Origin of the sequence: Streptomyces sp. NPDC050534, from assembly GCF_044457745.1 — a bacterium.
Classification (GTDB): domain Bacteria; phylum Actinomycetota; class Actinomycetes; order Streptomycetales; family Streptomycetaceae; genus Streptomyces.
Window position 1 is genome coordinate 221,748 of record NZ_JBITHF010000001.1, and the last position, 456,498, is coordinate 678,245.

Consider the following 456,498-nt stretch of genomic DNA (forward strand, 5'->3'; position numbering starts at 1 on the left):
GCCCGCAGCGCGTCCACCACGTGGGCGTCCAGGTCGAACGTCGTCAGGATCACGACCCGGCTCTTCGACCCGGACCGCACGATGCGGCGCGTGGCCTCGACCCCGTCCATCCCCGGCATGCGGATGTCCATCAGGACGATGTCCGGCTTCAGTGCCTCGGTGCCCGCCACGGCCTCGTCGCCGTCCGACGCCTCGCCCACGACGTCGATGTCCGGCTCCGATTCGAGGATGAGCCGGAACCCCGTCCGGATCATCGGCTGGTCATCGACCAGCAGGACGCGGATGACCTGCATACGCGGAGTGCCCTTCGTGCCGTGGTGCGGAAGCGGTGACGGATGCGGGAACGGATGTGGACGGGGGGAGGGGAATGACGGCGTGCACGCAGTAGCCGCCGCCGGGCCGGGTTCCCGTGTGCAGGGAACCGCCCACGGCCCCGACACGCTCGCGCATGCCGACCAGGCCGTGGCCGGCGCCGTGCGCCGCGACCGGGGTCCGCACCGGCTCGCCGTCGGGCCGGGGCCCGTCGTCGCACAGCCGCACGCTGAGCCGCTCCGGCTCCCAGGCGATCTGGAGCGCGGTCCGGGTGCGGCCCGCGTGCTTGAGGGTGTTGGTGAGCGCCTCCTGCACGACCCGGTACACCGTCAGATGTGACCCCGCGGGCAGTTCGGCGGGCGTGCCGGTGGTGCGGTGGTCGACCTCGAGCCCGGCCGCGCGTACCGATTCCACCAGCGCGGGCAGGGCCTCGATGGTGGGCTGCGGCGGCTCCTTGCTCGGGTCGCCCGCCGGGTCCTCCTCGGTGCGCAGCACGTCGAGCAGGCGGCGCAGTTCGGTGACGGTGGCCCGGCCCGTCTCCTCGATGGTGCCGTGCAGTTCGTGGGCCTTGCCCGCGTCCCGCTCCTGGACCCGGTCGGCGGCGATGGTCTGCACGACCATCAGGCTGACGTTGTGCGCGACGATGTCGTGCAACTCGCGGGCGATCCGGGCCCGTTCCTCCATGACCGCGGCCCGCGCGTTCGCGGCCTGCTCCCGCTCCAGGGCGGCGGCCCGCTCCAGCGCCTGGTCGCGGATGGCCGCGCGCGCCCGGGTGAGCCGCCCCAGCGCCCAGGCGGCGACCAGCAGCACCGTTTCCGTGAACAGCGCGGTGATCCGGTGCCCGGCCCGGGCGAGCACCGCCTCGTTCACGGCCGCCGCGGGGATGAGCACCGCACCGACCAGCGTGGCGACCCTCGGCGTGCAGCGCATCGCGGTCAGGAAGACGGCCGTGGCGACGGCGACGTAGGTGGGCCCGATGGACGTCCCCTGGGGCCCGGACAACTCGGGCACGTAGTGCAGGCTCTGGAGCACGCCCGCGGACACCGCCGCCACCAGCAGCGCGGGCAGCGGGAAGAGCCGGTGCAGGGCCACGGGCAGGGTCGTCAGCAGGACGAGGACGGCGAAGTACGCGTCCGGCGACCGCAGTTCGGGACCGCCCGGCGGCATCGCCACCGGCAGGGCCAGGCATCCGGCGGTCAGCAGCAGGGCCAGGGCCGCGTCGGTGACAGCCCGGGGTATCGGGCGTCCCGCGAGCGACTCCATCCGGTCCATGCCACCACCGTAGACGGATCTCCTGTGCCCGTGATCTCCCCTGGGGTGGAAAGCCCGTGGCCGCTCTCCTCCCAGGAGAGTCCTCCGCAAGGAGGAGACGCCCCGCCACCTCGCCCGACCGGCCGAGACACCGGTTCAGCGGCACGGCCGAGGCCAAGTTCCCTCACCGCCGATGCACTTGAGGCATCACCCACGGACAGTCGCACGAGGAGTCACGGTGCTCGCAAGCCGGTACGCGGTCCAACTCACGGACGTGACGAAGCGGTACGGGGAGGGACCGGACGCCGTCCTGGCCCTCGACAAGGTCAGCGCGGGCATCGAGTCCGGCACCTTCACGGCGGTGATGGGGCCGTCGGGCTCCGGCAAGAGCACGTTCCTGCACTGCGCGGCCGGCCTCGACCGGCCCACGGCGGGCGAGGTGCGCCTCGGCGACCAGGAGCTCTCGGCGCTCAGGGAGCGGCGGCTGACGGAACTGCGCAGGACCCGGATCGGCTTCGTCTTCCAGGCGTTCAACCTGCTCCCGTCGCTGACCGTCGAGCAGAACATCACGCTGCCCCTGCGGCTGGCCGGACGGCAGCCCGAGCAGACCTGGCTGGAGCACATCGTCACCGCCGTCGACCTGGGCGGGCGGCTGAACCGCTTCCCCGCGCAGCTCTCCGGCGGCCAGCAGCAGCGGGTCGCGATCGCCCGCGCCCTGGTCACCCGGCCCGAGGTGATCTTCGCCGACGAGCCCACCGGGGCGCTCGACCCGGAGACGGCACGGGACATCCTGGTCCTGCTGCGCCAGGCCGTGACCGATCTGCACCAGACGGTCGTGATGGTCACGCACGATCCGGTGGCCGCCGCCCACACCGACCAGGCGCTGTTCCTCAGCGCCGGACGCATCGTCGACGGCCTGGTCGCCCCCGGCGCGGACCGGGTCGCGGAGGTCATGTCCGGCCTGCGGAGGGCGGTGTGATGCTGAGCCTCGCACTGAGCACCCTCAAGGCCCGCAAGGGCGGATTCGCCGGCACCTTCGTCGCCCTGCTGCTGGGCGCCGCCGTGCTCGGCGCCTGCGGCGTCCTGCTGGAGTCGGGCATCCGGGCCGGCTCCTCTGCCGAGCGGTACGCGGCGGCCGACGCGGTCGTCACCGGCCGGCAGGAGGTCGAGCTCACGCTCAAGGACCTGGACGGCTCGCCCCTCCACGAATCCCAGCCGCTGCCCGAACGCGTCCCCCTGCACCGCTCCTTGGCCGACCGGCTCCGACGGGCCGACGGCGTCCGTACGGTGATCGAGGACGACGCCGTGGCCGTACGCCTGGCGGACGCCCACGGCAGGCCCGTAACCGGCCGCCACGGCACGGCACTTCAGGCCCACAACTGGTCCGGCCTGCGCCTCGGCGACTTCCGCGTCACCGAAGGCCGCGCACCGCGCACGGCCGGGGAGCTCGTGCTGGACGCCGAACTCGCCGCACGCGCGGGCGTCGGCCCCGGCGACGAGGTCCGGCTGATGACCACGTCCGTGCCGCGCACCTACACCGTCGCCGGACTCGTCGCGCTGAAGGACGGAGGTGCCCCGCGCCGGTCGGTGGCATTCCTGCCGGATGCGGCTGAACGTCAACTCAGGCCCACCATGGACGCGTTCGGCGTCCTCGCCGAGCCGGGCACCTCGCCCGGACAGCTCGCGGACGCGATCCGTTCCGCGCTCGACGACGACCGTATCGCCGTGCACACCGGCGACGGACGCGGCCGCGCGGAGTTCCTCGACGTCGTCGTCAGCGGCTCCAACCTGGTGGTGCTGGCGGCCGCCGTCGGCGGCAACGTCCTGCTCATCGCCGTCTTCGTCCTCTACGCCACCACGTCACTGTCCGTCCGGCACCGCCGCCGCGAGATCGCCCTGCTGCGCGCGATCGGCACCACACCCGGCCAGATCCGGCGCATGCTGGCCGCCGAGGCGGCCGCCACGGGGCTCGTCGCCGGGGTGCTGGGCTGTCCGCTCGGGCTGGCCCTCGTGTACTGGTTGCGCGACCGGTTCGCCGGACACGGCATCGTGCCGCCCGACTTCCCGCTCGCCGTCAGCCCGTTGCCGTTCCTGGCGGCGATCCTGGTGACCGTGCTGACGGCCCTGGCCGCCGTCCAGGTCTCCGCCCTGCGCGCGACCCGGATCCGGCCGACGGAAGCCCTCGGCGAGGCCGCCGTGGAGCGTCCCGATCTGGGCCGGGGGCGCAGGATCACCGGCTGGGTGCTGCTGTCGCTCGCGGCCGGGACCTTCGTCACCGGGCTGGCGCAGCACGCCGACTTCTTCACCCTGGTCGGACTCGCCAACTCCCTCGTGCTCATCCTGGTGATCGCCACCGCCGTCCTCGGCCCGCTGCTCTGCCGGGCGGCCGTACGGCTCCTGGCGCCCCTTCTCGACCGGACCGGCGTCACCGGCTACCTCGCGGCCGCCAACACCCGCGCCAACGTGGGCCGGCTGGCCGGCGCGATCACCCCGCTCGTGCTCGCCGTCTCGTTCGCCTCGACCGTGGTCTTCACCCAGACCACGGCGTTGCGGGAGTCCTCCGACCAGGTGCGCGCCGGCCTCGTCGCCGACCATGTGCTCACGGCGCCCGACGGGGTGTCGCCCGACCTGGCCGCGAGGGCGCGGCAGTTGAAGCAGGTGAAGTCGGCCACCGGACTGGTGAAGTCCAAGGTCGTCGCCGCGGGCCGACTCCTCGGCGCTCAGGAGGCCGTCTCGCTCGGTGCGCAGGGCGTGGACCCCGCCGCGCTCGGCTCCACCCTCGACCTGCACGCCCGCGACGGCGACCTGTCGGCCCTGTCGCCACGCACCCTGGCGATCAGCACCACCGCCGCGTCCTGGCTCGGCGTCGGCGTCGGCGACACCGCTCGGCTCCACCTCGGCGACGGCACCCCCTTCGCAGGCAAGGTGATCGCCGTCTACACACGGGGATTCGGCTTCGCCGACGTCACCCTCGACCACGACCTCCTGCTCGCCCACACCACCCGGAAGACCGACGCGTCCGTCCTCGTCCGCTCCGCCCCCTCGGCGCACGGCCTCACCCGGGCCCTGTCCGGCCTCGCGGCGGCGTACCCCGGCACCGAGCTCCGCGACGGCCTCGCCGTCGACGACCAGTTGGCGGAGCAGCGCGCCAACGCCTGGGTCAACTACCTCGTCGTGGGCCTGATCATCGGTTACACCGCGATCACCGTCGTCAACACCCTCGCGATGGCCACGGCCGCCCGCCGCCGGGAGTTCGCTCTGCTACGCCTCTCCGGCACCGCACGCCGCCAGGTCGTCGGCATGATGCGCAGGGAGAGCGCGGTCGTCGTGCTGGCCGGGGTGGGGCTCGGCACGCTGCTGGCGGCCTTCCCGCTGACCCTCGTCGCCGTCGGCCTGGGCGGCTCCCCGTGGCCGTCCGTACCGGGCCTCGGCTACCTGGCGGTCGCGGGCGTCACCGCGGCCCTGGCCATCGCGGGCACGATGGTGCCGACCCGGGTGCTGCTGCGGATCCGCCCGGTCGAGGCGATCGGTGCCGGGGAGTGAACTCAGCGGTGCCGCAACGGAGTCAGCTGCTCGATGTCGTAGCGGGCCCGGAGTTCCTCGATCGCCGTGTGGTCCGGTGGGCCGTCGTTGCCGAGGATCTCCAGGAGTTCCTCGAAGTAGCGTTCGTGGTCCGGCGGCGGGGAGGCCTGGAAGAACATCTTCGCGGGGGTGTCCGTCGGGTTGGCGAACGCGTGCGGGCAGCCCGGCGGTACGACGATGACCGTGCCCGGGGTCGCGCGCACCACCCGGCCTCCCGAACCGGACTCCCAGGTCTGCCAGTTGTCGGGGGTCCGGATGCGCGGCTCGAAGGCGAGGACGTCCAGCTCGCCGTCGAGGACGTAGAACAACTCCTCGCTGCGGGTGTGCACATGGGCGCCGACGTCGAAGCCGGGCGGGACCTCCACCTCGAAGGTGGAGGCGGTGCGCGAGTGGGTGCCGGTGACCTTGAACGTCACGCGCTGGGCCGGGGTCTGGACGACCCTGCCGTGGCCCGGCGGCACCAGCAGGCCCTCCGTGGCGGTCACCGGAGCGTCACCACGTGACCGGCAGGGCTTCGGGACCGCGGATCAACGCGCCCTTCTTGAAAGGCACCTGGTCCGGCGGCACGGCCAGCCTCAGCCCCGGCACCCGGTCCAGCAGCGCGTCGACCAGCAGCTCGGACTCCAGCCGCGCCAGCATGTTGCCGGGGCAGAAGTGCGGGCCGAAGCCGAAGGACACATGCGGGTTCGGGCTGCGGGCGAAGTCGATCGTCTCCGGGTCGGGGAAGACCTCGGGATCGCGATTGGCGGCCAGGTAGGAGACGTAGACCGGGTCGCCCGCCCGGATCCGCACGCCCCTCACGTCCACGTCCTCCAGGGCGATGCGGGACAGGCCGACCGCGTTGCGGTGCGGGATGTAGCGCAGCATCTCGTCGATGGCCCGCGGGCGGATCTCCGGTTCGGCGCGCAGCCGTTCGGCCAGCTCCGGGCGGGTCAGCAGGAGGTAGAACATCTGGCCGCTGTTGTTGGTGACCGCCTCGCCGCCGATCTGGAGGAGCACGGCGAGACCGACGGCCTCCTGCATGGTGATCTCGCCGCGCCCCACCGCCGCACCGAGCAGGGAGGCGACGTCCTCGCCCGTGGAGCCCTCCCGCAGGCCGATGAGATCGTCGAAGTAGGCGCCCATCGCGTGCTTGGCCTTCTCGCTCACCTGCGCGCCCTGCGAGGAGGACAGGATGAGCTGGGTCCAGGTGTGCATGCTGTGCCGGTCGGCGGCCGGGACACCCATCAGCTCGCAGATCACCGCGATGGGGAAGGGGCTGAGGACCGTCGCGGTGAGATCGGCGGGCGGGCCGTCCTGGAGCAGCTCGTCCACCAGCTCGCCGAGCATGAGCCGCGACCGCTCACGGATCCGCTCCACGCCCTTCGCCGTGAAGGCGGCGGCCACCGAGCGGCGCAGCCGTGTGTGGTCCGGCGGGTCGAGGAAGCCGACCGCCCCCCGCTCGGGGATGAAGTGCGGGGCGAGCCGGGTGACCGGCTGGTCCATGACCGCCTCCCGGCCGAAGCGCGGGTCGTTGGTCACCATGCGTACGTCGTCCAGACGCGTGACCAGCCAGGCCCAGCCCTCGCCGTTGGGCAGCCGGATGCGGGTGACGGGTCCCTCGGCCATCAGCTCGGTCAGCACCGGGTCGAAGTCCAGGCCGGTCAGGTCGAGGGCCGGCCAGTGCCGGACCGGGGGCACGGTCCCGGTGAGGGTCTCTTCGGTCATGTCCGCTCACTCCGTCCCTTCGCCCGGGCGGCGCCAGCGGCCCAGGGACATCTCCGCGGTGATGCCGGGGCCGAACCCGGCCAGCAGCCCGCGCGCCCGGTGCTGGGCGCCGCCCTCGTCGAACAGCCGGCGCAGCGCGTCGAGCACGACGGCGCTCGCGATGTTGCCGTACTCGGTCAGCGTGGCCCGGCTGAACCGGAAGGCGTGCGGGTCCACCTGCAGGAACTTGCTGAGGTCGTCCAGAATCCGGGGACCGCCCGCGTGGATGATGTAGAAGTCCAGGTCGGAGGCGTCCCAGCCGTGTCTCCCGGCCAGTTCCTGGAGCGCCGGCGCCAGCGGCTCCATGGTGCCCGGGACCCGCTTGTCCAGCAGGAAGTGGAAGCCGGTGGCCCGGACGTCGTACATGATCCATTCCTCGGTCTTGGGGATCAGGTACGAGCCGTTGCGCTCCAGCTCGATGCCCTCACCGCCCTGTCCGCGCACCACCGCGGCGGCGATCCCGTCGCCGAACAGGCCGTTGGAGAGCAGGGATCCGATGCCCAGGTCGGTGGGCTGGTAGCACAGCGAGCAGAACTCGCAGGCGACGATCAGCACGTTCGCGTCGGGGTAGGCGCGGCAGAAGTCGTGCGCCCGGTTGATCGCCGCGCCGCCCGCGGCACAGCCCAGCTGGGCTATGGGTATCTGGCGGGTGGTGCTGTCGAAGTCCATCGAGTTGATCAGCCAGGCCGTGAGCGAGGGCATCATGAAGCCCGTGCAGGACACGTAGACGATCACGTCGATGTCGGTGGTCAGGAGCTCGGCCTCGTCGAGCGCCCGCTGGACGACGGCGGGCACCCGCGCCTTCGCCTCGTACTCGTAGACCTTGTTGCGGTCCTCGAAGCCGGGGTGCTTCAGGGTCTCTTCGATGGGCTGCACGATGTGCCGGGTACGCACACCGGTGTTCTCGATCAGCCGGAGGGCCAGCGGCAGTTGTGGATGGTCGGCGTGGCGGGAGCGAGCGAGCTCCAGCGTCTCCTCCATCGTGATCACGTGCTCTGGTACGGACACCGAGGGCCTGCACAAAGTCGCCATGAACCGTGCCTGCTTTCGCCGTCCGGAAGGCCTGCGGCCCCCCGGTCAGAAAGGTGGTTCACCTCTGGGGGTGGTTCACTCACGATCACCCGACGGGGCGACTATCTCGCGTCGGACTACTCCGAATCGGGGACACCGTGCAAGGGTCGGATCAGCAGCCCCGCATCCGAGACCACGGAGGACGCGATGACGCGTACGGCCACGGAACTGCTGGAAACAGCGGCCAGGACACTGGCCCCGGACCCGCACGCCAACCCCCTCGTGCCGTTGATCGCCCGCGGCGAGGCATCCCGCGACGTCCTGGCGACGCTCGCCCTGGAGCAGCAATGGGTGATCCCCGCGGACCGCACCGCGTTCCTGCATCTGGCGCAACGGACGGATGAGCCCGACGTCGCCGCCTTCTTCGAGATGCTCGCCGAGGGCGAGACGCTGGCCGGGCAGCGCCTGGAGTCGTTCGCGGCGGCCTGCGGCGTGGACGAGGCGCGCTCCCGCGCCTACGACCCGCTGCCCGGCTGCCAGGCCTACCCGGCCTGCATCGCTTGGCTGGCCCTCAACGTCTCCCCGGCCGACGCGGTCGTGGCGATCACCGCCAACTTCTCCGCCTGGGGCGGCTATTGCGCCACCATCGCCGAGTCCCTGCGCACCCACTACGGCTTCAAGCCCGACGACTGCGCCTTCTTCGACTTCTTCGCCGAGCCCTCCCCGGAGCTGGACCGCAAGGCCACGGCCGCCGTCCAGGCATCCCTGGACATGCGCGGTATCGACGAGGAACAGGCGTACAGGTACGGCCGCCTGCTGCAGAGCTACGAGTCCCTCTTCTGGACCACCCTGCAGCAGCTCACCTGACGGCTACGGAGCACCCCCGCTGCTGTGCGCGATGCACGCCACATCGATCCGGTCAGCCAGTTTGGCCAGCTCGATGGTCAACGCCGCCACCGTGTCCTCGTCGAGCCCCGCGTCCCCGGCCTCGACGAGATGCAGCCACCTGCCACCGACCGTCCGCAACAACTTGCTCACATCGGCGGCAGCCACCTGCAAGGTCCCGCGGTCGTCGACGATCAGAGGCAGAGTCACTTCGCGGTTCACAGACGGGATGTTAGCCGCGCAGCACTCACGCACCGTGCCAAACCGTGGTGATGTTGCAGAACTCGCGGATTCCGTGCCCGGACAGCTCACGCCCGTACCCGGACCGCTTGACCCCGCCGAACGGGAACGCCGGGTGCGAGGCGGTCATCCCGTTGACGAACACGCCTCCGGCCTCCAGATCCCGTACGAAACGGTCGACCTCGGCGTCGTCCCGCGTCCACACGTTCGAACTCAGGCCGAACGGCGAGTCGTTGGCGATCAGCACCGCCTCGTCCAGGTCGGCCGCCCGGTACAGCGTGGCGACCGGCCCGAAGGCCTCCTCGCGGTGGATGCGCATCTCACGGGTGATGTCGGCGAGCACCGTCGGGGGGTAGTACCAGCCGGGCAGCTCCGGCCGCCGCAGCCGGTGGCCGCCGCACAGCAACGTGGCGCCGCTGCGCGTGGCGTCGTCGACCAGCTCCTCGAGGTCGTCCCGGCCCTGCTCGCTGGAAAGCGGCCCGACCTCGGTGTCCTCCTCCATCGGGTCGCCGACCTTCAGCGCCTTCATGCCCGTCACGAACCGTTCGGCGAAGGCGTCGTAGACGTCGGTGTGGACGATGAACCGCTTGGCGGCGATGCACGACTGCCCGTTGTTCTGCACGCGCGCGGTGATCGCGATCCGGGCGGCCCGGTCGATGTCGGCGGACGGCATGACGATGTACGGGTCGCTGCCGCCCAGCTCCAGCACCGTCTTCTTGACCATGTCCCCGGCGGTGGAGGCGACCGCGCGTCCGGCGGGCTCGCTGCCGGTGAGGGTGGCCGCCTTGACGCGCTCGTCGCGCAGGATCTCGTCGACGGCGGCGGAGCCGATCAGCAGGGTCTGGAAGCAGCCCTCCGGGTGGCCCGCCCGGTGGAAGAGGTCCTCCAGGAACAGGGCGGTCTGCGGGACGTTCGAGGCGTGCTTGAGCAGGCCCACATTGCCCGCCATCAGCGCGGGGGCAGCGAACCGGACGACCTGCCAGAGCGGGAAGTTCCACGGCATCACCGCGAGCACGGGGCCGAGCGGCCGGTAGCGGACCAGGGCCCGGGAGGCGCCGGAGTCCTTGACGTCGGACTCCGCGGGCTCCTCGTCGGCGAGGAGTTCCTCGGCGTGGTCGGCGTACCAGCGCATCGCCTTGGCGCACTTGGCGGCCTCCGCGCGGGCCTGCTTGATCGGCTTGCCCATCTCGGTGGTCATCACCCGGGCGATGTCCTCGCCGCTCTCGTCGAGCAGGTCGGCGGCCTTGTGCATCAGGCGGGCACGCTCGGCGAACGTCGTCGTGCGATACGTGCGGAACGTGGCCTCCGCGAGCTGGAGCCGCCGCTCGAGCTCCTCCTCGCCCATGGCCTCGTACGTCTTGAGCGTCTCGCCGTTCGCCGGGTTCACCGTCGCGATGGGCATGGCTGACCTCCTCAGGGCGGGCTTGAATCGACCTTCCCGCGCGGCGCCGCCGATCGCAACGCGTGGGCGGCTGTGCGGTTACCGCGGACCTTCCGAGTGCTCAGCGAGGCGGTCGAGAAACGCGGCCTGCGCCTTGACGATCACCTCGCGGGCGGCGTCGAGCCCGAACCAGGCCACCCGGTCCAGCTCGGGGAACTCCTGTGTCCGCCCGGAGCGCGGCGGCCACTCCATCTCGAACGTGCCCGGGGTGATCGCCGCCGGATCGAGGTCGGCCCGCAGCGCCCAGGCCGTCACCGTCTTGCCGCCCGACTGCCGGACCTCGCCCAGCTCCAACGCCTCGCCGTCGGGCGGCGGCAGTCCGAGCTCCTCCTGGAACTCGCGCCGGGCCGCGTGCCAGGCGGTCTCCTCCTCGGGCACGTACTCGCCCTTCGGTACGGACCAGGCGCCGGCGTCGCGCTTGGCGAAGAAGGGGCCGCCCATGTGGCCGAGCAGCACCTGGAGCCCGTCGCCGGTGTGCCGGTACAGCAGCAGGCCCGCGCTGTGCCTGCCGCTCACGGCCGCACCTCCGGGTGCGCGGCCAGCAGCGTCTCGACCGTGTCCGCCTCCTCGGGCCGCTTGTCCTCGCGGTAGCGGACCACGCGGGCGAAGCGGAGGGTGACGCCGGCCGGATAGCGGGTGGACTTCTGCAGGCCGTCGTAGGCGATCTCGACGACGAGTTCGGGGCGTACGGTCACCACGTAGCCGCTGCTGTCGACGGCCAGTTCCTGCAGGCGTTCGGTCTGCCAGGTGAGCATCGCGTCGGTCATGCCCTTGAAGGTCTTGCCGAGCATGGCGAAGGAGCCGTCGGCGGTGCGGGCGCCGAGGTGGAGGTTGGAGAGCTTGCCGGTGCGGCGGCCGTGGCCCCACTCGGCGGCCAGGACGACGAGGTCCAGCGTGTGCACGGGCTTGACCTTCAGCCAGGACGCCCCGCGCCGGCCCGCGCTGTAGCCGGCGTCCAGGCCCTTGACGACGACGCCCTCGTGGCCGCGCTCCAGCGTCGCGGCGAGGAAGCCCTCCGCCTCGGCCACGTCGCCGGGGCCGGACACCAGGGCGCGCCGCACCCGCATCGGCTCGGGGACCAGCCGGGCCAGTTCGGCGTGCCGCTCGGCGAAGGGCAGGTCGAGCAGGTCGCGGTCGTCGACGGACAGCGCGTCGAAGAAGACGGGCGAGACGGGCACGGTCTCGGCTGCCGTCGCCACGTCGACGCGTGAGCCGACCCGCCCGGCCGTCTCCTGGAAGGACCGGGGCCGCCCGTCCTCGCCGAAGGAGATCACCTCGCCGTCCAGGATGAACCGCTGCCCGGTCAACTCCATTGCGGCAGACGTGACCTCGGGCAGCCGGTCGGTGATGTCGTCGAGCGTACGCGTGTAGATCCGTACGGCGTCGCCGTCCCGGTGGACCTGGACGCGGATGCCGTCCAGCTTCTCCTCGACCGCGCACGCGCCGAGCTTGCCGACCGCCTCGGCGACCGACGAGGCACTGTGCGCCAGCATCGGCAGGACCGGGCGGCCGACGGTGAGCCGGAAGCGGTCAAGGGCCGCGGGGCCGTCGGCGAGCAGCGCCTGCGCCACCGACTGGAGGGAGCCCGCGAGCATCACCGCCCGGCGCACGTCCGCGGACGGCGCCTCGGTCGCCTGCGCCAGGCCCTCGACGGCGACGGCGTCCAGGGCTCCCTGGCGCACCTCGCCGGTGAGCAGCCCGAACAGGAACCGCTGCTCCTCCTCGGTGGCCGCGCCCAGCAACTCGCCGACCAGCCGGGCCCGTTCGGCCTGGGAGCCGGCGCCCGCCACCTTGCTCAGACCGGAGAGGAGCGCGTCCACCTCGCGCACGGTGAGCGAGGGCTCCGCGGCCGGTTCGACAGGGCGGCCGAGCACCTTCCAGCCGACGCCGATCCTGCCCTGGGGCAGCCGTCCCGCCAGATACGGGATCACGATGGGCACGTCGTCCGCCTCGGCGTCCCGGAACAGCTCGGCGAGCAGAGCGATCTTCCGGGACCGCGCCGAGGTGGCGGCGACCTCCTGGGACACCTGGGCCAGGCGGGCTAGCAGCATGCAGCCATCCTGCAACGCGCTCCGCCGGTATACACCCGGACGAACGGGCCGTGTGTCGTCCGCGGGCCCGTCGCGGCCGGTCGCGCCCGCGATGGGGGTCCCCCGCTCGAGCGAAGCCGAGAGTGGGGGAGGAGCCGCACCGCGGCACAGGCCCGCGCCTAGCCTGCACCGACCACGGCCTGGATCAGGCCCGGGAACCGGCGGTCCAGGTCCTCTTTGCGCAGGCGCATGTACAAGCCGTTCCCGGCGTCGCGCTGATACACCAGGCCCGCCTCGCGGAGCACTCGCCAGTGGCGGGTGCGGCCGGACTTGCCCACCGGCAGATCGAAGGAGGCGCACAGCCGCTCTTCGTCCGGCCGTTCGGCCAGCTCGGCCACGACGCGACGCCGGTTCGCGTCGGCCAGCGCCAAAAGGATGGGCCCGACCTCCAGCTCTTCGGCACGTGGATGCGCCAACTCGCCCGCCGTCATCGCTTCACCCCTACTTCACCCCTCGACAAGGTACGCGCTCACGCGTACCTTACTAAAGGTACGCGCCTCTGCGTACCTTACCGCTCCGGGGGAGTCATGCCTGTACCCGAGTCGCCGCGTCGTGGAGTCCTGTCGCGCATCCGCAGGTCACTGCGCAAGCTCCTGCTCACCGACCACTCACCCTTCATGACCCTTTGAGCCGATGGGAGTCGCCGTCCTGGAGCGCCGCGTCGAGGTCGGCCATCAGCAGCTCCCCGTTGATGGTGGCGCCCGCGCGGTAGCCGCGGCTCGCCGCGTTGACGACCTGCTCGGCGAAGCCGGACGCGTTGCCCGCGGCCCACAGGCCGGGCACGCTCGTCAGGCCGCGCTCGTCGATCACCGGGTACGCGCCGAACGGCGTCTCGTACAGCTCGGCGCCCAGCCGCACCAGCAGGTCGTTCTGCGGGACGGCGCGCGGCGCGACGAACAGCACCGACCGCTCGTGGGTGGCGCCTCCCCCAGAGGGGGTGCCCCCAGCCAGGCGCACCCCGGTCAGCCGGTCGTTCTCGACGGTGAGGCCGGCCACCTCGCCCGGCACGACCTCGACCCCGGCGGCGGCGAGCCTGCGCAGGTCGTCGTCCGACAGCTCCCGCTCGGTGACCTTGTGCAGGAAGAACGTCACGTCCTTGGACCACTGGGACACCATCAGCGCCTGGTGCACGCTCATCGCAGTGGTGGCCAGCACGCCGAAGGGCTGGTCGCGCACCTCCCAGCCGTGGCAGTACGGGCAGTGCAGCACGTCCCGGCCGAAGCGCTCGGCGACTCCGGGAACGTCCGGGAGCTCGTCCTTGAGGCCGGTGGCGATGACGAGCGCGCGGGCGTGGACGGTGCGGCCGCCCGCCAGTGTCACGGCGAAGTCCCCGCCGTCCCCGTCCCGTGTGGCGTCCACCGCCCGGTCCCGGACCAGGTCGACGCCGTAGCGTGCGATCTCCTCGCGGCCGACGGCCAGGAACTCCGCGGGCGCCATGCCGTCCCGGGACAGGAAGCCCTGCATATGGGCGGCGGGCGCGTTGCGCGGTTCACCCGCGTCGACGACCATGGTACGGCGCCGGGCCCGGCCCAGGACCAGGGCGGCGGAGAGCCCCGCCGCCCCGCCTCCGACGACGATCACTTCGTACTTCTCGGTCTTGTCCGTCATGGGTGACCACCTCCTGGCCCCGACCGTCGCGCGACCGCTGCCACATTGACAAATGTGTTTGCCGAAACTGCAATGAAGGGCATGACGGACGACACGGAGACGACGGACGGCACCGAAGAGGTCCTGGCGGAGGTCGGCCCCCGGCTGCGCCGGATCCGCAAGGAGCGGGGTGCGACACTCGCCGGGCTCTCGGCGGCGACCGGGATCTCGGTCAGCACGCTGTCCCGCCTTGAGTCCGGGCTGCGCAAGCCCAGCCTGGAGCTGCTGCTGCCGATCGCGCGGGCGCATCAGGTGCCGCTCGACGAACTGGTCGGGGCCACGTCGCCCGCCGACCCGCGCGTGCGCTCCGAGCCGATCGTCCATTTCGGCCGCACGCACTGGCCGCTGACCCGCCAGCCCGGTGGTCTCCAGGCGTTCAAGGTGCTGGAGCCGCAGCGGCGGCTGGAGCCGGAGCCGCGGACGCACGAGGGCTACGAGTGGCTGTACGTGCTGTCCGGGAAGCTGCGGCTGGTGCTGGGCGACCACGACGTGGTGCTCACGGCGGGGGAGGCGGCCGAGTTCGACACGCGGGTGCCGCACTGGTTCGGCTCGACGGGGGAGGGTCCGGTCGAGTTCCTGAGCCTGTTCGGGCCGCAGGGTGAGCGCATGCACGTGCGGGCGCGGCCGAAGCGCAAGGGTGGCGAAAACGGCTGACGTCGGCTGTTCCCTCCGCGGCAAGCGACCGCTTAGTATGCGAGGGACCCCGGTCATGACTCCGGTCTGACGAAGCAGTCCCGTGGAGGCACCGCATGCAGGCATGGCAAGTGCACGAGAACGGCGAGCCGAGCGAGGTGATGCGGCTCGAGGAGGTGGAGCGGCCCACGCCCGGTGACGGCCAGGTCCTGCTGAAGGTGCGTGCCGCGAACATCAACTTCCCGGACGTGCTGATGTGCCGGGGCCACTATCAGGTGCGCCCGCCGCTGCCGTTCACGCCGGGCGTGGAGATCTGCGGCGAGACCGAGGACGGCCGCCGCGTGCTCGCCAATCCCGCGCTGCCGTACGGCGGTTTCGCCGAGTACGCCGTCGCGGACGCCGCCGCCCTGCTGCCCGCGCCGGACTCGCTGGACGACGCCGAGGCCGCCGCGCTGCACATCGGCTACCAGACGGGCTGGTTCGGCCTGCACCGCCGCGCCCACCTGGAAGCCGGTGAGACGCTGCTCGTCCACGCTGCCGCGGGAGGGGTCGGCAGCGCGGCCGTGCAGCTCGGCAAGGCGGCCGGGGCCACGGTCATCGGCGTCGTCGGCGGGGCGGACAAGGCCGCGGTCGCCCGCGAGCTGGGCTGCGACGTGGTGATCGACCGCAAGAGCGAGGACGTCATCGCCGCCGTGAAGGAGACGACCGGCGGCCGGGGCGCGGACGTGATCTACGACCCCGTGGGCGGCGAGGCCTACACCCAGTCCACCAAGGTCGTCGCCTTCGAGGGCCGGATCGTGGTCGTCGGCTTCGCGAGCGGCACGATCCCCAGCCCGGGACTCAACCACGCCCTGGTGAAGAACTACTCCATCCTCGGCCTGCACTGGGGCCTGTACGGCACCAAGAACCCGAAGCTGATCCTGCACTGCCACGAGCAGCTCACCGAACTGTCCGCCCGCGGCGCGATCAAGCCGCTGGTCAGCGAGCGCGTACCGCTGGACGGTGCCGCCGCCGCGGTGCAGCGCGTCGGCGACGGGGTGACCACCGGCCGGGTGGCCGTCGTACCGTCCCTCGCGAACGGAGCCGCAGCATGACCGACGCCGCCGAACTCAAGCGCCGTACGGCCGAGTTGCTGGCCGCGCACCCGCCGGCCGGCACCGACCGCCTGGACTTCCTCAAGGCGCGCTTCGACGCCGGGCTCTCCTGGGTGCACTACCCCGAGGGCCTCGGCGGACTCGATACTCCCCGCTCCCTCCAGGCCGTCGTGGACGCCGAGTTGGAGGCCGCCGGGGCCCCCGACAACGACCCGCGGCGCAACGGCATCGGGCTCGGCATGGCCGCCCCGACCATCCTCAAGTACGGCACGGAGGAGCAGAAGCAGCGCTATCTGCGGCCGCTTTGGATCGGCGAGGAGGTCTGGTGCCAGCTCTTCAGCGAGCCGGGCGCCGGTTCCGACCTCGCGGCGCTCGGCACCCGGGCCGTCCGTGAGGGCGACGACTGGATCGTCAACGGGCAGAAGGTGTGGACGTCCGGCGCGCACAACGCCCGCTGGGCCATCCTCATCGCCCGCACCGACCCGAACGTGCCCAAGCACGCGGGCATCACGTACTTCATCTGCGACATGACCGACCCCGGTGTCGAGGTCCGCCCGCTGCGGCAGATCACCGGCGAGGCCGAGTTCAACGAGGTCTTCCTGACCGACGTGCGCATCCCCGACTCCCGCCGCCTCGGCGGGATCGGCGACGGCTGGCGGGTCGCGCAGACCACGCTCAACAACGAGCGCGTCGCCATCGGCGGCATGCGGCTGCCCCGCGAGGGGGGCATGATCGGGCCGGTCGCCAAGACCTGGCGCGAACGCCCGGAACTGCGCACCCACGACCTGCACCAGCGGCTGCTGACGCTGTGGGTCGAGGCCGAGGTCGCCCGGCTCACCGGCGAACGCCTGCGCCAGCAGCTCGTCGCCGGGCAGCCCGGCCCGGAGGGCGCCGGCATGAAGCTCGCCTTCGCCCGCCTCAACCAGGAGATCAGCGGCCTGGAGGTCGAACTCCTCGGCGAGGAGGGCCTGTTGTACGACGACTGGACCCTACGCCGCCCCGAACTCGTGGACTTCACCGGCCGCGAGGCCGGCTACCGCTATCTGCGTGCCAAGGGCAACAGCATCGAGGGCGGGACCAGCGAGATCCTGCTGAACATCGTCGCCGAGCGCGTTCTGGGCCTGCCGTCCGAGCCGCGCACCGACAAGGACGTCGCCTGGAAGGACCTGGCCCGATGACCGATCTTCTCTACTCCGAGGAGGAAGAGGCGCTGCGGGCCGCAGTGCGGGACCTGCTCGCCGACCACTGCGACGCGCCCGGTGTCATCGCGCGCACCGAGTCCGACGCCCCGCACGACCTGGCGGCCTGGAAGGCGCTCACCGACGGCATGGGCCTGGCGGGCCTGCTGGTGCCCGAGGCGCAGGGCGGCCAGGGCGCCACGCACCGCGAAGCCGCCGTGGTCCTGGAGGAGTTGGGCCGCGCGGTCGCTCCCGTGCCGTACCTCTCCAGCGCCGTCGTCGCCACCGAGGCCCTGCTGGAGTGCGGGGACGAGGAGCTGCTGGGGCGGCTGGCCTCCGGGCGGACCGTGGGTGTGCTCGCGGTCGGGCTGCACCGGGCCCCCGGCACCGCCTTCCATTCCGTACGCCTGGAGAACGGCGCCCTGCACGGGGAGTTGCGGGGCATCGCCGACGCGGCGGCCGCGGACGTCCTGCTCGTGCCCGCCGAGGACGGCGGGCTGTACGCGGTGGACGCGTCCGACGCCGCCGTCACCCCGCAGGCGTCCCTCGACCTCACCCGGCCGCTCGCGACCGTCACCCTGAACGGGGCGCGGGCGCGCAGGCTCGGTGCCGCCGAACCCGCCGTCCGCCGTGCCCTGCTGGCCGGCGCCGGTCTGCTCACCTCCGAGCAACTCGGCCTCGCCGACTGGGCGTTGACGGAGACCGTGCGCTACCTGAAGGAGCGCAAGCAGTTCAACCGGCCCGTCGGCGGCTTCCAGGCGCTCAAGCACCGGCTCGCCCAGCTGTGGCTGGAGACCGTCAACCTCCGCGCGGCCGCCCGCAACGCGGCCGACGCGCTCGCCACCGGCAAGGACGTCGATGTGGCCGTCGCCGTCGCGCAGTCCTACGCGGCGCCGGTCGCGGTGCACGCCGCCGAGGAGGCGCTCCAGCTGCACGCCGGTATCGGCATGACGTGGGAGCACCCGATCCATCTCTACCTCAAGCGGGCCAAGGCCGACTCGATCGCCTACGGCACGGCCGGCGCCCACCGGTCCGCCGTGGCCGAACTCGTCGGTCTGCAAGCCCCCTGAGCCTCACCCGGTGAAGCCCGCCCCACCTGGGGCGGGCTTCACCGTGCGCCTGCGCGGAAGGAGTGAACAAGGGGCGGCAGTCCGGCCAACTCCTGGCATGTACAGGTTCATTGGGGACACATCCGTCCCATACTCCCTGTGGTTCCGACCCGCCCCACAGGGAGGCAGAACATGGCCCTCACCACCCGTCGCAGAGCCCTCGGCACGCTCGGCGCCGCACTCGCCGCCGTGCTCGCGCCGCCCGCCGGCAGCGCGTTCGCCGAGGGGAACAAGCACCGGCCGCGCCCGCTGTGGCGCGCCCACGCCCACAACGACTACGAGCACCCCCGCCCCCTCTTCGACGCCCTCGACCACCGCTTCGGCAGCGTCGAGGCCGACATCTTCCTCGTCCGCGACCAGCTCCTCATCGGCCACACCCCGGACGACCTGGACCCCACCCGCACCCTGGAGTCCCTCTACCTCGACCCGCTGGCCAGGATCGTCAAGGCCAACCACGGCTCCGTGTACCGCGGTTACCGGGGTCCCCTCCAGCTGCTCATCGACATCAAGACCGAGGGCTCGTCGACGTACCTCGAACTCGACCGCCATCTCCGGCGCTACCGGCACCTGTTCACGACGTACGCCCACGGCCGGGTGCACCGCGGAGCGGTCACCAACGTGATCTCCGGCGACCGCGCCGCCCGTACGCCGATGGAGGCCCAGACCGTACGGCGGGCCTTCTACGACGGCCGGCTCACCGACCTCGGGACCGCGGCGCCCGCCTCCTTCGTCCCGCTGATCAGCGACAACTGGCAGCTCAACTTCACCTGGCTCGGCGAGGGGCCGTTCCCGGACGCCGAGCGGCAGAAGCTGCGCGACATCATCGGCCAGGCGCACGAGCGCGGTCAGAAGGTGCGCTTCTGGAACACGCCCGACCTGGCGGGCCCGGCAAGGGACGCCCTGTGGACCGAGCTCCTCGCGGCCGGCGTCGACTACTTCAACACCGACGACCTGGCCGGTCTCGAAGCGTTCCTGGACGCCCACAAGGCGGCGTAGACACCACACGTTCGGAGGACAGGCCAGCCGCCCGGACGCACCCTCCGCTACGCCACACTTACGGCCGAACGCCGTGAACCGGACATGGCGGCGTGGCGGAGGAGGCCGACGATGGCGATTTCCATCTCTGTGGTGGTGCTGCTGCTGATCCTGGCGGTGGTCTTCGTGCGCAGTGGAGGGCTGAAGTTCTCCCACGCGCTGGTGTGCGCGCTGCTCGGCTTCTATCTCGCCAGCACGAGCATCGCGCCCACCATTCACAGCGGTGTCACCGCGACCGCGGAGATCGTCAGCAGCCTGCGGCCGTGATGGTCACGACCCGCTGAACACCCCGACGCCGTTGGGCACCGGGCGCTCCGCGTCGACGGACGGATGGTTGCGTACGGTCACTGCGGAGGCCCCCGGCGCGCGGGCGACCAGGGTCGTCGACCCGCCGCCGTCCAGGCTGAAGGCGTCGGCCGAACCCAGCGACCGCATGGCGGCGGCCACTTCGGCGATCGTCAGGCCCTTGCGGTACTCGGGCGCCCCGTCCAGCGCGAACAGGAACACACGCTTACCGCCGTCCGCGATTCCGACGGCCGTGCGTACGGCCGCGGTCGCATCGTCGAGCCCGGCCAGGGGCTTTCCGTCCTTGAGGACCGGGTAGCCGCCGAGCGCGAAGCTGTACGGGACGCGGGAGTGGGTGGCGACCAGCCCGTGCGTGACCTTCACCCGCTCGCCCTTGGACAACTTCCGCAGTCTCTGCGCGCCCGCCTCCCGGCCGACCAGGACCGTGGTGCCCTTGGCGATGGCGCCCGCGCCCGGGGCGTCCGACGTGGCGACGACCCGGTTGCCCCGGACCGTCACCTCGTAGGTGTCGGTGCTGCAGGGGGCGGCCCGGTCGGAGTCCGTGCCGCAGGTGGCGCGCACGCGGGAGACACTGCCCCAGTCGGAGGTGAAGGCGCCGATCGAACCCTCCGGCAGCGCGAACTGGTTGAGCCCGCCGAGCGGCAGCCGTCCCGCCGGCGTGCGGATCGCTCCGGTCAGGGTCATGCCGTCCAGCCGGGCCCTGCGGTCGGCGCCCACGCCGAGCACGTCCCGGGTGCTGGTGCCGGGCGGCAGCGCGGGCCCGAAGCGCTGCCCGTCGGGCACCGCCGCCTTGAGCACGTGCCCGTGCGCGATCGCCGGGCCGTCGGTCGAGCCGGTCGCCTCGACGCCCGGGTGCTGGGTCTCGGTGATGTTGAAGAAGTCGCCGTTGACGCCCGCGACGGCTCCCTGGGCGTCGGCCAGTCGGGAGACGGGTGCCCTGGCCGCCACCGCTCCCGGATAGAGCAGGCCCAGGTGTACGTGACGGTTGCGCAGGTCCACGGTGACCACATGGGCGTGGGTCAGGCCCTTGGCACCCTGGATGTCGTACTGCCGGTAGGTGACCCCCGGCGCGATCGCGGTGGAGCTCTGCACGGCGCCGGCCGGTGCCGCCCCCACCAGGGCCGCACCGGCCAGCGCGCCGAGTGCCGTGAGAAACGCCAGTGCGGATCTCACCGGCGTCCGAGCCGTTCTGTCCGACCTGAACGCCGCCGTCCTGTCCGAGCTGACTTCCGCTCTGTCCGATCTGACTGCTGCGGACCGTCCTTGACGATGCGTCACAATTCCCCCTGAGGAATCGTCAACTGTCTGGTGTCTCAGGGGAAGTGCAGCAGATCGGGGCGGGCCGCGGGATGGCTACGCGTCGACGACGCGAGAACGGGTGAGAAAACGCACCCCCTCGGGTGCTTCCAGGGAGAAGCCGCTGCCGCGGCCCGCCACGACGTCCACGATCAGCCGGGTGTGGCTCCAGACCTCGTACTGGCTGCGCGACATCCAGAACGTCACCGGCTCCACCACGCCCTCGACCTGCAGTTCGGCGAGCAGCACGTCCGAGCCTCCGGTGCGGAACTCGCCCTCCGGGTAGCACATGGGCGCGCTGCCGTCGCAGCAGCCGCCGGACTGGTGGAACATCAGCGGGCCATGGGTGGCACGCAGGTGCCGCACCAGATCGGCGGCCGCGGGCGTGAGTTCGACGCGCGGGATCTCCTCGTACTGCGGGGTCTGCTCAGCCATGCCACCAGGGGAGCACGGGCAAGGTTGCGAGAGGGTTGCACCGGCTCACTGGGACGGCCACGACACCGGACGGTCGGCGAAACGGCTTCCGCCGCCGAGGGCCCTGGTCCTATCGTCTGAGCCCGTGATCAGAAACGGCGTTCCCCTGTGGCGGGGGCGCTGGGCCGGTTCGGCTGGAGCGAGATCGCCGCCGTGCGCCTACGCGAGCAGCGGGTGCGCAACACCTCGCAGCGGTTCATCGAGCTGGTGCTGCACGATCCGGACGCCTATCTGGCTCGAGCGCCCAAGCTCGTCCGCAGCACCGCGTCCATGAACGCACGACTCGGCTTCGGTCCGGCCAGCATGGCAACGAACACCTTGACTGTGCCGCCCGAGGCGGTCCTGGACGCGATGCGGCGTCACTGCCCCGACCTCGCAGTACAGCGCTGAGCGCGCACGTCGACCCGCGCTAGCGGGCGTTGTACGCCTCCACCCGCAACGTCGCCGTCGTCGCCGCCTCGGCGGGCCACGACGCCGTGATGGCGCGGGACTCGCCCGGCAGCAGCCACAGGTAGTTGTCGCTGTACAGGGCGGGCAGCACCCGCCGGCCCTTGGCGTCCACGAGTGAGACGCGGACCATCGCCGCCACCGAGGAGCCGCGGTTGCGCAGCCGCGCCGAGAGTTCCCGGCGGGTGCCCGAGCTGCGCGTCCCGGTGGTGTCGACGGACACCCGGGACGGTGCCAGGGCGCTCAGCGCCTGCATGTCCTCCGGCTTGCGGTACCGCCAGTAGGTGTTCTCGGAGAGCAGTCCGCCGTGTGCGTCCGTCAGCCGCAGCCGCAGCAGGTGGAGCGGCGGCAGACCGTCCCCTCCGTCCAGGGTGAACGCGTCCGCGGTCGAGGAGGGCGCGAGGTCAACGGACTTGCGCTGCTCGGCGCCGAGTGCGCGGCCGGCCAGGTCGTAGCGGCGGGCGGAGACCGTGGCGCCCCTGAGCGTGCCGGGTGTGTGGTTGACCGCGATCACCTCGCCGTCCCCGGCGCCCAGTTGCACGTGCACGGGCTCACCGGCCTTGCGGGCGCCGTAGTAGGCGCCGTTGACGTCGAAGTCGTAGTCGTACGTCTGCCACACCGTGCTGTACCAGGCCGGGTGGGACATCCACAGCATCAGCCCGCTCGCGTCGTCCCACAGGTGGGCGTTCCAGGCCTCGAACATGGCGCGGTGGTTCTCGTAGTTGACGAACTGCGCCTTGCGGCAGAAGTCGTCGAGGTCCTTGGCCGTGCCGAGCCGGGTCTCGATGGCCGCGCGGTAGTTCTGCGGGGCCTGGTTCCCCTTGGTGCTCCAGTCGTGGTAGTACCAGGCGCCGCCGACCGGCCACTCGGGCTCGTCGCCGACCAGGTTGCGCATCGACTCCGCGGTCGGCACGACGGGCATGCCGATCTCGGTGTGGAAGCCGAAGCTGCCGCTGCCGTAGGTGCCGGGGGAGTTGTAGCGCTCCGGCTCCACCCAGCCGTACGGGCCTCCGCCGGAGACGATCCCGCCCGCCGAGTTGTTCTGGTACAGCACGTCCGGCGCCTGTCCGCGCACCGCCGCCCGCATGCCGTCGTCGACCGGCCCGGGCGGGTTGCCCTCGTTGGCGCCGCACCACACGACGACGCTCGGGTGGATGCGGTAGCGGCGCACCGTGTCCTCGGCCAGGTCGAGGAAGGTCTTGTGGTCGGGCGGGTCCATGCCCCAGGCGTTGGGGAAGTCGTTCCACACCAGCAGCCCGTGCTCGTCGCAACTGGCGTAGAACTCCTCGCGGTTGGAGCTGCCCACCCAGTTGCGGATCATCGTGAAGTTCATGTCCCGGTGCATCCGCACCGCGGTGTCCGTGCGCGCGGCCGGCATGCGGCGCAGCAGCTCGTCCCAGCCCCAGTTGCCGCCGCGGCAGAAGACCCGCACCCCGTTGACGCTGATCTTCAGCGGGACGGTGTTGTTGTCGACCGACTTCACGTCCGTCCATGTCTCGCCGTCGTCGGAGACCTGGATCGTGTACGTCTTCGGGTACGCGGTCTCCCACAGGATCGCCACGCGGTCGAACCTCACCGAGGAGCCGAGGTCGACCTGGATCCACTGGTCGTCCTCGAAGGCGGAGGACCAGCGGGAGTTCGGATCGCCGTCGGTGGCGTTGCCCGCCTTGTGGTCGTACTCGTCGGCCGTCGACGCCGTGGCCTGCTGGTGCAGGGCCAGGTCCTTGCCGGGCGCGGCGCTGTCCAGGACCGACAGGCTCCATATCGACGAGCCCCAGCTCGTCGCCCGCTGATGGCAGAAGACCCGCAGGTGCCGGGCCGTCCGCGCGGTGAAGTCCACGGTCTGCAGGGCCGCGGACCCGCTGGAGCGGAACGGCAGCGGGACCGCCGTGTTGTCGACGTCCGCCGCGTCCGTCCAGTTGTCGCCGTCGTCGGAGACCTGGACCGTGAAGGTGCGGGCGTAGGCCTGCTCCCAGGTGATGACCACGCGGTCGAAGGCGACGGACGAGCCCAGGTCGACCTGGATCCACTGGTCGTCCTCGAACGATGAGGACCAGCGGGTGCCGTCGTCACCGTCGGTGGCGTTGGCGGCCTTGTTGCCCGGGTCGTCCACGGAGGACGCGGTGGCATCCTTGTGCAGGGCGAGATCGGTGTCGGGCGCGGAGCCGTCGGCCACCGAAAGGGCCCACATGGACGAGCCCCAACTCGTCGCCCGCGTACGGCACATGATGCGGACGTGCCGTGCCGTCCGGCGGGCGAAGGTCACGGTCTGCGCGTACGCGTCGCTGCCGGACTGGAAGGTGAGCGGCACCTCCCACTCGTAGCCGAACTGGCGTATCCCGAAGCGGGTGGTGCGCCGGTCGCTCTGCGTGCCGCCGACCGTGGCGGTGAGGGTGAGGTCGTGCAGGGCCGGGTCGCCGTACCCGTTGGGCCACCACAACGCGGGCTTCTTCAGGCGCAGTTGCGAGTATTCGGCGGGTGTGAAGGTGACGTCCGCCGTCTTGCCGCCGGGGATCGTGACCGTCCGGGTCAGGCGGATGCCGTCGAAGGAGGCGGCGACGGTGACGCTCCGGTCGTCGGCGTCCGCGTTGCGCACCGGGACGACGATCGTCAGCTCGGCGGTGCCGGTACCGGGCAGGTCGGGCAGCCGGGTGTCCACCCGTGGGTCGCCGATGACCGCGGCTCCCGTGGAGCGCAGCCGGACGTGGTTCCAGATGCCGGCCGCGCGGTCACGCACGGCCGGCATCCAGTCCCAGCCCGAAGAGGCAAGGTAGGTGGGCGAGTTGCGGTTCATCATGTTCGCCCCGGCGTCGACCCACGACAGGCCCGCCGGGCCCTTGTCGCCCGGGCTGCCCGGGAAGGGCATGGGAGATATCCGCACGGCCAGAGACTGTTCGCCCATACTGCTGCTGTCGCCGTCGCCGATCAGGCCCGTCACGTCGAACGCGGCACGGGCGAACGGGAAGGTCACATCGCCCACCCGGCTTCCGTTCAGCCACACCTCGGCCTTGTGGTTGACGCCGTCGAACTCGAGCCAGACATGCCGTCCGGCGCCCGTACGCAGCCCCTTGGGGAGGGCGAAGGCACGCCGGTACCACCAGGAGTGCCGCGAAAGCGCCTCCGGTACATGGAGGTTGTTCAGGCCGGCCACCGGGTCGGGCAGCTTGCCCTGGTCCACCAGCGAGGTCAGCACCGTGCCGGGCACGGTGGCGGGCAGCCAGCGGCTGGTGTCCGCCGACGGCTTCGACAGCGCGGCGCCGTCACCGCCGGCCCAGTCGTCCATGGTCAGGTCCCAGCCGGACTCCAGCGGCACGGTGCCGTCCGCGGCGACCGTCAGGACCGGGGGAGTGCGGTGGTGGGTGCCCCAGTCGGTCCAGCCGGTGACGTGCGGGCGGTCGGTCCGGCAAGTGCCGTACACCTGGAAGCCGTTGAGGCCCAGCGGGTTGGCGTTGGACCGCTTGTGCACGGTCATCCGGACCCAGCGTGCGGTGACCGGCCTCGCCAGTCCGATCTCCACCTCCCCGCCCTTGCCCGAGTCGGTCCGGTGGACCTCGGTCCATGTCCTGTGGTCCCGCGACGTCTCGACGACGAAGTCCACCGCGCAACTGGAGAGGATCTCCTGCCCCGTGGTGTCGATGCGCGGGTTGCCGCCGGAGGCGTCGACGTAGGGCGGGTCGTCCGAGGTCGCCTCGAAAGTGAGGCGGACCGACGTGACCTCGCACAGTGCCTGGAGGTCGACGGAGATCCACTGCGGGTCGCCGGCCGCGGCCCGCCAGCCGGTGCCGCGCACGCCCGCCGCGGGGACGCCGTCGACCGAGAACCCGGCCGGTGTGGGCGCGTAGTCCGTGGAGGACGCCGCGACGGGGCGGTAGGCGGCGAGTTCGCCGGGCTGCGTGGGCTGTCCGGAACTGGACGCGAGAGCGTCGGCGGGGAAGGCCGTGCCGAGGCCGAAACCCGCGAGGAGCGTGGACCCGGTGGAGAGCAGGGTGCGACGCGACGGTCTGAAGGACTGGTCCGACATGAACTGCGGCTCCGATCAGGGACATTGACCTCTGACAACGTTGCCAAACAGTGCACCCGGGTCCGGGTGGTGTCAAGGTTCGCGGCAGGCTCCATCGCCTTGTTTGAATAAATTAGGAATTAATATTGACAGGGTTCCGGCCACGGGCCACAGTCTTCGCCGTGACGACTTCACCCCTGCAAGGACTGGCGGCGACCGCCGCCATCGCGACCGTTCTCACCGTGACCGCCGCCCCCGCGGCCACCGCGCAGAGCGCCGTGGACCAGGGCGCTCCCGCGTACTACGACAGCGGTCTCGCACCCAAGCCCTACATGGGCTGGAACACCTACTACGGTCTCGGCGCGCCCACCGAGAAGGAGGTGCGCGCCGTCGCCGACAAGCTGGTCGGCAGCGGGCTGCGCGACGCCGGCTACGACATCGTCTGGCTCGACGGCGGCTGGCAGGCCGACAACCCCCGTGACGCACAAGGGCGGTTGACGGCCAACCCGGAGCGCTTCCCCTCCGGCATCCCGGCGCTGGTCTCCTACTTGCACAAGCGAGGGCTGCGGGCCGGTATCTACACCGACGCGGGTGCCTACGACGGCGGCAAGAGCTGCGGACTCGGCAGCCGCGGCTACTACGACCAGGACGCGCGGCAGTTCGCGGACTGGAAGGTCGACGCGATCAAGGTCGACTTCCTGTGCGGGATCGGCGCGAAGCTCGATCCGGGGCCCGCGTTCAAGGAGTTCAGCGACGCGGTCGCGGGGTCCGGCCGCAAGATGCTGCTGAACCTGTGCAACCCGCTCACCGACGACTGGGGCCTGCCGCACACCCCCGAGCAGGACGCCCACAACACCTACGTCTACGGCCCGACGACCGCCGACTCCTGGCGCACCGGCACCGACATCGCCTGGGGCACCGCGAGCCCCGGCCAGTGGCCCAACATCCTGCGCAACATGGACGCCAACGCCTGGCACCCCGAGGCGCAGGGCCCCGGCCACTACAACGACCCCGACTACCTCATCCCCATGCGGAAGATGACCGACGGGACGTACGAGCTGACGCAGGAGGAGTCCACCAGCCAGTTCGTGATGTGGGCCGAGATGGGCTCGCCGCTGATGCTCGGCTCCGACCCGCGCACCCTGTCCGCCGCGATGCTCGGCACACTGCGCAACCCGGAGATCATCGCGGTCGACCAGGACCCGCTGGCCGTCCAGGGCGTACGGGTGGCGACCGACTCGGTCGGCGACGTCTACAGCAAGGTCCTTCAGGGACACGGCCGGCGGGCGGTCGTCCTGCTCAACCGTTCCGAACAGCCCGCCGAGCGGACCGTGCGGTTCGCCGACGCCGGACTCGGCGGCCAGGTGCGGGTCCGCGACCTGCGGGCACGCGCCGACCGCGGCGCGCACACCGGCTCGTACACCGTCGAGGTCCCGGCGCACGGCACCGCGTTCCTGAAGCTGACCGGCGCGGACGCCGTGCCGGGCGCGAACCTGGGCGCGAAGAGCTCGGCGAGCCCGGCCGTGGTGCGCGACGGCTCGGAACTGACCACCTTCTTCCGGGGGCCGGACGGCGCGCTCGCCGCCCGGACCGGCGACCGGCAGCGGGATCTCGGCGGCCCGACCCACGGCGAGATCCTCGGCCAGCCCGCCGCCTACGCCTCCGCCGGAGGCCGCGTCGACGTCTTCGTCCGCGGCACCGACGACCGCGCCTACCGGCGGGTGTACGCCGACGGACGCTGGGGTCGATGGCAGTCCCTGGGCGGGCAGTTGACCGACGCGCCGTCGGTGGCCTTCACCGACCCGACGCACTGGACGCTCTTCGCGCGCGGCGCCGACGGCGCGGTGGTGCAGCGCGGGCCGGCCACCGACTGGTCCTCCCTCGGACTGCCGGGGGACAGGCAGACCTACGGCCGCCCCTCCGCCGTCGTCGACAGCCAGGGCCGCGTCAATGTCGCCGTACGCACGGCGGCGGACGACATCTGGACCCGGACGCGGGACGCGTCGGGGCAGTGGTCGGCGTGGAGTTCCCTGGGCGGGACCGTCAGCGGCAGCCCGACGCTGGTCGCCGCCGGTGACTCGGTGGTGCTGTACGCGCGGGCCGCCGACTACACGCTCTGGCAGCAGCGGTACGCCGACGGTGCCTGGCAGGGGTGGAGCAAGCGGCAGGAGTTCCCGAGCGCGGCGTTCGACGGCTCGCTCGGCGCGGTCGCCGGACCGGACGGAGCCGTGGACGCGGTCTTCCGCGGCGTCGACGGCTACCTGCACCGGATCCATTTCGCATAAATTAGGAATCAATCATGGACAACCTTCAGCCCAGCCGCCGCCGGGTCCTCGCCGGCCTCGGAGCCGCCGGGACGGCGGCACTGCTCAGCGGCTGCGTCACCTCGACCTCCTCGGGCAAGACGTCCTCCAAGGGCGATGTGACCCTCCAGTCCAACCTCTCCGCCCCGCAGGCCAAGACCGCGATGGAGGACATCGTGGCGGCCTACGCCAAGAAGGGCTCGGGCAGGGCGAGTCTCAACACGGTCGCCGCCGAGACCTTCCGCACCCAGCTGCCGACGTACCTCACCTCGGCCAATCCACCGGACGTCCTCACCTGGTACCCCGGCTCGGTGGCGGACGCGTACGCCAAGAAGAACCTGCTGCTCGACCTCGACGAGGTGTGGAACTCCTCGCCCGACCTCAAGCGCTACTCCAAGGCGCAGAACCGCCTGTGCACCTCCAGCTCGGGCAAGAAGGTCTTCGTGCCCGCCACCTACTACTGGTGGGGCATGTTCTACCGCAAGTCCCACTTCGCCAAGTGGGGCGTGCGCGAACTCCCCAAGAGCTGGGACGACTTCCTCGGCCTGTGCGACAAGCTCAAGAGCAAGGGCATCGCGCCGATCGGGCTCGGCGCCGGCGGCAACACCCCCTGGGTGGCGTCGGCCTGGTTCGACTACCTCGACATACGGATCAACGGCGCCCAGTACCACCGCGAACTCCTCGCTGGGAAGCACCGGTTCGACGACCCCGAGGTCCGCAAGGTCTTCGACCGCTGGCAGGAGGTGCATCCGTACTTCGACCCGAACGGCGTCGCCATCCCCTTCCAGGACGCCACGACCGCGCTGCTCAACGGCCGCACCGGCATGATGCTCATCGGCACCTTCTTCGCCGATGCCGCGCCCAAGAGCGCCCTGGACGACATCGACTTCTTCCGCTTCCCGATCATCGACGCGAAGATCCCGCTCGCCGAAGAGGCCCCCGTCGACGGCTACTTCGCCAGCGCCCGCACCGGCCGCCGCGAGCAGGTCTACGACCTGATGCGCTACCTCGCCACCGCGGAGGCCCAGGAGACCTACATCAAGGGCTCCTCCGGAACCGTCCTGCCCTGCAACCCCGACGCCAAGGACGCCGGGACCGCGCTGGTGAAGAAGGGACGCGAGCACGTCGACTCGGCCGCCGAGATCACCCAGTTCTTCAACCGCGACTCCAGCGACGCGCTCCAGCCCACCGCGGACACCGCGCTGACCAAGTTCCTGGCCAAGCCCAAGTCGATCGGCTCCATCCTGACCGACTGGCAGCGCGACGCCACGAAGATCTGGAACGCCTGAGATGGCCGTCCTGACCGCACCCGAACGGAAGTCCCCGGCCCGCACGCCCGCAGGCGGCAAGCGGGCCCGGGGCTCCCGGCGCACCCCACCCCTCGTCCTCGCCTTCGTCCTGGTCCCGCTGCTCGCCGAGTCCGTGTGGGTCTTCTGGCCCGCCCTGCAGGGCTTCTACCTGGCCCTCACCAAGTGGGACGGCGTCTCGGCGCCCCAGTTCGTCGGCCTGGACAACTTCCGGGAGATGGCCCACGACGACGTCTTCCGCAGCGCGGCCGGCCACACCGTGCTGTGGCTGGTCGTCTTCGGCGGCCTGTCCGCGGTGCTGGGCCTCGCCGCCGCCCTGCTGCTCCAGCAGGAGCGGCGGGGCGTCGGCTTCTACCGGGCCGCGCTGTTCCTGCCCGTCGTCTTCTCGCTGGTCGCCACCGCCCTGGTCTGGCAGGCGATCTACCAGCCCGACGGCGTCCTCAACCGCCTCCTGGACTCGGTCGGCCTCGGCGGCCTCCAGCACCCCTGGCTCGCCGACCAGGACACCGCCCTGTACGCGGTGATCGTGCCCGCGCTGTGGCGGCAGATCGGCTACGTCATGGTCCTGTACCTGGCCGGCCTCAAGGGCATCGACCCGGCGCTGTACGAGGCCGCCAAGGTCGACGGCGCGAGCGCCTGGCAACGCTTCCGCCACGTCACCCTGCCTCAACTGCGCAGCGTCAACGCGGTCGTCGTGTCCGTCATCATCATCGACTCGCTGCGCTCCTTCGACGTCGTGTGGTCCCTGACCCGCGGCGGCCCCTACCACTCGTCCGAGCTGCTGAGCACCTACATGTACTCGACCGCCTTCCAGTCCCTGCGACTTGGCTACGGCTCCGCCCTCGCCGTCGTCATCTTCGTGCTGGCCTTCGGCGTCATCGCCTCCTACCTCGTCCGCGCGTTCAGGGAGGCCGACTGATGTCCGCCAACTCCACGGCGGTGCGCCGCAAGCGGGCCGCGACCGCCGGATTCCACCTCGGCGCGGGCGCCCTGTCCGCCCTGTGGCTGCTGCCCATCGCCCTGGTCCTGGTCACCAGCCTGCGCTCCTTCGACGACATCGCCGCCCATGGCCTGGGCAGTTGGCCACGCTCCTTCACGCTCTCCAACTTCGGCCAGGCGTGGTCCGACGGCGGCCAGCAACGCGCCCTGATCAACAGCCTGATCGTGACCGTGCCCTGCGTCCTGATCACGCTCGCCCTCGCCGCGATGGCCGCGTTCGCCCTCAGCCGCTACGAACTCCCCTTCCGCCGCGCCCTGTTGCTGCTCATGCTCGGCGGCAACCTGCTCCCCCCGCAGATCCTGCTCATCCCGGTGTCCAAGCTCAGCGAGATGATGGGCGTCTACGACACCCTGCCCGCGCTGATCGGCGTGCAGATCGGCTTCGGCGTCGGCTTCTACGTCTTCGTCCTGCACGGCTTCATGCGGTCGATCCCGCCGGAGATCCAGCAGGCCGCGGTCGTCGACGGCGCCGGACCCTGGCAGATCTTCTGGCGGATCATCCTCCCGCTGACCCGTCCGGCCCTGGCGGCGCTGAGCGCCCTGTCCTTCACCTGGATCTTCAACGACCTGCTCTGGGCGATCACCGTCCTGCGCAGCGACACCAAGATGCCGATCACCGCCGCCCTCATCGGACTCCAGGGGCAGTACGTGTCGATGTGGAACGTGATCGCCGCCGGCTCGGTCATCGCCGCCGCACCCACGGTCGCCGTCTTCCTGCGCTTCCAGCGGCACTTCGTGGCCGGCCTCAACCTGGGAGCGGTCAAGTGACGCACCAGCGCTGGACCTTGCGCATGGAGAACACCAGCTACACCGTGCGCCTGTCCCCGGACGGCCCGTGGGCCGAGCTCGACGCCTGGGGCCCGCTCGGCGTCGAGGACGGCCCCTCCGCCCTGGACTGGTCGCACCGCACGCACTTCATCACGCCCGCCGACGCGGCCCCCGCCGAGTATCTCGCGTACGGGCTGCGGCCGTTCACCGGCGCCGACCTCGTGGCGGCCCGCCCGGGCGAGGAGCGGGGCGTGTGGTGGGAGTTCGACGGCGCGGAGGAGGGCGAAGGCACTTTGCGGCTCGCCTTCGCCGACGACCTGCTCGGCCTGCGTACGGTCCTGTGCTACGCGACCGTGCCGGGCACGGACGTGATCCTGCGCTGGACGGAACACACCGCCCGCGGCGAGGAACTGCGGCTGGAGCGGTTCGACTCGGCAGCGGTGTCCGTCCCGGTGACCGGTGCGGCCCGGCTGACGTACCTCTGCGGGCAGTGGTCGCAGGAATTCCGGCGCACCCAACTCGACCTGCCCCGGGGCACGTTCACGATCGGCAGCCACCAGGGCGCGCCCGGACACGCGTACGCGCCCTGGCTCGCCGTGCAGGAGGGGCACGCGGACGCCGCGTACGGCATCGCCCTGGAGTGGCCCGGCAACTGGCACATGACGGCGGAGGCCGAGCCGGGCGGCAGCGTGCGCTTGCGCGCCGGGCGCGTCCCGCATGAGGGCGCCGTACTGCTGGCCCCCGGCGAGACCCTCGTGACGCCCCGCCTGGCCTGCGCCTTCAGCCCGGAGGGGCTCGACGGCCTCTCCCGCGTCTGGCACCGCTACGAGCGCCGGCTCAGCGGAGACCGGCTGCGCCGGCCCCACAAGGTCCTCTACAACTCCTGGGAGGCGACCGGCTTCGACGTCGAAGCGGCCGGACAGCTCGAACTGGCCAAGGTGGCAGCCGACATCGGCGCCGAACTGTTCGTCGTGGACGACGGCTGGTTCACCGGGCGCCGCGACGACGCCGGGGGACTGGGCGACTGGTACCCCGACCCGGCGGCGTTCCCGGACGGCTTCGGCCGGTTCGTGGCGGACGTACGGGCGCTGGGCCTGGACTTCGGCCTGTGGGTCGAGCCCGAGGCGGTCAGCCCGGACAGCCGCCTGTACGCCGAGCACCCCGACTGGGCCTACCGGATCGAGGGCCGCCCCGCCCGTCTGGTCCGCAACCAGCTCCTGCTCGACCTCGGCCGCGGCGACGTCCAGGACTTCGTGATCGGCACGCTCGACCGGCTCCTCGGCACCCACGACATCAGCTACCTGAAGTGGGACATGAACCGCCCGCCGACCGAGCGCGGCCGGCCGGGCGCCGGGCCCGCCGACCGCCTCGACCTCGACGCCGGGCACGTCGCCGGATACCTGCGCGTCCTCGACCACCTGCGCACCGCCCACCCCGGCGTCACCGTCGAGGGCTGCGCGGGCGGCGGAGGACGCATCGAGCACGCGACGATCGCCCGCACCGACGTCGTGTGGCCCAGCGACAACACCGCCCCGCTCGACCGGCTCGCCACCCAGTACGGCTTCCTGCACGCGCACGCCCCGCACGTCATGAGCTCCTGGGTCACCGACGCCCCCGGCGTCCTCGACCCGCGCCCGCGCAGTCTCGCCTTCCGCTTCGTCAACGCCATGTGCGGGGTCCTGGGCATCGGCGCCGACCTCCGCGCCTGGACGCCGGAGCAGCGCACCGAGGCGGCGACGTGGATCGCCCGCTACAAGGAGGTGCGCGACGTGATCCACCAGGGAGAGGCCCGGCTGCTCGGCAGCCCCGAGGACCGCACCTGCGGAGTCCAGTACGACGCCGGCGATCGGACGGTCGTCGCCGCGCTGAGCACCGGCCGCCTGGACGGCGCCCCGCTGCTGCCCGGCCGCCCCGACCGGCTGCGGCTGCGCGGGCTCGACCCGGCGGCCCGCTACCGCGACACGGCGACCGGGACGACGTACGGAGGGGCCCATCTGCTGCACTACGGGCTCCCGTTCGCCTGGAGCGCCGAGCACGACGCCGACCTGGTCGTGCTGATGCGTGAACCTGGCCGTGCCGATACGCGCACCTCGTCGTGGTGACACGTGAGTGAGCCCCTTATGTTTTCGAGCAAGCCCTTTCCCGCGAAGGAGTCGGATTCCACGATGGACCAGCCCGCACGACGGCACGGCACGCGTTTCACCGGCCGCACGGCCGTGGTCACCGGAGCGGCCTCCGGAATCGGAGCCGCGACCGCCGTACGCCTCGCCGAGGAGGGAGCCGCCGTCGTGCTCGCCGACGTCGCCGAGGAGCGGGGTGAGGCGGTGGCGGAGCGGATCGGCAAGGACGGCGGGCGGGCAAGGTTCGTGGCCGCGGACGTCGCCGCCGAGACGGACTGGGCGCGGGTAGCCGCCGCCGCGCGCGCCTTCGGGCCGGTGGGCGTGCTGGTCAGCAACGCCTTCACGGTCGACGTCACGCCCGCCCACGAGATGACCCTGCCGTCCTGGCAGCGGCAGCTCGACGTGAACCTGACCGGCAGCTTCCTCGGGGTCCGGGCTCTCCTGCCAGACCTCCGGGAGCGGCAGGGCGCGGTGGTGCTGACCTCGTCCGTCCACGCGCACCGCGGCATCCCCGGCCACCCCGCCTACGCCGCCTCCAAGGGCGCCCTGCTCTCCCTGTGCGGCCAGCTCGCCGTCGAGTACGGGCCCGAGGTGCGCGTCAACGCCGTCGTGCCGGGCCCGATCCTGACCGGGGCCTGGGACAGGGTGCCCGAGGACGAGCGGGAGCGCAGCGTCGCCGAGACCGCCGCCCGGCGGTTCGGCACGCCCGAGGAGGTGGCCGCGGCCATCGCCTTCCTCGCCGCCGACGAGGCGTCCTACATCACCGGCACGAGTCTGGTCGTGGACGGCGGCTGGAGCGTCGTGAAGGCGTCCGCATGACCAGCATGGGAACCCCGAAGCACAGGACGCAGCAGAAAGGCTGTACGACATGACCCCCTATGCCCGCCGCGGCGTGCACGGCCAGACCGTGGAGGCCCTCGCCCGCCGCATCCTGGGCGGCGAGATCCCCGAGGGGGCCACGCTCGACCTGGTGGCGCTGCAGAGCGAGCTGGACGTGAGCCTGACCGCCCTGCGTGAGTCCCTGAAGGTGCTCGCGGCCAAAGGGATGGTCGACGCCCGCCAGAAGCGCGGCACCTTCGTGCGCTCCCGGGCCGACTGGAACCTGCTCGACGCCGACGTGCTGCGCTGGCAGTTCGAGGGCGGCCGGGCGGGGGAGGCCGACCGGGCGCTGCTGCGCAACCTGGCCGAGGTCCGCGCCATCATCGAGCCCGCGGCCGTCCGCCTCGCCGCCGAGCGCCGCACCGACGCCGACCTGGCCGCCCTGGACGAGGCGATCACGGCGATGGGGGAGGAGGGCGCGGGGGCCGCCCACGCCGTCGAGGCCGACCTCGCCTTCCACCGCGCCCTGCTCACCGCCACCCACAACGAACTCCTCGAACGCATGGAGATCGTGATCGAGTCCGGTCTCGCCCATCGCGACCGCATCGTGCACAGCTCCCCGCACAGCGAGGACCCCATACCGGCCCACCGCGCCGTCCTGGACGCCGTACGCGATCAGGATCCGCTGGCCGCCGAGGCGGCCATGCGGGACCTGCTCGACCAGGCCGGCCGCGACCTGGACCGGATCGGCACCGCCGACGACGACGAGGACGACGAGACGGAAGGCACCAGCCCTCAGTGAAGATCACCCGTATCGAGACGTTCCTGGTCCCGCCGCGCTGGCTGTTCTGCCGCGTCGAGACCGACGACGGCGTGGTCGGCTGGGGAGAGCCCGTCGTCGAGGGCCGCGCCGAGGTGGTCCGGGCCGCCGTGGACGTGCTCGCCGAGTACCTCGTCGGCCAGGACCCGCTGCGTATCCAGGACCACTGGCAGGTCCTCACCAAGGGCGGCTTCTACCGGGGCGGCCCGATCCTCTCCAGCGCCGTCGCCGGGCTCGACCAGGCCCTGTGGGACATCGCCGGCAAAACGTACGGCGCCCCGGTGCACGCCCTGCTGGGCGGCCCCGTGCGCGACCGCGTCCGCGTCTACGCCTGGGTCGGCGGCGACGAACCCGCCGAACTCGGTGAGCAGATCGCCGAACAGGTGGAGGCCGGCTTCACCGCGGTGAAGATGAACGGCGCCGGAGCCACCTCGCCGGTCTCCACCGTCGCCGAGACCGCGGCCGTCGTCGCCCGCGTGACCGCCGCCCGCGAGGCCCTCGGCCCGGACCGTGACGTCGCCGTCGACTTCCACGGCCGCTTCAGCGCCGCCGCCTCGCGCCGGGTTCTGGCCGAACTCGCCCCGCTGCACCCGCTGTTCGTGGAGGAGCCCGTCCTGCCCGAACAGAGCCATCTGCTACCGGGCCTGGTCACCTCCACCTCCGTGCCGCTCGCCACCGGTGAACGCCTCTACTCCCGCTCCGAGTTCCTGCCCGTCCTCGCCGCGGGCGTCGCCGTGGCCCAGCCCGACCTCTCGCACGCGGGCGGCATCTCCGAGGTGCACCGCATCGCCTCACTCGCCGAGACCTACGGCGCCCAGCTCGCCCCGCACTGCCCCCTCGGCCCGATCGCACTGGCGGCCAGCCTCCAAGTCGCCTTCGCCACACCGAACTTCCTCATCCAGGAACAGAGCCGCGGCATCCACTACAACAAGGGCGCGGATCTGCTCTCCTACGTCGTCGACACCGAGCCGTTCCGGTTCGTGGACGGGTACGCACCGCGCGGCGACGCCCCAGGCCTCGGCATCACCGTCGACGAGACCGCCGTACGCGCCGCCGACCGCACCGGACACACCTGGCGCAACCCGGTGTGGCGGCATGCCGACGGCTCGTTCGCGGAGTGGTGAGTGGTGACGATGGGGTCGGTAGAGATCGTCACCGACGCGGTGCACGGCGGGCGCTGGACCTCGCTGAACGCCGGCGGACGCGAGTGGCTGTGGCGGCGGGAGGGGACCGGCCGCGAGGACGTCGTGCCGGGTGACGCGTTCGTGGACGCGGGCGGTCTGGAGGAGTGCGTGCCGACCGTGCGGGGCACGCCCGATCACGGTGACGCATGGCCGCGGGCGTGGACGAGGGACGGGGCGGGCACGGAGAGCGTGAGCTGTGAGCGGTTCTCGCTGAGCCGGACTGTGCAGGACGGGGGCCGGGTGGACTACGTGCTGTCGGCCGACCCCGGCTTCCGGTTCGTGTGGGCCGCGCACGCGTTGCTCGACCTCTCCGAGCGGGCGACTGTACGGCTGCCCGGAGGAGCGAGCACCCGCCTGTACCCCACGGCGAACGACTCATGGGTGCAAGGCAGCTGGCCCGCGCCCCAGGGCGCACGGCTGGACTGCTTCGGTCCGGACGACGGCACCGCGGTCGGAGCGGTCGTCGACGCCTCCCGCGCGTGCGTCCACGACGGTGAGGACCGGCTGTCCTTCGCCCTCGACGTCCTCGAGGCCGAGGAACAGCCGCTGTCGATCGCCCTGTGGCGCAACCTCGGCGGTTTCCCGGACACGGCCCCCTACCGGAGCTGCGGCGTCGAGCCGATGCTCGGCCGCGTCTTCGACCTCGCCGAGGCGGGTCCCGGCGACGCCGCCCGGGTCCCGGCCTCTGGCAAGGTGCGCTGGCGGCTCACCCTCACAACAGCCTGCAACTGCCCCTGAAAACAAGCGCATTGGAGCAACCGTCCGTGGATCTGCGAGCGGCCCTGGCCGCCCACCGCCTCGTCGCCATCGTGCGCGGCGACGACCCCGCCGCCGCCCTGCGCACCGTGCTGGCCCTCGCCGCCGAGGGCATCGAGCTGATCGAGGTGTCGCTGACCGGCAAGGACGCCCTCACCGTGATCGGGCAGGCCCGGCAGGCGCTCGGCCCCGACCGCGCTCTCGGCGCGGGCACGGTCCTGACGGCCGACGACGCGCAGGCCGCCCGCAGGGCGGGAGCGGACTTCGCCGTCACCCCCGCGCTCGGCGAAGGCGTCGCCGCCGCACGGGACTTGGGCATGCCGGTCCTCGCGGGCGTGATGACACCGACCGAGATCGTGACCGCCCGCGGCCTCGGCGCTGCCGCCCTGAAGATCTTCCCGGCCGCGCAGGCAGGCGGCCCCGCCTACGTCAAGGCGCTGCGCGGACCGTTCCCCGATGCGCCGTTCGTGCCGGTGGGCGGTGTGGACGAGGCGGCCGCGCGCGCCTATCTGGCGGCGGGTGCGATCGCGGTCGGCGTCGGTTCGCCGCTGATCGGCGACGCGGCGGACGGCGGCAGCATCACGCAACTGCGGGCGCGCGCCCGCGCGTTCAGGGATGTCGTGGGGGAGTTCGCGCAGTGACGACCGTGGTATTCGACGAAGCCCTCCGCCCCGACCGCCTGGAGCTCGGCGAAGGCATCCGCTGGACCGGTTCCGGCATCGTGCTGGTCGACATCCTCACGGGCCGGCTGCTCGCCGCGCCCGAGGAGCCGACCGCACCCCTGAAGGAACTGGTCCGACTCTCCGTCCCGTTGGGCGCGGTCGCCCCCGTCGCGGACCGCCCCGGCACCTGGATCGCCGCCGCAGGCACGGGCATCTGTCTGCTCACCCCCGACGGAACGCAGAGCTGGCTGGCGCGCCCCGAGGACGGCGCCCCGTCCCCTCTGCGGATGAACGACGCAGCCGCCGACCCCTCCGGCCGGTTCTGGGCGGGCAGCATGGCCTACGACGCCGACGAGGGCGCCGGGTCGCTGTACCGGGTCGACCACGACGGCACGGTGACCCGGGTCCTGGACGGCATCACCGTGCCGAACGGACCCGCGTTCACGGCCGACGGCACCACGATGTACCTGGCCGACAGTGCACGCGGCATCGTCCGCCGCTTCCTCGTGGACGCTGCGACAGGTGAACTCGGCCCACCCGAGCCCTTCGTGACCGTCGACGACGGCAGCCCCGACGGCATGACCGTCGACGTCGAAGGGGCCGTGTGGATCGCGGTCTGGGGCACCGGGACCGTACGCCGGTATCTGCCGGACGGCCGGCTCGACCGCACCCTCCGCCTGCCCGCGAGCCAGCCAGCCGGTGTCTGCCTGCGGGAGGACGTCCTGCACGTCACCACCGCCCGGGTGGGCCTCACCGCACCAGGCCCCCTGGACGGCGCCCTGTTCACCGCCCGGGTCGACGTGCCGGGCGCTCCGGCCGCCGCCTACCGCTCTTCCCCGGAGGTGTCATGAACGGCGCTCCCGGCATCCCGTTCCCGCAGGACGGCCCCGTCGTCTGCATCGGCGAGACCATGGCCGCCCTGGCGCCCACCCCTCACGGCCCCCTGGACACCGCCGAGGACCTGCGGCTGTCGGTGGCCGGAGCCGAGTCGAACGTCGCCATGTACCTCGCCGATCTGGGCCGTGACGTCTCCTGGCTCTCGGCCCTCGGCGACGACGCGTTCGGCCGGCGGGTGCGGGCGGCCGTGGCCGCAGCGGGCGTCGACGTCACGGGCGTACGGACCGATTCGCAGCGCCCCACCGGCCTGCTGGTGAAGGACCCGGGCCGCGACCGCACCCGCGTCCACTACTACCGCAGCGGTTCGGCGGCCTCGGCCCTCGGTCCGGAGGCGCTGGAAGACGAGCGATTGCGCTCGGCGGCCCTGCTGCACCTCACGGGCGTCACGCCCGCGCTGTCCCCGTCCTGCCGGGACCTGGTGGAACGGGCCCTGGCCGCCCCGCCGTCGCCGGAACGCCCGTACGCCATCAGCTTCGACGTCAACCACCGCCCCGCGCTGTGGCCGGACGGCACGGCGGCCACCGTGCTGCGCGACCTGGCCGACCGCGCCGACATCGCCTTCGTCGGCCTCGACGAGGCACAGGACCTGTGGGGCGCGGGCCTCGAACCGGCCGACGTACGACGGCTGTTGAAGGGGCCGCGCATCCTGGTCGTCAAGGACGGCGGGCGGGCCGCCCACGCCTTCACCGAGACCGGGGGGAACGTGTGCACCGTGCCCGCCCTGCCCACGGACGTCGTCGAACCCGTCGGCGCGGGCGACGCCTTCGCCGCCGGTTTCCTGGCGGGCCTGCTGCGCGGCGAGGACCTGCGGCGCGCCCTGCGCCTCGGCCACGTCACCGCCTCGTCCGCGCTCAAGGTGACCGGCGATCACGGCCCGCTCCCGAACGCCGCGACGATCGCGGGGCTCCTCGACCTCGACGAGGAGGACTGGCCGACCGGACGCCGAGCCGTCCGCTGAGGCTCAAGCCGGCTGTGGCGTAAGCCGCTTGTGCCCCCTGTGGTCGTAGTAGCGCGTCATCGCGAAGCCGAAGAGCAGGGCCAGCGTCGCGCCGATCGCGATCATGATCCAGGAGCGCGTCAGGCCGGCGTCGCCGCGGGCGTCGAAGTAGAGGATGGCGCGGACGCCGTCGCTGAGCTGGCGCATGGGCTCGAAGTGGGAGAGGAAGCGGTAGAAGCCGGGGACCGCTTGGAGGGGCACGGTGGCGCCCGAGGAGGGCAGGCCCAGGACGATGAACACGAACATGGAGACCAGCTGGCCGACCCCGCCGAACGCGGCGTTGATGGCCTGCACGCCCAGCCCGACGGCCAGGGCCGCGCAGTAGGAGTAGACCCACAGCAAGGGAATGTGGGTGGCGTCCATGCCCAGGATGGAGATGGTGGCGACCATGATCAGGGAGACGCTGACGACCGTGATGCCCGCGGTCAGCACCATGTTCAGCAGCAGCGTCTGCGTACGGCTGATCGGCACGGTGGGGCGGCGGGTGTGCCAGGGGCCGATCTCGCTGTCGGTGTAGCCGAGGGCCGTGTCGACGGCGTTCGTGATGATGTTCCCGCCCATGAAGCCCGCCAGCACCAGCAGCAGCGTGTAGTAGAAGGCGCTCAGGCCGAGCCCGCTGTGGCTGCCGATCGGGTGGCCCACCTGGGTGACCACGTTCACCGGGTCCGCCAGCAGCAGCTTGGTCGTGGAGTTCGCCTGGCCTCCCGCGGCCGCGGTGAGCTGCTTGCCGATGGTCTGCGAGGCCTGGTGCGCCGCCGCCGTCGTGATCTGACTGGCGAGGGAGGAACCCAGGCTGCCCTTGCCGGGGTTGGTGAGCACCGTCATCGTCGGCCGGGTGGTGGCGTTGGCGGTGGTGAGCGCCGTGAGCGACGCGGTGAAGTCGGGCGGGACGACCAGGGCGCCGTAGACCTTGCCGGAGTCCAGCTGGTCCTGGGCCTGCGCGCGGGTGAGGGTGCGCCACTCGGCCTTCTCGTTGGACGTGCCCGAGGTGATGGCGGCGGCGATCTGCGCGCCCGCGTTCTGCTTCTGCCCGGGCGGCGGCTTGCCGGTGTCGCTGTTGACCAGGGCGATGGGCAGATGGTGCAGGGCGCCCTGCGGGTTGACGATGCCGCCCATGTAGAGCAGCGCCAACAGCAGGGCCAGCAGTCCGGTCAGGACGGTGGGCACGAGCCACAGCTTGGGGTGGCCCAGCAGGGTGGCGGCACGGGCCTGGGGGCTGGCGTCGGCCATGGCTCTCCGTAGGTCGGGGGAGGACGGGCGTCCACCGCGCGGCTCCTCTACGGACGAAGAGCCTACGGAGAAGAGGGGGCGAAGGAGGGCAAGCCGCGCGTGAGAGGCCCGAACTCAACGGCACTGGGTTCTCAGGGAACCCACAGGGCGACTGGTCCCTCATATCGGGTGAGGATGCGGCCGGTTGAGGTGAGTGCACGGCCGGACGGATCGGCGTATGAGCCGGACTAACCCGCTAGGAGCCCGTGTTGGACGGCAAAAATCCCTCCGCCGCAGACACCCGTCCGGCCGTACTGGCCATACAGGACGAGAAGGCCCCGCGCTCCGCCGTCTCGCGCCGCCGCTTCATGGTCTACTCCCTGGCCGCCACCACGCTCACCATCGCCGCCCCCCTCGCGTGCGACACGTCCTCCGCCCAGGGCTCCGAGCCCCACCGGGACGGCCCGGGCGTGCTGGTGACCGGCGCCGACGAGGAGATGCTGGTCCTGGAGGTCACCCGCGCCAACAAGGTCGTCGTACGGCTGCCGCGGGTCGAGGTGGGCCAGGGCATCACCACCGCCGTCGCCATGATGATCGCCGAGGAGCTGGACGCCCGCCTCGCCGACATCGACATCCCGCTCGCCGACGCCCGCACCAAAGGCAACCAGTCCACCGGCGGATCGAGTTCGGTGAGTTCCCTGTACGGGCCCGCCCGGCAGCTCGCCGCCACCGCGCGCGCCCGGCTCGTCACCGCCGCCGCCCGGCGCTGGCACCTGCCCGCCTGGACCCTGCGCACCCGGGACACCATGGTGATCGCCCCGGACGGCCGCACCGCCACCTTCGGGTCGCTGAGCGCGAGCGCCGCCGGAATCCGTCGTACGGCCGTGTCCGCCAAGCCGAAGCCGGCGTCCCGGCACAAGGTGATCGGCCGGCCGACGAACCGTGTCGACGCCCGGGATCTGGTCACCGGCAAGGCGAAGTACACCGGCGACCTGAATGTGGCCGGGGCGAAGCCGACCGTGGTGGCCCGGCCGCCCACGATCGGCGGCAAGGTCCTTTCGGTCGACGACCGGGCCGCGCGTGCGATGCCGGGGGTCCATGCCGTGGTGCGGGTGCCGGGCGGGGTCGCCGTGGTGGCCGAGACCTTCCATCACGCCTTCCAGGCCCGCGACGCCCTGAGGATCAAGTGGGCGCCGGGGCCGCTGGCCGCCCTGTCCGACGACGGCATCCGCGCCCGGCTGCGGGCCGCGGTCCCGCGTCCTGGCATCCCGCCGCGCGGGACGTCGCAGGTCGAGGGCGAGTTCGCCTTCGCGTTCGTCAGCCACGCGCCGATGGAGGTGCTGACGGCGATCGCGGACGTACGCGCGCACAAGGCGGAGGTCTGGTTCTCCTCGCAGACGCCGATGGAGGCCCGCGACACCATCGCCCACGCGGTCGGGCTGCCCGCGTCCGCGGTCACGGTCCATGTGATGCGCGGCGGCGGCTCGTTCGGGCGGCGGCTGACCTTCGACGCGGCGGTCGAGGCGGCACAGATCTCGAAGGCGGCCCGCCGGCCCGTGAAACTGATGTGGAGCCGCAACGACGACACCCGGCACGGCCGGATGCGGCCCGCCAGCCACCACCGCATCCGGGCCAGCCACAAGGACGGCCGGGTGGTCGCCTTCACCCATGCGATGTCCTCGGTGAACGAGTCCTACGGGAAGAACGGGACCGTGAGCCAGGCCGTCTTCACCCGGCCGGCGTCGTCCGCTCCCGCCCCCAGCGACTTCGGGCTCTACAACTTCGGCCGGATCTCCGGCCATTCGGACGGCGTCGACCTCGCGATGCCCCTCGGCGCCTGGCGGTCCGTGGACTCCGGGACGATGCGGACCGCGGAGGAGATCATGGTGGACGAGGTGGCCCGGAGCCTCGGCCAGGACCCGGTCGCCTTCCGCCGTACGACGCTGCGGAACAAGGCTGTCCGGGCTGTGCTCGAGAAAGTCGCGCGGGCCGGGGACTGGGGGCGGGCGATGCCCGAAGGGCACGGGCAGGGTGTGGCCGTGCATGAGGAGTACGGCTCCTGCGTGGCCTGTCTGGCCGAGATCGACGCAAGTGATCCGAAGAAGCCCCGGGTGACCAGGGTGGTGATGGCGGCCGACGTGGGCACCGCCGTCAATCCGCGCGGCCTGGAGGCCCAGCTCATGGGGACCGCGGTCGACGGGATCTCCACCGTGCTGAGCGCCGGGCTGCACATCGACCGCGGCGCCGTGCGCGAGGGCAGCTTCAGTGATTTCCGGTGGGCCCGCCAGCGGGACGCCCCGCTGCATTTCGAGGCGCACATCATGCCGTCCAAAGGGGAGCCGGGCGGCGCCGGCGAGCTCGGGGTGCCGGCCGCGTCCGGGGCCGTCGCCAACGCCTACGCACGCGCGAGCGGCACCAGGCCCCGCCGTTTCCCGCTCACATTCTGAGACCGTTCACATGCTGAGACGCTCCGAGAAGGTTCCGATGCCCTCGTACTCCTTCGTCCTCAACGGCGAGCAGGTCACCGTGGAGGCCCCCGCCGACATGCCGCTGCTGTGGGTGCTGCGCGACCTGCTGCACGTCACCGGGCCCAAGTACGGCTGCGGTGTCGGCGTCTGCCGCGCCTGCACCAGCCATCTCGACGGGGAGGAGATCCAGCCCTGCGTCGTGAAGGTCGCCGACTGTGCGAAACGCCAGGTCACGACCATCGAGGGGCTGGCCGACGGGGACACCCTGCACCCGGTGCAGCAGGCGTGGCTGGAGTGCGACGTGGCGCAGTGCGGGTTCTGCCAGCCCGGCCAGATCATGGCCGCCGCGGCCCTGCTGAAGAAGACGCCCCGGCCGTCCGACCAGGACATCGACCGCATCGAGAACGTATGCCGCTGCGGCAGCTACCCGCGCATACGCGAGGCAATCAGGAGGGCGGCAACCGAGATCACACCTTGATGTGAGTGGCCTGCCTCACATGGCGTGACAGGATCGTGACCGACACCATGGTGCACGTCATCGGCAGGCTGAAGGGAGCGGTGATGTTCCGCAAGGTGCTGGTCGCCAACCGTGGTGAGATCGCGATCAGGGCGTTCCGCGCGGGGTATGAGCTCGGGGCGAGGACCGTCGCCGTCTTCCCGCACGAGGACCGCAACTCGTTGCACCGGCTCAAGGCCGACGAGGCGTACGAGATCGGCCAGCAGGGGCACCCGGTGCGGGCGTATCTCTCCGTCGAGGAGATCGTGCGCGCCGCGCGGCAGGCCGGCGCGGACGCGGTCTACCCGGGCTACGGGTTCCTGTCCGAGAACCCCGAGCTGGCGCGCGCGTGCGAGGAGGCGGGCATCACGTTCGTCGGGCCCAGCGCGCACACCCTGGAACTCACCGGCAACAAGGCGCGCGCCGTGGCCGCCGCCCGAGCGGCCGGCGTCCCCGTGCTCGGCTCCTCGGCGCCCTCCAACGACATCGACGAACTCGTCGCCGCGGCCGAGGAGATCGGCTTCCCGGTGTTCGTGAAGGCCGTGGCGGGCGGCGGCGGGCGCGGCATGCGCCGTGTCGAGGACCCGGCCGCGCTGCGCGAGTCCATCGAGGCGGCGTCCCGCGAGGCGGCCTCCGCCTTCGGCGACCCGACCGTCTTTCTGGAGAAGGCGGTCGTCGACCCCCGCCACATCGAGGTGCAGATCCTCGCCGACGGCGAGGGCAACGTCATCCACCTCTTCGAGCGCGACTGTTCGCTCCAGCGCCGCCACCAGAAGGTCATCGAGATGGCCCCGGCGCCCAATCTCGACCCCGAGCTGCGCGACCGCATCTGCGCCGACGCGGTGCGCTTCGCGCGCGAGATCGGCTACCGCAACGCGGGCACCGTGGAGTTCCTCCTCGACCCCGAGGGCAACCACGTCTTCATCGAGATGAACCCGCGCATCCAGGTCGAGCACACGGTCACCGAGGAGGTCACCGACGTCGACCTCGTCCAGGCCCAGCTGCGCATCGCCTCCGGCCAGACGCTGGCCGACCTCGGCCTGTCGCAGGAGACGGTGACGCTGCACGGCGCGGCCCTGCAGTGCCGTATCACCACCGAGGACCCGGCGAACGGCTTCCGTCCGGACACCGGCCGGATCAGCGCCTACCGCTCGCCCGGCGGCTCGGGCATCCGCCTCGACGGCGGAACGACCCACGCCGGTACGGAGATCAGCGCCCACTTCGACTCGATGCTGGTCAAGCTGACCTGCCGGGGCCGGGACTTCAAGGCCGCCATCGGCCGGGCGCGGCGCGCCGTGGCCGAGTTCCGTATCCGCGGTGTGGCCACGAACATCCCGTTCCTGCAGGCGGTGCTGGACGACCCGGACTTCCGGGCCGGGCGGGTGACGACGTCGTTCATCGAGCAGCGCCCGCACCTGCTGACCTCGCGCTCCTCCGCGGACCGTGGGACCAAGCTGCTCACCTACCTCGCCGACGTCACGGTCAACAAGCCGCACGGCGAGCGCCCTCGCCTGATCCACCCGAGCACGAAGCTGCCCGCGCTGCCCGCGGGCGAGCCGCCGGCCGGTTCCCGGCAGAAGCTGGTCGACCTGGGCCCCGAGGGCTTCGCCCGCTGGCTGCGCGAGTCGCCGACCATCGGCGTCACGGACACCACCTTCCGCGACGCCCACCAGTCCCTGCTCGCCACCCGCGTGCGCAGCAAGGACCTCCTGGCGGTCGCCCCGGTGGTCGCGCGCACGCTGCCGGAGCTGCTGTCGCTGGAGTGCTGGGGCGGGGCCACGTACGACGTGGCACTGCGCTTCCTCGCCGAGGACCCGTGGGAGCGGCTGGCGGCGCTGCGCGAGGCCGTCCCCAACATCTGTCTCCAGATGCTGCTGCGCGGGCGCAACACCGTGGGCTACACCCCGTACCCGACGGAGGTGACCGACGCCTTCGTACACGAGGCCGCCGCCACCGGCATCGACATCTTCCGCATCTTCGACGCCCTCAACGACGTCGGCCAGATGCGGCCCGCCATCGAGGCCGTACGCGAGACGGGCACCGCGATCGCCGAGGTCGCCCTCTGCTACACCGCGGACCTGTCGAACCCGGACGAGCGCCTGTACACGCTGGACTACTACCTGCGCCTCGCCGAGCAGATCGTCGAGGCGGGCGCGCACGTCCTGGCGGTCAAGGACATGGCCGGTGTGCTGCGCGCCCCGGCCGCCGCGACCCTCGTGTCCGCGCTGCGCCGCGAGTTCGACCTGCCGGTGCACCTGCACACCCACGACACCGCGGGCGGCCAGCTCGGCACCTACCTGGCCGCGATCCAGGCGGGCGCGGACGCGGTGGACGGCGCGGTCGCCTCCATGGCCGGTACGACCTCGCAGCCGTCGCTGTCGGCGATCGTCGCCGCGACCGACCACTCCGAGCGGCCGACCGGCCTCGACCTCCAGGCGGTCGGCGACCTGGAGCCGTACTGGGAGAGCGTCCGCAAGATCTACGCCCCCTTCGAGGCGGGCCTCGCCTCCCCGACCGGGCGCGTCTACCACCACGAGATCCCCGGCGGGCAGCTGTCCAACCTGCGCACCCAGGCCGTCGCGCTCGGCCTCGGCGACCGCTTCGAGGACATCGAGGCGATGTACGCCGCAGCCGACCGGATGCTGGGCCGCCTGGTGAAGGTCACCCCGTCCTCCAAGGTGGTCGGCGACCTCGCCCTGCACCTGGTGGGCGCCGGGGTGGATCCGGCCGACTTCGAGGCCACCCCGAACCGCTACGACATCCCCGACTCCGTCATCGGCTTCCTGCGCGGCGAGCTGGGCACCCCGCCCGGCGGCTGGCCGGAGCCCTTCCGCACCAAGGCACTTGAGGGCCGCGCCGACGCCAAGCCGGTGCAGGAGCTGACGCCCGAGGACCGCGAGGGCCTCGCGAAGGAGCCCCGCGCCACGCTCAACCGGCTCCTCTTCCCCGGCCCGACGCGTGACTTCGACGCTCACCGCCAGGCCTACGGCGACACCAGCGTGCTGGACAGCAAGGACTTCTTCTACGGTCTGCGTCCGGGCACGGAGTACGCCGTCGACCTGGAGCCCGGCGTCCGGCTGCTGATCGAGCTGGAGGCCGTCGGTGAGGCCGACGAGCGCGGCATGCGGACCGTGATGTCCACCCTGAACGGCCAGCTCCGGCCGATCCAGGTGCGCGACACCGCCGCCGCCTCCGACGTGCCGGTGACGGAGAAGGCCGACCGGGCCAACCCGGGCCATGTCGCCGCGCCGTTCGCCGGCGTGGTCACGCTCGCGGTGTCCGAGGGCGACGAGGTGGACGCCGGGGCGACGGTGGCCACCATCGAGGCGATGAAGATGGAGGCCGCGATCACGGCCCCGAAGGCGGGCCGGGTGTCCCGGCTTGCCATCAACAAGATCCAGCAGGTCGAGGGCGGTGACCTGCTCGTCGAGATCGGGTGATCCCGGCTCCGGCCCCAGGGCGGCCCCGGTACGGCTTCTGCCGTGCCGGGGCCGCTTCGTGTCGTACGGGATGTCGGGGCGCGCACCTTCCGTGGCGGGTTCCGGAGCCTTGACCCAGGGTCGGCGCTCCATGATGCTGTGTTGCGGCACACGAGATACGTGCCGTATTGAGCAACTCATTGTTTGAGTGGCTTCCGTGCTTCAGTTCTCCACAGCCGAGGAGTGGTCATGACGCATCAGGTCCGCGCTGTCGTCGCGCGGGGCAAGGGTGCCCCCGTCAGCCTGGAAACGATCATCGTGCCCGATCCCGGTCCGGGCGAGGCGCTGGTGAAGATCGAGGCATGCGGGGTGTGCCACACCGATCTGCACTACCGCGAGGGCGGCATCAACGACGACTTCCCGTTCCTGCTGGGGCACGAGGCGGCCGGGGTCGTGGAGTCGGTGGGGGAGGGCGTCACCGATGTGGCTCCCGGCGACTTCGTGATCCTCAACTGGCGTGCCGTGTGCGGGCAGTGCCGGGCCTGTCTGCGCGGCCGCCCGCAGTACTGCTTCAACACCCACAACGCCAAGCAGAAGATGACCCTCGCCTCGACGGGGCAGGAGCTGTCGCCGGCGCTGGGCATCGGCGCGTTCGCGGAGAAGACGCTGGTGGCGGCCGGGCAGTGCACGAAGGTGGACCGGGCGGCGTCCGCGGCCGCCGCCGGCCTGCTCGGCTGCGGCGTCATGGCGGGCATCGGCGCGGCGATCAACACCGGCCAGGTCGGCCGCGGCGACTCGGTCGCCGTCATCGGCTGCGGCGGTGTCGGGGCGGCGGCGATCGCCGGGGCGAGCCTCGCGGGCGCGGCGAAGGTCATCGCGGTGGACATCGACGACCGCAAGCTGGCCACCGCGCAGAAGCTGGGCGCCACCCACACCGTCAACTCACGTGAAGGTGACGCGGTGGAGGCGATCCGTGAGCTGACCGGCGGTTTCGGCGCCGACGTGGTCATCGAGGCGGTCGGCCGCCCGGAGACGTACAAGCAGGCCTTCTACGCCCGCGACCTCGCCGGCACGGTCGTCCTCGTCGGCGTACCCACCCCGGAGATGAAGCTGGAGCTGCCGCTGCTGGACGTCTTCGGCCGCGGTGGCGCCCTGAAGTCGTCCTGGTACGGCGACTGCCTGCCGTCCCGCGACTTCCCGATGCTGATCGACCTCTACCTCCAGGGCCGCCTGGACCTGGACGCCTTCGTCACCGAGACCATCGCCCTGGACGAGGTGGAGAAGGCCTTCGAGCGGATGCACGGCGGGGACGTCCTGCGCTCGGTGGTGGTGTTCTGATGACCCTGGTCCACGTCGAACGGCTTGTCACGTCGGGCACGTTCTCCCTCGACGGCGGCACCTGGGAGGTCGACAACAACGTGTGGATCGTAGGTGACGACCGCGAGGCGATCGTCGTCGACGCGGCCCACGACGCCGGCGCGATCGCCGACGCGGTCGGCGGGCGCACGCTGAAGGCCATCGTGTGCACCCACGCGCACGACGACCACGTCAACGCCGCGCCCGAACTGGCCGCGCGCACCGGCGCCCCGGTCCTGCTGCATCCGGACGACCTGCCGCTGTGGAAGCTCACGCACCCCGACCGGATGCCCGACGCCGACCTGGCCGACGGGCAGCCCCTGACGGTGGCCGGCATCGAGCTGACCGTCCTGCACACGCCCGGCCACGCACCCGGCGCCGTATGCCTGTATGCGCCTGCCCTGGGGGCGCTCTTCAGCGGCGACACGCTCTTCGCGGGCGGACCAGGGGCCACGGGGCGGTCGTACAGCCACTTCCCGACCATCGTCGAGTCGATCCGGGAGAGGCTGCTGACTCTTCCCGCGGACACCGTGGTGCACACGGGCCACGGGGAGACGACCACCGTCGGCGCCGAGGCGCCGCATCTCCAGGAGTGGATCGACCGCGGTTTCTGACCGCCGGGCAGGGTCGCTTCCGCTTGTCGGCCCGCCTTCCCGTCCTGCCCGCGCGGGACGGGAAGGCGGGCTGTCTGCATGGAGTCGGTGTTTCTCATCGTGATGCATGTTGCATATGAAGAAACGTGGAGGAGAGGGCAATCCTGCCTCCTGAACTTCTTGACAGCGGTTCGGGCCGACCCCAGACTGATGTTGCGCTTACCGCAATCCGTTTCGCTATACGCACCGAGGTGTCATGATGATTCCCGCGTGCCGTCTCGTGGATCTTCCGCGAGGTGAGGCTTTCCGGCTCGACATCGATCCGCCGGTCTCGGTGTTCCACACCGACGACGGCGAGGTCTTCGCCATCGACGACACCTGCACCCACCAGGACGCCTCGCTCGCCGACGGCTGGCTGGAGGGCTGCGAGGTGGAATGCCCGCTGCACGCCTCGAAGTTCGACCTGAGGACCGGCGCGGTCGACGCCCCGCCGGCCAAGCTCCCGGTCCGGACGCACGAGGTCGTGGTCGAGGACGGCGTGATCTACGTCCAGGTGTCCACGGACGCCCCCAACCTGCCTCCGTGCATCGCGGCCCGGCTCGCCGGGGGTCTCGCGTGAGGACGGTCGCCGTGGTGGGGGCCTCGCTGGCCGGTCTGTCGGCGGCGCGCTCCTTGCGCAAGCAGGGCTACGACGGACGCCTGGTCCTCATCGGGGACGAGCCCCATCGCCCGTACGACAGGCCGCCGTTGTCCAAGGAGTTCCTGGCCGGCACGATCGGCGAGGCCGATCTCGCCCTGGAGACGGACGGCGAGGACCTGGGGGCCGAGTGGCTGCTCGGCGCCAGAGCCATGGGACTGGACGCCACGCGTCGAGCGGTCCGGCTCGCCGACGGGGCCGAGGTCCGGGCCGACGGGATCGTCATCGCCACCGGCGCCGCCGCGCGCAGCCTGCCGGGCTCCGAGGGCCTGTCCGGAGTGCACACCCTGCGCACGCTGGACGACGCCCGCGCCCTGCGGGCCGAACTGGCCCGCGGCGGACGGCTGGTGGTGATCGGAGGCGGCTTCATCGGCGCCGAGGTCGCCTCCACCGCCTACGCCCTCGGGCTCGACGTGACCGTGATCGAGGCGGCCCCGACGCCGCTGGCCGGACCGCTCGGCGCGACCATGGGCGCCATCGTCTCCGGGCTCCACGCCGACCACGGCGTACGGCTGCTGTGCGGCGTGGGCGTCAAGGGGCTCAGCGGCGAACGGCAGGTGGAAGCCGTGCTGCTGGACGACGGCCGCACGGTGCCCGCGGACACCGTGGTCGTCGGTGTCGGGGCCCGCCCGTGCGTCGAGTGGCTGCACGGCTCCGGCGTCGAACTCGACAACGGCGTCAAGTGCGGTGCCGACGGGCGCACCAGCCTGGCCGGCGTGGTCGCGGTCGGCGACTGCGCCAACTGGTACGACCCGCGGGCCGGCGCCCACCGCCGCGTCGAGCACTGGACCGGCGCACGCGAGCGTCCCGACGCCGCGATCGCCACGCTCCTGGCGGGCGGCGCGGTGGAGCCGGGCGTGCCACGGCCGCCGTACTTCTGGTCGGACCAGTACGGCGTGAAGATCCAGTTCGCCGGTCACATGGCCGGCGCCGACAGCGTGACCGTCGAGGAGGGCGCCGCGGACGACCGCAACGTCCTCGCCGTCTACCGGCGCGCCGGTACCCCGGTCGCCGTGCTCGGAATGAACCAGCCGCGGCCGTTCATGCGGTGGCGTAAACAGCTCGGCGCTTCGCTGTGAGCGGCGAGATGGGTCGTTGTCCTTGTGCGGCGCCGTTGTGGCCGGTCGCGCCCCGCGGCGGAGCCGCATATCGATACTGCCCCGCGCCCCTGTCGGGGCGCTCCCCGAACTCACCTTTCCCGAGGAGTGTCCCGTGACCTCGACCAGCCTGCCGGACAGTCTGATCGCCACCCTCCCCGGCTCCTCCTACACGGATCCGGCGATCTTCGCCCAGGAGCAGGAGCGCATATTCGAGACCATGTGGTTCTGCGCCGTGCGCTCTTCCGAGCTCGCCAAGCCCGGCGCGTTCCGCACCGTCGACGTGGGCCGCGAGAGCATCCTCGTCACCCGCTCACGCGACGGCTCGATCCGCGCGTTCTTCAACGTCTGCCGCCACCGCGGCGCCAAGCTGTGCACCGAGGAGTCCGGCGAGGTCAAGCGCGCGTTCCAATGCCCGTACCACGCCTGGACCTACGGCCTGGACGGCAAGCTGGTCGCGGCGCCCAACCTCACCAAGATGCCCGACATCGGCCGCACCGAGTACGGCCTGGTGAACGTGGCCGTCCGCGAATGGCTCGGCTACGTCTGGGTGTGCCTGGCGGAGAACCCGCCCTCCTTCGAGGAGGAGGTCATCGGGGACGTCGTCTCCCGCCTCGGGGACGTCGAGGCGATCGAGCACTACGACATCGCCAACCTCTCCGTCGGCAAGCGGATCGTCTACGACGTGCAGGCCAACTGGAAGCTCATCATCGAGAACTTCATGGAGTGCTACCACTGCGCGACCATCCACCCCGAACTCACCGAGGTACTCCCGGAGTTCGCGGACGGCTACGCGGCGCAGTACTACGTCGGCCACGGCGCGGAGTTCGGTGAGGAGGTGCAGGGCTTCACGGTCGACGGCTCCGAGGGCCTGGACCGCATCCCGGGTGTCGCGGAGGACCAGGACCGCCGCTACTACGCGATCACGGTGCGGCCGCAGGTCTTCGTCAACCTCGTGCCCGACCACGTCATCTTCCACCGCATGTACCCGGTGGCCGTCGACCGCACGGTCGTCGAGTGCGACTGGCTCTACCTGCCGCACGTCGTCGAGAGCGGCAAGGACGTCAGCCGCTCCGTGGAGCTCTTCGACCGCGTCAACCAGCAGGACTTCGACGCGTGCGAGCGCACCCAGCCCGGCATGAGCTCCCGGCTCTACGCCAAGGGCGGCGTGCTGGTCCCCAGCGAGCACCACATCGGCGCGTTCCACGACTGGGTCAACGAGCGCCTGGGCACCCCCCGGTCCGCATAGCGGGCGTACGGGCCGCTCAGCCCAAGTACCCCATCCGGTGGCTGATTTCCTCCGCACCCTTGAGCAGGTTCGGCGCCAGCTCGTGCATCCGCTCCTCGGTGAAGCGGTACGCAGGGCCGGAGGCGCTCAGCGCGGCGATGACCGCGCCGTCCCGGTTGCGAACGGGCGCGGCCATGGCGTGCAGGCCGATCTCGAACTCCTCGAGGGTCCAGGCGTAGCCCCGCTCGCGCACCTCGGCGAGGTTCTTCTCGAGCTTCGTCTTCGCGGTGATCGTGCGCGGGGTGACCTTCTTCAGGCCGGTCTCGGCCAGCAGCGCGGCGCGCTCCTTGGCCGGCATGTGGGCCAGCAGGACCTTGCCGCTGGAGGTGGCGTGCAACGGGGTCAGCTGGCCGACCCAGTTGTGCGCCGTGATCGCGCCAGGACCGCGCACCTGGTAGAGGTTGATCGCGTAGTGCTCCTGCATGACGGCGATGTTGACGGTCTCGCCGAGCTCCTCGGCGAGCCGCTCGCACACCGGCCGGCCCTGCTGTGTGATGTCGATACGTCCGGTGACCGCGCCGGCGAGGCGCACGATGCCGAAGCCGAGCCGGTACTTGCCCCGCTCACCCGCCTGCTCCACCAGCCCGCGCGCCTCCAGCGCGCCGAGAAGGCGGAAAGCGGTGGACTTGTGGACGTCGATCTCTCCGGCCACCTCACTCACGCCCGCCTCGCCACGCTGCGCGAGAATCTCCAGGACGCTGATGGCGCGGTCGACCGACTGCACTCCGCCGGCCTGCGAATTGCCTGTCTCGGTGTCTTGGCTGTGGTTGCTCACAGCGAAACTATACGCGCAGTAAACAACGCTACTGCAAGTAGCGGGACCGGAAGAAGACCTCAGAAGTTGCGTCGTTCGCAACCTGGTGCGCATAGCGCTACCGGCGCTAGCATGCTCCGCACATCGACGGCGCGAGCGAGACGAGGCACCATGGCTCCCCTGCAATACGACTTCGTCATCGTCGGCGGCGGTTCGGCCGGCAGTGCGCTGGCGAATCGACTCTCCGCCGATCCGGCCAACCGCGTGCTGGTCCTGGAGGCCGGCCGCTCCGACTATCCGTGGGACGTCTTCATCCACATGCCCGCGGCGCTGACCTACCCGATCGGCAGCCGGTTCTACGACTGGAAGTACGAGTCGGAGCCCGAGCCCCACATGGGCGGCCGGCGCGTCTACCACGCGCGCGGCAAGGTCCTGGGCGGCTCCAGCAGCATCAACGGCATGATCTTCCAGCGCGGAAACCCCATGGACTACGAGCGCTGGGCCGCCGACGCCGGGATGGAGAACTGGGACTACGCGCACTGCCTGCCGTACTTCCGGCGGATGGAGAACTGTCTGGCGGCCGACCCGGACGACGAGTTCCGCGGCCACGACGGCCCCCTCGTCCTGGAGCGCGGCCCGGCCACCAACCCGCTCTTCGGCGCCTTCCTCAAGGCCACCGAGGAGGCGGGCTACGCCCCCACCGACGACGTCAACGGCTACCGGCAGGAGGGCTTCGCCAAGTTCGACCGCAACGTCCACCGCGGACGCCGGCTGTCGGCCTCGAAGGCGTACCTCAAGCCCGCCATGAAGCGGCCGAACCTCACCGTGAAGACCCGCGCCCTGGTCACCCGCGTCCTCTTCGAGGGCAAGAAGGCGGTCGGGGTGGAGTACAAGCGGGGCAGGGGCGCCGTGCAGCAGGTCCGCGCCAAGGAGGTCATCCTCTGCGGCGGCGCGATCAACTCCCCGCAGCTGCTGCAGCTCTCCGGCGTCGGCAACGCCGAGGAGCTGCGCGCCCTCGGCATCGACGTCGTGCACGACCTGCCGGGCGTCGGCGAGAACATGCAGGACCACCTGGAGGTGTACATCCAGTACGCCTGCAAGCAGCCCGTCTCCATGCAGCCGTACCTGGCGAAGTGGCGCGCGCCCTTCATCGGCCTGCAGTGGCTGTTCCGCAAGGGCCCGGCGGCGACCAACCACTTCGAGGCCGGCGGCTTCGCCCGCAGCAACGAGGACGTCGAGTACCCCAACCTGATGTTCCACTTCCTGCCGATCGCGGTCCGCTACGACGGCTCCGTGCCCGCCGGCGGACACGGCTACCAGGTCCACGTCGGGCCCATGTACTCCGACGCCATCGGCTCGGTGAAGATCAAGAGCAAGGACCCGAACGAGCACCCGGCGCTGCGCTTCAACTACCTCTCCACCGAGCAGGACCGCCGCGAGTGGGTCGAGGCCATCCGCGTCGCCCGCAAGCTCCTCAACCAGCCCGCGCTCGCCCCCTACAACGACGGCGAGGTCTCGCCCGGCCCCTCCGTCGAGACGGACGAGGAGATCCTCGCCTGGGTCGCCAAGGACGGCGAGACCGCCCTGCACCCCTCCTGCACCTGCAAGATGGGCACCGACGAGATGTCCGTCGTCGACCCCGCCAGCATGCGGGTGCACGGCGTGGAGGGCCTGCGGGTCGTCGACGCGTCGGTGATGCCGTACGTCACCAACGGCAACATCTACGCCCCGGTGATGATGGTCGCCGAGAAGGCCGCCGACCTGATCCTGGGCAAGGAGCCGCTGCCCGCCTCCAAGGCCGCGTACTACCGCCACCGCGACGCCCGCAAGCAGGTGGGGTGAGACCTTGGGCGCCGCAGGATTGAGCGCACTGCTGGACAGCGTCCGCTACGAGGTGCTGCCGGCGAAGGCGACCGAGGACAAGGTCCTCGCCCATGTCCCGCGCGACGTCGTGGTCACGATCACGGCGTCGCCGGTCAAGGGCCTGGAGCCGACCCTCGACCTCACCGGCCGGCTCGCCGCGCACGGCTACCGCGTCGTCCCGCACGTGCCCGCCCGGCTGCTGCGCGACGACGTGCACCTGAAGGAAGTGGTGGAGCGGCTGTCCGCGGCGGGCGTGGACGACGTCTTCGTCCCCGCGGGCGACGCGGACCCGCCGGCCGGGCCCTACGACGGGGCGCTGCCGGTGCTGCGCCGGCTGAGCGAGCTGGGCGGGCCCTTCGCGCGCGTGGGCATCACCGGCTACCCCGAGAGCCACCCGCTCATCCACGACGACCTCACCATCCAGGCCATGTGGGACAAGCACGCCCACGCCACGTACGTCGTGAGCAACCTCTGCTTCGATCCGCGGGTGCTGGGGGAGTGGATCGCCCGGATACGGCGCCGGGGCGTTTCCCTGCCCGTCCATGTGGGCGTCGCCGGTCCCGTGCAGCGGACGAAGCTGCTGGCCATGGCGACGAAGATCGGGGTGGGGGAGTCGGCGCGGTTCCTGACCAGGCACGCGTCCTGGTTCTGGCGCTTCGCCGCGCCCGGCGGCTACGCGCCCGAGAGGCTGCTCTCGCGCACCCAGGAGACGCTGACCGCGCCCTCGGCGGGGGTGGCGGGCCTGCACCTGTTCACCTTCAACCAGATCGCCGAGACGGAACGCTGGCGCCGGGCCCTGCTGGAGCGGCTCGGGGCGGCGGCGTCGTAGGACCGATTCCGTATACGAGAGAGGGCGGGCCGGGGACCCCGGTCCGCCCTCTCTCGCGCGCGATGTCAGCGGAAGACCACCGTGGTCAGCGGAAGACCACCGTGCGGTTGCCGTCGACCATCACCCGGCTCTCGCTGTGCCACTTCACCGCGTGCGCCAGCACCTGCGCCTCCACGTCCCGGCCGACCGTGACCAGCTCGCCGGGGTCGAGGGAGTGGTCCACCCGGACCACGTCCTGCTCGATGATCTGGCCCTCGTCCAGGTCCGGGGTCACGTAGTGCGCCGTGGCGCCGACGAGCTTGACCCCGCGGTCGTAGGCCTGCTCGTAGGGGCGAGCGCCCTTGAAGCTGGGCAGGAAGGAGTGGTGGATGTTGATGGCGCGGCCCTCGAGCTGCTTGCAGAGGTCGTCGGAGAGGATCTGCATGTAGCGGGCCAGCACCACCAGGTCGACGTCCAGCTCCCGCACCAGCTCCAGCAGCCGCGCCTCGGCCTCGGCCTTGGTGTCCCGGGTGACCGGGACGTGGTGGAAGGGGATGCCGTAGGTCTGCGCCAGGCCCTCGAAGTCGCGGTGGTTGGAGACGATCGCGGGGATCTCGATGTTGAGGGCCCCGGTGCGGCGGCGGAAGAGCAGGTCGTTCAGGCAGTGCCCGAACCTGGAGACCATGATCAGTGTCCGCGTCGGGGTCGAGGCGTCCCGCAGGGTCCAGGAGATGCGGTGGGCCTCGGCGACCGGGCCGAAGCGGTAACGCAGCGTTCGCAGATCCGCGTCGGGATCGGAAACGTCGAAGTGGACCCTCATGAAGAAGCGGTCCTGGAGCCGGTCGTCGAACTGCTGGCTCTGCAGGATGTTGCCCGAGTTCCTGACCAGGAAGCCGCTCACGGCGTGGACGAGGCCCGCGCTGTCCGGGCAGGAGAGGGTGAGGACGTACTCGCGTCCGGGTTGCGGTCGAGGGGACATGTGCGGCCTCCGTCGGTGCGTATTGCACAACAAGGTGAGCGATGCGCAACATGGTCGGCTCGCCGCGCGGCTGCGGTCAAGGGGTGGCCGGGTAATGGGCGCCATGGCGAAATCGTCATCCGCCAACTACTTGACGGAGCTCTGAGCTTTCGCCACTGTGTTCCACCACAAGCAATTGGATGCACGATGCGCAACGCATTCCGGCTGAAGGGCTTGGCGCGTGGCAGATCTGTACGTGAACGGACAATGGCGGGAGCCGGTGGCCGGAGGCCATCGCGACATCCGCTGCCCCGCCGACGGCGCACTCGTTTCGACCGTAGCGGAAGCAACGCGTCCTGACACCGAGGCGGCGATCGCCGCCGCCCGGCGGGCCTTCGACGAGGGGCCCTGGCCCCGCACCCCCGAGCGTGAGCGCGGCGCACTGCTGCTGCGCACCGCCGACATCCTCGAGCGCGACACCAAGGAGTTCGCCCGCGCCGAGTCGCTGGACACCGGCAAGCGGCTGGTGGAGAGCGAGTACGACATCGCCGACGTCGTCTCCTGCTTCCGCCACTACGGCGGGATCGCCGGCACCGACGCCGGCCGCGTGATCGACACCGGCCGCGACGACGCCGTAAGCCGCGTCGTGTACGAGCCGGTCGGCGTGTGCGGACTGATCACCCCCTGGAACTACCCGCTGCTGCAGGCCAGTTGGAAGGTCGCCCCGGCGCTGCTGGCCGGCAACACGATCGTCCTGAAGCCCAGCGAGCTGACCCCCTCCACCTCCGTCCTGCTGATGAAGGCACTGGAGGAGGCCGGACTGCCGGCCGGCGCCGCCAACCTCGTCCTGGGCGCCGGCCCCGAGGTGGGCGCCCCGCTCTCCGAGCACCCGGACGTCGACCTGGTCTCCTTCACCGGCGGCCTGGAGACCGGCAAGCGGATCATGGCCACCGCGGCTGCGACGGTGAAGAAGGTGGCGCTGGAGCTCGGCGGCAAGAACCCCAACGTCGTCTTCGCCGACGCCGACTTCGAGGCCGCCGTGGACTTCGCCCTCACGGCCGTCTTCCTGCACTCCGGGCAGGTCTGCTCGGCCGGCGCCCGGCTGATCGTCGAGGACACGCTGCACGACCGCTTCGTCGACGAGGTCGTCCGCCGCGCCCGGCTGATCCGCCTCGGCGGCCCCTTCGACCCCGACGCCGAGACCGGGGCACTGATCTCCGCGCAGCATCTGGAGAAGGTCGAGGCGTACGTCGCGGCCGGCCTCGCCGAGGGCGCGGTACTGCGCTGCGGCGGCACAAGGCCCGACGACCCGGCCCTGGCGAACGGCCACTACTACCCGCCGACCGTGCTCGACGCGTGCACCCAGGACATGCGGGTGGTGCACGAGGAGTCCTTCGGGCCCGTGCTGACCGTCGAGCGCTTCACCGACGAGGACGATGCCGTGCGCATCGCCAACGACACCGAGTACGGGCTGGCCGGCGCCGTCTGGACGCAGGACGCCGGCAAGGCCCAGCGGGTCGCCCGCAGGCTGCGCCACGGCACCGTGTGGATCAACGACTACCACCCCTATGTGCCGCAGGCCGAATGGGGTGGCTTCGGGCATTCGGGCGTCGGCCGGGAACTGGGCGCGAGCGGCCTGGACGAATACCGAGAGCCCAAGCACATCTGGCAGAACATCCAACCCCGGCCGCAGCGCTGGTTTAGCGGCTGAACGCCGAAAAGAGGTCGATCGTGACCCCAACACAGACCGAGGTGGCGCAGCGACGCGGCACGCCCGAGGAGTCGGACGGGACTCCGGTCATATCCGTGCGCAGGCTGTGGAAGGTGTTCGGGCCGAAGGCCGACCGGGTGCCGGAATCGGAGGAGCTGTGCGGGCTGACCCGCCGCGAGCTCATGGACCGCACGGGCTGCACCGCCGCCGTACGCGACGTGAACTTCGACGTCTCGCCCGGTGAGGTCTTCGTCGTCATGGGCCTGTCCGGGTCCGGCAAGTCCACGCTGGTGCGATGTCTGACCCGGCTGATCGAACCCACCGCGGGCGAGATCGTCTTCGAGGGCCAGGACATCCGGCAGGCCGACGACAAGCGGCTGCGCGAACTGCGCCGCAGCAAGTTCTCCATGGTCTTCCAGCACTTCGGGCTGCTGCCGCACCGCCGGGTCGTCGACAACGTCGCCTTCGGCCTGGAGATCCGCGGCATGAGCAGGTCCGAGCGGACCAGGCGGGCCCAGGAGGTCGTGGAACTGGTCGGCCTCGCCGGCTACGAGAACTCCTACCCCGACCAGCTCTCCGGCGGTATGCAGCAGCGCGTCGGCCTCGCCCGCGCGCTCGCCGGAGACCCGGACGTGCTCTTCTTCGACGAGCCGTTCTCCGCCCTCGACCCGCTGATCCGCCGGGACATGCAGAGCGAGGTCATCCGGCTGCACCACGAGGTCGGCAAGACGATGGTGTTCATCACCCACGACCTCTCCGAGGCGCTGAAGCTGGGCGACCGCATCCTGATCATGCGCGACGGCAAGATGGTCCAGTGCGGCACCGGCGACGAACTCGTGGGCGCCCCCGCCGACGACTACGTACGGGACTTCGTCAAGGACGTGGCGCGCGGCGACGTGCTCACCCTGCGCTGGATCATGCGCGCGCCCGAGGACGGAGACGCCCTGGACGGGCCGGAGCTGGGCCCGGACGTCGTCGTACGGGAAGCGACCCGGACCGTGCTGGCCGCCCACAAGCCGGTCAAGGTCGTCGAGAACGGCAAGCTGCTCGGCATCGTCGGCGACGAGGAGATCCTCGCTGTGGTCGCCGGGCAGGAAGGCGGCGCGTGATGACCGTCGCCATCGAGAAACCCGAGACCTCCGGGCCGGTCGAACCCAAGGCGCCCGCCAAGGAGCCGCGCCAGGTCAGCCGGACCATGGTGGTCGCCGGGATCCTGGTGTCGTGGCTGGTGCTGTTCGCCGTGCTGCGCGGCAAGCAGACCCTGTCGCTGGCGACGGCGGACCTCACCGATCTGCACCGGTGGTTCAACGACGTCAACGACTCCGTCGGAGCCAACCGCAACTCCAACCCGCTCTTCCTGTACTTCTTCAACGAGATCCGGCTGGTCATCGACAACCTGGTGACCTTCGTGCAGCACCTGATCTCGCAGCCCCCGCCCGGCCGCCCCCTCCCGCAGATCGGCTGGCTCGGCGTGGTCGGCATCGCCGGCTACGTCTCCTGGGCCGTGGGCAACTGGCGCGTGGCGCTGCTCGCCGTGTGCGGCTTCACCTTCTTCGGGCTGCAGGGCCTGTGGCAGGAGAGCATGGACACCCTGGCCCTGACCGTCTCGGCGGTGCTGGTGGCGCTGCTGTTCGCGATCCCGCTGGGCGTGTGGGCGGGGCTGTCCGACCGGTTCAACCGGATCGTGACGCCCTTCCTGGACTTCATGCAGACGATGCCGACCTTCGTCTACCTGGCCCCGCTGACGCTGATCTTCCTCATCGGCCCGGCCTCTGCGACGATCGCCACCGTCATCTACGCCGCGCCGCCCGCGATCCGCATCACCGCGCACGCCATCCGCTCCGTACCGGAGACCACGGCCGAGGCGGCCGACTCCCTCGGCGCCACCCGGCGGCAGTCGCTCACGAAGGTGCTGCTGCCGATGTCCAAGCGGACCGTGGTGATGGGCGTCAACCAGTCGATCATGGCCGCCCTGGCCATGGTCACCATCGCGGCCCTGATCGACGCGCCCGGCCTCGGCAAGACCGTCGTGCAGGCGCTGCAGTCCCTCGACGTCGGCACGGCCTTCAACGCGGGCCTCGCGATCGTCGTGATGGCGATCGTCCTGGACCGGGTGACGACCGCGGCCAGCACCCGCGAGGAGAACGCCCGCGGGTCCAAGAACCGCTTCCTGAAGTGGCGCAAGCCGCTGCTCGGCGCCGGCGCGGTGGTCACCGCGGTGCTGGTCTACCTGTCCCACACCTATCTGTGGGCGGCGGACTTCCCCGGCGACGGCACCGTCGGCAGCCACATCGCCAGCGCGGCCGACTCGGTGACGACCTGGGCGCAGGACAACCTCTCGGGGCTGACCAACGCGATCCGCGACGTGATCACCAACGTGCTGCTCAACCCGTTCCAGAGCCTGCTCACCGACTCGCCCTGGTGGCTCGTCGGCATGGTGCTCGTGGCGCTGGCCGTGGTGCTCGGCGGCTGGAAGGCGGGCATCACCACGGCCGTGTGCGTGGGCCTGCTGGTCGGCACCGGCGTGTGGTCGGACGCCATGACCACGACCGCGTCCACGCTCGTGGCGACGGTCCTGGTGATGCTGCTCGGCATCGTCTTCGGCGTCTGGATGGGGCGCAGCATGCTCGTCGACAGGCTGGTGCGGCCCACCCTGGACGCGGCGCAGGTCATGCCGCCGTTCGTCTATCTCGTGCCGTTCCTGGCGCTGTTCGGCGCGACCCGCTTCACGGCGATCGTCGCGGCCGTCGTCTACGCGGCACCGGTCGCCATAAAGATCATCGCGGACGGGGTGCGGGCCGTGCCCGAGACCACCGTCGAGGCGGCCACCTCCGCCGGGTGCAGCACCCGGCAGATCATCACCAAGGTCCAGCTGCCGATGTCACGCAGCGCCCTGACTCTCGCGACCAACCAGGGCCTGATCTACGTGCTGTCGATGGTTGTTGTGGGCGGCCTGGTGGGCGCGGGCGCCCTCGGCTACGACGTCGTGGCCGGCTTCTCGCAGGGAGAGCTGTACGGCAAGGGGTTGGCGGCAGGGCTCGCCATCGTACTGCTCGGAGTCATGTTCGACCGGATCACTCAGGCTGCGGCGCGACGCACCGGCGCAGGCGCATAAGGAGCAGGACACCATGGCAAGAACCTGGCGAGCCGGCGCGGCCGGCCTGGCCGTCCTCGGCCTCACCCTCACCGCGTGCGGCGGTGCGAAGGTCGGCGACAGCTCCTCGGGCTCGGGCGGCAGCTCGGGCAAGTGCGGCACCTTCAACCTGGCCGTCAACCCGTGGGTGGGCTACGAGGCGGACGCGGCGGTCGTCGCGTACGTCGCCCAGCACAACCTCGGCTGCACGGTCAGCAAGAAGGACCTCAAGGAGGAGATCGCCTGGCAGGGCTTCGGCACCGGCGAGGTCGACACCGTCCTGGAGAACTGGGGCCACGACGACCTGAAGAAGAAGTACATCACCGGCCAGAAGACGGCCGTCGAGGCCGGCTCGACCGGCAACAAGGGCATCATCGGCTGGTACGTGCCGCCGTGGCTGGCCAAGGCCCACCCCGACATCCTCGACTACAAGAACCTCAACAAGTACGCGGCCAAGTTCAAGACCTCGGAGTCGGGCGGCAAGGGCCAGCTCCTGGACGGCGACCCGTCGTACGTCACCAACGACGCGGCCCTGGTGAAGAACCTGAAGCTCAACTTCAAGGTGGTGTACGCGGGGAGCGAGACCGCGCTCATCCAGGCCTACCGCAAGGCCGAGAAGGACAAGCAGTGGGTGATCGGCTACTTCTACGAGCCGCAGTGGTTCATGTCGGAGGTGCCGCTGAAGAAGGTCAGTCTGCCCCCGTACAAGACGGGCTGCGACGCGGACGCGGCCAAGATCGCCTGTGACTATCCCGTCTACGACCTCGACAAGATCGTCAGTGCCAAGTTCGCCAAGTCCGGCTCTCCCGCCTACGACCTGGTGAAGAAGTTCAACTGGACCAACGACGACCAGAACACCGTGGCCAAGTACATCGCGGTGGACAAGATGACGCCCGACGCGGCGGCGAAGAAATGGGTCGAGGCCAACAAGGACAAGGTGGACGCCTGGCTCAAGTGAGCCCCGTCTGACAACAGTTGTCCCATGCCCGGCGGGCGGTGTGCACAGGTGTGCACCGCCCGCCGGGCATTGCCGTGTTCCGGGCCGTTCCGGGCCGTTTTCCGACGTCACGGACCCCTTGACACCCCTCTTCGCGGAAGGCACATTGAGTTGCGCAACCTGAATCGCGTTGCGCACAAAGCAACTAGCTGGTTTTGATTTCGGAGGTGCGGCGATGGCGGGACCCCGAGTGGTGATCATCGGAGCGGGCGTCGTGGGAGCGGCCCTCGCGGACGAGATCTCCGCGCGAGGCTGGACCGAAGTGACCGTGGTCGACCAGGGCCCGCTGCCCGCCACGGGAGGCTCCAGCTCGCACGCACCGGGCCTGGTCTTCCAGACCAACTCCTCCAAGACCATGACCGAGCTGGCCCGCTACACCGTCGAGAAGTTCTGCTCCCTCGACGTCGACGGCAAGCCCTGCTTCCTGCAGGTCGGCGGCCTCGAGGTGGCGACCAGTCCCGAGCGCCTGGCGGAGATCCGGCGCCGCCACGGCTGGATCACGGCCTGGGGCATCGAGGCACGCCTGCTGACCCCCGACGAGTGCGTCGAGCAGCACCCGCTGGTCAACCGCGACCGCGTCCTCGGCGGCCTCCTCGTGCCCACCGACGGCCTCGCCAAGGCGGTCCTCGCGGTCGAGGCGCAGATCCGCCGGGCCACCGAGCGCGGGGTGCGCTTCCTCCCCCGCCACGAGGTCCTCGACATCCGCCAGGACGACGGCCGCGTCACCGGCGTCGTCACCGACCAAGGCGAGCTCGACGCCGACATCGTCGTGTGCTGCGCCGGCATCTGGGGCCCGAAGATCGCCCGCATGGTCGGCATGAACCTCCCGCTGACCCCCCTCGGCCACCAGCTCGCCTGGACCGGCCCCGTCCCGGCGCTCGCGGGCCAGACCGAGGAGGCCGTCCGCCCGATCCTGCGCCACCAGGACGCCGACCTGTACTACCGCGACCGCTTCGACGGCTTCGGCATCGGCTACTACGGCCACCGCCCGATGCCCACCACCGCCGACGAGATCCTCTCCTTCGACGAGGCGGACGAGATGCCCTCGGTGCTGAAGTTCACCGAGGAGGACTTCGCGCCCGCCTGGGCCGAGACCCAGTCCCTGCTTCCCGCGACGCAGGAGGCGAAGATCGAGGAGGGCATCAACGGCCTGTTCTCCTTCACCACCGACAACTTCCCGCTGCTCGGCGAGTCCCCGGACGTCAAGGGCTTCTGGGTCGCCGAGGCCGTCTGGGTCACCCACTCCGCGGGCGTCGGCAGGGCCGTCGCCGAATGGCTGGTCGACGGCTACTGCTCCTCCTTCGACCTGCACGAGTGCGACGTCAACCGCTTCGAGCCGCACCAGCTCGCCCCGGAGTACGTCCTGGCCCGCGACTGCCAGAACTTCGTCGAGGTCTACGACATCCTGCACCCGCTGCAGCCGTCGGGCGACCCGCGCCCGATCCGCACCAGCCCCTTCCACCCGCGTCAGCAGGAGCACGGCGCCGTCTTCCTGGAGGCGAACGGCTGGGAGCGTCCGCAGTGGTACGAGGCCAACGCACACCTGGTGGAAGGCCGTTCGATCCCGACCCCCAACGACTGGGCGGCGCAGTACTGGTCGCCCATCGTCGGCGCCGAGGCACAGGTCACCCGCGAGACGGTCGCGATGTACGACATGACCGCCCTCAAGCGCCTGGAGGTCAGCGGACCCGGCGCCGCCGGCTTCCTGGAGGGCCTGGTCAGCGGCAAGGTCGCCAAGTCGGTCGGCTCGGTGACGTACACCCTGCTGCTCGACCACGACGGCGGCATCCGCAGCGACATCACCGTCGCCCGCCTGTCCCGCGACGTCTTCCAGGTCGGCGCCAACGGCAACCTCGACCTGGACTGGTTCACCCGCCACCTCCCGGCCGACGGCACGGTCCAGGTCCGCGACATCACCCCCGGCACCTGCTGCATCGGCCTGTGGGGCCCGCTGGCCCGCAAGGTCCTGCAGCCGCTGACGGACGAGGACTTCTCGGGCGACGGCCTGAAGTACTTCCGCGCCAAACGCGCCTACATCGGCAGCGTCCCGGTGACGGCGATGCGTCTGTCCTACGTCGGCGAACTCGGCTGGGAGCTCTACACCACCGCCGACCAGGGCCTGAAGCTGTGGGACACCCTGTGGCAGGCGGCGAAGCCGCTGGGCGGCATCATCGCCGGGCGCGGCGCCTTCAACAGCCTCCGCCTGGAGAAGGGTTACCGCTCCTTCGGCGCCGACATGACCTACGAGCACGACCCCTACGAGGCGGGCGTCGGCTTCGCCGTCAAGCTCGACAAGGGGGACTTCACCGGCAAGGAAGCACTGGAGCGCCGCAAGGCCGACGTACGGCGGAAGCTGACCTGTCTCACCATCGACGACCCGCGGTCGGTCGTGATGGGCAAGGAGCCGGTGTACGACGGCGAGTGCGCGGTCGGCTACGTCACCAGCGCGGCGTACGGCTACACGATCGGCAAGGGGATCGCTTACGCGTGGCTGCCGGCGGAGCTTGCGGCGCCCGGAACCACGCTGCACATCGGCTACTTCGATCGGCGGATCGAGGCGGTCGTGGCGGAGGAGCCGTTGTTCGACCCGAGCATGTCCCGTCTCCGCGGCTGACCCACCGCGTCGAATCCGAGGGAAGGAACACCATCGGTGACCGCACAACTGCTCGACGGCAAGGCGACCGCCGCCGACGTCCGACGTGAACTCGCCGAGCGGGTGGCCAAGTTGGAGGCCACCACCGGCCGTGTGCCGGGGCTCGGCACGGTGCTGGTCGGCGACGACCCCGGCAGCCGCGCCTACGTCGGCGGCAAGCACCGGGACTGCGCGCAGGTGGGCATCGCGTCCATCCGCCGGGATCTGCCCGCCGACGCCTCGCAGAGCCAGGTCGAGGACGTCATCGACGAACTCAACGCCGACCCGGCGTGCACCGGCTACATCGTCCAGCTGCCGCTCCCGCGCCACCTGGACGCCAACGCCGTACTGGAACGGATGGACCCGGCCAAGGACGCCGACGGCCTGCACCCCGTCAACCTCGGCCGGCTCGTCCTCGGCGTCGACGCGCCGCTGCCGTGCACCCCGCGCGGCATCGTCGAACTGCTGCGCCGCTACGACGTGCCCCTCGCGGGCGCCCGCGTGAGCGTCATCGGACGCGGTATCACCGTCGGACGTCCCATCGGCCTGCTGCTGACCCGCCGGTCGGAGAACGCCACCGTGACGCTCTGCCACACCGGGACCAAGGGCCTTGCCTGGCACGTGCGCGAGGCGGACATCGTCATCGCGGCCGCCGGCTCGCCCGGACTGATCACCAAGGACATGCTGCGCCCCGGCGCGGCCGTCCTGGACGTCGGCATCACCCGCACCGAGCAGGGGCTGGTCGGCGACGTGCACCCGGAGGCCGCCTCGGTCGCCGGATGGCTCGCGCCGATGCCCGGGGGAGTGGGCCCCATGACCCGCGCCATGCTGCTCGCCAATGTCGTCGAGGCCGCCGAGAGGAACGCGAACCCCGTATGAACGCGCTGAACACCCCGCTGGCCCAGCTGGACCCGGAGGTCCACGACGCCCTTCGCGCCGAACTGCACCGCCAGCAGTCGACCCTCGAGATGATCGCCTCCGAGAACTTCGCGCCCACCGCCGTGATGGAGGCGCAGGGCTCGGTCGCCACCAACAAGTACGCCGAGGGCTACCCCGGCCGCCGCTACTACGGCGGCTGCGAACACGTCGACGTCACCGAGCGGTTGGCGATCGAGCGCGTGAAGTCCCTGTTCGGGGCGGGCTTCGCCAACGTGCAGCCGCACTCGGGCGCACAGGCCAACACGGCAGTGTTCTTCGCCCTGTTGCAGCCCGGCGACACCGTCCTCGGCCTGGACCTCGCGCACGGCGGCCACCTCACCCACGGCATGCGCATCAACTACAGCGGCAAGATGCTCAACGTCGTGCCGTACCACGTCTCCGAGTCGGACAACCTGGTCGACATCGGCGAGGTGGAGCACCTCGCCAAGGAGCACCGCCCCAAGATGATCATCGCGGGCTGGTCTGCGTACCCGAGGCAGCTGGACTTCGCGGCCTTCCGCCGCATCGCCGACGAGGTCGGCGCCCTCCTCATGGTCGACATGGCGCACTTCGCGGGCCTGGTCGCGGCCGGACTGCACCCCAACCCCGTCCCGCACGCCCACGTCACCACCACGACCACGCACAAGACGCTCGGCGGCCCGCGCGGCGGCGTGATCCTCACCAACGAGGCCGACCTCGCCAAGAAGATCAACTCGGCGGTGTTCCCCGGCATGCAGGGCGGCCCGCTGGAACACGTGATCGCCGCTAAGGCGGTCTCCTTCAAGGTCGCCGCGTCGCAGGAGTTCGCCGAACGCCAGGCCCGGACGCTGGCCGGCGCCCGCATCCTCGCCGAGCGCCTCACCCGGCCGGACGCGGCGGCCGCGGGCGTGAAGGTGCTGACCGGCGGCACGGACGTCCACCTCGTCCTCGTGGACCTGCGCGAGTCGGAACTGGACGGCCGCCAGGCGGAAGACCTCCTCCACGAGATCGGCATCACCGTCAACCGCAACGCCGTGCCCTTCGACCCGCGCCCGCCCATGGTCACCTCGGGCCTGCGCATCGGTACCCCGGCGCTGGCCACCCGCGGCTTCACCGAGGAGGACTTCGCGGAGGTCGCCGACGTGATCGCGCTGGCACTCCAACCGGCCCCCGACACCGCGGCGTTGCGTGCCCGCACGCAGGCCCTGGCCGCCAGACACCCGCTCTACCCGCACCTGTCACAGGCAGCAACAGAAGCCGGAGACACCCCATGAGCCCCCGCACCCCCGGCGCCGAGCTCCCCGAACACCCCGACTTCCTCTGGCGCACACCCGAGCCGAAGCGCTCGTACGACGTCGTGATCGTGGGTGGCGGCGGCCATGGCCTGGCCACCGCCCACTACCTCGCGAAGAACCACGGCATCACCAATGTCGCGGTGCTGGAGAAGGGCTGGCTGGCGGGCGGCAACATGGCCCGCAACACCACGATCATCCGGTCCAACTACCTCTGGGACGAGAGCGCCGGCATCTACGAGCACGCCCTCAAGCTCTGGGAGGGCCTGGCGGACGACCTCGACTACCCGATCCTCTTCTCCCAGCGCGGTGTGCTGAACCTGGCCCACAGCCTTCAGGACGTCCGCGACAGCGTGCGCCGCGTGGAGGCCAACAGGCTCAACGGCGTGGACGCGGAGTACCTGGACGCCGAGCAGGTCAAGGAAGTCTGCCCGATCGTCAACATCAGCCAGGACGTGCGCTATCCGGTCCTCGGCGCCACCTACCAGCCGCGGGCGGGCATCGCCAAGCACGACCATGTGGCCTGGGGCCTGGCCCGCTCCGCCGACGCGGCCGGCATCGACATCATCCAGAACTGCGAGGTCACCGGCCTGGACGTGGTCGGCAACCGCGTGGTCGCTGTCCAGACCGACCTGGGCCCGATCGCGGCGGGAAAGGTGGCCCTGTGCTCGGCGGGCCACACCTCGGTCCTCGCCGCCATGGCGGGCATCGAACTCCCCGTCCAGAGCCACCCGTTGCAGGCCCTGGTCTCCGAACTCCTGGAGCCCGTGCACCCCACGGTGGTCATGTCCAACGCGGTCCATGTGTACGTCAGCCAGGCCCACAAGGGCGAGCTGGTGATGGGCGCGGGCATCGACGCGTACAACTCCTACACCCAGCGCGGCGCCTTCCACATCATCGAGGACCAGATGTCCGCGGCCCTGGAGCTCTTCCCGGTCTTCGCCCGCGCCCACGTCCTGCGCACCTGGGGCGGCATCGTCGACGTCAGCCCCGACGCCTCACCCATCGTCGGCCTCAGCCCGGTCGACAACCTCTACCTCAACTGCGGCTGGGGCACGGGCGGTTTCAAGGCCACCCCGGGCGTCGGCTGGGTCTACGCCCACACCATCGCCCACGACACCCCCCACCCCCTCAACGCCCCCTTCTCGCTCGACCGTTTCACCACCGGCGCGCTCGTCGACGAGCACGGCGCTGCCGCGGTGGCCCACTAGGGAGCCGATCCATGCTGCTGATCCCCTGCCCGTGGTGCGGGCCCCGCGACGAGGCCGAGTTCCACTACGGCGGCCAGGCCCACGTCCCGTATCCCGAGGACCCGTCGGCCCTCACCGACGAGGAGTGGGCCCGCTACCTCTTCTTCCGCGACAACCCGAAGGGCCCCTTCGCCGAACGCTGGAACCACACCTCGGGCTGCCGCCGCTGGTTCAACGCGGTGCGTGACACGTCGACGAACGAGGTCCTGACGGTGTACCGGGTGGGGGAGGCGAGGCCGGAGACGGTACCGAATGAGCCGGGGCCGGCGCTTTCAGCCCGTCTGGGGGCACCCCCTCTGGGGGAGTTTGAGGACGAGGCCCCTTCAGGGCCGGTCGGGGGTCTGGGGGCGAAGCCCCCGGTACGGCGCCAAGGGCGCACCTTGACCTTCACCTTCGACGGCTCCGAATACCAGGGCCGCGAGGGCGACACCCTCGCCTCCGCCCTCCTGGCCAACGGAGTCATCGCGACAGCGACCAGCATCAAACTCGGCCGCCCCCGAGGCATCTTCTCCGCCGGCGTCGAAGAACCCAACGCCGTGATCCAGATCGAGGAACCCTTCCCCGAGCCGATGCTCCCCGCCACGACGGTCGAGCTCTACGACGGACTCGTCGCGACCAGCCTCCCCGGCCAGGGCCGCCTCGCCACCGCCCCCGACCCGGCCCGCTACGACGCCGTGCACGACCACTGCGACGTGCTGATCGTCGGCGCGGGCCCCGCGGGCCTCGCGGCGGCGGCCGCCGCGGCACGCACCGGCGCCCGCGTCATCCTCGCCGACGACCAGCCGGAACTCGGCGGCAGCCTCCTCGGCACCGGCGAACTCCGCGACTGGGTGGGCGAGACAGCCCGGCAGCTGGAGGCGGCGACAGACGTCCGCATCCTCCGCCGCACCACCGTCTTCGGCTACTACGACGACAACCACCTCCTGGCCGTGGAGCGGCGCACCAACCACCTCGGCGCCGCCGCCCCGGCCGGCGTCTCCCGCGAACGCGTCCACCGCATCCGGGCCCGCCGCGTCGTCCTCGCCACCGGCGCCCACGAGCGCTCGCTGGCCTTCGCCGACAACGACCGCCCGGGCGTGATGCTGGCCGCCTCGGCCCGTACCTACGCCAACCGGTACGGAGTCCTCCCCGGCCGCCGCGCCGTCGTGTTCACCACCAACGACAGCGCCTACGCCGCCGCACTGGACCTCGCCGCGGCCGGCGTGGACATCCCGGCGATCGTCGACACCCGTACCGAGCCGGGGGAGTGGGCCGAACGCGCCCGCGCGGCAGGCATCGAAGTGCTCGCCGGACACGCCGTGACCGGGACGGACGGCAAGGCGCGCCTGACCTCCGTCACCGTTGCCCCGTACGGACAGACCGAAGGACAGCGGGAGTTCACCGCCGACCTCCTGCTGGTCTCCGGCGGCTGGAACCCGGTGGCACACCTGTTCAGCCAGGCGGGCGGCAAGCTCCGCCGCGACGAGGTGCTCGGCACCTTCGTGCCCGACACCTGCCGGCAGGCCGTCGAGGTCGCGGGCGGCGCGAGCGGTGTGTTCGAGCTGGCCCGGGTCCTGGCCCAGGGCGCGGCGGCCGGTGTCCGCGCGCTCGAGGCCGAGGGCTACACCGCCGAGGTGCCCGCCCTGCCGGCCGTGCCCGCACAGCCGCGGCCGACGCCGCCCATGCAGGTCTTCACCGTGCCCGGCCGCGCGGGCGCCCCGCGCTTCGTGGACCTCCAACGCGACGTCACCGTGGACGACTTGGCCCGCGCCACCGCGGCCGGCATGCGCTCGGTGGAGCACACCAAGCGCTACACCACGGCCGGCACCGCCAACGACCAGGGCAAGACCTCCGGCGTCCTGGCCGGCGGTGTGGTTGCCGAACTGCTCGGCGTGGACATCTCCGTGCTCGGCACGACCACCTTCCGGCCGCCCTACACGCCGGTCTCCTTCGCCGCGCTCGCCGGCCGCGACCGAGGCCGGCTGAGCGACCCGGTCCGTACGACGGCGCTGCACGAGTGGCATGTCGCGCACGGCGCCCTGTTCGAGAACGTCGGCCAGTGGAAGCGCCCGTGGTACTACCCGCGGGACGGCGAGGACATGGAGACGGCCGTGCTGCGCGAATGCGCCGCCGCCCGCGAGGGCGTCGCCTTCATGGACGCCTCCACGCTCGGCAAGATCGACGTGCAGGGCCCGGACGCGGCGGCCTTCCTGGACCTGCTCTACACCAACATGATGAGCACCCTGAAGACCGGCATGATCCGCTACGGCGTGATGTGCCGCCCGGACGGCATGGTCTTCGACGACGGCACCGTCATCCGCCTCGCCCAGGACCGCTTCCTGGTCACCACGACCACGGGCAACGCGGCCGCCGTACTGGACTGGATGGAGGAGTGGCTCCAGACCGAGTGGCCGGACCTGCGGGTGCACTGCACGTCCGTCACCGAACAGTGGGCCACCGTCGCCCTCGTCGGCCCGAGGTCGCGTGCGGTCCTCGGCTCCCTGGCACCGCAACTGGCCGTGGCCAACGAGGACTTCCCGTTCATGGCGTGGCGGGACACGGCCGTCGCGGGCATCGACGCCCGGGTCTGCCGGATCAGCTTCTCCGGTGAACTCGCCTACGAGATCAACGTGTCGCCGTGGGACGCCCTCGCCCTGTGGGAGGCCCTGTACGAGGCGGGCGCCGGGTACGGCATCACCCCGTACGGCACGGAGACGATGCACGTCCTGCGCGCCGAGAAGGGCTACCCGATCGTCGGCCAGGACACCGACGGCACGGTCACCCCGCAGGACCTCGGCATGAGCTGGGCGGTGTCCAAGAAGAAGCGCGACTTCATCGGCAAGCGCTCCTACGCCCGCGCCGACACCGTCCGCCCCGACCGCAAGCACCTGGTCGGCCTGCTCCCCGAGGAGCCCGGCACCTTCCTGCCCGAGGGCACCCAGCTGGTGGCCGGCAGCGTGCTGCCCGCCCCGCCCGTCCCGATGCTCGGCCACGTCACCTCCAGCTACCGCAGCGCCGCCCTCGGACGGACCTTCGCGCTCGCCCTGATCAAGGGCGGCCGGGATCGCATCGGCGAGTTGCTGTACGCCCCCGTCGGCGACCGGCTGGTCCCGGTGACCGTCACCGGCCCCGTCCTCTACGACCCCGAAGGAGCCCGCCGTGATGGCTGACACCGCTCTTTCCGCCCCGCCCCGCAGCCCCCTGGCGCGTGACGCCGGCCGTCTCGCGGCCGCGACGCGCACCGCCCGGGGCGCGATCCGGCTGGCCGAACTGCCCTTCCTGACCCAGCTGAACATCCGCCTGGACGCCAAGGGCGCGGCGGCGGACGCGGTCGGGCTCGCGCTCGGCCTGCAACTGCCCCTCGAACCCAACACGGTCATACGGGCAGGGGAGTTGACCGCACTGTGGCTCGGCCCGGACGAGTGGCTCGTGGTGGGCCCGCCCGGCAGCCAGGCGGATCTGGAGGCCCGCGTCCGGGAGGCCGCCGGGGACGAGCCCGTCTCCGTCACCGACGTCTCCGCCCAGCGCACCACGCTGCTCGTCGCGGGCCCCCGCGCCCGCGACCTGCTGGCCCACGGCTGCTCGCTCGACCTGCACCCGCGCGCCTTCGGCGCCGGGCGCTGCGCCCAGACGACGCTGGGCCGCACCCAGGTCGTGCTGGTCGCCCGGGACGAGCCGCGGGCCGGGTTCTGGGTGCTGGTCCGCTCGTCCTTCGCCGGCTACCTCGCGGACTGGCTGCTGGACGCCGCGACCGAATATCTGGCGTGACATCGCCGTGGCTGCCGCGTCGTTGAAGAAGTGACCAATGTTTCTTTTGTGGCAGTTTGCATGCTTTGTGCACTTATGGTGACCTGGATCACGAAGGCTCTTCGTACACCCAGAGGAGATGGTCGTATGCCTTCCACGGACAGGACGGTCGAGGAACTCACGGGGATCGAAAGCGTCGACATCGACGCGGCACTGGACCCCGCCGAGCCCGACGGTGTCTACCGTGACAGCCGCGAGTGCGCCGCACTCGCGCTGACCTCCGGCACCACGTCACTGCTGCTCTCCCCGCCGGCCCCCCGCCCCAAGAAGGGCTGAGCGAGCCGACAGGAGCAGCTGAATGGAGCAGTCAGGCACGTCCGCCCTCCTGCAGGGTGTGGTGCAGGACCTCTCGTCGGACGTGGTCTCCGTCCTCCGGGACGGGGGCCACGTCCAGCTGTCCGGCGGCACGGTGAACGGCCCCGAGGCCGGCCTCGCCGCCGCGGCCGTACGCGTGCTGGGCGCGGACCTGCTGTTGCCGCACGTCCTCACCCGCACCCCGCCTCTCCCGGACACGCTCGACGCGTTCCGGCTGGCCGTGGAGAACTTCCCGCCCCGCTCCGACGCGGCGCCCACCGTCGTGTGGAGCCACTGGGCGATGAGACGCACACTGCACCACTTCGGCCAGGGTGAACCGGGTGCGGAACCCGGCGCCGACTGGCTCGGCGCCGCCACCTGGCAACTGCTGACACATCAACTCGCCGTCCTGGCCCCGCTCGCGGTGCCCGGCGAGGACAGCGCGGTGACCCGCGCCGCCCGAAGCCGAACGGTGGACGTCGCCCGCGGCTTCGTGCGCGCGGTGCGCCGCCGGGACTGGCTCCAGGCCGCCGGGGCCGGCCGCTGGCTGACGCTGCTGGACGGCGTGCCGGCCACACTGGGCCTGGAGAGCGGCCTCGACTTCGTGGAGCTGATGGGCGGCAGCGACCCGCGCGTCGCGCTCCAGCTGGAGGCGGCCCGGGCGATGCGCTGGACCGGAGCGTTCGTATGACGATCGCCGTCGACGTCGGGCAGATACGGAACCTGGAGATCGCCGCGCTCGCCTGGATCTCCGCGCACCGCGGCGACTTCGCCCTCGACGACGACGCGTTCACCGCCGACGGCCAGGTCGATCTCACCTGGAAACCGCTCGGCGAACTGGCCCAGACGTGCGTGAGCGTACGCCGCCGCACCCCGCCGTCCGACCCCCTGCACGCCTGTGTCTGCGACCTGCTGGCGTTCGCCTGGCAGCAGACGGGCCGAGGGGAACTGTTCCTGCGCCTCCAGCAGTTGGAGCCCTTCGCGACGTACCCGCTGGAGGTGTACTCGGTCTTCGCCGGCGCCGGGTTCCGGCACGCCGGGTACGAGGCGGCCGCCGCCACGGTGGCCCGCACCCGCGGCTGGCGCCGCACCGAACAGGAGCCGACCCGCCGGCTCGGCCTGCTCAACGCCGAGCGGCGCAGCGGCATCCACCGCCAGGAGCGGCCCGCGCAGGCGCTGAGCCGCACCTGGCTCGGCGGGCTGCCGGAACCGTGGGCCTTCGAGCGCACCGCCGGGTACGCGCTCACCCACGTCGTCTTCCACCTCACCGACTGGGGCCGCACCGCCCAGGACGTCCCCGAAGACCTGGCCGCCTACCTCGCCGACTGGCTGCCGCCGTGGCTCGACACCTGCCTGGACGCCGGACTGTGGGACCTCGCCGGCGAACTCCTGATCGTCGCCGCGAGCCTTCCCCACCCGCCCGACACGGCCATGCTCCAGGATGCCTGGACCCGGCTAGCGCGGGCCCAACTCGACTCGGGCGCCATCCCGTTGACCGCGCCGGACACCACGGACGAGCCCGATCCGGGCTTCGTCCACTGCTACCACTCCACCCTCATGGCAGCCTTCGCCGCGGCCCTGAGCGTCGACCTCCTCACCCGCGAAACCGACGGCCCCGGGCTCCGCACCGAGGACACCCGGAACCGGTACGACGGCCAAGGAGCGCCCCGATGACCGAAACCCGTCTGCTGCACACGGTCGGCGTCCGCGCCCTTCAGTGGCTCTGGGCGCGGCGCGACGGCTTCCGGCTGGAACCCGACGTCGATCCGGAAGTGGGCTTCCTGGAGAGATTCAAGCCGATCGGCGAACTCGCCCTGATCTGCCGGGTGTTGTTCCGCGAGGGCGTGGCCGGATCGGAACAGGCCGAACTGGCCCGCCGGTTGGTGGACCACACCTGGCGCGACACCCTGGACGGCGGCCGCATGCTGGTGCGCGGCCAGCGCATCGAGCCGCTCTCACCCATCCCCTTCGAGGTGTACCTGCCTTACAAGGAACTCGGCTACAGCGAGCCCGAGGTGGAGCGCGCCGCCGCCCTCCACCACCGGCTCGAGAGCTACGCGGCCCTCGAACTCCACCCGACCCGCCGCCTCGGGCTCGCCGCGTTCCAGCGCCGCTACGGCCTCACCTCCCGCCCGCCGGAGACCGACCTCGTCGGCGCGACCTGGCTGGGCCGCACACCCGAGCCCTGGACGGTCGGCGGGCACACCGCCTACGACATCACCCATGCGGTGTTCCACCTCACCGACTGGGGAGAGCGCCCCGAGGGCCTGCCGCCGCACATCGCCGAGTACCTCGCCACCTGGCTGCCGGTCTGGATCGACGACTGGCTCGACCTCGAACGCTGGGACCTGCTCGGCGAACTCCTCGTCGTCGACGCCTGTCTGCCCCGCCCCACCCTCGACGAGCGGGCCTGGCAGGCGTTCGCGGCCGCGCAACAGCCCGACGGCGCCGTGCCCGCCGTCCGCGGCCTGCCCGAGGGCGCGCCCGAGGAGGTCTTCGACGTCGTCTACCACCCCACGCTGGTCGCCGCCTTCGCCTCCGTCCTGGCTACCTCCCGTGCCCTGACCGAGCTGGCGCACGCCCCCTCATGAGCGCCGCCACCGCGCCCTGGCCAGGGGACCCGCACGACGAGAACGACTTCCCGGCGGGCACCTCCGCGACGGCCGAGGACGACGAGGAGCTGCACCTCCGGCTGAAGCAGGCCGTGGAGACGACCGACGCGCCCGACGCCGTCTTCGCCGTCTCCCGGCACGGCCGCCGGACCGTCCACCACGGCGGCTCCGCCCCGCCCCCGCCGACCCCCCGCGAGAACCTGCGCTACGAACTCGGCTCCGCCTCCAAGACGTTCACCGGCCTGCTGCTCGCGCAACTGATCCGGTGCGGCCTGCTGACCGGCGGCGAGCGGGCCACCGCCTGCCTGGACCCGGACCGGCGCACGGAGGCGGCAGCCCCGGTGACGCTCGCGCATCTCCTGACCCACACGTCCGGACTGCCCGCCCTGCCGGCCGACTTCCACCTGCGGGCCCTGCCCGCCTGGCACACCGCGCCCTACGCCCGCTACCCGGCCGCCCGGGTGATCGACGCCTTCCTGCGTCGCGGCCCGCGGCACCGGCCCGGCACGCGGTGGCGGTACTCCAACTTCGGGGTCGCCGTCCTCGGCCACGCCCTCGCGGCGGTCACCGGCACCCCCTGGGAGAACCTGCTCACCGATCAGATCCTGCGCCCGCTCGCCCTGGACGGCACGGCGCTGCGGGCGAGCGGCCCGGACACCGACGCCGTGGGGCACGGCAAGGACGGCCGTACGCCCGTGCCCGGCTTCGACGCCGGCGGCTTCCAGGCGGCAGGTGCCCTGCGGGCCACCCCGCACGACCTGCTCACCTTCCTCGAAGCACACCTCGACCCGGCCGGCACCCCCCTGTCCGGCGCGCTGCGGTCGGTCCGCACGCCGCTGCTGCGCCGGGGCCTGGGACACCGCCACGTGCACACCATGGCGTGGTTCCGGCATCCCACGGACGTAGGGCCCATGTACTTCCATGGCGGGGCCACCCTGGGCCAGCAGGCGTTCCTGGGGTTCCGGCCCGACACCGGCACGGCCCTGGCGGCGGTCTGCACGCGCCGCTTCCGGTCCGGCGACCCCTTCGTCGCCACCGCGTACGGGCTCCTCGCCGAGGGGTAGACCCGGGGGTGGAAACGCGAACGGTGCGGGGGCCGTGGGCCTCCGCACCGTTCGCGCCGTACGACTCCTACAGCCGCTGCCACAGGGCCGGAGTGGCGTCCGGCGACCACACACCCTGCGCCTGGTGGGTCTGCAGGCACTGGTAACGCACGCCGGAGTGTGTGACCGTCTGCCCGGCCTCGTAGACGTGACCGGGGATCCAGGCGTCCGCCGCGTTGTTGTCCTGCGGGGCCTGCGCGCCGGTCTGGGCGGTCTTCAGCGTGAGGCCGAAGTCGCTCAGGACCGGGTTGACCGGCTGGAAGAAGGTGGTCCCGCCGCTCGTGCAGTCGCCCGAGCCGCCCGAGGTGGTGCCCTGGGCCTGGGCGCCGGAGACGAACGGGCCGCCGGAGTCGCCCGGTTCGGAGCACACGTCGGTCCGGGTCAGGCCGTTGACCGTGCCCTCTTCGTACTGGACCGTGGCGCCCAGCTGCCGGATGGTGCCGCAGTGCCAGCCGGAGGTGGAGCCGGAGCGGCAGACCGACGCCCCGACGAGCGCCTGCACGGAGCCGGCGACGGAAGCCCGCTTGCCGGCCTGTCCCTTGTAGTCGGGCGTGGCGGTCCAGTTGCTGTTGACGCCCACCCAGGACATGTCCTTGCCGGGGAACGCGGACGCCTTGAACGTGCCCTGGTCGGTCTTGTCGTAGCCCGCGGTCTTGTCGCCGGGCTTGCCGCAGTGGCCCGCGGAGGCGAAGCCCTGCTGGGAGCCCTTGGTGACGGAGAAGCCGATCGAGCAGCGGGCGCTGTTGTTGATGTAGTAGGCGTCGCCGCCGACGAGGTCCGCCCTCAGCTTGGGACGGTCCGCCGCGATCCGGACGGCCACGCCCCGTCCCTCCAGGCCGGCGGCCTTCACGAAGGACGTGGCCGCCGACTGCTTCGTCGCCTGCACCACGACCCGGTTCGCCGGCACGTCCACGTACCAGACCGGTGTGTCGCGCGAGCGCAGGTGACCGGCGGTCGCGTCCAGCCTCTCCTTGAGCGCCTGAAGGGTGCTCAGCGGCGTGGCGACGACAGCGGCCTTGGCGCCCTGGGCCTGAATGGCGGAGATGTCCGCCGCGTGGGTGGTGGCGACGGTGAGCTGGGAAGAGGTCGCCCCGCTCACCCAGGCACCGGCGAAGTGCCCGCCCAGCGCGTTGCGCAGGCGGCCCGCGCGGGTGCCGGCCTCGGCCTCGTTGACCAGCCGGGCCCTCGCCTGGGACCGCGTCAGACCCAGGTCGCGCTCCATCGCGCGCAGCATCTGGGCCGGCGGCCGGATGGCGCCCAGCGTCCTGGCGGCCAGGTGCGCGGGTCCCGGTGCGGGGGGCGGCGGGGCCGCGGCGGCGGACGGGACCTGGGTGAGTACGAGGGCGCCGAGCGCGGTCAGGGCTGCGCGGCGCGCGCCCACTGCATGTCTGCCGACCATGCGGTGTACCTCCTTCTGAAGAGGGGTGAGACAGTGGCGAATCCGTAGGCGGCCTTGCCGCAAAGGCCCGGAACGATGTCAAAGGCGGGGCTCTTTCGCGCTTTGGGGGACGCACGGGGTGGCATGTGCAGTACTGCGGCGGAATGTGCCGCCCGCCGTCAGCGCGCCGCCCCGGCCATCTCCCGGAAGGGGAAACCTGTTGAGCACAGCCGTCCCGGCCGAGGGCTCCCGGCTCTGGTCGCACCCGGCACTCGCCCTGCACGCCGTCGTGGACGCGGCCGGCTCGGTCGTGCTGGGCGTGCCCGGCCAGGACCGGGCCCGTCTGCTGCCGCTGGTCGAGGTCACCGCCACCGGACACGGCCGCACCTGGTCGGGGGAGCGCTTCATCGACACGGCCGTCGGCGGGCGGCTGATCTACCAAGGCCACGAGTCGGCGAACGGGCCGGGATACGAGTCGGCAGACGGGCAGGGATACGGGTCGGCGATCCGGTCGGGAAACAGGTCGGCGCAGGACGGCGCCTGGGAGCGCACGACGATCCGTCTCGCGGACCCGGAGACGGGCCTGACCGCCGAGGTCGCCCTGAACACCTGCCCGGGCACCGGCTTTCTGCGCACCCAGGTGCGCCTGGTCAACGAGGGCACGGCCCCGCTCCGCCTGGAGAGCGTCTCCACTCTCGCCATCGGCGGCATCGCCGACGCGGCGGGCGGCGTGGACGGCCTGACCGTGCACTGGGCGGACAACGACTGGCTCGCGGAGTGCCGTTGGCTCCAGGGCGCCTTCCGCGAGCACAACGTCGCGCTGAACCGCTCCGCCCACGGTCACGAAGGACGCGGCTGCTTCGAGCGGTGTTCACAGGGCAGCTGGTCGACCGGGCGGCACCTGCCGGTCGCCGCCCTCACCGCCCCCGACGGCCGCGCCTGGCTCTGGCAGATCGAGTCCAGTGCCGGCTGGCGCTACGAGACGGGAGAGCGCGAAGGCGCCGCCTACGTCGCCCTGTTCGGCCCCGGCGACGCCCACCACCAGTGGCACCGCACGCTCGCGCCCGGCGAGGAGTTCACCACCGTGCCGGCCGTCCTCGTGCACGTCCGCGGCGGCGGTCTGGACGCCGCCTTCGGTGAACTCACCGACTACCGCCGCCGGATCCGCCGCAGCCACGCCGACCACCGCACCCTCCCGGTGATCTACAACGACTACATGAACACCCTGATGGGCGACCCCACGACCGGAAAGCTGCTGCCGCTGATCGACGCGGCCGCGACGGCCGGTGCGGAGGTGTTCGTCGTCGACGCGGGCTGGTACGACGACGACGCCCAGGGCTGGTGGGACGCCGTCGGCGCTTGGGAGGCCGCCCCGAACCGCTTCCCCGGCGGCATGGGGGAAGTCCTGGACGCCATCCGCGCACGGGGCATGACGCCGGGGCTGTGGCTGGAACCCGAAGTCGTCGGCGTCCGCAGTCCGCTGGCCCGCACGCTGCCGCCCGAGGCGTTCTTCCGGCGCGGCGGCGTACGGGTCACCGAACACGGACGCCATCACCTGGACCTGCGCCATCCCGCCGCCCGCGGCCATCTGGACCGGGTCGTGGACCGCATCGTCGGCGAGTGGGGCGTGGGCTATCTGAAGCTCGACTACAACGTCAACGTCGGCCCCGGCACCGAGGCGGACGGCGAGAGCCCGGGCGCCGGGCTGCTCGGCCACCACCGCGCCCACCTCGACTGGCTGAACTCACTCCTCGACCGCCACCCCGCCCTGGTCCTGGAGAACTGCGGTTCGGGCGGGCTGCGCATGGACTACGCCCAACTCGCCGTCACCCAGCTGCAGTCCACCAGCGACCAGCAGGACCTCCGGCGCTACCCGCCGATCGCCGCCGCGGCCGCCACCGCCGTCGCCCCCGAGCAGGCCGCGGTGTGGGCCTACCCGCAGCCCGGCCACACGCCCGACGAGATCGCCTTCACCCTCACCGCGCCGCTGCTGGGCCGAGTCCATCTCTCCGGCTTCCTCGACCGCATGAACGACGGTCAGCTCGCCCTCGTACGCGCGGCGATCCGCACGTACAAGAACATCCGGCCGCACATCGCGGAGGCCCGCCCCTTCTGGCCACTCGGACTCCCGGCCTGGGAGGACACCTGGATCGCGCACGGACTACGGTCGCCGGGGGCCACGTACGTGGCGGTGTGGCGAAGGGGTCCCGGCGCTGACCATCACGTGCTGACGATCCCGCATCTGCGCGGCGCCGACGTCGCGGCGGACGTACTCCACCCGGCCGCCTCCGACAGCACGTCGGAGTGGGAGGCGGCCGAGGGAAGACTGACCGTCCGCCTGCCACGCCCCGACTCGGCCGTGCTCGTACGGCTGAGCGCCGCTCCGGCGACCTGAGCCGCGGCACCGCGGCCGAAGGGGGGCGGCGACTCCGCGATGTCACTGTGACGTGGCGCGTTGTCACCCTGTGCCATGCGTGAACGGCCCGAAACGCGGTGACATGGTTGTGTCATGTGCTGGAGCGCGACGGCTGATCTCGTGGTGGGCTCGGCGATCGCCTGTGTCGGTGTGGCCTGTGTGGCGCGGGTGCGGCGCATCGGGGATCTGCCGCTCGCCGCGCTGCCGTTGCTGCTCGGGGCGCATCAGCTGGTCGAGGGCCGGGTGTGGCAGGTCGGCGGCGGCAGCGGATGGGCCACCGTGGCCTGGGCCGTGATCGCGCTCCCGTTGCTGGCGGTGTGGGTGCCGGTGGCCGTGGTGTGCGCCGTTCCGCGGCCGGACCGGCGACGGCTGGCCGTTCCGCTGGTGGCCGGCGTGCTGACCGCCGTCCTGCTGACGTATGCCCTCGCCACCCGCCCGGTCCGGGCCGAGATCCGCGGTCACACCGTCGGCTACGCCATCGGACTGCCGTACGGCGAAGTGCTGATCGCGGGATATCTGCTGGCCACCGTCGGCGCGTTGCTGCTGTCCGGCGACGACTGGCTGCGGGGGCTCGGCCTGCTGGCCGCGGTCGGTGCGCCGGCGTGCTGGGCGCTGTGGCGGCTGGAGTTCGTCTCGACCTGGTGCGCGGTCGCGGCGGTGAGCTCGGTGACGGTGTTCGGGTGGGTGGTCCGGCGCGCGCGTGCGGACAGGCGGTGTCACGCTGAAAGGGTGTGAACGCTGCGAAAGGGCACCTCTGTGATCACCACCGACTTCGCCCCCGGATCCCCTTGCTGGCTCGACCTCGGCGCCCCTGACGTCCCGGCGGCCGCCGCCTTCTACGGCGCCGTGCTCGGCTGGGACTTCGAGTCCATGGGCGAGGGCGTGGAGGGCGGCATGTTCCGCAAGGACGGCAAGATCGTCGCCGGGCTGGGCAGGCTCACCGAGGAAGGCGCGCGCTCCGCCTGGATGATCTACTACGACGTCACCGACGTGGACGCCACGACGCAGGCCGTGGAGCGCGCGGGCGGCTCGGTGCGGGTGGCGCCGAGGGACTTCGGCGCCCAGGGCAGGACGGCGCAGTACAGCGACCCGGCGGGCGGCCGGTTCGCCGTCTGGCAGCCGGGGGAGATCACCGGGTTCGAGCTGGCGGACGCGCCGGGCTCGCTGTCCTGGACCGAGCTGTACACGACCGACGCCACGGCCGCGAAGGAGTTCTACGGCGCCGTCTTCGGCTGGCAGTTCGGCGACATGCCGATGCCGGGCGGGGGAGGGCCGTACACCTTGATCACCCCGGCCGGTCTCCCCGAAGAGCGGATGCACGGCGGTCTGATGCAACTCGCCCCGAAGGACCTCTCGCTGACGAACGGGCGGGCCTACTGGCACCCGGTCTTCGCGGTCGACGACTGCGACGCCGCCGTCGGGCAGGTCACCGGAAACGGCGGCAGCGTGCAGATGGGACCGGACGACGCGGAGGGCGTGGGCAGACTGGCCGTCTGCCTCGACCCGTCGAACGCGGACTTCGTGGTGCTCACGCCGGCCCAAGGCTGAGCGCCTCCTGCGCCGGCCCGGTTGCCCGCACGGCCCGGGCGACGAGGAGGGCGACGTCGTCGTGGTCGTCGGGGTGGCGCAGGCCGTGCAGGAGCAGGTCGCAGGTGTCCTCCAGCGGGCGCCGGGGCTCGTCGAGGAAGCTCAGCATGAGGTTCAGCCGGTCGTCCAGGGAGTGCTGACGGGTCTCGACGAGGCCGTCGGTGTAGAGGACCAGCAGGTCGCCGGGGGCGAGCCGGACCGTGGTCGTCTCGAACGAGATGCCGCCGACGCCGAGCGGGGCGCCGGGCGGCAGGTCGAGCAGCTCGGCGGGGTGGTCCGGGCCGGCCAGGGCGGGAGGCATGTGCCCGGCGTTGGCGATGTGGCACTGCCCGGTGCGCGGGTCGTACACCGCGTAGAGGCAGGTGACGATGTAGTGCTCCAGGTCGCAGGTGATCTTGTCGAGGTGCTGGAGCACGGCGCCGGGCGCGAGGTCGAGGTCCGCGTAGGCGCAGGTGGCGGTGCGCAGCCGGCCCATCGTGGCGGCGGCGTCGATGCCGTTGCCCATGACGTCGCCGACGACCAGGGCGGTCTTGTCGTCGCCGAGCGGGATGACGTCGTACCAGTCGCCGCCGACCTCGCTGGTGGCCTGGGCGGGTTGGTAGCGGGAGGCGAGTTCGAGGCCCGCGTGTCGCGGCGCGTGGTCGGGCAGCAGGCTGCGCTGGAGGGTGAGGGCGGTGTTGCGCACGCTCTGGAACCAGCGGGCGTTGTCGATGGCCACCGCCGCGCGGCCGGCCAGCTCGGTGGCGAGGACGACGTCGTCCTCGTCGAACGGGAGCGGGTTGCGGGTCCGCTTCAGGTCGAGGGCACCGAGCACCTCGCCGTGGGCGATCAGCGGCACGGCGAGGTAGGAGTGCACGCCGGCCCGGGCCAGCAGCGCGCCGGCCTCGGCGTCGCGGGCGATGCGCGGCAGATCCCGGTCGCCGACGTGGCGCACCAGCACCGGCCGCCCGGAGTGCACGCACAGCGTGACCAGGCGGTCCCCGTCGTAGGCGGCGAGGCCGCCGGGCGGGTCGGCGGCGCGCAGGGCCACCGTCGGGTGGGCCGCCTTGAGGGCGAGCGCGCGGAAGAGTTCCGGGCCGTCGTCCGGCCGGCGTGAGCGGCGGCAGGCCAGCGCCGAGTCGAGGACGTCCACGGCGACCACGTCGGCGAGCTGCGGCACCGCGATCTCGGCCAGTTCACGGGCGGTGTCCTCGACCTCCAGCGTGGTGCCGACGCGCACCGAGGCCTCGGCGATGAGGGCGAGCCGGCGCCGGGCCCGGTCGGCCTCGGCGGCGACGCGGTGCCGCTCGGTGACGTCGACGACGGAGGCGGCCGCGCCCAGGACCCGTCCGCCGGGGTCCTCCAGCCGGTAGAAGGACAGCGACCAGGCGTGCTCGTGCTCGGGGTCGGCCTTGGGGCGGCCCACGTGGTACTGGTCGAGCAGCGGGCTGCCGGTGGTGAGCACCTGGCGCAGCGCGGACTCGATGGTGTCGACGTCCGGCAGCGTCAGGATCTCGTGCAGGCTGTGGCCGACGTGGTCCTCGGCGGGGATGCCGTCGATGCGGGCCAGTGCCGGGTTGACCAGGAGGTAGCGCAGATCGGGGTCCAGCAGGGCCAGGCCGATCGGGGACTGGTTGATCAGCCGCTCGCACAGGGCCAGATCGGTCTCGACGCGCTGCAGGAGGTTGTGGTCGGCGGCGATCCCCAGGGCGTAGACGTCCCCGAGGTCGTCCTGGAGGCGCATGTTGCGGAACTCCATCAGCCGGGTGCTGCCGTCCTTGTGCCGGATGGGGAAGGTGCCCGCCCAGCTCCGGCCGGTCTGCAGCACCTCCGTGAACAGCTCGACGACGGCCTGCAGATGTTCGGGGTGGATGAACAGCCGGGCCGCGTAGGTGCCCAGTGCCTCCTCGGCGGTGTACCCGAACAGTTCCTCGGCCTGCGGGGTCCAGAACACGACGCGTCCGCCGGCGTCGACGACCACCGCGGACACGCTCAGGACGTCCAGCAGGCCGGTGGGCCGGGGCTCCCCGAAGCCTCGTGCCTCGCTGCCGGGCCGGAAGGAATCGGCCGTCATCCCGCACCCACCTCCGTCGCTTGCGCGGCATCCGGCGAGGTCTTCCGACGTCGCCCGGGCACCCGGGTTCTGACCAGTGGCCCTTCCATGCTGCCCCCGGCCGGGGCGGGGCGGAAGCGGAGGGCGCTCCGGCGGGCTTTCCGCCAATGCCGTGCACATCCGGTGGAGTAGCAGGAACATGGTGCTGTACGGAACGGAACCGGATGGCACCCATGGATCCTGCGCGACAAGCGTCCGGCGGGCCCCCGCCCGTGGCACCGCGCGATCTCCTCGACGCGTCCAGCGACGCGGCGGCGATCGTGTCCGCCGAAGGTGCCGTGATCGGCTGGACCCGGGGCGCCGAGGTCCTCCTCGGACGCCCGGCCTCCGAGGTGGTCGGCGGCTCTGTCGAGCGCCTGGTGGCGATGGACCGGGACCCCGCGCGCGTGGCCGGCGTGGTGGAGCGGTGCCGCGCGGGCATGGGGTGGAACGGCCTGATCCCCCTGCGGCACGGCGACGGCCGCGTCGTCGACGTCGACCTGCGGGTCTCCGCGGCGTTCCGCGTCGGCGCGGACGAGTGCTTCCTCGTCTCGGCGCGGGAGGAGAAGCCGCAGTGGACGGTGGTCCAGTCCGTGCTCGACGGGTTCCTGACCCGTCTGCCGGTCGGCATGGCCGTGATGGACCTGGAACTGCGCTACGTATGGCTCAACGACACCCTGGAGCGGTTCGGCGGCGTACCCCGTGAGCAGCGGCTGGGGCGCCGCCTGAGCGAGCTGCTGCCCGGTCTGCAGGCGGCCGCCATCGAGGGCCTGATGCGCAAGGTCCTGGAGACCGGCGTACCGGTCACCGACTACGAGTACCTGGGCTGGAGCTGGGCCGATCCCCACCGTCAGCGCGCCTACTCCACGTCCTTCTTCCCCCTGGTGGACGTCGCGGATGTCACCACCGGGGTCTGCTACCTGGTGCAGGACGTCACCGAGCGGTGGACCGCGCGCCGGCTGCTGACGCTGGTCAACGAGGCCGGGGCCGGCGTCGGCACCACCCTGGACGTGATGGGCACGGCGCAGGAACTCGCCGACTTCGCCGTGCCCCGCTTCGCCGACTTCGTCGTCGTGGACCTGCTGGAGCCCGTCCTGAGCACCGAAGGGCACGGCGCGTGGCTCACGGACGCCGGGCCCGCCCCCGTCCGGCCCGTGCTGCGCCGCGCCGGCATGAGCTCGGTGCGCGAGGGCTGCCCGGAGGCCGTGGTGCGCATCGGGGAGAGCCCGGGATTCCTGCCTCCGACGCACGACCTGAACCTGCTCGTCGAAGGCGAGCCGATCCTCATGTCCGTGCTCGATCCGTCCGCCCCCGAGTGGGTCACCGAAGAACCCGAACGAGCCGAACGTCTGAGGAAGTTCGGCCTGCACTCCCTGATCTCCGTGCCGATGCGGGCGCGCCACACCGCCCTGGGCATCACCACGTTCCTGCGCTCCCTCAACCCCGTTTCGTTCCAGCCCGACGACGTTCTGCTGGCCCGGGAGCTGGTGGCGCGCGCGGCGCTGTGCGTCGACAACGCCCGCCGCTACACCCGGGAGCACACGGCGGCCGTCACCCTCCAGCGCAGTCTGCTGCCGCACGTGCTGACCGGTGGAACCGCGCTGGAGGTGGCCTCCGCCTATCTGCCGGCGGACCCGTCGGGCGGGGTGGGCGGCGACTGGTTCGACGTGATCCCGCTGTCCGGGGCGCGGGTGGGCCTGGTCGTCGGCGACGTGGTCGGGCACGGCATCGCCGCCGCGGCGGCGATGGGCCGGCTGCGCACCGCGGTGCAGACCCTCGCCGACATGGAGCTGCCGCCCGACGAGCTGCTGGCCCACCTCGACGACCTGGTGCTCCGGTTGAGCGCGGAGCAGGCCGACGACGAGGAGAGCCGGCGCAGCACGACCGGCTTCCTCGGGGCGACCTGCCTCTACGCCGTCTACGACCCCGTCACCGGGCGGTGCACGATGGCCCGGGCCGGGCACCCGCCCCCGGTCGTCGTCGCACCGGATGGGCAGGTGTCTTTCCCAGAACCCCCGGCCGGGCCCCCGCTGGGGCTGGGAGGAATGGCCTTCGAGGCCACCGAGATCGAGCTCGGCGAGAACAGCCTGCTCGGGCTCTACACCGACGGCCTGATCGAGGGCACCGACGGCGACATGGAGCGCGGCATGTCCCGGCTCGCCGGCCTGCTGGCCGACTCGCACACGGGCCTCTCCGACCTGTGCACGTCCGCGGTGCGGCAGCTCGTACCCGTGCCGCAGGCCGACGACATCGCCCTGCTGCTGACCCGCACGCACATCCTGGGTGACGACCATGTCGCCTCCTGGGACGTGCCCGTGGACCCGTCCGCCGTGGCCGACGTCCGCGCACAGGCGACCCGGCAGGTGGAGGCGTGGGGCCTGGGCGACCTCGCCATGACGACGGAACTCGTCGTCAGCGAGCTCGTCACCAACGCGATCCGCTACGCCGAGCCGCCCATCCGGCTACGGCTCCTCCGTGACGCCCGGCTGACCTGCGAGGTCGCCGACGCCAGCGGCACGGCCCCGCGGCTGCGGCATGCCCGCAGCATGGACGAGGGCGGCCGAGGCCTGTTCCTGGTGGCCCAGCTGACCGACCGCTGGGGCGCCCGCCACACACCCGACGGCAAGATCATCTGGGCCGAGCAGGAGATTCCGGGGCCGGCTCAATAGCCCCTCTGCTGCCCCTGCGCAACGGCCGACCTGGACCGCTGTGGTGCCGCCTCGCCGGCTTCTTGACAGGGGAGGGGTCCGCCTCCAAACTGACGTTGCGCTAAGCGCACATCGTTTCGCATTACGCATCCGCACCGAGGTGGTCATGAAGATTCCCGCGTGCCCTCTTGCCGACCTGCCGCAGGGCGAGGCGTTCCGGATCGAGTCCGAACCGCCGGTCTCCGTCTTCCACACCGAGGACGGCGAGCTCTACGCGATCGACGACACGTGCACCCACCAGGACGCCTCGCTCGCGGACGGGTGGCTGGAGGGGTGCGAGGTCGAATGCCCGCTGCACGCCTCGAAGTTCGACCTGCGCACCGGCAGGGTGGACGCCCCGCCGGCCCGCCTGCCGGTCCGCACCCACCAGGTCCTCGTCGAGGACGGCATGGTCTACGTCGAGCTGTCCGACGCCCGGCCGAACCTCCCGCCGGCCTGCGTCGCGGCCCGGCTCGGGGCGGTGCCCGCCGGAGGAGTGGCGTGAGGGACGCGGCGGCGCGCAAGGCCCGGTCTTGGTGATCGGCATGGCCCACGCCGTCACGGCGACGCCTCCGGGAGCGCCGGAACTCCACCCCTACGGCCTGCCGCGGCCCGGCCGCACGCTCGTCATGGGCGTCGTCAACGTCACCCCCGACTCGTTCTCCGACGGCGGACGGTCCTTCGCCGCCGACGCGGCCGTGGCCCACGGGCTCGCGCTGTTCGAGGACGGGGCGGACATCGTCGACGTGGGCGGGGAGTCGACCCGCCCCGGCGCGGTCCGCCCACCGGTCGAGGAGGAGCTGCGCCGCGTTCTGCCCGTCGTACGAGAACTGGTCGCGGCGGGTGGCGTCGTCAGCGTCGACACCATGCGGGCCGAGGTCGCCGCGCGCGCCCTCGACGCGGGCGCACGGCTGATCAACGACGTCTCGGGCGGCCTCGCCGACCCCGCGATGCTGCCGCTGATGGCGCGGGCGGGGATGCCGTACGTCCTGATGCACTGGCGCGGCCACGCCGCCGGCATGCAGGCGAACGCCGTCTACGGCGATGTCGTCGCCGACGTGCTCGGTGAACTGCGCCTGCGGGTCGAGGCCGCGCTGCGGGCGGGTATCCGGCCGGGCCGCCTGATCGTCGATCCCGGCCTGGGCTTCGCCAAACAGCCCGACCACAACTGGGAGTTGCTGGCCCGCCTCGCCGAGGTCCGGGCGCTCGGCCATCCCGTCCTGGTGGGCGCCTCCCGCAAGTCCTTCCTGGGCCGTCTGCTGGCCGATCCGGCGACGGGGCGGCCGCGCCCGGCGCCGTTGCGCGACGCCGCCACCACCGCCGTCTCCGTCCTCGCCGCGGCCCAGGGCGCCTGGTGCCTGCGCGTGCACGACGTGGCGTCGACGCTGGACGCGGTACGGGTGACGGCGCGCTGGGGGGCCGAGGCGCCGGCCTGACGCCGTCGCGGAGGGCGGTCCGCCGGCCCGCCTGCCAGGGCGGCGGCGGGCTCAGCCCAGATACCCCATCCGGCGGCTGATCTCCTCCGCGCCCTTGACCAGTACGGGCGCCAGCTCGTGCATCCGCGCCTCCGTGAAGCGATAGGCCGGGCCGGAGGCGCTGAGGGCTGCGATGACCTCGCCGTCGCGGGAGCGGATCGGGGCCGCCATGGCGTGCAGGCCGAGCTCGAGCTCCTCCAGCGTGATCGTGTAGCCGCGCTCCCGCGCCTGGGCGAGGTCCTTGTCCAGCTTCGTCCGCGCCGTCAGGGTGTGGGGCGTCAGCCTCTGCAGCCCGGACGTCCCGAGCACTGCCACGCGCCCCTCCTCCGAGAGGTGGGCCAGCAGGATCTTGCCGCTGGACGTGGCGTGCGGCGGGGTCAGCTGGCCGACCCAGTTGTGCGTGCCGACCGCGCCCGGGCCGCGCACCTGGTAGAGGTTGACCGCGTAATGCTCCTGCAGGACCGCGATGTTGACGGTCTCACCGAGCTCCTCGGCGAGCCGCTCGCACACCGACCGGCCCTGCTGGGTGATGTCGAGCCGGCCCGTGACCGCGCCGGCGAGGCGCACGATGCCGAAGCCGAGCCGGTACTTGCCACGCTCCGTCGCCTGTTCCACCAGGCCGCGCGACTCCAGGGCCCCGAGCAGGCGGAACGCCGTCGACTTGTGGACGTCGATCTCGGCGGCCACCTCGCTCACGCCGGCCTCGCCGCGCTGGGCGAGGATCTCCAGGACGCTGACGGCGCGGTCCACGGACTGCACACCGTTCACCGCAGGCCCCGTTGTTTCGCCATCTGCCGCGTGGTTGCTCATAGCGCAACTATACGCGTCCCGGCCGACGGTCCGGGAAGGTCCGGGGCAGCCGTCCCGGCCTTGCGTCAGCCTCGCATCGCCGGCGCTTCAGCGGAAGACCACCGTGCAGCGGCCGTTGACCAGGACGCGGCTCTCCGTGTGCCACGCGATCGCGCGCGCGAGCACCTGTGCCTCGACGTCTCGGCCCATGGCGACCAGTTCGTCCGGGGTGCGGGAGTGGTCCACCCGGACGACCTCCTGCTCGATGATCGGGCCCTCGTCGAGGTCGGAGGTGACGTAGTGCGCCGTGGCCCCGACGAGCTTCACCCCGCGCTGGTGCGCCTGGACGTAGGGGCGCGCCCCCTTGAAGCTTGGCAGGAACGAGTGGTGGATGTTGATGGCCCGCCCGTCGAGCTGCTTGCACAGGTCGTCGGAGAGGATCTGCATGTAGCGGGCGAGCACCACGAGATCGACGTCCAGCTCGTCGACGAGCTCCAGCAGCCGCGCCTCCGCCTCCGCCTTGGTGTCCGCGGTCACCGGGATGTGGTGGAAGGGGATGCCGTAGCTCTCGGCCAGGGCCTCGAACTCGCGGTGGTTGGAGACGATCGCCGGGATCTCGATGTTCAGCGCGCCCGTGGACCTGCGGAACAGCAGGTCGTTCAGGCAGTGGCCGAACTTCGAGACCATGATCAGCGTGCGGGTCGGCGTCGACGCGTCGCGCAGCTGCCAGGTGATCCGGTACGCCTCGGCCACCGGGCCGAAGCCGGAGCGCAGCGCCTCCGGTGACAGGGCCGGATCGGCGACGTCGAAGTGAACCCGCATGAAGAACCGGTCCTGGAGCCGGTCGTCGAACTGCTGGCTCTCCAGGATGTTGCCGGAGTGGCTCACGAGAAAGGTGGTCACGGCGTGGACCAGGCCGGCCTGGTCGGGGCACGACAGGGTCAGGACGAACTCGCGGCCGGGCTGCGGTCGAGGAGACACGGCATCCTCCGTCGGGGGCTTGATCTAGGGTGCGCATTACGCAACTTGATGAGCTATACGCAACATGGTCGGGGGTGGGGCGCGGCTGGTCAAGGGGTTCGGGCAGAACTGCCGGTAGCGTCGCCGTACTCGACCGAGGAGGCCCGCATGGCGACCAGATGGACCGTGACGATCGACTGCGCACGGCCTGTGGAACTGGCCGGATTCTGGGCGCTGGCACTGGGTTACGTGGAGCGGCCCGCGCCCGCCGGATTCGGCAGCTGGGAGGAGTGGTTCGCCCATCACGGAGTCCCGGAGGAGGAGTGGGACGAGGGCGCGTACCTCAGCGATCCGGACCAAGCGGGGCCCGCCATCTCGTTCCTGCGGGTTCCGGAGCCGAAGGTGGCGAAGAACCGGCTGCATCTGGACGTGCAGGTCGGCGGCGGCCGGGAGACGCCCTGGGAGACGCGATGGCCGCGCGTGGTGGCGGCGGTGGAGCGACTGACCGCGGCGGGTGCCTCCGTCATCCGTGAGGAGGCCCTGGACGGCAGGCCCGATCACATGGTGATGGCGGATCCGGAAGGCAACGAATTCTGCCTGCTCTGATATGGACGTTGCGCGATACGGAACGTGGTGCACCATCGGGAACATCTGTCGCGCGCATCCCTTGACAAGCCCGGACTGCGCCGAAACCATGTTGCGCATGGCGACCGTGGTTGTGTGATGCGAGACGGCCGGTCGAGGGCATCGGCCGCCGACGCATGCACCGCCCACTGCGCCCGCACCCAGGAAGACCGTCGATGACCCGCATGCACCCGCTTCAGCCTGGGCTCCAGTTCTCCGACAACTCGCCCGCAGAGGTGTGCCGTCGGCACTCCGGCACACCTCGCCAATCCCACGGAGTGTGGCGTGGCAATCAGCGTCTTCGACCTGTTCTCCATCGGTATCGGGCCGTCCAGCTCGCACACCGTCGGCCCGATACGCGCCGCCGGGATGTTCGTCGCCCGGCTGAAGCAGGACGGCGTGCTCGCCCAGACCACCGCCGTACGGGCGGAGTTGTACGGCTCCCTCGGGGCGACCGGCCACGGCCACGGCACCCCCAAGGCGGTGCTGCTCGGCCTGGAGGGCAACGAGCCGCACACGGTCGACGTCGCCCAGGCCGATCTCGACGTCGAGCGGATCCGCAGCACAGGCCGCATCCGCCTCCTCGGCGCCGAGATCGGCCCGGCCCACGAGATCGACTTCGACGTCTCGGCCCAACTGGTGCTGCACCGACGGCGATCTCTGCCCTTCCACGCCAACGGCATGACCCTGTTCGCGTACGACGCCGACGGTGTACCGCTGCTGGAGAAGACGTACTACTCGGTCGGCGGCGGCTTCGTCGTCGACGAGGACGCGGCCGGCGCGGACCGCATCAAGCTCGACGACACGGAGTTGACGTACCCCTTCAGCACGGGTGACGAACTGCTGCGCCTGACCAAGGAGACGGGTCTGTCGATCTCCGCGCTGATGCTGGAGAACGAGCGCGCCTGGCGCACCGAGGACGAGATCCGCGAGGGCCTGCTGGAGATCTGGCGGGTCATGCAGGCGTGCGTGTCCCGCGGGCTGTCGGCGGAGGGCATCCTCCCCGGTGGTCTGAAGGTACGGCGCCGGGCTGCGGCGGCGGCCCGCCAACTCCGCGGCGAGGGCGATCCGTTGGGCCGTGCGATGGAGTGGGTGACCCTCTACGCGATGGCGGTGAACGAGGAGAACGCGGCGGGCGGCCGGGTGGTCACCGCGCCCACGAACGGCGCGGCCGGCATCATCCCGGCGGTCCTGCATTACTACGTCAATTTCGTGCCGGGTGCCGACGAGGACGGAGTCGTCCGCTTCCTGCTCGCGGCGGGCGCGATCGGCATGCTGTTCAAGGAGAACGCGTCCATCTCCGGCGCCGAGGTCGGCTGCCAGGGCGAGGTCGGCTCGGCCTGCTCGATGGCGGCCGGGGGTTTCGCGGAGGTGCTGGGTGGAAGTCCCGAACAGGTCGAGAACGCCGCCGAGATCGGCATGGAGCACAACCTCGGCCTGACCTGCGACCCGGTCGGCGGCCTGGTGCAGATCCCGTGCATCGAGCGCAACGGCATGGCCGCGGTCAAGGCGGTGACCGCGGCCCGGATGGCGCTGCGCGGCGACGGCCGCCACCACGTCTCCCTCGACAAGGTCATCAAGACCATGAAGGAGACCGGCGCCGACATGAAGGTCAAGTACAAGGAGACCGCCCGCGGCGGACTCGCCGTCAACGTCATCGAGTGCTGACCATGGGACGGGTCACCGAAGGACGCCGCGCATTCCGTTCCAGCCGACCGCCCCTGACGTCCCCATGAACGTGGACGTGGGGAACGTGTACGAGGGCGAACAGTGCCTCGACATGACGGCCGAGGCGGTCGCGTGACCCGGCTCGTAACTCTCCATGGCGGCAAGCTTGTCGGCGGCCCGCGCCGGCCCGAGCGGTCCGGCGCACACGGCCGCCCCCGCCGGGTGGCGATGCTCTCGGTGCACACCTCCCCGCTGCACCAGCCCGGCACCGGCGACGCGGGCGGCATGAACGTCTACATCGTCGAGCTCGCCAAACGCCTGGCCGCCCTCGGCATCGAGGTGGAGATCTTCACCCGGGCCACCTCCACCGCGCTCCCACCGAGCGTCGACCTCGCGCCCGGCGTCCTGGTCCGGCACGTGGCCGCCGGACCCTACGAGGGCCTGGCCAAGGAGAACCTCCCCGCCCAACTCTGCGCCTTCACCCACGGCGTGACCCAGGCGTGGGCCGCCCACCGCCTCGGTCACTACGACCTGGTCCACTCGCACTACTGGCTCTCCGGCCACGTCGGCCGGCTCACCGCCGAGCGCTGGGGCGTCCCGCTCGTCCACACGATGCACACCATGGCCAAGGTCAAGAACGCCAACCTCGCGGACGGCGACACCCCCGAACCCGCGTCCCGCGTCCTCGGCGAGACCCAAGTCGCCCACTCCGCCGACCGGTTGATAGCGAACACCGAGCAGGAGGCCGAGGAACTGCTGCACCACTACGGCGCCGACCGGGGACGGGTCGCGGTCGTCCACCCCGGCGTCAACCTGGACCGCTTCCGCCCCGACCCCGCCGGCATCGAGGCCGGCCGCGCCGCGGCCCGAGCCCGCCTCGGACTGCCCCAGGACGCCCTGATCCCGCTGTTCGCGGGCCGCATCCAGCCGCTCAAGGCGCCCGACGTCCTGCTGCGCGCGGTGGCCCGGCTGCTTCAGCAGCGTCCGTGGCTGCGGGAGCGGATCGTGGTGCCGGTCGTGGGCGGCCCCAGCGGCAGCGGCCTGGCCAGGCCCGAGGGCCTGCAGAAGCTGGCGGCGGGGCTCGGCATCTCGGACGTCGTACGGTTCAGGCCACCGGTCGGCCAGGATCGCCTGGCCGACTGGTACCGGGCCGCCTCCGTCCTGGTCATGCCGTCCCACAGCGAGTCCTTCGGCCTGGTCGCCGTCGAGGCCCAGGCCTGCGGCACCCCCGTGATCGCCGCCGAGGTCGGCGGCCTTCCGGTCGCCGTACGCGACGGTGTGAGCGGCACCCTCGTCCCCGGCCACGACCCGGCGGACTACGCCCGCGCCCTGCGCGCCTTCGCCGACGACCCGCACCTCTCCGCCCGCATGGGCCGCTCCGCCGCCCACCACGCCCGCTCCTTCGGCTGGGACACGGCCGCGACGGCGACGGCGCAGGTGTACGCGGCGGCGGTGCGCGAGCGCCGCCCTCGTGTCCCGTAGGCGCAGGGGGCGTGACCTTCGTCACGGGCGGCACTCCGCGCACCGGTGCACACTCGCCCCGGCAGCCGACGATGAATCGGCATGTCGACAAATTCGGTTAGTGTGCATAGCCGAGTGACGCGCAGGGGGGACTGAGCAGGCGGAGGGCAAGGCAGTGTCGGACGAAGGGCGGCTGGTCGCCGGGCGCTACCGGCTCGTCGAGCGCGTCGGCCAGGGCGGCATGGGCACCGTGTGGCGTGCCGAGGACGAGCAGCTCGCCCGCCAGGTCGCCCTCAAGCGGCTCCACACGCCGCCGCACCTGTCCGCCGCCGAGATCGGCACGCTCTACGAGCGCATCCGCCGCGAGGCACGCAGCGCGGCCCGGGTCGTGCACCCCAACGTGGTCGTCGTCCATGACGTCGCAGACGACGGCGGGCTGCCGTGCATCGTCATGGAGTACGTCCCCGCCGGCACCCTGGGTGACGCCCTCGCAGGCGGCCGCACGCTGCCGCCCGCGGAGGCGGCGCGCGTCGGCCTGGGCGTGATCTCGGCCGTACGGGCGGCGCACGCCGTCGGCGTCCTGCATCGCGACATCAAGCCCGGCAACGTGCTGCTCGGCGCCGAGGGGCGGGTCGTCCTGACCGATTTCGGCATCGCGCAGACCGCCGGGAGCACCACGCTCACGCAGACCGGGGAGATGATCGGCTCCATCGACTTCATGGCCCCGGAGCGGGTCCGCGGCCAGAAGCCCGGCCCGGCCTCGGACCTGTGGTCCCTGGGCGCGACGCTCTACCAGGCGGTGGAGGGGCGCCTGCCGTACCGCCGCGACACCGCCATGGAGACCGCGTACGCCGTCGCCGTCGACCCGCCCGCGCCGATGCGGCAAGCCGGATCCCTGGGGCCGCTCATCGAGGCGCTGCTGTCGAAGGACCCCGCGGACCGGCCCACGGCGGAGCAGACGGAACAGGCGCTGCGGGCGATCGGGGCCGACGTCCGGGCGACGGTGCGGTCGGCCCCGGCAGACCCGGCAGACCCGGCAGCCCCGATAACCCCGGCAGCCCCGATCGCGCCGTCCGCGCCGGTCGCCCTTGAGGAGACGCGCCCGGTGACCTCCGCGCCGCCGCCGAAGAGGGCGCGCAACCGCAAGCGCCGTGTCCTCGTACCGGCCGCGATCGTCCTGGCCGCGGGCGCCGTGGCCGCCACCCTCGCCACGGCGTCGCACCAGGCCGGCCGCGACGGCGCCGGTGCGTCCACCGCGTCCACCACGCCCTCGCCCGTCCCCGCCGGTCACCACCTCGTCCGCGACGCGCAGCTCGGCGTCTCCTTCCCCGTCCCCGACGGCTGGAAGAAGAAGGGGTCGAGCGACGACGAGGTCACCTACGCCGACCCGAGCGGCCTGGCCGGCATCACCGTCGGCATGGTGGACCCCGCCGGCAGGAACCCCACCGGGCACTTCAAGGACACCGAGGCGAACACCAAGGCCAACTACCCGACGTACCGCAGGCTGCGTATGCAGGAGACCGACTTCAGGGGGCGGCCGGCGGTGGTGTGGGAGTTCACCTTCCACGGCCGGGCCCGGCTCTTCCGCGCCGTCGACCTCGGCTACGGCGCGGCGGGCGGCCGCGAGTACGACATCTATCTGTCCGCCCCGGCCGCCCGCTGGGACACGTACCGTCCGGTCTTCGACGCCGTCAGGGGCGGGTTCACCGAGCAGCGGCGGTGAGAGGGCGGCCGTCGGGTCGGCCCGTTCTCACGCCAGCGACAGGAACAGCTTCTCCAGCCGGGCGCGCATCTGGTCCACGTCCTCGCCGTTCTTCCGGCCGGCCTCGACGTCGGTCAGGCACTGCTGGAGGCCGGTGGCGATGATGGCGAAGCCGGCCCGGTCCAGGGCCCGCGAGGCCGCGGCGAGCTGGGTGATGACGTCCTCGCAGTCGCGACCCTCCTCGATCATCCGGATCACTCCGGCGATCTGGCCCTGAGCGCGGCGCAGCCGGTTCAGCACCGCCTTCAGCTCCGCACCCGCGAGCTCCATGTCCACGGCCACTCCTCGATCGACGTATACCCCTAGGGGTACTGTACGTCCCGTTTCGGGAGGTCGTCGAACGCGTTCCGCTCCTCCGTGCCGAACTGCGGTGAGAGTGCTGCCCGCTGCGTTTGGCGGCGCCTCCCGTTGCACAGGACTCACGCATGACTGGTGAGGACTCGGCAGCCGATCTCGATGGCCAAGTCGAACAGGACGCGGGCAAGTTGGGGCAGTCGCCGGAATCCACGACCGTCGTGGTCATCGGTGCGGGCCCGGCCGGGATGACCGTTGCCAATCTGCTGCGGCGCGGTGGCATCGACTGCGTCGTGCTGGAGCGACGCAGCCGTGAGCATGTGGCGCAGCGGCAGCGTGCCGGGATCGTCGAGACCCGCGCGGTGCGGATGTTCGACTCCTGGGGGCTGGCCGACCGGGTCCTCGGTGGTGTCCCGTACGACGGCGTCCTCGAGATCCGGGTGGACGGCGAGAGCCACCTCCTCTCCGACGGCGACGGCACCGAGGGGCTCGCGGCACGCCTCTGCCCGCAGCAGGTGCTGGTCCAGAAGCTCACCGCCGCCTACCTCGCCGACGGCGGCGACCTGCGCTTCGAGGCCGCCGACATCTCGCTGCACGACCTGACCGGGGACCGCCCGACGGTCCGCTACCGCACCGCCGACGGCACCGTCCGCGCCCTCACCTGCGCCTTCGTCGCCGGATGCGACGGCGACCACGGTGTCAGCCGCACGACCGTGCCCGAAGGTGTGCTCACCGCCCACGCCTTCGACCACGGCATCGGCTGGCTCACCGTCCTCGCCGACGCCCCGCCGCCGGCCCGTCCCCTCCTGGCCGTCAGCCCGGACGGCTTCGCCGCGCACTTCCCGCGCGGCCCGCAGACCAGCCGTTACTACGTCCAGTGCCCGCCCGACGATCACCCCGCCGCCTGGCCGGACGCCCGTGTCTGGGACGCACTGCGCACGCGGCTCGGCGACCCCGCCCTCATCTCCGGCCCGATCACCGACCGCGAGATCTTCCGCCTCCGCAGCCTGGTCCACGACCCCATGCAGCACGGCCGCCTCTTCCTGGTCGGCGACGCCGCCCACATCGTTTCCCCGATGGGCGGCAAGGGCATGAACCTCGCCCTCTACGACGCCGACGTCTTCGCCCGCGCCGTGCGGGACTTCGCCCGCGACCAGGACGACACCGGCCTGCGCACGTACTCGCAGCGGTGCCTGCGGCGGGTGTGGAACGACCAGGAGTTCTCCCACTGGCTGACCCGCACGCTGCACGACGCGGGCGACGACACCGGCACCGGCCCCTTCCACCGCGGGCTGGCCCGCGCCCGCCTCGACCGGCTCTTCACCTCCCCGCACGCGTCCCGCGCCTTCGCGGAACTGATGACAGGAATGGATCCGGCGTAGACCGTCACACATTCCTGTCACCCATTCCTGTCACACATTCCTGTCACACATCCCCGCCACGTTCCGTCAGCGAAGTGACCTGCCACCGCTCGGATCGGACATCACGATGCTGACCAACGTCATGTATGTGACCATCTACGTCACCGACCAGGACCGCGCGCTGCGCTTCTACACCGATCAACTCGGCCTGGAGAAGCGCGTCGACGCCGAAGGCCCCGACGGGCGCTTCCTCACGGTGGCCGTCCCCGGCAGCCCGCTGGAGTTCGTCCTGTGGCCGCACCCGGCGGCCGCGGGGCAGCCGGCCGACGTCCGGCCCGGCACCACTCCCGGCGTCGTCTTCCTCGAATCGGACGACCTGCGCAAGGACTTCACGCTCCTCCGCGACCGCGGCGTCCCCTTCGACAAGCCCGAACCGGAGGACTACGCCTTCGGCGTGCGCATCGAGGCCACGGACCCGGACGGCAACCGCATCTCGCTGCGCCAGCGCAGCCGTCCGTAGGACCCAACCTCCGTCCGCGGTACTCGCGTTGCAAACCCCGTCGTAGGGTGACGTACATGAGCCTGAGCTCCGACGACATCGCGCTGCGCCCGGTGGCCGAGGACGACCTGCCGGTCATGGAACGGTTTCTCACCGAACCGGAGACGGCCGCCACCTTCCAGTGGTTCGGTTGGTGGGACACCGGGCGCTGGCGGCGGCAGTGGGCGGAGAACGGGCTGCTCGGCGACGACGGAGGCCATCTGATGGTGGTACGCGGCGCGCGGCGGCTGGGGTTCGTCGCCTGGCGGAAGGTCAGGCCCACCTACACCACGTTCTACTGGAACATGGGGATCGGCCTGCTGGCGGACGCCCGCGGACAGGGCGTCGGGACCGAGGCCCAACGGCAGCTGGTCCGCTACCTCTTCGCGCACACGACGGTCGTGCGGATCGAGGCGGACACGGAACTCGAGAACATCGCCGAGCAACGCGCCCTGGAAAAGGCCGGGTTCAGTCGCGAAGGCGTCCTGCGCAGCGTCGCCTTCCGGGACGGGCAGTGGCGTGACGGCGTGCGATACAGCATCCTGCGCGGCGATCTGGCCTGAGCCTGAGCCCGTCCCCGCAGGCTCCGAGGCTCAGTTCGCGCTTCCTGAGGGGTGTCATGGAGGGGAATTCAGAAATTCCGCGGGTCATTGCTCTGTCGTTCGTGTCGTCACCGGCGGCACGGAGCGCAGCGCGAGGATCAGGTCCAGGCGGGTCTCGGGGTCGTGCAGGGAGTCCCCGAAGAGCTTCTCCAGCTGGCGCAGGCGGTAGCGGACCGTCTGCGGGTGGACGTGGAGGCGGGCGGCGACGTCGGGGACGTTGCTGCCGCTGAGCAGCCATGCCAGCAGTGTCTCGGACAGCCGCGCCCGCTGCCCCTCCGAGGCGGCGCCCAGGGGAGCGAGGACGCGCCCGGCGAGGTGGGCGAGCAGCGGCTCGTCGCTGTGGAGCAGCAGGGTGGAGAGGTGGTCGGCGCAGCGGACCACGCCCTGCCGGGGCAGGACGCCGCGGCCCATCAGGCCCAGCGCCCGCGTGGCCCATTGCAGCGACCGCGCGGCCTCGGCGAGCGGCACCGTCGGGCCTATTGCCGCCGGCCTGCCGCCCAGGCCCAGGACGACCGCCCGTCCGCCGAACCGCCCCGAACCCTCCGGGTCCGGCACCAGCACCCGCGGCGGCCTGGCGTCCATATCCATCAACGCGCCAGGCATGGCGGGTAGTTGGTCATCGAATCGGGCATCCGCGGAGGACGCCAGCGCTACCACGGCAACCTGCGCGGGTACCCGCCACCGCGCGCCGTGCGCCAGATCATGCACCGTCTCCGGGGACACCGGCCCGTCGTCCAGCAGCAGATCGAGCAGCCGTCTGCGGCGCCGTTGCAGCTCGTGCGCACTGCGTGCCTGCGCCTCCGCGTACCCGGCGGCGGCCGCCTCGGCGACCTCGTGCACCGTCCGGAACGCCAGTTCGCCCAGCGCGGCCACGGTCGCGGTGTCCAGGCCGAGTTCGTCCGCCGTACGGCCCATCAGCCGCCAGGCGTGCAGACCTCCCACCCGCAGTGCCGACTGCAGCGCATCCAGGCTGCGGCCCTCCAGGGCCTCGCCGCGCCCGAGTTCGTAGTACGTCGCCGCGATCGAGGCCCCCTGGCCGCACGGATCGGCGATGTGGTCGACGAACAGCGTGAGCGCCTGGACCACCCCGGCCCGCAGGTTGCGGCGGTAGGTGCCGTCGGCGGGCCGCGCGTACTCCGGAACCTGGCGGCGCACCTCCTCCTCCACCTCGTCCGCGACGCGCTCGAGTTGGGTGAACAGCAGCTCGGCCAGCTCGGGCGGGACCGCGCGGGTGCCGGGATCGCCGGGCGTGCCGCGCGGGGTGGGGACGGCCACGACGGACACTCCTTTCCCCCGGAGGCGGCTCACCCATGGGCCGGTGTCCATGGGGCGAGGGGAACGTCCTGTGTTCGACGGGTGTCCCCTGCGCTCCGTTCCGTGCCCCGGCTGCACCGACATCACTCCGGGAGCCCCAATGCACCGGCGAGCATCGGCCACGAGGCGCTGAACTCCCCTTTCCAGTAGGCCCAGCTGTGTCCTCCTCCCGCGTAGTAGTGCGTGGTGACCGGGATGCCGAGCAGGGCCAGGGTGTCGGTGAAGCGGTGCGCGGACGGCCACAGCAGGCTCTCCAGCGCTTCGGGCAGCCAGTCGCCGAGGCCGCCGGCGACACCGCTGCCGCTGGAGACGTACAGCGGTGTGCCGCGCAGTCCCGTCGCGCGGCCCCGCGGATTGAAGTCGTGCCAGACCAGCAGATCGAGGACCGGGCTGCCCCACAGCGAGTGGGGCGCCAGGTTCTCGCGGGCCACGATCGCGTCCACCAGGGCGGGAACGCCGATGGCCGTGGTGTCGAGGATGCCGCTGTAGGAGGCCGCGGCGGCGAACGCCCCCGGATGGCGGGCGGCGTGCGCCATCGCGCCGTAGCCGCCGGTGGACACGCCCGCCACCGCCCGCACTCCCGAGGCCCGGTAGTCGCGAGCGAGCAGCGCCGGCACCTCCTGGACCTGGAAGGTCTCGTAGTCCGGGCCGCTGCGCCAGGCCGTGGGGATGCCGGTCGGGCCGGCGTCAGGCATGGCGACGATCAGATCCCGGCCCTCGGTGAAGGCCTCGATGTCCGTCTCCCGGGTCCACGACGTGTAGTCGTCGTGGGCGCCGTGCAGCAGGTACAGCACGGGGTAGGTGCGGCCGGGCTGCGTGCCGAAGCCGGACGGCAGGATCAGACGTACCGGCGCGCTGCGGCCGAGCGCCGCGGAGGCCACCGACACGTCGAAGGTGCGCGCGCCGACCTGGGTGGCGGCCCGGGCGCGTCCGGCGGCCGTGACGCCGAACAGGGCGGCCAGTCCCGTGACGGCCGCGGCCCTGGTGACGGTACGTCGGGAGATTCCGGCGGTGCTGTACGGCATGGCGGCTCCTCAGTCCGGTGGTGAGTCCGGCCGGGCGGTGGCGTCCGGCGCGGCGAGCACCCGCCGCAGATGTGCGGCGATCTCGTCGACGTGCGGCGGGTCGAGCAGCGACAGGTGGTGCCCCGGAACCGGCACGACGGTCAGGCGCGGACACACCTCGTCCCAGCCGAGGGCGTCGTCGTCCCGCTCGTACGCCGGGTCGCGCACGGTGTGCGGGGCCGGTGCGGTGGCCCGGTACAGCACCACCGGCCCTTCGTAGCGGCCAGGCCGATGCGCCTCGCCGCTTCTCAGGTCCAGGTAGGAGGCCCGCTGGTGCTCCAGCGCGGCGGGCGGCACCTCGACGGCCTTGCGCAGGGCCCGCAGCACGCGGTCGATGCGCTCGCGGTCGTCGTCCGTCGCCACGAGATCGTCGTACGGCAGCCCCAGTTCGACGCCGTAGGTGTCGGCGACGTAGGCGGCGAAGCCCGTGAGGTGCGCGCGGATGCGGTCGGCCTGCGTACGGCCCGGCTGGGGGAGGGGCCGTACGGAGTCGATGAGCACGACCGGCTTCACCTCCCGTCCGGCGGCGCCGAGTTGCCGTGCCGTCTCCTGGGCGAGGAAGCCGCCGAAGGACCAACCGCCCAGCACGCAGGGCCCGTCGGGGTGGGCGGACGCGATCGCCTCGGCGTACCGGCGCGCCTTCTCCGGCACGGTACGGGCGGACTCGATCCGCTCCATGCCGTACACCGGCCGGTCGCCGCCGAGCCGTTCGGCGAGCGCGCGGTAGACGTCGGTGGGCCCGCCCGCCGCGTGGAAGAGGAACAGCGGGGGCTGTGTGCCGCCGGTGCGCAGGGCCCGTAGCGGGGAGGACGTCGCCCGGTCGATCCGATCCGCGACCTCGCCCACCGTGGCCGCGCCGAACAGCTCGCGCAGGGGCAGCTCGACGGTGAACTCCCGCTCCAGGGCGGTGCGGATGCGGACGGCCATCAGGGAGTCGAGGCCGAGGTCGGCCAGTGCCGTCGCGGCGGTGATGCGGGTCGTCGGATGGCCGGTGACGGCGGCGATGTGCCGGCCGACGCGGGCGGCGACCGACGTGTCCGCGACGGCGGGTGCGGCGGGTTCGTCCCAGCGTCGCGTGGACGGCGGAGCGGGTGAGGTGCGGCCGTCCGTCCACCAGTGGCGCGTGTGCCGCCAGCGCGGCGCGGGCAGGTCGACGACCCGACCCGGCGGCAGGGGCAGGCGCAGGCCGGCCGCGTACAGCGTGCCCAACTCGGCCTGGAAAACGGCTGATTCATCGGCTTCGCGGCGCACCGTGCCCACGGTCAGCGCGCCGGGCACCGTGTCGGTGACGGACCGCCCCAGCACCGGGTGCGGCGAGACCTCGACGAAGGCGGTGTGGCCGTCCTCCGCGGCCGCCGCCAGCGCCCGGTCCAGACGCACGGGCCGGCGCAGGTTGGCGGCCCAGTGCGCGGCGTCGAACGCGCAGTCGCCGCGCGGGTCGTCGAGCACGGTGGAGTAGACGGGGATGCGCGGGCTGCCGCCCCGGACATCCGCCAGTGACTCGGTCAGTTCCGGCAGGAGCGACTCCACCTGGGGGCTGTGACCGGCACCGGCCACCCGCATGGCGCGGGCGGTACGGCCCTGCTCCTCCAGCTGTCGCACCATACGCGCGACCGCGGCCTCGTCGCCCGTGACGACCTTCTGCCGGGGCGAGGAGTGGACGGCCACGTGCACGCCGGGGAAGTCCGCGTCCAACGCGGCCAGTTCACCGTCGTCCAGGTCGACGACGGCCATCGCGCCACCCTGCAGTCCGCCGAGCAGCCGGGCCCGTACGGCGACGATCCGCGCCGCGTCCGGCACGTCCAGCGCGCCCGCGCAGACGGCGGCTGCCACCTCGCCCATGGAGTGGCCGATGACGGCGACCGGTTCGACACCGTAGGAGCGCCACAGCTCGGCGAGCGCCAACTGCACACCGAACAACATGGGTTGAGCGACTTCGAGCCGATCGAGCCCATCGCCGGCGGTCAGTTGCTCGTGGAACGAGAATCCGAACTCGTCGGAGACTTGTGCGTCCAGCTTCCCCACGGCGGCGGCGAAAGCCGGTTCCTCGGTCAGCAGCCCGCGTCCCATGCCGGGCCACTGGCTGCCGTAGCCGGAGAACACCCAGACGGGGCCGCGCCCGACCAGATCACGGTCCCCGGTCAGTACCTGCGCGTGCGGGCGACCGTCCGCCAACGCGTGCAGAGCGTCGGCCAGTTCGTCCCCGTCCCGCGCGACGACTGCCGCTCGTACGGGACCACGCCCGGCCCGCCCCGCGAGCGTGCGTGCCACGTCGGCCGCGCGGGCGGTGCTGCCCTCAGGCGTGCGCAGCCACGTCGCGAGGCGTGCAGCGGTGTCGCGGACCCGTGCGGTGTCGATGTCGGAGAGCAGGTGCAGGCGGGCCTCGGGCTCTTCGGCCGGGGGTGGTGGGAGGACTCCAGGTCGCCATTCCTCCAGTACGGCATGGGCGTTGGTGCCGCCGAACCCGAAGCCCGACACCCCGGCGACGGCGGTGCCGCCGTAGCGGGGCCACGGTTCGGGCTCGGTCACCACGCGCAGCCGGGGGTCGTCCAGGGCGCTGCCGTGGGCGCAGTGCAGCGACGACGGGATGCGGTCGTGGTGGAGTGCGAGGACCGTCTTCACCAGGCCGGCGATGCCCGCGGCGGACTCCAGATGACCGAGGTTGCCCTTCACGGAGCCGAGCAGCAGCGGCTGTTCGGGATCGCGGCCCGCCGCGAGCACGGCGCCGAGCGCGCCCGCTTCGATGGGGTCGCCGAGCGGGGTGCCGGTGCCGTGCGCCTCGACGTGGTCGACGTGGGCCGGGGGCAGTCCGGCCCGTACGTAGGCGGTGGTCAACAGGGCTTGCTGGGCAGCTGGGTTGGGGGCGAGGAGGCCGTTGGAGCGTCCGTCGGAGTTGACGGCGGTGGCGCGGACGACGGCGAGGACGCGGTCGCCGTCCCGTTCGGCGTCGGACAGTCGTTTCAGCAGGACGGCCGCGCATCCCTCACCGCGCCCGATGCCGTCCGCCGCCGTCGAGAAGGGCTTGCAGCGACCGTCCGGAGCGAGTGCTCCAGCCCGCCCGAAGGCGACTCCGACGACCGGCGACAGCAGCAGGTTGACCCCGGCGGCGATCGCCGTGTCGCTCTCGCCGGTGCGCAGACTGACGCACGCGTGGTGCAGCGCGACCAGCGAGGAGGAACAGGCGGTGTCGACGGCCATGCTGGGCCCACGGGTGTCGAGGACGTACGCCAGTCGTCCCGCGGTCACGCTGAGGGCCGCGCCCGCCGGGGCCCACGGGTCCACGGCGGCAGGGTCGGCGCCGGTGAGCTGTCCGTACTCCGGGGCCGAGACACCCACGAAGACCCCGGTGGACGTACCGGCGAGCGCGCCGGCCGGGACGGCGGCGTGGTCGAGCGTCTCGCGGACGACCTCCAGGAGGATCCGCTGCTGCGGGTCCATCACGGCGGCCTCGCGCGGGGTGATGCGGAAGAACTCGGCGTCGAAGCCAGCGATGTCGTCGAGATAGCCGCCGTAGGCGGGCGCGCCGACGGGCGGGAAAGGCGTGAAGTCGCCCCATCTGGCTTCGGGTACGCGCGTGATCGCGTCGACTCCGTCGTCCAGCAGCCGCCAGTAGTCGGCCGGGCCGTGAACGCCGCCGGGCAGCCGGCAGCCCACCCCGATGACCGCGACGGGTTCGCCGGGCACGGCCGGGGGAGGGGACGTGACCGGTGCGGGCGCGAGCCGGGCTGCCGTGCCGCACAGGTGCGCCACCAGCGCGTCGCCGGTGGGTGCCTCCCACAGCAGTGTGGCCGGCAGTTCGCGGCCCGTCAGCAGGGACAGCTCCCCGGCCAGCACGACCGCGTCCCGCGAGGACATGCCGAGGTCGGCCAGGGGGCGGTCCATCGGGACATGGCCGGCGGGGGCGCCGTGCCAGGCGGCCACCCGTTCGGCGACCAGGCGGCGCAACGCGTCCTCGTCGACGGCGCTCATCCCGCGCTCTCCGCCCCGTAGGCGCCCTCCAGATACCGGGCGCGGGTCAGCGCCCGCGACACCTTGCCGCTGGACGTGCGCGGTACGGCGCCCGGCGCGACGAGCACGACGTCGGCGAGCCGCAGCCCGTGCCGGACGGAGACGGCCGCGCGCACGGCCCGCACCAGGGCCGGTACGTCGATGTCGGCGAGGCTCAACGCCCGCGCGTGCTCGGCCACGACCACCACCCGCTCGCCCGCACCGTCCGGCACCGCGAAGGCGGCCAGCCGGTCGCGCCGCACCGCCGGATCGGCCTCCTGCACGGTGGCCTCCACGTCCTGCGGATAGTGGTTGCGGCCGTCGACCACGATCAGGTCCTTGAGCCGGCCGGTGACGATCAACTGCCCCTCCAGGACGGTGCCGAGGTCACCTGTGCGCAGCCAACGGTCCGCCGCGCATTCGTCGTGCCCCTCGTCCTCACTGATCGTGGCGCCGAAGACGCGCCGCGTCTGGGGCTCGTTGTTCCAGTAGCCGCGCCCCACGTTGGGCCCCTGCACCCAGATCTCCCCGACCTCCCCCTCGGCCGGCACGGCGAAGGAGAAGGGATCGACGATCCGCACCCGCTGGCCCGCCGGGGTCCCGCAGCCCGCCACCAGCACGGCCCGGGGGTCGTCCGGCCGCGCGGGCAGGGCCTTTCCGGAGGCGAGCGCGTCACGGTCGAGGGCGAACCGGGCGACCGGCTCCCCGGGCCGGGCGGCACTGACGAAGACGGTGGCCTCCGCGAGACCGTACGAGGGACAGTGCGCCCCGGCGGGCAGCCCCTGCGCGGCGAACGCGGCGTGGAAGCGGTCCGCGGTGCCGGGCCGGACGGGCTCGCTGCCGTTGATCAGGGCGGCGACGCCGTCCAGCCGCAGCTCCGCCCGCTGCGCCTCGGTGACGGCGGAGGCGCAGTAGTCGTAGGCGAAGTTGGGCGCGGCGCTGAGGGCCCGCGGATGCGCCCCGAGCAGCCGCAGCCAGCGCGCCGGTTCGTGCAGGAACGCGGCCGGGTCCATGACGACCGACAGCAGACCCCGCACGACAGGAGCCGCGACGCTCAGCACGAGCCCCATGTCGTGGTAAAGCGGCAGCCAGCCCACGCAGGTCACCGGGTGCGTGTCCGCGCCGTAGGCGGCGAGAGCCTGGCGGGCGTTGGCGACGACGTTGGCGTGGGTGATCTCCACGCCCGCCGGGGCGCGGGTGGAGCCGGACGTGTACTGCAGATAGGCGGTCGACGCGGCGTCCGGCGCGGGAGGTTGCCGGCTCTGGGGGGTGGCGTCCGGCACCTGGTCGACCGCGAGGACCGGCACCCCCGTGCGCTCGCAGAGGTCCCGCACCCCCTCCAGGGCCCGGCTCGTGGTCAGTACGGCCGCGGGACGCGCGTCGGCCAGGACCCCGACGAGCCGGTCGCCGTGCCCGGGCAGACCGGGCGGATACAGCGGTACGGCGACCAGTCCCGCGGCCAGGGCGGCGAGGAAGCCGGTGACGTACTCCGTCCCCTGCGGGCACAGCAGCGCGACGCGCGCCCCCGGCTCGGCCTGCTCGGAGAGCCGGGCGGCCAGCGCCCGCACCCGCACGTCCAGGCGCTGCCAGGTCAGGGTGCGATGCACCCCGCGCGAACCCGGGGAGGGGTGGTCGACGAACGTGAACGCCCTGCGGTCGGGGGTGGTTTCGGCCCAGTGCCGCACGTACTCGGGCAGAGTCCGGTACACGGGCGCGAGCGGGGGGCGGCGGCTTTCCATAGGGTCGTGGCTCCTCACATCGCGGTTCGGCTGGCGGGACGTGCGGATCAGAGACGACTGAGGGTGTGGATCAGAGACGACTGGGGGCGTGGATCAGAGATGACGGGGATGTGGATCAGAGCGGGATGTTGCCGTGCCGGCGCTCCGGCATCGGTGCACGCTTGCCGCGCAGGGCGCGCAGCGCGCGGCAGATGTGGGCGCGGGTGTCCCGCGGGGCGATGACGGCGTCGACGTACCCGCGTTCCGCGGCGGGATACGGCGTCCCGTGAGTGCTCTCGTACGCGGCGACGAGACGCGCGCGCAACGCGTCGGGGTCGGCGGCGGCGGCGAGTTCGCGCCGGTGCAGCACACCCACGGCGCCCTCCGCTCCCATGACGGCGATACGGGCGGTGGGCCAGGCGAGGTTGACGTCCGCGCCCAGATGCTTGGAGCCCATCACCGCGTACCCGCCGCCGTAGGCCTTGCGCACGACCACGGTGACCTTCGGGACGGTCGCCTCGGCGTATGCGTAGAGCAGTTTGGCGCCGCGGCGGATGATGCCGGCCCGCTCCTGGCGGACGCCGGAGAGATAGCCGGGGACGTCGGCGAAGGTCAGCAGCGGTATGCCGAACGCGTCGCAGAACCGCACGAACCGCGCCGCCTTCTCGGAGGCGTCGATGTCCAGGACGCCCGCCGCATGCAGCGGCTGGTTGGCGACCACCCCGACGCTGGCCCCCTCTACACGGGCCAGCGCGCAGATGATGTTCGGCGCGAACAGCTCCTGCACGTACAGGAGTTCACCGTCGTCCACGACCGCCTCCAGGACGGCCCGCATGTCGTAGGCGTGCCCGGACCGGTCGGGGACGATCCGGTCCAGCGGCTCCCCGTCGGCGCCGTGTCCGGGTGCGTACTGCGGCGGCCGCTCAAGGTTGTTGGCCGGCAGATACGACAGCAGGTCGCGTACGGAGTCGAGGGCCTCCTCCTCGTCGGCCGCGAGGAAGTGGGCGTTGCCGTTGACGGTGTTGCTGGTGCGGGCGCCGCCCAGGTCCTCGGCGGTGGTGCGCTCCCCGGTGACCGCCTCGATGACGTCGGGGCCGGTGACGAACATGTGCGAGGCGCCGTCCACCATCACCGTGAAGTCGGTGATGGCCGGAGAGTAGGCGGCGCCGCCCGCGCACGGCCCGAGGATGACGGAGATCTGCGGGATCACCCCGGACGCCCGCACGTTGCGGCGTACCAGTTCCGCGTACAGGGCGAGCGATACGACGCCCTCCTGGATGCGGGCGCCGCCGGAGTCGTTGAGCCCGACGACCGGGCAGCCCGTCTTCAGCGCCAGGTCCATCAGGGCCACGGTCTTCTCGCCGAAGGCCTCGCCCATGCTGCCGCCGAAGACGGTGGAGTCCTGTGCGAACACGCAGATCGGCCGCCCGTCGACGGTGCCGTACCCGGTCACGACCCCGTCGCCGTACGGGCGTTGGGAGCCATCCGCCGTGGGCCGGGCCCGTACGAACAACCCGGTCTCGCAGAAGGAGCCCTCGTCGAGCAGCCGCCCGATCCGCTCGCGCGCACCGAGGGCGCCGCGGCGTCTCGGCACTCCCTGGACCATCGCCTGGGCATGGCGGCGTACCAGGTCGGCCATGCGTTCGTCGGTGCCGTCGCCGTCCGGCGCGGTCGTTCCCACGGTCGCCGTCGGCGCCACTGTCGCCGTGTTCCGGGATGTCGTCGCCTCACGCGTCACAGCCACCTCCGAAGTTGCTTTCGAATATGGCAGCGAGGCGGGCGCGCAATTGGTTGATTGCTGCTCTGTTTGCGGGAGTTGAGTCCCGCGGAACGGCGGTTGCTCCGGAGGTGACAAGGGCCGGCGCGTGCCGGGCGGTCTGCGGTCAGGAAGCGGCGGTACGGGCGGCGCGGTGGCGGCGGACCGCGTCACGGTTGGCGCAGCGCTGGGAGCAGTAGCGCCGGCGGCCGGTGCGGGAGGTGTCGGCGAAGATCGCGGTGCACTCGGTGACGGCGCAGCGCCGCAGACGCTGCATGCCGCGCCCCGTCAGGTGCAGGGCGGTGCCCACGGAGATCAGGGACAGCAGCAGCTTGCCGAGCGGCTGACGGTCGTCCCGGTAGTGCACGTGCCAGCCGCTTCCCGCGTGGTTGGTCATCCGCGGGTAGGCGGCGGCCGACGCCAGCATCGCGTTGAGCAGCCCGGCCCGCTCGTGCTCGTCGCTCGCGTCGACGACCTTCTCCCACGCGTCCAGCGCCTCCACGGTGTCGGCGAGGTCCGCCGGAGTGACCGGGCGGTCCAGGACCAGCCCGGCGGACCGGCAGCGGTCTGCGAGGTCCTCGGCATCGGCGGGGCGCCGGTTGGCCAGGTCGGCGGCCAGGTTCACGGCATCCTCGCCGTAAGGGTTGAGATGCATAAGACCATTACAGCAGCCTGGTGTACATGCCACAACGCACCGCAATCACCCCGGCCGTCCGGCAGGCGACGGAGTACGACCTCGTGGAGCTCCTGCGCCTGCGGACCCTGCTCTTCGACGATCTCGGCGGCGAGTTCTTCAACCCCGCCACGGACGACGGTAGTTGGCTGGACGCGCTGGCCGTGGTGCTGAAAGAACAGCTGACGGCGGAGGATGTGCGCATCCTGGTCGTGGACGGCGACGGCGACGGCGACGGCGACCGTGACCGTGACCGTGACCGTGACAGGTACGGCGACGGCGACGGTGGCCTCGCGGCCTGCGGCATCGGCACGATCGAGCAGCGGCTGCCGGGGCCGCACCTCCGCAACGGCCGCATCGGCCACGTGATCGGCGTCATCACCGACCCGGCCCACCGGCGCCGCGGCCACAGCCGGGCGATCATGCGGGGCCTGCTCGACTGGTTCCGCGAACGCGAGGTCGCCCGCGTGGACCTCTACGCCTCTGCCGAGGGCGAGCCCCTCTACCGCGACCTGGGCTTCACGGACCTTCCGGATCCCGCGCTGTACTGGCGCCCGTGCTCTGAATCGCCTCGCCCTTCAGCCGACTACGCCGCCGGTGTATTTCTCCAAGACACAGACGCGTTGTAGTTGACTGCGCTCAATTGCCTGTTCCGGGCCCAGGATTTTGCCATGGGCCGGGCCAACTGGCCTCCCGCGCTACCCCATCCGGTGGCTTATGGCGGCCGAAGCGTTATTCCTCCTTGCGATTTCCTGATTATTCCACTGTCCGGCTCTTGGTACTGACCAGCTGTCACCAAGCTCTGAACCAAGTCGAGGAGAGTGGAATCAATGACGACATCGCCGAGATGGCGATCCGTTCTGGCGTCAGCCACCATGGTCGCCGCGCTCGCCACCACCCCACTAACAACCCCGCTGTTCGCCTACGCCCAGGACGACAACGCCCCGGCGACCCCGCACCCGGAGCAATCGTCCGGTACGGGGCCTCAATCCCAACCGGCGGAGGCGGTACCCCAGGCACACCCGGCACCGCCGGCGCACGAAACGAAGCCGGAGAAGCCGGGCCATGACTCCAAGCCCGAAAAGCCTGGGCATGAGTCGAAGCCTGACAAGCCCGGCCACGAGGGCATGCCTGGGCATGAGGGCATGCCTGGGCATGAGGGCAAGCCCGGGCATGAGGGCAAGCCGGAGAAGCCGGGTCACTGGACCAAGCCGGAGAAGCCGGAGTATCCGTCGCACCCGGCCAAGCCGGAACACCCGTCGAAGCCGGAGTACCCCGCTCACCCGGTGAAGCCCGAATACCCGGCGCATCCCGTCAAGCCGGAATACCCGGCCCATCCGGTGAAGCCGGAGTACCCGGCGTATCCGGTCAAGCCCGAGTACCCGGCCCATCCGGTGAAGCCCGAGTATCCGTCGAAGCCGGTCTATCCGGTCTACCCGGTCAAGCCTGCGTATCCGACGAAGCCTGAGATGCCCGCGTATCCGGTGAAGCCGGCGATGCCTGCCTACCCGGTCAAGCCTGCGTATCCGACGAAGCCTGAGATGCCCGCCTACCCGGCCAAGCCGGTGTACCCGGAGAAGCCGGCGATGCCTGCGTATCCGACGAAGCCCGCCTACCCGGAGAAGCCGGCGATGCCTGCTTACCCGACGAAGCCCGCGATGCCTTCGTACCCGGAGAAGCCTGCGTATCCGACGAAGCCGGCCATGCCGACGTACCCGGAGAAGCCTGCGTATCCGACGAAGCCCGCGATGCCGGCCTACCCGGAGAAGCCCGCGTACCCGACGAGGCCGGCCATGCCTGCCTATCCGGAGAAGCCCGCCTACCCCGCCAAACCGGCCTATCCGTCGCAGCCGGAGCGGCCTGCCTACCCCGCGAAGCCGGAGATGCCCGCGTATCCGTCCAAGCCGGAGAAGCCTGCTTACCCGGAGATGCCCGCGTATCCGTCCAAGCCGGAGAAGCCTGCTTACCCGGAGAAGCCCGCGTACCCGGAGAAGCCCGTTCAGCCCGAGCGGCCCGCGTACCCGGAGAAGCCCGCGTACCCGGAGAAGCCCGCGTACCCGGAGAAGCCCGCGTACCCGGAGAAGCCCGTTCAGCCCGAGCGGCCCGCCTACCCGGAGAAGCCCGCGCAGCCGGAGCGGCCCGCGTACCCGGCCAAGCCGGAGCAGCCTGCCTACCCGGAGCACCCGGCCAAGCCCGACTACCCCGAGCACCCGGCCAAGCCCGACTACCCCGATCACCCCGCGAAGCCGGAGCAGCCCGTCTACCCGGAAAAGCCCGCGCAGCCGGAGCACCCGGCCAGGCCGGACTACCCCTCGCAGCCCATGGCGCCCGACCACCCGGCGATGCCCATGAGGCCCGACCACCCCGCGATGCCCATGAGGCCCGACCACCCGTCGACGCCCGACATCCCGTCAAAGCCGGACTACCCGTCAGGCCCGAACAAGTCCTCGTGGTGACACCGCGCCTCCTACCGCAGGAGATCGCAGTGAGATAACCGCCTCGCCGCACCCGTCGGCACCGGAGACACCGACAAGGCGGCGCGGGGGTGATCACGCGAAGGGCGCCTGACAGGCAGCTGCTCTGTCAGGCGCCCTCGCGTGTCTGCAGCCGTACGACGAGGAGTTCGCCGGGCGCACAGGATGAACAGCACCGCGGCAGGGCACCGGCGATGTTCCAGTCCCTCCGGCCACGGGAGTCGGAGTTGAAGAACCGGGTAATGCTGTTCTCGATGAACACGTACTCCGCCGTGGACGGCGCACCCGGCGACTTCCCCGCGCCCGGTCGCACCGGCGTGCGGAACGACGAGCGGCGCGACTCCTCGCGGCAGTCCGCCGCCGGGCGGCGCGCGCTGCCGACCTCGCCCACCGACGCCGTACGACCACGGCTGTCGCCGCTCCGCCCCGTCCCCGCCGAACAACCCGCCAACCCGCACCGGATTCCGAACCGCGAGCCCGCCCATGCCCGCTGAACTCGCCCGCATCGTGCACCGATCCCGCGTGGAGTGGTCGGACACCGACGCCTCCGGCCATTACCACAACGCGGCGATCGGGCGGTTCGTGGAGGCGGCCGAAGCGGCCCTGGTCCGCGATCGCGGGATCGTCGGCTACTTCGGTGCCGCGCCGCGCGTGCGCTACGAGGCCGACTTCGCGTCTCCGCTGTGGTTCGGGCAGGAGGTGACGACCGTCCTGGCCGTGGAGCGCATCGGCACGACGTCGATGACGTTCGGGTTCGAGGTGTGGGGCGAGGAGCACGAGGGCCGGCCGCGCGGTCTCGCGGCCGCCGGCCACTACACGGTCGTACACGTGCCACCGCGGGACGAGCGGGACGAACGGGCCGGCGAGCCGTGGCCGGCCGAGTGGGTCAAGGCCCTGACCGGGTCTACGGACTCGGGCGGATGACCGTAAGGAAGTGAGATCGCTCATCCCGACGCTGAGGGCGCGGCCACGGGGGACCTGGCCACTTCGCCCCCGTGCTAGCGTTGAACGTTTGCGTCGCTGTGTCGGTGCCCCTTCGGGTTCCTGGCCGGTGGCCGCGTCCTCGCCGCGCCTTCCTCGGTACGGTCCCCTCGGAGGAAGGCTTTCCGTGAGCGAATCAGCAGGTGCCGATGCCCGGCAGCAGGATGTGTCCGAGGCGTCGGGCGCCACTTCGACGCCGCCCCCGGTGGCGTCCTTCGCGCAGCTGGGGCTGCCGGCCGAGGTTCTGCGGGTGCTCGACGAGCACGGTGTGACCGTGCCCTTCCCCGTCCAGGCGGCGGCGCTGCCGAACGCGCTCGCGGGCCGGGACGTCCTGGGCCGGGGCCGCACCGGATCCGGCAAGACGCTCGCCTTCGGCCTGGGGATGCTCGCCCGGACGGCCGGGCGGCGCACACAGCCCAAGGAGCCGCTGGCCCTTGTTCTGGTGCCCACGAGGGAGCTGGCTCAGCAGGTAGGTGAGGCGCTCACCCCGTACGCCGAGGCACTGCGGCTGCGGCTCGCGACCGTGGTGGGCGGAGTGTCGATCGGTCGGCAGGCCGCCGCGCTGCGGGACGGCGCCGAGATCGTCGTCGCCACGCCCGGCCGGCTGCACGACCTCATCGGGCGCAAGGGCTGCCGGCTGGGACGGGTGCGCATCACGGTCCTGGACGAGGCCGACCAGATGTGTGACATGGGCTTCCTGCCGCAGGTCACCGAGATCCTGGACCAGGTGCGTCCCGACGGGCAGCGCATGCTGTTCTCCGCCACCCTCGACCGCGACGTCGACCAGCTGGTGCAGAGCTACCTGCGCGACCCCGCCGTGCACTCCGTGGACCCCTCGTCCAGCGCGGTCTCCGCGATCGAGCACCATGTCTTCGTCGTGCACGGCCCGGACCGGTACGCCGTGACCACGGAGATCGCCGCCCGGGACGGCCGCGTCCTGCTGTTCCTGGACACCAAGCACGGCGTCGACCTGCTCACGCGGCATCTGCGGGCCAACGGCGTGGCCGCAGCCGCCCTGCACAGCGGGAAGGCCCAGCCGCAGCGCACCCGGACCCTGGCCCAGTTCAAGAACGGGCAGGTCACCGCGCTCGTAGCGACGAACGTCGCCGCACGCGGCCTGCACATCGACGACCTCGACCTCGTGGTCAACGTCGACCCGGCCACCGACCCGAAGGACTATCTGCACCGCGCGGGCCGCACGGCCCGGGCGGGACGCTCCGGCACCGTCGTGACACTCGTCCTGTCGGGACAGCGCCGCGAGACGAGCCAGGTCATGGCGGACGCCGACGTCGCCCCCAAGGTCACCACGGTGCGGTCCGGCGAGGCGGAGCTGAGCCGGATCACCGGCGCCAAGGCACCCTCCGGAACGCCGCTCGACGGAGGACCGGCCGCACCGCGCCCCAAGAACCACAACGCGCCGTTCCGCGGTCTGGGCAGCACCAAGGACGTGAAGGCCGGATCCGGAGGCGGTTCCGGCGGCAGGTCGTCGCGCAAGACCAGCGAGGCCCGCAAGCTCGCGGAGGCCCGCAAGGCGGCCCGGGTGCGGCGCGGCGGCTGAGCCCGGCTTCCCGGACTGCCGCGCGGTACGTTCGCCTACGCTGCTGGACGGATACGCGGACCGGAGATCGGCCGGGTGCATCCGACGGCGTCAGCAGCGCGTGGCGTCGGCGCTCCGGGTCGTGCCTCCCGCCGGTCCCGGCCGCCGGTCGTGCCTCCCGCCGGTCCCGGCCGCCGGTCGTGCCTCCCGCCGGTCCCGGCCGAGTCGACGAATCTCTCCGGCCCGCTCCGGCACGACCCTCGCGCAGGCCCCGCGTGATCACCCTGCTGATGGTCGCCGCGGCCGTACGCGTGCTCGTGCGCAGCCTTCTCGCCCCCACACGGCACGGGGACGACAAGCACGGCAACCAGGACCCCGCCTCTAGGACATGGTGGCCGCCGTGCGGTAGAACTCGGCCGCGGTGACGGTGACGGGGACGCCGAGTTCGGCGGCGACCGCTGCGATCGCCCTGTCGCCGACGGCCGGATCGGCTTGGCCGTCGATGGTGAAATGCGGTGCGATGAACGTCTCGTAGTGAGCTCGGGCCTCGTCCGCGGTGTGCCCGCCGAGGAACGTCTGGATGTGCCGCACCGTGGTGTCGGGATCGTTGCGGATCACCTGCAGGGCGCGCCGGTGCGCCCGGAGGACGGCCTGGACCGCCGGGCCGTCCGGGTCGGTGTAGGTGGGGTCGACGGCCAGGCCCACCGTGGGGATCTGGAAGTGGTCCCCCATCCACGCCAGCACCTCCCAGCCGTGCTCGGCGGCCACCGCCTCCGGCGCCATGGTGCTGCCGACCAGCGCGGCGTCGATCTCGCCGTCGCGCAGCCGGCGCAGGTCCATGCCGTAGTCGCCGGGCGGGCGGACGATCGTCTTGATGTCACGGTCCGGGTCGAGGCCCGCCCCGCGCAGCACGATCCGGGTGAAGCACCCCGGTGCGGTGTGAGGGGCGTGCACCGCCAGCCGCCGGTCGGCCAGGTCGGCCAGAGAGGTCAGGCCGGAGCGGGCGAGGAACCAGAACAGCGGCCGGTGGGTGTTGACGTTGAGCCCGACCCAGGGAGTGCCGTCGGTCAGCCGGGACAGCAGTGCCCGGCCGAGCCCGATGGTGGCGCAGCGGCGCAGCCGCTCCTCGTCCCAGGTGCAGCCGTCGCGCAGCGCGACGTGGACGCCCTCGTCGGCGTAGAAGCCCTGCTGGTCGGCGATGTAGGCGGCCAGTTCCTCGTGCAGGCCCCGCCCGACGTACGCAAGATCGATCGTGTGCATGAGTGCTTGTCCTTGATCGTGTCACCGTCGTGCGGCCGGGCCCGTTACGGGCGCCGTGGCATCCGGGCTCGGGTGACGGTGTACCGGATACGGTCCGGCCGTCGGCCGGACCGGGACCGAATGACCCCGGGTGACGGGGCGTCAGCGAGTCGTCAGTACATGGCCATTCCGCCGTTGACGGCGGCCGTGGTGCCCGTCATGAACGCGTTGTCCTCGCCGGCGTAGAAGGCGACCGCCTGGGCGACATCGGCCGGATACGCCAGGCGGCTCAGGGGGGTGGCCGCCACCTGCCGCTGCCTCGTTGCGTCGTCGAGCACGGCATCGGCGGTGCGGGACTCCACCGGGCCGGGTGCGACGACATTGACCGTGATGCCCTGCGGGCCCAGTTCCTGGGCGAGGTACCGGGCGAACTGCTCCAGTGCCGCCTTGGACGTACCCAGCGCGATCATGCCCTCCCGGGGCCGACGGCTGAGGCCGGTACCGAGATAGATGATGCGCCCCCAGCCCTGTTCGGTCATGGCGGGCAGGACGGCTTTGGTCACCGCGAAGGCCGCGCGCATCTCGGCGTCGAGCTTGCCGCCCAGTTCTTCCCACGTCATGTCCCGGAAGGACTTGACCGCGTACGGGATGAGCGCGTTGTGCACGAGCACGTCGATCCCGCCCCAAGCGGCCCCGACCCGCTCCACCATGCTCTCGACCGCCGCCGCCTCGCGCACGTCGGCCTGCACCGCCATGGCCTGGCCGCCGGCCGTCTCGATGTCGGCCACCACTTCCTCGGCCGCCTTGCCGCTGCGGAGGTAGTTCACCACCACGCGCATCCCACGCGCCGCCAGCAGGCGCGCTGTGGCCGCACCGATTCCGCTGCTGGCCCCAGTCACCAATGCCACCCTGCCGGTCGTTACGGTCATGGACCCACCTCCTTTTCATCGTCGGGGGCCGTCGGCATGACCGCCCCGGGTCGTTCGTCTTCGATCGCGGGGCCGCTGGAGCGGATCGCCCCGTACAGCACGGTGTCGACGGTCGCCCGCAGCAGATCCGCCGCGGTCCATTCGAGTTCGTACGGCAGCCGGGACGTGAACAGCCGCTCCAGGGCGCCGCGGGTGATCTCACCGAGCAGTTCGGGCGGTGCCGACAGCAGTCCCCGCCGGTGACCGTCCCGGAACAACTCGTCGATACGCCGGTAGATCAGCGCGTCCACTCGTTGTTCCACGTACTGGCGCAGCATCGCGTCACCGCCGCGTCCCGTGGCGAGCTGCGCCGCGCCGATCCGTCCGAGCTCGGTGCCCGCCGCGATCAGGAACCGCTGGACCCGTACATCGAACGGCTGCCCTTCCGCGCCCTCGGCCGAAGCCTCCAGAGTCCGCTCCACCGCCGCGAACTGCCGGTCGAGCACCGCGGCCAGCAGGCTGCGCCTGTCCGGGAAGTGGCGGTAGATCGTCTTCTTGCTCATCCCGAGCTCACGAGCGAGATCGTCCATGCTCACCCGCGCGGAGTCCGGCGCGAAGAACAACCGCCCGGCTGCCTCCAGGATCGCCTCGGCGCCCTGCCTGTCGCGCTCGGAAACTTTCGAAACGGAATCAGTTTCCATGGTTTCCATCCTGGGTGCCTCCCTGTGCACTGTCAAGGCAACCGCCCGATCAAGCGCGATGCGGCCGGAATCCAACTGGGCGCCGTGGGAGAGGAGTTCGCGCAGCGCGTGCGCGGCGAGGTGTCACAGCGGCGGTCTGCACCGCTTCCGCGAGGCGGTGAACAAGGACTCGACCGGAAGCGCCCACGGTCCAACGCCCCGTCCTGCGCGGGTATCCCGCAGATGAGTGATATCGGAGGCGGCCCGCCGGCGGCCGGCAGGGCACAGGTCGCGTGAACTGGGTATTCCGGGCGCCGGACCGCGTTATCCCCCATGGATTCCGTTGACGCGTCTCGTCCCGGTGAGGCTTCCTTCCACCATCCAAGGAGCCGCAGAACCGAGGAAGTCATCATGAAGTCATTCGTGCACCGGGGACAGATCACCAAGGTGGTCTTCGGCAGCGGTACCCGCAGTCGTATTCCCGAAGAGGCCGATGCTCTCGGATGCCGCCGGGTGCTCGTCCTGTGCACGCCCGACCAGGCGGACCAGGCCGCGCAGACCGGCGAACAGCTCGGCGCGGCAGCCGCGGGAACCTTCGCGGAGGCGGCCCCGCACACCCCCGTCGAGGTCACCGAGAAGGCGGTCGCGTACGCCCGGTCCGTGGGCGCCGACGCGGTGCTCGCCATCGGCGGCGGCTCGACCATCGGCCTGGGCAAGGCGATCACCGCCCGGACCGGCCTTCCGCAGCTGGCACTGCCCACCACGTACGCGGGCTCCGAGATGACGCCGATCCTCGGAGAGACCGAAGGCCGCAGGAAGACGACCCGGCGGCTGCCGGAAGTGCTGCTCAAGACGGTCGTGTACGACGTCGACCTGACGCTCACCCTGCCGGCGGCGACATCGGTGGTCAGCGGCATCAACGCCATGGCGCACGCCGTCGAGGCGCTCTACGCACAGGACCGGGACCCGGTCGCCTTCCTGATGGCGGGTGAAGCACTCGACGCCCTCGCCCGGTCCCTTCCCCTCGTCGCGCGGCATCCGGACGACACGGAGGCACGGGCCGACGCGTTGTACGGGGCGTGGCTGGCCGGCACGTGTCTGGGCACCGTGGGCATGGCCCTGCATCACAAGGTGTGCCATGTGCTGGGCGGCACCTTCGGGCTTCCGCACGCCGAAACCCACGCCGTCGTCCTGCCGCACGTCATCGCCTACAACGCCCCGGCGGCCGGCGAGGCCATGGCGCGCCTCGCGCAGGCACTGCCGGGGGACGACCCCGCGACCGCCCTGTACGACCTCGCCGGGCGGCTCGGCGCGCCCAGGGCACTGCGGAACCTCGGCATGCCCGAAACGGGGATCGACCAGGCGGCCGAACTCGTCGTGCGGGACGGCTACTGGAATCCGCGGCCCGTGGACCGGAGCGCTGTCCGCACCTTCCTGGCCCGGGCCTGGGCCGGCGAGCCGCCGTCGCCGTCACCGGGCCGCCCGCACTCCCGGACCGGCTCCGTCACCGAACACCCACTCACCACAGGAGCACGCCATGCGTGATCTCACCAGCGACACCATCACCGGAGCCGTGATCTCGACCATGCGGGACACCAAGGACCCCCGGCTCGCGGAGATCCTGGAATCACTGGTGCGGCACCTCCACGCCTTCGTCCGCGAGGCCGAACTGACGGAGGAGGAGTGGGCCCGGGGAGTGGACTTTCTGACGCGCACCGGGCAGATGTGCACGCCGACGCGGCAGGAATTCATCCTGCTGTCCGACGTGCTGGGCGTCACGATGCTGGTCGACGCCCTGTGCAATCAGCGCCCCGCCGAAGCCACCCAGAACAGCGTCCTGGGCCCCTACTTCAGGCAGGACAGGCCGCAGCACAAGGACGGCGCCGACATCTCCGAAGGGCTGCCCGGCACCCCCCTGTTCTTCGAGGGGCGGGTCGTGAACGCGGAGGGAGCGCCGGTGGCCGGCGCCGCGGTGGACGTCTGGCACAGCGACGCGGACGGCCACTACGACATGGAGGTGCCCGGGCAGGTCGACCCGGCCATGCGCGCGCTGTTCCGGACCGACGAGACGGGACACTTCAGCTTCCGCTCCATCCGCCCGTCCAGTTACCCGATACCCGGTGACGGCCCGGTCGGCGAACTCATGAGCGCGACCGGCAGGTCACTCATGCGTCCCGCCCATGTGCACCTGCTGATCGAGGCCCCGGGATTCCAGCGCGTGACCACCATGCTGTTCCCCTCCGACGACGCCTACCTGGACGCGGATCCGGTGTTCGGGGTCAAGGAGTCGCTGCTGGAGGACTACGACACGTACGCGCCCGACGAGGGACCCTGCCGCGGGCTGACCGACGTGCCGTACACCCTGCTGCGCCGCACGTTCGTCCTCGAACCGCTTTTCGCGGCCTGAGCCCTGCTCGAACGACACGTCCGCCCACCGCGACCGCGAGACGTTCCCCTTCCCCGCGCGACAGACCGACACCCTTCCCGACTCTCAGGAGGTCCCGATGACTGAAATCCTCGACACGACGGTCGATTTCCGAGCCACGATGGGCCGGCTCGCCACGGGTGTCAGCGTGATCACCACACGCTCCGGAAGCACGCCCATCGGCATGACGGCGAGCGCCGTGTCCGCGCTGTCCCTGGACCCGGTTCAGCTGCTCGTATGCATCGGCAACCACCTGTACACGCGGACCGCGATCGCCGAGCACGGCCGCTTCGCGGTCAACGTGCTCGGCGAGGACGGCGAACCCCTGGCGCGGAACTTCGCGGTCTCCAAAGCGGACAAGTTCGCGAACGTCGAGACCATCGACGACCACGGCGTGCCGGTGTTGAGGGACGCCATCGCGGCCGTCGTGTGCGACGTCGCCGAGGCGCTTCCCGGTGGGGACCACACCATCTTCGTGGGGGACGTCCGCCATTGCTCACACCGGGCGGACAGCCGGCCGCTGCTCCACTTCGCCGGGGGCTTCGGCACGCTCAGGGCTGCGCTCACCGGCAACCTTCCGAAGGGAGCGCTGCGGGCCCGGTGACCGGCCCGTCACCGCCCCCGACGTCAGGTTCGAGCGAGGCGAGCCACGGTCGTCGGGGGCTCCGCCCGTCCCGACCCCACTCCACGGAAGGTGCCATGACCAGCTCCGTGCCGGCCTTCAAGCTCCGTCCTCCGGCCCAGCCCCCGCATCTTCTGTCCCGTCCGCGTCTGCTGCGCCGGCTGGACATGGTGACCGAGCCCGTGGTGGTCGTCTCCGCGCCGGCCGGTGCCGGGAAGACAGTGCTGCTGACCGAGTGGTCGCGGCGCCCGGCGCTTCGCGGCCAGTGCGTCTGGCTCAGCCTGGACGCCCACGACAACACTCCGGACCGGCTGTGGGCGGGCGTCCTGGGTGCCCTGCGACACGCACGGCCCGATCTGCCCGCTCACCTCGAGGGCGGTGAGTGGAGGGTCGACGCATGGCTCGAGGAGCTCCTGCCGAATCTGGTGACCGCACTGGGCGCGGCGGGACCGCTCACGCTGATCCTCGACGGACTGGAATCCATCACGGACGCCGACGCGATGCGTACCCTCGAGGACTTTCTGATCAGACTTCCCCAGGGCTTCCGCATCGTTCTGTCGACGCGGCACATCCCCGGAAGCCCCCTTCCGACGCTGCGTGCCCGGGGCCTGACGGCCGAACTCGACCAGCGCGACCTGGCCTTCACCCCGGAGGAGGCCCGGGCGGTGCTCACCGCTCTGCTCGGGTCCGCCCCGGCCCCAGAGATCTCGGGCGCCCTGTACGAGGCCACCGAGGGCTGGGCGGCGGGGCTGTGCCTCGTGGGGCGCACGCTGGCCCGCTCGGCGAACGAGGCCGACACCGCGGGGTGCATGGCCCGCGGCAGGCAAGCGGTCACCGAGTACCTGGCCACCGAGGTCCTCCATCGGCTCACCACCGAACAGCGCCGGTTCCTGCTGCGTACCAGCGTGCTCGACGAACTGAGCGTCGGGCCGTGCCGGGCCCTCGCCGGGGCCCGGGCGGGCGTCCTGCTGCGCGAGCTCGCACGGACCGTGCAGCTGCTCGTGCCCGTCGCCGTCGAGCCGTCGGCGTACCGGCATCACCGGGCACTGTCGTTGCTGCTGTCCGACGTGCTCGAGGCCGAAGCGTCGCGCACCGTCGAGTCCCTGCACCGGTCCGCGGCCCAGTGGTACTCCCGGCAGGGGCACACGACTGCGGCCGTACGGCACTGGATGCTGGGCGGCGACGAGTCCGCGGCCGTCGCGTCCGTCCTCGACGGCTGGGAGGAGGCGATCTCGGCGGGCCACGGTGCGCAGGTCTCGCACTGGCTGGACCTCTTGCCGTCCCGCACGGTCGCCGCCGACGCGAGATTGTGCGTCGTGGCGGCGATGGCGGCTCTCTCAGAGGGCGCCCCGGAAGCGGCCCGGCGCTGGCTGGACGTGGCCCGGCTGAGGCAGACGGGGCGGCAGACGGTCGGCGAAGGCGGCACGGTGTCCGATGCGGCGGCCGTCGCCCAGGCCGTGGCCTGCTGTCTGAAGGGCGAGGTCCTGACTGCCGACCGTCTCGGCGAGTCCGCCGTCGCCGGCACCCTTCCGCTGACTTCCTGGCGGGCGCTGGCCGGCACGGCCCGCGGTGCCGCTCTGCTGTGGACGTGCAGGTACGAGGAGGCGGAGGCGCTGCTCGGCGAGGCGACCCGTGACGCGCATGCCGCCGGGCACGGCCTGGCGCTCGTCCGCGCGCTGGGTCTGCGGAGCGTGTGCGCGCTGCTGGCCGGACGGCACGAACTGGCGCGCATCCTGAGCGACGAGGCCCTCGAAGAGGTCGCGACGCTCGGCCTGGACCGGCACTTCGTCTCTGTTCCCGCCTACCTCGGCCGGGCCGGGCTCCTCCTGGAAGAAGGACTCGTCGAGGAGGCGGAGCGAGTACTGGCCGACGCGGAAGCGGCGCTCGCGGGCTCGCCCCGGACGGAAGGCGAACCCCACATGCGTGCGTTGTGGCACTTCACGCGGTCACGGCTGGAGAGCGCACGGTCCGACACCGACGCGGCACGCACATTCCGGGAGGCCGCCGAACGGGCGGCGGCCCGGTGCGAGTCGCCCGGAATACTGACGGACCTGCTCGGCCGGGCCTGCGAGGACGCTGTGGTGGCCGGCGAGGACACCGTCGTGCCCCCCGCCGTCCCCCGCCCCCAGGACCTGTCGCTGGGGGAGCGCCGGGTGCTGCGTGCGCTCTGCGGCTCGCTGACACTGCGTGAGATCGCCTCCGAGCTCTACGTGTCCCACAACACCGTCAAGACACAGGTACGCGCGATCTTCCGCAAGCTCGACGCGCACGACAGAGGCGAGGCGGTTGCCAGGGCCCGGCAGTGCGGGGTGCTGTGACCCGGGCCCCGGCGTCCTGCTCCTAGGCGCCCTGGCGTGAGGCGTCCTGGCGTCGGGCGTAGTTCGCCTGAGCCGTGTACGCGGTCTCCCCGGCGTCGTTGCGCACGCTTTCGAGGCCGCAGACCTGGCGCGCGAGGTCGGCCATGGCGCCGTTCGGCGACATCTCGGCGCGCTTCATGGTGAGGGTGCGGATGGCCAGCAGGGGTGTGCCGTTGAAGTTCTCGAAGGTGCTGATGCGGTCGCCCCAGTCGGACAGGAACATGTCGCGGATGACTCGGCTGATCTTCAGCCGGTCGTGCGGCCTTCCGACCGGTCCGGTCTGCAACGCCTCCAGCCACGGCTGCAGTTCGGGCCGCTGCCACTGGCCCTCGGTGGGGAAGATGAGCGCGGCACGACCGGACAGGTCGATGAGCTCGTGGGCCATCTCGGAGATGTGCTCGAGGTAGTACGCCCGACCGAAGTCGAACATCAGGACGTTCGGCTTGTAGATGCCGCCGGGAGTGAAGAACCCTTCGTCCTCCGAAGCGATCAGGTGCGCCTTGAGTGTCTGGTGGAAACCGGCGAACCGGGCGATCCGGGCCTGGACCGGCGGCAACTGGTAGGTGCCGATGTGCTCGGTGATCAGCAGGGCCAGACCGAGCATCAACTCGGCCTTCACCATCGCACGCATCGCCGAGTGGTAGTGCAGCCAGTCGAAGACGCGCTGCGGGTACAGCGACGCGTGCTCGGGGTTGCCGATGTGGAAGACGCGGTTCCAGGGGATGAACACGTCCTCGAAGACGATGATGCTGTCCAGTTCGTCACCCTGCGCGGCGAGCGGGTGCTCCACCTCCTCGCCGTCCCGGACGTTGCTCTCCCGGCAGAGGACGGTGACTCCGGGGGTGCTCGGCTTCACCGCGCCGTAGATGATCTGTTCCGAAACGATTCCGGGGCGGTAGAAGACGCCGATGTGGATCCAGTCCCCGAAGGCCGCCCCGGTGCTGATCGCCTTCACACCCCGCACGGTGATGCCCTCGTCGGAGGTGCCGACCACCTGAAGGGCGGGGGACTCGGCCTGTGCGGAATCGCGCGAGCGGTTCGCCTGCGGGTCGACGAAGGCCGGCGTCGCGTTGAGGTCACCGTCCCGCACCACGTTCCAGAAGTCGAGGATCCCCTCGGTGAGGTCCCTCCCGGCGGTCCCGACGGACTGGCTGCTCCAGGGCTCCGGGTCGTCGACGTAGGTCAGCAGGACGTAGTTGTTGACGTCCGGGGTGCGCGGGATCGCCCCGCCGCCGAGCTCCCGCTGCACCGTCTCCAGGTAGCGCCGCTTGCGCAGCAGGTCCTCCTTGGAACGGTGCTGGAACCATGTCATGGACCGCCGGACGCCCTCCTCGTCCACGAACGTCATGACGTCCTGGAGGTCAGGGCGGTGGTGAAGGTCGTAGAAGTCCGCGATGCTCCGGGCGTACGCCCTGGTCTTGGGGTGCGTGGCCACGTTGTCCACGAGGTCGTCCCCCACCCACACCTTGCGGCCGTCGTCCAGCGCCGCCAGGTACTCCTTGCCTGTACGCATGTCGTGCTCCTCTCCGCCGGAAAGCGATCCGGACGGCACGGAGCATGCGTCGCGACAGGGTGAGCCGACGGCGCCGAAGGGGCTTTCACCCGGGTGAAAGCGGCGATCACGGCGGACGTGACGTTGAGGGCGTATGAGCCCTGCGCCAAGCTGGGCCCCATGCACAGCACAGACCCCACCGGCGACGAGGCCGAGGGGCGCGGGAACCAGGTGACGACGGGGCCTCGCCTGCGGGGACGGGACCGCGAAGTCTCGGCCGCCCGTGAGGCGCTGGACGTGGTGCGCGGCGGACGCGGCGCCTGCGTCGTCGTGGAAGGCGCGCCCGGCGTCGGCAAGAGCCGGTTCCTCGCGGAGCTGGACCGGATGGCGCGGCGGTTCGGGTTCGACGTGGTGTCCGTACGGGCCGACGAGTTCGACCAGTACGCGGCAGGAGCCGCCCTGCAGTCCGCTCTGCACTCCTTGGGCGGTTCCGAACGAGCCCCCGCGGCCACCGACGACCAGCGGCTCCGGCTGCTGGACAGCATCGCGGACGCCCTGGAGGACAAGGCCCAGCGCGCCCCGGTGGCCGTGCTCGTGGACGACGCGCAGTGGGTGGATCCGGCCACGCTCTACGCGCTCCGTACCCTGCCCGGACGACTCGCCGCCTCGCGGATCCTGTGGGTGCTGGCGGTACGGTCGGAGACCGAACGGCCGACCGTGGCCAGGGTGCGGGAGGACCTCGAACGCCTCGGAGCCCGATGGCTGACCCTCGGCCCCCTGCCGCAGCGGGAGCTGCAGCACATCGCGGCCGATGTGCTCGGGGCGAGGCCGTCGCCCGCACTGGCCGGGCTGCTGCGAGGCGTCGCGGGCAATCCGTTCCTGGCGATTGAACTGGTGCGCGCGTTCGCCGACACGGATGCCGTCAAGGAGGCGGGTGTGGCGGGCCTCCTGCACGAGGGCATCCCCGTCGGCTTCCGGCAGAGTGTCGCCGCGCGGCTGGACCGGCTCCCGGAGGATGCCGTGCGCCTGCTCCAGATCGGGTCCGTCCTCGGCCGCGAATTCGACCTCGGCACGGCCGCCCGAATGCTCGGCAGACAGGTCGGCAGCCTGCTGTCGGGCGTCGAGGCCGCCCTGAACTCCGGTCTGCTCTCGGCCGACGGCCCGCGACTCGCGTTCCGCCACGACATCGCACGGCAGGCCGTCCACGACAACCTGCCCCTGGCCGTACGGACCGCCCTGCACCGGGAGGCGGCCGAGAGCCTGCGCGGCACGGGAGCCCGGCCGGCGGAGGTGGCCTGGCACGTCGTCATGTCGGGCGGCCCGGTCGACGACGAGGCCGTGACCACGATGACCACCGCCGTACGGGACATGGCGTCGTCGGCCCCGGACGCGGCGGCGGATCTGGCCCAGCGGATCGCCGGCCTGCTTCCCCCGCACGACCGGCGACGCGTCGCCCTGCTGACCGAAGCCGCCGAGTATCTCGGCCGCACCCGCCGGGTCCACGAGGCGCTCGACCTGGTCGACGCCACTTTGCCAGAGGGTCTTGAGCCCGTGCAGGAGGCCCGTCTGCGCCTGGTGGCCGCCGAGATCCATCAGGCCTCGGGTGACGACGCCGCCGCGATGACGCACCTTCAGAAGGCGCTCGACCTGCCCGGGCTGCCGTCCGACCTGCACGTCCGGCTGCGGAAGACCAAGGCCACGGGCCACGTCTACCTGGGAGACGTCACCGCCGCCGAGCAGACCGGGGCCGGGCTGGTCGAGGCCTCGTACCACAGCGACGATCCGGCCGTCGTCGTCAGCGCCATGGTGTTCCAGTCTCAGGCGGACTTCTACCGCGGGCACCTGGACAGCGCCCTCGAACTCGCCGAGGAGGCCACGCGACGCGCCGGCACCCAGTCCGCCGTGCTCTACCTGCGCCCTCCGCGGATTCCGGCACTGTGGCTGGGCACCGTGCTGACGGTCACCGACCGGCTCGCCGACACCGAGCGGACCCTGCGGGAGGGGCAGCGCGAAGCGGAGGCGCTGGGCCTTGGCTGGTCGCTTCCCCACTGGCACGCCGCCCGTGCCTGCGCACTCCTCGAACAGGGAGCCCTGGACGACGCGGCCGTGGAAGCCGAGGCCGGTCTGATGGTGGCGGACGAACTCGAGGTCACGCCGGTGAATCCGCAGGCCCGTTCCGTGCTGGCACTCGTCGAGATCAGACGCGGTGACCTCGCCAAGGCCAGGGACCACCTCCGCGCCGCCGAAACCGGTGCCGGCAAGAAGGCCCAGCGGTACGGTCCCTGGGTGTCCCTCGCGCGCGCCTGCCTGGCGGACGCCGAGGGCGAGGACGGCGAGGCGGCGGCGGCACTCGAGGCGAGTTTCGCACGGCAGGAGCCGACCCGGCTGCTTGCGCTCGCGCCGTCCCACTGGCCGACGATCGTGCGCATCGCCCTCGCCGGCGAGGACCGTTCGCTCGGCCAGGCCGTGTCCGGCGCACTGCGCGGGCTGACCGTACAGAACGAGACCCGGCAGACCATCGGGGCGGTCCGCGCCCACGTGGACGGCCTGCTCGACCTCGATCCCGGTGCACTGGAGACCGCCATGACGGGCTACCGGAGCACCGGCAGGCCGCTGGCCCTCGCGGCGGCCTGTGAGGACCTCGGCGAGCTCCTGGCAGCGTCGGCCGACACGACACGGGCGATCCCGTACTTCGAAGAAGCGGGCCGGCTGGCGTCGGCCTCGGGAGCCGGCCGCGATCAGGAACGGATCAGGCGACGCCTTCGCCGGCTCGGCGTGCGCACCGCGCCCGTGCGGAGCTCCACGGCCGGCCCCCAGGGGTGGGGGGATCTGACCGAATCCGAGCAGAAACTGATTCCACTCGTCGTCGAGGGACTCACCAACCGGGCCATCGCCGACCGGCTCTACGTGTCCGTGCACACCGTCAACACCCATATGAAGCACATCTTCGCCAAGCTCGGCATCAACTCACGGGTCGAGCTCACCCGGCTGGCGATCGAGGGGGGCATCGGCGCCGCCGACGACGACTGAGCCGTGCACCCCATGGCAGCCCGCGCCGCACTGATCAGCCTGTTGCTGACACGGCGCTACTTGGCGATCAGCAGGAGAGTCGCGCGCCCGTGCAGGCGGTAGACCGTTCCGGCGCCGCCGATACGACTCTCCGCACCCGGCTGGGCGACCTGGTTGGCGCCCTCGGCCCAGGTGGAGGTGTCGGTGACGCTGTACCAGTTCTTTCCGGCCCCGGGTGACGGCAGGGTGAAGTCGACGTCCCCGGACCAGCCGTTGTAGCCGACGTAGAGCGCGCCGGCCGGGTCGCCGAGTTCCGTGCCGTCGATGCGCCAGGCGAGCGCGTGACTGTTGGGGTCGGACCAGTAGGTGCTGTCGGGGGCGTTGCCCGCGGGGGTGAACCACTGCAGCTGGCCCAAGCCGTTGCCGTTGGTGTCGGACGAGGTGTAGAAGCCGGAGGGGCGCAGGGCGGGGTGGGCTTTGCGGAAGGCGATCAGCCGCGCCGCGTACGTGCGGAACGTGCTCTGGTCGGCCGTCCAGTCCGTGCTCAGCCAGTTCGCCGTGGAATCCAGGTTGTAGGGGTTGTTGTTGCAGTTCAGGGACCGCAGGTACTCGTCGCCTCCGGTCATCATGGGCGTACCGGCCGACAGCATCAGGAACGCGAAGCCGTTGCGGGCGGCCTTGCGCTGGTCCGCGGCCGTTCCGCCCTGGTCCCAGGACAGGTTGTAGTCCGAGCCGCCGTCGGAAGGCCCGTACGGCCAGGGCTGCGTGTTGTTCTTGCCGTTGCACCGGTAGAGGTCGGCCAGGGTGAAACCGTCGTGCGCGACCATGAAGTTGACGGAGTTGTAGGGGGCTCTGCCGTCGTCCTGGTAGAGGTCCGAGGAACCGGCGAAGCGGGTGGCGAGCTGGCCGGGGGTGACGTCCTCCAGGCCCATGGCGTTCTGGTCGCGGCGCAGCGTGTCGCGGAACTTGTCGTTCCACTCGGACCAGCCGGCCGGGAAGTTGCCCACCTGGTAGGTGCCGCTGCCCAGGGCCCACGGCTCCGCGATCCAGTCGGTGCCCGTTCCGCCGTTCGCCGGCCTGGGCGGCATCAGGGCCGTGATCCGGTTGAGCGCGGTGTCGGGATCGGTGCGGCTGTACTGGAAGCAGCCGTGCTGGCAGGTGTTCCCGAGGACGGGGGCGAGGTCGAACCGGAAGCCGTCGACGCCCAGGTCGTCCTTCCAGTAGGCGAGGGAATCGGTGATCAGGCTCCGGGTGACCGGGTTGTAGGTGTTGACGTTGCCGCCCACGCCGGTGTTGTCCCAGGGGCTCTGCATGTCGCTTGTCAGCGAGTAGTACGTCGGATTGTCCAGGCCCCGCAGCGAGTAGAGGCTGTAGGTGTTCTTGTCGCCGGAGTTCCACGGGCCGCCCTCGCCGGTGTGGTTGTAGACGACATCGGTGAACACCTTGATACCGGCGTCGTGGTAGGCCTTGACCATCTCCTTGAACTCGCGGGTCGGGCCGCCCGCGCCCTTGTCCGCGGCGTACCGGCGGTCCGGCGCGAAGTAGTCCAGCGTCGCGTAGCCCCAGTAGTCGTCGCCGTTCGTCGACGCCGGGTCGGCGTCGTTGGCGTCGTTCTGCGTCTCCTGGACCGGCAGGAACTCCACGGCCGTGACGCCGAGTGCCGCCAGGTCCGCCGCCTTGAGCGCGGCGCCCTTGTACGTGCCGCGGTAGGCGGCCGGGATGGAGGAGTCCTTCTCGGTCAGGCCGCGGACATGCACCTCGTAGACGATGTCGTCCTTGAGGGCGCGCGTGGGTTTGGTGCCCGTGCTCGTGGTGTCGTCGGGCAGGACGATGCCCTTGGGAGCACGGTCGCCGTCGTCCACGGTGCGGTACTGGGGGCCGGTGCCGTAGGCCGTGCTGTCCGCGCCGCCGGGCGTGACCGGGTCCTGGCTCAGCTCGCGGGCGTAGGGATCGGTCAGGAGTTTGTTGGGGTCGAAGCGGTTGCCCGCCGCGTCGACGTCCGCGACGAATCCCGCGCTCGAGCCTTTGGTCCAGGCCGGGTCGTACGGCCAGTTGGGCCCCCAGGCGCGGTAGCCGTAGTAGAGCGGGCCCGTGATGCCGTACTGGTTCCGGATCGTCGTCACGGGCACGCTCAGCGACCAGACACCGGTCGAGGAGTCCTTGGTGAGGGGGAGGGCGGCGACTTCGGTGGCGCCGGTCGCACTCTGGTACAGGTACAACGCGACCCGGGTGGCGCGGGAAGAGTAGACGCGGAACTCCACGTTCGCTCCGGTCGCGTCGTAGTGGGCGCCGAGCGGCCCCCCTGCTGCCGCCGCGGCGGGGCGCGCGAGGGGCGCGGGGACCGTGAGCCCGGTGAGGGCGGCCGCTACGGCGACGCCGACGGTGGCCGCACGTCGGCGCAGCAGACGTCTTCTCCGATTACGGGCAGGCGTGAGTGGGGACACGGCGACTCCCGGGGGCAGGCAGAAGGAGCCCTCGGCGCCGTCCCTGACGCCGAAGGTTGAAAAGCCTTGCTGAATCTTGCGGAAAAGTAGTGCAACCCCGAACCGTCGTAAAGGCATAACGCAGGATCGGTGACCCGGCCGTCGCCGAACGGCCGTCGCAGTGGGGGACGACGCCTCACGTCACGTGTCGGCGGAGATCAGGTCGTTCGCAGCGGGACGTCGGACGGTTCTGTGGCGTGAAGTTGAGATGCCGTCATGCGGCGGCCTTGAACTGCATCCGCAGATAGGCGTCGAAGATGCGGGCGCCGAGCAGGCGCCGGGTGTGGATGAGGGCCTTCGCGGCGGGGGTGACCACATAGCGTGTCCTGGGCCGGGAGGCGGTGACGGCGTGCTCGATGGCCTTGGCGACGGTCTCGGGCGATGCCGAGAGGATCTTCGAGCCGTAGGACTGGGCCATCTGCCGGTCGGCGGCGACGTTCAGCGCGGCGTAGGGGCCGGCCGGGGCGGCGGAACCGGCCAGGGTGTGGGCCGCGGTGTCACCGAAGGAGGTGCGGATCAGCCCGGGTTCGATCAGGCTGACCTTGACACCGAAGGGTGCGGCCTCGAAGCGCAGGGCGTCGGTGAGGGCCTCCACGGCGTATTTGCTGGCGTGGTAGTAGCCGCCGGCGGGGAAGACGATCCGCCCGCCCATGGAGCCGACGTTGACGATCCGGCCCCGCCCCGCGCGGCGCATGCCCGGCAGGACGAGCTGCGTCATCCGGGAGAGGCCGAAGACGTTGGTCTCGAACTGCCGGCGCACACCGTCCAGTCCGGTCTCCTCGATGGTGCCGTACTCGCCGTACCCGGCGTTGTTGACCAGGACGCCCACCGCGCCGTGCTCGGCCTCCACGGCCGCCACGGCCTTGGCCATGGACGTCTCGTCGGTCACGTCCAGAGGCAGGACGCGGGCTCCCGCACCGGCCAGATCGGCCAGTGTCTCCGGGCGGCGCGCGGTGGCATAGACGGTCAGCTCCGGGCGGCGCGCCAGACGCAGGGCCGTCGCACGGCCGATGCCCGAGGAGGTTCCGGTGATCAGTACGGAGGTGGTCATGACTGTTCCTTGAGGGGGGTGTGCGAGTGGTCCTTCGCGCGGTCCAGGCCGGCTACGAGCAGTGCCACCCCGTGGCGCAGGCGCCGGGCCGGAGCGTCGGCGTCCGAGAGGTCCGCCTCCAGTCCGCGGGTGAAGGCCAGCAGGAGTTCGGCCACTTCGACGGCATCCGCGTCCGGGCGGTCGGTTGCGACGGCCGTGGCGATCAGGTCGCGCATGGCGGTGTTGTAGGCCTCGATCTGCTCGGCCGAGAGGCGGGTGTCGACACCCAGCAGCTCGGCCGCGTGCGCGGGGCTGTCGCGCCACAACCTCACCGCCAGCCCCAGCTTCGCCTCCAGCGCCGCGGTCAGCCGGGCGCACAGGTCCCCTTCGGCGTCGATGGCGCCGCGGGCCTCGGCCAGCGCGTCGCCGAGCAGGCGCGCGGCCAGCCGGCGGAACGCGTCCTCCTTGTTGCGCACGTACTGGTAGACCCCGGGGCGGGACATGCCCGCCTCTCGCGCGATGTCGTCCATGGTCGTGCGCCTGACCCCGTGCCGGGTGAAGCACGTGTACGCCGCGTCCAGGATCAGCTTGAGCCGCTCGTCCTCCAACATTCTGACAATACTTGCATGGAACGTCAGAATGTTCAAACCGCTTCGGGGTGCCCGGATCATTGGGGGTGCCCGGATCACAGGAACGCCCGGCCCGCGTCGACGACGGGGGCGACTACGCCGGGGCGCGATTCCCGCCAGGGGGCGACGGCCGGCATCACACCGTCCAGGCCGTCGCCCCCTTGCACAACCCGGCGCTCTAGAAGAACCCAAGCTTCTTCGGGCTGTAGGAAACGAGAAGGTTCTTCGTCTGCTGATAGTGCTCCAGCATCATCTTGTGGTTCTCACGCCCGATCCCGGACTGCTTGTAGCCGCCGAAGGCCGCGTGGGCCGGGTAGGCGTGGTAGCAGTTCGTCCAGACGCGGCCGGCCTGGATGGCCCGGCCCGCGCGGTAGGCGGTGTTGATGTCGCGGGTCCACACGCCGGCGCCGAGGCCGTACAGCGTGTCGTTGGCGATCTTGATGGCGTCGTCGAAGTCGTCGAAGGACGAAACGGAGACGACCGGGCCGAAGATCTCCTCCTGGAAGATCCGCATCCGGTTATCGCCCTCGAAGATGGTCGGCTGGACGTAGTAGCCGCCCTTCAACTCGCCCTCGTGCTCGATGCGTTCGCCGCCGGTGAGGACCTTCGCGCCTTCCTGGCGGCCGATGTCCAGATAGGAGAGGATCTTCTCCAGCTGGTCGTTGGACGCCTGCGCGCCGATCATCGTGTCGGTGTCCAGCGGGTGGCCCGGCTTGATCAGCTCGGTGCGGGCGACGGCGGCCTCGATGAACTCGGCGTAGTTGCCGCGCTGGACGAGCGCCCGGGACGGGCACGTGCACACCTCGCCCTGGTTGAGCGCGAACATGGTGAAGCCCTCGAGGGCCTTGTCGCGGAAGTCGTCGTTCTGCGCCCAGACGTCGTCGAAGAAGATGTTGGGCGACTTGCCGCCGAGTTCCAGGGTGACCGGCTTGATGTTCTCCGAGGCGTACTGCATGATCAGCCGCCCCGTCGTGGTCTCGCCCGTGAACGCCACCTTCGCCACCCGCGGGCTGGACGCGAGCGGCTTGCCCGCCTCCACGCCGAAGCCGTTGACGATGTTCACCACGCCCGGCGGCAGCAGGTCCGCGATCAGGCTCATCCAGAAGTGGATGGAGGCCGGCGTCTGCTCGGCCGGCTTGATGACGACCGCGTTGCCCGCGGCGAGCGCGGGCGCCAGCTTCCAGGTCGCCATCAGAATGGGGAAGTTCCACGGGATGATCTGCGCGACCACGCCGAGCGGCTCGTGGAAGTGGTACGCCACCGTGTCGTCGTCGACCTCGCTGAGCGAACCCTCCTGCGCGCGGATCGCGCCCGCGAAGTAGCGGAAGTGATCGATCGCGAGCGGGATGTCGGCGGCCAGCGTCTCGCGCACCGGCTTGCCGTTCTCCCAGCTCTCGGCGACCGCCAGCTGCTCGAGGTTCGCCTCCATACGGTCGGCGATCTTCAGCAGGATGTCGGAACGCTCGGTCACCGACGTGCGGCCCCAGCCGGGGGCGGCCGCGTGCGCCGCGTCGAGCGCCCGCTCCACGTCCTCGGCCGTGCCGCGCGCGATCTCCGTGAACGGCTGCCCGTTCACCGGCGACGGGTTCTCGAAGTACAGCCCGCGCTGCGGCGGCACGTACTCGCCGCCGATGAAGTGGTCGTAGCGCGCCTGGTAGGAGACGATTGCGCCGTCGGTGCCGGGCGCCGCGTAACGGGTCATGCTGGTCTGCCTCCTTCGCAGCGCTGCCCGCCGTTGGGCAGCTTCCTCGGGAGGCTAGGGGCGGCGACGTTGCAACCACGTTGCCGTGCGTGCCGGGACGGGTCCCGTGCCGGGGCAGGTCCAGTGCCGGGGCAGGTCCCGTGCCGGTACAGGTCCGTTACGCGGCGCTACACCGTCGCGCCACCCCAGCGGCCCGCGCCGCCCGGCCGGGGGGCCGGGGCCGCCAACTCGCCCTCGAGCGCGGCCAGTCGGGCCCGGACGTTCGCCGTCGGGCGGATGGCGGCGAGCGCCCGCCAGATCTCGAGATCGTCCTCGCCCCAGGGCGCGTGCGCCCAGTCGGTCAGCAGATCGGGGTCGCGGCGGGCGATCAGCGCCGTACGCAGACCGTCGGTGAGGCGCCGCCTGAGCCGCACCACCGCCGGCGCCTGCGAACCCGGCAGCAACGGTCCCGCGTACGCCCTCGCCGCCGCCGTGATCGCTCCGGTCTCCAGCCGCCGCTCCACGACCGCGACATCGCTCTCGACGGGAACCCTCAGCCGGTACGGTCGCGAGTCCAACACGTCCGGGCCCAACACCCGCCGCAGTCTGGCCAGTTCGGCACGCAGCGTCACCGGCGTCACCGACTCGTCCTCGTACAGCGCGCACAACAGCTCGTCGCCGGTCAGACCCTCCGGGTGCCGGGCCAGCAGCACGAGGATCTCGCTGTGCCGCCTGCTGAGCCTGACCTTGCGCCCGCCGGTGAGCAGCTGCGCCTCGTCCCGGCCCAGCACGGTCAGCTCGGGCGTGTCGGAGGCGGGCCGCTCCGGGGTGAGCAGCGCCAGCTGGGACTCGGCGGCCCGGGCGACGGCCTGCACGAAGCCCAGGCTGTGCGGATGCGCGAGCCCGTCCCCGCCGGTGATGTCCACGGCACCGAGCACCCGCCCGGTGCGCGGGTCGTGCACCGGAGCCGCCGCGCATGTCCACGGCTGCACGCGCCGGATGAAGTGCTCCGCCGCGAACACCTGTACGGGCCGGTCGACGGCGACCGCGGTCCCCGGCGCGTTGGTCCCCATCGCCGTCTCCGCCCACCGGGCGCCCGGCACGAAGTTCATCCGCCCCGCCTGCCGCCGGGTCGTCGGATGGCCCTCGACCCACAGCAGCCTGCCGTGTGCGTCGCACACCGCGAGCAGATGCTCCCCGTCCGCCGCGAACGTGCCCATCAGCTCCCGGAACAACGGCATCACCCGCGCCAGCGGATGCTCCGCCCGATAGGCGCCCAGGTCACCGTCCACGAGCTCCACGGTCGCGCTGCCGTCGGGCCCCACGCCGGCCCGCGCGGAACGCCGCCACGAATCCGCCACCACCGAACGCACCGGCCGGGCAACCGTGCCTGCCTCGGTGAACGTCTCGTGCGCGCGACGCAGCATCCGCGTGCGCTCGGCAGGGTCGGTCCCCGGCTCCAGGGCCACCCATGGATCGGTCAACTCACCCTCCCCGGATGCGATACGGCTGGGGACATCGTCACTCCGCGTACGCGCTCGGACAACCGTTTCGACCGCGATCAACCCGAAGGAAGGCCGTGCCGCCGATGTCAGGCGAAGTTGACGAGTCTTATGTAACGCGTCCAGTCCCAGTTGGGCCCGGGGTCGGTGTGGTCCGTCCCGGGCACCTCATAGTGCCCGATGATGTGCGCCCGGTCCTTCGGGAGGCCGTACTTGGTACAGATCGCCGCGGTGAGCCTGGCCGACTGCTCGTAGAGGGCGTCGGTGAAGTAGGCGGGCTGGTCCACCCATCCCTCGTGCTCGATGCCGATGCTGCGTGTGTTGTAGTCCCAGTTGCCCGCGTGCCAGGCGATGTCCTTCTCGCGCACGCACTGCGCCACGTGCCCGTCGGCGGATCGCACCAGATAGTGGATGGACACCTGTTTCGCCGGGTTCTGGAAGATGGACAGGGCGTCCGGGTAGGTCTCCTGGGTGACGTGGATGACGACGTAGTCGAGGGGATAGGACGTGGGGCGGTTCGACACCGTGTAGTTGGAGGTGCTCGCCGGCTGCCACTCGGCGCCGGGGTAGTCGACGGCCTGCGTCTGCGCGCCGGCCCGTGTGTCGGGGAGTAAGGCGTACGGGACGGCGGCCAGGGCGGCGCCCTTGAGGAACCGCCGCCTGCTGGTGGTCGGTCTTGCGCGTTCCATGAGGCGTGCCTCCTTTCGGTGGGGGACGTGACTCGCCCGGTGGGACGACTCACCCGGTGGACGACTCGCGCGCTGGGGCGACTCACCCGGTGGGGCGACTCGCCCACTGGGACGACCCGCCCGCTGGGGTGAGACTGACCCGAGGGCGTTTGGCTGACCTGGCGGGTGCGGCTCAGCCACCGGAGGTGCAGGCTCAGCCCCGCAGGGTGGCCGCGATCTCCCGCAGTTGCGTGTGCATCCCTCGGTGAGTCTCGCGCGCCGGAAGCCACTGTTTGCGGATCTTCGCCACGCACGTGTAGTTGGTGTCGCAGACGTTGGCCAACGGTGACTCGACCGCCTGGGTCGCGAACTGGTACGCGTCCAGCTCGCTGAACCCGTAGTCGCGCACCAGCCACTGCACCAGGTCCAGCTGGGAGATCCGGAACGCGTCCTCCAGCGGGCGTGCCGAACCCGTCGAGACGATGTGCGTGTCCGACTCGATGCGCGGCCACGGTGTGGCGACGCCCTTCAGCAGCTCCACGATCACCACGGCGTTCATCGCGCACTCGACGGCGACCCCGCAGGTTTCGCCCTCACCCTGGCGCGCGTGCCCGTCGCCGAGGCTGAGCAGCGCGCCCTCCACGTTCACCCCGAGGTAGCAGGTGACGCCGGTCCGCATCTCGGGCGTGTCCATGTTGCCGCCGTGCGCGTCGGGCACCAGGGCCGAGCGGACCTCCAGATTGGCGGGGGCCACACCCACGGTGCCGTGCATCGGGTCCATGGGCAGCTCGGCCTCGAGGTCGCTGTCGTGCGCCTTGAACAGCGCCGTGCGCCGGGTCCGGTCGAGCTGCCAGATCCACACGGTCTCCGGCAGCGGAGGCTGCAGGGTGGCCGTGGTGTGTGTGGAGGTGAGCGCGCCGAACAGGGGGACCGTCGTCGACGCGGCCCAGTCACGGGCCGGCTCGATCGACACGAAGTGCACGGCGACGGTGTCGCCCGGTTCGGCGCCCTCGATGTGGAAGGGCCCGGTCTGCGGATTGAGGAAGGGGAACTCGCACACCTCGGACACCAGGTCCTTCTCGGACCGCACCCGCCCGGCGAAGCAGTCCTCCGTGTACAGGTCGAGGACCGTGCCGGGCGCGATGCGCGCCACTGGGGGCGCGCCGCCGAACGTCCAGGCGTACTCGTCCGGTTGGGGCCGGACGGTCAGGATGCGGGGGTCGCTCATGCTTGAGCTGCTCCGTTCTGCGCAGGATCGGTGGGGGCGGGATCTTCGAGGTGGACACGGGCGGTCTCGGCTACGCGCTCGGGATGGCGCCGCATCAGCACGAGCAGTACCACGACTCCGGCAGCCATCCACACGCCGACGATGGGTCCGGCGTACGACACCGGGGCGGTCAGTTCGGTGACGAAGTCGAAGGCGGGCAGTCCCGCGGCGGTCAGCAGTGCGGGCACGAACGCGACGATGCCGAGCACGGGCAGCAGCAGATGCCGCACCGGGCTGAACAACCCCCTTCTGCGGCGCAGGAAGTAGCCGGTGCAGGCGAGGTTCACGACGATGTACACGCCGATCACCACCGTGACGATCACCGTCGCGAGGAGCAGGAAGGCAGTCACCGGGTCGTAGCCCAGCCCCAGGCCCAGCACGGCCCCGACCGCCACGGCGGACTGCACGGCGATCCCGGTGACGGGGGAGCGGTACCGCGGGTGGAGCGTGGCGAAGGGGCGGGGCAGCACGCGGATGCGGGCCAGGGCGAAGGCCGTGCGGGTGGAGACGTTGGAGCATGCGTTGGCGTTGGCGATCGTCGAGTTCACCACGGCCAGGAAGACCAGCACCCAGAACAGTCCGAACGACGCGCGGGCCACGCCGTCCCAGGACGCCGCTCCGGAGGCGCCGAACTTCGCGAACCGGTCCGGCCCGAAGTACACCGTCATGGCGTAGGTCGTGATCACGTAGAAGAGGCCGATGCCGAGGGCCGCGCCGAGGACCGCTCGGTGCATCGTCCGGCGTGGGTTGCGTGTCTCCTCGGCGAGTGGTGCGGCGGCCTCGAAGCCGGCGAAGGCCAGCACCGTGTAGACCGATCCGGCGAAGACGCCGCTGACGCCCTCGTAGCCCTCCGCCGTATGCGAAGTGCCGAACACGGTAAGGGTGTTGTCGTTGCCCGCTTTGGCGATGAGCCAGATGGCGAACACCAGGAAGACGAGGACCTCGAAGATGCCGAGGACCGTGCCGAAGCGGGCCGAGGCGCGTACCCCGAAGTACCCGGCGGCCGCGATGATCGCGGCTCCCGCCAGCGCCCAGGGCCACCACAGGTCCGCCGGATACGAGGACCACTCCTGGTGCAGCGTGCCCGCCGTGGTGAAGCCCAGCTGCAGAAGCAGCAGCGGTGGCACCAGCGCCTCCACGAACACATAGCCCCAGCCGACGAGGAAGCCGACGGCCGGGTGCAGGCCCTGTGCGGCATACGTGGACACCGAGCCCGCGGCCGGGAGTTCGCGTGCCAGCTCGGCCACGCAGGACGCGGTGAAGAGGCAGGCCACCAGCGCGATCAGCACGGCCAGCGGCAGACTTCCACCGGCGAAGGCCGCACCGGACGGGATGGAAGCGGCGACCGCGGCGGCCGGCGCCATCGCCGTGATGCTCTGGAACAGCACCTCGCGCAGCCCGATCGCGTCGCGCCTGAGACCTACGACCGCTTCCCCCGCCATGTGAATCCCCCTCAATTCACGCCGACACGCCCGGCGTCGCCCGTCTCGACGGGTGAGCCTCGCGTGATTCACGGTACGGCGCTTGCGAGTTGGGCAGAAGGGCGCGGAGTGGTTCGGTGGACGGACGGGCCGATGTGGATAACCCGGCCACCCGTTCGGGTGAGACCGGTGCCGGTGCCGGTGCCGGTGCCGGTCACGCGTCGAGCTCGCGTCGAACTCGCGTCGAGTTTGCGGCGGGCACGTGCTGGGCGCGGGCCGGTGCGGCCTAACGGATGCGCTGCAGGTTCGCCGAGAGATGGTGCTGCAACGGCTGGCCGACCGCCGCGAGATCGAAGACGAACGTGAGGGTGTCGCCGTCGGCCAGCGTGTAGCGGCGGCGGGTGGCGTCGACCTGCTTGGCTGTGGGAGTGAGGGCCACCTCGTGGGTGGACAGGTCGATCGTGTCCTCGGCCGCCCGGCCGACCGAGATCTCCGCGATACCGGTGGGCTGGGTGATCAGTGCCTCGACCCGGCCGTCGGGCTGGAGCCGCCACCAGCCGCTCTCCCGGGCCGCCGGACGCATCGGCGCGTCGTCGGCGTCGAGCAGCCAGGCCCGGGCCTCGTAGTGGAGGAAGGGGCGCCCGTCATGGCTGAAGGTGACTTCCTGCCCGTACGTGAAGTCCGCGTCGAGCGTCGGGTACTGGCCCTGACCCCGGCCCTTCCATGTGCCCAGCAGACCGAGCACGGGCATGAGCAGCGCGTGAGGTGCGGGTGCCGCGTCCGGTCGGTGGCTGTCGGGGTAGGGGTGTTCCGCTGCGGAGTCGAACACGGTCATGCTCCTTGAGGGGCGGGGCCAAGCGAGTGGAGGTGGTGCCGGTGTCGGGCGACAGCCTAGGCGCGCCCATGGTCAGGCGCGTGCGCCCACCGCCGCGGGGTCGTCCAGCACCGCCCGCACCACCGAGTGCGCCGCGCCCAGCAGCGGTCCCTCGGGGCCCAGCCGCGACACGGACACCGGACAGGCCGGGCCCGCCGTGCGCCGGTCCAACTCGGCCTCCAGCGACGGCAGTAGCCAGGGCGCGAGCCCGGCCAACGCTCCGCCGAGCACGACGCTCTCCGGGTCCAGCAGGTTGACCGCGCCGGTCAGCGCGATGCCGAGTGCCGTGCCCGCGTCGCGCAGCGCGCCGCGTACGTTTTCGTCGCCCTCCGCCGCCCGGCCGGCCAGCAGCCCGACGCGGTCCTCGCCCGGCTCCAGTCCGGCGGCGCGCAGCACCGCCTCCTCACCGGCGTACTGCTCCAGGCAGCCGCGCCCGCCGCACGGGCACGCGGGCCCCTCCGGCTGCACCGGCACATGACCCAACTCGCCCGCGAAACCGCGCGTGCCGCGCAGCAGCCCGCCGGCCACGACGACCGCCGCGCCGATGCCGATCTCCGCCGACACGTGCAGGAAGTCCTGCGGGGTGCCCTCGCCGAGCCACAGTTCGGCGAGCGCGCCGAAGTTGGCCTCGTTGTCGACGGTCAGCGGTATCTCTCCGGGCAGCAGGGCGCCGATGTCGGTGTCGTGCCATTCGAGGTTGGGGGCACGTACGACGGTGCGGGCGTCGCGCGCCACCAGGCCCGGCACGGCCACGGCGAGCCCCGCGGGCCACAGCCCCTCATCCTGCGCCTCGGCGACGACCCGGCGCACCAGGCCGGTGAGCTCTTCGAGCACCGGCTCGGGAGCGCGCCCGCGGTTCGCGCCGTGCCGCACGGCACGCGCGCGTACCTGACCACGCAGGTCGACCGCGCAGACCGCGAGGTGATCCACGCCGACCTCGGCGCCGATCCCGGCCGGACCGTGCCCGCTGACGGCGAGGGCCGAGCCGGGGCGGCCCACCCGGCCGGGCCGCTCCGGGCCCAGCTCGTCGAGCAGCCCGGAACGGATGAGCTCGTCGACCAGGGTCGAAACCGCCGCCCGGGTCAGCCCGATGCGCGAGGCGACGGCGGCACGGGAAAGCGGACCCTCGGCACTGACGGTGTGCATCACCCGGGCGAGATTGCGGCGGCGCATGCCCTGCTGGGTGTCCGGCAGCACCCTTCCCGGGCCGGCCGGGTGGGCCTCGTGCAGCGGTGCTGTCATGCCCCCGTCCTAACGGCTCTCCGTGCTCCGCTCCAGCAGCGGGGCCGCGTCGGAGAGTACCCCGGCGATCCTCGCCAGCGTCTCCTCGTCCCGCTCCACCGCCTCCAGCACTGGGCCGGCCGCGGTGTTCCAGCGTCGGGCGACCGAGGCCGGGTCCTCGCCCGTCAGCAGTCCCGCCGCCTGCGCGGCGGCGCCCAGCGCGACCAGTTCCTTGGCCTCCGGGACCTGGACCGGGCGGCCCGACAGCCGCCGTACGGTCTGCTGCCAGGCCGTGCCGCGAGCACCGCCGCCGATCAGCAGCAGCGGCACCGAGCGGTCCGCGTCCTCGTCGAGGACCAGGTCGAGCGCGCCGAGCAGGGAGTGGACGGCGCCGTCGTAGGCGGCCTGCAGGAGCTGGCCGCCGGTGGTGTCGTGGCGCAGGCCGTGCAGCAGTCCGGAGGCGTTCGGCAGGTTCGGCGTGCGCTCGCCGTCCAGGTAGGGGAGCAGGGTCACGCCGGTGGTGGGCTCGACGGCCTCACGGTCCAGGTTCAGCAGCGCCGCCACGCGGTCGACGGCGAGCGTGCAGTTCAGGGTGCAGGCCAGCGGCAGCCAGTCCCCGCGGGCGTCGGCGAAGCCCGCCACCGTGCCGGTCGGGTCGGCGGGGCGGCGCTTGGTGACGGCGTACACCGTGCCGGACGTGCCGAGGCTGAGCACGGGGGTGCCGGGACGCAGGCCCAGCCCCATCGCGGCGGCCGCGTTGTCGCCGGTCCCCGGCGCGACCAGGGTGCCCTTGGAGAACGGCAGGTCGTGGCTGTCGCGGACGGTGCCCGCCACCTCGCCGGGCCGCACGACACGGGGCAGCAGCGCGGGATCGAGTCCCACGTGCGCGAGGGTCTCGTGGTCGTAGGACTCCGTCCCCGATGCCCACCAGCCGGTTCCGGACGCGTCTCCGCGGTCGGTCGTACCCTGTCCTGTCAGTCGCTCGGTGAGGTAGTCGTGGGGCAGGCGCACCGCCCTGGTGGCGCGGACCGCCTCCGGCTCGGTCTCGGCGAGCCAGGCCCACTTCGTGACCGTGAAGGACGGGCCGGGCACGCTTCCGGTGCGCTCCGCCCAGGCCTTCGGGCCGCCCAGCTCCTCGACCAGGCGGCGGGCCTGCGAAGCCGAGCGCACGTCGTTCCACAGCAGTGCCGGGCGGACCGGCTCGCCCCGCTCGTCCAGCGTGACCAGGCCGTGCTGCTGGCCGCCGATCGACACGGCGGCCGCTTCGTGCGCCGCGTCGCCGCACTGGTGCAGGGCCTCGCACAGGGCGTCCCACCACTGGCGCGGGTCGCTCTCGCGGCCGGCCCCGGTGGAGACGGTGTGCGGTGCCTGGCCGCTCGCGACGACCTGCCCGGTGGCCGAGTCGACGACGAGCGCCTTGGTGGACTGGGTGGACGTGTCCACGCCGACGACGAGCGGACCCTCGGCAGCTGACATCGGGCTCTCCCTTTTACGCGGCTCTACGGGATGAAGACATGGGTTCTGCGGGGCGGAGACAGGGGCTCTGAGGTGACAAAGACATCTTGTCCCTTCCCAGAGCCGCGTCCGCATACTAATTTGTAAACTGCCATGACGAAATAGTCGGAGCAAGCAAGTCGAAGCAGCAAGGAGTCGCGGCATGAACTACCAGCCCACCCCCGAGGACAGGTTCACCTTCGGCCTGTGGACCGTCGGCTGGCAGGGAAGGGACCCGTTCGGCGACGCCACGCGGCGGGCCCTCGACCCGGTCGAGACGGTGCAGCGCCTGAGCGAGCTCGGCGCTGCCGGCGTGACCTTCCACGATGACGACCTGATCCCGTTCGGGTCCTCGGACACCGAGCGCGAGTCGCACATCAAGCGCTTCCGTCAGGCCCTCGACACGACCGGCATGACCGTGCCGATGGCCACCACCAACCTCTTCACGCACCCCGTCTTCAAGGACGGCGCGTTCACCGCGAACGACCGTGACGTGCGCCGTTACGCGCTGCGCAAGACGATCCGCAACATCGACCTCGCGGTCGAGCTGGGCGCAGAGACCTACGTCGCCTGGGGCGGCCGCGAGGGCGCCGAGTCCGGCGCCGCCAAGGACGTCCGCGCAGCCCTCGACCGCATGAAGGAGGCCTTCGACCTCCTCGGCGAGTACGTGGTCTCCCAGGGCTACGACCTGAAGTTCGCCATCGAGCCCAAGCCGAACGAGCCCCGCGGCGACATCCTGCTGCCCACCGTCGGCCATGCCCTCGCGTTCATCGAGCGCCTGGAGCGCCCGGAGATGTACGGCGTCAACCCCGAGGTCGGCCACGAGCAGATGGCCGGGCTGAACTTCCCGCACGGCATCGCGCAGGCCCTGTGGGCGGGCAAGCTCTTCCATATCGACCTCAACGGCCAGTCCGGCATCAAGTACGACCAGGACCTGCGCTTCGGCGCCGGGGACCTGCGCGCCGCGTTCTGGCTGGTCGACCTCCTGGAGAGCGCCGGCTACGCCGGTCCCCGCCACTTCGACTTCAAGCCGCCGCGGACCGAGGACCTCGACGGCGTGTGGGCGTCGGCCGCGGGCTGCATGCGCAACTACCTGATCCTCAAGGAGCGCGCGGCCGCCTTCCGCGCCGACCCGGAGGTACAGGAGGCCCTGCGCGCCTCGCGCCTGGACCAGCTCGTCCAGCCCACCGCCGCCGACGGTCTGCAGGCCCTGCTCGCCGACCGCGGCGCCTTCGAGGAGTTCGACGTCGAGGCGGCCGCCGCGCGCGGGATGGCCTTCGAGCACCTCGACCAGCTGGCCATGGACCACCTGCTGGGGGCTCGCGGCTGAGTCCACGCGCGCGTGTCCGTGCGCCGCGTGCGCGAGTCCGTCGGCACGTTTTGTGCGAAGGGCACGCGCGCGTGAGCGATCTCCGTGCGGAATGCTCCGGAATCATGCAGTCCATGGCATGGGTCCGTATCAACCTCCGTACGGGGGTCGCCTGCTGCCCGATGTGCGGCGACTCTGGACGGTATGGCCATGCCTCCCGCACCGCCTCCGCCGCCCGGCCCGCCGGGTGGCACGCCGCCTCCGGGCGGCGGTTTCGGACCGCCCTCCGACAACTACGGCTCCGGCTACGGAGCGGGCGGGGGCTATGGGCCCGGAGGAGGGTACGGCCCGCCTCCGGGAGGCAACGAGCCGCCCACCTTGGGGGGTTGGCAACCGTCGCCGGAACCTCCGAGAAGGCGCGGAAGCCGGCTCCACATCCTGCTCGTCCTGTTCGCGGGGTTTGCGGCCGTCGCCGTCGTGATGCTGTTGTCCCACTCCGGGAACGACGGCTCGCCGGACAAGAAGTCGCCCGCGGGGAACAGTACGAGCGCCAAACCGTCGCCCTCGCTGAGCATTCCGACCGAGCTGCCGAGCAAACTGCCCAGCAAGCTCCCGTCGAAGCTGCCCAGCGAAGTCCCGAGCGGCCTGGAATCGCTGATCCCGTCCCTGGGAGACGTCCAACTGCCGTGATCGCCGGATCCGTGATCGCCAGGCCGTTCGGCCGCTTACGGGGTGGTCAGATGCTGTGCGGCAGCCGCAGGTAGGTCAGCGTCGTCCTGATCCCGCTGTCGATCAGCCTGCCCTGCGCGTCGAACGCGCCCGCGCCGTCCGTCATGCCGAAGTCGTTGTCGTTCATGAGGGCGAGCGTGTCGTCGTCCACGCGCGCGATGCCTTCGATCTTCCCCGGCACGCCCGCGACCTGGCCCAGGTCGACGGCCAGTCGCTTGCGCAGCACCGGAACGCCGGAGGCCGCCGGGTCGTCGAGCTGCTCCAGGGACGGGGACGTCCTGTCGTCGTCGTAAGCGCCACCGAGGATGTTCGAGTGCCGGTCCAGCTTCACCAGCTGCAGCCGGGCGGCCTTGTCGGTGCGCTCCTCCACGAGCAGCCGGTCGCCGCCCACGGCGACCACCGAGGAGATCTTCAGCTCGGAGGTGTCGTCCTCGCTGGGGTCCACCACGTTCACGGGATCGAAGCGGTACGCGTACTCGGCGGTGACCGCCTCCTTCTTCGGCGAGAAACGCACCAGGCGCGTGGTGCGCGACGCGTCACCAGCGTCCCCGTCCGGCAGGGACAGCGGGCTCTGCAGGGCCATCACGAGGTCGCCGCCGGGCAGATGGGCGAGTCCCTCGAAGCCGCGGTTGATCTTCCGGTGCAGGAAGATCGCGGGCAGTGCCTCGACCACCGGGTAGTCCGTGCCCGTGAGGTTGAGCCCCTTGGGCACGTAGCGCGCGAGGACCTTCCCGCGCGCGGAGACGTGCACCAGGGAGGGCCCGTACTCGTCGACGAGCCAGAAACTCCCGTCCTCCGCCCGCACGATGCCCTCGGTGTCCAGCCCGTTCGGGTTGTACGACAGGAGCGTCTTGGCGTCGTACGTGTACGGCGCCTCGTCCCGGCCGGCCTGGTTCGGCAGCCCGGTGACGGCCTTGCCGGAGGAGGTGGTGATCGGGATGGCCTCCAGCACCTTCACGGTGTCGCCGCAGGCCCGGACCTTCACGATCGCCGGATCGAAGCCGGGCACCGGGAAGGTGCGGCGCTTCTTGCCGTCCACCTTGATCTGGCCGTTGGGCCCGCGGTCGGTGACCGTCCAGAACTCGCCCTTGCGGCCCGCAGGGTAGATGTCGCTCCCGATGCCGCCGAGGTCGATGCCGCGGTCGTTGTCCACCGTCCCGGGCAGGAGCGCGTTGCTGAAGGCGCCGAGCGGAATCTCGCCGAGCGTCGCGGTCCGCACGACTTGCGCGTCCTGGGACGCCGCGCTCGCGGGCGGGCAGGCCGCCACAAGGGCCGCGATCACGGCAAGCGGAACGCCTGCTGCGACGGAGCGCCGAATGCGGGGCCGGCCGGTGGCGTGCGGGGACATCGAGCCTCCTGAGGAGCAAGTTCGTTGACAGTGGCCAGATTTGGGTCCTGCAGCGAACGTCTCGCTACCGCCGGGTGAACGGGGAGCGTCGGGATTCCGAGCACATGTGCGACCCGTGTGGGAGACACGTGCATTGCAGCGGCACCGCAGCGCGGGGAAAACCGTTCGCGACAGCCGCCGACCGCTGGCTACTTTCACGTGACGTGGACATCAAAGGCCCCAAGTCCGAAGACCCCAAGGACGTCGTCCGACGCGGGTACGACGCCGTCTCCCGGCTCTACGACGACGCGTACGGCGCCGAGACCAAGTACGCGGCCCTGCTCGGCGACCTGGGCCGGCGCATCCCGGTCGCCAGCGCGGTCCTGGACCTCGGGTGCGGAAGCGGGGTGCCGGTCGCGCGGACCCTCGTGGAAGCCGGCCACCAGGTCACCGGCGTCGACATCAGCGAGGTGCAGATCCGCCGGGCTCAAGAGCGCGTGCCGCAGGCGCAGTTCATTCGCGGCGACGCCACGGCCGTCACCTTCGAGGCCGCCTCCTTCGACGCTGTTGTCTTCCTGTACGCGCTCATCCACATCCCGCTGGCCGAACAGCCGCCTCTGCTGCGGCGGATCGCCGGATGGCTGCGACCGAGCGGTTGGTTCGTGGCCACCACCGGACACGGCGCCTGGACCGGAACCGAGCAGAACTGGCTCGGCGGCGGCGTCCCGATGTGGTGGAGCCACGCGGACGCCGCCACCAACCGCGCATGGATCACCCAAGCCGGACTGACCGTGGAACGCGAAGAGTTCCTGCCCGAGGGCGACGCGGGCCACGCCCTGTTCTGGGCCCGGCGCCCCGCACAGGGGGACTGAGTCGCCTGGCGGGGCTCCGTCGCCCGCATTCTGTCTCCCACGGACAAAGGGCGGTGACGCGTAAGCGGTCGACGGGCCGTCAGAAGTTGTACGGCTTCTCGGCGTTCCAGTTGAGCACGTCGGCCTCGTTCCAGCTGAACTGCGGCTTCTGGCCCTTGGTGTCGACGGAGTAGAAGGGGCCGGTGTGACCGTCCGCGCCGCGCAGGGCGATGGCGAACGACTGCGCCGTGTGGTTCTTCGAGCCGTAGTCGAAGAGGTTCACCGCGCTGTATGCCTTGCCCCCGGGCTGGAGCGTGATGTGCTTGTCGCCGCCCGGGTTGTCCTTCTTCGAGTGCGGCAGTGCGGCGCTGTCGGCGTCCCCGCCGAGCTTCACGGCCGGGTACGAGGTGACCCAGCACGGCTTGGTGCCCTCGTTCGTCGCGGTCACCAGCAGGTGGTCGCCCTGCTGACCGGCGAACCGGTGCACCGCGGTGACCAGCATCTCGTCTCCGCGGCACTGCTGGGCGCCGGCCGCCGTGCCCTTGCTTGCGACTTCGTCCGTCGCACCCGAGGCGGTCGCCGGGCGCGCCCCCTCCTTGGTGGTGCCACCGCTGTTGGCCTGCTCCGCGCTGCCCTTGCCGTCCCCGTTGGACGCGGACTGGCTCTGCGCCGCGGTACCAGCGGCGTGGTCGCCACCCGCCGCCTTCGAGCCGCCGTCGGAGCCGCCGCAGGCCGTCAGGCCCAGTGCCAGCGCGGCGGTGACGGCGGCCAGGGTGGCGGAACGGACGGTACGGCGGGTGCGGTGCGTGGTCATGATGAAAGTCCCCCATGGACGGTCAGGACGCGGCACCCTCCCCTGCTGCCGCAGGGCGACCGGCCGCGTCGTCTGTTTCGCTGCACCCCATGAGATGACGCCTGGGCGGGACGTCGTTCACTCGGGTTTGTCCGTATTCGGTAACGGCCAACTGGGCGCAGGCGCACCGGTGTTCACGCCGCGCCCGTCAGGGGTTCGGCGCCTTCGGTTGCAGCGGCGCAGGGTTCGGTTCCCATCCAGAGATGGGCAACGGTGGCTTCATCTGTTCGGACGCCACCGGAACCAGTAGTCGAGTTCCTCGGTCACGCTCGAAGCCGTCGGCGATCAACTGCCCTTCATCCCAGGTCTCCGCCACGTGGGCAGGCTACCGGTGAGCCACCCGCCCCAGAGGCCGAAGTGCGCCTCACGGAGAGCTGACGGCGCACAGTCGGCGTAACTCTCCTTGTGACACCGGTGACAGAACAGCGACACAACAGCCCACAACTGTCGTGAGGGCTTCCTGGTCTCACCATGCGTGGACGGCAACGACCGACCGTCCGCAGCACATTGACCAAGACATCAACAGGGGGAACACCATGAAGCCGCTCCGCCGCAAGGCAGCCACCGCAGGCGCCCTCGCCGTCCTCACCCTGGCCGGCACGCTCGCCGCGACCACCCCGGCCTCGGCCGCCACGCCCACCGTCTACAACGGCGCCTGCGGCAAGGGCTACGACGTCATACGGGCGACGCCGATCCACTCGACCTCCCAGACCGCCATCCCCGCCACCACGTTCGTGACCTACAACAGCACCGCGGGCAAGGTCTGCGCGGTCACCGTCCGCACCAACCCCGGCGCCCGCGTCTTCATGGAGGTCACGCTGGACACCTGGCCCTACGGCAGCGGTGAGGCCAAGGACTCCGGCTCCTACAGCAGCTACGCGGGCCCGGTCTACAAGGACGCACCCGACGACGGCCAGTGCCTGACCTGGAGCGGCACGATCGGCATCTACTACACCTCCGACAACGGCCTCTGCACCTGATCCGAGGCCTCTGCACCTGATCCGGCAGCTGCCGGCGCGGCCGCCCCGCTGCCGGACCGGCCGTGCAACGCCAGGAGTTCCTGCCCGAGGACGGCGCCAGACACGCCCTGAGGGGGCCCGGCGTCCCGCACAGCCGGACTGAGCCTTCGGGCCCGCCGGGACCCCCACAGCCCGCCTCAGGCGATCTCCTGGCCGATCAGGGCCGTCGCCGGGTCCTGGCAGGCCGCTCCGGCGGGCACCCAGCGGCCCCGCTCCTTCCGGTAGGGCCACCAGCGCCCGTCCCGCCCCAGCCGCAACTGGGCCGGGGCGCCGGCGACCGTCCAGCGGTTGCCCTTCGCCCGCAGCAAAGGCCATTGGTCCTCGTCCCAGGCCGACTCCAGCGCGGCACGCGCGCGTGCGAGCGTCGCACCCGTGGGGGTCCACTCCTCCTCCAGGACGGCCAGCGCTGCCGCACCTCCGAGGCTCCACGCGCGCGTCGCCCGCGAAAGCGCCTCCCGGTCCCGTCCCGAGCCGTCCGTCAGCCGGTCCAACACATCCGTCCCCGGCGTTCCCAGGGCGAGTCGGACAGCGTCCTGCGAGGCCGTCAACTCCTCTTCCGCACCCAGCACTTCGGCCTCGACGCCGAGGGCGCGGGCGAGCAGACGCTGTGCCTCTACGGCGGTCCGGGCCGCAAGATGGCGCAGGGCGGCCGGGTCGACGCCAGGTGCCGGCGGTGCCTCGATGTCCAGCGACGGCGGCAGTCCGGGTTCCGCGGGAAGCTCCGGGGGAGCGGGCAGCGGCGGCAGGATGTCGCCGGCCCGGTACGCCTCGGCGGCGTCCACCCCGTGCGGCACGGCGGCGGGCACTTCGGCGGGCCTGGTACTGCGGGCTTGCAGCTCGTCGAGCAAAGCCCGTTCTCCCCGTCCGCGCATCAGCAGCAGTACGAACGGGTCCTGGTCCAGCAGCCGGGCCACCTGGTAGCACAGGGCGGCCGTGTGCCCGCAGTGGTCCCAGGCGTCGCAGTCGCACTCGGGCTCCAGATCGCCCATGTCAGGCAGGAGTTCGATGCCCGCGGTCGCCGCGTCCTCGACCAGGTGCGGCGGCATGTCCCGGTCGAGCAGCGCCGCGACGTGGCCGGCCCGTTCGACGGCCAGGTCCAGGAGGCGGTCCCACTGTTCGCCGTCCAGCTGTTCCAGCAGGACGTCGGCCCGACGCGCGGTGCGATCGCGGTCCTGGACCACGGCGGTGATGCGTCCCGGGCGAACGGACACCGCGCCCACGGCTCCCGCGCGTGCGAGCCTCCGGCCCGCCTTCAGCTGCTGCGAGTCGAGCGCCGTCTCCTCCAGGGCCCTGAGCCAGGCCCGGCCCCACCAGGTTTCGGCGAAGCCCCGCCCGTGCGGGGGCGGCAGTGCGGCGAACGTGCGCTCCGTGTCACGGTCGTTCATCGTGCGCCCCCTCGCAGCTCCACCAGATCGGCCAGCTCCGCGTCCGTCAGTTCCGTGAGTGCTGCCTCGCCCGAGCCCAGGACCGCGTCGGCGAGCTCGCGCTTGCGGCCGAGCATGTCGGCGATGCGGTCCTCGATGGTGCCCTCCGCGATGAGCCGGTGCACCTGCACGGGCCGGTTCTGACCGATGCGGTGGGCGCGGTCGGTGGCCTGTGCCTCGACGGCGGGGTTCCACCAGCGGTCGTAGTGCACGACGTGTTCGGCTTGTGTCAGGTTCAGCCCAGTGCCCGCGGCCTTCAACGACAGGAGGAACACAGGGACTTCGCCGTCCTGGAAGCGCCGCACCATGGCCTCGCGTTCGGCGACGGGTGTTCCGCCGTGCAGGAACTGCGAGCCGACGCCGCGAGCCGTCAGATGGCGTTCGATGATGCGCGCCATGCGCACGTACTGCGTGAAGACCAGAACGCTCGCCCCCTCGGAGAGGATGGTGTCGAGCAGTTCGTCCAGCAGTTCCAGCTTTCCCGAGCGGCCGGAGATCCGTGGCCGTTCCTCCTTGAGGAACTGCGCCGGGTGGTTGCAGATCTGCTTCAGCCCCGTCAGCAACTTCATGATCAGTCCGCGCCTGGCCATGCTGTCGGCACCGGAGATCTCCGCCAGCGTCTCGCGCACCACCGCCTCGTACAGACCGGCCTGTTCCTTGGTCAGGGACACGGCACGGTCGGTCTCGGTCTTGGGCGGCAGCTCCGGCGCGATCCCAGGGTCCGACTTGCGGCGCCGCAGCAGGAACGGCCGTACGAGACGGGCGAGTCGTTCGGCGGCTGCCGGGTCCTGACCGCTCTCGACGGCCTGCGCATAGCGGGCGCGGAAGGAGCCGAGCCCGCCCAGCAGTCCCGGGGTCGTCCAATCGAGGATCGCCCACAGCTCCGACAGGTTGTTCTCCACCGGGGTGCCGGTAAGCGCCACGCGCGCGCGTGCACCGATGGATCGCAGCTCCCGTGCAGTCGCCGCGTACGGATTCTTGACGTGCTGTGCCTCGTCGGCCACGACCATGCCCCACGACACCTCGGCGAGTCCGGGCGCGTCGAGCCGCATCGTCCCGTACGTGGTCAGCACGAACTCCCCGTCGGCCAGGGCGTCCAGGCCGCGGCGTGCCCCGTGGAAGCGGCGCACGGGCGTGCCCGGTGCGAACCGCTCGATCTCGCGCTGCCAGTTGCCCATCAGCGACGTCGGGCACACCACCAGCGTCGGGCCGGCCGTCGACGCGTCGCTCTGCCGGTGCAGATGGAGCGCGATCAGGGTGATCGTCTTGCCGAGGCCCATGTCGTCGGCCAGGCAGCAGCCGAGCCCCAGAGACGTCATCCGGGCCAGCCAGCTCAGTCCGCGCCGCTGGTAGTCGCGCAGCGTGGCCGCGAGAGCATCGGGCTGCGCGACCGGCTCCTGCGCCTCGGGGGACGCGAGCCGCTCTCTGAGGGTCGCCAGCCACCCCGTGGGGTCCACGTCGACCCGGCGGCCGTCGACGTCCGTCGAACCCGTCAGCGCTGCGCTGAGCGCCTCTACGGGGCTGACCTTCCGATCCTGCTGGGATCGGGCACGGTGCAGCTCCTGCGGGTCGATCAGGACCCATTGGCCGCGCAGGCGCACGACGGGGCGACTGGCCTCGGCGAGGTGGTCCAGTTCCTCGCGCGTGAGCTGCTCGTCGCCCAGTGCGAACCGCCAGTTGAAGGCGAGCAGCGCGTCGGCGGACAGGAACGACGGAGTGTCCGCGGCGGTCCCGCCGGCTGCCCGTTCCTCGTCCGGCGGACCGATCACGGCGCGAGCGGTCAGCGAGCGGAACAGCCCCTTCGGCCAGTGCACCTCGACCCCGGCCTCGGCGAGTGCCCGGGCGCCCGGTCCCAGAAGCTCGGTGACCTCCTCGTCGGCGAGGTCGACGGCATCCGGCACGCCGGCCGAGAGCAGAGGCGTCAGCGCCGACCAGCATCGGGCCGCCCGGCGGAGCGCGAGGAGGGCGTCCATGCGCGCGCGTGCACCAAAACCTCCGCCCCCGGAGTCGGCCCAGACCTCGCAGGCGTCCGCCACGAGCGCCGGGTCACTGACGCTGTGCACCTGCAGCACGGCCCGGAACCGTACCGAGGTGTCGTCCTGCGTCACCTCGGCCAGGCCGGGCGTCTCGATCCGCAGCGACAGCCGTACGCCCGCGTCGTGGCCCGCGGCGATGTCGGCGGCCCACGCGCGCTGTTCGGGCATGTGCTGCGGCTCCTGTGCCGCGTAGGCGGGCCCTCCCGTCACGAGGGAGGCCGCGGGAGAGCGGGGGAGGGAGTCGGCCACCGCATCCAGGAAGGCGCGCAGAAGCCGCTCCGGTTCGGGCAGCCGTGACGGCCCAGCCCCGTCGGCCACCGGCACGGCGTGCGCCTCCACCGGCACGGCGTGCGCCTCCACTGGCACGGCGTGCGCCTGCGGCGGCATCGAGGCGGCCAGCCGCCGGACGCGGTCGATGTCCTGCAGGGTCAGTGGGCCCACGCGCCAGGCGTCGTAGTCGCCGGGTGACAGTCCCGGTAGCAGCAGTCCGCGTGCCACGAACTGCAGGGCCAGCAGGGTGGCCGCGCCCCAGAAGGCCGCCCCCGGGTGTCCGTGCGCGTCGGTACGCGCACGCGTGAGGACCGGCAGCGCGGCCCGCACCGGCAGCAGGAGTGCGGGGACCACGACCACCTCGACATCGTCGCCACCGTCGCCGCGGGGCAGGACGACACTCAGTTCCTCGACGGAACCGGCCGCGAGAGGCGCAGGGGCGGTCCCGTCGGGCCGCCAGAACGCGACCCGGCCGGTGCGGGCCGGATCGCCGGGCAGGAAAACGGCGCAGCAGCGGGCCAGTTCGGAGATCTCGGAGGGCGTTGCCGCGGGGATCGTCTGCACAGCGAAGCTGCACTCCTCAAATTTGACTACTGAAGCCGGGGTCGCCGAGAGTACAGCAACTCGGCCTGTTACGGGCGAGAGCGCGGGCCGCCATCCGGAGGGTCGGGCTCCGGGGTGATGTCAGCCCCCCTCCGTGCCACGGGCTGGCCCCCGCCCGTACTCGGGGGGAGGCGTCATGGCCGCGGAGGGGCGTTGATTCGTACGTTTCCTCAGGTCAGCCCGTTGCCCGAAAGAGCCGGAGACCGGATATGCCCGAGCCCACCACTGCCGTCGCCGAACCCCCGCGGAAAATCCGCGACGCTCCGCCCGGCGGAAGCGAGTTCGCACCTCTCCTGCGCACGGTCCGGGGCCAGGGCCTCCTGGAACGGCGCCCCCTCTGGTACGCCCTCCGTATCGCCACCAACGGTCTCGCCCTGGCCGCCGTCGTCACGGGCGTCGTGCTCGTCGGAAACTCCTGGTGGTCGCTTCTGCTGGCCCCGCTCCTGGCCGTGTTCTGCGCCCGCACGGCCTTCATAGGCCACGACGCGGGCCACTCCCAGATCACCGCCGCCAAGCCGGCCGCCCGGGCGATCGGCCTGATCCACGGCAACCTGCTCCTGGGCATGAGCTACGCCTGGTGGAACGACAAGCACAACCGTCACCACGCCAACCCCAACCACATCGACAAGGACCCCGACGTCGTCGCCGACGTCCTGGTCTTCACCGGTGAGCAGGCCAAGGTGCGGTCCGGGTTCAGGCGCTGGCTGACCCGCAACCAGGCCTGGCTGTTCTTCCCCCTCACCCTCCTCGAGGGCGTCGCCCTGAAGGTCCACGGCTTCCAGGATCTGCGCCGGCAGCCTCCCCGGGAGCGTGCCGTGGAGGGCCTGCTCCTGGTGACCCATGTGGCCGCCTACGCCACCGTGCTGCTCACCTCGATGTCTCCGGGCAAGGCACTGGTGTTCGCCGCCCTCCACCACGCGCTGTTCGGCCTGCACCTGGGACTGGCGTTCGCCCCCAACCACAAGGGCATGGAGATGCCCGACCCGAACGGCGAGCGGTGGGGCCATCTGCGCCGTCAGGTACTGACCTCGCGCAACATCCGCGGCGGCATCCTGACCGACTGGTTCCTCGGCGGTCTCAACTACCAGATCGAGCACCACCTCTTCCCCAGCATGCCCCGGCCCCATCTCCGTCTCGCCCGGCCCCTGGTGCGCGCGCACTGCCTGGAGTTGGGTATCTCCTATGCGGAGACCGGGCTCGTCGACTCCTACCGGCAGGCACTGCGTCATCTGCACGAGGTGGGAGAGCCGCTCCGGGCAGAATGAACCGGGCGGGCTCTCAGGGACGAGTCGGGGTCGCGCATCAGGGACGTCTCAGGGTCGCGGTCAGGAACCGCCGGCAGCGCGGGTCCGTTTTCAGGACAGAGAGCGGCAGTGGCCGCGAAGGAGGCGACGCACATGTCGAAGAACGCGAAGATCGCCGCGGGGGGTGTGGCGGTCGGGCTCATCCTGTTGATCTGGCTGCCCTGGTGGGCATCGCTCCTGATCATCCTGGGAGTGCCGGCCGCCGCGTACCTCACGCTGGACCCCTCACAGCGGCGCAGGCTGCGCCGCGCCACCCGCAAGGAGCTCGGTCGCTGACGCCCTGCCGCACGTCCTGCCGCATCGGATCGGCCGGATCGGCCGGATCGGCCGGGTCGGCCGGACCGCAGGGGCCGACGACGTCCCCGCCCGTGGGCCGCGCGACCGTCTGGTCCGCGGGCGGCCGGGTCTCTTGCTCAGCCCAGGGGACGATGTCGGCGAACGCCGAGCGGTAGCAGGTCACGGTCGGCGACCGGCCCCGGGCAGCAGAAGTCCAGGTCGCCATGGACGGTGATCAGCCGTCGGCCGCTGCGGCCCGGTCAGCGATAGCCGGGCCGCGGCCCGGTGCACGGACGCGGGCCGCGCGGCGTAGTCGTACGTCGCGCCGCTCGCGCAGAGCGAAAGGATCTCCTTCGTGGTGCAGCCGGCGGACGGGCCGGGGCAGGCGGAGGAGGGAAATCCGCGAAGGAGACCGGCGATGTCCCGGTGAGCGCGGTGGGGCGGTCCGGGGTTGGCGCGGAAGCCGTTCCGATCCGCGCCGACCCACCACGGGGGGCTCGGAACGGGACTCAGATGGGCCGTACGGCCATCTTTTCGAGCGCGTCCAGGAGTCCGGGCAGCTCCGGTCCGCGGCCGACCGGCAGCACCTCGCCGGGCTCCGCGTCGAGCAGCACGAACGCGATGTCGTCGGTCCTGGCCACCAGCGACCAGCCCGGCCCGTCGGCACGCAGCGTGCGCGCGTCCCCCGGGGCGAACGACGACCGGACGCGGCCGAGCGGGGGCGGCGAATCCACGTATGCGCGTGCTTCGGCGAGCACGCGCCGCACTCCGCCGTGCCCCTTGGACCCGTTCGTCGACCCGGCCTGTTCGGCCTGCTCGTCCTTCACGGCCACAGCCACGGCCTCCACCGTGGCCTCTTCCGCACCCTCGGCAGACGCGGGGGCCTGGTCCGGGCCGGGACCGTCCGGGCCGCCCGGAACCGAGAAGTCCGCGTCGCTGATCTGCTCCCGCCAGATCGCCCACTGCAGCGCGATCTCGTCGGCGCCCAGGCGCCGTTGGGCCGGTCCCCACCTGCTCGTGTCCGGCGGCGCCAGCGGCGGACCGTCCGCGACATCGGGGCCGGGATCGTGCGGCGCGGGCACGTTGGGCGCCGCGACGGCGACCGCGAGGGGCCAGCCCGGCAGCGCGGCGACGACCGACCGCTCGTCGGGCGAGAGGTCGTACTCCATCCCGCAGTCCCAGGAGGCGATGGCGACCGCGACCAGGGAGACGTCGTCGACCACGACGGTCCACCGGGCGCCGTCGCCGTCCTGGCCGAGCACCAGGCCGTATCCGTCGGCGAGCGGCGCGAGTCCGAGGGCCGCGCAGGCCTCCGGATAGTCGTCGCCGAGCACGCTCGGGAACTTCGCCGGCGTCAGAAGTACCGCCGTGAGCACATAAAGTGCCTCGTCCGCGGCGGTGACGGCGTCCTCGTCCGTCCCGGCCATGCCAGCCTCCCCATGGATTCATCCGATCGCGCGCACCCTAATGCGAGCGGAAGCAGCTTGTCACGACTCGGGAGAACACGTGGACCTGCAGTTTTCCGGCTGGACGGGGCGAATCGACCACGCGTGCCCCTGCCCGTGTCAGGCCGCCGGCAGTCCCAGCAGTGTGCGGGCCACCGTCCCCGGTGACTCGTCACGTTCCCGCGCGAGGGCGATGACAGCCCGGCAGGCCAGCTCGTTGACCCCGAACGACAGGGCTTCCGGCGACACCCAGCCCGCCGCCTCGTCGATGCGGTCCTGGTCGTCCTCCGCGCAGGCCGAGACGTACGCGGCGGCGGCTTCGAAAAGATTGTGTGTACGTTTGTCCCGGCCGTTGCTCATATCGGCGCGAACGGCGTTGAAGAATCTTGTACAGAACTTGCGCACCCTGCCCAACATGCTGACCACCTTCCCCCTGCGTGGTTGCCCGCGGCTGTTCGTTCGACCGTTCATCTCCTGCTGTTCAAACTAGAGTTGGAGTTCCCGCGGCAGAAGGGGACGGAACGGTGAAGCGGATATGGATCAGCTGTCCAGCGCCCCGATCGTCTCGCGCAGCCAGCTGAGCTCGGCCCGGGACGTGGCCCGCGCGATGATCAGCAGTCCGCGGCGGAAGGGATCGTCCAGCTCCTCGGCGCGCAGCGGCCGGTCGCCGTCGTAGAAGAAGCTCGCCGGTTCCTCCAGGAAGGCCAGTCTGCGCCGGAGCACGGCCGCCTGCGCCGGGGCGTCGTCGAGGTGGCGCAGGAAGGCGAGCACGGTGAACCACCGGTTCTCGTCGGTGAGGTCGCGCTGAGCGGGCTCCGCCAGCCGTCGGCGCAGCTCGCGCCTGCCCTCCTCGGTGAGCGTCAGGACGTGACGCGGTGCGGCGACGGCGCCGGGTTCGGTGGCGCGTGCCAGCAGGCCGGCCTTCTCCAGGCGCTTGATCGCCGGGTACAGCGTGCTCTCGGCGACCGGCTTCACATGGCCTGTGAGCGCGGCGATGCGCTTGCGCAGCTCGTAGCCGTGCAGTGGGGCGTCGTACAGGAATCCGAGGATGGCCAGCTCCAGCATGCCCGCATTCTCTCCTACTGCCGCTGTACCTCACTTCTTCCTTACCTCGCTTTCGCTATACCTCGGTCGCGATGTATCTTCGTCGGGTGCCTAGATGGCCGTGGGGTCATGAGGGAGGACGCGATGAAGCAGGCCGATTTCGACGGCAAAGGCAGCTGCATCCGGTGGACGGAGACGCCGGGCGACGAGCCCGCGCGCGTGTACGTGCACGGACTGGGGGCGGTCTCGTCCGTGTACCACGCGCACATCGCGGTCCGCCCCGAACTCGCGGGCCGGCGCAGCCTGTTCGTCGATCTCCCCGGGCACGGCATCAGTGACCGCCCCGAGCGCTTCGGCTACACGCTGGAGGAGCACGCGGACGCACTGGCGTCGGCTCTGGACGCGGAGGGCCTCACCGGTTGCGAACTGGTCGCGCACAGCATGGGCGGCTCCGTCGCCGTCGTCCTCGCCCACCGGAGGCCGGAACTGGTCTCCCGGCTGGTCCTCACGGAGGCCAATCTCGACCCCTTGCCGCCGTCCACCGCCGGCAGCAGCACCATCGCCACCTATGAGGAGGAGGAGTTCGTCGACGGCGCCCACGCGCGCGTGCTGGAAAAGGTCGGCCCCCTGTGGGCGGCGACCATGCGGCTGGCCGACCCGCGCGCCCTGCACCGCTCGGCCATCAATCTGCGCCGGGGATCGAACCCACCCATGCGGGAGCTCCTCGAAGGGCTGCCGATCGAGCGCGTGTACCTCCACGGCGAGCTGAGCGGCGAACTCGCGGGCAGCCAGGCACTGGAGGCGTCCGGTGTGCGCGTGGTGACGGTGGCCGGTGCGGGCCACAACATCATGTTCGACAAACCCGACGCCTTCGCGGCGGCCGTCGCGGCCTGCTCCTGAGGCTCGGCCTTCCGCGCGGCCGGTGCGCTGAGACTCAGCCCTCCCGTACGGCCAGCGCCAGGAAGCGGGCGTCCTCGTCGGCGTAGGACGTCATGCGCCAGCCCGAACCGGCCAGCAGCGGGCGGAGGTTGGACTCCGCCCGCAGGTCGTCCGGCGTGATCCGGCGGCCCTGCCGCGCCGCCAGTGCCGCCCGGCCGATGGGGTGGAACAGGGCCAGCTTGCCGCCCGGGCGTACCACCCGGGCCAACTCCCGCAGGTTCTCGTCCGGCTGGGGCAGGTGAGCGATGAGGCCGGCGGCGAACACGGCGTCGAGTGAGTGCGATCGCAGCGGCAGCGCCGCCACGTCGGCGAGCAGCAGTTGCCCGTCGTGGCCCCTCCCGGCGCGTACGGCGGCCTGCAGCATGGCCGGGGTCAGATCGGCCCCCACGACGACTCCCGAGGCCCCCACGGCGGTACGCAGCGGCGTCAGGGCCCTGCCGGTGCCGCAGCCCGCGTCGAGCACCCGGTCGCCCTCGCGCAGTCCCAGATCGGCGACCGCTGCGGCGTACGCCGGGCCGTCGTCGGGGAAGCGGCTGTCCCAGTCGGCGGCACGGGCGCCGAAGAACTCCTGGACATGTGTGTGGTCGTCGCTCATGTGCCACATGCTCCCTCACCGACACGGATGACGCCGCAGTGCACACGTTCGAGCGTGATGCGGTCGTTCCGTTGCACCTCTACGTCATCCAGTTGCACCTCTGCGTCATCTTGCAACAGCTTTCGAAATGAGCCCCCTTGGCGCGCCCCGGGCGGGTCTAGCGTCCCGGGGCCATGGGACACCTGGACCATGCCGCGTTCGGCTGGCTGACCCCCGTACTGTCGTACGCGATGGCGTGCGCAGGCGCCGCACTGGGCCTGCGCTGCACCGTCCGCGCGCTCGGCGCCACCGGACGCTCCCGCCGCAACTGGCTCCTCACCGCGGCCTCGGCGATCGCCACCGGCATCTGGACCATGCACTTCGTGGCCATGCTCGGATTCGGCGTCAGCGGCACCGACATCCGCTACGACGTGCCGCTCACCCTCTTCAGCCTCCTGGTGGCGATGATCGTGGTCTGCGCCGGCGTCTTCGCCGTCGGCTACGGCCGCGACCGCACCCGCGCGCTCCTGCTCGGCGGACTCACCACCGGGCTCGGCGTGGCGAGCATGCACTACCTGGGTATGGCGGCGGTACGCCTGCACGGCCACGTCGGCTACGACCCCGCGCTCGTCACACTCTCCGTAGTCATCGCCGTGATCGCGGCTACGGCGGCCCTGTGGGCGGCCCTCAACATCAAGTCGCCGCTCGCCGTCACCGCAGCCGCGCTGATCATGGGTGCCGCGGTGAGCAGCATGCACTACACCGGCATGCTCGCGGTCAGCGTCCGCGTCACACCGTCCGGCCAGCCCCTGCCCGGGGCCACGGCGATGCAGTTCATCTTTCCGCTCGCCGTCGGCCTCGGTTCCTACCTGTTCCTGACCTCGGCCTTCGTGGCGCTGTCGCCGACGACCGGAAGGCCCGAGGCGCCCGCCTCGGCAGGGCCGCCGGTCGAAAGCACCGCCCACTAGGCCCGCCCTCCCACCATCTGCCCGAGCGAGGAGGCCATGCGTACACCCCGATGGACACCGGGCGCCGAGCCGTCGCCCCCACCTCCCGCGCGCGGCCGTCGCGCCCACGCCGGCCCACCCGCCGACGAGGACCAGGACGAACCCACGGACGTGGTGCCAGGCGTCGCGTCCGCGCCGGAAAGCCGCTGGCGGATACGCCCGCGCACGGTACGGGCGAAGATCGTCTGCCTGCTGATGGTTCCGGTGGTCTCCCTGCTGGCCCTGTGGTCGTACGCCACCGTCACCACCGCCCAGGACATCGCACGCCTGAGGCAGGTGCAGCGCGTCGACTCCCAGATCCGCACTCCGCTCACCGCTGCGGTCGCCGCACTGCAGGCCGAACGCACGGCCGCGATGCGCTGCACGAGCGACCCGGCGGCGGGCCAGTGCGGTGCCTACCGGAAGCTGGCCGGCCGCACCGACAAGGCGCTGGCCCAACTGCGGCTCGGGAACGACCACACCGTCGCCGACAGCGAAGCACTGCCCACCGCAGTGGCCCGGCGGCTCGAGACCTTCGTCGACGGCGGCGACAGGCTGCGCTCCCTGCGCACCTCCGTGCTCGACCGTCGCACGGACTGGAAAACGACGTACGAGCGGTACACCAAGGCCATCGGTGGCGCCTTCGGCGTGGACGGCGCGCTCACCGGCATCCAGGACACAGGTACCGGCTCCGACGCGCGCGTGCTGCTCGAACTCTCCCGCGCGGGAGAGGCGTTGGCCCAGGAGGACGCGGTGCTGACCGGCGTCCACCCCGCCGACGTGCTCAGCGGTGAGCGACTGCGGCTGTTCACCGGGGCCGTCGCCACCCGCCGTGCCCTGACAGAGTCCGCAACCGCCGACCTGAGCGGATCCGAGCGCCACGCCTGGCAGACGCTCGGCGGCAGCAGCGCGTACGCCGCCCTGGGCACCGCGGAGGACGCGGCCGTCGAGGGCACCCCGGGTCCGCTGACCAACGGGCCCGGGACCACGTGGAACGACGCGCACGCGCGCATGCGGGACGGGATGCAGGCGATCGAGGGGAACGCGGCACGCGGCATGGTGGACCGAGCCGCCCCGTTCCGCCGCGCTCTGCTCACCCCGGCCGGCGCGGCCGTACTCTTCGGCCTCCTCGCGATCATCACCTCGTTCGTCATCTCGGTCCGCATCGGACGCGGCCTCGTCGTCGAGTTGGTGAGCCTGCGCGACAGCGCCCTGGACATCGCGCGGCGCAGCCTGCCCGAAGCGATGCGGAAACTGCGCGCGGGCGAGGAGCTCGACGTCCAGGCCGAGGCCCCACCCGGGCGGCCCACCGACGACGAGGCCGGACAGGTCGCCGAGGCCCTGGGCACCGTGCACCGCGCCGCCTTGCGGGCCGCCGCCGAGCGCGCCGAACTCGCCAGCGGCATCTCCGGGGTCTTCGTCAACCTCGCCCGCCGCAGCCAGGTACTCGTCCACCGCCAGCTGAACCTGCTCGACAGCATGGAGCGCCGCTCCGACGATCCGAACGAGCTCGGCGACCTCTTCCGGCTCGACCACCTCACCACCCGCATGCGGCGCCACGCCGAGAGCCTGATCATCCTCTCCGGGGCGGCACCCGGCCGGGCCTGGCGCATGCCGGTCCCGTTGACGAACGTGGTGCGCGCGGCCGTATCCGAAATCGAGGACTACGCGCGCGTGGAGGTGCGGCAGTTCCCCGTGGCGTCCGTCGTCGGCGCCGCCGTCGCCGACCTCACCCACCTGCTGGCCGAACTCATCGAGAACGCGGCACAGTTCTCGCCGCCCCACACGCGCGTGCACGTCACCGGCGAACCCGTCGGCAACGGCTACGTCATCGAGGTCGAGGACCGGGGCCTGGGCATGGGCACGCAGACCCTGGCCGAGGCCAACCGCCGCATCGAACAGTCCGAGGCGCTCGACCTCTTCGACAGCGACCGGCTGGGCCTGTTCGTGGTGAGCAGGCTCGCGGGCCGCCAGGGCATCAAGGTGCACCTGCGCACCTCGCCCTACGGCGGCACCACCGCTGTCGTCCTGCTGCCCACGGCACTGCTGCACGAGGGCGCGGCCGAACGCTCGCCGGACAAGGCCGCGGACGCACAGCCCGCCGTGGCACGCGCGTACGCGCGCACACCCGATGCCGCACCGCACCAGGAGTCCGTCCCGGCGACAAACGAACGGCCCGCGCTGGTGGCGCACTTGCCGGCCGCAGCGGAGACGACGTCCGACACCCAAACTCCCGGAGTCACCACCTTGCGCCTGCACCGTCCCCCGGAGGACAGAGAAGAGTCCGAAAACCTGCCACGCCGCGTACGTCAGGCCAACCTCGCCCCGCAACTGCGCGCACGCCGCGGCGAGGAGCCGAACCGGACGTCGGCCTCCCCGGCCACGCCCCCCGAGGAACGGCGCACCCCCGAGGACGCACGCGAGCGCATCGCGGCCTACCGCGACGGCTGGCGGCGCGGCGGCGGCAGGCAGCCCGGACGCGGAGCCGGACCGGAGCCCACACCGCGCAGCGACAGCAGCGAAGGAGACCGTGCATGATCCAGGACCCGAGCCCGAGAGCCGCCCGGCGATCCGGCGAACTCGACTGGCTGCTGGACGACTTGGTGATGCGCGTGCGCGAGGTACGGCACGCCGTGGTGCTCTCCAACGACGGCCTCGCCGTGGGCGCCTCGACCGACCTGCGTCGCGAGGACGCGGAGCACCTCGCCGCAGTGGCGTCCGGCTTCCACAGCCTCGCCAAGGGCGCGGGACGGCACTTCGGCACGGGCGGGGTGCGCCAGACCCTGGTGGAGATGGACGACGGCTTCCTGTTCGTGGCCGCCGCCGGCGACGGCTCCTGCCTTGCCGTGCTCACCGCCGTGACCGCCGACATCGGCCTGGTGGCGTATGAGATGGCACGGCTGGTCAAACGCGTCGGCGAGCACCTGTACACGCCGACGCGCGCCACTGCGCGGCCGCCCGCCGGCCGGTGAGGCGAGGTGGAGGTGGGGTGGGATGAGGTGGGGCGAGGTGAGGCGCACCCATGAGCCAGGACTGGACCGGCGGCACGCGCGTGCCGGGCAGCCAGTGGTACGACGGCGAGGCCGGGCCGCTCGTCCGCCCGTACGCCATGACGGGCGGACGCACCCGACCCGGCCCCACCGGAGTCCGCCTCGACCTGATCGCTCTCGTCGCCCTGGACACGGGCGCGCCACGCTTCGGCGACGACACGGGGCTCGGGCCGGAGCACCGGACCCTGATCGAACTATGCCGCACGGAGCCCCAGTCGGTCGCGGAACTCGGCGCGGGCGCCGACCTGCCGGTGGGAGTGGTCCGGGTGCTCCTGGGCGACCTCGTGGAGCTCGGCTGCGTCACCGTCAGCCGTCCGACACCGCCCGGGCTGCATGCTGACGAACACATCCTGCGCGAGGTCATCGAAGGGCTGCGCGCGCTGTAGCCCTCCCGGAGGGAACGAAGTTGTGATGTTGCTCAATTGCGCCGGCCCCCGCCGGCCATCCCGAGAGAAGTGATCGATGGTCTTCGAGTACTCCGACGCGGACAGCGGCGAGACGGCCCCGCTGGCGCTGAAGATCCTGGTCGCCGGCGGCTTCGGCGTGGGCAAGACCACCCTGGTGGGCGCGGTGAGCGAGATCAGGCCGCTGCGTACCGAGGAACTGCTCAGCGAGGCCGGCCGGTCGGTGGACCACACCGGCGGCGTGGACCAGAAGGTCACCACGACCGTCGCCATGGACTTCGGCCGCATCACCATCCGATCCGGCCTCTCGCTCTACCTCTTCGGCACACCCGGCCAGGACCGCTTCTGGTTCCTGTGGGACGAGCTCGCGCACGGCGCGCTCGGCGCCGTGGTCATGGCCGACACCCGACGGCTCGCGGACTGCTTCCCCGCGGTGGACTACTTCGAGCACCGGAGCATCCCGTTCGTGGTGGCCGTCAACTGCTTCACGGGCAGCCGCACCTACGAGGCCGAGGACGTCTCCCACGCGCTCGACCTCGACAGCGGGACCCCGGTGGTGCTGTGCGACGCCCGTGACCGCGCGTCCGGGAAGGAGGTGCTCATCAGCCTCGTCGAGTACGCCGGGCGGATGCACACCGCCCGGCTGCTCAACTCGGTCGGCTGACAGGTGATTTCGGTCGGCCGGCGGACTTCCGGTGAGCAGGCACGCTCAATTCGCCACGCCCTTCTCGGACAGGACCTTGTCGATCGCAACCCGGACGAGGAGTTCCCCCGGCACACCGTTGCGGTCCCCGAACTCCTCGGCGCGGTCCTCGCCCATGTACCGCGCGCCGATACGGGCTGCCCAGTGCCTCAACTCACCGGGATCCTCCGAGATCCGGGCACGGCCGTGCAGCACGACGAAAGCGAAGGGCGGCCGGTCGTCGTCGACACACAGGGCGACACGGCCGTCACGGACCAGGTTGCGTCCCTTCAGGCTGCTCCGGGCCGTGTTGAACACCAGATCGTCGCCGTCGAGCACGAACCAGATCGGCGTCACATGCGGGCTGCCGTCCGCCCGGACGGTCGCCAGCTTTGCGGTGCGGGTGCCGTGCGAGAGGAACGCCCGCCACTCTTCCTCGGTCATCTTCTGAGCCATGGACCTATCCTCCTTGCCCGGGGGCTGGTGGTGGTGAAGGCTGGCGGGAGATCCTCCGGCCAGGGAGGAGTCGTCACACGGGGAGACCGGAACATGGCGCAGAACCAGGGACTTGACTGGCTGCTGGACGACCTGACCGAGCGTGTCGAACATGTGCGGCACGCCTTGATCCTGTCCAACGACGGACTGGTCACGGGAGCGAGCACGGGACTGCGGCGCGAGGACGCCGAGCATCTGGCCGCCGTCTCGTCCGGACTGCACAGCCTGGCCAAAGGCTCGGGACGCCACTTCGGCGCGGGCAGAGTACGGCAGACGATGGTCGAGTTCGACGACGCGGTCCTGTTCGTCACCGCCGCGGGCAACAGCAGCTGTCTGTGTGTGCTCGCCGGTGCGGAGGCCGACATCGGCCAGATCGCCTACGAGATGACCCTCCTCGTCAACCGGGTCGGAGAGCGCCTCGACGTAGAAACCCGGCAGCCCGAGGTATTCCCGACGTCAGACTCCTGACCTGCGCTTTTCCCTCTAGCGTGGAGTTATCCACAGGCCTGCCGCAAGATCCGCAGAAGCAGCTACGGTTTTTCCCGAGGCCGCGCGGACGGCGCGGACCACGCACTCCACGGGGGAGATCGACCATGTCAGGCAACACCGTCACGCATGGACACAGCAGGTTTTGCACGCTGGGCCGTGCGGCGCGCGAACTGGGACTCAAGCGAGGAGAGCTCGACCTCGCGGTGAACCTCGGACACATCCGCGCCGTGCCCGACGAAGGGGGCGGGGGCCTACGGGTCGCCCGCACCGAGATCGACCGACTGTGCGCCGAGGAGGGGTATCCCGAGGCGCTGAAGAAGCGCGTCGAGGCCGTGGGGACCAGGGAGGGCGCGGATCTGCTGGTGGTTTCCCACGGCAGGTTCACCAGGCTGGCCCGGCTCGGCATCGTCGTGCCGGTCCGCTTTTATCTCAACCGCTACCGGGCCGTTGTCTGGCTCTATCTGGCCGAAGAACTAAGGCAGTTCGCAGCCGACGAGACCAACGCGCCGCTGCTGGGCGGCCGTACGCCCTCCGAACTCCGGGCGCGGCTGGAGACGGGACTGGATCTGCGGCCCCGGACCTGGCGAGGCCGGTACCTCGGTTTCCTGCGGCGGCAGGCCGGCGACCACCCGTGGGCCTGTGCGGCGGCCGTGGCCTCGCTGCTCGACGCCGTTCAGGTCGCGGAGACCGTGCAGGACCCTTACGAGCGCGCCCACTTGAACCGCTTCCGGCCCAGGCCGTCCGCCGCCCACGGCGCGCCCGGCTCGCCCGCCGCGCAACTGGCCGAGAGCCTGGCCATGGCCCAGGACCCGGACGAGATCAGCTGGCTCCGATCCGATCTCGCCCAGGCAGTGAGCGAGGCGCGCACACTCCAGCCCGCACCGCGCCCGGCTTCCGGATCTGGCCCGACGCCTACCCCTTCCGGATCCGGCCCGACGCCTACCCCGTCGTGCTCGGCTCCCGCGCCACCACGCAAGACGCCCGCCCCCACCCGAGACCGGATCCAGCCGGTCCCCGACGAACCGCCAAGCTCCCGCGGCCTGATGCGGTGGTTGCGGCGCGGCACCGCCTAACGCTTCGGCTTGGCCGTATCCGAGATCCCTGGATCGCATTGGTATGCAAGACCAATGAAATGGCTTGTGCGATCACCATGTGACGTCGATAGCCTGCGCGGATGAAGCGTAGGGAGCGAGCCATCGCGACGGTCGTCGGCTCAGCCGTAGGGGACGCGCTGGGGGCTCCTTTCGAGTTCGGCCCTCCGGGTGCGTTCTCAGCCCGCTTTCCAGAACCCGGGTGCGATGACGAAATGTGTGGAGGCGGCGGTTGGGAACCGGGCGAAGCCACGGACGACACGCAGATGGCCGTTCTTGTTGCGGAGTCGCTCCTGCAGCAACGTGGATTGGACTTGCCGGATATTTTCGACCGATTCCAGCGGTGGGCGGCAGCAGCCCCCAAGGACATCGGCCTGCAGACCGAGGACGTGCTGACAAATGGCATGCCGTGGGATCTGGCCGCTGCAATCCATTTCCAGGTCAACCAGCGAGCAGCCGGTAACGGCTCATTGATGAGGGCGTCGACGTCCGCGGTCTACTTTGCGCGCGCTGGTCAGTCGGCCACGATGTATGCGGCCCGGCGTATCGCCGCCCTTACCCACGGCGACCGCGCCGCCTGGGAAGGTACCGCCATCTTCCACGAACTCGTTCGCCTCAGTCTTGCAGGCGCCGACGCCCTCGCCGCCCTTCCTGACATCCTGGATCTGATCCATCCCGACCATCGTCAGCGATATGCGACTGTCCTTGCCGATGACTGGCATCCCGACCAGGCAACCGAGTTCAACGGAGCAGTCTGGCCCTGCTTGGGGTCGGCGGTCTGGGCTCTGCGCAGCACGGCCAGCTTCGAAGATGCCATCCGCGCGGCGATTGACGTGGGCGGTGATACAGACACGGTCGCCGCAGTCACCGGAGGTCTCGCGGGCGCGCATTACGGAGCAGATGCAATCCCTGCCCGCTGGACTGAGCCCTTGAACGTGCCCCTACCCGGGTTTGGCGGACGGGTGCTGAGTCATGCGAATCTGATCGATCTCGCGCACCGCCTCGGAGCTGGTCTTCATGCCGTTCCGCCAACCCCATGCTGAAGTTGAGGACCTGCTGCTGTCCGGCTCATCGATCCGGTTGTTGAGCGTTTCGACGCCGGCGGGGACAACGAACCCGCTCCCCGGTGGTCCGTCCGAGAGCATTTGTCAGGCGTCGTTCGAGCCGGGTAATGGGGGATGACCCGTCGCCGAACACCTTTCGGCGGTCTTCGAAACCTTCGCTACCGCCCGTCGGCGACGCCTATGAGTGCAGCAGCGCGTGCCGACGGCTGCGTTCGGCACAGCGCCGGCCGGGCTGGGGCTGAACCCGTGAGCTACAGCGCCCGGAACAGCCCCTCCTGGACCACCGACACCAGCAGCCGGCCCTCCACGTCGTAGATCCGGCCGCGTGCGAGGCCCCGGCCGCCTGTGGCGATCGGCGACTCCTGGTCGTAGAGGAACCACTCGTCCGCGCGGAAGGGGCGGTGGAACCACATGGCGTGGTCCAGGGATGCGATGTCGAAGCTGCGTCGGCCCCAGAGGGGTTCGATGGGGAGGCGGACTGCATCCAGGAGGGTCATGTCGCTGGCGTAGGTCAGGGCGCAGGTGTGCACGACCGGGTCGTCGCCGAGGGGCCCGACCGCGCGCATCCATACGGCGCTGCGCGGCTCGGCGTCCTTGGCCCCCTCCACGGTCCAGCGCAGCCGGTCCACGTAGCGGATGTCGAAGGGCTGGCGGCGCGCCATCCGCTCGTACTGCTCGGGCAGGGCGCCCAGATGCTCCCGGATCTCCTCGGTGACCGTCGGCAGCGACTCCGGGTCCGGGACCTTGCGGGCCGGCGGCAGCTGGTGCTCGAAGGGTCCTTCCTCAGGCTGGTGAAAGGAGGCGGTGAGATTGAAGATCGTGCGGCCCTGTTGCACGGCGGTGACCCTGCGGGTCGTGAACGACCTGCCGTCCCGCACCCGTTCCACCTGGTACACGATCGGCACGCCCGGCCGGCCCGGGCGCAGGAAGTACGCGTGCAGCGAGTGCACCGGACGGTCGCCTTCGGTGGTGCGGCCGGCGGCGACCAGTGCCTGGCCCGCCACCTGGCCGCCGAAGACCCGCTGCAGGGATTCCTGCGGGCTGCGGCCACGGAAGATGTTGACCTCGATCTGCTCCAGGTCGAGCAGGTCGACGAGGCGCTCGGCCGGGTTCGTCATGCGGGGATCTCTCCTTGGCTCACAGCCGGCCGACGGCTCACAGCTGGCCGACGTCGGTGATGCGGACGACCGCGCGGCCCTCCGCGTCGGAGGCCGCGAGGTCGATCTCCGCGCTGATGCCCCAGTCGTGGTCGCCGTTGGGGTCGGCGAAGGTCTGGCGTACGCGCCACAGGCCGTGTTCCGCGTCCTCCTCGATGCGCAGCAGCTTGGGGCCGCGGGCGTCGGGGCCGGTGCCCAGGTCCTCGTACTCGTCCCAGTACTTGTCCATCGCCTCGCCCCACGCGTCGGCGTCCCAGCCGGCGTCGGCGTCCATCTCGCCCAGCTCGTCGACGTGGTCGAGGGCGGCGAGTTCGACGCGGCGGAACATGGCGTTGCGGACCAGGACCCGGAAGGCGCGGGCGTTGCTGGTGACGGGCTTGACCTCGTCGGCCTTCTCCTGGGCCTCCTCGGCGGTCATCACCTCGGGGTTGGCGAGCTGCTCCCACTCGTCGAGCAGGCTGGAGTCGACCTGTCGGACCATCTCGCCGAGCCACTCGATGAGGTCCTGGAGGTCCTCGGACTTCAGGTCGTCCGGGATGTTGTGGTCCAGGGTCTTGAACGCGCTGGCGAGGTAGCGCAGCACGATGCCCTCGGTGCGGGCCAGCTCGTAGAAGGACACCAGTTCCGTGAAGGACATGGCCCGTTCGTACATGTCGCGGATCACGGACTTCGGCGACAGCGGGTGGTCGCCCACCCAGGGGTGGCTCTTGCGGTACGTGTTGTACGCGTGGAAGAGCAGCTCCTCCAGGGGCTTGGGGTAGCTGATGTCCTGGAGACGCTCCATGCGCTCCTCGTACTCGACGCCGTCCGCCTTCATCGCGGCCACGGCCTCGCCCTTGGCCTTGTTCAGCTGGGCGACGAGGATCTGCCGCGGATCGTCCAGCGTGGACTCCACGACGGACACCATGTCCAGGGCGTAGGACGGCGAGTCGGGGTCGAGGAGTTCGAACGCGGCGAGCGCGAACGTGGACAGCGGCTGGTTGAGGGCGAAGTCCTGCTGCAGGTCCACGGTGAGGCGGACGATGCGGCCGGTGGCGTCCGGCTCGTCGAGTTTTTCGACGATGCCCCCGTCCAGCAGGGAGCGGTAGATGGCGATCGCCCGCCGGATGTGCCGGAGCTGCTGCTTGCGCGGCTCGTGGTTGTCCTCCAGCAGGTGCCGCATCGCGTAGAAGGCGTTGCCGGGACGCGCGATGACCGACAGCAGCATCGTGTGGGTCACCCGGAAGCGGGAGGTCAGCGGCTCCGGGTCGGAGGCGATGAGCTTCTCGAAGGTGTTCTCCGTCCACCCGACGAAGCCCTCGGGCGCCTTCTTGCGGACGACCTTGCGGCGCTTCTTCGGGTCGTCGCCCGCCTTGGCGAGCGCCTTCTCGTTCTCGATGACGTGCTCCGGCGCCTGGGCGACGACGTAGCCCGCCGTGTCGAAGCCGGCCCGGCCGGCGCGTCCCGCGATCTGGTGGAACTCGCGGGCGCGCAGCGTGCGCACCCGGCTGCCGTCGTACTTGGTCAGTGCCGTGAACAGCACGGTGCGGATGGGGACGTTGACGCCGACGCCGAGCGTGTCCGTGCCGCAGATGACCTTCAGCAGGCCGGCCTGGGCCAGCTTCTCCACCAGGCGCCGGTACTTGGGCAGCATGCCGGCGTGATGGACGCCGATGCCGTGCCGGACGTAGCGCGAGAGGTTGCGGCCGAACTTGGTGGTGAAGCGGAAGTTGCCGATCAGATCGGCGATCTGGTCCTTCTCCTCACGCGTGCACATGTTGATGCTCATCAGCGCCTGCGCCCGCTCCACAGCCTGCGCCTGCGTGAAGTGCACGATGTAGACCGGGGCCTGCTTGGTCGCCAGCAGCTCGGTCAGCGTCTCGGTGAGCGGAGTGAGCTGGTAGGAGTAGGACAGCGGCACCGGACGGGTCGCCGAGCGGACCACCGCGGTGGGGCGGCCGGTGCGCCGGGTGAGGTCCTCCTCGAACATCGAGACGTCACCGAGCGTGGCGGACATCAGGACGAACTGGGCCTGCGGCAGCTCCAGGATCGGGATCTGCCACGCCCAGCCGCGGTCGCCCTCGGCGTAGAAGTGGAACTCGTCCATGACGACCTGGCCCACGTCGGCGTTCTTGCCGTCGCGCAGCGCGATCGAGGCGAGCACCTCGGCGGTGCAGCAGATGACGGGCGCGTCGGCGTTGACGGACGCGTCGCCGGTCAGCATGCCGACGTTCTCGGTGCCGAACATCTTGCACAGCTCGAAGAACTTCTCCGAGACCAGTGCCTTGATCGGAGCCGTGTAGAAGGTGACCTCGTCCCGGGCCAGGGCGGCGAAGTGCGCACCCGCCGCGATCATGCTCTTTCCGGAGCCGGTGGGCGTCGACACGATCACGTTCGCGCCGGAGACCACCTCGATCAGCGCCTCTTCCTGGTGGGGGTAGAGCGTGAGACCGCGCTCCTCGGCCCACGACTCGAAGGCCTCGTAGAGAGCGTCGGGGTCGGCGGTCGGCGGCAGCTGATCGATAAGGGTCACGCACCCATCTTGCCTGGCGTCCTCCCGCATAGGGGAATCGGTTGCCGGTACGAAGATCATGACCAGTACGCTGTGACGCCGACGGAGCGTCAGCGCACCCGGTCAACTGGACAGCGGCACAAGAGGAATGGGGCGGGCAACGGCCATGATGGGACCAGCACACTCACTGTCGGGCGCCGCGGCCTGGCTCGGGGTCGGCGCGGCAGCCGCCGCGACCGGCCACCCCATGCCCTGGCCGGTCCTCCTGGTCGGCGCGCTGATCTGCGCCGGAGCCGCGCTCGCCCCTGACCTGGACCACAAGGCGGCCACCATCTCGAGGGCCTTCGGCCCCCTCTCGCGCGGCCTGTGCGGCATCGTCGACAAGCTCTCCTACGCCGTCTACAAGGCGACGAAGAAGCAGGGCGACCCGCGACGCTCCGGCGGCCACCGCACGCTCACCCACACCTGGCTGTGGGCAGTCCTGATCGGTGGCGGTACGTCGGTCATCGCCATCACCGGTGGCCGCTGGGCGGTGCTGGGCATCCTCTTCGTCCACATGGTGCTGGCCATCGAGGGCCTGCTGTGGCGGGCGGCCCGAGGCTCCAGCAGTGACGTCCTGGTCTGGCTGCTGGCCGCGACCAGCGCCTACATCCTGGCCGGTGTGCTGGACAAGCCGGGCAACGGCTCCGACTGGCTGTTCACGCAACCCGGCCAGCAGTACCTGTGGCTGGGGCTGCCGATCGTGCTGGGCGCGATCGTGCACGACATCGGGGACGCACTGACCGTGTCCGGCTGCCCGATCCTGTGGCCGATCCCGGTGGGCCGCAAGCGCTGGTACCCCATCGGCCCGCCCAAGATCATGCGGTTCCGGGCGGGCAGCTGGGTCGAGCTGAAGGTGCTGATGCCGGTGTTCATGCTGCTCGGCGGGGTGGGCTGCGCGGCGGCGCTGAACTTCATCTGAGGGGCGGACCGGCCCTCACCCGAGGCGGAGCCCGCCGTGCTCCGAGGCGCGTAGCCGGCCGTGCTCCGAAGCGCCTCTCCGGCCGTCCGCCGAGGCCCGGCGCGCCGGCGCGCGGTCGGCCCGGCCCAGGCCGTTCAGCCCGCGCTGCCCGAGCCCTGGCCCGCTCCGCCGCCGTAGCGCCGCTCGAACTGGGCGATGCGGCCCTCGGTGTCCACCGTGCGTGCCTTGCCGGTGTAGAAGGGGTGGCTCTCGGAGGAGATCTCCACGTCCACCACCGGGTAGGTCTTGCCGTCGTCCCAGTCGATGGTCTGGTCGCTGGTGGCGGTGGACCTGGTCAGGAAGGCGTAGCCCGCGGCGCGGTCGCGGAAGACGACCGGGTGGTAGTCGGGTTGCTTGTCCTGCTGCATACGTGCTCCTTCAGTGGTGGGCGCGGGGTCGGCCGGACCGGGTCAGCCGGACATGGCAAACCGGACATGGTCAACCGGAGAGGGAGTCCTCGTCGACGACGTGCATCGCCGCCTCCTCGGCGGACGCCGCGGCGCCGTCGATGCCAACGTCCGTGGCGATGAGCGCGCTCTCGTCGTCCTCGTGCGCGCCCTCGTCGGGGGCGACGAGACGGCCGGAGCGGCTGGCGCCGACCTCGTTGTCCAGGAGTTCGCCGTCGGAGCCGTCGCAGTCGCCGAGGCCGTCGCCGTCGGACTGGACGAGCTCGGGCATCTCCTCGGAGAGCCGTTCCTCCAGCGTCTCTCCGCGTCTGGCCTCGGCGGCGGTCACACCGGCGTGCTCCACCGCCCACGGCCTGTCCGGAGGGGACCAGCCGCGGTCGAGGGGGTCGTCGACACCGTCGTCGATCAGCGTGTCCTCGGCGTCGAGAATGCCCGAGTCTTCCTGGATCTCGGATCCATCGGGCTGGTAGACCTCGTCTCCCCATCCGTCGGCGCTGTTCACGGATACCTCCAGGTGTGGGGCCGGGCCCGGACCGCGCCGGACGCCGGGCCGTCGCCGCGCGGAGCACCCGCCGCGCCCGGGAGGAACCGACGGTCCCAGGGCGCTCCCCGAGCCGGTGCCGATATCCAGCCTTCCACCCCTTTTCGGGACTGCGCAACGGCACGGCCGCAGGAGGTACCAGCAGGGAGGAATCGGCAGCGGTCTCAGTCGGACAGAACGGCCGAGGACCAGACGTGGCCGTTGTCCGTGACCAGATCGACGCGGTGGATGGAGGCCGCCGACCCGTAGGCGATCCAGGTGGCGCGTCCGGACGAGGGCATCCACCACTGGCCGGCGTCGCGGGTGGCGCCGTCCTTGAGCCGGAGCCGGCAGGTGTAGTGGGTGCCGGGACTGCCGGAGGTGATCTGCATGACGACGACGCGTTCGTTGCCGGCGCTGCTCGGTTCCACCGTGCCGACCCGGGCCCCCGAGCCGGTGACCAGGGCGGCGCCGTGCTCGCTCGGGGCGACCTGGACCGGGGCCGACTCGTGGTGCAGGAGAGTCGTGGCGACCGTGCCCAGGCTGAGACCGGCCGCGGCGGCCGCGGCGACCAGCAGCGGGGTGCGGTGGCGCCGCCGGGCGGGGGAGGGGCGGCGCAGTTCGAGTCGGTCGAGGACGCGGGAGTCGAAGCCGGGCGGGGCCGCGACCGCGGGGGCCGCCGGGAGGACGGCGTCGACGGCCGCGGAGAGGTCGTCGTAGGCCGTGCGGCAGGTGTCGCAGGTGGTGAGGTGGCGCAGCAGCTCGGCCGGTTCGCCCGGGAGGGTGCCGAGGGCCAGGGCGGTCAGTTCGTCCTCGTCAGGGTGGCGTTCCCGGTCAGGGTGGCGTTCCATCGTGGCTCCCCTCCTTCAGCGTGTCGCGCAGCCTGCGCAGGCCGGTGCGGATGCGGGTCTTGGCGGTGCCCAGGGGAATGTTCTCGTGCCGGCCCACCTCGGCGGCGGTGCAGCCGCCGAGCACGGCCAGTGCGACCGCGCGGGCCTGCTCGGGCGGCAGGGCTCGCAGGCGGGCGATGGCGCGTTCGCTCTCCAGGGCGAGCAGCGCCTGGCGTTCTGTGTTGTCCGCGTCGGCGCCGGAGCGCAGCGTCGCGTCCAGGAGGCGTTCCAGCGTCTCGGCCAGCACGGGGGTGAGGCGCCGGGCCCGGACGGCGTCGATGGCGGCGTTGCGGGTGATGGTGAGCAGCCAGGTGAGGGCCGACGCTCGCCGGGGGTCGTAGTTGCCCGCCGCCCGCCAGGCCCGTACGAACACCTCCTGGCTCACGTCCTCGGCCAGAGCCGGATCGCGGGTGATGGACACGGCCAGGCCGTACACCGCGTCCTGGAAGCGGCGGACGAAGGCGAGCGCCGCCTGCTCGTCGCCCAGCGCGAGACCGGCGACGAGTGAGGCGTCGTCGACCCGGTTCGCACGCGGGAAGAGCTCCATGTCTCAAGGTACGTACGAAAGGGCCGAAGGGATTGAGTCGGCTTCGGCGCAATCCGGCGGGGCCGCTCGGACGTACAACCTCCGTCGAAACGGACGGAGAGATCATGAGCATCAGCAGGATCACCGTGGCCGGGTTCGCACTCGCGTCGGCACTGGCGCTGGCCGGCTGCGGCAGCAGCAGCGGAGGCGGCGGAAGTCACGCCGGCAGTCAGGCGCCGGCCGCCATGGACGCCTCCACGATCAAGGTGAGCAGCTCGCCGCTCGGCAACATCCTCACCGACGGCAGCGGACGCACGCTGTACCTGTTCACCGCGGACGGCAAGAACACCAACTCGATGCAGTGCAACGGGGCGTGCCTCAAGCTCTGGCCGCACATGGAGGGCAAGCCGCACGCCGGCAAGGGCGTGCAGTCGAGCCTCATCAGCGCCACGAAGGGCGGAAGCAAGGCGCAGGTGACCTACGCCGGACACCCGCTGTACTACTACGCCAACGACCACTCGGCCGGTGACGTGAAGGGACAGGGCATCGACAAGATCTGGTACGTCATGAACGACAAGGGCACGGCGATCAAGACGGCCGCCCCGGCGTCGAGCAGCACGGGCAGCGGCAACAGCAGCGGGGGCAGCGGTGGAGGCTACTGACCCGGCCGGGAGCCGCCGTAGGGCAGCTCCCGACCACTGAATTCGGGCGCCTGGCTCACCCGTGCCAGGACCGCCACAGCGCCGCATACGCGCCGTCCGCCGCCACCAGTTCCTCATGGCTGCCGAGTTCGGCGATGCGGCCGTTCTCGACGACGGCGATCATGTCCGCGTCGTGGGCGGTGTGCAGGCGGTGGGCGATGGCGACCACCGTGCGGCCGTCGAGGACGCGGGCGAGGGACCGCTCGAGGTGGCGTGCCGCTCTCGGATCGAGCAGGGACGTCGCCTCGTCCAGGACCAGCGTGTGCGGGTCCGCCAGCACCAGGCGGGCCAGCGCGATCTGCTGGGCCTGGGCCGGAGTCAGCGCATGTCCGCCCGAGCCGACCTCGGTGTCCAGACCGTCGTCCAGCGAGCGCGCCCAGCCGTCCGCGTCCACCGCGCCCAGTGCCGCCCACAGCTCGGCGTCGACGGCGGAGGTGCGGGCCAGCAGGAGGTTGTCGCGCAGGGAGCCCACGAAGACGTGGTGCTCCTGGTTGACGAGGGCCACGTGCGAGCGGACGCGTTCGGCGGACATCTGCGACAGCTCGGCGCCGCCGAGGGTGATGCGGCCGTCCCGGGGCGCGTAGATGCCGGCGAGCAGCCTGCCCAGGGTGGACTTGCCCGCGCCGGACGGGCCGACCAGCGCCAGCCGGGTGCCGGGCGCGACCTGGAGGGACACCTTGCGCAGCACGTCGACGCCCTCGCGGTAGCCGAAGTGGACCCGGTCCGCGTGCACGTCACGGCCGTCGGGGGCCAGCGTCGGCTCCCCGGCGTGCGGCTCGATGTCGCGCACGCCGACCAGCCGGGCCAGCGACACCTGGGCCACCTGCAGCTCGTCGTACCAGCGCAGGATCAGGTTCACGGGGTCCACGAGCATCTGCGCGATGAGTGCGCCCGTGGTCAGCTGGCCCACGCCGATCCAGCCCTGAAGGACGAACACTCCGCCGATCATCAGCACCGAACCGAGCACCGTCGCATGGGTGAAGTTGATGACCGGGAAGAGCACGGACCGCAGCCACAGCGTGTAGCGCTCCCAGGCCGTCCACTCCTTCACTCGGCGCTCGGACAGTTCGATGCGGCGGTCTCCGAGGCGGTGGGCCTCGACGGTGCGCCCGGCGTCGACGGTCTCGGCGAGGGCGGCGGCCACGGCGGCGTACCCCGCGGCCTCCGAACGGTAGGCGGACGGCGCCCGCTTGAAGTACCAGCGGCAGCCGATCACCAGCAGCGGCACCGCGACCAGCACCGCGGGCGCCAGTGGCGGCACCGTGACGACGAGACCGCCGATCAGCAGCAGCGCCCACACCACGCCGATCGAGAGCTGCGGCACCGCCTCGCGCATCGCGTTGGCGAGCCGGTCGATGTCCGTGGTGATGCGGGAGAGCAGGTCGCCCGTGCCGGCCCGTTCCAGGACGCCCGGCGGCAGCCCGACCGACCGGACGAGGAAGTCCTCGCGCAGGTCGGCCAGCATCCGCTCGCCGAGCATCGCCCCGCGCAGCCGCACCTCCCGTACGAAGACGGCCTGCACGAGCAGCGCGAGCACGAACAGCGAGAGAACGAGGGGCAGATGGAGCTCCCGCGCACCGTCCGACACCCGCTCCACGAGATCGCCCAGCAGCCACGGGCCCGCCATCGAGGCGACCACGGACACGGTGTTGACGGCCATCAGGATCAGGAAGGCGCGGCGGTGGCGCCGGAACAGTTCGGCCACATACGCGCGTACCGTCGCCGGGGCGCCGACGGGCAGGGTGTTCGCCGTCGTCGGGGCCGCCGGGTCGTAGGCCGGTGGCGCCACGCCGATCATGCTGACTCCTCGATCTCTTCTTTGAGTTCGTCCATGTCCAATACGCCGCTCAGGGCGGCCTCTTCGTCCGTCTCCCGGGTCACCACGGCCCGGTAGCGGGGCTCGGTGTGCACCAGTTCGTGGTGCACACCGACCGCCGCGACCTTGCCCTCGTGCACCAGCACGACACGGTCCGCGTGGTCCAGGAGCAGCGGCGAGGAGGTGAACACGACCGTCGTGCGCCCCTCCCGCAGGCCGCGTACGCCGCGCGCGATGCGCGCCTCGGTGTGGGAGTCGACCGCGGAGGTCGGCTCGTCCAGGACGAGCACGTCCGGGTCGGTGATGAGCGACCGGGCCAGCGCGAGCCGCTGCCGCTGCCCGCCGGACAGCGACCGCCCGCGCTCGGTGATCCGTGTGTCCATCGCGTCCTCGGTGTCCAACGAGCCCTGCGCGAGCGCCTCCAGGACGTCGTCGCACTGGGCGGCCGCCAGCGCGTCCCGCGCGCCGACGTCGCCCGAAGCGGGCACGTCCAGCAGGTCGTGCAGCGAACCGGACAGCAGCACCGGGTCCTTGTCCTGCACCAGTACGGCCTGGCGGGCCGTGTCCAGCGGCAGTTCGTCCAGCGGCACACCGCCGAGCAGGACGGACGTGCCCTGCTCGGCCGGATGTCCGCCCAGCCGCTCGGCCAGCCGTCCCGCCGCGTCCGGGTCACCGCACACCACGGCGGTCAGCCGTCCCGCGGGAGCGAGCAGACCGGTGGCGGGGTCGTACAGATCGCCACTGGGTACGCCGTCGAAGCGCACATCACTGGGTACGCCGTCGGAGCGCACATCACCGGATACGGCGTCCGAGTCACTGGACACGGAGTCCGACCGCGCACCACCGGCATCGGTGGCCCGCTCCAGCGACAGCACCCGCGCCGCCCGCCTCGCGGAGGGCCGAGAGAAGGAGTACGCCATGGCGATCTCCTCGAAATGGCGCAGCGGATAGCCGAGGATCATCACCGAGCTGTAGACGGTGACCAGTTCGCCGACCGTGATCCGGCCCTGGCGGGCCAGATGGATGCCGTACCAGACGACCCCGACCATCAGCAGACCCGGCAGCAGCACCTGGATCGCGGAGATCAGGGACCACATGCGGGCGCTGCGCACGGCGGCGCGGCGGACCTCCTGGGAGGCGCTGCGGTAGCGGTCGAGGAAGAGCTCCTCGCCGCCGATGCCGCGCAGCACGCGCAGTCCGGCGACGGTGTCCGAGGCCAGTTCGGTGGCCCGCCCCGCCTTCTCGCGCTGGAAGTCCGCCCGCCGGGTCGCCCGCGGCAGCAGCGGCAGCGCGGCCAGCGCCACCACGGGCAGGCCCGCGGCGACGACCAGACCGAGCGCCGGCTGGTACACGACGAGGGCCACGCAGACCACCACGACGGTGAGCGCCGCCGCGGTGAACCGGGAGACGGCCTCCACGAACCAGCCGATCTTCTCGACGTCGCCGGTGGAGACGGCGACGACCTCACCGGCCGCGACACGCCGCGTCAGGGCCGAGCCCAGCCGGGCGGCCTTGCGGGCGAGCAGTTGCTGCACGCGGGCCGCGGCCGTGATCCAGTTGGTGACCGCCGTGCGGTGCAGGAAGGTGTCGCCCAGAGCGATGCCGACCGCGGCGAGCACCAACAGGCCGCCTGCAAGGGCGAGTTCACCGCCCGAGCGGTCGACCGCTGCCTGGATGGCCATGCCGACGCAGAACGGCAGCGCGGAGACCGACGTGAAGTGCAGCAGGCCCCACGCCATCGCCTTGAACTGGCCGCCCAGTTGATTCCGGCCCAGCCACCACAGGAACCGGGGGCCCGAGCGTGCGTCCGGCACGCCCGGGTCGGGATACGGAAGGTCTTGAATCTGCATGACGGCTGACGTCCCAGTGGCTCGTGTCAGTTGGGTGATGGGGGCCGCGAACGGCGGTAGCAAACCGTGAAAGGTTCGCCTCGCGGCGTGGTCGGAAGCAACAGGTTTTCTGCCCGGCCGTACAGAATGGGGCGATGCGAAAGAACGGTGCATCTCGTACAGCGGTCGCCACGGCGGCCCTTGGAACCCTCCTGACGCTGCTGTCCGCCTGCGGCAGTGAGCACCCAGGAGGCAAGGGCGGCAACGGCGCGAAAGGCGCCGCGGGCAGCGTCACCCTCACACGCCCGCAGACCGCCGACCACACCCGGACCGTCCCCGGTATCGGCGACCGCCTGCACCGCCGCATCCCCGCCAACTCCCGCCAGGTCCTGGCGGTCTACGGCATGGGCAGGAACTCCGCGGACGCCACGGCCGTGCTGTACATCAAGCACGGTTCGACCTGGGACCGAACCCGCAGCTGGCCCGCACACAACGGCAAGAAGGGCTGGACCGCCGACCACCACGAGGGTGACCGGCGCAGCCCCGTCGGCGTGTTCACCCTGTCGGACGCGGGCGGCGTCCTCACCGACCCCGGCACCCGCCTCCCGTACACGCGCGACGCGTCCTTCATGGCCCCGCGCTACTGGGCGAAGTCGCACTGGCACGACTTCGACTACGTCATCGCCATCGATTACAACCGCGTCAAGGGCACCCCGCCCGACGACCCCGAGCGCCCCCAGGGCGACGCGAAGGGCGGCAGCATCTGGCTGCACATGGACCACGGCAGCGGTACGTCCGCGTGCGTCAGCGTGTCCAAGCCGGCCATGCGGTACCTGCTGCGCGCGCTCGACCCCCGCCTGAATCCGGTGGTCGTGATGGGGGACAGGGATGACCTGAAGGCATAGGGCAGATCGGCCCCGTGGGGCCGACCGCTCTCCTTGACGCAGCACAGCGCGGCACAGCACAGCACGGCACGGCACAACACGGCACAGCGCAGCGCGGCTCCGAAGCGCATCCCGTCGCTCCAACGCCCCCTACGCAAGCGGCCGTTGCCCGAGTCGTTGACATGGTCCTGCCTAGTGGCTAGCTTCGCGAAGAGTTCACATCGGTACCCCGGGCGTCGCCCGTCCCGGGCGCCCATCGAAGCGCTCCCATCGTCAGGCACCTCATCTCCGGGGCCCGACAACGTTGTCAAGTTCGGTCATGCCCGTCACCGCTCGGACGGCTCACGCGTTCCCGCGCACGGAGACCCGCCCGGAGACAACGTTGTCGACCCCCCTCGCTCCGAGTAGAGGAGAACCCTCCGTGATGACACGACTGCTGAGACCCAGAGGAACCCTGCTGAGACCCGGAGGAACCGCGGCGATCGGCCTCATCGCGGCGGCGGCACTGTCCGTGGCCGGATTGTGCACACCCGCCTCGGCGGCCAGGAAGGCCGCGTTCGTCGCCTCTCCGGCCACCGTGGTCAACCCGTTCATCGGGACGTCGAACCAGGCCGACGACTTCCCCGGAGCCGACGTGCCGTTCGGCATGGTGCAGTGGAGCCCGGACACGCCGTCGCGTCCCTCCGGTGGGGGCTACGAGTACAACGACTCGTCGATCACCGGCTTCAGCCTGACCCACATCGCCGGTCCCGGCTGCGGCGCGGCCGGTGACGTTCCGGTCCTGCCCACGGTGGGGGCCGTCAACACCGGCGCCATGGACGCGTTCTCGCACGCGAACGAGTCGGCGTCGGCCGGGTCGTACAAGGTCGCGCTCAACAACCAGGTGACCACCGAGCTGACCACCACCACCCGCAGCGGCATGGCGCGCTTCACCTTTCCGTCGACCAGCCAGGCCAACCTGATCTTCAAGTTGACGGGCAGTCAGAACGGCGCGAGCTCGACACAGTTCACGAAGGTCTCGAACACCGAGGTGAGCGGCCAGGTCACCAGTGGCCGCTTCTGCGGCGCGGGCAACACGTACACCGTGTACTTCGACATGGTCTTCGACCAGCCCTTCGCCTCGCAGGGCAGTTCCCTCGCGAAGGCGTCGACCCTCAAGCCCGCCCGCCCGGGCAAGGCGTCCAAGAACGCCGCCGAGAAGCCCAACAAGCCGGTGCTGCACGGCAAGGTCCCGGGCGTGACGACCCCGAAGTCCGCCAGGGGCAGCGCCTCCCCGGACGCCGCCGCCTCGAACGGCTACGTCACCTTCAACACCACGTCCAACCCGGTCGTCCAGGCCAAGGTCGGCGTCTCCTACGTCTCGGTCGCGGGCGCCGTCGCCAACCGGACGGCGGAGAACTCCGGCTGGGACTTCAACGGGACCCGCACCGCCGCGCAGAACGCCTGGAACAGCGCGCTCGGCAAGGTCCAGATCGTCGGCGGGACGGCGGCACAGCAGCAGACCTTCTACACCGCGCTCTACCACTCGCTGCTGCATCCGAACGTGATCAGCGACACCAACGGCCAGTACTACGGCTTCGACGGCAAGACGCACACGGTGGACGCGGGCCACAGCGCCGTGTACGCCAACTACTCCGGCTGGGACATCTACCGTTCGCAGGCCCAACTCGAAGCCCTGCTCGCCCCTCAGGTGGCGTCGGACACCGCGCAGTCGATGGTCGACGACTACACCCAGACCGGGATCTTCCCCAAGTGGTCGGAGAACAACGGGGAGTCGTACGTCATGGTCGGCGACCCGGCGGACGCCATCCTCGCCGACTACTACGCCTTCGGCGCCCGGGACTTCGACACCAAGACGGCGCTGGCCGACATGGTCAAGCAGGCGAGCACCACCAACAACGACCGCCCTGGCCTCAACTACCTGAACTCACCCGGGTACATGCCGCGCGACGGCAGCTACGGCTGCTGCAACTTCTACGGTCCGGTGGCCACCACGCTGGAGTACAACACCGCCGACTTCGCGCTCTCCGCGATGGCCGGGGCCCTCGGCGACACGGCCAACCAGAAGACGTACGCGAACCGTGCGCAGGACTGGCGCAACGTGCTCAACCCGGCCTCCGGCTTCGTCGAGCCGCGCAACGCCGGTGGTGCGTGGACCGGCGGGTTCGACCCCACCAGCGGCACCGACATGGTCGAGGCCGACTCCTGGATCTACACCGGCATGGTTCCCTTCGACATCGGCGGCCTGGCCCACGCCAAGGGCGGCAACACGGCGATGAACCACTACCTGGACACCGTGCTGCGCAGCTTCACCGGCGCCAACGGTTACGCCTGGGTCGGCAACGAGCCCAGCATCGAACTGCCCTGGGAGTACGACTACACCGGGCAGCCCTACAAGACGCAGGGCACCGTGCGGGCGATCCAGGACCAGATCTGGGCGAACACCCCCGGCGGGCTGGCCGACGGCAACGACGACCTCGGCGCGATGAGCGCCTGGTACGTGTGGTCCGCGCTCGGCATGTTCCCCGAGACACCGGGCACCTCCGATCTCGCCCTGGGCTCACCGCTGTTCACCCAGGCCGTCGTCACCCTCCCGTCGGGCAGGACGCTGACGATCAACGGCAACGGAGCGGCGGACGACGCGCCTTACGTGCAGTCCGCGACGTGGAACGGCAGCAACTGGAACAACGCCTACGCCCCCACGACGGCGATCACGGCCGGCGGCACGCTCGACTACACCCTCGGCACCAGCGCCAACACCTCCTGGGCGACAGCTGCTTCCGCGGCGCCGCCCTCCTACGCCGGTGACACCACGGCCCCGGCGTCACCCCGCATCGGCCCCCTGGCCTCCTCGGTCGCCGCGAACCTCTGCGCGGATGACGCCTCCTCCGGCACGGCCGACGGAACCCACGTCCAGATCTACACCTGCAACAACACCTACGCGCAGGACTGGATCATCGCCGGTGACGGAACGATCCGCAGCCTCGGCAAATGTCTGGACGCCGATCACAGCGGGACCACCAACGGCACCCTGGTCCAGCTGTGGACGTGCAACGGCAGCGGCGCCCAGCAGTGGACCCCGGGCTCCAACGGATCGCTCGTCAACCCCCAGTCCAAGCTGTGCCTCGACGACCCCAACTCCTCGACCACGAACGGCACCCAGCTCCAGCTGTACACGTGCAACGCCTCGGCCGCCCAGAACTGGAAACTGCCGAGCTGATCCGAACCAATCCGAACCAATCCAAACGACGGGCACAAAGCCCCTTCACCCAGGACGAGTTGAGTATCCGTACTCAGGCCAGGGGATCTCCGGGGCCGCGAGGATCGGTGGTGCCGGCGCGGACGAGAGCGTCGGCACCACCGGTTGCCCCAGCCCGGGCCAGGACCAGGGCCTCAAGGCCAGTACCAGTTGGCCCCAAGGCCAGTACCAGTGGGCCCGTCACGGCTGAGGCAGCCCCGTCCCTTTCACGGAGAGCTCACCATGTCCCGACGTCGTGTCGCCCTGTCCGTCGCCGCCGGTGTCGTCGTCCTAGGCGGTGCCGGAGCCTTCGCCATCGCCCAGGCCGGTGAGCAGCCCCCGGCCCTCGTGCACAGCAAGGCGCACTACACCGCGCCCACCGGCGACCGCGGCGGCTCGTTCACCTTCACCACCGGCGTCACGGCGTCCTCGGGCGTCAAGAGCCTGAAGGTGCTGGCGTGGCCGGCCGACTCCCAGCTCGGCAAGAAGGAGCCGACCGTCAAGGAGATGGCCGAGGTGGACTCCGCCACCTGCAGGCCCGCCGCCGACGGCACCGCGCGCTGCACCTACACCACCCCGGTCACCAGGGCCGACGCCGCCACGTTCCCGCACGGCACCTGGCACATCGCGGTCCTCGCCACCGCGAAGAACGGGACGACGACTCTGGACACCAAGGCGGCGGACTTCAAGGTCGGCTAGGCAGTCTCGTCCGGATCGCCTCTCTGGCGGACGCCTCATTGCGCCGGTCGGACGATTCGCCGTAGAACACCGGCCATGAAGAGACGGATAGTCATGTCCATGCTCGCTGGGGCAACCCTCCTGGCGAGCACCCTCCTCGGGGCGGGGCCGGCTCAATCGGCCGAACGACTCGCGCGATCCGTTCAACCCGCCGAACGATCCGCTCAACCCGCCCACGTCCCGGCCGAGTTCGGTACCGACTGGCACGACCCCATGACCGCGGCCCCGCCTATCCACAGGCCGTCCGGCAAGTCCTGCCAAGTCACCCTCGCCGACGCCCAGTTCCGCGACTTCACCCCGTACAGGGGCACCTACACCCCGCCGCGCGGCTGCGGCGACCGCTGGAGCAAGGTGGTGCTGCGGCTCGAAGGCAAGGTCAAGGGGCGGCAGTTCGACCGGCTCGGTTATCTTCACGTCGGTGGGGTCGAGATCCTGCGCACCTCCACCCCCGAGCCCTCGCCCGACGGCATCGGGTGGTCCGTCGAGAAGGACGTCACGCGCTACAGCGACACCTTCCGCAGCGGCCAGGATGTCGAGATGCTCATCGGGAACGTCGTCGACGACACCTACACCGGCGTCATCGACGTGAAGGCGACGCTCACCTTCTACGCCGGCAAGCCCGCCGCGACCGCCGCCCCCGACAAGGTCCTGACCCTCGGCGACGGCAACACCCTCACCACCCCGCGCAACAGCGAACGCATCCTCGCCGAGGTGTACGCCACCGGATCGGGCGGCGGCTGCGAGGAGTTCTGGTACCTGGCGGTGCCCGGCAAGGCCCCGTACTCCTGCCAGGCGGACGGCGGTCCCTACCGCGAGGTGCAGATCAAGGTCGACGGCCAACTCGCCGGAATCGCCGCACCGTTCCCGCACGTATGGACCGGCGGGTGGTCGAACCCCTTCCTCTGGTACGTGATTCCGGGCCCGCGCGCCTTCGACGTCAAGCCCATCGAGTACGACCTCACCCCCTTCGCCGGTCTGCTCGACGACGGCCGCCCGCACCGCATCGAGGTCTCCGTCGTCGGCGTGCCCGAAGAGCAGAGCGGCTGGAGCGCGCCGGTCAACGTCCTCGTGTGGCAGGACGCCGGGCGCGCGCAGGTGACCGGCAAACTCACCGTGCACGAGGAGGGCGGCCTCGCCAACTCATCGACGTACACGGCCGGTTCGCCGGAGCGGGTGGACACCGACGCCGCGCACCGGCTGACCGTCGCCGGCTACGTCGGCACCTCGCACGGCCGCGTGACGACCACCGTCAGCCGCTCGCTCTCCAACACCTCCGTGCACCGCTGGACCGACGGCGAGAACACGGACGGGCTCGACGCCACCTGGAGCGACGAGGAGCAGGTCACCGTCGACGGACGCGGCGCTCCGGCCCGTACGACGCGCACCCTGCGGACGTACACGATGAACGGCACCACCACGATCGGCGGCGACGCCCGGCTGCGGACCGTGCTGACCCTGGGCGACCGCGCAGCGGTCGTCGAGACGCGCGGCGGCCGGCGGACCGGCTGGTCACGGCTCGACGACACCGTCACCGGCGACGCCACGTACAAGACGGGCGTCCCGCGCGAGCAGCGGCACGCGGTCGGCACGACGAGCGAGCGCTACCGGCTCTACGGCTCGACCGGCTGCTACGACCACACGCTCACCGCCGTGCAGGGCGTGCTCACGCAGAACCGCAACCACTGCTGAGAAGGCAGGGCGCGGCCGGTCAGCAGCGGTGACCCGGCACCGGCACGCCCCCGTCCACCAGCGTGTCCAGCAGTCCGCCGAGGACCTCGCGCTGCTCGTCCGTGAGCGGTGCGAGGACCTCCGCGGCGGCCGACCGGCGCGCCTCGCGCAGCGCGCGCAGGGCCGTGCGACCGTCCTCGGTGAGCTCGATCCGGATCACCCGGCGGTTGGTCGGGTCGGGGGCGCGGCGCACCTTGCCGCTCGCCTCCAGCCCGTCCACCAGAGTGGTCACGGCGCGGGGGACCACCTCCAGGCGCTCGGCGAGATCCGTCATGCGCGGCGGCTCGTCGTAGTGCGCCAGCGTGCGCAGCAGCCGGGACTGCGCCGGGGTGACGCCCAGACCCGCCAGTTCGATGTGGCGCTTCTGGATGCGGTGCATGCGGCGCGTGAACCGCAGCAGCTGCTCGGCGAGCAGGCTGTCGGTGTCCGGGGTGGTCATGCGGGAACAATATCAGGACCTATTTCATTGTGAGCATAGGTAACAATGAGTTAAGGTCCGTCAGTCGGCGCCAGACCTGCGCCGGCTCTCCGTTCTTCGATCCGGATCCCGTAGGAGCCCATGCACCCCGACCGTGAGCCCCGCTGGACACCGCCGGCCGACTCCAAGGAGCAGCCCCGGCAGGTGCGCCGCATTCTGCGACTCTTCCGCCCCTACCGCGGGCGCCTCGGCGTCGTCGGCCTGCTGGTCGGCGCCTCGTCGCTGGTGTCCGTCGCCACGCCTTTCATGCTGCGGGCGGTTCTCGACGTCGCGATACCCCAGGGCCGCACCGGCCTGCTCAGCCTGCTCGCGCTGGGCATGATCCTCAGCGCCGTCCTCACCAGTGTCTTCGGCGTCCTGCAGACCCTGATCTCGACCACGGTCGGGCAGCGCGTCATGCACGACCTGCGCACCGCCGTCTACGGCCGCCTGCAGCGCATGTCGCTCGCGTTCTTCACGCGCACGCGCACCGGCGAGGTCCAGTCCCGCATCGCCAACGACATCGGCGGCATGCAGGCCACCGTCACCTCCACCGCCACCTCCCTGGTCTCCAACGTGACCAGCGTGGTCGCCACGATCGTCGCGATGATCGCGCTCGACTGGCGCCTGACCGTCGTCTCGCTGCTGCTGCTGCCGATCTTCGTGTGGGTCAGCCGCCGCGTCGGCAACGAACGCAAGAAGATCACCACCCAGCGGCAGAAGCAGATGGCCGCGATGGCCGCCACCGTCACCGAGTCGCTCTCGGTCAGCGGCATCCTGCTCGGTCGCACCATGGGCCGCTCCGACTCCCTCACGCGGTCCTTCGCCGACGAGTCCGAGGGCCTGGTCGACCTCGAGGTCCGCTCGAACATGGCCGGTCGCTGGCGCATGGCCGTCATCACGATCGTCATGGCCGCCATGCCCGCCGTCATCTACTGGACCGCGGGCATCGCCCTCCAGATGGGCGGCCCGGACGTCTCGATCGGCACGATCGTCGCCTTCGTCTCGCTCCAGCAGGGCCTGTTCCGCCCCGCCGTCAGCCTGCTGTCGACCGGCGTGCAGATCCAGACCTCGCTCGCGCTCTTCCAGCGGATCTTCGAATACCTCGACCTGCCGATCGACATCACCGAGCGGGACAATCCCGTCCACCTGGACCAGATCAAGGGCGAAGTCCGTTTCGAGGACGTCGAGTTCCGCTACGACGACAAGGGCGGGCCGATCCTGGACGGGATCGACGTCACCGTCCCCGCCGGAAGCAGCCTCGCGGTCGTCGGCCCGACCGGGGCAGGCAAGTCGACGCTCGGCTATCTCGTCCCGCGTCTCTACGACGTCAGCGGCGGCCGCGTCACCCTCGACGGCGTCGACGTACGCGACCTGGACTTCGACACCCTGGCCCGCGCGGTCGGCGTCGTCTCCCAGGAGACGTACCTCTTCCACGCCTCGGTCGCCGAGAACCTGCGCTTCGCCAAGCCGGACGCCACCGACGAGGAGCTGCGCACGGCCGCGCAGGCGGCCCAGATCCACGACCACATCGCATCCCTGCCGGACGGCTACGACACGGTCGTCGGCGAGCGCGGCCACCGCTTCTCCGGCGGTGAGAAACAGCGCCTGGCCATCGCCCGCACCATCCTGCGCGACCCGCCCGTGCTGATCCTGGACGAGGCGACCAGCGCGCTGGACAACCGCACCGAGGCCGCAGTGCAGGCCGCGATCGACGCCCTGTCGGCCGACCGCACCACGCTCACCATCGCCCACCGCCTGTCCACCATCCGCAGTGCCGACCAGATCGTGGTGCTCGACTCCGGCAGCGTCGCCGAACGGGGCACGCACGAGGAACTGCTGGAAGCGGACGGGCGCTACGCGGCCCTCGTACGCCGGGATGCCCAACTGGAACCGACGAGCTGAAGATATGCCAGGATTGTGACGATATGCGGGTTAACGTGCCCGCATGCAGAAGAACACTCCGCCACGGAGCACGATTCGACTGACGCGGCGGGGCAAGCTCGTCCTCGTCGTGACCGGGGCCGTCGTGGCCGGCACCGCCGTGGCGGTACCGCTGTGGATGATCCGAAGCGGCGAGATCGCCCGGCCAGCGTCCCTCGTGATCCCGGAGGGCTGGCGCGCGAGCCAGATCTACGCCGCCGTCGACAAGACCCTCGCCCTGCCCGCCGGAAGCACCAAGAAGTCACTGGCGAAGGCCCACCTGAAGCTGCCGAAGGACGCCGAGGGCAACCCGGAGGGCTACCTCTTCCCGGCGACCTATCCCGTCCCCGAGAAGGCGACCCCCGAGTCCCTGCTGACGACCATGGCACGGACCGCCGACAAGAAGTTCAACGGCGCCCCGACGGCGGCCGGCGCCCAGCGCAACGCCATGAACGTCTACCAGGCCGTCACCGTCGCGAGCATCGTGCAGGCCGAGGCCGCCTCCAAGGACGACATGGGCAAGGTTGCGCGGGTCATCTTCAACCGGCTCGAACGCGGCATGCCACTGCAGATGGACTCCACCATCAACTACGCCCTGAACCGCGCCACCCTGAAGACCAGCTCCAACGACACGAAGCTGAACAGCCCTTACAACTCGTACCAGCGCATGGGCCTGCCGCCGACGCCGATCGACAATCCGGGCGAGGACGCGATGCGCGCCGTGATCAGCCCCACCCCCGGCGACTGGCTGTACTTCGTCACGGTCAAGCCCGGCGACACCCGCTTCACGGCCGATTTCGCCGAACACCAGCGGAACGTGGCCGAGTTCAACGCGGGACAGAAGAAGGCGTCTCCGTCGAAGTGAGCCCGGGAGGATGTCACGCGACGGCAGGCTCCTCCCGGGTGTGCGCGTTTGTCTCGGCGAGCAGCCGCCGGATGTCCCGTACGGCCGCCCGGCCCGCGCGGTTGGCGCCGATGGTGCTGGCCGACGGGCCGTAGCCGACCAGATGGATCCGCGGGTCGGCGACGGCCCGGGTCCCATCGACGCGGATGCCGCCGCCCGGCTCGCGCAGCCGCAGCGGTGCCAGGTGGTCGATCGCGGCGCGGAAGCCGGTCGCCCACAGGATGACGTCGGCCTCGACGTGCCGACCGTCCGCCCACGCCACACCGTCCGGCGTGATCCGGTCGAACATCGGCTGCCGGTCGAGGACCCCGTCCGCGAGGCCCTGCCGGATCGCGTCGTTGAGCGGAAGCCCGGTCACCGACACGACGCTCTTGGGTGGCAGCCCCTGCCGCACCCGTTCCTCCACCAGCGCGACCGCGGCCCGCCCGAACTCCTCGGTGAACGGGCCCTCGCGAAAGACGGGCGGACGCCGCGTGACCCAGGTGGTCGCGGACGCGTACTGGGCGATCTCCAGCAGGTGCTGCGTACCGGAGGCACCCCCGCCCACCACGACCACCCGCTGCCCGGCGAACGCCTCGGGCCCGGGGTACCGCGCGGTGTGCAACTGCCGCCCCCGGAAGGTCTCCTGACCGGGATAACGCGGCCAGAACGGCCGATCCCACGTCCCGGTCGCATTGATCAGCGCGCGCGTGGACCAGTCACCGACCGAGGTCTCGACGAGCAGCCGCCCACCGGAGCCCTCCCGCACCGCACGCACCTCGACGGGCCGCCGCACCCGCAGATCAAAGGTGCGCTCGTACGTCGCGAAGTACTCGGTGATGACCTCAGACGACGGACGCGCCGGATCGGCGTCTTCCAGCTCCATGCCGGGCAGGGAGTGCATCCCGTGGACCTTGCCGTACGTCAGGGACGGCCAGCGGAACTGCCAGGCGCCGCCCGGTGCGGGGGAGTGGTCCAGCACCACGAAGTCGCGCTCCAGCTCGAAACCGGTGCGCCGCAGGTGATAGGCGCTGGACAGACCGGCCTGACCGGCGCCTATGACGACTACCTCGACCTCGCGCGTGTTGTTCACGTTTCTACTAACTCGGGCGAGGTCGTGGATCTTCCCGTGACGAGTCGTCGCACGCGTGTGGAGCGGCCCGCATGGGTCACGATGGAGGCATGTCAGATGCCTTCACCACCCGAGTCCTGAACGTCTCCACCGGCTCCGCGGAGAGGGTCGCCGACCTGACCCACGACTGCGAGTCCTTCCTCCGGGAGGTGGCCGGCGGCCGTGACGGTCTCCTCAACATCTTTGTCCCACATGCCACGGCCGGCATCGCCATCCTCGAAACGGGCGCGGGCAGCGACGACGACCTCCTCGCCACCCTGCACACCCTCCTCCCCGCCGACGACCGCTGGCAGCACCGCCACGGCAGCCCCGGCCACGGCCGCGACCACGTCCTCCCGGCCATCGTCCCGCCGCACGCCACCCTGCCCGTGGTCGGCGGACGGCTGGAGCTGGGCACGTGGCAGTCGGTCTGCCTGGTGGACACGAACAAGGACAACCCGGATCGCAAGGTGCGGCTGTCGTTCCTGGCGGGGTCCTGATCGCACCGCTCAGTTACGGAGCCGGCCATGGAGCACCTGTGCACGATCTGACACCCGAGGCGCACTTACCGGCCCAACTGCCGGAAGCGCAGGCCTTGATGCGTTTCCTCACCGCGGAACCGGCAGAGTGGCCCCGTGTCGCCCCGCGCGTGGTGGAGGCGGTCGGTGCGGACACCCTGAACCGGATCGTGACCGCCACCACCGCCCGCATCGGCGAACCCGTCACCGTGACGGACAGTCCCGACGGGCTGATCGTGTCCGGCACCGAGGGCCAGGTACGCGCCTGGGCCCAGGCCGGGCCGGACGGCGAACTCACGGCCCTACTCGTCGAGGGCATCCGCTACACGCCCCCACGACGCCGTCGACGCCCGCCCACGCAACTGATCTGGGCGGCTTTTCTCGTCCTGATCGTCCTCTTGAACGTCCTGACCGTCTGGACAGCCGTTGACCGCACCGCCTGGCTCGGCGACATGGCGACGCTCGCCGCCATCTACGTGGTCGTCTGGGGCTGCGGTGCACCGGCGCTGCAGCCCCGGCTACTGCGCCGCACGGTCGACGCGGGCGCCGTCGCAGCCCTCGCCTCCGTGTGGCGACTGCCCGACCTGCCGGCCGGGCACAGCACCCTTCGCCTGGCCGGCGGCGCGGTACTCCTCGCCGGAGCCGTGTGGCTGCTGGCGGCGGGACGCCTGCACCGGTGGAAAGCCCCGCTGTCCCAACCGCTGCTGTTCCCGCTGGAAGGCACGTGGTACGTCGTGCAGGGCGGAGGCCGGCCACTGAATCATCATGCGCGGGTACCTGAGCAGCGCGGGGCCATCGACGTCGTGGCGCTCGGCCCGTACGGCACCCGTAGCCGGCCCGGCCGCGAGTTGACCGCCTACGCCGCCTACGGCCGTCCCGTCCGCTCCCCATGCGACGGACGAGTGATCTCCGCCGCCGACACGATCCAGGATCAGAAGCCCGGCGAGGTCCGCTACCAACCGCGCTACGGCAACCACGTGTTCCTCGACACGGGCCGGGAGATCGTCAAACTGGCCCATCTGTGCCCGGGCTCGGTGACGGTGAAGACGGGGGACATGGTCCGCCAAGGCCAGCGCCTCGGCGAGGTCGGCAACTCCGGCAACACCACTGAGCCCCACCTGCACCTCCACGCCGAACGCGATGGCGTCGGCCTGGACCTGCGGTTCACCGGAGTGAGCGGACGCCTGTTCCGCGGGCGAAAGATCCGCACCTGACCCGACGGGTGCGGCGCTCGCCGGCAGCAGGTTGACAGCACCTCGCTGCCGGCGAGTTCACGACGTCACCTCACGCAGCGAGAGCCTCAGCGACCCGCCAACGTCGTCTGGCGGGCGGCCGAGGTCGCCTCGTGGCGGCCGTCGGCGCCGAGTGCCTGCAGGATGGCGTCGACGCTCTGCTTGGCGTCGCCGAAGAGCATGCTGCTGTTCTCACGGAAGAAGAGCGGGTTCTGCACGCCCGCGTAGCCGGAGGCCATCGAGCGCTTGAAGACGATGACCTGCTCCGACTCCCAGACGCGCAGGACCGGCATGCCGGCGATCGGGCTGCTCGGGTCCTCCGTGGCGGCCGGGTTGACGGTGTCGTTCGCGCCGATGACCAGCACGACGGAGGTGTCGGCGAAGTCGTCGTTGATCTCGTCCATCTCCAGGACGATGTCGTAGGGCACCTTCGCCTCGGCCAGCAGCACGTTCATGTGGCCGGGAAGGCGGCCCGCGACGGGGTGGACGCCGAAACGGACCTCGACGCCCCGCTCGCGCAGCTGCCGCGTGAGCTCCGCGACCGGGTGCTGGGCCTGAGCGACAGCCATGCCGTAACCCGGCGTGATGATCACCGAGCGTGCCTGGGCGAGCATCTCGGCCGCCTCCGCGGCGCGCACCTCACGGTGCTCGCCTTCCTCCTCCTGGCCACCGGTCGGCGCCTCGATGCCGAAGCCGCCCGCGATGACGGAGAGGAAGGAGCGGTTCATCGCCTTGCACATGATGTACGACAGGTAGGCGCCGGAGGAGCCGACCAGTGCGCCGGTGACGATGAGCAGGTTGTTGTCGAGCAGGAAGCCGGCCGCGGCGGCCGCCCAGCCCGAGTAGCTGTTCAGCATGGAGACGACCACGGGCATGTCGCCGCCGCCGATCGAGGCGACCAGGTGCCAGCCCAGCGCCAGCGCCAGCACGGTCACCGCGATCATCAGCGGGAGACCGGGGCTGATCGTGAACCAGACCGTCAGCGCGACGAACGCGGCGAGCGCTCCGACGTTGAGCAGGTTCTTGCCGGGCAGCGTCAGCGGTCGGGACTTGATCCGGGCCGAGAGCTTCAGGAACGCGACGATCGAGCCGGTGAAGGTGACCGCGCCGATGAAGATGCCGATGAACACCTCGGCGTGGTGGATGCCCAGCAGGTCGGCGCCGATCCGGGTCTGCGCGTCGCCGTGCGACTCCACCTCGAGGTAGCTGTTCCAGCCCACCAGCACGGCGGCGAGGCCGACGAAACTGTGCAGCACCGCGATCAGTTCGGGCATCTGCGTCATCTCGACCTTGCGGGCGCGCTGAATGCCGATCGCCGCGCCGAGCGCGGTGGCGACAAGGATCAGCGCCACCGCACCGCCGCTGATGCTCTGCGCCGCCACCACGATGGTGGCGACCAGCGCGAGGGCCATGCCGGCGATGCCGTAGGCGACGCCGGCGCGGGAGGTGCGGTGCTGGGACAGGCCGGCCAGGCTGAGGATGAACAGCAGGGCGGCGACCAGATCGGCGGCATGGGAGGCCGTCATGGAGGTCATCTCGGCTCAGCCTTTCGAGAACATGGACAGCATGCGGCGGGTGACGGCGAAACCTCCGAAGATGTTGACGCTCGTCAGCAGGATCGCCACGCAGGACAGTGCGGTGACGAGGTTGTTCTCGTGCCCGATCTGCAGCAGGGCACCGATCACGACGATTCCGGAGATCGCGTTGGTGACCGACATCAGCGGCGTGTGCAGCGCGTGGTGCACCTTGCCGATGACGTAGTAACCGATCACCACCGCCAGCGCGAACACCGTGAAGTTCTCGGCGAGTTGAGCCGGAGCGAAGGCGACCAGCAGGAACATCGCGAGCATTCCGAGCCCGATCAGGCCGAAGCGGCCCGCAGGTGAGAGCTTGCGCTTCTCGGGCTCGGGCTCGGCCTTGACGGGTGGCGCCGCCTGCGCGGCGGGCGCGGCCGAGACCGAGACGGGCGGCGGCGGCCAGGTGACCTCGCCGCCTCGCACCACGGTCACGGCCCGCTGCACCACGTCGTCGAAGTCGACCGTCAGCCGGCCGTCCTTGCCGGGCGTGAGCAGCTTGATCAGGTTCACCAGGTTGGTGCCGAACAGCTGGGAGGCCTGGGCGGGCAGGCGGGAGGCGAGGTCGGTGTAGCCGATGATGGTCACGCCGTTGTCGGTCACCACCGTGCGGCCCGCCACGGTGCCCTCGACATTGCCGCCCATCGCGGCGGCCATGTCGACGATGACGCTGCCCGGTTTCATCGCCGCCACGTCGGCGGCCGTCAGCAGGCGCGGCGCCGGCCGGCCCGGGATCAGGGCGGTGGTGATGACGATGTCCACGTCCTGGGCCTGCTCGTGGTAGAGCTCGGCGGCGGCGCGGTCGTAGTCGGCGGAGGTCGCCTTGGCGTAGCCGTCGGTGCTGGCCTCCTGGACCACGTTCACCGGCAGGTACTCGCCGCCCAGCGACTTCACCTGGTCCGCGACCTCCGGCCGCGGATCCGTGGCCCGCACGATCGCGCCGAGACTGGACGCGGCGCCGATCGCGGCCAGGCCGGCCACACCCGCGCCGGCCACCAGCACCTTCGCCGGCGGGACCTTGCCCGCCGCGGTGACCTGGCCGGTGAAGAACCTGCCGAAGACGTGCGCGGCCTCGATGACCGCACGGTAGCCGGCGATGTTCGCCATCGAGGACAGCACGTCCATCGACTGGGCCCGCGAGATCCGCGGCACCGCGTCGAGCGCCAGAGCGGTCACCCCGGCACGGGACAACTCCTCAAGCAGTTCGGGATTCTGCGCGGGCGCAAGGAGGCCGGCGATGGTCGCGCCCTCCCGCAGCCGGGTGATCTCCGAGGCGGAGGGGGCGTTGACCTTCAGAACGACATCCGCGTTCCAGGCTTCGCCGATCTCCGCGCCGGCCTCGACGTACGCCTGGTCCTCGAAGCCGGAGGCCTCGCCGGCCCCGGGCTCGACGACGGCTTCGTAGCCGAGCTTCAGTAGCAGGCGCAACGTCGCGGGGGTCGCCGCCACGCGCGTCTCCCCGGACGCGGACTCGGCGACCACGCCGATGAGCTGCGGAGGGTGGTGCGAGGGTGCTTCAGCCGACATGTCCTGTATCTCTCGTCAGAGGAAGGTCCTAGGGAGGACTCGCGCTCGCGAAAGTGATACGACGTCCTTCTCCCTTGATCGCTGGAACCTACCCGCGAGGAGGGTGCGGGCCAACGTGATGTGCTTCACCTTGCGCAACCGGACGACAGCGCTCCGAGGTGCGGTGCGACCAGGGATCAGCCGGACGCGAGCGCCGACAAGCCCTGATCGACGAGGAGTTGGGCGGCCGTCGCCGCCATGACCTCCCGTACGGTGACCCCCGGAGCGGTCTCCATCAGGCGTAGCCCCTCGGGGGTGACATCGATGACGGCCAGATCGGTGATGATCCGGTCCACCACGCGGCGTCCCGTGGCGGGCAGGCTCAGCTCCTCGACCATCTTCGGGCTGCCGTCCTTGGCGACGTGCTCCATCACGACCAGCAGCCGGCGGGCGCCGTGGACCAGGTCCATCGCACCGCCCATGCCCTTGACCATCTTGCCCGGGATCATCCAGTTGGCCAGGTCGCCCTGGGCCGACACCTGCATGGCGCCCAGCACGGAGACGTCGATCCGGCCGGCCCGGATCATGCCGAAGGAGAAGGCCGAGTCGAAGTAGGAGGTGCCGGCGATGGTGGTCACCGTCTCCTTCCCGGCGTTGATCAGATCCGGGTGTTCCTCGCCGTCGTACGGGTAGGGGCCCACACCGAGGATGCCGTTCTCGGAGTGCAGCACCACGTGCACCCCGTCGGGCAGGTAGTTGGGGATCAGGGTGGGCAGGCCGATGCCCAGGTTGACGTACTGGCCGTCGTGCAGCTCCCGGGCGGCGCGTGCGGCGAGCTGGTCGCGGTCGAGCGGCATGGTCACTTCTCCTCGGAGTCGGTGCGCGAGACGGCCGTTTCGGCGCCGGTGTGCGGTACGGCTGCTTCCGCACCGGTGCGCGCGGGGCGCACGGTGCGGCGCTCGATGCGCTTGTCCAGCGAGTCGTCGACGGCGATCACGCGGTCCACGTACACGCCCGGCAGATGGACGGCGTCCGGGGGCAGTTCGCCGGGCTCCACGATGCGTTCGGCCTCGACGACGGTCACCCGTCCCGCCATCGCGCACAGCGGGTTGAAGTTGCGTGCCGCCGCGTGGAAGACGCAGTTGCCGTGCCGGTCGGCGACCTCGGCCCGCACCAGGGCGAAGTCGGCCGTGATGGCCTCCTCCAGCAGGTAGCGGCGGCCGCCGAACTCCCTTGTCTCCTTGGGCGGGGAGGCCAGCGCGACGCCGCCGTCGGCGCTGTGGCGCCAGGGCAGGCCCCCCTCCTCGACCTGGGTGCCCACACCCGCCGGAGTGTAGAAGGCGGGGATGCCTGTGCCGCCGGCCCGCAGCCGCTCGGCGAGGGTGCCCTGCGGTGTCAGCTCCACCTCCAGCTCGCCGGCCAGGTACTGGCGGGCGAACTCCTTGTTCTCACCCACGTAGGAGGAGGTCATCCGGGCGATCCGGCCGGTGCGGAGCAGCAGCCCCAGCCCCCAGTCGTCCACACCGCAGTTGTTGGACACCACCCGCAGGCCCGACGCGCTCGTCCCGGCCAGCGCGGCGATCAGCGTCGACGGTATGCCGCACAGGCCGAACCCGCCGACCGCGAGCGTCGCACCGTCGGGGATGTCCGCCACTGCCTGCGCGGCCGCGGCCATCACTTTGTCCATGCCGTTTCCTCTTCCACCGGGGTGTGTTGCCTCTGCCGGCCCGGACCGCCCACCACGTCGCGACCGGAGCCGGGTGCTGCTCACCTTTGCCTGGAGCGGTCGGCACAGGCCATGTGCGTCGGCGCCATGACGGGGCCTCAAAGAACGGTGATTGGCAACATGCCGCCCGTCGTACGGCGCTCCTAGGGTTCCGGCAATCCAGCACCGCGCTCCCGTCGTCCCGTAGTGAACCCGCCGTCCCGGACAAGGCCGGCGGGCCCCGGCGACGGGCGGGCGACACACCGTCAGGAGCCGTTCGTCATGCGTTCTCACCTCACGGACACCTTCAGAAGCAGATCTGTTCGCGCCCTCACCCTGATCGCGGTCGGCGCCCTCGTCGCGGGCTGCTCCTCGGCCGGTACCGCCGGCACCGCGACCGCCGGTTCGGACGGCAAGTCCGCTCCCGTGAAGGTGGGTCTGGTCTACTCCCGCAGCGGACTGCTGGCCGCGTACGGCAAGCAGTACGAGGAAGGCTTCAAGGCCGGCCTGGCCTACGCCACGCACGGCACGAACAAGGCCGGCGGCCACCCGATCCAGGTCACAGAGCAGGACGACGCCGGCGACCCGGCGAAGGCGGTCGCCGCGGCCAAGACCCTCGTCGGCAAGGGCTACAAGATCCTCGCCGGCACCACCGACTCCGGCGTGGCGCTCCAGATGGCGCCGCTGGCCGCGCAGAACAAGGTGCTCTACGTCAGCGGTCCCGCGGCCACCGACGCGGTGACCGGCATCAACGCCTACACCTTCCGCTCGGGTCGGCAGTCCTACCAGGACATCCTCGCCGCGGGAACCCTGCTCGGTGACGCCAAGGGCAGGAAGGTCACCGTGCTCGCCCAGAACTCCGCTTTCGGACAGGCCAACGTGGCGGCGGTGAAGGCCGTCCTCGGCGCGAAGGGCGCGCACGTCGGCTCCGTGCTCGCTCCGCCGAGCGCCACCGACCTCACGCCCTTCGCCCGCCAGACCAGGGCCGGCAAGCCGGACCTGGTGTTCGTGGCCTGGGCCGGCACCACCGCCCCCGCCCTGTGGACCGCGCTGAACCAGCAGGGCGTGCTGGACGCGAGCAAGGTCGTCACCGGCCTCGCGGGCACCGCCTCGTACCCGATCTTCGGCGCGGCCGGTTCCAAGGTCGCCTTCCTCGCGCACTACTTCCCGGGCGCCGGCGGAGGCAACCCCGTGGAGAAGGCCATGCTCGACGGCATCACCAAGGCCGGCGGCACCCCCGACCTGTTCAGCCCGGACGGCTTCACCGCCGCCCAGATGATCGTGCACGCCATCGAGTCCGGCAGTGCCACCGACAGCGCGGCCATGGCCAAGGCGCTGGAGGGCTGGACCTTCGACGGGCCCAAGGGCAAGGAGCAGATCCGCGCGAAGGACCACGCCCTGCTGCAGCCGATGTTCACCGCCAAACTCAAGGGCAGCGGCAGCGCCGCCCGGCCCGAGCCGATCGACAGCATCCCGATGGCAGCCGTCGCACCACCGGCCGCGAAGCCGGCGGGCTGAGCCGATGTCCTCCTCCGACACGACGTCACCGAGCGTCCCTGAGGCCCCGGGCGCCGGGAAGGCCCGCACCTTCCCGGCCCCGGTGCTCCGGCTGCGCGACATCGGCTGGACGGTCGGCGGCGCCACCATCGTCGACTCCGTCTCCTTCGACGTCCGCGAAGGCGAGTTCCTCGCCTTCATCGGCCCCAACGGCGCGGGCAAGACCTCCCTGTTCAACCTGGTCAGCGGGCTCAACCCGGTCTCGCGGGGCGCGATCGAACTGGACGGCCACGACATCACCGCCGAGGCCGCCTACGCCCGGGCCCGGCGCGGCCTCGGGCGCACCTTCCAGACCTCCAGCCTGTGGCCGGGCATGACGGTCGCCGACCACATCAGGCTCGCCGCCCAGGCCGCCGACGGCGGTTCGTACCGGATCTGGCGCCGTGCCGACACCTCCCCGGAGCGGGTCGGCCGGGTGCTGGCCCGCACCCAGCTCACGCACCGCGCGGACACCTGCGCCGAAGCCCTCTCGCACGGCGAGAAACGCAAGCTCGAACTCGCGGTCCTGCTCGTCGGCGAACCCCGGCTGATGCTGCTGGACGAGCCGATGGCGGGCGTGAGCGCCGAGGAGGTGCCCGCGCTGACCGAACTCGTCCGGTCGCTGCACAAGGAAGAGGGACGCACCGTGCTCATGGTCGAGCACCACATGGATGTGCTGCTGGACCTGGCCGACCGGCTGGCCGTGATGCACCACGGCACGCTGCTGGCGCTGGACAGCCCGCAGTCCGTGATGGCCGACCCCACCGTGCAGCAGGCCTACCTCGGGGAGGAGCTGTGACCCCCGCCGCCCCGCCCCTGCTGGCCGTGCGCGACCTGCGGGTCGTGATCGGGGGCAAGCACATCCTGCACGGCGTCGACCTGGAGGTGGCCGCCTCGGGCACCACCGCCGTGCTGGGCCGCAACGGCGCCGGCAAGACGACCACCGTACGCGGCATCCTCGGACTGGTGCCGAGGACCGGCAGCGTGCTGCTGGCCGGCGAGGAGACGGTGCGCCTGGCCACGCACGCCCTGGTGCGCCGGGGCATCGGCTACGCCCCCGAGGACCGCGGCGTCTTCGCCTCCCTCAGCGTGGCCGAGAACCTGCGCCTGGCCGAGCGCCCCGGCGCCGGCGAACCGGCCTACGACCTGGTCCACGAGCTGTTCCCGGAGCTGAAACGGCGCGCCCGCCAGGCCGCCGGCACCCTGTCCGGCGGCCAGCAGCAGATGGTCGCCATCGCCCGGACACTGCTCAACGGCAACCGGCTGATCATCGCCGACGAACCCACCAAGGGACTTGCGCCCAAGGTGGTCACCGAGGTCGCCCAGGTGCTGGAGCGCGCCGCCGAAGCGGTGCCGGTCCTGCTCGTGGAGCAGAACCTCGCCCTGGTCCGCCGCCTCGCCCGCCACTGCGTCGTCCTCGCCGACGGCCGCACCGCACACCAGGGGCCGGCCGCCGACCTCCTCGCCGACGCCGAGGCGGCCCGCCGGCTGCTCGCCGTCGGCAGCACCGCAAGGCCGGCCGCCGGCGCGCCTGTTCGCACCGCGGCGCGCCCCGCCGCCCGGACCACGGAGGCAGACGCCTGATGTCCACCGTCGTGCTGCTCACCTTCACCGGCCTCGGCCTGGGCGCCCTGTACTTCCTGGTCGCCTCCGGCCTGTCGCTCATCTTCGGGCTGATGGACGTACTCAACTTCGCCCACGGCGCCCTGCTCTCCGTCGGCGCCTACGGCACCTGGTGGGCCGCCTCCGGCCACCTGCCCGGTGCCGGACCCGGAGGGGCCGGATTCGCCCTCGCCGTCGTCTTCGGCACCGCCGTGGGCACCGTCGCCGCCGTACTGCTCGAACTCGCCGTGATCCGCCCGCTCTACACCCGCCCCCGCGAGCAGATCCTCGCCACGGTCGGCGTCGGCCTGGCCGTGCCGGCCCTGCTGTCGGCGATCTGGGGGTCCGACGCCCGCCCCTTCCCCGGACCGAAGTCGCTGTCCGGCACCTTCGCCGTGCTGGGCGCCGAAGTGCCGCTGAACCGCCCGGTGCTGATCGGCGCGGCCCTGGTCGTGCTGAGCGCGCTCAAGCTGTTCCTCGGCCGGACCCGGCACGGACTGGTCGTCCGCGCGGGCGTGGAGGACCGGGCGATGGTCACCGCGCTCGGCATCGACGTGCGCAGGGCCTTCACCCTGGTCTTCGCCATCGGCGGTGCGGCGGCGGCCCTCGGGGGTGCCCTCGGCGGTCTCTACTTCGGCTCCGTCGACCCCGAACAGGGCACGTCGCTGCTCATCTTCGCCTTCGTGGTCGTCGTGACGGGCGGCATGGGCTCGCTCACCGGCGCCGCCCTGGCCTCGGTGGCCGTGGGCCTCGTCCAGCAGTTCGCCAACTACTACACCACCGCCGGGCTCGGCGACCTCGCCGTCGTCGTCCTGCTCGCCGCCCTCCTGCTGGTCAGGCCACGAGGGCTCACCGGGAGGCTCGCATGACCACCGCCACCCAGCCGCGCGGCCGGTCCCGCACGGCGGACCACCCCGTCACCACCCGCTCCCAGCGGCTGCGGCGAGCCACCCGCTGGTGGCCCGCCCTGCTGCTGGTGGCCCTGTTCACCGTGCCCTACAGCGCGCTGCCGCTGCCGGGCCTGCTCGACGGGCCGATCGGCGGCCCCGGCAACCTGCAACTGCTGGCCCTGTGCCTGCTCTTCGGCGGCCTGGCCACCGGCTACGACCTGCTGCTCGGCCGCACCGGGCTGCTGTCCTTCGGACATGCCCTGTACTTCGCCGCGGGCACCTACGTCACCAACACGGTGATGCTTCAGGCGGGCCTGCCGTTCGCCGCGTCGGCGCTGCTCGGACTGCTCGCGGGCACGGCGCTGTCCGCCCTGCTGGGCGCGGTCAGCCTCCGCGTCAGCGGCATCGGATTCTCCATGGTCACCCTGGCCTTCGCGCAGGCCGCGTCGATCCTCGTGCAGCGCGATCCCGGCGGTGTCACCGGCGGCGAGGAGGGCAGGGCCGCGCCCGCGGACAAGCTGCCCGCCTCACTGGTCGGCATCGAGCACACCGCCAACCTGTACTGGATCGCCCTGGCCTACCTCGTGGTGGTGCTGGCCGTCGTGCAGTGGGCGGTCCGCTCACCCATCGGCCGGGTCTGGGAGGGCATCAAGGAGAACGAGCGCCGGGTGGAGGTGCTGGGGCTGCGGCCGTACGGCTTCAAGCTGGTCGCCTTCGTCCTGGCCGGCACCCTGGCCGCGCTCGGCGGCATCGTCTACCTGCTGCTGACCGGCGGCGCCACCCCGCAGACGACCACCTCCGACTTCACCCTGTCCCTGCTGGTGATGGTGGTGCTGGGCGGATCGGGCAGCCGGTGGGGCCCCATGGTCGGCGGCATCCTCTACACCTGGGCCGACCACCGGCTCGCCGACCTGGCCGGCTCGGACACCGTCGCCGGTCTGCCCTCCGTGGTCCGTGTGCCGCTCTCGCAGCCGCTGTTCCTGCTCGGCGCGCTGTTCGTCGCGGTGATATACCTGCTGCCCGGCGGCGTGGCGCGGCTGCCGGCCAGGCTGCGCGCCACCCGCACGTCCCACGCCGCCACCGACCGCGAGGAGGCTCTCGCCTCATGAGTACCGCTCCGCAGAACGGCACGACGGCCCGTCAGCACGGAGCCGCACCGGCGCGCGAGGAGTTTCGGGTGCCGGTGCCCGGCGGGGAGTTGGCCGTGTCACGCTGGCCGGCCGACGACCCGGGCGCGCCGGTGGTCCTGGCGCTGCACGGCATCACGGCCAACGGCCTGAGCTGGGTGCGCGTCGCCCACCACCTGGCCGGCCGGGTCACCCTGGTGGCGCCCGACCTGCGCGGCCGGGGCGGCAGCGGGACAGTGCCCGGCCCGTACGGCATCGCGGCCCACGCCGACGACATGGCGGCCGTGGTGGACGCGCTGGGCGTGGGCCGGGTGGTGCTGACCGGCCACTCCATGGGCGCGTTCACCGCGGCCCTGACCGCGGTACGCCACCCGCACCTGCCGACGGGCCTGCTGCTGGTGGACGGCGGCGTGGGCTTCCCCGTTCCGACCGGACTGGATCCCGACGAGCTGATCACGGCGGTGCTCGGCCCGGCCATGCGTCGGCTGTCCATGACGTTCCCGGACCGAGAGGCATACCGCGCGTTCTGGCAGTCGCATCCGGCCTTCGCCGGCTCCTGGTCGCCGTGGGTGGACGACTACGTCCAGCGCGACCTCGTCGGGCAGGAGCCCGAACTGCGCTCGTCCTGCAGCCTGGAGGCGGTCCGCACCGACGGCGTGGACCAACTCGGTGCGCAGGTGTCGGGCGCGGTGCACCAACTGCCCCTCCCGGCCCTGCTGTTGTGGGCACCTCGCGGTCTGATGGACGAGCCGCAGGGCCTGTACGACGAGCAGCGGCTCGCCGCCGCCGGCCTCGATCCCCACATGGTGCGCACCCAACTGGTGCCGGACACCAACCACTACAGCATCCTCATCGGCGACGAGGGCGCCCGGGTCGTGGCAGAGCACCTGCTGGCTGCGGCCGGTGTGGAGGGCAGCGAGGAACATGGCGGTACGGCGTCACGGTGACCCCGAGCCCTCTGGCGCACATCCGCTCGGGCGTCAGACGTCCGACAGCAGGTGCAGGCGCAGGGCGAGTTGGAGTTCCAGCGTCTGTTCGGGGGTGTTCCAGTCGGGGCCGAGCAGCGCCTGGATGCGGTCCAGGCGCTGCACGACCGTGTTCACGTGCACGTGCAGCGCTTCCTTCGCCCGGGTCAGGCTCCCGCCGCAGTCGAAGTAGGCGCGCAGGGTGCGGACCAGCTGGGTGCCGCGCTGGGCGTCGTAGTCCAGCAGCGGTCCCAAAGTGGCGGTGACGAAGCCGTCCACGTCGTGGATGTCACCCAACAGCACGCCCAGAAAGCCCAGTTCGGCGACGCTCGCCCCGTGCCCGTCGCGGCCGAGCACGTGCAGGGCGCGCAGGCAGCGCAGGGCCTCGGCGTGCCCGTCGGCGATGGCCCGCGGTCCGGCGGCCGGTCCGGCGCCGGCCACCGTGACGGGTGCGCCGGTCAGCTGGCCGAGCTGCCCTGCCGCGGCGCGGGCCGCCTCACCCGGACCGGTGCCGTCGCACGGGAGCAGCAGCAGAACGGCGCCCTCGTGCTCGGCGCTGACACCGCCGCACCCGAACAGGTACTGCACGGCGGCGTCCGCGAGCCGTTCCCGGCCCGCCCCGCCGGTCCGGGCGACGAGCAGCAGGTGGGGCCGGTCGAGGTCGAAGCCGAGACGGCGGCCGCGGGCCACCAGGCCGGCCGGGTCGCGATCGGGCGCGGTGAGCAGATCGGTGATCAGATCGCCGCGTACGCGGTTCTCGGTCTCCGCGACCGAACGCCTCAGCAGGAGCAGCAGCGACGTCACGACGCTGCTCCGCTCGAACAGACGCCGGTCGGGACCGTCGAGATCAGGCCGCCCGAACAGCACCAGACAGCCCAGCAGTTCCTGCCCGGCCAGCACCGCGCAGACCCAGCGCCCGTCACGGAACACCGCGTGGGCGGCCGCGCGCGAGCTCTCCGCCGCCGCGACCAGCGCCGCCGCATCCTCCTCCGTGCCGCCGGAGTCCTCCCGCTCCCCGGCGACCGTGCCGCCGTGCCCGGCGACCGAGGTGAGCGGCCACCCGGAGCCGTCGTGGACCGCGACGTCCCCCTTCAGCAGACCGGCCACGGCGGCGGCCACGTCCCGGAGTTCGCCGCCCCGCAGCACCAGATCGGTGAGCCGGTCATGCGATTCCTCGGCACGCTGCATGGCGGCCGAGTGCTCACGGATCACGGCGTTGGCCTCGGCGAGTTCGGCCATCGCGATCCGCGCGTCGGCCATCGACTTGGCGGTGTCGATGGCGATGGCGGCGTGGTCGGCCAGCGAGCACAGGAGGGCGACCTCGTCCGGCGCGAACGTGCGGGGTGTGCGATCCGCGGCGAAGAGCGCGCCGATGACCTGCCCGCCGCTGCCCGACCCCAGCAGCAGCGGCACGCCGAGGATCGCGACCAGGCCCTCGTCCAGGACCCCGGCGTCGATGCTGCCGGTGTGCAGGAAGCGCTCGTCGGTGCGGTAGTCGGGGGAGGCGTAGGGGCGCGCGGTCTGCGCGACCAGACCGCCGAGGCCCTCCCCGAGTTCGAGGCGCAGGTTCTGGAACAGTTCCGACACCGAGCCGTCGGTGACCCGCATAAAGGTGTCGCCCGCCTCCTCGTCGGGCAGCGTGAGGTAGGCCGTGTCGGTCCCCAGGAGCATCCGGGCGCGCCGGACGATGGAGCGCAGCACGGCGTCGAGGTCGCGCAGGGCCGCGAGGTCGCCGGCGGTGTCGAAGAGCGCGGTCAGCTCCGCCTCCCGGCGCCGGTGCTGCCGGAGCGTGGTCTGGACGCGCAGCGCCGCTTCGGCGGCCTGTTCCACCTCTGCGAGGTCCTCGGCGGCGGCCCCGTTGCTCCGGGCCTCGACGGCTACGGCGCCGAGGTCTTCGGCAGGGGCGCCCGCGGCGAGGAGTTCGAGCAGCCGGCGCAGGTGACGGGTGACGGGCGTGGATTCGTGCGGCATGGGCGGGCAACCGTTGCGTAGTCGATGGGCACGGGAATCGGCACACGGCCGAGGAGGGAACGGCCGAGGAGGGCCAGGGCCCGCCCCGAGAGGGAGGACCCTGGCCCTCCGGCCGGGGAGCGGTGTCGGACGTCAGGCGGACGCGGCCGTCTTCTGGTCCGCGGCGGTCCGCGTCGCCGCGCCGTCCGGCTCGATCGCGGCCAGGTCCCTGCCGCGGGTCTCACGGGAGGCGACGACGGCGATCACGGTGATCACGGCGGCCAGCCCGACGTACACGGAGATCGGGGTGGAGTTGCCGTACGAGCTGAGCAGCGCCGTCGCGATCAGCGGGGCCGGGGCGCCCGCCGCCACCGAGGAGAGCTGGGCCCCGATGGAGGCGCCGGTGTAGCGCATCCGGGTGGCGAACAGCTCGGAGAAGAACGCCGCCTGGGGCGCGTACATCGCGCTGTGGAAGATCAGGCCGACGGTGACGGCCAGGACCAGCGCGGGGAACGACTTGGTGTCGAGCAGGGCGAAGAAGGCCCACGACCACACGCCCACGCCGACCGCACCCACCAGGTACACGGGCTTGCGCCCGACCCGGTCGGAGAGCGCTCCGAACAGCGGGATGAGGCAGAACTGCACGGCCGAGCCGATCAGCACCGCGTTCAGCGCCGTCTGCTTGTCGATCCCCAGGTGCTCGACGCAGTAGGCGAGGACGAACGCGGTGATCACGTAGTACGAGATGTTCTCGGCCATGCGTGCGCCCATCGCGACCAGGATGTCCCGCCAGTGGTTGCGCACGACCGCGACGAACGGCAGCTGCTCGCTGCGCTGTTCCGCCTTGCGCCGCTCGGCCTTGGCCAGCGCCTCCTTGAACAACGGGGACTCGTCGACGGACAGCCGGATCCACAGACCGATCATGACCAGCACGGCGGAGAGCAGGAACGGCACCCGCCAGCCCCAGGAGTTGAACGCGTCGTCGCTGAGCACGGTGGTCATCAGGGAGAGGACGCCGACGGCGATCAGGTTGCCGGCCGGTGCGCCGCCCTGCGGCCAGGACGCCCAGAAGCCGCGTCGCTTCGCGTCGCCGTGTTCGGACACCAGCAGCACCGCGCCGCCCCACTCGCCGCCGAGGGCGAAGCCCTGGACGAGGCGCAGGGTGGTCAGCAGCACGGGAGCCGCGACACCGATCGTGTTGTAGCCGGGGACGCAGCCGATCAGGGCGGTGGAGAGACCCATCATCAGCAGGCTGATGACCAGGAGCTTCTTGCGGCCGAGGCGGTCGCCGTAGTGGCCGAAGACCACGGCGCCGATCGGGCGGGCGGCGAAGCCGATCGCGTAGGTGAGGAAGGACAGCAGGGTGCCGGTCAGCGGGTCCGACTCGGGGAAGAACACGCGGCCGAAGACCAGGGCGGCGGCCGAGCCGTAGAGGAAGTAGTCGTACCACTCGATGGTCGTGCCGATCAGGCTGGCAGCGACGATCTTGCGCAGACCGCCCGGGCTTCTGGAGGTACCTGGGTCGTTCACGGCGTTGTGAGCGCTGGACATGGGTGTCACCGTTTTTCGGAGTGAGGAGTGAGCGGAACCGCCGGACCGGCCGCCGCCGGGGGACGAAGGGCAGGAGTCCGGAGGAGTCGGTGCGGACGGGCGAGCCGGGGCCTCAGTGGGCCGTCCAGCCGCCGTCCAGGGGGATCGAGCTGCCGGTGAGGTAACCGGTGCGTCCGGTGCACAGCCACAGCGCCGCCTCGGCGACCTCGGCCGGTTCGATCAGGCGCTTGATGGCGGTGCGTTCCAGGAACACCTGGTCCATCACATCCGCGGCGGAGATGCCGTGGGCGAGCGCCTGGTTGGCGATCTGCTCCTCGACCAGCGGCGTGCGGACGTAGCCGGGGTTGATGCAGTTGCTGGTCACGCCGTGCGCGGCCCCCTCCAGGGCGACCACCTTGCTCAGGCCCTCCAGCGCGTGCTTCGCGGTGACGTACGCCGACTTGTAGGCGCTGGCCCGCAGGCCGTGCACCGAGGAGATGTTGACGACCCTGCCCCAGCCCTGCGCGTACATGTGGGGCAGGGTGCGGCGCAGGATGCGGAACGGCGCCTCGACCATGACCTTCTGGATCAGGGCGAAGCGCTCCGGGGGGAACTCGTGCACCGGGGCGACGTGCTGCAGACCCGCGTTGTTGACCACGATGTCGGCGTCGTCCGGCAGTGCGTCCACGGCGTCGGCCTGGGAGAGGTCGGCCACGACGGCGATGCCGCCGATCGCCTCGGCGACCTCCTTGGCGGCCTCGGCGGCCCGGTCCACCACGTAGACCTCGGCACCGGCCGCGGCGAAGCCCTCGGCGCAGGCCCGGCCGATCCCGCTGGCCGCACCGGTGACCAGAGCCTTGCGGCCGGCGAGGAACCGGCTGGAGGCCAGGCCGGGCCCGGTGGTGTCACCGGGGCCGGGATGCTGGGGCGAGCCCTCGTGGGGGCTCTTGGTGCTGTCCATGGCCGAACACGGTAGGGAGGACCCATGAGGTGAGACACGTGGGTCGTCGACACATTTTCGAGCCGTGACATAGGTGCCGCCACCATGTGCCGACGGCCGGCGGGTGATCCGACAGGTTCTGTTCGCCGGGAACACCCGAGCTGCGCCGGAGCGCGCCGCCCGTCACGTGTCACAGCGCCACCGCCGACACCATGGGTGCGCGAGCCATGCGGGGCTCCGCAGTCCTGGCTGTCCCTCACATGTCGTGGGCCGGCCGGCCGGTCGTACTGTCCGCTTCCAGCAAGCCGGTACGACGGCGGACCGGGCGCGGCCAGGTGCCGTGCCGGCCGGCCGATGCGACGGGCGCGGGCCGCGCCGGGCGGGGTGGGACCGCCGGGCGGCGCTCCGTGCCCGCGCTTCCCCTCCCCCCTCCACCCCACGGAGTCGCACTATGCATCGCTCCACCTGGCGCAGATTCTTCCGGCGCACCGCACTGGCGGCCGCAGTGGGCGCCTTCATCGCAGGCCTGACCGTCGTCACCCCCCTCGCCCCGAGCGCGGCGGCCGCCGGCACCCTCCAGCAGGTCACCAGCTTCGGCTCGAATCCCGGCAACCTGGCCATGTACGAGTACGCACCGTCCAACCTGCCCGCCGGCGCACCGCTGGTCGTGGCCCTGCACGGGTGCACGCAGTCGGCGAGCGACTACCACGCGAACTCCGGCTGGCAGAAGTTCGCCGACCAGTGGGGCTTCGCCGTGGTCTACCCGCAGACCAGCTCGGCCAACAACAGCCTGTCCTGCTTCAGCTGGTTCGACTCGACCAAGGACACCCGGGGCAGGGGCGAGGCCGCCTCGGTCATGCAGATGGTCGACACCGCCGTCGCGCAGTACGGCTCGGACCGCGGCCGCATCTTCGTCACCGGACTGTCCGCCGGCGGCGGCATGACCGCGGACCTCCTCGCCGACTACCCGGACGTGTTCGCCGGCGGCTCCGTCGACTCGGGCATCCCCGCGCAGTGCGCCACCACCCAGAGCGCCGCCTCCGGCTGCCAGTACAGCAACCAGAACCTCACTCCGAAGGCGTGGGGCGACAAGGTCCGCAACTCCGATCCGGGGTACTCGGGCCCGTGGCCGCGCGTCGCCATCTGGCAGGGCAGCTCCGACACCACCGTCACCCCGGTCAACGGCACCGAACTGCGGGACCAGTGGACCGACGTCTGGGGCATCGGCCAGACGGCCTCCAGCACCCAGAACCTCACCGGCGGCACCACCGAGAGCATCTACAACGACTCCGCAGGCAAGCCCGCGGTCGCCCTGTTCTCGGTCTCCGGCATGGCGCACGGCCTCGCCGTGAACCCCGGCTCGGGCGCGGACCAGTGCGGCACCACCGGCACCTACTACCTCAACTACATCTGCTCCAGCTACCACACCGCGAAGTTCTGGGGTCTGGACGGCAGCGGCGGCCAGGGCGGAACCGGTTCCCTGCCCTCCCCGTCCGGCCTCACGGTGACCGGCACCACCGACACCAGCGCCTCACTGTCCTGGAGCTCCGTCAGCGGCGCCGCCTCGTACAACGTCTACCGCAACGGGACGAAGACCGGCTCCGCGACGGGCACCACGTACACGGACACCGGTCTGACCGTCGGCACCTCGTACAGCTACACCGTCGCCGCGGTCGACTCCTCCGGCGCCGTCGGCACCTCGTCCGCCTCGGTCACGGCGACGACGACAGGCTCCGCACCCAAGTGCTACACCGACAACAACTACAACCAGGTCGTGGCCGGACGCGCCCACCAGAGCGGCGGCTACACCTACGCCAACGGCTCCAACCAGAACATGGGCCTCTACAACGTCGCCATCACCCACACCCTGAAGGAGACTTCCACGGGCTACTTCGTCATCGCCGACTCGGGCTGCTGAGGCGGCGGCAGCCACCACGCCTGCGCCGGGCCGCCCCAGCCGGCGCAGGCGCGCCGGGGCAGGTTCGCCGTTCGCGCATGAATTCGACTGTGCACACCCGTGTGACAAGGGCTTTCCAAGATCGTTCGGCTGCTGGCTTCCGCCTCGTCAGCTTTGACGAAAGCGTGGTCAGCGGAGCGTCAGTCGCCCCCGGAACTTCTCCGGCACCGGTGCGAAGCGCAGAGCCATCGTGATCCGGTCCGGGTGCTGCACGCTCAGGCGGTAGCGGGTGCACAACAGGTGGCACAGGGCCATCAGTTGGAAAGTCCCCATGTTCGCGCCGATGCACTTCTTCGGCGCCCAGCCGAAGGGCACGTAGCAGGTGCGGTCCTTCGGGCCGTGCGGGGCGCCGGCGAGGAAACGGTCCGGGTCGAAGACGTCGGGTTGTTTCCAGACGCGTTCGTCGCGGTGGATCAGGTGGGGGCTCAGCAGGTACCACTGGCCCGGGTCCAGGCGGGTGTTGCCCAGGTCGAAGCCGAATTTCGAGCGCCGGACCAGCAGCAGTGGCGGGCTCCACATGCGCAGCACCTCCTTCACGAAACGGTGCGTCGCCGGGGCCGCGGTGGTGGGCCTGGTGCGGAACTCGACCGGGTCCACGGCGTTCAGCTCTTCGCTCAGCCGCTGCTGCCAGTCGGGGTTGCGGACGAACTCGTAGAGCAGGCTCGCCGCGGCCGTGCCGGGCGGACCTCCGATGGCGGTCAGGACCGCGGTCACCACGTCGAGGGCGCGGTCCATGCCGAGTTCGGGGAGCAGGTCCACGAACGGGTCGGCCAGGTCCGCCTCACGCCTGCGCCGACCGCTCGCGCGCTGCCGCAGCACCCGCCGCACCACGAGTCCCGAGCGCATCTGCACGGAGATGAAGCGCAGGTGGTGCCATGTGCTGCCGGGATCGGGCGACACCAGCCGCAGCAGCTTCATCTCCAGGTCACGGCGCACCAGTTCGGCCTCGGCGGAGGTGAGGCCGGTCAGTGCGACGGGCAGCAGCGACCGTAGCGTCACGTCCTGCATGAGCATCGTCAGGTCGACGTCCTCCCCGACCCGCGCGTCCATGATCCGCTCCATGCGGTCGGCCAGCGCGCCGTGGTGTTCGGCTGTCGCGAGGGCGTGCATCTGGGTCATCCAGGCGGAACGGATCCTGCTCCACCGCATCTCGGCGCTGCGTCGCCGGAGCACCATGTCGACGAGGCGGTCGTGCATGACGAACCGCTGCCAGTTGGTGGCGCTGACCCGGCGCGCGGCCTCCGGCTCGAACACGCCGAGCCGCTGGTCGTCGACCCAGAAGATCCCGTCCTCGCGCGCACTGCGCATCCGCATGAACCGCAGGAAGTCCTCGGGGTGTTGCGGGGTGGTCATCGTTCGCGTTCCCCTCCTGGGGCGCGGGGAGCCGACCGTCCGGCGCCTCCCCGCGCAGGGCCGGTCAGATGTGGTGGTACAGGTACCAGAAGTACTCGTACTGGCCTCGGATGTTGAGGACCGACTTCGCCTTGAGATACAGCGCGCGCATGCGGGTTCACCTCCTTCCGGGGCAGCCGTCGTTCGGGCTCAGCACCGCGGTGAACCGCGGCGGAGCCAGCGCCGGACCCACCTGGGGCCCACCGCCGTCATGGGTGACCGACACACGCCAGGCACGGGAAAGGAGTGCTACGAGGTCCTCCAGCAGGCGTACGGTGACGGTCGCGCCGGCGCAGGTGTGCGGCCCGAGCCCGAACGGCAGGTAGGCGCCGTCGGGCACGCCCTCCGCCCAGCGCTGCGGCACGAACTCGTCCGGCCGCTCCCAGTGGCCGGGGTGCCGGTGCACCAGATAGCTGCACACCATCAGCCGGTCCCGCGGCGTCACCCGCGTCCCGCCCAGCTCCTGCTCCCGGTTCGGCGTGCGGGCGAACAGCCACGCCACCGGCCACAGCCGCAGAGCCTCCCGTACCGTCCAACTCGGCTCGCTGGCAGCGGAGTTCGGGTGAGTTCCCAACAGGTAGAGCGACCAGGCCAGTGCGAAGCCGATCGAGCCGACCGTGGCGAAGAGGAAGGAGAGGTAGACCTCGACGAGATCCCCGGGGTCCGTCGCCGGGTCGCTCTCGTAGACGACGACGTCGACGAGGTCGCGCGGCTCGGAGGGGCCACCGCGCGACCTCTGGTCCTCCCGCCGGGCGCTCATCTCCGTGCGCAGGGCCAGCAGCGCGCGACGGCGGAAGAGCAGTCGGGACGGGAGCGAGTGGCGCCGTCGTGCACCCGCGAGCACCGCGCGGGCGACGATGGCCTCGACGGTCCGGTGCAGGTGGGCGGGCGCGTCCGGGCGCAGCAGCACATCGCGCAGGTGCCGCAGGACGAGCAGGTTGCCGGCGTCCGGCCATTCGCTGCGCGGGGCGAGCCGCTCGGCGACCAGCCGGGGCAAGTCCTCGCGTCGTGCGTCGACATGACGCCATATCAGTCCTCGGGCCGCGCGGCCGATGGCGACCTGCGCGGAACGCGGCCCGAAGACGCCGTGCCGGTTCTGGTAGAAGTCGGACGTGTCCGCGACGGCGTCGTGCCGGTTGCCCATCACCGCCCGGGCCGCCTCGGGATTGGCCACGCACACCCCTCCCATGGCCGAGCGCCACACGTCGCGCGTGCCGTCGAACTCGGCCTGCAGCAGGGCCAATGGGCCGTTCATCGCGTGTGCCCGTGACGACTCCATGAGGCCCTCCGGAGGCGGTTGTCGCGCAGATCGCGGTCCTGGCCAGGATCGCGGGGGAGTCGGCGTCCCGTGCGGTGCGCGTGGCGCTTCGGCCGACGGACCCAGCCTGCTGAGCGGCCGTCGCCCTGTCGCGTGCTGTGCCGCTGAGCGGAACGGCGAAGCGCCGCCGCCGGCCGCGGTGGCGGATCGGCCCTGACGTCACCGTCGGCGCCCCAGCCCCGCCGTGATCGCCGACGCCGCGCGCCGGGCCGTGTCGGCGAGGCGCTCCAGGCGGTGGTCCGGGTCCGTCAGGACGCTCAGGGCCGCGACCGGGGTGCCGTCGGCCGCGTACACGGGTACGGCGGCGCAGCACACCCCCTCCAGGACCTCCTCCCGGTCGTAGGCGGCCCCGCGCTCCCGGATGCACAGGGCCTCGTCCGGCCAGGTCCGGGGCAGTGGGCCGAGGGGCAGACGAGGGTCGGCCCAGGCGGCCAGGAGTTTCCCGGAGGCCGTGTGCCACGGCCAGATCTGCCGGCCGTCGGGCAGCGGGAACGGCTGGTCCGCGGGTGTCGTCCAGTCGAGGATCAGCGTCTGGCCCTGGTGCAGTACGGACAGGGCGACCGTCGTGCCGGTCGCGGCCGCCAGCCGCCGCATGGGCCGCTGTACGGCCGAGCGCAGGCCCGGGTGCGGCTGCCAGCCGTGGCCCAGGCGGAACATGCCCCCTCCGATGCGGTAGTGGCCGGCACTGCGTTCGACGGCCCCCAGTTCCACGAGTTGGTCGAGCAGCCGGTACGCGGTCGTCTTGGGCAGACCGCACGCCGAGGCCAGCGAGGTCACGCCCGCGTGTTCCTCCTGATGCAGGGCGTTCAGCAGGGCGAAGGCGCCCTCCAGGACGCTGCGTCCGGCCGTCGCGGACAGCCCCGCGTCCGGGCCGGTCAACGGTGACGAGTCCAGTGGTCCCCTCTGCTGAGGCGCCGAGGCCGTCGCAGTCGCCGTGTTCGTTCGATGCACGTGTCAACCCCCGTGTTCACGTGTGAGCCGCGTGTGGTCGGTGCGCGGATCGCGGCGCCGCGCCGCGATGACGGCGCGTGCGCTGTTCGCCTCAGCGTGAAGTCCGGGGGTGGGTCGAGATTTTGCCGAAAGCTTGTCGCCCTGCTCGCGCATATGCGACGACTGTGGAGGAGATGTGAACGGGGGATGGGTGCGATGCTACGGCTGTGTCTGTCGGGACCTGTGGAAGTCCTGGTACGGGAAGCGCCGATCGATCTGGGTCCGCCCCAACGTAGAGCCGTACTGGCCGCGTTGGCCGTGGACACCGGCCGGCCCGTGTCGGTCGAGGTACTCATCGACCGGATCTGGGGCGCCGACCCGCCGGAGGGCGCGCGCCGTGCCCTGTACGCGCACATCGCGCGCATCCGGCGCCTCGCCGAGCGCCTGGACGACGGCGGTGACGGACGATTACCGGTGCTGCGCCGCTCCGGCGGCTACCAGCTCGACCTCGACCCCGACCGGGTCGATCTGCACCGCTTCCAGCGCCTGGCGGTCCAGGCCCGCGACAGCGCACGGCCCGACCGCACCCGCGTCGCGCTGCTGCGCGAGGCGCTCGGACTGTGGCGCGGCGAGCCCTTCGCCGGTCTGACCGGGACCTGGCCCGCCCGGATGCGCGAGACCTGGCGCCGCCAGCGCGTCGAAGCCGCCGTACGGCTGGCGGACATGGAGATCAACGGCGGTGATCCGGCCGCCGTCGTCGGTGAGTTGACCGACCTGCTGGGGGAGTACCCGCTGACGGAACCCCTGGCGGAGGCGCTCATGCGGGCCCTGCACGCGACCGGCGACAGCGGTGAGGCCCTGCGCTGCTACGCCCAGACCAGGCGGCGCCTGGTGGAGGAACTCGGCACGGAACCCGGGCGCCGGATGTGGGAGCTGCACCAGGAGATCCTCCGGGAGCGCCCCGCGGAACACGCACACGCACGTGAACACGAGGCTGCCCCCACAACCCCCACGACACCAACGCCCGCCCCGCCGGCGCCCGGCCCCGAGGCTCCCCCTCCGGGCCCACCGATACCGTCAATACCAGGGATACCACCGATACCGCCACCGTCCCTCACCGCACCCGTCACCTCGCACACCACCCCCGCCCAACTCCCAGCAGGCACACCGGGCTTCACCGGCCGCATCGACGAACTCGGCCGCCTGGACGCCTTGCTGGCGGACGTCGCGCAGCGCCCCGCGGCCGTCGTCGTGTCGGCGCTGTCGGGCATGGGCGGCGTGGGCAAGACCGCGGTGGCGGTGCACTGGGCACGCCACAGGCGCTCGGCCTTCCCGGACGGGCAGCTGTATGTGAACCTGCGCGGCTTCGACCCGAGCGGCGCTCCCCTCCCGCCGGACCGCGCCGTACGCGGCTTCCTCGACGCGCTCGGGGTGCCCGCCACCCGCGTACCGGAGTCGCTGGACGCACAAGTGGGCCTGTACCGCAGCCTGTTGAGCGGCCGCCGGGTCCTGGTCGTGCTCGACAACGCCCGTGACGCCGATCAGGTGCGGCCGCTGCTGCCCGCGGCGGCGGGCTGTCTGGCGCTGGTGACCAGCCGCAGCCCGCTGACCGGGCTCGCCGTCGCGGAGGGGGCGCAGCTGCTCGCCCTCGACCTGCTCGGCGCGGAGGAGTGCCGCGACATGCTCGCCGCCCGCCTCGGTGCCGCCCGGGTGGCGGCCGAGGCCGCGGCGGTGGACGAGATCGTGGTGCGCTGTGCCGGGCTGCCGCTCGCGCTCGGTGTGGTCGCCGCCCGCGCAGCCGCCCGCCCCGCCGAGCCGCTGGCCGTCTTCGCGGACGAACTGCGCACCGCCGAGCGCATCCTGGACCCGCTGGACACCGGCGATCCGGCCACGGCGGTACGCACGGTCTTCCACTGGTCGTACCGGACACTCAGCCGCGAGGCGGCACGCCTGTTCCGGTTCCTGGGTCTGCACCCCGGCCCGGACGCCGACCTGGCGTCCCTCGCCGCACTCGCCGGCGTGTGCGTGACCCAAGTGCCGGAGCAGGTGCGGGAACTGACCGCCGCCCACCTTCTGATCGAGCACGTGCCCGGCCGCTACACCTGCCACGACCTGCTGCGCGCCTATGCGGTCGAACTGACCGCCGAGCACGACACCACCGCAGCGGTGCGGGCCGCGACCCGCCGCGTCCTGGACCACTACCTGCACACGGCGTACGCGGCCGACGCCCTGCTGACCCGCCGCCACCACCCGATGCGGCTGGCCCCGGCGGAGCCGGGCGCGCTGCCCCGCCAACTCGGCGACTACGACGCGGCGTTGGCGTGGCTGATCACCGAACAGCCCGTCCTGCTGTCCGCCGTGGAGCGGCCGCCTGCCGGATTCGAGGCGTACACCTGGCAGTTCGCCGCGACTCTGACCACGTTCCTGGAGCGCCAGGGCAACTGGCAGGCCCTCACCGACGTCCACACCGCCGCCCTGCGCGCGGCCTCGCACCAGGGGGACCTGGCCGGGCAGGCGGCCGGCCACCGCGGTCTGGGGCTCGCCCGCTTCCAGCTGCGCGACCCGCAGGGCGCCCGCCATCACTTCACCCGCGCCCTCGACCTGTTCGAACAGCTGGACAACCATGCCGGTCAGGCCCGCACCTGCCAGAACCTGGCCAAGATGGCCTGGGCGCACGGCGCGACCCGCGAGGCACTGCACCACTCGCGCCGCGCACTGGAGCACTTCCTGCTCGCCCACGACCGCGGCGGTCAGGCGGTCGCCCTCAACGACCTCGGCTGGTACCTCGCCGAACTCGGCGAACTGCGGCAGGCGCTCGACTACTGCCAACGCGCCCTGCCACTCGTCCAGGCCACCGGCGACCTCAGCGGCCAGGCGCACACCTGGGACAGCCTCGGCTACATCCACCGCCACCTGGGCCGCCACGCCACCGCCGTGGAGTGTTACGACCGCGCCCTGGCCCTGTTCCGCAAGACGGGCGACCGCCGCAGCGAGGCCATCGGGCTGAGCTACCTCGGCGACACCTACGCGGAGGCGGGCGAGCCCGCCTCCGCGCTCGACACGTGGAAGCAGGCCCTGGACCTCTTCGACGAACTCGGCCTGCCGGAGGCCGACATGCTGCGCAACAAGCTCACAACACACGCAAACTGAGTGACGGCTTTAGGTAATTGTGGTGTGCACTTTGCCGGTCTTTGCATTGTCGGCCGCTCCGCCCGCACCTAGCGTGATCTTCGAACCGCGGGAGGACGTGCATGCTGAAGACCGTCCGGGAACAGGCAACTGGGCTCACCAAGGATCAGCGCAACGCCTTCGTCGCCGCCTATCTGGGCTGGGCGATGGACGCCTTCGACTACTTCCTCGTGGTCCTCGTCTACAGCGAGATCGCCGACGACTTCGACGTCTCCCTGACCGACATGGCCTTCCTGACCACCGCGACGCTCATGATGCGCCCGGTCGGTGCCCTGATCTTCGGCATGTGGGCGGACCGCAAGGGCCGCCGCATCCCGCTGATGGTCGACGTGATGTTCTACTCGATCGTCGGCTTCGCCTGCGCCTTCGCCCCCAACTACGCCGTCCTGCTGGTCCTTCGCCTGCTCTACGGCATCGGCATGGGCGGCGAGTGGGGCCTGGGCGCGGCGCTGGCCATGGAGAAGATCCCCGCCGAGCGGCGCGGCTTCTGGTCCGGTCTGCTGCAGAGCGGCTACTCGCTGGGCTATCTGCTGGCCGCCGTGGCGTTCTTCGGTATCGAGCCCACCTTCGGCTGGCGCGGCCTGTTCGCCTTCAGCCTGGTGCCCGCCCTGGTCGCGCTGTGGGTGCGCAGCCGGGTGGAGGAGAGCGAGGTGTGGGAGAAGAGCGTCAAGGCCAACCGCACCCCCGCCTACCAGGTCTTCAAGAACCCGGCGGTACTCAAGCGGTTCGTCTACCTCGTGGCCCTGATGACCGCCTTCAACTGGATGTCCCACGGCACCCAGGACGTCTACCCGACCTTCGTGAAGAAGGGCCTGGGCCTGTCGCCCGACACCTCCATCGCCATCGCGATCGTCTACAACGTCGGCGCCATGATCGGCGGCGCCTTGCTGGGCGCCGCCTCGGAGAAGCTCGGACGCCGCCGCACGATCATGATCGCCGCGGCCGGCGGTCTGGTGATCGTGCCCTTCTTCGCGCTGTCCACGACCGTGGGCTGGCTGATGCTCTCCTCCTTCCTGATGCAGGTGTGCGTCCAGGGAGCATGGGGCGTGATCCCCGCGCACCTGACGGAGATGAGCCCCGACGCGATCCGCGGCTTCTACCCCGGCGTCACCTACCAACTCGGCAACCTGATCGCGGCCCTCAACCTGCCCATCCAGGAAGCCATCGCCGGCCACCACGGCTATCCGGCGGCGATGGCCTGGACCGTGGTGCCCGCCCTGGTCGCGGTGATCGTGCTCAGTGCCGTCGGCAAGGAGGCCAAGGGCATCCGCTTCGGCACCACGGGCGCGCAGGCACCCAGCACGGCGGCGGCCGACTCCGCCTAGCACCCGACACCGACTAGCACCCGGCACGCCAGCATCCCGTCACGCCGGTACGCCGGCACGCCAGCATCCCGTCACGCCAGCACGCCATCACGGCAGCACCGTAGAAACCGATCCGGTCGAACGGGCCGTCAGGTCGGAGTGTCGATACTTGCCTTGGCCCTCCGCGCCGTACTCACACACCGTCAGCTACGTACTTCGCGCCGCCCACCGGGTGCCAGCCGGGTGAAGCCTGAGGCATCGTCAGCTTTGTGGGGCATGCATGAGGACCCCGGCCCGCGCCGGGCGGCTGCCATGACGACGTGCTGGAGGCGACAGTGACGAACGAACGAGCCGATCGGGCCGACCACCACACCCTCAGGGTTCCGGTGCTCGTCGTCGGCGGTTCCCTGGTCGGCCTGTCGACCTCGCTGTTCCTGGGCCGGCTCGGGGTGCGCCACCTGCTGGTGGAGCGGCACTCCGGCACCTCCATCCACCCGCGCGGCCGCGGCAACAACGTCCGCACGATGGAGCTCTTCCGGGTGGCCGGCGTCGAGCCGGGCATCCACCGGGCCGCCGCCACCCTGGCCGACAACCACGGCATCCTGCAGACGCCCACCCTGGTCGGCGACGCGGGCGAGTGGCTGTTCAAGGAGATCGACCCCGGCGGCGGGATGGCCCGCTTCAGCCCCAGCGGCTGGTGCCTGTGCAGCCAGAACGACCTGGAGCCCGTCCTGCTCGATCACGCCGGCAGACTCTGCGGCGACCTGCGCTTCTCCACCGAGCTGATGTCCTTCGAGAGCGACGCCACCGGTGTCACCGCCGTGGTCAAGAGCCGCGAGACCGGCGAGCACACCACCGTCCACGCGGACTACCTCGTCGCCGCCGACGGCCCCCGCAGCCCCGTCCGCGAACAGCTCGGCATCGGCCAGAGCGGACCCGGCGACCTGTTCCACAACGTCAGCGTCACCTTCCGCTCCCGCGCCCTCGCCGACGTCGTGGGCGAGCGCCGCTTCATCGTGTGCTACCTCACCAGCCCGGACGCCGACGGCGCCCTGCTGCCGGTGGACAACCGCGAGAACTGGGTCTTCCACGCCCCCTGGCACCCCGAACTCGGCGAAACCCTCGAGGAGTTCACCGACGAGCGGTGCGCCGAGCACATCCGCCGCGCGGTCGGGATGGCCGACCTCGACGTGGAGATCACCGGCCGGGCCCCCTGGCACGCCGCCCAGCGCGTCGCCCGCAGCTACCGCGCCGGCCGGGTCTTCCTGGCCGGCGACTCCGCCCACGAGATGTCGCCCACCGGGGCCTTCGGCTCCAACACCGGCATCCAGGACGCCCACAACCTCGCCTGGAAGCTGGCCGCCGTGCTCGGCGGCTGGGCGGGGGAGGGCCTCCTCGACTCCTACGACGCCGAGCGCCGCCCGGTCGCGGAGGCGACCAGCGCCCGCGCCGCCGTCCGTTCGGCCGAACACAGTCACCCCGGATTCACCCCGCCGCCCGGCGCGGGAGGCGGCCGCCAGCGCGGCATCCTCAACGTCGCGCTCGGCTACCGCTACCCGCAGGGTGCGGTCGTCGGCGCCGACCCCGCGGCAGCGGTCGTACCCGAAAATCTCGACCTGAGCGGCGAGCCCGGCAGCCGGGCGCCCCACTTGTGGGTGCGGCGCGGGGAGGAGAGGGTCTCCACCCTCGACCTGTACGAGCGCACCCCGGTGCTGCTCAGCGACGCCGGTGATCCGAGCGGCTGGCACCGCGCCGCCACCCGGCTGGCCCAGCACCTGCCGGTGCCCCTCACCTCCTACCGCGTGGGCACCGGATCCGGAGCCGACCTGGTCACCGACGGTGACGCGGACTGGGCGCAGTTGCACGGCATCACCCGTGGGGGTGCCGTCCTGGTTCGGCCGGACGGGTTCGTCGCCTGGCGGTCGGCCGGCCCCGTCCCGGACGCCGATTCCGTGCTGCGCGAGGCGCTTACGGAGGCCCTGGCACTGTCTTGATCACCCGATGAGCGGAGTCACGGGTGAAGCCTGGCCGCTTCACCCGCCTGATCGTCCCGACTGGTGCCCCTCACGTGACTGGCTGACGGTGGATCACGTCGGGGCCCGGTCAAGTCAGCTGACCAAGTCCCAGCTGCCGGGCCGTGACGGAAGGACCATCAGATGCGCTCTGCTCGCATGATCCTGGCCACAGCGGCGGCCTCCGCCGCCCTGGCCTTCGGTGCACCCGGCGCGTACGCCGCCGGGGGCAATTGGGATCACGACGACTCTTCGTACAGCGACGGATCCTCGTACGGCAAGGAGCACGACAAGGGCAAGGAAGAACCGCACGGCGGCATGCACACCGGTGGAGGTGCGCTGACCGCGGTGAACGACCACGACGACTGGGGCAGCTCGCGGGACCCGAAGACGGACCCCGACACCTACAAGGACGACGGCGGCGGCAAGAGCGACTGGGGCGGCGGCGATCACGACAGCGGCGGCCGCGACAACGACTCCATGGGCGGCGGCGGGCACGAGAAGCCCAGCGGCGGGATGCACACCGGCGGCGGGGCACTGGCCACTCCGACGGCGACCGCCGGCGGCCTGGCCGTGCTGGCGGTGGCGGCCACCGGCCTGTACGCGATCCGTCGCAAGAAGTCGGTCGGAAGCCCGGCCTGATCCATGCCGGATGCGATAGCGCAGCCGCGGCCGCCACCCGTGCCCCGAGTGGCGGCCCGGCGCGCTGTCCCCGCACCCCGTCCGCCGCTGCCGTGCCAGTGAGGTGGTCTCCGATGGCACAACCCCCTTCCTCCACCGATGACGAGCCGGTGCCCGCCGCGCAGGGAGCCTCCCGCTCCGGGGCGCTGATGATGTGCGCGGCGGCCGGCCTGGTCCTGATCGCCGGCCTCATCAACGGCCACGGCGACTCCGCCGGCTCCAGCCCGGCCGGTGCGCCGCGCCCGGCCGCGGCGGCCCCCCAGTCCGCCGCGACCTCCGCCCCGCGGTCCACCGGCACCGACTCCGGTCAGCCGGTCGGCAAACACATGCCCCGATCGGCTCCCGAGCGCCTGCGCATCCCGAAGATCTGGGTCGACGCCCCCTTCACCGACCTCTACCTGAACTCCAGCGGCCAGCTGGAACCCCCGCCCGCGGCCGACACCAACCTCGTCGGCTGGCACGCCAAGGGCGCCGCGCCCGGCGAGACGGGCACCGCGGTCATCGCCGGGCACGTCGACACCAAGACGTCCGCGGCCGTCTTCGCCAACCTCGGCGAACTCAAGAAGGGCGACGTCTTCTACGTCGACCGGGCCGACGGGAGCACGGCGACCTTCCAGGTCGACGACGCGGAGACCTTCGAGAAGTCCGACTTCCCCAGCGACCGCGTCTACGACGACACCCCGCGCGCCGAGGCACGTCTGATCACCTGTGCGGGCGACTACGACCACTCGGCGCACGACTACACCGACAACCTCGTGGTCTTCGCCCATCTCATCTGAGAGATCACCCGCGTAGTGCATCCGAGTCGCGGGCTCGCGGGCACGGGCACACGATCGAACAACGCTGACGCCGCATCACCGCGGCCGAAGAACCACTTCTGCCCCCGAAGGAGATGTGCGCAGGATGACCACCACGTCGGAACGTGTATCCGGTTCCCCGACCAGCCAGGTCTCGCCCCGAGTCTCGCAGTCCGTGTTCGACGGCTCCAGACTCCGCGTCGTGCTGCTGGTGGACGTCTACGACGGCGCCCAGCAGCAGTTCCTGGAGGCGTACGAGCTCCTGTGCAACCAGGTCGCCTCCGTCCCCGGACACGTCAGCGACCAGTTGTGCCAGTCCATCGAGAACCCCTCGCAGTGGCTCATCACCAGCGAGTGGGAGAGCGCCCCGCCCTTCCTCGCCTGGGTCAACAGCGAGGAGCACGTGCGGATGGTGGAGCCGCTGCACAGCTGCGTCCGCGACACCCGGTCGCTGCGCTTCCACGTCGTGCGCGAGACCGGCGACCCGGCGGTGCTCACCGAGCCGGCCGAGCGCCGGCTGCAGTCGGCGCCCCGGATCGGCGACGGCCTGATCCGGCACGCGCTCACCTTCACCGTCAAGCCGGGCAGCGAGGAGAAGGTCGCGAAGATCCTCTCCGACTACGCCTCGCCCGAGCCGAGGGTCGACGACGCCACCCGGCTGTGCCGCACCTCCCTGTTCATGCACGGCAACCGCGTCGTGCGGGCCATCGAGGTGCGCGGCGACCTGCTCGCCGCGCTGCGCCACGTCGCCCGGCAGCCCGAGGTCCGCGCCGTCGAGGAGGCCGTCAACCCCTACCTGGAGCAGGACCGGGACCTCGACGACCCTGAGTCCGCCCGCGTCTTCTTCACCCGCGCCGCGCTGCCCGCCGTCCACCATGTGACCGCCGAGGGGCAGCAGGGGCAGACGGAACGGTACGCCCTGTCCTACCCGGTCAAGGCCGACCGCGGCATGCGCCTGGCCGAGCTGCTGGCCCGCCAGGACGTGGCGGCGGCGGACGACCCGCTGAGCCCGGTCGTGCGCAGCACGATCTTCCAGCGCGACGACGTCGTCGTACGGCTGATCGACGTGCGCGGCGGCATCGACGGCGCCCACCCCGCCCTGATCCTCGGCCTCGCGGACCCGGCGCAGGTGGCCGAGCTGACGACGCTCTCCGCCGACGCGTCCGCCCCGAGGGACGCCGAGCTCGCCCGCCTGGTCCGGCTCGCCCGCATGGATCTCGTCACCGACCGCCGCTCGCCCGAGGCCTGATGCCCCCTCACCCGGCCCCTGGCGGCCACACCCCCCACCTCGATGCAGGACCTGAACGGAGGAACGCCGTGATCACATCCCGTCCCAGAATCGTGGATCTCAGCGAGGTCGAGCCCAACCGCAGGCGCGGCGGCGATCTGCGCGCCATGCTCACCCCCGCCACCGTCGGCTCCACCAGCGGCTTCATGGGCGTCGCCATCATCGAGGCGGGCGACCGCATCGGTGAGCACTACCACCCCTACTCCGAGGAGTTCGTGTACGTGCTCTGCGGCGAGCTGGAGGTGGACCTGGACGGCGTCCCCCACCCGCTGCGGCCCGAGCAGGGGCTGATGATCCCCGCCCACATGCGCCACCGCTTCCGCAACGTCGGCAACGTGGAGGCCCGCATCGTCTTCCACCTCGGCCCGCTGGCCCCGCGCCCGCAGCTGGGCCATGTCGACACCGAGGAGACCGATACCGTCGCAGAGGTCCGTTCATGACACGACGGGTGGCCGTCACCGGCATAGGCATCGTCGCCCCGGGCGGTATCGGCGTACCGGCGTTCTGGGATCTGCTGGCCGCCGGGCGCACCGCGACGCGGGGCATCACGTTCTTCGACCCGGCGGGTCTGCGCTCGCGGATCGCCGCCGAATGCGACTTCGACCCGGCTGCTTCCGGACTGGACGCGGAGCAGACCGCGCGCTGCGACCGCTACATACAGTTCGCGCTGGCCGCGGGCGCGGAAGCGGTACGGGACGCCGGTCTCGACGTCGAGCGGGAGAACCCCTGGCGGATCGGGGTGTCCCTGGGCACCGCGGTCGGCGGCACCACCCGGCTGGAACACGACTACGTGCTGGTCAGCCACCATGGCCGGCGCTGGGACGTGGACCCCGGCCAGGCCGAGCCGTACCTGCACCGCGCCTTCGCCCCCAGCACGCTGGCGGCGACGGTGGCGGAGCAGTTCGGGGCCCGCGGCCCCGTGCAGACCGTCTCCACCGGCTGCACCTCCGGGCTCGACGCGGTCGGCTACGCCTTCCACACCGTCGAGGAGGGCCGGGCCGACATCTGCATCGCCGGCGCCTCGGACTCCCCGATCTCCCCGATCACCATGGCCTGCTTCGACGCCATCAAGGCCACCTCACCCAACAACGACGACCCGGCCCACGCCTCGCGTCCCTTCGACGCCGACCGGAACGGGTTCGTCATGGGCGAGGGCGGCGCGGTGCTCGTCCTCGAGGAGCTCGAACACGCCCGGGCCCGCGGCGCCCACGTGTACTGCGAGCTGGGCGGCTACGCCACCTTCGGCAACGCCTACCACATGACCGGACTGACCCGTGAGGGCGTGGAGATGGCCAAGGCCATCGAGGCCGCCCTCGACCACGCGCGGCTCGACGGCACGGCCATCGACTACGTCAACGCGCACGGCTCGGGCACCCAGCAGAACGACCGGCACGAGACCGCGGCGGTCAAAAGGGCCCTGGGCCCGCACGCCTACGACACTCCCATGAGTTCCATCAAGTCCATGGTGGGCCACTCCCTCGGCGCGATCGGCGCGATCGAACTCGTCGCCTGCGTCCTGGCGTTGGCTCACCAGACCGTCCCGCCGACCGCCAACTACGAGACCCCCGACCCCGAGTGCGACCTGGACTACGTCCCGCGCACCGCCCGTGCCCGGAAACTGAACAGCGTGCTCTCGGTGGGCAGTGGGTTCGGCGGCTTCCAGTCCGCGGTGGTCCTGACCCGGCCGAGGGAGAAGACACGATGAGCGAACCCTATCCACGGCGCGCGGCCGTCACCGGCATGGGCGTGATCGCCCCCAACGGTGTCGGCACGGAGACGTTCTGGAAGGCCACCAGGGAAGGCATCGCCGTCCTGGACCGGGTCACCCGCGAGGGCTGCGAGGACCTGCCGCTGAAGGTGGCGGGCGAGGTCCGCGACTTCGACCCCTCGGCCGCGGTGGAGGAGCGCTTCCTCGTCCAGACCGACCGGTTCACGCACTTCGCCATGGCCGCCGCCGACCTCGCGCTGGAGGACGCCCGCCTGAGCAGGACCCTCACCGACGACGCCCCGTTCTCCGTGGGCGTGGTCACCGCGGCCGGCTCCGGCGGCGGCGAGTTCGGGCAGCGCGAACTGCAGCAACTGTGGGGCAAGGGCAGCCGGTTCGTCGGCCCGTACCAGTCCATCGCCTGGTTCTACGCCGCCAGCACCGGCCAGATATCCATCCGGCGCGGCTTCAAGGGCCCCTGCTCCGTCGTCGCCAGCGACGAGGCCGGCGGCCTGGACGCCCTCGCCCACGCGGCCAGGGCCGTCAGGCGCGGCACCGACGTGATCGTGGCCGGCTCCACCGAGGCGCCGCTCGCCCCCTACTCCGTGGTCTGCCAGCTCGGCTACGACGAGCTCAGCACCACGGCCGACCCCACCCGCGCCTACCGGCCCTTCACCTCCGCAGCCTGCGGATTCGTGCCCGCCGAGGGCGGCGCCATGCTCGTCGTGGAGGACGAGGACACCGCCCTCGAACGCGGCGCGCGCGTCCAGGCGGTCATCGCCGGACACGCCGCCACCTACACCGGCGCCTCCCGCTGGAAGGAGTCCCGGCACGGCCTTGTCCACGCCGTCCGGAGCGCCCTGGACGAAGCCGGCTGCGCCCCCGAGGAGGTCGACGTGGTCTTCGCCGACGCCCTCGGCGTGCCGGCGGCCGACCGCGCCGAGGCCCTCGCGATCGCCGACGTGCTCGGTACCCGCGTGCCGGTCACGGCACCCAAGACCGGGATCGGCCGCGGCTACGGAGCAGCCCCCGTGCTCGACTCCGTCGCCGCGGTGCTCGCCATGCAGCACGGCGTGATCCCCCCCACCCCCAACGTCTTCGACATCTGCCATGACCTCGACCTCGTCACTGGCAGGGCCCGCACCGCAGAACTACGCACGGCGCTGGTCCTGAGCCGGGGACTCATGGGGTCGAACTCGGCGCTCGTGCTGCGGCACGGCGCCACCGGCGCCCCGTAACAGGGCGCCGCGGAGCAGAAAGAGGAGAACAAGCCCATGAACGATCGCATCACCGTCGAAGAGCTGGCCGAACTCATGAAGAAGTCCGCCGGAGTCACCGTCGCCCCGGAGGAACTTCGCGCCGGCAACCCGGGATTCGACACCCTCGGCGTCGACTCGCTCGGCCTGCTGGGCATCGTCGGCGAACTGGAGAACCGGTACGGCACGCCGATGCCGACGGACGCCGAACGCTCCAAGACACCCCGCCAGTTCCTCGACCTCGTCAACACCGCCCTCATGACAGGAGCGTGAAAATGACCGGACACACCCAGAACGAGATCACCGTCGCGGCCCCCCTGGACCTGGTCTGGGACATGACCAACGACCTGGAGAACTGGCCCCAGTTGTTCAGCGAGTACGCCTCCGTCGAGGTCCTCTCCCGCGAGGGGAACAAGACCACCTTCCGGCTGACCATGCACCCGGACGAGAACGGCACCGTGTGGAGCTGGGTCTCCGAGCGCGAGCCCGACCGCGACACCCTCACCGTCCGGGCCCGCCGGGTCGAGACCGGTCCCTTCGCCCACATGAACATCCACTGGCGCTACGAAGAGGTGGCCGGCGGCACGCGGATGATCTGGACGCAGGACTTCGCGATGAAGCCGGAAGCACCGGTCGACGACGCCTGGATGACCGACAACATCAACCGGAACTCCAAGGTTCAGATGGGCCTGATCCGGGACCGCATCGAGAAGGCCGCCGCCGAGCGCGGCACCACGCCGGGCCTGACCGGCTGAGCCGGACGGAGAACAACTCCCATGCACCAAGCCCTGATCGTCGCCCGCATGGCGCCGGGATCGGCGCCCGACATCGCCAAGGTGTTCGCCGAGTCCGACCGCGGAGAACTGCCCCACCTCGTCGGGGTCGTCCGCCGCAGCCTCTTCCAGTTCGGCGACGTCTACATGCACCTGGTCGAGTCCGAGCACGAGCCCGGCCCCGCCATCGCCAAGGTCACGAACCATCCCGAGTTCCGTGACGTCAGCGAACGGCTGTCCTCCTACGTCAGCGCCTACGACCCCGCGACCTGGCGTTCCCCCAAGGACGCCATGGCGCAGCGCTTCTACCTCTGGGAGCGCGACCCGGCCGGCTGACAAGGCCGGACATCACCGGTGGCCGGACCCGCGACACTGCGGGATCCGGCCACCGGTGCTGCCTGTGCGCAGCCGCTCAGTCGGGCACGTGACAGTCGAACGCGTGCAGATACGGGTTGACCGGCCGCATGTCGTCGATGACCAGACCCGCCTCGGTCAGCCGGTCGACCATGCTCTGCGTGGTGTGCTTAGCCCCGCCGACATTGAGGAGCAGCAGCAGGTCCATCGCGGTGCTGAACCGCATGGAGGGTGAGTCGTCGACGAGGTTCTCGATGACCACGACCCGGGTGCCCGGGCCGCCCGCCTCGCGCACGTTGCGCAGCGTCCGCGCGGTGCTCTCGTCGTCCCACTCCAGGATGTTCTTGATGACGTAGACGTCGGCCTTGACCGGCACGGCCACCCGGACGTCACCGGGCACGATGCGCACCCGGTCCGCCAGGTCGCCGCCCTCCCGCAGCCGCGGCACCGCGTTCTCCACCACCCGCGGCAGATCCTGCAAAGTGCCGTGCATCGAGGGGTACTTGTCCAGCAGGCTCGCCACCACATGACCCTGGCCCCCGCCCAGGTCGGCGACCGACGAACACCCCGACAGATCGAGGAACTCGGCGACATCGCGCGCCGACTGCACACTCGAGGTCGTCATGGCGCGGTTGAAGACGTCCGCCGACTCAGGGGCGTCCTCGTTGAGGTAGGGGAAGAACTCCTTGCCGTACAGGTCCTCCACGACGTTGCGCCCGGTGCGCACCGCCTCGTCCAGCCTCGGCCAGGCGTCCCAGGTCCACGGCTCGGTGCACCACAGCGAGATGGCCCGCAGGCTGTTCGGGTCGTCCTCGCGCAGCAGCCGGGAGACGTCACTGTGCGCGAAGGTGCCGTCCGGCAGCTCGGTGAAGACGTCGTGGCAGGCCAGGGTGCGCAACAGCCGCCGTAGCGGCCGGGGTTCGGCCTTCACCGCGGCGGCGAGGTCCTCCACGGTCATGGGGCTGTCGCCGAGGGCGTCGGGGACGCCCAGCCGGGCGGCCGCGCGGACGGCGGCGGCACATGCCGCCGCGAACGCGAGCTCCCTCAGCCGCATGGCCGGCGCGGGCGCGGTCTGTGCGGTCGTCATCTGCCGCTTCCTTCCATCTCCAGGGTTCACAACGGGCTATGACGTGCGAGTCAGCACAGACCCGCGGGCTTGGACGCACGGCAGGAGTTGCCCTGGAAGGTGTTGTCCTTGCCCAGGTCCGTGTTGACCAGGTCCGCCGGGGAGTTGTCCTTGAGCACGTTGCCGGTGATGCGGTTGCGGTCGCTGGTGACGCCCACGAAGCTCTTGAACAGGACGATGCCGCCGGACAGCGACGACTTGCCGGCGTTCTCCTTGACGATGTTGCCCGACACCAGGGTGTCGTCGGCGCCGGTCACCACGATGCCGGAGCCCTGCAGCGCGTCCAGCCGGTCCGTCTTCGGGCACGACTTGTTGTTGCGTACGACGTAGTTGTCGCGCACGGCCAGGTCGCCGGCCTTCGGCTTGTTCTCGTCACCGACCACGAAGACGCCGGCGCAGTTGCCGGTGAGGTGGTTGCGCATCACCACGAGGTTGCGCAGCCGGCGCACGGTGACGCCGATGCGATTGCCCTCCAGGCGGTTGCGGTCGATCACCGTGCCGCCGGTGTCCGAGGCGCCCGCCTCCTCCTTGATCGTGTTGGCCAGGAAAATGCCCGCGTCGCCGTTGTCCTGGGCGGTGTTGTCCCGGAACACCCCGTGCACCGAGCGCTCCTGGGCGATGCCCCACACCCCGTTCTTCACCGAGGTCACGTCCTGGACGGTCAGCCCGTCGGTCGCCATGGAGAACACGCCGCTGCGGGCGAAGCCGGTGACGGTCAGATTGGCGACGGTCACGCCCTGGAGGTCGCGGGACTTCGTCCCGACGACGCAGATGCCGTTGCCGCCCTCGGAGCAGCTCTCGGCGGCCTTCTTCGTGCTCGGCTCGATCACCGTGCTGCGCCCCATGCCGCGCAGGGTCAGCCCCGGCGTGGTGACCTTGACGCTCTCGTGGAAGGTGCCGGGCGCCAGCAGAACGGTGTCCCCGCTCCCGGCGGCGTCCACCGCCTTCTGGATCGACTGGCCCGGCCAGACCACGTGGACCTCATGGTGGGAGGCCGGCGGAGCGGCGCCAAGTCCCGTCCCGACGACCACGGCAGTGCACATCAGGTACGCGATGCGGTATTTCTTCATATTCCGCACGTTATGACCCGATGGGCCGTTTACCGGGAGGATGGGCCATCCGGTGGCGTGTCACACGTCCGCTGTAGTGTTCGGACGATGGCTGACTCCGTACTCCACCAGGGCTCACGATGAGCGTCGTCGCGTCGTCCTTCCCGCTCGGAGCCGCGACCACGCTCGCCGAACTCACCCGCGATCCGCATGCGCGCCTCGCTCTGCTCCGCGCCCATGAGCCGGTGTCCTGGCTGCCCGCGCTGGGCGCCTGGCTGGTGACCCGGCGCGACCTGGCGCTGGACGTGATGCGGGACGCCGCCACCTTCACCGTCGACGACCCCCGCTTCTCCACCGCACAGGTCGTCGGGCCCAGCATGCTGTCCCTGGACGGCGACCAACACGCCCACCACCGCGAGCCCTTCAACCCTCCCTTCCGCCCCCGCCGGGTCCACGACAACTTCGCCGCGTCCATCGAGCAGGAGACCGGCCGGCTCATCGACCAACTGCAGCCGGCCGGTGCCGCCGAGCTGCGACGCGCCTTCGCCGGACCACTCGCGGTCGCCGTCGTCACCGACGCGCTCGGGCTGGTCGGCATCGGCGCGGACACGGTCCTTTCCTGGTACGACGCCATCGTGCGGTCCGTCTCGGACATCACCGCAGGGCGCGACGCGGGGCCCGCCGGTCCCGCCGCGTACGCGCAACTGCGGTCCGCCGTGGAACGCACCGTCGCCGACCGGCACAGCTCCTCGCTCCTGGTCGCCGCCGCGGAACGCCTGAACCTGCCCGAAGTGGCCTCCAACGCCGCGGTCATGATGTTCGGAGGCATCGAGACCACCGAGGCGATGATCACCAACGCGCTGCTGCAACTGCTCCGCCGCCCTGACCAACTAGCCCTCGTACAGGCCGACTTCGACCTCCTGGACGACGCGATCGAGGAATCCCTGCGCCTGGAACCCGGAGCAGTGGTGGTCGACCGCTACGCCACCCGCGACATCGAACTGGGCCCGGCCGCGATCCGTGTGGGCGACCCGGTCACGGTCTCCCTGGCCGGCGCCAACCGCGACCCGGCCGTCTTCCCCGAGCCCGACCGCTTCGACGTCCGCCGCGCCAACGCCCGCCTCCAACTGGCCTTCGCCCACGGCCCGCACCACTGCGTCGCCGCGCACCTGGCCCGCCTGGAGACCCGCATCGCACTGGAGCACCTGCTGCGGCGCCTGCCCGGCCTGCGCCTCGACCCGGACCACCCCGCTGCCCCGGAGGGCCTGGTCTTCCGCAAACCGCCCACGCTGCACGTGCTGTGGGACCGGCCGGTCTGAGGTACGGCGCGCGCCGACGGCGCATGATCCATGCCGCGAATCCGTTGGCGTGGATCACTCCCTGGGTTGGCCGTGGATGTCGTTGAGTCCGCACGGCTGGTGCACCAGTGTTGACTGTCATGGACCGTGACAGGAGCAGCCTCTTCCGTCCGACCCGCCGTCAACTCCTCGCCGCCGCAGGCGCCGTGCCGCTCGTGAGCGCCGCCCCCGCGGCGGGGCGCCCGCGTACTGGCGCCGCGCACCTGACGTTCACCCTGGCCACCAACGGCTCGGCCACCCTCGCCCCCGCCGGCGACCGGCTGATCGCCGAGGTCCAGGGCACCCTGTGGTCCCTGCCCCGCACCGGCGGCACCGCCCGGCGCCTGAGCCCGGTGGACCTCGAACCCAACCGGCCCACCCACTCCCCGGACGGCCGCCTCGTCGCCTTCTGCGCCTACCGGGACGGCGGATTCCACCTGTGGACCCTGCGCCCCGACGGCTCCGGCCTGCACCAGCGCACCGACGGCCCGTGGGACGATCGCGGCCCGGCCTGGTCGCCCGACGGTACCCGGCTCGCCTTCTCCTCCGAACGCGGCGGCGACCCCGTCGACGGCAGTCCGTACCGCATCCACGTCCTCGACCTGCGCACCGGCCACATCACTCGCGTCACCGGCCTCCCCGGCCAGAACGGACCTCTCCAGGACGGCGGCTGGGAGGACTTCGACCCCACCTGGACACCCGACGGCACCCGCATCCTGTTCGTCCGCGCCAAGACGGTCACCACACCGCTCGGCATCAGTGTCGAGGCCCGCACGATCGCGGACGTCGCCGCCGACGGCACCGGACCGGTCGCCGTCCGCCACACCGAGACCGAGGCCGCACAGGTCATGACGCCCGCCGTCGCGCCCGACGGCCGCTTTGCCTATCTGCGCACCACCGCCTCTCCGAACGGCACCTGCACCCTCGTCGTCGACGGCCACCCCGTCCCGGTCACCGGGGACATCGCCCCCGTCCCACCGCGCTGGACACCGGACGGGCAGGTGCTCCTGACGATCGACGGTGCCTTCACCCTCGTACGGCCGGACAACCCCCGACAGCCGGAGACGATCCCCTTCGAGGGGGTGCTGCCCGTGCGGCGGCCGCGATACGCGACCAAGGAGTACGACCTGGGCGAGGCACGCACACGCCCGGTGCGGGGCATCCACCTGCCCGCCCTCTCGCCGGACGGCCGGCACATCGCCTTCGCCGCCCTGAACTCGCTCTTCCTGGGCGGGACTTCGGGCGGACGCGCGCCCCGGCGGCTGCACAGGGCGACTCCCACCCGCTACCTCCTCGCGCCCTCCTGGGCCCCCGACGGACGCTCCCTCGTCTACGCCGACGACCGCGACGGTCTCCTCGGCGTGTACCGGCACGATCTGGCCACCGGCGCGGAGACCGCGCTGGCGACCGGCGGCAGGGTGCACCCCGCGCTGTCGCCCGACGGGCGGCGGCTCGCCTGCCTCGACATGACCGGCAGGCTCCTCGTCCGCGACCTGGAGTCCGGCACGGAACAGGTCCTGGCGGACCCCTTGGGTGGCGGCGGCCTGCCCGGACGCCCGAGCTGGTCACCCGACGGCCGCCGCATCGCCCTGTGCGACCGCAACCGGCTCAACTCCCGCTTCCGGGAGGGCTACAACCTCATCCGGATCGTCGATACCGCGACCGGAGCCACCACCCTGCACCAGGTGGCGCCCCACACATCGATCTCGGACCGCTACGACTCCGGGCCCGTCTGGTCACCCGACGGCCGCTGGATGGCGGTGATCGTCGAGTCGGCGCTGTGCCTGCTGCCCGTCGAAGCCGACGGCACCCCGCGCGGCGACCTGCGCACGCTCACCACCGAGCCGGCCGACCACCCCTCCTGGTCCGGCGACTCCACCACCCTCCTCTACCTCTCCGCCGGTCGGCTGCGGCTCATTCGCATCGACGGCGGCGCGGCCCGCACCGTCCGCGTCCCCCTCGACGCCTCCCGACCCACACCCGCCGACCTGGTCGTCCACGCCGGACGGCTGTGGGACGGCACCGGCGAGACGACCCGCGACGACGCCGACATCGTCGTAACAGGCGGTCGCATCACGGCAGTCGAGCCGCACCGTTCGGGGCGGAGGCCGACCCTACGGCGGATCGACGCCTCCGAACGCACGGTGATCCCCGGCCTCTGGGACACCCACACCCATCCCTGGCAGAGCACCTACGGAGGCCGCCAGACCGCAGGCCAACTCACCTACGGCATCACCACGGCCGTCTCGCTGGGCGGGTTCGCGTACGAACAGGCCCGTATCCGAGAGGCGGTGGCCGCCGGACAGCTGGCCGGGCCGCGGCTGCTCACCACCGGCGAACTTCTGGACGGCCGACGCGTCGCCTACAGCATGGGCCGCGCCCACGGATCTCGGGCGGGGCTGCGCCGCTCGCTGGCGCGGGGCAGGGCACTGGACTGGGACTTCGTCAAAACTTACGTACGGGCCCCTGGTTGGGTGATGCAGGAGGCCGCCCGCTTCGCCCACGAACAGCTCGGGGTGCGCGCCGGAAGCCATCTCCTCTCGCCCGGTGTTCAGCTCGGCCAGGACCTGACGACCCATCTGCAGGCCACGCAGCGCGCCGAGTTCGGGCACGCGATCACCGCCGCGGGCCACGCCTACCAGGACGTACTGGAGATCTACACGGAACACGGCGTGAACTTCGCGCTGATCGCGACCCCCTTCACCGCCGCACCCCTGCTCGGCGCGGATCCCGGCCTCGCCGACGACCCCCGGGTCACGAAGGTGATGCCCCCGTGGGACTCGGCCGCCGTCCGGCAGTCGGCCGGGATCCCGCCCACCGCGGCCCAACTGGCCACCCTGCGCACGGAGACCGACATCTACCGCCGCGTCCTGGCCGCCGGTGGCCTGGTCGCCCTGGGCACGGACCAGCCGCTCGTCCCCGTGGGCCTGTCCCTCCATCTCGGCCTGCGCGCCCTGCACCGGGGCGGCCTCTCCGCGGCGGGCGCCCTGCGCACCGCTACGGTCCTGCCCGCCCGCCTCTTCGGTCTCGACCGCGACCTCGGCACGGTCGAGGAGGGCAGACTCGCGGACCTGACGGTCGTGGACGGCGACCCCTTCACCGACTTCGACACCCTCGTGCGGACCGTCGCGGTCCTCAGGGGCGGGGTGCCGTACACGACCGAGGAACTGACCGCCGCCTTCGAACCCGCGGCGTCGTCGCGGCGGACGGCCGCGAGCGAGGAACACTGGCTGGCAGTGGGGCAGTTGATGCGGAGGGACGGGTGCTGCGACGGCCATCACGCCGCCGAGCCGGGGGGTACTGCTGAAGTCCGGAAGCCGTCCGGCGCGGAGCGATGCGGGGGAGAGTGATGCGGCGGCCCTCCGCTCAGCACGGCGCCATGGCCGGCACGTTCAGGCCGGCGCCGGCATGAAGCCACCTCGCGCGGTGCCTGACGACAGCAAGGCAGGCCAGTCCAGCGCCTCAGGAAGCTGTTCCAGGGACAGAACGACCGCTCCGCCGGCCTGCTCGGCATCAGCGCACCAGTCGTCCATACCGCTCGGTGCCGTGCCAGTGTCCGCCCCTCCGACAACCGGCGCAGCGAGAACGGGGACGACGATTCCGTGGTCGCCAGGTCCGTCCACGACGCACAGGGTGAGTCGAGGGATGATGCTCCAGCCCTCGCACAAGGGCACCGCCCCGTCCGGCGCGGCCAGGAGCGGCAGGGCATCGTGGACGGGTGCGTCCGCCAGCAGGAGCACAGGCATGGCACCACGGATGAACAGGGTGTTCTCAGGATCCAGCAGCACGGGACCACTCTCGCAGGCTGGAGCATCGGGGTGGCAGGCGGGTGCCTGGACGAGCAACGAGCACGCGTCCTTCAGAGCATTGGGGCCAACGCCCGACATTCGCGTTGACATCAACGCCCCTGAACAGCGCCGTACTTGGTGGAGATCCAACGTGCGAGGGGCCGCAGAACGGCGCCGGGTGTGCAGCGCGTTGACCGAACTGCGCACGCGAGGCTCAGGCCGTTGTGCGCCTTGTGGCGCGCGGGCGGTGGGAATGTGCCGCCGGCGGCCGGGACATCCCGCATGCGTGGTCTGGATGTCCCGGCCGTTGACGGGGTCAGCCGATTCCGGTGACCTCCAGGGCCGTGGTCCAGTTGCTCCTTATGGCGCTGCGGGCGGAGGACAGGGTGATGGTGCCGGCGCAGACGGCGTTCTTCAGCTTCGTCTCCACCCCGTCCTTGGAGTGCGCGGTCTGGGAGCCGGAGTAGGGCTCGGGCCAGAGGTTGCCGGGGTCGCGGGGCGAGCCGCCGAGCTCGAGCGGAACGAGGTGGTCTTCCTCGTAGTCGGCCATGTTGGTGTCGGAGTAGCCGTAGTCGATGATGCCCTGGGCCTTGAGGGGGTTGGTGTACGACGTCGGCGGGCGGACGGTGGCGGTCCAGCCGGACACGCATATCGTGCTGTGTATGTCCGACTGGGTGACGTCCGAGTTGTAGGCGCCGGGCGTGCACGAGGAGTCGGGCAGCGGCAGCAGGGAGTGGGAGCAGGTCGAGGCCTGGGCGGTGCCGGCCGTGGCGGCGATCAGGCCCGCGGCTCCGAGGGCCAGGGCGCAGGTTGTGGCGGTGAAACGACGCATTGGGGGTCCTCCCGCAAGGTGGGCCCGGACAGTGGGGTACCGGGCGGCTCACGGCATGACACCACTGTCCGCTCTATGCGAGTAGACCCATGGGGTTAACAAAGAGTGACCTGCGCAATCCTTGCCTGGGCCTGACCAATCCTTTTCGAACTCTCGGGTTTGGCAAGGGAGTTGGGCGTCCCCGCCTGGCCCGCCTGGAACTGTGCCGCGGAGGTCGACGACCACGCATCGCGGCGCGCTGACTGCCTTTCGGCGGCAGCGGTGAGCGCCTGTTGGATCTTGCCGGCCGAGCGTGACCGCCTGCGCGGCGGGGCACGGACCCCCCCGCAAAAAACCTGTTGGCGGACCTCGGCGGCCCTTGCTAGGTTTCCCGAGGCCGTGCGAGAGAACGAGGAGGTGGTACCCGTGAACACAGTATCGACATGGGTGCTCTCCTTCGGGGTCACGGTCGGGCGGTAGGTCGTCCGGGAGCGCCGTTCAAGCGCACTCCCGAAAGGCACGACCATGCAATTCACTTCTGAACAGCGTCTCGACGACGGCGTCCTCGAGCGTGAATTCGTCCTCGGCGAGATCCCCGGCGTCCTGTGGACGCCCGCATCCGCGTCCGCAGCCACACCGGTGCCGCTGATCCTGCTCGGCCACCCTCCGCTCGGACTGCGCAGGATGTACCCCCGGCTGGCCGGGCGGGCCCGGCACGCCGCGGCGGATGGCTTCGCCGGAGCCACGATCGAGCTCCCCGGGAGCGGTGACCGGCCCCGTTGGGCGGCCGTCGAGCAGGCCCGCGCCGACCTGCGCCGGGCCATGGAGGCCGGCGAGCCGGTCGGCGACGAGATCATCGACGCCCTCATCCTCCCGCTCGTCGAGAAGGCGGTCCCGGAATGGCAGGCCACCTTGGACGCTCTCCTGTCACTGCCCGAGATCGGCGGCCCGGTCGGATACTCGGGGGGAGTGATCTCCATCGGCATCCGGCTTGCGGTGGTCGAGCCGCGCATCTCGGCCGCCGCTCTGTTCGCCGGGAGCCTCGTGCCCGCCGCCATGTTCGAGGAGGCCCGCCGGGTCACCATTCCGCTGCACGTCCTGCTGCAGTGGGACGACGAAGGGAACGACCGGCAGGCGGCCCTTGACCTGTTCGACGCCTTCGGCTCCAAGGAGAAGACACTGAACGCCAACATGGGCGGGCACACCGGCGTCCCGCAGTCCGCGGGCGACGCCGCGGCCGGGTTCTTCGCTCGGCATCTGCGCCAGTCGCCGGACGGCCCCGCAGCCAGGCGGTAGGCGGTGGGCGGTGGGCGGTGGGCGGTGCCGGCGACGTCGGGCGCCCCGAGGCGCTCGCGGCATGATCAACCCCGCCCCTTCGGGAATGACCCGACTCCCGCGGTGGGGCGGGGCCGGCACGGCAGGCCGATGAGTTTGCCGAGTGACTGAAGTCTTCCGTGTGACACTCCGCCGCGTCGGCGGATCAGGACGCGGCGGATCACGGTGTCATGGAGGAGAGATGGAGGCCAGGATGAGCAATCCGATTCGGCTGTACATGTCGATGTCGCTGGACGGCTACATCGCAGGTCCGGACGATCGACCGGGCCAGGAGCTCGGACGTGCCGGTGGACGTCTGTTCAACTGGCTCGACGACCGGGAATCCGACGGTCCCAGCGGACAGGTGTATCGCGAGGCGTCGGCAACCGGCGCGGTGATCTCCGGCCGTCGGACCTTCGAACTCGCCGGGCGCTGGCAGGGCGACCATCACGACGGTGTGCCGATCTTCGTGCTCACCCACCACGTGGACGACGGGGATGTGCCACCCGGCCACGCGCGATTCGTCACCGACGTCGAGGACTGCGCCCGTCAGGCTCGCGCGGCCGCCGGGGACCGGCCGATCTTGGTCCATGGGGCGGGCGCGGCCCAAGCGCTCCTCCGAGCCGGGCAGATGGACGAGATGGAGATCCACCTGGTTCAGGTCCTCCTCGGGGAGGGCCGACGACTCTTCGACCACCTCGGTGGCGAGCACATCGAACTCGACCTCGTCCGACGGCTCGAGGACCGAGACGTCACGCACCTCCGCTACCGGGTACGCCGGTCCGAGGAGACCGCATGAAGACGCTCTTCGTCTCCTACCGCGTCACCGACCTGGACCGCTCGCTCGACTTCTACACCGCTTTGGGCTACACCGAGTTGGGCCGGGTCGACGGCGGCGACGGGAATCACCTCGTGATCCTCAAGTTCCCCGGCGAACCGGCGGCCTCGCTCGAACTGGTCCACCGCCCCGCCGGCGGACCGGTCGACGTGGGCAGCGGTTTCGACCACCTCGCCATCCAGGTGGACAAGCTCGCCACCACCCTGGAGACCCTGATCGATGCCGGCCTGGAGCCGGGACCTGTCCAGTACCCGGGCGGCCCCGACGGCCCGAAGACGTCGTGGCTCACCGACCCGGACGGTTACCGGATCGAGTTGGTGGAGTGGCCGTCCGGACATGCCGAGGGCATCACGGCGGCAGACTTCTCCTGAGACGGTCACGTCGAGTGCAGTGAGAACACTTCAGGCGCGCCATCGAATGGTCGTGGTGCGAGGCCGTGGTTCCTTCCACAGTCCTCAGGAGTCCTCAGGAGTCCTCAGGAGTCCTCAGGAGTCCTCAGGTGGTCCGGTCCATCCACCCGCGGACGGCCGTCGCCGTGGTCCGGGCGTGGTCCTGGAGGAGCGAGAAGTGGTTGCCGGGGACATCGAGTTGGGTGTGCGGCAGGGGCCAGGAAGTTCGCCACTCGTCACGTGTCGTGTTCGCCGCCATCTCGGGGGTGGGTTCCGTGGCGCGTACCAGCAGGGTGGGTGTGGCGACCGGCTTCGGGGTCCAGCCGAGGAACATGCGCGTGTACGCGCCCAGGGCTGCAACGCCGGCGTCCTCGTCGCCGGTGAACTCGTGGCCGGCCAGGTGAGGGGCGATGGCCGCCGGGAGGGACAGCAGCCACTCCTTGTCGCTGTTGCCGTCGTCGATGACGTACGTGTCCAGCAGCACCTGCCCGGCGGGAGGAGTGCCCATGGCCTCCAGCTGCCGGGTCACGGCGTGCGCCACGGCGCCTCCGGTGCTCGCGCCGACGAGGAAGAACGGTCGGTTCACTACGTGCTTCATCACCGACTCGGCGTGGGTGACGGCGAGGGTCTCCAGGTTGGCCGGTACGGCCTCACCCGCGCCGATGCCGGGGTGCGGGAACTCGAGCACGTCCAACTCGCCCTGGAGGCAAGCGTGGAAGCGGGCGAATTCTCCGGCCGGGGCGGCGAGAGGCGGGTTGGTGCCCGGGAAGAAGACGAGTACCGGGCCGTCCCCGGAACCCGTTGCGCGCCGCGTCGGTGGGAGCGCGTGCCGTCTGCTGTCGGCCGCGTCGTAGGTCGGTACCGCCCAGGACGCGGTGACCAGCATGTGCATCGCCTCGACCACCCGGCCTGTCTCGCAGACGCGCCGGTAGAGGGAGGCCAGGGTCTGGGCGGGGCGCAGTGCTGATGGTTGCCCGGCCTCCGCTGTCTTTGCGGGTAGCTCGTCCTGGAGCAGGCCGAGTACGTGGCCGGCCAGGTCCTCTGCCGTCGGGTGCTCGAACACCACGGCGGCGGGGAGCCTGAGTCGTAGGGCTGTGCTCAGCCTGTTGCGGATCTGCACTGCCATCAGGGAGTCGAAGCCCAGCTCGATGAAGGACTTGCCGGCCGGGAGTGCGGCGGCGTCCGGGTAGCCGAGTACGGTTGCTACGTCGGTGTTCATCAATTCGACCAGTACGTACTCGCGTTGAGTGGCCGGAGCTTCGGCCAGCAGCTTGCGCCATGCGCCCGGCTGCCACGGCTGCTCCGGGTCGGGGTGTGCGCCCTCAGCAGCGGGCGTCGCGGCACGTACCAGCCCACGCAGGAGCGGCGGCAGATGCCCTCCGGCGGATCGCAGGGCCGCCCGGTCCAGCAGGACGGGCGCCACTACGGGCTCGCCCGCGCGGAGTGCCGCGTCGAACAGGGTCAGGCCCTGGGGCACGGTGAGTGGTCGCAGCCCGTCCGTCTTCACCTGCCGCGTGCCTGCCATCCCCCTCGCGGACTCCCACGGCCCCCACGCCAACGACGCGGCGGGCATCCCCAGTCGGGCGCGGTGGTGGGCCAGCGCATCCAGGAAGGTGTTCGCCGCCGCGTAGTTGCCCTGCCCGGCGCGGCCCAGCAGACCGGACACGGAAGAGAACAGCACGAACGCCGACAGATCCAACTCCCGGGTCAGCTCGTGCAGATGCCAGGCCGCGTCCGCCTTCGGCCGCAGCACCGCGGCCATCCGCTCGGGCGTCAGCGCAGGAAGCACGCCGTCGTCCAGCACACCGGCGGCATGCACGACGGCCGTCAACGGGGGCTCACATCCGTCGATGACCTCGGCCAGTGCGGCCCGGTCGCTCACGTCACAGGCAACGATGCGCACCTGTGCTCCCAACCCCTCCAATGCCAGCCGCAGTTCATCGGCGCCCGGCGCCTTGGGTCCGCTGCGTCCGGTCAGCAGCAGATGTCGTACGCCGTGCGAGGTGACGACGTGGCGGGCCAGTTCCGCACCCAGGGCACCGGTGCCACCGGTGATCAGGACGGTGCCGTCGGGGCGCAGGATGCCGCTCGGAAGTCCTGTGGTTGCCGCCGGGGTCAGTCGCGGTGCCGTCAATTGCCCTTTCTTGGCAGCTAGTTGGCATTCACCCGTGGCCACCGCCTCGGGCAGCCGTCGCGTGGACTCGGGCCGTCCGTCCACGTCGACCAGGACGATGCGTCCCGGCAGCTCCGACTGGGCAGCACGCACCAGGCCCCACACCGCCGCCCCGGCCAGATCCGGCTCCGGCGGGGTTGCGTTCCGAGTGACCACCACCAGCCGCGAGCTCGCCGACTGCGGATCGTCCTGCCAGTCCTGCAGCGTGCGCAGCACCTTGCCGGTCAGCAGGTGTACGGCGGTGAGCGGGGCGGAGTCCGCCGATTCGCTGACGGCCGTGACGACGACCGTGTCCGGCTCCGGCACAGCGGCCTCCGACACGCCGGAGAGGGACTTCCGCAGGTCCAGCCCGTCGTCCAGGAGAACCCAGCGTGCGGTGTCCGCCGAGTGCTCGGCCGCTATGGCGACCCACTCGAGGCGGAACAAAGCCCGGTCGGCCAAGTCCTCATCCTCGGACGGTAGTTCGCGGGTGATCAGGGAATCCAGCCTGGCCAACGGGCGGCCGGAGGCGTCCTCGAGAGTCACTGTGATCTTGTCCGCCCCGCGCACGGTGATCCGCACCCGCGCCTCCACGGACTCCTCTCCGTACAGGCGGAATCCGTTCCACGTGAACGGCATCCGGACGGTGCCGGGCTCGGGTGCGGGGCCCGCGAGCAGGGGAGCGTGCAGGGCCGCGTCCAGCAGGGCCGGATGGATTCCGAAACGGCTGTCGCTCGCCAACTCGGTTTCAGGCAGACGGACTTCCGCGAACAGTTCGTCGCCGCGCCGCCACATCGCCCGTACGCAGCGGAAGGCGGGACCGTAGGCGAGTCCCGTGTCCGCCAGGTTGTCGTACGCGTCGGTGAGGTCGATCTCGGTCGCGTCCTGAGGCGGCCACGCCGTCTCCTGCGTGGGCGCAGTGGCGGGCGCCGGGCCGAGCAGACCCGTGGCGTGCCGGGTCCACGAGCCGTCGCTCTCCACGTCCGGGCGGGCGTGGACGTCCACGGGACGCCGACCCGCATCGTCCGCCGCGCCCACGACGAGCTGGAGGCGTATGTCCGTTGCCGGGGGCAGGGTGAGCGGGGACAGGACCACCAGCTCTTCCAGCCCTTCGCAGCCCACCTCTCGGCCCGCCCGAACGGCCAGCTCCGCAAACACCGTTGAGGGAACGACGACCCTCCCGGCGACCACATGGTCGGCCAGCCAGGGGTGCGCCGCGCCGGAGAGCCGACCGGCGAACACCGTGCGGTCGGAGTCCGGAATCGGGAACGCCGGGCCCAGCAGTGGATGGCCGTGGGCCGATGACGCCCGATCCGTGGAGCGCGGTGCCTCCAGCCAGTACCGCTGCCGCTGGAAGGCGTAGGTCGGGAGGTCCACCCGTCGGGCGCCGGTGCCCGCGAACACGGTTGGCCAGTCGACATGCGCCCCGCGCACATGCAGCCGGGCCACCGCGGACAGGAGGGCCTCCGGCTCGGGTTCGCCGCCACGGGAGGCGGCGACGAAGAGGGCGTCCTCGGTCCCGCAGCCCTCGGTCCCGCCGTCCTCGCTCAGGCAGTCCTCGGCGGCGGCCGTCAGTCCGGCGCCGGGGCCGACCTCCAGGAACGCCGAGACCCCCTGGTCGCCGAGCGAGCGCACGGCGTCGGCGAAGCGCACCGGGCGGCGGGCGTGGCGTACCCAGTACTCCGGGGAGCAGAGCTCCCCCGCCTCGGCCGGGCGGCCCGTCACGGTGGAGACCACCGGAATGCGCGGCGGGTGGAACGTCAGCCCCTCCGCGACCCGGCGGAAGTCGTCGAGCATCGGCTCCACCAGAGGCGAATGGAAGGCGTGGCGGACCCTCAGGCGTACGGTCCTGCGGCCGCGCGCCTCGAACCCTGCCGCGATGGCGAGCACCGTCTCCCGTGCGCCGGAGATCACCACCGAGCGCGGCCCGTTGACCGACGCGATCGCCACCCGCTCGCCGGTGCTCTCAAGCACCGCCCGCACCGCGTCCTCCGTCGCGTGCAGCGCCACCATCGCCCCGCCGGCGGGCAGGGCCTGCATCAACCGGCCCCGAGCCGCGACGAGTTGAGCCGCGCCGGGCAGGTCCAGTATGCCGGCGGCATGGGCCGCCGTGAGTTCCCCGACGGAGTGGCCGGCCAGGAAGTCAGCCCGTACGCCCCAGGATTGCAGCAGCCGGAACAGGGCCACCTCGAAGGCGAAGAGGCCGGCCTGGGTGAAGTCCGTACGGTCGAGCAGGGCGGCCTCGGGCCGACCAGGCTCGGCGGAAAGCACCTCCTCCAGCGGACGGTCGAGGTGGCCTTCCAGCGCCCGGCACACCTCGTCGAAAGCGGTGGCGAAGGCGGGGAACGCCGTGCGCAACTCCATTCCCATCCGGACGCGTTGGGCTCCCTGGCCGGTGAACAGGAAGGCCGTCCGCAGGCCGGGTCTCGCGACGGCCCGCTCCGCGTCGATGCAGTCGTCGCCCTCCGCCAGTGCGCGCAGCGCGGCCGTCATCCGGGCCCGGTCCCCGGGCGGCACCATCGCCCGTTGGGTGAGCGGCGCCCTCGACACGGCCAGGGAGAAGGCGACGTCGGCGGCAGGGAGGCCGGGGTGGGCCGTCAGGTGGTCGGCGAGATGGCGGGCCTGGGCGCGTAGGGCGCGCTCATCGGCGCCGTGGAGCAACCACGGTGCCACTACGGTCCCGGCGTCCGATGGCGCACGCGGGGCCGGTGGTGGTTCCTCCAGGATCACGTGCGCGTTCGTCCCCCCGATGCCGAAGGCAGACACGCTGGCCCGGCGCGGTCGGGAGTCCGTCGCCGGCCAGGGGCGGGACTCGGCCAGCAGCTCCACCCGGCCCGAGGACCAGTCGACATGAGGTGTGGGAGTGGTCGCGTGCAGCGTTCGGGGCAGCTCCCCGTGCCGCATGGCCTGCACCATCTTGATGACCCCGGCGACACCGGCGGCAGCCTGGGTGTGTCCGAGGTTGGACTTGACCGATCCCAGCCACAGCGGCGGTCCGTCCTTGGGACGTCCCTGGCCGTACGTGGCGAGCAGAGCCGCTGCCTCGATGGGATCGCCGAGGGTGGTGCCCGTGCCGTGCGCCTCGACCACGTCCACGTCGCCTGCCCCGAGGCTCGCGTTCGTCAACGCCTGTGTGATCAGGCGCTGTTGGGCCTGACCGTTCGGGGCCGTCAGGCCGTTGGACGCGCCGTCGGAGTTGACGGCGGAGCCGCGCAGCACGGCCAGCACCGGATGGCCCTGGCGGCGGGCGTCGGACAGCCGCTCCAGCAGCAGGAGGCCCACGCCCTCGGCCCAGGCGGTGCCGTCCGCGGCAGCAGAGAACGACTTACAGCGGCCGTCGGGCGCGAGGTTGCGCTGGCGGCTGAACGCAGTGAACGCCTTGGGTGTCGCCATCACGGTGACCCCGCCGGCCACGGCGAGGGCGCACTCGCCGGAGCGCAGCGCCTGCGCCGCCCAATGCAGCGCCACCAGCGAGGAGGAGCAGGCGGTGTCGAGCGTGATGGCGGGTCCGCGCAGGCCGTAGGTGTACGCGAGGCGGCCGGAGGCCACGCTTCCCGTCGCCCCGAGGGCCAGGTGAGCCTCCAGTTCGTGCGGCTCGGTGAGGCGGAAGGAGTAGTCGCCGTGCATCAGGCCCACGAAGACCCCCGTGTCGCTGTCGCGCAGCGCGGTCGGCGCGATGCCGGCCCGCTCCCAGAGCTCCCATGAGGTCTCCAGCAGCAGACGCTGCTGCGGGTCCATGGCCAGCGCCTCGCGCGGGGAGATCCCGAACAGGCCCGCGTCGAACTCCGCTGCCTGGTGCAGGAATCCGCCGCTGCGCGTGTACGAGGTGCCGGTGCGGTCCGGGTCCGGGTCGTAGAGGGCGGGCAGGTCCCAGTCCCGGTCGATGGGGAAGCCGGTGATCGCGTCCCGGCCCTCCGACACCAACTGCCACAGGTCGTCAGGGGAGTTGACGTCGCCGGGGTAGCGGCAGGCCATGGCGACGATCACCACTGGATCGGCCGCTTCCACGTCCGAGGCGGAGTGCGGTGCGGGCGCGGGCTCCGGGACGAAGAGGGTGCCGTGTATCTGCCGGGCGACTGCGGCCGGGGTCGGATGGTCGAAGACCAGCGTCGAGGGCAGCCGCAGTCCGGTGGCCTCGCCGAGCCGGTCGGTCAGCGTGACGGCGGCGACGGACGTGAGGCCGAGGTCGGTGAACGGGCTGTCGGCGTCGAGCCGTTCGTACGGTCCGCCGTCGCAGACGGCGGCCGTCACGGCGAGCACCGCCTCGCGCAGCGCGCGTTCCCGACCCTCCGGCGGCAGTGCCAGCAACCGCTGCCGCAGCGAGCCGTCGCTGTCTGCCGCCGGACGTAGATCCACATCGGATGCCAGATCGGATCCCGCATCGGATGCCAGATCGGATCCCGCATGGGAGCGGGCGTCTGTCACGACCGCCCGGCGGGCGATCTTGCCGGACCCTGTGCGCGGGACGGCGGCGATCTCGTGGATCGCGACGGGCAGCTTGTACGCGGCGAGTTGGGCGCGGCACGCGTCCAGGACACGGCGGGGGTCGATGCCCTCCGGGCCCGGTACGACGTAGGCGACCGGGACCTCGCCGAGGACGTCGTGCGGTACGCCGACCACCACCGCGTCCCGCACTCCGGGAGCGCGCAGCAGGACCTGCTCGATCTCCGTGGGGTGGATGTTCTCCCCGCCACGGATGATCAACTCGCTGACCCGGCCGGTCAGGACGAGATGACCGTGCTCGGCGCGCCGGCCGAGGTCGCCGGTGCGGTACCAGCCGTCCCGCAGCGCGGCCTCGGTCTCCTCGGGCCGGTTGTGGTAGCCGGACATGAGGCTCGGGCCGCGTACCCAGATCTCGCCCTCCCCGCCGTCCGTGACGTCCGTGACGTCCTGGCCGTCGTCCGTCACGTCACCGCCTGAGGCAGGATCGACGATGCGCACCTCCATGCCCGGGACCGGCGGTCCGCAGGAGCCGTCCAGGATTGGCCCCTCCGGGCGGTTCGCCGCGATCATGCCGCAGGTCTCGGTGCTGCCGTACGCGTCGAGGAGGGGAGCGCCCAACAAGGTCTCCACCGAGGTGCGCAGGGCCGGCCCGCTCGGCGCGCCCGCCACGATGCACGTCCGTAGGCCCGGCGGGGGAGCGGCCTCCTGGGCCGAGGCCGTCAGTTGGTGGTAGGTGGCGGGGACCCCGGCCATGAGGGTGTAGGGGCCGTCCAGGGCCGGGTGAGGGTCGCGCAGTTCCCGTAACAGGCCGTCGGGCGGCAGGAGTTCGGCGGTGACTCTCGCGCTCGCGCCTACGGCGGTGACGCCCAGGACGGCGAGGGAGTGCGCGAAGCTGTGGAACAGCGGCAGCGGCCACAGCAGCCGGTCCTGGGGCGAGAGGCCGAACAGCGGGACGTAGCAGGCTGCCGTCGACCACAGCGCGGCGCGCTGCGTGGACAGCACGCCCTTGGGGCGGTGTGTGGTGCCGGAGGTGTAGAGCATCCAGGCCGGCTCATCGAGCCCGAGGTCGTCCAGGGGCGTGCCGGCGGCTTCGGTGCCGGACTCCGTGCCGGACTCCGTGGCGGACTCCGTGGCCGGCTCGGTGGCGGCCGTGCGGAAGAGGACCGTGCCGTCCGGGGTGTTCGCGGGGACGGGGCCCGCACCGGTGAGCAGGACGCGCGGGCCGACGGGGCCGAGGCGGTGCAGCCGGGACAGGTGCGCGGGGTCGGTGACGAGGACCGAGGCGCCGCTGTCCTGAAGGAAGTGGGCGAGTTCGGCGTCGGAGGACCGAGGGTTGAGAGGTACGCCGATCGCGCCCGTCCGCACGACGGCCAGCAGGCTCTCCACCGTCTCCACAGAGTTGCCCAGGCAGATCGCGACCCGGTCACCACGCCGCAGCCCCGTGCCCGCCAGGTGCGCGGCCAGGCGCCCGGTGCGCCGCTCCAGCTCCGCGTAGGTGACGGCACGTACGTCGTCCGCGAACGCCACCCGGGACGGAGAGCTCTCCGCGTGCGCCTTCAGCAGCTCCGGCAGCGGCCGGATCAGCCCCTCGTCCGTCATCTTCCCGCCCCCCCTGTGACGCCTGCCGTGAAACGGCGATCGTCAATCTCCTTGCAGGACAACCGTGTTGAGCCTACGGGGAGGGGTGCCGGGGAACCGTAGGATCCGGCCGCGCGTGGGGCTTGGCGGTCGGTGCCGTAAATCCCACAAGGGTTGTTCACGCTGCCGGTGCGGCAGAGGATTCTTCGTGGTGACCGACGGTGTGCCGGTCGCGGATCGCCCTGACGGGACGGCCGCAGCGTTGACCGTCTTTGAGCCCGGGCAGGCCCGCCCGGGCGAACCGGCCACGCCGGCCGCGCACGGTGTCCAAATGCGGTCCCGTCTCCCGAGCGATGCATGCGCAAAAGCCAGCAAGCCCGGGCCAGGTGCCGGGCGGCTGGTGTCGCGTACCAGCGGGTGCAGCCGCGCGACCGGCGGCGCGTCCAGCCCGGCCGCGGAGTGCCGAGTCAGCTTGACGCTTCCTCCCGTCGCCGGTCATCGCCGGCTGTGGCGGGGATGGCGTTGTCGATGAGGACGGCGGCGATGGCGGCGGCGGTGGGGAAGGCGTCGGCGTTGAGGACCCGGGTGCGGGCCGCGGCGCCGTCGATGAGCAGCGCGAGCTGCTCGCCGAGCTGTTCGGGGTCGGCGGCGCCGGCTTCGCGGGCGGTGTCGGCGAGCCGCGCGGCGACGGCTTTCTTGTAGTCGCGTGCGTACTGGGATGCGGGGTGCTGGGGGTCGTGGAGTTCGACGGCGGCGGCGATGTACGGGCACAGGGGGGTGGTGGGGGGGATGTCGAAGGCGGCGAGGAGCCGTTCGCGGGGCGTGAGGTCGGTGCGGTCGAACACGCCGGACAGAACGGAGGGGTCGAACCGGCGCAGGTACTCGGCGACGAGTTCGTCCTTGCCGGTGAAGTGCTGGTAGGCCGTGCGCTTGGACACCTCGGCCGCCGCGCAGAGCTGGTCCATGCCGGTGCGGTTGATGCCCTGTTCGCGGAACAGCTGCTGGGACGCGCTGAGGATGCGCTCGCGGGCGCCCCGGCCGCGGCGGCGGCCCGTGGGGCCCTTCTCCAACTCCGTCATGGGCCCATGGTACCCCGGCCGGGTAACGACCGGTGTACATAGTTTGCGCCCCGGCCGCCCGCCCCGTACGGTACGTACACAGGACGGTGTACATAACATCGTCGTCCCAGGTGCGCACGGCACCACCGACCCAAGGGAGCAACCATGGGAAAGCTCGACGGCAAGGTAGCGGTCATCACCGGCGGCACCACCGGCATGGCGCTGGCCGGCGCGAAGCTGTTCGTCGACGAGGGAGCGCACGTCTTCATCACCGGCCGTCGCCAGGACGCCCTGGACGAGGCCGTGCAGCAGATCGGCCGCAACGTCACCGGCGTCCAGGGCGACGCCGCCGACCTGGACGACCTGGACCGCCTGTACGACACCGTCAAGCGGGAGAAGGGCAGCCTCGACGTGCTGTGGGCCAGCGCCGGCGGCGGCGAGCCCGCCCCGCTCGGCGAGATCACCGAGGCCCAGTTCGACACCTGGTTCGGGCTCAACGCCCGCGGCACCCTGTTCACCGTCCAGAAGGCCCTTCCGCTCTTCAATGACGGCGGCTCCATCCTCATGACCGGCTCCAACGCTTCTCTCGGCGCCTTCCCCGGATGGAGCGTCTACGCCGGCAGCAAGGCCGTCCAGCAAGCGTGGGCCCGCATCTGGCTCAACGAGCTCAAGGACCGCCGCATCCGCGTCAACGTCCTGAGCCCCGGCCAGGTCGCCACCGCCAAGCAGGAAGAACTCTTCGACGAGGCCACCAAGCGCCAGTTCGAGTCCCTCATCCCCCGCGGCCAGATGGGCCGCCCCGACGAAATCGCCACCGCCGCCCTTTTCCTCGCCTCCGACGACTCCAGCTACGTCAACGGCATGGAACTGGTCGCCGACGGCGGCACCACCGCCATTTGAACCGGACAACACACAACCAGGGCAGGACATCTCATGAGCAACATCAGCATCATCGGCACCGGAAACATGGCCCGCACCATCGGCGCGCGAGCGATAGCCGGCGGCAACACCGTCGAGGTCATGGGCCGCGATCAGTCCAAGGCCGCCGACCTGGTCAAGGCTCTCGGCGACGGCGCCACGACGGGAGAATGGGGCACCGCCCCGGCCGGGGACATCGTCATCGTGGCCCTGCTGTACGACGGTGTCGTGCCGGCCGTCGCCCAGTACGGAGACGCTCTCGCGGGCAAGGTCATCGTCGACATCAGTAATCCCTTCAACTCCACGTTCGACGGGCTGGCCCACCGCGAGGAGACCTCGATCGCGCAGGAAGTCGCCAAGGTGGCCCCGGCCGGCGCCGGCGTGGTGAAGGCGTTCAACACCATCTTCCGCCAGGTCCTGGAGAAGGGTCGGCCCGACGTCTTCATCGCCGGCGATAGCGCGCAGGCCAAGGCAAGCGTGGAGGCGTTCATCGAGACCCTCGGGCTGCGCCCGCTGGACGTCGGCGGCCTGAAAATGGCGCACTGGCTCGAAGGAGCGGGCCTGGTCACGGTGGGCCTCGCCAACCACGGGGTGGGCAACTTGGACTTCGCCCTCGGCATCACCGAACTTCCTGTCTGAGCAAACGGTTGATGGCGCCTTTTCAGAGTGGCCACTGATAGGGGGACGGAGCCGGCGTGAGCCCGGGGCGCAACGGACAGGGCTCCCGTGCTGTTGAGCGAGGTGTTCGAGGTCTCAACTCAGCAGCACAGGAGCCCTGTTGGTTCCCCATCCCGCCGCACTCGACCTCTCACACGCCCTGGTCGAGTGGGTCACGATGCTCGTCGTCACCTACGAGGCTGACCGGCGGCGCAAACTCCCGCCGCATTCCGGTGCGTTGGTCACACTCGTGTACCTGCGCCGCCACGACACCCTCGCGAGGATCGCCACGGCCTTCGGGATATTCGTCGGCACCGCCCACGCCTACGTCACCACCGTCACCGGCTTGCTCGCCGACCGGGCCCGGGGCCTGCTGAAGGCGCTGCGCGACCACGATCCCGAGTTCGTCCTTATGGACGGCACCCTCGCCGAGTGCGACCGCGTCGGCGACAGCCGGGCCGGCTGCTCCGCCAAGCATCGCCGCCACGAGGTGAACGTCCAGCTCATCACCGATCCGACCGGCGAGGTTCTGTGGATCTCGCCCGCACTGCGCCGGGCCGCACCCATGACCTGACCGCAGCCCGCACCCACAAGATCATCCGGATCTGCGAACGCCAGGGCGTCCCCGTCCTCGCCGACCGCGCCCACACCGGTGCCGGCCCGCACGTCACCACTGGCCTGAGATGTCCGCCCGGCGGGGAAAAGCCACCGAACCGGGTCCGGAAGATCAGTCAGCACCCGGGATACCTCGCTCGTGCTGAAGCGGCAGACGGTGACCGGATGGGTTTCCAGGCTGGAGCACCTCCACGAGCTGGAGCACCTCCACGACCACGGCTCCGCGCCGCACGCGACATGGGGTGCACGTGCGCGATGCGTCCCGCAGGGGCAGACAGCGCGGCGTTCGTCCGGCCGCCCCTGCGGGCGCGTCACTGGTGCTGAGAGTGCTGCGGATGCTGAGTGTGCTGAAGCTCCGCCTGATGCTGAGGGTGCTGGGCATAGTGCGGAGCCTGGTCCTGCGGGCGGTGGGCCCCAGAGAAACCTTGCTCGTGGTGGACCGCCGGATGCGGCGCCTGGTCCTGCATGTGTTCGGCCGCCACGCGCGCCTCCGCCACGACGTCACCGCGCTCACGAAGCAGACTCTCGTAGACCGGTAGGTGATCGTTTCCGGCTATTTCGGGTGTCACTGTCTCAGGTCCTCAATCATGTCGCGCGGGCCGATCCGGGAAATACTGTCAGGCACGGCTGAGGCGCGCCGAGAGGCCATGGCCGACTGCCAGATAAATCACAGCCGGCAGACCGAAATTGAGGAGAACGCGAAGGCTTTCTGTGTCCATGGTGAAAATATCCTGTGACCACCAGGCCAGTCCGCCGGCCACCGAGTGCACGAACTCGACAAACACGTTGTCCCGGTTGGCGTCGAGCAGGTACAGGACGATCCACAGGCCCAGGAAGGCGGCCGCGATGTCGGCGATCGTGTGGATGAGCAGGGCGGTTCTGCGGCCCGCCGACTCTCTGCGCTCGTAGCGGCGGGCAGGCTCCTGGTGGGGGACGGGCTCCGGCGGGCGGTCGTAGGTCTGGTGGTACCCGGGCCCGGGGTCGTAATTGCTCACGGGAATTCCAATCTGACGCGTCACTGTGCCTGTATGTCAGCGCGCGTGCCCCGCTGCCGTGTTACACGCTCCCCGGGGAATCCCCGAAATGGTCACTCGTTCTGCAAATTGCTCCAATGCTCGAGCGGTATTCGACGGCTGTTGTTCATGCGGCCGCGGGCTGCTCCCGCGCCTCCTCGTCGATGCCCACGGTGGCATCGCTGTCGCCCTTCCCGCGCAGGGCGACGACGCTCAGGAGGCAGCAGGCCAGTGCGGCGACGCCGCAGACCACGTAGCCGATCGCGTAGCCGTTGCCGAGCGCTTCCAGGGCGATGGGGACCGCGCCGCCGGGCGGGGACGACGGAGGGACCGAGTTGGCGGCGAGGGGGCCGCCCTCCGCGGCCACCTGGCCCGCGGCCGCCTTGGCCGGTGCCGAGAGTGCGGAGGTGGACAGCTTCGACGTGAACTCGTCCGCCGCGCGGCTCAGCGCGATCGCGCCGATGACGGCCGGGCCGAGCGTGAAGCCGAAGTCGCGCAGCAGACTCGTGGAGGCGCTGGCCATACCCGCGTAGTGGACCTCCACCGTGTTCACGGCGGTGGCCGTGATCGAGGAGACCGTGAGTGCGAAGCCGATGCCGACCAGGCCGATCGGGAGGATCAGCGAGGTCAGGGCGCGGTCGTGGACGGACAGGGTTGCGGCGAGGAAGTCACCCGCGGCCATGAGGGCCAGGCCGGCGCCGAGGACCCACCGCGGGCTGACCTTCTCCAGCAGTCGGGAGATCACCGGCATCAGCAGCAGCGCCCAGGCGTTGAGCAGGATGAAGGCGAACGATCCGCGCAGCGGGCTCTGGTGCTGGATGGGGCCCAGGCGGATGCTGGTCGCATACGCGGTGCCGAGGTAGCTGAACATGCCGACCACTGCGACGAACGACGCCACCGCGAACGCCCGGTTCCTGAACAGGTCGAGCCGCAACAGGGGCGCGGCGGCTCGGTGTTCGGCCACGACGAACAGGCCGATGAACACCGCGGCGACCGCGTAGGCGATCACCACCGGTGTCGCGGTCCAGCCGTCCGCCGGGCCCTGGATGACCGCGTACAGGAGGGCGAACATGCCGACACCGACGGTGATCTGGCCGGCCAGGTCGAGTGAACGCCCCTGCGGGGCACTGGAGTTGTGCGCCAGCAGCTGGCTGAGCACGGTGCTGATCAGGGCGAGGCCCGTCACCACGACGAAGGCCCAGCGCCAGGAGCCGTAGTTGCCGGTGATGCCGCCCAGTACGGGGGCGACGAAGCCGCCGCTGGACAGAGCCGCGGCCCAGATCGTGATGGTGCGGGCGCGGTCCTTGGCCGAGTGTGTGCCCGCGGCGATCATCGCGAGCGAGGTCGGGAACAGCGCCGCCGCGCCCAGGCCCGCGATGGCCTGGCCCACCCAGAGGGTGTGGATGCCGGTCGCCGCGGCCGCGAGCGCCTCGCCGACCACGAGCAGTCCACCGCCCCCGACCAGCAGGCGCTTGCGTCCGAAGAGGTCGCCGAGGACGCCGAAGGTCAGCTCCAGGACGGATACCGGCAGCAGGAACGCGTCCGAGATCCAGGTCAGTTGCGAGCCGACGGGGTGCAGGTCCTCCTGGAAGAGCCCGTTCAGCGTGGCCGGCATGGCCAACGCGATCTGCGCGAGGCAGACCGCGAAGCAGCCGGCGACCAGGGTGCCGACGGGTAGGCCCCCTGGCGGCGAGCCGACGGCGGTGGAATCCGGTTGGGTGCGCGCTTCGGTGGACACGTGGGTTCCCCTTTGAGCGGGTTTACGGGGGATGGCGACGCCGGGAATCGCAGCGAATGTAAGGCAGATTTTCTACGGCGGTCAACACCTTGCCCAATATTGGAGCTCCAGGGCTGTTCCACCCGCTGCTCCGAACCGATCGCGAGCAGACCGTGGTTCGACGGGCCCTGGGCACCTACCCGATCTCGACCACCCGTGCCCAGGCGGGCGGCGCGCCGGGTGCGTAGTCCGGGTCGTGCTTGGCCCAGTTCTTCTGTCGGGGGAACAGCCCCACCACCGTCCGGCAGGCCGGCCGCGTGGCCGGCCACGGGGTCTGGCCGTCCGTGAGGACCACGACGACATCGGGGCGGGTGCGCAGCGCCTTCGCGAACCCCGTGCGCAGATCCGTGCCGCCGCCGCCCACCAGCGGTATCCCCTCGGCGCGGCACAACGGGTGTGCGATGCGGGCCGCCGCGTCGCACGGCACCACCGTGACCAGATCCCGACGGCCGCCCACGGCACGGGCGATCGCGGCGACCTCCAGCAGCGCGCTGCCCAGTTCGGTGTCGCTGACCGACCCGGACGTGTCGATGACCACCGACACCCGCGGCGGCCTGCGCCGAAGGCTCGGCAGTACGACACCGGGCAGACCGGCCGCCCGCCGCGACGGCCGGCCGTAGCTGTAGTCCTCGCCCGCGCCGGGAGCCGAGGCCGCCGAACGGACCGCCGCCCCGAGCAACTCCCGCCACGGCTGGGGCGGATGGAACGCCTCCTCCGCCCAGCGACGCCATCCCTGCGGTGCGTCCCCCGGCCGGCCCATGAGCCCCTGCGCCACCCGGAACCGCACCGCGTCCTGTTCCTGCTTGCTCAGGGCGTTCGCACCGTCCGGACCGAGATCCCACCCCCGCCGCCGCCCGTCGGCGCCGCTGCCGCAGTCCAGCCAGGCCATGCTCAGTGTCCGCGTCCCGAGTGTGAACTGGCGCAGGTAGTCCTCCATCAGTTCGCCCTCCGGCAATCCCAACACCATTGGTTCTGCGGCGCCTTCGGGCCGGGCCAGACCGTCGCCGTAGATGTCGTCGTTGATCTCGCAGTCCGCGGCGATGTTCATCCGCAGCCTCTCGCCGGGGCCCGTCAGTCCGCGCTCCCGGGCCACCCGGTCGCTGCGTCCGTGGTGGTCGCGGAGCAGGTGCGCCACCTCGTGCACCCATACGCCCGCGAGCTCCTGCACCGGCATCCGGTCCACGAAAGCGGGCGAGACGTAGCACCGCCAGTGCCGGTCGACGGCCATCGTCGGCACGTGCCGGGACTCGACGGTGTGCAGGGCGAACAACGCGGTCGCCAGGTAGGGGCGGGCCCGGGCGGCGTACAGGCGGGCGGCGAAGAGCTTGTCGCGGTCGAGGCCGGGGTCGGGGTCGAGGTCGGGGTCGGGGTCGGGGTCGGGGTCGGGGTCAAGGGTGCCGGGTGCGGCCGGCGTGCGGGATGCCCCCGGCGCCCCGAGCGTGGCCGATTCCTCCGGTACGTCCGCGCTCATCGGCCGGCCTTCGCGGTGAGTGCGGCCCGCGCCCGGTCCGCCCGCCGGGACACGGACACGACTCCGGCCAGCCGCTCGATCGTCTCCGGTACGTCCCAGTCCTCGCGGCGCAGCGTGGCGAGCGTGGTCGCGGGGACGACCACCAGGTCCGGGGCTCCGGTCTCCAGCGCGCGGACCAGAAGCGCCCACGCCGCGTCCCAGCGGGACCTCTCCGGGCGGTTGCGGACGGCGGCCACCACACCGTCGAGCACGGCCTGTCGCAGGTCGCCGCGGTCGGGCAACTCGGCACTCGCCGGGTCGGCGAGCAGTGTCTCGGGATCCGGGAGGTCCAACCGGTCGATGCTGGTCAGCAGTTCGAGGCCCGGACCGTCGCCCACGGTGCCCCGCACGAGCAGGGCGAGCACCTCCCGGGAAGAGCCGGCCGCGGTCGCGAAGGCGATCAGGCGCAGCGTCATCTCCCAGCTGCGGGGAGACGGCCAAGGTCCGCCCCGGCGGGTCTCGTTGGCGGGCAGCTGGTGCACGAGCCTGGGGCGCGCGGTCAGCAGCCCGCACACCGCGCGGCGGGCGAAGTCCACCGCCTCCGGCAGCTCGGCGGGGGAGAGTTGGGGCAGTGCGGCCCGGGGCCAGGTGCCGCCGAGGCCGCGGACGACGACCTCATGGTCGTGGGTCCACTGCAGATGAACGAACCGGTTGGCCAGCGGCGGGCTCAACTCCCAGCCGTCGGCCGCCGAGGACCGCGGATTGGCGGCGGCCACGATGCGCACTCCGGGTGGCAGCCGCAGGGCCCCGATCCGCCGCTCCAGCACAAGGCGCAGCAGAGCGGCCTGCACCGCGGGCGGCGCCGTGGACAGCTCGTCGAGGAACAGCAGGCCCCGGCCGGTCCGCACCAGGCGTACCGCCCAGTCCGGCGGGGCCATCGGCACACCCTGTTCCGCCGGATCGTCTCCGACCACGGGCAGCCCCGAGAAGTCGGACGGTTCGTGCACGCTGGCGATCACCGTGGTCAGCGGCAGATCCAGGGACTCCGCGAGCTGCGTGAGGGCCGCGGTCTTGCCGATCCCGGGCTCCCCCCACAGCAGCACGGGCAGATCGGCGGCCACGGCCAGCGTCAGGGCTTCGAGCTGGGCGTCGGGGCGGGGTTCGGTGGCGGTGTCGCCCAGCAGCGTCAACAGCTGTGCGGCGACATCGAGTTGGGTGGCAGAAACATGGGTGTGCGCAGGCATGGGTGATCACCTTGGGTACGTAGGAGAAGGGCGGTGGTCGAGGGCAGAGCCGGGTCAGCGCAGGGATGCGTGGCGCGGATGTGCCAGGTGGTCCTGGCTACGGCGGAGATCACCGGGACGCAGGTAGGCGGGTCCGTGCGAGGCGCCGATCAGACCCGCCCGGAACAGGCCGTAGGTGATCCGCCGTTGTGCGGCCGCCTCCAGCTCGTCGCGCAGCGGGCCGTCGCGCAGGTGCGCGCCGGGGCCGAGCAGACCCTCGACGACGGCCAGTGCCCCGGCGATGTCACCGTGGTCCAGGCGTTCGCGCACCCCCGTGAGGCAGTCCGGCCGGCGGTGGGCCTCGTCGATCGCCTGCAGACAGGGCAGCGAGGTGCCGGTCAGGGCGACCAGCAGCTCCTCCCGCCGGACCTCGTCCGGATCGTGGTCCAGCGCCGCCAGCACCCCGTCCAGCAGGCCGATCCGGTGCCGAGCGCCACGGCACTCCACCATCCTTGGCTGGTTCGCCCGTTGGGTGCAACGTGGGACGTCTGAGTGCGGCACATGGCCGGGTACGAGCGCCGCGGCGACCAGCGGATGCAGCCGCTCGGCCGTGATCGAACCGGTGCGCAGCAACTCCAGGTCGGGCGGAATCCAGGTCGCCGCATCGGGAAGGACGGGCAGTGTGGAGGCGTGCCCGTGCGGGGACTTGGCGCGGTCCGCGAGCCGTACGACGGGTGCCTGGCCCGCGCCCGACAGATCCAGAAGCAGCCGATGCCGGCCCCCGAGCCGCACGAGGACGGAACCGGTGGACCCGTGCCGCCGCCGTTCCGCGCGGAGCACAATCCCCGCCTCGGCGGCCCACCGGTCGAGCGCGCAGCCGTGCCAGTGCGGCGGCAAGCGCTCGGGCAACTCCTCATCCAGTACAGGTCTGTTGGCGTCGGACGGCCGGTCGGCCCCGGAGCGGATGCGGAATTCGCCGGCCCTGCTCGCGTCCCACAGATGCCGGTGCAGGTCGAGCCGGAACCGCCGGCTGGGCCGCGGATGCGGGTGACGGCGGGCGCAGTCCTCGGAGCCGGTTTCGTCCCACAGCGCGAGGCTGATCCGCTGCCCGGCGTCCGCCCAGGCCGGCGGCGTACGGACGACGAGGTGCACCGGCCCCGGACCGTCGTGCCCCTGGGCGTAGTACCGGGCCAGAGTGATGGTCAGCCCCGGGCGCAGCAGTCCGTCGGGAGCGATCCTCGGCATGTGCCAGCGCAACAGGTCGGGCGCCAACTGCCGTAGATCCGAACGGACTTGATCGACCATGGCGCGGCCGTGACCGCGTGCCACGGAACGCAGATTCAGGTCGACGTCGATGCCTGCGGCAGCGCACGCCCCGGCCCAGTCGCCGACGCGGCGGCGGGCGGTCGCGGTGTCGATCATGGAGGGCGGCACGGCGAACTCGCGCACGCGCAGCCAGAAGGAGAGGCGGGAATCGCCGTTCGCGGTGTCGGTGAGCATCAGCACTCACCTTGCGCGGACGGGACCCCCAATCTGACAGCAGAGTGGGTAGTCATCGCGGGGATCGTAACCTTCCCCGTTTCCGGCCCGCCAGGGATTTTCGATCCGGCCGGATTCCGCAGGCGGATTCCCCGGGCCGGATTCCGCAGACCGGATTCCCCAGGCCCGATTCGTCGCCCGCCCGGGCGGCTCCCGCAGGGACTGACCGAGGTCACCCGCCCGGCACGCGTGGTTGCCAGGTCCGCCGCTGATCACGCACGATCGTTGCTCCGGCCCGGCACTCACAGGAGCTCTCTCGTGACGTACGACATCACCGCCATCCGCTCCCAGTTCCCCGCCCTGGCCGCCGGAACGGCGCACTTCGACGGCCCGGGCGGTACCCAGACCCCGCAACCCGTCATCCGCGCCATCGCCGACGCCATGTCCCAGCCCCTGTCGAACCGGGGACGGATCGCGCCGGGGGAGCGCAACGCCGACGCCATCGTCACCGGCGCCCGCCGGGCCATGGCCGACCTGCTGGGCGCGGACCCGTCCGGGATCGTGTTCGGCCGCAGCGCGACCCAGCTCACCTACGACTTCTCCCGCACCCTCGCCAAGACGTGGGGGCCCGGCGACGAGGTGGTCGTCACGCGCCTGGACCACGACGCCAACATCCGCCCCTGGGTGCAGGCCGCCGAACAGGTCGGCGCGACCGTACGCTGGGCCGACTTCGATCCCGCGACCGGGGAGCTGACCGCCGACGACATCCGCGCCGTGCTGTCCGAGCGCACCCGGCTGGTCGCCGTCACCGCCGCCTCCAACCTGATCGGCACGCGTCCCGCGGTCGCCGAGATCGCCCGCCTGGCGCACGAGGCGGGAACGCTCTGCTACGTCGACGGCGTCCACCACGCCGCCCACACGCTGGTCGACCTCGAACGCCTCGGCGCGGACTTCTTCGTCTGCTCCGCCTACAAGTTCCTCGGCCCCCATCACGGAGTCCTCGCCGCCCGGCCGGAGTTGCTGGAGACCCTGCGGCCGGACAAGCTCCTGCCGTCCACCGACGCGGTCCCCGAGCGTTTCGAACTGGGCACCCTGCCCTACGAGTTCCTCGCGGGCACCACCGCAGCGGTCGACTTCCTCGCCGGCCTCGACCCGAGCGCCACGGGAACCCGGCGAGAGCGCCTGACCGCGGCGTTCACGGCGCTCGAAGGTCACGAGGACGGCCTGCGCACCCAGATCGACAAGGGCCTGGCCGCGCTCGACGGCCTCACGATCCACTCCCGGGCGGCCGACCGTACGCCCACCCTGCTGCTGACCTTCGAAGGCCGCTCCACGACGGAGGCGTACGCCTTCCTCGCGGAACGCGGCGTGCACGCCCCAGCGGGTTCCTTCTACGCCCTGGAGGCGTCCCGCCACCTCGGTCTCGGCGACACCGGCGGCCTGCGCGTCGGTCTCGCCCCCTACAACGACGCGGAGGACGTCGACCGGCTCCTGGCCGGGCTGTCGGAATTCCTCACACGCTGAGCGTGAGCGGCCACAACGCCCCATTCAGCCCGTATGGTTGACTACGGCCGTGCTGGACGAATCGCTCCTGCGGACCGTGGACCTACCGGTGGGCGACCGGTTCGAGGCATGGACCGAGCGCATGGGCCGCACCCACGCGCCCATGCAACTGGCCAGCGACTGCGCGGCGGACTACCACGGCGAACAGCGCATCGTCGGTCTCGGGGACGTGACCGTGTGGCCGGCGACCTTCGACCACCTGGTCTTCCGGCGCACCCCCAAGCTCGTCCGGCAGTCCGACCCCGAGGTCTACCACCTCTCCCTGCTGCGGCGGGGAGAAGGGGCGGCCAGCTGGGGCAGACAGCAAGTCGCCTACCGCATCGACGACTTCCACACCAACACCTCCTCACGCTCGTACGACATCTCCACCGGCCCCGACCCGGTCACCCTCATCGGGGTCGAGATACCGAGGGCGCTGGTGGCGCTGCCCGCGCAGCGGGCGGACCGGGTGATCGGGAGCCGGGTGTCGAGCCGCGAGGGTGTCGGCGCGCTGCTGGCGCAGTTCCTGATCCAGCTGGTCTCGGACACCGCGCCCTACCAGCCGTCGGACGGGCCCCGGCTGGGCACCGTCGTCGCCGATCTGGTGACCGCGGTCTTCGCCCACGCCCTGGACGCCGAACGGCAGTTGCCGCCCGAGACCCGCGCCCGGACGCTGACCCTGCACATCAAGGCGTTCATCCGCAGGCACCTCGGTGACCCGGAGCTGACCCCGGACCGGATCGCCGCCGCGCACCACATCTCCCGCAGCTACCTGTACCGCCTCTTCCAGGCCGAGGGCACCACCGTCGGCGGCCACATCCGCGAGCAGCGGCTGAAGAACGCGTGCCGCGATCTCGCCGACCCGGCCCTGCGCACGATGCCGATCCATGCCGTAGGCGCCCGGTGGGGTTTCCCGCGGCCGGCGGAGTTCACGCGCGCCTTCCGCAGCGCGTATGGCGTCCCGCCGAGCGAGTACCGCGCTGCGAGTGGACTCCAGGCCAAGTAGCTGTGGACGGTCGGCCAACGACACAAAGGCGACCCGCTGTGCATCCTTGTGATCTCCACGGGGGGAAGTAGGAGCGGACCGTGCGGGGCCAGGACTGCAGGGGAGTCCTGGCCCCGTCGTCACGCCAGGACGGCTTGGTGTTTGAATAGTCAAACATGCCGAGGTGTCATGCGCGGCCAGCACGGTGACCGCTTCCTACGTTCGGATCGAGGCCGGTTCCCATGCATGTCGTCATCAGTGGTTCCTCAGGGTTGATCGGCGGCGCGCTCGCCGCCTCGCTGCTCGCCGACGGTCACCGGGTGACCCGGCTGGTGCGGCGCGAGCCGCGGGCGCGGGCCGACGGAAGCGCCGAGGCGCGGTGGGACCCGCGCGCGGGCGCCGCGGATCCGGCGGTGCTCGACGGGGCGGACGCGGTGGTCGGGCTGGCCGGGGCCGGCGTCGGCGACCGCCGCTGGAGCACCGCGTACAAGAGGGAGATCCGGGAGAGCCGGGTGCGCGGCACCGGCGCCCTCGCGGCGGCGATCGGCGCCTGTGAGAAGGCGCCGGCGGTGTTCGTGTCGGGGTCCGCCGTCGGGTATTACGGCGAGACCGGGACGGACGCGGTCGACGAGTCGGCCGGGGAAGGTGATGACTTCCTGGCCGGCGTGTGCCGGGACTGGGAAGCCGCGGCCGAGGGCGCGCGGGCGGCCGGGACACGCGTCGTCACCCCCCGCTTCGGCATCGTCGTCTCGGCCGAGGGCGGAGCCATGGGCCGCCTGCTGCCGCTCGCCCGCGCCGGGCTCGGAGGACGCCTCGGCAGCGGACGGCAGTACTGGAGCTACATCTCGCTCCCCGACACGGTTCGCGCCCTGCGCCACGTCATCGACACCGACCCGGTCAGCGGCCCGGTCAACCTGACCACCCCGCACCCGGCGACCAACCGGGACATCACCGCCACCGTCGGCAGGACCCTGCACCGTCCCACGCTGCTGGCCGTCCCCGACTTCGCCCTCCGGCTGGCGCTCGGCGAGTTCGCCGACGGCATCCTGATGAGCCAACGCGTGGTGCCCACACGCCTGCTGGAGTCCGGCTTCACCTTCGAGCAGCCGACGTTCGAGGCCGCGCTGGAAGCGGCGCTCGGCTGACACCGGCCGGGCCGGCCCGCTGAGCGATGCCGCCCGGCAGGCTTGTTCCGCAGCGCGGGTCCAACGCAGCGGAAGTTTCGGCCAGTTTGGTGATCTTCCTGCGCGCCCCCCGCCGGCCGTCGACGATGGGCATGCCAATGTGTCCTTGGAGGGTGGAGGGGAATTGACAGTGCGCAGGATCAGAGTCCTCCGGTACGCCGCCGCGATTGCGGGCGCCCTGATGCTGGGTACCGGGCTCGCACCGGCCGCCCACGCCAGAACACCGGCGGCCCTCGCCAAAGCACCGGCCGCCGGCCATTCGACAGCAACCGAGCTCGCGACGTACTGGACCGCGACCCGGTTGACGGCCGCGCTGCCCGACGACGCGGACCAGGGTGGCGAGGCGCGGCCCGCGGCGGACGGGCCCCGGCCCGGCGAGCACATCCCGCCCAGCCGGAGCTTCGACGGCATCCCGCAGGCCGGCACGTTCTTCTGGACCGACGCCGGCGGCACGGGGCGCACGTGCAGCGGTTCCGTGGTGCGCAGCCCCGGCCGCGACCTCGTGCTCAGCGCGGGGCACTGCCTCAAGGGGTACTCCGGCACCTCCCCCAAGCGCCACCTGGGGTTCGTTCCGCAGTACCACGACGGACTGAAGCCGTTCGGCATCTTCCCGGTGAAGGACGACGGCGTCTACGTCGCGCAGGAGTACTACGACCTTGGTGAGCACGCCGGAGCGGCGTACGACGTCGGCTTCGCGGTCACCGAGCCCAACGCGGACGGCAAGCGGCTCGAGGACGTGGCGGGCGGGGTCCAACTCCTCACTGACACCGGCTACTTCCACGCCCCGGTCCGGATGATCGGGTATCCGGCCGGCGCACCGAAGCCCCTGGAGTGCTGGAGCTGGACCACCAAGTGGTCGAGCGACGACCCGGCCGACCCGGGCACCTTCCTGCGCATCGCCTGCGACGCTTTCGTGGGCGGGACGAGCGGCGGGCCCATGCTGGTGCCGTGGCCGGGCGGCTGGGCGGTGATCGGGGTCATCGGTGGCTACCACACCGGTGGCAACACCCCCCAGGTCTCCTACAGCGCCTACTTCAGCAGCGCCACCCGAGCCCTCTACCGCGCTGCGGTCACCGGCGCGCCGCCCGCGGGCCCGGCCACCTGACTCCGCCAGCAGACGGTCATCGTTCATTACGGGCAGTCAGTACGGGCAGTCAGTACGGGCAGTACGGGCTCAGGCCCGGATCCCCCCGTCCACACTGAGCACCGTGCCGTTGACGAAGGAGGCGCGGTCGGAGAGGAGCCAGGCGGCGGCCTCCGCGATCTCCGACGGGTCGGCGGCGCGCCCCAGCGGAGTCTGCGCGGTGAGCTGGGCGACGATGCCGGGGGAGTCCGCCTCCCACGCGTCGATCATCTCGGTGAGCGTGGTGCCGGGGGCGATGGCGTTGACGCGGATGCCCTCGGGCCCGTACGTCGCCGCGGCCGACGCGGTGAGGCTGTTGACCGCCCGCTTCGCCGCGCCGTAGACGGGCAGCCAGGGGTTGGCCATCAGGCTGCCGACGCTGGACGTGTTCACGATCGCCCCGCGGCCGGCGGTGGCCCGGATGGCGGCGACCTCCGCGCGCATCGCCAGCCACGGGCCCTTCAGGTTGACGGCGAGGACATGGTCGAAGTCGGCTTCCGGCAACTGGTCCATCGGACCCGGCTGCTGGATCGTGGCTCCGTTGTTGAAGGCGACGTCGAGGCGGCCGTAGAGCTCCACGGCCCGGTCGACGGCCGCGCGCACGCTCGCCGGGTCGGCCAGGTCGCAGCGCACATGGTCCGCCGTGCCGCCGGCCGCCCGGATCTCCTCCGCCACCGCCTTGAGCTGGGACTCCGTACGCGCCGCGAGCAGCACCCGGGCACCTTCCCGGGCGAACAGCCGCGCCGCGGCGGCGCCGATGCCGCGACCGGCACCGGTGATGAAGGCGACCTTGCCGGCGAGGAGGCCGGCGGCCGTGGTGGACGGGGTCTGTGCAGGGGTCGTAGTCATGACGTCGAGCCTGTGCCCGGCCGCCCGGCCCATCCAGGCACCGGCAGTACCTGGCTCGGGTCCGCGCCGTCCGCGCACACTGGAGGCGTGGACCGACGTGAACTGGCCGACTTCCTGCGCAGCCGGCGCGAGCGCATCACTCCCGCCGACGTGGGCCTGCCCGCCGGGCCGCGCCGCCGCACCCCGGGCCTGCGCCGCGAGGAGGTGGCGCAGCTGGCGTACATCTCGACCGAGTACTACACCCGCCTGGAACAGGCGCGCGGGCCGCACCCCTCGCGCGAGGTGCTGGGTCAGCTCGCCCGCGCCCTGCGCCTGTCGGACACCGAACGCGACCACCTCCACCACCTCGCCGGCGTCCCGCCAGGGCCTCGGCCCGGCCCTTCGCGGGAGGTGCGGCAGAGCGTCGTCGACCTGCTGCACCGGCTGCCGGACGCGGCGGCGATCGTCATCTCCGCGACATACGAGGTCATCGCCTGGAACGCCCTCGCGGCCGCGCTCATGGAGGACTTCTCAGCGCTCTCGCGCCGCGACCGCAATCTCGTACGGCGCGCCTTCCTCGGCCCGCACCAGCCCGGCCGGCGGCTCTACGGCGTCTCGGACGCGGAGGAGTTCGTACGGTCCTCGGCGCAGCACCTGCGCGCCGTCGCGGCCCGCTACCCCGACGACCCCGAAGTGACCGGACTGGTCGGCGAACTGCTCGCGGGCAGCGAGGAGTTCACCCGGCTGTGGTCCGCCCACGAGGTCGCCGCCACACCCACCCTGTGCAAGACCTTCGAGCATCCCCTCGTCGGCCCGGTCACCGTCACCTGCGACGTCCTCGACATCACCGACCGCGATCAGCGCGTGGTCATCTACACCGCCGCGCCCGGCTCGCCGTCGGAGGAGGCGCTGCGGCTGCTGTCGGTGGTCGGCACGCAGCGGATGGACGTGCCCGGCTGACACGGCGGAGAGCAGGGCGGCGGAAAGTGAGATCTCGGACGTAGGGTCACTGAGCCACTCATTCACTGCGCAGGGCGCGCCCCCGAGCCGACGGACCTTCGGCCCCGGCGCCGGCCTTCGGAAGGGACGGCCACTTGTCCTCCTCATCCATCTCCCGCTCCGTTCCGCCGACCGCAGAAGTCGTGATCATCGGCGGTGGCGTGATGGGCGCCAGTGCCGCGTTCCACCTCGCCGAGGCGGGGGTGAGCGACATCGTCGTGGTCGAGCGCGGCGAACTCGCGTGCGGCAGCTCGGGCAAACCGATCGGCGGCGTCCGCGCCCAGTTCTCCGACCCGCTCAACATCGAGCTGGGCAGCCGCAGTCTGCGCGCCTACGAGGACTTCCCGCGCCGCCCCGGCGCCGACATCCGCCTCGACACGGTCGGCTACCTCTTCCTGCTCACCGGTGAACAGCACGTCGCGGAGTTCGAGGCCGGCGTCAGGACCCAGAACGCGCTGGGTGTCCCCGCCCGCATGATCTCCCCGGACGAGGCCCGCCGCCTGTGTCCCTACGTCAGCACCGACGGACTCGTGGCCGCCGCCCACTCGCCCGCCGACGGGCACGCCCGCCCCCGGCTGGTCGTCCAGGGCTACGCCGACGCCGCCACCCGCGCCGGGGTCACCTTCGCCACGCACACGACCGTCACCGGCATCGACACCGCCGGCGACCGCGTCACCGCCGTCCACACCGACCGCGGCCGCGTCGCCTGCGCGACCGTCATCTGCACGGCCGGCGCCTGGTCGGCGCAGATCGGCGACATGGCCGGCCTGCACCTCCCGGTCCGGCCGGTGCGGCGCCAACTCGCCTTCACCGAACCGCTCGTGCCCCCGGCGCCCCGCATCCCCTTCACCATCGACTTCGCCTCGACGGCCTACTTCCACAACAGCGACGACGGCCTGCTGTTCGGCCTCGCCGACCCCCGCCAGCCCGACGGCTTCGACACCACCTGGACCCCGGAATGGCTGGAGCTGTTCCGCGACGCCGTGCGCCGGCGGGCCCCGCAGCTGGCCGAGATGAGGACCGTCGGCGGCTGGGCCGGCCTCTACGAGGTCACCCCCGACCACAACGCCCTCATCGGACGCTCCGGCGAACTCGTCAACTTCCTCTACGCCACCGGGTTCTCCGGCCACGGCTTCCTCCAGGGCCCCGCCGTCGGCGAGATCCTGCGCGATCTGCACCTGGAGCGCGAGCCCTTCGCCGACATCTCCCCGCTCAGCGCCGACCGCTTCCGCTCCGGCGCGGCGACCCGGCCCGAGGCCCACGTGGTGTGAGTCCGGTTTCCTTCAGCGCCAAGCCGGTTGGGGGAGTCGGGACGACCTCACCCGCGCCCCGCGATCGCCGCGAGATACCCCCGCAGCATGACCTTCGCCTCGTCCAGGAGACCCGCGTCGCCCGCCGCGTCGCGCCGGAACGCCTCCTGGGCGAGGGCGTCCGCGGCCAGGATCGCGGCCAGGCAGGACCGGGCGAGCCGTTCGTCGTCGCGGGCGAGGCCGAGGGCGAGGAGAATACGGCGGATGCCGTCGGCCATGCGGCGCTTGTGCGCGCGGTCCGCGGCCCGGGTCCGCTCGGTCAGGCCGCTGCCGAACCACAGGGCGCGGAAGCCGTGTTCGGTGCGGTAGATCGCGGCGAACTCGTCGACGAGCACGCCGACCGGGTCCTCCCAGCGCCCGGCGGACGCCGCCCGCACGAACGCGTCCATGGCGGCCTCGAGCCTGGCGAAGTAGCCGGCCGCGAGGGCGTCGATGATCGCCTCACGGTCGGGCAGATACTGGTACAACGAGCCGACCGAGACCTTCGCCTCCGCGGCGACGCGGGTCGTGGTGAGCGCCTCGACGCCCTCCGCGATCAGGACCCGCTCGGCGGCCTTGAGGACCCGGGCCAACCGGGCCTTGCTGCGCGCCTGTTGGGGGGTGCGGCGCAGGGGTGCGGCGGTCGGCTCGCTCACGAAACGACCTCCGAATCCGAACGTGACTTTGTTTCACCTTTGGGTTAGGTTCCCGCACATGACCGACTCAAGCGCGGTGCTGGGCAAGGAGCGGGCCGCAGTGGCCGATGCCTGCCGCCGGCTGGGAGCCGAGGGCCTGCTCATCGGCACCGCAGGGAACGTCAGCGTGCGCGTGGGGGAGCGGGTCGCGATCACCGCGACCGGAGCGGTGCTGGCCCGGCTCACCCCGGACCAGGTGACGGTGGTCGACCTGGACGGCGAGATCGTCGACGGAAGCCTCGAGCCCACCTCCGAACTGGACCTGCACCTCGGCGTCTACCGGCGCTACGGCACCTGCGCGGTCGTCCACACCCACGCGCCGATGGCCACGGCGCTCTCCTGCGTCCTCGACGAACTGCCGTGCATCCACTATCAGTTGCTCGCGCTGGGCGGTAGCGTCCGGGTCGCACCGTACGCGACCTTCGGCACCCACGAGCTGGCCGGGTCGGTGCTCGCCGCGCTCGAGGGACGCGGCGGCGCCCTGATGGCCAACCACGGCGCGGTCACCCACGCCCCGACCCTGGACAAGGCCGTCGAGCACGCCCTGCTCCTGGAGTGGGCCTGCGGCGTCTACCGGCACGCCGCCGCCCTCGGCACGCCCCGGGTCCTCGACGAGGCCGAGCAACTCGCGGTCGTCGAGGCCGCGATCGCCCGCGACTACGGCACCACCCACCCCGTACCACCCGCGCAGGAGGGAACCCGATGAAGGTCGTCACGATGGGCGTGCACGTACTGGACGTGCTGGTACGGCCGGTGGAGGAGATACCCGAAGGCCAGGGCGCCACCCTCGTGGAGGACATCCGGATGACCGCCGCGGGAACGGCCGCCGGCACCGCGCTCACCCTCGCCAAACTCGGCGCCGCGGTGCGCACCACGGGAGCGATCGGCACCGATCCGACCGGCGACCTGCTCATCCAGCTCCTCGACCGGGCGGGCATCGACACCGAGTTGCTCGTCCGCCGCATCGACACCTCCACCTCCGCGACCGTCCTGCCCATCCGCCCCAACGGCGACCGGCCCACCCTCCACCTGCTGGGCGCCAACGTCACCTACGGCCTCGACGACGTGCCCTGGGACGCCGTCGCCGAGTCCACCCACCTCCACCTCGGCGGACCCGAACTGATCGGCGCCGACGTCGCCGCGCGCATCCTGGCGCACGCCAAGGAGCACGACGTGGTCACCTCCGTCGACCTCCTCGCCCCCGGCGAACTCGGCACCTACGACCAGATCGAGCCGCTGCTGCCGTACGTCGACTTCCTGCTGCCCAACGACGATCAGGTCCTCGGCTTCAGCGAGGAGGAGGACCTCGTCACCGGCGCGAAGAAGTTCCTGGCCGCGGGGGCCGGCCTCGTCGCCGTCACCCGCGGCGGCGACGGCGCGCTCCTGGTCACGGCGGACGGCACCGAGACCGTCCCGGCCTTCGACGTGGAGGTCATCGACACCACCGGCTGCGGTGACGCCTTCTCGGCGGGCTTCCTGCGCGGTATCAGCCTCGGCCGCACCCCACGCGAGGCCGCCGTCCTGGGCAGCGCCGCGGCGGCGCTGGTGGCGCAGGGGCTCGGCAGCGACCATGGGGACTTCGACCTGCCCGAGGCCGACGAGTTCGCGATGACCCACAAGACCCGTACCTGAGCGCGGCCCACAGGACCCGTACCTGACCGCGCCCCCAGGACCCGTACCTGACCGCGCCCCCCAGGACCCGCACCTGACCGCGGCCCACAGGTCCCGCTCGTGACCGCGAGCCCCTTGCGCCGCCGTGAGCGCGGATTCCGCGGTCGAGTGGTGACGGTCACGGGGGGAGCGTACGGTCGGACAGTGGACGGAACCGTTCACTGAGAGCGCACGCACTATGAGCAGCAGCCCGCAGCCCAGCCCCGCAGCACAGGCCACCGCCCGGGAACCGGGCGGCGGCGGAAACGGCATGGCGCTGCTGGTCATCGCCTCGTGTCAGCTGATGGTGGTCCTGGACATCACCATCGTGAACATCGCGCTGCCGCACATCCAGACCGCGCTGAACTTCTCCACCACGAGCCTGTCCTGGGTGGTCAACGCCTACACCCTCACCTTCGGCGGCCTGCTGCTCCTCGGCGGCCGCACCGGCGACATCCTGGGCCGGCGGCGGATGTTCATCTTCGGCGTGCTGCTCTTCGCCCTGGCCTCCCTGCTGGGCGGCTTCGCGCAGAGCTCCGGCCAACTCCTCGCCGCACGCGCCCTGCAGGGCGTGGGCGGTGCCATCGCCTCCCCGACCTCGCTCGCCCTGATCAGCACGACCTTCCGCGAAGGCCCGGAACGCAACCGGGCGTTCGGCGTGTTCGCCGCGGTCTCCTCCGGAGGCGGCGCCATCGGACTGCTCGCGGGCGGAATGATCGTGGAGTGGCTGAACTGGCGCTGGGTGCTGTTCGTCAACGTGCCCATCGGCATCCTCATCGCCCTCGCCGCACCCCGCTTCATCAAGGAGTCCGAACGGCACGCGGGCCACTTCGACATCGCCGGCGCACTGACCTCCACCGTGGGCATGGTCCTGCTGGTGTACGGCTTCATCAGAGCCGCCCAGGAGGGCTGGCGGGACGCCCTCACGGTCGCCTCGTTCGCCGCGGCCGTCGTCGTACTGGCCGCGTTCATCCTGATCGAGCGCCGCTCCCGGCAGCCCATCACGCCGCTGCACATGTTCGCCGACCGCAACCGCGCGGGCACGTACGGGATCATGCTGAGCCTCGCCGCCGCGATCTTCGGCATGTTCTTCTTCCTCACGCTCTTCGTGCAGGACGTACTCGGCTTCAGCCCGCTGGAGGCGGGGCTGGCCTTCCTGCCGGTCAGCGCGGTGATCGCCGTCGGCGCGGCGCTCGCCTCGAAGTTCCTGCCCCGGTTCGGGCCCAAGCCCTTCATGGTGGTGGGCGCCGTCCTCGCGGCGGCGGGCCTGGCCTGGCTCACCCTGACCGACGTCGACTCCACCTACGCGGGCAGCATCCTCGGACCGATCCTCGTCTTCGCCCTGGGCATGGGCATGCAGTTCGTGTCCCTCACGATCATGGCGCTCTCCAACGTCAGCGATGAGGAGACCGGCGCGGCCTCCGGGCTCCTCAACGCCACGCAGCAGGTGGGCGGTTCGCTGGGCCTGTCCATCCTGGTCACGATGTTCGGCACGGCGAGCACGAACGAGGCGCACAAGCAGATCCCCCGCTTCCTGGCCCAGGCGACCCCGGTCGAACGCCTCCGCTTCCGCCGTACCGGCCAGCTCCCGTCCCCCTACTCCGACCACGTCCTCACCGCCGGCGTCTCGGCCGCGTTCGTCATGGCCGCGATCTTCGCCGTGGTCGCCGCGCTGATCGCGGTGGTGGTGATTCAGGTACGCCCGTCGGACCTGGAGCGGCTGCAGGGCGGAGTGGGGCCGGGGACCGGGCAGGGCTGAACCCCCGGATGCCGGAGCCCCCGTGTGAGCGGTTGTGCGTGGCGTCAGCGTGCGAACTTCTCGATGGCCGCCGGGGTGACGGGGGTGAAGAAGTTGACGAGGTTGCCGTCGGGGTCGCGGAACAGCAGCGATCGGTTGCCCCAGGGCATCGTGGTGGGCTCGGTGACGAAGTCGGTCACGAAACCCGTCAGGTTCCGGTGAACGCGGTCCACGTCGTCGACGAGGAACTCGGTGATCACGCTGTGGTTGTCGGCCGGGCGGGCGGAGTCCGGGGCGAACAGCGGGACGGTGCGGGTGCCGGCGATCGCGAGGGTGGCGCCCGCGGTCCTGAGTTCGGCGAAGTCCTCGGTGGCCCACGTGGCCCGCGCCCCTGTGGCCCGCTCGTAGAACTCGACGAGGCGCGCGACGTCGCCGGTGATGATGCGGATCGAGACGAAGTCCATGGAAATCTCCTTGGCGGTGCTGGGTCGTGCTGCATTGCGCCGGGCTGTGCCGGAGGCGCGCACTCCGCAGGCTAGGAGAAATAGAGGACAGAAACGGTCCTGTATTCGGGCTAGGCTGCGCACATGCCTCGACCCACCGGCCGCGTGCTGACACTCCTGGAGCTGCTGCAGTCGGGCGGCACCCGGACGGTGGCCGAACTCGCCGAGCGGCTCGGCGTCGAAGGACGCACCGTGCGGCGGTACGTGGACCATCTGATCGACCTGGACGTGCCCGTGGAATCGGTGCGCGGCCGCTACGGCGGGTACCGCCTCGCCCCCGGGTACCGCCTGCCTCCGCTCATGCTCAGCGACGACGAGGCGCTGGCCGTGCTGCTCGGTCTGGTCGCCGGCCGCCGAGCAGGGTTGGCGACGACGCAGCACACGGCGAGCGAGACGGCATCGGCGAAGATCCGGCGGGTGCTGCCCAGGCACGTCGCCCGCCGGCTCGACACACTCCTGGAGGCTCTCGCCTTCACGGATCAACCCGGTGAGTACGAGACCCCGGACGCCGAGGTCCTGCTCACCCTCGCCGACGCGGTGCACCACCGCCGGCCGGTCTCGATCCGCTACACCGACCGCGACGGCCGGCGCAGCGAACGGACCCTGCACGCGTACGGGATCGTCGCCCATGCGGGCCGGTGGTACGTCACGGGCCAGGACGCCCGGATCGGTGAGGACCGGACCCTCCGGCTCGATCGCATCGCGGACGCGAGGGCCCTGCCCGGCTCGTTCGAAGCGCCCGCCGGCCCCGGTCCGGCCGAGCGGGTGCTCACGGCGTTCGCCACGGCCGAGTACCGGCACCAGGTGATCTTGCGGATCCACGGGACGGTCGGGCAGATCCGCGCCCACCTTCCGGCGAGCGTCGCGACCCTGGAGGAGCACGCGCCCGGGGCGGCCGAGGACCGGGCGGCCGAGGACCGGGTGGCCGAGGAGCAGGGGGCCGAGGACCAGGCGGCCGAGCGCTGGCTGCGTGCCGAGCTTCGGGTGGAGCGGCTCGACTGGCTGCCTCCGGTGCTCGCCGCGCTAGACCGGCCGTTCGTCATCGAGTGCCCCGACGAACTGCGCGACCTCGTCATCGCGCTCGCCGATCGCCTCACGTCCTCAGCCCGCCGAGCCTGACAGCGTCAGTCGCCCGACACCGTCTGCCCGCCCCACTCCTCCGGAGCGACGTCCGCGAGGGTCTCCGAGAAGGTCCACTGGTGACCGGCCGGGTCCTCGGCCGTGTACTGGCGTTCCCCGTACTCGAAGTCGGTCGGCTCCATGACGATCCGCGCACCGTGTTCCCGGGCCCGCGCGCAGTGGGCGCGCACGTCGTCCACCCGTACCGTCACGGAGTGCGTGACCTCGCCGGGACGCGGGGGCCGGCGGTCCCCGTGCGTGTCCCCGACGATCACGGCCCCGTCACCGAAGGCGAGTTGGGCGCGGTGGGCCTCGCCGATCCGCACCCGCTCCGCGAACCCGAAGGCCGCGCCGAGCCACGCGACCGCCGCGCGCACGTCGGGATAGATCAGGACCGGGATCACGGTCGCCGAGGGGATGGAGCGGTTCGGCTTCAGGTTCATGGCCGGCTCCCTGACATCGTTTATCGAGAGGCGGTTCGCCTGCCGGTCGTGCCAGGTTAGCCCGTCGGTTCGCACCGCCGCCGTGCATTCTTCGTACGCCGCCGAGTTCGCCAGGGGAGCCTCAGTGACCACATCTCGCCTCGGGCCGTTGCTGGACCAGTTCGACTTCGCCTGTCAGCGGCTGGCCGCCCGTATGGCCGGGCCGGGGATGGACAGCGGTGACGGGGCGGACACCGAGGCCGGGCCGCTGACCGGCGCGGAGTACCTCTGGGAGCCGGTGCCGGAGTGCTGGTCGGTGCGGCGGCGGGTGGACGGGCCCGGCGCGCGTGCCACGCATCTGGCGGGCAGCGCCGAGGGAGCGTGGGGCCGCGACGCCGCGCCGTACCCGCACCCGTGGCCGCCGCCCTTCACCACCATCGCGTGGCGCCTGAGCCACCTCAGCGAAATGCTGTTCCTCCGCGCCGACCACACCGCGGGAGGCCACCGCCTCACCCGGGACGACTACCTCATCAGCGGCGACGTGGCGGCGGCCGTCGCCGCCTTCGACACCGGCGTCACGGCCTGGCGCACGGCGCTGCAGAGTGCCGGCGACGCGGCGCTCGACACGATCGGCCACTGCACCTATCCGCACGGCAGCGACCCGGAAGAGCCGTTCGTCGACATCGTGTGGTGGGTCAACCAGGAAGTCCTGCACCACGGTGCGGAGATCGCCCTGCTGCGGGACCTGTACCGCTCACGGCGTGGGGATCAGACCCAGCCGCTGGGCCCGTAGCACCGTGCTGATGCGATCCCGTGTGCCGAGCTTGCGGTAGATCTTCTCGACGTGCTTGTGCACCGTCCGGTCCGAGATGCCGAGCCGGCGGCCGATCGCGGCGGCGGTCAGGGCGTCGGCGAGCAGGAGCAGCACGGTCAGTTCGCGGGGTGTGAGGGCGCAGTCCGCGGCCCGTTCCCGGGCGGGGCCCGGGACGGCCGACCGCTGCAAGTGCTCCAGGAGCTGCCGCTGCTGCTCGACCGCCGCCAGCAGCGGCTGCACCTGCTCGGCCGCGCGGACCTGGTCGTCGGTGAAGTCCGTACCGGAGCGGTAGACCATGCACCCCGTGATCGGCGTCGTCGTCCGGGGCAGCGGAATCGCCAGCACATGGCCCGCGTCCAGGACGTCACCGATCAGGCGCGCGGTCGGGCTCGCCGACCAGGCGGCGCCGGCGGCCCGGCGCGCGGTGAGGGGCGTTCTGTCGGGGCCGGCCGCGTAGTGGCGCGCGAACGGATACCCCGCGCGCAGCAGGCCCAGATCCTCGGCCCCGAGCCCGTCGAACGCGGCGGCGACAGCGGGCGGCATGCCCACCGTGCCCTCGCTCTCGTTCCAGTCGTCGAGCTTGTAGATCAGTGTCTCGCCGCCGCACACCCCTGGCAGCGCGCCGGCCAGCAACGGCCAAAGCCGCCCGGGATCACGTTCGTTGAGCGCGTCGACGGCCACCGACAGCATCCGCTCGTGTGCCGAACCCCGCGCCTGTCCCACGTGCCTCTCCACTCGTCCGCCGCCTACGCAGTTGTACCCATACCGGCGGCACCCTGCGCTGCCCGAGACTGCAACGGGCAACCGCGACGATCTCAGATCCTCTCACCGTGCGGGCCGCCGGAGCGGGGGACCGGCGGCCCGCAGCATGTTCTACGCGGGGCGCACGGCGATCCGGATGGCCGCCTCCCCGGCGTTGTGGATGGACTCCTCGCGGATGACCGAACCGGGGCCGGGCGCGTGGATCATCATGCCGTTGCCGGTGTACAGCCCGACGTGGCTGAAGTTGTCGTGGAAGAAGATCAGGTCTCCGGGGCGGCTCTCGGCCAGCGGGATCACCGTGCCGGTGCGCGCCTGCTCGGACGTGCTCCGCGGCAGCGCGACCCCGGCGCCCTTCCACGCGGCCTGGGTGAGGCCCGCGTTGTCGTACGACTCCGGTCCGACCGCACCCCACAGGCACGGCCTGCCGATCTGCGCGCGGGCGAAGGCGACGGCCCGGTCGGCCTTGGTACCGACGGGCGTTTCGACGGCCGGGATGCCGGTGTCCAGGACGGTGGGTTGTTGCATCCGCCATGCCTCGTCGGCCGTGGAGATGCCCGTGTCGAGCACGGTCGGCTGCCGCATCCGCCAGTCCTCCACGGCCGGTACGCCCGTGTCCAGGACGCTGGGCTGCTGCAGCCGTGTTCGCCACGCCTCATCGGCCAGAGGCACGCCGGTGTCGAGGACGGTGGGTTGCTGCATCCGCCACGTCTCGTCGGACGTAGGGATGCCGGTGTCGAGGACGCTGGGCTGCTGCATCCGCCACGTCTCACTGGCCGTGGAGATGCCTGTGTCGAGGACGCTGGGCTGCTGCATCCGCCACGTCTCACTGGCCGTGGAGATGCCCGTGTCGAGCACGGTCGGCTGCCGCATCCGCCAGTCCTCCACGGCCGGTACGCCCGTGTCCAGGACGCTCGGCTGCTGCAACCGCCACGCCTCTTCGGCCGCACGGTGGATCTGCTCGGCCGGGTCCTGCCATGTCGGCAGCGCCTGGGGCTGGGCGGCCGTCAGCGGGGCCACGGACGTCTGCCGGGCGGTGTACCGGTACAGCAGGTCGCTGGCCGCCGCGATCTTGCGCTGGTTCGCCTGCTTGGAGCGGCGCAGCACCACCTGCCTCGGCTCCGGCTGGGCCCCGGGCTGGGCCGCGGTCTCCTGGCGCTGAGCGGGCACGGCGGGCAGCACGGCCGTCGGACCGGCCGTCAGCTCCGCCACGGGGCGCCGGCGGGGCTCTGCGGCGGGCAGTTCGAGCACGGGCCGGGCGGGCGCCTCCAGCTCACGGGCGGCGCCCGCGGCACGCGACTCGGCGGGCCGCTCGGGCCGCTCGGGCCTCTCGGGCCTCTCGGGACGGGGCGACGTGGTGCGCTGGGCGGGCATCCGGTCGGTCGGCAGGGTCGCCGGAACCGTCGGGCCCAGTGACGAGCGCGCGCCCTGGAACCACTGCCGGGCGATGTTGTCCAGGTCCGGATCCGAACTCCGGCCACCGCCCGCCGCGGCGCCGCGGCCCCGGCGCACCGACTGGGCCCGGGTGATGTTGTGGAGGCCGGTGTCGCTCTCGGCCCGGTCGTACAGGCTGCTCACCCGCTGCCGGACGTCCTCGCGGCTGGGGCCCTCGTCCGCCGCCTTCGGCGCGGCGTCGGCGGTCTGTGAGAACAGCGCCACCGAGGTGAGGGCGGCGGTCGCGAGAGCGGAGTTGCGCATTCCGGGGCCGAGGCCTCCGGGGCGCGACGATCGTTCCGGCGCCATGGGTGCCGTACTCCTTCCGTACTCCGCCTACCGAGTTAGCTGTCGGGTTCGGGCGTCGATCCGGAAGGTATGCCCTACGGCCTTTGCCCTGGTGGGCGGTTGGGCCGATTCACCCCATCGTTCGGTCGGGTCCCCGGCTCCGGCTGCCGCGAAGGCGCACCGGACTCGGCGGAGGCCGCACGTCCCGGCGGGGCGCCGGAGGAACTCGTGCGGCCTACTGCCAAACTAGCCAACTTGTGCGGCTCGTGTGAAGGTTGAGGGGCGTAATGTCCGATACGCTTTTGTGACCTTCGTCGTGACGTTCCGTCAGATACGTGCTTCGTGCACACAGCGGGTGCGGAAGGCGACGTTCCGTCGCGGACGGGCGGGGTCAGGACCGGCCGGACTCGCTCCGGGACGCGCGCTCGGCGTTGCGCTTCTTGATCCGCGCGCCCTCCTTGCGGACCTCGGCCTGCGTCGCGCGCTCCTTCTGCAGCCACTCGGGCTGCTCCTGCTTCAGGGCGTCGATCTGCTCGGTGGTGAGCGCCTCGGTGACGCCGCCGCGTGCGAGGCCCGCGATGGAGACGCCCAGCTTCTCCGCGACCACCGGACGGGGGTGCGGGCCGTCGGCCCGCAGCTCGCGCAGCCACTCGGGCGGATCGGCCTGCAACCGGTCGAGCTCGGCCCGCGAGACGTCACCCTCCCGGAACTCGGCGGGGGTGGCCTCGAGGTACACACCCAGCTTCTTCGCCGCGGTCGCGGGCTTCATCGTCTGGGTGCTCTGGTGCGGCTTCATGAGGTCCAGGGTATCGAGCGGCGACGAGGGCTCCGACCACGGCCGGTGATGCGGCTCCGACCACGGCCGGTGATCAGGCACCGGCCGCGGCCGGTAGCCTTGCAGCGTGACAGGCTCGGAGGAATCCCCCACGTTCCGGCTCGCGTACGTTCCGGGGGCGACGCCCGCCAAGTGGGCGCGGATCTGGAACGAGCGACTGCCCGAGATCCCGCTGACCCTCCTGGCCGTACCGGCCGCCGAGGTCTCCGAGGTGCTGCGCGCCGGTGGCGCCGACGCCGCACTCGTACGGCTGCCGGTCGACCGTACGCACTTCAGCGCCATCCCCCTCTACACCGAGACGACGGTCGTCGTGGTCCCCAAGGATCACCTGATCACGGCCGTGGACGAGGTGACCGTGGACGACCTCGCGGAGGAGGTTCTCTTCCACCCGCTGGACGACGTCTTCGAGTGGGACCGGCCGCCGGGCGAGCCCGCCTTCGAGCGCCCCGCCACCACGGAGGACGCCGTCGAGCTCGTCGCCGCCGGGGTCGGCCTCCTGATCGTCCCGCAGTCGCTGGCGCGCCTGCACCACCGCAAGGACCTCGTGTACCGGCCGGTCGTGGACGCCCCCCAGTCCGGCGTCGCCCTGGCATGGCCGGAGGAGGCGACCACGGACATGGTCGAGGACTTCATCGGCATCGTCCGCGGCCGTACGGTCAACAGCTCCCGGGGCCGCAAGGCGGAAGCGCCGGAGCCGAAGGCGAAGACGGGCGCGAAGGCCGGTGACCGGCCCACGCGTAGTGGCGCAAAAACGACGGCACGCAACCCCAGGGGCAAATCCGACGTCTCCAAGGGCGCCAAGCGCAGGAAGCCCCGCCGCCGGGCGTAGCCCTCGGGTGGGGTGGCGTGGCCCTGTGCCGCACGGGTCACCTTCACCCTCTCAGGGGGAGTCTTGCTTCGCATGGGGGAGCGCTGCGAGGACAGCGCCGCGGACGAGCTGCGTACCGACGAGGTACGTGCCGACCAACCGCACGCCGACGAGCCGTCGGGCGCCCCGGCCGACCGCCGGGGACGCGCACGGCTGCGTACCGCACTGTGGCGGTCGGCGTCCTTCGCCGTGCGCACGCTGCGCGGCGAGTGGCACGGCATCGTGGTCGATCCGGTACGCCGGCTCATGCGGCGTGGGCTGTCCGGACTGACGCTGGCGTTCGTGGCCGCCCTCGGAGTGATCTTCTTCCACGCGCTGGCGCAGCATCCCGCCGGTGCGACGGCGGTGCGGATCCTCGGCGGCGTCAACGCCGACCTGCCGCTGTGGCTCGCCCTGCTGCGCACGCCGGTGTCCCTGTACGTCCCGGCCCTCGACCTGCCCGTCTGGGCGGGCATCACACAGCTGTTCCTCGCCTTCGCGCTGGCCGAACTCATCCTCGGCCGGACCAGGACGCTCGTCGTCTCGTATGCGACGACACTGGCCGGCACCCTGATGGTGCGCGTGATGATCGCGCTCGGGGCCGGGTGGGGCGGGCTCGGACTGCCGCCCGGGATCGGGCGGGTGCTGGACACCGGGCCGTCCGCCGCGGTCGTGGGCCTGTTCACCTACGTCGCCGTCGTCCGGCGCGCTCCCGTCCTCTTCGCCCTCACCAGCGGATCCATGGTGTGGGAATCGGTCGCCGTGCCCAACCTGGCCGGCCGTGAGCACCTGATAGCGATAGGCGTCGCCATCGTGCTGGCCCTGCGGGGTCAAACCCGTTCCCGGTCCCGTTCATCGATCGGTCTCCGGCGGCGTGTGCGCTCCGTGAAGTAGTCGGATCTGGCTTATCTTCGCCACGAAATCCGACATCCGGAGTAAATATGCAAAAGACGGATGCGCTGGTTGATGTGGTGGAGGAGACGGCGCTCGTCGCACCTCCCTGCCCGCCGGAGCGCCGCGCCACCGTACGACCCCTGCTCATCGGCATCGCCGTCGTCGGGGCCGCGGGCCTGGCCGCGGCCCTCGCGCTCACCGGCGCCGGCTGGCTGAACCGGCCCGCCGTCGCGGCCTGGCGCACGGTCTGCCTGGCCATCACCGTCCAGGCGCTGCCCTTCCTGCTCCTCGGCACGGTCCTGTCGGGGGCGATCAACGCCTTCGTGCCGGCCGACCTGTTCACCCGGATCCTGCCCCGGCGCCCCGCGCTCGCCGTACCGGTGGCCGGTGTCGCGGGAGCCGTCCTGCCGGGCTGCGAGTGCGCCTCGGTGCCGGTCGCGAACAGTCTGATCCGGCGCGGCGTCACCCCCGCCGCGGCCTTCGCCTTCCTCCTGTCCGCCCCCGCGATCAACCCGATCGTGCTGACCGCCACGGCGGTCGCCTTCCCCGGCAACCCCGCCATGGTCGCCGCCCGCCTGCTCGCGTCCCTCCTCACGGCCGCCGCGATGGGCTGGCTGTGGCTCTGGCTGGGGCGTGCGGAGTGGCTGCGGCAGACCGCCCGGCACACGGGCCACCAGCCGGGGCACAGCCGCTGGACGGAGTTCCGCCTCGGCTTCCGGCACGACTTCCTCCAGGCCGGCGGGTTCCTGGTGCTGGGCGCCATGGCGGCGGCCACGTTCAACGTCGCCGTGCCGCGCTCCGTCCTCGACACCTTCTCCGGCTCGCCCTGGCTGTCGGTGCTCTTCCTGGCCGGGCTCGCCGTCCTGCTCGCCGTCTGCTCGGAGGCCGACGCCTTCGTCGCCGCGTCGCTCACCGGCTTCTCGCCCACCGCGCGGCTGGTGTTCATGGTGGTCGGCCCCATGGTCGACCTGAAGCTGATCGCCCTTCAGGCGGGCACGTTCGGGCGGGGCTTCGCGCTCCGCTTCTCCACCGCGACCACGCTCGTGGCCGTCGTCGCGAGCGCCCTGATCGGAGGCGCACTGCTGTGAGACGCCACGTCCAGGCCGCCCTGCTGGTCCTGACCGGCCTCGGCCTGCTGCACGCCTCCCTCTTCACCGACCTCTGCCTGCGCTACGTCAAGGAGGGCCAGCGCCCCCTCCTGATCGCCTCCGGAGCGCTGCTCGTGCTGCTGGGCCTGGCGGGAGCGGTCCTGGACCGTGCGGAGGCCGTGGACGACGGCCACGCACACGGCCACGACCACTCCGCCGTCCCCCGCGTCGCCTGGCTGCTCTTCCTGCCCGTCCTCAGCCTGCTCTTCCACGCCCCGCCCGCCCTCGGCGCCTACACGGCCTCACGCACGCACGACAAGGCCGTCAAGCGGGAGCAGCACTTCGACCCGCTGCCCGCGACCAGCCCCCTGCCGATGACCCTCTCGGACTTCACGGCCCGGGTCCAGCAGGACCCGAAGCAGGCGATCAGAAGCCGCAGCATCCGGATGACCGGCTTCGTCACCCCGGCCGGCCCGGGCGGCGGCTGGTACCTGACCCGGATCATCTTCACCTGCTGCGCGGCCGACTCCCAGTCGGTCAAGGTCCGCGTCTTCGGCATCCCCGCCCCACCCGCCGACACCTGGCTGGCCGTCGACGGAACCTGGCACCCCGGCGGCACCCTCGGCACGAAGTCCGCCCCGGCGGCCCTGGACGTCCACCACACCGAGCGCATCGCCCCACCGGTCAACGCCTACACGGACGACCTTCCGCTGACGCCGTCCTGACGCGGCCGTACACCGAGGTCACACGTCGTAATACAGCTCGAACTCATGCGGATGGGGCCGCAGTTGCAGCGGTGCGATCTCGTGGGTGCGCTTGAGGCCGATCCAGGTCGCGATATGCCGTCCAGGCCCGCGAGGAGTATCGCCGAGAAGGCCAGGTACGGGTTGCAGGACGGGTCCGGGGCGCGGAACTCCAGACGCTTGGGAGTTCACCGTCGGGTTGGTGAACGCCAGCAGTGACGGGGCGTGCCTGAGCAGGCCGCCGATGTAGTGGCGGGCGGACTCCGACAGGCCGGCGTAGCCCTCCTCGCCGTAGAAGAGCGGGCTGCCGCCCTGAGCCGTTGTCGCCGAAGATCGGCCTGGGCATGAAGGTGGCCGTCCTGCCGCCTCGCCAGGCGACGTTCTTGACGATGTACTTGTAGAGCTGCAGGTCGTCGGCGGCGTGCAGCAGCGTGTTGAACCGGTAGTTGATCTCGGCCCGGCCCGCGGTGCCCACCTCGTGGTGCTGCTTCTCGACGAGGATGCCGCACTTGATGAGTTCGAGGGTCATCTCGGCGCGCAGGTCGGCGAAGTGGTCGACCGGCGGGACGGGGAAGTAGCCGCCCTTGCAGCGGACATTGTAGCCCCGGTTGTCCTGGAGCGCACCGGTGTTCCAGGCGCCCGCCTCGGAGTCGACGTGGTACGACGCCTCGTTCGTCCGTGTCTCGAACCGGGCGCTGTCGAAGACGTAGAACTCCGCCTCCGGGCCGAAGTACGCGAGGTCCGCGATGCCCGTGGACACCAGGTACGTCTCCGCCTTCCTCGCCACGTTGCGCGGGTCGCGGCTGTCGGACTCGTGGATGGCCTGGAAGCCGCGGATCGACGAACCGTCGAACGCCAGTTCCTCGTCCGGGTCGAAGATCTCCACCGGCACCGTGAAGTGCTGCATGATCCCCGGCAGATCGCAGAAGCGGACGTCCACGAGCCTCACGTCCTCGTCCGCGATGAACTTCCGTGTTTCCTCGGCGTTCTGGAACATCCCGATCACCGTCCATGAGGCGGGGGGCCCCGTGCCGTGCTGAGCACTGCAGGCACGGGGTGGGGGCCGTGGAAGCGTGCTGCCACGGACAGAGCGGGCGCCCGATGGCACAATCGGTCACGTGGACCGGGGGATCCTCGAGCGCGAGCCCGAGCTGACACTGCTGGCCACGGCCGCACGGGAGGCGGCGGACGGGGCCGGGTCGGTGGTGCTCGTCTTCGGCGAGGCCGGAATCGGCAAGTCGAGCCTGGTGAGAGCCATGCCCGACCGGCTGCCGCCGCAGGCCCGCGTGCTCGTCGGGCAGTGCGACGACCTCGCCACCCGGCGACCGCTCGGCCCCTTCCGCGACCTCGTCGGCAGCGTCGGCGCCGAGCTGGCCCGGGCGGTCACCGAGGGCGGCGACCGCCAGCGCGTCTACGAGGCCCTGCACGGAGAGCTGGCCGTGACTCCGCACCCCGCAGTACTCGTCGTCGAGGACGTGCACTGGGCCGACGAGGCGTCCCTGGACGCCCTGCGCTTCCTGGTGCGGCGCATGGAGCGGCTGCCCGCCCTGCTCGTGCTCACCTACCGCGACGACGAGCTCAGCCGCGGACACCCCCTGCGCCACCTCCTCGGTCAGGTGTCCCGCGCGCCCCGTGTGCACCGGCTGCCCCTGGCCCGGCTGTCCCTGGACGCGGTCCGCACCCTCAGCAAGGCCGGCGGGCTCGACCCGGCGCAGGTCTACGCGGTCACGTCCGGGAACCCCTTCTTCGTCGCCGAGGTCGTCGCGGCCGGCGGCACCGGGGGAGTGCCCCCGACCGTCGTCGAGGCCGTGCTCGCCCGGCTGCGCGGACTGGACCCGGCCACCGTGGACGCGCTGGAGCAGCTCGCCGTCGTTCCCTCGGCCGTGGAACGCCCGCTGGTCGACGCGCTGCTCCCGCCGGGGGTGGCGGCCCTGGCGGCGGCCGAGCAGCGCGGGCTGCTGGCCGTGACACCGGAGCGGGTGGCGTTCCGGCACGAGCTGATCCGGCGGGCGGTCGTCGACCCCGTGCCCACCGCCCGGCGCATCGAGCTCAACCGCAACGTCCTCGCGGCCCTCGTCGCCCGCCCCGGCGCCGACGCCGCCCGCATCGTCCACCACGCGGCGCAGGCCGGCGACCAGGACGCCATCGCACGCTACGGGCCCGACGCGGCCCGCGACGCCGCCTCGGCCGGCTCCCATCGCGAGGCCGCCGCCCAGCTCGGGCTCGTCCTGCAGCAACGCCACCGCTACGCGCCGCCCGACCTCGCCGACCTGCTCGAACGCTTCGCGGTGGAGAGCTACACGATCGCCGACTCGGCCGCCGCCGTCGCCGCCCAGCGCGAGGCCGTCGCCCTGCGCCGCTCGCTCGGCGACATCCCCGCCCTCGGCGCCGACCTGCGCTGGCTCTCCCGCATCCACTGGTGGGCCGGCGACGCGGACGAGGCCCAGTACGCCGCCCGCGAGGCCGTGACCGTCCTGGAGCACGCCGGCGACGACCGGCTGCTGGCCCTGGCCGTCAGCAACATCGCCCAGCTGCGGATGCTGGCCGACCGCTATCCCGAGGCCGTCGCACACGCCGAGCGCGCGATCACCCTGGCGCGGAAGACCGAGGACACGGCGATCCTCTCGCACGCCCTCAACAACGTCGGCACCGCCCGCTGGCGCGCCGGCGACCCCGAAGGGCGCAAGCAGCTGGAGGAGAGCCTCGACGTCGCGCTCGCGGCCGGCGAGGTCGAGCACGCCTGCCGCGCCTACGCCAACCTCATCTGGACCCTGCTCGACCACCTCGAGTACGCCGAGGCCGACCGCTATCTGCCCCCGGCCATGGACCTCGCCGACCGCGCCGAGCACCTCGGCTTCCTGACCTACCTCCACGTCGAACTGGCCATACGCCGGCTCGCCGCCGCCGACTGGGAGGACGCCGAACGGCACGCCGAGTTCGGCATCCACGACTTCCTGCCCGCGCGCTCCCCGGCGCTGACCGTCCTCGCCCGGGTGCGCACCCGCACCGGCCGCCCCGGCGCCGGCGATCTCCTCGCCGAGGCCCAGGAGATCGCCGTCCGCACCCGCGAGCTCCAGCGGACCGGCCCCGTCGCGGCCGCGCTCGCGGAGGCCGCCTGGCTGCGCGGTGACCACGCCGCCGTCGTAGAGGCCGTCACCCCCGTCCACGCCCAGGCCCGCGACCTGCCCGGCGTCCCCTACCGCGCCGAGCTGGGCTACTGGCTCACCCGAGCCGGCCACCCGGTCCGGCTCGAGGACTGCGACCACCCGTACGCGCTCCAGGTCCGCGGCCACTGGCGGGAGGCGGCCGCGCGCTGGCAGACGGCCGGCTGCCCCTACGAGCACGCCGCCGCCGTCGCGGAGAGCCCGCACCCCGCCGACAAGATCGAGGCGCTCGCCGAGCTCGACGCCCTGGGTGCCGAGCCGCTGGCCCGGCTGATCCGCGCCGAGCTGCGTGAGCTGGGCGTCAAGCGCATCCCGCGCGGCCCCGTCGCCGCGACCCGCGGCAACCCCGCGAACCTCACCGAACGCCAGCTCCAGGTCATGCGGCTGCTCGCGCAGGGCCTGACCAACGCCGAGATCGCCGCCCGGCTCGTCGTCTCCGTGCGTACCGTCGACAACCACGTCCGCGCGGTCCTGGACAAGCTGGACGCGCCCACCCGCCGCCACGTCGCCGACCGCGCCGCGGAGCTCGGACTCCTCCCCTGACCCGAAACGTAGGTAACCGCCGGGCCCGAGCTAGGTGACGGCCACGGATGCCGGTACCCGCGCAACACGAGTAGAACGTGCGGATCGGCCCTTCTCCGAACAAACGGGGGATATCGCATGTCCAGTACACCTGCCCAGGCCGCCCGCAGCGAACTCTCCGGCATCAACGGCGAGTTGATCGGACCCGAGGATCCGGGCTACGACCAGGCCCGCGCCGTCTACAACGCGATGATCGACCGGCGCCCCGCGCTCGTCGCACGCTGCGCCGACGCCGATGCCGTCGCCCGCGTGATCGGCTTCGCCCGCGCCCACGACCTGCCGCTCGCCGTCCGCGGCGGCGGCCACCACGGTGCCGGCATGGGCACCGTCGACGGGGGAGTGGTCGCCGACCTCTCACCCCTGAAGGACATCCAGGTCGACCCCGCCGCCCGCACCGTCCGCGTCGGCGGTGGCTGCGTGTGGGGTGAGGTCGACCGCGCCACCAACCCGCACGGCCTCGCCACGCCCAGCGGCATCGTCTCCACCACCGGCGTCGGGGGCATCGCCACCGGCGGCGGACTCGGCCACCTCACCCGCAAGTGCGGACTGACCATCGACAACATGCTCTCCGCCGACGTCGTCCTCGCCGACGGACGCCAGGTGCGCGCGAGCGCCGACGAGAACACCGACCTGTTCTGGGCGATCCGCGGCGGCGGCGGCAACTTCGGCGTCGCCACCTCCTTCCTGTTCCGCCTGCACGAGATCGGCACGGTCGTCGCCGGACCGACCTTCTGGCCCGTCGAGATCAGCGCCGAAGTCCTCTCCGCCTACCGGGACTTCCTGCCGAACGCGCCCCGCGAACTCAACGCCTTCTTCCTCCACGGCACCGTCCCGCCCGCCCCGCCGTTTCCCGAGGAGATCCAGCTGCGCAAGACGGCCGGCGTCGTCTGGTGCTACGCGGGCAACGACCCCGAGGCGGCCGCACGCGGGATGGCCCCGCTGCTCGACGCCCTGCCGGAGCCGATGCTGCACTTCGTCGCACCGATGCCGCACCCGGACCTGCAGTCCATGTTCGACGGGCTCTACCCGCCCGGCCACCAGTGGTACTGGCGCGCCGACTTCGTCGAGGAGATCCCCGACGAGGCCGTAGAACTCCACGCCAAGTTCGGCTCCGAGGTACCGACCGTGCAGTCGACGATGCACCTCTACCCGATCGACGGAGCCGCCCACGACGTCGGCCCCGACGAGACCCCCTGGGGCTACCGCGGCGCCCGCTGGTCGACCGTCTATGCCGGAGTCGACCCCGACCCGGCCAACGCCGAGCTGATCAAACGGTGGGCGGTCGACTACTCCGAGGCCCTGCACCCCTACTCGGCGGGCGGCGCCTACGTGAACATGATGATGGACGAGGGCCAGGAACGCGTCCGCGCCAGCTACGGCTCCAACTACCAGCGGCTGGCCCGGATCAAGGCCGAACTCGACCCCGACAACGTCTTCCGGCTCAACCAGAACATCCGGCCCAGCTGACGGGCCCGACCGGAAGCAGCCGTAACCACCAAGTGGCCTACGGAGCAGGCGCCTTGCTCACCAGGCGTCGATGAACGGACGATGCCCCGGGCGGGGGACGGGGCATCGCTCCAAAGCCGCGACCACCCAGTCCCGCGACCCGGCCGGGTCGATGACCGCGTCGATCTCCAGCGCGGCCGCCGTGTTGACCGCCTTCCCGCGTTCGTACAACTCGGCGACCCGCTCCTCGAAGACACGAGCACGCTCGGCCGGGTCCGCGATCGCCTCCAGCTCCTTGCGGTAGCCGAGCCGCACCGCGCCCTCCAGGCCCATTCCGCCGAACTCGCCGCTCGGCCAGGCGGCCGTGGCCAGGGGAGTCCGCGTCGAGCCGCCCATCATGGCCATCGCCCCCAGCCCGTACGCCTTGCGCAGCACCAGACTCACCAGCGGCACCCGCAGGTTGGCGCCGGTGACGAAGAGCCGCGCGAAGTGCCGTACGGTGGCGGTCCGTTCGGCCTCGGGGCCGACCATGAACCCCGGGGTGTCGCACAGCGAGACCACCGGCAGCCCGAAGGCGTCGCACAACTGCAGGAAGCGGGCCGCCTTGTCGGCCGCGTCCCGGTCGATCGCCCCGCCCAGATGCGCCGGGTTGCTCGCCAGCAGGCCCAACGGCCGCCCCTCGACGCGCACCAGAAACGTCAGGACGCCGACGCCGAACGCGGGCCGCAGTTCCAGCACCGATCCCGTGTCCGCGAGCCCCGCGACGGCCGTCCGCATGTCGTACGCACGCCGCCGGTTCTCCGGCACGACCTGCCGCAGCAGCCGCCGGTCCGGCGCCTCCCAACTGCCCTGCGTGCCCTGGAAGTACGACAGGTACCGCCGTGCGACCCGCACCGCCTCCGCCTCGTCGTCGACGGCGATGTCCACGACTCCGTTGGGCACCTGCACCGACAGCGGCCCCACCTCCTCGGGCCGGTACACGCCCAGCCCGCCGCCCTCGATCATCGCGGGCCCGCCCATCCCGATCGTCGCGTCCGGCGTGGCGATCACGACGTCGCAGCAGCCGAGCAGCGCAGCATTGCCCGCGAAGCACCGCCCCGAGGCGATGCCGACCAGCGGGACGAGCCCACTGAGCCGCCCCATCCGCTGGAAGGTGGTCACGTCGAGACCCGCCACGGACGTGGTGTCGGTGTCCCCGGGCCGCCCACCGCCGCCCTCCGCGAACAGCACGACGGGCAGCCGCCGTTCCTCGGCGATCTCCAGCATCCGGTCGGTCTTGCGGTGGTTCTGCAGGCCCTGGGTACCGGCCAGGACGGTGTAGTCGTACGACATCGCCACGCACGGCTCACCGCCCACCCGCCCGGTGCCGCAGACCAGGCCGTCCGCGGGCGTAGACCGGATCAGGTCGTCCAGGGAGCGGCGCCTGCGCTGCGCGGCGATCGCGAGGGCGCCGAGCTCGGTGAACGAGCCCGCGTCGCACAGGTCCTCGATGTTCTCGCGGGCGGTGCGCCGGCCGAGCGCATGCCGTTGGGCGACCGCCTCCGGCCGGTTCTCGTCCAGCCCGAAGGAGTGCCGGTGCACCATGTCGGCGAGGTCCGCGCGCACGGCGTCCGGATCGACCGGCTCCACCTCGGGCCCGTCCTCCTGCGCTCCGGTGACGCCGTCCAGGACGGCCAGCGCCGAGCCCTCACCGACCGTCTGGCCCAGGCGCGCGGGCAGCAGCCGTACCACTCCGGAGCCGGGAGCGTGCACCACGTGCTCCATCTTCATGGCCTCCAGGACCAGCAACTGCTGTCCGGCACGCACCTGTTCACCGGGCGAGACGTCGACGGAGACGACGGTGCCGCCGAGTGGCGCGTGAACCGTGCCGTCCGCCGCCGCGGCTTCCGGTGCGCCCTGCTCGATGACCTCCGTACGCCTCCAGAACCCCGGCCGCGCGAGAACGTCCCGCAGCAACGGAATCCCCGTGCGCACCCCCTCCACGCCGAACTCGCCCAGCGCCCGCCTCACCCGTGTGACGGCCGCCTCGACCCCGCCGTTCGGCACGTGCGCGATCACCTTCGCGAGCAGCGGGTCGTACCGCGACCCGACGTCGCTCCCGGCCCGCACGGCGGTGTCGACCCGTACCCCGGGCCCGGTCGGCACGTCGAAGCGCGTGATCCGTCCGGTCGACCCGGCGTTGACCCGTGCCTGCACGGCGAACCCGCGCGGCGGGACGGGCGGCCCCGACAGCCCCAGCTCGTCCAGCGTGGCTCCGGCGGCGAGGCGCAGTTGCACGGCGACCAGGTCCAGTCCCGTCACCTCCTCGGTGACCGTGTGCTCCACCTGGAGGCGCGGGTTGGCCTCGATGAAGTGGAACCGGTCGTCCAGGACGAGGAATTCGAAGGTGACCAGGCTCGAACAGGGAACGGCCCGGGCCAGCCGCAGCGCACTGTCCAGGATCTTCTCCCGTACCGGCTCCGGGAGTTCGGGCGCGGGCGCGATCTCGATCAGCTTCTGATGGCGCCGCTGGGCACTGCAGTCCCGGTCCCACAGATGCGTGACGGCTCCCGTGGCGTCCCCGACGACCTGGACCTCCACATGCCGGGCACCCTCCAGCAGCCGTTCCGCGTACAACTCACTCCGGCCGAAGCCCTGTTGCGCCTCGGAAGCGCACCGCTCCCACGCCTCGTCCAGTTCCTCGGGCCGCCGCACGACCCGCATGCCGCGCCCGCCGCCCCCGCCGACCGCCTTGATCATCACCGGGCCCCGGGCGGCGAACGCGCGCGCCTCCTCCAGCCCGCCGTGCGTCCCGGGCAGCACCGGAACTCCGGTGGCGACGGCGAGTTCACGGGCCCGTGTCTTGTCCCCGAAGGCGTCCAGCACCTCCGGAGCGGGCCCGACGAAGGTGACACCGGCGGCCAGGCACCGTCGCGCGAAGTCCGCGTCCTCGCTCAGGAAGCCGTAACCGGGGTGCAGGAAGGAGCAGCCGGCAGCGGAGGCGGCCTCGATCAGCGCACCCGCGTCGAGGTAACTGCCCAACGGTACGGCCTCGTCGGCCAGTCGGACATGCGCGTCGTCGCCCTCGGCATACACCGCGACCGAGCGCAGCCCCGCCTCCGACGCGGCCCGCAGGACCCGTACGGCGATCTCTCCGCGGTTGGCGACGAGTACGGCACTCATGCGTGGGCCTTTCCAGGACGTCGTCGACCGGCCTCGCCATGTTCATTGACATTGACGTCAACGTCAATACGCTCCCCGCATGGCACGCACGCACAAGGCATGGGCGGTCCGCACCGCCCGCGACCGTACCGAGGCCCCGGCCCGCGCCCGGCTCCTGGACGCGGCCGAGGCCGTCTTCGCGCGGCTCGGGCTCGGCCCGGCCACCGTCGCCGACATCACTGCCCAGGCCGGGGTCTCCCGGGCCGGCTTCTACGTCTACTTCGCCTCCAAGGAGGAGATCTTCCGCGTCCTCGCGGTGCGCGTACGGGACGCCTTCCTCGCCGCGCAGGAGGTGCCGGGCGTCGACAGCGACGACACACTCGCCGTCGCCGAGGCGTCCGTCGGCGCCTTCATCGCCGCCTGCGCCCGCCACCAGCCGCTGCTCGTCCTGCTGGAGCAGCAGGCCCGCACCGACCCGGACGTACGGCAGCTGTGGGAGGAGATCCGCGAACGGCCCGTCCGTCGTCACGCCCGCTACATCCGCCGCCTCGCCGACCGGGGCCAGGCGTCCCCGGTCGCGGAACCGCTCGCCGTGGCGCGCGCGGTGGGTGGCATGTGCGCCGAGTTCGCCCGCCGGGTCGCCGCGCGGCCCGACACATACGACGCCGCCGTACGCGATGTGACCGTCATGTACCTGCACCTGCTCGGAGCCGGAACGTCCCGAACCTCGCGGGATCAGGAGGAACGGGCCGAGCGCACGAGCCAGTCGTAGGCACCGCGCGCCGTGAACTCCACCTGTCCGCCGCGCAGCAGCAGACCCGCGGTGGCGAACTCCGGGGCACCGGCCTGCCCGGCGACGTACGGGATTGCGATGCAGCGCATACCGGCGGCGTGCGCGGCGGCGGCACCGGGCACGGCGTCCTCCAGGACCACGCAGTCGGCCGGGGCCGCCCCGAGGCGGCGGGCCGCCTCCAGGAAGACGTCCGGGGCGGGCTTGCCGCGCGGGACCTCCTCGGCCGAGACGACGGTGCGGAGGTACGCGTTGAGGCCGGTGCCCGCCAGGATCGCCTCGATCGCCTCCGGCGACGAACCGGAGGCCACGGCCATCGGCACGCCGTCCGTCGCGAGCAGCTCCACGAACTTCCGCATCTGCGGGTACGCGCGCGTGGCCGTGCGGGCCAGCTCCAGATAGCGGCGGTCGGTGTCGGCGAGCAGTTCCTCGGCGGAGGCCGCCAGACCGTACTCCCGCTTCCACAGGGCGGCCGTCTCCTGCGTGCTGACGCCGACGTACCGCTCGTGCTCGGCCCAGGTGAAGTCCGGGACGCCATGCTCGGCGAGGGTCCGGCGGCCCGCCTCGTAGTAGTTGGGTTCGCTGTCCACGAGCGTTCCGTCGAGATCGAAGATGACCGCGGTGTCGCCGAGCCTGCTCATGGCCCCAGCATGGCAAAGGTCACTTGCGCGCCGCGCGGCCGATCGACTCGACCAGCGGCAGCAGCCGCTGCGGGACGCGCTCGCGCAGGGCCACCTCGGAGCGGGTGCGGACGACGCCGGGCAGACTGATCAGCTTCTGGATCACGTCCTCCAGATGCTCGTTGTCGCGGGCCACGACCCGGGTCAGCAGATCGCCGCCGCCCGTGATCGAGAAGGCCTCGACGATCTCCGGCACCGCGGCCAGCGCGTCCCCCACGTCGTCCAGATTGCCCTGCGTCACCTCGATGTGCACGAACGCCAGCACCGGATGACCGAGCGCGGCCGGCGAGAGCGTCGGGCCCGTGCCGGTGATCACACCGTCCCGCTCCAGCCGGTCGAGGCGCGCCTGAAGCGTGCCGCGGGCGACCCCGAGGATGCGGGCGTACTCGCGCACGCTGGTGCGCGGCTGCTCCATCAGCAACCGCAGGATGCGGGTGTCCAGCTCGTCGACGGCCATGGCGCCCGGCCCCCTCTCGTGTGGTCCGATGGCTCGCCCGTGGACGCTCCCGGACCGGTATCACTGTGCCAACGGCCCAGCATAATTCAGTCCGCTTGAGCCAGCAGCAGGTCAGATGCTGCAATGTGGGTGTCGATGGCGCTGCGGAACCCCGCGGCGCCTTTTTCATGCCGTGGCTCGAGGGGCGGGAAGCAGTTGCTGAAGAGGGTGTTCGTGGCTCCGGACCCGGGGCGGATGCGGCTGCGCTTCGCCGCCCGTGCCGTCCTCGGCATCGGCCTCGCGGTCGTCGTCTGCGGTCTGGCCGGACTCTCCCTCGTCGGCACCGTCATCGGCGGCCTGGCCGCGCTGCTCGCCCTGTTCACCGTCGCCGACGCCACGGTTCGCGGGCAGGCCGTCACCACCGCGCTGCTGCCCGCCGTCGGCCTCCCGGTGCTCGCCGCCGCGGCCGTCCTGCACGACTTCCCGGTGGCCCGCGACCTCACCTTCCTCGCGATCACCGGCGCCGGTGTGTATGCGCGCCGCTGGGGCCCGCGGGGGCACAGCCTCGGCGTGTTCGCGTTCATGACCTTCTTCATGGCCCAGTTCCTGCACGCGACCACCGACCAGCTGCCCGAGCTGTACGCCGCCGTCGTCCTGTCCCTGCTCACCACCTCGGCCGTGCGCTTCGGCCTGTGGTGCTACGAGGCCCAGCTGCCCCCGGCGCCCGTGCCCGCCCCGGTGGCCGGCAGCGGCCTCGCCCGCGCCACCACGCGCCAGGCCGTCCAGGCCACCGCCGGCGCGGGCTTCGCCCTGGTCGTGGGCCAGCTGGTGTCCGGACAGCGCTGGTACTGGGCCGTCGGCGCCACCTGGTGGGTCTTCGTGAACACCGCCTCGCGCGGCGAGACCCTGGTGCGCGGCTTCCGCCGGGTCCTCGGCACGGTGATCGGCATCGGCCTGGGCGTGCTGATCGCCGTTCCTCTGCAGGGAGCCGGGGCCGCCTCGGCCGCACTCCTCGCCGCCTGCGTCTTCGGCATCTTCTACACGGCAGCGGTGTCCTACACCTGGATGATGCTCTGCGTCACGCTTCTCGCCGAGCTCCTCTACGGCCTGCTGGGGGTGCTCACCCCCGCTCTGCTGGCTCTGCGCATGGCCGAGACCGCCGTCGGCGCGCTCGGCGCCGCGCTCGCCGTGCTCTTCGTGCTGCCCGTCACCACGCACGCCGTCACCCACGCCTGGATCCAGCGCGCGCTGCGTTGCGTCCACGCGACCACGGCCGAGGCCGCCGCGCGGCTGGCCGGCTCCGCGGACGCCGACCCCGCGCGCCGGACCGCGGAACTGGAGCTGCTGCTCGGCCGGGTCCGGGTGTCGGTCGCACCCCTGGTCCACCCGCTCAACCCGATGCTCGGCCGCAAGCGGCGCGCCCGCCAGGTGCTGGCCCTGCTCGACGACTGCGCCCGCGAGACCCGCGGCCTGGTCGCCGTCGCAGCCGACCCGGAGGCATCCCACGACGCGCGCCTGGCTGCCGCCTGCTGGCGCGTGGAGGCGGCCGTCGAGGCCCTCACGGGCGACGGCGACCGCGTCACGCCCACCCCGCAGGTGCCCGCGACGGAGCCCGCCCTGGCCCACCTGCACGGCCTGGAACGAGCCCTCGCGGAGCTGGCCGCCCCCTTGCGGACACCGTCGGGCTCGCCGCTCGTCGGAGCGTGACGCCGTCCGCCGGATCGCGGTCGGGCTGTGGTTACCAGGTCGTCCTCGCGGAGTCGGCGGCCCGATGTGGTCTAGACCGCAGATGATCGACTGCTAACGTCGCCCCGAGGCACAGGACCGAGAGGGGACAGCGGTGACAGATGGCGGCGGGCGGCGACGGCGGGCCTTCATCGGGTCGTTCACGGCGGCCGGCGGGCCCGGGATCGTGACGGCGGCCGTGGCCGCGGACGGCGGCGCGCTGACGGCCCTGAGCCGCGTGGATTCCGTGGCGGACCCGTCCTACCTGGCGCTTGCGCCCGGCGGGCAGATCCTCTACGCGGTCAGCGAGACCGCCGAGGGCGCGGTGGCCGCGTTCCGGGTGACGGGCGAGCGGCCGGTCAAGGCCGGAACGCCGGTCCCGGTCGGCGGCGACAGCCCCACGCATCTGAGCGTCCACGACGGCCACGTCCTGACCGCCAACTACGGCTCCGGCAGCGTCACCACCGTGCCCGTCCGCGCCGACGGCACGCTCGCGGGCGCCGCCTCCGACGTCCTGCGGCACAAGGGCTCCGGTCCGCACACCCTCCGCCAGCAGGGCCCGCACGCCCACCAGGTGCAGCCGGACCCCAGCGGCCGCTGGATCGTCAGCGTCGACCTCGGCACGGACTCGGTCCGCGTGTGCACGCTGGCCGGGAGCCGCCTCGAAGTCCGCCGGGAGGTCGCCCTGCGGCCCGGCTCCGGACCGCGTCACCTGGCCTTCCACCCGGACGGCACGCGCGCGTACGTGCTCGGCGAGCTGACGCCGACCGTCACCGTCTGCCGCTGGGACGCCGCCGCCGGCCTGCTGGAACCGCTGACCGTCGGGCAGGTGCTGTCCGGCGTCCCGTCCGGCGACGCCTTCCCGTCCGGCATCGTCGCCTCCCCGGACGGCCGCTTCGTGTGGACCGCCACCCGCGGCGAGGACGTCCTGTCCACCTTCGCCGTCGAGGGCGACGAGCTGCGGCTGGTCGGCACGGTGCCCTGCGGCGGCAAGTGGCCCCGCGCGATCGCCGAGTCCGCAGGATTCCTCTACGTCGCCAACGAGCGCTCCGGCGAGGTGGCCTGGTTCGCAATCGACCCGGACACGGGCCTGCCGCGCTACGAGGGTGCGCTCGGCGTCCCCGCCGCGTCCTGCGTGATCTTCGGCTGAACGGGGGCGACCGGCGCCGCGCACGCCTGAAGGGCCCGCTCCCGGCCGGGGAGCGGGCCCTTCTGTGGTCGTACGGCGCTGTGTTCGTGCGGTGCCGTCGTCCGCGTCAGCGGACCGGCGTGCCCTGCTGCTGCGGCGGGGTGATGCCCAGAGCCGACGTGTACTTGGCCAGCGCGAGCTTGCCGATCGCCGGGTAGGGGCCGAGCGCCTCGGCGGCGGAGCAGCCCGCCTCCTTGGCCGCCTCGTCGATCAGGCCCGGGCCGATCTCCGGCCCTATGAGGTACGGCGCGAGCGCCAGTTGCTGCGAGCCCGAGTTGCGCAGCTGCTCGGCGACGGCCGCGATCGAGCCGTCCTGGTCGAGCGCCGCCGCCATCACCGGAACCGCGAGCCGCGCGGCGAGCAGCATGCCGGTGATCCCGGCCGCCTGCACGGCCTCGTCGCCGCCCACCGACGCCAGGATGATGCCGTCCGCCGCGGTCGCCACGGTGAACAGGCGGGCGCGGTCGGCGCGGGCCAGACCGGCCTCCGACAGACGCACGTGCAGCGCCTCGGCGAGCAGCGGGTGCGGGCCCAGCACGTCGGTCAGGTCGGCCGCGACACGGCTGTCCATCACGGCCTGGCGGATACGGCGCAGCAGTGCGCCGTCCGGGCCGGCCAGCAGCGGCACGACGACGGCGACGGGGCCGTCGGGCTCCTTGACGTCCAGACCGGCGGCCTTGGCCTGCTCGTAACGGGCCGCGCGCTCCTCGGCGGCGTGCGTGAGTACGGCCTGGAGCGTCGGGAACTCCGTGTCGTCCCCGTCCAGGTACGCGATCCGGGCGTCCAGGCCGGGCAGCTCGGAGCGTGCGATGCTCACTACCTCGTCGGCGAGGCTGCGCGTGGCGGCGGCGGGAGTGCCCGGCACCGCGAGAACGAACGCGGGCGCGCCCTCGGGAGCCGCCAGCGGCTCGGGTCGGCGGTGCCGCCCGGGCTGGCGAGGTCGCGGCATTCGTACTGGCAGGCCGGACGCGGGTCCAGTGGCAGAGCTCATGGCGACGCATGTTACTGGCTTCTTGGGCTCCCCTGTTCGGGGAGGGTGCAGGTGAGCGGTATCCGTCCGGTTTTGTCTGATGAGTTACGTACGCCGGGGAACCGACCACCCTGCCGGGGTTAGTCGCCCGCCCCGGTCACCACGCTCAGCATCGCCGCGTCACCCGGGAGTGTGAGCGTCCCCGCGGCGAGATCGAGGGCGATGCGCACCGAGCCCGCGAGCGGGTCTCCGGCGGCGGGCACCAGCGGTGCGTGCGGCAGCCGCTCGGCGAGCTCTTCCTCCAGCGGGACGAGCAGCGGGTCCCCCATCTTCAGCAGGCCGCCGGTGACGGACACCCGAGGCTCTCCCGCGTCCGGGCAGACCGCGGCGGCCGACTCGGCCATGTGCTGGGCCGCGGTGCGCAGGATGCCCGTGGCGACCGGATCACCGCCGGCGAGGGCGGCCACCTGCGGTGCGAAGGAGGCGAGGACGGCGGGACGGTCCTGACGGGGGTAGAGCAGCCCCGGCAGCCCCGGCATCGGGCCGAAGATCTCCTCGGCGCGGGCCAGCAGCCCGTCCGAACCGCCCGGTCTGCCGTCGTACGCGCGCAGCGCCGCCTCCAGACCGGCCCGCCCGATCCAGGCGCCGCCGCCGCAGTCGCCCAGCAGATGACCCCAGCCGTCCGCGCGGCGCCAGCATGTCAGGTCGGTGCCGACGGCGATCAGCCCGGTGCCGGCGGCGACCACGGCACCGGGATACGGCCCGAGCGCGCCCACATAGCCGGTGACGGCGTCGGCGACGAGGGCCACCGAGCGGATGCCGAACTCCCGCCGCAGCGCACCGGGCAGCTCGGCCCGCAGCGCCTCGCCCAGGCTGGCGAGCCCGGCGGCACCCACGGCGGCCGTGCGCAGCGCGCCGACCCCGGTCTCGGCTCTCAACTCCCGGACCATCGGCACCAGTTGGGCCATGAAATGCCCGGGATCGATACCCCGTGACCCCGTGCGCACCGGCTCCCGCGAATGGCGCTGGCCCAGTGGACCACGCTCCGTGCTGCCGATGACGACCCGCAGTCCGGAGCCTCCCGAGTCGACGGCGAGGACCCCGTCCTCCGGGCCGCTCACGGCAGGCGCCAGTCCACCGGCTGTCCGCCCTGTCCGATCAGCAGGTCGTTGGCCCGGCTGAAGGGACGCGAGCCGAAGAAGCCACGGTCGGCCGACATGGGGGAGGGGTGGGAGGACTCCACCGACGGAAGCGTGCCGAGCAGCGGGCGCAGATTGCGGGCGTCGCGGCCCCACAGGATGGACACCAGGGGCTTCCCGCGCCCGGCGAGCGCCCGGATGGCCTGCTCGGTGACCTCCTCCCAGCCCTTGCCGCGGTGCGCGGCCGGCTTGCGCGGGGCGGTGGTCAGCGCCCTGTTGAGCAACAGCACGCCCTGCTCGGTCCACGGCGTCAGATCGCCGCTGGAGGGTTCCGGCACACCCAGGTCGGTGTGCAGCTCCCGGAAGATGTTGATGAGGCTGCCCGGCAGCGGACGCACCTCGGGCGCCACCGAGAACGACAGCCCCACCGCATGTCCCGGCGTCGGATAGGGGTCCTGACCGACGATCAGGACCCGTACGTCGTCGAAGGGTTGCTGGAAGGCCCGCAGGACATTCGGTCCGGCCGGCAGGTAGGTGCGCCCGGCGGCGATCTCCGCGCGGAGGAAGTCCCCCATCTCGGCGATCCGTCCGGCAACGGGTTCCAGGGCCTTCGCCCAGCCCGCTTCGACGATTTCATGCAACGGTCGTGGTGCCACGGGCGTCACCCTACTGCCGTACGGGCAGCGGAGATCAACCGGTGGCCAAGGCCGTGCGGTCCCCCCGCAGGACTCATCCCACCACCGCGGCCCGTACGCACAGCACGTCCGGCAGGTGCGAGGCCAGCTGCCGCCAGCTGTCGCCGTCGTCGGCGGAGGCGAACACCTCGCCGTTGCGGTTGCCGAAGTACACGCCCGCGGGGTCGTCGCCGTCGGTGCACATCGCGTCCCGCAGCACCGTGCCGTAGTGGTCCTCCTGCGGCAGGCCCGCAGACAGCGGTTCCCAGCTCTTGCCGGCGTCGGCCGTGCGGAAGACCCGGCACCGGTGGTCGGCGGGCACCCGGTCCGCATCCGCGTTGATCGGGAAGACGTAGGCGGTGTCGCCGCGGTGCGGGTGGGCGGCCGCGGCGAAGCCGAAGGTGGACGGCAGCCCCTCGCCGATGTCGGTCCAGTGGGCGCCCGCGTCGTCGCTTCTGTACACCCCCCAGTGGTTCTGCAGATAGAGCCGGTCCGGGGTGGCCGCGTCCTGGGCGACCTTGTGCACGCACTGCCCGAACTCCGGGTTGGGATCCGGCAGGAACACCGCGGACACACCGGAGTTGGAGGGCGTCCAGCTCGCGCCGCCGTCCAACGTCCTGAACACCCCGGCCGTCGACACGGCCACCGTCACCGCCCGCGGGTCCCGCTTGTCGGTGAGCACGGTGTGCAGCCCCTCGCCGCCGCCTCCCGGCACCCACTTCGAGCGCGTGGGGTGCTCCCACAGCGGACGCACCAGCTCGAAGGTCTCCCCGCGGTCCTCCGAGCGGTACAGCGCGGCGGGCTCCGTGCCCGCGTAGACCACGTCGTCCTCCGCGGCCGCCGGGTGCAGCTGCCACACCCGCTCCAGCGAAGCCCCGGTCTCCTTGGGGAACTTGACCGCGGGCCGGGCCGGCTCGGTCCAGGTGCGGCCCAGGTCGTCCGAGTGGAACACGGACGGTCCCCAGTGGGCGCTGTCGCCGCCGGCGAGCAGTCGCGGACGGTCGCCTCGGGTGTCGATCGCCACCGAGTACATCGCCTGCGCGTTGAAATACGGACTCTCGTCGAACTCCCAGGTGCCCCCGCGCCGGCGCCCGATGAACAGGCCTTTGCGCGTGCCGACGGCGAGCAGTACCTCGGCCATGCCGATCACCTCCGTGACGTCTTCGTCCCAGACACCGGCCAGTCTGCACCCCGCCACTGACAGTCACCTCTGGAGTGACGATCCGTGCAGGTCAGGGCGGTGGAGGCGGCCCGGGCGGCGAGAACCGGCCCCGTTCGCGGCAACAGCTGCGCGAGTGGGGGTACTCGTGCGACCGTCGAGTCAGGGGAGTCGGCCTGAGCATCCCATGGCCCTGATTCGTATGGGATGGCGGTTCGGGAAGGTCGTGCGCTCATGAGGAGGATGCCTTCGATGGCGTTCCGTGGTCCCAAGGCGTGGCTGTGGCGCTGGCGGCGCAACCCGCTCAAACGCCGGGTCGACGTGGTCGAGGCGTGGGTCGTGATCGGTGCCTGGCTGATCACCCTCGCGGCCGGGGTGCTCGCCGGTCTGGCGGCCACCGCAGCCGTCGAGCACGGGCTGGCTCGCGAACGGGTCGAGTGGCGGCAGGTCGTGGCACGGCTGACGGAGAAGGCGCCCGGAAAGGCCGCCGACCACCCGGCCGAGGCGACCGGTGAACAGGTGTGGGGCCAGGTGGGCTGGACCGCGCCGGACGGCTCCCGGCACACCGGTCAGGTCCGGGTCGGAGCGGGCAGCTCCGCCGGCACCGCGGTCACCGTCTGGACGGACCCGCACGGCGAGCTGGTCACGGAGCCGCCCACCCCCGCCCAGGCCCATATGCGGTCCTCCCTGATCGGTGTCCTGGTGGGCCTGAGCGCCGCGGCGGTGCCCTTCGTCGGCGGCCGGGTCCTGTGCGGCCGGCTGGAACGCCGGCGCATGGCCCAGTGGGACAGGGAATGGGCCCGTTTCGGGCCGCGGTGGGGCCACAACACGCTCTGACACACGGCCCCGCGGGGACGCCGCCGGGCGGCGGTCGCGCTGCGCGCGCAGGCCCCCCGTGCCATCGTCTTTGGCGAGCCCTTTACCCGTCGCGGGGGAGGCCCGGAGCGGACGTGTGCGGAATTGTGCGCGTCCGCCCAGGGTGTAAGTGGTGGCGGTGACTCCAGTTGATGCTGGGCCTCTGGACGCCTCGCGCCGGACAACTACCCTCGCGAATACAAACATTTCTGGCGGAAGGCGGTGCCTCATGGCGGAGCAGGCTTCCAGAAGAAGACTGGTCGGCGAACTGTCGGCCGAATTCCTGGGCACCATGGTCCTGATCCTGTTCGGATGCGGCGTGGTGGCCCAGGTGGTGGCCGCCGGCATCGGCGACCACGACAGCATCGCCTGGGCCTGGGGCTTCGGTGTCACCCTCGGCGTCTACATCGCCGCCCGTCTCAGCGGTGCCCATCTCAACCCCGCGGTCACCGTGGCCCTGGCCACCTTCGCGGGCTTCTCCTGGAAGAAGGTGCTGCCGTACTGCCTCGCCCAGACCGCGGGAGCGTTCGTCGCGGCGCTGCTGGTGCGCTGGAACTACACCGAGGTCCTGGCCAAGGCCGACCCCGGCCACACCATCAAGACGCAGATCGTCTTCTCCACCCTGCCCGGCAACGGCGCCCTGCCGATCAGTGAACTCGGCGCCCTGCGCGACCAGATCATCGGCACCGCCATCCTGGTCCTGCTCATCTTCGCCATCACCGACCTGCTCAACACCCCGCCCGGCGCCAACCTCGCCCCGCTCATCATCGGCTTCCTGGTCGTGGCGATCGGCATGGCCTGGGGCACCGACGCCGGCTACGCCATCAACCCGGCCCGTGACTTCGGGCCGCGGCTCGCCAGCTACCTCACCGGGTACGGCACCGCCTGGCGCGATCAGTACGGCAACCTCTACTTCTGGGTGCCGATCGTCGGGCCGCTGATCGGCGGCGTGATCGGTGCCGCCGTGTACAGAGTGTTCATCTCCAAGTTCCTGCCGGTCGCCGAGGAGCAGCTCGAACCGGGCCGGGTCCCCGAGCCCCAGACAGGGACGGACAAGCCCTGACAGTCCTGAACGGCCGGTTCTGAACAGTGCGAAGGGGCCGCGGGCACAGTGCCCGCGGCCCCTCTCCTGCGCGTGTGCCGTTACTGCGCGGCCGGCTGCCCGGCCCGCTTGCGGCGGTGCAGGGCGAACGCCGTGCCGGTCGCGCCGGCCGCCAGCAGACCGGCGGCGACGGCGATCGGCACGGCCGGGGAGGCGGGGCTGCTGTCGGCCACGTTCTGCGCCTTGAGGTCCTGCACGTAGGGCGCGTAGGCGCCCTTGGCGGATGTCGAGGCGGCCGTGGAGCCGTGGTGCGGGATTCCCGTCACGGACTTGACCGACCCGTCCGAGTTCAGCAGCACCTGCTTGTTGTTGGGGTGCCGGAAGTCGAACATGCCGCCCAGACTGCCCGCCCGGCGGTCGAACGAGGCGTCACCGATGCGGCCGGTGCCCCAGTTGTTCTCGATGAACTGGGTGATCGACGTCTGCTCGGTGGCGGTGTGGTCGATCGAATTGACCTTGCTGTAGGGGGAGATGACCAGCAGCGGCTGCCGGGGGCCAGGTCCGCAGCGGTCCGCGTAGCCGCCCGCGGCGGCCGGACCGGACTGGCAGGCGGGGCTGTCGGTCGCCTTGCCGTTGGAGCCGACGGTGGAGTCCTTGGAGCCGTTGAGCACCTTCGAGACGACGTGGTCGTACCAGCCGTCGGAGTCGTCGTAGGCGACCACGACCGCGGTGCTCTTCCACTGCGGCGACTTCTGCAGCGCGTTGATCTCGTTCACCAGGAAGTGCTGCTCGTCGATCGGGTCCGAGTAACCCGCGTGGCCGTCCTGGTACTCGGCGGCCTTCAGGAAGCTGACCGCGGGCAGGTTGCCCGCCTGGAGCGCGGCGTCGAAGTCCGTCAGGTCGTAGTTGTGGTTGGCCCGGCCGGCGTGGCCGATCTCCGCGACGCTCTTCGGGGCCAGGTGGTGCGGGTTGGCCGTCGACTTGTAGTACTGGAACGGCGCGTGGTGCGGGCTGTAGTCCTCCGACGCGGCGCCGCCGACGTTGGTGTGGGTGGAGCCGGCGCACTTGGCGTAGTCGCCCTGCTTGCCGTCCCAGGGGGTGCTGGGCCGGAAGCCGCCCTGGAACCAGCCCCAGCTCACACCCTTGGCGTTGAGCAGGTCACCGACGTTCCGGCCCTGCATGACCGCCAGCGCGTTGGCCGAGGTGTGGTCCTTGCCCGCGCAGTCGTCGAAGGCGGGGTCCGGGTCGTTGATCATCGTGCCGACGCCCTTGGCGTCGGGGGAGACGACGGTGTACGGGTCCGGTTTCGACGTCTGCTTGGGGTTCTCCGTGCCACTGGCCGGGTCGACGGAGATCACGCCGTGGGTCTGGCCGGAGACCAGGTTGATCGCCCCGGGGCTGGAGGGCCCGTAGACCGAGCTGAACGACCTGTCGTTGAGCGAGTAGTGCTGCGCGTAGTTCCACAGCGCCGTGACGGTGTTGCCGTCGTAGTAGTCCATCACCAGGCCGGGCTCACCGAAGAGCCCGCTGCACTTGTTGACCTCGGTGTTCTCGACGTACTTGTCGGCCTTGCCGCCGTCGGCCGCGTACTGCTCGGGGCCGTAGGAGTGGTTCTGGTCGCAGGTCATGGCCTGCGAACTGGCCAGCCGCTTGGGCTTGTAGAGGTTCGGGTTCTTCTCCAGCAGCCCGGCGTTGAGGAGGTTGTCCGCCTTCGGCGTGTGCGCCGCGGCCTTGAACTTGGTGCCGTCGGTGTTGGCGGCCTTCGGATACGTCGCGAAGTAGTGGTCGAACGAGTTGTTCTCGTCGTAGATCACCACGATGTGCTTGATCGGCGTCGCGGTGTGTGTGCCGTGGTGGCCGTGACCGCCGTGTGCGGAGGACGCCGAGGCGGGGAGGACTCCGCCCGCGCCCGCCAGGGCTGCCGCACCGAGCAGGGCGCCCGCGCGCGCCAGCCGACGCCGCGCCCTTGATGTTCTGCCTGTGCCGATCATGCTGTCTCGCCTTCCGGGAGAACCGAGTTCCACTGCCACGGTATGGGTGGCCATGACATCGATTGCCGATCCTGGGCAATGGTGGCGGCGGTGTGGGGGAGCGGCAATGACGCCGCAGCGAATCTTCGGTCAGGAAATCCTCATCGTATTTTGATCAGTTCTTGACCGGAATCCGTCAGACGGGTTCAGGCCAGAAGTGTGCGCCCGAGCCAGTCGGAGGCGTCGCGGACACCGGGCAGGGCGAAGAAGTAGCCGCCGCCGAACGGGGTGACGTAGTCGACCAGCGGCTCACCGGCCAGCCGTTTCTGCACGGTCTCGAACTGCCGGGCCAGATCCTGCTGGTAGCAGCAGAACAGCAGGCCCATGTCGAGGTTGCCGTTGGTGTCCGTGCCGCGGTCGTAGTTGTAGGCGCGGCGCAGGATGCGCTGGTCGGCGGTGGCGGCGGTGCGCGGGTTGGCCTTGCGGATGTGGCTGTCCAGGGGGATCACGTCACCCTGGGGATCCTGCGGGTAGTTGGGCGTGTCCTTCTCGTGGCGGCCGTCCAGGGGTGCGCCGGAGTCCCGGGCGCGCCCGAACATCCGCTCCTGCTCGGTGATCGAGACCCGGTCCCAGAACTCCACCAGCATGCGGATGAGCCGTACGACCTGATAGCTGCCGCCCGTCGCCCAGGCCGGCTCTCCCGCCCCGGCGCCCACCCACACCAGGCGGTCCATCGAACGGGCGTCGCGCACGTCGGGGTTGGCGATGCCGTCCTTGAAGCCCATGTGGTTGCGGGGCGTGCCCGAGGGGCGGGACGGGCTGACGAAGCCGTCCATGCGCCAGCGCACCTGCATGCCGCCGCGGGTGTGCCGGGCGATGTCGCGCAGGGCGTGCAGCACCGTGTCCTGGTGGCCGGCACAGAGCTGCACGCTCAGATCGCCGTGGCACCACGCCGCGTCCAGGTCGTCGTCGGGGAACGACGGCATGGCGGTCAACCGGTGGGGCCTGCGGGAGGCCAGACCGTAACGGCCGTCGAAGAGGGAGGCGCCGGCGCCGACGGTGACGGTCAGGCCGTCCGCCGGAACGTCCGGGCCGAGCGTGCCGGAGTCGGCCGGCGGCGCCGTGATGCCCAGCTCCTCGGGGCTGCCGCCCGCGGTGAGGTACCGGGCCCTGTCGGTCAACGTGCGCAGCAGGTCGGTCAGTTCGCCACGGTCGGCGGCGGTGGTGTCGAACGACACGAACGCGGTGGCCCGCTGTGCCGGGGTGAGGATGCCGGCCTGGTGCGGTCCGTGGAAGGCCACGCGCGCACTCCCGCCGGACGGCCCGGCCGCCAGGGCGGCGGCGTGGTCGGCGGCCACCAGGCCCGTTCCGGCCACGGCCGCCGCGCCGGCCAGGAAGCCCCGGCGTCCGACGTTGTTCACCGGGTTCACGCCGTCCTCCGTACGTCCGTCAGGGCGGCCACGTCGGCGAGCCGCTCGACCAGCTCGCCCAGGTCCGCGTCGAGCTTCTCCCGCTGGGCGCGGGTCAGCCGGTCCAGTGGCGTCCAGCGGCCGTCGTGGTCGAAGCCGTCCAGCGTGCGCCGGGTGCGGGCCGTCCAGGAGCCGATCGCGGACAGGCCGGGGGCGCGGGTCTTCAGCAACGGCCGCAGATGGCCGAGCAGTTCACTCGTGCCGTCGAGGTTGGCGCGGGCGGTGGCGAGGTTGGTGCCGCTGCCGTAGTCGGTACGGCCGGTCAGCTCGAACTGCACGGTGTTCTCCAGGATCTCGTGCGCCCGCAGACCTATGTCGGCCGGATCCATGCGCTCGTCGGGCCAGCGGTCGCGCAGATCGTCCACGGCCTTGACGAGCCGGGCGGCCGGAGCGCGCAGGCTGCTCGCCGACTCACCGTGCCACAGCCCGTACTCCACGCGGTGGAAGCCGGTGAAGCCCGCGTCGTGCACCCCGCCGGACAGCCCCGCCGTGGTTCCGTTGATCGCCGAGTCCGCGTCGCCGAAGGTGCCGTAGGCGGCCCCCATCCGCTCGTAGACCTGATGGGCGCCGAGCCAGTCCTCGCGGGCGGCGGTGAGGTCGCCGCGGTCGATCGCCTCGCGCAACACGCCGGTCTTCCGGGCCAGTTCGACCGTGCGGGTCTGGATCCACCTCTGGTACGCGAGCGTCGGCGGGATGAGGTCCTGCTGCGTGACGGGCACGGCGGCCGGGCCGCTCTTCACCTTGCCGCCGGTGATGCGCACCGTGGGGCCGGTGACGGCGTCGGCGTCGTCGGCCACGCACTTGAAGGCGTAACTGCCGTTGCCGAGGGTCACCCGCAGCGGGCGTTCGGTGCCCGGTGCGAGCCCCTCGACCTCGCCGTAGATCGCACCCGTCCCAGGGTCGGTGAGGTAGACCTCCTCCGCGTTGCCGGAGGTGTTGCGCAGGTCGAAGACCTGGTGGCCGGCCGCGGGGTGGGTCCAGCCGTGGCCGCAGCGGGCGGAGGTGATCTCGACGCCGGTGTGCCGCAGGCCGTCGGTCGTGGCCGACGGGTGACGGCGAGGGCCGGAGCCGCCGGACGCCAGAGCCGCTGCCACCACCGCGGCCGCCACGGCCAGCGCGCCGCCCGCGAGCAGGACGGTGCGCCGCCGGGCCGGGCGGGGCGGGGGCGCCGCTGAGCCGGTCTCGGCTGCGGCGCCGACTGCGGCTTCGGGCATGCCGGGCCTCCTGGGGTCGTACGAACGAGGCGGCGTCGATCGATCCTAAGCAGGCCCCACGACCGTGATCGCTCACCTGACCGGTTTCTGACCGGAGCACAAGGCAGAATTCGCCCGCGGTTCACCCGTCGGTACGGTCGGGCTCCACGGCTCTCACGTGCGGTGATGCCCCGTGACCTGCCCGTAGCGGCCGGGCTGTGCCGCCCGGCCGCTCCGTGGCGGGTGACCTGAAATCGCGCGGGCTCAACTCCCGTCCGGGAGCGCCCGCTCCAGGACGGCGTCCAGATCGGCGGTCTCGGGCAGCGTGCCGAAGGCGTGCCCCCAGTCGCCGCCCAGCCGGGTCGCGCAGAAGGCGTCGGCGACGGCGGCCGGGGCGTGCCGGACCAGGAGGGAGGCCTGCAGGGTCAGGGCCATCTGCTCCACCAGCCGGCGCGCGCCGGCCTCGGATCCGGCCGCCAGCTGGTCCTTGACCCGGGTCACGGCACCGTCGAGCCGGGCGTCCGCACCGTGCGCCAGGGCGAGTTCGTCGAAGAGGGCCTGCGCGGTGGCGGGCTCGCGGTGCAGCGCCCGCAGCACGTCGAGGGCGTTGACGTTCCCGGAGCCCTCCCAGATCGACAGCAGCGGGGCCTCGCGGTAGTGGCGGGGCATGCCCGACTCCTCCACGTAGCCGTTGCCGCCGAGGCATTCCAGGGCCTCCGCGGTGAAGGCGGGGCCCCGCTTGGTCACCCAGTACTTGCCGGCGGCGGTCGCGATCCGCCGGAAGGCCGCCTCGCCGGCGTCCCCGCGCACCGCGCGGTCCGCGGCGCCCGCCAGCCGCAGGGTGAGCGTCGTGGCGGCCTCCGACTCCAGGGCGAGGTCCGCCAGGACGTTGCGCATCAGCGGCTGGTCGACCAGCCGCGCCCCGAACGCGCTGCGGTGGCGCACATGATGGCCCGCCTCGACGAGCGTCTTGCGCATCAGCGTGGCCGACATCATCACGCAGTCCAGACGCGTGCAGTTGACCATCTCGATGATCGTCTTGACGCCCCGGCCCTCGGGCCCGACCAGCCAGGCCACGGTCCCGTCGAACTCCGGCTCGGAGGAGGCGTTGGAGCGGTTGCCGAGCTTGTCCTTCAGGCGCTGGATGCGGAAGGTGTTGCGGGTCCCGTCGGGCAGGATCCGCGGCACCAGGAAGCAGGACAGCCCCTCCGGGGCCTGCGCCAGCACCAGGAAGACGTCGCACATGGGCGCCGACGTGAACCACTTGTGCCCGCGCAGCTGGTAGACGCCCGGCTCGGCGGTCGGCCACGCCGTGGTCGTGTTCGTACGGACGTCGGAGCCGCCCTGCTTCTCGGTCATCCCCATACCGGCGAGCAGACCGGGCTTCTCGGTCGGCACCCGCAGCTCCGGCTCGTACTCCCGGCCGGTCAGCAGGGGTTCGTAGACCTTCGCGAGGTCGGGCTGGGCGCGCAGGGCGGGTACGGCAGCGTAGGTCATCGAGGTGGGGCAGCCGTGTCCGGCGTCGGTGTGTCCCCACACCAGTCCGCCCGCGGTCCGGGCGACATGGGCGCCGGGCCGCTCGTCCGCCCACGGCGCTCCCGCCAGGCCCTCGGCGACGGCGGCCCGCATCAGGTGGTGCCAGCTCGGGTGGAAGTCGACCTCGTCGACGCGGTTGCCGTACCGGTCGTGGGTGCGCAGCACGGGCTCGTGGACGTTGGCCTGCTCGGCCCACTCCTGCGCCTCGGCGCTGCCGGCCCGCAGCCCCAGCCGCCGTACGTCCTCCTCGGCCCAGCCGGCCCCCTCGCGGCGCAGCCCCTCCAGCAGGGCCGTGTCCTCGGAGGCGTCGTACGGCGCCAGGTCGGGAGGCTGGTTGGTGACGTCGTGGGTGGCGTACTGGTGCCGCGGCTGCGCGGACGAGGGTGTGGAGGCCATGCCGTCATGTTGCACCCTTTCTACAGCCGTAGCAATGACGCAACAGCGCGGCGCACGTAAAGTACCGGCCCATGAACGTGTCATCGCAGGTGGGCGAGGTCGAGCTGCCGCCGCTGTCCGCGCGGTCGGTCGTGCTGAGCCTGCTGCTGGGCACGCATCCGCCCGAGCTCCCGGTGAAGGAACTCGTCCGTGCGGTGGAGCCCTTCGGCGTCGGCGGCTCCACGCTGCGCGCCGCGCTCAGCCGGATGGTCGCCGCCGGAGACCTGCGGCGCACCGACGCCGTCTACGGCCTCAGCGACCGGCTGCTGGCCCGCCAGCGCCGCCAGGACGAGGCGGTGGAGGCGCGCACGCGCGCGTGGGAAGGCGACTGGGAGATGGTGGTGATCACGGCGACCGGCCGCGGCCCCGCCGAACGCGCGGACCTGCGCATCCGGCTGGCCGCGCTGCGCCTGGCCGAACTCCGCGAGGGGGTGTGGCTGCGCCCCGCCAACCTCCGGCGCGCCCTGCCGGAGGACCTCGCCCAGGTGGCCCAGACCTACACCGCTCGCCCCGGCCGGCCGGCTCGTGAACTGGCCGACCAGCTGTGGCCGTTGGGCACCTGGGCCGCCACGGCCCGCGCGCTGCACGCCCATGTCGCCGCGGCACACCGCCCGGCCGACCGCTTCACCGCCTTCGCCGCGGTCGTACGCCATCTGCTGGCCGACCCCGTGCTGCCGCCCGCACTCCTGCCCGCCGACTGGCCGGGCGCGGAACTGCGCGCCGCGTACGCGGAGTTCCAGCGGGAGATCACCGGGGCGATCGGACGCTGACCCGACGGCGGTGCCGGGCTTTCCTCAGCCGACCTGGGTCAGGCTGCCGTGGCTGATCTCGTGCTGGTTCGTGTCGACGGTGTAACTGCCGGTGTAGGTGGCGGTGTTGCCGTCGTAGCGCTCGGCGTCGACGCGCACGTACACGGTCTCGCCGTCCGTCGAAGTGACCTGGGCCTGCGTGTACATGGTGTCGGCGTAGCCGGAGACGAAGGCGTCGTAGGACGGGCTCATGTTCTGGCCGCCGAGTTCCCAGGCGGCCTGGTATTCCTGCGCGTTGACGGCGGCGTAGTACTGCTCGACCACGGCCTCGGCGGTCGAGCTGTCGCCTCCGGCGCCATCGGCGGGTGCGGCGTAGACCGTCTGCGTCTGAGTGGGTGCCTGCACTGTGGCCGTGGCTGTCACGGTCGGCGGTGAGGGGGCCACCGGCGTCGTGGTGGCGGCTGCCGAGGGCGGGGTGTCGGTGGCTGCGGCCACGGTCTGGGAGGGGTGGTGGCGGCTGCCCAGGCCGAAGGACAGGCCGACCACACTGCCGACGAGGGCGGCCACACCTGCCACCGCCCCCACGGTCCGCCACGGGAAGGTACGTGGCTCCTCGTCCCGGACGACGGGGATGTTGTGGAGGGTGTCGCCGTTGTGGAACCTGAGCAGGTCGTCGTCGTTCATGAGGGCCCCCTGGGTGTTGGTGCAGGCGTGCATGATGCGCAGGTGTGGGTGGTTCGTGAAGGGCGTGTGCCCAAGTCGTGACATCGGGACCCTGGCACCTGGTCGGCACTCCCTGAGAACACCCTGAGGCCGTCGAGGGCCGCCATCCGATGTGAATGGCGGCCCTCTCTCACCGTGGGGGCTTACTTGTAAGTGATGTCGGACGACGAGTACTTGCAGTACGTTCCGTCGGCGTCCGAGCCGTTCTTCGGCGGCTCCGCACCCGTGTTGTTCCCGATGTACTTCTGGCAGGGCACGACCTTCTTGCTGCTGTCCCCGACGATGGTGATCTTCTTCAGGGTCGCGCTGTCACCGTAGTTGGTGTTGATCCCGACCAGCGCGCTGCCCTTGTAGGTCGCCTCGATGGTGTTGAGGTTGATGGTGCGCTTGTACTGCGACTTGCAGTTGCCGCAACTGCGCACCAGCTTGCCGAAGTTCTGCACGGCGAAGTTCGAGACGTTGAGCGTCCCGGCGCCGTTGAACTGGAACACCTTGTCGCTGGCCTCCTTCGCGCCACCGCCGGAGATGGTGTACACGTTGGACGAGGAGGAGCCCAGGAACGTCGCCGCGTCCTCGCCGACGTCCTCCCACCACACGTTCTGCAGGGTGCAGGCACCCAGGCAGTGGATGCCGTCGGCGGCGGGCGCGCCGATGATGACGTTCTTCACGACGGCGCCCGGGGCCAGTTCGAGGATGGGGTCCTGGTCCTCGCTCTGGCCGCCGGTGCCGAGGTCGCCGCTGCCGTAGAGGCGCTTCATCCCGTAGTCCTTGGTGCCGGACACGGAGATGGTGGCGGTGACGGCCTGGCTGCCGTTGGCGGTGGGCCAAGTCGCGGCGCTCGCCGGGGTAAGCCCGCCGCCCGTCATGACCATGACAGACGTGAGGCCGACCGAGGCCAGCGTGGCGCTCAGGGCGCGCCGGCGGGTGTACTCGGGTAAGGGAGAAGTCATGTCTCTTTTGCCTTCTTCCGGTTGGGGGTGGTCAGATCTTTCCGGCGCCCGCGCCGGACGTCACCGAGGTGACGACGGACGAGGCGGGCTCGACGGTGTAGCCGTAGGGCGGACTGGTGAAGGTGCCGACCTGGGAGATCTCGGTGGTGGCAACCGTCGTCGAGCGGAAGACGTTGTTCTCGACGAGCATCTGGGCGCCCATGCGCGAGTGGCAGGCGGTCTCGGCGCCGACGACGTAGTTGTCGTAGAAGTGCCCGGTGCCGAAACGCAGGCTGGGGATGCGGGAGTTGACGTTGTCGAACCAGCTGTGGTGGTACGTCACCCGCAGGCGCTGCCGCTGACGGCGGACTTGAAGGCGTCCAGGGTCGAGACGGTGACCGCCGCCAGGACGGATCTGTGCGGGTGTGCACGTGGGGGGTGTGTGCGCATGGGGGTGCGTCCCTTCAGGGGTCCTTGCTCGATCGTGTACGTGAATGCCGTACTTCGTGCTGAACGCCGTGCGCGAGCGAAGTGGGTCAACGGGTCTACTGTGACGCCCGCTGGTCACATCGCTGAACGGAACGTAGAGGGTAAGCGCTTTCTGGTCAACGCTTTGCGCGGAGGTTTCCAGCAAGGCCAGGTCAGAGGCAAGGGCTGCTGCTCCAGCTCAAGGCCGGATGATGCGGCGCCGAACGGGAACTCGGCCACTCCTGCATGCGGTCTCATACCGACTCGTACAGATACATACAGGCATATAAGACTCATACACACGCACATGGAACGAGGAGTGCCATGGCTCAGCAGGAGCATCGGTTGTCGTCGGTCAGCCTGCCCGGGCCGTTGCGGAACGCGGCTTCGGTGTTGCGGAAGGTGCCCGGTGCGGCAGCGGTGGCCAGGGCGGCGGGACAGGCCCTGGACATGGTCGGGGCGGTGTCGCCACGCGGGCGGCGGCTGGCCGTGTACGCCGGAGCCGGAGTCGTCGGCGTGGCGGGCGCGGTGGAGTGGCCCGTCGCCGTCACCGGAGCTGCCGTGGCCTGGCTGGCCGAGCCGCGGTCCGAGGGGGAGCGGGCCGGGGGTGCGACCGATCCGAGTCATGGCGATGAGGGCGCGGTGCCGGTGGTGGAGGAGGAGGCGGACTCTCCTCTCGGCGTGGTGCCGGTCATGGGTGACGTGTCCTCGCCCCTCGGCACGGAACCGCCGACCGGCCCGGCGGCCCCGGTCCCCGGCGTCCCGCCACCCCCTACGCCTGCCGGGGACATGGAAGTCACCGGGCCGGACAAGCCCGATCCCGACCTCCTCGGCGGGGGCGGCCCCCTCACGGATTCCGAGGACTCGACGGCACCGACCGACCGTACGACCGGCTGAGAGCGCGCCATGGTCCTGCAAGTACTGTCACGCCCGGCCGTCGCGGCGGTGGGCGTCATGGCGGCCGGCCCCCGGCTGCTGGTTCGCGGAGCCGTACCGGTGGTGGGCGCGGCCGCAGGGGCGGCGGCCGGGACGGCCCGCGCCGGGGTGCGCGGCGCGGACGGTGCGGCGCACCTCGTGCGGGTCGCCCGCGCGGCACTGAAGACAGGCCCGCGGCCCTGGCGGTCCGGTGCGCGGGCGCATCTGGCGCTGCGTCCCGAGCGGCCCGACCCGGCCTTGCCCGACGGCGGCCGGGAGCACCGGGTGCGCAAGGTGGCCGCGGCACTCGCCGAACGGCCCGACGTCCTCTACGCCTACTGGGACGGCGGTCTGCGGCGACTCGTGGTCGAAGCCGTCGACGAGGCGGTCGGCGACCAGGTCGTCGACGCGGCCACCGAACTCGCGGCCCGGCACGGACTCGCCTCGACGGACGACGACGTGGAGGAGTTCGGGCACCCGGCCGACCAGGCCGGTGTGCGGGCCGCCATGGAGGCGCTCGCCGCCGACGGGGCGGGCATCGCGATCGCGTTCGCCGGCCACCTGCTGCGGCTGCCGCCCACGCCCCGCCAGCTGACGGCGCTGGTGACGCTGCTGCGCGAGAACCCCGCCGTGCGCGCCCGGCTGCGGGCCCGGATCGGGCGCACCCGCATGGACCTGCTGCTGGCGGCCCTGAACGCGGCCACACACGGCGCGGGCAGGACTCCGGCCGCGCTGGTGCTGGACGGCGCGCTGCGCACCTGCCAGCTCGTCGAGACCCTGGCCCGCGTGACCGCCTTCGAGACCGTGCACGACGAGGTCTGCACGGCCGAGCGGGCGGGCGTGCCCGCGGACCACTGCCCGCGGCCCCCGCTGCGTACCTCCCCGGCGCAGGAGTACGCCGGCAACGCCTCGGCCGGCAGCCTGCTCGGCGCCGCGGCCGCCCTGCTGGTCAAGCGCGACATGAACGAGGCGGCCGAGGCGGTCCTCGCCGGCTCTCCCAAGGCCGCGCGCTACGGGCCCGCCGCCTTCCACGCCGTTCTGAGCACCGCGCTGTCCCGGGCGGGCGTCCTGGTGCGCAACACCGAGCGGCTGCGGGAGATCGAGATGGCCGGCACGGTCGTCCTGCATCCGAGCGCGCTGCTCGGCCCCGGCGGGGAGGCGGACGCGTGGGCCGAGGCCGTGCTGGACGCGGCGCGGCGCGCCCGGCTGAGCGTCGTGGTGGTGGACGACACCGCCTTGTCCGAGATCACGGGTCTCGCCGACCGCGTGGTGTCCGCCGGGCTGCCCCTGAGCGAGGTCGTGGCCGAACTGCGCGAGGAGGGCGGCGCCGTGGTCACGGTCGCCCGGCCGCGTTCGGCCGACGACTCCGACGTGCTGGCGGGGCTGCTCGGCGGCGACGTGGCCGTCTCCCTCGCCGATCACGACTGCGCGGTCGCGTGGGGCGCGGACGTGCTCGCCCTGCACGGTCTGCCCGACGTGTGGCGGCTGCTCACCGCGATCCCCGCCGCGCGCGCCGTGGGCCGCAAGTCGCAGGTCCTGGCCCGGTCCGGTGCCGCGCTGTCCGGTCTGCTCGTGGCCGTCGGCGAGTCGCGTGGGGCCCGCCGGACGCCGTGGCCCGGGCTGCGGCACACCCCGGTCGACGTGGGCGCGGCGGTGTCCCTGTTCCAGGGAGCGCGGGCGGCCTGGCGGGTGGCGACGGTCCCCGCCCCGCATCCCCGCCCGCGTGTGGCCTGGCACGAACTGGAGCCGCAGGACGTACAGGACACGCTGGAACGGATGCCGGACGACGAAGCCGCCTCGGCGCGGGAGGGCGGGAAGACGGGCGCGGCCGCGCCCGTCGGGCACCCCGTCTTCGCGCCGGCGCGCTGGTCCGTCCAGCTCGCCCGGGCCGTGCGCGAGGAGCTGGACGATCCGCTCACGCCCGTCCTCGCGGTCGGCTCGGCCGCCGAGGCGATCCTCGGCTCCGCCATGGACGCTCTGCTGGTCGTCGGCGCCCTCGACCTCAACGCGCTGATGGGCGGCATCCAGCGGCTGCGGGCCGAGCAGGCGCTGTCCCGGCTGCTGGACCAGCAGAAGCAGAAGGCGCGCGTCGCGCCCACGGACGAGGACGCACTGGGCGAACCGCGAACGGTCGACGCCGCCGGGCTGGGGCCGGGCGACGTGATCGAGCTGAAGACGGACGACGTGGTCCCCGCCGACGCCCGGCTGCTGTGGCAGGAGGGCCTGGAGGTCGACGAGTCCGCGCTGACCGGGGAGTCCCTGCCGGCCGAGAAGCAGACGGACCCCACCCCCGACGCCCCCATCGCGGACCGGAGTTGCATGGTCTTCGAGGGCACCACCGTCGTGGCCGGACTGGCCCGGGCCGTCGTGGTCGACATCGGCGAGCGCACCGAGGCAGCCCGCGCCGTCCACCTCGCCGCGCGGACACCCCCGGCCGCCGGCGTGCAGGGCCGGCTGCAGGAACTCATGCGCAAGGCGCTGCCGTTGACGATGGCGGGCGGCGCAGTGGTGACCGGGCTGTCGCTGCTGCGGGGCACCCCCATCCGGCGTTCCGTCAGCGGGGGAGTGGCCGTCGCCGTGGCGGCCGTGCCTGAGGGGCTGCCGCTGGTGGCCACCGTGGCCCAGCTGGCGGCGTCGCGGCGGCTGAGCCGGCGCGGCGTCCTGGTGCGCACCCCTCGCACGCTCGAGGCCCTGGGCCGTATGGACATCATCTGCTTCGACAAGACCGGCACCCTCACCGAGAACCGGCTGCGCCTGGCGCGGGTCTGCGACGACGGCGGCGCGGTTCACGCGAAGGACGACCCGGCCGGAGCCCGCACGCTGCAGGTAGCGGCCCGCGCCTGCCCGCACCTCAACGGCGGCTCCGACCGGCCGGTGCACGCCACCGACGAGGCCGTGCTCGACGCGGCCGGCCCGGACCCCGGCTGGACCCAGCTCGAAGGGCAGCCGTTCGAGGCGGGCCGCGGCTACGCCGCCGCTGTCGGCCGGACCGAGGACGGTGTCCGCGTACTCGTGGTCAAGGGCGCCCCGGAGGTCGTCCTGCCCGCCTGCGCCGCCCGGTCGTCCGCCGCCTCCCAGGTGGCGCACGACCTCGCCCGCGACGGTCTGCGGGTCCTGGCCGTGGCCGAACGGCACCTGATGGAAGGCGAGTTGGAAACCGACGTACTCGACCAGCCGCTCCACGAGCTGGAGTTCGCAGGTCTGGTGGCGCTCGCGGACGCGCCCCGCGAGACCTCGACGGCCCTGGTGCGCGGCCTGGCGGAGGCGGGGGTACGGCCGGTCATGCTCACCGGCGACCATCCGCAGACCGCCCGCGCCATCGCCGCCGACCTCGGCTGGCCCGCCGACCGCGCGGTGGTCACCGGCGACGAGCTGACGGCCGCGGACCGCCCGGCCAGGATCAGGATGCTCCAGGACGTGGGCGTGGTGGCCCGGGTCGCGCCCGAGCAGAAACTCCAGGTGATCGAGGCGCTGCGGGACGCGGGCCGGGTGGTCGCCATGGTCGGCGACGGCGCCAACGACGCTGCCGCGATCCGGGCCGCCGACGTCGGCGTCGGCGTCAGCGCCCGCGGTTCGGCGGCCGCCCGCAACGCCGCCGACCTCGTGCTGACCGGCGACGATCTCTCGGTCCTGATCGAGGCCGTGTATGAGGGCCGCGCGCTGTGGCACAGCGTCGCCGACGCCGTCGCGATCCTGATCGGCGGGAACGCGGGCGAGGTGGGCTTCGGCATCCTGGGCACGCTGCTGTCGGGCGCGGCGCCGCTGACCACCCGCCAGATGATGCTGGTCAACCTGTTCACGGACCTGTTTCCGGCGATGGCGGTGGCCGTCACACCGGACGAGGAGGCGGCCCGGGCGGCCGCCGGACTGCCCGAGGACACGCTGGACGTGCTCGGCGGATCTCTCATCACGCAGATCCGTCATCGCGCCCTGACGACCACTCTGGGTGCCGTCGCGGCCTGGCTGTTCGGCCGCTTCACCCCGGGCACCGCCCGCCGCTCCGGCACCATGGCGCTGTGCGGGGTGGTCGGCACCCAGCTCGCCCAGACCCTCCTCGACCGCCGCGACAGCCCACTGGTCCGGGCCACCTCGATCGGCTCCGCGGTCGCCCTCGTCGCCCTGGTCCAGACACCGGGTGCCAGCCACCTGTTCGGCTGCACCCCGCTGGGCCCGGTCGCCTGGACGGGCGTGGCCGCGGCGATCGCGCTCGCCGTGTGGGGGCAGCGGGCGCTGCCCCGGCTGGAGGGGACGGTGCAGCGGCTCGCGGGACAGTAGGGCTAGACCGAGCGGTGGTACTGGTCCGGGACGTGCACGTCCGCGCCGAGTTCGCGGGCCGCGTGCCGGGCCCACGACGGGTCGCGCAGCAGCTCACGGCCGAGCAGCACCGCGTCCGCGTCGCCGTTGGCCAGGGTCTTCTCGGCCTGCTCGGCCTCGGTGATCATGCCCACGGCGGCGACCGGCAGGGACGTCCCGGCCTTGACCCGCGCCGCGAACGGCACCTGGTAGCCCGGACCGGTCGGGATGCGGACGCCGGAGGCGTTGCCGCCGGTGGAGACGTCGAGCAGGTCGATGCCGTGCGCCTGGAGGTCGGCGGCGAAGCGGACCGTGTCCTCGGCCGTCCAGCCGTTCTCCTCCAGCCAGTCGGTCGCCGAGATACGGAAGAACAGCGGCTTGTCGTCCGGCCACACCTCCCGTACGGCGTCCACGACTTCGAGCGCGAAACGGGTGCGATTCTCGTACGGGCCGCCGTAGGCGTCGGTGCGGTGGTTGGAGTGCGGGGAAAGGAACTCGTTGATCAGGTAGCCGTGGGCGCCGTGGATCTCGGCGACCTCGAAGCCTGCCGCGAGCGCGCGGCGGGCGGCGTCCGCGAACTGCCCGACGATCTGCTGGATCTGATCGGCCGTCAGCTCGGTCGGCACCACGTGCCGCTCGTCGAAGGCGAGCGCGCTCGGTGCGAGCGGCTGCCACCCGCGGTCGTCCGGCCCCAGCGGCCCTCCGCCCGTCCAGGTGCGGTCGGTCGAGGCCTTGCGGCCGGCGTGTGCCAGCTGGATGCCGGGCACCGTGCCCTGGGAGACGAGGAAGCGGGTGATCCGGCGGAAGGCCTCGACCTGCGTGTCGTTCCAGATGCCCAGGTCGTACGGCGAGATCCGGCCCTCGGGCGAGACGGCCGTGGCCTCGGTGAGGATCAGGCCCGTGCCGCCGGCCGCGCGCGCCGCGAGGTGCGTGAAGTGCCAGTCGTTCGGAGTGCCGGTCGCGGGCCCCTCGGGCTCGGCCGAGTACTGGCACATCGGGGCCATCCAGACCCGGTTCGGAATGGTCACGCCACGCAGGGTGAAGGGCTGGAAGAGGGCGCTCATGAGGAGCTGCTCCGTTCTCGCGGGACCGCAGGACGCTTCGTACGATAGCCATCGTAGTACGTGAGATGTCAAACTACGACGTCTCTCGTACAATGGCTCCGTGAGTACCGCCCCCGCCACCAGCAGCCGCGACCTGCCGCACCCCGCGAGCGCGGACATCCGCCTCGAGTCCGTGCTGCACGCGCTCTCCGACCCGATGCGGCTGCAGATCGTGCGTGAGCTCGCCGCCGACCGCGACGAGCTCACGTGTTCGCAGTTCGCCCTGCCGGTGACCAAGTCCACGACCACGCACCACTTCCGGGTGCTGCGCGAGGCGGGGGTGATCCGGCAGTGCTACCGGGGCACGGCCAAGATGAACGGCCTGCGCCGGGACGACCTAGACGACCTCTTCCCGGGGCTCCTCGACGCCCTGCTCTCCGCCGCCACCCGGCAGGCCGTCCGTCTCGGCGGCTGAAGTCGCCTTCGAGGGAAGGTGGTTGAAGAGCAGGTTCAGCACGATCGCCGTCAGGCAGCCCGCGCTGATGCCGCTGTTCATCACCGTCTGGAACCAGTCGGGGAACTTCGCGTAGACGGTCGGCACCCCGACCGGAAGCATGCCCACGGCCACCGACACCGCCACGACCGTGAGGTTGTGGTTGTCCTTGAAGTCCACCTGCGCCAGGGTTCTGAGGCCGCTCGCGGCCACCGTCCCGAACATCACCAGACCCGCACCGCCCAGCACGGGCGCCGGGATCGCCGCGACCACGGCCCCCAGCTTGGGCAGCAGCCCGAGCAGCACGAGGATGCCGCCCGCGGTGGCCACGACCCAGCGGCTGCGCACCCGGGTCATGCCGACGAGGCCGACGTTCTGTGCGTACGCCGTGTACGGGAAGGTGTTGAAGACGCCGCCCAGAACGGTCGACAGGCCGTCCGCGCGCAGGCCGTCCGCGAGCGGGCGCGGCTCGACCTTGCGCCCGGTCATCTCGCCGACGGCGATCAGGTCACCGGTCGTCTCGGTCATCGTCACCAGCGCCACGACCAGCATCGAGACGATCGCCGAGACGTGGAAGGTGGGCGTGCCGAAGTGGAAGGGCGTGCTGATGCCCAGCCAGCCGGCGTCGCCGACCCCGCCGAAGTCCGTGAACCCGAAGGGGACCGCCACCGCAAGTCCGACCGCGATGCCGATCAGCACGGCGATACGGCTCAGGAACGCCGGCGCGAACCGCTGCACGCCCACCACCAGCACCAGCACGAAGGCGGCCAGCGCCAGATTCCTCGGCTCGCCGAAGTCCTTCGAACCGGCCCCGCCCGCAGCCCAGTTGCCCGCGACCGGCAGCAGCGAGAAGCCGATGATCAGGATGACCGTGCCGGTGACCAGCGGCGGGAAGAAGCGCAGCAGCTTGCCGAAGACCGGCGCGAGCAGCATGATCGCGAGCCCCGCGACGATCACCGAGCCGTAGATCGCGGGCAGTCCGCCACCGGTCGTGCCGATGAGCACCATCGGCGACACCGCCGCGAACGTGCAGCCCTGCATGATGGGCAGCCGTACGCCGAACCGCCAGAAGCCCACGCACTGGATGAGCGTCGCGATCCCGCACACCAGCAGGTCGGCGGTGATCAGATACGCCAGGTCCGCAGGCGACAGCTTCATGGCGCCGCCCACGATCAGCGGCACCGCCACCGCGCCCGCGTACATCGCGAGCACGTGCTGCAGACCGAAGGCGGCCAACTGCCGTACGGGTGGGACCTCGTCCACCGGATGGACGGGGGCGGTGGTGGTCATGGGCACTCCAGAGCGACGGGGGAGGGGCATCCGAACGGGGACGTCCGGACAGCACGAGACCGTAGGGGCCTTGAACAGTTTGTTGATGTCCGGACTGTTGCCGATGTGTGTCCTGCCCACCTACCGGTCTCCGACTCCCCTACGGCGCCTGCGGTGCACTCGCCGTCCGCGCCGCCGCCAGCAGCGACTCCCAGTCCGCCAGCTTGACGACACCGCGGCCCAGCGACGCCCCGAGGGCGGCCTCGGCCCGCTCGATCGCCTGCCATCCCGACCACTCGACGGGCTCGGCACCCTCCGCGCGCAGCGCCGCGACCGGATCCGTCGGCGGCCGCTGGCGTGCGAGTGCGGAGGCGTCGTCCAGCAGCGACAGCACCGTCTCCTTGGCGCACGGACGGTTGGTGCCGATCACGCCCGTCGGGCCGCGCTTGATCCAGCCCGCCACGTACTCGCCCGGCGCGACCGCGCCCGCCCGTACGACGCGCCCCGCGACGTGCGGCACGGTGCCGCTCGACGCGTCGAACGGCAGCCCCTCCAGCGGAACTCCGCGATACCCCACCGACCGAAGCACCAACTGCGCCTCGACGTCCTCGAATCGGCCCGTGCCCCGAACACCGCCCCGCCCGTCGGGCTCCGTCCGCTCGAAGCGCACGGCGCCCACGCGCCCTTCCCGACTCCCGGCTCCGTCCGAGCGGGAAGTACCCCCGTCGGCGAGCAGTTCGACCGGGCGAAGGAAGAAGCGCAGCCGGATACGGCGCGGGGCGTCCTCGGGCGGCACCTGGGCCCAGCCGCTCAGCACCTCCACGTTGCGCCGCTGCGCCGCCGGCAGCGCGGAGAGATCCGCGCACCCGGGATCGAGCGCCAACTCCTCGGGATCCACGAGGAGTCCGGCACCCGGGAGGCCACCCAGCTCGCGCAGCTCCTTGGTGGTGAAGCGGGCCTGGGACGGTCCACGCCGGCCCACCATGTGGATGTCGCCCACCCGGCTCGCGGCCAGCGCGCGAAGCGCCGCCTGCGGCATGTCGGTCGGGCTCAGTTCCGCCGGACCCCGGGCCAGCATCCGGGTGACGTCCACCGCGACGTTCCCCACGCCGATCACCACGGCCGACCGTACGTCACGCAGGAAACCGTCGTCCGCGGCGTCCGGATGGGCGCTGTACCAGGACACGAACTGCGTCGCCGACCAACTGCCCCGCAGATCCTCGCCGGGAATGCCGAGATGGCGGTCGGTGGCGGCACCCACGCAGTACACGACCGCGTGGTACAGCTTCTTCAGCCTCGCCGCGGGCAGCCCGCCGCGGCCCACCCGCACCGCGCCGAGGAAGCGCACCCGCTCGTGCTCCAGGACCGTACGCAGGTTGTTCTGCAGTGACTTGATCTTCTCGTGGTCGGGTGCGACGCCGTAGCGCACCAGGCCGTAGGGGCACGGCAGCCGGTCGATCACGTCGACGCGCACGTCGGAGTCGAGCTGGACGAGATTCTGCGCGGTGTAGACCCCGCTCGGCCCGGCGCCGACGACGGCGACACGCAACAAGGCGGAACTCCTTACGAGAGGAGATCGCTGACGTCTCCAGCATCGCACCGCCGCTGCTCCGCTGACAGGGTGCAGGCACGGTATGAACGTGCGTGTCCACCCTTGCGGTATGTGATCAGGTGGTTACGTACCGCGTGTGCTAGAAGCATCCTTTCTTAATCTTTCTGATCGTTGTCCGACGGATGGCACCGTGTCCGTATGGCCCGCGTGGGAAGTGCGGGAGGACGAGCGCACCACGACGTGGTACACCGTCCGGCTGGGCTTCGGCGACGGTGCCCGCATCGACGTGCTCGCCGTGGTCGGCGACGGGGCCGTCTCGCTGGAAGAGGTCCGGGCCCAGCCGCCCCTGTCCCTGGACGACCTCGCGGAACTCGGCGACTGGCTCGAGGAACCGCTCTTCCTGGCCTGCGTCCCCGGACCCGGTCCGGCCGCGGAGCACCTCACGTCCGCGAGCTCCCGCCGGGGCCGCCCCGTCTGGCCCCCGGGCATCGAGGGCCGGCGCCGCATCGCTCAGGAGTACCGCACCGCGCAGCAACAGGGCGCCGACCCCGTTCTCGCGGTGATGTGCGCGACCGGGCACAGCCGTCGCAGGTCGCTACGGCTGATCTCACAGGCGCGCGACTCCGGGTTCCTGACACCCCGTCATGTGCGACGTCGGTCCGCCTCTTAGTGACGGACGCCTACAACTGCCCAGATCGATCAGCGGAGTTGGACGGCTCCGGCAGGTCCGGCCGATCGCCCGGCTCCTCGCCGGTCGCGAAGAACCGTGACAGGTCCGAGTCGCCGCTCCCCGCGGCGGCCGCAGCGCCGCTGCCCGGCGGTGTGCCCATCTCCCAGTCCAGCCGGTAGCGCTTGAACAGCTCGGCCCGCAGCGTCGTGAGCGACATCGGGACGTTCGGCAGCACCATCGCGTAGACGGCGCCCATCAGCAGGGACCGCATCATGGGGTAGTCCCCGTCGACGTCCTGCGACCCGTGCCGGGCGACCGCGTCCCGCAGCAGTTCGGCCAGGCGCTGCTGCTCCGGGCACTGCACGAAGCCCTCCGCCTGGAGCAGCCCCGCCATGTGCTGGCGCATCAGCACGGGCCGGTCCCGGCCCAGACCCAGGATCGCGTCGATCGCCCGCGCCATCCGCTCCCGGCCGTCCTCGCTGCGCGGCTCCCGCTCCACCGCCTCCTCCAGCGTGCGGTGCATCAGCCGGTGCACCGCGGACTGCACGAGCTGGCGCTTTCCCGGGAAGTAGTACGAGACCAGACCGCGCGCCGAGCCGGCTCTGTCGGCGATGTCGGCGAGCGTCGTCGCCTCGTACCCACGCTCACCGACCAGTTCGACGGCCGCCTGCAGAAGCCGCTCGCGGGAACGCCGCCGCAACTCTTCATTGACCGACGCGCTGCGCGGGGACATGCTTGACTCCTGCGTTGACTGGCTGCCAGCCAACTATACTCAGCAGCGTCCACGATCGGTGCTCCGTAGGGGCTGGTCAGGGCTGCCGTCCGTCTGGGGCGACGCGGGGGATCGCCTCAGGCGGGCGGTCACATCGCCCATAAAGTGTCCTCAGGCTACTTCCCGGATCGTGTCCGGACCTCCGCACTCCCGTCGCACAACGGCCCGCCCGTCCCTAAAGTGGGCACGAATGCCGAGCGGAGGAGGCCTGCGGAGATGGAACAGGACCAGCAGATCCTGGCCAGGATCACGGAGATGGTCGAGAACGAGCGCAAGCTGCGTACGTCCCTCTCGGCCGGCGAGATCGACAGCACGACCGAACGTCAGCGCCTCGGCGACCTGGAGCGCGAGCTCGACCAGTGCTGGGATCTCCTGCGCCAGCGGCGTGCGAAGACGGAGTACGGGGGGAACCCCGACGAGGCGGCGGCGCGTCCGTCGTCGCAGGTGGAGGGCTACCTGGAGTGAGCGGGCGGCGGCGGCAGACGGGCGGTCCCGAGCCCGTACCGCCCCGTCCGCCGGCTCCGTCGCCGCTCAGTCCACCAGGTCCAGCACGGCCCGCAGCGCGTCCGGCCGTTCGCTCGCCGGCAGGTGGTCCACCATGTGCACCCGGCACCCGAGGGCCGCGGCGCCGCCGTCGGCCCGCCGGTCGTCCCCGATCATCAGCACGTCCTTCGGCTCGACCTTGAGCGCCTCGCAGGCCACCGCGAACAGCCGGGGGTCGGGCTTCTGGATGCCGTGTTCGTACGACAGGACGTACGTGTCCACGAACCGGTCGAGGTTGTGCTCGCGGAAGATGGGGCGCAGGTCCCAGCCGATGTTGCTGACCACGCCGATGCCGATCCCGCGCTCGCACAGCCCGTACAGCACCTCGGCGGCGTCGGGATACGGCGCCCACGCCGCCGGCGTCATGTGCCGGTCGTACAGCGCGTCGTGCAACGCCGGCTCGGGCAGCGGCACTTGGCGGGAGAGGCCGGTGTACGCGGCCCGATGCAGCTCGGCGCTCCGGTCCCGGATCGGCCACATCTCGGCGAGGCTGTCGGGCAGTTGCGCCGGAGGCGCCCCGCCGGGCAGTGCCCCCGCCACGTGGAGCGCCTTGGCCGCCTGGCTCAACTCGGCCTCGGGCAGCGCGATCTCGGCCTCGTCGAGCACCGCGCGCAGCCAGGACTCGGTGGACTCGATGCGGAACAGGGTGCCGGAGAAGTCGAACAGGACAGCCATCATCATGTGTGGATCTTACGGGTGCGGTCGAGTGCCCAGGAAGATCGCGGGCCAGGAGAGGCCGGAGTCACGGCTGCTGGCGGCGGTGGACCGCCACCGCCAGCGCCACGACCGTCGCTCCCAGCAGCCAGCCGCCCAGCACGTCGGAGGACCAGTGCACGCCCAGCCACACGCGCGTGAGGCCCACCCCGAGGACGGAGACGAGCCCCACCGCCAGCGCCGTACGCCACAGGGCGCGGCCGGGGCCGTAGCGGTGCAGGAGCCAGAGCAGCAGGCCGCAGACGATCGTGGCGGTCATCGCGTGGCCCGAAGGGAAGGACGCGTAATGGGCCGAGTCGACGGGGTCGCGCCAGACCGGGCGCGGGCGGTCGACCGCGGCCTTGAGGCCCTGTTGCAGCAGGGCGCCCACGATGACGGCCGCTGCCAGCCACAGCGCCGTCCACCACGCCGAGCGCCGCCACACCAGCCACACCACGGCGGCCGCAACCACCAGACGCATCGTCAACGGATCCCAGACCCAGTCCGTGAGGATGCGGAACGTGTGGGTGAGGCCGGTCTCGTGGACGGCCCAGTGGTGCGTGGTGCGCGAGATGTCGCCGTCGACGCCGATCAGCGGATGCCAGCGGATCGCGACCAGGACGAGCAGCAGCACCGAGCACACGGCGAGGACGGCTGCGGCACGGCCTGCGACGGAAGGAGCCGGCGCGCGTTCGGGGGATTCGACGGGCGAATGGTGCATAAGGTGGTCCTCGCCGTCCGGTGAGATGCGAAACCAGTACCCGGACGGGCCGCGCCTATCCCAGCGCCCGTAGCCCTGGTACGAACGCCACCAGCACCGGTACCACGGGCACCAGCGCGGCGGTCGCCGTCAGCCCCAGGCGCCGGAGCGCCGGCAGCCGGTCGGGCGCGCCGAGCAGCCGGTGCACCCGCTGCGGAACGTGCGCCCGCGGGCCTGGCGAGGGGCCGAACACGCCCCGGTCCTCGTTGAGCTCGACGAGCGCGAGCGCGGTCGTGAGACGGCCGTGGCGGCGGGAGGCCACGTCGTCGGCGGCGAGCTCGACCAGGCGGTGCATCTCGGCGCGGAACGCCGCGAACACCGGTACCTGCGGGAACCCGCCCGCCAGCGCGTCGGAGCAGTGCAGCAGCCAGTCGTGCCGGGCCCGAGCGTGCCCCTGCTCGTGGGCGAGGACGGCGTCCAGCTGCCGGCCCTTCAGCCGGCGCAACGCGGCGGTGGTGACGACGAGCTGGGGTGCGGCTCCCGGCAGCCACCAGGCGTCGGGCCGTTCGCCCTCCAGCACGACCAGCCGGCCGCCCGCCGGCTCCTCGCCGGGCAACAGCGGGGCACGGAGCTGGAGTTCATCCGCCCGCCGCCGGCGGCGGGCACGCGCTCGCAGGACCTCTCTCACCAGCATGGTTCCGCTCCACAGGCCGGCGGACGCGAGCGTCACCGCGGTCGCCGCGGCCCAGGGGCCGGTGGCGCCGAGCGCGTAGGCGTCCACGACCCCGTGCGGCGCTCCGGCGAACACATGGCCGCGCACCGCCTGCCAGGCGGTCGCGGCGCTGAGGGTCATCGACAGCGCGCAGCACAGCAGGACGGCGGCCACCACGCACTGCCACACCCACAGCGCGACCACCGGTTCACGGTCCTGCCAGTCCGCCCGGGCGAGCAGCCGGGGGGCCACGACGGCGGTCAGCGCGCCGAGCAGCAGCAGTGCCGCGGGGACCATCATGACGATCACCCTAGAAGCGGACGCGGGCCCGGCATACGGTCTGTCGCGCAAAGTGACGCAATCAACGGTTGCCCGAACGGGCGCCTCGGCTCGGCTCGTACGACCTCGCACGAGCTCATGCGACCTCGTACGACCTCGTATGCCTTCGTACGACCTCGCGCGACCTCGCACGAAGGGGCGCGCCGGATCAGAGCGTGATCAGCATCGCCACCATCGCGATCCCCATCGACAGCCGGCACGCCTTGGCCAGCTCCGGACGGTCGCCCCACCCCACGGCCCCGCCGCCCGCCGCCACCGGCACGAGCCGCACGCCCGACAGCAGCACGTATCCCGTGAAGTAGAGCAGGAGCGCCCCGGTCAGCAGGGGCACCCCGGACGTCGTGCCGTGACCCGCGTGGTGGTCGGGGGACAGGGCCATCACGACAGCCATGTAGACCATGGCCGAGGCGCCCACCAGATGGTGCAGATGGTGCGGGCTCGACCGCGCCGACCACAGGGCGCGCAGCGCGGCGGCGCCGAAGACGGCCGCGTAGAGCGGCCAGGTCCAGGCCGGCGGGCTGAACACCGCGGCCGGCACGGCCATCGCGGCCATGCCGAAGCCCATCAGCGCCTCGCCGCCCGCGGACCGTCGCTGCTCCTCGACCGTGCTGCTCATCCGCAAGAGGCAGTAGGCCCCGGTCGCCGCACACAAGGCGACCAGCAGCCAGCCGGGCGAAGCCGGTCCGTGCACGCGTACCTCCCCGCTCGACGGTGTCGACAGTCCGTGGCTGCCCACGCCATGCGGCGCGCACGCAAGCGCAAGGGTGTACACGGGGAGCATTCGAGGGAGCACAGCAGGTGAGCGGTGAGGAGAGATCGGTCGTCGAATTCGTTTACGAGTAAAACACCTGCTAATGTTATGTCACATGACCCCAGCGACCTCCGCCCCCGCCCCGCGCACCCGCCGCCTCCCCCTCGCCGGCGTCCTGGGCCTCGGCAGGCCCGCGGACATCTGGTTCAAGCCCGCGCTGAGCGTGGTCGCCTCGGTCGCCCCGCCCAACCTGCTCCTGTTGGCCCTCGGGCGCCTCGACCTGGCGATGTACACCATGGCCGGGTCGCTGTGCGCGCTGTACGCCCACAACCGCCCCTACGCCGCCCGGGCCCGCGTCCTGGCCTGGGTGGTGCTCGGCATGGTCGGCGGCCTCGCGGTCTCCCTGGTCGCCGCCTCGCTCACGTCCAGCGCCGTCGTGCTCGTCACGGTCGGCGCCCTGCTGGCCGCACTGCAGAAGGCGCTGTGCGACGCGAGCCGCGTCGGGCCGCCCGGCAACGTGGTCCTGACCTTCATCACCTCCGCCTCCCTCTTCGCCCCGCAGACGCTCGGCCAGGTCCCCGGCCACCTCGCGCTGGCCGTTGCCGCGGGCGCGTGGTCCTGGCTCGTCGGCATGGCGCCCGGGCTGCTGCGCCCGCACGGCCCCGAGCGCCGGGCCACCGCGGGAGCCCTGAAGGCCGCGGCCGCCCACGCCGCCACGCGCGGCACCGCGGACGGTCACGCCCGCGCGCGTGCCGTGGCGGCGGCCGCCGTACAGGCCGCCTGGCAGTCGCTCCTGGCGGCCGGCGACACCCGCACCCGGCGCGGCCTCGAACGCCTCGTCGTCCGTGCCGAGGTCGCCCTCGCCGCCCCCGCCGACACCGATGCGGAGCAACTGCGTACCTGGGCGCGCGAGTTGACCGGTACCGGCCCCGTCCCGCAGGTCCATGACCCGGCGGCAGCCGGGGAACTCCTCGGCGTGCAGGCCGAACTCGCCGCCCCGGCCCGCCCGTTGTGGGCGCGGCTCGGCCCGCTCGCCCCGATCGCCGTCCGCACCGCCCTGGGCTGCGCCCTCGCCGGCTACGCCTCCCTCGCCCTCGGCGTCGGCCGCCCCTACTGGGCGCTGGTCACCGCGGCCTCCCTCTACCAGGCCAACCTCGCCCTCACCTGGACCCGGGGCGTCCAGCGCGTCGTCGGCAACCTCCTCGGCGTCCTCCTCTTCGCCGCCGTCGTCCCGCTCGCCCACCTCGGCCCGGCCGCCCTCGTGCTGTGCTGTCTCGCCTTCAACTTCGGCGCCGAGGCGCTGATCGGCCGCAACTACTGGCTCGGCACCGTCTGCGTGACCCCGATGGCGCTGCTCATCACCGAGTTCACCGGATTCCAGGAGCCCGGACTCCTGATCACCGAGCGGGTCGTCGACACCGTCGTCGGCGCCCTGGTCGGCTTCCTCGCCGCGGTCGCCGTCACCAACCGGCGCTCCGGCGACCGTGTCGAGCACGCGCTGAGCGCGGCCGAACGCGCCCGCGAGCACACCGCGCGGCTCCTGGCCGAGGCCGCCCCCGCGCCCACTGCCGTGGAGTCCGCCCGCCGGGCGCTCGCCGCGGCCCTGGCCGAGCTGCGCGCCACCGTCGACGCCGCCTCCGGCGAGTGGTGGCAGCGTGCCCTGCCCCAGGAGCGGGTCGTGCGCGCCGAGCAGGCCGGACACCGTACGCTCGCGGCTACGGTGCGGCACCAGGGGCTGCGCCTGAGCGGCGAAGCGGAGGGCGCACGGCCATGACGGCACCGAACGGACGGAAGGCGGGGGCGAGCAGGGGCGAGGACACCGTCTCCGCGGTCGTGCGGCAGTGGCAGGCCGTCCACCCCGACCTCGACACGGGCCCCATGGAGATCATCGGCCGCATCAACCGCTGCGCCGCACTCCTCCAGCAGGCCGAGGACGCGCCGCTGCGCCGGGCCGGCCTCAGCCGTCCCGAGTTCGACCTGCTGGGCGCGCTGCGCCGCACCGGCCACGAGCTGACCCCGGGCGAACTGGCCCGCGAGACCTTCTCCTCGGGCGCCGCCGTCACCAAGCGCCTGAAGCAGCTGACCGAGCGCGGCCTGGTGGAGCGCCGCGGCGACACCCGTGACCGCCGCGTGGCCCACGTCCGCCTCACGGACGCCGGCCGCGACCTCGTCGACGGCATCCTCCCCGAGCAACTGTCCTACGAGACGGCCGTACTGGCCGTCCTCGACGGGCAGGGACAGGGCGAACTGGCCGGACTCCTCGGCGAGTTGCTGGGCAGGCTCGAGGGGCGCCCCGGCGCGCTGCGGGCCTGAACAGCCGCCGCCTCCGCACTTCTCGGAGGTGGCGGACCGTTGACGTGATCGACGTCCACTCCCTACGTTCGGCCAAGCCGGTTCGGTTCGCCGACTGGCGTACGACATGTCGAACGACAAGGGGATGCCGTGACACCTCGGACGCTGACGGTCGACCTGGACGCCGACACGGGCCCCTTCCACGGCGGCGCGAGCGGCACGCTCTACGGCCTGTACGGCGACGGCGTGCCCAGCCGCACCGTCGTCGAGGGCATGTACGTCCGCACGGTCAGCACCAAGGCCCAGGACGGCATCCAGCATCCCGGCGCCGACGCCTTGGAGATCCTGCCGCCCTTCGTCGCGGCGGGCGGCCGGGACGTCTACGTCTACCTCAGCGACATCCATCGCGGCTTCCCCTACGAGTGGCCGGGCGCCACCGGCGAGGAACGGCTCGGCGCCTACCTGGCGGCCGTCCGCCGCCACGTCGCACAGACGCAGACGCTGGGGACCCTCAAGTCCCATGTCGTGTATGTGCCGTTCAACGAGCCCGAGGGCAACATGTTCGGCGAGGGGGAGTGGAGCTACGACGGCGTCTGCTGGCGTACCGACCCGCGCCACTTCTTCGCGGCCTGGCAGGAGACGTACCACCTGATCAAGGGCCTCGACCCCGAGGCGCGCATCGCCGGCCCCAACACCTGCGTCCTCTACCCCGAGGTGCGCGGTTTCCTGGAGTTCGCGCGCGACCACGGCGTGCTCCCCGACGTGATCACCTGGCACGAACTGTCCGCACCCGACGAGGTGCGCACAAACGTCGCCAAGTACCGTGAGCTGGAGCGGGAGTTGGGCATCGGGCCGCTGCCCGTCAATCTCAACGAGTACGCGCACAACTACCACCTGTCCGTGCCCGGGCAGATGATCCAGTGGATCGCCGCCGTCGAGGAGTCCAAGGTCGACGCCGACATGGCGTACTGGAACATCGCCGGAAACCTCAACGACTCGGCGGTGGAGGCCAACAAGGGCAACGGCCAGTGGTGGCTGTTCAACGCCTACGGCCGGATGAGCGGCGACACGGTCCGTGTCACCCCGCCGCAGCCCAACGTGCAGTACACGCTTCAGGGCGTCGCCACGCTCGACCGGCACAAGAGGCAGGCCCGGCTGCTGTTCGGCGGCGCGAGCGGCGCCGCGGACCTCGTGTTCACGGGTGTCGACGCGGACGTGTTCGGCGGCACCGTCCACCTGAGGCTCGAGGAGATCCCCTGGAGCGGCCAGGTCGGCGCGTGTGAGCGGCCGTTGCGTTTGCTCGACACCGAACTGCCCGTTACGGAAGGCCGGGTGGCGCTGCCCGTGAGCGATCTCGACGAGATGTCCGCCTACCTCCTGACCGTCGCGCCCGGAGGCAACGGCGTCACGCTCCTGCCGCCCCCGGCCGCCCGTCGGCGTACATACTTGGCCGAGGACGCCGTCTACAGCGGCGGCGGCCGCACGAAGAACGGCCCCGAGGGTTCCCCTTCCGCCGTCGACAAGTTCGCGACCTCCGGCCGCCATCACATCGGCGGCCTGCGCACCGGCTCCGACGGCGTGCTCGCCTTCGACGTCGAGGCCCCGCGGGACGGGACGTACGACATCCGGGTGTTCGCGAACTCCCACAACCTGGCCGACCTGGTACGCGAGAACGGCCCCACCAACGTCTTCCTGCGCATCGACGGCGAGGACCCGCGCGAGCTGCGACTGCCGCTCGGCTACAAGTGGGCGGTCTGGGGCCACACCGGCACCGAGGCCCGCTTGACCGCGGGCCCGCACCGCATCACCCTCGCCGCACAGGATCCCGACCTCGGCGCGACCAGGGGAGACGCGGTCGTCGACAAGCTGGACCTGATCCCACGCGAGGAGCGTGAGGAGCGCGAGGACGTGTACGAGGCCGAGTACGCGGAGCTCGGCGCGGGCGCCCGGCCCACGTACGCCCAGCCGGGCGCCTCCGGCCCCGGTGCCGCCGTCGTCCCTCGCGGGGGCACCGTCACCTTCTGGGTGCACGCCGCGGACGACGACGAGGCGACGGTCACCGTCGACCTGCTCGGGCCCGGCGAGGGCCTGCTCACGGTCAACGGCGAGGAGCTCGGGCGCGTGCGACGGGACGCCGTCCCGCTGTTCCTGGCCGGGGGCATCAACAAGGTGACGGTGACCGGGACTTCGGAACGTCTCGTCGTGGGCCGGCTGTGCGTCGCCCCGTCCCGCGGACTGCTGCCCACGTCCGTCGCCGCCGCCGAGGAAGGCACCCTGACCGGCACCGCGCGCGTGACGGGCTACTCGTACGCCACGGGCGGCAAGGCGGTCGACGGCGTCGGAGCCGGTCCCGGCAATGCGCTCACCCTGACGGTGACCGTCCGGCGCGCCGGACGCCACGCGCTCACGATCCGCTACTCCAACGGCGAGCAGGCGCCCGCCACCCACTACAACCCCGACCCGGTCTGCCGCCACGCGGACATCTCCGTCAACGAAGCCGCCCCGCACCGCGCCCTGTTCCCCACCACCTTCCACTTCAACAACTTCTGGAACCTCTCCGTCCCCGTCACCCTGAACCAGGGCACCAACACGATCACCTTCACCGCCGACGAACTCCCCGACTTCGACGGCAGGAGCCGTAACGCGTACGGACAGCGCTCGGCGTACGCCCCGGTGATCGACCAGGTCACGGTGACACCGCTCGTCCCAGGGGCCCTGTCGTGACGGGGGCGGGCCCAAGGAAGGCTGCTGTCCGCGGCCGCTCAAGGCCGGCGTGCGCAGTAGGCTCGCCCCGTACCGCACCGTATGGCGGCCTCCAGCCCATCCCTTCGTGCCCGGAGGTTCCCGCATGCCCGCGTTCACGGTGCGCCCCTTCCGCCGCGACGACCGCGACCAGCTCACCGACCTGGTCAACGCGCACGTCTGCGCCGTCGTGCCCGGCGTCTCCGTCTCGGTCAACACCGTCCTCAGCGACCTGGAGCGGCAGCCCGGCGAGGCCATCACCGACCCCTGGGTCGGCGAACGCGTCACGCTCGTCGCCGAGCAGCGCCGCGCCGTCGTGGCCGCCGCCCACCTGCTGCGCTACCGCGACGGCGAGGAGGTCGGCGAGACCTACCGGGACGCCGGGGAGATCGACTGGTTCGTCCACTGGCCGCCGGCGTCCTTCCGGCCGCACTCCGAGGCCGCCGCGGACGGTCTGATGGCCGCGTGCCTGGCCCAGTTCGCCCGCTGGGGCGTCCGGACCCGATACGCGGACGGCGCCCTCCCGGCACCTGCCGTCTACGGCCTGCCCCGCAACTGGCCCCACGTGCGCGCCCTCTACGAGCGCTCCGGCTTCCGGCACATCGGCGACACGGAGGCCGTCCTGATCGCGCGGGTGGCCGACCTGCCGGCGCCCGAACCCACGGCGGGCCCGAGCTTCACGCGCACGGTGGGGGAGTGCGGCACCCGTTTCACGGCGTGCGACGGCGAGGGCGCCCCCCTCGGCTTCATCGAGGTCGACACAGCGCTGGGCCGTCCCGAGCGTCATGTCCGCGCGACGGGCCCCGCCGACATCGGCAACCTGCACGTCGGCCCCGCCTCGCACGCGGAGGACCTGGAGCGTCACCTTCTCGCCCAGGCCGCCGACTGGCTCCGCCTGTGTGGCGTCGACCGCCTCCTCGCCTACGAATCCGCCGACGACGAGGCGGCGATCGGGCTACTGCTGGGCGCCGGTTTCCGGGAGCTGACCCGTACCGACCGCCGCTGGCAGCATCAGATGCCGGGCCGGTAGCGGATCGGATGGTCCTCCGGCACCTCGACGAGCACGATCCGCGTCCCGTCCGGATCCCTGATCCACATCTCGACCAGCCCCCAGGGCTCCTTGACCGGCGGGCGCACGATCTCGACCCCCTTGGCCAGGAGCTCCTCGTGCGCCGCGGCCGCGTCCACGACCTGCAGCCACAGCCGCACGGCCGGGGAGGGCCCCGCCTGCGACCGTCCGGAGACCTCCAGGAAGCCACCGCCGAGGAAGTACACCGTGCCGCGCTCGGGTCCCGTACCGAACTCGCGGTAGACGGCCAGCCCCAGCTGCTCGCCGTAGAACCGCCGCGAGCGCTCGGGATCGGTGGGCCGGAGCAGGGTCCGGCTGCTCAGAACATGCACCATGCATCCGGAGCCTACTGGCGGCGTTACTCTCTTCGGTGCCCGCGCCGCGCTTGAGATCGGAGAGCCGCACCATGGACACCGCCGCCACCGGACTGACGTTCCGTGACGCCATCGACGCCGATGTGGACGTCCTGGTCGCGCTGATCGAGTCGGCCTACCGCGGGGACTCGAGCCGGACCGGCTGGACCACCGAGGCGGACATCCTGGAGGGGCAGCGCACCGACGCGGAGGGCGTGCTCGACGTCATCAAGTCGCCCGACAGCCGGCTGCTGACGGTCGAGCGGGACGGCGTCGTGATCGCCTGCTGCCAGCTCGAACACCGCGGTGCGTACGCCTACTTCGGGATGTTCGCCGTCAGCCCGCAGCTGCAGGGCACCGGCCTCGGCAAGGTGATCATCGCGGAGGCGGAGCGGGCGGCGCGCGAGACGTGGGGGGTGCGCGAGATGCACATGACCGTGATCTCCGTGCGCGAGGACCTCATCGCCTGGTACGAGCGCCGCGGCTACCGCCGTACGGGAAGGATGACGCCGTTCCCGTACGGCGACGAGCGCTTCGGCATCCCGCAGCGCGACGACCTGCAGTTCGAGCTGCTGGTCAAGGAGCTGGCGTGACGCTCGGGCGGCCGCTCACGCGGTGAAGCGGCCGGTGCGTTTGATCTCCGGGTAGTCGGTGGTCGCGCCGTCCAGCTGCAGGGCCCGTACGAGACGGAGCTGGTCCTGTGTGTTCACCACCCAGCCGATGATCTTCAGGTCCGCCTTGCGGGCCATCTCCACGATCTCCAGCGTCAGGCGGCGGATGTTGAGGCAGACGGTCGAGGCGCCTGCTTCGACGGCGCGGTCCACGATGTCGGTGCCGTAGCGGCTGCCGATCAGCGCGGTCCGTACGCCGGGCACCAGCCGGGCGATCTCGGCGACCGCCTCGTCGTGGAACGAGGACACCTCGACCCGCGAGACGAGGTCCCGGCTGAGCATGACCTCGGCGAGGGCCCTGGCGGCCTGCACGTCCTTGATCTCGGCCTGGAGCGGCGACCTGACCGCCTCCAGGACCTCCTCGAAGACCGGGACGTGCTCCCCGCGGCCCGCGTCCAGGGCGCGCAGCTCGGCGAGGGTCTTCTCGGCGATCGGGCCGGTGCCGTCGGTCGTGCGGTCCACGTCCGTGTCGTGCATGACGACGAGGGCGCCGTCCTTGCTCAGATGCAGATCGAGTTCGATCACGTCGAGCCCGGCGTGCTGGGCGGCGACGAAGGAACGGAGGGTGTTCTCGGGCTCGACACCCATGACTCCGCGGTGACCGATGGTAAGGAAGTTCAAGGTTCAACTCGCTTCCGTCGACGGCGGCTCGGCATGCGCGCGGACCGGAGCGGACGGCCACACGGGCAGAGCCGCAGCCTAACGGCCCCGTCTCGCGATGAACCCGCTCGTACACAGGGGATTGGCGTGGCGTACGGCGGGAATCCGGCCCGTGCCGCCGGGCGCGATCACCCTGGCGTGGGCGAGTCCTGCGGACATTGACCTCAGACTCGTACCCCGCGAGGGGCACGTATACCCGGAACGGCGGCCTTCACCGCATCCGGCAGAAAAAACTTCGGTGACCATGCGGTTGCACAGGATAATCTCCCGAGGCTTCCCTTGCTGGAAGGAAGCTCGTATGTGTACGGTCTCGATACGCGAGCTTCTCCCGTGGAGGATGGGACATGACGGAAATTCTTGTGCAGGCGGCTATGGGGGAACAGGTTTCTCCCGCGACCAGGGTGGTCGAGCACCCGGCGTGGCCGGTGCTCAAGGATGCCGTGGAGCTGATCCGGCCATGGCAGTCCAAGGACGGGTCGATCGACTTCGAGGCCGAGGGCGCCCCCGAGCGCGCGGACGCCGAGGCCGCCGTGCGGCGTGTCGTCGAGGCCGTGCGGGAGCTCTCCCCGCTGCTTCCGCACGACAGCGACTACCACGAGGCCCTGGCCAAGGACCTGTACCGGTGGGCAGAGGGCGGCTTCGAGATACCCGACTTCCTCGACTCGCTGCTGGCCTTCCAGCCCGCCGCGCACCGTGCGGACGGCCTGCAGCACCTGGTCGTCTTCCCGATGTACACGCAGAACGGCAACCCCGACCGCAACCTCGAGGCGGTCGTGCTGCGCATGGTGTGGCCCGAGTGGCTGGCCGAGCTCGAGCGCACCCGCTACGACAACCCGCTGTTCTGCGGCATCACGTTCGAGGACTTCACGGCCGGTTACGACACCAACTCCGCCGTCCTCTTCCCCGAGACCATCGCCGTGCGCGAGGCGCCGGAACGATTCTCCTGGGGCGGCATCTTCTGTGACCGCGAGGCCGCCCGCTTCCGCCGGGTCACCGACGCCGCCGTGGACATCCTGGGCATCGAGCTGCCCGAGGACGTCGCCGCGATGGTCCACGACCAGAAGCGCTGCGAGGAGGCCTTCGTGCTGTGGGACATGGTCCACGACCGCACCCACAGCCACGGCGACCTGCCCTTCGACCCGTTCATGATCAAGCAGCGGCAGCCGTTCTGGATGTACGGCCTGGAGGAGCTGCGCTGCGACCTCACCGCCTTCAAGGAGGCCGTGAAGCTGGAGGCCGACGGCGTCCCGCAGGCCCGTGACGTGCAGTACGCGGTGCTCTTCGACCGCATGTTCCGCTTCCCGGTCACCGGCGAGCGCGTGCGCAACTACGACGGCCTCGGCGGCCAGCTGCTCTTCGCCTACCTGCACAAGCACGACGTCATCCGCTGGACCGACAACAAGCTGCTCATCGACTGGCAGCGCGCCCCGCAGGTCACCAACCAGCTGTGCGCCGAGATCGAGAAGCTCTACCGCGACGGCATCGACCGCCCCAAGCTCGTGCACTGGTTCGCCGGCTACGAGCTGGTCTCGACCTACCTCGCCCCGCACCCCGGCTCCCGCTGGGCCAAGGGCCCCGATGCCCTCGACCTGACGCTGCCGCCGCGAAAGCTCGTCGATGACGTGCTTCCTGACGAGTTTCCGCTGAGCATGTTCTATGAGGTCCTCTCCAAGAAGCTGAAGAACGTGATCGCCTCCACGAAGGGCATCACGGCGGAGAGCGCCGAGCGGGTCGCCGCGTGAGCGACCGCGGTACCCAGAACACTGCTCAGGAGGCGAAGACTATGGCGGGGAACGGAGCTCTCAGCGGTGCGGTGATCGCGGTCGCCGGCGGAGGCGGTCCTGCCGGGCGCGCGGCACTGCTCAGGCTGGCCGAGGCGGGTGCGACCGTGGTCGCCGCGGACAACGATCCCGAGCGGCTCGCGGAGGCCGTGGACGCGGCCCGCTACGCGTCCGGCGGTGCCACCGTCACCGGTGAGACCGTCGACCTGCTGGACCTGGAGGCCACCAAGGAGTGGGCCCAGCACACCGAGAAGGAGTTCGGCCGCGTCGACGGCCTGGTCCACCTCGTCGGCGGCTGGCGCGGCAGCGAGACCTTCATCAAGACCAGCCTCGACGACTGGGACTTCCTGGAGCTGCTCCTCATCCGCACGGTGCAGAACACCTCGCTGGCCTTCTCCGAGGCACTGCTGCGCAGCGACCGCGGACGGTACGTCCTGATCAGTGCGGCCGGCGCCAGCAATCCGACCGCCGGGAACGCCGCGTACGCCGCCGCCAAGGCCGCCGCCGAGGCGTGGACGCTGGCCCTGGCCGACTTCTTCCGCAAGGCGGGAGGCGCCGACGGGCCGACGTCGGCGGCTGCGATCCTGGTGGTGAAGGCGTTGGTGCACGAGGCGATGCGTGCCGACCGCCCCAACGCGAAGTTCGCGGGTTTCACGGACGTCAAGGACCTGGCCGACGCCGTCGTCGGCGTCTGGAGCAAGCCCGCCGCCGAAGTGAACGGAAAGCGTCTGTGGCTGACCGAGAAGCCGTGAACCCCCCGAAGACCGACGCGCGTCGCCATCACGACCCGGAGGTCCGCGGTTTCGCCAGTGACAACTACGCCGGGGCCCACCCGGAGGTGCTCGCCGCGCTGGCCCTGGCCAACGGCGGGCACCAGGTCGCGTACGGCGAGGACGACTACACCGAGAACCTCCAGAACCTCGTGCGCAGCCACTTCGGCTCCACGGCGGAGGCGTTCCCGGTCTTCAACGGCACCGGCGCGAACGTCGTCGCGCTCCAGGCGGTCACCGACCGCTGGGGCGCGGTGATCTGCGCGGAGAGCGCCCACATCAACGTCGACGAGGGCGGGGCGCCGGAGCGCATGGGCGGCCTGAAGCTGCTCACCGTGCCCACCCCCGACGGCAAGCTCACACCGGAGCTGATCGACAAGCAGGCGTACGGCTGGGACGACGAGCACCGCGCCATGCCGCAGGCCGTCTCGATCACCCAGAGCACCGAGCTCGGCACCCTGTACACGCCGGACGAGATCCGGGCGATCTGCGACCACGCCCACGCGCACGGCATGAAGGTGCACCTGGACGGCTCCCGCATAGCCAACGCGGCCGCGTCGCTCGACGTCCCGATGCGGACGTTCACCAACGCGGTCGGCGTCGACATCCTCTCCCTGGGCGGGACGAAGAACGGCGCGATCTTCGGCGAGGCGGTCGTCGTGATCAACCAGGACGCCGTCAGCCACATGAAGCACCTGCGCAAGCTGTCGATGCAGCTGGCCTCCAAGATGCGCTTCGTCTCGGTGCAGTTGGAGGCGCTGCTCGCCAAGGACCTGTGGCTGCGCAACGCCCGCCACGCCAACGAGATGGCCCAGCGGCTGGCCGAGGGCGTGCGCGCCGTGCACGGCGTGGAGATCCTCTACCCGGTGCAGGCCAACGGCGTCTTCGCCAAGCTCCCGCACGACGTGAGCGAGCGTCTGCAGAAGAAGTTCCGGTTCTACTTCTGGGACGAGGCGGCCGGCGTCGTGCGCTGGATGTGCGCCTTCGACACGAGCGAGGACGACGTGGACGCGTTCGTGGCGGCGCTCAAGGAGGAGATGGCGCGGCACTAGGCGGCACTGCATAGGTATGCGATCACTCGAAAAGTCATTGACTGTCGAGTGATCGCATTCTTATGCTCTGCGGGCATGGAGCTGATCCAGCACAACCCCGACCTGTCCGCGTACCTGGCCGCCGACGAGGTCATCGACCACGACCACCCGCTGGTGCGGAAGACGGCCGCAGAGCTGGCCAGTAGTGCGGCGGACTCGTATGTCTATGCACGCCTGGCGTTCGAGTTCGTACGGGACACCATCCCGCACTCGCAGGATTCCGGTGACCCGCGGGTCACTTGGCGCGCCTCCGACGTCCTGGAGCAGCGCACCGGCATCTGCTATGCCAAGGCGCACGCGCTGGCGGCCCTGCTGCGCGCCGAGGACATCCCGACCGCGCTCTGCTACCAGAAGTTCGACGTGCTCCACGGCCTGGTCGCCGTGCGCTTCAACGGCGCCTGGCACCGCCAGGACCCCCGGGGCAACAAGCCGGGTGTGGACGCCCGGTTCTCCCTGGAGGGCGAGCGGCTGGCCTTCACCCCCGACCCGGAGTCCGGCGAGCTGGACCACCCGCTGCTGTACGCCGAACCCCACCCGGCCGTACTCGGCGCACTGCGGGCGGCCCGGGACCGGCAGCACCTCCGGCAGACGCTCCCGAGCGCGCTCTGAGCCGGTCCGGCGTGACGATTCAGCCGGCCTCGGCCGCCTTCACCTGCTCGGGAGTCGGTGCCGTACCGCCGAGGTGGGCCGGCATCCACCAGGTGTCGTCCGGGCCCTTGGGGCGTACGGGATAGGCGCGCTGTGCGGCCTCCAGGAGCTCCTGGACGCGCTCGCGCAGCCGCCGGGTGATGGCGCCCGCGTACTGGTCCTGCGGCGCCTCCACCGGCTCGCCGACCCGGATGGTGATCGGGGTGTGGCTGCGCCTGAAGTTGCGCGGGTGGCCCTTGGTCCACAGCCGCTGCGTGCCCCACAGCGCCATCGGGATGAGCGGGACACCGGCCTCCTGGGCCATGCGCGCGGCACCCGACTTGAAGCTCTTCAGGGTGAAGGACTGCGAGATGGTGGCCTCGGGGAAGACGCCGACGATCTCGCCGGAGCGCAGCGACTGCAGCGCGTGGGCGTACGCCGTCTCGCCCTGCTTGCGGTCCACCGGGATGTGCTTCATGCCGCGCATCAGCGGCCCGGAGATCTTGTGCCGGAAGACGGACTCCTTGGCCATGAAGCGGACCAGACGCTTCTGCGGCAGCGCCGCGAGCCCGTCGAAGATGAAGTCCAGGTAGCTGATGTGGTTGCTCACCAGCACGGCGCCACCCGAGCGGGGGATGTTCTCCGACCCCTTGCAGTCGATCTTGAGATCCCAGGCCTTGAACAGCGTTTTGGCAAGGCCGATGACGGGACTGTAGACAAGCTCAGCCATGGATGGGTCGAACCCCTTCTCTCTGCCTGGGCAGGGTTCCCCCGGCGCGGAAGTTACGCAGCCGTAGGTTTACGGCATTGCGCAGATCGTGCCCCAAGTAACGAGTGGGTGGCCAGTCCTGGTGCCCGAGAGTGGCGAGATACTCATCACGTAATGAGCCTGCGTACCACCAGGTACATCTCGCACCCCAGGCAGTAGCCGAAGGCCGCGTTGAGGAACGCGGCGGCCAGCGCGGCGGCGGTCGCCACGAGCCCCAGCCAGGTCACTCCCAGCGCGAAACCGACCAGCCCCACGCCCGCGAAGACCAGCCCCACCGCCTGCGCGAAGCGCGGCGGCTCCGGCGGCTCGAATTCGGTGGGCGGCCCGATCCGGGGCCGGACGGCCTTGCGGTACAGCCAGCCGTACGGTGAGCGCCCGACCCCGCCCGCCGCGCCCAGCGCGAACGCCAGCGTCTGCCAGGCCAGCAGCCAGGCGCTCCCGGTGATCAGCACGACCGCGAGAACCACGGTCGTCACGGCGGCCCCGAAGCGGGGGCCCCTCACGTCGATGTCCATGAATCAAGCATTCCGCAAAGGAAAAGCTCTGGGGAGGCGGGAATCTTTGCAGTCTCGTGAATGCTTGTGCAGGTGATGACAGGACTTGTGGTGTGCGCGGTGGTGCTCGTGGCGGCGAGCGCCTACGGAATGCTTCATCGGCGGCGGAGCGGGAGGGTACGCGTGCGTGGGCGCGACGACGGGAAGCGGCTCGGGGCGGCCGAGCTGGGCGGCGAGCTCGGTGAGCGGGCCACGCTCGTGCAGTTCTCCAGCGCGTTCTGCGCTCCGTGCCGGGCCACGCGGCGCGTCCTCGGCGAGGTGGCCGGGCTGGTCCAGGGTGTGACCCATGTCGAGATCGACGCGGAGGACCACCTGGATCTCGTACGCGAACTCGACATCCTCAAGACCCCGACCGTGCTGGTCCTCGACGCCGAGGGCCGGGTCGTCCGCCGGGCCACCGGCCAGCCGCGCAAGGCCGACGTCATCGCCGCCCTCGGGGAGGCGGTCTGACGGTCCGCTGCCGCGGGGTGAGGCATCTCCCAGATGCCGGAACGTACTTGACTGTGCGCGCCACGTATCGTCAGCCTGACCGTATGCCTTCGGAACTCCTTCTCTACGGGCGGGCCCACGTCGATCTGGCGCGCACCGCGAGCGCGTGCTGTCCGGGCTGTTGAGCAGCCACGGACCGGTTCGCCCCTCTGCCCAGAAGGACAATTCCATGACGGCCACGCCCGACCTCGCGACCCGAACCCCTCAGCTCGCCTCGCCCGACCTGCTGCGCTCCGTCTTCCGGCGGCACGCCGCGGGCGTCGCCGTGATCACCGCGCGAGGCGACGCCGGGCCGGTCGGCTTCACCGCCACATCCCTCACCTCGGTCTCCGCCGAGCCCCCGCTGGTCTCCTTCGGCATCAGCACCGGCGCCTCCAGCTGGCCGGCGATCTCCTCGGCCGGGCACATAGGCGTCCACATACTCGGCGAGCACCAGCAGGAGCTGGCCGCCACCTTCGCCCGCAGCGGCGCCGACCGCTTCGGGGCGCCCACGAACTGGCGCGAGGGCCCCGAGGGCGTGCCCGTCCTCGACGACGTCCTCGCCTGGCTGGTGTGCCGGGTCGTCGGGCGCGTACCGGCGGCGGACCAGCGCATCGTGGTCGCCGAGGTCGTGCTCGGCGATCCCGCCGGGCCCGGCCGGCCGCTCCTCTACCACCAGGGCAGGTTCAACGGTCTGCGTGACTGATCACGCTCCCGCTCCGCTGCGAAGTGGTCGGATTCCGATTACGCTGCGTTGCAAAGGTCACAGTTCAAAGCGCTTGCTTAGCGGGAACGTTCTGGGTGTACTGACGAGTAATATTTCGCTCGGAGCGCGGGTCGCCCCGATCGGGATCGGCCGCTTGAGGCGCCTATGCTGCCTGAACCTGGACAGCACCGAAATGACGATTGCAGTAGGAGAGCCGGCGTGAGCTTGAGGATCGTTGTCACTGTTAAGTACGTGCCCGACGCCACTGGCGACCGGCACTTCGCCGATGACCTGACCGTCGACCGTGACGACGTGGACGGTCTGCTCTCCGAGCTCGACGAATACGCTGTCGAGCAGGCGCTGCAGATCTCCGAGAACTCGGACGACGACGTCGAGATCACCGTCCTGACCGTGGGTCCCGAGGACGCCAAGGACGCGCTGCGCAAGGCGCTGTCGATGGGCGCGGACAAGGCCATCCACGTCGAGGACGACGACCTGCACGGCACCGACGCCATCGGCACCTCCCTGGTGCTGGCCAAGGCCATCGAGAAGGCCGGCTACGACCTGGTCGTCTCCGGCATGGCCTCCACCGACGGCACCATGGGCGTCGTCCCGGCGCTGGTCGCCGAGCGTCTGGGTGTGCCGCAGGTGACGCTGCTGTCCGAGGTCTCCGTCGAGGACGGCACCGTCAAGGGCCGCCGCGACGGCGACACCGCCACCGAGCAGCTCGAAGCCTCCCTCCCGGCCGTGGTCTCCGTCACCGACCAGTCGGGCGAGGCGCGTTACCCGTCCTTCAAGGGCATCATGGCGGCGAAGAAGAAGCCGGTGGAGTCCTGGGACCTGTCCGACCTGGAGATCGAGGCCGACCAGATCGGTCTCGAGGGCGCCTGGACCAAGGTCGAGGCCGCGAACCAGCGTCCGGCCCGGACCGCGGGCACGATCGTCAAGGACGAGGGCGAGGGCGGCAAGCAGCTCGCCGAGTTCCTCGCGAGCCAGAAGTTCATCTGAGCCGCGCGGCTCAACTCGCTCACCTCCCCTCAGACTTCGCACATCCGCAAGGAGTTCTCTTCCCATGGCTGAAGTTCTCGTCTACGTCGATCACGTGGACGGTGCCGTCCGCAAGCCCACCCTGGAGCTGCTGACGCTGGCCCGCCGCATCGGCGAGCCCGTCGCCGTCGCCCTCGGTGCCGGCGCCGGAGACACCGCCGCCGCCCTCGCCGAGCACGGCGCCGTCAAGGTCCTCACGCACGAGGCGTCGGAGTACGCCGACTACCTGGTCGTGCCGAAGGTCGACGCCCTGCAGGCGGCCGTCGAGGCCGTCTCCCCGGCCGCCGTCCTGATCCCGTCCTCCGCGGAGGGCAAGGAGATCGCCGCCCGCCTGGCCCTGCGCATCGGCTCCGGCATCATCACCGACGCCGTCGACCTGGAGGCCGGCGACGAGGGTCCGGTGGCCACCCAGTCGGTGTTCGCCGCCTCCTTCACCACCAAGTCCCGCATCTCCAAGGGCACCCCGGTCATCACGGTCAAGCCGAACTCGGCCGCCGTGGAGGCCGCCCCGGCCGCCGGCAGCGTCGAGGCCCTGAACGTCTCCTTCTCCGACAAGGCGACCGGCACCAAGGTCACCAGCCGTACGCCGCGTGAGTCGACGGGCCGTCCGGAGCTGACCGAGGCCGCGATCGTGGTCTCCGGTGGCCGTGGCGTCAACGGCGCGGAGAACTTCGCGATCATCGAGGCGCTCGCCGACTCCCTCGGCGCGGCCGTCGGTGCCTCGCGTGCCGCGGTGGACGCCGGCTGGTACCCGCACACCAACCAGGTCGGCCAGACCGGCAAGTCGGTCTCCCCGCAGCTGTACATCGCCTCCGGCATCTCCGGTGCGATCCAGCACCGGGCCGGCATGCAGACCTCGAAGACCATCGTGGCCATCAACAAGGACGCCGAGGCCCCGATCTTCGAGCTGGTCGACTACGGCGTGGTCGGCGACCTCTTCGACGTCGTCCCCGCCCTGACCGAAGAGGTCAAGACCCGCAAGGGCTGATCGCCTCACGGCTCGCCGAGGCCCCCGCGACCGCACGAACGGTCGCGGGGGCCTCGCCGTGTCCGGCCCCGCTCATCCCAGGGTCAGCGAGGCCCGCACGGGCAGGTGGTCGCTGGGGAACTGGCCGTGCTCGGAGAAGGTGTCGATCGAGGCCCGGTGCGTCGTCACCCACGGGGTGGTGAGGATCCAGTCGATGCGCTCGCCGTCCGGCGTGAGCCCCTTGTAGCCGTGGAAGGTCCCGTAGAGGGCGCTCCGTTGCTCCGCCGCGTCCCAGGTGTCGACGAGCCCCGAGCCCACCAGCGTGTCGTAGACCGGGTTCCAGTGCGCGGCCACGTTGAAGTCGCCCGTCACCACCACCGGCAGCGCGCGGTCGAGCTGCCCGATCCGCTCGACGAGCAGCTGGGCGCTGCGCTCGCGCGCGTACTGGCTCCCGTGGTCGAAATGCGTGTTGAGGACGTAGAACTCCCGTCCGCCGTCGGCGAGATCGCGGAAGCGGACCCAGGTGACGATGCGCGGGAAGACGGCGCCCCAGGTGTTGGAGCGGATGACCTCCGGGGTGTCGGAGAGCCAGAAGGTGTAGTGCTCGACCGGGGCGAGGCGCCGGGTGTCGTAGAAGATGGCCGTGGACTCGTCGCGGCTGCCGCCCTCGCGGCCCGTGCCGATCCAGTCGTAGTCCGGTCCGAGGTCGGAGTCGATGTCCCGCAGTTGCTGGTACAGGCCCTCCTGCGTGCCGAGGACATGAGGGTGCGCACGATGCAGTAGGTCCCGCATCACCGGTCTGCGGTCGCGCCAGCTGTTCGGTTCGGCGGCGCTGGCGAAGCGCAGGTTGTAGGTCATGACCTCGAGACGGGGGGCCCGGCTGCCCCGCGTCGAGGTGGAGGCGAACGGGGCCGGCGAGCCCGAGGCCGACGAGGCGGACGAGGCGGAGATCGCGGCACTGGCGAGCGGCACGGTGACCGCCGCGGCCAGCACCGCCTTCAGACCCAGGCGGCGGGTGACTCGGAGGTGGTTCGGCACGGAGACTCCTTGGTGGCGGAGGCCGGACGAGTCCTGAGGGAGGAGAGTCGTGCGTTGGGATGTGTCATACCCAGTGGCGGGAGGAGGGTGAACATGCCGAGATCAGGGCGCCGCTCGCCGTGGACACGGTGTTGACCATCCCGAAGGTGCCCGGATAACTTCATTCTACGGATTGTTGATTCCGTACTGCGGAAAACTTGGAGGGTGTGGGATGGGTCAGGGCCAGCAGGAGAAGGTGGCGACGAGCCTCGCGGGCGCCGTCAGCGAGGAGATCAGCGCCTCCCTCGCCCCGGTCGACGCCGAGTTGGAGCGCCGCTACCCCGGCGACCCCGGCACCCGCCAGCCCGTCCACACCGTGTACGTCCCCGGTGACGCCTTCGCCGCCGACACCATCCGCTCCTGGGGCGACCGGGCCCTCGCGGCCCTGGACGAGCACGCCCCGGACGCCGCCTCCTTCGCGGCCGTCCTCGGCCTCGCCGACGACCTCGCCGAGCCCGTGTACGCGCGCGTGCGGGCCAAGCTGGAGCGCGAGCCCGTCGAGGACCTGCGCGTCGACTTCGAGGACGGCTACGGTCCCCGCCCCGACGCCGAGGAGGACGAGTCCGCCGCCCGCGCGGCACGGCTGATCGCGGAGGCGTACGAGAAGGGCACCGCGGCCCCGTACATGGGCATCCGCATGAAGTGCATGGAGGCTCCCGTACGCGACCGCGGGATCCGCACCCTGGACATCTTCCTCACCGGCCTGATGGAGGCAGGTGGCCTGCCCGGCGGGCTGGTGCTGACCCTGCCCAAGGTGACCTATCCCGAGCAGGTCACCGCGATGGTGCGGCTCCTGGAGGAGTTCGAGAAGGCGCGCGGGCTCGAGCCCGGCAGGATCGGCTTCGAGATCCAGATCGAGACCAGCCAGTCCATCCTCGCCACCGACGGCACCGCCACCGTCGCCCGCATGATCCAGGCCGCCGAGGGACGCGCCACCGGACTGCACTACGGCACCTTCGACTACAGCGCCTGCCTCGGCGTCTCCGCCGCCTACCAGGCGAGCGACCACCCCGCCGCCGACCACGCCAAGGCGGTCATGCAGGTCGCCGCGGCCGGCACGGGCGTCCGGGTGTCGGACGGCTCGACCAACGTGCTGCCCGTGGGCCCCACCGCGAAGGTGCACGACGCCTGGCGCCTGCACTACGGCCTCACCCGCCGCGCGCTCGCCCGCGCCTACTACCAGGGCTGGGACATGCACCCCGGCCACATCCCCACCCGCTACGCGGCCGTCTTCGCCTTCTACCGCGAGGGGTTCGAGCAGGCCGCCGCCCGGCTCGCCCGGTACGCCAACCGGGTCGGCGGCGACGTCATGGACGAGCCCGCCACCGCCAAGGCGCTCAGCGGCTATCTGCTGCGCGGCCTGGACTGCGGCGCCCTCGACATCGCCGAGGTCGCCCGCCTGACCGGTCTGACCCGGGCGGACCTGGAGGGCTTCGCCTCGCCCCGGCGCGGTGACCTGACGGCCTCCGCCAAGTAGCGGGGCTGTCACAGCCGTCACCGACGGCTAGCGCTGTCACCTCCGCCCCGTAGTGTGGAGGGCACGCAGGGACGTGTGACAGAAACGGGGCGGCGGTGTCTTCGGGGGAGACCTCCAACGGGCAAGGCCAGGGCGACGAGACCGGTCGGCTGCTGGCAGGGCGCTATCGGGTCGTGGCCCAACTCGGGCGCGGCGGCATGGGCGTCGTGTGGAGAGCCGTCGACGAGGTCCTGGGCCGCGAGGTCGCGATCAAGGAACTGCGCACCTACACCGACGCGGACGGGCCCGAACTGGCCGATCTGCGGCTGCGGATGCAGCGGGAGGCCCGCGCGGCGGCCCGGGTGCGACATCCCGGAGTCGTCGCCGTGCACGACGTGGCGGAGGTCGACGGCCGCCCGCTGATCGTCATGGAGCTGGTCGACGGGCCGTCCCTGGACGACGTGCTGCGCGAGCGCGGCACCCTCGACGTGCGCGAGGCCGCCGGGCTCGGCGCCAAGGTGATGGACGCGCTGGCGGCCGCCCACCACGCCGGCGTGCTGCACCGCGACGTCAAGCCCGGCAACATCCTGCTGGAGCGCTCGGGTCGCGTCGTGCTGACCGACTTCGGCATCGCCACCATGGACGACCCGGGTGACGGCTCGGCCACCCACCTCACCCGCAGCGGCGAAATCATCGGCTCCCTGGACTACTTGGCCCCGGAGCGTGCGCAGGGCGCCGACCCCGGACCCGCGTCCGACGTCTGGGCCCTGGGCGCCACGCTGTTCGCGGCGGTCGAGGGCTCCTCGCCGTTCCGCCGTACGTCGACGTACTCGACGCTCGCCGCGATCGTGACCGAGCCGCTGCCGGAGCCCCGCCGCGCGGGCGCTCTCGGCCCGGTGCTCCGGCGGCTCCTGGACAAGCGGCCCGAGACCCGCCCGGAGGCCGAGCAGGCGCGCGAACTGCTGCAGGCGGTCGCGGACATGGGCGGCACGGACACACCGACGACGACGTTGCGCCCGGGCGCGGACCCGAGGCCCGGGACGGAACGCAGCCTGCCCGCGGTGCCCCCGGGATTCGGTCCGGCAGGCTCCGAAAATGCGCAGGGGGCCGGATCGGAGTCGCCAGCCTCCGGCCCGGCGCAACGGCCCGCGCCCGTGTTCCCGGTGTTCGGAGCGCCCGAGCAGCCCGCAACTCCCGCCGAACACGCGGCACATGGCGAGGGTCCCGGCGCGTACACCGCGCAGTCGACGCCCGCCGGCTTCGGGCCGCCCGGGCCGATGGGCCCGTACTCCGCGTCGGCGCCCACCGGGCCCGCGTCCACCTCGCGCCCGCCCCGCCGCAGAGGGCGCGTCCTGCTCGCCGCCGCGGCCGTCGTCGCCGTCCTCGCGGCCGCCGGGACCACGGTCGCCGTGCTCAACGGCTCGGGGGACACAGGGAACGACGCCAAGGCGGCCGGGTCCGCCACGAGCGCCCCGGCCTCCGGCGCGACGACCGGCCGCACGGACGCGGACCGCTCCGGCGGTCCAGAGCCCACGAAGCACAAGGGCGGCAAGACGCCGACCGGGTCCGAAGCTCCCCGCGAGAAGGGCGGTTCCGAGCCCACCGGCCGGGCCTCCTCGTCCGCCCCGGCGAAGTCCTCCGGCGGCGGCACGACCGGCGGCTCCTCCTCGGGCGGCTCCTCGGGCGCTACGTCCGGGGGCGGTTCGGGCGGAGGCACCGGCGGCTCCGGCAGCGGCGGCAGCACAGGGGGAGGCGGGTCCACCACCCCGGCCCCGGCCTGCACGTCCACAGGCGGTGGCAAGTACAACTGCACCGTCTGGCGCACCGCCAAGTCCTACACCGCCTCCGGCACCGAGGCCGGCGTGCTCAACGCGGGCACCAACTACTTCTTCTGCCAGCAGAATCTGGGCCGCCGCGAGACGTACGGCCAGTGGACCAACGTCTGGTGGGCGAGGACGGACGACGACAGCGGCAACACGAACGTCTACGTCAGCGACGTCTACATCAAGGGCGGCGACAACGACGAGCCCGTCCCGGGGCTGCCGGTCTGCTGATCGCGTACGAACCGCTCCAGACCGGACGTCGTGACCAGCTTCTCCTCGGCGAGCACCCGGGTGCCCAGCTCGCACAGCCGGGCATCGGCGCTCGCCCGCGCGCAGAACTCCTCGGGCGTGACGCCGAACAGCTGCCGCAACCGCGGTACGGACGTGAGCAGTTCGGTGATCAGCTCCCGCTGTCCGGGATGCCCGCGCGGGACGCCCGCGCCGTTGTGCAGGACCCCGCGCCGGTTGACGTAGCCGTACGCGCCGGGCAGCTGCGTGCCGTCCGCCAGCTCGATCCGCACCTGCGGCGCGGGCAGCCAGGCCCGCCGGAAGTTGCCGTACGGCAGCGGCACGCCCTCGCTCGCGTCGATCACCGCGAGCTGCTCGGCGTCGAGCCAGGTGATGAACAACTCCCGTACGGTGCCGGGAGCTTCGACCGGTGACGCGGAGACGTACCCCAAGCGGCTGACGTGGGCGGAGACACCGACGCCGAGGCCGGTGACCCGGGTGCGCACCATCGGGACGGGCGAGGTGATCCCGGTCTGCCGCATCTTGTGGCGCAGCTGACCCGGGCAGGCGTTGGAGCCGACCGCGAGGACCGGGACACGGTCCTCGTGCACCAGGCGGTCCAGCGGCAGCAGCAGGTCGCCGTCGAGCAGTCCGGACTCCGCGGGCCAGGCGCCCGGGTAGCGCAGCGGATCCGTGGCCGGGGCCTCGTTCAGGCCCAGTGCCTCCAGGGTGCGGTCCGCGTGGCCGTCCATGGGCCGCTCAGTTCGCGGGCGACAGCTCGCCCGAGCCGCGGGTGATGAGCCGGGTCGGCAGCTCGATACGCTCCGGCTGCAGCTGGGCGCCGTCGAGCTGGCGGAAGAGGCGGTCGGCGGCGGTGCGGCCGAGGGCCGCCGCGTCCTGGGCGACGACGGTGACGCCAGGCTGGAGCAGGTCGGCGAGCTCGATGTCGTCGAAGCCGACCAGGGCGACCGGGCGCTTCTGCTCGGCGAGGACGCGGACCACGGTGACCGTCACGCGGTTGTTGCCCGCGAAGATCGCGGTGACGGGGTCGGGCCCGGCGAGCATCTCCTCGGTCGCCCGGCGCACCCGCTGCGGGTCCGTGACGCCCAGCGACATCCAGGAGTCCGCCACCGTGATGCCCGCGTCCTCCATGGCCGCCCGGTAGCCGCGCAGCCGCTCGGCGGCCGTGTGGATACGGGGCATGTCGCCGACGAAGCCGATCCGGCGGTGGCCGTGGGCGATGAGGTGGGCCACGCCGTCGCGGGCCCCGCCGTAGTTGTCCGACAGGACCACGTCGGCGTCGATCTTCCCGGCCGGACGGTCCACGAACACCGTGGCGACACCCGCCCTGATCTCGGGCTCCAGGTAGCGGTGGTCGCCGCCGGCCGGAATGATCACCAGTCCGTCCACCCGCCGCGCGCACAGCGCGAGGGCCAGCTCCTGCTCGCGGTCCGGGTCCTCGGCGCTCGAGCCGTTGATCAGCAGGGCGCCGTGCGCGCGGGCCACCTCCTCGACCGCGCGGCTGAGCGGGCCGTAGAACGGGTCGGCGAGATCCTCCAGGACCAGGCCGATGCTGGCGGTGCGGCCCTTGCGCAGCACGCGCGCGCTGTCGTTGCGGCGGAAGCCCAGCGCGTCGATGGCCTCCTGGACGCGGCGCTCGGTCTCCGGCGTCACACCGGGCTCGCCGTTGACCACGCGGGAGACGGTCTTGAGGCCGACTCCGGCGCGTGCCGCCACGTCCTTCATGGTCGGACGGTTGCCGTAACGCGTTCCTGGTAGGGGTGTTGTGCGGCGTACGGTCTCGGGCACGATGCGCTGTCCTGTCCTGTCTCGTCCACGGGGGATGCGTCGACCATGAGTTTGTATGAGGATGTGGCGTCGAGCATAGGGCCTGGACAACGTTGTCATATGCAAGAGAGACTGTCCATCGCAACATCCGGCCTCCGCCCCCACCGCGAGACCGGCTCAGTCTTCTCCTTGGTTGAAGGGGGAACTTCCCCTGGATGTCCGGAGAACCAATGGTTTGACGGGGAGATCCGACACTGATGCACACCGACCTCGTGGCCGCGCTCGACATCGGCGGCACCAAGATCGCCGGGGCGCTGGTGGACGACCACGGCCAGATCCTGGTGCGTGCGCAGCGTGCCACGCCGGCGCAGCAGGACGGCGAGACCGTGATGGGCGCGGTCGAGGAGGTCCTCGGCGAACTCACCGTCTCGCCCCTCTGGGGACGCGCCACGGCCCTCGGCATCGGCAGCGCCGGCCCGGTGGACGCCTCCGCGGGCACGGTGAGCCCGGTGAACGTGCCCGGCTGGCGCGACTACCCGCTCGTGCGGCGGGTGCAGGCCGCGGCCGGCGGCCTGCCCGTCGAGCTGATCGGCGACGGCGTGGCCATCACGGCGGCCGAGCACTGGCAGGGTGCCGCCCGCGGCCACGACAACGCGCTGTGCATGGTGGTCTCCACGGGGGTCGGCGGCGGCCTGGTCCTCAACGGCCAGTTGCACCCCGGCCCCACCGGCAACGCGGGCCACATCGGTCACATCAGCGTCGATCTGGACGGCGATCTGTGCCCGTGCGGTTCGCGCGGCTGCGTGGAGCGCATCGCGAGCGGCCCCAACATCGCCCGCCGAGCGCTGGACAACGGCTGGCGGCCCGGCTCCGACGGCGACACGTCCGCCGCCGCGGTGGCCGCCGCCGCCCGGGCCGGCGATCCGGTCGCCGTGGCCTCCTTCGAGCGCGCCGCGCAGGCGCTGGCCGCCGGCATCGCGGCCACCGCCACGCTGGTGGAGATAGACATCGCCGTGATCGGCGGGGGAGTGGGCAAGGCCGGCGACGTCCTGTTCACGCCCCTGCGCAAGGCCCTCGGCCACTACGCGACGCTGTCCTTCGTGCAGCGCCTGGAGATCACGCCGGCGCAGATGGGCACGGACGCCGGGCTGGTCGGTGCGGCCGCGGCCGCGCTCGCCCGGCGGACGGACGCGGCTGCGGTCTGAGAGAGCCCTGCGCGGTCGAGGGGCCCGGCGCAGGAACGTTCACCCCTGCTGCCGGGCCCTCGTACGGACTCAGCAGGTCAGCTGTGCGTCCGCCCAGTCCGCGTGGTCGGAGTCGATGCCGTCGCCGCCGTCGGTGACGACCAGGCGGACCACCTGGGCGCCGGTCACGTCCGCGGTGAGCGGCTGGGCCGGCATCGCGTTGGTCAGCACGCCGGTCGAGGCGACCTTGGTGCCGTCGGCCCAGATCTCGAAGGCGACGGTCCCGTTCGCGCCCTTCTCGTCGTCGACGCCGACGTCCGCGGTGACCTTCTCGCACTCCTTGCCGGTGTAGTACTCGACGGCACTCTCCGCGTGGACGCCGAGCCCCTTGCCGTAGACCACCCCGCCGATCGTGAGGGGGTGGCCGTCGCCCGCGGCACTCTCGCCGTTGCTGGTGTTGCGCTCGACCGGCCCGTAGCCGTTGGTGGCCGACAGCCAGGGCAGGTCGCCGAGGCCGGAGGTGCCCGAGGGCGGTGGTACGACGACGGACGCGGTCAACGGCACCGTGCCGTCTGCGCGGGTCCCGGTTGGTGAGCGGTAGTTCGCCTTGAGGGTCAGGTCGTACGAGCCGGTCGGCGTCCCTGCCGGTGCGGTGACCGACCACGCGGTGCGCAAGGAGCGGCCCGTCGGCACGGTGGCGGAGGTGGTCGGCGAGGTCGCCTTGACCGTCCATCCGGCGGGGCCCGTCATCCGCACCGAGACGTGCTCGGCGGGCGTACGGCCGAGATCGGTGACGGCGGACGTCAGCGTCGTCGCCGTGCCGGCCACCATCAACGGGCTGCCGTCGACGCCGAGTTCGACGGCGGGCGGATGTGTGGCCCAGCCCCGGTCGACGGAGACGCGCACCAGCACCGTTCCGTGCGCCGGGACGGTCGCCGAGATCGTGCCCGCGGTGTTGTAGCTCTTGTGCCGCCACAGGTCGCGCAGGGTGTACGCGGGTGCCTGGGGCAGGCCCACGGCCTTGGCGGTCGTGGCGATGCGCTGGGCGGCGCCCGACTCGTTGAAGAGGGCCACCGCGCGGCTGCCGTCCTTCATCTCCTTGGCGACGACCCAGCGCCCGCCCTCGGACGAGACGACCGTGCCCTGCTTGCCCAGCGGGTCCTGGTCGACGGCGATGACCTCCTTGTTGTCGAGGATGTCGAAGGTCGCCTGGGAGGCCGTGCGCAGGTCGGAGCCGATGAGCAGCGGGGCGGCCATGACCGACCACATCGAGAAGTGCGAGCGGTACTCGGTATCCGTCATGCCGCCGTTGCCGACCTCCAGCATGTCCGGATCGTTCCAGTGGCCGGGTCCGGCGTACGGGGCAAGGGGCAGGTTCTGCTTCAGGATTCCCAGCATGGAGCCCCAGCTGTCGCTGATGTCGCCCGTCGTGCGCCACGAGTGCCCTACGCCGGAGGCCCATTCCCAGGGCTTGTTCTCGCCCCATTCGCAGATGCTGTAGACGATCGGGCGGCCCGTCGCCTTCAGGGCGTCGCGCATGGTCGTGTAGCGCTGTTTGGCGTCCACGCCCTGGTTGTTGCAGTTGTCGTACTTGAGGTAGTCGACGCCCCAGTCCGCGAACTGCTGGGCGTCGCTGTACTCATGGCCGAGGGCGCCCGGGAATCCGGCGCTGTTGCAGGTCTTGGTGCCCGCGCTGGTGTAGATGCCGAGCTTGAGGCCCTTGGAGTGCACGTAGTCGGCGACCGCCTTGATCCCGTCGGGGAAGCGGACCGGATCCGGTACGAGTTTGCCGTCCGCGTTCCGGTTCGGCAGGGCCCAGCAGTCGTCGAGGTTGACGTACTGGTATCCGGCGTCCTTGAGGCCCTTCTCGACGAAGAGGTCGGCGATGCCCTTGACCATGGACTCGTTGAACTCGGCGCGGCAGTGCGTGGAGTTCCAGTTGTTGAAGCCCATGGGAGGGGTGAGCGCGAGGCCGTCGGCCAGGGCGGGCGCGGCGGGCTCCGCAGCGGGCGCCGCGACGGCCGGCGCGGCGATCCCCGCCGCGCACAGCAGCCCCGCAGTGAACGCTCCGATGACTCTTCGACGGGGTGTGCGGGTGTGAAGGTGACGCATCGTTACGTTCCTCCGAAACACACGAAAGGTGGGATGACGTCATGTCCGCGTCATCGCTGCGCGTTTACGGTAGGACGTGTCGGAGTCTGTTGGAAGGGGGGCGGAAGTGGTTGTTCGATCGTGTTGGGTGCCGGCGGCGGAGCCGACGCTGAGGGAGAGGTCGATGACGTCGGTGCCGTGGCCGGCGGCCCGGCGGATGCGTGCGTGACCCCCGGACGGGTCCGGCAGTTGAACCGGGCATGAAGAAGCGCAGCATGATGGCCATCGCCTCCCTCGCCACCGGGTTCGTCGTGGCGGCGATCAGCCCCTCGCACGGCGGGGACCACCAGGTCCTGGGTGATCACCAGGCCCAGAGCGACCTCGGGGTCGACGACACGCTCGGCACCGTCACCCACACCGTCGGCGACGGCGCCCTCCCCGGCGCCGACCAGGCTCTCGACTAGACCGGACGGCCGGGCTCCGGAGTATCGGGCGCCGGTGTACCCGCACCCGGCGGGCACCGGCGCCCCCTTTTGTGCGCCCTCAACTGGGCCTGGTTTCCATGGCAGGGTGGAACGGGCAAGCCACAGGGGGCCAACAGAAGAGGGGGAGTCCGTGATCGTCTGGATCAACGGCGCGTTCGGTGCGGGAAAGACCACCACCGCACGGGAACTGATCGAACTGATCCCGAACAGCACGCTCTTCGACCCCGAGGTCATCGGCGCGGCGCTCACGCACCTGCTGCCGCCCAAGCACCTCGCCGAGGTCGGTGACTTCCAGGACCTGCCGATCTGGCGCCGGCTCGTGATCGACACCGCGGCCGCGATGCTGGCCGAGCTCGGCGGGACCCTCGTGATCCCCATGACCCTGCTGCGTCAGGAGTACCGCGACGAGATCTTCGGGGGTCTCGCGGCCCGCCGTATCCCGGTCCGGCATGTCCTGCTCGCCCCGGCGGAAACGATCCTGCGCGAGCGAATAGCGGGCCGGGAGGTACCGCCTGACCTGCCGGACGGGGAGATGCGGGTACGGCAGTGGTCGTACGACCACATCGAGCCGTACCGCACCGCCCTCGCAACCTGGCTGACCGCCGACGCCCACCTCGTCGACACCGGTGCGCTGACGGCGTATCAGGCCGCCATGCGCATCGCAAAGGCCGTCGGCAGTGGTGAGGCCGCGGTGTGTGACATCGTCCAGACGCCCGAGCCCACCGCCGAGACCGTCGCCTCCGGGGTCCTCCTCTTCGACGAACAGGACCGCGTTCTGCTGGTCGATCCCACCTACAAGGCCGGCTGGGAGTTCCCCGGCGGCGTCGTCGAACCCGGTGAGGCCCCCGCCCGCGCCGGCATGCGCGAGGTCGCCGAGGAGACCGGCATCCACCTCGACGACGTGCCACGGCTCCTGGTCGTCGACTGGGAGGCGCCGGCACCGCCCGCCTTCGGCGGTCTGCGTCTCCTCTTCGACGGCGGCCGGCTCGACGCCGCCGAGGCCGCCCGCCTTCTGCTGCCCGGCCCCGAGCTGCGCGACTGGCGGTTCGCCACCGAGCAGGAGGCCGCCGACCTTCTGCCGCCGGTGCGCTACGAGCGGCTGCGCTGGGCCCTGCGGGCGCGTGAGCGCGGGGCGGCGCTGTATCTGGAAGCGGGAGTGCCGGTCGGCTGACCGACCCGCCATCAGGGGACTTTGCCCTACCCAAAAGGTTCCTAGGGGAAAGCGAGGGTGAATTGTCGCCATCCCGGTATGAACAGGAACATGAAGAAGGTACACGCGAGTTCTAGCGTCAGTGCGCAGCTCAGACCTCTCGCGGCCGCTCGGCCGCCACCACAAGGCCGCGGAGTCACCGCGGGCCGGAGGAGGGACATGCGCGCGCAAAAATCGGCCCTCACGAGGGGACTCACACTTGCCGCTGGGCTCGTACTCGCTCTCGCCGCGTGCAGCAGCAACAGCGGCGGTGGCGGCGGTTCGAGCAAGAACAGCTCGGCAGGCCTCTCGTCCTGCAACACCCAGGGCAAGGCCAACACCTGCAACTCCGCGGCCACCAAGTCCGGCGGAACGTTCACCTACGTGCTGGAGAAGAACATCCAGCAGTGGAACGTGCAGGACACCAACGGCAACACCTTCGAGAACGCCGAGGCCCTCGAGGTCGTCCTGCCGCAGGTCTTCGTGCCGCAGCCCGACTTCACCGTGGCCCTCAACAAGGACCTGATGACCTCGGCGACGCAGACCAGCAGCAGCCCGCAGACCATCGTCTACAAGATCAACCCGAAGGCGGCGTGGAACGACGGCACACCGATCAGCGCCGACGACTTCACCTACTACTGGCGCACCAACAACGGCAAGGACTGCCCGCCGCCGCCCGCCAGTGACGCCAGCCAGACCAAGGGCTGCCTGCCGCAGAGCACGGCCGGCTACGACCGCGTCAAGTCCCTCACTGCCTCCGACGGCGGCAGGACCGTCACCATGGTGATGGCCAAGCCCTACTCCGACTGGAAGTCGCTGTTCGGCGGCGGATACCCGTTGTATCCGGCGCACATCGCCGAGAAGGTCTCCGGCGCCAAGGCCGGCGACGCCGCGCACATGACGGCCGCCCAGATGACCCAGGGCTGGCAGTACTTCCAGAAGAACCCGCCCACCAAGTACGCGACGGCGGGCGCCTACAAGATGACGCAGTGGGCGGACAACGACCACGGCACCTTCGAGCCCGACCCCAAGTGGTGGGGCGCGACCAAGCCGACGCTGCAACGTCTGATCTTCAAGGTGATCTCGGACGCCACCCAGGAGCCGACCGCCCTGCGCAACAACGAGGTCCAGGGCATCTACCCGCAGCCCGAGGTGGACCTGGTCAACCAGGTCAAGTCCATCCCCAACGTCACCTACAACATCGGCAACGGGCTGCAGTGGGAGCACTTCGACCTCAACCTGCACAACCCGGTGCTCGGCAAGTACACCGCGCTGCGCCAGGCGATGTTCACCGCGATCAGCATCAAGGACATCGTGTCCAAGACCGTCGGCCAGTTCGACCCCAGCGTGAAGCAGCTCGGCAACCACAACTTCGTGCCGGGGCAGAGCGGTTACCAGGACCTGGTGACCGCCACCGGACAGGGCTCCGGTGACCTCGCCAAGGCGAAGAAGTACCTGACGGACGCCAAGTTCACCGGTGTGGGCACCGCGCTGAAGACGCCGGACGGCAAGGCCGTCGGACCCTTCAACTGCCGCTACACCACCGGCAACCAGATCCGGCAGAGCGAGTGCCAGATCCTGCAGAGCGACCTCGCGAACCTGGGCGTCAAGGTCGACATCAAGCCGATCGGCGCCGCCGACCTCGGCACGGTGCTGGCCGGGCACCAGTACGACATCATCGTCTTCGCCTGGGTCGCAGCGCCCTTCCCGACCTCCGGTGCCCAGCAGAACTGGTCCACCGGTGGCGGAGGCAACTACGGCGGATACAGCGACAAGAAGGTCGACTCCCTGATCTCCGAGGCCATCGGGCAGACGGATCCGTCGAAGGCGGCTTCGCTGCTGAACCAGGCGGACAAGATCATGGTCAACGCCGCCTACGTCCTGCCGCTGTACCAGAAGCCGACGTTCCTCGCGGTCCAGACGCGGTTCGTGAACATGCGGAACAACTCCACGAACGTGGGGCCGCCGTACAACACCGCCGAATGGGGCCTGAAGAAGTAGGCCGCCCCTCCCGTGTCCGGTCCCGGCGACCCCGGGACCGGACACGACCTCGAAGCCAGCCCACCGGCCCGCGAGAGGAGACCGCATGCTCGGCTACACCGTGCGCCGCATCCTCGTCTCGATCCCCGTCCTGATCGCGTCGACGTTCATCGTGTTCCTGGTCGTGGTCAACGCAGGCAACCCGGTCGCCAACTTCGCGACCTCGCGGCAGCCGCCGCCGAGCAAGGCGGCCGTCGCCGCGTTCGCCCGGCACATCCACGCGGACCAGCCGGCAGCGCAGCGCTACTGGAACTGGATCACCGGAGTCCTGCACGGCGACTGGGGCCCGTCCGTGCAGCCCAACCTCGACATCGGGCACGACCTGTTCACCCGCTTCCGGGTGACCATCACCCTGGTCGCCGCCGCGATGATCATCGCCCTCATACTGGCCGTGATCTTCGGTGTGTTCAGCGCGATCCGCCAGTACTCGGCCGCCGACTACACCATCACCTTCTTCGGCTTCCTCTTCCTCGCCATGCCCGTGTTCTGGTTCGCGGTGCTGCTCAAGCAGGCCGGAATCTGGTTCAACGAGCAGACCGGCAGCCAGTTCCTCGGCACGATCGGCGAGAAGTCGCCCTACCTCGAGGTCGACACGACCTGGAACCAGTTCACCGACCACGTCGGCCACCTCGTGCTGCCCACCATCACCCTGGCCCTGGTCTCCTTCGCCTCCTGGACCCGCTACACCCGCGCCTCGATGCTGGAGGTCCTCAACAGCGACTACGTCCGCCTCGCCCGCGCCAAGGGGCTGCGCCGCCGCACGGTGATGGTGCGGCACGCGCTGCGCACCGCGCTCATCCCTCTGACCACGGTCACCGCGCTCGACATCGCGATCATCCTGGGCGGCGCGGTGATCACGGAGACGATCTTCCAGTGGCACGGCATGGGGGAGATGCTCGTCGAGTCGGCCTCCACCGTCGACGTCTACCGGACCATGGCGTGGCTGCTGCTCTCCGCCGTCGTCGTCATCGGGTTCAACCTCGTCGCCGATCTCCTCTACGCCGTACTCGACCCGAGGATCCGCTATGACTGACATCGAGGCGCCCGGATCGGGCACGCAAGTGCCGCGCGCAGACCAGGAGTTCACCGTCAGGCAGCGCAGCCAGACCCAGCTGGTGCTGCGCCGCTTCCTGCGGCACCGGGCCGCGATGGTCAGCCTGATCGTGTTCGTGCTGATCCTGCTGTGGGCGTTCATCGGCCCGCAGCTGTGGCACTACTCGTACCAGAAGTACACGCCGGACAACTCCCAACCCCCCTCCTGGAAGCACCCGTTCGGCACCAACGCCTCCGGCTACGACGCCTACGCCCAGGTCATGCGCGGCACCCAGACCTCGCTGAAGATCGCCCTCCTGATCGCCCTCGGCTCCACCGTCGTCGGTGCCGTCTGGGGCGCGGTCGCCGGCTTCTACCGGGGGACGGTCGACTCGCTCATGATGCGCATCGCCGATCTGGTGCTCACCCTGCCGCTGTTCGCGATCGCCCTGGTCATCTCCTCCCGCAGCGGCGGCGCCTGGTACTGGATCGCCGCCGTCATCGCCGGGCTGACCTGGGCGTACGTGTCCCGCGTGGTGCGCTCCACGGTCCTGTCGCTGCGCGAGAAGGAGTTCGTGGAGGCGGCGAAGGCGCTCGGCGCCTCGGACGCGCGGATCATCTTCCGGCATCTGCTGCCCAACGCGCTCGGCCCCATCATCGTCAACGCGACCATCCTGGTGGCCACCGGCATCCTGACCGAGACGGCGCTGTCCTTCGTCGGCTTCGGCGTCCAACCGCCCGACACCTCACTGGGGTTGCTGGTCTCCCAGGCGCAGACGGCGGTCGACACCCGGCCCTGGCTCTTCTACATCCCCGGCGCGTTCATCATCGCCATCGCCCTGACCATCAACTTCATCGGCGACGGACTGCGCGACGCCTTCGATCCCCGGCAGCAAAGGGTGCGACAGTGACGGTCATGGGCAAGGGCGAGGAGTCGGGCGCGGTCCTCGAAGTGGAGGACCTCGGCGTCGAGTTCCCCACCGAGGACGGTCTCGTACGGGCCGTACGCGGCGTCGGCTACCGCCTCGACCGCGGCGACTCGCTCGGCATCGTCGGCGAGTCCGGCTCCGGCAAGTCGGTCACCGCGCTCGCCGTGATGGGGCTGCTGCCGACCTCGGCCCGCGTGCGCGGCTCGGTCCGCTTCGAGGGGACGGAACTGCTCGGCCTGTCCGACGCGCGCCTGTCGGACCTGCGCGGCAGCGGCATCGCGATGATCTTCCAGGACCCGATGACCTCGCTCAACCCGGTCTACTCCGTGGGCTATCAGATCGCGGAGACGCTGCAACGCCACGACCCCGCCCTGAAGTCCCACGGCGCCCGCGAGCGCGCCGTCGACCTCCTCGGCACCGTCGGCATCCCCAGCCCGGAGCGGCGCGTCGACAACTACCCGCACGAACTCTCCGGCGGTATGCGCCAGCGCGTCGTCATCGCCATCGCCATGGCCAACGACCCCGACGTGATCATCGCCGACGAGCCGACCACCGCCCTCGACGTCACCGTGCAGGCGCAGATCCTCGACGCCCTGGAGACCGCCCGCGCCGAGACCGGCGCCGCCCTCGTGCTCATCACCCACGACCTCGGTGTGGTCGCCGGACACTGCGACCGGGTCTCCGTCATGTACGCGGGCCGGATCGTGGAGGCCGGCTCGGTGGAGGACATCTTCTACACCCCGCGCATGCCCTACACCCTCGGCCTGCTCGGCTCGCTGCCCCGGATGGACCGCGAGGAGGCACGCCTCACCCCGATCGGCGGCTCCCCGCCGTCCCTGCTGAATCTGCCGCCCGGCTGCCCCTTCGCGCCGCGCTGCCCCATGCGCCGCGACGTGTGCGACAGCACGGAACCGGAGTTGCGCAAGGCCGGGCACGACCTGCACCTCAGCGCCTGCCACTTCGCCGACGAACTCGTCGACACCGGCGCCGCGGAGGTCTTCGACGTGGTCGGCGCCGACTCCGAGGCCCTGGCCCGCTTCGCCGACACCGCCGCTTCGCCGGACGCCGAGGAGGACTCCGCATGAGCGCCCCCGCCCAGGCCGCCGCCGCACCGCTGCCCCCGCTGCCCGGGCACGGCGGTACCGGCACGCCGGTCCTCCAGGTACGCGACCTCGTCAAGCACTTCCCGGTCATGTCCCGCGGCCTCGTACGCCGCCGCATCGGCGACGTGCACGCGGTGTGCGGGGTCTCCTTCGACCTGTTCGAGCACGAGACCCTCGGCCTGGTCGGCGAGTCCGGCTCCGGCAAGACGACCACCGCGCGCACCATCCTGGGCCTGCAGACCGCGACCTCCGGCCAGGTCCGCTACGGCGGCCACGAACTCACCGCCCTGACCCGGCGCCGCATGCGGCCGCTGCGCCGCGAGCTCCAGATCGTGTTCCAGGACCCGTACGCCTCCCTCGACCCGCGCATGTCCGTCCACGAGATCGTCGCCGAACCGCTGCGCATCCACGGCCGCTACGACGCCGGCGGCGCCGACGAGGTGCGCGAGCTGCTGCGGCTGGTCGGCCTCAACCCCGAGCACGGCAACCGCTACGCCCACGAGTTCTCCGGCGGCCAGCGCCAGCGCATCGGCATCGCGCGGGCGCTGGCCCTGCGCCCCAAGGTGATCGTGCTGGACGAGCCGGTCTCGGCGCTCGACGTGTCGATCCAGGCGGGCGTCCTGAACCTGCTGATGGACCTGCAGAGCGAGCTGGGTCTGTCGTTCCTGTTCGTCGCCCACGACCTGTCGGTGATGCGACATGTCGCCGGCCGGGTGGCGGTCATGTACCTGGGCAGGCTGGTCGAGATCGCCCCCGCCCGCCGCCTGTTCGCCGCCCCCGCGCACCCGTACACCCAGGCCCTCGTCTCGGCCATCCCGCTCCCGGACCCGCGCAAGGAGCGCGCCCGCAAACGCATCCTCGTCCAGGGCGACGTCCCCAGTCCGGTCCGCCCGCCCAGCGGCTGCCGCTTCCGCACCCGCTGCCCCAAGTTCGCCAACGAGCTGACGGAGAGCGAACGCACCGCCTGCGTCGACGACGTACCCGCGCTGATCGACCGGGGCGGCGGCAACCCGGTCGCCTGCCACTACGCGGAGAGCGTCGAGCTGTTGTAGGCCAACCGCAGTTCCTCGTACGGGTAGGCGGTCTGCCTGCTCTCCTGCCGCAGCCGGGCGAAGAAGCGGTTCAGTACGGCGGTCAGCGGGGCGTCCCGGGTGATGATCGCCGCGGCGGTCCTGGGGACGCCGTCCACGCGCGCGCCGATCGCGCAGGCCCGCACGAAAGCCTCGCGCTCCTGACGGTCGTAGCCGTACAGGGCCGTGACGAGCCAGTTCACCAGGTGCGCCCGCGTGTAGACGAGGTCGTAGTCGCGATGCCGGTCGAAGAAGACGCGCTCCTGCCGGCTGAGCCGGAACCGGGGGCTGAGCGCGAGGCCGTAGTCGGAGAGGCAGAACTCCTCGCCGTCGGTGAGCACGTTCTGGAAGTGAGCGTCGCAGTGCAGGAGTTGACGGTCGTGGAGGAAGGAGGCCAGTGAGCCCAGCCACTTCTCCACCCGTGCGCAGGTCCGTTCCGGGTCACCGGTGCGCAGCTGGGTGTCGAGCCAGTCGTGCAGGGTGTGCGGAAAGTACTCCAGGAAGAGGGTGAGGCTCGCCGAGGCCGTGCGCAGGGCCTCGATGCGCTCGCGCACCTGCGAGGCGCCGCCCCAGTACGCCACCACCTCCTCCACGTCGGCCAGTTCGTCGGGGAGCGGCTGCACGGCGTCCGGCAGGATCCGCCAGTGATGCATCAGCGGGAAGCCCGGGAAACGGTCGGCCAGCACCCAGTTCGTCGTCATCGTGTGCGCGGCCAGCTCGCGCCAGGCCCCGAAGCCCGGGCCCCCGATGCCGTAGTGGCAGAAGGACGGCAGCTCGAAGACGTTCGCCGTGGAGCCCGTGTTCCCGGGTAGCCGCTCGACGTCCGTGAGCGGCACCCTCTTCACGAACACCCGGTGACCGTCCACGTCGATCAGCACCGAGCGCCCCCCGATACCGACGCCGGCGGGCGTCCCCTTCGCCAGGAGGTCCGCCAGTTCGCTGTCGCTGAGGAGCCCCAGGGAGGTGGCGAGGTCGGTGTGGGCGGAGCGGCGCGCGGCGGAGGACATGACCTCCATGGTCAGGGTGACAGCCGGTGCGTGTCTGCCGATCGGCGAAGTGCCGTACCCGCGTGTCCGCACCGGGGCGCCGTGTCGCCTTCCGGCAGGCGCGTCAGGCAACCGGCTCCTGGGCGGCGGCCGGCTTGGTGGCCAGCAGTGCGGTGATCCCCTCGGCGAGGTGCGGGCCGATCTCGCCCCACCCGTCCTTGTAGCCGTAGACGCTGGCCAGGGTGCGGGCGTCGTAGTCGCCGTTCAGGATCTCGATGTCGGTGGCTGTGATCAGTGCCGGGTGGGCGACGCCGAGCGCCGCCGAGACCTTCGTCAGCTCCTTGCGCAGGGTGCGCAGGTAGACAGCGGCACGGGTGGCCTTGGAGGTCGGATCGACGCCCCGGGCCAGCCACTGGTTCTGCGTGGCGATGCCGGTCGGGCACTTGTCGGTGTGGCACTTCTGCGACTGGATGCAGCCGATCGAGAGCATCGCCTCGCGGGCCACGTTGATCATGTCGGCACCCAGGGCGAAGGCGACGGCGGCGTTCTCGGGCAGGCCGAGCTTGCCGGAGCCGATGAAGGTCAGGTCATCGGTCAGACCCAGTTCGGCGAAGGTGCTGTAGACCCGGGAGAAGCCCATCCGGAACGGCAGCGACACCGAGTCGGTGAAGATCAGCGGCGCCGCTCCGGTGCCGCCCTCGCCGCCGTCGACGGTCACGAAGTCGACGCCACGGTCACCACGTGCCATCAGCCTGGCCAGCTCCTGCCAGAAGTCCATCTCTCCCACGGCGCTCTTGACCCCGACCGGAACACCGGTCTCGGTGGCGAGCAGCTCGACGAAGTCGAGCATCGAGTCGACATCACTGAACGCCGTGTGCCGCGAAGGGGAGGCGCAGTCCTGGCCGGCCGGGATGCCGCGGATCTCGGCGATCTCCTGGGTCACCTTCGCGCCCGGCAGCAATCCGCCGAGTCCTGGCTTGGCGCCCTGGGAGAGCTTGATCTCTATCGCCTTGACCGGGGCGCCGGCCACCACGTCCTTGAGCTTGTCGAGGTTGAAGCTGCCGTCCTCGTTGCGGCAGCCGAAGTACGACGTGCCGATCTGAAGAACGAGATCACCGCCGTTGCGGTGGTACGGCGACAGGCCGCCCTCGCCCGTGTTCTGCATCGTGCCCGCCAGCGCCGCCCCCTTGTTGAGCGCCGTGATCGCCGCGCCCGAGAGCGAGCCGAAACTCATCGCGGAGATGTTCACCACGCTCGCCGGCCGGAACGCCTTGGCGCGCCCGCGTGGCCCGCCCAGCACCTTGGCCGACGGCAGCGGGGCCTGCGGGTCGTGCACGTCGGGCAGGGTGCCGGCGAAGGTGCGCTGCTTCAGGTACGCGTGGCCCTGCGTGTGCTCGACGTCGACGTCGGTGCCGAACCCGAAGTAGTTGTTCTCGCCCTTCGCCGACGCGTAGATCCAGGTGCGCTGGTCACGGCTGAACGGGCGCTCCTCCTCGTTGGAGGTCACGATGTACTGCCGCAGCTCCGGCCCGATCGTCTCCAGCAGGTACCGGGCGTGCCCGATCAGCGGAAAATTCCGGAGCAGTGCGTGCTTCTTCTGGACGAGATCGCGGCCGGCCACCACAGCCAGTGCTGCTGCGGTGGCCACGCCGATGCTCCGGGCGCGCATGAACGTTCCTCTTCTCGATGCCTGACTCCATCGCCATGCGGTGGACGTCGTCGTGTCGTGTTGAGTGCTGAGCGTTCGGCGGCGGGCACGGGCGAGAGGTCGATCAGTGTCCGTCGGAGAATGCGAATCGATATTAGGGGCCGTGCGGTGAGGCGTTTCGGCGGGGTCGGTGGTTCACGCGACCGAGGGGTTGCGAGGTGGCCGGCACCGTCAGGCGGCCTGCGAGGTCTCGTGGCGCCAGAAGCCCGAGAACGTGATGCGTTCCTTGGGCAGCCCCAGCCGGTGCAGATGCCTGCGCCCCTCCGCGGCCAGGGTGGACTCTCCGACGACGAAGGCGTACCCGGCGGCGTCGACGGAGGTGAGCCGCAGCAGTTCGGCGAGCGCGGCGGAGCCGGCCACGGACGCGTTGTCGCGTACGACCCAGGTGACGGCGATTCCGGGAGGGACGTCCAGGGCGCGCCGGTCGCCCGCGGTGGGCACCTCCTGGATGAGCCGGCCGACGGAGCCGCGAGGCAGCGAGCGCAGGATGCCCGTGGTGGCGGGCAGTCCGGTCTCGTCGGCGACGATGACGACCTCGGAGGCGTCCGGCGGGCAATCGAAGAGAACACCCTGGTCCAGAACGGCGAGCGCGTCGCCGCGGCGGGCGCGGCAGGCCCAGATCGCCGCTCCGCCCTCGACCTCACCGTCGGGCCCGCGGTGGACGACGAAGTCGATGTCCATCTCCGCCGCCCCGGGCCGGAAGCCGGCCACGGTGTAGTTGGCGCAGTGCGGCCGCTCCGTCTCGGGAATGGCCAGGTACGGCTGCCACCACCGTGCACCGGTGAACTCCGGGAGCCGCAGGCTGTGTTGGTGGGGCAGCTGGAGGAAGAGGCGGAACCAGTGGTCGTAACCCTGCCAGGGGAAGTCGCCGAGCTCCGGTCCGGTGACGGTGACGCGGTGCATGGACGGTGAGACACGTTCGGTGCGCAGGACGTAGGCGCAGAACATCCTGGGCTGCTGCGGCGTGAGCCGGTGGATCTTCGCCATGGCGCGACGGGCTCCTCAGCTAAGAAGTCGAATCCGGAATGATCGACAGTAGCAAGGTTAGGCTACCCTTACTTTCGCGAGCTCCGGTGATGAGGCAGTCGAGGTCCACCCCGTACGCGGTCATGAACTGTGCGCCCGGGACGTGACCGTGGCGTACGACGGAACGGAGGTGGTGCACGATGCGGCGATCACCCTCCGGCCCGGCGATGTCATCGCCCTGGTGGGCCCCAACGGCAGCGGTAAGTCGACCTTGCTGCGCACCCTGGCTCGTCTCCAGCGCCCCCGCGCCGGCACCCTGACGCTCGGCGCCGGGGACGAAACTGGGCGCGGGCGTGGTCACCGCCGTGATCGGAACGCCGTATGGACACCGAGCTCTCCGGCGCCGCACGCGGCTTCCCGTCGGGACGTCTCGTGTGCTGCGGACGGGGCTTGAGCGAGTGTCAGGTCCATCATGCCTGGTCGCAGACGCTTTCGGTAGGACGCAGCGCACGTCCGTTCGGCCTTGCTGCGGGGAGTGCCGTGCCCGCAGACTCGTCGTCATCCACTCTCCGGCCAACGTGCCGGCATCCGTCATCGGCTGCCGGTGCGTTCGCCGTGCTGTCTCGCCGTGTGACATGCGCCGGTCGGGGTGGATGGGACGAAGGGGATCGATGGATCGGGACATGGTTGTGGCGGCGAGGGTCAGGCTGCTCAGTGCAAACCGGCGGGTGGTGCGGGGTGTCGAGGGGCTGTGGATCTACCGTCTTCTGACGCAGGTCGAGCCGGAGGTGTACGGATCGAAGCTGGCGTACGTCCTGGTGGAGGAGAGCGGCTCACCCCTGGTGCGGGAGTTGCCCGAGCGGCGGCTGGCCCTGTTGGACGAGGCCGTGGAAGTGGCGAAGGCCCTCGGCACGGCGAACCCCTACCGGGCGAAGGTGCTGGCGAGGGCGCTGGCCGCCAGACAGCGGGAACTCGAATGATCCCGTAGCTGACGGGCGCCGACTCCCCGGGGAGTTCCGACTGTGCGTCGGGACTCCCCGATGAGTTCCGACTGTGCGTCGGGTAGGGACGGCGACGTTCCTCACGCCCCACCTGCCGGGCCTACCTATCCTGGGAGGCCCTCGCCGCGTGGAACGAAGACGCGGCCGGCGACGCGACTTTCGAGTTTGGACGAGAAGGAGTGTGAGATGACGGTGCGCGTGCTGAGAGCGGACGAGCGCCCGGCCGTGCCATGGAAGAACGGGGGCGGGCTGACCCGCGAGGTCGCCTCGGCCCCCAGCCAGGCGGGGATGTCGGACTTCACGTGGCGGGTCAGTCTCGCCGACGTGGCCGAGCCCGGTCCGTTCTCCCGCTTCGAAGGTGTCGACCGGATCATCACCCTGGTCGACGGCCCCGGCATGGTGCTGACCGTCGACGGCACCTCCCACACCGTGGCCGAGCGGTACGTTCCCTTTCCCTTCCCGGGAGAGGCCACCACCGACTGCCGGCTGCTCGGCGGCCGGCTCGTCGATTTCAACGTGATGGTCCGGCGCGGACGGGCCACCGCGCAGGTCGAGATCGTACGCGACCGGGTGGCGGTCTCCGCTCCGGCCGAGACGACGCTGCTCGCGGTCGTACTGGAGGGCTCCGCCGTCTTCGAGGCGTCCGGACTGGTCCTCGACCTCTTCGACGGGGCCCTGATCACCGACGCCCGTGCCGAGGCTCTCAAGGTGACCGGCGTCGCCGCGCTCGTCACCCTCACCGGAACGGCCGCGGCTCCGGGAAAGCCCCCTGCCTGAGGTGACCGGTCAGCGGCCGGTTGAGAGTGTGATCATGGTGGGTGAGCGGGCCGCGGTCGGGCGCACCGCGTGGGCGGGGGCATTCGGCTGAGGACCTGCCCCCCTCGCCCGGCCGGGGTAGCCGCTGGTGGAGGCGAAGTGTGGGAACTCGGGGGTCGGCGGATGTCGAGAATGCTCCGGCGGCTCCGTCCCTGGTGCGGATCACGACAACGACCCTGGAGGGACGGCTATGCGCGCGAGTGAGATCACCGAGATTCTGGACCGGCCTGTCAGTCGGGACCTGTTGGCCCGCGATGTGGTCCGGCTGGCATACGTGGCCAAGGACGGCACGCCCCGGAACGTTCCGATCGCGTTCACCTGGAACGGTTCCGAGATCGTCATGTGCACCACGAAGAACGCGCCGAAGCTTCCGGCGCTGCGCGAGAACCCGATGGTCGCCCTGACGATCGACACCGAGGTGCACCCGCCCAAGATCCTGCTGATCCGGGGCCGCGCCGAACTGGACGTCGTCGACGGCATCCCGGACGAGTATCTCCAGATCAACGGCTCGTACGAGATGACGCCCGAACAGCGCGTCGACTGGGAGGCCGAGGTCCGCTCGCTCTACGACGGCATGGTCCGGATCGTGGTGACCCCGACGTGGGCGAAGCTGATCGACTTCGAGACGACGCTGCCGAGCGCGGTCGAGGAGCTGATCCGGCAGCGGGCCGAGCGCGAGAACGCCTGATGACGCAGGGGGCGTTGCCCGCGGCGCGGTCTCCTACAGCCGGACGGTCGTGCCGGGCTCGACGCGGCTGATCGGGATACCGGTCAGACCGTTCTCGCCCAGAAGGTGGGCGGTGGAGGTCTGGCCGAGGTCACTGAGCATGAGTTCGTGGATCTGGATGACGCGTTCGGGTTTGACCGCCCGGACGTAGTCGGCGGCTTCGCCGAGCTTGGTCCATGGCCCGCTGGTCGGCAGGAGCAGGGTGTGCACGGGAGCGTCGGGCGCGAAGTAGGCGTCGCCGGGATGGTAGAGGGTTCCGTCGTCGAGGAGGTAGCCGACGTTGTCGGGGCAGGGGATGTCGGCGTGGATCGGGGCGTGGCGGTGGCCGTGCACGGCGACGGCGACGGAGCCGACGGTGAAGGTGTCGCCCGCGGTGACGGCCTGCACGCGGCCGTCATGGCTGCCCAGCGCGGCCGCGACGGCGGCCGTGCCGTAGACGCGCAGTTCGGGCTGGGCCCGCAGAGCGGCGGCGATGAGCTTGTCGTCGAAGTGGTCGAAGTGTTCGTGAGTGATCAGGACGGCCCGAGCCCGGCTGACGGCTTCCGCCGCGTCCGGTGTGAAGGTGCCGGGGTCGATGACCAGGCGGGTGTCGTCCTTCTCGATCGTGACGCAGGCATGGGCGTGCTTGGTGAGCTCCACGGTGGTTCCTTCCCGGACCGAGCGATTCTCTACAACAAAACTGTACACCTAAGTTCCACAGTTCAGGTGTACAGATTGGGTGTGAGAGTGGCTAGGCTGATGTCATGGACGACGACCAGCTGGCCGAAGAACTCCGCCTGACCATCGGACGGCTGGTGCGCACGGTGCGTGCCGCCGACACGCTGCCCTCCGGCGAGGCCGCCGTCCTGGGCTACCTGGACCGCGGCGGCCCGCTGACCACCGCCGACATCGCGCACCAGTGGGGCGTGAGTCACCAGTCGACCGCCAGAGCGGTCAAAGACCTTCTCGCTCAAGGGTTTTTGCGCGCCGAGGCCCACCCCAGTGACGGGCGCAAGCTCCTGCTCCGCCTCACGCCGGACGGAAGCGACCGGCTGGCCGCTGAGCGCCGCAGGCGTGCGGACTGGCTCGGCACCGCGATCGCCGAGGCCCTCGCCCCCGACGAGCGGGAAGCGCTCGCGAAGGCACTGCCTCTGCTGTCACGCCTGGACGCGCATCTGAAGGGGAGGTAGCCCGGCCGAGGTGGTTCACCTCGCCGCGTCCAGGGCCTCACCGGGTCCCATCTGCCCGCTGCCGGAACGGGAGTGCCGCCGACGCCGGTCCCGTACCGGCCAGAGCAGGACATATGCGGTGGAGGCGACGACGAAGCCCAGGCGGATCAGGCCGCGGGCCGCGTCACCGGGAACGACGAAGACCGTGCCGTACAGGGTGATCAGGCCGATCCAGCTCCACCAGGGCACCAGGCGCCGCTGCCCGATCACATCCCACAGCAGTGTGCCCAGCAGGACGGAGGCGGTGTAGTACGTGTAGACGCTGGGGTCCAGGGCGATCCGGGCGTTGGCGCCGAGCAGGACGACGGCGGGCCAGCGGCCTCGCCAGACCGCGACGCACCCCAGCGCCAGTCCCAACGCGGCCTGTGCGGGCCGGTCCCAGGACGGGGTGCGCGGATCGTCGACGCCGAGCCAGTGCAGCGCGGACGCGGGCTGGTTGGGAATGGTGAACTGGGCCGCGGTCAACGACTGCGGGGCGCTGAGGAGGAACGGCAGCCAGGCGAGCGCGACCAGGGCCGTGCACCACAGACCCGCGCGCAGTCTCTGCCCCTTCGGCAGTGCGAGCAGCAGCGGCAGGAAGGCCAGCGCGGTCGGCTTGGAGTCCATGGCCAGGGCCAGGAAGGCGCCCGTCGCGGCAGGACTGCCGCGGGTGAGAGCGCGTACGGCAAGGGCGGTGAAGAAGAGTGCCAGCACGTCGTCGAGGTGGCCGAAACGGACTGCGACCTCGATCCACATCGGGATGAAGGCCAAGCCGGCGATGAGCACCCGCTGCCGCAGTCGCTGGTGGTTGGTGCCGGTCCCCAGCAGATGCCAGGCGGCGCTGCGTCCGGCCACCACCAGGATCAGCAGACCGAGCAGGGACATCACGCCGGCGGCCAGCAACTGCCCGACGGACTCGGGAAAAGGGTTGAACAGGCCCGCCGCGAGGAAGCTGACGGGACCCATCTGGAGTTCGGGGTGGTGGGCATACAGATTCAGGCCGCCGTCCGCCCTGCCCGAGCCCGCGTAGAGCAACTCCCCGCCCGTACGCAGGTAGTGCCAGGAGAACCCCCCGTGCGGCTGGACCACGGCGAACCAGAGGATGGTCCATGCGGTGAGCAGCACCAGGTGTATCCGCTGGCTGATGGCCGACACGCTTTCTCACTTTCGGTTCTTGTCGCCTCGCTCGGTTCCCCCACACGTCATGCGCCCCTCCTTGAGATGGCCGGAAGGCAGGGCAGGTTGTCGGCATAAGGTAAGAAACGGCCCTCGATCCCGGCCATGGCTCCTTGAGGCGGTGCAGTTCAGTGCCCTTCAGCGGGTCCGCAAGGGGGCGCCCCGGTGCAGGACCTGCGTTTCCTGTAACTCGCGGCGAAGGCGGTGTCCGGATGGGCGCCGGAGGTGGAGTTCGGCGGCAGTCCGGACGCTGCTCTCCGAACTACTGGACGCTGCACTGCGATTCATCTCCTGCCGGGCCCAACGGGCCGCGATCATGGCGCCCGTTGAGCTGTGTGATGATGCGCGGAAGAGGACCGGTCCTGGGGAGGGGCCGGATGCGTGAGAAGGGTGGGGTCCCTCGTGGGGAAGGGTGAGCCGTCCATACCGGACGAAGAGTGGGAGCGCTTCCTTCGTGAAGCCGAGGCGGGGACCGCGGGCGCGCCTGAGGAGCCGTCGGCGCGGGCCCGGATGGTGGCGCAGCGGCTGCGGGAGGAGACCGGCCGGCAGGAGCCGTGGCGGAGTGGGCAACCGGCCCGGCGGCAAAGAAGTCTGGTCGCGGTCGCCCTGGCGGTCGTGGCGCTCGATCCGGGGCGGGTGGCCGGATGGTTCGGCGGCGGAGGTGGGGCTGAGGGTGGCGGGAGTGCGCCCCTCGCCGTGGAGTCGAAGCGTCCGAGTCAACCGCCGCCGACGGAAGCGGCAGCCCAACAACCCACTGTGGAGCAGCCGTTCAGGGGGTCGCCCGCGGCTCAGTGGGGCGACGGGACGGCTGGGATCGGCCTTCCCGGGGCACGGGCGACCGGCTGGATGAGCAAGAAGCAGGTCGCACAGGCGCTGGAGAAGAGCCGGGACTTCCTCGCCGCGTCCAGCCTGGATCCTGCTGTGCTGCGTGGCGAACGGCCGGAAAAGGCGATCGCGTTGATCAACCCTCGTCAGTCGGATGTCCAGGACTACCTGACGACAGCGTTCCGTTCGCCCAGCCGCAAGAACGATCCCCTGCTGCTGTTCAGCCGGTTCGAGAAGACGAAGGTCCGGCTCGTCGGGGAGGTGGTCAAGACGCGAGGGCGGATCACGTACCGAGAAGGTGAGCGCGGTGCGGTCGAGGTGACCACCGATGTCACGTACGTGTACCCGGTCCTACGCGCTGCCGCGGGAAGCGACGAGGTCGCGCGCACCATCGTGCGCCGCGAGGTCGTGATGAGTTGGGACGACCCGGCGAAGGTGGTCATCGAGCCGGGTACGTTCTCCCTCGTCTCCTACAAGGTGGACACCACCAACGGCGGCTGCGACACGTTCACCGGCTACCTCACCCCCAAGTTCAGCGCGGAGCGCGCCTCGTCGCCCCCGGGAGACGGAGCGGAGGTCGACCCGTACGACCGGAGTACGCCGATGGAAGCGCGCATGCGGAAGGCCGGCGACGCGGGGTGCGGGACTGCGACGCGGTCCTGAGCGGCAGGTGCGCCTCAGCAAGGAACTCCGTCCCGGCGGGCGGCTACGGCCGGTTCAGGACGATCGAGTTGATCGGTGTGAGGTCGTAGTAGACGTACGCGTTCAGCGCGATGGTGGCCACGCAGTTGACACCGTTGTAGCCGGTGCAGAGTTGGGCGGTGGCGTTGGCGCTGCCGTACTGGTTGTTCAGCACGAAGTGGTTGCCGAACTCGTTGCTCAGGTTGTGGGCGCCGTAACTGTAGAAGATGTCCGTCGGCCGGCTGTTCCAGTAGGGCGTGGCCTCCGGGTAGATGCAGACCGCGCCGCCCGGACAGCCGTAGGCCGGCTTGTCGCTCGCGTGCGCCGAGCCGGTGCCGACCGCTGTCACGGCGGCGGCGGTGATGGCGAGCGCGGCGGCGCCCCGCGTGATCCTGCGCATGGTGGTGTCCCTCCGTCTGCGGCCGCCCCCCGGACGGCCGCACCCCTTGCTGAGAACCCCATCGTGCTGGCGTGCCTGGCGGGCCGACAGGTCACGAACCGTTCACGTGTGACCGGTGGTCCTGATCGCGTGCGATGCCAAGGGCCCCGTCCGAGGACGGGGCCCTTGGCCGGCAGCGGAACGCGGTCAGTTCGCGGCGTAGTTCTGCAGGAACAGCGCCTCGGCGACCGACAGCCGCTCCAGCTCGTCGGGGGAGACGCTCTCGTTCACCGCGTGGATCTGGGCCTCCGGCTCGCTCAGGCCGATCAGGAGGATCTCCGCGCGCGGGTACAGGGCGGCGAGGGTGTTGCACAGCGGGATGGAGCCGCCCTGGCCGGCGTACTGCATCTCCTGGCCGGGGTAGGCGACCGACATCGCCTCGGCCATCGCCGCGTACGCCGGGCTGGTGGTGTCGGCGCTGAACGCCTGGCCCTGGCCGATCTGCTCGGTGTGCACCCGGGCGCCCCACGGGGTGCGGGCCTCCAGGTGGGCCTGGAGCAGCTTGGTCGCCTCGACCGCGTCGACGCCCGGCGGGACGCGCAGGCTGACCAGCGCGCGGGCACCCGCCTGCACGGACGGGGTGGCGCCGACGACGGGCGGGCAGTCGATGCCGAGGACCGTGACGGCGGGACGGGCCCAGATGCGGTCGGCGACCGTGCCCGATCCGATGAGCCCCACGCCGTCGAGGACCTTGGCGTCCTGGCGGAACTGCTCCTCGTCGTACTGCAGGCCCTCCCACCCGGATTCGGGGGTCAGGCCGTCAACGGTCGTCGAGCCGTCCTCCGCGCGCAGCGAGTCGAGTACGCGGATCAGCGCGCCCAGCGCGTCGGGGGCGGCGCCGCCGAACTGGCCGGAGTGCAGGTTTCCTTCGAGGGTGTCGATCTGCACGCGGACCAGGGTCATGCCGCGCAGGGTGGTGGTCACGGTCGGCAGGCCGACGCGGAAGTTGCCCGCGTCGCCGATCACGATGGTGTCGGCGGTGAGCAGCTCCGGGTGCTCCTCGGCGTACCGCTCCAGGCCGCCCGTGCCCATCTCCTCCGAACCCTCGGCGATGACCTTGATGTGCACGGGCACACCGCCGTTGGCCTTGAGGGCGCGCAGCGCCAGCAGGTGCATGATCACGCCGCCCTTGCAGTCGGCGGCCCCGCGCCCGTACCAGCGGCCGTCCCGCTCGGTCAGCTCGAAGGGCGGCGTCGTCCAGGCGGCCTCGTCGAGCGGCGGCTGCACGTCGTAGTGGGCGTAGAGCAGGACGGTCCTGGCGCCCTCCGGTCCGGGCAGGTAGCCGTAGACGGACTGCGTGCCGTCGGGGGTGTCGAGCAGCGCGACGTCCTGGAACCCCTCGGCGGTGAGCGCGTCGGCGACCCAGCGTGCGGCGCCCTCGCTCTCGCTCCTGGGGAACTGGCCGAAGTCCGCCACCGACCTGAAGGCCACCAGTTCGGCGAGCTCCGCCTGCGCTCTCGGCATCAGAGAGGCGACGGTCCCGGCGACCGGATTCGACGACATGGGCACGCTCCTTGTGGGTGCGACGTTGTACGAGTGGATATCGGGATCCTCCCACAGTGGCCTGCGGCGACGTCCGCCGTAGGATGCGGGAGACAGGTGCGGCAGCGGCTTGATCGGGAGCAGTAGACCATCGTGAGCAGCGAGAACTCTTCGGCGGACGACGTGCAGCGGGTGTGGGATGTCGTCGTGGTGGGCGCGGGACCCGCGGGGGCCTCGGCCGCCTACGCGGCGGCGGTCGCGGGACGCAGCGTGCTGCTCCTGGAGAAGGCGGAGCTGCCGCGCTACAAGACGTGCGGCGGCGGGATCATCGGCCCCTCCCGCGACGCCCTGCCGCCCGGCTTCGAACTGCCGCTGCGGGACCGGGTGCACGCGGTGACGTTCTCCCACAACGGCCGCTTCACCCGCACCCGGCGCTCCCGGCAGATGCTGTTCGGGCTGATCAACCGGCCCGAGTTCGACCAGCAGCTGGTCGAGCACGCGCAGAAGGCGGGCGCCGAGCTGCGTACGGGCGCCACCGTGCAGCGCGTCGAGCAGCACGGGGCGGCGGTGCCGGACCGGCGCACCGTCGCGGTCGTCCTGCAGGGCGGCGAGACGCTGCTGGCCCGTGCGGTCGTCGGCGCGGACGGCAGCGCCAGCCGCATAGGAGCGCACGTCGGGGTCAAGCTCGGCCAGGTGGACCTCGGCCTGGAGGCGGAGATCCCGGTGCCGGAGACCGTCGCCGAGGACTGGAAGGGGCGGGTGCTCATCGACTGGGGCCCGATGCCCGGCAGCTACGGCTGGGTGTTCCCCAAGGGCGACACCCTGACGGTCGGCGTGATCTCGGCTCGTGGGGAGGGCGCCGCGACCAAGCGGTACCTGGAGGAGTTCGTCGGGCGGCTCGGCCTCGCCGGCTTCGAACCGAGCATCTCCTCCGGCCACTTGACCCGCTGCCGCGCCGACGACTCGCCGCTCTCGCGCGGACGGGTGCTGGTGTGCGGCGACGCGGCGGGGCTGCTGGAGCCGTGGACTCGCGAGGGCATCTCCTTCGCACTGCGCTCGGGGCGGCTCGCGGGGGAGTGGGCGGTGCGCATCGCCGAAGCGCACGACGCCGTGGACGCCCGGCGCCAGGCGCTGAACTACGCGTTCGCGGTCAAGGCGGGGCTCGGCGTCGAGATGAGCATCGGACGGCGGATGCTGGCGGTGTTCGAGCGCCGTCCCGGCCTGTTCCACGCGGCGCTGACGGGATTCCGGCCCGCGTGGAACGCGTTCAGGGACATCACCCGGGGCTCCACCAACCTCGCCGAGCTCGTACGGTCCCACCCGATGGCCCAGCGCGCTCTGATCGCGCTCGACCGGCGGCAGGTGGCCGACCGGCCTTCGGTGAGCGGTGAGCCTGCGCTGAGCGGTGAGGCCGCGGTGGGCGGCGAGTCCCCGGTGGGCGGCGACGTCACTTCGTGACGGCTACTTCGTGACGGTGATGCGGAAGACGGGGTGGTCGGGGGCGATGCGGCGCAGTTCGGCGTCGGGGGAATCGGGGCCGACGCCGTTGAAGAAGACGCCGACCTCGGCCTTCCACCGCTTGAGGTAGGCCCGCAGCAGCGGCGCCTTGTCGTCGTCGGCGACCTCGGTGGCGGTGAACGCCTCGACGTTCTTGCCGAGGTGCAGCTCGCCGCCGCCCGCGGCCCGCATGTTGTGCGTCCACTGCACGTGACCGCGCGGCGCGATCAGGTACTGCTGGCCGTCCACCGTCAGCAGGTTGACGGGGGTGGTCCGCCACTCGCCGCTCTTGCGCCCGCGGACCGCCAGGACCCGGGAGCCCCAGACGCTGATGCCGCGGCGGGTCATCCAGGCGACGACGCGGTTGAAGACGTTGACGGTGAACCAGCCGGGCTTCTGGACGTGCGTGGACATGGGACCCCCATCGCTTGAGAGAGCTTCGCTCGCTTTTGTGAGCACTGCTCTCGCTTGCTGAAGAGTCTGCACCGGATCGGGATCCAGCGCAAGAGCGGTGCTCTCTTTTTTGTGCGCCGCTCTCCTTTGTGTGCACCGCTCTCGTTTCATGCGACACTGACTTCCATGAGCACCGCACACGGCGCCCGCGCCCGAGCCCGGATCGAGGTCACCGCAGCCATCAAGGACGAGGCACGCAGACAGCTCGCCGCCGAGGGCGCCGCGAAGCTCTCGCTGCGGGCCGTGGCGCGCGAACTCGGCATGGTCTCCTCCGCGCTCTACCGCTACTTCCCCAGCCGCGACGACCTCCTGACCGCACTCATCATCGATGCCTACGACTCGGTGGGCGAGGCGGCCGAGGAGGCCCTCGCCGCCGCGGGCGAGGCCGGCCCCGTCGAGCGCTGGACCACCGTGTGCGAGGCCATCCGCACGTGGGCGCTCGCGCACCCCCACGAGTACGCGCTGATCTACGGATCGCCGGTCCCCGGTTACGTCGCCCCCGAGACCACGGTCCCCGCCGCCGCCCGCGTCGCCCTCGTCCTGATCGGCATCGTCCGCGACGCCCGCCAGGGCCCCGGCCTCGACCTGCCTCCTCTCCCCGCGGACCTGGAGTCCGAGGCGGATCGCATGGCCGGGGACTTCGCCTCCGACCTCCCGCCCGCGGTGGCGCCGGCCCTCGTCGCGGCCTGGGCCCAGCTGTTCGGGCTGATCGGTTTCGAGCTGTTCGGCCAGTTCCACCGGGTCGTGGAGGAACGTGAGGCGTTCTTCCGGCACGCGGCGGCACGGCTCGCCCACGGGGTCGGGCTGAGGTAGGCCCGGTGGGGATGCAGCCCTGGTGGACAAGACGGTCCTGGCTGAGACGACGGTCCTGGTGAGGGGGACGACAGCCCTGCTGAGGGCGTACTTCCCGGGGAGTACGCCTGATCACCACGCCCGGCGGACGCCCCGCCCGCCCGACGGCGTCTAGCGTGGCGGTCATGGACGAGCAGGTTGGGCACGGGGGCGGGCCACCCCGGTGGCGGCGGCACGGGCCGCCGTGGATGAACCGCTGGGGCGATGAGCAGCGGGCGCCCCGGTGGCCGTGGCGTTCCACCGTGCTGGTCACGGTCTTCGTGCTCGTCGGCTCCCACTGGGCGGCGCATCAGCAGGCGGGCCAGCGGGCCGCGCTGGACACCTTCGCGCGCGTGCTGCTGCTGGTGGGCTCCGGCCTGCTGCTGTGGCGGCAGCGGTATCCGGTGGCCGTCGTGTTCGGCACCGCGGCGGCCGCGACGGTCTACCTCGGTGCCGGATATCCGTACGGTCCGGTCTTCCTCACCGTCGCGGTGGCCTGCTTCAGCGCCGTGGTCACGGGACACCGGCGGGCCGCCTGGGGTGCCGTGGCCATGCTGTGGGCCGGGCACATGCTGGTGGCCCACTGGCTGTACCGGTGGCTGCCGCCGTCCGGGGACTCGGCCCCCTCCTGGGGGCAGGAACTCGTGATCGCCGCCTGGGTGGTGGCGATCGTCGCACTGGCGGAGCTGACCCGTGTCCGGCGCGAACAGTGGAGCAGGGAACGGGCCGAACGGGCTCAGGCGGCGCGGCGGCGGGCCGACGAGGAGCGGCTGCGCATCGCCCGCGAGCTGCACGACGTCCTCGCGCACAGCATCTCGGTGATCAATGTTCAGGCGGGCGTCGGCCTCGCCCTGCTCGACTCCGACCCCGAGCAGGCGCGCACCGCGCTCACCACCATCAAGGCCGCCAGCAAGGAGGCGCTCGGCGAGGTCCGCCAGGTCCTCGACACCCTCCGCACGCCGGGAGACGCGCCGCGTGCCCCGGCGCCCGGCCTCGACCGGCTGCCCGAACTGGTGGAGCAGGCCGCGAGCGCGGGCCTGACCGTGGAGGTCGAGGGTGAGCCGCCCCGGCTCGCGCCCGGTACCGACCTCGCCGCATTCCGCATCGTCCAGGAGGCGCTGACCAACGTCGTGCGCCACTCCGGCTCGCGTCAGGCACGCGTGCACCTCGACCACGACGAGCGGGCGCTACGGCTGCGCGTCGACGACGACGGGCCCGCGACCGGTGCCGACGCGGGCGGCAGCGGCAACGGCCTGGCCGGAATGCGGGAGCGGGCCGCCGCGCTGGGTGGCACGATCGAGGCGGGCCCGCGCGCGGACGGCGGTTTCCGGGTGCTCGCCGTACTGCCGTTGCAGGTGAAGGCCAAGGAGGACGACCGGTGATCCGCGTACTGCTCGCCGACGACCAGTCATTGGTGCGGGCCGGCTTCCGTGCGCTGCTCGACGCGCAGCCGGACATCGAGGTGGCCGGCGAGGCCTCCGACGGTGAGGAGGCGGTGGGCAAGGTGCGCGAACTGCGCCCGGACGTCGTCCTGATGGACATCCGCATGCCGACGCTGGACGGGCTGGCGGCGACCCGCCGGATCACCGGCGAGGAGGCGCTGCACAGCGTCAAGGTGGTCATGCTCACCACCTTCGAGCTCGACGAGTACGTCTTCGAGGCGATCCGCTCGGGCGCGTCCGGCTTCCTGGTCAAGGACACCGAACCCGAGGAACTCCTGCGCGCGGTAAGGGCGGTGGTGGAGGGCGACGCGCTGCTCTCACCGGGCGTGACCCGCCGCCTGATCGCCGAGTTCGCGGCCCGCTCCAAGGAGCCCGCGGCCGCCGGCGCCCTCGGCGAACTCACCGAGCGGGAGAGGGAGGTGATGGCCCTCGTCGGCATCGGCCTGTCCAACGAGGAGATCGCCCGGCGCCTGGTCGTCAGCCCCCTCACCGCGAAGACCCACGTCAGCCGCACGATGGTCAAGCTGGGCGCCCGGGACCGGGCCCAACTGGTCGTCCTCGCCTACGAGTCGGGGCTGGTCCGCCCCGGCTGGCTGGGCTGACCGGCCTGTCTGTACCGCACGAGAACGCTCACGAGGCGGACCGCGAACAGCACGGGCGCGAGGACGAGCGCCGCGCGGCGCAGCAAGCTCTCGGCCAGGTGCGGCAGTTGGAAGAGCAGCGCCGGGCCGGCGATCGCCCCGTAGAGGACCAGTGCGGCGAACGCGGCACTGCACAGGGCGTATCCCACCTCGACGGTGAGCGCGTCCCGCTCCGCCTTGTTCCGACGTCCCCCGCTGTCCGCCATGACTTCCCCCCGGCTCTCCGTCCTGCTGCCATCTCACAGCGATACGCCCGGCGGGGCAACCAGCCCCGCCGGGCGCACCGTTGGGAGGCGTCCCCTCAGTCGCGCACCGTGACGCGCTCCGCCTCCAGGGAGGTGGACCTGGCGACGACGACCGATTGCGGCGTACGGCGGGTCCGCAGGCCGGTGAGGGTGATCAGAAGGCCGGCGACGGCGACACCCGTGACCACGATCAGCCCCGGACGGTAGCTGTCCAGCACGGCCTGCGCGGTCGCGTGCTCGGGGGCGTTCGCGGTCACCACCGCCGTCACGACGGCCAGGAAGATCGCGCCGCCCACCTGGACCGACGTGTTGAGCAGACCGGAGACCATGCCCTGCTCGTGGTCCTCGACGCCGTTGGTGGCCTGGATGTTGAGCGAGGGGAAGACCAGCGCGCAGGCCGCGCCGATCAGCAGCATCGACGGCAGGATGACGGCGGCGTAGACCGGATCGAGGTTCACGCGCAGGAACAGCGCGTATCCGGCGACCATCAGCGCGAAGCCCACCGCGATCAGCCGCTGCGTGCCGAACCGGTCGACGATCGAGCCGACCTTGGTCGAGGACACGGCCACCAGCGCACCGGCCGGCAGGAAGGCGAGCGCGGTGTGCAGCGCCGACCACCCCAGCAGGGACTGCATGTAGAGCGTGGTCAGGAACTGGAAGCCGACGTACGACCCGAAGAAGGCCAGTGCGCCGAGCTGCGCGCGGATCTGGTTGCCGGAGCGCAGCACACCGAGCCGGATCAGCGGGCCGGGTGAGCGGCGCTCGACCAGGACGAACACCGACAGCAGCACGGCCACGGCCAGGAAGGACAGCAGCGTGCGGGCCGAGGCCCAGCCGGCCTGCGGCGCCTGGACGACGGTGAAGACCAGCAGCAGCATCGACGCGGTGCCGAGGACGGCGCCCGGGACGTCGTAGCCGTTGTGGTCCTTCTCGCGCTCGCTGCGCGGCAGCAGCTTCAGGCCCGCCAGCAGGGCGATCAGCGCGATGGGCGCGGGCAGCAGCATGGTCAGGCGCCAACTGGCCTCGGTGAGCAGGCCGGAGAGGACCAGGCCCATCGAGAAACCGGTGGCCGCGCAGGTGGTGTAGATGGACAGGGCGCGGTTGCGCAGCGGACCCTCGGCGAAGGTCGTGGTGATGATGGACAGTCCCGCGGGCGCGGTGAAGGCCGCGCTCAGCCCCTTGATGAAACGGCTCGCGATCAGCAGCGGGCCCGAGTCGACCAGACCGCCGAGCAGCGAGGCGACTGCGAATACACCCAGTGCGATCAGGAAGACCTGGCGCCTGCCGAGCAGGTCCGCGGTGCGTCCGCCGAGCAGCAGCAGGCCGCCGTAGCCCAGGATGTATCCGCTGACGATCCATTGCAGCGACGAGGTGGACAGGTCGAGGTCCGAGCCGATGGACGGCAGGGCGACGCCGACCATCGACACGTCGAGCGCGTCCAGGAACATCGCGGCGCAGAGCACCAGCAGGGTGCCCCACAGCCGGGGGGTCCAGCGGACCGCCACGGGCGGGGTCGCGGAGGTGGTGAGCGGAGAGGTCATGCTGGCGACACTACATGCACCTGCATCGAATGCAAGTGCATTTAATTCTGATGCAATGATTTCGCTTCTCTGCTACGGTGCGTTCATGGCGGCGAAGAAGGCCGAGCAGGCACTCGTGGACCAGTGGCGGGACATCCTGGCGGTGCATGCGCGCACCCAGTGCGAACTGGACCGGGAACTGCACCGACACGGCCTGTGCGGCAGCGACTTCGAGGTGCTGGACGTCCTGTCCGGCGGCTCCTGCGCCTACCGCGTCCAGGAGATCTCGGAGCGGGTCCATCTGAGCCAGAGCGCGCTGTCGCGGCTGATCGCCCGGCTCGAGAAGGACGGTCTCGTCGAGCGCACCATGTGCGCCGAGGACCGGCGCGGAGTCCGCGTGGCCCTGACGAAGAAGGGGCGCACGCTGCACGGCGAGGTGCTGCCGGTGCAACGTGCGGTCCTGACCCGGATGCTGGCGGGCGAACTCAGCTCCAAGTAGCCGATCTCTGGCTCAAGTTGGCGGGTTCAGCTCCAGGTGACGGCGGACTTCTCGCGCCACAGATCGGCGACCGCGGCGTCCCCGCTCACGTGCGGGAACGGCTGCCGGTTCCACAGTGCCAGGTACAACTCCTGTGCGGGCCCGGTCACTTCGCAGTCCGCGTCTCCTGCCCCGTCCCGCGTCACTGCCGGCGGCTCCGGGGACAGCCGTACGGTCCACACCATGTCGCCGGCGTCCGCCGCCCGCACCCGCAGCACCCGGGGCTCGACGGAGCGGACCTTGCTCCTGCTCCGGGCGTGGAAGCCGCGCAGCAACTCGTCGATGCCGTCCGCCGCGAAACCGGAGGAGATGTCCGAGCGGACTCCGCCCCGCGCCGACTCCGCGTCGATCCGGTGCACCGTCGTCTCGTGCGCCTGCCGCCGCGCCCAGAAGGCCAGCGGCGACGGCGCGGGCAGGAAGTGCCAGCACTCGACGTCGGGCTCGGCGCCGGCGAGGGTGTCGACGAGACGGCGGTGCCCCTCGCGGAACCAGGCCAGCAACTCCTCGCCGTCCAGGTCGGGCAGCCCGCCGTCGGGCTGGTACGAGGTGTGCCCCTCGGCCACGAAGGCGGCCGCCCACCGGTGCACCATCCCGGTGTGCCGCACCAGGTCGCGCACCTGCCACTCCGGGCACGTCGGCACCTTGGCGTCGGTCCCCGCCGCCTCGGCGGCCGCGGCCAGCAGCCGGCCCTCGCGGTCCAGGGTCTCCACGAACTCGGCAGTCTCCATGGGGTGAAGTCTGCCGGACGGAGCGCGGTCCTGGGGGAGTGCGCGTGCACCATGGGTGCCGCGGCAGCGCGAACGGCATGCGGGCGGGCGCAGAGCGGCCCATGATGGGGTGCATCAGGCGGTCACGCCCTCCGAGCCCAGGAGACCGATGACGTCATGAGCTCCTTCTCACCCGGCTTTCGCGGTCGCGCCCGCACACTGGCGGACCGGCTGCCGCCCGGCCAGTACCCGACCGAGCAGTTCCCGGTGCTGTCCGCCGGACCCACACCGCGCGTGGACACCGAGAACTGGACCTTCACCATCACCACCGAGTCCGGCGCCGCACACAGCTGGACCTGGGCGGAGATGATGGCCCTGCCGCAGCAGGAGACGACCACGGACATCCACTGCGTGACCCGCTGGTCCAAGTTCGACACCCCGTGGCGCGGAGTCCCGCTCGACGCCTTCTTCGAGGACGTCGAGACGGCGGCCGACTTCGTCGTCGCCCACAGCTACGGCGGCTACACCACCAACCTCCCGCTGGAGGACCTCCTCGACGGCAAGGCATGGATCGCCCACACCTACGACGGCTACCCGCTCTCGCCCGAACACGGCGGTCCGGCCCGGCTGCTCGTACCGCACCTCTACCTGTGGAAGTCGGCGAAGTGGGTGCGCGGACTGCGGCTCGGCCACGAGGACGAGCCGGGCTTCTGGGAGTCCGTCGGCTACCACAACTACGGCGATCCATGGCGCGAGCAGCGCAACTGGGGGGACTGACCGTGCCCGTCGCCTGGCACCGGGCCCGCCTCGCCGAGCGCCGCCCGCAGACCGCCACCGCCCGCTCCCTGGTCTTCACCGTGCCCGGCTGGCCCGGTCATCTGCCCGGCCAGCACGTCGACGTACGGCTGACGGCCGACGACGGATACCAGGCCGTACGCAGCTACTCACTGGCCGCGCCCGCCGACGGCGACCGGATCGAGCTCGGCGTGCAGGCCGTGGCCGACGGCGAGGTCTCGCCCTACCTGGCCGACGACCTGCCGGTGGGCGCCGAGGTGGAGATGCGCGGCCCGCTCGGCAACTGGTTCGTGTGGCGGCCGGAGCAGACCGAGCCGGCACTGCTCGTCGCGGGCGGCTCGGGAGTCGTCCCCCTGGCCGCCATGATCCGCGCCCACCGGACGGCAGGCTCGGCCACCGCCTTCCACCTGCTGTATTCCGTCCGTACGCCCGAGGACGTCTGCTATCGAGACGTGCTCGACGCCCACGACCCCCACCTCGACGCCCGCCTCCTGTACACGCGCCAGGCCCCGCCCGGCGCCGCCCGCGCCCCCGGCCGGATCACCCCGGCCGACCTGGAGAAGCCGGCGGCCCGCCTGGAGCCGGACAGCGCGGTCTACGTCTGCGGTCCCACCGGCTTCGTGGAGAGGGCCGCCGACCTGCTCGTCGACCTGGGGCGCGACCCCGCCACCATCCGCACCGAACGCTTCGGCTGACCGGAGGTCCCGATGCCAGACGACATCGCCCGCCTCGACGACATGGCGCATCTCGACGGCAACGCACTCGCCGGCCCGCTCTCGGAGATCCTCTCCGTGGAGGCGACCACCGCCTGGTGGCGCTGCCCGCAGTGCGCGCGCTCGGGGACGCTCGCCCAGCTGCACGTCTACGGCCCCGAGCCGGGCCTGACCGCCCGCTGCCCCGGCTGCGCCCACGTCGCCCTCCGGCTGGTCAGGGAGGGGGAGTACCTCTGGCTCAGCATGGGCGGCAGCACCGGGGCGTTCCGCTTCAGCACGGCCTGACGCGGCGCTACGTGCGCCAGTTGTAGCGGCGCTCCGGGCGCCCGGCGGTGCCGTAGCGCAGGGAGACGCCGGCGTCGCCGGTGGTGTGGAAGTGCTCCAGGTAGCGGCGGGCGCTCACGCGGGAGATGCCGGTGGCGGCCGCGCACTCGGCCGCGGACAGGGTGCCGTCCGTGTCGCGCAGGGCGCGCTCGATCAGCCCGGCCGTCTCCACGCTCAGGCCCTTGGGCAGCGCGCCGCCCGGGGCGGGCGTGAAGGCCCCGGCCAGCACCCGATCGACGTCGGCCTGGCCGCGGACGACCGTGGTGAGCAGGCGCCCGCGCTGCGTGGCGTAGCGCTCCAGACGGGGCTTGAGGTCCTCGTATTCGAAGGGCTTGAGCAGGTAGTCGACCACCCCGTGGCGTATGGCACCGCGCACCGCGTCGGCCTCCCGGGCGGCGCTGATCACCATCACGTCGCAGTCGTGACCGCCGCTGCGCAGCCGGGGGATGACGTCCAGGCCGAAGAGGTCCGGCAGATACAGGTCGAGCAGGACCAGGTCGGGGCGCAGCTCCTCGACCGCCCTGATCGCCTGCTCGCCGGTGCTTGCGGTGCCCACGACACGGAAGGGCTCGACGCGTTCGACGAACGTCCGGTGCACCCGGGCCACCATGAAGTCGTCGTCGACGACGAGTACGTCGATCGTGCCGCTGTCGGCGGGCGGGTTCATCGGGTCGCTCCTTCCGCCACCGCGTCGGCAGGGTGGCTCACGGACAGGCGGGCGGTGAACATCGCGCCCTCGGACGTGTTGGTCACGGCGATCTCGCCGCCGCGGCGCTCGCAGACGAGCCGGGTGAGCGCGAGGCCGATGCCGCGCCCGCCCTCCTTCGCCGCCTTCGTGGTGAAGCCGTGCACGAAGACCTCGTGGGCGACTTCGGGGGCGACGCCGGGACCGGAGTCTTGCACGACGATCTCCACGCTGGCGGCGTCCTGCCGCAGCCCGGCCTCCACCCAGGCCTCGCCGTCGCCGGGCTCGCCCGCGGTGGCGGCGTCGATGGCGTTGTCGACGAGATTGCCCAGCACGGTCGCCACGTCGGCGGCGTCCTCGGGGGCGAGCCGGTCCAGCGAAGTGTCGTCCGAGACGTGCAGGGTGACCCGCCGCTCGGCCGCCTGGGAGGCCTTCGCCATCAGCAGGGCGGCGACGGCGGTGTCGCGTACGCGGCGGCCGACGGTCATGTCGAGGGAGTTGCGGCGCTCGTTCAACGCCCTGATGTAGCCGACGACTTCCTCCTGCTCGCCGATCTGGATCAGGCCGGAGATGGTGTGCAGCTGGTTGGCGAACTCGTGCGCCTGTGCGCGCAGCAGCTCGGAGGTGCTGCGGAAGGACCCGATCTCGCGCTCCAGGCGGGCCAGTTCGGTGCGGTCGCGCAGCGTGGTGACGGAACCGAGCAGGCGGCCGCCCTTGGTGACCGTCATGCGGTTCATGACGAGCACGGTGCCGTGCCGGATGACGACCTCGTCGTGCGGCGCCGTGCCCTCCTGGCGTGCGCCGGTCAGCACGTCCAGCAGCCTTCCCTCGATGCCCAGTTCGGCCAGGCCGCGGCCCACGCAGTCCCCGGGCAGGTCCAGCAGGCGCCGGCCCATGTCGTTGACGAGGGTGACGCGGTGCTGCGGATCCAGCGCGACGACGCCCTCGGCGATGCCGTAGAGCATCGCCTCGCGGTGTTCGGCGAGGCCGGTGATCTGGCGCGGTTCCAGGCCGAGGGTCTGGCGTTTCACGCGCCGGGCCAGCAGCCAGGAGCCGGCGACGCCGAGCGCGCTGGCGATGCCGAGGTAGGCGAGCAGATACGAGGACGCGCCGGACAGCCGCTGCCACGCCGTCGGGGAGGCCTCGCCGATCATGACCGTGCCGAGGCTGCGCCCGAGGGTGCCGCCCGACGTGCCAAGGACGGGCACCTGGGCCACCAGCTCATGACTGCCGTCCCAGGTCAGCGAGCCGGACCAGCCGCGGCCGGCGGAGACGCCCCGGCCGAGCGGCAGCCGGTCGCCGATGACGGTGGGGTTCGTCGAGCTGACGACGCGGCCGCGGGCGTCGGCCACCGTGACGGACGTGACCGAGGACTGGACCAGCGTGGAGTGCACCAGCGGGGCCAGGGTCTCCTCGGGGGCGGGCCGCACGAGACGGCTGCGCACCAGGGGATGGGCCGCGAGCTGCTCGGCGAGCGCGCTCACCCGGCGGCCCTCGACCCGGTTGAAGGTGGCTTCGGACTGCGCCAGCGAGACCGCGGCGACCGCCAGCAGCACCACCACGACGATGGCGAGCTGGAGCACCAGCATCTGACCCGCGAGGGTGTGGCGGCGGAACGTGGTGACCACAACGAACTCAATCTCTACTGCTGACACAACCTGGGCGACCGGTCCGGCCGGGCCGCACAATCATGGCGTCCGTCGCACGGGAAACGAAAGAGAGGTGCCATGAGCGGTCGATCCCGCACCCTGTACGGCACCCTCTGCGTCCTGCTGACGCTCCTCACCGTCAGCGCCTGCGGTGTATGGCCCGGCACCGGGGACAGGCCCGTCGACGGGCTGCGCATCCTGGTGCCCAACACCGCCGGCGGCGGCTACGACACCACGGCCCGCACCGTGGCCCGGGTGCTGGAGGAGACCTCGACCGCCTCCGACGTGCAGGTCTTCAACCTGCCCGGCGCCGGTGGCACGGTGGGCCTGGAGCGCATCGTGGACGAGCAGGGCAACGGCAGGCTCGCCCTGCAGATGGGCCTCGGCGTCGTCGGCGCGAGCCACCTCCTGCACGGGCCGGCCACCGTCGCGCAGACCACCCCGCTCGCCCGTCTGATCGACGAGCCCGGAGCGGTCGTGGTCCGCAGGAACTCGCCGTACCGCACCATCGGCGAACTGATCACCGCCTGGCGGAAGGCCCCCGCACGGCTGCGCGTCGGCGGCGGCTCCTCCCTCGGCGGACCGGACCACCTCCTGCCCATGGAGCTGGCACGGACCATCGGCATCGACCCGAAGAAGGTCGAATACGTCGCTTACGACGGCGGTGGCGGCGACCTGCTCCCCGCCCTGCTGGACGGCAAGGTCGACTTCGCCACCAGCGGCTACGGAGAGTTCCTCGACCAGATCGACGCCGGGCAGCTGCGGGTCCTCGCGGTCACCAGCGATCAGCCGGTGGCGGCGCTCGACGGAGTGCCGACCCTGAAGTCGGCGGGCGTCCCGCTGGTCTTCGACAACTGGCGCGGGCTCGTCGCCCCGCCCGGCATCAGCGCGGCCGACCGGCAGCGCTGGATCGACGCGCTCACCGCCTTGCACGCGTCCCGGCAGTGGCGGGCCGAGCTCGCCCGGCACGGCTGGACCGACGCCTTCGCCACCGGCCACGCCTTCACGTCCTACCTGGCCCGGCAGGACAAGGCCGTCGCCGACCTGGTCGCCGACCTCGGCCTGAACTGACGCACGCCCGCCCCCCGGGACCCCCGACACCGGTCCCGCGCCTCGCCCTGCCCTGCCCGAATCCCCGTACCCGTCCGCCCCTTCGAAAGGCACCCGCATGACCGCGCACACCTGGTGGCTGCTGTTCATCCTCACGGTGGCGATCACGGCCCTGATCTACCTGATCAACTCCCGGTTGCGGATCCATCCGTTCGTCGCGCTGATCGTCGTCACCGTCGGCACCGGGCTGGCCGCCGGCGAACCCGTCGCGAAACTGACCGAGTCGATCGAGGAGGGCGCCGGCGGCACCCTCGGCGACGTCGGCCTCACGCTCGCGCTCGGCGCCATGCTGGGCCGGCTGCTGTCCGACTCGGGCGCCACCGACGCCATCGCCCGCGCGCTCGTCGACCGGTCCGGCACGCGACGGCTGCCGTGGATGGTCACGGCCGCGGCGTTCGTCATCGGCGTCCCGATGTTCTTCGAGGTGGGCCTGATCGTCCTGCTGCCGCTGATCTTCGGGGTGGCCCGCAGGCTGGAGGACCAGGGTGGCACGAAGGGCTCCCCGTACGTGCTGCTCGGGGTGCCCGCGATCGCCGCGCTCTCCACACTGCACGGCATGCTGCCGCCCCACCCCGGACCGCTGACCGCGATGACCGGCCTCCACGCCGATCTCGGCCTCACCCTCGCCGTCGGCCTCGTCTGCGCGATACCGACCGTGATCCTTGCCGGTCCCGTCTACGCCCGCTGGATCGCGCCCCGGCTCCCCGAGGTCCGCCCGGACGCCGCGCTGATGGCCCAGTTCACGGGCACCGGACGGGCGGCGGACTCCCGCCCCGACGGGCCGGGCGCGCAGGTACGCACCGACGCACCGCCCCGTGCCGGTATCTCCATCGGCCTGGCCGTCGCCTCCGTGCTGATCCCCGTCGCGCTGATGCTGCTGCGCACCCTGGCCGAGACGCTGCTCGACGAGTCCAGTGGGCTGCGGGCCGCTCTCACCTTCGTCGGCGAACCGCTCGTGGCGATGCTCGCGGGCTTCCTCTTCGCGCTCGGTGTGACCCTCGTCGGCGCGTCCCGTCCGGGCGAGGAGACGCGCACCTCGCTGACGGACAGCCTCAAGTCGGTCGCCGCGATCCTGCTCATCATCGGCGGCGGCGGAGCGTTCAAGCAGGTCCTCCAGGACTCCGGCATCGGCGACGCCATCGCCTCGGCCGCCATGGGCGCCCATCTCAACGTGATCCTGCTGGGCTGGCTGATCGCGCTGCTGCTGTCCCTGACCACGGGTTCGGCGACCGTCGGCATCGTCTCCGCCACCGGGATCGTCGCCCCGCTGATCGGCAACGGCGGCGGCCTGGAGGCCTCGCTGCTCGTGATCGCCATCGGCGCGGGGTCCCTCGGCCTCAACTACGTCAACCACGCCGGGTTCTGGCTGGTGAAGGAGTCGTTCGGGATGGATCTCGCCCAGGCCGCGAAGACCCAGACCGTCGTGCAGACCCTGGTCAGTGTGCTCGGGCTGGTGATGGCGCTGCTGTTGTCCGTGTTCGCCTGAAAATCTGTTGCCGAGGAGCCGGCGTCCGCCCGACAGCGGACGCCGGCCCGCCGAAGTCGCCTATTCGGGTCGCTGGTCGAGGGCGCTGCCCCGCTTCCAGGTGGCCCAGTCGACGTTCCAGTCGCCGTAGCCGTTGTTGACCGCCACCGTGTCGACGGAGTGCACGACCGTGACCGGGTCGCCGGGGCCCACCTGCTCGTAGAACCACCTGGCGTCACCGGTACTCATGCCGATGCAGCCGTGGCTGCCGTTGACCAGGCCGAACTTGCCCGCGTTCCAGGGCGCGGAGTGCACATAGGTGCCGGACGGGGTGAGCTGGACGTCCCACCTGACACTGCCGAGGTCGTACGCCTCGGGGCCGAAGATGCGGACGGTCGAGGAGTTCATGCGGATGGTCGGCACCTTGCCCAGCACGACCATGGTGCCGTTCCAGGTCTCGTAGCCCTTCTTGCCGCTGGAGACGTTCAGGGTGCGCAGCGTCCTGCCGTTCCTCGCCACGGTCATCGTCTTGCCGGCGGCGTCCATCGTGCTGGTGACCGCGTCCCCGATGCGGAAGTGCACGACGCGCTGCTGGGTGCCGTAGAGGCCACCGCCCGCGTTCACGCCGGCGAGGTCCATGCGCAGGGTGAGCCGGGTGCCCGGTCTCCAGTACTTCTCGGGGCGGTAGTCGACACGGTCCTTGCCGTTGCGGTCCTTGAGCCAGTTCCAGGCGCCCTCGACCGCGGGGGAGGCGGTGACCGTGAGCTTGCGCTCGACCGCGGCCTTGTCCCGGATCGGCTTGTCGAAGGTGATCGAGACCGGCATCGCCACGCCGACCGTGGCGCCCTTGTCGGGGAAGTACTCGCCGACGAAGGAGTTCTCGGGCGCCTCCGTGGTGAAGGAGGCGGTCCTGCCGAGGGCCGATCCGCCGGACGTCCTGCCGTCGGCCTTCACGGTGTAGGTGGCGCCCGGGGCGAGAGGTGTGTCCGAGGTCCAGGCGGACCTGTCCCTGGACCAGGTGCCGTTGAGCCTGCCCGGGCCGGGGGAGGTGACGTCGACGGAGGTCAGGGAGCCGCGCCGGACGCGCACCGTCACCTTCTGCCCGACCGGCACCTTCGTCCCGCCGGAACCGGGACGCACCAGCAGCACGGCGGGGGCGCCCTTGTCGCCGTCGTCGTGACCCGGGCCGCCGTCCGCCTTGCCGCCGCCGCAGGCGACGAGAAGGACGGCCGCCGCCGACGCGAGAGCGAGCGGCGGTGCGCTGCGCCTGCCGGGCCGTGCTGTCAGGCGTTGCCGCATGCGATCCTCCCCTTTCCAAGGTCGGAACTGCTTCGTGGAGTCGGCCGCTTGCCGGGTCCGCGAGGCGCCGGGCGGGCTTCCGCACGCGGCATCCTCACCCCGCGCCGAGGCCGCGCTTCGCAGGCACGGCCCCGCCATACGGCCGACCGGCCCAACGAGTTACGGCATATGGCCGGAGCGACCCGCGCCGTGCGGGGTCCCTCCGGCCGCCGTGCCTCGCCGCGTCAGCCGGGCCCTCGCCTCAGGACGCGGGGACCTCCGGCCGTGCGCCCACCGCCCGCCTGCCGGGGCAGCCAGACCTGGCCTGCCGCCGTGCGGGTGCGGCAGGAGCCGGTCGGGCAGTACGCCACGTACTGGCGTACCGCCTCGTAGACGCGGTACCGGGCCTGGCCGGGGGCGGTGGCCGGGTCGACGTAGATCATCTGGTGGTCCAGGAGTTCGTCGAGGAGATCCGCCGCGAGTCCTCTCGACGGCGTCACACGGGTCACCATGTCCTCGACGCCGAACGCGCCGCGCACCGTCCGCAGGCGCTGCAAGGCGGCCCTGACCGGAGTGGGCAGCGTGCCGAAGCAGGCCGCCACGCTGGCCTGCAGCGACAGGTCCCCGATGTGCAGGAACCGGAGCCGGTCCTGCTCGTGCTCCAGACGGTCCGCCAGGTCGCGCAGTGAGCGGTGCGGTCGCGCCGAGAGCCAGAGGCCGGCGATGTGGAGGGCGAGCGGCAGCCGCGCGCAGGAGCGCACGACACTCAGCGCGGAGGCCCGTTCCGCGCGGGTGCGCGCGGTGCCGAGCAGATCCTCCAGCACCCGGAAGGCGTCCCATTCGCTGAGCGCGTCGATCCGCTGACGTAACTGCCCGGTGAGCGCGGGCAGTTCACGGCGCGCGGCCACCAGCACGGCGCTGCGGGCGCCGTCCACCAGAAGCGGCCGGACCTGCCCCTCACTGTCGGCGTTGTCGAGGACGACGAGGACGCGCCGCCTGCTCAGCGCGTCCCGCAGCTGCGCACCCGCCTCCTCCGGGTGGTCCGCGACGGGCGTGGCGCCCAGGGATCGCAGGACGCGACGCACGAGTTCGTCGGACGTGAAGGGCGCCGCGGAGGCGTCCGGGTGGAGGTCCACGTAGATCTGCCCGTCCGGGAAGCGGCCGCGCACGCCGTGTGCCGCTTCGAGGACCAGAGAGGTCTTCCCGGCGCCCGGCGGCCCGACGACGACGGCCGGCCTTCCGAGGTCGTGAGGCTCCGTCGCCGACAAGTGCGCCCGCAGCGAGTCGACCTGCGCCGCCCGGCCGGCGAGGCGATGGCGAGGGGCGGCGGGGAGTTCCGCGGGTACGGGGCCGGGCGGTTCCCGGTGGCTGTCCGTGTGCGGCCGGCGCATGAGCCGTCCCACTTCGCCGGGTGGCAGTCCGAGGGCCTTGGCGATGAGGACCAGCGACTGCTTGCGGGGGCGGGAGGTGTGGCCGGTCTCCAGATTGCGGATGGCCCGCACACTGACGCCGGACCGCTCCGCGAGGTCCTCCTGGGTGAGGCAGGCCGCCTCGCGTGCGGTGGTGAGAGCGTCCGCGAGCGTCGCCGACGACGTCGTCGTATCGGTCACGGGAGGCCTATCTCTGTCTCCGAACCGGCAGCCCCTGTCCGGTCGGCTGTCCTGTCAGCAGTCCTGTCAGCTGTCCTGTCGGCGTTGCTACGGCGTGCGGGAACACCCTGTTGTGTCACGGCTTTTCCCAGGGTCGACGGGGCGAGGCCGGGCCACGAGGGCGCGGCGGTCATCGGGAGGAGGGGTGAGGAAGGGGTGTCCGGCGAGCCTGGGGGGAGGGCTCACTTCGCCGGCCCCGGACCGCGGCACGGGCAGGCCGTGTCCGCGGTTCGGTCGCGCGATCGTCCGGCCGCGATGACCGCGGCCGCCGTGAACGTGGGGGAGCGCGAGAAGAGGACGGTGGTGATCGGCCCGGGACTCAGTCCACCGTGGGCATCAGGGTCACCACGAACTTGTAGCGCGAGCCCCGGTACACGGAACGGACCCACTCCACCGGTCTGCCCTCCGCGTCGAGCGAGTGGCGGGACAGCAGCATCACCGGTACGCCCACCTCCGTCGCGAGCAGCGCGGCCTGGTGCGGGGTCGCGAGCGAGGTCTCGATGCCCTCCTCCGCCTCCGCGAGGTGCACGCCGTACACCTCGGCGAGCACCGAGTACAGGGATCTGTGCCGGGCCAGCGACTCGCGCAGTCCGGGAAAGCGGAGTGCGGACAGGTGCGTCGTCTCGATCGCCATGGGCTCACCGTTGGCCAGCCGCAACCGCTCGATGCGCAGCACACTCTCCCCGACATCGATGTCGAGCAGGCGCGACAGCTTCCGGTCGGCCTCGACGTGGTCGATGTCCAGGACGCGCGAGGCGGGTTCGAGGCCCTGGGCCTGCATGTCCTCGGTGTGGGACGTGAGTTGGAGTGTGCGGTAGAGCTTCGGCGGCGCAATGAACGTGCCCTTTCCCTGGATCCGGTCCAGCCGGCCTTCCCCCACGAGTTCCTGCAGCGCCTGCCGGACGGTGGTGCGCGAGGTGTCGAGCCGGACCGCGAGCAGTCGCTCGGCGGGCATGCGGGATCCGGGCTTGAGCGCCTGAGCGATGTCGAGGACCTGCTGCTTGACGCGGTAGTACTTCGGCACGCGCGCGAGGCCGCCGGGCAACCGGGTGCCGTACGGGGCGCTGCTGACGTCGGTGGTCATGACCTGCCTTCCGGGCCGCCTGACGCTTTTAAAAGTCTAGGCCAATCACCGTACAGGTCTACACCATTCGAAGCGGCCTGTGGAAGCGGCGCGCTGGACCGGCTCGCCGAGACTCTCGTTGCCTGCTCAACGACCGGCAGCTGACAGGCAGTTGGCGGCAACTTCGGCAGGTTCCGGTTGACATCGCGAATTGGTCCAGTCCAGTTTGAGGGAACCTCAGTTCGACCAAGAGCGACCTGGGGTTCCACTCGGCCACTCGAGCCTTGGAGTGACGCATGCCGACCCCTCCCCGCTACCTGTACCGGGCGCCGACCGAACGCCCGTACTTCAGTGCCGACGGCGAGACCTACCTCGCGCAGACGCAACTGCGAGACATCGAGAAGTCACGACCGCTCCGCGTGCTGTCGGAGCAGGACTTCGCCTTCTGGAAGACGTACGGCTACGTCGTGGTGAGAAACGCCGTCTCACCGGGCGCGGCGAAGAGCCTGTACGAGTTCGCCTGGGAGTTCCAGGGACTTGACCCCGACCGGCCCGAAACCTGGTACCAGGAGCGCGAGTTCCGCTCCGACCTGGACCGCGACCTGCACGTCTACGGCTTCGTCGAGGCGTACCACCACCAGCTCCTGTGGGACAACCGGCAGACCCGGCGGGTCTACGACGCCTTCGCCGACGTGTGGGACTGCGACGAGCTGTGGGTCACGCTCGACCGGCTGAACCTCAACCCGCCCAACCGGGGCAGCCGTTCGCGTTCCCTCATCGAACCGACCGACGAGGGCTTCGACATCGAGCTGCACTGGGACGTCGACACCACGCTCGGCGTGCTGCCGCAGCGGGTCCAGGGCATCCTCGCCCTCAACGACACCCAGCCGGAGCTCGGCGGGTTCCAGTGCGCTCCCGAACTCTTCCGGCAGTTCGAGGAGTGGCGGATCGGGCAGCCGGCCGGCCGCGACCCCATCCGGCCCGCGGTCGACCGCGCGGAGTTCCCGGTCGTACGGCCCGACCTCCAGGCCGGGGACCTGCTGATCTTCAACGGTCTGCTGGCTCACGGCGTCGCGCCCAACGTCTCCGACCGGGGTGTCCGCGCCGTGCAGTACCTGTCGATGATGCCCGCGCTGGAGGAGCACCGGGAACTGCGTGGCTCCCGCGTCGAGTCGTGGCGCACGCTCAGCACTCCGGACTGGAACGGAACCCTGCTCGGCGACTCCGCACGGCCCGAGGCGCTTCGCTACGGCGCCGCCACGCTCAACGACCTCGGCGAGAGGCTCCTGGGGCTCACGCCCTGGAGCGGACAAGAGAGCGCCACGTGAACCGAGCCACCGGCACCGACCGCATCTGCCTGGCCCTCCCGACCAACAGGGCCTGCTCCGCCGCCCTCACCGAGATCGCCGAGGAGGCGGCCTACGCTGCCCGCACCTTCGCGGTCGACGTCCATCTGCTGATACTCGACTCCTGCGACGCCACGACGCGGGCCGAACACGCCCGCGTCGTACGGGACTTGCCCGTCACCCCGCACGTGACGGTGCATCACCTCGACGAGACGCGGCAGCGCGCCTTCCTGCGGCGGGCGATCGAGCGCTCCGGCCTCGCAGCGCCGGAGCGGATGCTCGAGCTCATGCTGCCGTCCGACCTCTCCTACGGGGCCTGCACCAACCGCGCGTTCCTGGTCGCGAGCGCGCTCGGCTGCCGGTCCGTGCACCGCCGGGACTCGGACTGCACGTATCAACTCCACAACGGAGAACGGGTCTTCCCGATCCATCACGAGCTCGCCTCGCTTGGCCGGCCCGCCGCCGAGGCGTCGGCCGTCGTGACGGAGACCGTTCTCGCCGCGGCCCACGCCCACCGCCCGGTGTCCATGGTCGGCTCCTCCTTCATCGGCGAACCGTCCGTGGACATCACCGAGATCGAGCAGCTCGACGCGGGCGTCTACCACGACGTCGTCAGCCTGTGGGGACCCATGGACCGGCCGGAGGAGCAGAAGCGGCAACTCGTCGACGACTCCTTCAAGGGCGCCGGCACGACCACCTTCACCGGCGACCACTCGACGCTGGCCCTGGTCGACCCCATGCGGGTGGACATGAGCAACATCGGCTTCCACCACGAGGTGTACGAGCGGGTCCCGCTGCCACCGGCGACCGACACCATCGGCAGCGACTACTTCCTCATCCATCTCGTCCACGACGCCGCGCTGCCCGGCGTGCTCCACAACCGGAACATCGAGAACTTCTACACCCCGTTCCGGCGCACCGACGCCGGATTCCGCGCGTACCAGATGCGGTTCGTGAAGTTCCTCCTGTCGATGCTCTACTTCAACTTCGTCTACGACAGGATGGGTTCGGCCGGCTCCGCGCTGCTGGACGAGTGGGAGCACGTCCGCGGTGACACCGTCTCCGCACTGCTGCGGGAGAGCGCGCATCTCGACCGGAGCGAGAACATCTGGCGGCTGGACCGCGTCAGCACCGCCTACCGCAAACTCGGCGGCCGCTACGCGGAGTTCGCCGAGCTGATGGACGCGCGCCGTGGGCAGCTGCTCGACGAGGCCCGGCGGGACACCGAGGACTTCGCCCTCCTGATCGACGCCTGGCCCGCACTGGTCCGCGCCGCACGGGGCGCCGGCCTCGGGAGTGCGGACGGGTGAGCACGGACCTGGACACGCGGCTGGCCTCCGCCCTGGCCGCCGCGTCCGCGGACTGCGTCGTCTTCGACCTCACCGGGATCGCGGGCCAGTACGACGACCTGCTGGGTGAACTGCCGGGCGTAGCCGTCCGGTTCGCGATGAAGGCGTGCCCGGTCGACGAGGTGCTGACCTGCCTCGCGGACCGGGGCGCCGGATTCGACGCGGCCAGCCCCGCCGAGATCGCCCAGGCACTGCGGCTGGGCGTGCCCGCGGACCGCATCCACTACGGCAACACCGTGAAGTCCGACGCGAGCATCGCCGAGGCCCATCGGCTCGGCGTGCGGACCTTCGCCACGGACAGCGTCCAGGACGTGGCGGCGATCGCCGCGCACGCGCGCGGCGCCCGGGTCTACTGCCGCCTCGCCACCAGCGGGGACGGTGCGTTGTGGGGTCTCAGCCGGAAGTTCGGCTGCTCGCAGGACGACGCCGTCCGCGTGCTGACCGCGGCCCGGGACGCCGGCCTGACCCCGGCGGGCCTGTCCGTGCACGTCGGCTCGCAGCAGATGACGTACGAGGCATGGCAGCAGGCCGTCGACCTGCTGGCCGACTCCATGGTGGCGCTGCGCGAGCGGGGGATCGTCCTCGACCACGTCAACCTCGGCGGCGGCCTGCCCGCCCTCGGCTATCTCGACCGGCACGGCAGACGGCTCGAACCCCCGCTGGACAAGATGTTCGCCGTCCTGCGCGAGGGCATGGAACACCTGCGGAACCTCAATGCCGCGCCCCTCGACTTCGTCATGGAGCCCGGACGCCACCTGGTGGCCGACCACGGCGCCATCCGGGCCCATGTGTACCGGCTGACCGAGCGGCGGCAGCCCGACGGCGAGCGCGTGCACTGGCTGTACCTGAGCTGCGGCAAGTTCAACGGCCTCTACGAGATGGACGAGCTCTGCCACCGGCTCGTCTTTCCCGGCCACTGCGAGGGCGAGTACGTGGCCGCCGTCGTCGCCGGCCCGACCTGCGACAGCGACGACGCCTACGGGGCCGCGCACCGTCTGGTGCCCAGGGCGCTGGCATCGGGCGACCCGGTCTGGGTCCTGTCCGCCGGTGCCTACGCCACCAGCTACATGACCCAGGGCTTCAACGGCTTCGGACCGCTGCCGCACACCTCGGCCCAAGGCGGAGGCAAACGTGGGGAGGCGGCAGCGTGAAGGCGCGAACAGCGGGCCACGACAACTGCGTTGACGCCGTACGCGACGCCTGCGTACGGCCCGTACGCGAGGGTGACTGGCCGCACATAGCCGCACTGGAGGCCGACGCCTACGCGAGCTGTGCACTGTCCGAAGGACAGGCGGCCCTGGAGTCCAAGGGTCGTGCCTCGCCCGGCACTTGCTTCGTGCTGGACCTGGAGGGGCGCGTCGCGGGCTATCTGCTCGCCCTGCCCTACCCGAGGTTCCGCTACCCGGACCTGGCCCGGACGGACGAGCCGGTGCACCAGGCGCGCAACCTCCATCTGCACGACATCGTCGTGGCCGGGGACCAGCGTGGCAGGGGCTGGGGCGGCAGGCTGCTGTCCCGGCTGACGGTCACCGCGCGCCCGGCGTACGAGCACATCTCCCTGATAGCCGTCGGCGGAATGGCGCCCTTCTGGGTGGCCCGCGGCTTCCGGGCCCACCCGGAGATCCGTCTTCCGCAGAGCTACGGCGACGACGCCGTCTACATGTCCCGCACGGTGCCCGCCAGCGGCACCGGCGCTTCGAAGGAGGTGGCCCGGTTCCCATGCCCCGTGTCCTAGACGAATTCAGACGTACGCAACTGGCGATCGCGGCGCTGTTCTGCTTTCTCGGGTTCCAGTACGCCTCCTGGGCCTCCCGGATCCCCGCCCTCAAGTCCCGCCTCGACCTGAACGCGGGGGAGGTGGGCCTGCTGCTGATGGTCACCGGGGCGGGGGCGGCCGCCTCCTTCCCCCTGGTCGCCTACCTCATGAAGCGCCTGGGCGCGCGACGCCTCGCCCTCGTCTCGGGACTCTGCCTGATCGCGATCCTGCTCGCCCTGTCCGCGGCCCCCGACTACCCGGTGGCCCTGCTGATCCTGTGCGCCGACGGCGTGGCGGTCGGCTGCCTGAACGTGGCCATGAACGCGCAGGGCGCCGCTCTCGAGAAGGCCCATGGCCGTACCGCCATGACCCAGCTGCACGCCACCTTCAGCGGCGGGGCGTTCCTCGCCGCACTGGTGTCCTCCGGCATGACCACCCTGACCTCTGACCTCGCACCGCACTTCGCAGCCGCGTCGGTGGTGCTCCTGCTGCTCCTCGCCTGCGCGCGGCCCCGGCTGCTCCCCGACGACGCGAAGGACGAGCAGCCCGCGCAGCAGGCGGACGAGCAGAAGGGCGCGAAGAAGCGTCGCAGGCTGACCATGCCGTCCCAGGTCATGATCTGGCTCGGCGTCGCGATGGCGTTCGCCGAGGTGGTCGAAGGCTCCATGAACGACTGGTCGGCGCTCTACCTCAAGGACGTCGCCGACGCGTCGTCCCAGGTCGCCCCGCTCGGTATCGCCGTCATCTCGGGCACCATGGTCGTCGCGCGCCTCGTCGGCGACAGCTGGCGCAGCCGCTGGGGCGACGCCCGCGTCGTCCGGATCGGCAGCGCGGTCGCGGGCACGGGGCTGGCCCTCGCGCTGCTCGCCGGAGGCGTGGTGCCCGCGCTCATCGGGTTCGCGTGCGTGGGACTCGGCGTCTCGGCCGTGGCCCCGTGCCTCTACGTCGCCGCGGCGGCCGAAGGCCCGGACGCACTGTCCCTGATCGCCTCGATGGGCACCACCGGCCTGCTGGCCGGCCCCGCGCTCATCGGCTTCGTGGCGAGCGTCGGCAGCCTGGCGTGGGGCATGGGCGTCGTGGCGGCGTCGGCGGTCGTCGTCTCGCTGTGCACCACGCGCCTGCGGTGGAAGGCCGGCCCGGAGCCCGTGGCGCCGGCGGCGGAGCAGGGCGCCGTGTGAATCGGCACCTCATGGATCAGCGGGCTGCCGCGTTGCGCGTCAGGACCGCGATCGCCGCGGCCGTCGCCGCCAGTACCGCCACGCTGGTGAGGGCGGCGGGCAGGGAGAACCAGTCCGCCATGAAGCCGATTGCGGGTGGTCCGAGCAGCATGCCGCCGTAGCCGAGGGTGGAGGCGATCGCCACTCCGTCCGGGCCGGCCAGCGCGCCGGCCCGTTCGACGGCGACCGGGAAGAGGTTGGCGAGCCCGAGCCCCGTGATCACGAAGCCGAGGAACGCCGCCCAGAGGGAGGGAGCGAGCGCGCCGAGCAGCATGCCGGCGGCCGCCGTGCTGCCCCCGAAGGCCATGGTGCGGGTCCGCCCGAGCCGTTCGAGCAGCCGCGTGCCGGTCAGCCGGCCGGTGGTCATGGCCAGCGCGAAGCAGGAGTAGCCGACCGCCGCCGCGCCCGCCGTGGCGCCGAGGTCCTGCGTGAGGTGGAGCGCGCTCCAGTCCGCCAGGGCGCCCTCCCCGTACGCGGTGCACAGGGCGATCAGGCCGAAGGTGATCACCAGCCCCCGCGTGCGGGCGTCGAGCCGGCGGGGCACGACGGTCTCGCCGGGCGCGCTCTCGGGCGGTTCCGGGGGCTGAAGGCGCAGCAGTGCCCGTCCGGCCACGGCGGTGACGAGCAGACCGATCACGGTCAGGCCGAGCAGGTGCCGCGTGGGAGACAGCGACCCGGCGACCAGTCCGCCGAGTCCGGCGCCGGCCATGCCGCCGAGGCTGAAGGCGGCGTGGAAGCTGGGCATGACGGGCCGTTGCATCGCTCTGACCAGGTCGACCGCCGCGCTGTTGAAGGCCACGTTGATGCAGCCGTACGCGCTGCCGAAGACCAGCAGCACCGCGCCGAGGGCCGGTGCCGAATGCGTGAGCGGCGGCAGCGCGACGCTGAGCGAGAGCAGTACGGCGCAGACGACGGTGACCTGATGGCTGCCGTAGCGGCGGCAGAGGCGGCCGGTGATCGTCATGGTCAGGACGGCACCCGCGGAGACGCCGAGCAGGGCGAGTCCGAGGGCGCTGGCGGAGGCGCCGGTCTGCTGCTTGATGGCGGGGATGCGGACGACCCACCCGGCGAAGATGAAGCCGTCGAGAGCGAAGAAGGTCGTGATGACGACGCGCAGCCGCGTGAGGTCGGTGCGCTTGCTGCCCGGCACGACGCTGTGCGTTCGGGATTTGTTTATTGGCGGCACAAACGCAGGCTAGGTGGCCTGGCGAGCTGGGGCAAGGGCAGGGGGTGGGCCGGTGCCCCGGCTGATCGGGGCTCATGCGCTGGGTGCTGGGTGCTGGGTGCTGGGTGCTGGGTGCCGGGTGCCGGGTGCCGGGTGGCGGGTGCCTGTCAGGCGGTGCCGAGTAGCTGAGCGCTCTCCGCCGGGAAGACGATGCCGCACCGCCGGCGGATGTCGTCCATCGCGCGCAAGGTGATCACCGAGTCGTCGGTCGGTGGAGCGGAGTCCGGAGCCGGCCTGCGGCGACGCACCGGGCCACCTCCGCGGCCCCGAAGTGCAGGGCGTCGTGACCGGTCCGCTCCTCGGTGTGCCGCAGCTGTGTACCGTCCCGCCGGGTCAGGACGATGTCGCCGGGCTGGTGGAAGGGGCCGGGCAGGCTCAGCGTCGCGTCGGTGCCGGCGACCACCTGTACGACGGTGCTCGCGATCCTGGTCCTGGGCGGTGTACTGGGTCCTGGAGCAGGTCCTGGAGCAGGTCCTGGAGCAGGTCCTGGAGCAGGTCCTGGAGCAGGTCCTGGAGCAAGTCCTGGACGTGCTCCAGGTCTGATCACGCGCAGCGCCGCCCCGCGTCCCGCCGCCGTCCCGTCCGCACTCACGAGAGCAGAACCGCCGTCATGAGCCAGCCCGTCGTCACCAAGTTCTCCGTATATCCCGTCGCCGGCCGGGACTCCATGCTCCTCAACCTCTCCGGCGCGCACGCCCCGTACTTCACCCGCAACGTCCTCGTCCTGGAGGACTCCGAAGGGCGCACCGGTCTGGGCGAGGTGCCGGGCGGCGAGAGCATCACGCGGACGCTGCGCGACGCCGAGCACCTGGTCACCGGCGCCCGCCTCGGCGACCACAAGCGCGTCCTGCGCACACTCCAGGACGCCTTCGCCGACCGCGACCGGGGCGGACGCGGCGCCCAGACCTTCGACCTGCGCACCACGGTGCACGCGGTCACCGCGGTCGAGTCGGCCCTCCTCGACCTGCTCGGCCAGCACCTGGAGGTCCCCGTCGCGGCGCTGCTCGGCGACGGCCAACAGCGCGACGCCGTACGGGTCCTGGGCTACCTCTTCTACGTCGGCGACCCTGACCGCACGGATCTGGACTACGTCCGCGAACCCGTCGCGGACGTCGACTGGTACCGCGTGCGGCACGAGGAGGCGCTGACCCCCGAGGCGATCGTCCGCCAGGCCGAGGCGTGCTACGACCGGTACGGCTTCCGGGACTTCAAGCTCAAGGGCGGTGTCCTGCCGGGCAACGAGGAGGTCAAGGCGGTCGTCGCGCTCAAGGAGCGCTTCCCCGAGGCCCGCATCACCCTGGACCCCAACGGCGCCTGGTCGCTGCGGGAGGCCGTCGAGCTGTGCAGTCCGCTCGTCGGCACGCTCGCCTACGCCGAGGACCCCTGCGGCGCGGAGGACGGCTACTCCGGCCGGGAGATCCTCGCCGAGTTCCGCCGGGCGACCGGGCTGCCCACGGCGACCAACATGATCGCCACCGACTGGCGTCAGCTGACCCACGCCCTCGCCCTGCAGTCGGTCTCCATCCCGCTCGCCGACCCGCACTTCTGGACGATGCAGGGATCGGTACGGGTCGCGCAGCTGTGCCACGCGACAGGACTGACGTGGGGCTGCCACTCCAACAACCACTTCGACATCTCCCTGGCGATGATGGCGCACTGCGGGGCGGCCGCCCCGGGCGAGTACAACGCCCTCAACACCCACTGGATCTGGCAGGAGGGGCTGGAGCGCCTCACCGTGGAACCCCCGCGGATCACCGGCGGCGAGGTCGCCGTCCGGGACACCCCCGGCCTCGGCGTCCGCCTGGACCGCGACCGGCTCCTCGCGGCCCACCAGCTCTACGAGGAGAAGGCGTTGGGGGGCCGTGACGACGCCGTGGGGATGCGGTACCTGATCGACGACTGGGCCTTCGACGCCAAGCGTCCCTGCCTCGTGCGATGAGCCCGATTCAAGCCCGGGTCACCGAAACTCCGGTGAACCTGCACACCTTTCACAGCCGGGGCGCAGGGAATCCGAAGCATCGTCATGTTTACGCCGGAGCCCGCGGGCAATGCCGGAAAAGCCGTCGATGGGAAAACCGCGGGCAACACCCGCGGGTGCAGTGGAGCGGCGAACCCTGTGAAGGAGTCGGCGTATTCGGACACCGGGCGGTCACGCCGGTGAAGTCCCACGTCGCAGCGGCTTCCGTGAGCACCTCATACGGGTGGCTGCGCGATTGCGGTCATGCTTTGATCCTCCGCGTGGTGCAGATCGCGGGAGAGGTTCTCCTTTTCGGGAATCGGGCGAACTCTGCCATTCCGTAATGGTCATTCGAAAGGAATCGCGCGTCATGAACCTTGTCCCCCAGGTCGAGACGACCGAGATGTCCGACGCCGAGCTGGAGAACGTCTCGGGCGGTCTCGGTCTCGGTGACCTCCCGCTCGGCGGCCTTCCGCTCGGTGCCCTCGCACTCGGCGGCTCCGGCGGTCTCAACCTGCAGACGCCGCTCGGTGAGGTCGCCGGCGGCCTCGTCGCCTCCGGGTCGCCGCAGGGCCTGACGGCGGGTGCGAGCCTGCAGACCCCGCTGTCGGCCTGACACCGGCCTGCTTGACCGTGGGCCCCGGATCACCTGATCCGGGGCCCACGGCCGTCTCCGCTCAGGCACGCCCGTGGGCCTCCTGCGAGCGGCGTGCCAGGGCGTCGATGACCACGGCGGCGAAGAGCACCCCGCCCGTGATGACGAACTGCACGGCCGTGGGGGTGTCGGTGATCGCCATGCCGGAGGAGATCGACTGGATGACCAGCATGCCGAGCACCGCGGACCAGGTCGTCCCCCGGCCCCCGAACAGGCTGGTGCCGCCGATGACGGCTGCCGCGATGGCGTTGAGCAGCAGCAGGCCCGACCCCGAGTTCTGGCTCACCGAGGTGATCCGCGAAGCCAGGAACAGGCCACCGATCGCGGCCATCGTCCCCGACACCGCGAGCACCGCGGTCCGGATGGCCGTCACGTTGAGGCTGGCGCGGCGGGCCGCCTCGACGCCGCCGCCCAGCGCGTAGACCTGCCGGCCGTAGCGCGTGTGGCGCAGCACGACATCGAGGCCGGCCACCACCACGAGGAAGATCAGCAGGGCGAGCGGAAGGCCCTGGAACCGGTTGAGCAGATAGGCCGACACGAACGCGATCACCGCGAGTCCGCCCGTGCGCACCCCGATGTACCGCATCGAGCGGTGCGGCATGCCGGCGGCCACGCGGCGGCGCCGGTCCAGGTACGAGATCGTGAAGACCGCGCCCGCGCCCACCGCCGCCAGGACGTAGGCGACCGCGTCGTTCGTGAAGTAGTAGCTGGTCAGCTCGGCGACCAGGCCGTTCTCGTCGAGGTTGACGGTGCCGCTCGTACCGAGCACCGCGAGCATGAGGCCGTTCCACGTCAGCAGCCCCGCGAGGGTGAGGACGAAGGCCGGCACCCGGGTCTTGGCACACGAGTAGCCCTGGACGGCTCCGGCGGCGGTGCCCGCGAGCACCGCCGCGACGAGGGCGATCCATTCGGGCACGCCGTTGTTCACGTTCAGGACGGCGAAGATCGCCGCGGCGAGCCCGCTGATCGAGCCGACCGACAGGTCGAGCTCACCGAGCAGCAGTACGAAGACGATGCCGACCGCGATCATCCCGGTGCCCACGATGTCGACGCTGATGTTGGACAGGTTCCGCGGCGAGAGGAAGTTCGAGTTGAGGGACTGGAAGGTGATCCAGACCGTGGCGAGCACCAGGACCACGGGGAACGAGCCCAGGTCGCCCGCGCGGAACCTGCGCCGCAGGGCGGCGCCCCCGCTCCGCAGGGCGAGGCCCACGGGGTGCCCGCGCTCCGCCGGGCGGGCCCCGGCGACGGTTTCGGCCCCTTCGGTCTGCGGGTTCTCCGCCGTGTCACGCATCGCGGTCACCACCTCGTCTCGTAGGAGGCCGCCCGGCGCGGCACGTTCTCCGTGGCACCGGTGATGGAGGCGATGATCTGTTCCTGGGACGCGGTGTTCACGTTGAAGAACCCGTTGTTGCGGCCGAGCCGCAGCACGGCGGCCCGGTCCGCGAGCGCCTTGACGTCGCCCATGTTGTGGCTGATGAGGAGGACACCCATGCCGCGCTCCCGCAGCGCGTCGACAAGGTCCAGGACCTCGTTGGTCTGCTCGAAGCCCAGCGCCGCGGTCGGTTCGTCCAGCAGCAGGACCCGGGGGTCCCCGAGGAGCGAACGCGCGATGGCCACCGCCTGGCGCTGGCCGCTGGACAGGGAGACGACGGGGGCACGCAGATCGGGGATGGCCCGGGTCAGGCGCTCCAGCAGGCCGATGGTGCGGCTCTCCATCTCCATCTCGTCGAGGAAGCCGAACCTGCGGATCTCCCGGCCGAGGAAGAGATTGCCGACGACGTCGAGGTTCCCGCACAGCGCGAGGTCCTGGTAGACGGTGGCGATGCCGAGGTCCCGGGCGTCGTGCGGGCGCCTGATCTGCACCGTCCGGCCCTCCCACTCGATGACGCCCTTGTCCGCGGGGGAGACGCCGGAGATCACCTTGACGAGGGTGGACTTGCCGGCGCCGTTGTCGCCGAGGAGGGCGACGACCTGGCCGGCGTGGATCTCCAGCTCGACGTCCTTCAGCACCTCGACGACACCGAAGCGCTTGCACACCCCGCGCAACGCCAGCAAGGGGGCAGCCGGCACAGAAACCATCTCCTTCCCGGGGCCCGGCCCGGCCGAAACGGGCGTGTCAGATCAGTCCGGTCTCGCTGCAGGCGGCCAGCAGCCGGGGAACGCAGATCTGCCGGACGGTGTAGAAGCCGTCCTTCACCAAGGTGTCCTTGATGGTGGCGGCGGTCACGGAGACCGGCGTGAGCAGGACGGCCGGAACCGGCTTCCCCGGGCTGGTGCGCACCTTGTCCTTGCCCACCTCGGCGAGAGGGGTCCGGCGGGCCGCGGCGACGGCCATGGCGGCGCCCGCGGAGGCCTCGGGGCCGAAGGGCTTGTAGACGGTCATGTACTGCTGGCCGGCGACGATGCGCTGCACGGCGTCGAGCTCGGCGTCCTGCCCGGTGACGGGGGGCAGCGGGGCGACCTTGTTGGCCTTCAGGGAGGAGATGCTCCCGGCGGCGAGGCCGTCGTTGGCGGCGTAGACCCCCTGGATCCTGCCGGCGCCGAGAGCGGCGATCGCGCCCGACATGTTCGCGTACGCGATCTCCGTCCGCCAGTCCAGGGTGTCGTACGCCTTGCCGATCTTCACTCTCCCGGTGAGCACGGACAGGGCCCCCTTCTTGAACGACACCGCGTTGGGGTCGCTGGGATCACCGTTCATCATCACGATCTGCTGACTCTTCGCGTTACTGCCCATGGCCTTCAGCAGCGCCCTGCCCTGGAGCCTGCCGACCTGCTCGCCGTCGAAGGAGACGTAGCCGGAGATCGGGCCCTCGGAGAGGCGGTCGTAGGAGATCACCGGGATGCCCGCATCGGCCGCCTTGGTGACCGCGGTGCCCAGCGAGCGGGCGTCGACGGGCACCAGCACGATGGCGTCGACGCCCGAGGTGATCACGGAGTCCATCTGCTCCTGCTGGATCGCCACATCGCCCCGGGCGTTGGCGTGCTGGATGCTGCAGTCGGCGCACAACTGCATGATCTTCTTCTCCAGCAGCGGCCTGTCCTGTGTCTCCCAGCGCGCCGTGGTGGCGTCCGGGAGCAGCACGGCGATCCTCGGTGTGTTCCCGCCGCCGGGCGCGTCGGCGGCGCCCGAACCGCAGGCGGCCACGGCCACGGCCGTCACGAGCGCCGTCATCGCGACCGCCGTGCCCCGTACGCAGACCTTCATGCCGGGGGACCTCCTTCCGGGACGGAGATCCTTCTGGGACGCCCACGTGCGCGTGGCGGGACGACCTGTCGTCAGTGTGGCACCGGCCACGATGATCTGCGAGCGCGCGGCGGCGGCCACCGCGAGGGCCGGGCGCCGCCGGGCGATCGGCCCGTCCACCGGGCCGCCGAACGGTCCAATGCGATACAGCTGGGTATGGGACTCTGGGGAGTAGATGCCCGATCTCAGCCGCTGCGGCGCGGACGGGAGGTAGTTGCCGACATGCCTCACGACGGCCGAGCCCGGGCGGGAGTCTCTCCGCCGCGGGCAGCCGGGGCCGACGCCGCGGTCACCGGTGCGGCGCCTCCGCCGCCCGACGCGGCGGGCGACCAGGTTCTGGCGTTCGCCGGGGTGGCCGCGGCGACCGTCTATGTGCCCGGACCCGGCGAGGCGGAGCTGTGTCCGGCCGAGACGGTCCGCCGGCACGCGTCCGAGGACCGGCCGCCCGAGCGTATGCCCCTGACCGAGGGCTCCCCCGCGGCGCACGCCTTCCGCACCGGCCGGCCCCTGTGGCTGAGCCCCGCGGACCTGGCCACCTACGGGGAGCCGCACGCCGACGCGCCGCTCGGGGCGCTGCCGCTCGCCGCGGACGGCGAACGACTCGGCTGCCTCGTCGTGGTGGGCGTCTCCGGGAGCGGATTCGAGGCCGAGCAGCGGCACTTCCTGGAGCGGTACGCCGACGCCGTCGCCCGCGTGCTCCCGGCCGACACCCGCGGATCCGTGCCGTCGCCGGTACTGCGGCCCGCGCTGCGGAATCTGCACGCGGGCTCCTTCGTCCTGGTGCCCGACACCGGTGTGGTCGAGGCGGACGAAACCCTGCTCGGCCTCCTCGGCATCGCGCCCGCCGACTTCGACGGCAAGGCGGACACCCTGCTCGCGCACGCCCTGCCCGAGGACATGCACGCCCTGGTGTCGGTCCTCGAACCGGCCGCCCAGCCGTCCGCCCGGCGGGAGCTGGAGTTCCGGGTCCGCGGCCCCGCGGGCGAGATGCGCTGGCTGAGCCTGAGCTGCCGGGTCGTGGCGCGCGGCGGCGACGGGCCGGAACGCGTCCTGGGCGTGGTGACGGCGACCCGGGTCCTGCGCCGCGGCTCCGACGACGTCTCCCGGATCCAGTGGCTGACCGCGGCACTCGACGACGCCACGACGGTCCCCGACGTGGGCCGCGTGGTGGTCACCGCCCTGCGTGAGCCGCTGGGCGCCGACCGCGTGGCGCTGGCCGAGTTGCAGGGCGACCGGCTCATGGTCACCGTGCTCGATCCGCCGCAGCCCGGCGCCTGGCCGCAGACCTGGCGCGCCCAGTGGCGCACGGAATGGCCCGATGCGCCGGTCAGTTCCCTGCCCACCCTGCAACTGGCCCTGCGCGACGGCCGGTTGGACCTGTGGCCCGCCGGCTCGGACTTCGAGGTCGGACTCGCGGGCATCGGCGACGGAGGGCTGGCCGTCCTGCCGCTGCCCGCCCGCGGACGGATCGCCGGCGTGTGCCTGGTCGGCTGGGACCGGCCGCACGCGTTCCTGCCCGACGAGCGGTCCCTGCTGACCGCCACCGCGGCGCTGGTCGGGCAGGCCCTCCAGCGCGCCCACGAGCACGACGCCGAGCAGGAGCTCGCCACGATGCTCCAGCGCAGCCTGCTGCCCCGGCGCCTGCCCGAACTGCCCGGCGCGACGGCCGTGGCCCGGTACCTGCCCGCACGGCGGGGACTGCAGGTGGGCGGCGACTGGTACGACGTCATCGCCCTGTCCGAGGACCGGGTGGCGCTGGTCATCGGCGACGTCCAGGGGCACAGCGCGGGAGCCGCGACCATCATGGGCCAGATGCGTACGGCGGTCAGGGCCTACGCGGTGGAGGGCCACCCGCCCGACGTGGTCGTCTCGCACGCCAACCGCCTCCTCGTCGGCATGGAGACCGACCTCTTCGCCACCTGCTGCTACGCCGAACTCGACCTGGAGCAGGGCAACACGCTGTTCGTCCGGGCCGGGCACCTCGCACCGCTGGTGCGCCATCCCGACGGCAGCACGGAGGAGATAGAGGTCGAGGGCGGCCTCCCGCTGGGCATCCTCGCGGAGGCCGAATTCCCCATGACCGCAGTCGAGTTGACCCCGGGCACGGTACTCGCCCTGCTCACCGACGGCCTGGTGGAGGCGGCGGACCTCCCCGTCGACGAGGGAATGGACCGGACGCGCACGGCACTCGCCGCCGCCGAGCCGGGCGATCTGGGGCGCATGGCCGACCGCCTGCTCGGTGAGGACGGCCGCCGCGAGGACGACGTGGCGCTGCTGCTGCTCCGCTACGACGGCATGCAGACCCTGCCGATCCGGGCCGGCTGGGTGGTGTGGCGGTTGCCCGACGCCGTCATGCACGCACGCCGCTTCACCGCCCGCACGCTGCGCGGATGGCAGGTCGGGGAGGTGGCCGACGCCGTGCTGCTGGTGGTGTCGGAACTGGTCACCAACGCGCTGGTGCACACTCAGGGCCCGGTCCGCCTCGACCTCGCGCTGCGCGGGGACCAGGTGCGCGTCTGCGTCACCGACTCCTCGCCGCGTGCGCCGGCCAAGCCGGTGATCGTGGACTGGGAGTCGACCGGCGGCCGGGGCCTGCTGCTGGTCGAGGCGATGTCGGAGGCCTTCGGCTCCATGCCGGTGGCCGGCGGCAAGCAGGTCTGGAGCGAGATCGCCGTGCCGCCGCGGGAAGAGCGGTCGCCGGACGAGTGACCCGGTCCCGAGCCGCCGGCGGGGGAGCGCCCCGCTCCTGGTACGCCGTCTCCTAAATGGTCGGGTCTACATGGATCTTGGGCCCGGGGCCTGCGTCCCGCGGACGTTCACCGGTCAGTGCCGGCCCCACCTCGCCGAGGCCCACGGTGGCGGCGACGAGCGGCCTCGGGTCGACCGAACCGGACGCGTATGCGCGGATGGTGGCGTCGAGGGCGGGGGAGGCGGACAGGATGCCCACCGCGGTCACGTCCTTCAGGACCAGGGCGCGGGTGTCGATCCCGCTGCGCTCGCCCGCCAGCCCGATGTACACGAGGCGGCCGCCCGGCTCGATCAACTCCAGGGCCAGTCCCGGCAGATGGGCGGCGTTCGAGGCGTCCACGACCGCGTCGAACGGCAGGTCCGGCAGGGCGCCCTCCGCCCAGACGTGCTCGAAGCCCAGCTCGCGGGCGAAGGCGAGGGAGCTGTCGGTGCTGCCCATGAGATGGACCTCCGCACCGGCGGCCCGCAGGAACATCGAGGCCAGCAGCCCGATCGTGCCCGGCCCCAGGACCAGGGCACGGTCCCCGGGGCGCGGTGCGGCGGCCCGCGCGGCGCGTAGCGCGTTGCCACCCGGTTCCACCAGCGCGCCCAGTACCGGATCGACGGCGTCCGGCAGCATGTGCAACGACGACGCGGGCACGACGAGTTGCTCCGCCAGGGCGCCCGCCCGGGCCCCGCGGATGCCGACCTCCTGCCGGTCCTCGCACACGTGCTGATGTCCGCGCAGGCAACGGCGGCAGTTACCGCAGCCGAGCATCGTGTCGCCCATGACACGGCGGCCGGGCAGCCCGGGACCGACGCCGTCACCGACCGCCGAGACACGGCCGGACCACTCGTGGCCCGGCCGCATCGGGTAGGCGCAGTGCCCCTGGTGGAGATAGGCCATCTCGCCGGTGAAGAACTCGACATCGGTGCCGCACACGCCGACCCGCTCGACGTCGACGACGACCTCCCCGGGACCCGCCACGGGCACCGGAACCTCCTGGACCGCGTACTCGCCCGGCGCGGTCAGGACGAACGCGCGCATGTGGCCACGCCTCACGGGCGCCCGGGCAGGGGTCGGCGCTGTCGGGATACCGCGGTCCTCGGACGTCTGCGTATGCTCCATGGCGATCCAGACTGTAGACCGCCGTACCCGACGGCCGGAAGGAACCGCATGGCCGGGCTCCGCAGCGCACAGTGGTACGAGGGTCAGGACCGCAACGCCTACATCCACCGGGCGTGGATGCGGCGGGGCGCCCCGGACGACGCCTTCGGCGGGCGGCCGCAGATCGCCATCGCCAACACCGCCTCGGACCTGACCCCTTGCAACGCGCATCTCGGCGAGGTCGCGGCCTCGGTGCGCAACGGCGTGTACGAGGCGGGCGGCATCCCGCTGGAGCTGCCCGTGGTGTCGCTGGGCGAGACCCAGATGCGGCCCACCGCCATGCTCTGGCGCAACATGGCCGCGATGGCCACGGAGGAGATGCTGCGGGCCAACCCCATAGACGGTGTGGTGCTGTTGGGCGGCTGCGACAAGACCATCCCGGCGCTGCTCATGGCCGCCGCGTCGGTGGACCTGCCCGCGGTCGTCGTGCCCGGCGGCCCCATGCTCACCGGCACCTTCCGCGGCAGACCGCTGGGCTGCGGCACCGACGTGTGGCGGCTGTCGGAGGAGGTCCGGGCCGGCACGCTCTCCCAGGAGCAGTTCACCCGCTCCGAGTCGGCGATGATCCGCAGCCGCGGGCACTGCAACACCATGGGCACCGCCTCGACGATGGCCCTGGTCGCCGAGGCACTGGGCACGGTCGTGCCCGGTACGGCCGGAACTCCCGCCCCCGACAGCCGGCTTCTTCAGGCCGCGCACCGCACCGGCCGGCTGGCGGTGGAGATGGTGGCCGCCGACCGCAGGCCGGCGACCTTCCTCACCAAGGCGTCCTTCCACAACGCGATCGTCGCGCTCGCCGCCATCGGCGGCTCGACCAACGCGGTCGTCCATCTCCTCGCCGTCGCGGGCCGTTCGGGCATCGACCTGACGCTCGACGACTTCGACCGCATCGGCTCCCGTGTGCCGGTCCTGGTGGACCTGCTGCCGGCCGGCCGCTTCCTCATGGAGGACTTCCACCGGGCCGGCGGACTGCTCGCCGTCCTGCGCGAGGTGCGCGACCTGCTCGACCCCACCGCCCTGACCGTCACCGGCGAACCCCTCACCGACTTCCTCGACGACGCGCCGATCTGGGACGGCGAGGTCATCCGCACCCGCGCCGAACCGCTGGTCGCCGAGGGCGGCATCGCCGTCCTGCGCGGCAACCTCGCGCCCGACGGCGCCCTGATCAAACCGGCCGCCGCCTCGCCGCACCTGCTGCGGCACCGCGGCCGCGCCGTCGTCTTCGACAGCATCGAGGACTTCCACGCCCGGGTCGACGACCCCCAACTCGACGTCGACGCCGACTCCGTGCTCGTCCTGCGCGGCTGCGGCCCCAAGGGCTACCCGGGCATGCCCGAGGTGTCGAACATGCCGCTGCCGAAGAAGCTGCTCGAACAGGGCGTCCGCGACATGGTCCGCGTCTGCGACGGCCGGATGAGCGGCACCGCCTACGGCACCGTCGTCCTGCACGTGGCCCCGGAGGCCGCGGCGGGCGGCCCCCTCGCCCTGGTGCGCACCGGCGACTTCGTCACCCTCGACGTCGGGGCCCGCCGTATCGACGTCGACGTGCCGGCGGACGAACTCGCCCGCCGCACCCCGGACAAGGCCACCCTCGCCGGCTTCGCCGCCCCCCGCCGAGGCTGGGAGCGCCTCTACGTCGACCACGTCCTCCAGGCCGACACCGGAGCCGACCTGGACTTCCTGGTCGGCTCCAGCGGCTCGGAGGTGACCCGCGAGTCCCACTGACCGCCTGAAGCCGGGGGCGGCACGCGGTGCGCCGGGCGCCCGGGCTCAATGCGTGCTGCACACCGTCTGCAGCGCAGCGTGCCCGTCGTTCAGCGTGGACACGTCCTGCACCCGCTGCACATTCTCCAGAAGAGTGCCGAGGTGAGGGTCCTGTCCCTCGGCGACCCTGGCCATGGTCAGCAGGACCGCCTCGTAGAAGGCGTCCCGTACGGCCGGTGCCATGACGTCCGAGGCGTCCAGGCAGCGGGGACCCTTGAGGAGCCGCTGGGCGATCTGGCGCTCGACCGCCTCGCCCTTTGGGACCACCTGGCGATTCGCCGAGAAGACGCCCGCCACTGTCGCCCACTTCTGCTGGGCCTCCTTCGAGGAGAGCCGGCGGATCAGTTCTCGGGCCTGGGCCCGCTTGCTGAACAGTGCCGCGAAGTCGCCGGTCACCTCGTGGGCGCGGACCCGGGTGCCGCCTCCGGGCAGCAGCGGAGCCGAGTCCATCAGGCGTGCGTGCTCCGTGTCCTTGCTGCCGTAGAAGGAACGCGCGAAGGAGCCCTGGTGCTCCAGGGTGCAGCCGTGCGCTGCGCCGAACAGCAGCCCGTGGCCGCCGGAGGGGCCACGATGGTCGGTGAGCAGGGCCTTCCCGGCCGCCGGCCTGTTCTTCTCCAGCAGAGCGGCCCAGGCCGCCCAGGCGGTGCGCACCTGACCGCTCGTCCACCACTTCTTCTTCGGGCCGCCCGAGTTCAGTGCCCACTGCGCGTAGAAGCCGGGACCCGCCCGTTGCAGCACAAGGTCTTCGATCCAGTCGGTGCCGGGCCAGCCCGAGGCGCCGTCGTCGTCCATGCCCATGCACCAACTCCTCATGGGCGCGGGCGCGTTGGCGGGTCTGTGGCCCTCGCGGTACCAGACGATGCTCTTCAGATCCGCTTTCACCGGGACCCAGTACACGTGGCCGGAGGCCGTGCCGGCCGCGTTCCAGGGTGCGCCGTACTGCTTCGGGTCGTAGAGACGGTCCAGCGGTTTGAGGCGGTTCTGGTCCCGGTATTCGGCGAGTTCACCGATGCCCGGCATGATCACGACGTCCGGGGGCTCGCCCGACTGCACCTTGGAGAGCAGCACCTCGCGCTGGGCCGCGGTGCCCTGGTAGTGGAACGGGATACCGAAGCCCCTCAGCACCGTCTTGAACTGCTCCTCCTGCTGCCCGGTCCACGTGCCGAGGATGGTCACCGGCTCCTCGTCGTCGTGCTGCGTCCAGACCACCACCACGCCGACGGCGGCGATCAGCAGCATGACCATCAACAGGACCAGCATCTTGAACCGGCGGGTCACCGTCGCCTCCAGTAGTCGCCGTCGAGCCGGAGGCCGAGACCCAGTGCGGGCAGGACGACGATCAGCAGGCCGCCGACGGAGGTGCCCAGGTACACCCGGTCGGTCCAGGTGTGGCCGGTGAGTTGCTGCCGGACCTCCTCCGACGTCTGCGTGACCTTCTGCTGTGCGTCGATCAGTTCCGAGTCGCTCCTTCGGGGCACATCGGTGATCTGCCCGGACACATCGGTGATCTGCTGCAGGTCCTTCAGCGCCCCGTCGAGGTCGTGCTCGGTGGTGGACGTCGCCATCAGCGGAATCACCGCGAGCGCCACGGTCAGGATGAAGGCCGCGAGCAGGTACGGGTTCCAGTCGCGGCCGCAGCGGTCGCGCAGCACGAACAGGGCGGAGAGCAGGGTCAACGCGAGGGCGGCCAGGGCCAGTTCGGCGAGCCACCAGCCCGCGCGCTGCCAGGCACCCATGGCGGCCGTGTGCCCGGCGTGCGTCATCTGGTTCCGCTGGAGGCTCTTCAGCCGGGGCGCGAGTCCCACCTTGTCTCGGACGAGCAGCGACCTCGCCTCGTGGAACTTCAGCTCCCGCATGAGGCGTTGGTCCCGGTACATGGAGGTGCCGAGGTTGAGGGAGTTGCCGTAGGTGGCGAGCAGACCGTTGACGGTGCCGAGGTCCTGGTCGGTTCGGTCGGCGATACGGGACAGGCCCTGGTCGGCCGCGGAGAGCTGGGAGCGGTAGGTCTCGCCCGAGCCGGCGACGTCGATGAGTCCGTCCCGCAGCAGGGTGTCCGCCTCCTGGTACGAGCGCAGCGCCGCCAGCCGGGCGCCGGCGAGCCCCTGCACGGCCGGTGCCTCCCGGGAGGAGAGCGCCACGGCGCCGCGCTGGGTCTGCCGGTAGGAGAAGAACAGCGCGGTCGCCGCCACGGCCGCGCACAGGAAAAGGATCAGCAGGTGAGCCTCCAGCAGCCGGCGGGTGCGCCAACGGCTCAGCCGCCGGCGCCATAAGGAGGCCGGCGAGTATCGGCGCCAGGAGAGTGCGCGTCCGGTCGTCACAGCAGCTTCTTTCCGCAGGTGATGCAGTAACGGGCCTCGCTCCCGGCCGGGGTGCTGCACGCGTGGCAGCGCGGGCCCGGCCGCGCCCCGACGGCCTCGGTCAGGGTCCCGCCGGGCCGGGATCCGGCGCGCAGGATCATCGGGGCCAGGGTGTCGGCGTCGACGGTGCGCAGCCGGATCCGGCCCGCGGCCGCGTCCTCGATGTCGGCGACCGTGCGGATCTCGTCCAGCACCCAGTCCTTGCCGAGCTCTGCCGCCAGGCGGGCGGCCTGCCCCAAGCGGGCTTCGGCGGTGTCCCGTTGGCGCGCCTCCAGAGCGACGAGCCCTTGGCGAAGGGCGCTTCGCATCCGGGCGGTGACGTCGAGGTTGCGCACGCTGTCGCCGCCCGCCGGGGCGTGCTGCGGGGACCGGTCGGGCAGGTGCCAGCGGGCGAGGACGGGGGCGTGGACCTCGCCGATGGAGACCATGGCGAACTGCAGCTCCGTCTCCAGCGGGTCGGCGTCGGCGTCGGTGACCAGGGTGAGCAGGTAGTCACGGCGGCCCTGCTCCCACTGGTAGGTCGGGAAGCTCCAGCGGTGCGGGCGGCCGGGCTGGGGCAGCCCGCCGAGGCGGTGCGCCCGGGGTGCCTTCTCGGACAGCGAGACCTGGCGGACGGAGGGCCGCACGGTCACCTCGATGGGCAGCTGGGGGGTGTGCACCCGGCGCAGCCGCTGGATGGCACCGGTGATCGCCTGGGCGAGGCCGTCGTCAACGAACTCGGCGGTGCCGTGCAGCCGTTCGGCCAGGGTCAGCAGCGGGTCGGGGGACCAGTCCGTGCCCACGGCGAACACCTCGCAGGTGAACTGCCCGGCGCATGCGTCCAGTTCCTCCTCCAGACGGGTCTCGCCGGCGGCGCTGCTGCCGTCGGTGATCAGCACCAGATGCTGGACGGACAGCGGGCGGCCGGCGAGCAGGGCACGTGAGGCGGAGGCCCAGGAGGCGTAGCCGGCGGGACGCGGCCCGTCCTGGTGCAGCGGGAGTGAGCCGGCGACGAAGGCGGCCCGGCGCCGCTCGTACTGGTTGGCGACGGCCCACTCGTCGTCGCCCAGCGGATAGCAACGCCTCGGCTCGGGGCCGCCGCCGAGCAGGGTGAAGGAGATGCCGTCGGGCAGGGCGCGCAGGGCGGCCGCCAGGGCATGCACCGCCGCCCGGTTGGACTCGGCGACGTCCACGGCGATGATCACCGCGAGCTCGACCGCGGGCAGATCGGTGGGAGCCCCGTCGGCGGCCACGTCGACCTGAAGATGGGCCTCGATCTTCACGTTGCGGTGCGGACGCAGATCGCCGTCGAGATCGACGTGCAGTCGGATGCCCGGCTGCGGCCGGGTGTGGCTGCTCATCTCCTACGTCACCGCTCCTTCCCCTTCGTCGCCGTACCGCGCGCCGGTGCCGCGCGGTCTGTCGTGCCGCGCGCTCAGAACACGGTCTGCGGCCGTACCGCGTGCAGCAGGTCCACGAGATGCTCATGGGCGGCGGCCGACTCCCGGTGGCGTACGGCCAGTTGCCGGTAGCGGGACTCCAACTGCCTGCGCAGTTCGCGCTCCGGGCCGCTCAGGCGTCTGAGCCGGCGGGCGTCGAGCCGTCCGGCCCCTCCCGCCGGGCCGGGCCGGTCGCCGAGGCTGTGCAGCGCGTCCAGCTTCCACTCGTGCAGTTCGGTGCCCAGGCGCAACGCCTCGTCCTCGGACAGGCTCGGCTCGCCGGCGCCCGGACTCCTGCCGACCAGGCCGCGCAGTTCGTCCAGCGCCGCGTCGACCTCGCCGGGTGCGGGCAGCGGATCACCGTCCCCGGGCAGCCGGGCGGCGCGGATGCGCACCGAGGCGATGCGGGCGACGGTGTGGTCCAGCGTGCCGGGGCCGACCCGGGCGAGCACGTCGAGGGCCGCCCGGCGGTCGCCCGCGCGCAGCGCGAGCCTGGCCAGTCCGAGCGCGGCTCCGCCGTGCGCGGGATTGCGGGCGAACACGGCCTCGTACAGCTCCTTGGCGCTGGGCCCGGCCGTGTCGTCGCCCAGGAGCTCCCCGCAGTAGGCGAGAGCCAGCTTGGGGGCGTACTCGCCGGGCAGTTCGAAGTGGACCTGAAGGAAGTGGTTCCTGGCCTGGATGAGATGGCTCCGGGCCTGGGCGGCCTGGCGCGGGTTGTCGGCGAGTCCGGCGCCGCGCAGCGCGAGCAGGGCGCGGTGCCACTCGAGCCGCCAGCGCCGTACGGCGGACGGGCCCGGGATGGAGTCCGCGATGTCCAGCTCCTCCTGGGCCCGTTCCAGGTCCGCGAGGGTGTTCCGGCCCAGCAGGACCCGTACGTTGTGGAGGCAGATCTCCACCGAGCGCGGCTTCTCGTCCTGCTGGTCGAGGAGTTGGCCGGGGTCGTAGCCGCTGCTCACCTCGAACCGCGCGGTCTGCGGGTCGCCCGGGAACCGTCTCGGCTCCGGCAGGCACCCGGCGATCTCGGCGGGCGTGGGGGCGCCGAGATCGAGGGCGGGCGCCACGGGCGGCTCGTACCGGTCGCGGCGCGGGCGCGCCAGCCAGTGCTCGATGCCCGGCACGGTGCCGAGCCGGGCGCCGAGCAGTTGCGGAGAGGGCCGGAAGTAGTCGGAGGGCTCGGGCGGGTCGCTCTTGCCGCGAAGGGCACGGATCTCCCGTAGCGCGCCCCGCAGTTGACCGGCCATCTCCCGGGCGTCGGCGAAGCGCCGGCCCGGGTCGGTCCGGACGGCGCGCTCGACGACCCACCAGAAGGAGGTGGTGCCCAGGCCGGGTACCCCGTCGACGGCCCAGCGGGCGAGTTCGCGCAGAGTGACGCCCACGGTGTGCAGGTCGTGGGCGACGGTGGGCATCTCCAAGGAGCCGGTCTCGGGCGCCATGTAGTCGGGCGTGACGTGGGCGGGCGGCTGGTTCTGCCCCTTCTCGCGCATGCCGCCGAGGTCGATGACCTTGACGCCGTCGCCGTGCTGCACGACGTTCGACGGCTTCATGTCCCCGTACACGAAGACCCGTTCACCGCCGGCGTGCAGATGGACGAATGCCTCCAGGATCTGGCAGCCGTACGCCGCGACGTGCTCGATGTCGAGGACGGACTCGCCGCGCCGGGTCTCCTCGACGACCTTCGCGAGGGTGCCGTCGCCTACGTCGTCCATGACGATGTAGCCGCCGGTGACCTCGCCGTGGTCGTCGCGCCGGGCGACGAAGTCGCGGATCTGGACGATGCGGGGGTGCCGGATGGCGACGAGGTTGCGGCGCTCGACGTCGGCGAGCCGGGCGCCGTCGTGCTCGTAGCGGTTGAGCAGTCCCTTGACGGCGACGACGTCGCCGAGATGGGTGTCCTCGGCGAGGTAGACCCAGCCCTGGCCGCCGTGCGCGATGGGACCCATGATCTTGTACTGGTCGCGCAGCAGGTCGCCCTCGGCGAGTTCGGGCTCGTACGAGTAGCGCTCGCCGCAGGCCGGGCAGAAGCCCTTGATCGGCACGGGGCCCTCGGTGTAGGGCGGGGCGAAGGTGATACCGCAGGTGGCGGACGAGCAGGCCATACGGATGCGCAGCGGCCCCTCGGCGCGGATGAGGCGTTCCCCGGCGGGGCGCGGCGCGCGCTCGGGGAGGTCGAGCAGGTCGTGGGGGCCGTGTTCGCGTGGGTCCTCGGGCAGGCCGGGCAGCCCGGTTCCGTCCTCCGCGCGGCCGCACACGGCGCAGTGGCCGGTGGGCAGCACGGTGCCGGCGCAGGCGGCTCCGTCGAAGTGCCGGTGTGGGCAGGTGGTCATCCTCCGGTCGTCCTCCTTCCTCGCCCGGGCCCCACCGGGCACCTCGTCACAGCTCGCCGTGGCGGCTCAGGTCGGTGCGCAAGGTCCTCAGCAGCTTGCGCAGTCGGGTGAGTTGCTGGTGGGGATCCTTCTCGCCGTCGATCCGGCGGCGCTCGGCCCGGCGCAGGTCGGCCGTCTCGGTCACGGAGCCGAGGGAGGCGCTGTCGACGACGTCGCGGCGGACCGCGGCGCCGAACTCCGCGCGCTCCAGCAGGTCGATCAGGCTGTCGGCGTGAGCGAGCAGCGCGGGCCGCAGCAGTTCGTCCCGGGCCGCGCTCCAGCCGGTGCCGCCCTCATGGCGGAAGACGAGCAGCAGGCGGAGGTGCAACACCCTCAATCTGAGGAGGAGTTCGATCAGTCCTCTGGGCTCGGGTTCCTCGTCGAGGCCGTCGACGACCACCGTGACCGGACGCGCGGGCGCGCGCTCGGCCGCCCGCTCGGGCCGGGGTTTGGTGCCGCGCAACCAGTCCCAGTACGCCAGGTATTCACCGGCCGTACGGTCGATGTGGTCCAGCGCGTGGTCGGCGAGGTCAGGTCTGCTGCCGCCGCCGCGGTGGACGACGTGCGCACGGTGCAGCAGATGGCGCAGCGAGCGGTCCTTGCCGCTGTCCGGTGGCACCACGGTGATCTTCACCGGGTCCTCGTCCGGGTCGTCGAACCACCGGATCAACCGCTCCTCGAAGGCGTGATCCCAGGCATGCGGGCTGCTCAACTCCTTCACGACCGGCGAGAGTTCCGCGATGCGGTCGAGGGGGAGCAGATACGAGAAGGCCACCCGGTTGTCCTCGGGCAGGGGCTGGCTCATGTCGCCGCGCCAGCTGACGACGATGCCGACCACACGGGTGGGGGAGCCTTCCCGCGGCGGGGTGCACACGGCGGCGCCGCTGAAGCCCGCGCGCACCACCTCGGTCTTGGTGACGGCGTCGAGCTGCACCCTTTCGCCGCTCGCGCCGCCGATGCGGCCCCACAGGGTCATGCCCTCGTCGAAGCCCTCCGCATAGCCGGTCGTGCAGACCTCCATGCCGCCCCACAGCTCGGTGTCGAGCGGAGCGGGGCGTGCCTGCGGGCGCGGGTCGGCCAGGCGCAGCACCGCGACGTCCTGGCCGCTCCCGCCCTCCCTCAGCCAGCCGCCGGGCATCACGCGCGCGGCCACCGGCGGGAGGCGGCCGTTCTCCGCGAACTCCAGCCACATGACGGTGCCGGGGTCGTCGCCCACCACGTGTGCGCAGGTCAGCGCCGTGTGCTGGTCGATGAGCACGCCCGCGCCGCAGATGGGACCATCAGCCCCCCCGCGCCGCAGCCTGAGCCTCCAGTCCGCACGCAGTTCCCCCATGTCGCCTCACCCTACGCGCGGGGCATGGTGGGTCCCTAGACTTATGACCAGGTTTGATCGGCCAATTTACGGAAGTCGGCGGTGTGTTGACATGGGGGATACGGAACCTGTCGGTCTCGCGGAGGCCATCGGCACGGTGCGTGCGGAGTTGGCGCGGGCCCAGGCCGAAGGGGCCGAGAGCGACTGGCGGTTCAGCGTGGAGCAGGTCAGCCTGGAGTTCTCGGTGCAGTTCCACCGGGCCGGCGAGGGCGGGGCGGGGCTGCGGCTGGGCGTGGTCGAGGCCCGGCTGGGCGGCTCGGTGAGCCGCGACAACACGCACCGCATCCAGGTCGACCTCAAGCCGCTGCCGGGCCCCGACGGCCGGCACCACGAGGTGAGCCGCGAGAGTGGCACCGCCCGCAGGGGACCGGGCCCGAACGACCAGGCCGTCTCGCGCTAGTGCTGTGACCGGAAAGGTTCACCGGCTCGCGACGCCCGGCACGGCACCTCGCCGCGTTGTCGCATCACCCGAGTACATCCAGTACGCGGGCGATGCTCCGCCTTGCGATGCACCGCACCGGACGCCGCGAGCCTTCCGGCAAACCTTTCCGGTCACAGCACTAGGCAGGCGAGCGGCGGCGACCGCGGGGCCGTTCGTCCGGTGTCGGAGGCGCCCGTGCCGTAGGCATGGCGGGGACCTCCGGAAAGGCGGCACCTCATGAGCACAGCGACCGTCGTGGGGGCCGGGCCCAACGGCCTGGCGGCCGCCGTCGCGCTGGCCCGGGCCGGCGTGCGGGTCACGGTGCTGGAGGCGGCCGACCGGATCGGCGGTGGCACCCGCTCCGGCGAGGCGATCCTGCCGGGCCTGCTGCACGACCACTGCTCGGCCATCCACCCCATGGCCGTGGGCTCGTCGTTCCTGAACGAGCTCGGCCTCGACCGTCACGGTCTGCGCTGGGCGTGGCCGGAGATCGACTGCGCGCATCCGCTGGACGGCGGCACGGCCGGGGCGCTGCACCGCTCGGTGACCGCCACCGCCTCCGGTCTCGGCCCCGACGGCGAGGTCTGGCGGCGGCTGTTCGAGGGCCCCTCGGCGGCGTTCGGCACCTTCGCCGACGACATCATGGGCCCGCTCCTGCGCCTTCCCCGGCACCCCGTTCAGCTCGCCCGCTTCGGCCTTCCCGCGCTCGCCCCCGCGTCCCTGCCGGCGCGGGCGTTCAGGACCAAACAGGCCAGAGCTCTGTGGGCCGGCGTCGCGGCGCACGCGTTCCATCCCCTGGAGCGGCTGCTGACCGCGAGCGTCGGGCTGGGCATCGTCACCGCGGGACACCACTACGGCTGGGCGGTCGCCGTGGGCGGCTCGCGCCGTATCACCGACGCACTGGCGGCGTGCGTCATCGAGTTGGGAGGGACGATCGAGACCGGGGTCCGGGTGCGCTCGGCGGCGCGGCTCCCGCGCGCGGACGTCACCCTCTGGGACGTCGCGCCCACGGCCCTGGCCGACATCCTCGGCGATCTGCTGCCGCCCCGGATCGCCCGCGCCTACCGTCGCTACCGCTTCGGTCCGGGCGCTTTCAAGGTCGACTTCGCGGTCGAGGGCGGTGTCCCCTGGCGGGCCGAGTCGGCGCGCAGGGCCGGCACGGTGCACGTCGGCGGCACCTACGCCGAGATCGCGGCCACGGAGCGGGACATCCACGCCGGGCGGATGCCCGAGCGGCCGTTCGTCCTGGTCGGGCAGCAGTACCTGGCCGACCCGTCCCGGTCGGCCGGCGACGTCCACCCCGTGTGGTCCTACGCCCACGTCCCGAACGGCTACACCGGCGACGCCACCGAGGCGATCACCGCGCAGATCGAGCGGTTCGCACCGGGGTTCCGGGACCGGATCGTCGGGACCGCGGTGCGTACCACGCCCGGATTCGCCGAGTACAACCCCAACCACGTCGGCGGCGACATCATGACCGGCGCCACGAGCACCGGCCGCCTCGTCTTCGGCCCCCGCCCCACCCTCCAGCCCTACGACACCGGGGTGCCCGGCCACTACCTGTGCTCGGCGGCCACCCCGCCCGGCGCCGGCGCCCACGGCATGTGCGGCGCGCATGCCGCCGCCCGCGCCTTGCGCTTCCTGCGTGCCTGAGACACCGATGACAACCACGAACTCCTACGGTCCTGGCGCGAGTTGGTCCGCCGCCTGTGCGAGGGCGGATCCGCAGGCCAGGACTGCGGGGTGCCTGCTGCCGCCGCGGCGGACGACGGTGACGATGCGGCGCGTGCGCTGACCCCGGGGCGCGCTGACTGTGGCCGGCCTCGCGGCTGTGCTGGCCGCCGCACCGGCGGCCTACCTGGCCGTCAAGCTCGCTGGCGCCTGCCACCTGGTGTTCCTCGGCACGCAGTCCCTGTGGCACAGCCGCCGGACCGCTCCCGCTCCGGTCGGCACACACCCCCGGCCCACCGGCGGAAGCCCGTGGCGGACCGGCCTGGTCGGCAACGTCCTCAACCCGAAGAACGCCGTCTTCTTCCGGGCACCTCCTCGACCGGCCGCGGACCCGGCGCATGCTCGGCCGGGTCACGGGCGTCGTACTGATCGGCTTCGGCCTCGTGGTCGCGACCGCGGCCGGCTGACCGGACCGGCGCGCCCTCAGCCGCGCAGCGCGGCGGCCTCGCCCGCGCCGACGGCGCGCAACGCCCGCCCGACCGTCTCCTCGTTCTCGCCGACCGGAGCGACGTAGTCGAGCACAGCGCGGGCGGCGGTCTCGCCCAGAGCCCGGGTGATCACCCAGGTGGCGAGGTACTGCGAGGACAGGCAGCCGCCCGCGGTGGCGATGTTGCCCTCGGCGTGGAACGGCGCGTCCAGCACGGTGACGCCGCAAGCCTCGACGTAGGGCCGGCTCTTGACGTCCGTGCAGGCGGGCATGGTGCCCAGCAGACCGAGCCGGGCCAGCACCAGCGCGCCGGAGCACTGCGCGCCGATCAACTGCCGCGTGGGGTCGAGCGGCAGCCTGGAGATCAGCCTCTCGTCGGCGACCACGTCACGCGTCCGCACGCCGCTGCCGATGAGCACGACTTCGGCCTCGGTCGCGAACTCCAGCGGGCGTTGCCCGGTCACCTCGACGCCGTTCATCGACGTCACCACCGCGGCGGGCGTCGTGATGAAGGCCTCCAGGCCGTCCTTGCGGCACCGGTTGATCAGCGCGGAGGCGATGAAGCTGTCGAGCTCGTTGAATCCGTCGAAGGTGACGACGGCTACCTGCATGGCGACTCCTCACGACCCGGGGAGCCGCAGCCTGTCAGGTGGGCCAAGTCCCCGTCGCGGGCCAATCCGTGGCCGGTGGCCCGCTCACGGGGAGGTCAGCCGGAAGCGGAGGACACCGCCCCTGGCCACGAAGGAGGACGGCAGGAAAGGACTGCCGACGGGGCGGCCGTCCAGGTTCAGCGAGCGTACGCGCGAACGTGCCGCGGAGGCGTCCGGGGCGAGGACTTTGAGGGTGACGCCGTTGCCGCGGTGCACCGTGACCGTGGGGAACAGCGGGCTGGCCAGGGCGAGTTGAGGACTTCCCGGGACCTGGGGGTACATGCCCAGACTGGCCCAGACCGCCCAGGAGGACATCGCTCCCAGGTCGTCGTTGCCGACCAGGCCGTCGGGGCGGTCGGCGAACAGGGTGGTGAGGGCGCGGCGCACGGTGTCCTGGGTGCGGTCGGGGCGCCCCGCGTAGTCGTACGCCCAAGGGGTCCCGAAGGACGGCTCGTTGCCGAGATAGGCGTACGGCTTGTCGGCGCCCGCGTTGAGTTCGGTGAAGAAGGTGTCCAGGCGTGAGGCGACCGCGGTGTCGCCGCCCATGGCGGTGAACAGCGCGGGCAGCTCCTGCGGGACCATCCACGTGTACTGGGCCGCGTTGCCCTCGACGTAGTCGGTGCGCTGGGCGGGAGTGAAGGCCGGCCAGCTCCCGTCGGCGGAGCGGGGCTGGAGGTAGCCGCTGGCGGGGTTGAACAGATGGCGCCAGTTGCCGGCGGCGCGGGCGAGGGCCGCCTGGGTGCCCGTGTCACCGAGGCGGCCGGCCAGGCGGGCGAGCGCGCCGTCGGCGACCGCGTACTCCAGCGTGGTGGACGCGGTGCCCCAGACGCCCTTGGTGCCGGCCGGGATGTAGCCCAGGGTGTCGTAGAGCTCGTGCCCCGGCCGCTGCCGGTCGTCGGTGCGGCCCGCAACCGCCGTACGCAGCAGCGCCGCGGCGTCGAAGTCCGTGCCGCCGAAGGCGTGGATGGCGGCGGCCATCGCCGGCAGCGGGTCGCCGACCATGACGCGGGTGCCGCCGTTCGCCAGCGTCCACCGGTCGAAGTACCCCGCCTGAAGGCCCTGTTCGAGAATCGACCGGGCGACGTCGGAGGCCTCGTGCGGGGCGAGCAGGGCGAGCAGCTGGACCTGGGAGCGGTAGACGTCCCAGCCGGAGAAGTTCGCGTACTGCACATGCCCGGCCCGGGTGTGGTGGACCTGGCCGTCCATTCCCCGGTAGCGGCCGTCGGTGTCGCTGAAGGCACTGGGGTGCAGCAGCGCGTGGTAGAGCGCGGTGTAGAAGACCCGGCGCTGGGTCTCGGTGCCGCCGGTGACGGCGATCCGGCCCAGCCACTCGTTCCAGCGGTCGCGGGTGGCCTGTTGGACGGAGTCGTAGGAACTGCTGCCCTGTTCCGCGGTGGCGTTGCGGCGGGCGCCGTCGAGGTCGACGAAGGACACCCCCACCCGGGCGGTGACCGTATGGGTGCCGGGCGCGAAGGAGACGTACGCGCCGGACGCCTTGCCGTCCAGGTGCTCGGCGTGGGCGAAGGGCTGGTCGAAGACGGCGTGGAAGTAGAGGCGGTAGCGGTTCGTGGAGCCGCAGAAGGCGCCGCTGTCGGTGTAGCCGGACAGGGTGCGCGTGCTGATGGTGATGTCTCCGGTGGCCTTGTTGAACGCCCGTCCGGCGTCCACCGTCAGGCCGGCGGGCCGCGCGTCGTCGGCGGGATAGGTGAAGCGTGCGATGCCGGAGCGCTGGGTGGCGGCGATCTGCGTACGGATGCCGTTGTCGAAGGTGACGCCGTAACTGCCGGGCGACGCCTGCTCGTTGGCGTGGGAGAAGGTGGCGTGCCGGGCCGCGGGGTCCGGGTCAGGGCGGCCGGTGAGCGGCATGAACGGCACGTTGCCGTAGTCGTCGCAGCCCGCACCGGAGATGTGCGTGAGGCTGAAGCCGCGGATGCGGTTGTCCTTGTACGCGTAGCCGCCGTGCTGGTGCGTGACGGTGTCGGGGCTCCACTGGACCCCGCCCAGCGCCGCCGAAGCCCCGGGGAAGGTGTTCCCGGCCCCTCCGCCGTGACCGAAGTCGGTGCCGCCCGGGGCCGTACCGACGAACGGATTGACGTAGGCGGCGGGATCGGCCACGGCACGCGCGGCCTCGGCCACGGAGGGGGTGGAGGACTCCGCCCGGACCGGCGAGGCCAGCAGGACGGACGAGGCCAGGGCAGCCGCGACGGGGTGCAGGCGCACGAAGCTCTCCTCGAGACGGTGGGCCGTCGCCCTGTCGTACGGCGACGGACTGCCCACCTTCTCGACCGGACCGCCTGCGCGTGCGGCGCCGTGCCGTGGGACGGGCCGCGGATCAGGCTCACGGCGGAACGCAGGGCAGCGCCTGGAGGGCCTCGGCGCCGCCCGGCGCGATGTGAGGCTCGCGTCGGGCTCGCTCACACCTCCCGGTGGTCGATCCCGAGCAGGCTCGCCGCGGCCCGGAAGTCGGCCGCGTGCCTGCCGACCGCGAGGGACCAGTGGTGGCCCACGCCCGTCGCGCTCCACGCGTCCACCCACTCGCCGGGGTCCCGGCCGAAGTCGACCCGGCTCGTGGTGTTGCCGATCTCCAGCAGGGGGCCGGGCACGACGGTGCCCTCCGACGTGACGAAGGACAGGCTGCCGTCGGCGTCCTGGCCGAGCCCCAGCAGGGTGACGGGGCCGTGCTGGACGTCGAACTCCACGCTGACGCCCCAGCCGCGCTTGCCGTGGTAGACGCCCAGCCCGCGCAGCAGCGGGTCGCGGGCGCTCACGGCCAGATGAGCCGGGCCGTCGTGGCCCATCTCCACCACGCCGTCCTCGAAGTTCAGGGCCTGGATCTCGGTGAACGAGCCTCCGGCGCCCACGCTCTGCGAGGCCAACTGGGCGACACTGGTCCGTAGTTCGTACTCGCCGGCCGCGGGCACGCCCCGCGCGGTGAGCAGCGAGGCGCCCAGGATCATGCCGGCGCCGAGCCGCTCGTGCAGCTCGCCGTCGAGCCCGCGGTGGTAGTAGGCGAGCGTGTCGAGCCCGAAGTCCTCCACCAGCCGGTCGAGGGCGACGGAGACGGTCGATCCCCACGCGAAGTCCTCGTCGGCCACGCTGTCGTCGAGGGTGAAGACCTGCCGCGCGAGCTGCACGCGGTCGCGGGTCTCCGCCTCGGTCACCTGCTCCACCCGGTGTCGCAGGTCGTCGAACTCCAGCACCTCCACGTGCGAGCCGAACGTCGTGGGCAGCAGCGTCAGGTCGGTCGAGACGTCGAGCATGCCGGGATACAGGTGCCCCATCAGGCCGTGCCGGGCGTGCCTGAGCGCGGCGCGGACGTGCGCCGCGCGGATCCACTGCTCGATGCGCCGCCAGGCCGTCTCCTGGCGCAGCCAGCCCGAGACCGACCGGAAGGGGATGCCGGCCCGGCGGAAGACGTTGCCGACCTCGGGCACCGGGCACTGCCCGCAGTAGGCCAGCCAGGCCCCGGTGTCGAAGGAGGCGTGATCCATCCGCTCGGACGGCTGGAGGTCGATGACCAGCACGGGCGTGTGCGAGCGGCGGGCGATCGGCAGCACCATCGAGGAGGTGAGATACGTCGTCAGGAACAGCACGATCAGATCGCAGTCGGCCTTGCGCAGCTCCTCGGCGGCGGCCGCCCCTTCCTCGGCGTCGGAGATGAAGCCGACGTCCGTCACCTCCGTGTCCATGCCCCCGAGCCGCTCGGCGACGTACCGGGCCGACTCCCGCAACTGCGGCAGCAGTCCGGGAAATTGGGGCCAGTACGTGCCGAGTCCGCCGGCCACCAGGCCGATCCGGGTCCGGCGGCGGCGTACCGGGGGCAGCAACTTTGCGACGGACGTGGGGTGTTCGGCGGTGGTCATGGTCGGTGCTCCTCGTGGGTCGCGGGGTCTGCTGCGCTTCAGGTCGGGGCCACGCGCAGGTCCGTCGGGGTGTGCGGGACGCCGAGGGTGCGCCGGATCAGGACCCGGACGATGTAGACGCCCGCGACCGCGGACGCCGCCATGCAGGCGGTGATCGACCAGAGCAGGACGGAGGCGCTGTACTCCATCAGGGCCGGCGTGACGAAGGCGACGCCCGCGAAGACCCCGCGCGACAGGGCGTAGGTGAGGCCCTGCGTGGTGCCGCGGGTGTCCGGGGGCAGCGTGAGCTGCGACCACACCTTGTAACTCGCCTCCCCCGCGAAGGGGTTGGAGATCTGGTAGAGCACGAAGAAGACGAGCATGCCGGCCAGGGCGCCGGCCGTGAGGGAGGCGATGCAGAAGGCGAGGATCTGCACGACCGTGAAGACGTAGAACAGCCGGTCGCGCCAGGGGGTGTCGGCGAGCCGGACGAAGACGAACGTCAGCACCAGCGCGATGGGCAGGAAGGCCAGGTTGATCCCGGTGGCCAGGCTCTGCGAGGCGCCGCTCACCGTGACGAGCAGGTAGGTGCCGAACTGGCCGAAGGTGTTCGCGCCGATGCCCCAGGTGACGTAGTAGGCGAACGTCGCGGCCATCGGCAGCAGCGCGGCACGGTTCAGCACGTTCTTCAGCTCGATGCCGCGCGGGGCGTCCAGCGCGGCCGCCTCCTGGGCCACCTCCGTGTCCGAGGGCTCGTCGGCCAGTTCGAGGCGGGAGCGGAGCTGCCAGGTGACCAGTGCGGCGACGGCCAGATGGCCGGTGATGATCCGCGCGCCGGTCATGCCCGAGTCCGACAGCAGGTAGCCGAGGAAGATGACGACGACGATGCCCGCCACCCACATGACCTGCGTGAACGACACAAGACGCGCCCTGCCTTCGGCGGGTGCGGCGTCCGAGACCACGGCCAGGGAGGTCGGCAGGTCGGCACCGGCCGCGAGTCCCGCCACGAGCACGCCGATGAACAGCACGATGTCGTTCGGCGCCAGGGTGATGACGACCGCGCCCACCGCGTAGCAGAAGATGTCCCAGTTGTAGACGCGGCGGCGCCCGAACATGTCGGCCAGCCGGCCGCCGACCAGGGAGCCTACGGCGATGCAGCCCGTGACGATCGCGCTGATCGCGCCCGCCATCCACACGCCCATGTCGTAGTGGTCGCGGTAGATGGCCAGGTTGACGGCGATGCTGACGATGAGGGCGGCGTCGAGATAGGAGGCCATGCCCGACAGGGCCGCGACCTTCCACAACCGCCAGGGGATGGGTTGTTCCGAGCGTGCTGGAGCAGTCGGGTTCTGGACCATGATGCGACTCCGTCGTCTGGGGAGGGGCCGAGCGGAGGGGGACGTCGCGGCGCTGAGGCCGATGCGCAGTGAATATAGGGTCAGAAAAACGTTCCAACAACCCCTCATGCACCCATTTGCAGGAAGACGCGACAGCCTCCTTCCCGCTCTTCGGATCCGGTGCCAACATTCCAGGTGGTCGATGACGCGACCCGTGTAAAACGTTTTTGATCCGTGAGGGTGCCTCAGCCGTACTCGGAAGGACCGTATTCGTGATCTCCTCCGCGCTGCAGCAGCTGTTCGACGACCCGCCCCGGGACTTCGGCCCCACCCCGCTGTGGTGGTGGTCGGGCGCGAGGGTCACCCGCGAGCGGCTCGCCTGGCAGATGCGCCGGTTCGCCGAGGGCGGCATCCACAACCTCGTCGTGATCAACCTGGCGCCCGCCGGGCCGAGTTTCGGCGCCCGGGCCGACGAACCGGCCTGGTTCGGCGAGGAGTGGTGGGCCCGCTTCACCGACGCCTGCGAGATCGCCGGTGACCTGGGCACACGCCTGTGGTTCTACGACCAGATCGGCTTCTCCGGTGCCAACGTCCAGGGCGGCGTCACCCGTTGGCACCCCGAAGCCACCGGACTGGCCCTGCGCTCTTGCAGGGTGACCGTCGCCAACGGCGCGGTTCTGCTGGGAAGTTCGGAGACCCTCGTGGGCGCCTACTCCACGGAGGGCCGGCGCCTGCCCGCGGACGGGACGCGGATCGAGACGGCCGACGGCAGCGAGGTCGAGCTCGTCACCGCCGTCCCCACGGCCTTCGACTACCTGGACCCACGGGCCGTCGGCCTGCTGATGGACGCCGTGCACCACGAGTTCGACCGCCGCGTCCCCGCCTACCTGGGCAACGTGATCGCGGGCAGCTTCCAGGACGAACTGCCCGGCACCAACGCCTTCGGCCGCGGCTTCCCCGAAGCCTTCCGCGCCCGCCGCGGCTACGATCTGCTGGACCACCTGCCGGCCCTGTTCCACGGGACCACCGAGGCCACCGAAGCCACCGGGGCCACCGACAGCGCGGTCGGCGCCCGCGCGGCGAAGGTCCGTGCCGACTACTACGCGGTCCGCGCCGAACTCACCGAAGAGGCCCTGTTCAAGCCCCTCGCCGCCTGGCACGAAGAGCGCGGCATGCTCCTGGGCTGCGACCAGAGCCACCCCGCGCGCTCCGGCTTCCCGGCCCAGTCCACACAGATCTACTCGGACTACTTCCGCACGCACCGCTGGTACGGCGCCGCGGGCAGCGACCATCACGGAGACTCCAAGGTCCACTCCTCCATGGCCCACCTCTACGGACACGAGCGGGTCTGGATCGAGGCGTTCCACTCCTCCGGCTGGGGCGGCACCCTGGAGGACACCTACGACTGGCTGCTGCCGTTCCTGCGCAGCGGCGCCAACCTCTACAACCCGCACGCCAGTTACTTCGGCACCGCGGGCGGCTGGTTCGAGTGGGCGCCGCCCTCCACCGACTGGCGTCAGCCCTACTGGCAGCAGTACCCGGCCTTCTCCCGCGCCGTCGCCCGGATCTGCTCCCTGATGTCCTGGGGCACCTACAGCGCCGACGTGGCGGTCCTGCACCCCACCGCCACCATGCAGGCCCTCATCCCGCTGGACGCCCCCGTCAAGCACTTCGGCGACGGCCGCCTCGGTGACGCCCACGCCGACGTCGACGAGACGCAGCGGCACTACCTGGACCTGTGCGGCACCAACAACTGGCTGCGGCCGCACGTCGGTTCGCTGGACCGGCACCGCGTCTCCTTCGACGTCGTCGACGACGCCTCGGTGCAGCGGGCCACGGCCGCGGGGGGCGCCCTGCGGATCGGCGACCTGGCCTACACCGCCGTACTGCTGCCCTCGGCGAGCGTCATGGAGGAGGGCACGGCGCGCCGGCTGACCGAACTGCTCGACACCGGCGGCCGGGTGGTGGCGGTGGGCCGTCCGCCCGCGACGGCGGCGGGACTCGCCGGCGACGACTCCGCCGTGGCGGCGCTGAGCGCTCATCCCGGGCTGGAGCGGGCGAGCGACGCCGAGGCCGCGGCGCTCACCGTGGCCGGCACCGCCGGACACGCGACCGGCGACGTGCCGCTCCTCGTCAGGCGGCAGGGTGAGACCGGCATCGCCCTGGTGACGGGCGCCTTCCCCGACGCCCGTACGCACCCGCCCAGGGGAAGCCACGACATCGACCCCGCACGCTACGCCCGCGCCAGGTCCGTCACCGTGCGCGCTCCGGTGGCCGAGGCCGAGATCTGGAACCCGGCGACCGGCACCCGGCGCCCCGCCCGCGTCACCGTCGCCGACGGCACCTCGACCGTGGAGGTGCCGCTGGACGGCGCCCCCGCCGCCCTCCTCGTATGGCGCGAAGGCACCTCGCCACCACCCCAGGCACCCCTGCAACAGGCCGAACCTGCCGAACCGGTCGTCACGGTCGACTTGTCGACCGGCTGGCAGGGCCGGCTGGTCCCCACCATGGACAACACCTGGGGCGACCTCGCGCTGCCCGCCGGGACGTCCCTCGACGAACCGCAGATCTGGACCATGCAGTGGACCGAGTCCGCTGCCCCCGACGCGAACTGGCAGCGGACGCGGGCGACCTACGGCAACCGGGTGCGCGTCCTGGCGCCGGTGCCCGCCGCGAAGGCCCCCGAACCGCTCGACCGCGCGTCCGCCGCGCGCGTCCTGGCCGGGGAACTGCCCCTGGCCCCCTGGGACGAGAGCTGGACCGTGGCGCTGTTCTCGTCGAGCCGCGGCACCCCGGACCCCGAAGGACTGCTGGGCAACAAGGGGTTGGTGACCGAGGAGTTCGTACGGGTCCCGGTGCCGGGGCCCGGAACCGTCGCCCGGGTCCGCGCCGTCGTCGAGACCCGCCACCGCGGATCGGCCGACCTGCACGTCGGCGCGGAGGCGGCCAAGCACGTGTGGTGGAACGGCGAGCGGCAGGCCACCGGCACCGGCTACCTGGCGACCGCCCGGGTGGAGGTGGAGCGGCGGTACAACGTCTTGGAGTACGAGCTGTCCGACACCGAGGACCGCCCGTCCGCGATCTCGGCCAAGGCCCATGCTCCGCTGGGCAGTTACTTCTGCCTTACCCTCCCGGACGCGTTCGTGCCGCGTCCCCGCTTCATGTGTCTGCCCGACGGGGTACGGCCGGACGGCGGCGTCACCTACCGGGGCCGGCTGAGCGTGGCCGGTGACGATGCGCCGGCGGTACTCGTGGTCGGTGCCGCGGCCGGGGTCACCGTGCTGCTCGACGGCGCCGTCGTGGCACGGCAGGAGAAGGTCGAGTACTACGAGTCCGACTGGGGCGCGGTGCCGATGTTCTTCCGGCACGAACTGGCCCTGACGGCGGGCGAGCACGTGCTCGACGTCGTGTCCGACAGCGTCCGCGCACGGGACGCGGTGTACGTAGACCTCGTGGCCGCCACGGGACCCGAGGCGACCGCGCTCGTCAGCGGCCCCGGCTGGGAGGCCCGGACGGGGGAGTGGCGCGGACACACCGTCGAACACGAGGGCCGGTGGGGGGAGTTGCAGCACTGCCACGCCGCCGTACGGCCGCACCCGCTGCCGGACACCTCATGGCTCACCGGCGCCCCGGTGCTCGGCGGTCCCGTCCTGCCGCTGCGCTCCACCGACGACGTCCGCGCGAGCGCACAGCACTTCCGCTTCACCGTCCCGCCCGGCACCGTCGCCCTCGACCTGCCGCTGGAGCTGCCCGCGCGGGTGCGGGTCGCGGACGGCGCCGAACGACCGCTCGACGCACAGGTGCTGACGCTCGGTCAACCCCTGCCGGAGCCGACGGAGATCGAGGTGGTCACCGAGCCCACGGCCGTCCTGCGAGGCGGCTCCGCCTGGCGCGGACCGGTGCGCGTCCGCACCGCGCCTGCCCCTCTGCCGCTGGGGGAGTGGCGGTCACTGGGACTGGGCAGCTGGAGCGGTGGTGTCACCTACGCGCGCGACGTGGAGGTGCCCGACGGGCCGGACCCGGTGCTCGACCTCGGGCAGGTGCGTGGCAGCGTCGCGGTCGTCGTCGACGGCGCTCCGGTCGGCGAGGCGTTCTGCGCTCCGTACCGCTTCGAACTGCCGGGTGCCGCCGGGCGCACCGTGCGGATCGAGGTCACCGTCCACAACACCCTGGCCCCGTATCTCGCCGAAGCCACCCCGACCGCCTGGGCGTTCCCCTCCCAGCGGCCGTCCGGACTGCTGGGACCGGTGACGCTGCACGTGCGCACATCAGACGCCGGGCAGTGACCTGGTGGAGTCCCGCAGGACCAGATCGGGCGCGAACACCCTTGTCTCATGGGTGTGTTCGGCGCGGGCCTCCACCTCGTCGAGCAGCATCTCCACGGCGGCCCTGCCGAGGTCCTCGACGGGCTGGCGGACCGTGGTGAGGGTCGTACCGACGAAGCTCGCGATGTCGAGGTCGCCGTAGCCCACCACCTGCACGTCCTCGGGGACCTTCACATCGCGCTCGGCCAGGCCGCGGCACAGCCCGGCGGCGAGGAAGTCGTTGGTACAGAACACCCCGTCGGGCAGTTCGGTCAGACCGCGGGCGACCTCCAGGCCGTACGCCACCGTCATCTCCTCGGCGACCAGTTGGCCCAGCCGCGCCGTACGCCGGCTGCGCACGGCCTGACGGGCGCCCTGATAGCGGTCGGCGCACTGCCGTATCGAACGCTCGCCGTTCACCACGAGGATGTCGCGGGCCCCGCAGTCCAGCAGGTGCTGCACGGCGGTCCGGCCGCCGCCGATGTCGTCGACCGAGACGGAGCAGCCCTCCTGGGCCGGCATCGCACGGTCCGCCAGGACCAGCGGGATGCCGCGCTCACGCAGCCGTGTCAGCCGGGTGGGGTCGGCGCTGAGCGGGACGACCACGGCGCCCACGGCCCGCTGCTCGACCAGCATGGTGAAGTAGCCCTGCTCGCGCTCCGGCGCGTCCCCGCTGTGGCACAGCACGAGTGAGTAGCCGTGGTCGTACGCGGCGTCGGCGGCACCCCTCGCGATGCGCGCGTAGAAGGAGTTGGTGATGTCGGGCAGCACCAGGCCGATCGAGGACGAGTGGCCGGTGCGCAGCCCGGCGGCCCCCGGGTGGGGCACGTAGTCGAGCGCCGCAACGGCGTCGCGGACCCGCTCGGCGGTGCTCGCGTTGACGCGCTCGGGACGGTTGAGCACGTTCGAGACCGTCGACACCGAGACGCCGGCGGCGGCTGCGACGTCCTGGATGCGGGCGGGGCGAGCCGGAATGGCGTCCACCCCCCTCGCTGTGGCAGCCGTGCGACCAGGCACGACGTGGTCCTCAAAGGCGACGTCAGTCTACCCCGGCTGCGCCTGTAACGTTTTTCGCGGTCGGGCCCCTGGGCGGATTCAGCGCGTGAGCAGTTCCCGGAGTTCGCCGGCGACCCGCTCGGGTGCCTCCTCGGCCATGAAGTGGCCGAACCCGACGGTCCGGTGGGCCAGTTGCGCCGCCCAGGACGACCACAGGTCACGGGCGTCGAAGCCGAGGGCCGCGCCCCAGTCCTGCTGGAGCACGGTCACCGGCATCTCCAGCACCCTGCCCGCCTCCCGGTCGGCCCGGTCGTGCTCCAGGTCGACGCGGGCGGAGGCCCGGTAGTCGGCCACGATCGACGGCACCGCCGCGCGGCAGGCGTCCAGGTACGCGGCGCGCACGGCGGCCGGAATCGTCTCGGGGCCACCGCCCCACAGGTCCAGGAAGTGGCCGAAGAAGAGATCCGGCTCGGCGGCGATCATCCGCTCGGGCAGGCCAGGCGGCTGGGCCATCAGATAGAGGTGGAAGCCCACCGCGGCGTCCACGCCGTGCATCACCTGCCACATGTCCGGCGTCGGGAGCACGTCCAGGCAGGCCAGGTGCGTGACGGCGGCCGGGTGGTCGAGCCCGGCGCGGAAGGCGACCAGGGCGCCGCGGTCGTGCCCGGCCAGCGCGAACCGCTCGTGGCCGAGCGCGCGGGCCAGCTCCACCACGTCGGCGGCCATGGTGCGCTTGCTGTAGGCAGCCCCGTCGGTGTCGGCGGGCTTGTCGCTGGCGCCGTAGCCGCGCAGGTCGGGGCAGATCACGGTGTGGTCCGCCGCGAGGTCGGCGGCGACGTGCCGCCACATCAGGTGGGTCTGCGGGAAGCCGTGCAGCAGCAGGACCGGGCTGCCCGAGCCGCCGACGGCGGCGTGGAGCGCGACCCCGTCGGCGACCGGGACCCGGTGGTGCTCGAAGCCGGGAATGGTGGGGCGCGCGAGGGCGGGGGAGGCGGCGTGCCCGGCGGAGGTCACGCCGCTCCGGGCCGTGGTCGGGGAGTGCATGCTGGACGTCACGGTGCGCTGCTTTCGTCGGTGCGGCAGGCATCCGCCTTCGGGCGGACACGACGAGCGTCCCGCGCGCGAATCAGCATCCGGTCAGCACGTACTGTGGCCGGTGAGGCAGGCGCGGGAGGCAAGGATGGAACCGGTCACCTTCGGTGTGCTCGGTCCGGTGGTGGCCTGGGACGGCGCCGGTGACGCGCTGCCGCTGAAGGGCCCGCGGCACCGGGCGGTGCTGGCCCGGCTGATCTCGGCGCGCCGGCGGGTGGTCCCGGTCGCCCGCCTCGTCGCGGACCTGTGGGACGAGCCCGGGACAGGCTCCGCCGGGGCCGTGCAGACCTTCGTCGCCGACCTGCGCCGCGCCCTGGAGCCGGACCGCCCGGCCCGCGCACCGGCCCGGCTGCTGGTGACGGAGGGCCCCGGATACGCGCTGCGCGCCGCGCCGGACGCCGTGGACGCCTGGCGGTTCGAGGCGGCCGTCACCGACGCGGCCAAGGTGCCGTCCGCGAAGGCACTCCAACAGCTCGACGGGGCACTGGAGTTGTGGCGCGGCCCCGCCTACGCCGAGTTCGCGCAGGAGGACTGGGCCCGGGGCGAGCGCGCCCGCCTGGCCGAGCTGCGGCTGGGTGCGGTGGAGCAACGAGCGCGGGTCCGGCTGGACCTGGGCCGGGCGGCCGAGGCCGTACCCGACCTCCACGCCCATGTGAGCGAGCACCCCTGGCGTGAGGAGGGCTGGCGGCTGCTGGCCCTCGCGCTGTACCGCGCCGGCCGCCAGGCGGACGCGCTCGCCGTGCTGCGCCGGGCCCGGACCATGCTGGCCGAGGAGTTGGGCGTGGACCCCGGGCCCGGGCTGCGGCGCCTGGAGACGGACGTCCTCACGCAGAACCCACGCCTCACCCTCCCGGCCGGGCCGTCGAGCGCGGCAGCCCGCCTGTGGACCCAGGTGGCCACGGACTACGACCGCACGGTCGCGGCAGGCGCCCGGGCCCGGCTGGAGTCCACCGTCCAGCTGGTCCGCAACCTGGCGGTGACCGGAGGCGGCGGCCTGCGGGCGGCCCAGGAGCACCGCCTCGCCGCCGTCACCGCGGCGGAGGAGTTCGGTGACCCGGTCCTGACCGCCCGGGTGATCGGTGCCTACGACGTCCCCGCCGTCTGGACCCGCGGCGACGACCCCGACCAGGCGCGGCAGATCGTCGCGGCCGCCGAGCGCGCCCTGGCCGCGCTGCCGCAGGACGGCACGCACACGGTGGCGCGCGGCCGGCTGCTGGCCGCCGTCGCCCTGGAGATGCGCGGCACCCGCTCCCCGCGCGGTCCGCAGGCCGCACGCGAGGCGGAGGACATCGCCCGCCGCCTGGACGACCCCACCCTGCTGGCGTTCGCCCTCAACGGCGCGTTCATGCAGTCCTGCACCCGCGCGGGGCTCGCGGCGCGGCGGGACGCCATCGGCGCGCAACTGGTCGAACTGGCCGCACGCCACGGCCTGGAGAACTTCGAGGTGCTCGGCCGTCTCATCCGCATGCAGGCCCGCAGCGCGCTCGGCGACTTCCCGGCGGCCGACGGGCATGCCGCCGCGGCGGACCGGCTGGCCGAGCGCCACGAGCGACCGCTGGTCGGCGTCTTCACCCAGTGGTACGGCGCACTGCGACTGGCCGCCGCCGGACGGACGCCCGAGGCCGAGGCCGCCTACGAGGCCGCCGCGGAGCGACTGCGCGGCTGCGGCATGCCCGGCCTCGAGCACGGTCTCGTCCCCCTCGCCCGGCTCTGCCTGCGCCTGGCGGACGGCCACACGTCGGCGCGACAGGCCGCCGAACACGTCGACCCGGCCGACGACTGGGGCCCGTACCGCCCGTGGATCGAGCCCTACGTCCACCTGAGTGCCGGCGCCCGCGAGAACGCGGCGGACCTGCTGCGCGCCGCACCGGAACCGCCCGCGGACCTGCTCTACGAGGCACTGTGCTGCGTCCAGGCCGCGGTCGCGCTGGAACTCGGCGACCGCGCGACGCTGGCCCGGCTGCACGCCCGCCTGTCCCCGGCCGCGGGTGAACTCGCGGGAGCGGGCAGCGGATTGATCAGCCTCGGCCCGGTGGACCGCTGGCTCACCGCCATGAGCGAGGGATCTCACTCCGTGTAGCGGAAGGTGTCACTTTCCGTCACTGTGATGCCGTCTCGCCCGTGACCGCAGGACCACGGCCGTTCGACAACTGTGCGGGAACCGTACGAGGTGCGACTCTGGGACGAGAGGTATCCGCCGAGGGGACTCGGGAGGGCCCATGGGACGTGACGTACCCGCCCTGGTGTTCACGCGCGAGGACCGCCGTCGGTACCGGGACAAGATGCACACGTGTCTCGACGTGCTGGCGCAGATGCTGCGCGAGTCCGGCTTCGAGAGCGAGCGCCCCCAGGTGGGGCTGGAGATCGAGCTCAACCTGGTCGACGGCGACGGACGGCCGGCGATGCGGAACACCGAGGTCCTCCAGGCGATCGCCGATCCCGCCTGGTCCAGCGAACTCGGCCGCTTCAACCTGGAGATCAACATCCCGCCGCGGCAGCTGACCGCGGGCGGCCCCGGCGCCTGGGAGCAGGCGATCCGCGACGCCCTCAACCACGCCGAGGAACGTGCGGCCGCCCTGGGCGCGCACATGATCATGATCGGGATCCTGCCGACCCTCGGCGAGGACGACGTGGGGGAGACGGCCCTGTCCGGCGATCCGCGCTACCGCCTGCTCAACGAGCAGATCTTCGCGGCGCGCGGCGAGGACCTGCGGATCCGGGTCGACGGCGTGGAGCACCTGTCGATGTACGCCGACGCCATCACCCCGGAGGCCGCCTGCACCAGCACCCAGTTCCATCTCCAGGTCGCGCCGAAGGAGTTCGCGGACTACTGGAACGCGGCCCAGGCCGTCGCAGGCGTCCAGATCGCCCTGGCCGCCAACTCCCCGTTCCTCTTCGGCAGGGAACTGTGGCGGGAGACCCGCGTCCCCCTCTTCGAGCAGGCCACCGACACCCGCCCCCAGGAGATCAAGGCCCAAGGCGTACGGCCCCGCGTGTGGTTCGGGGAGCGGTGGATCACCAGCGTCTTCGACCTGTTCGAGGAGAACGTGCGCTACTTCCCGGCGCTGCTGCCGCTGTGCGACGACGAGGACCCGCAGCAAAGGCTGGACGCGGGCGGCGTTCCGGAGCTGGGCGAACTGACCCTGCACAACGGCACGATCTACCGCTGGAACCGGCCCGTCTACGCCGTCACCGACAGCGGTCCGCACCTGCGCATCGAGAACCGGGTGCTGCCCGCCGGTCCCACCGTGGCCGACATCATCGCCAACGGCGCCTTCTACTACGGCCTGACGCGCGCCCTGGTCGACGACGACCGGCCGGTGTGGACGCGGATGTCCTTCGCGGTCGCCGAGGAGAACCTGCACGCGGCGGCCCGCGACGGCATCGACGCCCGGCTGTACTGGCCCGGCAGCGGCGAAGTGCCGGTCACCGAGCTGGTGTTGCGGCGTCTGCTGCCCGAGGCCCACCGGGGCCTCGAGCTGGCCGGCATGGACGCGGCCTGGCGCGAACCCCTCCTGGGCATCATCGAGCAGCGCTGCGTCACGGCCCGCAACGGTGCCCTGTGGCAGGCGGAGACCGTCCACCACCTGGAGAAGTCCACCCCCTGCGACCGCCGGGAGGCCCTGCGGCGGATGACCACGACGTACATGGACTACATGCATCTGAACGCACCCGCGCACACGTGGCCCGTGGACTGACCGACCGGCTCCGGATGTAACCCGGATCACAGGGGCGAAGTGCATCGTGACGGGGTGCCCAACGTCTTTTTCTGGGTGTAGGGGGCTGGTCGACCAGGGACGGTGCGTGTGGAACAGAGTCGAGCCGAAGGGTTCGACGGGTTCGTGGCGGCTCGCTGGTCGGCGCTGTTCCACCTCGCCCGTCTGCTCGTGGGAGGCGATCGGCACCGGGCCGAGGACCTGCTCCAGGAAGCCCTGGTCAAGCTCTGGTTCGTCTGGCCCAAGATCGCCGACGAGGCTCCCGAGGCGTATGTGCGCAAGGTGCTGGCGCGGGCGGCGGCGCGCTCGGCGCGGCGGCGCTGGTGGGGTGAGCGCCCGGTCGAGCAGCTGCCGGACCTGCCCGCGGCCGGTGACGTGTCCGCCGCCGTGGCGGAACGCTCGCGGCTGGAGTCCGCGCTGGCCCAACTGCCGCCGCGGCAACGGGCCGCGGTGGTGCTGCGCTACTACCAGGACCTGCCCGAGAAGCAGGTCGCGGAGGTGCTGGGGTGCCCGGTGGGCACCGCCCGCTCGCACGCCTCGCGTGGTGTGGCCCGGCTGCGCCGCATCCTGTCCGACGTCATCGAGCCGGTGGGGTGAAGGGGAGCCGATGGATCACTTCGAGCGGGAGTTGACGCGGATGATGCGCGACACCCAGGAGTACACCCCCTTCGAGGCGGAGGACCGGGTGCGGCTGCGGGCGGGGGTGCAGGCCCGTCGCCGGATCCGCATGGCGCAGAAGGCGGCCGGTTCGGTCCTGGCCGTCGCCGGACTCGGCATCGGCTTCTTCCTGCTGCCCCACGACCCGGGTGAGAACAGGCCGCAGGCACCGCATCCGCGGCCCGCGACGAGCCCGATGTCCCCGAGCCCGAGTCCGACGGGGACGTCGGCGCCTCCGAGCGCGACGGCGACCGCGACCGAGAGCGCCACCGGGGCCGCCGGGCTGCCGTCCGCTCCGGCCACCACGCCGACCTCGACCGGCACTTCGGTTACGACGACCTCCGCGCCGCCCCCGACCGGGACGGCGCTCCCGAACGACACCGGTACGCCCACCGCACCCGCGACACCGTCGGGCACGCCGTCGACGGTGCGGGCGTCCGCGACGGGCTCGGCGGGCTCCGGGTAGCGCGCCGCACCGCACCTGTCCGACTCTCCTCTTTCGACCTCCACTTCGTCAGCCGCATCGCACATCCGCCGTGCGTGCCTTCGGCATGCCCAGCGCCAGTACCCGAACGGGATGGAACGTGACAAACCTGATGGACCAACTGCCGCTCCGCACGCCGCTCCCGGCGCACCAGCGTGAACCCGTCCTGGACGTGGTCGTGCCGGTGTTCAACGAGCAGGCGGACCTGGAGCGGTGCGTACGGCGGTTGCACGCACACCTGCGCGAGACGTTCCCCTACCCGTTCCGGATCACCGTCGCGGACAACGCCAGCACCGACGCGACGCCGCGGATCGCGGCCCGCCTGGCCGCCGAACTGCCCGAGACGCAGTGGCTGCGGCTGGCCGAGAAGGGGCGGGGCCGGGCGCTGCACGCCGCCTGGTCGGGTTCGCGGGCGCCGGTGCTCGCCTACCTCGACGTCGACCTGTCGACCGACCTGGCCGCGCTGCTGCCGCTGGTCGCCCCGCTGATCTCCGGGCACTCCGACATCGCCATCGGCACCCGCCTGGCCCGCGGCTCCCGGGTGGTGCGCGGACCCCGGCGGGAGGTCATCTCCCGTTGCTACAACGCCCTGTTGCGCTCCACGCTCGCGGTGGGCTTCTCCGACGCGCAGTGCGGGTTCAAGGCGGTGCGGCGCGACGTCGCCGAACGGCTGCTGCCCCTGGTGCAGGACTCCGGGTGGTTCTTCGACACGGAGCTGCTGGTCATCGCCGAGCGGGCCGGACTGCGCATCCACGAGGTGCCGGTCGACTGGGTCGACGACCCCGACAGCCGCGTCGACATCCTGTCCACCGCCCTGGCCGACCTGCGCGGCATCGCCAGGATCGGCCGCGCCCTGGCCCGCGGCGCACTCCCGACGGCCGGACTGCGCCGCGGCGACGACGGGCCGTCGAGCGGTCTGGCCGGCCAGTTGCTGCGCTTCTGCGCGGTGGGAGCCGTCAGCACGCTCGGCTACGTACTGCTGTACGGGGCGCTGCGCCCCGCGACGGGACCGCAGGCCGCCAACGCGGCTGCGCTGCTGCTGTGCGCCCTCGCCAACACGGCCGCGAACCGGCGCCTCACCTTCGGACTGCGCGGCCGCGGCGGGGCGCTGCGCCACCACGCCAAGGGCCTGCTGGTCTTCGGGGTCGGACTGGCCCTCACCAGCGGATCGCTCGCCGCGCTGCACCACCTGACGCCCGGGGCGGCACGCTCGACCGAGATCGGCGTGCTCGTCGCCGCCAACCTGGCCGCCACCCTCCTGCGCTTTCTGCTGCTGCGCGCCTGGGTGTTCCCCGCCCGCCGCCGGAAGACGGGATCCCCGGCCGCATGAACGACACCCTGAACCCGGTCGCCCGCCCCGACGCCCGCTCACTCCCGCGTACCGTCAGGGACCGCCTCCCGGGCCTCCTCACGACGGCCCGGCGCAACCTCCGGCACTACGCCCCGGTCCTTGCCATGTACGGCGTACCGAAGCTCATCGGCTTCACCGTCTTCATGCAACTGCTCGACTCCACCGGGGAGTTCCGCAGGAAGGACCCGCGCTTCGGCGGCGGCGCCCACGCCTGGGACGTCCTGGCCAGCTGGGACGGCTGGTGGTACCAGCGGATCGCCGACCACGGCTACGACCCCGCACTCGTCCGGATCCCCGGCGCCTCCGGCCTGATCACCCTGGAAGGCAACTCGGCCGCGTTCTTCCCGCTCTACCCGGCGGCGATGCGGCTGGTCTCCGACGGCACGGGACTCGGCCTCTACGGCGCCGGACTGCTCGTGTCGATCCTCGCGTCGTTCGCCGCCGCACTCGGCATCTACGCCGTCACCGCCCGCTTCGGCGGGCGGCGCGCCGGGCTCGCCGCGGCCGGGCTGTGGGCGGTCTGGCCCGGCTCCGGCACCGAGTGGTCCGGGTACTCGGAGTCCCTCTACGTCGCCCTCGCCGTCTGGGCCTGCCACGCCGTCCTGACCGACCGCTGGCTGATCGCGGGCGTACTCACCTTCGCCGCCGGGCTGAGCCGCCCCACCGCGCTCGCCCTCGTCGCCGCCCTCACCGTCGCCGCGCTGCGCACGCTGCACCGCAGGCAGGAGGACGTCGCCCGTCCGATGACCGCGATCCTCGTCGCGCCGCTCGGCCTCGCGGGCTACCTGCTCTGGGTCGGCGACCGGATGGGCGACCTCACCGGCTACTTCAGACTCCAGAAGGGCGCCTGGGCCCACACCTTCGACTACGGCAGGCAGACGCTCGACGTCTTCACGTCCCTCGCCGTGGGCCGCACCGACTACCTCTTCCCGTGCCTGATCGAGGACCTCATCGGCGTCCTGACCATCCTGCTGGGCCTGCTGCTGATCCCGCTCCTGATCAGGCTGCGCCCGCCCTCCGTGCTGACCGTCTACACGGTCCTCACCTTCGCCCTGGTCCTCGGCAGCCAGCAGATCTTCGGCAACGTCTCCCGCTACCTGCTCCCCGCCTTCCCCCTCTTCATCCCGCTCGCCGTCCGCCTGCGCACCGTGGGGCTTCCGCTGCTGTGCGGACTGCTCGCCGTCACCGCGGTGGCGTCGGGCTCGTACGCGGGATACGTGCTCTTCGAACTGGGCGTCCCCTAGCCCGAGTAGTCCGTCCTGTAACCGAAGTGGTCGGTCCCGCGTCCCGCACGGGAGTTCACGATCCCGCCGGTTCGTCGAGCACGTCGGCACCCCACGCCGCCACCGGCATGAACCGGTGCTCGGCCGCGTACGCCGCCATGCGGGCGTTGCGCCGCTGGGCCTCGGGCCCGTCAGGCAGGTGGAACTCCGCCCCTGCCTGAGCGGATCTGCTCGGGCGGCACGCGGCCAGGGCGTCGCGCAGTTCGGCCCGGTGGACCTGCAGATAGGGTGCCCCGAACTTCCCCTCGACCTCGCGGTCCAGCGCGTAGCCGCAGATCTCGGCCCCGTCGGACCGACCTCACTTCGACGGACTCGCGGACCCCGCACGGTGGGGACCAGCCATCGAGGGCAACTCCGGTGCCGCACAGCGACGTTCCGGCCAACTTTGCCCCTGGCTTCACCCCCTTGCGCCGACGTGGTGCCGCGGTGGCCGACCGGCGTCTTGTGCGCGCCCCGGCCCGCTGGAACGCTTCCCTTCCGTCGGCCGTGACCAGGGCCGCGGAGCGACTCGGGCTCGGCGTGGAGCGCGACGGCGGTGGGGGAGCGGACGGATGGAGCTGGAGCTCCGGCATCTGCGGGTGCTGTGCGCGATCGCGGACGCGGGGAGCGTGGGCCGGGCCGCGGCGGACCTGGGGTACTCGCAACCCGCCGTCAGCGGCCAACTCGGCCGGATCGAGCGGTACTTCGGCGAGCCGCTCTTCGAGCGCGGCGCGACGGGAGTGAGGCCGACGCCGTACTGCGTCGAGGTCGTGGCCCAGTCGCGCGACGTCCTGACCCGCGCCGCCGCGATCGGCTGCCGTCCGGCCGCCGAAGGCGCAAGAGTTCGCAGAACCGTGCGGGTAGCGGCCACCAACTCCCCGGTGCTGTCCGGCATGGTCTCGCGGGTCCGGGCCCGGCTTCCGGACGTCGCGCTCTCCGTGAGCAGCGTCTACGCCTCATCGCGGATCGTCGAACTCCTGGAGGACGGCGCGGTGGACGCGGCCGTCGCCGCCGACTACCCGGGGAGGGAACTGACGCACTCCGACGCGGTGACGCACCGCGGGATCGTCACCGAACCCACCTTCGTGGCGCTGCCCTCCCGCCATCGCCTGGCCCACCGCCCGCAGATCGAGCTGGCCGAACTGGTCGGGGAGTCGTGGTTCCTGACGCCGGACGACGGAGCGGGCTGGCCGGGTGTCTTCCACACGGCCTGCGCGGCGGCCGGCTTCGCACCCGTCGCCGTACACGAATTCCTGGGTGACCAGCAGCAGTTGCAAGGGATGATCGCCGAAGGGCTGGGAGTGTCCGTCGTGCAGGCGACGCTGCGGCCGATCCCGGAGGTGGTGATCAGACCGCTGGCCGGCACACCGCTGTGGTGCCGGTACGTGCTGGCCTGGAGGCGTGACGCGCTGGCCGGGGAGGTGGCGGAGACGCTGTTCCAGTGCGCCACCGCCGCGTATCGCGAACTCGCCGGACGCTCACCGCACTTGAGGGACTGGGTGACACGGACCTGGCGCGGGGGCGGCGGGGCGTAGGCGGGTTCCGGGCTGTGGTGGGCGCGGTGGGCGCGGTGGGCGTGGTGGTGTGGTGGGTTTGGTGGGCGCGGGTGTTATGGCCCGCCGCCGCACAGTGCTATGTCACATTCCATTGTTGACGCGGGCCGCCGCTGAGAAGGTGCCTCACGCGCCTCACCCCTCGCGTCGAGGCGCATCCCTCCGTGAAGGAGCCAGAGATGCGCTACCGCTTCACGCTGCCCGGACGCACATCCGTCACCCTCGCCGTCTGCGTCACCCTCACCGGCCTGCTGTCGACGCCGGCACTCGCGGCACCCCCACCACGGCACGTCATCACCGCCACCGCCACCGCCACCGCCCCCGCCACGACCGCGTCCCGGCCGGCGACACCCCCGCCGGCCGGCCCGGCCGCCGACACCACCGACCACCCCGCCTTACAGAACCGCCCGCTCGCCGCGGCCCAGCTGCCGCCCTTGCAGTCGGCAACCCCAACTACCAGGCCCGGCAAGGAGAATGGACGTAGAGCGACTCCCAAATCGGCCTCCTGCAGTCCGGCCGACTTCGCGGGTCGGACCGGCTCCGCCCTCGTCACCTTCGTCGAAGCCTCGACCACCGGCTGCGTCAACAGCCTGTTCGCCGTGACCGGCACCGACGCCGGCGGCGTCTTCCGGCAGGCGCAGATGGTCACCGTGGCGCGCGCCTTCAGGCAGGAGGCGCGGCGCTACCAGGGCGACAACTCCGGTGGCGTGTGGCAGCTCGTCCTGTTCCTGCGGGCCGGCTACTACGTGCAGTTCAACCACCCGGACGACGTCGGCCCGTACGGCACACCCCTCGCCCGGGCCATCACCTCCGGCCTGGACGCCTTCTTCGCCAACCAGCGCTCCCAGGACGTCACCCCGGCCAACGGCGACGTTCTGGGCGAGGCCGTCGTCCTCACCGACAGCGCCGACCAGCAGGCCCGTTACCTGACCGAGTACCAGCGGCTGCTCGACGCCTACGACAGCTCCTACGACGCCGTCGACAGCATGGTCGCGGCCGTCAACGACGTCTACACCCCGCTCTGGCGCGGCAATTGGAACCCCGCCTACGTCGACGCGGTCACCGCCGACCCGGGTGTCGTGCAAACCCTGCGCGCCTTCGCGCTCGCGCACCTGGACCTGCTCGGCACCGACCGCGCGTATCTGGACTCCAACGCCGGTATGAACGTGGCCCGTTACGTGGAGCACGCAGCCCTGCGCGACACGGTCCGGCCCCTCGCCAAAGACCTGCTCGACGCCTCGCAGATCACCGGCCCCACCGCCGGTCTCTGGGTCGCGGTGGCCACCCAGGCCGACGCCTACGACCGCGCCGACTGCGCGTACTACGGCATCTGCGACCTGCCCGCCCGGCTGACCGACGCCGCCCTGCCGATCACGCACACCTGCGACGCGACCCACACCGTACGGGCCCAGGCGCTCACACCCGCCGACCTCGACGCGGTCTGCGCCCAACTGCGCGCCCAGGACCCGTACTTCGAGGACGTCGTCAAGGGCGACGGCCCCATACCGGGCCAGTACCTGTCGACGGTCGAACTCGTCGTCTTCGGCAGCCGCGCGGACTACCGGACCTACGCCGGGGCGATCTACGGCGTCAGCACCGACAACGGCGGCATCACGCTGACGGGAGACCCGTCCGACCCCGCCAACCAGCCGCTGTCGATCATGTACCAGAAGGAGACCGACGACGGCTTCCCGGCCCGGGTCTGGAACCTCAACCACGAGTACACGCACGTCCTCGACGCCCGCTACGACATGAAGGGCGACTTCGCCCAGCAGACGTCGGTGCCGGACGTGTGGTGGATCGAGGGCCTGGCCGAGTACGTCTCCTACGGCTACCGCGGCCGCACCGACGAGCAGGCGGTCGCGGAGGCGGGCAGACACACCTACCGGCTGAGCACGCTGTTCCAGAACACGTACGCCAACAGCGACGTGACGCGCACCTACCCCTGGGGCTATCTGGCGGTCCGGTACATGGCCGAGCGGCACCCCGCGGACATCCAGCGCATGCTCGCCCGCTTCCGCGTCGGTGACTACCCGGGCGGACACGCCGTCTACGCCACCGGCGTCGGCACCCGCTACGACGCCGACTTCGACCAGTGGCTCACGGCGTGCGCCGCGGGCGCCTGTGTCGAACCCGGCCACTCCCACTCCGGGGCCCGTACATCCTGACCGGTGCACCGCCCCGCTCACGTTGCCCCCTCCGGGCGCCTGCCGCACCCTTGAGGCATGGGTGCGGACGACGGCCCCACGCTGATCACCTCCGTCCAGCGGGCCTTGCGGCTGCTGGAGGCGGTGAGCGCGCACGAGAACGGCGCACCGGCGAAACAGTTGGCGCGTGAGACGGGGCTGCCCCTGGCCACCGCCTACCACCTGCTGCGGACCCTCGTCCACGACGGCTACCTGCGCAAACTCGGCGACGGCAGGTTCGTCCTCGGGGACCGGATGCAGACACTGCAGACCATGGGCCGCGCCCAGGCGCTGCTCAGCCGGGTCCGCCCCACGCTGGCCGCGCTGCGGGACGAACTCGCGACCGCCGCGTACCTCACCTTCTACGAGGACGGCGAGATCCGGGTCGCCGAGATCGTCGACAGCCCCCGGGCGCCCCGCGTCGACCTCTGGGTGGGTTTCGAGGACGCGGGGCACGCCACCGCCCTCGGCAAGGCCGTCCTGCGGGAACTCGACGAGGACGCCCGCATGGACTACCTCTCCCGGCACCACCTCGCCGACCTCACCCCGCGAACGATCACCAGCCTGCCCGAACTGCTGCGGCGACTGGACTCCCCGCCCGAGGCCCCGGCCGTCACGGACCTGGAGGAGTACACCCTGGGCACGGTCTGCGTCGCGGTGCCCGTCTACAGCGGGGAGACTCTCGGCTCCCTCGGCGTCTCGCTGCCGGTGGAGCGCCTCCACCGGGTGCCGGACATCCGGGAGCGGCTGCTCCCGGCCGCGAGCCGCGTGACCAGGGGGCTGTCGCTCACTATCTGAAAATCCGCTTCTTGTGAAGGCCCGAGGCGAGGCCGTTTCCTGGATGAAGCAGGCATTTCGCCATCGCGCCCCGATCCCCCGTGCGCCCACACAGAAGAGGACAGCGAAAGACACATGAGGCAGGTCCGCCAGCGTGACGACGGCCGTCGGCCCCTTTGGTCGCTGAGGTACCGAGCGGACGGCCGGGGGGCCTCGGCCCGCAGGCGCGCCTTCGCGCTGCTGGCGGCGCCCGCGCCCGTCCTGCCCGCTCTGATCGTCGCCGTGATCGTGCTCGCCGACCTGGCCGGCGGAGCGCGGACGTGCTGGCTGCCGCTGCTCGCGGCCGGGCCCGCCCTGGCCGCGTGCACCAACGGGCCGCGCGGTGTCCTGTGCGTCGGACTGCTCGCCGTGGTGCTGGGCGCGAGCCTCGGCGCCTGGGACGGCAATCCGCACCAGGGACTGGCGGCCGTGCTGTCCGCCCTGGTGGCCGTCACGCTGGCGAGCGCCCTGGCCAGCAGGCTGCGCGCCGGACGCGAACGGGTGCTCGCGGCGGTGCGCTCGGTCGCGGAGACCGCCCAGCACGCACTGCTCAAACCCGTGCCGCAGACCGTCGGCCCCTTCCAGGTGGCCGTCCGCTACAGCGCGGCGGCGGCCGAGGCCCGCATCGGCGGCGACCTGTACGCGCTGATACCCACGCCGTACGGGGTGCGAATGATCGTCGGCGACGTTCGCGGCAAGGGGCTGCCCGCCGTGGGGACCGCCGCGCTGGTGCTCGGTGTGTTCCGCGAGGCCGCCTGGGACGAGCCCGATCTGCTCGCCGTCGTCGACCGGATCGAGCGGAGCCTCGCGCGCAACCTCGGCAGCGACGACTTCGTCACCGCCGTGGTCGCCGGTCACCCGGGGCCGGGGCAGCTGGAGATGGTCAACTGCGGGCACGCGCCGCCGCTGCTGGTGCGCGCCTCCGGCGACGTCGAGGCCATGGAGCCCACCCAGCCTGCCCCGCCCCTCGGGCTGCGCGCCCTCACCGATCACGCCCCCGGCCTTCAGGTGCTGCCCTTCGCCGACGGGGACCAGCTGCTGCTCTACACGGACGGGGTCACCGAGGCACGCGACGGCGGCCGCGAGTTCTACCCGCTCGACGAGGGGCTGGCCCGCCACGTCTGCGACGACCCGGCCCGCACTCTCGACGCACTCCACGGCGAGCTGCTGGACCACGTGGGGGGCCGCCTCCACGACGACGCGGCACTGCTCCTGCTCCGCAAGCCGGCGGCCACCGAGCCGGCGACGGCGGCCGGAGCCGGCGGCAGGGACGCGCCCGCCGCGGCGGCGTGACGCTCGTCGTCCAGGGTGTCCGCCCCGCCGCCGTGCTCAGCGTGCCGCGGGCCGGCCCTCCCCTCTCCACTGCGCGGCGGCCGTGAGTGGAACCGGGGCGGGCGGCGGTGTCGCCGTCGTCAGCTCGATCCGCCGTCCCTCGGCCGACGAGCGCAGCAGGGCGGTCATCGTCTCCAGCACGTGCAGGGCGAGATCACCACTGGCCCGCGGCCCCCGCGAGGCGTCGGCGGCGATGAAGTCGAGCAGACCGACGCCCCGTGCGCCCTCGGCGTAGCCCGCCGACGGCGGCAGCGTGCGCCACTGCGTGCCGCCGAGACCGAAGAGGCGGACCTCGCCGTCGAAGCAGTTCGGATCCGGCACCGACAGGGTCCCCCTCTCGCCGTGGACCTCGATCGGCGCGGCCGTGGTGGCGACGCCGTCGAAGCTCGTGGTGATCGTCGTCAGGGCCCCGCTCGTGTGCTCCAGCACTCCGGAGACATGGCTGTCCACCTCCACCGGGATCCGCTCGCCCGCGCGCGGGCCGGAACCGATGACCCGCTCGCTGCGCAACCGGCTGGACGCTCCGGTCACGGACCGCACCGGACCCAGCAGGTGGACCAGGGACGCCAGGTAGTACGGCCCCATGTCGAGCAGCGGACCGCCGCCGGGGGCGTAGTAGAAGTCGGGCTGAGGATGCCAGCGCTCGTGGCCCGGTGTCACCATCACCGCCGTGGCGAACAGCGGGCGCCCGACGGCCCCCGCCTCCACGGCCGCCCGCGCCGTCTGTATCCCGGTGCCCAGGACGGTGTCCGGCGCGCACCCCACACCGACGCCCGCCTTCGCGGCCGCCTCCAGGACGGCCCGCGCGTCGTCCAGCGTCGCGGCCAGCGGCTTCTCCCCGTAGACGTGCTTGCCGCGGGCGACGGCGCCGAGGGCGATCCCGGCGTGGGCGGCCGGGACGGTGAGGTTCAGCACCGTGTCCACGTCCGGGCTGCTCAGCAGCTCCTCGACGGTGAGCGCCGCCGCAGCGGGCAGCTCGGCGGCGACGGAGACCGAGCGCGCGGCGTCGAGATCGGCGACCGCGGTGACGCGTACGGCGGGATGGCCGGCCAGGGTGTCCAGGTACGCGCGCGAGATGACGCCGAGCCCTACGACGCCGATGCGGTGCGCGTCGCCCACAGCATGCCCCTCTCGATGACGGTGCGGACGTTCGGGTCCTCCAGGACGTCCAGGCTGTGCCCCGGGGTCGTCACGACGATCCGCCCGGCACCCCACCTGCGGGTCCAGATCGCGGGAACGGTCACGGGCCGGTGCCACGGCTGCCACGAGCGGGCCGGGTGCGTGGTGGTGGCCAGGACGTCGATCAGGTCGTCGTGCAGCACCCAGTACTGCTCGGTGCACAGCTCGAAGTCCTCGATGCCCGCGGTCACGGGGTGCTCGCGGCCGAGCTCGGTGATGCCGACGACATGCGGCAGGAAGTTGTCCTCCGCCTCGCCCCGGCGCTCGCACGGCTCCTTGCCCGGGTGCGTCGCGAACTGCCCGCCCACCAGGTGGAGATAGTCGGAGGAGGCGCGGAAGGAGTCGACGATGCCGCCGTGCCAGCCGGTGAACCCGGTGCCGGCCTCGACCGCCGAGGTCAGCCCCGACAGCTGCTCGGCCGTGATCTCCGACATCGAGACGCACTGCACCACGAGGTCCGTGCCGGCCATCTCGGTGGCGTCGGCGTAGACCTCGGTCGACTCCTCGATCCGGACGGTGAAACCGTTCTTGTCGAGGAAGGGCAGGAACAACTCCGTCGCCTCGACCGGGCGGTGTCCCTCCCATCCGCCGCGAACGATCAGGGCCTTCTTGCGCGTCATCTTGTTCCTCACCCCGGACAGCGGAGTCCTCACTATGCGCCAGTCGCCGGTGCCGGGGGAAGGGTGCTTGGATCAACGAAAAGTTTCGCGGCCGGGCCCCGCCCGCGGCCGTACGTGACGTCGCCGCTCAGCCGCTCAACTGCTCAGTGGGCGACGGAGTCGGAGGACACCCGGGCGTCCACGACCCAGACGGCCGCGGTGAAACGGACGTCGGAGCCCTGCACAAAGGTCTCGAAGGCGGCGCGGACCGTCTCGACGACCTGTCGGCGCGTCCGCGCGTCCAGTTCGTCCATGACCTGGCTCAGGGGGCCCAGCCGGGTGAAGTAGCGCTCCAGCTCCGGCTCCGGCAGGACACACTCCACGTCGGCCGGCCGGACGTCGATCCCGGACCAGCCGCTCTCCGCCAGGATGTGGCGGACCTTGTCCGCGTCGGCGAACGCGAACTGCCCCGGCTGCCCCGGGCTGCGGACCGGGAGGTCGAGCAGCGGCGCGGCGGCACGTTCGGCCGTCGTCATGAACGGATTCTCCTCTGAGCCGCGCCACACGACGAGCCGGAGCCGGGCGTCGTCCGTCGCGGCCCGGCGCAGATTCGCGAACGCCTTGACGGAGTCACCGAAGAACATGACACCGAAGCGCGAGACGACGGCGTCGAAGACGGCGGGCTCGAACGGGTGGTCCTGTGCGTCGCCGTGGATGAACGACGCCGGTGTGCCCTCCCGTTCGGAGCGCTCGCGGGCGGCCGTCACCAGCGGTTCGGAGATGTCGACGCCGACACAGTGTCCGGCGGGGCCGAGCCGTCTGGCGACGGCCAGCGTGACGCCGCCGGTGCCGCAGCCGACGTCGAGCACACGACGGCGTTGTCCGGCGGGCACGGCATCGGTGAGCAGGGGCTCGATGTTCCGGAACATCCCGTCGAGTACCGGCTGCAACTCGACCCACGCATGGCCGCCGGGCCCGTTCCAGCGGTCGCCATAGGTCCCAGGTGTGGCATCCATGATCGTCTCCTTCTCGTTGCGTCCGTCCGGCCGGGATGACACCGTGCCACTTCAAGTCGACTTGAGGTAAAGAGAATGACAGAGCTGGACATAGCCGACGTGGCGCAGCGCGCCGGGGTTCCCGCCTCGACGCTGCGTTTCTACGAGGAGAAGGGCCTGATCACCGCTAGCGGCAGACGGGGCCTGCGCCGGCAGTACGACCCCGCCGTACTGGACCGCCTGGCGCTGATCGCGCTGGGGCGCACCGCAGGTTTCTCGCTCGACGAGATCGCACGCATGCTCGCGCCGGACGGGCAGCCGGCGCTCGACCGGGAGATGCTCGCGGCCAAGGCGGAGGAGTTGGACAGGACGATCCGCGAACTCGGCGTCCTGCGCGACTCCCTGCGTCACGCCGCGGCCTGCCCCGCGCCGAGCCACGCGGAGTGCCCCACCTTCCGCCGCCTCCTCGAAGCGGCCGCGTCCGGGGCGGTCGCCGTACCGAGAAGACGCACCGGCCTCGGACCGCGAACGACCGGACACGCCGGCTGATCTCCACGGGCGTACCGGCGTATCGGGGCACCCGTGTTCGCCGCTGCCTCGGACGGTCCCCGTGCGCGCGAGCGCGTGCCCGGCGGCTAACGGTCCCCGTGAGCCGGCTCCACCGAATTGCCCTTGTCTGCAGGGGTGTTGACGAGATGGCGGCAGACAAAGTCCCGCCAGAGGGTTACGGCGCCGGCCTTGGTCTCGGCGTGTGGGCCGCTGTAGCCGATCAGTTCCTTGTCCGGCGATCCCAGTGCGTCGAAGAGGGCGAGTTGGCCGTCCCTGGGGAAGACTTCGTCGTGCCACTGGACGTGAAACAGGGCCGGGGCGGTGATCGCCGCGGCGTCCGCCGCCATGCGCCTCGAGGCGTCCAACCCCCGGTGCATGCGCGGTGTCTGCCGCAGCCCGAACTTTCCGAGGACGACGCAACGCAGCCGACGGCCCAGGGCTGCCGCGAGAGGAACACCGAACCGCGCTCCCATCGACATCCCGAGATACGCGAGGCGATCACCGTCCGCGAGCCCCGCGGCATCAAGAGCGTTCACGGATTCCCGCCAGTCGTCCACCATCCGATCGAGGACGACCTCGATCCCCTCGTCGGCGATCCGGGCCTGGTATTCCGCCGCGGGCAACGGACTTGGGACGCGATCGCCGTGATAGGGCCCGTCGATCGCGAGCACGGCACAACCGGCCCGAGACGCGAACCACCGGCCCAGACCGATGTTCCGCTCACTTCGCTTGTGGCCGCTGCCACCGTGCCCCAGCAGGACCAGGGGAGGCGGCGGCGAGTCGGCCGGGGGAGGCAGCCACACCGCGCCCGGAACGGTCCGGGCTTCCGAGTTCAGGCGCAGGCGAAACGTGCGCTCCACACAACCGGCCTCCAGGCCACGGCGGTCGGCCCACTCGATCGCGTCGTTCCCGGACGCGGACGCGGACACAGATGCGGACACGGACGCGGACACGGAATCACGCCGAGCCGTCGTCGTAGGTCTGCCGGGCCTGTTCGACACTGCCGAGATGGTCGGCGGCCCATTCGGAGAGATGCGCGAACAACGGGGCGAGGCTGCGGCCGAGTTCGCTGATCTCGTACTCGACGCGCGGAGGCACCTCCGGGTGATACGTGCGCACGACGAGGCCGTCACGCTCCAACTGCCGCAGCCGCTGCGTGAGTACCTTGGGCGTGATCTTCGTGATGCGCCGTTCCAGCTCGACGAAGCGCTGCCGGCCGTAGGTGTGCAGGCTCCACAGGATCGGTGTGGTCCAGCGGCTGAACACGATGTCGACGACCGGGCTGATCGGGCAGGCAACCTCCGGATCGGCCGCGGCGGTTGCCGTCCGTATCCCCTTGTCGGCCATGCGCATCCCTTCGGGGTAGCCACTTTCCTGTAGGTACCTACTATACCGGCGGTGTTAGCGTCCCCAAGGCGCCCGGACGACAGGTCCACGCGGCGCCGACGCCCGCTCGGGCTTCAGCAACCACGCGTCAAGACAAAGGAGTTGGTCATGATCGTAGTGACGGGGGCGACTGGCAACGTGGGCCGATCGCTCGTGCGGAGTCTGGCGGCAGCCGGCCGGCAGGTATCCGCCACATCCCGCAGCATCGCGGCCGCCGACGTACCGCAAGGAGTGCGTCACCACCCGGCGGACCTCACCGACCCGGAGACCCTCCGGCCCGCCTTCGAGGGAGCCGACGCGCTGTTCCTGCAGAACGGCGGCCCCAGCGCCCACCTGCTCGACCCGCACGCCATCCTCGGCGTCGCCAAGGCCGCCGGCATCACACGTGTCGTGCTGCTGTCCTCCCAAGGAGCCGCCACCCGGCCCGAGTCCGCCTCCCACGGGGGCACGGCCCGCGCCATCGAGGACGCCGTGACGCGGTCGGCGCTGGACTGGACGATCCTGCGCCCGGGCGGATTCGACTCCAACGCCCATGCCTGGGCCGAGTCCGTCCGCACCCGACGCGTCGTGGCCGCACCCTTCGCCGACATCGGGCTGCCCTTGATCGACCCGTCCGACATCGCCGAGATCGGCGCGGCGACGCTGTGCGAGGACGGTCACGCCGGACGGACCTACGAACTCACCGGTCCCGCCCTCGTCACGCCCCGCCAAGCGGCCCGGGCCCTCGGCGCCGCCCTCGGTGAACCGGTCCGCTTCGACGAGCTGACCCGCGCCGAAGCGCGCGCCGGGATGCTGCAGTTCATGCCCGGGCCCGTGGTCGACACCACGCTCGACATCCTCGGCGCACCGACCCCCGCCGAGCAGCGGGTCAGCCCCGACGTCGAACAGCTCCTCGGCCGCAGGCCGCGCACGTTCGCCGACTGGGCGCACGACCACGTCGCCGCCTTCCGGTAGACGAGGCAGCGGCGCCCCCGTGCAGGACGGGCTTCGCCGGCCCTTGCCCGGCGAAGCCCGTTCAGCCGCAGCGGTGCGGGATCACGCGGTGTGCAGCGTCAGCCCGTAGCGGTTGAGGATCTCGTTGATGGGCTGGTACCAGGTCTCGCCGCCGGAGCTGCAGTCGCCCCAGCCGCCGGAGGTGACGCCCTGGGCCTGGTCGCCGCTGATGAAGGAGCCGCCGGAGTCGCCGGGCTCGGCGCAGACGTTGGTCTTCGTCATCTCATGGACGGCGCCCTGGCTGTAGTTGACCGTCTCGTTCTTGGCCAGGACGGTGCCGCAGTGCCAGTGCGAGGTGGAGCCGGAGCGGCAGATCGACGCACCGACGGGGGCTTCGGCGGAGCCGCGGACGAGCTGGTCGGAGACCGTGCCCCAGCCGAGCACGACCGGTACGGTCCACCAGCCGCTGCCCACGTTCACCCAGGAGTAGTCGTTGTCCGGGAACGACGAGCCCTGGAAGTTGCCGATGTACGAGTGGTCCCAGCCGTACACCGCGCCGGTGTGCTGGTCGCAGTGCCCGGCGGAGACGAAGCCGCCGTACACCGAGAAGCCGATGGAGCAGCGGACGTTGCCGGTGTAGTACGGGTCGCCGCCGACGGTGCCGGCCGAGAGGGTCCGCGGCGCCTTGTCCGTGTGCTGCACGGTGACCGGGCCGGCCTTGCGCGCCCGCGTCAGGAACGCACGGACATCGTTGTCATCGCGGTGTGCGGTGACGACGTCCACGACGACCTTGTTCGCCTTGGTGTCGACGTACCAGTTGCTGACGCCGGCGGGCGCGGGCAGGGCGTCGATACGGGCCTTCGCCGCGTCGAGCTGCCGTGCGCTGTGCTGGACGAGGCGTACGGACGCGCCGGTCGCGCGCACGGCGTCGGTGTCCGCGCCGCGAGTGACGGCCACGGTCAGCCTGCCGCTCGCGGCGTCGAACCAGGAGCCGCCGTAGGAGGACCCGGCGGCGTGCTTCGCCTTCCGTTCGACGGCCGTCGCCGTCTTCTCCGCGGCCAGACGCGCCTCGGCCTGGCTCTTGGTCAGGCCGAAGTCGTGCTGCATCGCGGACAGGAGCGAGGCGGAGGCGGGTGCTTCGGCGGAGGGTGCGGGGGAGCCGGCGGCGGAGGCCGGCTGGGTGTTCGCGGTCGCCCAGGTGCCCAGCAGGAGAAGTGCGGGCAGGGCTGTGCGCATCGCTGTTGTGCGTCTCAAGGCAGTGGCCCCTTCGTTGTTCCAGCAGACGTGGGGGTGGAACAGCAGAACGGTGAGAGCGCTCTCAGGCGTGCGTGGCCGAGCATAGCGGGGGATCATGGGCAGGTCCATGCCAATGCCATGGGCGGCCACTCGGGATTCTTCGGGCTCGGAGTCACCGGTCTGCGTCCCCGGGAGCCGCCGGTCGCGCCCCCGGGAGTCGCCGGTCTGCGCCCCCGGAGTCGTCGGACAGCGCCCCCTAGGGTGGCCTGTTCACGCCCGCGACCTGCCCCTCCAGGTGCGGGAACTTCCCGCAGGGGGGTTGTCCAGACATGCCTCCGCACCTAGGGTCGCTCCGAGTGCAAGCGCTTTCTGCTTGTCTTGTTCCGCCGTACGTCCGAGGAGCGCCGTATGCCCCCACGCCCCCACCGTCGCTCAGTCGCCGTCGTCGGCACCGGCGCCATCGTCAGTGACAGTCATCTGCCCGCGCTGAGAGCCCACGCGGACCGGGTGGAACTGGTCGCCGCCGTCGATGTGGACGAGGGCCGGCTGGCGGCCTTCCGGGAGCTGGCGGGCGGCGAGGTCGCCGGGTACACCTCGATGGACGCGATGCTGGACGCCGTACGGCCTGACCTGGTCCTCATCGGCACGCCGCCCTCCCTGCACCGGGAGCAGACGACCGCCGCGCTCAGGTCGGGTGCCTGGGTGCTGTGCGAGAAGCCGCTGTGTCTGTCTCTCGCCGAGTACGACGAGATCGCGGCGGCCGAGGAGTCGTCGGGGGCCTACGCCTCGGTGGTCTTCCAGCACCGGTACGGCTCCGGCGCCGTGCACGCGCGCGAGTTGATCGCCGGCGGCCGGGTGGGCGCCCCGCTGGTCGCGCACTGCCAGACCACCTGGCACCGCGACGCCGCCTACTACGCCGTACCGTGGCGCGGGCGCTGGGCCACCGAGGGCGGCGGACCGACCATGGGCCACGGCATCCACCAGTACGACCTGCTGCTGCACCTGCTCGGCCCGTGGGCCGAGGTGCGGGCCATGGCGGCGCGGCTGGTTCACGACACCGAGAGCGAGGACGTCTCGACGGCCCTGGTGCGGTTCGAGAGCGGCGCCCTCGCGACCGTCGTCAACAGCGTGCTCTCGCCGGACGAGGTGAGCCGGATCCGCATCGACTGCGCCGACGCGACGATCGAGCTCACCCACCTGTACGGCCACCGCAACGACGACTGGGTCTACACCCCCGCGCCGCACGTCGCCGCCGAGCGTGCCACGGCCTGGCGCACGCCCGCCGCGGACGTCCCCAGCTCGCACGCCGCCCAGCTCGGCGCCCTGCTCGACGCGTACGACAGCGGCGTACGGCCGCCGGGCAGCGGCCCGGACGCGCGCGCCACGCTGGAGTTCGCGGCCGCCCTCTACAAGTCCGCGTTCACCGGACGGCCCGTGCTCGCGGGCGAGATCGGCCCGGGGGACCCGTTCTACCCGGCCATGCACGGCGACCACCCCGACTGGGCCCCCAAGGAGCGCGCATGAGCATCCGCGTCACTCACGCGTACGGCGACCACATCGCGGTGGCGGCGCCGGACGGCACCGAGATCCTCCGCTACGTCTACCGTCCCGACCCCGACGCCTTCGAGTCGCGCAAGCCCTACGCCCACCCCGTGCGCACCCTCGGCGGGCGCACCGTGACCGGGTACCGCCCGAACGACCACCGCTGGCACAAGGGCCTGCAGATGACGGCGAGCCACCTGTCCGGGCAGAACTTCTGGGGCGGCAACTGCTATGTCCACGGCGAGGGTTATCTGCGGCTGCCCGAGCGCGTCGGCTCGATGCGGCACGACGGCTTCCCCGCGTTCACGGTCGAGGACGACCGGCTCGCCTTCACCGAGGCGCTGACCTGGGTGGAGAACGGCGGCGCGGAATGGGCCCGCGAGGTACGCGGGATCACCGTCCACTCCGTCGACGAGGAGGCCGGCTCCTGGGCCCTGGACTGGACGATCGAGCTCACCAACCTCCGTGACCTGCCGCTGGCCTTCGGCTCGCCCACCACGCACGGGCGCGAGCTGGCCGGCTACACCGGACTGCAGTGGCGCGGCCCCCGCGACTTCACCGGCGGCACCGCCTTCGGCCCCGACGTCGACGGGGGAGCGGGCGCGGACGCGGGCAAGCTGATGGGCACCCAGGGCCCCTGGCTGGCCTTCACCACCGAGCACGACGACGTCGACGCGCACTCCACGCTCGTCTTCGCGCACGCGCCCGAGAACCTCGACGAGTCCGCCGCGATCCACGCGTCGCACTGGTTCGTGCGCTCCGAGCCGATCCCGACGGTCGCCTTCTCCTGGGCGTTCTTCGAGGAGTTCGAGCTGCCGCCCGGCGCGTCCTTCAGCTACCGCTACCGGGTCGTCGTCGCCGACGGCGCCTGGGACCGCGACCGCGTCGGCGCCCACCTGGCGGGCCTGCCGTGGTGAGCGACCCGAGGCCGGTCCTTCCGCACCCGCTGCCCGGCGCGGTCGGCCTGTCCCACCTCAGCGCCTACGACTGGGAGGCCGCCGACGGCGTGTGCGGCGGGAGCCCCCATCTGCATCTGGTGTGCACGGAGGCGTACATCGTCACCGGCGGCCGCGGGGCGGTGCAGACACTGAGCCCCGACGGCTACCGGGACATCCCGCTGGAGCCGGGATCGGTCGCCTGGTTCACGCCGGGCACCGTGCACCGCATGGTGCAGGGCGGCGATCTGCGCATCACCGTGCTGATGCAGAACAGTGGTCTTCCCGAGGCCGGGGACGCCGTCTTCACCTTCCCGCCCGAGGTGCTCGCCGACCCCGGGAAGTACGCCGCCGCGGCAACGCTGCCGCCGGGCAAGGGAGTCGGGACGGAGAAGGCGGCGCGCCGCCGCAGGGACCTCGCCGTCGAGGGCTACCTCGCCCTGCGTGAGGCACTGGTCGCGGGGGACGAGGGACCGTATCTGGAGTTCCAGCGGGCAGCCGCCCGGCTGGTTCGCGAAAAGGTGCCGCACTGGCGGGAGTTGTGGCGGGCCGGTGCGCTCGCCGCCGCCGAACGCACCGGCGCCCAGCTCGACGCGCTCGCGGCGGGCGACGAGGACTACCTCGCCGACGCGACCGCGCACCGGACCGAACCCACGCGGCTGGGCGGCTTCGGCATGTGCGGCCGCCGCGACGAGTACGCGCTGCCGGGCACGACGCTGCCGTACGAGGGTAAGTAGCGCAAAAAGCACGGTAGTTGATAGGGCGTCAGGGGAGGCGTCCGGGGGGTTTTCCACCGAAGACCGAAGACCGAGGAGAGAAAGAGGTGACCTCGGCATGCCCGGACACAGGACAAAGGGGTTCTGCGCGTCGGCCGCCGCACTCGCGCTGTGCGCGGTGCTGGCCGGCTGCGGGGGATCCGGGGAGAGCGCCGGCGGCGGCAAGGTGGTGCTGCGCTACACGTGGTGGGGCAACCCCGACCGCGCGGCACGCACCGAGCAGGCCGTCGCCCTGTTCGAGAAACTGCACCCCGGCGTGCGGGTACAGACGTCGTTCTCCGGCTACGACGCCTACAAGCAGAAGCTCGCCATCCAGGCCACCGGCGGCGACGCGCCCGATGTGATGCAGCTCGACTACCGCCAGATCGACCAGTACGCCTCCGGGCACGTGCTGCTCGACCTCGGCAAGGTCAAGGACGCCCTGCACACGGATGAGATCGACGCGGGGCTGCTGGCCACCGGCCGGGTGCGCGGCACGCTCTACGCCGTCCCGCAGGGCCGGGGCACCGAGACCGCCGTCTACGACGTCGCGACCTGGAAGGCGTCCGGGGTGCCCCTGCCGAAACAGGGCTGGACCTGGAGCGGCTGGGCGGACGCCATGCGTGCCCTCGCGAAGAGGACCGGTAAGCCAGGCGCCACCGACCCGGGCCAGAGCGAGGACGCCTTCGAGGTGTGGCTGCGCGGCCAGGGCAAGGCGCTCTACACCAAGGACGGCCGACTCGGCTTCACCGTAGCGGACCTGGCCCGCTGGTGGACCTTCGCCGACCGGCTCCGCAAGGAGGGCGCCGTCTCCCCGGCCGAGCAGACCACCCAGCTCGACGGCACCGTGGAGAACACCCCGCTCGGCCGCGGCAAGGCGCTCAGCGACTTCAACTGGGACGCCCCGTCCAGCGGTTACCTCGCCATTGTCAAGGGCGGGGTGGCGCTCGGGCCGATGCCGTCGGGCGGGAACGGCACACCCGGCCAGTACTTCAAGCCGTCGATGTTCCTCGGCGCGGGGGCCCACACCTCCCACCCGAAGCAGGCGGCGCAACTGATCGACTTCCTGCTCAACGACCGGCAGGCGGCGAAGATCCTCGGTGCGACACGGGGCATCCCCGTCAACGAGACCATCCGCAAGCAGACGGCCTCGCAGCTGAAGGACTTCGACAGGACGGTCGCCGACTACCAGGACTCGCTCGAAGGCACCCTCAAGGACCCGCCGCAGGCCCCGCCCTCCGGCGACAACGCCCTGCAGACCACCTTCGCGCGCGACTACGACCAGGTGTCGTACGGGCGCATGTCGCCGCGCGAGGCGGCCGAGAACTACGTCACCGAGGCGAAGGCGGAGCTGAGGTCATGACCACCACCGACATCCCCGCGTCCACCGCCCGCCCACCCCGCTCCGCCGCCGCCCCCGGACGGCGCCCCAGGCGCGAACGCGAGGGCGCCGCCTGGGTGTTCCTCTCGCCCTGGGTGCTCGGCGCGATCGTGCTGACCCTGCTGCCGATGGCCGTCTCGCTGTACCTGTCGTTCACCGACTACGACCTGTTCAACGCCCCGCACTGGGTGGGCCTGCGCAACTACACGCAGATGTTCACCGAGGACCCGAGGTACTGGCGCTCGGTCGAGACGACCCTGACCTACGTCGTCGTCGCCGTGCCCCTCCAACTCGCCCTGGCCCTCGGCGTCGCGCTCGCCCTGAAGACCATGAAGCGCGGAAAGGGCTTCTACCGCTCCGCCTTCTACGCGCCCTCGCTGCTCGGCGCCTCCATGTCCGTCGCCCTGGTCTGGCGCGCGGTCTTCAACGACGGCGGCACGGTCGACAACCTCTTCGGCACCGGCGGCTGGATCAACAAGCCCGGCTGGTCGCTGCTGGCCGTAGCACTCCTGACGGTCTGGCAGTTCGGCGCGCCGATGGTCATCTTCCTCGCCGGTCTGCAGCAGATCCCCATGGAGCTCTACGAGGCCGCGGCCGTCGACGGGGCAGGGAAATGGCGGCAGTTCGTGTCCATCACCGTGCCGATGCTGTCGCCGGTGCTGTTCTTCAACCTCGTCCTGCAGACCATCCAGGCGTTCCAGGTGTTCACACCCGCCTTCGCGGTCAGCGGCGGCAAGGGCGGACCCGCCGACTCGACACTCGTCTACACCCTCTACCTCTACGACCGCGGCTTCGTCGCCTCCCACATGGGCTACGCCTCCGCCATGGCCTGGGTGCTGCTGCTCGTCATCGGCGCCGTCACCGCGGTGCTCTTCCGCACATCGCGCTCCTGGGTCTTCTACGCCTCCGAGGGGGACCGATGACAGCCACCGCCCCAACCAGCTTGCCGCGCAAGCCCGTTCGCCGAAGCCGGATCGCCGTGCACATCGGCTGCCTGGCCGCACTGCTGGTGATGCTGTATCCGCTGGCCTGGCTCCTCGCCACCTCGCTCAAGCCGGCCGACGAGGTCATCGCGAGCCTGGACCTGCTGCCCAGCCACCTGGAGTGGTCCAACTACAGGACGGCCCTGGACGGCGTGAACGACGTGTCCGTCTGGCGGCTGCTCGGCAACTCGCTGCTGATCGCGGGCGGGGCGGTGGTCGGCAACGTCGTCAGCTGTTCGCTCGCCGCGTATGCCTTCGCGCGGCTGCGGTTCCGGTTCCGCGGGCCGATGTTCGCGTTCATGATCGCGACGATCATGCTGCCGCACCACGCGGTGCTGATCCCGCAGTACATCATCTTCAACAAGCTCGGCCTGGTGAACACGTACTGGCCGCTGATCCTGCCCAAGTTCCTCGCCACGGAGGCGTTCTTCGTGTTCCTGATCGTCCAGTTCATGCGCGGGCTGCCGCGGGAGCTGGAGGAGGCGGCGCGGATCGACGGCTGCGGGCCGTTCCGGAGCTTCTTCCAGGTGATCCTGCCGCTCACGCGGCCCGCGCTGATCACCACGGCGATCTTCACGTTCATCTGGACCTGGAACGACTTCTTCACGCAGCTGATCTACCTCTTCGACCCGGACAAGTTCACGCTCACGCTGGCCCTGCGGTCGTTCGTGGACGCCTCCAGCCAGTCGGCGTTCGGGCCGATGTTCGCGATGTCGGTCATCGCGCTGCTGCCGATCGTGCTGTTCTTCCTCGCCTTCCAGCGGTTCCTGGTGGAGGGCATGGCCAGCTCCGGGCTGAAGGGGTGAGCCCGATGAGCACACCTCGGACGACGCGGACGACACGGACCCGGGAGCCGGGCGAGGTCTTCGGCCCCCGCATGACCCTGTTCGCCGACATGCTGAGCGTCGGCCTCGCCACGGCGGCGGCCTGTCTGCCCCTCCTGACCGCGCCGGCCGCCCTCTCGACGGCCTGCGCGGTCCTGCGGGGCGCCCGGGAGGCCCAACCGGCCACCGCCGGGCGCTACTTCGCCCTGCTGCGGCGGCGCCTGCGGCCGGGCGACCTGCTGGCGGGCGCCGTGGCCCTGGCGGGCGCGCTGCTGCTCGCCGCTGACCTGGCCCTGGCGCGGGCGGGACTGCCCGGAGCTCCCCTCTTCGCCGCGACGGCCGCCGCGATCGGCGCCTGCGCCACGGTGCTCGGCCTCCGCGCGTGCGCGCGTCCCGAGTCCCTCACGGACTGGCCCGCAGCCGTGCGCGAGGCCGCCCAGGACGCCGTACAGGACGTCGGCGGAAGTGCCCTGGTCCTCCTCGCGGTCGCGACCTCCGCCGTGTGCGCCTGGATGCTGGTGCCGCTCGCGTTCCTGGCACCGGGTCCCCTGGCGCTGGCGCTCACGGCGGTCGATGTACGCCCGGCGAGCGGCTCTGGGCGGGAGGCCGGACTGTCTGGCGGGTGAGGCCGGGCGGGGCGGGCGGTGACGCAGGGCGTTCGGGCGGGCGTACGGGTGCGGCCGGCCGGGCCGGTGGCGGACCGTCGCGCGGTGGCAGCCCGTGCCGCACGCCTCTCCCGGCGGAGCTCAGCGCGGCTCTCCCGCATACGTGCCGAAGTACCACCGGTTGCCCTCCGGGTCCCGGGCCGCGAAGTCCCGGGAGCCGTAGTCGGTGACGTGGAGGTCCGTGGTGATGTCGGCGCCCGCCGCTTTGGCGCGGGCGTGGACGGCGTCCGGGTCGGCGGTGACGACGTAGGCGCTGAAGGCACCGGGCGGTGTCGGTCCGGTGAGGGGGTCCGCTTCCTCGCGTACGGAGCCCAGCATGACGCCGCCGCCCTCGGGCCAGCTGAGCTGGGCGTGATCGACCCGGTCGCCGTCGCCGTGGACCACGGTCTCCTCGAAGCCGAGAGCTTCGACGAGGAAGCGGATCAGGGCCCGGGCGTCGTGGGCGCGCAGGGTGGGCCAGACCTGCGGGGCGGGCGGCTGCTTGGCGGGGTCGGGCGTGGTGGTCATGGTGGTGAGCCTCCGTGTCGCGGGCTTGGGCCCGGCTCGGCCGGTTGACCTGACCAGCTTCAGGCGGGCGGATGGTGCCCGGATTGGATGTTTCGGAACTCCTGCGCCAGCCAGTCGCTGGGCGTGCAGGCGGCCAGCGCGCCGAACTCGCGGTCCAGGTGGGACTGGTCCGCGTAGCCGCAGTCGGCGGCCAGGCTCGCGAGGTCGAAGGCGCCGGGGCGGCCCGCCAGGCGGCGCCGTGCCAGGTCGAAGCGGATGACCCGGGCGGCGGCCTTGGGGGTGAGGCCGATCTCCGCCCGGAAGCGGTTGCGCAGGTGCCGTTCGCTGAGGGCGGTCTCGGCGGCGAGCCGGTCGACGCGCAGGCGCCCGCCGGCCGACAGCAGCCGCTGCCAAGCACCGGCCACCGGCGCGGCGGAGGCCGCCCGTACGCCGTCGTGGCGCGTCGTACGGCGCAGCAGCCAGTCGTCGACGGCGGCGAACCGGGCGGCCCAGCCGGACGCCTCGCGCACCCGGTCGTGGACCTCGTGCACGTCCGCGCCCAGTACGTCGTCCGCGTGGACGTCCGTCCCCGCCAGCTCGCCCGCGGGCAGTCCCAGCAGCACGCGCGCGCCGAGCGGGCTGATCGCGACCTGGATGCCGGACTGCCGCCCGGGGATCTCGATCAGCGCGGGCGTGAGGTGCAGGCCGCCGAGGAGGGTCGGGTAGTCGCCGGGGTCCGCGCCCGGATCGGGATGGGCGGCGATGCTCAGCGGCTCGTCGAGGGTGATGATCAGCGTCAGCCAGGGGGACGGCAGCCCCCGGTGCCGGGCGGGTGGCACGCCGCGCTGGCGATAGCCGGAGTACCAGCCGACCAGTCCGCGCAGAGGCGGCGCGGGCGCCACCCGCACCGCCTCGTCCACGATGTCGCCTGCCATACGGTCATTGTCCCGCGCACAGGCCGGACGGCACCACGGCACCAGCCCCGTGCCGCCCCGGTCAGGCGCCGATGTACTCCGACAGGTGCCGGGCCGTGAGCGTGGTGCGGGCGGCGACGAGGTCGGCCGGGCTGCCCTCGAAGACGACGCGGCCGCCGTCGTGGCCGGCGCCGGGGCCGAGGTCGATGATCCAGTCGGCGTGCGCCATGACGGCCTGGTGGTGCTCGATGACGATCACGGACTTGCCGGAGTCGACCAACCGGTCGAGCAGGCCGAGGAGTTGCTGCACGTCGGCGAGGTGGAGGCCGGTGGTCGGCTCGTCGAGGACGTAGACGCCGCCCTTCTCCGCCATGTGCGTGGCCAGCTTCAGGCGCTGGCGCTCACCGCCGGAGAGGGTGGTCAGCGGCTGGCCGAGGGTGAGGTAGCCGAGGCCGACGTCCGCGAGGCGTTCGAGGACCTTGTGCGCGGCCGGCGTGCGGGCCTCGCCCTCGGCGAAGAACTCCAGGGCCTCCGAGACCGGCATCGCCAGCACCTCGGAGATGTCCCGGCCGCCGAGCCGGTACTCCAGCACCGCGGCGTCGAACCGCTTGCCCTCGCAGTCCTCGCAGGTGCTGGCCACCCCGGCCATCATCGCCAGGTCGGTGTAGATGACGCCGGCGCCGTTGCAGGTGGGGCAGGCGCCCTCGGAATTGGCGCTGAAGAGCGCCGGCTTGACGCCGTTGGCCTTGGCGAAGGCCTTCCGGATGGGCTCGAGAAGACCGGTGTACGTCGCCGGGTTGCTGCGCCGCGAACCCCGGATCGGGCTCTGGTCGACCGAGACGACCCCGAGGTCATCCGGGATCGACCCGTGCACCAGCGAGCTCTTGCCGGAACCCGCGACGCCGGTGATCACCGTGAGCACGCCGAGCGGTACGTCCACGTCGACGTCCCGCAGGTTGTTCTCCGAGGCGCCGCGGATCTCCAGTACCTCGCTGAACGGGCGCACCTCGTCCTTGAGCGAGGCGCGGTCGTCGAGGTGGCGCCCCGTCACGGTGTCGCTGCCGCGCAGCTTGCCGACGGTGCCCTCGAAGCAGACGGTGCCGCCCGCCGTACCGGCGCCGGGTCCGAGGTCGACGACGTGGTCGGCGATCTCGATGACCTCCGGCTTGTGCTCCACGACGAGCACCGTGTTGCCCTTGTCCCGCAGCCGCAGAAGCAGGTCGTTCATGCGCTGGATGTCGTGCGGGTGCAGGCCGGCGGTCGGCTCGTCGAAGACGTACGTGACGTCGGTGAGCGAGGAGCCGAGGTGGCGGATCATCTTGACGCGCTGCGCCTCCCCGCCGGAGAGCGTGCCCGCGGGCCGGTCGAGGGAGAGATAGCCGAGGCCGATCTCCACGAAGGAGTCGAGGGTCTGCTGCAGCGCGCCGAGCAGCGGCGCCACCGACGGTTCCGCCAGTGCCCGCACCCAGTCGGCCAGGTCCCGGATCTCCATCCGGCAGGCGTCCGCGATGGAGATCTTCTTGATCTTCGAGGTGCGGGCGTGCTCGGCGAGCCGGGTGCCGTCGCAGTCGGGACAGGTGGCGAAGGTGACCGCACGTTCCACGAACGCCCGCACGTGCGGCTGCATCGCCTCCTTGTCCTTGGACAGCATCGACTTCTGGATGCGCGGGATCAGACCCTCGTAGGTCATGTTGATGCCCGCGATCTTCATCCGGGTCGGCTCACGGTGCAGGAGGTCGTCCAGTTCCTTCTTGGTGAACTTGCTGATCGGCTTGTCCGGGTCGAAGAAGCCGGACTCCGCGTACAGCCGGGAGTTCCAGCCGCCGCCGGTGTAGCCGGGGATGGTGAAGGCGCCGTCGTTGATCGACTTGCTGTCGTCGTAGAGCTGGGCCAGGTCGAGGTCGGAGATCGCGCCGCGGCCCTCGCAGCGCGGGCACATGCCGCCCACCTTGTTGAAGGTGACCTTCTGCTTGGCGCCTCCGCCCACCGAGATCGCACCGGCCGCCGAGACCGAGGGCACGTTGAAGGCGAAGGCCCCGGGCGGGCCGACGTAGGGCTTGCCGAGGCGGCTGAACAGGATGCGCAGCATCGCGTTGGCGTCGGTGGCCGTGCCGACCGTGGAGCGCGGGTCGGCGCCCATCCGCTGCTGGTCGACGCTGATCGCGGTGGTCAGGCCGTCGAGGACGTCGACCTCGGGCCGCGACAGGTTGGGCATGAAGCCCTGCACGAAGGAGCTGTAGGTCTCGTTGATCAGGCGCTGCGACTCCGCGGCGATCGTGTCGAACACCAGGGAGCTCTTGCCCGAGCCGGAGACGCCGGTGAACACCGTCAGCCGGCGCTTCGGGATCTCGATGCTGACGTCCTTGAGGTTGTTCTCGCGCGCGCCGTGCACGCGGATCAGGTCGTGGCTGTCGGCGGCGTGCAGTGCGGGCGACGGCGAGTCCGTCCTCTTGGCCGTGGTCATCGTCTCTCCATCTGTCGGGCCGGGGCGGGCGCGTGGCGTCTGTGGTCGGCGGGTGGTGCTGCGGTCACGTTAACCGTGGCTCGCGGACCGGCGCTTCTCGATTCCTGACGGGTTACGGCGCCGGTCGCCGCGCCGGGCCGCCAGCAGCACGCAGGCGAGGGTGCCGAGCACCACGGTGGCCAGTCCCGAGCCGCCGATCGTCACCCGGGGGCCCAGCGTCGCGGTGAGCGGGCCGCCGAGTGCCGTGCCGAGCGGTGACGCCGTGAGCAGCACCGCGTTGTTGGCGGCGAGCATCGCGGACAGGTGCCGGGGTGGCGACTTCGCCTGGATCAGCGTCACCGAGAGCGCGACGAACGGGCCGTAGATCACGCCGCCGAGCGTGAAGCACACGACGGTGGCGGCCGTCGGCGCACCGAGTCCGAACGGCAGCAGCGAGAGCCCCCAGGCGATCACGATGGTGACCGTCACGGGCCACAGCGGGAGCCGGCGCAGGGCTCCGATCGCCAGCGAGCCGACGACCGCGCCGACGCCGAACAGCATCCAGTACAGGCCCAGCAGGGTGCCCGGTGCGCGCAGGTCGTCGGTCACGTGCAGCGGCAGGGCGACCTCGACGGGGCCGTAGAGGAAGTTGAAGAACCAGGTGAGCGTGAGCAGGCCGAGGAGCTCGGGGCGGGACCGCAGCAGGGCGAGCCCGCCGCGGGCGGCCGCCTGGTCGACCGGGTCCACGGGGTCGGCGGGGGAGAGGTCCCCCGGCTCCGGCAGGCGGGTGCGTGCGACGAGCACGGCGAGGAACACGAAGGTGAGGGCGTCCAGGGCGAGGACCAGAGCGGAGCTCGCGTACGTCACCAGCACTCCGGCGACGGCGGGTCCGGCGATCGTGGCGGCGAAGTTGAGTGAGCTGACGAAGGTGTTCGCGGCCAGCCGCTGCTCCTCGGACAGCAGTTCGGCGAGCAGGGTGTACTTGCCCGCACTGCCCCACGCGTGCAGCAGCGAGGAGACGGCGAGCAGCACGACGTACAACGGCGGCGTCAGCAGCCCGGCGAGCCACGCCAGCGGCACGGCGCCGATGAACACGCCGCGCACCACGCTGTCCGCCATCAGCAGCCGCCTGGCCGGCACCCGGCGCAGCCGGCGCCCGAACGCGAGAGCGCCGACCACACCCGGCAAGGTGTACGCGGCGACCGCGCCGCCGACCCACAGCCCCTGCGTCGTCTGCGGTGCGAGCTCGATGGCGAGCCACGCCACCGCGACGAAGCTCATGCCGTCCCCGAGGCCGGAGACCCCGAAGCCCACGATGAGCCGCCGGAACACCCGGTTGGCGAGGACGGGCCGGTAGGCGGAGGGCAGGAGACGTCGGATCACGCGGTCACGCTACGGGCGGCGCGGGGCCCGGCGCTTCTCCATTACTGACCGCTCCGGCTGCGGCGTTCCTGATCGCGGACGTATGAGGGACGGCGCCCCGAACCGGACCGGGACACCCGGCGAGTACAGCACGCTGACCGGCGCGCCCCGCATCTGCGGCAGACCGGCCGCGGCGACCAACTCGTCGTCCAGGTCGAGGAGTTCGGCCCGGTGCAGCGGCCACGGCGGGTGGTCGTTCGGCAGGTGCAGCGTGCGGCCGTGCCAGGGGACGTGCATGCCCCAGCGGGCGGTGAGGAAGTGTTCCAGGGGCGTGGGCCGCGCGATGGGTGCGCCGGGCCGCACCACCACCCGGCTCCTGGGCCCGCGTCCCGCCGCCCGCCTGCGACAGGAGGTGTAGGTGAGCACGCCGCCCTCGCGGAGCAGGCGCATCGCGGACCAGACGTAGGGCAGCCGTACGCCCCATCGCCCCACCAGCACGGGCAGGAGGCGGTTCGCGTCCAGGGAGCGGAACACCACGCCGCGGCGGCCCTGCTCGTCCACCGAGTACAGCCGTACGTTCGTCTCGCAGAACGTGCCGAGGTACGGCAGTCCGGGCCCCGGGCCGAGGCCCACCCCGCGCATCAGGAACGGCACCAGACCGACGTAGGTGACTCCGTCGAGGGTGTCGGGGCGGGTCCCGGCGGGCAGCAGCGCGGCCACCCGCTCCGGCTCGACCGGCCAGTGCAGGAAGGTCAGTTCGTGCCAGCCCTGCACCAGCGACGGGCGGCGCACGGGTCGCGGCGTGGACGGGGTGACCGGCTCGGTCTCGCCGTGGGTCACCGGCGGCCGCCCCGTGGCGCGGCGGTGCTGTGCCGGACCACGAGTCCGGCCGGGACGAGGTCGGTGCCGGCCCGTGCGCCGCCATGGGCGCGCATCTGCTCCAGGACGCCCTCGACGCAGCGGCGGCCGACCTCGGCGAAGTCCTGGTGGACGGTGGTGAGGGGAGGCACGAAGTACTCGGCGTCGGGGATGTCGTCGAAGCCGACGACGCTGATGTCCGCGGGCACGTGCAGGCCGCGCTCGTGGAAGGCGCGCAGCAGGCCCAGGGCCATCTGGTCGTTGGAGGCGAACACGGCCGTGCAGTCCGCCTGTTCGGCGAGCGCGAGGCCGGCCGCGTAGCCGGACTCGGCCGACCAGTCGCCGCGCAGGGGCGGCGGCACCGGGCGGCCCGCCTCCTCCAGGACGGTGCGCCAGGCCAGGGTGCGGCGCTGGCCGGCGAAGGACGTCTCGGGCCCGGCCACGTGCCAGACGGTGCGGTGGCCCAGGTCGAGCAGATGGGTCACGGCCTTGCGGGCGCCGTCGGCCTGGTCGGTGTCGACCACGCTGTAGCGGTCCCCGGCGTCGGAGTCCACGACGACGACGTGCACCCCGGGCGGCAGCTGCACCGTGCCGGTGTCGAGCAGGTGGATCTCCATGATGACGATGACGGCGTCGACGGCCAGCTCGCCCATGCGCGTGAAGGCGCCCAGCACGTTGTCCTGGGTCGGGACGTCGATGGGGATCAGTGTGATCGCGTAGCCCTCGGCCGCGGCATGCGTGGCGATCGCCTCCACGGTGCGGCTGTTGCCCGTCGAGGCGAGGCTGAAGAGGATCACGCCGATGGTGTTGAACTGGCCGTAACGCAGGGCGCGCGC

The 456,498-nt window shown here is 71.8% G+C and carries 385 protein-coding genes, 4 pseudogenes and 1 riboswitch (2 of these 390 running past the window's edge); of the genes and pseudogenes, 222 read left to right on the forward strand and 167 right to left on the reverse strand.

The features are described from left to right. Positions 1-293, reverse strand: partial view of a response regulator gene (locus tag ACIBN2_RS01085; protein ID WP_399131959.1) — the start only. The gene continues 388 nt to the left of window position 1, outside the view; only the first 293 of its 681 coding nucleotides appear in the window; its start codon is at positions 291-293; the stop codon falls past the left edge of the window. Beyond that, complete coding sequence (locus ACIBN2_RS01090) at positions 262-1,584, reverse strand: sensor histidine kinase (protein ID WP_399131960.1); 1,323 nt, start codon at positions 1,582-1,584, stop codon at positions 262-264. Before ACIBN2_RS01090 ends, ACIBN2_RS01085 begins: the two co-directional genes overlap by 32 nt. A gap of 172 nt (positions 1,585-1,756) precedes the next feature. Between ACIBN2_RS01090 and ACIBN2_RS01095 the strand changes: the two genes are divergently transcribed. Further along, a complete protein-coding gene (locus ACIBN2_RS01095) occupies positions 1,757-2,542 on the forward strand; it encodes an ABC transporter ATP-binding protein (protein ID WP_399131961.1) in 786 nt (261 codons plus the stop codon). Next, positions 2,542-5,106 carry an FtsX-like permease family protein gene (locus ACIBN2_RS01100; protein WP_399131962.1) on the forward strand — a complete coding sequence of 855 codons (2,565 nt, stop codon included), beginning with the start codon at positions 2,542-2,544 and terminating at the stop codon, positions 5,104-5,106. The genes ACIBN2_RS01095 and ACIBN2_RS01100 overlap by 1 nt, the downstream gene beginning before the upstream one ends. Before the next feature lie 2 nt (positions 5,107-5,108). Here ACIBN2_RS01100 and ACIBN2_RS01105 read toward each other — a convergent pair whose 3' ends face one another. The 3 genes and pseudogenes from ACIBN2_RS01105 to ACIBN2_RS01115 form a co-directional block, all read right to left on the reverse strand. Then, positions 5,109-5,630 carry a cupin domain-containing protein gene (locus ACIBN2_RS01105; protein WP_399131963.1) on the reverse strand — a complete coding sequence of 174 codons (522 nt, stop codon included), beginning with the start codon at positions 5,628-5,630 and terminating at the stop codon, positions 5,109-5,111. Positions 5,631-5,637: 7 nt separating this feature from the next. Next, complete coding sequence (locus ACIBN2_RS01110) at positions 5,638-6,852, reverse strand: cytochrome P450 (protein ID WP_399131965.1); 1,215 nt, start codon at positions 6,850-6,852, stop codon at positions 5,638-5,640. Positions 6,853-6,858: 6 nt separating this feature from the next. Beyond that, a pseudogene (locus tag ACIBN2_RS01115) lies at positions 6,859-7,932 on the reverse strand (type III polyketide synthase); the annotation flags it as partial. 177 nt (positions 7,933-8,109) lie between these two features. Here ACIBN2_RS01115 and ACIBN2_RS01120 point away from each other — a divergent pair. Beyond that, a complete protein-coding gene (locus ACIBN2_RS01120; protein ID WP_399131966.1) occupies positions 8,110-8,769 on the forward strand; it encodes a transcriptional regulator in 660 nt (219 codons plus the stop codon). Between the two features lie 3 nt (positions 8,770-8,772). Here ACIBN2_RS01120 and ACIBN2_RS01125 read toward each other — a convergent pair whose 3' ends face one another. The 6 genes from ACIBN2_RS01125 to ACIBN2_RS01150 form a co-directional block, all read right to left on the reverse strand. Next, complete coding sequence (locus tag ACIBN2_RS01125) at positions 8,773-9,009, reverse strand: DUF6213 family protein (protein ID WP_399131968.1); 237 nt, start codon at positions 9,007-9,009, stop codon at positions 8,773-8,775. Between the two features lie 25 nt (positions 9,010-9,034). Further along, on the reverse strand, positions 9,035-10,429 hold the full coding sequence (locus tag ACIBN2_RS01130; RefSeq protein ID WP_399131969.1) for an NADP-dependent succinic semialdehyde dehydrogenase: 1,395 nt from the start codon (positions 10,427-10,429) through the stop codon (positions 9,035-9,037). A gap of 78 nt (positions 10,430-10,507) precedes the next feature. After that, complete coding sequence (locus tag ACIBN2_RS01135) at positions 10,508-10,984, reverse strand: NUDIX domain-containing protein (protein ID WP_399131970.1); 477 nt, start codon at positions 10,982-10,984, stop codon at positions 10,508-10,510. Continuing rightward, a complete protein-coding gene (locus ACIBN2_RS01140; RefSeq protein WP_399131971.1) occupies positions 10,981-12,519 on the reverse strand; it encodes an ATP-dependent DNA ligase in 1,539 nt (512 codons plus the stop codon). The genes ACIBN2_RS01135 and ACIBN2_RS01140 overlap by 4 nt, the downstream gene beginning before the upstream one ends. Positions 12,520-12,677: 158 nt before the next feature. Beyond that, positions 12,678-12,989: an ArsR/SmtB family transcription factor gene (locus ACIBN2_RS01145; protein WP_399131972.1), complete on the reverse strand. Its 312-nt coding sequence runs from the start codon at positions 12,987-12,989 to the stop codon at positions 12,678-12,680. A 184-nt stretch (positions 12,990-13,173) separates the two neighbouring features. Then, positions 13,174-14,166, reverse strand: coding sequence for an NAD(P)/FAD-dependent oxidoreductase (locus ACIBN2_RS01150; protein WP_399131973.1), 993 nt, complete (start codon positions 14,164-14,166; stop codon positions 13,174-13,176). An 81-nt stretch (positions 14,167-14,247) separates the two neighbouring features. On the opposite strand from ACIBN2_RS01150, the gene ACIBN2_RS01155 reads away from it, so the two are divergent. The 6 genes from ACIBN2_RS01155 to ACIBN2_RS01180 all read left to right on the forward strand — a co-directional run bounded on the left by ACIBN2_RS01155 (position 14,248) and on the right by ACIBN2_RS01180 (position 19,521). Continuing rightward, the gene (locus ACIBN2_RS01155; protein ID WP_399131975.1) at positions 14,248-14,859 is read left to right on the forward strand and encodes a helix-turn-helix domain-containing protein; all 612 of its coding nucleotides are present in this window, start codon (positions 14,248-14,250) and stop codon (positions 14,857-14,859) included. Positions 14,860-14,954: 95 nt separating this feature from the next. Beyond that, positions 14,955-15,932 carry an NADPH:quinone oxidoreductase family protein gene (locus tag ACIBN2_RS01160; RefSeq protein WP_399131976.1) on the forward strand — a complete coding sequence of 326 codons (978 nt, stop codon included), beginning with the start codon at positions 14,955-14,957 and terminating at the stop codon, positions 15,930-15,932. Beyond that, positions 15,929-17,110 carry an acyl-CoA dehydrogenase family protein gene (locus tag ACIBN2_RS01165; RefSeq protein ID WP_399131977.1) on the forward strand — a complete coding sequence of 394 codons (1,182 nt, stop codon included), beginning with the start codon at positions 15,929-15,931 and terminating at the stop codon, positions 17,108-17,110. The genes ACIBN2_RS01160 and ACIBN2_RS01165 overlap by 4 nt, the downstream gene beginning before the upstream one ends. Continuing rightward, positions 17,107-18,180 carry an acyl-CoA dehydrogenase family protein gene (locus ACIBN2_RS01170; RefSeq protein ID WP_399131978.1) on the forward strand — a complete coding sequence of 358 codons (1,074 nt, stop codon included), beginning with the start codon at positions 17,107-17,109 and terminating at the stop codon, positions 18,178-18,180. Before ACIBN2_RS01165 ends, ACIBN2_RS01170 begins: the two co-directional genes overlap by 4 nt. 171 nt (positions 18,181-18,351) lie before the next feature. After that, positions 18,352-19,215, forward strand: a complete 864-nt coding sequence (locus ACIBN2_RS01175; RefSeq protein ID WP_399131979.1) for a phosphatidylinositol-specific phospholipase C/glycerophosphodiester phosphodiesterase family protein — start codon at positions 18,352-18,354, stop codon at positions 19,213-19,215. A 111-nt stretch (positions 19,216-19,326) separates the two neighbouring features. After that, entirely contained in the window at positions 19,327-19,521 is a 195-nt protein-coding gene (locus ACIBN2_RS01180; RefSeq protein WP_399131981.1) for a hypothetical protein, read from the forward strand. A 3-nt stretch (positions 19,522-19,524) separates the two neighbouring features. Here ACIBN2_RS01180 and ACIBN2_RS01185 read toward each other — a convergent pair whose 3' ends face one another. Together ACIBN2_RS01185 and ACIBN2_RS01190 are read right to left on the reverse strand one after the other, a co-directional pair. Continuing rightward, complete coding sequence (locus ACIBN2_RS01185) at positions 19,525-20,733, reverse strand: phosphodiester glycosidase family protein (RefSeq protein WP_399131982.1); 1,209 nt, start codon at positions 20,731-20,733, stop codon at positions 19,525-19,527. Between the two features lie 180 nt (positions 20,734-20,913). After that, the gene (locus ACIBN2_RS01190; protein ID WP_399131984.1) at positions 20,914-21,291 is read right to left on the reverse strand and encodes a DUF779 domain-containing protein; all 378 of its coding nucleotides are present in this window, start codon (positions 21,289-21,291) and stop codon (positions 20,914-20,916) included. A gap of 147 nt (positions 21,292-21,438) precedes the next feature. On the opposite strand from ACIBN2_RS01190, the gene ACIBN2_RS01195 reads away from it, so the two are divergent. Then, positions 21,439-21,720, forward strand: a complete 282-nt coding sequence (locus ACIBN2_RS01195; RefSeq protein WP_399131985.1) for a hypothetical protein — start codon at positions 21,439-21,441, stop codon at positions 21,718-21,720. 19 nt (positions 21,721-21,739) lie between these two features. Here ACIBN2_RS01195 and ACIBN2_RS01200 read toward each other — a convergent pair whose 3' ends face one another. Continuing rightward, a complete protein-coding gene (locus tag ACIBN2_RS01200; RefSeq protein ID WP_399131986.1) occupies positions 21,740-25,798 on the reverse strand; it encodes a discoidin domain-containing protein in 4,059 nt (1,352 codons plus the stop codon). Between the two features lie 161 nt (positions 25,799-25,959). Here ACIBN2_RS01200 and ACIBN2_RS01205 point away from each other — a divergent pair, with 161 nt between their 5' ends. The 12 genes from ACIBN2_RS01205 (at position 25,960) to ACIBN2_RS01260 (ending at position 39,370) form a co-directional block, all read left to right on the forward strand. Further along, positions 25,960-28,062 (forward strand): glycoside hydrolase family 27 protein, encoded by a 2,103-nt coding sequence (locus ACIBN2_RS01205; RefSeq protein ID WP_399131988.1) that lies wholly within the window; start codon positions 25,960-25,962, stop codon positions 28,060-28,062. Between the two features lie 14 nt (positions 28,063-28,076). Then, on the forward strand, positions 28,077-29,369 hold the full coding sequence (locus ACIBN2_RS01210) for an ABC transporter substrate-binding protein (protein ID WP_399131990.1): 1,293 nt from the start codon (positions 28,077-28,079) through the stop codon (positions 29,367-29,369). A gap of 1 nt (position 29,370) precedes the next feature. Next, on the forward strand, positions 29,371-30,306 hold the full coding sequence (locus ACIBN2_RS01215) for a carbohydrate ABC transporter permease (RefSeq protein ID WP_399131991.1): 936 nt from the start codon (positions 29,371-29,373) through the stop codon (positions 30,304-30,306). Next, entirely contained in the window at positions 30,306-31,154 is an 849-nt protein-coding gene (locus ACIBN2_RS01220; RefSeq protein WP_399131992.1) for a carbohydrate ABC transporter permease, read from the forward strand. The genes ACIBN2_RS01215 and ACIBN2_RS01220 overlap by 1 nt, the downstream gene beginning before the upstream one ends. A 23-nt stretch (positions 31,155-31,177) precedes the next feature. Further along, entirely contained in the window at positions 31,178-33,256 is a 2,079-nt protein-coding gene (locus ACIBN2_RS01225) for an alpha-galactosidase (protein ID WP_399132858.1), read from the forward strand. Positions 33,257-33,319: 63 nt separating this feature from the next. Further along, positions 33,320-34,093, forward strand: coding sequence for an SDR family NAD(P)-dependent oxidoreductase (locus ACIBN2_RS01230; protein WP_399131993.1), 774 nt, complete (start codon positions 33,320-33,322; stop codon positions 34,091-34,093). Positions 34,094-34,142: 49 nt separating this feature from the next. Then, positions 34,143-34,895 carry a FadR/GntR family transcriptional regulator gene (locus ACIBN2_RS01235; protein ID WP_399131994.1) on the forward strand — a complete coding sequence of 251 codons (753 nt, stop codon included), beginning with the start codon at positions 34,143-34,145 and terminating at the stop codon, positions 34,893-34,895. Next, positions 34,892-36,037, forward strand: coding sequence for a galactonate dehydratase (gene dgoD, locus ACIBN2_RS01240; RefSeq protein WP_399131996.1), 1,146 nt, complete (start codon positions 34,892-34,894; stop codon positions 36,035-36,037). The genes ACIBN2_RS01235 and dgoD overlap by 4 nt, the downstream gene beginning before the upstream one ends. 9 nt (positions 36,038-36,046) lie before the next feature. Next, entirely contained in the window at positions 36,047-36,835 is a 789-nt protein-coding gene (locus ACIBN2_RS01245; RefSeq protein ID WP_399131997.1) for a hypothetical protein, read from the forward strand. A gap of 26 nt (positions 36,836-36,861) precedes the next feature. Continuing rightward, positions 36,862-37,494 (forward strand): bifunctional 4-hydroxy-2-oxoglutarate aldolase/2-dehydro-3-deoxy-phosphogluconate aldolase, encoded by a 633-nt coding sequence (locus ACIBN2_RS01250; protein ID WP_399131998.1) that lies wholly within the window; start codon positions 36,862-36,864, stop codon positions 37,492-37,494. After that, positions 37,491-38,366, forward strand: coding sequence for an SMP-30/gluconolactonase/LRE family protein (locus tag ACIBN2_RS01255; RefSeq protein WP_399131999.1), 876 nt, complete (start codon positions 37,491-37,493; stop codon positions 38,364-38,366). Before ACIBN2_RS01250 ends, ACIBN2_RS01255 begins: the two co-directional genes overlap by 4 nt. Continuing rightward, the gene (locus ACIBN2_RS01260; RefSeq protein ID WP_399132000.1) at positions 38,363-39,370 is read left to right on the forward strand and encodes a sugar kinase; all 1,008 of its coding nucleotides are present in this window, start codon (positions 38,363-38,365) and stop codon (positions 39,368-39,370) included. Before ACIBN2_RS01255 ends, ACIBN2_RS01260 begins: the two co-directional genes overlap by 4 nt. A gap of 3 nt (positions 39,371-39,373) precedes the next feature. Here ACIBN2_RS01260 and ACIBN2_RS01265 read toward each other — a convergent pair whose 3' ends face one another. Next, positions 39,374-40,639, reverse strand: a complete 1,266-nt coding sequence (locus tag ACIBN2_RS01265) for a YhgE/Pip domain-containing protein (protein ID WP_399132001.1) — start codon at positions 40,637-40,639, stop codon at positions 39,374-39,376. A 347-nt stretch (positions 40,640-40,986) separates the two neighbouring features. Between ACIBN2_RS01265 and ACIBN2_RS01270 the strand changes: the two genes are divergently transcribed. The 8 genes from ACIBN2_RS01270 to ACIBN2_RS01305 all read left to right on the forward strand — a co-directional run bounded on the left by ACIBN2_RS01270 (position 40,987) and on the right by ACIBN2_RS01305 (position 51,993). Beyond that, entirely contained in the window at positions 40,987-43,065 is a 2,079-nt protein-coding gene (locus tag ACIBN2_RS01270) for a molybdopterin cofactor-binding domain-containing protein (RefSeq protein WP_399132859.1), read from the forward strand. A gap of 37 nt (positions 43,066-43,102) precedes the next feature. After that, positions 43,103-43,564, forward strand: a complete 462-nt coding sequence (locus ACIBN2_RS01275; protein WP_399132002.1) for a (2Fe-2S)-binding protein — start codon at positions 43,103-43,105, stop codon at positions 43,562-43,564. An 83-nt stretch (positions 43,565-43,647) separates the two neighbouring features. Continuing rightward, positions 43,648-47,022, forward strand: a complete 3,375-nt coding sequence (locus tag ACIBN2_RS01280) for a pyruvate carboxylase (protein ID WP_399132860.1) — start codon at positions 43,648-43,650, stop codon at positions 47,020-47,022. A gap of 228 nt (positions 47,023-47,250) precedes the next feature. Beyond that, a complete protein-coding gene (locus ACIBN2_RS01285) occupies positions 47,251-48,339 on the forward strand; it encodes an S-(hydroxymethyl)mycothiol dehydrogenase (RefSeq protein WP_399132003.1) in 1,089 nt (362 codons plus the stop codon). Then, positions 48,339-48,971, forward strand: coding sequence for an MBL fold metallo-hydrolase (locus ACIBN2_RS01290; RefSeq protein WP_399132004.1), 633 nt, complete (start codon positions 48,339-48,341; stop codon positions 48,969-48,971). Before ACIBN2_RS01285 ends, ACIBN2_RS01290 begins: the two co-directional genes overlap by 1 nt. Before the next feature lie 235 nt (positions 48,972-49,206). Then, a complete protein-coding gene (locus ACIBN2_RS01295) occupies positions 49,207-49,569 on the forward strand; it encodes a bifunctional 3-phenylpropionate/cinnamic acid dioxygenase ferredoxin subunit (protein ID WP_399132005.1) in 363 nt (120 codons plus the stop codon). Further along, entirely contained in the window at positions 49,566-50,726 is a 1,161-nt protein-coding gene (locus ACIBN2_RS01300; RefSeq protein WP_399132006.1) for an NAD(P)/FAD-dependent oxidoreductase, read from the forward strand. The genes ACIBN2_RS01295 and ACIBN2_RS01300 overlap by 4 nt, the downstream gene beginning before the upstream one ends. Before the next feature lie 133 nt (positions 50,727-50,859). Next, a complete protein-coding gene (locus ACIBN2_RS01305; protein ID WP_399132007.1) occupies positions 50,860-51,993 on the forward strand; it encodes an aromatic ring-hydroxylating dioxygenase subunit alpha in 1,134 nt (377 codons plus the stop codon). A gap of 16 nt (positions 51,994-52,009) precedes the next feature. Here the strand turns inward: ACIBN2_RS01305 and ACIBN2_RS01310 are convergent, their stop codons facing one another. Continuing rightward, entirely contained in the window at positions 52,010-52,756 is a 747-nt protein-coding gene (locus ACIBN2_RS01310; protein ID WP_399132861.1) for an IclR family transcriptional regulator, read from the reverse strand. 201 nt (positions 52,757-52,957) lie between these two features. Between ACIBN2_RS01310 and betA the strand changes: the two genes are divergently transcribed. Together betA and ACIBN2_RS01320 are read left to right on the forward strand one after the other, a co-directional pair. Next, entirely contained in the window at positions 52,958-54,628 is a 1,671-nt protein-coding gene (betA, locus tag ACIBN2_RS01315; protein ID WP_399132008.1) for a choline dehydrogenase, read from the forward strand. A gap of 4 nt (positions 54,629-54,632) precedes the next feature. Beyond that, positions 54,633-55,478 carry a 5,10-methylenetetrahydrofolate reductase gene (locus ACIBN2_RS01320; RefSeq protein ID WP_399132009.1) on the forward strand — a complete coding sequence of 282 codons (846 nt, stop codon included), beginning with the start codon at positions 54,633-54,635 and terminating at the stop codon, positions 55,476-55,478. Positions 55,479-55,563: 85 nt separating this feature from the next. Here the strand turns inward: ACIBN2_RS01320 and purU (ACIBN2_RS01325) are convergent, their stop codons facing one another. Next, positions 55,564-56,436, reverse strand: coding sequence for a formyltetrahydrofolate deformylase (gene purU, locus ACIBN2_RS01325; RefSeq protein WP_399132010.1), 873 nt, complete (start codon positions 56,434-56,436; stop codon positions 55,564-55,566). A 220-nt stretch (positions 56,437-56,656) separates the two neighbouring features. On the opposite strand from purU (ACIBN2_RS01325), the gene ACIBN2_RS01330 reads away from it, so the two are divergent. The 15 genes from ACIBN2_RS01330 (at position 56,657) to ACIBN2_RS01400 (ending at position 76,083) form a co-directional block, all read left to right on the forward strand. Beyond that, the gene (locus tag ACIBN2_RS01330) at positions 56,657-58,126 is read left to right on the forward strand and encodes an aldehyde dehydrogenase family protein (RefSeq protein WP_399132011.1); all 1,470 of its coding nucleotides are present in this window, start codon (positions 56,657-56,659) and stop codon (positions 58,124-58,126) included. Positions 58,127-58,146: 20 nt separating this feature from the next. Then, entirely contained in the window at positions 58,147-59,235 is a 1,089-nt protein-coding gene (locus ACIBN2_RS01335) for a glycine betaine/L-proline ABC transporter ATP-binding protein (RefSeq protein ID WP_399132012.1), read from the forward strand. Continuing rightward, positions 59,235-61,241, forward strand: a complete 2,007-nt coding sequence (locus ACIBN2_RS01340; protein ID WP_399132013.1) for an ABC transporter permease — start codon at positions 59,235-59,237, stop codon at positions 61,239-61,241. Before ACIBN2_RS01335 ends, ACIBN2_RS01340 begins: the two co-directional genes overlap by 1 nt. Positions 61,242-61,254: 13 nt before the next feature. Then, the gene (locus ACIBN2_RS01345; protein WP_399132014.1) at positions 61,255-62,217 is read left to right on the forward strand and encodes an ABC transporter substrate-binding protein; all 963 of its coding nucleotides are present in this window, start codon (positions 61,255-61,257) and stop codon (positions 62,215-62,217) included. A gap of 214 nt (positions 62,218-62,431) precedes the next feature. Then, complete coding sequence (locus ACIBN2_RS01350) at positions 62,432-64,870, forward strand: FAD-dependent oxidoreductase (protein WP_399132015.1); 2,439 nt, start codon at positions 62,432-62,434, stop codon at positions 64,868-64,870. A gap of 36 nt (positions 64,871-64,906) precedes the next feature. After that, positions 64,907-65,767, forward strand: coding sequence for a bifunctional methylenetetrahydrofolate dehydrogenase/methenyltetrahydrofolate cyclohydrolase (locus tag ACIBN2_RS01355; RefSeq protein WP_399132016.1), 861 nt, complete (start codon positions 64,907-64,909; stop codon positions 65,765-65,767). Then, the gene (glyA, locus tag ACIBN2_RS01360) at positions 65,764-67,059 is read left to right on the forward strand and encodes a serine hydroxymethyltransferase (RefSeq protein WP_399132017.1); all 1,296 of its coding nucleotides are present in this window, start codon (positions 65,764-65,766) and stop codon (positions 67,057-67,059) included. The genes ACIBN2_RS01355 and glyA overlap by 4 nt, the downstream gene beginning before the upstream one ends. Continuing rightward, positions 67,056-68,288 (forward strand): sarcosine oxidase subunit beta family protein, encoded by a 1,233-nt coding sequence (locus tag ACIBN2_RS01365; RefSeq protein ID WP_399132018.1) that lies wholly within the window; start codon positions 67,056-67,058, stop codon positions 68,286-68,288. The genes glyA and ACIBN2_RS01365 overlap by 4 nt, the downstream gene beginning before the upstream one ends. Before the next feature lie 11 nt (positions 68,289-68,299). Beyond that, positions 68,300-71,476, forward strand: coding sequence for a sarcosine oxidase subunit delta family protein (locus ACIBN2_RS01370; RefSeq protein WP_399132019.1), 3,177 nt, complete (start codon positions 68,300-68,302; stop codon positions 71,474-71,476). Continuing rightward, positions 71,469-72,074 carry a sarcosine oxidase subunit gamma gene (locus ACIBN2_RS01375; protein WP_399132020.1) on the forward strand — a complete coding sequence of 202 codons (606 nt, stop codon included), beginning with the start codon at positions 71,469-71,471 and terminating at the stop codon, positions 72,072-72,074. Before ACIBN2_RS01370 ends, ACIBN2_RS01375 begins: the two co-directional genes overlap by 8 nt. A 126-nt stretch (positions 72,075-72,200) precedes the next feature. Continuing rightward, a complete protein-coding gene (locus ACIBN2_RS01380) occupies positions 72,201-72,389 on the forward strand; it encodes a hypothetical protein (protein ID WP_399132022.1) in 189 nt (62 codons plus the stop codon). A 22-nt stretch (positions 72,390-72,411) separates the two neighbouring features. Then, the gene (locus tag ACIBN2_RS01385; RefSeq protein WP_399132023.1) at positions 72,412-73,098 is read left to right on the forward strand and encodes a hypothetical protein; all 687 of its coding nucleotides are present in this window, start codon (positions 72,412-72,414) and stop codon (positions 73,096-73,098) included. Further along, a complete protein-coding gene (locus tag ACIBN2_RS01390) occupies positions 73,095-74,081 on the forward strand; it encodes a DUF6895 family protein (RefSeq protein ID WP_399132024.1) in 987 nt (328 codons plus the stop codon). The genes ACIBN2_RS01385 and ACIBN2_RS01390 overlap by 4 nt, the downstream gene beginning before the upstream one ends. After that, positions 74,078-74,998, forward strand: coding sequence for a DUF6895 family protein (locus ACIBN2_RS01395; RefSeq protein ID WP_399132025.1), 921 nt, complete (start codon positions 74,078-74,080; stop codon positions 74,996-74,998). The genes ACIBN2_RS01390 and ACIBN2_RS01395 overlap by 4 nt, the downstream gene beginning before the upstream one ends. Beyond that, positions 74,995-76,083, forward strand: a complete 1,089-nt coding sequence (locus tag ACIBN2_RS01400) for a serine hydrolase domain-containing protein (RefSeq protein ID WP_399132026.1) — start codon at positions 74,995-74,997, stop codon at positions 76,081-76,083. Before ACIBN2_RS01395 ends, ACIBN2_RS01400 begins: the two co-directional genes overlap by 4 nt. Before the next feature lie 67 nt (positions 76,084-76,150). Here ACIBN2_RS01400 and ACIBN2_RS01405 read toward each other — a convergent pair whose 3' ends face one another. Next, the gene (locus tag ACIBN2_RS01405) at positions 76,151-77,521 is read right to left on the reverse strand and encodes an alpha-lytic protease prodomain-containing protein (RefSeq protein WP_399132028.1); all 1,371 of its coding nucleotides are present in this window, start codon (positions 77,519-77,521) and stop codon (positions 76,151-76,153) included. 199 nt (positions 77,522-77,720) lie between these two features. Here ACIBN2_RS01405 and ACIBN2_RS01410 point away from each other — a divergent pair, with 199 nt between their 5' ends. The 3 genes from ACIBN2_RS01410 (at position 77,721) to ACIBN2_RS01420 (ending at position 81,464) form a co-directional block, all read left to right on the forward strand. Next, positions 77,721-79,895, forward strand: coding sequence for an alpha-galactosidase (locus tag ACIBN2_RS01410; RefSeq protein WP_399132029.1), 2,175 nt, complete (start codon positions 77,721-77,723; stop codon positions 79,893-79,895). Between the two features lie 114 nt (positions 79,896-80,009). Next, positions 80,010-80,651 (forward strand): DUF6629 family protein, encoded by a 642-nt coding sequence (locus ACIBN2_RS01415; protein WP_399132030.1) that lies wholly within the window; start codon positions 80,010-80,012, stop codon positions 80,649-80,651. A gap of 21 nt (positions 80,652-80,672) precedes the next feature. Then, a complete protein-coding gene (locus tag ACIBN2_RS01420; RefSeq protein WP_399132031.1) occupies positions 80,673-81,464 on the forward strand; it encodes a VOC family protein in 792 nt (263 codons plus the stop codon). Here ACIBN2_RS01420 and ACIBN2_RS01425 read toward each other — a convergent pair. After that, positions 81,445-83,556, reverse strand: a complete 2,112-nt coding sequence (locus ACIBN2_RS01425; RefSeq protein ID WP_399132032.1) for a SpoIIE family protein phosphatase — start codon at positions 83,554-83,556, stop codon at positions 81,445-81,447. The two genes, ACIBN2_RS01420 and ACIBN2_RS01425, sit on opposite strands and share 20 nt — an antisense overlap. A 203-nt stretch (positions 83,557-83,759) precedes the next feature. Here ACIBN2_RS01425 and ACIBN2_RS01430 point away from each other — a divergent pair, with 203 nt between their 5' ends. The 3 genes from ACIBN2_RS01430 (at position 83,760) to folP (ending at position 87,697) form a co-directional block, all read left to right on the forward strand. Continuing rightward, positions 83,760-86,243: a SpoIIE family protein phosphatase gene (locus tag ACIBN2_RS01430; RefSeq protein ID WP_399132033.1), complete on the forward strand. Its 2,484-nt coding sequence runs from the start codon at positions 83,760-83,762 to the stop codon at positions 86,241-86,243. Positions 86,244-86,388: 145 nt separating this feature from the next. Then, the gene (locus ACIBN2_RS01435) at positions 86,389-86,766 is read left to right on the forward strand and encodes a bifunctional 3-phenylpropionate/cinnamic acid dioxygenase ferredoxin subunit (protein WP_399132034.1); all 378 of its coding nucleotides are present in this window, start codon (positions 86,389-86,391) and stop codon (positions 86,764-86,766) included. A gap of 40 nt (positions 86,767-86,806) precedes the next feature. Continuing rightward, positions 86,807-87,697: a dihydropteroate synthase gene (gene folP, locus ACIBN2_RS01440; protein ID WP_399132035.1), complete on the forward strand. Its 891-nt coding sequence runs from the start codon at positions 86,807-86,809 to the stop codon at positions 87,695-87,697. A gap of 51 nt (positions 87,698-87,748) precedes the next feature. Here the strand turns inward: folP and ACIBN2_RS01445 are convergent, their stop codons facing one another. Both ACIBN2_RS01445 and purU (ACIBN2_RS01450) read right to left on the reverse strand, forming a co-directional pair. Further along, a complete protein-coding gene (locus tag ACIBN2_RS01445; RefSeq protein ID WP_399132036.1) occupies positions 87,749-88,546 on the reverse strand; it encodes an IclR family transcriptional regulator in 798 nt (265 codons plus the stop codon). Positions 88,547-88,633: 87 nt separating this feature from the next. Next, complete coding sequence (purU, locus tag ACIBN2_RS01450; RefSeq protein WP_399132037.1) at positions 88,634-89,506, reverse strand: formyltetrahydrofolate deformylase; 873 nt, start codon at positions 89,504-89,506, stop codon at positions 88,634-88,636. 147 nt (positions 89,507-89,653) lie between these two features. Here purU (ACIBN2_RS01450) and ACIBN2_RS01455 point away from each other — a divergent pair, with 147 nt between their 5' ends. From ACIBN2_RS01455 to ACIBN2_RS01470, 4 genes are all read left to right on the forward strand, one after another. Beyond that, a complete protein-coding gene (locus ACIBN2_RS01455; protein ID WP_399132038.1) occupies positions 89,654-90,091 on the forward strand; it encodes a VOC family protein in 438 nt (145 codons plus the stop codon). A gap of 303 nt (positions 90,092-90,394) precedes the next feature. Next, complete coding sequence (locus ACIBN2_RS01460) at positions 90,395-91,777, forward strand: L-serine ammonia-lyase (RefSeq protein ID WP_399132039.1); 1,383 nt, start codon at positions 90,395-90,397, stop codon at positions 91,775-91,777. Positions 91,778-91,909: 132 nt separating this feature from the next. Beyond that, positions 91,910-93,259 (forward strand): D-inositol-3-phosphate glycosyltransferase, encoded by a 1,350-nt coding sequence (gene mshA / locus ACIBN2_RS01465; RefSeq protein ID WP_399132040.1) that lies wholly within the window; start codon positions 91,910-91,912, stop codon positions 93,257-93,259. A gap of 154 nt (positions 93,260-93,413) precedes the next feature. After that, positions 93,414-94,961: a protein kinase gene (locus tag ACIBN2_RS01470; RefSeq protein WP_399132041.1), complete on the forward strand. Its 1,548-nt coding sequence runs from the start codon at positions 93,414-93,416 to the stop codon at positions 94,959-94,961. Between the two features lie 27 nt (positions 94,962-94,988). Here the strand turns inward: ACIBN2_RS01470 and ACIBN2_RS01475 are convergent, their stop codons facing one another. Beyond that, positions 94,989-95,276, reverse strand: coding sequence for a metal-sensitive transcriptional regulator (locus ACIBN2_RS01475; protein WP_399132042.1), 288 nt, complete (start codon positions 95,274-95,276; stop codon positions 94,989-94,991). A 149-nt stretch (positions 95,277-95,425) separates the two neighbouring features. On the opposite strand from ACIBN2_RS01475, the gene ACIBN2_RS01480 reads away from it, so the two are divergent. The 3 genes from ACIBN2_RS01480 to ACIBN2_RS01490 all read left to right on the forward strand — a co-directional run bounded on the left by ACIBN2_RS01480 (position 95,426) and on the right by ACIBN2_RS01490 (position 97,756). Continuing rightward, positions 95,426-96,676 carry a 4-hydroxybenzoate 3-monooxygenase gene (locus tag ACIBN2_RS01480; RefSeq protein ID WP_399132043.1) on the forward strand — a complete coding sequence of 417 codons (1,251 nt, stop codon included), beginning with the start codon at positions 95,426-95,428 and terminating at the stop codon, positions 96,674-96,676. A 106-nt stretch (positions 96,677-96,782) separates the two neighbouring features. After that, a complete protein-coding gene (locus ACIBN2_RS01485; protein ID WP_399132044.1) occupies positions 96,783-97,175 on the forward strand; it encodes a VOC family protein in 393 nt (130 codons plus the stop codon). 56 nt (positions 97,176-97,231) lie between these two features. Further along, positions 97,232-97,756, forward strand: a complete 525-nt coding sequence (locus ACIBN2_RS01490; protein ID WP_399132046.1) for a GNAT family N-acetyltransferase — start codon at positions 97,232-97,234, stop codon at positions 97,754-97,756. Between the two features lie 84 nt (positions 97,757-97,840). Here ACIBN2_RS01490 and ACIBN2_RS01495 read toward each other — a convergent pair whose 3' ends face one another. The 6 genes from ACIBN2_RS01495 to ACIBN2_RS01520 form a co-directional block, all read right to left on the reverse strand. Beyond that, entirely contained in the window at positions 97,841-99,070 is a 1,230-nt protein-coding gene (locus ACIBN2_RS01495; RefSeq protein ID WP_399132047.1) for a PucR family transcriptional regulator, read from the reverse strand. 122 nt (positions 99,071-99,192) lie between these two features. After that, positions 99,193-100,134: an alpha/beta hydrolase gene (locus ACIBN2_RS01500; RefSeq protein ID WP_399132048.1), complete on the reverse strand. Its 942-nt coding sequence runs from the start codon at positions 100,132-100,134 to the stop codon at positions 99,193-99,195. Between the two features lie 9 nt (positions 100,135-100,143). Next, positions 100,144-104,142, reverse strand: a complete 3,999-nt coding sequence (locus ACIBN2_RS01505; protein WP_399132049.1) for a beta-ketoacyl synthase N-terminal-like domain-containing protein — start codon at positions 104,140-104,142, stop codon at positions 100,144-100,146. Beyond that, positions 104,139-105,899 (reverse strand): fatty acyl-AMP ligase, encoded by a 1,761-nt coding sequence (locus ACIBN2_RS01510; RefSeq protein ID WP_399132050.1) that lies wholly within the window; start codon positions 105,897-105,899, stop codon positions 104,139-104,141. The genes ACIBN2_RS01505 and ACIBN2_RS01510 overlap by 4 nt, the downstream gene beginning before the upstream one ends. 115 nt (positions 105,900-106,014) lie before the next feature. Next, positions 106,015-107,517 carry an acyl-CoA carboxylase subunit beta gene (locus ACIBN2_RS01515; RefSeq protein WP_399132862.1) on the reverse strand — a complete coding sequence of 501 codons (1,503 nt, stop codon included), beginning with the start codon at positions 107,515-107,517 and terminating at the stop codon, positions 106,015-106,017. A gap of 244 nt (positions 107,518-107,761) precedes the next feature. After that, positions 107,762-108,289, reverse strand: coding sequence for a CGNR zinc finger domain-containing protein (locus ACIBN2_RS01520; RefSeq protein WP_399132051.1), 528 nt, complete (start codon positions 108,287-108,289; stop codon positions 107,762-107,764). Positions 108,290-108,315: 26 nt separating this feature from the next. Between ACIBN2_RS01520 and ACIBN2_RS01525 the strand changes: the two genes are divergently transcribed. The 5 genes from ACIBN2_RS01525 to ACIBN2_RS01545 all read left to right on the forward strand — a co-directional run bounded on the left by ACIBN2_RS01525 (position 108,316) and on the right by ACIBN2_RS01545 (position 113,320). After that, a complete protein-coding gene (locus ACIBN2_RS01525; protein ID WP_399132052.1) occupies positions 108,316-108,936 on the forward strand; it encodes a GNAT family N-acetyltransferase in 621 nt (206 codons plus the stop codon). Positions 108,937-109,452: 516 nt separating this feature from the next. Continuing rightward, the gene (locus ACIBN2_RS01530; RefSeq protein WP_399132053.1) at positions 109,453-110,763 is read left to right on the forward strand and encodes a hypothetical protein; all 1,311 of its coding nucleotides are present in this window, start codon (positions 109,453-109,455) and stop codon (positions 110,761-110,763) included. Positions 110,764-111,035: 272 nt separating this feature from the next. After that, positions 111,036-111,275 (forward strand): hypothetical protein, encoded by a 240-nt coding sequence (locus tag ACIBN2_RS01535; RefSeq protein WP_399132054.1) that lies wholly within the window; start codon positions 111,036-111,038, stop codon positions 111,273-111,275. Further along, on the forward strand, positions 111,265-111,705 hold the full coding sequence (locus ACIBN2_RS01540; RefSeq protein WP_399132055.1) for an acyl-CoA thioesterase: 441 nt from the start codon (positions 111,265-111,267) through the stop codon (positions 111,703-111,705). Before ACIBN2_RS01535 ends, ACIBN2_RS01540 begins: the two co-directional genes overlap by 11 nt. Positions 111,706-111,889: 184 nt before the next feature. Continuing rightward, positions 111,890-113,320, forward strand: coding sequence for a DEAD/DEAH box helicase (locus ACIBN2_RS01545; protein ID WP_399132057.1), 1,431 nt, complete (start codon positions 111,890-111,892; stop codon positions 113,318-113,320). A gap of 360 nt (positions 113,321-113,680) precedes the next feature. On the opposite strand, the gene ACIBN2_RS01550 is transcribed toward ACIBN2_RS01545, so the two are convergent. The 3 genes from ACIBN2_RS01550 to ACIBN2_RS01560 form a co-directional block, all read right to left on the reverse strand. Continuing rightward, the gene (locus ACIBN2_RS01550) at positions 113,681-114,559 is read right to left on the reverse strand and encodes an ABC transporter substrate-binding protein (protein WP_399132058.1); all 879 of its coding nucleotides are present in this window, start codon (positions 114,557-114,559) and stop codon (positions 113,681-113,683) included. 152 nt (positions 114,560-114,711) lie between these two features. Further along, positions 114,712-115,467, reverse strand: coding sequence for an SDR family NAD(P)-dependent oxidoreductase (locus ACIBN2_RS01555; protein ID WP_399132060.1), 756 nt, complete (start codon positions 115,465-115,467; stop codon positions 114,712-114,714). After that, positions 115,464-116,147, reverse strand: coding sequence for a TetR/AcrR family transcriptional regulator (locus ACIBN2_RS01560; protein ID WP_399132061.1), 684 nt, complete (start codon positions 116,145-116,147; stop codon positions 115,464-115,466). Before ACIBN2_RS01560 ends, ACIBN2_RS01555 begins: the two co-directional genes overlap by 4 nt. 390 nt (positions 116,148-116,537) lie before the next feature. Between ACIBN2_RS01560 and ACIBN2_RS01565 the strand changes: the two genes are divergently transcribed. The 4 genes from ACIBN2_RS01565 to ACIBN2_RS01580 all read left to right on the forward strand — a co-directional run bounded on the left by ACIBN2_RS01565 (position 116,538) and on the right by ACIBN2_RS01580 (position 121,491). Further along, a complete protein-coding gene (locus tag ACIBN2_RS01565) occupies positions 116,538-117,671 on the forward strand; it encodes a maleylacetate reductase (protein WP_399132062.1) in 1,134 nt (377 codons plus the stop codon). Continuing rightward, positions 117,664-118,533 (forward strand): dioxygenase, encoded by an 870-nt coding sequence (locus tag ACIBN2_RS01570; protein WP_399132063.1) that lies wholly within the window; start codon positions 117,664-117,666, stop codon positions 118,531-118,533. The genes ACIBN2_RS01565 and ACIBN2_RS01570 overlap by 8 nt, the downstream gene beginning before the upstream one ends. Before the next feature lie 97 nt (positions 118,534-118,630). After that, complete coding sequence (locus tag ACIBN2_RS01575) at positions 118,631-119,155, forward strand: flavin reductase family protein (RefSeq protein WP_399132064.1); 525 nt, start codon at positions 118,631-118,633, stop codon at positions 119,153-119,155. Positions 119,156-119,250: 95 nt separating this feature from the next. Then, a complete protein-coding gene (locus ACIBN2_RS01580) occupies positions 119,251-121,491 on the forward strand; it encodes a LuxR C-terminal-related transcriptional regulator (protein WP_399132065.1) in 2,241 nt (746 codons plus the stop codon). 22 nt (positions 121,492-121,513) lie between these two features. Here ACIBN2_RS01580 and ACIBN2_RS01585 read toward each other — a convergent pair whose 3' ends face one another. After that, positions 121,514-123,043, reverse strand: coding sequence for a 4-hydroxyphenylacetate 3-hydroxylase family protein (locus tag ACIBN2_RS01585; protein ID WP_399132066.1), 1,530 nt, complete (start codon positions 123,041-123,043; stop codon positions 121,514-121,516). Positions 123,044-123,202: 159 nt separating this feature from the next. On the opposite strand from ACIBN2_RS01585, the gene ACIBN2_RS01590 reads away from it, so the two are divergent. After that, a complete protein-coding gene (locus ACIBN2_RS01590) occupies positions 123,203-126,052 on the forward strand; it encodes a helix-turn-helix transcriptional regulator (RefSeq protein ID WP_399132067.1) in 2,850 nt (949 codons plus the stop codon). 56 nt (positions 126,053-126,108) lie between these two features. Here ACIBN2_RS01590 and ACIBN2_RS01595 read toward each other — a convergent pair whose 3' ends face one another. From ACIBN2_RS01595 to xylB, 11 genes are all read right to left on the reverse strand, one after another. After that, complete coding sequence (locus ACIBN2_RS01595; protein WP_399132068.1) at positions 126,109-128,475, reverse strand: alpha-amylase family glycosyl hydrolase; 2,367 nt, start codon at positions 128,473-128,475, stop codon at positions 126,109-126,111. A gap of 253 nt (positions 128,476-128,728) precedes the next feature. Then, positions 128,729-129,565, reverse strand: coding sequence for an oxidoreductase (locus tag ACIBN2_RS01600; protein ID WP_399132069.1), 837 nt, complete (start codon positions 129,563-129,565; stop codon positions 128,729-128,731). Then, entirely contained in the window at positions 129,562-130,155 is a 594-nt protein-coding gene (locus ACIBN2_RS01605) for a TetR/AcrR family transcriptional regulator (protein WP_399132070.1), read from the reverse strand. Before ACIBN2_RS01605 ends, ACIBN2_RS01600 begins: the two co-directional genes overlap by 4 nt. A gap of 196 nt (positions 130,156-130,351) precedes the next feature. Beyond that, the gene (locus ACIBN2_RS01610) at positions 130,352-131,875 is read right to left on the reverse strand and encodes an aldehyde dehydrogenase family protein (RefSeq protein WP_399132071.1); all 1,524 of its coding nucleotides are present in this window, start codon (positions 131,873-131,875) and stop codon (positions 130,352-130,354) included. A gap of 167 nt (positions 131,876-132,042) precedes the next feature. Further along, entirely contained in the window at positions 132,043-133,338 is a 1,296-nt protein-coding gene (locus ACIBN2_RS01615) for a GAF domain-containing protein (protein ID WP_399132072.1), read from the reverse strand. Positions 133,339-133,445: 107 nt separating this feature from the next. Further along, the gene (locus tag ACIBN2_RS01620; protein WP_399132073.1) at positions 133,446-134,045 is read right to left on the reverse strand and encodes an N-acetylmuramoyl-L-alanine amidase; all 600 of its coding nucleotides are present in this window, start codon (positions 134,043-134,045) and stop codon (positions 133,446-133,448) included. 193 nt (positions 134,046-134,238) lie between these two features. Continuing rightward, the gene (locus ACIBN2_RS01625; RefSeq protein WP_399132074.1) at positions 134,239-135,252 is read right to left on the reverse strand and encodes an acetamidase/formamidase family protein; all 1,014 of its coding nucleotides are present in this window, start codon (positions 135,250-135,252) and stop codon (positions 134,239-134,241) included. Beyond that, a complete protein-coding gene (locus ACIBN2_RS01630; RefSeq protein ID WP_399132075.1) occupies positions 135,249-136,733 on the reverse strand; it encodes an APC family permease in 1,485 nt (494 codons plus the stop codon). The genes ACIBN2_RS01625 and ACIBN2_RS01630 overlap by 4 nt, the downstream gene beginning before the upstream one ends. 265 nt (positions 136,734-136,998) lie before the next feature. Beyond that, on the reverse strand, positions 136,999-137,541 hold the full coding sequence (locus ACIBN2_RS01635) for an FABP family protein (protein ID WP_399132076.1): 543 nt from the start codon (positions 137,539-137,541) through the stop codon (positions 136,999-137,001). 78 nt (positions 137,542-137,619) lie between these two features. Further along, a complete protein-coding gene (locus ACIBN2_RS01640) occupies positions 137,620-138,828 on the reverse strand; it encodes an ROK family protein (RefSeq protein WP_399132077.1) in 1,209 nt (402 codons plus the stop codon). A gap of 9 nt (positions 138,829-138,837) precedes the next feature. Beyond that, positions 138,838-140,283 (reverse strand): xylulokinase, encoded by a 1,446-nt coding sequence (gene xylB, locus ACIBN2_RS01645; protein WP_399132078.1) that lies wholly within the window; start codon positions 140,281-140,283, stop codon positions 138,838-138,840. Positions 140,284-140,464: 181 nt separating this feature from the next. On the opposite strand from xylB, the gene xylA reads away from it, so the two are divergent. Together xylA and ACIBN2_RS01655 are read left to right on the forward strand one after the other, a co-directional pair. Beyond that, a complete protein-coding gene (gene xylA / locus ACIBN2_RS01650; RefSeq protein WP_399132079.1) occupies positions 140,465-141,631 on the forward strand; it encodes a xylose isomerase in 1,167 nt (388 codons plus the stop codon). A gap of 459 nt (positions 141,632-142,090) precedes the next feature. Further along, the gene (locus ACIBN2_RS01655) at positions 142,091-142,300 is read left to right on the forward strand and encodes a hypothetical protein (RefSeq protein WP_399132863.1); all 210 of its coding nucleotides are present in this window, start codon (positions 142,091-142,093) and stop codon (positions 142,298-142,300) included. A gap of 46 nt (positions 142,301-142,346) precedes the next feature. Here the strand turns inward: ACIBN2_RS01655 and ACIBN2_RS01660 are convergent, their stop codons facing one another. After that, positions 142,347-143,687 (reverse strand): esterase-like activity of phytase family protein, encoded by a 1,341-nt coding sequence (locus ACIBN2_RS01660; RefSeq protein WP_399132080.1) that lies wholly within the window; start codon positions 143,685-143,687, stop codon positions 142,347-142,349. A 203-nt stretch (positions 143,688-143,890) separates the two neighbouring features. Between ACIBN2_RS01660 and ACIBN2_RS01665 the strand changes: the two genes are divergently transcribed. Beyond that, positions 143,891-144,538 (forward strand): class I SAM-dependent methyltransferase, encoded by a 648-nt coding sequence (locus tag ACIBN2_RS01665; protein WP_399132081.1) that lies wholly within the window; start codon positions 143,891-143,893, stop codon positions 144,536-144,538. 79 nt (positions 144,539-144,617) lie between these two features. Here the strand turns inward: ACIBN2_RS01665 and ACIBN2_RS01670 are convergent, their stop codons facing one another. Both ACIBN2_RS01670 and ACIBN2_RS01675 read right to left on the reverse strand, forming a co-directional pair. Then, on the reverse strand, positions 144,618-145,331 hold the full coding sequence (locus ACIBN2_RS01670) for a DUF4232 domain-containing protein (protein ID WP_399132082.1): 714 nt from the start codon (positions 145,329-145,331) through the stop codon (positions 144,618-144,620). Between the two features lie 187 nt (positions 145,332-145,518). Next, complete coding sequence (locus ACIBN2_RS01675; RefSeq protein WP_399132083.1) at positions 145,519-145,686, reverse strand: hypothetical protein; 168 nt, start codon at positions 145,684-145,686, stop codon at positions 145,519-145,521. 220 nt (positions 145,687-145,906) lie between these two features. Here ACIBN2_RS01675 and ACIBN2_RS01680 point away from each other — a divergent pair, with 220 nt between their 5' ends. Continuing rightward, positions 145,907-146,350: a hypothetical protein gene (locus ACIBN2_RS01680; RefSeq protein WP_399132084.1), complete on the forward strand. Its 444-nt coding sequence runs from the start codon at positions 145,907-145,909 to the stop codon at positions 146,348-146,350. A gap of 176 nt (positions 146,351-146,526) precedes the next feature. Here ACIBN2_RS01680 and ACIBN2_RS01685 read toward each other — a convergent pair whose 3' ends face one another. After that, positions 146,527-147,774 (reverse strand): SWF or SNF family helicase, encoded by a 1,248-nt coding sequence (locus ACIBN2_RS01685; RefSeq protein WP_399132085.1) that lies wholly within the window; start codon positions 147,772-147,774, stop codon positions 146,527-146,529. Further along, a complete protein-coding gene (locus ACIBN2_RS01690; protein WP_399132086.1) occupies positions 147,771-150,683 on the reverse strand; it encodes a DEAD/DEAH box helicase in 2,913 nt (970 codons plus the stop codon). The genes ACIBN2_RS01685 and ACIBN2_RS01690 overlap by 4 nt, the downstream gene beginning before the upstream one ends. A 248-nt stretch (positions 150,684-150,931) precedes the next feature. Here ACIBN2_RS01690 and ACIBN2_RS01695 point away from each other — a divergent pair, with 248 nt between their 5' ends. Together ACIBN2_RS01695 and ACIBN2_RS01700 are read left to right on the forward strand one after the other, a co-directional pair. Then, positions 150,932-151,987: a fatty acid desaturase family protein gene (locus tag ACIBN2_RS01695; protein WP_399132087.1), complete on the forward strand. Its 1,056-nt coding sequence runs from the start codon at positions 150,932-150,934 to the stop codon at positions 151,985-151,987. 132 nt (positions 151,988-152,119) lie between these two features. After that, positions 152,120-152,302 carry a hypothetical protein gene (locus tag ACIBN2_RS01700; RefSeq protein WP_010040978.1) on the forward strand — a complete coding sequence of 61 codons (183 nt, stop codon included), beginning with the start codon at positions 152,120-152,122 and terminating at the stop codon, positions 152,300-152,302. 509 nt (positions 152,303-152,811) lie between these two features. Here ACIBN2_RS01700 and ACIBN2_RS01705 read toward each other — a convergent pair. The 3 genes from ACIBN2_RS01705 to ACIBN2_RS01715 all read right to left on the reverse strand — a co-directional run bounded on the left by ACIBN2_RS01705 (position 152,812) and on the right by ACIBN2_RS01715 (position 154,812). After that, positions 152,812-153,729 carry a hypothetical protein gene (locus tag ACIBN2_RS01705; protein WP_399132088.1) on the reverse strand — a complete coding sequence of 306 codons (918 nt, stop codon included), beginning with the start codon at positions 153,727-153,729 and terminating at the stop codon, positions 152,812-152,814. Between the two features lie 138 nt (positions 153,730-153,867). Beyond that, positions 153,868-154,164, reverse strand: coding sequence for a hypothetical protein (locus tag ACIBN2_RS01710; protein ID WP_399132089.1), 297 nt, complete (start codon positions 154,162-154,164; stop codon positions 153,868-153,870). A 123-nt stretch (positions 154,165-154,287) separates the two neighbouring features. After that, positions 154,288-154,812: a PadR family transcriptional regulator gene (locus ACIBN2_RS01715; protein ID WP_399132090.1), complete on the reverse strand. Its 525-nt coding sequence runs from the start codon at positions 154,810-154,812 to the stop codon at positions 154,288-154,290. A 123-nt stretch (positions 154,813-154,935) separates the two neighbouring features. On the opposite strand from ACIBN2_RS01715, the gene ACIBN2_RS01720 reads away from it, so the two are divergent. Then, a complete protein-coding gene (locus ACIBN2_RS01720; RefSeq protein WP_399132091.1) occupies positions 154,936-155,691 on the forward strand; it encodes an alpha/beta fold hydrolase in 756 nt (251 codons plus the stop codon). Positions 155,692-155,725: 34 nt separating this feature from the next. Here the strand turns inward: ACIBN2_RS01720 and ACIBN2_RS01725 are convergent, their stop codons facing one another. Beyond that, on the reverse strand, positions 155,726-156,325 hold the full coding sequence (locus ACIBN2_RS01725; protein ID WP_399132092.1) for a class I SAM-dependent methyltransferase: 600 nt from the start codon (positions 156,323-156,325) through the stop codon (positions 155,726-155,728). Between the two features lie 173 nt (positions 156,326-156,498). On the opposite strand from ACIBN2_RS01725, the gene ACIBN2_RS01730 reads away from it, so the two are divergent. From ACIBN2_RS01730 to ACIBN2_RS01750, 5 genes are all read left to right on the forward strand, one after another. Continuing rightward, complete coding sequence (locus ACIBN2_RS01730) at positions 156,499-157,272, forward strand: MHYT domain-containing protein (protein WP_399132093.1); 774 nt, start codon at positions 156,499-156,501, stop codon at positions 157,270-157,272. A 36-nt stretch (positions 157,273-157,308) separates the two neighbouring features. Then, positions 157,309-159,828: a nitrate- and nitrite sensing domain-containing protein gene (locus ACIBN2_RS01735; protein WP_399132094.1), complete on the forward strand. Its 2,520-nt coding sequence runs from the start codon at positions 157,309-157,311 to the stop codon at positions 159,826-159,828. After that, positions 159,825-160,262: a roadblock/LC7 domain-containing protein gene (locus ACIBN2_RS01740; protein WP_399132095.1), complete on the forward strand. Its 438-nt coding sequence runs from the start codon at positions 159,825-159,827 to the stop codon at positions 160,260-160,262. Before ACIBN2_RS01735 ends, ACIBN2_RS01740 begins: the two co-directional genes overlap by 4 nt. Positions 160,263-160,312: 50 nt before the next feature. Next, the gene (locus ACIBN2_RS01745; protein ID WP_399132096.1) at positions 160,313-160,726 is read left to right on the forward strand and encodes a DUF742 domain-containing protein; all 414 of its coding nucleotides are present in this window, start codon (positions 160,313-160,315) and stop codon (positions 160,724-160,726) included. 76 nt (positions 160,727-160,802) lie between these two features. Beyond that, positions 160,803-161,408: a GTP-binding protein gene (locus tag ACIBN2_RS01750; RefSeq protein ID WP_399132097.1), complete on the forward strand. Its 606-nt coding sequence runs from the start codon at positions 160,803-160,805 to the stop codon at positions 161,406-161,408. A gap of 45 nt (positions 161,409-161,453) precedes the next feature. Here the strand turns inward: ACIBN2_RS01750 and ACIBN2_RS01755 are convergent, their stop codons facing one another. Beyond that, positions 161,454-161,882 (reverse strand): PPOX class F420-dependent oxidoreductase, encoded by a 429-nt coding sequence (locus tag ACIBN2_RS01755; RefSeq protein WP_399132098.1) that lies wholly within the window; start codon positions 161,880-161,882, stop codon positions 161,454-161,456. A gap of 93 nt (positions 161,883-161,975) precedes the next feature. Between ACIBN2_RS01755 and ACIBN2_RS01760 the strand changes: the two genes are divergently transcribed. The 3 genes from ACIBN2_RS01760 (at position 161,976) to ACIBN2_RS01770 (ending at position 164,544) form a co-directional block, all read left to right on the forward strand. Then, a complete protein-coding gene (locus tag ACIBN2_RS01760) occupies positions 161,976-162,389 on the forward strand; it encodes a roadblock/LC7 domain-containing protein (RefSeq protein WP_399132099.1) in 414 nt (137 codons plus the stop codon). Positions 162,390-162,514: 125 nt separating this feature from the next. Beyond that, positions 162,515-163,483, forward strand: a complete 969-nt coding sequence (locus ACIBN2_RS01765; protein WP_399132100.1) for a DUF6397 family protein — start codon at positions 162,515-162,517, stop codon at positions 163,481-163,483. Positions 163,484-163,584: 101 nt separating this feature from the next. Further along, positions 163,585-164,544, forward strand: coding sequence for an ADP-ribosylglycohydrolase family protein (locus ACIBN2_RS01770; protein ID WP_399132101.1), 960 nt, complete (start codon positions 163,585-163,587; stop codon positions 164,542-164,544). A gap of 272 nt (positions 164,545-164,816) precedes the next feature. On the opposite strand, the gene ACIBN2_RS01775 is transcribed toward ACIBN2_RS01770, so the two are convergent. Next, the gene (locus tag ACIBN2_RS01775; protein WP_399132102.1) at positions 164,817-165,683 is read right to left on the reverse strand and encodes an acyl-CoA thioesterase; all 867 of its coding nucleotides are present in this window, start codon (positions 165,681-165,683) and stop codon (positions 164,817-164,819) included. A gap of 37 nt (positions 165,684-165,720) precedes the next feature. Beyond that, positions 165,721-168,234, reverse strand: a complete 2,514-nt coding sequence (locus tag ACIBN2_RS01780) for a DEAD/DEAH box helicase (protein ID WP_399132103.1) — start codon at positions 168,232-168,234, stop codon at positions 165,721-165,723. Between the two features lie 145 nt (positions 168,235-168,379). Here ACIBN2_RS01780 and ACIBN2_RS01785 point away from each other — a divergent pair, with 145 nt between their 5' ends. After that, positions 168,380-169,174 (forward strand): metal-dependent hydrolase, encoded by a 795-nt coding sequence (locus ACIBN2_RS01785; protein WP_399132104.1) that lies wholly within the window; start codon positions 168,380-168,382, stop codon positions 169,172-169,174. 134 nt (positions 169,175-169,308) lie between these two features. Here ACIBN2_RS01785 and ACIBN2_RS01790 read toward each other — a convergent pair whose 3' ends face one another. The 4 genes from ACIBN2_RS01790 to ACIBN2_RS01805 all read right to left on the reverse strand — a co-directional run bounded on the left by ACIBN2_RS01790 (position 169,309) and on the right by ACIBN2_RS01805 (position 171,577). Beyond that, entirely contained in the window at positions 169,309-169,581 is a 273-nt protein-coding gene (locus ACIBN2_RS01790; protein ID WP_399132105.1) for a type B 50S ribosomal protein L31, read from the reverse strand. Positions 169,582-169,651: 70 nt separating this feature from the next. Beyond that, the gene (locus ACIBN2_RS01795; protein ID WP_399132106.1) at positions 169,652-170,122 is read right to left on the reverse strand and encodes a DUF5709 domain-containing protein; all 471 of its coding nucleotides are present in this window, start codon (positions 170,120-170,122) and stop codon (positions 169,652-169,654) included. 203 nt (positions 170,123-170,325) lie between these two features. Continuing rightward, complete coding sequence (locus tag ACIBN2_RS01800; protein WP_399132107.1) at positions 170,326-170,991, reverse strand: hypothetical protein; 666 nt, start codon at positions 170,989-170,991, stop codon at positions 170,326-170,328. Continuing rightward, positions 170,975-171,577: an RNA polymerase sigma factor gene (locus tag ACIBN2_RS01805; RefSeq protein WP_399132108.1), complete on the reverse strand. Its 603-nt coding sequence runs from the start codon at positions 171,575-171,577 to the stop codon at positions 170,975-170,977. The genes ACIBN2_RS01800 and ACIBN2_RS01805 overlap by 17 nt, the downstream gene beginning before the upstream one ends. Positions 171,578-171,681: 104 nt before the next feature. Here ACIBN2_RS01805 and ACIBN2_RS01810 point away from each other — a divergent pair, with 104 nt between their 5' ends. Continuing rightward, positions 171,682-172,218: a hypothetical protein gene (locus ACIBN2_RS01810; protein WP_399132109.1), complete on the forward strand. Its 537-nt coding sequence runs from the start codon at positions 171,682-171,684 to the stop codon at positions 172,216-172,218. A 55-nt stretch (positions 172,219-172,273) separates the two neighbouring features. Here ACIBN2_RS01810 and ACIBN2_RS01815 read toward each other — a convergent pair whose 3' ends face one another. After that, positions 172,274-174,055, reverse strand: a complete 1,782-nt coding sequence (locus tag ACIBN2_RS01815) for an ABC transporter ATP-binding protein (RefSeq protein WP_399132110.1) — start codon at positions 174,053-174,055, stop codon at positions 172,274-172,276. After that, positions 174,052-175,923: an ABC transporter transmembrane domain-containing protein gene (locus ACIBN2_RS01820; RefSeq protein ID WP_399132111.1), complete on the reverse strand. Its 1,872-nt coding sequence runs from the start codon at positions 175,921-175,923 to the stop codon at positions 174,052-174,054. The genes ACIBN2_RS01815 and ACIBN2_RS01820 overlap by 4 nt, the downstream gene beginning before the upstream one ends. Positions 175,924-176,057: 134 nt before the next feature. Here ACIBN2_RS01820 and ACIBN2_RS01825 point away from each other — a divergent pair, with 134 nt between their 5' ends. The 4 genes from ACIBN2_RS01825 (at position 176,058) to ACIBN2_RS01840 (ending at position 182,451) form a co-directional block, all read left to right on the forward strand. Continuing rightward, positions 176,058-176,807, forward strand: a complete 750-nt coding sequence (locus tag ACIBN2_RS01825) for a hypothetical protein (RefSeq protein ID WP_399132112.1) — start codon at positions 176,058-176,060, stop codon at positions 176,805-176,807. 403 nt (positions 176,808-177,210) lie between these two features. Next, entirely contained in the window at positions 177,211-180,006 is a 2,796-nt protein-coding gene (locus tag ACIBN2_RS01830; RefSeq protein WP_399132113.1) for a lectin, read from the forward strand. A gap of 261 nt (positions 180,007-180,267) precedes the next feature. Further along, complete coding sequence (locus ACIBN2_RS01835) at positions 180,268-180,723, forward strand: DUF5707 domain-containing protein (RefSeq protein ID WP_399132114.1); 456 nt, start codon at positions 180,268-180,270, stop codon at positions 180,721-180,723. 75 nt (positions 180,724-180,798) lie between these two features. After that, positions 180,799-182,451, forward strand: coding sequence for a peptide-N4-asparagine amidase (locus ACIBN2_RS01840; RefSeq protein ID WP_399132115.1), 1,653 nt, complete (start codon positions 180,799-180,801; stop codon positions 182,449-182,451). Between the two features lie 19 nt (positions 182,452-182,470). Here ACIBN2_RS01840 and ACIBN2_RS01845 read toward each other — a convergent pair whose 3' ends face one another. Then, positions 182,471-182,929: a MarR family winged helix-turn-helix transcriptional regulator gene (locus ACIBN2_RS01845; RefSeq protein ID WP_399132116.1), complete on the reverse strand. Its 459-nt coding sequence runs from the start codon at positions 182,927-182,929 to the stop codon at positions 182,471-182,473. A 120-nt stretch (positions 182,930-183,049) separates the two neighbouring features. Between ACIBN2_RS01845 and ACIBN2_RS01850 the strand changes: the two genes are divergently transcribed. Together ACIBN2_RS01850 and mltG are read left to right on the forward strand one after the other, a co-directional pair. Then, positions 183,050-184,852, forward strand: coding sequence for an ABC transporter ATP-binding protein (locus ACIBN2_RS01850; RefSeq protein WP_399132117.1), 1,803 nt, complete (start codon positions 183,050-183,052; stop codon positions 184,850-184,852). Positions 184,853-184,895: 43 nt separating this feature from the next. After that, entirely contained in the window at positions 184,896-185,735 is an 840-nt protein-coding gene (gene mltG, locus ACIBN2_RS01855; RefSeq protein WP_399132118.1) for an endolytic transglycosylase MltG, read from the forward strand. A 13-nt stretch (positions 185,736-185,748) separates the two neighbouring features. Here mltG and ACIBN2_RS01860 read toward each other — a convergent pair whose 3' ends face one another. Further along, positions 185,749-186,846 carry an NAD(P)-binding domain-containing protein gene (locus ACIBN2_RS01860; protein ID WP_399132119.1) on the reverse strand — a complete coding sequence of 366 codons (1,098 nt, stop codon included), beginning with the start codon at positions 186,844-186,846 and terminating at the stop codon, positions 185,749-185,751. 89 nt (positions 186,847-186,935) lie between these two features. On the opposite strand from ACIBN2_RS01860, the gene ACIBN2_RS01865 reads away from it, so the two are divergent. Then, positions 186,936-187,364, forward strand: coding sequence for a YjbQ family protein (locus ACIBN2_RS01865; RefSeq protein WP_399132120.1), 429 nt, complete (start codon positions 186,936-186,938; stop codon positions 187,362-187,364). 38 nt (positions 187,365-187,402) lie between these two features. Further along, positions 187,403-188,596, forward strand: coding sequence for a M23 family metallopeptidase (locus ACIBN2_RS01870; RefSeq protein ID WP_399132121.1), 1,194 nt, complete (start codon positions 187,403-187,405; stop codon positions 188,594-188,596). A gap of 86 nt (positions 188,597-188,682) precedes the next feature. Here the strand turns inward: ACIBN2_RS01870 and pntB are convergent, their stop codons facing one another. The 4 genes from pntB to ACIBN2_RS01890 form a co-directional block, all read right to left on the reverse strand. Continuing rightward, on the reverse strand, positions 188,683-190,149 hold the full coding sequence (gene pntB / locus ACIBN2_RS01875) for a Re/Si-specific NAD(P)(+) transhydrogenase subunit beta (RefSeq protein WP_399132122.1): 1,467 nt from the start codon (positions 190,147-190,149) through the stop codon (positions 188,683-188,685). Between the two features lie 6 nt (positions 190,150-190,155). Beyond that, positions 190,156-191,715, reverse strand: coding sequence for a Re/Si-specific NAD(P)(+) transhydrogenase subunit alpha (locus ACIBN2_RS01880; RefSeq protein ID WP_399132123.1), 1,560 nt, complete (start codon positions 191,713-191,715; stop codon positions 190,156-190,158). Between the two features lie 176 nt (positions 191,716-191,891). Then, positions 191,892-192,551 (reverse strand): CoA transferase subunit B, encoded by a 660-nt coding sequence (locus tag ACIBN2_RS01885; RefSeq protein ID WP_399132124.1) that lies wholly within the window; start codon positions 192,549-192,551, stop codon positions 191,892-191,894. Between the two features lie 2 nt (positions 192,552-192,553). Next, positions 192,554-193,381, reverse strand: a complete 828-nt coding sequence (locus tag ACIBN2_RS01890) for a CoA transferase subunit A (RefSeq protein ID WP_399132125.1) — start codon at positions 193,379-193,381, stop codon at positions 192,554-192,556. Positions 193,382-193,681: 300 nt separating this feature from the next. Here ACIBN2_RS01890 and ACIBN2_RS01895 point away from each other — a divergent pair, with 300 nt between their 5' ends. From ACIBN2_RS01895 to ACIBN2_RS01920, 6 genes are read left to right on the forward strand one after another with little or no spacing between them, the layout of a single operon-like run. Beyond that, the gene (locus ACIBN2_RS01895; protein ID WP_399132126.1) at positions 193,682-194,917 is read left to right on the forward strand and encodes a substrate-binding domain-containing protein; all 1,236 of its coding nucleotides are present in this window, start codon (positions 193,682-193,684) and stop codon (positions 194,915-194,917) included. Between the two features lie 4 nt (positions 194,918-194,921). Then, entirely contained in the window at positions 194,922-195,734 is an 813-nt protein-coding gene (locus tag ACIBN2_RS01900; RefSeq protein ID WP_399132127.1) for an ABC transporter ATP-binding protein, read from the forward strand. Beyond that, entirely contained in the window at positions 195,731-196,519 is a 789-nt protein-coding gene (locus ACIBN2_RS01905) for an ABC transporter ATP-binding protein (RefSeq protein WP_399132128.1), read from the forward strand. The genes ACIBN2_RS01900 and ACIBN2_RS01905 overlap by 4 nt, the downstream gene beginning before the upstream one ends. Continuing rightward, positions 196,519-197,406 (forward strand): branched-chain amino acid ABC transporter permease, encoded by an 888-nt coding sequence (locus ACIBN2_RS01910; RefSeq protein ID WP_399132129.1) that lies wholly within the window; start codon positions 196,519-196,521, stop codon positions 197,404-197,406. Before ACIBN2_RS01905 ends, ACIBN2_RS01910 begins: the two co-directional genes overlap by 1 nt. Further along, complete coding sequence (locus tag ACIBN2_RS01915) at positions 197,403-198,536, forward strand: branched-chain amino acid ABC transporter permease (protein WP_399132130.1); 1,134 nt, start codon at positions 197,403-197,405, stop codon at positions 198,534-198,536. The genes ACIBN2_RS01910 and ACIBN2_RS01915 overlap by 4 nt, the downstream gene beginning before the upstream one ends. Further along, positions 198,533-199,501: an alpha/beta fold hydrolase gene (locus tag ACIBN2_RS01920; protein WP_399132131.1), complete on the forward strand. Its 969-nt coding sequence runs from the start codon at positions 198,533-198,535 to the stop codon at positions 199,499-199,501. The genes ACIBN2_RS01915 and ACIBN2_RS01920 overlap by 4 nt, the downstream gene beginning before the upstream one ends. Positions 199,502-199,534: 33 nt before the next feature. On the opposite strand, the gene ACIBN2_RS01925 is transcribed toward ACIBN2_RS01920, so the two are convergent. The 3 genes from ACIBN2_RS01925 to ACIBN2_RS01935 form a co-directional block, all read right to left on the reverse strand. Continuing rightward, the gene (locus tag ACIBN2_RS01925; RefSeq protein ID WP_399132132.1) at positions 199,535-201,490 is read right to left on the reverse strand and encodes a helix-turn-helix domain-containing protein; all 1,956 of its coding nucleotides are present in this window, start codon (positions 201,488-201,490) and stop codon (positions 199,535-199,537) included. A 132-nt stretch (positions 201,491-201,622) separates the two neighbouring features. Then, positions 201,623-203,020, reverse strand: coding sequence for an MFS transporter (locus ACIBN2_RS01930; protein ID WP_399132133.1), 1,398 nt, complete (start codon positions 203,018-203,020; stop codon positions 201,623-201,625). A 112-nt stretch (positions 203,021-203,132) separates the two neighbouring features. Continuing rightward, positions 203,133-203,960: a 3-hydroxybutyrate dehydrogenase gene (locus tag ACIBN2_RS01935; RefSeq protein ID WP_399132134.1), complete on the reverse strand. Its 828-nt coding sequence runs from the start codon at positions 203,958-203,960 to the stop codon at positions 203,133-203,135. 430 nt (positions 203,961-204,390) lie between these two features. On the opposite strand from ACIBN2_RS01935, the gene ACIBN2_RS01940 reads away from it, so the two are divergent. Then, positions 204,391-205,857 (forward strand): PHB depolymerase family esterase, encoded by a 1,467-nt coding sequence (locus ACIBN2_RS01940; protein WP_399132135.1) that lies wholly within the window; start codon positions 204,391-204,393, stop codon positions 205,855-205,857. A 168-nt stretch (positions 205,858-206,025) separates the two neighbouring features. Here ACIBN2_RS01940 and ACIBN2_RS01945 read toward each other — a convergent pair whose 3' ends face one another. The 3 genes from ACIBN2_RS01945 to ACIBN2_RS01955 form a co-directional block, all read right to left on the reverse strand. After that, on the reverse strand, positions 206,026-207,249 hold the full coding sequence (locus tag ACIBN2_RS01945; RefSeq protein ID WP_399132136.1) for a cytochrome P450: 1,224 nt from the start codon (positions 207,247-207,249) through the stop codon (positions 206,026-206,028). Between the two features lie 157 nt (positions 207,250-207,406). Next, positions 207,407-208,567, reverse strand: a complete 1,161-nt coding sequence (locus tag ACIBN2_RS01950; RefSeq protein WP_399132137.1) for a cytochrome P450 — start codon at positions 208,565-208,567, stop codon at positions 207,407-207,409. Between the two features lie 198 nt (positions 208,568-208,765). Then, on the reverse strand, positions 208,766-209,485 hold the full coding sequence (locus tag ACIBN2_RS01955) for an IclR family transcriptional regulator (RefSeq protein WP_399132138.1): 720 nt from the start codon (positions 209,483-209,485) through the stop codon (positions 208,766-208,768). A 258-nt stretch (positions 209,486-209,743) separates the two neighbouring features. Here ACIBN2_RS01955 and ACIBN2_RS01960 point away from each other — a divergent pair, with 258 nt between their 5' ends. The 12 genes from ACIBN2_RS01960 to ACIBN2_RS02015 all read left to right on the forward strand — a co-directional run bounded on the left by ACIBN2_RS01960 (position 209,744) and on the right by ACIBN2_RS02015 (position 222,877). Beyond that, a complete protein-coding gene (locus tag ACIBN2_RS01960) occupies positions 209,744-212,686 on the forward strand; it encodes an AfsR/SARP family transcriptional regulator (protein WP_399132139.1) in 2,943 nt (980 codons plus the stop codon). A gap of 101 nt (positions 212,687-212,787) precedes the next feature. Beyond that, entirely contained in the window at positions 212,788-214,050 is a 1,263-nt protein-coding gene (locus tag ACIBN2_RS01965) for an MFS transporter (protein ID WP_399132140.1), read from the forward strand. Positions 214,051-214,364: 314 nt separating this feature from the next. Further along, a complete protein-coding gene (locus ACIBN2_RS01970) occupies positions 214,365-216,023 on the forward strand; it encodes an FAD-dependent oxidoreductase (protein ID WP_399132141.1) in 1,659 nt (552 codons plus the stop codon). Between the two features lie 162 nt (positions 216,024-216,185). Continuing rightward, entirely contained in the window at positions 216,186-216,683 is a 498-nt protein-coding gene (locus ACIBN2_RS01975; RefSeq protein WP_399132142.1) for a hypothetical protein, read from the forward strand. Positions 216,684-216,796: 113 nt separating this feature from the next. Beyond that, positions 216,797-217,501, forward strand: a complete 705-nt coding sequence (locus ACIBN2_RS01980; protein WP_399132143.1) for a class F sortase — start codon at positions 216,797-216,799, stop codon at positions 217,499-217,501. Between the two features lie 124 nt (positions 217,502-217,625). Continuing rightward, positions 217,626-218,768 (forward strand): SchA/CurD-like domain-containing protein, encoded by a 1,143-nt coding sequence (locus ACIBN2_RS01985; RefSeq protein ID WP_399132144.1) that lies wholly within the window; start codon positions 217,626-217,628, stop codon positions 218,766-218,768. Between the two features lie 68 nt (positions 218,769-218,836). Then, complete coding sequence (locus tag ACIBN2_RS01990) at positions 218,837-219,247, forward strand: cupin domain-containing protein (protein WP_399132145.1); 411 nt, start codon at positions 218,837-218,839, stop codon at positions 219,245-219,247. After that, a complete protein-coding gene (locus tag ACIBN2_RS01995) occupies positions 219,244-220,512 on the forward strand; it encodes a beta-ketoacyl-[acyl-carrier-protein] synthase family protein (RefSeq protein ID WP_399132146.1) in 1,269 nt (422 codons plus the stop codon). The genes ACIBN2_RS01990 and ACIBN2_RS01995 overlap by 4 nt, the downstream gene beginning before the upstream one ends. Beyond that, positions 220,509-221,750: a ketosynthase chain-length factor gene (locus ACIBN2_RS02000; RefSeq protein ID WP_399132147.1), complete on the forward strand. Its 1,242-nt coding sequence runs from the start codon at positions 220,509-220,511 to the stop codon at positions 221,748-221,750. The genes ACIBN2_RS01995 and ACIBN2_RS02000 overlap by 4 nt, the downstream gene beginning before the upstream one ends. A 36-nt stretch (positions 221,751-221,786) precedes the next feature. Further along, the gene (locus ACIBN2_RS02005; RefSeq protein ID WP_399132148.1) at positions 221,787-222,041 is read left to right on the forward strand and encodes an acyl carrier protein; all 255 of its coding nucleotides are present in this window, start codon (positions 221,787-221,789) and stop codon (positions 222,039-222,041) included. A gap of 2 nt (positions 222,042-222,043) precedes the next feature. Beyond that, positions 222,044-222,523, forward strand: a complete 480-nt coding sequence (locus ACIBN2_RS02010) for an SRPBCC family protein (RefSeq protein ID WP_399132149.1) — start codon at positions 222,044-222,046, stop codon at positions 222,521-222,523. Positions 222,524-222,544: 21 nt separating this feature from the next. Next, on the forward strand, positions 222,545-222,877 hold the full coding sequence (locus ACIBN2_RS02015) for a TcmI family type II polyketide cyclase (RefSeq protein ID WP_399132150.1): 333 nt from the start codon (positions 222,545-222,547) through the stop codon (positions 222,875-222,877). 76 nt (positions 222,878-222,953) lie between these two features. Here the strand turns inward: ACIBN2_RS02015 and ACIBN2_RS02020 are convergent, their stop codons facing one another. Together ACIBN2_RS02020 and ACIBN2_RS02025 are read right to left on the reverse strand one after the other, a co-directional pair. Then, positions 222,954-223,982 (reverse strand): methyltransferase, encoded by a 1,029-nt coding sequence (locus ACIBN2_RS02020; protein ID WP_399132151.1) that lies wholly within the window; start codon positions 223,980-223,982, stop codon positions 222,954-222,956. 50 nt (positions 223,983-224,032) lie between these two features. Beyond that, positions 224,033-225,091: a nitrous oxide reductase family maturation protein NosD gene (locus tag ACIBN2_RS02025; RefSeq protein ID WP_399132152.1), complete on the reverse strand. Its 1,059-nt coding sequence runs from the start codon at positions 225,089-225,091 to the stop codon at positions 224,033-224,035. A gap of 119 nt (positions 225,092-225,210) precedes the next feature. Between ACIBN2_RS02025 and ACIBN2_RS02030 the strand changes: the two genes are divergently transcribed. After that, on the forward strand, positions 225,211-226,389 hold the full coding sequence (locus tag ACIBN2_RS02030; RefSeq protein ID WP_399132153.1) for a cytochrome P450: 1,179 nt from the start codon (positions 225,211-225,213) through the stop codon (positions 226,387-226,389). 119 nt (positions 226,390-226,508) lie between these two features. Continuing rightward, complete coding sequence (locus ACIBN2_RS02035; RefSeq protein WP_399132154.1) at positions 226,509-229,757, forward strand: amidohydrolase family protein; 3,249 nt, start codon at positions 226,509-226,511, stop codon at positions 229,755-229,757. Between the two features lie 42 nt (positions 229,758-229,799). Here ACIBN2_RS02035 and ACIBN2_RS02040 read toward each other — a convergent pair whose 3' ends face one another. Both ACIBN2_RS02040 and ACIBN2_RS02045 read right to left on the reverse strand, forming a co-directional pair. After that, positions 229,800-230,195 carry a hypothetical protein gene (locus ACIBN2_RS02040; RefSeq protein ID WP_399132155.1) on the reverse strand — a complete coding sequence of 132 codons (396 nt, stop codon included), beginning with the start codon at positions 230,193-230,195 and terminating at the stop codon, positions 229,800-229,802. A gap of 316 nt (positions 230,196-230,511) precedes the next feature. Next, entirely contained in the window at positions 230,512-231,027 is a 516-nt protein-coding gene (locus ACIBN2_RS02045) for a hypothetical protein (RefSeq protein ID WP_399132156.1), read from the reverse strand. A 504-nt stretch (positions 231,028-231,531) separates the two neighbouring features. Here ACIBN2_RS02045 and ACIBN2_RS02050 point away from each other — a divergent pair. From ACIBN2_RS02050 to ACIBN2_RS02060, 3 genes are all read left to right on the forward strand, one after another. After that, positions 231,532-232,302 carry a dienelactone hydrolase family protein gene (locus tag ACIBN2_RS02050; RefSeq protein ID WP_399132157.1) on the forward strand — a complete coding sequence of 257 codons (771 nt, stop codon included), beginning with the start codon at positions 231,532-231,534 and terminating at the stop codon, positions 232,300-232,302. A 232-nt stretch (positions 232,303-232,534) separates the two neighbouring features. After that, positions 232,535-233,119, forward strand: a complete 585-nt coding sequence (locus ACIBN2_RS02055; RefSeq protein ID WP_399132158.1) for a dihydrofolate reductase family protein — start codon at positions 232,535-232,537, stop codon at positions 233,117-233,119. Beyond that, entirely contained in the window at positions 233,116-233,529 is a 414-nt protein-coding gene (locus tag ACIBN2_RS02060) for a VOC family protein (protein ID WP_399132159.1), read from the forward strand. The genes ACIBN2_RS02055 and ACIBN2_RS02060 overlap by 4 nt, the downstream gene beginning before the upstream one ends. Before the next feature lie 124 nt (positions 233,530-233,653). On the opposite strand, the gene ACIBN2_RS02065 is transcribed toward ACIBN2_RS02060, so the two are convergent. After that, entirely contained in the window at positions 233,654-241,741 is an 8,088-nt protein-coding gene (locus tag ACIBN2_RS02065; RefSeq protein WP_399132160.1) for an SDR family NAD(P)-dependent oxidoreductase, read from the reverse strand. Positions 241,742-242,187: 446 nt separating this feature from the next. Further along, positions 242,188-242,799, reverse strand: coding sequence for a TetR/AcrR family transcriptional regulator (locus ACIBN2_RS02070; protein WP_399132161.1), 612 nt, complete (start codon positions 242,797-242,799; stop codon positions 242,188-242,190). 144 nt (positions 242,800-242,943) lie between these two features. Here ACIBN2_RS02070 and ACIBN2_RS02075 point away from each other — a divergent pair, with 144 nt between their 5' ends. From ACIBN2_RS02075 to ACIBN2_RS02090, 4 genes and pseudogenes are all read left to right on the forward strand, one after another. Continuing rightward, complete coding sequence (locus ACIBN2_RS02075) at positions 242,944-243,678, forward strand: SDR family NAD(P)-dependent oxidoreductase (protein ID WP_399132162.1); 735 nt, start codon at positions 242,944-242,946, stop codon at positions 243,676-243,678. Between the two features lie 33 nt (positions 243,679-243,711). Then, positions 243,712-244,335: an NADPH-dependent F420 reductase gene (locus ACIBN2_RS02080; RefSeq protein WP_399132163.1), complete on the forward strand. Its 624-nt coding sequence runs from the start codon at positions 243,712-243,714 to the stop codon at positions 244,333-244,335. A gap of 139 nt (positions 244,336-244,474) precedes the next feature. Then, positions 244,475-245,055, forward strand: a pseudogene (locus tag ACIBN2_RS02085) (transposase family protein); the annotation flags it as partial. A gap of 248 nt (positions 245,056-245,303) precedes the next feature. Then, positions 245,304-245,507, forward strand: a complete 204-nt coding sequence (locus ACIBN2_RS02090) for a hypothetical protein (RefSeq protein WP_399132164.1) — start codon at positions 245,304-245,306, stop codon at positions 245,505-245,507. Between the two features lie 78 nt (positions 245,508-245,585). On the opposite strand, the gene ACIBN2_RS02095 is transcribed toward ACIBN2_RS02090, so the two are convergent. The 5 genes from ACIBN2_RS02095 to ACIBN2_RS02115 form a co-directional block, all read right to left on the reverse strand. Then, positions 245,586-245,963 (reverse strand): hypothetical protein, encoded by a 378-nt coding sequence (locus tag ACIBN2_RS02095; protein WP_399132165.1) that lies wholly within the window; start codon positions 245,961-245,963, stop codon positions 245,586-245,588. A gap of 145 nt (positions 245,964-246,108) precedes the next feature. Continuing rightward, positions 246,109-247,719, reverse strand: coding sequence for an MFS transporter (locus ACIBN2_RS02100; protein ID WP_399132166.1), 1,611 nt, complete (start codon positions 247,717-247,719; stop codon positions 246,109-246,111). A gap of 175 nt (positions 247,720-247,894) precedes the next feature. Next, positions 247,895-249,229 carry a VWA-like domain-containing protein gene (locus tag ACIBN2_RS02105; RefSeq protein WP_399132167.1) on the reverse strand — a complete coding sequence of 445 codons (1,335 nt, stop codon included), beginning with the start codon at positions 249,227-249,229 and terminating at the stop codon, positions 247,895-247,897. Further along, positions 249,226-250,452 carry an AAA family ATPase gene (locus ACIBN2_RS02110; RefSeq protein ID WP_399132168.1) on the reverse strand — a complete coding sequence of 409 codons (1,227 nt, stop codon included), beginning with the start codon at positions 250,450-250,452 and terminating at the stop codon, positions 249,226-249,228. The genes ACIBN2_RS02105 and ACIBN2_RS02110 overlap by 4 nt, the downstream gene beginning before the upstream one ends. Before the next feature lie 54 nt (positions 250,453-250,506). Beyond that, positions 250,507-251,931 (reverse strand): hypothetical protein, encoded by a 1,425-nt coding sequence (locus ACIBN2_RS02115; RefSeq protein WP_399132169.1) that lies wholly within the window; start codon positions 251,929-251,931, stop codon positions 250,507-250,509. Between the two features lie 297 nt (positions 251,932-252,228). Here ACIBN2_RS02115 and ACIBN2_RS02120 point away from each other — a divergent pair, with 297 nt between their 5' ends. The 4 genes from ACIBN2_RS02120 (at position 252,229) to ACIBN2_RS02135 (ending at position 256,726) form a co-directional block, all read left to right on the forward strand. Then, positions 252,229-253,434, forward strand: a complete 1,206-nt coding sequence (locus ACIBN2_RS02120) for a cysteine desulfurase-like protein (protein ID WP_399132170.1) — start codon at positions 252,229-252,231, stop codon at positions 253,432-253,434. A 49-nt stretch (positions 253,435-253,483) separates the two neighbouring features. After that, the gene (locus ACIBN2_RS02125) at positions 253,484-254,458 is read left to right on the forward strand and encodes a helix-turn-helix domain-containing protein (RefSeq protein ID WP_399132171.1); all 975 of its coding nucleotides are present in this window, start codon (positions 253,484-253,486) and stop codon (positions 254,456-254,458) included. A 221-nt stretch (positions 254,459-254,679) separates the two neighbouring features. Next, entirely contained in the window at positions 254,680-255,582 is a 903-nt protein-coding gene (locus ACIBN2_RS02130; RefSeq protein ID WP_399132172.1) for a TIGR01777 family oxidoreductase, read from the forward strand. 169 nt (positions 255,583-255,751) lie between these two features. Continuing rightward, positions 255,752-256,726 carry a trypsin-like serine peptidase gene (locus ACIBN2_RS02135; protein WP_399132173.1) on the forward strand — a complete coding sequence of 325 codons (975 nt, stop codon included), beginning with the start codon at positions 255,752-255,754 and terminating at the stop codon, positions 256,724-256,726. 69 nt (positions 256,727-256,795) lie between these two features. Here the strand turns inward: ACIBN2_RS02135 and ACIBN2_RS02140 are convergent, their stop codons facing one another. Further along, on the reverse strand, positions 256,796-257,593 hold the full coding sequence (locus tag ACIBN2_RS02140) for an SDR family NAD(P)-dependent oxidoreductase (RefSeq protein ID WP_399132174.1): 798 nt from the start codon (positions 257,591-257,593) through the stop codon (positions 256,796-256,798). Between the two features lie 87 nt (positions 257,594-257,680). On the opposite strand from ACIBN2_RS02140, the gene ACIBN2_RS02145 reads away from it, so the two are divergent. Continuing rightward, a complete protein-coding gene (locus tag ACIBN2_RS02145; protein ID WP_399132175.1) occupies positions 257,681-258,532 on the forward strand; it encodes a helix-turn-helix transcriptional regulator in 852 nt (283 codons plus the stop codon). 203 nt (positions 258,533-258,735) lie between these two features. Next, positions 258,736-259,842, forward strand: a complete 1,107-nt coding sequence (locus ACIBN2_RS02150; protein WP_399132864.1) for an NAD(P)/FAD-dependent oxidoreductase — start codon at positions 258,736-258,738, stop codon at positions 259,840-259,842. A 47-nt stretch (positions 259,843-259,889) separates the two neighbouring features. Here the strand turns inward: ACIBN2_RS02150 and ACIBN2_RS02155 are convergent, their stop codons facing one another. Next, positions 259,890-260,516 carry a TetR family transcriptional regulator gene (locus tag ACIBN2_RS02155; RefSeq protein ID WP_399132176.1) on the reverse strand — a complete coding sequence of 209 codons (627 nt, stop codon included), beginning with the start codon at positions 260,514-260,516 and terminating at the stop codon, positions 259,890-259,892. A 58-nt stretch (positions 260,517-260,574) separates the two neighbouring features. Here ACIBN2_RS02155 and ACIBN2_RS02160 point away from each other — a divergent pair, with 58 nt between their 5' ends. The 3 genes from ACIBN2_RS02160 to ACIBN2_RS02170 all read left to right on the forward strand — a co-directional run bounded on the left by ACIBN2_RS02160 (position 260,575) and on the right by ACIBN2_RS02170 (position 263,964). Beyond that, a complete protein-coding gene (locus ACIBN2_RS02160; protein WP_399132177.1) occupies positions 260,575-261,261 on the forward strand; it encodes a class II aldolase/adducin family protein in 687 nt (228 codons plus the stop codon). Beyond that, a complete protein-coding gene (locus ACIBN2_RS02165) occupies positions 261,258-262,187 on the forward strand; it encodes a carbohydrate kinase family protein (RefSeq protein WP_399132178.1) in 930 nt (309 codons plus the stop codon). The genes ACIBN2_RS02160 and ACIBN2_RS02165 overlap by 4 nt, the downstream gene beginning before the upstream one ends. A gap of 217 nt (positions 262,188-262,404) precedes the next feature. Continuing rightward, positions 262,405-263,964, forward strand: coding sequence for an MFS transporter (locus ACIBN2_RS02170; protein ID WP_399132179.1), 1,560 nt, complete (start codon positions 262,405-262,407; stop codon positions 263,962-263,964). A 44-nt stretch (positions 263,965-264,008) separates the two neighbouring features. On the opposite strand, the gene ACIBN2_RS02175 is transcribed toward ACIBN2_RS02170, so the two are convergent. After that, on the reverse strand, positions 264,009-264,407 hold the full coding sequence (locus ACIBN2_RS02175) for a VOC family protein (protein WP_399132180.1): 399 nt from the start codon (positions 264,405-264,407) through the stop codon (positions 264,009-264,011). Positions 264,408-264,530: 123 nt separating this feature from the next. Here ACIBN2_RS02175 and ACIBN2_RS02180 point away from each other — a divergent pair, with 123 nt between their 5' ends. Continuing rightward, on the forward strand, positions 264,531-265,565 hold the full coding sequence (locus ACIBN2_RS02180; RefSeq protein WP_399132181.1) for a helix-turn-helix transcriptional regulator: 1,035 nt from the start codon (positions 264,531-264,533) through the stop codon (positions 265,563-265,565). A gap of 5 nt (positions 265,566-265,570) precedes the next feature. On the opposite strand, the gene ACIBN2_RS02185 is transcribed toward ACIBN2_RS02180, so the two are convergent. After that, a complete protein-coding gene (locus ACIBN2_RS02185) occupies positions 265,571-266,008 on the reverse strand; it encodes a VOC family protein (RefSeq protein WP_399132182.1) in 438 nt (145 codons plus the stop codon). 124 nt (positions 266,009-266,132) lie between these two features. On the opposite strand from ACIBN2_RS02185, the gene ACIBN2_RS02190 reads away from it, so the two are divergent. Further along, positions 266,133-266,780, forward strand: a complete 648-nt coding sequence (locus tag ACIBN2_RS02190) for a DinB family protein (RefSeq protein WP_399132183.1) — start codon at positions 266,133-266,135, stop codon at positions 266,778-266,780. Here the strand turns inward: ACIBN2_RS02190 and ACIBN2_RS02195 are convergent. The 3 genes from ACIBN2_RS02195 to ACIBN2_RS02205 form a co-directional block, all read right to left on the reverse strand. Continuing rightward, a complete protein-coding gene (locus tag ACIBN2_RS02195; RefSeq protein ID WP_399132865.1) occupies positions 266,742-267,491 on the reverse strand; it encodes a LuxR C-terminal-related transcriptional regulator in 750 nt (249 codons plus the stop codon). The two genes, ACIBN2_RS02190 and ACIBN2_RS02195, sit on opposite strands and share 39 nt — an antisense overlap. A gap of 183 nt (positions 267,492-267,674) precedes the next feature. Continuing rightward, positions 267,675-269,303, reverse strand: coding sequence for an NlpC/P60 family protein (locus ACIBN2_RS02200; protein WP_399132184.1), 1,629 nt, complete (start codon positions 269,301-269,303; stop codon positions 267,675-267,677). An 8-nt stretch (positions 269,304-269,311) separates the two neighbouring features. Further along, a riboswitch (cyclic di-AMP (ydaO/yuaA leader) is annotated at positions 269,312-269,484 on the reverse strand. Positions 269,485-269,673: 189 nt separating this feature from the next. Then, the gene (locus ACIBN2_RS02205) at positions 269,674-270,078 is read right to left on the reverse strand and encodes a DUF5997 family protein (RefSeq protein ID WP_399132185.1); all 405 of its coding nucleotides are present in this window, start codon (positions 270,076-270,078) and stop codon (positions 269,674-269,676) included. Between the two features lie 106 nt (positions 270,079-270,184). Between ACIBN2_RS02205 and ACIBN2_RS02210 the strand changes: the two genes are divergently transcribed. The 4 genes from ACIBN2_RS02210 (at position 270,185) to ACIBN2_RS02225 (ending at position 273,671) form a co-directional block, all read left to right on the forward strand. Beyond that, on the forward strand, positions 270,185-270,946 hold the full coding sequence (locus ACIBN2_RS02210; RefSeq protein ID WP_399132186.1) for a LysR family transcriptional regulator substrate-binding protein: 762 nt from the start codon (positions 270,185-270,187) through the stop codon (positions 270,944-270,946). A gap of 72 nt (positions 270,947-271,018) precedes the next feature. Then, entirely contained in the window at positions 271,019-271,858 is an 840-nt protein-coding gene (locus ACIBN2_RS02215; RefSeq protein ID WP_399132187.1) for a hypothetical protein, read from the forward strand. A 47-nt stretch (positions 271,859-271,905) separates the two neighbouring features. Beyond that, positions 271,906-272,946, forward strand: a complete 1,041-nt coding sequence (locus ACIBN2_RS02220) for a permease (protein ID WP_399132188.1) — start codon at positions 271,906-271,908, stop codon at positions 272,944-272,946. Beyond that, positions 272,943-273,671, forward strand: coding sequence for a TIGR03943 family putative permease subunit (locus ACIBN2_RS02225; protein ID WP_399132189.1), 729 nt, complete (start codon positions 272,943-272,945; stop codon positions 273,669-273,671). The genes ACIBN2_RS02220 and ACIBN2_RS02225 overlap by 4 nt, the downstream gene beginning before the upstream one ends. 18 nt (positions 273,672-273,689) lie before the next feature. Here the strand turns inward: ACIBN2_RS02225 and ACIBN2_RS02230 are convergent. Continuing rightward, a pseudogene (locus ACIBN2_RS02230) lies at positions 273,690-274,686 on the reverse strand (glutamine synthetase beta-grasp domain-containing protein). A gap of 121 nt (positions 274,687-274,807) precedes the next feature. Here ACIBN2_RS02230 and ACIBN2_RS02235 point away from each other — a divergent pair. Both ACIBN2_RS02235 and ACIBN2_RS02240 read left to right on the forward strand, forming a co-directional pair. Beyond that, a complete protein-coding gene (locus ACIBN2_RS02235) occupies positions 274,808-277,396 on the forward strand; it encodes an ATP-binding protein (protein WP_399132190.1) in 2,589 nt (862 codons plus the stop codon). A 117-nt stretch (positions 277,397-277,513) separates the two neighbouring features. After that, positions 277,514-278,902 (forward strand): FAD-binding oxidoreductase, encoded by a 1,389-nt coding sequence (locus ACIBN2_RS02240; protein ID WP_399132191.1) that lies wholly within the window; start codon positions 277,514-277,516, stop codon positions 278,900-278,902. A 57-nt stretch (positions 278,903-278,959) separates the two neighbouring features. Here ACIBN2_RS02240 and ACIBN2_RS02245 read toward each other — a convergent pair whose 3' ends face one another. Next, entirely contained in the window at positions 278,960-282,043 is a 3,084-nt protein-coding gene (locus ACIBN2_RS02245) for a carboxyl transferase domain-containing protein (protein WP_399132192.1), read from the reverse strand. Between the two features lie 79 nt (positions 282,044-282,122). Here ACIBN2_RS02245 and ACIBN2_RS02250 point away from each other — a divergent pair, with 79 nt between their 5' ends. Then, positions 282,123-282,794, forward strand: coding sequence for a TetR/AcrR family transcriptional regulator (locus ACIBN2_RS02250; protein WP_399132193.1), 672 nt, complete (start codon positions 282,123-282,125; stop codon positions 282,792-282,794). Here the strand turns inward: ACIBN2_RS02250 and ACIBN2_RS02255 are convergent. Then, on the reverse strand, positions 282,758-283,453 hold the full coding sequence (locus ACIBN2_RS02255) for an HAD family hydrolase (RefSeq protein ID WP_399132194.1): 696 nt from the start codon (positions 283,451-283,453) through the stop codon (positions 282,758-282,760). The two genes, ACIBN2_RS02250 and ACIBN2_RS02255, sit on opposite strands and share 37 nt — an antisense overlap. Before the next feature lie 19 nt (positions 283,454-283,472). Then, positions 283,473-283,949, reverse strand: a complete 477-nt coding sequence (locus ACIBN2_RS02260) for an Lrp/AsnC family transcriptional regulator (protein WP_399132195.1) — start codon at positions 283,947-283,949, stop codon at positions 283,473-283,475. 195 nt (positions 283,950-284,144) lie between these two features. On the opposite strand from ACIBN2_RS02260, the gene ACIBN2_RS02265 reads away from it, so the two are divergent. Both ACIBN2_RS02265 and ACIBN2_RS02270 read left to right on the forward strand, forming a co-directional pair. Continuing rightward, entirely contained in the window at positions 284,145-285,635 is a 1,491-nt protein-coding gene (locus tag ACIBN2_RS02265; RefSeq protein ID WP_399132196.1) for an FUSC family protein, read from the forward strand. 133 nt (positions 285,636-285,768) lie between these two features. After that, positions 285,769-286,803, forward strand: coding sequence for a lactonase family protein (locus tag ACIBN2_RS02270; protein ID WP_399132197.1), 1,035 nt, complete (start codon positions 285,769-285,771; stop codon positions 286,801-286,803). Positions 286,804-286,909: 106 nt separating this feature from the next. On the opposite strand, the gene ACIBN2_RS02275 is transcribed toward ACIBN2_RS02270, so the two are convergent. From ACIBN2_RS02275 to ACIBN2_RS02290, 4 genes are all read right to left on the reverse strand, one after another. Then, positions 286,910-287,833, reverse strand: a complete 924-nt coding sequence (locus tag ACIBN2_RS02275; RefSeq protein WP_399132198.1) for a sirohydrochlorin chelatase — start codon at positions 287,831-287,833, stop codon at positions 286,910-286,912. Positions 287,834-287,952: 119 nt separating this feature from the next. Next, entirely contained in the window at positions 287,953-288,933 is a 981-nt protein-coding gene (locus ACIBN2_RS02280) for an N-acetylglucosamine kinase (RefSeq protein ID WP_399132199.1), read from the reverse strand. Then, a complete protein-coding gene (locus tag ACIBN2_RS02285; protein WP_399132200.1) occupies positions 288,930-289,607 on the reverse strand; it encodes a uracil-DNA glycosylase in 678 nt (225 codons plus the stop codon). Before ACIBN2_RS02285 ends, ACIBN2_RS02280 begins: the two co-directional genes overlap by 4 nt. Before the next feature lie 73 nt (positions 289,608-289,680). Further along, positions 289,681-290,766 (reverse strand): WD40/YVTN/BNR-like repeat-containing protein, encoded by a 1,086-nt coding sequence (locus ACIBN2_RS02290; protein ID WP_399132866.1) that lies wholly within the window; start codon positions 290,764-290,766, stop codon positions 289,681-289,683. Between the two features lie 270 nt (positions 290,767-291,036). On the opposite strand from ACIBN2_RS02290, the gene ACIBN2_RS02295 reads away from it, so the two are divergent. Together ACIBN2_RS02295 and ACIBN2_RS02300 are read left to right on the forward strand one after the other, a co-directional pair. Continuing rightward, positions 291,037-291,621, forward strand: a complete 585-nt coding sequence (locus ACIBN2_RS02295; RefSeq protein WP_399132201.1) for a hypothetical protein — start codon at positions 291,037-291,039, stop codon at positions 291,619-291,621. A gap of 247 nt (positions 291,622-291,868) precedes the next feature. Continuing rightward, positions 291,869-292,702: an MIP/aquaporin family protein gene (locus ACIBN2_RS02300; protein WP_399132202.1), complete on the forward strand. Its 834-nt coding sequence runs from the start codon at positions 291,869-291,871 to the stop codon at positions 292,700-292,702. Between the two features lie 80 nt (positions 292,703-292,782). Here the strand turns inward: ACIBN2_RS02300 and ACIBN2_RS02305 are convergent, their stop codons facing one another. The 4 genes from ACIBN2_RS02305 to ACIBN2_RS02320 all read right to left on the reverse strand — a co-directional run bounded on the left by ACIBN2_RS02305 (position 292,783) and on the right by ACIBN2_RS02320 (position 299,245). After that, complete coding sequence (locus tag ACIBN2_RS02305) at positions 292,783-294,672, reverse strand: phospholipase C (RefSeq protein WP_399132203.1); 1,890 nt, start codon at positions 294,670-294,672, stop codon at positions 292,783-292,785. Between the two features lie 185 nt (positions 294,673-294,857). After that, on the reverse strand, positions 294,858-296,081 hold the full coding sequence (gene efeB, locus ACIBN2_RS02310; protein ID WP_399132204.1) for an iron uptake transporter deferrochelatase/peroxidase subunit: 1,224 nt from the start codon (positions 296,079-296,081) through the stop codon (positions 294,858-294,860). After that, complete coding sequence (locus ACIBN2_RS02315) at positions 296,078-297,334, reverse strand: EfeM/EfeO family lipoprotein (protein WP_399132205.1); 1,257 nt, start codon at positions 297,332-297,334, stop codon at positions 296,078-296,080. The genes efeB and ACIBN2_RS02315 overlap by 4 nt, the downstream gene beginning before the upstream one ends. 243 nt (positions 297,335-297,577) lie before the next feature. Next, entirely contained in the window at positions 297,578-299,245 is a 1,668-nt protein-coding gene (locus ACIBN2_RS02320; protein ID WP_399132206.1) for a DNA alkylation response protein, read from the reverse strand. Between the two features lie 71 nt (positions 299,246-299,316). Between ACIBN2_RS02320 and ACIBN2_RS02325 the strand changes: the two genes are divergently transcribed. Then, positions 299,317-300,054: a PaaX family transcriptional regulator C-terminal domain-containing protein gene (locus tag ACIBN2_RS02325; protein WP_399132207.1), complete on the forward strand. Its 738-nt coding sequence runs from the start codon at positions 299,317-299,319 to the stop codon at positions 300,052-300,054. 24 nt (positions 300,055-300,078) lie between these two features. Here the strand turns inward: ACIBN2_RS02325 and ACIBN2_RS02330 are convergent, their stop codons facing one another. The 3 genes and pseudogenes from ACIBN2_RS02330 to ACIBN2_RS02340 form a co-directional block, all read right to left on the reverse strand. Beyond that, positions 300,079-300,717, reverse strand: coding sequence for a hypothetical protein (locus ACIBN2_RS02330; RefSeq protein ID WP_399132208.1), 639 nt, complete (start codon positions 300,715-300,717; stop codon positions 300,079-300,081). 182 nt (positions 300,718-300,899) lie between these two features. Then, positions 300,900-301,706, reverse strand: coding sequence for a pectate lyase (locus ACIBN2_RS02335; RefSeq protein ID WP_399132209.1), 807 nt, complete (start codon positions 301,704-301,706; stop codon positions 300,900-300,902). 31 nt (positions 301,707-301,737) lie between these two features. Next, positions 301,738-302,034, reverse strand: a pseudogene (locus ACIBN2_RS02340) (pectate lyase); the annotation flags it as partial. 443 nt (positions 302,035-302,477) lie between these two features. Here ACIBN2_RS02340 and ACIBN2_RS02345 point away from each other — a divergent pair. Both ACIBN2_RS02345 and ACIBN2_RS02350 read left to right on the forward strand, forming a co-directional pair. Beyond that, positions 302,478-303,050 carry a hypothetical protein gene (locus tag ACIBN2_RS02345; RefSeq protein WP_399132210.1) on the forward strand — a complete coding sequence of 191 codons (573 nt, stop codon included), beginning with the start codon at positions 302,478-302,480 and terminating at the stop codon, positions 303,048-303,050. Positions 303,051-303,059: 9 nt separating this feature from the next. Next, positions 303,060-307,343, forward strand: coding sequence for a cation-translocating P-type ATPase (locus ACIBN2_RS02350; protein ID WP_399132211.1), 4,284 nt, complete (start codon positions 303,060-303,062; stop codon positions 307,341-307,343). Positions 307,344-307,345: 2 nt separating this feature from the next. Here ACIBN2_RS02350 and ACIBN2_RS02355 read toward each other — a convergent pair whose 3' ends face one another. Further along, the gene (locus ACIBN2_RS02355; protein WP_399132212.1) at positions 307,346-308,425 is read right to left on the reverse strand and encodes an NADH:flavin oxidoreductase/NADH oxidase; all 1,080 of its coding nucleotides are present in this window, start codon (positions 308,423-308,425) and stop codon (positions 307,346-307,348) included. A 100-nt stretch (positions 308,426-308,525) separates the two neighbouring features. Between ACIBN2_RS02355 and ACIBN2_RS02360 the strand changes: the two genes are divergently transcribed. Next, positions 308,526-308,879 carry an ArsR/SmtB family transcription factor gene (locus ACIBN2_RS02360; protein ID WP_399132213.1) on the forward strand — a complete coding sequence of 118 codons (354 nt, stop codon included), beginning with the start codon at positions 308,526-308,528 and terminating at the stop codon, positions 308,877-308,879. On the opposite strand, the gene ACIBN2_RS02365 is transcribed toward ACIBN2_RS02360, so the two are convergent. After that, positions 308,802-310,187: a nucleobase:cation symporter-2 family protein gene (locus ACIBN2_RS02365; protein WP_399132214.1), complete on the reverse strand. Its 1,386-nt coding sequence runs from the start codon at positions 310,185-310,187 to the stop codon at positions 308,802-308,804. The genes ACIBN2_RS02360 and ACIBN2_RS02365 overlap by 78 nt on opposite strands. A gap of 139 nt (positions 310,188-310,326) precedes the next feature. Next, on the reverse strand, positions 310,327-311,718 hold the full coding sequence (locus ACIBN2_RS02370; protein ID WP_399132215.1) for an FAD-dependent oxidoreductase: 1,392 nt from the start codon (positions 311,716-311,718) through the stop codon (positions 310,327-310,329). Positions 311,719-311,908: 190 nt separating this feature from the next. On the opposite strand from ACIBN2_RS02370, the gene ACIBN2_RS02375 reads away from it, so the two are divergent. Beyond that, a complete protein-coding gene (locus ACIBN2_RS02375; RefSeq protein ID WP_399132216.1) occupies positions 311,909-312,388 on the forward strand; it encodes a DUF6214 family protein in 480 nt (159 codons plus the stop codon). Positions 312,389-312,398: 10 nt separating this feature from the next. Here ACIBN2_RS02375 and ACIBN2_RS02380 read toward each other — a convergent pair whose 3' ends face one another. After that, positions 312,399-313,121 carry a TetR/AcrR family transcriptional regulator gene (locus tag ACIBN2_RS02380; RefSeq protein WP_399132217.1) on the reverse strand — a complete coding sequence of 241 codons (723 nt, stop codon included), beginning with the start codon at positions 313,119-313,121 and terminating at the stop codon, positions 312,399-312,401. A 255-nt stretch (positions 313,122-313,376) separates the two neighbouring features. On the opposite strand from ACIBN2_RS02380, the gene ACIBN2_RS02385 reads away from it, so the two are divergent. Further along, positions 313,377-313,625, forward strand: a complete 249-nt coding sequence (locus ACIBN2_RS02385) for a DUF2630 family protein (RefSeq protein WP_399132218.1) — start codon at positions 313,377-313,379, stop codon at positions 313,623-313,625. A 66-nt stretch (positions 313,626-313,691) separates the two neighbouring features. Here the strand turns inward: ACIBN2_RS02385 and ACIBN2_RS02390 are convergent, their stop codons facing one another. The 4 genes from ACIBN2_RS02390 to ACIBN2_RS02405 all read right to left on the reverse strand — a co-directional run bounded on the left by ACIBN2_RS02390 (position 313,692) and on the right by ACIBN2_RS02405 (position 316,838). Next, positions 313,692-314,381 (reverse strand): HAD family hydrolase, encoded by a 690-nt coding sequence (locus ACIBN2_RS02390; protein ID WP_399132867.1) that lies wholly within the window; start codon positions 314,379-314,381, stop codon positions 313,692-313,694. Between the two features lie 64 nt (positions 314,382-314,445). Further along, positions 314,446-315,117, reverse strand: a complete 672-nt coding sequence (locus ACIBN2_RS02395; RefSeq protein WP_399132219.1) for a phosphatase PAP2 family protein — start codon at positions 315,115-315,117, stop codon at positions 314,446-314,448. A 55-nt stretch (positions 315,118-315,172) separates the two neighbouring features. Next, the gene (locus tag ACIBN2_RS02400) at positions 315,173-316,108 is read right to left on the reverse strand and encodes a M56 family metallopeptidase (protein WP_399132220.1); all 936 of its coding nucleotides are present in this window, start codon (positions 316,106-316,108) and stop codon (positions 315,173-315,175) included. A 187-nt stretch (positions 316,109-316,295) separates the two neighbouring features. Continuing rightward, the gene (locus ACIBN2_RS02405) at positions 316,296-316,838 is read right to left on the reverse strand and encodes a DUF5134 domain-containing protein (RefSeq protein WP_399132221.1); all 543 of its coding nucleotides are present in this window, start codon (positions 316,836-316,838) and stop codon (positions 316,296-316,298) included. A gap of 175 nt (positions 316,839-317,013) precedes the next feature. Between ACIBN2_RS02405 and ACIBN2_RS02410 the strand changes: the two genes are divergently transcribed. The 4 genes from ACIBN2_RS02410 (at position 317,014) to ACIBN2_RS02425 (ending at position 322,962) form a co-directional block, all read left to right on the forward strand. Further along, entirely contained in the window at positions 317,014-318,672 is a 1,659-nt protein-coding gene (locus tag ACIBN2_RS02410) for an FUSC family protein (protein ID WP_399132222.1), read from the forward strand. Next, positions 318,669-319,211 carry a MarR family winged helix-turn-helix transcriptional regulator gene (locus ACIBN2_RS02415; RefSeq protein WP_399132223.1) on the forward strand — a complete coding sequence of 181 codons (543 nt, stop codon included), beginning with the start codon at positions 318,669-318,671 and terminating at the stop codon, positions 319,209-319,211. Before ACIBN2_RS02410 ends, ACIBN2_RS02415 begins: the two co-directional genes overlap by 4 nt. Positions 319,212-319,340: 129 nt before the next feature. Continuing rightward, positions 319,341-321,914, forward strand: a complete 2,574-nt coding sequence (locus ACIBN2_RS02420) for a cellulosome protein (protein WP_399132224.1) — start codon at positions 319,341-319,343, stop codon at positions 321,912-321,914. Positions 321,915-322,038: 124 nt separating this feature from the next. After that, a complete protein-coding gene (locus ACIBN2_RS02425; protein ID WP_399132225.1) occupies positions 322,039-322,962 on the forward strand; it encodes a GNAT family N-acetyltransferase in 924 nt (307 codons plus the stop codon). On the opposite strand, the gene ACIBN2_RS02430 is transcribed toward ACIBN2_RS02425, so the two are convergent. Next, positions 322,944-323,336 carry a VOC family protein gene (locus ACIBN2_RS02430; protein ID WP_399132226.1) on the reverse strand — a complete coding sequence of 131 codons (393 nt, stop codon included), beginning with the start codon at positions 323,334-323,336 and terminating at the stop codon, positions 322,944-322,946. The genes ACIBN2_RS02425 and ACIBN2_RS02430 overlap by 19 nt on opposite strands. Before the next feature lie 71 nt (positions 323,337-323,407). Here ACIBN2_RS02430 and ACIBN2_RS02435 point away from each other — a divergent pair, with 71 nt between their 5' ends. Beyond that, positions 323,408-323,947, forward strand: coding sequence for a GNAT family N-acetyltransferase (locus tag ACIBN2_RS02435; RefSeq protein ID WP_399132227.1), 540 nt, complete (start codon positions 323,408-323,410; stop codon positions 323,945-323,947). 15 nt (positions 323,948-323,962) lie between these two features. On the opposite strand, the gene ACIBN2_RS02440 is transcribed toward ACIBN2_RS02435, so the two are convergent. Continuing rightward, entirely contained in the window at positions 323,963-324,646 is a 684-nt protein-coding gene (locus ACIBN2_RS02440) for a glycerophosphodiester phosphodiesterase (RefSeq protein ID WP_399132228.1), read from the reverse strand. A gap of 383 nt (positions 324,647-325,029) precedes the next feature. Here ACIBN2_RS02440 and ACIBN2_RS02445 point away from each other — a divergent pair, with 383 nt between their 5' ends. From ACIBN2_RS02445 to ACIBN2_RS02460, 4 genes are all read left to right on the forward strand, one after another. After that, on the forward strand, positions 325,030-326,427 hold the full coding sequence (locus ACIBN2_RS02445; protein WP_399132229.1) for a DUF6421 family protein: 1,398 nt from the start codon (positions 325,030-325,032) through the stop codon (positions 326,425-326,427). A gap of 41 nt (positions 326,428-326,468) precedes the next feature. Beyond that, positions 326,469-327,218 (forward strand): SDR family NAD(P)-dependent oxidoreductase, encoded by a 750-nt coding sequence (locus ACIBN2_RS02450; RefSeq protein WP_399132230.1) that lies wholly within the window; start codon positions 326,469-326,471, stop codon positions 327,216-327,218. Continuing rightward, positions 327,215-328,288, forward strand: a complete 1,074-nt coding sequence (locus tag ACIBN2_RS02455) for a threonine aldolase family protein (protein ID WP_399132231.1) — start codon at positions 327,215-327,217, stop codon at positions 328,286-328,288. Before ACIBN2_RS02450 ends, ACIBN2_RS02455 begins: the two co-directional genes overlap by 4 nt. Positions 328,289-328,363: 75 nt before the next feature. Further along, a complete protein-coding gene (locus tag ACIBN2_RS02460) occupies positions 328,364-328,936 on the forward strand; it encodes a transglutaminase domain-containing protein (RefSeq protein WP_399132232.1) in 573 nt (190 codons plus the stop codon). Between the two features lie 19 nt (positions 328,937-328,955). Here ACIBN2_RS02460 and ACIBN2_RS02465 read toward each other — a convergent pair whose 3' ends face one another. Next, complete coding sequence (locus tag ACIBN2_RS02465) at positions 328,956-329,684, reverse strand: lysophospholipid acyltransferase family protein (protein ID WP_399132233.1); 729 nt, start codon at positions 329,682-329,684, stop codon at positions 328,956-328,958. Between the two features lie 146 nt (positions 329,685-329,830). Continuing rightward, on the reverse strand, positions 329,831-330,238 hold the full coding sequence (locus tag ACIBN2_RS02470; protein WP_399132234.1) for a DUF4395 domain-containing protein: 408 nt from the start codon (positions 330,236-330,238) through the stop codon (positions 329,831-329,833). A gap of 75 nt (positions 330,239-330,313) precedes the next feature. Between ACIBN2_RS02470 and ACIBN2_RS02475 the strand changes: the two genes are divergently transcribed. The 4 genes from ACIBN2_RS02475 (at position 330,314) to ACIBN2_RS02490 (ending at position 333,486) form a co-directional block, all read left to right on the forward strand. After that, positions 330,314-330,727, forward strand: coding sequence for a TlpA family protein disulfide reductase (locus tag ACIBN2_RS02475; protein ID WP_399132868.1), 414 nt, complete (start codon positions 330,314-330,316; stop codon positions 330,725-330,727). Between the two features lie 208 nt (positions 330,728-330,935). Beyond that, on the forward strand, positions 330,936-331,451 hold the full coding sequence (locus ACIBN2_RS02480) for a flavin reductase family protein (protein WP_399132235.1): 516 nt from the start codon (positions 330,936-330,938) through the stop codon (positions 331,449-331,451). Positions 331,452-331,670: 219 nt separating this feature from the next. Further along, positions 331,671-332,459, forward strand: coding sequence for an electron transfer flavoprotein subunit beta/FixA family protein (locus tag ACIBN2_RS02485; protein WP_399132236.1), 789 nt, complete (start codon positions 331,671-331,673; stop codon positions 332,457-332,459). A 64-nt stretch (positions 332,460-332,523) separates the two neighbouring features. Next, the gene (locus ACIBN2_RS02490; RefSeq protein WP_399132237.1) at positions 332,524-333,486 is read left to right on the forward strand and encodes an electron transfer flavoprotein subunit alpha/FixB family protein; all 963 of its coding nucleotides are present in this window, start codon (positions 332,524-332,526) and stop codon (positions 333,484-333,486) included. Between the two features lie 72 nt (positions 333,487-333,558). Here ACIBN2_RS02490 and ACIBN2_RS02495 read toward each other — a convergent pair whose 3' ends face one another. Next, positions 333,559-334,503, reverse strand: coding sequence for an endonuclease/exonuclease/phosphatase family protein (locus ACIBN2_RS02495; protein WP_399132238.1), 945 nt, complete (start codon positions 334,501-334,503; stop codon positions 333,559-333,561). A 211-nt stretch (positions 334,504-334,714) separates the two neighbouring features. Between ACIBN2_RS02495 and ACIBN2_RS02500 the strand changes: the two genes are divergently transcribed. Further along, positions 334,715-336,019 carry a DUF6986 family protein gene (locus ACIBN2_RS02500; RefSeq protein WP_399132239.1) on the forward strand — a complete coding sequence of 435 codons (1,305 nt, stop codon included), beginning with the start codon at positions 334,715-334,717 and terminating at the stop codon, positions 336,017-336,019. A gap of 95 nt (positions 336,020-336,114) precedes the next feature. Then, complete coding sequence (locus ACIBN2_RS02505; protein ID WP_399132240.1) at positions 336,115-338,052, forward strand: protein kinase; 1,938 nt, start codon at positions 336,115-336,117, stop codon at positions 338,050-338,052. On the opposite strand, the gene ACIBN2_RS02510 is transcribed toward ACIBN2_RS02505, so the two are convergent. Together ACIBN2_RS02510 and ACIBN2_RS02515 are read right to left on the reverse strand one after the other, a co-directional pair. Continuing rightward, positions 337,998-338,801, reverse strand: coding sequence for a hypothetical protein (locus tag ACIBN2_RS02510; protein ID WP_399132241.1), 804 nt, complete (start codon positions 338,799-338,801; stop codon positions 337,998-338,000). The genes ACIBN2_RS02505 and ACIBN2_RS02510 overlap by 55 nt on opposite strands. A 7-nt stretch (positions 338,802-338,808) precedes the next feature. After that, entirely contained in the window at positions 338,809-339,858 is a 1,050-nt protein-coding gene (locus ACIBN2_RS02515; protein ID WP_399132242.1) for a LacI family DNA-binding transcriptional regulator, read from the reverse strand. 236 nt (positions 339,859-340,094) lie between these two features. Here ACIBN2_RS02515 and ACIBN2_RS02520 point away from each other — a divergent pair, with 236 nt between their 5' ends. Continuing rightward, complete coding sequence (locus tag ACIBN2_RS02520; RefSeq protein WP_399132243.1) at positions 340,095-341,042, forward strand: ROK family protein; 948 nt, start codon at positions 340,095-340,097, stop codon at positions 341,040-341,042. A 69-nt stretch (positions 341,043-341,111) separates the two neighbouring features. Here the strand turns inward: ACIBN2_RS02520 and ACIBN2_RS02525 are convergent, their stop codons facing one another. Next, a complete protein-coding gene (locus tag ACIBN2_RS02525) occupies positions 341,112-343,133 on the reverse strand; it encodes an NPCBM/NEW2 domain-containing protein (RefSeq protein ID WP_399132244.1) in 2,022 nt (673 codons plus the stop codon). A gap of 239 nt (positions 343,134-343,372) precedes the next feature. Here ACIBN2_RS02525 and ACIBN2_RS02530 point away from each other — a divergent pair, with 239 nt between their 5' ends. The 7 genes from ACIBN2_RS02530 to ACIBN2_RS02560 all read left to right on the forward strand — a co-directional run bounded on the left by ACIBN2_RS02530 (position 343,373) and on the right by ACIBN2_RS02560 (position 350,942). After that, the gene (locus ACIBN2_RS02530; RefSeq protein ID WP_399132245.1) at positions 343,373-343,576 is read left to right on the forward strand and encodes a hypothetical protein; all 204 of its coding nucleotides are present in this window, start codon (positions 343,373-343,375) and stop codon (positions 343,574-343,576) included. A 151-nt stretch (positions 343,577-343,727) separates the two neighbouring features. After that, positions 343,728-344,768 carry an NUDIX domain-containing protein gene (locus tag ACIBN2_RS02535; RefSeq protein WP_399132246.1) on the forward strand — a complete coding sequence of 347 codons (1,041 nt, stop codon included), beginning with the start codon at positions 343,728-343,730 and terminating at the stop codon, positions 344,766-344,768. Positions 344,769-344,966: 198 nt separating this feature from the next. Further along, the gene (locus ACIBN2_RS02540; protein WP_399132247.1) at positions 344,967-346,787 is read left to right on the forward strand and encodes an ABC transporter family substrate-binding protein; all 1,821 of its coding nucleotides are present in this window, start codon (positions 344,967-344,969) and stop codon (positions 346,785-346,787) included. A gap of 85 nt (positions 346,788-346,872) precedes the next feature. Further along, positions 346,873-347,859: an ABC transporter permease gene (locus ACIBN2_RS02545; protein ID WP_399132248.1), complete on the forward strand. Its 987-nt coding sequence runs from the start codon at positions 346,873-346,875 to the stop codon at positions 347,857-347,859. Beyond that, positions 347,852-348,769 (forward strand): ABC transporter permease, encoded by a 918-nt coding sequence (locus ACIBN2_RS02550; protein WP_399132249.1) that lies wholly within the window; start codon positions 347,852-347,854, stop codon positions 348,767-348,769. Before ACIBN2_RS02545 ends, ACIBN2_RS02550 begins: the two co-directional genes overlap by 8 nt. Positions 348,770-348,774: 5 nt before the next feature. Further along, the gene (locus ACIBN2_RS02555; protein WP_399132250.1) at positions 348,775-349,872 is read left to right on the forward strand and encodes an ABC transporter ATP-binding protein; all 1,098 of its coding nucleotides are present in this window, start codon (positions 348,775-348,777) and stop codon (positions 349,870-349,872) included. Beyond that, positions 349,869-350,942, forward strand: coding sequence for an ABC transporter ATP-binding protein (locus ACIBN2_RS02560; protein WP_399132251.1), 1,074 nt, complete (start codon positions 349,869-349,871; stop codon positions 350,940-350,942). The genes ACIBN2_RS02555 and ACIBN2_RS02560 overlap by 4 nt, the downstream gene beginning before the upstream one ends. Here ACIBN2_RS02560 and ACIBN2_RS02565 read toward each other — a convergent pair. The 3 genes from ACIBN2_RS02565 to ACIBN2_RS02575 form a co-directional block, all read right to left on the reverse strand. Further along, positions 350,915-351,967, reverse strand: coding sequence for a protein kinase family protein (locus ACIBN2_RS02565; RefSeq protein WP_399132252.1), 1,053 nt, complete (start codon positions 351,965-351,967; stop codon positions 350,915-350,917). The genes ACIBN2_RS02560 and ACIBN2_RS02565 overlap by 28 nt on opposite strands. Before the next feature lie 103 nt (positions 351,968-352,070). Beyond that, positions 352,071-353,615: an FMN-binding glutamate synthase family protein gene (locus tag ACIBN2_RS02570; protein ID WP_399132253.1), complete on the reverse strand. Its 1,545-nt coding sequence runs from the start codon at positions 353,613-353,615 to the stop codon at positions 352,071-352,073. Positions 353,616-353,825: 210 nt separating this feature from the next. Beyond that, entirely contained in the window at positions 353,826-354,641 is an 816-nt protein-coding gene (locus ACIBN2_RS02575) for a siderophore-interacting protein (RefSeq protein ID WP_399132254.1), read from the reverse strand. Positions 354,642-354,861: 220 nt separating this feature from the next. Here ACIBN2_RS02575 and ACIBN2_RS02580 point away from each other — a divergent pair, with 220 nt between their 5' ends. The 4 genes from ACIBN2_RS02580 (at position 354,862) to ACIBN2_RS02595 (ending at position 357,125) form a co-directional block, all read left to right on the forward strand. Then, positions 354,862-355,074 carry an ATP-binding cassette domain-containing protein gene (locus ACIBN2_RS02580; protein ID WP_399132869.1) on the forward strand — a complete coding sequence of 71 codons (213 nt, stop codon included), beginning with the start codon at positions 354,862-354,864 and terminating at the stop codon, positions 355,072-355,074. A 229-nt stretch (positions 355,075-355,303) separates the two neighbouring features. Continuing rightward, positions 355,304-355,600 carry a hypothetical protein gene (locus tag ACIBN2_RS02585; RefSeq protein WP_399132255.1) on the forward strand — a complete coding sequence of 99 codons (297 nt, stop codon included), beginning with the start codon at positions 355,304-355,306 and terminating at the stop codon, positions 355,598-355,600. A gap of 207 nt (positions 355,601-355,807) precedes the next feature. After that, positions 355,808-356,398, forward strand: a complete 591-nt coding sequence (locus ACIBN2_RS02590) for a HutD family protein (protein WP_399132256.1) — start codon at positions 355,808-355,810, stop codon at positions 356,396-356,398. Positions 356,399-356,627: 229 nt separating this feature from the next. Then, positions 356,628-357,125, forward strand: a complete 498-nt coding sequence (locus tag ACIBN2_RS02595) for a pyridoxamine 5'-phosphate oxidase family protein (RefSeq protein ID WP_399132257.1) — start codon at positions 356,628-356,630, stop codon at positions 357,123-357,125. A gap of 33 nt (positions 357,126-357,158) precedes the next feature. Here the strand turns inward: ACIBN2_RS02595 and ACIBN2_RS02600 are convergent, their stop codons facing one another. Continuing rightward, a complete protein-coding gene (locus tag ACIBN2_RS02600) occupies positions 357,159-357,803 on the reverse strand; it encodes an MBL fold metallo-hydrolase (RefSeq protein WP_399132258.1) in 645 nt (214 codons plus the stop codon). Positions 357,804-357,907: 104 nt separating this feature from the next. On the opposite strand from ACIBN2_RS02600, the gene ACIBN2_RS02605 reads away from it, so the two are divergent. Then, the gene (locus tag ACIBN2_RS02605) at positions 357,908-358,333 is read left to right on the forward strand and encodes a MarR family winged helix-turn-helix transcriptional regulator (protein WP_399132259.1); all 426 of its coding nucleotides are present in this window, start codon (positions 357,908-357,910) and stop codon (positions 358,331-358,333) included. A 15-nt stretch (positions 358,334-358,348) separates the two neighbouring features. Here ACIBN2_RS02605 and ACIBN2_RS02610 read toward each other — a convergent pair whose 3' ends face one another. After that, positions 358,349-359,506, reverse strand: a complete 1,158-nt coding sequence (locus tag ACIBN2_RS02610; RefSeq protein WP_399132260.1) for a hypothetical protein — start codon at positions 359,504-359,506, stop codon at positions 358,349-358,351. Positions 359,507-359,929: 423 nt separating this feature from the next. Between ACIBN2_RS02610 and ACIBN2_RS02615 the strand changes: the two genes are divergently transcribed. Further along, positions 359,930-361,015: a hypothetical protein gene (locus ACIBN2_RS02615; protein WP_399132261.1), complete on the forward strand. Its 1,086-nt coding sequence runs from the start codon at positions 359,930-359,932 to the stop codon at positions 361,013-361,015. Positions 361,016-361,058: 43 nt separating this feature from the next. Here the strand turns inward: ACIBN2_RS02615 and ACIBN2_RS02620 are convergent, their stop codons facing one another. Both ACIBN2_RS02620 and ACIBN2_RS02625 read right to left on the reverse strand, forming a co-directional pair. Continuing rightward, positions 361,059-361,433: a hypothetical protein gene (locus ACIBN2_RS02620; protein WP_399132262.1), complete on the reverse strand. Its 375-nt coding sequence runs from the start codon at positions 361,431-361,433 to the stop codon at positions 361,059-361,061. A gap of 186 nt (positions 361,434-361,619) precedes the next feature. Further along, positions 361,620-362,975, reverse strand: coding sequence for a dipeptidase (locus tag ACIBN2_RS02625; protein WP_399132263.1), 1,356 nt, complete (start codon positions 362,973-362,975; stop codon positions 361,620-361,622). 132 nt (positions 362,976-363,107) lie between these two features. Between ACIBN2_RS02625 and ACIBN2_RS02630 the strand changes: the two genes are divergently transcribed. Beyond that, positions 363,108-364,412 carry a geranylgeranyl reductase family protein gene (locus ACIBN2_RS02630; protein WP_399132264.1) on the forward strand — a complete coding sequence of 435 codons (1,305 nt, stop codon included), beginning with the start codon at positions 363,108-363,110 and terminating at the stop codon, positions 364,410-364,412. Positions 364,413-364,415: 3 nt separating this feature from the next. Here the strand turns inward: ACIBN2_RS02630 and ACIBN2_RS02635 are convergent, their stop codons facing one another. Next, a complete protein-coding gene (locus ACIBN2_RS02635) occupies positions 364,416-364,865 on the reverse strand; it encodes a nitroreductase family deazaflavin-dependent oxidoreductase (protein ID WP_399132265.1) in 450 nt (149 codons plus the stop codon). Positions 364,866-365,030: 165 nt separating this feature from the next. Here ACIBN2_RS02635 and ACIBN2_RS02640 point away from each other — a divergent pair, with 165 nt between their 5' ends. The 3 genes from ACIBN2_RS02640 (at position 365,031) to ACIBN2_RS02650 (ending at position 367,779) form a co-directional block, all read left to right on the forward strand. Next, positions 365,031-365,717: a TetR/AcrR family transcriptional regulator gene (locus ACIBN2_RS02640; RefSeq protein ID WP_399132266.1), complete on the forward strand. Its 687-nt coding sequence runs from the start codon at positions 365,031-365,033 to the stop codon at positions 365,715-365,717. A 164-nt stretch (positions 365,718-365,881) separates the two neighbouring features. Beyond that, entirely contained in the window at positions 365,882-367,117 is a 1,236-nt protein-coding gene (locus ACIBN2_RS02645) for a sensor histidine kinase (protein ID WP_399132267.1), read from the forward strand. Beyond that, complete coding sequence (locus ACIBN2_RS02650) at positions 367,114-367,779, forward strand: response regulator (protein WP_399132268.1); 666 nt, start codon at positions 367,114-367,116, stop codon at positions 367,777-367,779. The genes ACIBN2_RS02645 and ACIBN2_RS02650 overlap by 4 nt, the downstream gene beginning before the upstream one ends. Here ACIBN2_RS02650 and ACIBN2_RS02655 read toward each other — a convergent pair. Beyond that, positions 367,740-368,024, reverse strand: coding sequence for a DUF6332 family protein (locus ACIBN2_RS02655; RefSeq protein WP_399132269.1), 285 nt, complete (start codon positions 368,022-368,024; stop codon positions 367,740-367,742). The genes ACIBN2_RS02650 and ACIBN2_RS02655 overlap by 40 nt on opposite strands. A gap of 95 nt (positions 368,025-368,119) precedes the next feature. Next, the gene (locus tag ACIBN2_RS02660; protein ID WP_399132270.1) at positions 368,120-369,604 is read right to left on the reverse strand and encodes an MFS transporter; all 1,485 of its coding nucleotides are present in this window, start codon (positions 369,602-369,604) and stop codon (positions 368,120-368,122) included. A gap of 85 nt (positions 369,605-369,689) precedes the next feature. On the opposite strand from ACIBN2_RS02660, the gene ACIBN2_RS02665 reads away from it, so the two are divergent. Next, positions 369,690-370,082 carry a MarR family winged helix-turn-helix transcriptional regulator gene (locus ACIBN2_RS02665; RefSeq protein WP_399132271.1) on the forward strand — a complete coding sequence of 131 codons (393 nt, stop codon included), beginning with the start codon at positions 369,690-369,692 and terminating at the stop codon, positions 370,080-370,082. A gap of 26 nt (positions 370,083-370,108) precedes the next feature. On the opposite strand, the gene ACIBN2_RS02670 is transcribed toward ACIBN2_RS02665, so the two are convergent. Further along, positions 370,109-370,849, reverse strand: a complete 741-nt coding sequence (locus ACIBN2_RS02670; RefSeq protein ID WP_399132272.1) for a maleylpyruvate isomerase family mycothiol-dependent enzyme — start codon at positions 370,847-370,849, stop codon at positions 370,109-370,111. 156 nt (positions 370,850-371,005) lie between these two features. Here ACIBN2_RS02670 and ACIBN2_RS02675 point away from each other — a divergent pair, with 156 nt between their 5' ends. The 3 genes from ACIBN2_RS02675 to ACIBN2_RS02685 are packed head-to-tail and all read left to right on the forward strand — an operon-like array spanning position 371,006 to position 372,621. Beyond that, entirely contained in the window at positions 371,006-371,605 is a 600-nt protein-coding gene (locus ACIBN2_RS02675; protein ID WP_399132273.1) for a sulfite oxidase-like oxidoreductase, read from the forward strand. After that, positions 371,575-372,318 carry a ferredoxin reductase gene (locus ACIBN2_RS02680; protein ID WP_399132274.1) on the forward strand — a complete coding sequence of 248 codons (744 nt, stop codon included), beginning with the start codon at positions 371,575-371,577 and terminating at the stop codon, positions 372,316-372,318. The genes ACIBN2_RS02675 and ACIBN2_RS02680 overlap by 31 nt, the downstream gene beginning before the upstream one ends. A 12-nt stretch (positions 372,319-372,330) precedes the next feature. Further along, positions 372,331-372,621: a DUF6510 family protein gene (locus tag ACIBN2_RS02685; protein WP_399132275.1), complete on the forward strand. Its 291-nt coding sequence runs from the start codon at positions 372,331-372,333 to the stop codon at positions 372,619-372,621. A gap of 7 nt (positions 372,622-372,628) precedes the next feature. Here ACIBN2_RS02685 and ACIBN2_RS02690 read toward each other — a convergent pair whose 3' ends face one another. Then, on the reverse strand, positions 372,629-373,327 hold the full coding sequence (locus ACIBN2_RS02690) for a response regulator (RefSeq protein ID WP_399132276.1): 699 nt from the start codon (positions 373,325-373,327) through the stop codon (positions 372,629-372,631). Next, positions 373,324-374,973, reverse strand: a complete 1,650-nt coding sequence (locus ACIBN2_RS02695; RefSeq protein ID WP_399132277.1) for an ATP-binding protein — start codon at positions 374,971-374,973, stop codon at positions 373,324-373,326. The genes ACIBN2_RS02690 and ACIBN2_RS02695 overlap by 4 nt, the downstream gene beginning before the upstream one ends. 99 nt (positions 374,974-375,072) lie before the next feature. On the opposite strand from ACIBN2_RS02695, the gene ACIBN2_RS02700 reads away from it, so the two are divergent. Further along, positions 375,073-376,065, forward strand: a complete 993-nt coding sequence (locus tag ACIBN2_RS02700) for a Bug family tripartite tricarboxylate transporter substrate binding protein (RefSeq protein ID WP_399132278.1) — start codon at positions 375,073-375,075, stop codon at positions 376,063-376,065. A gap of 97 nt (positions 376,066-376,162) precedes the next feature. Next, positions 376,163-377,590: a GntP family permease gene (locus tag ACIBN2_RS02705; protein ID WP_399132279.1), complete on the forward strand. Its 1,428-nt coding sequence runs from the start codon at positions 376,163-376,165 to the stop codon at positions 377,588-377,590. Between the two features lie 60 nt (positions 377,591-377,650). Here the strand turns inward: ACIBN2_RS02705 and ACIBN2_RS02710 are convergent, their stop codons facing one another. From ACIBN2_RS02710 to ACIBN2_RS02720, 3 genes are all read right to left on the reverse strand, one after another. Next, positions 377,651-378,868, reverse strand: a complete 1,218-nt coding sequence (locus ACIBN2_RS02710) for an Ig-like domain-containing protein (protein WP_399132280.1) — start codon at positions 378,866-378,868, stop codon at positions 377,651-377,653. 224 nt (positions 378,869-379,092) lie between these two features. After that, positions 379,093-380,457 carry a helix-turn-helix domain-containing protein gene (locus ACIBN2_RS02715; protein WP_399132281.1) on the reverse strand — a complete coding sequence of 455 codons (1,365 nt, stop codon included), beginning with the start codon at positions 380,455-380,457 and terminating at the stop codon, positions 379,093-379,095. Between the two features lie 358 nt (positions 380,458-380,815). Further along, a complete protein-coding gene (locus ACIBN2_RS02720) occupies positions 380,816-381,580 on the reverse strand; it encodes a GntR family transcriptional regulator (RefSeq protein WP_399132282.1) in 765 nt (254 codons plus the stop codon). A 275-nt stretch (positions 381,581-381,855) separates the two neighbouring features. On the opposite strand from ACIBN2_RS02720, the gene ACIBN2_RS02725 reads away from it, so the two are divergent. Genes ACIBN2_RS02725 through ACIBN2_RS02745 form a run of 5 tightly spaced genes read left to right on the forward strand, consistent with a single transcriptional unit; the run spans position 381,856 to position 387,188 of the window. Continuing rightward, entirely contained in the window at positions 381,856-382,887 is a 1,032-nt protein-coding gene (locus ACIBN2_RS02725) for a phytanoyl-CoA dioxygenase family protein (protein ID WP_399132283.1), read from the forward strand. Next, positions 382,884-384,215 carry a DUF6271 family protein gene (locus ACIBN2_RS02730; RefSeq protein WP_399132284.1) on the forward strand — a complete coding sequence of 444 codons (1,332 nt, stop codon included), beginning with the start codon at positions 382,884-382,886 and terminating at the stop codon, positions 384,213-384,215. Before ACIBN2_RS02725 ends, ACIBN2_RS02730 begins: the two co-directional genes overlap by 4 nt. Beyond that, positions 384,212-385,405 (forward strand): type III PLP-dependent enzyme, encoded by a 1,194-nt coding sequence (locus tag ACIBN2_RS02735; RefSeq protein ID WP_399132285.1) that lies wholly within the window; start codon positions 384,212-384,214, stop codon positions 385,403-385,405. Before ACIBN2_RS02730 ends, ACIBN2_RS02735 begins: the two co-directional genes overlap by 4 nt. Beyond that, positions 385,402-385,989: a GNAT family N-acetyltransferase gene (locus ACIBN2_RS02740; RefSeq protein WP_399132286.1), complete on the forward strand. Its 588-nt coding sequence runs from the start codon at positions 385,402-385,404 to the stop codon at positions 385,987-385,989. Before ACIBN2_RS02735 ends, ACIBN2_RS02740 begins: the two co-directional genes overlap by 4 nt. Beyond that, complete coding sequence (locus ACIBN2_RS02745; RefSeq protein WP_399132287.1) at positions 385,974-387,188, forward strand: MFS transporter; 1,215 nt, start codon at positions 385,974-385,976, stop codon at positions 387,186-387,188. Before ACIBN2_RS02740 ends, ACIBN2_RS02745 begins: the two co-directional genes overlap by 16 nt. Positions 387,189-387,204: 16 nt before the next feature. Here ACIBN2_RS02745 and ACIBN2_RS02750 read toward each other — a convergent pair whose 3' ends face one another. After that, entirely contained in the window at positions 387,205-388,377 is a 1,173-nt protein-coding gene (locus ACIBN2_RS02750; RefSeq protein ID WP_399132288.1) for an MFS transporter, read from the reverse strand. Positions 388,378-388,645: 268 nt separating this feature from the next. Then, entirely contained in the window at positions 388,646-388,855 is a 210-nt protein-coding gene (locus ACIBN2_RS02755; RefSeq protein WP_399132289.1) for a hypothetical protein, read from the reverse strand. Between the two features lie 207 nt (positions 388,856-389,062). Between ACIBN2_RS02755 and ACIBN2_RS02760 the strand changes: the two genes are divergently transcribed. Together ACIBN2_RS02760 and ACIBN2_RS02765 are read left to right on the forward strand one after the other, a co-directional pair. Then, a complete protein-coding gene (locus tag ACIBN2_RS02760; RefSeq protein WP_399132290.1) occupies positions 389,063-390,391 on the forward strand; it encodes an enolase C-terminal domain-like protein in 1,329 nt (442 codons plus the stop codon). A gap of 388 nt (positions 390,392-390,779) precedes the next feature. After that, positions 390,780-391,025 carry a hypothetical protein gene (locus tag ACIBN2_RS02765; RefSeq protein WP_399132291.1) on the forward strand — a complete coding sequence of 82 codons (246 nt, stop codon included), beginning with the start codon at positions 390,780-390,782 and terminating at the stop codon, positions 391,023-391,025. Positions 391,026-391,086: 61 nt separating this feature from the next. Here the strand turns inward: ACIBN2_RS02765 and ACIBN2_RS02770 are convergent, their stop codons facing one another. From ACIBN2_RS02770 to ACIBN2_RS02780, 3 genes are read right to left on the reverse strand one after another with little or no spacing between them, the layout of a single operon-like run. Then, positions 391,087-392,358: a sugar ABC transporter permease gene (locus ACIBN2_RS02770; protein WP_399132292.1), complete on the reverse strand. Its 1,272-nt coding sequence runs from the start codon at positions 392,356-392,358 to the stop codon at positions 391,087-391,089. Positions 392,359-392,363: 5 nt separating this feature from the next. Next, positions 392,364-393,146: an ATP-binding cassette domain-containing protein gene (locus tag ACIBN2_RS02775; protein ID WP_399132293.1), complete on the reverse strand. Its 783-nt coding sequence runs from the start codon at positions 393,144-393,146 to the stop codon at positions 392,364-392,366. 37 nt (positions 393,147-393,183) lie between these two features. Next, positions 393,184-394,272 (reverse strand): sugar ABC transporter substrate-binding protein, encoded by a 1,089-nt coding sequence (locus ACIBN2_RS02780; protein ID WP_399132294.1) that lies wholly within the window; start codon positions 394,270-394,272, stop codon positions 393,184-393,186. A 261-nt stretch (positions 394,273-394,533) separates the two neighbouring features. On the opposite strand from ACIBN2_RS02780, the gene ACIBN2_RS02785 reads away from it, so the two are divergent. Further along, entirely contained in the window at positions 394,534-397,020 is a 2,487-nt protein-coding gene (locus ACIBN2_RS02785) for a SpoIIE family protein phosphatase (protein WP_399132295.1), read from the forward strand. A 52-nt stretch (positions 397,021-397,072) separates the two neighbouring features. On the opposite strand, the gene ACIBN2_RS02790 is transcribed toward ACIBN2_RS02785, so the two are convergent. Beyond that, positions 397,073-398,086 (reverse strand): zinc-binding dehydrogenase, encoded by a 1,014-nt coding sequence (locus tag ACIBN2_RS02790; protein WP_399132296.1) that lies wholly within the window; start codon positions 398,084-398,086, stop codon positions 397,073-397,075. A gap of 129 nt (positions 398,087-398,215) precedes the next feature. Between ACIBN2_RS02790 and ACIBN2_RS02795 the strand changes: the two genes are divergently transcribed. Further along, positions 398,216-399,931 (forward strand): IlvD/Edd family dehydratase, encoded by a 1,716-nt coding sequence (locus ACIBN2_RS02795; RefSeq protein WP_399132297.1) that lies wholly within the window; start codon positions 398,216-398,218, stop codon positions 399,929-399,931. Positions 399,932-399,976: 45 nt separating this feature from the next. Here ACIBN2_RS02795 and ACIBN2_RS02800 read toward each other — a convergent pair whose 3' ends face one another. From ACIBN2_RS02800 to ACIBN2_RS02820, 5 genes are all read right to left on the reverse strand, one after another. Beyond that, the gene (locus ACIBN2_RS02800; RefSeq protein ID WP_399132298.1) at positions 399,977-401,248 is read right to left on the reverse strand and encodes a carbohydrate ABC transporter substrate-binding protein; all 1,272 of its coding nucleotides are present in this window, start codon (positions 401,246-401,248) and stop codon (positions 399,977-399,979) included. Next, positions 401,245-402,288, reverse strand: coding sequence for a hypothetical protein (locus ACIBN2_RS02805; protein ID WP_399132299.1), 1,044 nt, complete (start codon positions 402,286-402,288; stop codon positions 401,245-401,247). The genes ACIBN2_RS02800 and ACIBN2_RS02805 overlap by 4 nt, the downstream gene beginning before the upstream one ends. Beyond that, positions 402,285-403,667 (reverse strand): hypothetical protein, encoded by a 1,383-nt coding sequence (locus tag ACIBN2_RS02810; RefSeq protein WP_399132300.1) that lies wholly within the window; start codon positions 403,665-403,667, stop codon positions 402,285-402,287. The genes ACIBN2_RS02805 and ACIBN2_RS02810 overlap by 4 nt, the downstream gene beginning before the upstream one ends. 74 nt (positions 403,668-403,741) lie before the next feature. Continuing rightward, complete coding sequence (locus ACIBN2_RS02815; RefSeq protein WP_399132301.1) at positions 403,742-406,069, reverse strand: tetratricopeptide repeat protein; 2,328 nt, start codon at positions 406,067-406,069, stop codon at positions 403,742-403,744. A gap of 46 nt (positions 406,070-406,115) precedes the next feature. After that, positions 406,116-407,441, reverse strand: a complete 1,326-nt coding sequence (locus ACIBN2_RS02820; protein ID WP_399132302.1) for a serine protease — start codon at positions 407,439-407,441, stop codon at positions 406,116-406,118. A gap of 91 nt (positions 407,442-407,532) precedes the next feature. Here ACIBN2_RS02820 and ACIBN2_RS02825 point away from each other — a divergent pair, with 91 nt between their 5' ends. The 3 genes from ACIBN2_RS02825 to ACIBN2_RS02835 all read left to right on the forward strand — a co-directional run bounded on the left by ACIBN2_RS02825 (position 407,533) and on the right by ACIBN2_RS02835 (position 410,146). Continuing rightward, positions 407,533-407,880, forward strand: a complete 348-nt coding sequence (locus tag ACIBN2_RS02825) for a trypco2 family protein (protein WP_399132303.1) — start codon at positions 407,533-407,535, stop codon at positions 407,878-407,880. A gap of 258 nt (positions 407,881-408,138) precedes the next feature. Then, complete coding sequence (locus ACIBN2_RS02830; RefSeq protein WP_399132304.1) at positions 408,139-409,554, forward strand: phytoene desaturase family protein; 1,416 nt, start codon at positions 408,139-408,141, stop codon at positions 409,552-409,554. A 178-nt stretch (positions 409,555-409,732) separates the two neighbouring features. Then, on the forward strand, positions 409,733-410,146 hold the full coding sequence (locus ACIBN2_RS02835; RefSeq protein WP_399132870.1) for a hypothetical protein: 414 nt from the start codon (positions 409,733-409,735) through the stop codon (positions 410,144-410,146). Here the strand turns inward: ACIBN2_RS02835 and ACIBN2_RS02840 are convergent. The 4 genes from ACIBN2_RS02840 to ACIBN2_RS02855 all read right to left on the reverse strand — a co-directional run bounded on the left by ACIBN2_RS02840 (position 410,056) and on the right by ACIBN2_RS02855 (position 415,909). Continuing rightward, complete coding sequence (locus tag ACIBN2_RS02840) at positions 410,056-410,670, reverse strand: DJ-1/PfpI family protein (protein WP_399132305.1); 615 nt, start codon at positions 410,668-410,670, stop codon at positions 410,056-410,058. The two genes, ACIBN2_RS02835 and ACIBN2_RS02840, sit on opposite strands and share 91 nt — an antisense overlap. A gap of 84 nt (positions 410,671-410,754) precedes the next feature. Further along, positions 410,755-412,986, reverse strand: coding sequence for a GH92 family glycosyl hydrolase (locus tag ACIBN2_RS02845; protein WP_399132306.1), 2,232 nt, complete (start codon positions 412,984-412,986; stop codon positions 410,755-410,757). 137 nt (positions 412,987-413,123) lie between these two features. Further along, a complete protein-coding gene (locus ACIBN2_RS02850) occupies positions 413,124-414,572 on the reverse strand; it encodes an arabinose isomerase (protein ID WP_399132307.1) in 1,449 nt (482 codons plus the stop codon). Positions 414,573-414,610: 38 nt separating this feature from the next. After that, a complete protein-coding gene (locus ACIBN2_RS02855; protein ID WP_399132308.1) occupies positions 414,611-415,909 on the reverse strand; it encodes an MFS transporter in 1,299 nt (432 codons plus the stop codon). A 251-nt stretch (positions 415,910-416,160) separates the two neighbouring features. Between ACIBN2_RS02855 and ACIBN2_RS02860 the strand changes: the two genes are divergently transcribed. Beyond that, on the forward strand, positions 416,161-420,174 hold the full coding sequence (locus tag ACIBN2_RS02860) for a hypothetical protein (protein ID WP_399132309.1): 4,014 nt from the start codon (positions 416,161-416,163) through the stop codon (positions 420,172-420,174). On the opposite strand, the gene ACIBN2_RS02865 is transcribed toward ACIBN2_RS02860, so the two are convergent. Together ACIBN2_RS02865 and ACIBN2_RS02870 are read right to left on the reverse strand one after the other, a co-directional pair. Continuing rightward, complete coding sequence (locus ACIBN2_RS02865; RefSeq protein WP_399132310.1) at positions 420,157-421,176, reverse strand: LacI family DNA-binding transcriptional regulator; 1,020 nt, start codon at positions 421,174-421,176, stop codon at positions 420,157-420,159. The two genes, ACIBN2_RS02860 and ACIBN2_RS02865, sit on opposite strands and share 18 nt — an antisense overlap. Positions 421,177-421,287: 111 nt before the next feature. Continuing rightward, positions 421,288-422,244, reverse strand: coding sequence for an alpha/beta fold hydrolase (locus tag ACIBN2_RS02870; RefSeq protein WP_399132311.1), 957 nt, complete (start codon positions 422,242-422,244; stop codon positions 421,288-421,290). A gap of 124 nt (positions 422,245-422,368) precedes the next feature. Between ACIBN2_RS02870 and ACIBN2_RS02875 the strand changes: the two genes are divergently transcribed. The 10 genes from ACIBN2_RS02875 to ACIBN2_RS02920 all read left to right on the forward strand — a co-directional run bounded on the left by ACIBN2_RS02875 (position 422,369) and on the right by ACIBN2_RS02920 (position 435,598). Further along, the gene (locus ACIBN2_RS02875; protein ID WP_399132312.1) at positions 422,369-424,360 is read left to right on the forward strand and encodes a BTAD domain-containing putative transcriptional regulator; all 1,992 of its coding nucleotides are present in this window, start codon (positions 422,369-422,371) and stop codon (positions 424,358-424,360) included. 139 nt (positions 424,361-424,499) lie between these two features. Continuing rightward, the gene (locus ACIBN2_RS02880; protein WP_399132313.1) at positions 424,500-425,978 is read left to right on the forward strand and encodes a glutamate--cysteine ligase; all 1,479 of its coding nucleotides are present in this window, start codon (positions 424,500-424,502) and stop codon (positions 425,976-425,978) included. A 108-nt stretch (positions 425,979-426,086) separates the two neighbouring features. Beyond that, positions 426,087-426,593 (forward strand): SigE family RNA polymerase sigma factor, encoded by a 507-nt coding sequence (locus tag ACIBN2_RS02885; protein ID WP_399132314.1) that lies wholly within the window; start codon positions 426,087-426,089, stop codon positions 426,591-426,593. A 10-nt stretch (positions 426,594-426,603) separates the two neighbouring features. Further along, positions 426,604-427,119, forward strand: a complete 516-nt coding sequence (locus ACIBN2_RS02890; protein WP_399132315.1) for a hypothetical protein — start codon at positions 426,604-426,606, stop codon at positions 427,117-427,119. 130 nt (positions 427,120-427,249) lie between these two features. Then, positions 427,250-428,467: a glycosyltransferase gene (locus ACIBN2_RS02895; protein WP_399132871.1), complete on the forward strand. Its 1,218-nt coding sequence runs from the start codon at positions 427,250-427,252 to the stop codon at positions 428,465-428,467. Further along, a complete protein-coding gene (locus ACIBN2_RS02900; protein WP_399132316.1) occupies positions 428,464-429,732 on the forward strand; it encodes a hypothetical protein in 1,269 nt (422 codons plus the stop codon). Before ACIBN2_RS02895 ends, ACIBN2_RS02900 begins: the two co-directional genes overlap by 4 nt. Before the next feature lie 590 nt (positions 429,733-430,322). Continuing rightward, the gene (locus tag ACIBN2_RS02905; RefSeq protein WP_399132317.1) at positions 430,323-431,285 is read left to right on the forward strand and encodes a LysR family transcriptional regulator; all 963 of its coding nucleotides are present in this window, start codon (positions 430,323-430,325) and stop codon (positions 431,283-431,285) included. A gap of 197 nt (positions 431,286-431,482) precedes the next feature. Then, positions 431,483-433,471 (forward strand): collagenase, encoded by a 1,989-nt coding sequence (locus tag ACIBN2_RS02910; RefSeq protein WP_399132318.1) that lies wholly within the window; start codon positions 431,483-431,485, stop codon positions 433,469-433,471. Positions 433,472-433,528: 57 nt separating this feature from the next. Next, positions 433,529-434,287 (forward strand): IclR family transcriptional regulator, encoded by a 759-nt coding sequence (locus ACIBN2_RS02915; RefSeq protein WP_399132319.1) that lies wholly within the window; start codon positions 433,529-433,531, stop codon positions 434,285-434,287. 114 nt (positions 434,288-434,401) lie between these two features. Next, positions 434,402-435,598 carry a PP2C family protein-serine/threonine phosphatase gene (locus ACIBN2_RS02920; RefSeq protein ID WP_399132320.1) on the forward strand — a complete coding sequence of 399 codons (1,197 nt, stop codon included), beginning with the start codon at positions 434,402-434,404 and terminating at the stop codon, positions 435,596-435,598. A gap of 36 nt (positions 435,599-435,634) precedes the next feature. Here the strand turns inward: ACIBN2_RS02920 and ACIBN2_RS02925 are convergent, their stop codons facing one another. From ACIBN2_RS02925 to ACIBN2_RS02935, 3 genes are all read right to left on the reverse strand, one after another. Next, complete coding sequence (locus tag ACIBN2_RS02925; protein ID WP_399132321.1) at positions 435,635-436,756, reverse strand: Gfo/Idh/MocA family protein; 1,122 nt, start codon at positions 436,754-436,756, stop codon at positions 435,635-435,637. After that, a complete protein-coding gene (locus tag ACIBN2_RS02930) occupies positions 436,726-437,436 on the reverse strand; it encodes a ThuA domain-containing protein (protein WP_399132322.1) in 711 nt (236 codons plus the stop codon). Before ACIBN2_RS02930 ends, ACIBN2_RS02925 begins: the two co-directional genes overlap by 31 nt. Positions 437,437-437,579: 143 nt before the next feature. After that, complete coding sequence (locus ACIBN2_RS02935) at positions 437,580-438,431, reverse strand: class I SAM-dependent methyltransferase (protein ID WP_399132323.1); 852 nt, start codon at positions 438,429-438,431, stop codon at positions 437,580-437,582. Between the two features lie 75 nt (positions 438,432-438,506). Between ACIBN2_RS02935 and ACIBN2_RS02940 the strand changes: the two genes are divergently transcribed. Further along, on the forward strand, positions 438,507-438,959 hold the full coding sequence (locus tag ACIBN2_RS02940; protein WP_399132324.1) for a helix-turn-helix domain-containing protein: 453 nt from the start codon (positions 438,507-438,509) through the stop codon (positions 438,957-438,959). 86 nt (positions 438,960-439,045) lie between these two features. On the opposite strand, the gene ACIBN2_RS02945 is transcribed toward ACIBN2_RS02940, so the two are convergent. Then, complete coding sequence (locus ACIBN2_RS02945; protein WP_399132325.1) at positions 439,046-439,819, reverse strand: dienelactone hydrolase family protein; 774 nt, start codon at positions 439,817-439,819, stop codon at positions 439,046-439,048. A gap of 97 nt (positions 439,820-439,916) precedes the next feature. Further along, entirely contained in the window at positions 439,917-440,312 is a 396-nt protein-coding gene (locus ACIBN2_RS02950; RefSeq protein WP_399132326.1) for a winged helix-turn-helix transcriptional regulator, read from the reverse strand. 141 nt (positions 440,313-440,453) lie between these two features. Here ACIBN2_RS02950 and ACIBN2_RS02955 point away from each other — a divergent pair, with 141 nt between their 5' ends. Next, positions 440,454-441,299, forward strand: coding sequence for an SDR family oxidoreductase (locus tag ACIBN2_RS02955; RefSeq protein WP_399132327.1), 846 nt, complete (start codon positions 440,454-440,456; stop codon positions 441,297-441,299). Positions 441,300-441,380: 81 nt separating this feature from the next. Here the strand turns inward: ACIBN2_RS02955 and ACIBN2_RS02960 are convergent, their stop codons facing one another. Then, entirely contained in the window at positions 441,381-442,514 is a 1,134-nt protein-coding gene (locus ACIBN2_RS02960; RefSeq protein ID WP_399132872.1) for a S1 family peptidase, read from the reverse strand. Between the two features lie 408 nt (positions 442,515-442,922). Here ACIBN2_RS02960 and ACIBN2_RS02965 point away from each other — a divergent pair, with 408 nt between their 5' ends. The 7 genes from ACIBN2_RS02965 (at position 442,923) to ACIBN2_RS02995 (ending at position 449,560) form a co-directional block, all read left to right on the forward strand. Next, complete coding sequence (locus ACIBN2_RS02965; protein WP_399132328.1) at positions 442,923-444,038, forward strand: Gfo/Idh/MocA family protein; 1,116 nt, start codon at positions 442,923-442,925, stop codon at positions 444,036-444,038. After that, the gene (locus ACIBN2_RS02970) at positions 444,035-444,973 is read left to right on the forward strand and encodes a PmoA family protein (protein ID WP_399132329.1); all 939 of its coding nucleotides are present in this window, start codon (positions 444,035-444,037) and stop codon (positions 444,971-444,973) included. The genes ACIBN2_RS02965 and ACIBN2_RS02970 overlap by 4 nt, the downstream gene beginning before the upstream one ends. After that, positions 444,967-445,728 carry a cupin gene (locus tag ACIBN2_RS02975; RefSeq protein ID WP_399132330.1) on the forward strand — a complete coding sequence of 254 codons (762 nt, stop codon included), beginning with the start codon at positions 444,967-444,969 and terminating at the stop codon, positions 445,726-445,728. The genes ACIBN2_RS02970 and ACIBN2_RS02975 overlap by 7 nt, the downstream gene beginning before the upstream one ends. A 97-nt stretch (positions 445,729-445,825) precedes the next feature. Then, a complete protein-coding gene (locus ACIBN2_RS02980) occupies positions 445,826-447,109 on the forward strand; it encodes an ABC transporter substrate-binding protein (protein ID WP_399132331.1) in 1,284 nt (427 codons plus the stop codon). Beyond that, complete coding sequence (locus ACIBN2_RS02985; protein ID WP_399132332.1) at positions 447,106-448,050, forward strand: carbohydrate ABC transporter permease; 945 nt, start codon at positions 447,106-447,108, stop codon at positions 448,048-448,050. Before ACIBN2_RS02980 ends, ACIBN2_RS02985 begins: the two co-directional genes overlap by 4 nt. After that, positions 448,047-448,916 (forward strand): carbohydrate ABC transporter permease, encoded by an 870-nt coding sequence (locus ACIBN2_RS02990; protein WP_399132333.1) that lies wholly within the window; start codon positions 448,047-448,049, stop codon positions 448,914-448,916. Before ACIBN2_RS02985 ends, ACIBN2_RS02990 begins: the two co-directional genes overlap by 4 nt. Positions 448,917-448,921: 5 nt before the next feature. Next, the gene (locus ACIBN2_RS02995) at positions 448,922-449,560 is read left to right on the forward strand and encodes a hypothetical protein (protein WP_399132334.1); all 639 of its coding nucleotides are present in this window, start codon (positions 448,922-448,924) and stop codon (positions 449,558-449,560) included. Between the two features lie 120 nt (positions 449,561-449,680). On the opposite strand, the gene ACIBN2_RS03000 is transcribed toward ACIBN2_RS02995, so the two are convergent. The 6 genes from ACIBN2_RS03000 to ACIBN2_RS03025 form a co-directional block, all read right to left on the reverse strand. Further along, on the reverse strand, positions 449,681-450,106 hold the full coding sequence (locus ACIBN2_RS03000; RefSeq protein ID WP_399132335.1) for a VOC family protein: 426 nt from the start codon (positions 450,104-450,106) through the stop codon (positions 449,681-449,683). Between the two features lie 59 nt (positions 450,107-450,165). Next, positions 450,166-451,020: a helix-turn-helix domain-containing protein gene (locus ACIBN2_RS03005; protein ID WP_399132336.1), complete on the reverse strand. Its 855-nt coding sequence runs from the start codon at positions 451,018-451,020 to the stop codon at positions 450,166-450,168. Positions 451,021-451,081: 61 nt separating this feature from the next. Beyond that, positions 451,082-453,463: an ATP-binding cassette domain-containing protein gene (locus ACIBN2_RS03010; RefSeq protein ID WP_399132337.1), complete on the reverse strand. Its 2,382-nt coding sequence runs from the start codon at positions 453,461-453,463 to the stop codon at positions 451,082-451,084. 69 nt (positions 453,464-453,532) lie between these two features. Beyond that, entirely contained in the window at positions 453,533-454,825 is a 1,293-nt protein-coding gene (locus tag ACIBN2_RS03015) for an MFS transporter (RefSeq protein WP_399132338.1), read from the reverse strand. 9 nt (positions 454,826-454,834) lie between these two features. Continuing rightward, the gene (locus tag ACIBN2_RS03020; protein WP_399132339.1) at positions 454,835-455,644 is read right to left on the reverse strand and encodes a YqjF family protein; all 810 of its coding nucleotides are present in this window, start codon (positions 455,642-455,644) and stop codon (positions 454,835-454,837) included. Continuing rightward, positions 455,641-456,498, reverse strand: partial view of a LacI family DNA-binding transcriptional regulator gene (locus ACIBN2_RS03025; RefSeq protein ID WP_399132340.1) — the 3' portion only. The gene runs 243 nt beyond the window's last position; the window shows 858 of its 1,101 coding nt (coding positions 244-1,101); its start codon lies beyond the right edge, outside the window; it ends in the stop codon at positions 455,641-455,643. The genes ACIBN2_RS03020 and ACIBN2_RS03025 overlap by 4 nt, the downstream gene beginning before the upstream one ends.

What these genes read in the sequence shown, in the direction of transcription:
- ACIBN2_RS02260 (WP_399132195.1), bottom strand. Translation starts at nt 283,949, where the DNA reads ATGGCCGTCGACGAGCTGGACACCCGCATCCTGCGGTTGCTGATGGAG.
- ACIBN2_RS02060 (WP_399132159.1), top strand. Translation starts at nt 233,116, where the DNA reads ATGAAGACGCTCTTCGTCTCCTACCGCGTCACCGACCTGGACCGCTCG.
- ACIBN2_RS01980 (WP_399132143.1), top strand. Translation starts at nt 216,797, where the DNA reads ATGGCACAACCCCCTTCCTCCACCGATGACGAGCCGGTGCCCGCCGCG.
- ACIBN2_RS01280 (WP_399132860.1), top strand. Translation starts at nt 43,648, where the DNA reads ATGTTCCGCAAGGTGCTGGTCGCCAACCGTGGTGAGATCGCGATCAGG.
- ACIBN2_RS02005 (WP_399132148.1), top strand. Translation starts at nt 221,787, where the DNA reads ATGAACGATCGCATCACCGTCGAAGAGCTGGCCGAACTCATGAAGAAG.
- ACIBN2_RS01485 (WP_399132044.1), top strand. Translation starts at nt 96,783, where the DNA reads ATGCTGACCAACGTCATGTATGTGACCATCTACGTCACCGACCAGGAC.
- ACIBN2_RS01295 (WP_399132005.1), top strand. Translation starts at nt 49,207, where the DNA reads ATGATGATTCCCGCGTGCCGTCTCGTGGATCTTCCGCGAGGTGAGGCT.
- ACIBN2_RS02575 (WP_399132254.1), bottom strand. Translation starts at nt 354,641, where the DNA reads ATGGCGAAGATCCACCGGCTCACGCCGCAGCAGCCCAGGATGTTCTGC.
- ACIBN2_RS02815 (WP_399132301.1), bottom strand. Translation starts at nt 406,069, where the DNA reads ATGACCACCTGCCCACACCGGCACTTCGACGGAGCCGCCTGCGCCGGC.
- ACIBN2_RS01965 (WP_399132140.1), top strand. Translation starts at nt 212,788, where the DNA reads ATGCTGAAGACCGTCCGGGAACAGGCAACTGGGCTCACCAAGGATCAG.
- ACIBN2_RS02390 (WP_399132867.1), bottom strand. Translation starts at nt 314,381, where the DNA reads ATGATGGCTGTCCTGTTCGACTTCTCCGGCACCCTGTTCCGCATCGAG.
- ACIBN2_RS02555 (WP_399132250.1), top strand. Translation starts at nt 348,775, where the DNA reads ATGGGCAAGGGCGAGGAGTCGGGCGCGGTCCTCGAAGTGGAGGACCTC.
- ACIBN2_RS02550 (WP_399132249.1), top strand. Translation starts at nt 347,852, where the DNA reads ATGACTGACATCGAGGCGCCCGGATCGGGCACGCAAGTGCCGCGCGCA.
- ACIBN2_RS02960 (WP_399132872.1), bottom strand. Translation starts at nt 442,514, where the DNA reads ATGCGCACAGCCCTGCCCGCACTTCTCCTGCTGGGCACCTGGGCGACC.
- ACIBN2_RS01210 (WP_399131990.1), top strand. Translation starts at nt 28,077, where the DNA reads ATGGACAACCTTCAGCCCAGCCGCCGCCGGGTCCTCGCCGGCCTCGGA.
- ACIBN2_RS01985 (WP_399132144.1), top strand. Translation starts at nt 217,626, where the DNA reads ATGACCACCACGTCGGAACGTGTATCCGGTTCCCCGACCAGCCAGGTC.
- glyA (WP_399132017.1), top strand. Translation starts at nt 65,764, where the DNA reads ATGAACGCGCTGAACACCCCGCTGGCCCAGCTGGACCCGGAGGTCCAC.
- ACIBN2_RS02220 (WP_399132188.1), top strand. Translation starts at nt 271,906, where the DNA reads ATGCAAAAGACGGATGCGCTGGTTGATGTGGTGGAGGAGACGGCGCTC.
- ACIBN2_RS02545 (WP_399132248.1), top strand. Translation starts at nt 346,873, where the DNA reads ATGCTCGGCTACACCGTGCGCCGCATCCTCGTCTCGATCCCCGTCCTG.
- ACIBN2_RS01560 (WP_399132061.1), bottom strand. Translation starts at nt 116,147, where the DNA reads ATGGAAACTGATTCCGTTTCGAAAGTTTCCGAGCGCGACAGGCAGGGC.
- ACIBN2_RS01620 (WP_399132073.1), bottom strand. Translation starts at nt 134,045, where the DNA reads ATGGAACGCGCAAGACCGACCACCAGCAGGCGGCGGTTCCTCAAGGGC.
- betA (WP_399132008.1), top strand. Translation starts at nt 52,958, where the DNA reads ATGGCTCCCCTGCAATACGACTTCGTCATCGTCGGCGGCGGTTCGGCC.
- ACIBN2_RS02490 (WP_399132237.1), top strand. Translation starts at nt 332,524, where the DNA reads ATGGCTGAAGTTCTCGTCTACGTCGATCACGTGGACGGTGCCGTCCGC.
- ACIBN2_RS01810 (WP_399132109.1), top strand. Translation starts at nt 171,682, where the DNA reads ATGAGCATCAGCAGGATCACCGTGGCCGGGTTCGCACTCGCGTCGGCA.
- ACIBN2_RS01180 (WP_399131981.1), top strand. Translation starts at nt 19,327, where the DNA reads ATGGCGATTTCCATCTCTGTGGTGGTGCTGCTGCTGATCCTGGCGGTG.
- ACIBN2_RS01640 (WP_399132077.1), bottom strand. Translation starts at nt 138,828, where the DNA reads ATGACAGCACCGCTGCACGAGGCCCACCCGGCCGGCCCGGGAAGGGTG.
- ACIBN2_RS01630 (WP_399132075.1), bottom strand. Translation starts at nt 136,733, where the DNA reads ATGGCGGGGGAAGCGGTCGTAGGTCTCAGGCGCGACGCGATCGGGCTG.
- ACIBN2_RS02000 (WP_399132147.1), top strand. Translation starts at nt 220,509, where the DNA reads ATGAGCGAACCCTATCCACGGCGCGCGGCCGTCACCGGCATGGGCGTG.
- ACIBN2_RS02940 (WP_399132324.1), top strand. Translation starts at nt 438,507, where the DNA reads ATGACAGAGCTGGACATAGCCGACGTGGCGCAGCGCGCCGGGGTTCCC.
- ACIBN2_RS02670 (WP_399132272.1), bottom strand. Translation starts at nt 370,849, where the DNA reads ATGGAGACTGCCGAGTTCGTGGAGACCCTGGACCGCGAGGGCCGGCTG.
- ACIBN2_RS01150 (WP_399131973.1), bottom strand. Translation starts at nt 14,166, where the DNA reads ATGACGGACAAGACCGAGAAGTACGAAGTGATCGTCGTCGGAGGCGGG.
- ACIBN2_RS02970 (WP_399132329.1), top strand. Translation starts at nt 444,035, where the DNA reads ATGAGCATCCGCGTCACTCACGCGTACGGCGACCACATCGCGGTGGCG.
- ACIBN2_RS01760 (WP_399132099.1), top strand. Translation starts at nt 161,976, where the DNA reads ATGGCGCAGAACCAGGGACTTGACTGGCTGCTGGACGACCTGACCGAG.
- ACIBN2_RS02255 (WP_399132194.1), bottom strand. Translation starts at nt 283,453, where the DNA reads ATGAGCAGGCTCGGCGACACCGCGGTCATCTTCGATCTCGACGGAACG.
- ACIBN2_RS01190 (WP_399131984.1), bottom strand. Translation starts at nt 21,291, where the DNA reads ATGGCTGAGCAGACCCCGCAGTACGAGGAGATCCCGCGCGTCGAACTC.
- ACIBN2_RS01100 (WP_399131962.1), top strand. Translation starts at nt 2,542, where the DNA reads ATGCTGAGCCTCGCACTGAGCACCCTCAAGGCCCGCAAGGGCGGATTC.
- ACIBN2_RS01110 (WP_399131965.1), bottom strand. Translation starts at nt 6,852, where the DNA reads ATGACCGAAGAGACCCTCACCGGGACCGTGCCCCCGGTCCGGCACTGG.
- ACIBN2_RS02030 (WP_399132153.1), top strand. Translation starts at nt 225,211, where the DNA reads ATGAGCGTCGTCGCGTCGTCCTTCCCGCTCGGAGCCGCGACCACGCTC.
- ACIBN2_RS01505 (WP_399132049.1), bottom strand. Translation starts at nt 104,142, where the DNA reads ATGAGCGCCGTCGACGAGGACGCGTTGCGCCGCCTGGTCGCCGAACGG.
- ACIBN2_RS02165 (WP_399132178.1), top strand. Translation starts at nt 261,258, where the DNA reads ATGAAGGTCGTCACGATGGGCGTGCACGTACTGGACGTGCTGGTACGG.
- ACIBN2_RS02205 (WP_399132185.1), bottom strand. Translation starts at nt 270,078, where the DNA reads ATGAAGCCGCACCAGAGCACCCAGACGATGAAGCCCGCGACCGCGGCG.
- ACIBN2_RS02985 (WP_399132332.1), top strand. Translation starts at nt 447,106, where the DNA reads ATGACCACCACCGACATCCCCGCGTCCACCGCCCGCCCACCCCGCTCC.
- ACIBN2_RS02990 (WP_399132333.1), top strand. Translation starts at nt 448,047, where the DNA reads ATGACAGCCACCGCCCCAACCAGCTTGCCGCGCAAGCCCGTTCGCCGA.
- ACIBN2_RS01340 (WP_399132013.1), top strand. Translation starts at nt 59,235, where the DNA reads ATGACCGTCGCCATCGAGAAACCCGAGACCTCCGGGCCGGTCGAACCC.
- ACIBN2_RS02305 (WP_399132203.1), bottom strand. Translation starts at nt 294,672, where the DNA reads ATGATCGGCACAGGCAGAACATCAAGGGCGCGGCGTCGGCTGGCGCGC.
- ACIBN2_RS02705 (WP_399132279.1), top strand. Translation starts at nt 376,163, where the DNA reads ATGACCGCGCACACCTGGTGGCTGCTGTTCATCCTCACGGTGGCGATC.
- ACIBN2_RS02015 (WP_399132150.1), top strand. Translation starts at nt 222,545, where the DNA reads ATGCACCAAGCCCTGATCGTCGCCCGCATGGCGCCGGGATCGGCGCCC.
- ACIBN2_RS02050 (WP_399132157.1), top strand. Translation starts at nt 231,532, where the DNA reads ATGCAATTCACTTCTGAACAGCGTCTCGACGACGGCGTCCTCGAGCGT.
- ACIBN2_RS01835 (WP_399132114.1), top strand. Translation starts at nt 180,268, where the DNA reads ATGTCCCGACGTCGTGTCGCCCTGTCCGTCGCCGCCGGTGTCGTCGTC.
- ACIBN2_RS02890 (WP_399132315.1), top strand. Translation starts at nt 426,604, where the DNA reads ATGGATCACTTCGAGCGGGAGTTGACGCGGATGATGCGCGACACCCAG.
- ACIBN2_RS01845 (WP_399132116.1), bottom strand. Translation starts at nt 182,929, where the DNA reads ATGACCACCCCGGACACCGACAGCCTGCTCGCCGAGCAGCTGCTGCGG.
- ACIBN2_RS01540 (WP_399132055.1), top strand. Translation starts at nt 111,265, where the DNA reads ATGCCCGCTGAACTCGCCCGCATCGTGCACCGATCCCGCGTGGAGTGG.
- ACIBN2_RS01680 (WP_399132084.1), top strand. Translation starts at nt 145,907, where the DNA reads ATGAAGCCGCTCCGCCGCAAGGCAGCCACCGCAGGCGCCCTCGCCGTC.
- ACIBN2_RS01750 (WP_399132097.1), top strand. Translation starts at nt 160,803, where the DNA reads ATGGTCTTCGAGTACTCCGACGCGGACAGCGGCGAGACGGCCCCGCTG.
- ACIBN2_RS02700 (WP_399132278.1), top strand. Translation starts at nt 375,073, where the DNA reads ATGAGCGGTCGATCCCGCACCCTGTACGGCACCCTCTGCGTCCTGCTG.
- ACIBN2_RS01290 (WP_399132004.1), top strand. Translation starts at nt 48,339, where the DNA reads ATGACCCTGGTCCACGTCGAACGGCTTGTCACGTCGGGCACGTTCTCC.
- ACIBN2_RS01510 (WP_399132050.1), bottom strand. Translation starts at nt 105,899, where the DNA reads ATGGAAAGCCGCCGCCCCCCGCTCGCGCCCGTGTACCGGACTCTGCCC.
- ACIBN2_RS01215 (WP_399131991.1), top strand. Translation starts at nt 29,371, where the DNA reads ATGGCCGTCCTGACCGCACCCGAACGGAAGTCCCCGGCCCGCACGCCC.
- ACIBN2_RS02810 (WP_399132300.1), bottom strand. Translation starts at nt 403,667, where the DNA reads ATGAGCAGCCACACCCGGCCGCAGCCGGGCATCCGACTGCACGTCGAT.
- ACIBN2_RS02355 (WP_399132212.1), bottom strand. Translation starts at nt 308,425, where the DNA reads ATGAGCGCCCTCTTCCAGCCCTTCACCCTGCGTGGCGTGACCATTCCG.
- folP (WP_399132035.1), top strand. Translation starts at nt 86,807, where the DNA reads ATGGCCCACGCCGTCACGGCGACGCCTCCGGGAGCGCCGGAACTCCAC.
- ACIBN2_RS01390 (WP_399132024.1), top strand. Translation starts at nt 73,095, where the DNA reads ATGACGATCGCCGTCGACGTCGGGCAGATACGGAACCTGGAGATCGCC.
- ACIBN2_RS02025 (WP_399132152.1), bottom strand. Translation starts at nt 225,091, where the DNA reads ATGAAGAAATACCGCATCGCGTACCTGATGTGCACTGCCGTGGTCGTC.
- ACIBN2_RS02070 (WP_399132161.1), bottom strand. Translation starts at nt 242,799, where the DNA reads ATGACGGAGTTGGAGAAGGGCCCCACGGGCCGCCGCCGCGGCCGGGGC.
- ACIBN2_RS02855 (WP_399132308.1), bottom strand. Translation starts at nt 415,909, where the DNA reads ATGGTCCAGAACCCGACTGCTCCAGCACGCTCGGAACAACCCATCCCC.
- ACIBN2_RS01820 (WP_399132111.1), bottom strand. Translation starts at nt 175,923, where the DNA reads ATGCAGATTCAAGACCTTCCGTATCCCGACCCGGGCGTGCCGGACGCA.
- ACIBN2_RS01880 (WP_399132123.1), bottom strand. Translation starts at nt 191,715, where the DNA reads ATGTCGGCTGAAGCACCCTCGCACCACCCTCCGCAGCTCATCGGCGTG.
- ACIBN2_RS02500 (WP_399132239.1), top strand. Translation starts at nt 334,715, where the DNA reads ATGGGTCAGGGCCAGCAGGAGAAGGTGGCGACGAGCCTCGCGGGCGCC.
- ACIBN2_RS02595 (WP_399132257.1), top strand. Translation starts at nt 356,628, where the DNA reads ATGCGCGCGAGTGAGATCACCGAGATTCTGGACCGGCCTGTCAGTCGG.
- ACIBN2_RS02250 (WP_399132193.1), top strand. Translation starts at nt 282,123, where the DNA reads ATGGCACGCACGCACAAGGCATGGGCGGTCCGCACCGCCCGCGACCGT.
- ACIBN2_RS02470 (WP_399132234.1), bottom strand. Translation starts at nt 330,238, where the DNA reads ATGGACATCGACGTGAGGGGCCCCCGCTTCGGGGCCGCCGTGACGACC.
- ACIBN2_RS02540 (WP_399132247.1), top strand. Translation starts at nt 344,967, where the DNA reads ATGCGCGCGCAAAAATCGGCCCTCACGAGGGGACTCACACTTGCCGCT.
- ACIBN2_RS01715 (WP_399132090.1), bottom strand. Translation starts at nt 154,812, where the DNA reads ATGCTGGAGCTGGCCATCCTCGGATTCCTGTACGACGCCCCACTGCAC.
- ACIBN2_RS01995 (WP_399132146.1), top strand. Translation starts at nt 219,244, where the DNA reads ATGACACGACGGGTGGCCGTCACCGGCATAGGCATCGTCGCCCCGGGC.
- ACIBN2_RS02180 (WP_399132181.1), top strand. Translation starts at nt 264,531, where the DNA reads ATGCCTCGACCCACCGGCCGCGTGCTGACACTCCTGGAGCTGCTGCAG.
- ACIBN2_RS02400 (WP_399132220.1), bottom strand. Translation starts at nt 316,108, where the DNA reads ATGATGGTCCCCGCGGCACTGCTGCTGCTCGGCGCGCTGACCGCCGTC.
- ACIBN2_RS02905 (WP_399132317.1), top strand. Translation starts at nt 430,323, where the DNA reads ATGGAGCTGGAGCTCCGGCATCTGCGGGTGCTGTGCGCGATCGCGGAC.
- ACIBN2_RS01900 (WP_399132127.1), top strand. Translation starts at nt 194,922, where the DNA reads ATGTCCTCCTCCGACACGACGTCACCGAGCGTCCCTGAGGCCCCGGGC.
- ACIBN2_RS01530 (WP_399132053.1), top strand. Translation starts at nt 109,453, where the DNA reads ATGCCTGGGCATGAGGGCAAGCCCGGGCATGAGGGCAAGCCGGAGAAG.
- ACIBN2_RS01245 (WP_399131997.1), top strand. Translation starts at nt 36,047, where the DNA reads ATGGGGTCGGTAGAGATCGTCACCGACGCGGTGCACGGCGGGCGCTGG.
- ACIBN2_RS01415 (WP_399132030.1), top strand. Translation starts at nt 80,010, where the DNA reads ATGTGCTGGAGCGCGACGGCTGATCTCGTGGTGGGCTCGGCGATCGCC.
- ACIBN2_RS02850 (WP_399132307.1), bottom strand. Translation starts at nt 414,572, where the DNA reads ATGACCACCGCCGAACACCCCACGTCCGTCGCAAAGTTGCTGCCCCCG.
- ACIBN2_RS02780 (WP_399132294.1), bottom strand. Translation starts at nt 394,272, where the DNA reads ATGAAGGTCTGCGTACGGGGCACGGCGGTCGCGATGACGGCGCTCGTG.
- ACIBN2_RS01660 (WP_399132080.1), bottom strand. Translation starts at nt 143,687, where the DNA reads ATGTCCCCGCACGCCACCGGCCGGCCCCGCATTCGGCGCTCCGTCGCA.
- ACIBN2_RS02645 (WP_399132267.1), top strand. Translation starts at nt 365,882, where the DNA reads ATGGACGAGCAGGTTGGGCACGGGGGCGGGCCACCCCGGTGGCGGCGG.
- ACIBN2_RS02035 (WP_399132154.1), top strand. Translation starts at nt 226,509, where the DNA reads ATGGACCGTGACAGGAGCAGCCTCTTCCGTCCGACCCGCCGTCAACTC.
- ACIBN2_RS01165 (WP_399131977.1), top strand. Translation starts at nt 15,929, where the DNA reads ATGACCGACGCCGCCGAACTCAAGCGCCGTACGGCCGAGTTGCTGGCC.
- purU (WP_399132010.1), bottom strand. Translation starts at nt 56,436, where the DNA reads ATGTCCCCTCGACCGCAACCCGGACGCGAGTACGTCCTCACCCTCTCC.
- ACIBN2_RS02745 (WP_399132287.1), top strand. Translation starts at nt 385,974, where the DNA reads ATGCCCCGTGTCCTAGACGAATTCAGACGTACGCAACTGGCGATCGCG.
- ACIBN2_RS01730 (WP_399132093.1), top strand. Translation starts at nt 156,499, where the DNA reads ATGGGACACCTGGACCATGCCGCGTTCGGCTGGCTGACCCCCGTACTG.
- ACIBN2_RS02955 (WP_399132327.1), top strand. Translation starts at nt 440,454, where the DNA reads ATGATCGTAGTGACGGGGGCGACTGGCAACGTGGGCCGATCGCTCGTG.
- ACIBN2_RS02585 (WP_399132255.1), top strand. Translation starts at nt 355,304, where the DNA reads ATGGTTGTGGCGGCGAGGGTCAGGCTGCTCAGTGCAAACCGGCGGGTG.
- ACIBN2_RS02560 (WP_399132251.1), top strand. Translation starts at nt 349,869, where the DNA reads ATGAGCGCCCCCGCCCAGGCCGCCGCCGCACCGCTGCCCCCGCTGCCC.
- ACIBN2_RS01745 (WP_399132096.1), top strand. Translation starts at nt 160,313, where the DNA reads ATGAGCCAGGACTGGACCGGCGGCACGCGCGTGCCGGGCAGCCAGTGG.
- ACIBN2_RS02785 (WP_399132295.1), top strand. Translation starts at nt 394,534, where the DNA reads ATGCCTCACGACGGCCGAGCCCGGGCGGGAGTCTCTCCGCCGCGGGCA.
- ACIBN2_RS01825 (WP_399132112.1), top strand. Translation starts at nt 176,058, where the DNA reads ATGCGAAAGAACGGTGCATCTCGTACAGCGGTCGCCACGGCGGCCCTT.
- ACIBN2_RS01395 (WP_399132025.1), top strand. Translation starts at nt 74,078, where the DNA reads ATGACCGAAACCCGTCTGCTGCACACGGTCGGCGTCCGCGCCCTTCAG.
- ACIBN2_RS01375 (WP_399132020.1), top strand. Translation starts at nt 71,469, where the DNA reads ATGGCTGACACCGCTCTTTCCGCCCCGCCCCGCAGCCCCCTGGCGCGT.
- ACIBN2_RS02910 (WP_399132318.1), top strand. Translation starts at nt 431,483, where the DNA reads ATGCGCTACCGCTTCACGCTGCCCGGACGCACATCCGTCACCCTCGCC.
- ACIBN2_RS01565 (WP_399132062.1), top strand. Translation starts at nt 116,538, where the DNA reads ATGAAGTCATTCGTGCACCGGGGACAGATCACCAAGGTGGTCTTCGGC.
- ACIBN2_RS01380 (WP_399132022.1), top strand. Translation starts at nt 72,201, where the DNA reads ATGCCTTCCACGGACAGGACGGTCGAGGAACTCACGGGGATCGAAAGC.
- ACIBN2_RS02710 (WP_399132280.1), bottom strand. Translation starts at nt 378,868, where the DNA reads ATGCGGCAACGCCTGACAGCACGGCCCGGCAGGCGCAGCGCACCGCCG.
- ACIBN2_RS02425 (WP_399132225.1), top strand. Translation starts at nt 322,039, where the DNA reads ATGCCCGCGTTCACGGTGCGCCCCTTCCGCCGCGACGACCGCGACCAG.
- ACIBN2_RS02380 (WP_399132217.1), bottom strand. Translation starts at nt 313,121, where the DNA reads ATGTCCCCGCGCAGCGCGTCGGTCAATGAAGAGTTGCGGCGGCGTTCC.
- ACIBN2_RS01865 (WP_399132120.1), top strand. Translation starts at nt 186,936, where the DNA reads ATGTCAGATGCCTTCACCACCCGAGTCCTGAACGTCTCCACCGGCTCC.
- ACIBN2_RS01625 (WP_399132074.1), bottom strand. Translation starts at nt 135,252, where the DNA reads ATGAGCGACCCCCGCATCCTGACCGTCCGGCCCCAACCGGACGAGTAC.
- ACIBN2_RS02830 (WP_399132304.1), top strand. Translation starts at nt 408,139, where the DNA reads ATGAGCACAGCGACCGTCGTGGGGGCCGGGCCCAACGGCCTGGCGGCC.
- ACIBN2_RS01735 (WP_399132094.1), top strand. Translation starts at nt 157,309, where the DNA reads ATGCGTACACCCCGATGGACACCGGGCGCCGAGCCGTCGCCCCCACCT.
- ACIBN2_RS02950 (WP_399132326.1), bottom strand. Translation starts at nt 440,312, where the DNA reads ATGCGCATGGCCGACAAGGGGATACGGACGGCAACCGCCGCGGCCGAT.
- ACIBN2_RS02115 (WP_399132169.1), bottom strand. Translation starts at nt 251,931, where the DNA reads ATGCTCACCGACACCGCGAACGGCGATTCCCGCCTCTCCTTCTGGCTG.
- ACIBN2_RS01445 (WP_399132036.1), bottom strand. Translation starts at nt 88,546, where the DNA reads ATGAGCAACCACGCGGCAGATGGCGAAACAACGGGGCCTGCGGTGAAC.
- ACIBN2_RS02175 (WP_399132180.1), bottom strand. Translation starts at nt 264,407, where the DNA reads ATGGACTTCGTCTCGATCCGCATCATCACCGGCGACGTCGCGCGCCTC.
- ACIBN2_RS01200 (WP_399131986.1), bottom strand. Translation starts at nt 25,798, where the DNA reads ATGTCGGACCAGTCCTTCAGACCGTCGCGTCGCACCCTGCTCTCCACC.
- ACIBN2_RS01915 (WP_399132130.1), top strand. Translation starts at nt 197,403, where the DNA reads ATGACCACCGCCACCCAGCCGCGCGGCCGGTCCCGCACGGCGGACCAC.
- ACIBN2_RS01885 (WP_399132124.1), bottom strand. Translation starts at nt 192,551, where the DNA reads ATGCCGCTCGACCGCGACCAGCTCGCCGCACGCGCCGCCCGGGAGCTG.
- ACIBN2_RS02045 (WP_399132156.1), bottom strand. Translation starts at nt 231,027, where the DNA reads ATGCGTCGTTTCACCGCCACAACCTGCGCCCTGGCCCTCGGAGCCGCG.
- ACIBN2_RS01605 (WP_399132070.1), bottom strand. Translation starts at nt 130,155, where the DNA reads ATGTTGGAGGACGAGCGGCTCAAGCTGATCCTGGACGCGGCGTACACG.
- ACIBN2_RS02295 (WP_399132201.1), top strand. Translation starts at nt 291,037, where the DNA reads ATGGCGTTCCGTGGTCCCAAGGCGTGGCTGTGGCGCTGGCGGCGCAAC.
- ACIBN2_RS01140 (WP_399131971.1), bottom strand. Translation starts at nt 12,519, where the DNA reads ATGCTGCTAGCCCGCCTGGCCCAGGTGTCCCAGGAGGTCGCCGCCACC.
- ACIBN2_RS01805 (WP_399132108.1), bottom strand. Translation starts at nt 171,577, where the DNA reads ATGGAGCTCTTCCCGCGTGCGAACCGGGTCGACGACGCCTCACTCGTC.
- ACIBN2_RS02140 (WP_399132174.1), bottom strand. Translation starts at nt 257,593, where the DNA reads ATGACTACGACCCCTGCACAGACCCCGTCCACCACGGCCGCCGGCCTC.
- ACIBN2_RS02450 (WP_399132230.1), top strand. Translation starts at nt 326,469, where the DNA reads ATGGCGGGGAACGGAGCTCTCAGCGGTGCGGTGATCGCGGTCGCCGGC.
- ACIBN2_RS02525 (WP_399132244.1), bottom strand. Translation starts at nt 343,133, where the DNA reads ATGCGTCACCTTCACACCCGCACACCCCGTCGAAGAGTCATCGGAGCG.
- ACIBN2_RS01770 (WP_399132101.1), top strand. Translation starts at nt 163,585, where the DNA reads ATGAAGCGTAGGGAGCGAGCCATCGCGACGGTCGTCGGCTCAGCCGTA.
- ACIBN2_RS02770 (WP_399132292.1), bottom strand. Translation starts at nt 392,358, where the DNA reads ATGCGTGACACGGCGGAGAACCCGCAGACCGAAGGGGCCGAAACCGTC.
- ACIBN2_RS02090 (WP_399132164.1), top strand. Translation starts at nt 245,304, where the DNA reads ATGCTGAGTGTGCTGAAGCTCCGCCTGATGCTGAGGGTGCTGGGCATA.
- ACIBN2_RS02475 (WP_399132868.1), top strand. Translation starts at nt 330,314, where the DNA reads ATGACAGGACTTGTGGTGTGCGCGGTGGTGCTCGTGGCGGCGAGCGCC.
- ACIBN2_RS02605 (WP_399132259.1), top strand. Translation starts at nt 357,908, where the DNA reads ATGGACGACGACCAGCTGGCCGAAGAACTCCGCCTGACCATCGGACGG.
- ACIBN2_RS02335 (WP_399132209.1), bottom strand. Translation starts at nt 301,706, where the DNA reads ATGACTTCTCCCTTACCCGAGTACACCCGCCGGCGCGCCCTGAGCGCC.
- ACIBN2_RS01695 (WP_399132087.1), top strand. Translation starts at nt 150,932, where the DNA reads ATGCCCGAGCCCACCACTGCCGTCGCCGAACCCCCGCGGAAAATCCGC.
- ACIBN2_RS01405 (WP_399132028.1), bottom strand. Translation starts at nt 77,521, where the DNA reads ATGGTCGGCAGACATGCAGTGGGCGCGCGCCGCGCAGCCCTGACCGCG.
- ACIBN2_RS01095 (WP_399131961.1), top strand. Translation starts at nt 1,757, where the DNA reads ATGCACTTGAGGCATCACCCACGGACAGTCGCACGAGGAGTCACGGTG.
- ACIBN2_RS01945 (WP_399132136.1), bottom strand. Translation starts at nt 207,249, where the DNA reads ATGACCACCCCGCAACACCCCGAGGACTTCCTGCGGTTCATGCGGATG.
- ACIBN2_RS02725 (WP_399132283.1), top strand. Translation starts at nt 381,856, where the DNA reads ATGCCGACCCCTCCCCGCTACCTGTACCGGGCGCCGACCGAACGCCCG.
- ACIBN2_RS02460 (WP_399132232.1), top strand. Translation starts at nt 328,364, where the DNA reads ATGGAGCTGATCCAGCACAACCCCGACCTGTCCGCGTACCTGGCCGCC.
- ACIBN2_RS02625 (WP_399132263.1), bottom strand. Translation starts at nt 362,975, where the DNA reads ATGTCGTCGAATCCGGTCGCCGGGACCGTCGCCTCTCTGATGCCGAGA.
- ACIBN2_RS02300 (WP_399132202.1), top strand. Translation starts at nt 291,869, where the DNA reads ATGGCGGAGCAGGCTTCCAGAAGAAGACTGGTCGGCGAACTGTCGGCC.
- ACIBN2_RS02320 (WP_399132206.1), bottom strand. Translation starts at nt 299,245, where the DNA reads ATGGCCTCCACACCCTCGTCCGCGCAGCCGCGGCACCAGTACGCCACC.
- ACIBN2_RS01670 (WP_399132082.1), bottom strand. Translation starts at nt 145,331, where the DNA reads ATGACCACGCACCGCACCCGCCGTACCGTCCGTTCCGCCACCCTGGCC.
- ACIBN2_RS02840 (WP_399132305.1), bottom strand. Translation starts at nt 410,670, where the DNA reads ATGCAGGTAGCCGTCGTCACCTTCGACGGATTCAACGAGCTCGACAGC.
- ACIBN2_RS02875 (WP_399132312.1), top strand. Translation starts at nt 422,369, where the DNA reads ATGGAACCGGTCACCTTCGGTGTGCTCGGTCCGGTGGTGGCCTGGGAC.
- ACIBN2_RS02075 (WP_399132162.1), top strand. Translation starts at nt 242,944, where the DNA reads ATGGGAAAGCTCGACGGCAAGGTAGCGGTCATCACCGGCGGCACCACC.
- ACIBN2_RS03000 (WP_399132335.1), bottom strand. Translation starts at nt 450,106, where the DNA reads ATGACCACCACGCCCGACCCCGCCAAGCAGCCGCCCGCCCCGCAGGTC.
- pntB (WP_399132122.1), bottom strand. Translation starts at nt 190,149, where the DNA reads ATGACCTCCATGACGGCCTCCCATGCCGCCGATCTGGTCGCCGCCCTG.
- ACIBN2_RS01525 (WP_399132052.1), top strand. Translation starts at nt 108,316, where the DNA reads ATGCCACAACGCACCGCAATCACCCCGGCCGTCCGGCAGGCGACGGAG.
- ACIBN2_RS02315 (WP_399132205.1), bottom strand. Translation starts at nt 297,334, where the DNA reads ATGCCCGAAGCCGCAGTCGGCGCCGCAGCCGAGACCGGCTCAGCGGCG.
- ACIBN2_RS02185 (WP_399132182.1), bottom strand. Translation starts at nt 266,008, where the DNA reads ATGAACCTGAAGCCGAACCGCTCCATCCCCTCGGCGACCGTGATCCCG.
- ACIBN2_RS02245 (WP_399132192.1), bottom strand. Translation starts at nt 282,043, where the DNA reads ATGAGTGCCGTACTCGTCGCCAACCGCGGAGAGATCGCCGTACGGGTC.
- ACIBN2_RS02510 (WP_399132241.1), bottom strand. Translation starts at nt 338,801, where the DNA reads ATGGACGGCCACGCGGACCGCACCCTGGAGGCACTGGGCCTGAACGAG.
- ACIBN2_RS01455 (WP_399132038.1), top strand. Translation starts at nt 89,654, where the DNA reads ATGGCGACCAGATGGACCGTGACGATCGACTGCGCACGGCCTGTGGAA.
- ACIBN2_RS01500 (WP_399132048.1), bottom strand. Translation starts at nt 100,134, where the DNA reads ATGCCGTACAGCACCGCCGGAATCTCCCGACGTACCGTCACCAGGGCC.
- ACIBN2_RS01800 (WP_399132107.1), bottom strand. Translation starts at nt 170,991, where the DNA reads ATGGAACGCCACCCTGACCGGGAACGCCACCCTGACGAGGACGAACTG.
- ACIBN2_RS01225 (WP_399132858.1), top strand. Translation starts at nt 31,178, where the DNA reads ATGGAGAACACCAGCTACACCGTGCGCCTGTCCCCGGACGGCCCGTGG.
- ACIBN2_RS02105 (WP_399132167.1), bottom strand. Translation starts at nt 249,229, where the DNA reads ATGAGCGCGGACGTACCGGAGGAATCGGCCACGCTCGGGGCGCCGGGG.
- ACIBN2_RS02655 (WP_399132269.1), bottom strand. Translation starts at nt 368,024, where the DNA reads ATGGCGGACAGCGGGGGACGTCGGAACAAGGCGGAGCGGGACGCGCTC.
- mltG (WP_399132118.1), top strand. Translation starts at nt 184,896, where the DNA reads ATGCAGAAGAACACTCCGCCACGGAGCACGATTCGACTGACGCGGCGG.
- ACIBN2_RS02825 (WP_399132303.1), top strand. Translation starts at nt 407,533, where the DNA reads ATGGGGGATACGGAACCTGTCGGTCTCGCGGAGGCCATCGGCACGGTG.
- ACIBN2_RS02930 (WP_399132322.1), bottom strand. Translation starts at nt 437,436, where the DNA reads ATGACGCGCAAGAAGGCCCTGATCGTTCGCGGCGGATGGGAGGGACAC.
- ACIBN2_RS02665 (WP_399132271.1), top strand. Translation starts at nt 369,690, where the DNA reads ATGGCGGCGAAGAAGGCCGAGCAGGCACTCGTGGACCAGTGGCGGGAC.
- ACIBN2_RS01765 (WP_399132100.1), top strand. Translation starts at nt 162,515, where the DNA reads ATGTCAGGCAACACCGTCACGCATGGACACAGCAGGTTTTGCACGCTG.
- ACIBN2_RS01345 (WP_399132014.1), top strand. Translation starts at nt 61,255, where the DNA reads ATGGCAAGAACCTGGCGAGCCGGCGCGGCCGGCCTGGCCGTCCTCGGC.
- ACIBN2_RS02915 (WP_399132319.1), top strand. Translation starts at nt 433,529, where the DNA reads ATGGGTGCGGACGACGGCCCCACGCTGATCACCTCCGTCCAGCGGGCC.
- ACIBN2_RS02760 (WP_399132290.1), top strand. Translation starts at nt 389,063, where the DNA reads ATGAGCCAGCCCGTCGTCACCAAGTTCTCCGTATATCCCGTCGCCGGC.
- ACIBN2_RS02820 (WP_399132302.1), bottom strand. Translation starts at nt 407,441, where the DNA reads ATGGGGGAACTGCGTGCGGACTGGAGGCTCAGGCTGCGGCGCGGGGGG.
- ACIBN2_RS02690 (WP_399132276.1), bottom strand. Translation starts at nt 373,327, where the DNA reads ATGAACCCGCCCGCCGACAGCGGCACGATCGACGTACTCGTCGTCGAC.
- ACIBN2_RS02365 (WP_399132214.1), bottom strand. Translation starts at nt 310,187, where the DNA reads ATGACCACCACCGCCCCCGTCCATCCGGTGGACGAGGTCCCACCCGTA.
- ACIBN2_RS02920 (WP_399132320.1), top strand. Translation starts at nt 434,402, where the DNA reads ATGAGGCAGGTCCGCCAGCGTGACGACGGCCGTCGGCCCCTTTGGTCG.
- ACIBN2_RS01585 (WP_399132066.1), bottom strand. Translation starts at nt 123,043, where the DNA reads ATGCGTACAGGCAAGGAGTACCTGGCGGCGCTGGACGACGGCCGCAAG.
- ACIBN2_RS02765 (WP_399132291.1), top strand. Translation starts at nt 390,780, where the DNA reads ATGAACCTTGTCCCCCAGGTCGAGACGACCGAGATGTCCGACGCCGAG.
- ACIBN2_RS01535 (WP_399132054.1), top strand. Translation starts at nt 111,036, where the DNA reads ATGAACACGTACTCCGCCGTGGACGGCGCACCCGGCGACTTCCCCGCG.
- ACIBN2_RS01575 (WP_399132064.1), top strand. Translation starts at nt 118,631, where the DNA reads ATGACTGAAATCCTCGACACGACGGTCGATTTCCGAGCCACGATGGGC.
- ACIBN2_RS02900 (WP_399132316.1), top strand. Translation starts at nt 428,464, where the DNA reads ATGAACGACACCCTGAACCCGGTCGCCCGCCCCGACGCCCGCTCACTC.
- ACIBN2_RS02215 (WP_399132187.1), top strand. Translation starts at nt 271,019, where the DNA reads ATGGGGGAGCGCTGCGAGGACAGCGCCGCGGACGAGCTGCGTACCGAC.
- ACIBN2_RS02520 (WP_399132243.1), top strand. Translation starts at nt 340,095, where the DNA reads ATGCACACCGACCTCGTGGCCGCGCTCGACATCGGCGGCACCAAGATC.
- ACIBN2_RS01570 (WP_399132063.1), top strand. Translation starts at nt 117,664, where the DNA reads ATGCGTGATCTCACCAGCGACACCATCACCGGAGCCGTGATCTCGACC.
- ACIBN2_RS01975 (WP_399132142.1), top strand. Translation starts at nt 216,186, where the DNA reads ATGCGCTCTGCTCGCATGATCCTGGCCACAGCGGCGGCCTCCGCCGCC.
- ACIBN2_RS01940 (WP_399132135.1), top strand. Translation starts at nt 204,391, where the DNA reads ATGCATCGCTCCACCTGGCGCAGATTCTTCCGGCGCACCGCACTGGCG.
- ACIBN2_RS02055 (WP_399132158.1), top strand. Translation starts at nt 232,535, where the DNA reads ATGAGCAATCCGATTCGGCTGTACATGTCGATGTCGCTGGACGGCTAC.
- ACIBN2_RS02795 (WP_399132297.1), top strand. Translation starts at nt 398,216, where the DNA reads ATGGCCGGGCTCCGCAGCGCACAGTGGTACGAGGGTCAGGACCGCAAC.
- ACIBN2_RS02640 (WP_399132266.1), top strand. Translation starts at nt 365,031, where the DNA reads ATGAGCACCGCACACGGCGCCCGCGCCCGAGCCCGGATCGAGGTCACC.
- ACIBN2_RS02680 (WP_399132274.1), top strand. Translation starts at nt 371,575, where the DNA reads ATGGCGCGAGCAGCGCAACTGGGGGGACTGACCGTGCCCGTCGCCTGG.
- ACIBN2_RS02415 (WP_399132223.1), top strand. Translation starts at nt 318,669, where the DNA reads ATGACGGCACCGAACGGACGGAAGGCGGGGGCGAGCAGGGGCGAGGAC.
- ACIBN2_RS01170 (WP_399131978.1), top strand. Translation starts at nt 17,107, where the DNA reads ATGACCGATCTTCTCTACTCCGAGGAGGAAGAGGCGCTGCGGGCCGCA.
- ACIBN2_RS02410 (WP_399132222.1), top strand. Translation starts at nt 317,014, where the DNA reads ATGACCCCAGCGACCTCCGCCCCCGCCCCGCGCACCCGCCGCCTCCCC.
- ACIBN2_RS01365 (WP_399132018.1), top strand. Translation starts at nt 67,056, where the DNA reads ATGAGCCCCCGCACCCCCGGCGCCGAGCTCCCCGAACACCCCGACTTC.
- ACIBN2_RS01655 (WP_399132863.1), top strand. Translation starts at nt 142,091, where the DNA reads ATGCTGTTGTCCCACTCCGGGAACGACGGCTCGCCGGACAAGAAGTCG.
- ACIBN2_RS01755 (WP_399132098.1), bottom strand. Translation starts at nt 161,882, where the DNA reads ATGGCTCAGAAGATGACCGAGGAAGAGTGGCGGGCGTTCCTCTCGCAC.
- ACIBN2_RS02150 (WP_399132864.1), top strand. Translation starts at nt 258,736, where the DNA reads ATGGGCGCCAGTGCCGCGTTCCACCTCGCCGAGGCGGGGGTGAGCGAC.
- ACIBN2_RS01175 (WP_399131979.1), top strand. Translation starts at nt 18,352, where the DNA reads ATGGCCCTCACCACCCGTCGCAGAGCCCTCGGCACGCTCGGCGCCGCA.
- ACIBN2_RS02275 (WP_399132198.1), bottom strand. Translation starts at nt 287,833, where the DNA reads ATGAGCTCTGCCACTGGACCCGCGTCCGGCCTGCCAGTACGAATGCCG.
- ACIBN2_RS01890 (WP_399132125.1), bottom strand. Translation starts at nt 193,381, where the DNA reads ATGGACAAAGTGATGGCCGCGGCCGCGCAGGCAGTGGCGGACATCCCC.
- ACIBN2_RS02330 (WP_399132208.1), bottom strand. Translation starts at nt 300,717, where the DNA reads ATGAACGACGACGACCTGCTCAGGTTCCACAACGGCGACACCCTCCAC.
- ACIBN2_RS02570 (WP_399132253.1), bottom strand. Translation starts at nt 353,615, where the DNA reads ATGCGCGCCCGGAGCATCGGCGTGGCCACCGCAGCAGCACTGGCTGTG.
- ACIBN2_RS01600 (WP_399132069.1), bottom strand. Translation starts at nt 129,565, where the DNA reads ATGACCACCTCCGTACTGATCACCGGAACCTCCTCGGGCATCGGCCGT.
- ACIBN2_RS02635 (WP_399132265.1), bottom strand. Translation starts at nt 364,865, where the DNA reads ATGTCCACGCACGTCCAGAAGCCCGGCTGGTTCACCGTCAACGTCTTC.
- ACIBN2_RS01580 (WP_399132065.1), top strand. Translation starts at nt 119,251, where the DNA reads ATGACCAGCTCCGTGCCGGCCTTCAAGCTCCGTCCTCCGGCCCAGCCC.
- ACIBN2_RS01515 (WP_399132862.1), bottom strand. Translation starts at nt 107,517, where the DNA reads ATGGCCGACCTGGTACGCCGCCATGCCCAGGCGATGGTCCAGGGAGTG.
- ACIBN2_RS02480 (WP_399132235.1), top strand. Translation starts at nt 330,936, where the DNA reads ATGACGGCCACGCCCGACCTCGCGACCCGAACCCCTCAGCTCGCCTCG.
- ACIBN2_RS02325 (WP_399132207.1), top strand. Translation starts at nt 299,317, where the DNA reads ATGAACGTGTCATCGCAGGTGGGCGAGGTCGAGCTGCCGCCGCTGTCC.
- ACIBN2_RS01120 (WP_399131966.1), top strand. Translation starts at nt 8,110, where the DNA reads ATGACGCGTACGGCCACGGAACTGCTGGAAACAGCGGCCAGGACACTG.
- ACIBN2_RS02530 (WP_399132245.1), top strand. Translation starts at nt 343,373, where the DNA reads ATGAAGAAGCGCAGCATGATGGCCATCGCCTCCCTCGCCACCGGGTTC.
- ACIBN2_RS02445 (WP_399132229.1), top strand. Translation starts at nt 325,030, where the DNA reads ATGACGGAAATTCTTGTGCAGGCGGCTATGGGGGAACAGGTTTCTCCC.
- ACIBN2_RS01910 (WP_399132129.1), top strand. Translation starts at nt 196,519, where the DNA reads ATGTCCACCGTCGTGCTGCTCACCTTCACCGGCCTCGGCCTGGGCGCC.
- ACIBN2_RS01155 (WP_399131975.1), top strand. Translation starts at nt 14,248, where the DNA reads ATGACGGACGACACGGAGACGACGGACGGCACCGAAGAGGTCCTGGCG.
- ACIBN2_RS01785 (WP_399132104.1), top strand. Translation starts at nt 168,380, where the DNA reads ATGATGGGACCAGCACACTCACTGTCGGGCGCCGCGGCCTGGCTCGGG.
- ACIBN2_RS02395 (WP_399132219.1), bottom strand. Translation starts at nt 315,117, where the DNA reads ATGCACCATTCGCCCGTCGAATCCCCCGAACGCGCGCCGGCTCCTTCC.
- ACIBN2_RS02020 (WP_399132151.1), bottom strand. Translation starts at nt 223,982, where the DNA reads ATGACGACCGCACAGACCGCGCCCGCGCCGGCCATGCGGCTGAGGGAG.
- ACIBN2_RS02620 (WP_399132262.1), bottom strand. Translation starts at nt 361,433, where the DNA reads ATGCGCAGGATCACGCGGGGCGCCGCCGCGCTCGCCATCACCGCCGCC.
- ACIBN2_RS01265 (WP_399132001.1), bottom strand. Translation starts at nt 40,639, where the DNA reads ATGGCCGACGCCAGCCCCCAGGCCCGTGCCGCCACCCTGCTGGGCCAC.
- ACIBN2_RS01725 (WP_399132092.1), bottom strand. Translation starts at nt 156,325, where the DNA reads ATGAGCGACGACCACACACATGTCCAGGAGTTCTTCGGCGCCCGTGCC.
- ACIBN2_RS02350 (WP_399132211.1), top strand. Translation starts at nt 303,060, where the DNA reads ATGGTCCTGCAAGTACTGTCACGCCCGGCCGTCGCGGCGGTGGGCGTC.
- ACIBN2_RS01935 (WP_399132134.1), bottom strand. Translation starts at nt 203,960, where the DNA reads ATGGACAGCACCAAGAGCCCCCACGAGGGCTCGCCCCAGCATCCCGGC.
- ACIBN2_RS01850 (WP_399132117.1), top strand. Translation starts at nt 183,050, where the DNA reads ATGCACCCCGACCGTGAGCCCCGCTGGACACCGCCGGCCGACTCCAAG.
- ACIBN2_RS02590 (WP_399132256.1), top strand. Translation starts at nt 355,808, where the DNA reads ATGACGGTGCGCGTGCTGAGAGCGGACGAGCGCCCGGCCGTGCCATGG.
- ACIBN2_RS01220 (WP_399131992.1), top strand. Translation starts at nt 30,306, where the DNA reads ATGTCCGCCAACTCCACGGCGGTGCGCCGCAAGCGGGCCGCGACCGCC.
- ACIBN2_RS02435 (WP_399132227.1), top strand. Translation starts at nt 323,408, where the DNA reads ATGGACACCGCCGCCACCGGACTGACGTTCCGTGACGCCATCGACGCC.
- ACIBN2_RS01920 (WP_399132131.1), top strand. Translation starts at nt 198,533, where the DNA reads ATGAGTACCGCTCCGCAGAACGGCACGACGGCCCGTCAGCACGGAGCC.
- ACIBN2_RS02995 (WP_399132334.1), top strand. Translation starts at nt 448,922, where the DNA reads ATGAGCACACCTCGGACGACGCGGACGACACGGACCCGGGAGCCGGGC.
- ACIBN2_RS02160 (WP_399132177.1), top strand. Translation starts at nt 260,575, where the DNA reads ATGACCGACTCAAGCGCGGTGCTGGGCAAGGAGCGGGCCGCAGTGGCC.
- ACIBN2_RS02385 (WP_399132218.1), top strand. Translation starts at nt 313,377, where the DNA reads ATGGAACAGGACCAGCAGATCCTGGCCAGGATCACGGAGATGGTCGAG.
- ACIBN2_RS02935 (WP_399132323.1), bottom strand. Translation starts at nt 438,431, where the DNA reads ATGGATGCCACACCTGGGACCTATGGCGACCGCTGGAACGGGCCCGGC.
- ACIBN2_RS01790 (WP_399132105.1), bottom strand. Translation starts at nt 169,581, where the DNA reads ATGCAGCAGGACAAGCAACCCGACTACCACCCGGTCGTCTTCCGCGAC.
- ACIBN2_RS01815 (WP_399132110.1), bottom strand. Translation starts at nt 174,055, where the DNA reads ATGATCGGCGTGGCGCCACCGGCCTACGACCCGGCGGCCCCGACGACG.
- ACIBN2_RS02290 (WP_399132866.1), bottom strand. Translation starts at nt 290,766, where the DNA reads ATGGCCGAGGTACTGCTCGCCGTCGGCACGCGCAAAGGCCTGTTCATC.
- ACIBN2_RS03010 (WP_399132337.1), bottom strand. Translation starts at nt 453,463, where the DNA reads ATGACCACGGCCAAGAGGACGGACTCGCCGTCGCCCGCACTGCACGCC.
- ACIBN2_RS01480 (WP_399132043.1), top strand. Translation starts at nt 95,426, where the DNA reads ATGACTGGTGAGGACTCGGCAGCCGATCTCGATGGCCAAGTCGAACAG.
- ACIBN2_RS02170 (WP_399132179.1), top strand. Translation starts at nt 262,405, where the DNA reads ATGAGCAGCAGCCCGCAGCCCAGCCCCGCAGCACAGGCCACCGCCCGG.
- ACIBN2_RS01710 (WP_399132089.1), bottom strand. Translation starts at nt 154,164, where the DNA reads ATGTTGGGCAGGGTGCGCAAGTTCTGTACAAGATTCTTCAACGCCGTT.
- ACIBN2_RS02465 (WP_399132233.1), bottom strand. Translation starts at nt 329,684, where the DNA reads ATGGCTGAGCTTGTCTACAGTCCCGTCATCGGCCTTGCCAAAACGCTG.
- ACIBN2_RS01160 (WP_399131976.1), top strand. Translation starts at nt 14,955, where the DNA reads ATGCAGGCATGGCAAGTGCACGAGAACGGCGAGCCGAGCGAGGTGATG.
- ACIBN2_RS01700 (WP_010040978.1), top strand. Translation starts at nt 152,120, where the DNA reads ATGTCGAAGAACGCGAAGATCGCCGCGGGGGGTGTGGCGGTCGGGCTC.
- ACIBN2_RS02720 (WP_399132282.1), bottom strand. Translation starts at nt 381,580, where the DNA reads ATGACCACCGACGTCAGCAGCGCCCCGTACGGCACCCGGTTGCCCGGC.
- ACIBN2_RS02965 (WP_399132328.1), top strand. Translation starts at nt 442,923, where the DNA reads ATGCCCCCACGCCCCCACCGTCGCTCAGTCGCCGTCGTCGGCACCGGC.
- ACIBN2_RS01350 (WP_399132015.1), top strand. Translation starts at nt 62,432, where the DNA reads ATGGCGGGACCCCGAGTGGTGATCATCGGAGCGGGCGTCGTGGGAGCG.
- ACIBN2_RS02110 (WP_399132168.1), bottom strand. Translation starts at nt 250,452, where the DNA reads ATGCCTGCGCACACCCATGTTTCTGCCACCCAACTCGATGTCGCCGCA.
- ACIBN2_RS02675 (WP_399132273.1), top strand. Translation starts at nt 371,006, where the DNA reads ATGAGCTCCTTCTCACCCGGCTTTCGCGGTCGCGCCCGCACACTGGCG.
- ACIBN2_RS01610 (WP_399132071.1), bottom strand. Translation starts at nt 131,875, where the DNA reads ATGACCCGTTACGCGGCGCCCGGCACCGACGGCGCAATCGTCTCCTAC.
- ACIBN2_RS02200 (WP_399132184.1), bottom strand. Translation starts at nt 269,303, where the DNA reads ATGGCGCCGGAACGATCGTCGCGCCCCGGAGGCCTCGGCCCCGGAATG.
- ACIBN2_RS01830 (WP_399132113.1), top strand. Translation starts at nt 177,211, where the DNA reads ATGACACGACTGCTGAGACCCAGAGGAACCCTGCTGAGACCCGGAGGA.
- ACIBN2_RS02895 (WP_399132871.1), top strand. Translation starts at nt 427,250, where the DNA reads ATGGACCAACTGCCGCTCCGCACGCCGCTCCCGGCGCACCAGCGTGAA.
- ACIBN2_RS01270 (WP_399132859.1), top strand. Translation starts at nt 40,987, where the DNA reads ATGGTCTACTCCCTGGCCGCCACCACGCTCACCATCGCCGCCCCCCTC.
- ACIBN2_RS01090 (WP_399131960.1), bottom strand. Translation starts at nt 1,584, where the DNA reads ATGGACCGGATGGAGTCGCTCGCGGGACGCCCGATACCCCGGGCTGTC.
- ACIBN2_RS02345 (WP_399132210.1), top strand. Translation starts at nt 302,478, where the DNA reads ATGGCTCAGCAGGAGCATCGGTTGTCGTCGGTCAGCCTGCCCGGGCCG.
- ACIBN2_RS01950 (WP_399132137.1), bottom strand. Translation starts at nt 208,567, where the DNA reads ATGGAGTCGTCACGGGCACACGCGATGAACGGCCCATTGGCCCTGCTG.
- ACIBN2_RS02980 (WP_399132331.1), top strand. Translation starts at nt 445,826, where the DNA reads ATGCCCGGACACAGGACAAAGGGGTTCTGCGCGTCGGCCGCCGCACTC.
- ACIBN2_RS02065 (WP_399132160.1), bottom strand. Translation starts at nt 241,741, where the DNA reads ATGACGGACGAGGGGCTGATCCGGCCGCTGCCGGAGCTGCTGAAGGCG.
- ACIBN2_RS02660 (WP_399132270.1), bottom strand. Translation starts at nt 369,604, where the DNA reads ATGACCTCTCCGCTCACCACCTCCGCGACCCCGCCCGTGGCGGTCCGC.
- ACIBN2_RS01275 (WP_399132002.1), top strand. Translation starts at nt 43,103, where the DNA reads ATGCCCTCGTACTCCTTCGTCCTCAACGGCGAGCAGGTCACCGTGGAG.
- ACIBN2_RS01145 (WP_399131972.1), bottom strand. Translation starts at nt 12,989, where the DNA reads ATGACGGCGGGCGAGTTGGCGCATCCACGTGCCGAAGAGCTGGAGGTC.
- ACIBN2_RS01285 (WP_399132003.1), top strand. Translation starts at nt 47,251, where the DNA reads ATGACGCATCAGGTCCGCGCTGTCGTCGCGCGGGGCAAGGGTGCCCCC.
- ACIBN2_RS02080 (WP_399132163.1), top strand. Translation starts at nt 243,712, where the DNA reads ATGAGCAACATCAGCATCATCGGCACCGGAAACATGGCCCGCACCATC.
- ACIBN2_RS01840 (WP_399132115.1), top strand. Translation starts at nt 180,799, where the DNA reads ATGAAGAGACGGATAGTCATGTCCATGCTCGCTGGGGCAACCCTCCTG.
- ACIBN2_RS01555 (WP_399132060.1), bottom strand. Translation starts at nt 115,467, where the DNA reads ATGACCGTAACGACCGGCAGGGTGGCATTGGTGACTGGGGCCAGCAGC.
- ACIBN2_RS01230 (WP_399131993.1), top strand. Translation starts at nt 33,320, where the DNA reads ATGGACCAGCCCGCACGACGGCACGGCACGCGTTTCACCGGCCGCACG.
- ACIBN2_RS01260 (WP_399132000.1), top strand. Translation starts at nt 38,363, where the DNA reads ATGAACGGCGCTCCCGGCATCCCGTTCCCGCAGGACGGCCCCGTCGTC.
- ACIBN2_RS02430 (WP_399132226.1), bottom strand. Translation starts at nt 323,336, where the DNA reads ATGGTGCATGTTCTGAGCAGCCGGACCCTGCTCCGGCCCACCGATCCC.
- ACIBN2_RS01435 (WP_399132034.1), top strand. Translation starts at nt 86,389, where the DNA reads ATGAAGATTCCCGCGTGCCCTCTTGCCGACCTGCCGCAGGGCGAGGCG.
- ACIBN2_RS01720 (WP_399132091.1), top strand. Translation starts at nt 154,936, where the DNA reads ATGAAGCAGGCCGATTTCGACGGCAAAGGCAGCTGCATCCGGTGGACG.
- ACIBN2_RS01520 (WP_399132051.1), bottom strand. Translation starts at nt 108,289, where the DNA reads ATGCATCTCAACCCTTACGGCGAGGATGCCGTGAACCTGGCCGCCGAC.
- ACIBN2_RS02790 (WP_399132296.1), bottom strand. Translation starts at nt 398,086, where the DNA reads ATGCGCGCGTTCGTCCTGACCGCGCCGGGCGAGTACGCGGTCCAGGAG.
- ACIBN2_RS01590 (WP_399132067.1), top strand. Translation starts at nt 123,203, where the DNA reads ATGCACAGCACAGACCCCACCGGCGACGAGGCCGAGGGGCGCGGGAAC.
- ACIBN2_RS01370 (WP_399132019.1), top strand. Translation starts at nt 68,300, where the DNA reads ATGCTGCTGATCCCCTGCCCGTGGTGCGGGCCCCGCGACGAGGCCGAG.
- ACIBN2_RS01550 (WP_399132058.1), bottom strand. Translation starts at nt 114,559, where the DNA reads ATGCACACGATCGATCTTGCGTACGTCGGGCGGGGCCTGCACGAGGAA.
- ACIBN2_RS01930 (WP_399132133.1), bottom strand. Translation starts at nt 203,020, where the DNA reads ATGTCCAGCGCTCACAACGCCGTGAACGACCCAGGTACCTCCAGAAGC.
- ACIBN2_RS02010 (WP_399132149.1), top strand. Translation starts at nt 222,044, where the DNA reads ATGACCGGACACACCCAGAACGAGATCACCGTCGCGGCCCCCCTGGAC.
- ACIBN2_RS01740 (WP_399132095.1), top strand. Translation starts at nt 159,825, where the DNA reads ATGATCCAGGACCCGAGCCCGAGAGCCGCCCGGCGATCCGGCGAACTC.
- ACIBN2_RS02775 (WP_399132293.1), bottom strand. Translation starts at nt 393,146, where the DNA reads ATGGTTTCTGTGCCGGCTGCCCCCTTGCTGGCGTTGCGCGGGGTGTGC.
- ACIBN2_RS03005 (WP_399132336.1), bottom strand. Translation starts at nt 451,020, where the DNA reads ATGGCAGGCGACATCGTGGACGAGGCGGTGCGGGTGGCGCCCGCGCCG.
- ACIBN2_RS01490 (WP_399132046.1), top strand. Translation starts at nt 97,232, where the DNA reads ATGAGCCTGAGCTCCGACGACATCGCGCTGCGCCCGGTGGCCGAGGAC.
- ACIBN2_RS01705 (WP_399132088.1), bottom strand. Translation starts at nt 153,729, where the DNA reads ATGGCCGGGACGGACGAGGACGCCGTCACCGCCGCGGACGAGGCACTT.
- ACIBN2_RS01960 (WP_399132139.1), top strand. Translation starts at nt 209,744, where the DNA reads ATGGGTGCGATGCTACGGCTGTGTCTGTCGGGACCTGTGGAAGTCCTG.
- ACIBN2_RS02685 (WP_399132275.1), top strand. Translation starts at nt 372,331, where the DNA reads ATGCCAGACGACATCGCCCGCCTCGACGACATGGCGCATCTCGACGGC.
- ACIBN2_RS01400 (WP_399132026.1), top strand. Translation starts at nt 74,995, where the DNA reads ATGAGCGCCGCCACCGCGCCCTGGCCAGGGGACCCGCACGACGAGAAC.
- ACIBN2_RS01425 (WP_399132032.1), bottom strand. Translation starts at nt 83,556, where the DNA reads ATGACGGCCGATTCCTTCCGGCCCGGCAGCGAGGCACGAGGCTTCGGG.
- ACIBN2_RS01685 (WP_399132085.1), bottom strand. Translation starts at nt 147,774, where the DNA reads ATGAACGACCGTGACACGGAGCGCACGTTCGCCGCACTGCCGCCCCCG.
- ACIBN2_RS01430 (WP_399132033.1), top strand. Translation starts at nt 83,760, where the DNA reads ATGGCACCCATGGATCCTGCGCGACAAGCGTCCGGCGGGCCCCCGCCC.
- ACIBN2_RS02195 (WP_399132865.1), bottom strand. Translation starts at nt 267,491, where the DNA reads ATGCTGTCGGTGGCCGTCGACGCGCTCAACGAACGTGATCCCGGGCGG.
- ACIBN2_RS02565 (WP_399132252.1), bottom strand. Translation starts at nt 351,967, where the DNA reads ATGTCCTCCGCCGCGCGCCGCTCCGCCCACACCGACCTCGCCACCTCC.
- ACIBN2_RS01235 (WP_399131994.1), top strand. Translation starts at nt 34,143, where the DNA reads ATGACCCCCTATGCCCGCCGCGGCGTGCACGGCCAGACCGTGGAGGCC.
- ACIBN2_RS01385 (WP_399132023.1), top strand. Translation starts at nt 72,412, where the DNA reads ATGGAGCAGTCAGGCACGTCCGCCCTCCTGCAGGGTGTGGTGCAGGAC.
- xylB (WP_399132078.1), bottom strand. Translation starts at nt 140,283, where the DNA reads ATGTCAGCTGCCGAGGGTCCGCTCGTCGTCGGCGTGGACACGTCCACC.
- ACIBN2_RS02880 (WP_399132313.1), top strand. Translation starts at nt 424,500, where the DNA reads ATGGGACGTGACGTACCCGCCCTGGTGTTCACGCGCGAGGACCGCCGT.
- ACIBN2_RS01925 (WP_399132132.1), bottom strand. Translation starts at nt 201,490, where the DNA reads ATGCCGCACGAATCCACGCCCGTCACCCGTCACCTGCGCCGGCTGCTC.
- ACIBN2_RS01130 (WP_399131969.1), bottom strand. Translation starts at nt 10,429, where the DNA reads ATGCCCATCGCGACGGTGAACCCGGCGAACGGCGAGACGCTCAAGACG.
- xylA (WP_399132079.1), top strand. Translation starts at nt 140,465, where the DNA reads ATGAACTACCAGCCCACCCCCGAGGACAGGTTCACCTTCGGCCTGTGG.
- ACIBN2_RS02240 (WP_399132191.1), top strand. Translation starts at nt 277,514, where the DNA reads ATGTCCAGTACACCTGCCCAGGCCGCCCGCAGCGAACTCTCCGGCATC.
- ACIBN2_RS01895 (WP_399132126.1), top strand. Translation starts at nt 193,682, where the DNA reads ATGCGTTCTCACCTCACGGACACCTTCAGAAGCAGATCTGTTCGCGCC.
- ACIBN2_RS01775 (WP_399132102.1), bottom strand. Translation starts at nt 165,683, where the DNA reads ATGACGAACCCGGCCGAGCGCCTCGTCGACCTGCTCGACCTGGAGCAG.
- ACIBN2_RS02130 (WP_399132172.1), top strand. Translation starts at nt 254,680, where the DNA reads ATGCATGTCGTCATCAGTGGTTCCTCAGGGTTGATCGGCGGCGCGCTC.